This window comes from Plantibacter sp. MPB07 (genome assembly GCF_046619465.1).
In the GTDB taxonomy this organism is placed as follows: domain Bacteria; phylum Actinomycetota; class Actinomycetes; order Actinomycetales; family Microbacteriaceae; genus Plantibacter; species Plantibacter auratus.
The window spans coordinates 2674428-3130525 of the sequence record NZ_CP177043.1; the positions used below are offsets into that span (position 1 = coordinate 2674428).

Consider the following 456098-nt stretch of genomic DNA (forward strand, 5'->3'; position numbering starts at 1 on the left):
AGCCCGTCAGTGACGCGACCTGCGAAACCGTCCTGACGGACGAGGAGTACGCGAGCCTCGCGGAGGACGGGCTGGTCCTGAACCCCGACATCTTCGTCCTCGACGACACGATGCAGTCGATCATCGACGCCGGCGGCCTCGGTTGCTACTGGACCCGCTCCGGCGGCGACATCCGCGTCTGGTACGCGCAGGGAGCCATGACCAGCGCCGAGTGGGACGCGCAGCAGCAGTCGCTCATCAGTGCCGGGTGGACCGAGATCGACACGCCGGTCGCCGACACACTCCAGGCTCCTGACGTGAACGACCCCGATTACCTGCCCGTCGTGACCTACCGGGACGGCGTCATCTACTACGCCAGCTACGTGGAGCTGCTCCCCTCGGTGAAGGCCCTCCAGGAGTAGTCACCCGCCGCATGCTCAGCGGTCGAGCGTGACCACGTCGCTCAGGCCCGCGGTCGCGTCTGCGGCCAGAACCCCGTCACGCGCGAAATCGGCCCACATCTGACGCAGGAAGCGGCCACGACGGTCGACCTCGGCCCACGTCGCCGAGCCGATGAGCGCCGTCCGGCTCCACGACCGTTCGGTGCCGAGGAGCAGGGGCAGGTCCGTCACGTGCGACGCCCCGTAGGGACTGCCGGGCGGCGCCCAGCTGAGCTCGTACCGCGTGGCCCGACCGCCGGACGTCCGATGGCGTTCGACGAACTTCCGGGCGTCGCGCGTATAGGTCACGTGGGTGGTCGCGCCGACGAGCGCCCGCCGGATCGGATCACCGACGAGCGGCATCGAGGTCATACGGGCGAAAGCCGGGATGAGCGGCACGTACAGCCGTGTCTCCTCCGTCGTCGAGCCGATCAGGACGTCGATGCGCGAGGCGGCTTCCCGCCAGGCGGCGTCGCGGTCTGCCTCCGCCGGGAGCGGCGCGTGACCGTACTGGGTGCCGAACGCCATGCCGCCACGCAGTCCGAACCGTCGCGCCGCCCGCTCCACCTGCTCTTCGAGCGCGAGTAACTCGACCACCGGGGTGTCCCGCGTCGGGCTGCCGGCCGCCCGCATCATCGCGCTCGCCATCTTCGCCCGACCACTGCTGATGCCGAGCGGCGCGCTCTGGACGATGGCGCGCTGGAAGAGCCCCGCGGTGCCGTCGCTGATCATGAGGTGCGCGATCGCATCGCCGCCCGCCGACTGCCCGAAGAGCGTGACCGACCCCGGGTCGCCGCCGAACGCAGCGATGTGCTCGTGGACCCACCGGAGCGCAAGGACGAGGTCCAGCAGGCCGAGGTTCGCCGGCAGCGTCTCGCCGTCACCGAGGAAGCCGAGGATCCCGAGCCGGTACGTGACCGACACCACGATGACCCGCTGCTCGACGACCAGGCTGATCGGATCGTAGACGTCGAGGTCGCCGGCACCCGTGACGTAGGCCCCGCCGTGGATCCACACCATCACCGGCAGCGACTCGTCCGGGCGCATGTCGGCAGGTACCGTGATCGAGAGCGCCTGACAGTCCTCCGAGTCGACCATCCCCTCACCAGCACCCTCGAGGACGGCCTCGAGCACCCGGGAGGAACGCTGCGGTGAGGCCGGCGCCCGCTCGAAGGCCCGGAACGGCCCCGGATCGCCGTCGGCGCCGACGGGAAGACCGGTCGGCACCGGCACCTCGAAGCGTCCCGCGCGGGCGTACGGGATGCCGCGAGCCCGAATCACCGCCCCGTCGACCCGACCGAGGATCCTGCCGAGGGAGGTCTCAAAGGCACGTGCGTCCGCCGGCGGCGGGGTCGCAGAGGACTCCGCACCTGGCGCGTCGGAGGTCGGGCTCGCGTGCAACTCGGTCATCTGTCCACGCTATCCCCGAGCGGCCTGCGCACAACTCCTGCCCGACGGGCTCACACCGAAGACACGGCAGCCCAAACGGGGCCGAGCTGCCGACCGAGGGCCGGTCGAGCAGGAGTTGTGGACGGGGAAACCGTCTACGGGATGCGGATGTAGACCGGGTCGCCCCAGATCGACAGACGGTGCTGGACGTAGCGACCCCAGTCGGGAGAGTCGTACATGCCGCCCGCGCCGTCGTAGATCGCGATGTGACCTTCCGGCCAGTAGAGCAGGTCACCGGCGACGGCCTCCGACGCCGAGATCTGCACGCCCGACGCGGCCTGCGCACCGGCGCCGCGGGGCAGTGACACACCGAACGCCCCGAAGACGTACTGCACGTAGCCGTCGCAGGCGAAGCTGTCGGACGGGTCGTTGCCGTTGCCATAGGGGACGACGCCGACGAACTGCGCCGCGTAGGCGAGGATCGCCTCGCCGGATCGGGCGACGGCTGGAGCCGCGTAGGTTCGTCCCGCCGAAGCCGATGCGGACGACGAGGAGGCGGCGGATGCACTCGCGGCCGCCTCGGCTGCGGCAGCTGCAGCGGCGGCCGAGGCGGCGTCGACCTCCTCCTGGCTGGTTGCGCCGTAGCCGTCGCGCACGAAGGGCACATCGGCTGCGGTCGACGGCACGGAGTACGACACCGACTGCATCGTCGCTGCAGACGGGATCGCGCCACCGGTCGCCGCATCGACGTCGACGCCCGCAGCGGCCGCCGGCAGCGACACGGACACGAAGAGCCCGGTGGCGAGCGTCATCACGCCGAACGTGGCGAACGGCTTGGCGCGCTTCGCGAACGAGCTCTTGGCGCGTGGGACCGAGCGCCGCTTGGTGGGCACGAGGTCGACGTGACGTCGCTCCTCCTCGGCGGAGGCGGTCCAGCTGGCGTCCTGGAGTCGAGCCGCGCGACGGGCGGCTCGTGGGCTGAGGGCCACGTGGCGGCCGCCGGTCCGGGTGGGTGTCGAGGGGGTCACGGCCGGAGTGTTCGAGTCGCGGCGCTCGAGGGCGCGCGCAGGGGTGGTGCTGGTCATGTACGGGGTACCGTCCTGGGTCTCGGTCGCGTCGGGGGCGCGCTCGGTTCATGCTCGGTGGGTGCAGCATCGCCTCGGCAGAGCCGCCCCTCGATGACCGCGGTCGACCGGTTGCCCGGTCCGAGGGAGGCGAAACGGCCACCCTACGTGGACGTCCCTGAGAGGATCCTCCGCTTGGCGAGGCCTGTGGAGGACCGATGAAGCACGGATCACCGATTTGCTAGCATCGTGCTAGCACTCCCTTCCCACGAGAGGTGACGACATGCCCACGGTGACCGTCCGGAATCTCGACGAGGACACGAAACGCGGTCTGCAACAGCTCGGCGTCTTGCACGGACGATCGATGGAGGCGGAGATCCGGGCGATCCTCGCTGCGGCCGTCAGGACGACGACGGCTGAGGATCTCCGCGCCGCCTCGGCCGCCGACAGCGACCGACCGGGGCTGGCGGAGCGTATCCATCAGCGCTTCGTCGACCTCCACCTCGACGGTGAACTCGTCATCGAACTGCCCGACCGCACCACGACCACCCGACCGAATCCGTTCGACGATGCCGCGAGCGCCGACGCGGACGACCCGGCCCCGAGGTGATCATCCTCGACACGAACGTCGTCTCCGAACTGTTCAGGCCACGGCCCGACCCCACGGTTGCCCGGTGGCTCGACCGGCAGGACGAGGCCGACCTCCACCTCACCGCGATGACCGCTGCCGAGCTCCTCGAAGGAGCCCTGCGCCTCCCTGCAGGCGCTCGCCGATCGGCGCTCGTCGGGGCCGTGGCGACCGTACTCGACGTCGACTTCGCAGGACGCGTCCTCCCCTTCTCTGCGGAAGCCGCGCTCGACTACGCGGAGCTCATGACGACGCGACGCCGCTCCGGCAACCCCATCGGACCTCAGGATGCGATCATCGCGGCCATCGCGAGATCCTCCGACGCCGCTCTCGCGACGCGGAACACGCGCGACTTCGCCGGTGTCGGCCTCCACCTCATCGACCCGTGGGTCCCCGACCACCTGGCATGACGCAGGACGGCACCAGACTCAGGCCTGGTCGACGCCGACCGTCGACTGCCGGACGACGAGTTCCGGCTGGAAGACGATCTGCTCGGGCACGCGTCGAGCGCCCGCGTCCGCCTCACGGAGCAGGAGCTCGACGGCGGTGTGGCCGATGAGTGCGCTCGGCTGACGGATCGACGACAGCGGGACGACCGCCGCCGACGCGAAGTCGATGTCGTCGTATCCGATCAGGGCGATGTCGTCCGGCACGCGCACCGAACCGAGCATGCTGAACGCCTGCAGGACCCCCATCGCGAGGAGGTCGTTGGCAGCGAACACCCCGTCGGGCCACTGGTCGCGAGGACGGTTCCGGATGGTCTCGCCCGCGGAACGGCCCTGCAGCACCGTCAACGCGGTGGTCTCCACGACCTCGAGGGTGACCTCGGCGCCACCCGCTGCAGCCGCATCGACCGCCTGGCGCGCACCGGCGAGCCGGTCGACGACCTGCCGGAGCGAGGACGGACCACCCACGACCGCGATGCGACGCCGACCGAGTCCGATGAGGTGCTCGACCGCGAGTCGCCCGCCCGCGACATCGTCGACGGCGACCGACGAGAAGCTCGTGTCCTCGGTCTGCCGGTCGACGAGGACCGTCGGCGTGCCACGGTCGCGCAGTCGGCTGAGCCGGGTGAGGTCGTCGCCGAGCGGGGTGATGAGCACGCCGGCGACCCGCTGCTCCTCGAAGAGGTCGAGGTAGGCGCGCTCACGGTCGATGCTCTCGTCGCTGTTTCCGAGCAGGACCGACCACCCCTCCGCATCGGCCCGGTCCTCGGCACCGCGGGCGACGTCGGTGAAGAACGGGTTGCCGACGTCGAGCACGACGAGGCCGACACTGCGGCTGCGACCGGCCCGGAGCTGACGGGCCGCGTCGTTCCGCACGAAGCCAAGCTCGTCGATCGCCGCGTGGACGCGGTCGACGGTGACGGGCGAGACCTTCTCGGGGCGGTTCAGCACGTTGGAGACGGTCCCGACCGAGACGCCGGCTCTCGCCGCGACGTCCTTCACGCTCGCGCTCACAGCTCCCCTTCGTCTGTCAGACCCGCCAGGCGACGCCGGACGGGCTGGCTCATTGTTGCACGCAGTGACTCATCGCGCCCGCGCAGTCGGCTGCCCGGTCGTCTCCGTCCCCAACTCAGGAGTTCCCGGGCGCGGCGCCCCCGCCCGACCCCGACACACCGGGCGACTCCTGAGAACGGGCCATCCACCCGCCGCCGTCCCCAACTCAGGACTTCCCCGGCGCGGCGCCCCCGCCCCAACCCGACACACCGGGCGAGTCCTGAGAACGGGCCATCCACCCGCCCCCGTCCCCAACTCAGGAGTTCCCCGGCGCGGCGCCCCCGCCCGCCCCCGACACACCGGGCGACTCCTGAGAACGGGGCGACGATCAGGCGGGATCGACCGGCAGGGCCGACGCGGTGGGCAGGGTGACGACGACCTCGAGACCGTGGCCGGGTCGGTTGTGCAGCACGATCGCCCCACCCGCGTTGCGCGCGATGGCGGCGACGATCGCGAGCCCGAGCCCGGAACCGTGCCCGGAGGACCGCGTCGCATCCGACCGGCTGAACCGCTCGAGCGCCCGCGGTTCGAAGGCCGGGTCGAGTCCTCCGGCGTTGTCCGACACCCGGAGCGTGAGCTGACCGCCGTCGTCGTCGAGCATCACCGACACCCGGCGCGGAGCACCCCCGCGCTCGGTGAAGGCCTGCAGCGCGTTCCCCGCGAGGTTGTCGACGACCCGACCGACATCGTCGGCGCGCACGGCGTACACCGCCGCGCCCTCCCCCGGCCCGCTCTCAGCGATCGCGCTCACGTATTCGACCTCGATCCCGGCCAGCGCGTCGTCAGAGGCGACCCGGAACCGCGCGCGCTCGACCGCCTCGAGCACGTCGGCCTCCAACCTGGCCGCGCTCGTCCGCTCCTCCGGCGTCGCCGCCTCGATGCGGGACAACTCGAGCAGCGAGGTGACGAGCGCCGACAGCCGCGTCGCACTGCGCTCGGCCCCCTCGATGTCGGCGAGCAGTTGCTCGCGCGACGAGTCCTCGAGGCGCGCGAGCTCGAGCTGGGTGCGGAGGATCGCGAGCGGCGTGCGGAGCTCGTGACTCGCGTCGGACACGAGTTGCCGTTCGCGGTCCGCCGAGGCCCGCAGCCGCTCGATCAGGTCGTTGAGGGTGATCGCGAGCTGCGCGATCTCGTCGTCCGCGCGGCCGACCGGCAGCACCTCGTCCGTCGACCGTTCGCTGAGGCTCTGCGCGCTCACCCGGAGCCTGGTGACGGGCCGGAGCGACACCGTCGTCAGGATCCACCCGCCGGCCGCCACACCGAGGACGAGGAGTGCGAAAGACCCGACGAGCAGGAGGCGCATCTGGACGAGGACGGTCGTCTCCTCGGCCTCGTCGCGTCCGGCGATGACGTACCAGGTGTCGCCACCGACGGTCACGGGCTGTGACAACAGGATGTAGGTGGCTGAACCGGCGTCGACGGTGGTGACCTCCCGCGTCGCGGCGAGCGCCGGGAGTTGCGCGGCGAGGGTCGTCGGCAGGCTGAAGACCGGGATGGAGCCGTCAGGGGCGATGACCGCGATGCGGGTGCCGAGGCCGGGTCCCTGGAGCGGGTCGTCGGGTCTCGCCTGCAGCGCGAACACGTATTGTGCGCCGTCACTGCGGAGCGCCTGGACGGTGCCGTCGCGGACGATGCGCTCCAGCTGAGCGTTGATCGCGAGTCCGGCGAAGAGCGACACGACGACGGCGATGAGCAGACTGCCCCCGGCGATCCGCGTGCGGATGCCGTGGTGCCGCGTCGACCGGCGACGGTCCGACGACACGCCCTCAGCTCCCTGCGGCGACGAGCGAGAACCCCACGCCGCGGCTCGTCACGATGCGGACGCCCGCCTCCGCCAGGTCGAGTTTGCGACGGAGGCGGCTGATGTACTGGTCGACGACGTTCGGGTCGATGTTGTCGAAGGTCTCCCAGACCTCCCGCAGCATGGCCGCCCGGGAGACGACGACGCCCGGATCGGTCGCGAGCACCCGGAGGACGTCGAACTCGGTCCCGCTCAGCGGCACGTCGTGGTCGCCGACGCGTGCCCGGTGCCGGTGCAGGTCGAGCGTCAGCCCACCGACGTCCAAGCGGGGCTGCACGGTGAGCGCGTCCCGACGCCGGACCGCGCGGATCCGGGCGGCGAGCTCGGCGAAGGCGAACGGCTTGATCATGTAGTCGTCGGCTCCGGCGTCGAGCCCACGGACCCGGTCGTCCACGGCGTCGCGCGCCGTGAGCAGGATCACCGCGAGCGTCGGGTCGAGGCCTTTGAGCTCGCGGCAGACGGCGAATCCGGAGAGCCCGGGGAGCATGACGTCGACCACCGCGACCTGGAAGCCCGCGTCGACGCCGGACACCGGCGCGATCGCCTGCCGCGCGAGGTCCAGCGCGGTCGGGCCGTCGAACGCCGTCGTCACGTCGTGGCCGTCCGACCCGAGACCGCGGGACAGGAGGCCAGCCATCTCGCGTTCGTCATCGACGACGAGGATCCGCACGGTCGTCCTCCTTCGCCATCGAGCATCCACAGCCTAGGCGAGCCGACCGGGGCGCCGTTTCTGAAGGTCCTGTCAGGAACGACCGCTTCGCCTTGCCGCCCGCGATCCGACGGCCATACAGTGCAGGTGCTCCCGACCCTGAATCGATTCACATCCCGCCGGGAGCGAGCCCCTCACCGTGGAGGAACGGACCCTCAATGACGATCGACCATCCAGCGCAACCGGCGCGCACCGAACCTGTCGGGCGCAGCGCCCAGCCGGCACTCTCCCTCATCGGAGCCGCCAAGACCTTCGGCCCCGTCGTCGCCCTGGCCGACGGCACCATCCAGATCGAGGCCGGCGAGATCCACGCGCTCGTCGGCGAGAACGGCGCCGGGAAGTCCACGCTCGTGAAGATCCTCGCCGGGCTCTACACCCCAGATGCCGGCGACTTCACCCTCGCCGGGAAGCCCGTCGCCTTCCGCGGGGTCGCCGACAGCAAGGCCGCGGGCATCTCCGTGATCTACCAGGAGCCGACCCTGTTCCCCGACCTCACCGTCGCCGAGAACATCTTCATCGGCCGCCAGCCGAAGAACGGCCTCGGACTCATCAGCACGGGCGCCATGCGGAAGGCCGCCCGCGCCCTGTTCGACCGCCTCGGCGTCCAGATCGACCCCGACCGCGTCGCCGAGGGCCTGTCGATCGCCGATCAGCAGATCATCGAGATCGCGAAGGCCATCTCGCTCGACGCCAAGGTCCTCATCATGGACGAGCCGACCGCCGCGCTCTCCGGCGTCGAGGTCGACCGCCTCTTCCAGGTCGCCCGCTCCCTGCGCGACGCGGGCGCCGGCATCATGTTCATCTCCCACCGCTTCGAGGAGGTCTTCGCGCTGTGCGACCGCATCACGGTCATGCGCGACGGCCGCTACATCGCCACGCACGTCACGAGCGAGACGACGGTCGACGCGATCGTCCGGCAGATGGTCGGTCGCGACATCGCCGCCCTCTTCCCCAAGCAGGACGCGGAGATCGGCGACGCGGTCCTCACCGTCGACGGGCTGTCGCGCGCCGGCGTCTTCTCCGACATCTCGTTCACGGTGCGCTCGGGTGAGATCGTCGCCCTCGCGGGGCTCGTCGGCGCCGGGCGCACCGAGGTCGCCCGCGCCGTCTTCGGCATCGACCCCTACGACACCGGACGCGTCACGCTCGACGGCAAGCCGGTCAAGGCCGGCGATCCGCAGGCCGCGATCGACGCCGGCATGGGCTTCGTCCCCGAGGACCGCCGCAAACAGGGTCTCGTGATGGACCTGTCCGTCGCCCGCAACGCGACCCTCACCCTCCGCCACCGGCTCGCGCGGTTCGGGATCATCTCCGGCCGCCGCGAACGCGAGGCGGCCGAGGAGTGGTCGGCCCGCCTCCAGGTGAAGACCGGCTCCCAGGAGTACGCGGTCTCCACCCTCTCCGGCGGCAACCAGCAGAAGGTCGTCCTCGCGAAGTGGCTCGCCACCGAGCCGACCTTCCTCATCGTCGACGAGCCCACCCGCGGCATCGACGTCGGCACGAAGAGCGAGGTGCACCGCCTCATCTCCGAACTCGCCGGCCGCGGCATCGCGATCCTCATGATCTCCTCCGAACTGCCCGAGGTCCTCGGCATGGCCGACCGCGTCCTCGTCATGCACGAGGGCCGGATCACCGCCGAGCTCACCCGCGAAGAAGCGACCCCGGAGACCGTGATGCACGCGGCCACCGGTTCCCTGGAAGGCGCACGATGACCGACACCACCACCAAGCCGGGAGGCGGCGGCCCCGTCACCGTCGCGACCGAGCGCACGACGAACCCGATCGCGTCGATCGTGCGACTCCGGGAGCTCCCGGTCACCGTCGCCCTCGTCGTGCTCGTGCTCGTGACCTACCTCGCGAACCCGCTGTTCCTGTCGGCACAGGGGGTGAAGGACCTCCTGCTCAACGCGACGATCATGATCATCCTCGCCGTCGGTCAGGCGCTCGTCATCATCACCCGCAACGTCGACCTGTCCGTCGGCTCGATCCTGGGGCTCGTGGCCTTCGCGACCGGCACGATGTTCGCGACGATGCCGCAGCTGCCGATCATCGCGGTGTTCGCCATCGCCATGCTGCTCGGTGCGGTGCTCGGCGCGATCAACGGTGCGCTCGTCACGATCGCGAAGGTCCCCGCCCTCGTCATCACCCTGGGCACGCTCTACATCTACCGAGGCCTGAACAACGCGTGGGCCGGTGGCACGCAGTACTTCGCGGACGACCGACCCGACGCGTTCGGGAACCTGTCCGTCGACACCGTCCTCGGCTTCCCGGTCATCACCCTCATCGCGATCCTCGTCGTGGTCGTCGTCGCCGTCTACATGGCCGGCGCCCGATCCGGCCGCGACCTCTACGCGATCGGGTCGGACCCCGACGCCGCGAAGCTGTTCGGCATCCCGGTCGGCCGCCGCGTCTTCCTCGCCTTCCTGGCGAACGGCCTGCTCGCCGGACTCGCCGGCGTGCTCTACGCCTCCCGCTTCAACTCCGTCGGCGCGACCACCGGGTCCGGGATGGAGCTCGACGTCGTCGCGGCGGCCGTGGTCGGCGGTGTCGCGATCTTCGGCGGCAGCGGCTCGGTCGCCGGTGCCGCGATCGGCGCGATCCTCCTCACCACCATCACGAGCGCCCTCACCGCCCTGCGCGTCGACAAGTTCTGGCAGCAGGCGATCGTGGGCATCCTCATCCTGGCCGCGATCATCATCGACCGCGTCGCCAGCCTCCGTACGGCCAAGAAACTGCGAATGAGCGAGGCACGCGATGTCTGATCTGAAGACCCCGGCAGCCCCGAAGGCTCCGTTCACCAAGGGCTCCGGCCCGCTCGGCACCGACACCACCGGCGTGCTCGTGGCCGAACCGAAGGGCCGCACCGGTGCCTCGCGCATCCTCCTTGGTCGCGACGCGATCATGATCTACGCGCTGCTCGTCGTCGTCATCGGCGCCTGCCTGCTCATCCCGCGGTTCGCCTCCCCCGTCACCGTGGGCTTCCTCCTCCTCGACGTCATACCGATCCTCCTCATCGCGATGCCGATGACGCTCGTCATCATCACGGGCGAGATCGACCTGTCCGTCGCAAGCACCGCGGGCCTCACGAGCGCCGTCATCGGTGTGCTGTGGGCCGGCGGCGGGATGGACATCGGGGTCGTCCTCCTCATCGGGCTGCTCGTCGGAGTCGTCGCCGGCGCGTTCAACGGCTTCCTCATCGCGGTGGTCGGACTCCCGTCGCTCGCGGTGACGATCGGCACGCTCGCGCTGTTCCGCGGCCTCGCGCTCGTCGTCATCGGCGACAACGCGGTCGCCAACTTCCCGCCCGAGCTCACCGCGTTCTTCACGTCGAAGATCGGCTCGACCGGCATCCCCGTGGTCATGGTCGGGGTCCTCGTCGTCGTGCTCGCCTTCGGGGTCGTCCTGCACCTGACCCCCTTCGGCCGCGGGCTGTACGCGCTCGGGTACAGCACGGAGGCCGCGAGCTTCGTCGGCATCAAGGTCGCCCGCTCGAAGTTCTGGCTCTACGTCGCGACCGGCGGTGTCTCCGCCCTCGCGGGGGTGTTCTGGACGCTCCGCTACTCGAGCGCCCGCAGCGACAACGCCTCCGGGCTCGAACTCGCCGTCATCGCGGCCGTGCTCCTCGGCGGTGTCTCGATCTTCGGCGGCAAGGGGTCCATCCCGGGTGTCGTCGCGGGTGTGCTGCTCATCGGCACCATCAACTACGCGCTCCGACTCGGCCGCGTCTCCGATGTCGTCCTCATCATCGTGACCGGGACCCTGCTGATCGCCTCGGTGGTCGGCCCCAGTATCTTCGAATCCGTCAAGCAGTGGAACCACCACCGACGGATCCGACGCAGCCTGCCCCAGCACTGATCTCCCGATCGGCGCAGCCCTCGGGGCACCCCACGCCACAGCACCAGGCGTATCCAGAAAGGAACAGACAATGCAGTCGATTCGAAACCGCGCAGCAGGCCGTTCGGCCCGTCGCGCAGCGGCCCTCATCGCCGCAGCAGCCTCCCTCGCACTCATCGCGACGGGGTGCGCCACCGGCGACTCCGCGGGATCAGGCGGTGGCGGCGGTGCCGCGGAGAGCATCACCTTCATCCCCAAGCAGCTCAACAACCCGTACACGGACGTCGTGCTCGGCGGCGGCAAGGACGGCGCGAAGGCTGCCGGCTTCAGCGCCACCGAGGTCGTCGGCCCGCTCGAGGCGAGCGCGTCCAGCCAGGTGTCGTTCATCAACGCCGAGACCCAGGCCGGCACGAACGTCATCGTCATCGCGGCGAACGACCCCGACGCCGTCTGCCCCGCCCTCAAGGAGGCCCGCGACGGCGGCGCGAAGATCGTCGCGTTCGACTCCGACACCAGCAAGGACTGCCGCGACGTCTTCATCTCCCAGGTCGTCGCCAAGGACGTCGCCCTGATCCAGACGAAGCTCATCTCGGAGCAGATCGGCGGCTCGGGCGAGATCGCGATCCTCTCGGCCACGGCCAACGCGACGAACCAGAACGAGTGGATCAAGTACATGGAGGAGGAGCTCGCCTCCAACCCGGACTACAAGGACATCAAGCTCGTCGCCAAGGTCTACGGTGACGACGACGACACGAAGTCGTTCCAGGAGGCCCAGGGTCTGCTCCAGGCGCACCCGAACCTCAAGGGCATCATCTCGCCCACGACGGTCGGCATCGCCGCGACCGCCCGCTACCTCTCCACCTCGGAGTACAAGGGCAAGGTCGCACTGACCGGCCTCGGCCTCCCGAACGAGATGCGTCCGTTCGTGAAGGACGGCACCGTCACCGCGTTCGCGCTGTGGGACCCGGCTCAGCTCGGCTACGTCGCAGCGTTCGCCGGCAAGGCACTGGCGGAGGGCACGATCACCGGCAAGGAGGGCGACACCTTCGAAGCCGGCGACCTCGGTGAGCGCGAGGTCGGCGCCGACGGCACCGTCATCGTCGGCCCGCCGACCACCTTCGACGCGTCGAACATCGACAAGTACGACTTCTAGGAGTCACCCAGTCACACCCGACTGCCCTGTCTCAGGAACTCCTCGGCGTGCCGCGACCACACCCGGTCGGCGCGCCGACGGACTCCTGAGTCAGGGCAGTTTGTCGTCGGCGTCGGGATCGTTGCGCTTCATCTCCAGCTCGAGCTTGCGGATACGCTCCGCGTCCTCGGCGGCCTGGATCTCGCGCTCGAGGGCGGCGAGCTGCTCCTCCGTGCTGCTGACGGCGCGGTCGGGCTGCGACGGCGAGGGCGTCGCGGTCGACGAGGACCCTCGACCCGAACCCCACGAGCCGGACGTCCGCGACTGCTTCCGGCCCCGGCGTTCGGGGAGCTTGATCCGGCTCGTCGACCAGTCCTTGCCGAGCAGGAACCACAGGGCGACGCCGATGAGCGGGATGAAGACGATGAGCAGCACCCACACGATCTTGGGCAGGTTGCGCACGACGGGCTCGGGCTGCCCCACCACGTCGATGAGCGCGATGATCGTGAGGACGATGAGCAGCAACGACAACACGAACATGTCGTCAATCCTAGGCAGACCACCGGTGGGTTCGGCCAGGATGGTCGGATGAAGACCATCCCCCTGCCCCAGACCGACCTGACCGCGTCCAGCATCGTCCTCGGCCTCATGCGGATCGAGGCCCTCGACGACGAGGCCATCCGCACCCTGTTCCACACCGCACGAGACGCCGGCGTCACCGTGTTCGACCACGCCGACATCTACGGCTCGGAGCGTCACGGCTGCGAGCGTCGCTTCGGCGACGCCGTCACCCTCACCGCCGCCGAGCGCGAGCAGGTGCTCATCCAGTCGAAGGTCGGCATCCGCAAGGGTTTCTTCGACTTCTCGGAAGAGCACATCCTCCGCACCGTCGACGAGTCCCTCGCCGCCCTGAAGACGGACTACCTCGACCTCCTGCTCCTGCACCGCCCCGACAGCCTCGTCGAGCCGGAAGAGGTCGCGTCGGCGTTCGACACCCTGCAGGCCGCAGGCAAGGTCCGGAACTTCGGCGTCTCGAACCACACACCGGCGCAGGTCGAGCTGCTGAAGGGCTCCGTCGAGCAGCCGCTCATCGTCAACCAGGTGCAGCTGAGCATCACCCACGCCCCGATCATCGCGTCGGGCGTCGCCGCGAACATGGCCGGCCTCGACCAGTCGATCGACCGCGACAACGGGATGCTCGACTACAGCCGCCTGACCGGCATGACCCTGCAGGCATGGTCGCCGTTCCAGGCCGGCTTCTTCACCGGCGTCTTCATCGGTGACCGCGAGCACTACGCGGAGCTGAACGACGTGCTCGACGAGCTCGCTGCCGCACACGGCGTGACGCCGTCCGGCATCGCGACCGCGTGGATCACCCGGCACCCCGCGAACATCCAGGTCGTGCTCGGCACCACCAAGCCGTCGCGCGTCCAGGAAGCGGCCGCAGGTTCCGACGTGACGCTGTCGCGCGAGGAGTGGTACCGCCTCTTCACCGCCGCGGGCCACACCCTCCCGTAGCGGTCGCCTCCGTCCCGTTCTCAGGACTTCCGCGGCGTGTCGGGCGGAGATCGCCCCACCACACCGAAGGAGTCTTGAGAACGGGACGAGGGTCGCGCCGGGTACGCTCGGAGTGGAAGCGGAGGGCAGCATGGCGAAGCACGACATCGGGTTCGCCGCCGTCGCCAGACTCGCCGGCGTCTCGAACGCGACCGTCTCCAACACGCTCAACCGCCCCGAGATCGTCGCCCCCGCCACCCGCGAGCGCGTCCTCGCCGCGATCGAGGAACTCGACTTCGTCCCCAACCGCGCTGCCGCCACCCTGCGACAGGGCACGAACCGGCTCATCGGTCTCGTCATCCCCGACATCGCGAACCCGTTCTACTCGGCGATCGCCCGCGGGGTCACCGAGGCCGCGGCCGAACACGGCTACACGGTCGCGCTCTGCGTGAGCCATGACGACCCGGACCTCGAACTCCGGCACTTCGAGATGCTCGCCGAGCACCGGGCGGCCGGTGCGCTCGTCGCTCCGCTGACCGCCGACGCCTCCCGACTGGCCCAGCTGCGACGGGTCGGCAGCCGCCTCGTGCTCATGGACCGCACCGCCCCCGAGGGCACCGGCTGCTCCGTCGCGATCGACGACGTGCACGGCGGGGAGCTGGCGGTCGCCCACCTGCTCGCCAGTCCCACCCCGGCGTCCGACGGGTCGATCGTGCTCGTGAACGGCGACCTGGCGATCCCGCAGTGCGCCGATCGACGCGAGGGTGCCCGGAACGCGTTCATCGCGGCCGGTCTCGACCCCGACGACCTCCGCGAGGTCACCGTGGACGAGATGACCGTCGACTCGGGGCGCATCGCGGGCCGTCGGATCGCGGCAGAGACACCGCGTCCGACCGGCGTGTTCTGCACGAACGACCAGCTCGCGCTCGGCGTCATCAGGGGGCTGAACGACGGTGGTCTGGCGGTGCCCGACGAGGTGTCCGTGGTCGGTTACGGCGATCTCGCGCTCGCGGCCGACGGGCGGGTGCCGCTCACCACGGTCGAGCAGCCGAAGGACGAACTCGGGCGCGTGGCCGTCGAGATCCTCCTGGCCGAGCTGGGCGCCGACCGCGCTGCGCACGAGCACGTCACCCGGACGCTCGAGCCGCATCTCGTCGTCCGCGAGTCCGCTCCCCTGCCGGCCTGAGCAGCGGCGAGGCTGGACGCGGCGGTGACGCCCGGGTACAGTCGTCACCAGTATTTAATCGATTAAATATCCCCGTACCCGCACCCACCAAGGATCGACGATGACCCACACTGCAGCAGCCGTCCACCCGCTCCTCACCCCGAAGGCACGGCGGAAGCCCCGCATCGGCCTCGTCGCCGGCGGCCTCGGCACCTACTGGCCGCAGTTCCCGGAGTTGCTCCCCCAGCTCCAGGCGTCGGCCCGGTACGTCTCGGAACGCTTCCAGCAGATGGACGCCGAGGTCGTCGACGTCGGCTTCATCTCGGACGCGCAGGAGGGCGACGCCGCGGCGGAACAGCTCCGACAGGGCGACTGCGACCTCATCGTCCTGTTCCTCACCACCTACCTCACCTCCTCGATGGTCCTGCCGATCGCCCAGCGCGCGAACACCCCGGTCCTCGTCATCGACCTGCAGCCGACCGAGCGGATGGACCACGCGAGCTTCGACACCGGTGCCTGGCTCGCCTACTGCGGGCAGTGCCCGGTACCCGAGGTCGGCAACGTCTTTTGTCGGGCGGGCATCCCGTTCCGCTCGGTGTCGGGCTGGCTGCGTCAGGAGTCGGCGTGGGACCGGATCTCGCAGTGGATCCGGGCGGCGCACGTCCGCGCAGCCATCCGCCACGCCCGCCACGGCCTCATGGGGCACGTCTACCCCGGCATGCTCGACGTCTCCACCGACCTCACCCTGCTGCCGACCACCTTCGGTTCGCACGTCGAGGTCCTGGAGTTCGACGACCTCCGCGTCCTCGTCAACGAGGTGACCGACGCCGAGGTCGCCGACCGCATGGCCCTCGCCCGGGAGATCTTCACCCTCGACGACACGGTGGTCGAGGACGACTTCGCGTGGGGAGCGAAGGTGTCGGTCGGGCTCGACCGGCTCGTCGACGAGTTCGCGCTCGACAGTCTCGCCTACTACCACCGCGGTCGCGACGGCGAACAGCACGAGCGACTCGGCGCCGGCATGATCCTCGGCGCGTCCCTCCTCACCGCTCGCGGCATCCCCACGACCGGCGAGTACGAGCTGCGGACCACGGTCGCACAGCTCGCGACCCAGGTCGTCGGCGCCGGTGGGTCGTTCTGCGAGATCCAGGCGCTGGACTTCGAGGACGAGGTCGTCGAGATGGGGCACGACGGTCCGGCGCACCTCGCCGTCAGCTCCCGCGACCCGCTGCTGCGCGGGCTCGGGGTCTACCACGGCAAGCGCGGCTGGGGTGTGAGCGTCGAGTTCGACGTGCGGCACGGGCCGGTCACGCTGCTGGGGTTGGGGCAGGACCGCGACGGCTCGCTCGCCTTCGTCGCGTCGGAGGGCGAGGTCGTCCCCGGCCCGCTGCTCGCGATCGGCAACACGACGAGCCGTGTCGACTTCGGGCGTGACCCGGGTGTCTGGGTGGACGAGTGGAGCGCGACCGGTATCGGTCACCACTGGTCGCTGTCGCTTGGACACCGGGCGGCGGACTACCGGGCTGCGGCGAGCCTGCTGGGGATCGACTTCCGCCAGGTGTGAGGCACCGTCGGCCCCTGAGCCCAACCCGGTCCCTGAGCCTGTCGAAGGGCAGTCGCGACCGGACGGATCAGAGCACGGCGCGAAGACGCTCCACAGCGGGCTCGACCACGGCGATCGGCGCCGGCCGCTGCAACCCGTCCAGGGCGACGGCGAGCCGACGGGTGGCGCGATCGACATCGCCACCACCCGCGCCGAGCTCGCGGATCGGGGCGAGCAGTGCCGCCCGTCGCAACCAGGGCTCGTCCTGCATCCACCGGTCGAGGACGGTCTCGGCCTTGGCTCGGGCCGTCCCGTCGAGGCGTTCCAGGAGCGGTCCGATGACGTCGGTGGCCAGTGGGTCGGCGAGCTCGGGAACCCGACCGGCGCGGACGAAGCCTTCGATCCTCGTCAGGTCGGTGTGCCTGAGCACCGGGACGCTCGACTGCAGGAGGACGATCGCGGCGAGCCGACGCTCGAAGACCGGCACGGCCCACAGCTCCGAGGCGAGGGCTGCCAGCTCGTCGTGCTCCAGTCCGCGGAACTTCCGGAGGGCGTCGCGCACGGTCCCGCGCACGGCCCCGACGGATGAACCGTAGGACCGGAGCCCGTCGCCGAGCCGCTCGGCGACGTCCGCTGCGCGGTAGCCGTCGCCCTCGTATTGGAGCGCCGCGTCGATGAACTCCCCCGCAGCACTCATCCCACCATTCTCACCCCTGGCGCCGGGTACGGTGGAGCGATGACCGTCGTGATCGTGGGACTCGGACAGCTCGGCTCGGACGTCGCCGGGAGGCTCCTGGCCCGAGGCGAGGACGTCGTCGGCGTGAAGCGCACGGCGCCCGAGTCGAACCCGATCCCTGAGCCGAACCCGGCGCGCGAGTCGGTCGAGGGGCGCTTCACCCTCCAGCTCCGCGACCTCACGACCTCCGCCCCCGACCTTCCTGCGGACACGACGGCGATCGTGGTGGCCCTTGCGCCGCGGGCACGCTCGGTCGAGGCCTATGACGCCCTCTACCGCGACGGTGTCGGGCATCTCGTGAGCGCGGTCGCCGCACTCCCCGGCACCCCGCCGCGCATCCTGTTCGTGTCGTCGACCGCGGTGTGGGGCGAGGACGGCGGGGAGAGGATCGACGACACCACGCCGGCCGTCCCGACCACCGGCACCGCGCGCGCCCTGCTCGCAGCCGAGGAGGCCGTCCTCGCCGCCGTGCCCGAGGCGAGCGCCATCCGCTTCGGCGGCCTCTACGGTCCGACGTCCACGATGTTCGTCGACCAGGTCCGAGACGGCCGTGTCACCCGGCCCTCCGGCTGGACCAATCGCATCCACCGCGACGACGCCGCGGGCGTGATCGTGCACCTGCTCGACCTGTCGGCGGCATCACTCCCGCCGGTCGTGGCGGGCATCGACGAGGAGCCGGTCCTGCTGTCGACGGTGGCCGACTTCCTCGCCGATCGACTCGGCGTCGCTCCCCCGGCGCTCGACGACGCCGGTCGCACGCCGGAAGAACCGCACCGCGGCAAGCGCATCATGGCAGCCGCCCTCCGCGACACCGGATTCACCTACCGTTACCCCACCTACCGCGAGGGCTACTCGGCGCAGCTCCCCTGATCGGACGACCGGAGCGGATCACGGCTGCTTCGTCACCTCGGCCATCGCCCGTCGCCCGGACGGTACGAGCACGGCGACGGCGAGCACCACGAAGGTGAGCACACCGGCGACGACGAGGAGCAGTTCGACGGACACGACGTCGGCGAGCGGTCCGAACACGATCATCCCGAGGGGCATCGACACCGCCATGACGATGCCGACGAAGCCGAACACGCGACCCTGCCGCTCCGGTTGGACGCGCTCCTGCAGCAGGGTCATCGACGTCGTCGAGAAGAACGGCACAGCGATCCCGAGCAGGAACATGAAGCCGAAGAAGACCCAGAGGTTGGTCGAGAGTCCGAGCCCGATGGACAGCGCCCCGAACACCACCGAGGACCCGACGATGAGGAGCACGCGGTTCTTGGTGCCGCCCCAGATCGCGATGATCGCTCCGCCGCCGACCATGCCGACGCTGAAGGCGAGTTCGTTCACGGTGAGCATCCAGACCTCGTCGCCGAAGGTGCGGGCGATCATGAGCGGCGTGAGGTAGGACGGCGCGACGACCAGCAGGAACACGATCGCGAAGAGGATGAGCAGCCAGCGCACGAAGCCGTGGCGCCAGACGTAGCGCACGCCCTCGGTGAGGTCGGCGAAGTAGCCGGGGCGCTCGCCCGACCGCACGAGCGTCCGCACCGGTACGAGCAGCAGCAGCCCGATCCCGATGGCGGCCGTGACGACGTCGACGAAGAAGATCGCGACGAGCGACGCACTTGCGTACAGCGCGCCGGCCGCAGCCGGGGCGACGAGCATCATGGCCGACTGGATGGATCCGTTGATGCCGTTGACCCGCATGAGCTTGTCGGTCGGCGTGATCTGCGGGATGAGCGCGGAGACCGCCGGCATCTGGATGCCCGCGCCGACCGAGCGGATCGCGAGCGTGAGGAAGATGAGCCAGAGGTCGGCGGCGCCGTTGATGAGGAAGATCGCGAGCGCGAGCGTCGTGATGGCGATCGAGCCGTCGGCCGCGATGATGAGCAGTTTGCGGTTCATGCGGTCGGCCCACACCCCGCCGAAGATCGACACGATCGCCTGCGGCAGGAACCCCGCGACGGCGGCGAACGCGAGCACGACTCCGGACTTCGTCTCGAGCGTCAGGTGCCACATGATCGCGTACTGCACGAGCATCGAGCCGAACAGCGAGACCGTCTGTCCGGACAGGAACACCGCGACGTCGCGACGCCAGCGCGGGCTCTCCGAGGCGACGGTCGTCTCCTCCGAACCGTCGGAACCGTCGATCGTGGGTGCATCGGGTGGCGCGTCATCGGCAGCCATGGGTCCACGCTAGGGAGTTCGCTCCGAGGTGTCCAGGGGTGATCGGCGCGGACGACGGGCGCGCCCTGACCGTCGAACGGTCGATGCACCCTGTCCAGACCTTCAGACATCCGGGCAGTCGGTCCGTTGACCCGCGGCCGATCGCCCGGATACGCTGCTTGCGATCCTCTGAATCGATTCAGAGTGTCCGTGACACCGAACCGAAAGGTACGCCTCGATGACGAGTGCCCGACCCCTGCACCGCGTGTGCTTCCAGCTCCAGGTCAAACCCGAACGCCTTGCGGAGTACCGCGAACGCCATGCCGCCGTCTGGCCGGACATGCTGCAGGCCCTCGCCGACACGGGCTGGCACAACTACTCGCTCTTCGTCCGCGACGACGGCCTCCTCATCGGGTACTTCGAGACGGCATCCCTCGAAGCGGCCCAGGCCGGCATGGCCGAGACCGAGGTCAACGCGCGCTGGCAGGCCGAGATGGGTGAGTTCTTCGTCGACCTCGACCTCCCGCCGGACCAGGGCTTCCTCCAGCTCACCGAGGTGTTCCACCTCGAAGATCAGCTCGACGCCCTGCACGAGTAGCATCGTTGAAACGATTCACGTATGCTGCAACCAGCGCCGTGAACGCGCCCCAGACCACCGGAACACGCACAGAGAAGTGACCATGACCAGTTTCGACACCATCACCCCGCTGCTCGAGAAGCAGGCCATCGAACTCCCCTCCTGGGCGTTCGGCAACTCCGGCACCCGCTTCAAGGTGTTCACGACGCCCGGCACCCCGCGGACGCCGGAGGAGAAGATCGCCGACGCCGCCAAGGTGCACGAGTTAACGTCCCTCGCGCCGAAGGTCGCACTCCACATCCCGTGGGACCTCGTGGACGACTTCAGCGCACTCCGTCGCTACGCCGAGGACCACGGCGTCGCGCTCGGCACGATCAACTCGAACACCTTCCAGGATGAGGACTACAAGTTCGGCAGCCTGACCCACAGCAACCCGGTGATCCGTCAGAAGGCGATCGACCACCACTTCGCCTGCATCGACGTCATGCACGCGACCGGCTCGCAGGACCTCAAGATCTGGCTCGCCGACGGCAGCAACTACCCGGGCCAGCAGGACATCCGCGGACGGCAGGACCGCCTGGCCGACTCGCTCCAGCAGATCTACGCCCGCCTCGGCGAGGAGCAGCGACTCGTGCTCGAGTACAAGTTCTTCGAGCCCGCGTTCTATCACACCGACGTCCCCGACTGGGGAACGTCCTACGCCCAGGTGGCCCAGCTCGGCGACCAGGCCCTCGTCTGCCTCGACACCGGCCACCACGCGCCTGGCACGAACATCGAGTTCATCGTCGCCCAGCTCCTGCGCCTCGGGAAGCTCGGCTCGTTCGACTTCAACTCGCGCTTCTACGCCGACGACGACCTCATCGTGGGTGCAGCCGACCCGTTCCAGCTGTTCCGGATCCTCTATGAGGTCGTCCGCGGCGGCGGCCTCGACGACGACTCGCCGGTCGCGTTCATGCTCGACCAGTGCCACAACGTGGAGGACAAGATCCCCGGGCAGATCCGCTCGGTGCTGAACGTGCAGGAGATGACCGCGCGCGCACTGCTCGTCGACCGCGACGCACTGACCGCGGCGCAGGAGGCCGGTGACGTCCTCGGCGCGAACGGCATCCTCATGGACGCGTTCTACACCGACGTCCGCGGACCGCTCGCCGCCTGGCGCGAGAGCCGCGGTCTGCCGGCCGACCCGTTCGGCGCCTACCTGGCCTCGGGCTACCAGCAGCAGATCGCCGAGGAGCGCGTCGGCGGGACCCAGGCGAGCTGGGGCGCGTAGGCACACCCGAACACGAGGAAGCCCCGCGACCATCCCGGTCGCGGGGCTTCGGACGTTCACAACTCAGGACGCGCGCGGCGTGTCACCCCGGGCGCGCCGGCCGAGTTCGCCGACGCGCCGGAACGGACCTGAATTGCGAGCCGACAGAGCCGACTACTTCGCGAGGAAGGCGAGCAGCTGCTCGTTGACCTCCCGGTAGTGGGTCCAGAGCATGCCGTGCGGCGCGCCCTCGATCTCGACGTACTCGGCGGAGGGCAGCGCCTTGGCGAACACGCGACCGGTGGAGTCGATCGGCAGGACGCGGTCGCCGGTGCCGTGCACGATGAGCGACGGGACGTCGATCTTCGCGACGTCGGCCCGGAAGTCGGTCAGCCAGGTCGGCTGCGCAGCGACCGAGGCGTACGGCGACGCATTGTAGGCGAGCTGCGTGTTGGCCCGCAGCGCCTCCTCGCTCAGGCGCGAGCCGAGGTTCTCGTCCGTGTTGAAGAAGTTCTCGAAGAAGCTGGTGAAGAACGCGTAGCGGTCGTCGGTGACGGCGGCGAGGAGCCCGTCGAACACGTCCTGCGGGACACCCGTCGGGTTGTCGTCGGTCTGGAGCAGGTAGGGCTCGAGCGATCCGAGGAAGACGGCCTTCGCGATGCGCTCCGAGCCGTAGGTGCCGAGGTAGCGGCCGACCTCGCCGGTGCCCATCGAGAAGCCGACGAGGACCGCGTCGTTGAGGTCGAGCCCGTCGACGACGGCCTTGAGGTCGGCGGCGAAAGTGTCGTAGTCGTAGCCCTCGGTGGGCTTGGAGGACTTGCCGAAGCCGCGGCGGTCGTAGGTGATGACGCGGTAGCCGGCGTCGAGGAGCGCCGCGGTCTGCTTCTCCCACGAGGAGCCGTCGAGGGGGTAGCCGTGGATGAGGACGACGGGCTGGCCGCTGCCGTGATCCTCGACGTAGAGCTCCACGGAGGTGCTGTTCTCGGTTCCGACGGTGATGAACGACATGGTTCGATTCCTTTCGTCTTCGGCGTCCGGACTCGTCGCCCGGTTCCACGCCCCGATTTGAGAACGATCGTTCTCTTCGGTGACCATCAGCATAGGGAACGATCGTTCTCAATGCAAGTACACTGATGGAATGACCAGCGAACAGACGATGACGATCGCGTCGTCGGGCCCGGCGGCCGCACCCGCGACACCGGCCTCCGTGCGCGACATCATCGTCGACGCCGCCGACCGCCTGTACTACGCGAAGGGCATCCAGTCCGTCGGCATGGACGAACTGCGTTCGGCGGCCGGCGTGTCGTTGAAGCGCCTGTACTCGGCGTTCCCGAGCAAGGAGGACATCGTCCTCGCGGTCATGGAGCGCCGGCACGAGCTCTGGACCACCGGCGTCAGCGCGCTCGTGGACGACGCCGAGACGCCCCGCGACCGACTCCTCGCGATCTACGACTACCTGGCCGGCTGGTTCAGTGACGACTCGTTCCGCGGCTGCGGCTTCATCAACGCCTTCGGGGAGCTCGGGGGCGTCTCGCCGGCGGTCGCCACCATCACCCGCGAACACAAGGCGTCCTTTCAGGACTACGTCGCCGGCCTCGTCGCCAACGCCGGCGCTCCGGCATCGCTCGCCCCCCAACTCGCGATCCTCGCCGAGGGCGCCCAGACCACCGCCGCCATCACGGGCTCCCCCGAGGCCGCGTTGCACGCTCGTCGCGCCGCCGAGACGCTCATCGACGCCTCCTCCTGAATCACCCGTGCGCTCGTGATGCACGGCAGTCCGTAACTCAGGACGCTCGCGGCGCGTTGCGCACGCCACGCCGCGTCGCTCGACCGACGCGCGGGGGTGCTCCTGAGTTGGGAACCATTCGGCATCTCCCGCTGTGACATCCTGTTGAGAGGGACACGAACGGACACGTCCGACACCGATGGACAGGGGGCGACATGGCCACGACCGGCACGCTCGGCGCCGAGGAACGACGGACCCGACTGACGGCGATCCTCGAACGTGACGGCAGCATCCGCCTCGACGACGCGGCTACGGAGCTCGACGTGTCCTCGATGACCGTGCGACGCGACCTCGCCGACCTCGAGCAGCTCGGCCTGGTGCGGCGCGTCCGGGGTGGCGCCATCCCGACCCTGCGACCGAGGACCTTCACCGAGCGGTCCGCGACGGGCGTCCGCGAGAAGGGTGCCATCGTCGAGAAGCTCCGGTCGCTCATCCCGACGGACGGCGCGATCGCGATCGACGCCTCCAGCACGGCCGGCGGCATCAGTCGACTGCTCGGCGAGTCGACCCTCACGGTGGCGACCAACTCCTACCCGAACTTCATCCTCGCCGGCGCGAACCGCGAGGTCACCGCGATCCTCGTCGGCGGCCAAGCCGAGTCGCGGACCGACAGCTTCATCGGCCCCATCGCCTGCCAAGCGGCGTCGTCGGTGCTCTACCGGCGCTTCTTCCTGTCGGCCGCCGCCATCGACCCGACCGTCGGCAGCTCGGAGGTCACCCTCGAAGAAGCGCAGGTCAAGCAGGCGTTCGCCCGCGCCTCCGACGAGACGATCCTCGTCGCCGCGTCCTCGAAGCTGGGACAGCGCGCGATGGCAGTCGGCTTCGCCCTGGCGGACATCGACCTCCTCGTCACGGAACTCGACCCCGCCGACGCTGCGCTCGACGCCTACCGCGACGCCGTCGAACTCCTCTGACCACCAGGCCCCGCACGTCCCGTTCTCAGGAGTCACCGCGCGCGTCGCTACGGGACGACCGCAACGCGCCGAGGTTCTCCTGAGATCGGGACATCCGCCATTGCGACATCTGTGACTTCTTGTCATACTTAACACGATTGAACACCGGGCACGGACGTGCCCCGACGAAGGAGTGCAAATGTCCGTGAACCCAACCGCTGCCGAGCTCATCGCCCGCAGCAACCGCCTCGGGAGCGACCCGAAGAACACCAACTACGCCGGCGGCAACACCTCGGCCAAGGGCACCGAGATCGACCCCGTCACGGGCGAGCCGGTCGAGCTGCTCTGGGTCAAGGGCTCCGGCGGCGACCTCGGCACGCTGAAGCCCGAGGGTCTCGCGGTCCTCCGCCTCGACCGCATGCGCGCCCTCCAGGACGTCTACCCCGGCCTCGACCGCGAGGACGAGATGGTCGCCGCCTTCGACTACACCCTGCACGGCAAGGGTGGCGCGGCCCCGTCGATCGACACCGCCATGCACGGCCTCGTCGACGCGGCCCACGTCGACCACCTGCACCCCGACTCCGGCATCGCCATCGCGACCGCCGCCGACGGCCCCGAACTCACCGCGAAGATCTTCGGCGACAAGGTCGTGTGGGTCCCGTGGCGTCGCCCCGGCTTCCAGCTCGGCCTCGACATCGCTGCCATCAAGGCCGACAACCCGCAGGCCATCGGCACCATCCTCGGCGGGCACGGCATCACCGCCTGGGGCGACACCTCCGACGAGGCCGAGGCGAACTCGCTGTGGATCATCGACACCGCGGCCGCCTACATCGAGGCGAACTCCCGCCCCGAGCCCTTCGGTCCGGCGCTCGACCGCTACGCAGCCCTGCCCGACGCCGAGCGTCGTGCGAAGGCGGCGGCACTCGCGCCCACCATCCGCGGGCTCGCCTCCGCCGACCGCCCCGTCATCGGCCACTTCACCGACAGCCCCGAGGTCCTCGACTTCCTGGCCTCGGCGGAGCACCCGCGCCTCACCGCGCTCGGCACGAGCTGCCCCGACCACTTCCTCCGCACGAAGGTGAAGCCACTCACGGTCGACCTGCCCGCCGCAGCGAGCGTCGAGGAGGTCATCGAGCGCCTCGGCACCCTGCACGAGGCCTACCGCGAGGACTACCAGGCCTACTACGACCGCCACGCCACGGCCGACAGCCCGGCGATCCGCGGCGCCGACCCGCTCATCGTCCTCGTCCCCGGCGTCGGCATGTTCAGCTTCGGCAAGGACAAGCAGACCGCCCGCGTCGCCGGCGAGTTCTACGTCAACGCCATCAACGTCATGCGCGGGGCCGAGGGACTCTCCACGTACGCGCCGATCGACGAGGCGGAGAAGTTCGCGATCGAGTACTGGGCCCTCGAGGAGGCGAAGCTGCAACGTCAGCCTGCGCCGAAGCCACTCGCGACCCGGATCGCGCTCGTCACCGGTGCCGCATCCGGCATCGGCAAGGCCATCGCCACGCGTCTCGTCGCGGAGGGCGCGGTCGTCGCGATCGCCGACCTCTCGCTGGAGAAGGCGCAGGCGGCGGCGGCCGAGCTCGGCAACACCGACGTCGCGATCGGCATCGCCGCCGACGTCTCGAACGAAGCCGCCGTCCAGGCCGCGATCGACGAGACCGTCATCGCCTTCGGTGGACTCGACCTCGTCGTCAACAACGCGGGCCTCTCGCTGTCGAAGTCGCTCCTCGAGACCACCGAGGCCGATTGGGACCTCCAGCACAACGTCATGGCGAAGGGCTCGTTCCTCGTCTCGAAGGCCGCCGCACGCGTGCTCATCGACCAGAAGCTGGGCGGCGACATCGTCTACATCTCGTCGAAGAACTCCGTGTTCGCGGGCCCGAACAACATCGCCTACTCCGCGACGAAGGCCGACCAGGCCCACCAGGTCCGCCTGCTCGCGGCAGAGCTCGGCGAGTACGGTGTGAAGGTGAACGGCATCAACCCCGACGGCGTCGTCCGCGGCTCCGGCATCTTCGCCTCGGGCTGGGGCGCGAACCGCGCGAAGACGTACGGCATCGATGAGCAGGACCTCGGCAAGTTCTACGCGCAGCGCACCATCCTCAAGCGCGAGGTCGTCCCCGAGAACGTCGCGAACGCGGTCTTCGCGATCTGCACGAGCGACTTCAGCCACACGACCGGACTGCACATCCCCGTCGACGCGGGCGTGGCCGCAGCCTTCCTGCGATGAGTGCGGCAGGCCGGAGCGGCACCGTCGCGGCGGTCGACCTCGGGGCCACGAGCGGGCGGGTCATGCTCGGCCACGTCGGCCCCGGCGAGCTGCGCCTCGTGCCGGTCGCCCGGTTCCCGAACACGCCCGTCCGCACGCCCGACGGCCTGCACTGGAACATCCTCGAGCTGTACCGCTCGATCATCGCGGGGCTGTCGGGCGCAGCGAAGCAGGAGCCACACCTCGCGAGCATCGGCATCGACTCGTGGGCGGTCGACTACGGCCTCCTCCGGCAGGGGCGCCTCCTCGGCGCACCGTTCCACTACCGCGACGAACGGACGGCGGCAGGTGTCGAGGCGGTCCACGGAACGGTCCCCTTCGCCGACCTCCACCGCGTGAACGGCCTGCAGTTCCTGCCGTTCAACACCGTCTACCAGCTCGCGACCGAGCGCGACGCCGGCATGCTCGACGTCGCCGACACCGCGCTCCTGGTGCCCGACCTCATCGCGCACTGGCTGACCGGTGCCCGCGTCGCCGAGGCCACCAACGCGTCGACCACCGGCCTCGTCCGCGCCGCCGAACCGACCAGGTGGGACGCCGGACTCCTCACCCGACTCGGCATCCCGGCGGCCGTCCTCCCGCCCATCGTCCAGCCGGGTGATCGCATCGGGACGCTCCTCGAAGCGGTCGCCACCGAGGTCGGCCTGTCCGCGTCCACGCCCGTCACCGCCATCGGTTCACACGACACGGCCTCGGCGGTCGTCGCCGTCCCGATGACGACCCCGGACGCCGCCTACATCTCGTGCGGCACCTGGGGACTCGTCGGGGTCGAGCTCGAACGCCCGGTCCTCACCGAGGCGAGTCGAGCGGCGAACTTCACGAACGAGGGCGGCGTCGACGGACGCACCCGCTTCCTGCACAACGTGATGGGACTCTGGCTCCTGAGCGAATCGGTGCGCACCTGGGAGCGCGGTGGCGAGACGATCGACCTGCCCGGGCTCATCGCCCAGGCCGCCGCGGTCGACGCACCCGTCTCGGTGTTCGATGCGAACGACCCCCGGTTCCTCGCCCCCGGTGACCTCCCGGCGCGCATCGCCGAGTTCCTCACCGAGCACGGGCGTGCGGTGCCGCAGTCCCGTGCCGAGTTCGTCCGGTGCATCATCGAGAGCCTGGCGCAGGCGTTCGCGGATGCGGTCCACACGGCTTCCGAGCTGTCCGGGGTCCAGGTGCGCGCGATCCACGTCGTCGGCGGTGGATCCCAGAACACGCTCCTGTGCCAGCTGACGGCCGACCGAGCGGGGATCCCCGTCATCGCCGGACCGGTCGAGGCGACGGCGCTCGGGAACGTCCTCGTCCAGGCCAGGGCGGTGGGGATCATCGACGGCGACCTCGAGACCCTGCGCGCCCTCGTCGCCCGTTCCTTCGAGCCGACTCGCTACGAGCCGCGCAAGCCTGCCGGCTCCACGTCCGTCAGCCGGTAGCGTCGCAGCATGACCGCTTCTCCACTCATCGTCAGCCTGCCCGCCGACCTGCGCGAGGAGGTGCTGTCGCAGGGCCCCCTCCCCGAGGGCGTCGAGTTCGTCGAATGGGATCTGCGCACCGAACCGCCGGTCGAGCACATCGACCTCGTCGTGCCCGTCTACCTCGGCTCGAACAAGCCGCTCGCGAACGTCGCCGCGGTGACGCCGAAGCTCGTCCAGGTGCAGTCGATCGGCTACGACGGCCTCGCGGACCTCCTCCCGGCCGGCATCACCCTCGCCAACGCGGCGACCGTGCACGAGGCCTCGACCGCGGAGCTCACGGTGGGACTCATCCTCGCCTCGCAGCGGGGCATCCCGGACTTCGTGCGCGCCGAACGGACGGGCGAGTGGCTGCAGAGCCAGCGCCCGAGCCTCGCCGACCGCCGCGTGCTCCTCATCGGGTACGGCGGGGTCGGTGCGGCCATCGAGGAGCGGCTGCTCCCGTTCGAGGTCGAGGTCACCCGGGTGGCGTCGAGCGCGCGGGAGGACGAGCGGGGGCCGATCCATGGCATCGACGAACTGCCCGGACTCCTGCCGCACGCTGAGATCGTCATCGTCGTCGTCCCGCTCACCGACGGCACCCGCGGCTTGATCGGAGACGACTTCCTGGCGGCATTGCCCGACGACGCCCTCGTCGTGAACGTGGCCCGCGGCCCCGTCGCCGACACCGATGCACTCGTGGAGCACGCGACGAGCGGTCGCATCCGACTCGCGCTCGACGTGACGGACCCCGAACCGCTGCCCGCCGACCATCCGCTGTGGTCTCTGCCGAACGTGCTCGTCTCCCCGCACATCGGCGGCGCGACGAGCGCCATGCTGCCGCGGATGGCGCGTCTCCTGCGTCGACAGATCGAACATCTGTTGGCCGATGAGGAGCCGGAGAACATCGTCCTCCGCACCTGAGACGGGCGCCGACGTCCGTCGATTTCGCTTCGCAGAGAAATCTACGGCGAGGGCTCGCGTTGAATCGGTTCAAGAGGTAGGGTTTGTGGTCTGACCACACCGCAGTGCCGAAGGAGGATCGATGAACGCACCAGCGACGGCAGCGACGGCAGCGGCCCCGGCGACGCAGCCCGCCAACGCAGCGGCGGAGCCCCGGGCCTGGGAGGTCGTGCTCGCCCGCATCGAGTCGGACCTCCTCAGCGGTGTCCTCACCCCCGGCGACCGCTTGCCCGGCGAACGACAGCTCGCGATCGACCTCGGTGTCGGTCGGTCCAGTGTCCGCGAGGCGATCCGCGTCCTCGAGGTCCTGGGACTCATCCGCACCCACACGGGTTCCGGCCCCACCGCCGGCGCGATCATCGTCGCCACGCCGTCCGGTGGCATGGCCACCCTCATGCGGCTCCAGGTCGCCGCGCAGGGCTTCGCCGTGCAGGACGTGGTCGACACGAGGCTCGTGATCGAGACCGCGGTCGTGCACAGTCTCGCGTCGCGTGCCGAAGCGGCCGTCCCCGATCTCACACACCCCGAGTCCCTGCTCGATGCGATGGACCAGCCCACCCTCACGGAGGCCGAGTTCCTCGCCCTCGACGCGCAGTTCCACCTGTCGCTCGCCGAGGCGGAGGGCAACCAGGTCCTCGTCGCCACGATGTCGGGCCTTCGCGACTCCATCGAGCGCTACGTCCTGGCCGGTGTCCCACAACTGGCGTCGTGGTCAGCCACCGCCGACCGCCTGCGCGCCGAGCACCGGGGCATCGTGGAGGCGATCCGCCACGCCGACGCCGAGCTGGCCCGCCAGTCCGTCCGCTCCCACATCACCAACTACTACCAGGCTCGCGAACTGTCAGAAGACGACAGTCCGCACCCCTCGACACCCACCTCAAGCGACAGTTCGCGGAAAGAAGAGACAGACCATGGTTGAACGCCGCATCCCCAAGCCCCACGACCTCCTGCCGCTCATGCAGTTCAAGAAGCCGGAGTTCAACGCCCGGAAGCGACGCCTGGCGGCCGCCACCACCATCAGCGACCTGCGCACGATCGCGAAGAAGGTCACGCCGACGGCGCCCTTCGACTACACCGACGGCGCCGCCGAGGGCGAGATCTCGCTGGCCCGGGCACGCCAGGCGTTCCAGGACATCGAGTTCCACCCGGCCGTCCTGAAGAACGTCGCGAACGTCGACACCGGCTGGGACGTCCTCGGCGAGCGCGTCGCGTTCCCCTTCGGCATCGCTCCCACCGGCTTCACCCGCATGATGCAGACCGAGGGCGAGCGCGCTGGAGCATCCGCCGCAGCGGCCGCGGGCATCCCCTTCACCCTGTCGACCATGGGCACGACCTCGATCGAGGACGTCAAGGCGGCAGCGCCCGGTGGCCGCAACTGGTTCCAGCTCTACATGTGGAGTGAGCGCGAACGGTCGATGGCACTCGTCGACCGCGCGGCAGCGGCCGGCTACGACACCCTCGTCGTGACGGTCGACACCCCCGTCGGCGGCGCCCGCCTGCGCGACGTCCGCAACGGCATGACGATCCCGCCGTCGCTCACCCCGAAGACCATCGTCGACGCGCTCCCCCGCCCGGCATGGTGGATCAACTTCCTCACCACGGAGCCGTTGGCCTTCGCGAGCCTCGACCGCTGGTCGGGAACCGTCGCTGCGCTCATCGACACGATGTTCGACCCGACCGTCGGCCCGGACGAGGTCAAGTACATCCGCGAGCAGTGGAAGGGCAAGCTCATCGTCAAGGGCGTCCAGTCGGTCGCCGATGCGAAGCTCGCCGTCGACCTCGGTGCGGACGCCGTCCAGCTCTCCAACCACGGCGGCCGCCAGCTCGACCGCGCGCCGATCCCGTTCCACCTCCTGCCGAGCGTCGTGCGCGAGGTGGGCAAGGACGCCGAGGTGCACCTCGACACCGGCATCATGAACGGCGCCGACATCGTGGCGTCCGTCGCGCTCGGTGCGCGCTTCACCTTCATCGGCCGCGCGTACCTCTACGGGCTCATGGCCGGCGGGCGCGAGGGCGTCGACCGCGCGATCCAGATCCTCTCGGGCGAGATCGTGCGCACGATGAAGCTGCTGGGTGTCGCGTCGCTCGAGGAGCTGCAGCCGCACCACGTGACCCAGCTGTCGCGGTTCACGACGCTGCAGCCGATGCCGGAGCAGTCGTCGCTGAGCGCCGGCCGGCCGGCCACCGCGAAGCCCGCGGCACCGACCGCTCGGAAGGCTCCGGCCCGGAAGCCGGCGGCCGCGAAGGCCTGACCTCCCGACCGAACGCGGTCACCGCCGCACTCCACGGGTTGTCCCCGATGTCCTCTATCGCTCCTTCGGGAACGATGGAACCGTCCCGACGGTCGCAGCACTTGCGCCGTCGGGCCGGTGTTCGACGATCTGGAGGCGACGGTGGCACAGCTCCTCGTGATCGGTGGGAGCGGCCGCACCGGGCGACTCATCATCAGCGAGGCTCTCCGCAGCGGCCACTCGGTCACCGCGCTCGTCCGAGACCCCGCCGCCGTCGTCCCCGGCGACCGCCTGACGGTCGTCCAGGGGTCTCCCCTGCGGAGCGAGGACGTCGAAGAGGCCATGCGTGGCGTGCAGGCCGTGATCATCGCCCTCAGCAACATCGGTTCGTCCGACTGGCCGTGGGCACGCCAGGTCAGCCCTCCCGACCTCATCTCGAACGCCGTCCGGGTCGCGACGGATGCGATGCGCTCGCGTGGCCTCCGTCGAATCGTCCTCCTCTCCGCGCTCGGTGCCGGCGAGTCGGTCCGAAGCGTCCCCGCCGGCCTGCGGTGGGCGACGCACTTCCTCCGACTCGGCACCGTCTACGCCGATCACGAGCAGGCGGACGCGTTCCTCCGCCGCTCGGAGCTCGACTGGACCATCGTGCACCCGACCGTGCTCTCCGCCAGCGACGCCCGACGCCCGGTCGTGTCGTCACCGCCGGGAAGCTGGCCGAGCTCGCTCCGGATTCCTCGCTGCGACGTCGCCGCGTTCCTCGTCGACGCGGTCGACGACGAGGACCTCATCGGCTCGGCTCCGGTCATCTCCTCGGGGCCGCGCCGCAGCTGACGGTGCGCCCGCCGACGGGCGCCACCGCGACTCAGGAGCCGGCGGCCGCCCGTGACGCTGCCGGACGACGCCCGATGATGCGGTCCGTCAGTTCGCAGACGCCCCACCAGGTGACGCGAAGCATGGCTTCGACGACGATGCCGCTCGTCATCTTGGAGGCCCCGAGCGTCCGCTCCGTGAAGGTGATCGGTACTTCGACGATCCGCAGACCGGCGCGGTTCGCGTGCCAGAGCATGTCGACCTGGAAGCCGTAGCCGTGGCTGTGGACCTCGTCGAGCTGCAGCCGACGCAGTGCGTCAGCACTGAACACGCGGTAGCCGCCGGTCACGTCGCGGGCGGGGAGCCGGAGCGCGAACCGGGCGTAGGCACTGCCGACCCGCGAGATGGCCTCGCGATGCTTGGGCCAGTTGACGACGGTGCCGCCCGGGACCCAGCGCGACCCGAGGACGACGTCCGCCTCCGCGGTGGCCGCGAGGAGCGCCGGCAACTGCTCGGGGGCATGGGATCCGTCGGCGTCCATCTCGACCACGTTGCCGAATCCGCGCCCGAGCGCCCAGGCGAAGCCGGCCTTGTAGGCGGCGCCGAGCCCTTCCTTGCCGGTGCGATGCAGCACGTGCACCGCCTCGTCCGCGGCGGCGAGCCGGTCGGCGATCGCTCCGGTGCCGTCGGGTGAGTTGTCGTCGACCACGAGCACCTGGACGGAGGGTGCAGCGAGACGGACGCGCGCGACGATCCTCTCCAGGTTCTCGCGTTCGTTGTAGGTGGGAATGATGACCACCGTGGAATCCATGTGCCGTCCTCGTGTCTGCTCAGCCAGCGTAGCGCGCTGAACAGGACCGTATCGGCGGCCTCCGACCGGACGGCCGGACGCTCAGGAAACGGTCGGCGAACGTCCGGCTGGGGGTCAGTTGTTGCTGGCGAAGTGCGCCGGGATGAAGATGGCGAGCGCGATCATGAGGATGCCACCCATGAACCAGACGGCCTGCAGGACGTCCGTGCGGAACGCCTCGCCGAACGCCCACATGCCGCCGGCGAACAGGGCGAAGGCGATCACGACCCAGAACCCTGTTGCATCGCTCAGGGTGCCGGAGCGCCCTGCGTCGGCCCGTTCGTGGTCACGTCGTTCTCCGGCGTCCATGGGTGCCCTTCCTCAGGTTCAAGCGGTCAGTGCAGGTATACGCCGCCCCACTGGCACCCGCAACCCCTCGACACCGACCTCGGTCCCTGAGCCGCACCCGACCCCTGAGACCGCACCACCCCGGCCCCTGAGCTCGTCGAAGGGTTATCCGCGCAGCTCCAGCGTGCAGCACTTCACGCCGCCGCCGCCGAGGAGCAGCTCGGACAGGTCGACGCCGATCGGCGTGTAGCCGCGCTCGCGCAGTTGACGCTCGAACCCGACGGCCCGGGCGGCGATGACGACCTCACGACCGTTCGAGATTGAGTTGAGACCCAGGACGGCTGCGTCCTCGGTGCTCACGTGGATCGCGGCGGGGTAGCGCTGCTCGAGGATGCGGTTGCTCGCCTCGTCGAACGCGGTCGGCAGGTAGGCGATGTTCGCGGGCGAGCCGTCGGCGGGAGCCACCGGGTCGAGCACGGCGATCGCGGTGTCGAGGTGGTAGAAACTCGGGTTCACGAGGTTGAGGGTCACCACCTCGCGGTCGAAGATCCGACGCACCTCGTCGTGGCTGCGGGGATCGGTGCGGAAGCCGGTCCCGGCGAGGATGGTGTCGCCGACGAGCATGATGTCCCCCTCGCCCTCGTTCACGAACTCGGGGCGCTCGACGCGGAAGCCGTTCGCCTCGAACCAGTCCATGTAGGCCGGCCCCTCGGGGATGCGCTCCTCGTAGGTGAACTTCGCCCCGTAGGCGATGCCGTCGAGCGTGAAGCCGCCGTTCGCCGCGAACACCATGTCCGGCAGGCCGTCGAGCGGATCGATGAGCTCGATCCGGTGGCCGAGATCGAGGTAGGCCTGGTGCAGCTGTTCCCACTGCGACACCGCGAGCGAGGTGTCGGTCGGGTCGTCCGGGTTCATCCAGGGGTTGATCCGGTAGCTGACGGTGAAGCGGTCCGGCCGACACATGAGGTACCGGCGGCGGTTCGCGACGCGGGTGCCGGTCGTGGCGTCCTGCGTGGTGGGGGTGGGGTGGTTGAGCGTCGACGGCACGTCGGCCTCCAAACGAGCGAGGGTCGGCGGACGAGGTCCAGGGGCCCGGGGGCACGCCACGTTCATCATTGCATGCGATTCGCAGCGTTTTCACGGAGTTTGGCGCAGGAATGCTGCGAAGTGGCAGCTTTTCGCGCAATGATTGCGCTTACACTGAGTCTCATGGACAACCTCGACCGCGGCATCATCGACCTGCTCCGACAGAACTCACGCGCCGGCTACGGCGACATCGGCACGGTCGTGGGCTTGTCGGCCTCAGCGGTGAAGCGACGCGTCGACCGCCTCGTCGCCGACGGGGTCATCCAGTCGTTCACGATCCAGGTCGACCCCACGGTCGACGGCATGCAGACAGAAGCCTACGTCGAACTCTTCTGCCGCGGCACCGTGTCCCCCAACGAGCTGCTGCGGATCCTGTCGGGCGTCCCGGAGGTCGTCGACGCCGGCACCGTCACCGGGAGCGCCGACGCCATCGTGCACATGCGGGCCAGGAACATCCCAGCCCTCGAGGACGCCCTGGAGAAGGTGCGGATCGCGCCGAACGTCGACCACACCCGCAGTGCGATCGTCCTCACCCGCCTCATCCACCGCCACATCGACTGACCCCTCCCCCGGCCCGCGAACTGTCACCAACGCACAGTGCGGCTCGTTTGAAGTCGCCATTCGTGACCGTTCGCGGGCAGGATGGGCGGATGGAGTGGACGATTCAGGCGGGGACCAGTGTGTTCGAGCAGCTGCGGACGCAGGTGATCGAGGCCGTCCGCGACGGACGACTCGCGACCGGGGCGAAGCTCCCGACGGTGCGCGGGCTGGCCGACGAGCTGGGGATCGCACCGAACACCGTCGCCAAGGCGTACCGGCTGCTCGAGACCGACGGGGTCATCGAGACCCGGGGACGCGCGGGGACGTTCGTGTCAGCGCACGGCGACGCGATCGACCGGCAGGCGCAGCTGGCAGCGGCGGCCTACGCTGACCGCATCCGAGACATCGGTGTCTCGCCGAAGGACGCCGTGGCGCTCGTGGAGGCCGCGCTCCGCGCCTGAGCCGCCGGGCTCAGATGACGCTCTGGGACCAGGGGTCGGGGTTGCCGAACCGGTGCGCCGTGATCGAGATCGCTTGTTCGCGGAGGAAGGGCAGCAGCTCCACCCGTCCGGCCTGCGTGACCGGTCCCGCCCAGATCGCGATCTCGGGGTCGCCGCCGAGCGCCTCTGCGAGTCGCTTCGCGAGCGGCTCAGGCTCGGAGGCCTCCGTTCCGGGTTCCGCCTCCGCGACCGTCTCGGGACGCGGACCGACGATCCGTACCCGGGTCGCGACCGGCGGCTCCTGGCCCAGCTCGCCCGTGTCGATCGACCCGCGGGCCGCCATCCGGGTCAGCCACTGCTCGTCGGTCTCCAGCGAGACGGGGATGCTCAGCTCGGACAACCAGTCGCGGACCTCGCGCGGCAGCCGCCCACCGAGGCTGACGGTGAACCGCGACCGCGACCGCACCGCGGCGATGAGGACCCGCAGCGCATCGCCCAGGTCGGCCCCCGACGCGACGCGTACCGCGACCGGAACCGGCCGGTAGCGCAGGAGGTTCCGTTCCACGCCGAGCTGCGAGACGTCCTTCACCTCGCCGAACTCGTTCCCCCACGCGATCGCGTCGCTGAGCGCCGACCGTCGCAGCACGTCGAAGGCCTCGTAGGTGAGCGACGGCTGGGCCGCCTCGATGAGCTTCACGATGCGGGTGTCGAGCCCGCGGAGGTGCAGACTGCGGCTCGCCGATCCCGGATCCGGTCGCCACTCGCCGAGCCCGAACAGGTAGTTGGGGCCGCCGGCCTTCGTGCCGGTCCCGACCGACGAACGCTTCCACCCACCGAAGGGCTGGCGCTGCACGATCGCACCGGTGATGCCCCGGTTGACGTACAGGTTGCCCGCCTCGACGGTGTCGAGCCACTCCCCGAGATCGACCGGGTCGAGGGTATGCAGGCCCGCGGTCAGCCCGTAGGGGGTCGCGTTCTGCAGGGCTATCGCCTCGGTGAGGTTCGCGGCCTGCATGACACCGAGGACCGGCCCGAAGTACTCGGTCACGTGGAAGGGCGAGCCCGGCTGGACACCGGTGCGGACCCCCGGCGACCAGAGGCGCTCGCTCGGCTGGCCGAAGTTGACCGAGGAGTCGTCGAGCAGCTTCGGCTCGACGAGCCACTTCTCGCCGAGGCGCAGCTCGGTGAGCCCGGCGAGGAGCTTCTCCCCCGCCGGCTCGACGATCGGCCCCATCTGCGTCCGCGCATCGGACGGCCAGCCGACCCGGAGCGAGCGGACGGCGTCCTCGAGCTGTCGCAGGAAGCGGTCGGACCGTGCCACCGAACCGACGAGGATCACGAGCGACGCGGCCGAGCACTTCTGCCCGGCGTGCCCGAAGGCGCTCTTCACGATGTCGGCGACGGCGAGGTCGAGGTCGGCACTGGGCGTGACGATGATCGCGTTCTTCCCGCTCGTCTCCGCCAGCAGCGGCAGGTCGGCACGCCACCCACGGAACAGCTGCGCCGTTTCGAAGGAGCCGGTCAGGATCACCCTGTCGACGGCCGGATGGGACACGAGCCGACGTCCGAGGTCGCCCTCCGCCACATCGGCGAGCACGAGGAGGTCGCGCGGCACCCCGGCGTCCCACAGTGCCTCGACGACCACGGCTGCGCACCGCTTCGCCTGTGGAGCGGGCTTGATGATCACGCCGCTGCCGGCGGCGAGCGCCGCGAGGACGCCTCCGGCCGGGATGGCGACGGGGAAGTTCCAGGGCGGCGTCACGACCGTGAGCGCGGAGGGGACGAAGCTCGCGCCGTGCACGCTCTCGAGCAGGGGCGCGTTGGCCGCGTAGTAGTGCGCGAAGTCGACGGCCTCGCTCACCTCGGGATCGGCCTCGGCGATCGTCTTGCCGGTCTCGCTCGCCATGACCTCGATGAGGTCCGCCCGACGGGAGGCGAGGACCCGAGCTGCAGCGTGCAGGACGGCGGCCCGTTCGGCGGCGGGGCGGGCTCCCCATCGCTCACCGGCGGCGTGGACCATCGTGATCGTGCGTTCGAGGACGCGTGGGTCGTCGATGGCCGCGGCCGCGACCGCTGCGCCACCGAGGGTCGACTGCGGGACGCGCGCCAGGATCGACGCTCCCCACACCCGGTTCGCCGCGAGCGAGGGGTCGGTGTCGGCGGCGTTCTCGAAGCCCGGGGCGCCGTCGACGACACCACCGCGCTCCGAACGGGAGAAGACCGCCGTCTCGACGTACGCCGAGGACGGATCGGCGTGGAAGCGGTCCTCACCGCCGCTCGATCCGCGTTCCAGCCCGAGGACCTGCTGCGTGAGTCCCGCGTCGGGCGCCTGTGCGGGATCGCGGAAGCGGTCGTCCCCGTCGTTGTCGGGCAGCGGTGCCTCCGGGGCCTCCGCGGCGCGGTCCTGCGTCCGGTTGGGGGTCGGCACCTGCCCGGCGGTCTCTCCGAGGGCGTCGACCGACGCGAGGAACCGGCGTCGCTCGCGCGCGAACAGGGTCGGCTTCTCGGCGAGCTCGAACACCGCCGACATGAAGTTCTCCTCGCTGGCGTTCTCCTCCAGACGGCGGACGAGGTAGGAGATCGCGACGTCGAACTCCTTCGGGTTCACGACGGGCGTGTACAGCAGCACCGTCCCGACGTCCCGCTTGATGGCCTCGACCTGACCGGTCGCCATCCCCAGCAGCATCTCGAAGTCCACCCGCTCGCGAACACCGCGGTCGCCCGCGAGGAGCCACGCGTAGGCGATGTCGAAGAGGTTGTGCCCGGCGACCCCGACCCGCACGACGTCCGTGTGCGCCGGCGTGAGCGCCCAGTCGAGCACGCGCTTGTAGTTGGTGTCGGTCTCGCGCTTCGATCCGGTCGTCGCGAGCGGCCAGCCGTGGATCGCCGCGTCGACCCGCTCCATCGCGAGGTTCGCGCCCTTCACGAGCCGCACCTTGATGGGAGCGCCACCGGCGGCCACGCGCTGCTTCGACCAGGCGGTGAGCTGCATCATCGCCTCGAGGGCGTCGGGCAGGTAGGCCTGGATGACAATGCCGGCCTGGTACTGCAGCAGCTGCGGCTGGTCGAGGAGTCGGGTGAAGACCGCGATGGTGAGGTCGAGGTCGCGGTACTCCTCCATGTCGAGGTTGATGAAGGTGCCGGTCGCGAGCCCCTCCTCGTAGAGCGGCACGAGGCGTCGGACGATGCGGTCGACGACCTGCTCGAACGACCACATGGAGAGCTGGCTGGCGATCGACGAGACCTTGATGGACACGTAGTCGACGTCGGGGCGCTGCAGGAGCTCGCGGGTGCCGGCGAGCCGTTTCGCCGCCTCACCCTCGCCGAGGACGGCCTCCCCGAGGAGGTTCAGGTTGAGCCGTGAACCGTCGGCGCGCAGTTTCGCGATCGCGTTGCCGAGCTCACGAGGACGGCTGTCGACGATGAGGTGGCCGACCATGCCCCGGAGGACGCGGCGCGCGGCGGGGACGACGACCCAGGGCAGGACCGGGCCGACCAGACCACCCGTGCGGACGGCGGCCTGCTCGTACCAGGGCAGGAACCGCGGCGTCCGACCGGCGAGGGCGGCGAGGGCGTTCCCGGCGACGAGTGGATCCTCCGGCCGCATGACGCCGTCGACGAACCCGACGGTGAATTCGAGACCGTTGGGATCGCGCAGCACGCCGGCGAGCCGCTCGGCGGCGGGATCGGTCGGAGCTTCCGCCCCTTCGTCGACCCATTTCGACGCGAGAGCGATCGCACGATCCGCGAGTCCGACCGGTTCGGTGGGACCCTCGTTCGCAACGTTCGCCATGCTGCTCAGCCTATGCTCCGATCCGGTGATCCCAGCTGAGGCTCGCGAGTACACGCCTGGCGGCTGAGCACCCCGGTCGGTCACCGCCCTTCGACAAGCTCAGGGACCGGAGGGCCATGTCGCGGAGACCCCGCCCCGGCCGCCGCCCTTCGACAAGCTCAGGGACCGGTGCGCCACATCGCTGAGACCCCTCCCCGGTCACTGAGCCTGTCGAAGTGCGCCTGCGAATAGGGTGTGGTCATGCATTCCGTCGAGCAGTACGACGCCGTCATCGTCGGCGGCGGGCACAACGGCCTCACCGCCGCCGCCTACCTCGCACGCGCGGGCAAGCGCGTCCTCCTCCTCGAGCGCCTCGACCATACGGGTGGAGCAGCCGTCTCGGAACGTCCGTTCCCCGGCGTCGACGCACGCCTGTCCCGGTACTCGTACCTCGTCAGCCTGCTGCCCCAGCAGATCATCGACGACCTCGGGGTCGACGTCCGGCTCGTCCGGCGCCGCTTCTCCTCGTACACGCCCGACCCCGACAACCCGGGCACGGGGCTCCTGATCGACAACCGTGACGACGACGCCACCGTCGCGTCGTTCGCGTCGATCGGGTATCCGGAGGACGCCGCGGGCATCGCCGAACTGCACCGTCGGATCGGTCACCTGGCCTCGGTGCTCTGGCCGACGGTGCTCGAGCCGCTCCGCAGCCGTTCCGATGCGCGTGACGCGGCGATCGCCGCCGCCGCGGACCTCGGGGTGCCGGCCGCGGAGGTCGCGTCGATCTGGTCAGCGGTGTTCGATGAGCCGATCGGCCGTGCCATCGAGGACGCCGCGCGTTCCGACCTCGTCCGCGGTGTCGTCTTCACGGATGCGCTCATCGGCACCTTCGCCCGCGCCGACGACCCGACCTTGCAGCAGAACATCTGCTTCCTCTACCACCTGATCGGCGGCGGGACCGGCGACTGGGACGTCCCGGTCGGCGGCATGGGCGCGGTCACGGACGCGCTGCGCCGCGCGGCCGAGCAGGCCGGTGCCGAGATCCGGACGCTCGCCGAGGTGACGTCCATCCAGCCGGAGCACGGGCTCGTCGCCTACGTGGACCTCGCCGCGGAAGCGGAGCTCGAGGCGACCGAACCGATGGCGACGCTGGACCGGTTCCGGCCTCGTCCCGGGGTCGTCGTCCGCGGCGAGTGGATCCTGTCGGGTGCGGCTCCGGCGGTGCTGGAGCGCCTCCTCGACCCGGCGGCGGAGCAACGGGCGGCCGCGGCCGCGTACGCCGCGTGGTCGGCAGCGCGGGGGACGCCGGTGCAGTGGAGTGATGCCGACGCGATCCTCGGCACGGCGCCAGCGCCGGAGGACGGTGTCCCGCATCCCGAGGGCGCCCAGGTGAAGGTGAACCTGTTGCTGCGGCGGCTCCCCGAGCTCCTCGACCCGGCCGCCGATCCGGCGGCAGCCTTCGGCGGCACCTTCCACATCAACGAGGGCTGGGCGCATCTGGAGCACGCCTACCTCGAGGCGGAGGCCGGCCGGATCCCCGACCCGCTCCCCTGCGAGATCTACTGCCACACGCTGAGCGACCCCAGCATCCTCTCGCCGGAGCTGCAGGCCTCGGGGGCGCAGACGCTCACCGTGTTCGGGCTCCATGTGCCGCATCGGCTCGCGGTCGCTGCGGATGCGATCCCCGGCGGCCACGACGCCTTCCGCGACGCACTGCAGGCCGCGGTACTGCGATCGTTGGACTCGGTGATCGCGGAACCCATCGAGGACCTGCTGCTGCTCGACGCCGAGGGGCGGCCCTGCATCGAGACGCGGACGACGCTCGACCTCGAGCGCTCGCTGGCGATGCCGGGCGGGAACATCTTCCACGGCCCGCTGTCGTGGCCGTTCCTCGAGGACGACGCCCCACGGACGACAGCGGCCGAGCGGTGGGGGGTCGCGACGGCGCACCCGCGCGTCCTGCTCTGCGGCGCCGGGGCCCGACGCGGTGGCGCGGTCAGCGGACTCGGAGGGCACAACGCCGCGATGGCCGTCCTGGACGCCTGACCTGCACGCCGCAGAACGCGTCGCCGCGCTCAGTGGTGGCGGTGGTCCTGAATGGTGATCTTCGGGCCACGACGTGGCTTGTGGATGCCACTCCGGCCGATGAGCCGCAGCACCCGCTGCCGGTGACCAGCCCAAGGAGCGAGCAGCTCGAGCATGCCGTCGTCGTCCACGGGTGAGCCGGTGAGCGCCTGACCCACCGAGGCCGCGAGGTGGTAGTCGCCGACACTCACGGCGTCGGGATCGCCGTGAGCTCGGAGCGTCACCTCGGCGGCCGTCCACACGCCGATGCCCGGCAGGCTCTGGAGGCGCCGCGACGCGTCGTCGGGGTGCTCGTCGAGCGTCCGCTCGATCGCGGAGGCGAGTCGTGACGACCGCACGACCGTCTCCGAGCGCTGCGGCCCGACACCCGCCGTATGCCACTCCCAGCTCGGGATCATCCGCCAGGTCTCGGCGGACGGCGCGACGACCATGCCCTCCGGTGCTGGACCGGGGGCGGCATCGCCATGTCGGCGCACGAGCAACCGCCACGCACGCCACGCTTCGAGTGCGGTCACCTTCTGCTCGAGGATCGACGGCACGAGCATCTCGAACACGAGCCGGTTGCGGCTCAACCGCAGTCCCGGGTTCCGCCGGGACACCTCGGTGAGGAGCGGGCTCCGGCTCACGTCGAGTTCCGACCAGTCGTCGTCCCGACCGAGCAGCTCCGGCACTCCGGCGATCATCCACTCGGCGCCCGGACCCCAGGCGGCCGCCTCGACCTCGCCGTCGCGGACCGTCGAGACGTACAGGGTCGCGCCGCCCTGTGGGGTGCGTGCCGTCAGCCAGACCCCGCCAGGCGTGCGGCGGTAGCAGGGGCCGTCGCCTCCCCGGGCGATGAGGCGCAGGGTGCTGTGGACGTCGAGTGGACCGCTCGGGCGGTACACCGTCCGCATCGGTTCCGCCTCGCGCGGCACCGGTCCGGTCGACTGCAGCGCGGCCTCGACGGACGACAGCGACGGAGCGGCGAACGATGTGGAGGCGGACATGGTGGTCACCCTACGTGGTGACCACCGACATCCGGCGACGCCGACGACGGTCGAGGATCGCGAAGACGCCCCGACCGCCGCCGATCCGCTATCGCACCAGGCGGAAGTCATACCCGGCCTGATCGATGAACGTTCCGTTCACGCGTTGCTCGACGCGTCCGCCCTGGTAGCGGCCCGGGAGGTAGTCCCGACTCCATTCGACGGTCCACGAGCCCGAGGAATCGGCCTTCGTCGTCCCGAGTCGGGTGCCCCAGGCTCCGATGATCTCGATGTCGGCCAGCGGTGTCGCCGTGCCGGTGAACACCGGCCGCGTACCGGTGAGGGTGTCGCCGATCCTCGGCGAGGTCACCCTGAGGACGGATGCGACGGTGAAGTCGTAGACGGAGCGGTGCGTCTCGACGCCGCCGACGATCTGTCGGACGGTGCCACCCGCGTACCGGGCGGGGAGCAGCGACTTGTTCCAGGTGATCGTCCAACGCCCACTCGCAGCCACGGCCTCGGTGGTGCCGACGAGATCGCCCCAGGCGCTCCAGATCTCGAGCCTCGCGCCAGGCTGTGCCGTGCCGCTGAACTCGGGCACGGACGAACCGATGACGCCACCGGTCGCGGGCGATTCCAGGACGAGCGGGGCGACGACGGCGCGGGCTGCCACGGTGAAATCGTACGGCGCACGGGACTGCTCGACACCGTCGATCTCCTGGCGCACGGAGCCGCCGCTGTACCGACCGGGGGTCAGGCTCTTGTTGATCGGCGCCACCCAGCGACGGTCGTCTCCGACCTCGGCTGCAGCGATCTCCGTACCCCAGGCACCGATCACCCGGATGGTCGCGCCCGGCTCTCCACGACCGCTGAACACCGGGTCTGCGGTCTCGACGGTCTCCCCGATGGCGGGCGAGAGCAGGGTGACGTCCTCGACCGGGCCCGGCTCGGGCGCGGGCTCCCGATAGGTGAACCGGAGCGGTGCCGTGGTGCGCTGTTGCCCGAAGACCTGCGTCGCGGTCGCGGTGTACGCGCGCGGCTCGAGCGTCCGGAGTGACTGCTGACTCCAGGCGCCGGTGCCATCCACCTCGACGTCGACCAGTGTCACACCCGTCGTGTCGTCGAGGACGGTCACCCGCGCGCCCGGTTCTCCGAGACCGGAGAACACCGGACGCGGATCGTCGACCGTGGCGTCGAGTGCGGGCGTTCGGACCGTCACCGCTGTGACGACGCGGTAGGTCAGCGACCAGTTCGCGGTCGAGTCGTCAGAGCGTTGACGAACGGTGCCGGACTGCGCTCCGGGCGCGAGATCACGGGTCGGAACGGCAGACCAGGTGCCCGCTGCGGTGACGGTCGCCGTGGAGAGTGGTCCGCCGGACGAGTCGAGGACCTCGACGACCGCATCGGGCGTGCCTCGCCCGCTGAACACGGGACGTGGCTCCCGGACGACGGAACCGGGCGTCGGCGCTTCGAGGGTGACCGGGATGGCGACGGGGACGGGATCGAGTCCCTCCGGGGTGACCCGGTCGGCATCCACGACCGAGCCGAACCCGCCCACGGCCAGCCTGCCGTCGAACTGACGGAGGAAGCCACCTGCTCCGCCGTTCGAGACGAGGCCGTATCCGCCGACACGGTCGTTCGCGAACTCCTCCCAGCCCCATTGCTGCGCGGTCGAGCCGGTGCAGACCGCCGGGTACACGTACTTGTAGGCCTGCGACGGATCAGGCTGGAGGCACCTCGTGACGCCTCCGACCGTGGTCGTGACCGGACCGGACGCATCCACCGACGGGAACGTCCAGCGGCCGGATGCGGCGAGCGCCTGGTCGAGCGTGGCGTGCAGCGTCACCCTGGCCGGGTTCAGGACGTCCGTCGAGCCACCGACCGCGAAGAAGGCGTCCGAACCGGAGGGGAACGCCTGGCCGACGAACCTGCCCTCGACCGAGGACACCGCCGGGGTCGTGTCAGGCGCCGGCCCGGCGGCTCGGGCGGCCGGACCGGTGAGCAGACTCGCCGTCATGCCGAGCAGACTCACGATGGCGATGGGGATGGGGAGTTTCATGGGCGATGGGCGACCTTTCGCAAGGGTGCGCCCGAGACGACCCGAGGGAGGGCCGTCCGGACGCACCGGCGGAGCGTTCGCGAACGAACGCGGTCAGCCTACAAGTATTCCAGTTGCTTAATCCAGTATGTCGACCGACTCTTCCGGTTCACCAGTCGCTCGGTGCCGACGCCTTCGTGGGCGGCAGGGCGACATCCCTCGCCCACTGCGCCTGCCACGCAGGGAGGTCGGTTGGAGCCGGGCCGGTGAGCTCGATGAGCTCCGAGAGCGCCACCACGCCGCCCGAGCGCTTGAGGAACCGACCTCGCACGAGGGCCTGGGTGTAGATCTCTCCGCCCACGACCACCCGGTGTTCGATGAACACACCCTTGTCGTCATAGCCCGTGACCCGGGTCTCGACGGCGAAACGCTGCCAGGGCTGCAGCGACTTCCGGAAGGTGATGCTCTCGCTCGACACCACCGGGTACCAGCCCAGGCGCTTGAAGCGATCCCAGAGTCCGTTCCGGATCAGGAGGTCGAACCGGCCGAGGTCGAAGATCGACAGGTAGACACCGTTGTTCATGTGGGCGAGGACGTCGAGGTCGGTCGGCAGCACGCGCAACCGGATCCGTCCGACGTCCCAGGTGTCGAGGCGCTCGCCGCGACGGGCTCGACGGCGGGACTGCAGGAACATGGCGATGGTGCGGAAGATGAGGTGCACGGATGCGACCGTATCCCGCCGGCGCGGCGTCATGCACCACGGTTGTCCTGACTCGACAACACCCGGGTCCTGGGACACCTGGCGACGTGTGGCGTTCGACACACCCGGGCCGGATCGCCGACGGTCAGTCAGCGGCGACGGTGTTGCCCTCCCCGCTGTCGGTGACCACCGGCGCCGACGAGGTCGCGACCTTGTTGCCGTTGGCTCCCTCGACGAACGTGACGTTGTCGACGGTCGAGACGTTCACGAGGGTGATCGAGCTGTTGAACGAGAGGTTCACGACGGCTCCCGTCACGGTCACGATGCTGTTGGAGGCCTCCACGACGACGTTCTCGCAGTCGCCGTCGATGGTCACGTTCGAGCTGTCGTCGACGATGGTCGCCGTGCCGTCGACGCACTCACCGGCGACGTCGGGGATCGTGTACTCGGAACCGGTGGTGGATTCGGCGGCAGCCGTCGGTGACGCGCTCGTCGTCGACGTCGCATCCGCGTCGGTGCATCCGGCGAGGGCGATGACGGCGAGGCCCGCGGCGGCGAGGAGGGTGGGTTGCTTGGACATGGGTGCTCCTTCGGAGGCTCGGTAGGGGGAAGCAGGGGCCGCCGGCCCGGTGCAGTGACACCGGGCCGGCGGCCCGAAGGTCAGCTCACTGGGTGAGGGTGAAGTCGTACGCGGACGAGGCGATGACCTTGCCGCCGACGGTCTCGGTCACCGCGCCGCCGGAATAGCGCGCCGGGAGATAGTCACGCGGCCAGATGATGGTCCACTCCCCGGTCCGCGGGTCGGCGATCGCGGAGCCGAGGTCGGTGCCCCACGCGCCCGTGATCTGCACCCGCGCCCCGGGGTTCGCCGCACCGGTGAACACCGGCCTGGTGCCGGTGAGGGTGTCGCCGACTCTCGGCGAGGTGACGACGAGTCGGGGCTGGACGATCGTGAAGTCGTACACGAAGGTGTGCGTCGGCACCCCGTCCACGAACTGCTTCACGGTGCCTCCGGCATACCGGCTCGGCAGGAGGCTCTTGTTCCAGGTGATCGACCAAGCACCGCTCGCGTCGACCCGCTCCACTGAGCCGAGGACGTCGCCCCACGCGCCACGGATCTCGATGCGCGACCCCGGTTCGCCGGTCCCACGGAACACTGGGGTCGTCTCACTGATCGTCTCGCCGCGCCTCGGCGACTCGACCACCAGAGGGGCGATCGGCTCGTCCGGTGCCCGGACGATGTTCGCCGTGAAGTCGGCGATCGTGGTGCGGGAGGAACCGTAGGTGACCTTGCCGCCCGTGGCCTCGCCGACGGGAGCGTCGTCGTTCGCCCGCAGTGTGAACCTCAGCGTGGTCGCGCCGACCGGCAAGACACCCCCGAAGCCCAACGCGTCGAGCGTGAAGGCCGGGTGGTCGACCGCGGTGATCCGCGTGTACACCGGGTGGTAGACGTCGATACGCTGACCACCGGCATCGGCGTTGAACGTCGCCTCCACCTCCACGGACTGACCGGGGGTGAGCGTCGGTCTGGGGATCGAGGCGCCGGGCGCGAGCGGCGACGGGACCGTGAAGTCGAAACGCACCTGGACATCCGAACCGGTCCCGCTCTGGGTCGTGGTTCCCGTGTAGCGGCCGGGCTCGAGCTGGATCGACGGAACCGACCAGGAGGTCGAGTCCAGGGGGACGTTCGTGCTCGCGAGCAGGGCCTGCGCGTCGGTGCGGATCGAGATGGACGATCCGGGCTGCCCGATACCGCTGAACGTGGGGGTCGGCGTGTCCACCGTGGCGCCGATCGCCGGGGTCCGCAGTTCGAACGGCTCGATCGGGGCCAGCTGCGACTCCACGACGACATCGGTGAGCGCGTCCATCGTGAGCTCGACGAAGGTGTCGTTGTCCGTCCCGCCCAAGGAGTACGGACTCGACACCGGGTACAGGGCGTAGCCGGCCACCCACGTGTTCGAGACGTACCGCCACTCGAAGTCCTGCGACGGGGAACCGGTGCACGTCCGGGCTGCGACGAGCGCGCGGGAGCCGTCGCCGGCGGGCGTCAGGCAGAGCGTCGAGGACGTTCCCGTGCCGGTGATCGGCCCGGCCGCACCGACGGCAGGGAGGGAATACGTCCCCGCGAGCGACGCTGCTCCGCCCACCGAGGACGAGTACAGCCGCTGGACGTTGCGACCCGACTCCGGCGAGGAGAGCCCGACGTACGCCGAGGATCCGCTGGAACGGTTCTGCAGGACGAGCTTGCCGATCACGCGAGACGAGCCGGCCGCGGGGGCCACGGCGTCCGACGCACCGGGGGCATCCCCGGTGCCGAACGCGTCACCGGGTGCGTCGTCGTGCTCCTGCGGGTCCGCGATGGACCCGACGGGCGGAGCAGCGGATGCCGGACCCGGGAGTCCCACCGCGGTGAGCAGGATGGTCGCGGCGGCCAGGGCCGAGAGCGTGGAGCGCCGGAACAGGGAGCGCGGAGCACGGATCAGAGCAGTCACGAGGACCGAGGCTACTCATCTGGAATATCGCCGTGGGGGCTGCCGCCGAATCTGTGGAGAACTCGTCCTCAGTCGGTCGGCACGTGCCGCTCGTCTGGCCCGACGTACTCGGACAGCGGACGGATGAGCGCGTTCGACGCCAGCTGCTCGGCGATGTGCGCCGTCCACCCGACGATCCGAGCGGCGACGAACAGTGGCGTGAACGTGGCCGTGTCGAACCCGATCAGGTTGTACGCCGGGCCCGAGGGGTAGTCGAGGTTCGGCTTGATGTTCTTCCGCGCGACCATGTCCGCTTCGAGCGTCGTGTACAGCTCGAGGACCTCGGGCTTGCCGTAGTGCTCGGCGAGCCGCTCGAGCGCCTTGAGCATCGTCGGCACGCGCGAGTCACCGTTCTTGTAGACCCGGTGTCCGAAGCCCATGATCTTGCGCTTCTCGGCGAGCGCCGCGTCGAGCCAGGCGCTGGCCTGGTCAGCCGTCCCGATCTCGTCGAAGACGTGCATGACGGCCTCGTTCGCCCCACCGTGCAGGGCGCCCTTGAGCGCGCCGATCGCGCCGGTGACCGCCGAGTACAGGTCGCTGAGGGTCGAGGTGATGACCCGGGCGGTGAACGTCGACGCGTTGAAGGAGTGCTCCGCGTAGAGGATCATCGAGACGTCGAACGCCTCGACGACGACCGGATCGGCTTCTTCTCCGAAGGTCATGAAGAGGAAGTTCGCGCTGTAGCCGAGGTCGTCGCGCGGCGGGACGAGCTCGAGGCCGTGGCGGCGGCGCTGGTCGTAGGCGACGATCGCGGGCAGCTTCGCGTACAGGCTCGCGGCCTTCACCGCGTTGGTCTCGGCGGTGTTGGTCTCGGCGGCCGGGTCGTTCGCGCCGATCACGCTGACGGCCGTGCGGAGGGCGTCCATCGGGTGGCTCTCGGTCGGAAGGAGGTCGATGGCCGCCTTGACGTTGTCGTCGAGCGCGCGCTGGCCCCGCTCCAACGCAGTGAACTCCGCGAGTTCGGCGTCCGTGGGCAGTTCACCGTTCCAGAGCAGGTACGCGACCTGCTCGAAGCTGCAGTGCTCGGCGAGTTCCTGGACCGGATACCCGCGGTAGAGCAGGGAGTTCGTCTCCGGGTTCACCTTCGAGACGCTCGTCACGTCGACGACGACGCCGGCGAGACCCTTCTTGATGTCGCTGGTCGCTTCGGTCATGCGTTGCTCCTTTGCGTACTGCCTGCGCGCGTCCTGCGCGCGTCGGTCGAGCTTGGCACCCGGCTCGCCCCTCGACAAGCTCGGGGAGCGGAGACCCAGGTGGTGTTCACCGGTGAGGGGACGCCTACCGGTCGATGGTGAAGTTGAAGACCGAGGTGTCGAAGCGGTTGTAGCCCTCGTAGTCGATCAGTTCGTAGAGGTCGGCACGGTGCTGCATCTCACCGAGCTTGCTCGTGAGCGAGCCCTCGTCGTTCAGCGTGTCGAGCGCGCGACCGGCGGCGCCCATCGCGATGCGGAGGAGCGACACCGGCCAGATGACGAGGTTCACGCCCACATCGGCGAGCTGCTGAGTCGTGAACAGCTCGCTCTTGCCGAACTCCGTCATGTTGGCGAGGATCGGCACGTCGACCGCGTCGCGGACGGCGGCGAACTCCTCGAGGGACCCCATCGCCTCGGGGAAGATCGCGTCGGCTCCGGCGTCGACGAGCTGCTTGGCCCGGTCGATCGCGGCGTCGAGCCCGTCGACGGCGGCGATGTCGGTGCGCGCCATGATGAGCAGGTTCGGGTCTCGCCGGGCGTCGACGGCGGCACGGATCCGGCCGAGCGCAGTGGAGGTGTCGACGACCTGCTTGCCGTCGAGGTGGCCGCAGCGCTTCGGGTTGACCTGGTCCTCGATGTGGAGCCCGGCGAGCCCGGCGTCCTCGATCTCCTGGACGGTGCGTGCGACGTTCATCGGCTCCCCGAAGCCGGTGTCGGCGTCGACGATCGCGGGCAGCTCGGTCATCCGGGCGATCTGCTTGGCGCGACCGGCGACCTCGGTGAGGGTCGTCAGTCCGATGTCGGGCAGCCCGAGGTCGGCGGAGAGCACCGCGCCGGAGATGTAGACGCCGTCGAAGCCCTTCTGTTCGATGAGCCTCGCTGAGAGCGGGTTGAACGCGCCCGGGAAGCGCAGCAGCTCACCGGTGGCGAGTCGCTCGCGGAACAGCCGGCGCTTCTCGGCCGGCGTGGTCTCGCTGTACAGCATCAGCGCAGTCCCTTCTGGAGGTCGGCCGGCATCAGAACAGGCCGGTCGGGTGGGGTGCCGAGGCGAGGACCCCGGAGGCGGCCTGGATGCTCAGCTGCTTGACCTCGTCGGCGTCGAGTTCCGGGAGGCGTTCGGCGAGCGCGAGGAAACGCTCGATCTCCTCCGGGTCGAGGACGTCGGCGGCGAGCGTGCGGAACTTGTGGACGTAGTCGGCGCGCGCGAACGGCCGGGCGCCGAGCGGGTGGGCGTCGGCGACGGCGATCTCATCGACGATGGTCGACCCGTCCGTGAGCGTGATCTCGATGCGCCCGCCGAACGCCTGTTCCGCCGGGTCCAGCGAGTGGTAGCGGCGCGTCCACTCAGCGTCCTCCGCCGTCGAGATCCGGTGCCACAGCTCGACGGTGTCGGCGCGGGTGGCGCGCTCGGGACGGTAGGAGTCGACGTGGTGCCATGCGCCGTCCTGCAGCGCCACCGCGACGATGTAGGGGATGGAGTGGTCGAGCGTCTCGCGCGACGCCGTCGGGTCGTACTTCTGCGGGTCGTTCGCGCCGGAGCCGATGACGTAGTGCGTGTGGTGCGAGGTGTGGAGGACGATGCGGTCCACGGCTCCGGGGGCGAGGACTTCCGGATGCTCGTGGTGCAGCTTGCGGGCGAGGTCGATCCACGCCTGCGCCTGGTACTCCGCCGAGTGCTCCTTCGTGAAGGAGTCGAGGATTGCGAGCTTCGGCTCACCGGCGCCGGGCAACGGGACGTCGTACGAGGCGTCGGGGCCGTCGAGCAGCCAGGCGACCACGCCGTCCTCGCCCTCGTAGATCGGCGACGGGCTGGTCTCGCCGCGCATCGCCCGGTCGACGGCCTCGACCGCCATCTTGCCGGCGAACGCGGGAGCGTGCGCCTTCCAGGTGGAGATCTCGCCCTTGCGCGACTGGCGGGTGGCCGTCGTGGTGTGGAGTGCCTGGCCGATCGCCTGGTGGATGGTGGCCTGATCGAGGCCGAGCATCGTGCCGATGCCGGCCGCGGCGCTCGGGCCGAGGTGTGCGACGTGGTCGATCTTGTGTCGGTGCAGGCTGATCGCCTTCGCGAGGTCGATCTGGATCTCGTAGCCGGTCGCGATCCCGCGGACGAGGTCGGCGCCCGTGCAGCCGACGTGCTGCGCCACCGCGACGATGGGCGGGATGTTGTCGCCCGGGTGCGAGTACTCGGCGGCGAGGAAGGTGTCGTGGAAGTCGAGCTCGCGCACGGCGACGCCGTTGGCCCAGGCCGCCCATTCCGGGGAGACGCGGCGGGCGAGGTCGGGCCCGAACACCGTGGCACCGTCGCCGCCGGTGCTGACGGGGTGGCTGAGCGCCTGGGCGCGAGCCGAGGAGACGGGCCGGCGCGTGAGCGAGGCGGCTGCGACGGCGGCGTTGTCGATCACGCGGTTGATGATCATGTCGACGACCTCGGGCGTCACCTCCACCGGATCGGTCGCGACGCGGGCGAGCTGCCAGGCGAGCTGTCCTTCGCGGGCGAGGTTCTCGTCACTGCGGTGGACGCGCAAGTGGTGCTGGATCACGGGTGTTCCTTTCGGGTGCGGCCCGTCCGAGTGTGCTGCGGGGCGTCGCGTCCTCCAGCCTACGCCCGCGGGTCCGTGGCGCCGCAGCAGGAGAACCGCCCGGGAACAGGACATTTCGCGTGGAACGGTCCTGCTGTCGCGCTGTTCTCCTGGCACCGTGGAATACCAGCTTCGTTCTCCGCATCCACCCAGCCCGTGTACACCGCGCATACGGCGGCCACGGACAGAGTGACACGCGTACCGACCCCTGACGAACCGAAGGAGACGACCGTGCCGATGCACACCCCTGGGGCACCACAGACCTTGCACCTGTTCGGCGACGTGGTCCGAGCCGAGGCGCTCCACTACACCGAACTGTTCGCGGAGAAGCCGTTCGTGCCGGCCCTGCTGCTCTACTGCTCGAACGGTGCGTACCGCATCCTGTCGCCGGGCGAGGACCACCCCGGCAGTTACGTCGCCGAAGGGCCGCTGTCCGCGGAGCGGGTGCGCGTGAACTTCATCTCGTGGCCGTCCGAGGACTGGAACCGGAACGTCGCCTTCCACGTGCTCGACTTCGACCGGACGACCGGAGGGTTCACCCAGCGACTGCGGCTCCCGGGCGATCCCGAGCCGAGGCACCAGGCCGGCCGCCATACCGAGGTCACCGACCTCGGTGCCTGGGACGCGGACACGACGTGGGAGACGGCCGAGCCGCTCCTTCACGAGACCTTCGAGGCACTCGCCCGCGGCTGACGGAGCGAGCGGTGGGCCGAGCGAGCGGCTGGCCGTCAGCGGACGGGACGAACCAGCGTGTCCGGACGATCGCCGACGGTCGGGGTCAGGCGGCGAGCAGCTGCGGGTCGGCCGCGGGGCGCAGCGGGGTGATCGTCGCGTCGGCGAGCGCGTCCTCGGCGAGGGGCAGCTCGACGACGATCGGAGCCGCCGCGGTCTCGAAGCGGTCCGCGATGTCGAACATCAGCGCGTCGAGGCGGGTGCGGAGCGCGTCGGCGATGGTCACCACCACCTCGGAGGAGGCGTCCTTCCGGCCGCGTTCGATCTCCGACAGGTAGGGCGTCGAGACGGCTGCGGCGGTCGCGACGTCCTGCAGGGTGCGCCCCTGTTCGAGTCGACGCGTGCGCAGGGCCGCGCCGAGGGCTTCGCGGTACAACATGGCGACTCCTTCCGGCTGCGGGCGCGGGCTCCGTGACCGCGTGCTCTCACTGTAGGCGCGGCTCGGCCAGGCTCGGGGAGCCCGCGTTCTGCCGTCAGCGGACAGGGCGGGCCCGCCGCTACAGGAAGATGTCGGGGTAGAGCTCCGACTCGTCGACGCCCGGCGAGTACTTCGCGAGGTCGGTGACCCCGGCCTCCGCGAGGACGTCCTCCACGATGAGCGATCGACCCGTGAGCTCACGCGCCGACGCCGTCAGGACCTCGTAGGCCGCGTCGGCGTAGATCTCCGGGGTGCGGCTCTTCGCCAGGAGGGCCTCGCCGCCGAGGATGTTGCCGACCGCCGCCGTCTTGATCGTCGTCTTCGGCCAGAGCGTGTTCGCGGCGATGCCGTCGCGTCCGAACTCGGCAGCGAGACCGAGCGTCACCATCGACATGCCGTACTTCGCGAGCGTGTAGCCGGTGTGCGCGCCGAGCCACTTCGGGTCGAGGTTGAGCGGCGGCGACAGCGACAGGATGTGCGGGTTCTCCGCGTCCTTGAGCATGGGGATGGCCGCCCGCGACAGCATGAACGTGCCACGCACGTTCACGTCCTGCATGAGGTCGTACCGCTTCGCATCGAGGTCGAGGGTCCGCGCAAGGCTGATGACGCTCGCGTTGTTGACGACGATGTCGATGCCGCCGAACTCACCGGCCGTCTCGAACACGGCCCGGGTGATGTCGTCGTCGTTCCGGACGTCGCCGAGGATCGGGAGCGCCTGCCCACCGGCCTCGCGGATCGCGTCCGCTGCGGTGTGGATCGTCCCCTCGAGGCGGGGATCGGGGGTGTCGGTCTTGGCGAGGATCGCGACGTTCGCGCCGTCGCGGGCCGCACGCAGGGCGATCGCGAGGCCGATGCCGCGGCTGCCGCCCGACATGAGGATGGTCTTGCCGGCGAGGGTGGTCATGCGGTGGGCTCCTTCGGGGTGGTGGTGGCGGCGCGCTTCGCCGACGCGGCGGCGAACGCCGCGACGCGCGCGACCGACTCGGGCGTCTCGATCGCCGCGCCGATCGTGCGGGCTTCGTCGTCGAGGGCGTCCTGGTAGCCGCGGCCGACGCTCTCGCGCAGCAGCCGCCGCGCCTGACCGAACGCGGCCGTGGCTCCGGCCAACCAGAACGCGGCCACCTCGCGTGCGCGGGCGTCGAGCTGCTCGGCGGGGACCACCTCGGTCACGAGCCCCCAGTCGAGCGCCTCCTCGGCGCTCAGCATCCGCGGGCCGAGGGTGAGCTCGAGCGCCCGACGCATCCCGACCGTCTCGGGCAGCAGGGTGCTCACGCCGCAGTCCGGAGTGAGGCCGATGTCGGCGTACTTGCTGACGAACTTCGCCCGGTCGGACGCGATGACCACGTCGGCGACGAGCATGAACCCCAGCCCACCGCCCGCGACAGCCCCCTGGACGGCGGCGACGATCGGCTTCGCGACCGACTGCAGCGTCCGGTGGCCCTCGTGGATGATGTCGGCGAGTTCGGTGACGAAGGCGCCCGTCGATCCCTCGCTGCCGTCACCCATCCGCGACATCGCGAGGACGTCGCCACCCGCGCAGAACGCCGGACCGTTGGCGTCGAACAGGACCGCCCGGACGTCGTCGCGCTCCGCGATCTCGAGGGCGAGGTCGCGCCACCGTCTGGCCGCACGGTCGTCGATCGCGTTGAGGCTCGCGGGCCGGTTGAGCGTGAGGTGCGCGAGGCCGTCGCTCACCTCGAAGAGGATGGTGTCGTCGCTGGTCACGGAGTGGCTCCCTGGTCGGTGGATGGGTTCGTCGGCATCGGAGAGCCGGTCATTTCGGCGCCATCCGGATCGCGCCGTCGAGGCGGATCGTCTCACCGTTGAGGTAGCCGTTCTCGACGATGTGCAGCGCGAGCGAGGCGTACTCGTCGGGGCGGCCGAGGCGGGCCGGATACGGCACCTGGTGCCCGAGCGACTCCTGCGCCGCCTCGGGCAGTCCGGCGAGCATGGGTGTCTCCATGATGCCGGGCGCGATCGTCACGACCCGGATCCCGAAACGCGCCAGCTCGCGGGCGATCGGCAGCGTCATCGAGTGCACCGCGCCCTTGGACGCGGCGTAGGCGGGCTGGCCGATCTGTCCGTCGAAGGCGGCGACGGACGCGGTGTTGATGATGACGCCGCGGTCGCCTGCGCCGTCGACGGGATCACCGTCCGGATCGTTGTGCTGCATCGCGTCGGCGGTCAGCCGGATGACGTTGAAGGTGCCGAGGACGTTGACGCGCAGGACGCGTTCGAAGGCACCGAGGTCCGCCGGGCCGTCGCGGCCGAGCACCTTCGCCGGTGGTGCGATGCCGGCGCAGTTCACGACGACCCGCAGCGGTCCACGCGACACCGCCGCTTCGACCGCCGCCTGCACCTGCTCACCGTCGGTGACGTCGGCGGGCACGAAGGTCGCGAACCCGCCGAGCGCCTCGGCCCGCTCCGCCCCGGGTGAACCGGGGAGGTCGACGAGCACGACGCGCGCGCCGGCACCGGCCAGCCGCGTCGCGGTCGCGAATCCGAGTCCCGAGGCGCCGCCGGTGACGATCGCCGAACTGCCGGTCACATCCATGTGCTGGTTCCCTTCACGTGGTGGGCGCGCCCATCAGAGGCGCTCGATGATCGTCGCGTTGGCCATACCGCCGCCCTCGCACATCGTCTGCAGCCCGTAGCGGCCGCCGGTCGCCTCGAGCTGGCCGAGGAGGGTGGCGAGGAGCTTCGTCCCGGAGGCGCCGAGCGGGTGCCCGAGGGCGATCGCCCCACCCCGCGGATTGAGCCGGTCGTCGTCCACCCCGAACTCGCGTTGCCACGCGAGCGGGACGGACGCGAACGCCTCGTTGACCTCGAACGCGTCGATGTCGTCGATGTCGAGCCCGCTGCGCTCCAGGATGCGGCGGGTGGCGGGGAGGATGCCGGTGAGCATCTCGATCGGGTCGCTCCCGACCGCGGCGAAGGAGACGAAGCGCGCACGCGGCGTCAGCCCCAGCTCGAGCGCCCGGACCTCGCTCATGATGAGCGCGGCGGAGGCGCCGTCGGTGAGCGGTGAGGCGTTCCCCGGGGTGATCCGCCAGGCGATCTCGGGGAAGCGCGCCGCGAGCCGCTCGTCGCGGAAGACGGCGGGGAGTCCGGCGAGCGCCTCGGGGGTCGTCCCGGCACGGACCGTCTCGTCGGTCGTGACGACGGAACCGTCGGGGAGGGTGACGGCGACGACCTCGCCGTCGAACCCGCCGGACGCCCAGGTCGCGGCGGCGCGCTCGTGGGAGCGGGCGGCGAAGGCGTCGAGCTCCTCGCGGCTGAGGTTCCAGCGGGCGGCGATGAGTTCGGCGGAGACACCCTGGCCGACGAGGCCCTCGCGGAAGCGGGCTCGGAGGGCGGAGCCGAAGGGGTCTGCCCCCTGCACGTTGGAGCCCATCGGCGCCCGACTCATCGATTCGACACCGCAGGCGATGACGACGTCGTTGCCGGCCGACATGACGCTCTGCGCGGCGAAGGTGGTGGCCTGCTGGCTGGAGCCGCACTGCCGGTCGATGGTGGTGCCGGGCGTCTCCTGCGGGAGGCCTGCGGCGAGCGCCGCGTTCCGCGCGATGTTCTGCCCCTGCTCGCCGGACTGGGTGACGCAGCCGGCGTAGACGTCCTCGACGACCGCGGGATCGATGCCGGTCCGCTCCACGAGCGCACGGATCGTGCCGGCGAGGAGGTCCGTCGGGTGCACGGCGTTCAGCGCACCGCCCGGTTTGCCCCGGCCGGACGGCGTCCGGATCGCGTCGACGATCACTGCAGTGCGCATAGCCATCTCCTTCGAGGTCTGCATCCACCCTAGGCCTGGCGCCTGCGCGTGCGGCGGCGGTTGTCGCCCTTCGACAAGCGAGGGGCCGGAACGTCCGTGTCCGCTGGACCGGCCCGACGATCCGCGGTCGGCGCCACGTACGATTGAGCGGTGGCCGACCCGAAGATCCTCCTGTACTACGCGTTCGCTCCCCTGGCGGACCCGGAGGCGATCCGGCTGTGGCAGCGCGACCTCTGCGAGTCACTCGGTCTCCGTGGCCGCATCCTCATCTCGAAGGACGGCATCAACGGCACCGTCGGCGGCGAGCTCGACGCCTGCAAGCTCTACGTCCGGAAGACGAAGGAGCACCCCGCGTTCCGGGACCTCGACGTGAAGTGGAGCGACGGCTCCGGCTTCGACGAGGACGACCCCGTGCGCACGGCCAGGCACCGACCCGCACCCTGGCGTCGGAGTAGCGACTTCCCGAAGCTCAGCGTGAAGGTGCGCGAGGAGATCGTGTCCTTCGGCGCCCCCGGTGAGCTCGTGGTGGACGAGCACGGCGTCACCGGCGGCGGGGTGCACCTGCAGCCGACGGAACTGCACGAGCTCGTCGCGGAGCGCGGCGACGACGTCGTGTTCTTCGACGGCCGGAACGCCTTCGAGGCCGAGATCGGGCGGTTCGCCGGTGCGGTCGTGCCCGACGTCGCGACCACCCGGGACTTCGTCGCCGAACTCGACAGCGGCAAGTACGACCACCTGAAGGACAAGCCGGTCGTCACCTACTGCACGGGCGGCATCCGCTGCGAGGTGCTCTCGGGACTCATGCGCTCTCGCGGCTTCGGCGAGGTGTACCAGCTCGACGGCGGCATCGTCCGGTACGGCGAGCAGTTCGGCGACGACGGCCTGTGGGAGGGATCCCTGTACGTGTTCGACAAGCGGGGCTCGCTCGAGTTCAGTGATCATGCGGCCGTCATCGGGCACTGCGTCGTCTGCGACACGCCGACGAAGCACCTGCAGAACTGCGCGGACCCCTCCTGTAAGACGCAGTTGGTCGTGTGCGAGGCGCACGCGGACGGGCCCGACGGCGGCCCGCGATGCGCCGTTCACACCGGCGCCGACGTCTCCACCGATGCTCGCACCGGCCAGCCCGCCTGATCCGCCACCGTCATGACCGCCCACTTCCGCCTCCGCACCGAGCTCGCCGGGACGATGCAGCAGGCCTTCGACCTCTCGCGGTCGATCGACGCCCACCTCGGCTCGATGGCGGACACCGGTGAACGGGCGGTCGGCGGCGTGACCTCCGGGCTGATCGGCCTCGGTGAGACCGTCACCTGGCGGGCGAGGCACTTCGGTGTGCCGTGGACGATGACGAGTCGGATCACCGCGTTCGAGGAACCCCACCGGTTCACCGATGAACAGCTGTCCGGTCCGTTCCGGACGTTCCGCCACGTCCACCTCTTCGAACCGCTCGAGCGCCCGATGGGGACGGCGCGGACCATCATGCTCGACGACGTCACGTTCTCGGCGCCGTTCGGTCCGCTCGGCGTCGTGGCCGAACACGTCGCGCTCACCCGGCACCTGCGACGGCTCATCGAGTCGCGGAACCGGTGGTTGGCTGAGGCACTTCGACAAACTCAGTGACCGACGGGTGCGGCTCAGTGACCGGAGGGTGCGGCGGTCCGGTCCCTGAGCCTGTCGAAGGGCGAATACCTCGACATCGAGACAACCCGACACCTGTCGTGCCGCGCCCTGACCGCGCACATCCGCCCCTGCCAAGATGGAGCCATGGGTGCTCGCACGAAGTCGAAACTGGCCATCATCGGGGCGGGGAGCGTCGGTTCGTCCCTCGCCTACGCCTCGCTCATCCGCGGCAGCGCCCGGCGGGTGGCGCTCTACGACATCGACGGCAAGCGGGCCTCGGCCGAGGTCCTCGACCTCGCCCACGGGACGCAGTTCACCGGGTCGAGCAGCATCACGGGCGGTGACGACATCTCGGTCGTCGCCGATGCGGACGTCGTCGTGATCACGGCCGGCGCGAAGCAGGAACCCGGCCAGACCCGACTCGACCTCGCTGGCACGAACATCCGTATCCTCGAGCAGCTGCTCCCGAAACTCGTCGAGCACGCACCGGACGCCGTCTACATGCTCGTCACGAACCCGTGCGACGTCCTCACCGTCGCCGCCCAGCAGATCACGGGGCTGCCGCGCGAACGCGTCTTCTCCTCCGGCACCGTCCTCGACACCTCCCGGCTGCGCTGGTTGCTCGCTGAGCGCGCGGGTGTCGCGACCTCGGCGGTGCACGCACTCATCGTCGGCGAGCACGGCGACAGCGAACTGCCGCTGTGGTCGCAGGCGACCATCGGTCCCGTCCCGATCCTCGACTGGGAGCTGCCCGACGGCTCGCGCTTCACGGAGCAGCGGCTCGACGAGATCGCGACCGACGTCCGGACGGCCGCCTATCGCGTCATCGAGGGCAAGGGCGCGACGAACTACGCGATCGGACTCTCCGGGGCACGGATCGTCGAGGCCATCCTCGGCGACGAGCACGCGATCCTGCCGGTGAGCACCGTGCTCGGCGGGTACCACGGCGTCAGCGGGGTCGCCCTGTCGGTGCCGAGCATCGTCGACCGTTCGGGCGTGCGCTCGGTGGTCGAGGTCGCGATGTCGCCCCGCGAGGAACAGCAGTTCGCCCACTCGGCCGCTGCAGTCCGCGCGTCGCTCGACTCGCTCGGGCTGTAGCAGCCGACCTCCTCCTCGACTCCGCCGTCCCTGTCTCAGGAGAGGTGCGGCGCGCCGCCCCGATGCGCGCCGGCCACGCCGGGCATCTCCTGAGACGGGGCCACGGCGCCTTCACCGGGATCTCCCCCGAGCGACCGATGCGCAACCGGTGTCGGCCCCGATAGCGTTGCAGGACGAGGCGCGGATCCGGCCGCGCCCCTGGGGAGGCACCGGATGACCGCTGGCGTGACGATCGAGTTCGATGGACTCTCGAAATCCTTCGGGGCGGTGCAGGCGGTCGACGACTTGACGTTCCACGTGGAACCGGGCAAGGTCACCGGCTTCCTCGGCCCGAACGGCGCCGGGAAGACGACGACCCTGCGCATGCTGCTCGGCCTCGTTCAACCGACGTCGGGGAGGGCGACCTTCGGCGGTGTCCCCTACGCCAAGCTGCCGGTCCCAGCAGCGACCGTCGGAGCGGCTCTCGAGGCGGCGAGCTTCGTCCCCGGCCGCACCGCCCGGAACCATCTGCGCGTGCACGCCTCGGCAGCACGTCTGCCGGCGAGCCGGGTGGACGTCGTGCTCGCGCAGGTCGGCCTGCTCGAGGTCGCAGACCGACGCGTCGCCGGGTACTCGCTCGGCATGCGCCAGCGGCTCGGTCTCGCGACCGCGCTCCTCGGCGACCCCGGTGTGCTCGTCCTCGACGAACCGATCAACGGGCTCGACCCCGAGGGGATCAAGTGGATCCGCGGCTTCCTCACCGCACTCGCGGCCGAGGGGCGGACCGTCCTCATCAGCTCGCACCTGCTCAGCGAGGTGCAGCAGTCCGTCGACGAGGTCGTGATCATCGCGAAGGGACGGCTTGCGCACGTGGGCACGCTCGCGAGCCTCGACGCCGCCGACACCCTCCGCGTCGTCGTGAACTCCCCGGAGCACGAACGGCTCGCCACGGCGCTGACCGCCGCGGGGTACACCTTCGACCAGGCCCGCTCGGGGCTCGTCGTGCACGATGTGGAGGCGATCGACATCGGCCGGGTCGCGCTCGCCGCCGGCATTCCGCTCAGTGCGTTGTCGCGGCATCGATCAGGGCTCGAGGATTCGTTCCTCGCGCTCGTCAGCGGTGGGGAGGACCACGCATGACCTCACTGCTGGCAGCCATCCGCTCCGAGTTCCTCAAGGTGTTCACCACCCGCGTGTGGTGGGGCCTCGCGCTCATCCTGTTCGTGTACGTCGGGTTCGCCGCAGCTGGGGCGGCGCTCCTCTTCGCCAACATCCCGGGCGCGGCCGAGTCCAGCGGGGCCGGGGCGCAGGCGACGAGCGAGATGCTCACACAACCCGGTCTCATCTACGGCTTCGCGACGAGCATCGGGTACGTCTTCCCCGTCCTGCTCGGTGCGCTCGCCACGACCGGCGAGTTCCGGCATCAGAGCCTGACGCCGACGTTCCTCGCCAGCCCGAACCGCGGCCACGTCCTCGTCGGCAAGGTCCTGGCGCTGACCGGGGTCGGCGCGCTGTACGGCGTGATCGCGCTGGTCGCGTCCGTCGGTCTCGGCGGCGGCGCCCTGGCCATCAGCGGCATCGATCCGATGTTGACCGACCCCGACACCTGGGCACTCATCGGGCGTGCGGTGCTCGCGATGGCCCTGTGGGGTGCGATCGGCGTCGGTCTCGGGGCGGTGCTGCCGAGCCAGGTGGGCGCGATCATCGTCGTGCTGGCCTTCACGCAGTTCGTCGAGCCGCTGCTTCGCCTGGCCTCCTCATTCTCCGAGGTCACCGCGTCCATCGGCCGGTTCCTGCCGGGTGCTGCGACGGACGCCCTCGTCGGACCGAGCTTCTACTCGATGATGTCCGCTCAGCAGGACGCGCTGACCTGGTGGCAGGGCGGACTCGTCCTCCTCGGCATCGGGGTCGTCGTCGCGCTCATCGGCTACGCCACGACCTGGCGCCGCGACGTCACCTAGGCACGGCGGGCGCGACGGCTCAAGCCAGCCAGCCTCTCGCCGGCGAGGCGTAGGCTCGACGGACAGCCACCGACCGGTCACCGCACCGGAGACAGGAGCACCATGGGCCGCGCATACCTCGTCGAGCAGGTCAAGCACGAGGGTGGCAAACCCACCCGGACGGTCGACCTCCGCGACCTCCCCGACGCCTCGCTGCCCGACGCCGCCGTCACCGTCGACGTCGAGTACTCGAGCATCAACTACAAGGACGCCCTGGTCCTCACCAGGAAGCCGGGTGTCGTACGGTCGTTCCCGATGGTCGCGGGCATCGACCTCGTGGGCGTCGTCGCGGCGTCGAGTGATCCCGCGTGGAGCGCCGGCGACCGCGTGGCCCTGTTCGGCGACGGCCTGAGCGAGACCCGGTACGGCGGGCTGTCCGAACGTGCGAAGGTGCGGTCCGACGCGCTCGTCCGCGTCCCCGACCACGTCTCGAGCGCACAGGCCGCCGCGATCGGCACCGCCGGGTACACCGCGGCCCTCGCCGTGCTCGCGCTCGAGCACGGCAGCACGACGTCCGGTGCCGTCCGCGTCGGCGGGCTCCCCGTGCTCGTCACGGGAGCGGGTGGTGGCGTCGGGAGCATCGCGATCGCGCTACTGGCCGCCGCCGGCTTCGAGGTCACCGCCTCGACCGGGCGGGTCGACGAGCTGGGTGACGCCCTGCGGCGGCTCGGAGCGACGTCGATCGTCGACCGTGCCGAGTTCGCCGAGGCCGGCCGCCCACTCGGCAGCCAGCGCTGGGCGGGAGCCGTCGACTCCGTCGGCGGTCAGACGCTCGCGACGGTCCTGTCGCAGGTCGAGTACGGCGGGACGGTCGCCGCCTGTGGGCTCGCCGGCGGGTCCGACCTCCCGACGTCGGTCATGCCGTTCATCCTCCGCGGGGTCACGCTCGCGGGCGTGAACTCCGTCGAGGCACCGCTCCCACTGCGGCAGGCCGCCTGGGAGCGCGTGACCACCGCGCTCGACCTCGACGTGCTCGACTCCCTGACCGAGACGGTCTCCCTCACCGAGGCGACGGATGCGGCGGAGCGGGTCCTCGCAGGCTCCGTCCACGGCCGGATCGTCGTCGACGTCCGCGCCTGATCGGACCCAAGGAACAGGCCCGGCCGTCCCCAACTCAGGAGAACCGCGGCGCGGCGCACTCCCACCCGAGCGACACACCGGCCGACTCCTGAGACAGGGACACTACCGAACCGGCACGACCGAACTCAGGAGAGTTGCGGCGCGGCGCACGCCCACCCGGGCGACACACCCGCCGACTCCTGAGACAGGGACACCGCCCAGCGCTCCAGGAACGCGACAGCGGCCGGTGCCCGAAGGCGACCGGCCGCTGCCGACGGGACTGCTGAGACTCAGTATCCGGCGGTCGACATGACCGAACCGAGCGCGACGGCGTAGAAGATGCCGCCGATGATGCCGAGCACGACGAGGATGATGCCGATGATGACACCGATCTTGGCGAGCTGGTTCGGGTAGCCGGCGTCCTTGGACTGCTTCTGCGCGACGAGGCTGATGATCAGGCCGACGAGCGGCACGACGATCGCGAGGATGAGGCCGACGAGGCCGAGCGTCTTGCCCGGGTAGTCGGCGGGCAGGGCGCCGCCCGGCTGCTGCGGGGCGTTGTACTGGGGTGCGTTGGTCATGATGGTTCCTCTCGAGGATGGTAGATGCGCCACGGGCGCGAGCCAACAGTAGTGGGTTAGATACCCGACAGGCGATGGGGACAACTCCCCAATCGCCCGGATGTCACCGGGCTACGGGCAGGTGATGGTGGTCGTGCCGTCGGTGTGGACACCGCTCCCGAGGGAGGCGCACGCCTCGTTGAACGCCGCAGCACCGATCGCGATACCCGCGATGGTCGCGATGATCGCGATGACGATGAAGACGATCGACAGGATGAGGCCGACCTTCGCCAGCGTGTTCTTGACTCCCGCGTTCTTCGACTGCACCAGGGCGACGATGCTGAGGATGAGGCCGATCGGCGGGGCGAGGAACGCGAGGATCAGGCCGACGATGCCGAGCGTCTTGCCGGCGGTCGCGTCGCCGGAGGGAGCTGCGCCGCCGGAGTACGCGGGAGCCGCGCCGTACTGGTCCTTCGGGGGCTGCGGCGCCTGGGGAGCCTGCGGCGGCTGGCCGGGGTATTCACCGGGAGGAGGAGTCGACATGGCTGTGGTCCTTTCGAACAGGCGGATCTACGGAGGTTCGAGCGGGCCCAGAATACCGGTCAGACGTCGTTTTGTGCCCTGTTCGAGGCAAATGATTGCGCACGGCCCTGATCAGCGCCAGGATGCGCGGCGCACCGCGTCCTCGACGACGATCCGGATCCGGCGGGGACCGCCGTGCGTCCGGCAGCTCGTCCTAGTGCAGGTCGAGGGCGGCGATGAGCTCGGCGCTGCGACGGGTCGTGATGATGAGCCGCGAGTACTCCGCGTCTTCGAGATCGATGACGACCGACGGTTTGGTGCCCTTGATCACCAGGAAGTCCATGCCACCGTGGAACTTCCACTGGCCGATGGCGAGCGTCAACGGGATCGCGGTGCCCGGCGCACGGATGCCCCGGACCCAGATCCACGGGTCGTCGGTGATGGTGGCGGAACGGATGCTCGACCGTGGCACGACGACGTTGCTCCGACGCAGCGAGAGCGCCTTGTCGTACGCGGACAGCTCGATCTCCAGTCGGTCGGGGTGCAGACGCAAGGAGGCCATGCCTCTAGTCTGCCAACCCCCACCGACGTTCGCGTTGCCGGAAGTTCACAAAGCGGTAACGCATGGTCTGTGCAGCGTCCGACGTCGCCTGCGGAGCGACCGTCCGACTCAGCGGATGGCCGCCGCAGCCGCACGGGCCGCTGCGGGCAGGGCGTCGACGATACGCCCGATCGCCTCGTCGTCGTGCGCCGCGGAGACGAACCAGGCCTCGTACACGCTCGGCGGGAGCGACACCCCCGCGTCGAGCATGCGGTGGAAGAAGGCCGGGTAGCGGAAGGCGTCCTGCTGCAGGACCGCGGCGTAGTCGGTCGGTGCGGTCTCGCTGAAGGCGAAGGAGAACAGGTTCCCGGCGCGTTGCACGGTGTGCGCGACCCCGGCCTCCGTGAGCGCGTTCGAGGTCGCCTCGGACACGATCGCGGCCGCCGCGTCGACCCGACGGTAGACCTCCTGGTCGGCGAGGCGCAGCGTCTCGATGCCGGCGGCGAGGGCCACCGGGTTCCCCGAGAGCGTCCCGGCCTGGTAGACCGGGCCGGTCGGTGCGAGCAGGTCCATGAGCTCGGCGCGCCCACCCAGCGCAGCGAGGGGCATGCCGCCGCCGATGACCTTGCCGAAGGTGAAGAGGTCGGGCTGGTACACGCCGACGGGGATGCTGATGGCACCGGTCGAGTTCGCGACGGCGTGGTTGCCGGCCTCCCAGGCCTCGGCACCCGGGACGGGCTCCGTGCCGGGCGCGACGGCGGCGAGTCCGCGGTTGTCGAGCCCCCACCAACCGGCGGAGGAGACGCGGAACCCGGTGAGCACCTCGTCGATGATGACCAGCGAGCCGTACTCGTGCGCGAGCTTCACGACGCTCGCGTTGAACCCGGGAGCCGGCGGGACGACGCCCATGTTGGCGGAGGCCGCCTCCATGATGATCGCGGCGATGTCCTGGCCACGCTCGGCGAAGACCTCGCGGAGTGCCGACCGGTCGTTGTACGGGACGACGATCGTCTGGGCGGCCGTCTCGGGAGTGACCCCGGCGGACCCCGGCAGGGCGAGGGTCGCGACGCCCGACCCCGCTTCGGCGAGCAGGCCGTCGGAGTGGCCGTGGTAGTGCCCGGCGAACTTCACGATGAGGCTGCGACCGGTGGCACCGCGCGCGAGGCGGATGGCCGTCATGGTCGCCTCGGTGCCGGTGGAGACCATGCGCAGCTTCTCGATCGGCGCGACACCGGACGCCTGGACGCGCTCCTTGACGAGCTCCGCGAGCTCGGTCTCGGCCGGGGTGGACGCGCCGAAGGAGAGGCCGCGGGCCGCAGCGGCCTGCACGGCCTCGACGACCTGCGGGTGCGCGTGTCCTAGGAGCGCGGGGCCCCACGCGCTCACGAGGTCGACGTACTGCACGCCCTCGGAGTCGGTGATGTAGGGGCCGGTCGCGGACACCATGAACCGCGGCGTGCCGCCGACGGAGCGGAATGCACGGACGGGCGAGTTCACCCCACCGGGGATCGACCGCTGGGCTCTGGCGAATGCTGCGTCGTTCATCGGGTTCCTCCTGCACGCAGACCGCGCGCCTCATCCAACCAAACGGCGAGTTCGACGGCCCAGTAGCTCAGGACGGCCTCGGCTCCGGCGCGCTTGATGGACAGCACCGACTCCTCGATCGCGCGTCGGCGGTCGATCCAGCCCTGCCGGGCGGCGGCCTCGATCATCGCGTACTCGCCGGACACCTGGTACGCCCAGACCGGGATCGACACCGTGTCCGCCACGTCGGCCAGGACGTCGAGGAAGCTCCCTGCGGGCTTCACCATGACGATGTCGGCGCCCTCTGCCTCGTCGATGAGCGCCTCGCGCAGACCCTCACGACGGTTGGCGGGGTCGAGCTGGTAGGTGCGGCGATCGCCCTGCAGCTGCGAGTCGACGGCCTCGCGGAAGGGGCCGTAGAGCGCGGACGCGAACTTCGCCGAGTAGGCGAGGATGATCGTGTCGTCGAACCCGGCGGCGTCGAGCGTCTCGCGCACGGCGGCGACCTGGCCGTCCATCATGCCCGAGAGGCCGAGGAGGGCCGAGCCCGACTCGGCCTGGGCCAGCGCCATGTCGCGGTAGCGGTCGAGCGTGCGGTCGTTGTCGACGCGCCCGCGGTCGTCGAGGACACCGCAGTGTCCGTGATCGGTGAACTCGTCGAGGCAGAGGTCGGTCTGCACGACCAGGGCGTCGCCCACCTCGGCGACGAGTGCGCGGGTCGCGACGTTGAGGATGCCGTCGGGGTCGGTCGCGCCGGAACCCACGGCGTCGCGCTCGGCCGGGACACCGAAGAGCATGACCCCACCGATGCCGGCCGCAGCCGCCTCAGCCGCGGCACGCTTGGCGCTGTCGACGGTGTGCTGTCGGACACCCGGCATCGAGGAGATCTCGACCGGCTCGGAGACGCCCTCCCGCACGAACATGGGGAGCACCAGCTCCGCCGGGTCGAGTCGCGTCTCGCTGACGAGGCGACGGATGGCCGGCTGCTGCCGGAGACGACGGGGACGGGTCTCGGGAATGCTCACCCGTCCAGCCTACGCGCCGCTGCCGACGAGCCCTCCCGGTTCGCGCAGGGCGTGAAGCCGGTCAGCGGATCCCGTCGCCGGCGTCCTCGTCGAGGTTCCGGCTGAGCGCCACGGACACGATCGCCTCGATCAGCGAGTCGACCGTCTGCTGCTCCGCCACGACGTCGACCCGGAGCCCGTAGCCTCGGGCGTCACGAGCCGTACGGGGTCCGATCGCCGCGATGACGGTGCTCTCGGGGATCTCGGGGAACTGCGAACGAACCTGCTCCGCCACGCTGCCCGAGGTGACGAGGATCGCACGCACCCGGCCGCTGGCGACGTCGGCGACGATCTTCTCTGCCACCGGGACACCGACCGTGCGGTAAGCCACGACGGACTGGACGTCGTGTCCGGCAGCGATCAGGCCCTCCGTGAGGAGCGGCTTGGCGATGGCCGAGCGGAGCGTGAGGATGCGCTTCGGGTGCGGTTCGAGCGCCGTGAGCTCCTGCACCATGCCCTTGGCGGAGTTGTCCTTCGCCGGCACGAGGTCGACGCTGTAGCCGACGGCCGTGAGCGCGGCAGCGGTCGTCTCTCCGACGGCGGCGACCCTCGTCGTCTCGGGGATCCGGATCCGCTGCGAGGACAGCACGTCGACCGTGGTCGCGCTCGTCACGGTCAGCCAGTCGAACTCTCCAGCCTCGAGCGCCGCGAGTGCGGCCCCGAGGGTCTCCGGGTCGTCGGTGCTGGCGAAGTTGATCATCGGGGCGACGACGGGCGACCCACCCTTGCCGCGGACCGTCCCGGCGACCGAGTCGCCCCACGGACCGCCGCGCGGCACGAGGACGCGCCACCCGCCGAGCGGCTTGGTGGCGGTGGGAACGGTGTTCGACTTCGTCCAGTCCTTCACGCAGCGCCTCCCAGCGGGGCGAGGTCGGCTGCGCCGGCCTCGATGAGCTCGTCTGCGAGCGAGACACCGAGTGCGTCGGCCGCCTGGAGCAGCTCGCGTCCGTGTCCGTCGCCGGAGAAGCCCTCCGCGCGGCTCTCCAGATGGATCATCTCGGTGCCGTCGAGCGAGTAGACGGCGGCCTGCAGGACGAGGTCTTCGTCGTCGAGCCAGGCTGCCGCGCCGACGGGGGCAGAACAACCGGCCTCGAGCCGACGGAGCACGGCCCGTTCCGCCGTGGCCTGCCAGCGGCTCGGCGCGTGGTCGAGCAACGCGATGGAACCGGCGATGGACGATTCGTCGTCGTCGAGGCACTCGATCGCGAGCGCCCCCTGCCCCGGCGCGGTCGGCCAGGTGTCGAGGTCGAAGAGCCCGGTCACGGCGTCGAGGCGTCCGAGGCGGGTGAGACCGGCGGCCGCGAGGACGACGGCGTCGAGGTCGTCGTCGATGCGGCGCAGGCGGGTGTCGATGTTGCCGCGGATGTCGACGACCTCGAGGTCGGGCCGGATACGCTTCAGCTGCGCGATCCGACGCGGTGAGCCGGTGCCGATCCTGGCACCCTGCGGCAGGTCGTCGAGCGAGCGGTCGTCGGAGGCGCACAGGGCGTCGCGCGGATCCTCACGCATGGGCATGGCGGCGATCGTGAAGCCCTCGGCCGGAGCCGTCGGCAGGTCCTTCAAGGAGTGCACGACGAGATCGCACGCGCCGTCGAGCAGGGCGTCGCGGAGCGCGTTGACGAACACACCCGTCCCGCCGATGGTGGAGAGCGACTCGCGACTCGTGTCGCCCTGCGTCGTGACGGTGACGATCTCGACGTCCTCACCGGTGGCCGCTGTGAGGGCGTCGGCCACATGACCGGTCTGCGCCAGCGCCAGGGCACTGCCGCGGGTTCCGATGCGAAGGGTCATGGGGCGATCCCCGAGAACGCCGGTTTGAAGCCCAGCCGGGCGTTCTCGCAGCACCCGGGGCGGCAGACGTCGTACCAGGGGCCGAGGTCGGTCATGTGCGGTCGTTCCTCGACGGGCGTGCCGTCGCGGCGCTCGAGGACGAGGTCGACGAGTCCCTTGACGTAGGCGGCGGCGGTGCCAGGCGTCGGGACGCGGACGGCGGCCAGGCCGTGCTCGCCGGCCGTCTCGATGGCCTCGTTGTCGAGGTCCCACATGACCTCCATGTGGTCGCTCACGAAGCCGAGCGGCACGATGACGATCGCCTTGCGGCCGGCGGCGGGCAGCTCGGCGATCGCGTCGTTGATGTCGGGCTCGAGCCACGGCATGCTCGGCGGGCCGGAGCGCGACTGGTAGACGAGCTGCCACGGCACCGAGACGCCGCTGCCGACCGCGCCACCGAGGACACCGGCCTCACGGAGCTGGTCGATGGCGTTCGCCATGACGACCTCGGCCACCGCGAGGTGCTGGGCTTCGTACGCGCCGTGGTCGCCGAAGCCGCGGAAGTCGGGGCCGGAGCGCGCGGCGTCACCGGTGGGGATCGAGTGTGTCGCGAAGAGCACCTCGATCTCCGTCTCGGCGGAGAGCTCGGGCTGTTCGCGCAGGTACTCGGCGATCGCGTCACGGACACCGTCGATGAACGGGGTCACGAAGCCGGGGTGGTCGAAGAACTGACGCACCTTGTCGATCTGGATCTCGCCCTGGAGGTTCGTCTCGTCGACGGCGATCGCGAAGTCCTCGCGGTACTGCCGACAGCTCGAGTACGAGGAGTAGGCGCTCGTGGCGATCGCGATGAGTTTCGTGAAGCCGCGCTCGTGCGCCTCGGTCAGCGCGTCGCGCAGGTACGGGTCCCAGTTGCGGTTGCCCCAGAGGACCGGGAGGTCGATGCCACGTGAGGCGAGTTCGAGCTCCAGGGCCGCCTTCAGCGCACGGTTCTGGTCGTTGATCGGGCTGACGCCGCCGAAGTGGCGGTAGTGGTGCGCGACCTCTTCGAGACGCTCCTCGGGGATCCCGCGTCCGCGCGTGACGTTGCGGAGGAACGGGATGACGTCGTCCTGGCCTTCAGGCCCGCCGAAACCGGCGAGGAGGATGGCGTCGTAGTCCGTCGGCTCGGAGACGTGCTCAGGACCGGCCGCTGCAGCGTCGGTCGCGCCGCGGACGATGCGCTCGGGGGCCTCGGCTCCGGTGCTCCCCAGGTTCATGGCGGCCATCAGCGCACCACCTCCAATGCCTCGGCGGGCGTGATACGGCGGCCCGTGAAGAACGGCACCTCTTCGCGCACGTGGCGGCGCGCTTCGGTGTTGCGCAGGTCGCGCATGAGGTCGACGAGTTCGACGACGTCGTCGGCCTCGAGCGGCAGGAGCCACTCGTAGTCGCCGAGGGCGAAGGAGGCGACGGTGTTGGCGAGCACACCCGTGAACGCCGCGCCCTGACGGCCGTGCTCGGCGAGCATCTTGCGACGCTCCTCCTCCGGCAGGAGGTACCACTCGTAGCTGCGCACGAAGGGGTACAGGCAGAGCCAGCCCTTCGGCTCGATGCCGCGGAGGAACCCGGGGACGTGCTGCCGGTTGAACTCGGCGTCGCGGTGGACGCCCATGGCGTTCCAGGTGGGCGCGAGCGAACCGAGGATGGCGGTGCGGCGCAGCTCCCGGAGGCCGGCCTGCAGGCCCTCGGCGGTGTCGCCGTGGAGCCACAGCATGAGGTCGGCGTCGGCGCGGAGGCCGGAGACGTCGTAGATGCCGCGCAGGGTCACGCCCTGGGATTCGACGAGCGCGATGGATGCTTCGAATTCGGAGACATGCTCTTCGCCGAGCGGCAGCGCACTCGCCGGCTCGCGGCGCAGGACAGCCCAGAGGGTGAATCCTGAGGGGCCAGTCGGGGTGGCTGAGTCGGTCGGGTGGTGCGATGCCTCGGCAGAGGCCGGGTGAGTCATAGTCCTATCCTCACCCAGTTCGGTCGATTGGGCAAAAGGGGCAGGTCACGATTGACACCGAGCCCAGCCTCACCGCCGATACAGTCGGGTGATGATCAGCGAGCAGCCTCCCGTCGAGTACCACGTCGCCAGAGCGGCCGAGATGGATCCGGTGACGCTCTACCGCGTGCTGAAGATCCGCGTCGACGTCTTCGTCGTCGAGCAGACGGCGCTCTTCGCCGATCTCGACGGACGCGACATCGAGGACGGCACCCTCATCGCCTGGGCGCAGGAGGGCGACGAGGTACTCGCGACGATCCGGATCCTGACCGAGGCCGAGCACTCGGAGATCGGACGCGTGGCCACCGCGTTCACCGCCCGCGGGCGGGGTCTCGCCGCGGAACTGATCCGTCGCGCCGTGGCCGACCACGGGCATCGGGAACTCCGCATGGGCGCCCAGAAACGCCTCGCCGACTGGTACGGCCGGTTCGGATTCGAGATCAGCGGCCCCGACTACGTGGAGGACGACATCGTGCACGTCCCGATGACGCGCGTGGCGGGATAGGACGTCGGCGTGACAGCAGGAGAACCGCGCGACCGCAGGACGAACTGCTGCGGAATCTCCTGCTCGGAGGCGGTCCTCCTGCTTTGCTGGGAAGCATGAGCTCGAGTACCGGCGGCACGGCGACTGCAGCGGGAGTGTCGTTCCAATGTCTCGTGACCGTCGAGGCCCTCATGGACGCACTCGAAGACGACACCGAGTTCGTCCTGACGGTGGAAGACCCAGTCGATGACGTCGTCGACTTCTCGATCGCCGCACCTGATGGACGGCTCAGGCTCGTCGCGCAGGCGAAAGCAGCGGTTTCGGGGGCCGCGGGTGACGAGCTCTCACCCGGAGAGATCATCCACATCGCCTCACGGCTCATCAGGATTGATGCCGAGCATCGGCTCATCACCACGAATCGTCGGCTCTCGACCGGTGCCGCAAAGCTCGTCGGCTGGCTCGGATCCCCCGAGGGTTCCACGATGAGTGCCGCAGAGTGCCGATCGAAGCTCCGTGAGTTGCTCCGGGCATCGACCGCAGCGACCGTCGACGGGATGACCGACGAGCACCTTCGACGACTTTGCACCCTTTCAGTCGAATCAGGTGTCGACCGTTCAGCCCTCGATCTTCGCCTCCGGAACCGCATCGTCGATTACCGACGGCGCACGGTCGGCGGCATCGGCGCAGAGAGTTCGCGGATACTCCTCGGGTCCATCATCGCGATCGTTCTGGAGCGTTCGGGGTCAGGCGGGCACCGAGGCCTCGATCGAGCTGCGGCCGAGCGGCTCCTGCAGGAGGACGGACATGTCCTCGCCGCTGCACTGGGGCGATACGAGTGGGGCCGACCCATCGGGCTTATCCCGGACATCGACTCGGTGGAACGCGACGAGGAGATGGCAAGGCTCGCCGTGCTGTTGCCCTCGGCTGCGCGGCCGAGATCCGTCCAGCGCACGGTGATCACCGGCCTCTCCGGAATCGGGAAGTCGACCATCGCAAGCCAGCTGGCCCGAGCCCGATCCGAGCTGTACGACGTCATCCTCTGGTTCGACGCCGGATCTCCCTCGTCCATCGACGCGCTCGCCTCGAGTCTGGGTGACGACAATGATGCCGGACGACGCGACGGCACCCCCACCTCCACCTGGTTCCGAGACCTCGTCGCACGGAGCAGCGCCAGATGGTTGATCGTGTTCGACAACGCATCGGGTGCCGCCACCGTCGATGAGTGGATCCCCCGCTCCGGACGCGTCGATGTCATGGCGACCTCAACCGATGCCACGGCCTGGGTGTCCTGGCCGGCACTCGAGGTCGGCCCGCTCACGGAGGAGGCGGCAGCAGACATGATCAGGCTCAGGCTCGGCCGACCGGACCTCGAGCCCGAGGAACGGGCGACCGCTGCCAAACTCGCGGAACACCTCGGGCGATGGCCGCTCGCGATCGAGCTGGCGTGCGCTTTCCTCGCGTCGAGTGGTCGAGGGCTCGACCTGACATCCGACTACCTGGATCTCCTCAGCGACAGGGTCATCGACGACCAACTCCTGATTCCTGCGGCGTACCGTTCGCATTCCACTCTGCTGCAGGCGGTACTCATCGCGTTCGATCAGGTCTCGGCCACCGACACGCACGGTGCGGGCGCGGGCGCTTCTGACCTGCTCGACGCGCTCGAATTCCTTCCACCGAGATCTGCTCCGCTCGACGTCGTCGCGCGCATCATGGACGCGCGCTCAGGCAGCGCATACACAGCACTCGAGGTCGACGAGGCGTGCCGCCGCGTCACGACGGCCTCGCTGATTCGCCGTGTGCGTGCCCAGCGCGGAGCCGAGACAGATGACGCACTCGCCATCAACGAGGTGGTCCTCGATATCGCGCGGCAGTTGCGTGACGACGTCGTGACCCAGGAGGTGCTCCTCGCCAGCCAGGAGGTCATCGCCGACATGGTCAAAGATGCCCTGGAGACCCAACGCTTCAGCCGGATCAAGACGCTCACGCCGTCAGCGGAATCCGTCCTCGACGGAGCAGGCCGCCTCGGATACTGGTCGGGTCATGGGGTCACGCTGATGGGTAATCTCGCGACGGCCTCCCTCGCCCGTCACGAATTCAGGAACGCGCACCGATGGTTCCTATCAGAGTGGATGGTCCTCGACGCTCTCGAACACGATGGCCCGCTCCTCCGGGCGAAGATCTCCTGCGGGATCGCGAGGTGCGCGCTGGAGCTGAACGCTCCGATCGACAAACTCGTCGGAATGCTCGACGTCGCGCTCACACAGTGCGAGGCCGTGCGTGAGACTGGCGACGCGTACGCGATCGGTGAACTTGCGAGGACAGAGCTCCAGATCGACGAGATCCTGCGCACGCTCGAACGTTCCGCGTCGGCAGCTGATTCCGATACGCTCAACGACCTCCGGAACCGGTTCGCACGAACCGCGGCGCCGGCAACGGACGAGTTTGATCGACGACGGATCGGCGATGCGCTCGACCACGCTGACGGGGACGCGGAGGCGATCGCCCTGTGCACGGCGCAACTCGCCGAGACGCCCCCGCCGGTCGAACGAGCCCACCTCCTCGGCCAACGCGCGGAGGCGCTCTGTTCGCTCGGCCACCACCAGGAGGGGCTCACGGACCTCGACGAGAGCCTGTCCGTGCTGCGCACCGCCGGTCTTCCCACCGAAACGGGGACGACATCCATCATCAACGTCTGGCGTCGATATGCGCTGGTGCTCCTCGGCTCTCCGGCACCCAGAGAGATCGGAGCGGAGGCCACGTGCATGGGACAGCAACTCGAACTCCGTTTCGCTGAGCTGAAGCCGGAGGCGCAGAGCGATCGAGACAGCCTTGCTGTTCTGCGGGCGAGCACCGCTGCCCTCACCGCGCCGCTCCCGATCGTCCAGTGGCTTGTCACGGACCTCGCCGAACGCGCTTTCGAACGATCGCACGGCGTACGCGACAACGCCGGTGACCTCAACCTCGTCCTCGGTTGCCGGAAGATCGCCGATCTCAGAGCCCGATTGGGCGAAGCACCGCTGCTACCCATGCATGGTTTCCAGCGTTCCGGCTCTACCGTCTTCGTCGAGGTCTCGAGCGGCTATTTCTCAAAGCTGTTCCTCAACCCGCTCGGTTCGGTTCGCGCCCGTTGGGCTCTCGAGCGCAACGGGGTGGCCCTCGTGCTCGACGGAGGTGCCGCCGCTGTGATCTGGAGCGGGCGAGCGGGATGGGATTGGGTGTTTCCTCAGGACCCGACGGCCGCCGCGATGACCGAGAGGCTCCGCGTCGTCATCAGCGAGTTTGCGCCGACGGTCGTCCTCGTCGATGAGATCGGAAGACAGCTTCCACTCCTCCCCCGTGACTCCTAGGGCCGTCAGCGGGCTCGGCTCCGTCGAGGACAAGGACACGTCACGGGCGCTCAATCACGCGGTTGGGAACGCCGTGTAATTCCTGAGCCGCCTTCCGGACCCTCACGGGTGCGCCGGTTGCTGAGCCTGTCGAAGGGCACACTTCGACAGGCTCAGTGACCGGGAATGGTCTCAGCGAGCGGGAATGGTCTCAGCGAGCGGGAGTGGTCTCAGCGAGCGGGAGTGGTCTCAGTGACCGGCGGCGGGACGCGTCAGCGCGCGATGGCGCGGACGATGCCCCACACGGCCAGCCCGGCCGCACCGGCGAGGCCCGCGACACCGGCGTAGAAGACCGCCGGGCGTTCGACCTTGACGGTCGCGATCTGCACGATGGCACGACGCTTGGCGCGGTGCACCTGCTTCGGGACGTTGAGCTTGTCCTCGATCGCGTTCAGCGTGGCGACGAGCTCGGCGCGAGCCTGCTCGGGCGAGGGCGTCGCCCCCGGGAACTGGTCAACGGTCATACTCGCCGAGTCCCTTCACTGCCTTGATGTCTTCCTTCACGTTGTCCATCGGGCTCGGGTCCTCGTTGATCTTCTTGAAGTACCGCAGCGCGATGAGCACGAGGACCGCCGCGACGAGGACGAAGAGCACGAAGACGCAGAGCGCCGCCAGCCACGAGGGCATGACGAGCGCGAGCGCGAGGATCAGCACGGCGACGAGCACGCCGACCGCGAAGAACAGGAACACCGCGGCGCCGGCGACGAACGCCGCTCCGATGCCCGCGTACTTGCCCTTGTGGGCCAGCTGCGTCTTGAGGTTGGCGATCTCGGCCTTGACCAGGTTCGAGACGACCCCGGGCAGCTGGCCGACGAGGGTCAGGAGGGATTCGTCGCGCTTGTCGTAGCGCGGCTCCGAGCGGTTGCGGTCACTCATGAACGGCATCGTCGGTGCTACTCGCCGCTCTTGGGCTTCGGTGCCGTCGTCTTGGGCGCGGCAGGCTTGCGCACTGCGGGCTTCGAGGCCGACGACGTCGAGGTGCCGGAGGCCGTGCGTGCGTCCTTGACCGTCTCGGACACGTCCTGGACGGTGTCTTCGGTCTTCGACTCAGCCTTGCGGTGCACTGAGCCTGTCGAAGTGTCGAGCTTCTGGCCGGGCGTCGAGCCCTGCTGGCTGACGACCTTCGCGACGGCGCTGACGCCGCTCCAGAGAGCCGCGGGGACCTCGCTGATGCGTGCCTTGGCGAAGTCCTCGACCTTGCCGCGCTGCGCGCGCACCGGCTTCGCGTTCCACAGCTTGACCCACTGCGTCTTGATCTGCTCGTAGCGTTCGCGTCCGGCGCGGGTACCGAGCACGTAGCCCGTGAGCCCACCGACGACGAACATGACCTTGCCCTTCATGGCGCCTCCGTCTGTTCGAGTGGTGCTGTGATGCTGCATCCAACGGGACCAGCGTAGTCGGGTGTCACTCCGACGCCACCATCCGGTCGGGGGTTGACAGGAAAAGATGCCGGGTCGGGCATATGGGCGTATCTACCGCTGCAGCGCCTGATGGCGGAGTCGTGCCGCCGCCTCGTGGGCGTCGGGCACCACCGAGGCGAGCCCCGTGCCCGACAACCAGGCACCCGTGACCGCGAGGTCGGGCACCTCGGCCACTGCTTCCCGGATGGCCGTCGAGCGTTCGCGCTGGCCGCGGGCGGCGGTCGGCTGCGTCCCCGTCCAGGAGATGCGGTGGAAGCCGCGGACGCTGCCCGGGTCGAGCTGGACGCCGAGCATCGCGGACGCGTCGTGCAACGCCGTCGAGAGCAGCTCCTCGTCGGTCAACGCGCTCGTCGCGTCGGCTTCGCCCTGACGACCGAAGGACAGGCGGACGACGTGGCGGTGCTCGCCCTGCGCCTTCGCGCGGTCGGCGAGCCAGGCCCACTTCGCCGTCGCATGGGTGAGCGCCTTGGCGTGGAGCGTCGAGCCGGGTGCGACGAGCAGCCCGGAGCCACGCGGTGCGGCGTCGAGTGCCGGTTCGTCGAGCACGATCGTCACGAGCTCGATCGGCGCGGGCAGGACCGGGTCGCCCGCGTCGTCGCCGGCGGCGGGGAGGTCGCGGAGCGCCGGCCCGACGTCGGCCAGCAGGTTGCGGGCCGGCTGCTCGGGCGTCGCGATGAGGACCAGATCGGCCTCGAGCACCCGGCCGTCGGTCAGGGCGACGTACCAGGGGGCCTTCGACGCGCCGGCGGCCGCGGGACGCTCGCTCATCCGCGGGAGGCCGGCGTCGCCGAGGCCGACACCCGGTGCGTCCACGTCGATGTCGAACGGGTTCCGGGAGATCGCCGTGACGGCGACGCCGGTGATGAGCGTCGACCCCCACCGCTCGAGTTCCGCGGTCAAGCCGTCGACGAGGACGGTCATGCCGCCGTCGAGGCCACCGACCGCGGCACCGGCGGGCGCGTTCTCCCGGAGAGCCGCAACGGCGAGGGACAGCGCCCCGGTGCGCGTCAGCGCGGCGTTCAGCCCGGGAGCCGCGCGGTCGACGTCGAGGTCGTCTGGAGCGGCCGAGTAGACGCCCGAGGTGACCGGAGCGACGAGGAGATCGTGGACGGCCGCGCCCATGCGCTTCCGGACGAGCGCACCGAGGTTGTGCTCGGTGCCGATCGTGAGCGGCGGGCGGATGCGGTCGAGGTAGGCGCGCAGGGCACCCTTCCAGCCGATGACCCGACGGACGTCGTCGGCGAGGGGGTTCGTCGGGATGCCCAGCAGTCCCGCCTTGGGGAGCGGGACACTCCGCTGCGGCTGTCCGGGCTTGGCGACGTGCAACCAGGCCCCTGCCCGGTTGGGACGCACGACGCGGTCGGTCAGGCCCAGTTGCTCGATGAGCTCGGCGACCGAGCCACCGCGCGTCGCGAAGCTCTCGGCACCGACGTCGACGCGGAGACCCGCGACCTCGGCGGCCGCGAGCGCGCCACCGAACGACTCCTGCGCGTCGACGACCGTCACCGAGATGCCGACCTTGGCGCAGTCGACCGCGCCGACGAGTCCGGCCACACCACCGCCGATGACGACGAGACGCTTGGGCTCGAGACTCATGCGGGCTGCCAATCGTGGGCGAGGGCGACGATGCGGGTCAGGACGTCCGGGTCAGTCTCGGGCGGGACCCCGTGGCCGAGGTTGAGGACGTGCGACGGCGCCGCCGTCCCGCGCTGGAGGATGTCGAGGACGTGCGCCTCGAGGACCGGCCATGGGGCGGCGAGCAGTGCCGGGTCGATGTTGCCCTGCACGGGGACGGCGCCACCGAGGCGTCGGATGCCCTCGTCGAGCGCCAACCGGTAGTCGATCCCGACCACGTCGGCGCCGACCCGGTGCATCGCACCGAGCAGTTCACCGGTCCCGACGCCGAAGTGCACCTTCGGGACGGGGAGGTCGGCGACGTGCGCGAGCGCGGCCCGGGAGGCCGGGGCGACGTGACGCTCGTAGTCCTCGAGGGAGAGTGCCCCCGCCCACGAGTCGAAGAGCTGCGCGGCCGACGCACCGGCGAGCACCTGGGCGCGGAGGAAGCGACCGGTGACATCCGCGCACCAGGCCATGAGCTTCGCCCACGACTCCGGGTCGGCGTGCATGAGGGTGCGGGCGGCGAGGTGGTCCTTCGACGGTCCGCCCTCGACGAGATAGGCGGCGAGCGTGAACGGTGCACCCGCGAAGCCGATGAGCGGCGTGCGGCCGTCGCCTATACCCGCGAGCCCGGCGACGGTGAGCGCGACGCCCTCGCGGATCGGTGCAAGCGTGTCGTCGAGGACGGCCGGGTCGAGCGCGACGAGCGCGTCGACCTCGGCGGCCGTCCGAACCGCGGAACCCATGACAGGACCACGGCCCGGCACGATCTCGACCGCGACCCCGGCCTGCTTCAGCGGCACCACGATGTCGCTGAAGAAGATGGCCGCGTCCGTCCCGTGCCGCCGGATGGGCTGGAGGGTGATCTCGCTCGCCATCGCCGGGTCGAGGCAGGCGTCGAGCATGGCCGTCCCGATCCGCAACTCGCGGTACTCGGGCAACGACCGGCCGGCCTGACGCATGAACCAGACGGGCGTCCGCTCGGGACGGGTGCCGCGGTACGCGGTGATGAGCGGCGACGACTGGGTCACGCCGGTGACGAGCGGGTGTTCGGGTGGGAGACTCACCCCTCCATCCTCCCATCTCCGCCCTGAGAGGGAGGGGGACGCGTGCGGCCGGGTGAGGGTCACCTGGGTGGCTTCCAGGAGAGGCCGACGTGCACGCTCGGGTAGACTCATCGGGTGCTCATGTGTGTGACGGCGAGCCATAAGAACGCCACCTTCGACCTCCTCGAACGACTCTCAGTCGGTGCCGAGGGCGTTGCCGCGCGCCTGGTCGAGCACCACGAGTGCGTCTCGGGTGCCGTCGTCGTGGCCACCTGCAACCGGTTCGAGGCGTACATCGACCTCGACGAGCCCGTCACCGCCGCTGCATCCGTCGCCTTCGAGGCCGCTGCGGAGGCCGTCAGCGAGACCACCGGCATCCCCGCCGAGCAGCTGCGGGAGGTGTTCGACCTCAGCGTCGGCACCGCGGCAGCCGAGCACCTCTTCGCCGTGTCGGCCGGACTCGAGTCCGTCGTCGTCGGTGAGGGCGAGATCGCCGGCCAGGTGCGGCGCTCCCTCGAGGCCGCTCGCGCCGGTGGCACCACCAGTTCCGAACTGGAGCGCCTGTTCCAGCGCGCGTCCCAGACCTCCCGTGGCATCAAGAACCGCACGCCGCTCGGGCGCGCCGGTCGCTCAATCGTGCGCCTCGCCCTCGACCTCGCGGAGAGCCGCATCGACGACTGGGCCACGCAGCGCGTGTTGCTCGTCGGCACCGGTGCGTACGCCGGCGCGAGCCTCGCCGCCCTCCGCGACCGCGGCGTCACCGACGTCCTCGTGTACTCGCCGTCCGGCCGCGCCGAGAAGTTCGCGCGCTCGCACGAGATCGGCTGGATCGGACACGACGACCTCGCCCGCACCACCGGCGAGGTCGACATCATCGTCACCTGCACCACCGCCGAGGGCCACGTGGTCGACGCCGAACTGCTCCGCGCGGGTCGCACGGCCGTCGCCGCCGACCACCGTGCGCGAGCCGCGGCTGCCACGGACGCACCGACGCTCTCGCTGGTCACCGCGTCCGACGCACCGGCCGCACCCGAGCCCACCGGGGTCTCCGCGCTCGTCCACGACGTCATCACCGAGGCCGCCGCCGAGTGCCCGGTGCCGCACGCGTCGGCACAGCTCGTCATCGACCTCGGCCTGCCGCGCAACGTCGACCCCGACGTCTCCACCGTCTCCGGTGTCGTTCTGCTCGACCTCGAGACCATCCGCATCCACGCGCCGCTCGAGGAGCTGCAGGCCACCGAGGTCGCGCGCTCCATCGTCAGCCGAGCCGCGCAGAAGTTCGCCGCGGTCGGCGAGGAGCGCAGCCTCGAGCCCGCCGTCGTCGCACTCCGCAGCCACGTGCACGCACTCGTCGAGGCCGAGGTCACCCGTGCGACCGCTCGCGGCGACGACGACGGTTCGACCGCCCGTGCGCTGCGTCACCTCGCCGGAGTGCTGCTGCACGAACCGACGGTGCGCGCACGGAACCTCGCGCGCAACGGCGAGCAGGCCGCGTACACGACGGCGCTGCAGACGCTCTTCGGCATCGACGTCCCGCAGACACCGGCGGTCGTCGTGCCGGTCGCCGACACCGACTCGGCCGCCTCCGCCTCCTAGGCTTCCGACGGCACCGGGCTTCTCGCGTCGGGTGGCTCCGGTCACCGAGCCGAACCCCGGTCACCGAGCCTGTCGAGGTGCGCGAACACGCGACCCGACCATGGACGTTCCTCGTGTGCCCTTCGACACTTCGACAGGCTCAGTGCGGCGCAGCTCAGGGACCGGAGAGGGTTGCCGCTCAGGGAACGGTTCACGCACCGCCCTTCGACAAGCTCAGGGACCGGAGAGGGTTACCGATCAGGGACCGGGGGTGCCGCTCAGGGACCGGAGAGGGGTGCTACTCAGGTACGGGAGGAGGGTTGCCGCCCAGGGACCGGGACGGGAGGGGCGCTGGAACGACGAACGGGCACCGGCGCGATGCCGATGCCCGTCGTGATCCGCCTGCGGAGCAGGCCGTGGATCAGTAGTCGTAGTTGTAGTCGTACGAGCTCGCGCCGGCGATCGCGCCGGCGATGATCAGGAAGTAGAAGATGATCACGATGATGCCGGCGAGGACCGACACGCCGCTCACGATGGTGCCGGCGAGGGCCAGGCCGCGGCCCTGCTCACCGGTCCGCTTGATCTGACCGAGCGCGATGATGCCGAGCACGAGGCCGACGACGCCGAACCCGACGAACGGGGCGATGAGCGAGATGATCGCCATGACGTTCGTCTTCGGGCCGGTCGGCTGCGCGTAGCCGTACGGCGCCTGGGGCTGTCCGTACGGAGCGGCTGGCTGGCCGTAGGGGTTCTGCTGCTGCCCGTAGGGTGCCTGCGGCTGGCCGTAGGGGTTCTGCTGCTCGCCGTAGGGCGCCTGCGGCTGACCGTACTTCGGCTGCTCGCCGTACTGCGGAGCCTGCTGGCCCGACTGCTCACCGTAGGGCGAAGGCTGGCCGTACTGCGGAGCCTGTTCGCCGTACTGCGGAGCCGGCGGAACCTGAGATTCGCCGTAGGCCGGCTGCTGGGGGTTCTGGCTCTGACCGTATGGGTCGTTCGGCTGGCCGGAGTTCGGATCAGTCATGAAGGTGCACCTCGCGCATAGGGGTTCGACGAACGGACTCATGCTTGCAGCGCGCCGTCGCCTTGTCAACACAGGGTAACCCGCGATCCCTGATGTTCACTGGGCTCGCGCGGCGGGCACCGGAGGCGGTGGCAAGATGGACGAGGGGGTGCGGATGGACGAGGAGTCGGTGGCGGAAGCCGAGGACGTCACGCTCGCCGATGCCCCGCCGGTCGCCGAGCGGCCTGGCGCCCTGACCATCGCCGGGATCGTCGCCGTCGACTGGGTCCACTCCGTCGTCTGGCACACGCGGGCCTTCTTCAGCGGCCGAATCCCGAGGGAGTACGTCCGAGGTGACGCGAGTCGCCCCGTCGTCGTCCTCATCCCCGGCGTGTACGAGACCTGGGCGTTCCTGAAGCCGGTCGCCGACCGCCTGAACGCCGACGGCTACCGGATCCGCATCGCCCGCGGCCTCGGATACAACCGCAAACCCATCCGCGACACGGCGGCCCGCTTCGCCCGCGCGCTCGGGCGGTTGCCGAAGCCCGCCGCCGGGTGCGTCATCGTCGCGCACAGCAAGGGTGGCCTTGTCGGAAAGGAGCTGCTCCTCACCGAACGCGAGCGGCTGGGCCTGCTCGGGGTCGTCGCGATCTGCTCGCCGTTCTCCGGGTCGGTGCTCGCGAAGTACGTCGTCGACCCGAGCCTCCGCGCCTTCCTCCCGACGGACGAGACCATCGTCGCGCTCGGCGCCCCGCACGACGTCAACGCCGACATCGTCTCGATCTACAGCACCTTCGACCCGCACGTGCCGTCCAGCAGCGTGCTGCCCGGGGCGACGAACGTGCTCCTCCCGGTGCCGGGTCACTTCGTGATCCTCAGCACGGACGAGCTCAAGGACGCCGTGGAACTCGCCGTCGACGGGTTCGCCGATCGGGTGCGGCCCGCACCCGACACCGAGCGCCCGGCCGACCGGTGAGCCGCGCACCAGAGGGCTCGGGCAGCGCGCTCCCCGACATCCTCGTGTCCGCGGTCGCGATCGTCCGCGGGCGGCGGGTGCTCATGGTGACGGCTCGCGGCCGCGACGTCCTCTACATGCCGGGCGGGAAGATCGACGCGGGCGAGACGCCCGCCGAGGCCGCCGTCCGGGAGGCACGCGAGGAGGTCGCGGTCGAGATCGATCCGGCGCAGGTGTCGCCGTTGTTCACGGTGGTCACGCAGGCGCACGGCGAACCCGACGGCCGGCTCGTGCGGATGCACGTCTTCGCGGCCGAGACGGACGAGACACCGACGCCCTCCGCCGAAGTGAGCGCGGTCCACTGGGTGGGTACGGGGTCACTCGACCGCTGCCCACCTGCGGGGCGCGACGTGCTCGAACGCCTCGCGGCGGCGGGGCTCATCGACTGAGGAGCCCTTCAACACGCTCAGGGACCGGCGGGGGTGAGCCCTTCGACAAGCTCAGGGACCGGCCGACCAGGGACCGGATGAGTGAGACCGGCTCAGTGCACGTACTCGAGGAGGTCCTGGCCGAGGATCCGGACGGCGTCGACCACCCCGAGGCGCGTGCCGAGCTCCGTGTCGTCGTAGCTCGTGCACACGGCGTAGCTCACGGCACCGTTCGGGCCGCGGAGGATACCCGCCTCGGCTCGCACACCGACCCCGGAACCGGTCTTGTTGAAGAGCTGGATGCCGTGGTCGGGCTCACGGTGGGCCAATGGGTCGAGCCCGAAGCCCGAGGCGACGAGCGAGAGGTCGGTGTTGAGCGACAACCAGGCCAGGACCCGGCGGCTCGTGGTGGCGTCGACGATCTCGCCCGTCGCGAGTGCCTGGAACAGCCAGGCGAGTTCGCGGGCGGACCCGACGGAGAGCTGCGGTGCGTTGTCGGGGCCGCGGTGGTCGCGGACGATGTCGAGGAGGGCCGTGCGCTTCAGCCCGATCTCCTCGGCACGGTGGCGGACGGCGTCGAGGCCGATGTGGCGGAGCAGGACGTTCGTGGCGAGGTTGTCGCTCGTCGCGCCGACGAGGGCTGCGAGGTCGGCGACCGGGAGGGACGGCGCTTGGAGGTGCTGCCAGATCCCGGAGTCGGCGACGGCGTCGAGTGGCTCGCGGTCGAGGATGGTGAGCCCGCTGAAGTCGGCGTCGCCCAGACGGGCCGCGACCTCGATGAGGAGGAGGACCTTGCCGATCGAGGCAGTGGGCACGACGACGTGGTCGTCGGCCGACATGAGCATCTCGCCGGTGGTGATGTCGTTGATCCGGAGGCTGACCTGCGCACCCGACGCGGCCAGCTCACCGAGGGCGCTGAACCCGCGGGTGAAGGGTTCGATCTGGGCGGAGGCACGGTGGCGCCCTCGACGCGCATCGCGCGAACGGCGACGTTCCGACTCGTGCACTCGTGAAGCCACGGCTGACCGAACTCCTCTGCTCCAGATGGTGATCCCGACGATCCTGCGGGTGTGGACCTGCCCCGGTCAGCCCACTCGACGGCCGTCCGACGACCCGCGCAGCGGGCCTCCGGATGTGCCGTCCACGGTATCGTAAGCGCCCTTCGCGCTGGCTGCGAATCTGGGCCTGGGAACGTCGTTCCCGGGCGCGTCGGTCCGACATCCGTCGCTTCCATCGCCCGCGAATCCGGTCGGTCCACCGCCCGGATCCCGTCGGGCTCAGAGCCTGATCAGGGGCGAGCGCGGGCTGGGAACTGGGTCGCGAACTTGCCGCCGCTGACGTCGATCAGCGCACCGGTGACGTAGCCCGCCTGGTCGCTCGCGAGGAACCGGACGACGTTCGCGACGTCCTCCGGTTCCTCCCATCGGCGCACCGAGAGCGTGTCGAGGAGTTCGTCCTGCTGCGCCGTCGGGAGCTCGGCGAAGCCGTTCATCGCCGTCGGCACCATGCCGGGGGCGTAGGCGTTCACCGTGATGCCCCACGGCCCCAGTTCGCTCGCGAGGACCCTGGTGAGCTGCACCACCGCGGACTTCGACGCCGCGTAGGCCGCGCTGCCGACGCTCGGGATGACCGCGGCGAAGCTCGCGGCGTTGATGATGCGGCCGGAGCGCTGTTCCTTCAGATACGGGATGACCGCCTTCGACACCCGGAAGACGCCGCCGACGTTGACGTCGAAGCACCTCGTCCACGCGGCGTCGCTCGTCTCCTCGAGCAGTGACTGCACGTTGACCCCGGCGTTGTTCACGAGGACGTCGATCCCTCCGAGCCCGGCGGCAGCCGCCGCGACCGCGCTCGACACCGATTCCTCGGAACGCACGTCGCATGCGATGGCGACGAGGTCGCCGTGGCGGGACGCCACGAGCGCGTCCAGGGAGGAGACGTCGAGGTCGAGCACCGCGACGCGGGACCCCTCGGCGAGGAAGGACTCCACGAGGGTGAGCCCGATTCCGCGAGCACCTCCGGTCACGATCACCCGTCGATCCGTCAGGTCCAGCAGCATCGGTGTCTCCCGTCGTTTGAGCGCGTCCGTCGACGCGTCGACCCGATGTCGACGGCAGCGTGCGCACCAGGCGAGTAAAACATACTTATGATCGATCAGCTCGATATACTGGCGTCATGACGGATCGAGTGCTCTGGGTGACGGGTGGCGGCAGCGGCATGGGGCAGGCCGTGGCGGTGTCTGCCGCTGAGGCGGGCTGGCGCGTCGCCGTGACGGGTCGACGCCGCGAGGCGCTCCTCGAGACCGTCGAAGCCGTCACCTCCGCCGGTGGTACTGCCCTCGCCGCGGAGGCCGACGCGACGGACCCCGCTTCGCTCACCCGAGCCCACGAACGCATCGTCGCCGGACTCGGCCCGGTCGACGACCTCGTCACGGCGGCGGGGCTGAACGCACCACGGCGTCGGTGGGACGACCAGTCGATGACGGAGTTCGCCGCGATCGTCGACACCAACCTCACCTCGGTCGCCCGGACGATCGACCTCGCGCTGCCCACCATCAGGGACGCACAGGGACGGATCGTCGTCATCTCCTCCTTCGCCGGTTGGCGCTTCTCGACGAAAGGTGGCGTCGCCTACAGCGCGAGCAAGACCGCGCTCGCCTCGCTCTGCGCGACCCTCAACGAGGAGGAGGGACTCCGCGGCGTCGGCGCCACCCACCTCTGCCCGGGCGACGTCGACACCCCGTTCCTCTCCATGCGGCCGCAGGTGCCGGACGCTGCGGCGCGCGAGACGATGCTGACACCCGAGGACATCGGCCGCGCCGTGCGGTTCATCCTCGACGGCCCGCCACACGTGCGGATCGATGAGCTCGTGATCTCCCCCACCCGTCCGTCAGCACGGGCGTGAGCCGCGCACCGGGGACGTCGGCCTTCGAACGGACGCTCGACCGGATCGGTACCGACATCGTCGACGGCGGACTGCCCGCCGGCACGGTGTGCACGGTGGACGAGCTGGTCGCCATGGCCGGACATTCCCGCTCGGTGGTCCGGGAGGCGACCCGCGTGCTCTCCGGCATGGGACTCCTCGCCAGCAAGGCGCACGTCGGCCACACCGTGCAGCCGTCGTCGAGCTGGGACTGGTTGCAGCCTCGGGTGCTCCGCTGGGCGTTGGCGAGCGGACGACGGGAGTCCACCCTCCTCGCGATCCGCGAACTCCGCACCGCGACCGAGCCGGAGTCGGCACGGCTCGCGGCCGAGCGACGCAGCGACGACGACGCCCGCGAGCTCCGCGTGACGAGTGAGGCGCTCCGCGCGGCTGCGGTTCGCCAGGATCCGATCGCGTTCCTCGAGGCCGACCTCCTGCTGCATCGCCTCATCCGGCGCGCGGCGGCGAACCCGATCCTCGACCGGGTCGGCGACGCCGTCGACGAGGCCCTCCGGGATCGTGTGGACCAGCTGCCCGGCGACGGCATCGACCACCACGACGCGGCGTTGCACACGGACCTCGCGTCGGCGATCGAGGCGCAGGACGGCGAGCGGGCCGCCGCGACGATGCGCGTGATCATCCTCCGCACGGCCTGACGGCGGCGATGCCCGACCGCCCCTCGCACTCACGGTTCTCGCAGCTTCGTGAAACACGTCCGTCACGCAGGTAACGACCGTGTTGCAGTGCTGGAAAATATTTGCAAGCTTCCTGTACTTATTGAATACTGTTTCCACACCCACTGAAAACAGCAGGGATCGACCGCGGTTTCCCGGTCACTCCGGATCCCGGGCCAACGACGGCCCGGACTCCCGATCCCAGAATCGAGGAGCAGCACCATGCGCAAGCGCACCCTTCCGCTGGCCGTCCTCGCCACCGCGGCACTCGGCCTCACCGCCTGTGCCGGTGGCGGTTCCGGCTCAGGCGACGTCTCGGCAGACGGCCAGACGCTCACCGTCTGGATCATGCAGGGCACCAACCCCGACTCCGAGGCCTTCTTCAAGGAGGTCGGCTCGGCCTTCAAGAAGGAGACCGGCGCCACCCTCAAGGTCGAGTACGTGCAGTGGGCCGACGCCCACGACCGCTTCGTGACGTCGATCGCCGGGAACACCACCCCCGACGTCGCCGAGACGGGCACCACCTGGACGGCCGAGTTCGCCGATGCCGGCGCCCTCGCCCCCATCGGCGACTACGTCGACAAGGCCGGCCTGAAGGACGACCTCGTCAAGGGCCTCGCCGACTCCGGTACGTACGACGGCGAGCTCTACGGCATGCCGTGGTACGCCGGCGTCCGCTCGATCGTCTACCGCACCGACGTCTTCGAGGAGCTCGGCCTCAAGGCGCCGACCACCTGGCAGGAGATCATCGACGCCGGCACCGCGATCAAGGCCGCCAAGCCCGACATGATCCCGTTCCCCGTCCCCGGTGACGCCGAGTTCACGGCGTACCCCTGGGTCTGGGGCGCCGGCGGCGAGGTCTCCGAGCTCGACGGCGACACCTGGAAGTCGGGGCTCGCGAGCGACGACTCACGCAAGGGCATCCAGTTCTGGACCGACCTGGCCACCAAGTACGACCTCTCCTCCTCGGGTGCCACCACCTGGAAGGAGACGGACGTCCTCGACAACTTCGTGCAGGACAAGGTCGCCATGGCGATCATGGGCTCCTGGACCCCGGCGACGATCGTCCAGAAGAACCCGGAGCTCGAGGGCAAGTTCGCCGCCATCCCGATCCCGGGTGAAGACGGCGGCATGTCGCCCTCCGTGCTCGGCGGTTCGCACCTCAGCATGTTCAACACCTCGAAGAACAAGGACCTCGCGTTCCAGTTCATCGAGATGATGACCACCGGCAAGTTCGCCTCCGAGTGGGCCGAGCAGACCGGCTACTTCCCCGGCCAGACCTCGCTCCTCAGTGACTCGACCGAGAGCGACGACCCGCTGGTGAAGCCCTTCGCCGAGCAGTTCGTCGACGGCGGCGCTTCCCTCCCCGTGACCCCGAAGTTCGGTGCGGTGCAGGCGAAGAAGACCACCAACGCGATGATCCAGGCCATCCTCTCCGGAAGCAAGTCGGTCGACCAGGCGACGACCGATGCCGCCAAGGAGATGGACGACATCATGAACGGCAAGTAGCCGATCGTGTCGACCCTCACCCCGCCCACGGTCACCCGCGAAGCCCCCGCTTCGCGGGTGGCCGGGGGCCCCTCCCCCAAGCGGCTGCGCCTCCTGATGCGCACCCGCCCCTGGCTGCTGCTCGCGCCGGCACTCCTCGTCCTCGCCGTGCTCCTCCTCTGGCCGCTCATCCGCGTCGTCCTGTTCTCCCTGCAGGACTACGGCCTGCGCGAGATCGTCAGCGGCGACACCAACTTCAACGGCGGCGCCAACTACGCCGAGGTCTTCGCCGACCCGACCCTCTGGACCGTCGTCCTCCCGAACACCGTCTTCTTCGCCGCGGCCGCCGTCATCGGTACGGTCGTCCTCGGCACCCTCGTCGCCCTGCTCATGGCGAACCTCGGCTCCTTCTGGCGCACCATCGTCGGCAGCGCCATCATGGTCGCCTGGGCGATGCCCGCCGTCACCGGCACCTACGTCTGGGTCTGGATCTTCGACGCCGACCGCGGCATCGTCAACCAGACGCTCATGGGGCTCGGGCTCATGGACGAGCCCTTCAACTGGTTCACGAACCAGTTCACGTTCTACGGCATCGCGCTGCTGAACGTGATCCACCACGGCTTCCCGTTCGTGGCCATCACCGTCCTCGCCGGCCTGCTCGGCGTGTCCAAGGAGATGCTGGAAGCCGCCGAGATGGACGGGGCGGGCGCGTTCCGTCGCTTCTTCCAGATCACCTTCCCGTCGCTGCGCCAGGTGTTCTCGGTCGTGATCATCCTGTCGACCATCTGGGACTTCAAGGTGTTCGCGCAGATCTACCTCATGCCGGGTGGTTCCGGCTCGAACCGCGAGGTGTTGAACCTCGGCGTGTGGTCGTACGTGGAGTCCTTCGGGCAGAACCGCTACGGCTTCGGCTCCGCGATCGCGGTGCTGTTGACGCTCGTCCTGCTCGGCATCACGATCGTCTACATCCGCGCCCTCATGAAGGAGGACGAACTGTGACCACCCACGCTCCCGCCCCCACCGCCGCCCGTCGACAGGCTCAAGGGCCGGGCACCGACCGGTCCACCAAGCCGCAGGTCCCGATGCACCGGAAGGCGAGCGGTCGGAAGATCCGCTCGAACACCGTCAAGGCGATCCTCGTCACCCTCCTGCTCGTGTTCACGCTGTTCCCGGCGTACTGGATGCTGTCGAGCGCGTTCGACGCGCAGGCGTCGAGCGGCGGCCAGTCCTTCTTCCCGAAGGAGTTGTCGTTCACGAACTTCGAGTCGGTGCTGACCGACGGCGGGTTCGCGGTCTTCCTCCGCAACTCCGCGATCGTCGCCGGTGCGACGGTGCTCATCTCCGCCGCCGTCGCGCTCCTGGCGTCGGTCGCGGTCGCCCGCTTCCGGTTCAAGTTCCGCACCGCGGTGCTGCTCATGATCCTCGTCGTGCAGATGGTGCCGCTCGAGGCGCTCGTGATCCCGCTGTTCGTGCAGATCCGTGACCTGCAGCTGCTCAACACGCTGCTCGGGCTCATCATCGTGTACGTCGCGCTCGCACTGCCGTTCGGCATCTGGATGCTGCGCGGCTTCGTCGCGGCGGTGCCCGTGGAGCTCGAAGAGGCGGCGTTCCTCGACGGCGCCAGCTGGTGGCGCATGTTCCGCTCGATCATGCTCCCGCTCGTGGCCCCCGGCCTCGTCGCGACGAGCGTGTTCAGCTTCATCACGGCCTGGAACGAGTTCATCTTCGCGATGACCCTGCTCGGCGGCTCGACGGAGAACTACACGGTGGCCATCGGCCTCAAGCAGTTCTTCGGCCTGAACTCCAACGACTGGGGTTCGGTCATGGCGGCGTCGACCATCATCACGATCCCGGTCATGATCTTCTTCATCCTCGTGCAGCGCCGCCTCTCGGGCGGACTGGTGTCCGGAGCGGTGAAGGGATGATCGACCCCGACGTCGCGCGGCTCGTCCGGGGCGTCCTCTGGCCGGGCTTCCTCGGCCGGACCGCCCCGGACTGGCTGCTGCGCGAGCTGGACGGCGGCCTCGCGGGCGTCGTGTACTTCGGGCAGAACCTCTCCTCGGACCCCGCGGAGGTCGCGGCGCTGTCGGCCGAACTCCGCGACCACCGGCCCGAGATCCTCATCGGCGTCGACGAGGAGGGCGGCAACGTCTCCCGCCTCGAGGCGCAGACGGGCTCCACCCTGCCCGGGCATGCGCAGCTCGGTGCACTCGACGACGTCGAGACGACGCGCGCGGTGGGTGCGGCACTCGCCGAGCGGCTCCACGCCGCCGGGGCGAACGTCGCCCTCGCGCCCGTCGCCGATGTGAACACCAACCCAGCGAACCCGGTGATCGGGGTGCGCTCGTTCGGCCCCACCGCCGAGCTCGTCTCCCGCCACGTCGCCGCGATGGTCGACGGTCTGCAGACCGGCGGGGTCGCCGCCTGCGTCAAGCACTACCCCGGCCACGGCGACACGGCGAGCGACTCGCACCTGGATCTGCCCCGCATCGACCTGGACCTGGCGGAGCTCGAAGCCGAGCACCTGCCACCGTTCGACGCGGCGATCGCCGCCGGCGTCGCGAGTGTCATGACCGCCCACATCGTCGTCCCGGCGTTCGGTGACGCCCCGGCGACGCTCAACCCGATCCCCCTCCGTCGGCTGCGCGAAAGCGGCTTCGACGGCGTGATCATCTCCGACGCGCTCGACATGGCCGCCATCCGGTCCACCACCGGCTCAGGACGCGGCGCTGTCCTCGCCCTCGAGGCCGGCGTCGACCTGCTCTGCATCGGCAACCCGTCCAACCTCGGGCCGAAGCAGGGCGCGACGACCGACGAGGACGACTACCTCGAGGTGTTCGAGGCGGTCTGCGCCGCAGTCGCCGACGGCGAGCTCGATCGAGCGATCGTCGAGCGCGCGGCCGCCCGTGTGGCGTGGCTCGCGCGGTCTGTCAGCCCTTCCCCGGTCCCTGAGCTTGTCGAAGGGCGCTTCTCCGACGCCATCCGGCGGGTCGTGCGCGTCCGGGGCGACGTCGCCATCACGGCCTCGGCGATCACCCTCGTCGACCTCCGCGACCGACCGACGTTCGCCGTCGCCTCGGCCCACGATCCGTTCGCCGAGTCACTCGCCGAACGGTTCGACGTCACCCGGCTCGCTGCCGGCCCGAGCCTCCGGACACCGGATCCGCAGGCCGAGGCGCCCGCCTCCGATGAGCTGACCCTCCTGCTCGCGACGATCCCCGCCGACGACGGGGTCGTCCTCCTCTCGGACCGTCTCGGCGACGACACCCCGCAGCGGCTCGCGGTGGACCGCGTCGCGCTGGTCCGCCCGGACGCCGTCGTCGTGAGCGTCGGGCTGCCGATCTCCGAGGACGCCGTCCTGCCCCTGCCGGTGATCGACACGCTCGCGGCCTCCCGGGCGTCCGCCGACCGGGTCACCGAACTCCTCACCACGGCCTCCACCGCGGCGCCGATGCGCCATCAGTACGACCAGCACCACCGGAACGGATCATGAACCACCTCGCAGCACCCGTCCTCGCCATCGATCTCGGGAAGACCTCCTGCCGCGCCCGTATCACGAGCGGGTCCGTCGACGACCTGACCGTCCTCGCGGAGGCCCGCGGCCACGGTGCACCGGGCCTCGCCGACCACGAGGGTGCGGAGCTGTCCGCCCGCGCAGTCCTCGAGACGGTCGCGCACCTTCCGGCGGGCCTCCTCGCCGAGGTGCAGCACGTGGGTATCGGCGCCGCCGGGGTGGAGGCGGCACCGCACGAGGTCGCTGCGTTCACCGCCGAGCTTCGCCTGGCGCTCGGAGCGACGATCGCCGTCGTGAACGACGCCCTGGCAGCCCACGCCGGCGCCTTCGCCGGTGGTCCCGGCACGGTACTCATCGCCGGCACCGGATCCGTCGTGTTCGACGTCGACGCCGACGGCTCCGTGAAGCAGATCGACGGGTGGGGTCCCTGGCTCGGAGACGAGGGCAGCGGTCGATGGATCGGGCAGCAGGGCCTCGAGGCGTGCATGCGTGCCTTCGACGGGCGCGGCCCCGCGACCACGTTGCTCGCCGACGCCGAGGCGCTCATCGGATCGATCCCCGCGCTCCCCCGCTGGGTCTCCAGCACCGGAGCACCGGCCCGCCAACTCGGCACCTTCGCGCCCACGGTCATCATCCGAGCCGAGGAGGGCGACGCCGTCGCCGCGGACATCGTCGACGCCGCCTGCGCCCACCTCGCCGTGAGCGCCGCCGCCGCCGGCACGGGCGCCGTGTGCGTCGTCGGCGGGATCGCCTCCCACCCCTACGTCGCCGCACATCTCGCGACGGCCATGCACGAGGTCGGCGTCGACCTCGTCGCACCCCGCGGTGACGCGCTCGACGGAGCCAGGCTCGTCGCACTCGACACCGCGATCTCCTACGACGGAAGGGTCGTGCGCGACGATGTCCACGCAGTCTGAGAGCGCCTCACCACCGGTCCCTGAGCCTGTCGAAGGACCTGGGCCGATCACCGCAGGGCTGACCTCCGACCGCGACACCATCCGCGCGGAGCTCGCCACCCTCTCGACGGAGCAGGTGAACGAGCGACACCCCGACCTCGACGCCCTCTCCACGCGGGAACTCGTCGCCGCGATGAACGAGGACAACCGTTCCGTCCCCGACGCCATCGCGGCCGTCGAACCCGAGATCGCCGAGGCCGTCGAAGCGATCGTCGAGTGCCTCCGCCGGGGCGGACGACTCGTCTACCTGGGCGCCGGGACCGCCGGACGGATGGGCATCCTCGACGCGAGTGAGGCGCCACCCACGTTCGGGACCGACCCCGGCCTCATCGTCGGGCTCATCGCGGGTGGTCCGGGCGCCATCCAGCAGGCGGTGGAGAACGCCGAGGACCGCGACGACCTCGGTCGGGCGGATCTGGAATCGCTGTCGATCACCGCGGACGACGCCGTCGTGGGTGTCTCCGCATCCGGTCGCACGCCCTACGTCCTGGGCGCCCTCGAATACGCGCGCTCGATCGGTGCGATCACCATCGGCCTGTCGTGCAACGCCGGCTCCCCACTCGCCCGGGACGCGGACATCGGCATCGAGGCGGTCGTCGGTCCGGAGCTCCTCACGGGATCGACCCGGCTGAAGGCGGGGACGGCGCAGAAGCTCGTGCTCAACATGCTGTCGACGATCACGATGGTGCGGCTCGGGAAGACGTACCGGAACCTCATGGTCGACCTCCTCACCACGAACGAGAAGCTGCGGGCGCGGGCGGAACGCACGGTCATGCTGGCGACCGACGTCGACGCCGCCACGGCCGCGAAGACGCTCGCATCCGTGGACGGCTGGGTGAAGGCCGCTATCCTCGTCCTCGTGACCGGCATCGCCGCAGATGAAGCAGTCGCCCGCCTCCGTGGTGGCGACGGCTCCCTCAGTGCGGCCATCGCAGCGCACTCCGTCGAAGACCCGACGGGGGCCGCACCGGATGTCCACTGACGCGCTGCTCGTGCTCCGCCAGGCGATCCCTCGTCTGAGCGCCGCCGAGACGCGCGTCGCCGAGACCATCATCGGCACCCCCTCGCTCGTCGTCGAGTTGACCATCACCGAACTCGCGAAGGCGTGCGGCACCTCCCAGGCGACCGTCGCGCGGTTCTGCCAGACCATCGGGTACACCGGCTACCGGGAGTTCCGGGTGGCCGTCGCGACCTCCACGAGTCGCGAGCAGGCGGAGCGTGACCGGTTCGAGGTCGACGACGCCGACATCGACCCGGACGACTCGGTGGAGACGGTCGTCGCGAAGGTCGCGTACCAGGAGGTGCAGGCGATCGAGCTCACCGCCCGCTCGCTCGACCGCGACGCCCTGGACGCGGTCGTCGACGCCCTCCTCGTCGCCCCACGGATCGACATCATCGGCTTCGGGTCCTCGAACCTCACGGCGCAGGACCTCCACCAGAAGCTCTACCGGATCGGCATGCCGGCCAACACCTTCGTCGACGCCCACCTCGCACTGCCCTCGGCCGCCCTCCTCGGGCCGGGTGGCGTCGCCATCGGCATCTCGCACTCCGGGCTCACGGTCGAGACCGAGCAGGCGATGCAGCTCGCGCGGGCAGCCGGCGCGACGACCGTGTGCATCACCAACTTCCCCGACTCCCCCATCGCGAGCCGCTGCGACCTCGTCCTCGCGACGCAGGCGAGGGAGAGCCGATACCGCTCGGGTGCGATGTCCTCGCGCATCGCCCAGCTCGCGCTCGTCGACTTACTCTTCATCCGCGTCGCCCAGCGTCGCTACGACGCCGCGGCGGAGTCGCTCCGCGTCACCTACGAGTCGATCCAGGACCACCGCATCGACACCTGAGTTCGGAGATCACGGCAGCAGCGAGACGCCCGCGTGCTCGGCGAGGGCGAGCAGCAGCTCGTCCTGGAACGCCTCGTCGCGGACCGCGCGGTGCGGCTCCTCGCGTCGCTGATGGTGCCAGTAGCCGGAGGTGTCTGCGCCGCGCCCTTCGGCGAGCGCCACCTGGGTCCGGTGCCCGAGTTCCAGGTCGTCGGGCGCGTTCGGGCCGCCCATCCGTGTCGGGACCCACCCCGGGTCGACCGCGTTGCTGAACACCCCGGGACGCACTCGCGCGATGGCCGCCGCGAGGACGGTCACGAGGAGTTTGCTGTCGGAGTAGCTCGCCGTCCTCGTCGAACCCGACCAGTCGAGACCGTCGAGCGTTGCGGTGCCGCCGCGGTGCATGCTGCTGCTGAGGAACACGAGTCGCCGCGCGGGGACCAGGGCGCTCAGCAGGTAGGGCGCGACCACGTTGACCGGCAGGACGGCCGCTCCGTCCAGGACGCCGGCGTTGTGGATGATCGCGTCCACGGGACCGGCAGCTGCGACCTGCTCCGCGAGCTCCTGGACGCCGTCGAGGGTGGCGAGGTCACCGGTGACGAGGTGCGCGGAGGGCTCGTCGAGCAGCCGGACCTCGTCGGCTCGGGCGAGGCTCCGGGCATGGACGAGCACCTCGTGCCCGTGCTCGACCAGCTCGGTCGCGGCACCGAGCCCCAGGCCGACGGCGGCACCGGTCACGAGGATGCGCGCCATCAGCGACCCCCTGCCCGTCCGGCCTCGCTGGTGTCGGGCTCGTTCGTGACCGCCGCAGCGTCACCCTGCTCAGCCTCCCGCTGGGACGCCGCCCAGTTCGCGAGCAACTGCAGTCGCTCGGCGGACGGCGAGCCGGGCTCCGCCGTGTAGACGAGCACGACGTGGCCTGGGTCGGCCGTGATCGCGAGCTCCTCGTAGGCGAAGGTCATCTCGCCGACGATCGGGTGATTGAACCGCTTCGTTCCCGTGCCGTGCGTGCGCACGTTGTGCGCTCCCCAGAGCGTGCGGAAGGCGTCACTCCGGGTCGACAGCTCACCGACGAGGTCGTGCAGTGCCTTGTCGTGCGGGTCCCGGCCGGCCTCGGCACGCATGACCGAGACGCACATCTCGGCGAAGACGTCCCAGTCGGGGTAGAAGTCCCGGGAGGCCGGGTCGAGGAACTGGAACCGGGCGAGGTTCGGGGTGCGCCCGCCGTCGCCGATGACGGGCGAGTAGAACGCGCGCCCGAGCTCGTTGGTCGCGAGCAGGTCCTGGTGGGTGTTGCGGACGAAGGCGATGCCGTCGGTGATCGCGTCGAGCATCCAGTGCAGGCTCGGCCGGGTCGCGGGGTTCTTGGCCGCCCGGCGACGCGGCCGACCGGAGAGCGGGACACCGTCGGCCGCGCGGGCGAGGTCGAACAGGTGGGTGCGTTCCGCCTCGTCGAGCTGGAGCGCCCGGGCGATGGCGTCGAGGACGGTCGACGACGCTCCGGCGATCGCCCCACGCTCCAGCTTCGCGTAGTACTCGACACTGACCCCGGCGAGCGCCGCCACCTCGGAACGCCGCAGCCCGGCCACCCGTCGGTTGGGGCCCGCGGTGAGGCCGGCGAGTTCCGGGGTCAGCCGTGCCCGACGCGTCATGAGGAACTCGCGTACGTCTGCTCGATCGTCCATGCCTCCGACGATACGTCCTCGAGGCGAGCCGACAGGTGCCCTCTCGGTACACCTCTCAGGCGGGACTCCCTCCCGCGTCGCGCGGGGCGTTGACTGGTCGCCTGCACCACCCGACAGAAGGAGCACACATGCGCGCAGTCGTCATGCACTCGCCCGGCGACGTCCGGGTCGAGGACCGACCGGACCCCACCATCGTCGACCCGACCGACGCCGTCATCCGGCTCACGGCGACCTGCATCTGCGGGTCCGACCTGTGGCCGTACCGCGGGGTCGAGCCCGTCGACCACACGAACATGGGGCACGAGTACGTCGGTGTCGTCGAGCAGGTCGGCGAGGACGTGCGGACGATCGCCGTCGGCGACTTCGTCGTGGGCTCCTTCGTGACCTCCGACAACACCTGTGAGATCTGTCAGGCGGGGTACCAGTCGAAGTGCGTGCACGCCGAGTTCGTGTCGGTCGCCGCGGGCACGCAGGCGCAGCTCGCACGCATCCCCCACGCCGACGGCACACTCGTGGCGACCCCCGGGCAGCCGGACGCGGAGCTCATCCCCTCGCTGCTCGCCGCGTCCGACGTGCTCGGGACGGGCTGGTTCGCCGCGGTCGCCGCCGAGGTGGGGCCGGGGAAGACGGTCGTGGTCGTCGGTGACGGGGCCGTCGGGCTCATGGGCGTCCTCGCGGCCCGGGAGCTCGGGGCGGAACGCATCATCGCGATGTCGCGTCACGCCGACCGGCAGGCGCTCGCCCGTGAGTTCGGTGCGACCGACATCGTCGAGGAGCGCGGCGCCGAGGGTGTCGCACGGATCAAGGAGCTGACCGGCGGTCTCGGCGCGCACAGCGTCATCGAGGCGGTCGGCACCGAGGAGTCCATGCTGCAGGCGATCCGCTCCACTCGCGGTGGCGGCCACGTCGGCTTCGTCGGCGTCGCCCACGAGGGTGTCTCGCTGCCGCTCGACGAGCTCTTCTTCGCCGAGGTGCACCTCCACGGTGGGCCGGCGCCGGTGCGACGGTTCCTGCCCGAGCTCATCCGGATGATCTGGGAGCGGAGGATCGACCCGGGGAAGGTCTTCGACCTCACGCTGCCGCTCGAGGACGCCGCCGAGGGCTACCGGGCCATGGACGAGCGCCGTGCGATCAAGGTGCTGTTGACGCTGTGAGCCCCGCGGCACCGATCACCTCGACGCCGGACGCGCCGGTCGGGGCGTCGACCCTCCCCATGGCCGGGACGCCCGCCCGGATGCCCTGGTTCGCACTGGCGGCCCTCGCCGCGATGGGGTTCGTCCTCGTGGCCGCGGAGACGATGCCGGCCGGACTCCTGCCGGTCATCGCCCGGGATCTCGACACGAGCGAGGGCCTGATCGGTCAGTTCATCAGTGTGTGGGCGCTCGGGACCGTGCTCGTGACGGTCCCGGCGCTCGCCCTCACCCGTGGCATGCGTCGCAAGCCGCTCCTCCTCGGCGCGATCGTCGGGCTCATCCTCGCGAACACCGTGACCGCGGTCGCGGGGGACGTCGTCGTCGCGCTGGTGTCGCGGCTCGTCGCCGGTGCGTTCTGCGGGGTGGTCTGGGGCATGCTCGCCGCCTACGGACGTCGCATCAGTCCGCCCGACCGTGGAGGCCTCGCACTGTCGATCGTGTCCGTCGGAGCGCCCGCCGGGCTGTCACTCGGGACACCGCTCGGCGCCTGGCTGGGCACCGCGTTCGACTGGCGCTGGGCGTTCGGAGGACTCACGGTGCTCGCGCTCGTCGTGCTCGTGTCCATCGCTGTGTTCGTACCCGACGCGGCAGGGCAGCCTCGCTCGGCACGGCTCCCGCTCCGACAGGTGCTCGTCCTGCCCGGTGTCGCGGTCGTCCTCGCGGTGATCGTCGTCTGGATGCTGGCTCACAACACCGTCTACACCTACATCTCGCCGTTCCTTCGGGCTTCGGGCACGGGGCTCGGGGCCGATCTCGTGCTGCTCGTCTACGGTGTCGCGTCCATCGCGGGCATCGGTCTCACGGCGGTGCTCATCGATCGGGCTCCGCGCGCGCTGCTCCACGGGAGCGTCGCGATGTTCGTCGCGGCGGGCGCGCTGCTCCTGCTCGGCCACGTCTCGATCGTCGCCGTCCTCATCGCGACCGTCCTGTGGGGCCTGGCTTTCGGCGGCTCCTCCGCCCAGCTGCAGTCGGCGCTCACCCGGTCGGGTCGCGAGCACTCGGACGTCGCCAACTCCTTCCTGCCCGTCGCGTTCAACCTCGCGATCTTCGCCGGCGGTATCCTCGGGGCGCTCCTCCTCGGCACCTTCGACGGCCTGATCCTCCCGGTGGTCATGATCGTCCTCGGGCTCGCGGCGCTGCTGCTCACGATCGTGGGACGCCGTTCGGCCTTCGCCGCGGGGTGAGGCCCGGATCGAGCTGACGACGCCGGTCGCGTGAGACCATCGGGCATGGCTTCCATGGACGACGCACCGCGGATCGGGGACCTCGAGGTCGACCGGGACGCACTCACCGGCGACGGCACGACACTCTCGGAGCTGGCGGACGAACTGGCCTGTGGCGTCGACGAGACCACCGCCGGGTCACCGTCGGCTGGTTGGCGGGTGCTCCGCCGGCTGGAAAGCGGTGCGGTGTACCTCGGTTCGCCGGTCGACGCGGACCACCGGACCTGGCGCGTGGCACAGCTGCATCCGGGAGAGCAGCCTCCGGTGGTGCGCGTGCACCCGGACACGTTGGTCGTGCGCCCGAGCCGGGCCGAGCGCCGACAGGGCTTGGTGCTCCGCTGGCCGTCGTTCGTGGAGGAGCAGCACGATCCGAGCGAGCTGGCGATCGACATCGTCAACGCGGGCACCACCAGATGGACGCCCGAGAACGAGGGATTCCGTGCCGTCGGGGCGCTTACCGCGCCAGGCGGAACCGAGTTCTCCTTCGGCTGGGTCAGTTCCGCAGCGGATCGTGCCGTCCCGCTCGACCCCGGGGAGTACGCCCGAGTCCCGGTGCAACTCCAGCTGCAGTCCGACCCCACCTCACTGGAGCCCGGCTCCTACGACCTCCACGTCGTGGTCGTCGAACTCGGGCTTCGTCTCGCCGAGCCGCTCCGGGTCGAGCTGACCGCTGAGCTGGTCGCGCGTCAGGTAGCCAAGCAGAACCGCCACCGGGCCGACCCCGCGGGCGAGCGCCGAGCCTTCGATCGACAGATCGAAGCGGAACAGCTGCGAATCGGTGCCCGACGGTCCTGGCCCGCCATCGCCGAGGTGGTCGGGAGCGCTGCGTCGGACGACGAGGCGCTGGAGCGCATCGCGGCAGTGCTCGGGACCACGACGGATCAGGCGGCATCGGTCTACGACGCATCACTCCGCGCGATGGTCAGGGCGGACGCCGACCGCCGTGACGAGCAACTGCGGGAACTCATCCGACAACGCGACGCCCTCGGGTGACGGCCCACCCACCGAGAGTGCAGAAGATGTCCGCTCAGGCCGCGTTTGAGAGCGTTTTGCGCACTCTCGCCGAGCGCATCAGCGCTCGCGCTCGCTCAGCCGGGCCGGATACGCTGGCGGGCGGGGCGAGACGACCGCTCGACCCACGAGGGGATGCCGGATGCTGACTGACGCACTCACCATCGTCCTGGCGGTCGTGTCGGCACTGCTCCTCGGATTCGCCGCGCGGCGGGTGCTCGACGCCCCGGTCGGATGGCCGCGCAGCATCCTCGTCGGGCTCGTCGTGTTCGTCACCGGCCCACCGTTCGTGAACTGGCTGCTGCAACAGACCGGCCTGGTCCAGCCTGGTGAGGCCGGAGATGCTCGAGCGGCCTTCGCAGCGATCGCCGTGGCGCTGCTCGCGATCGGTTGGATCTTCGCGCTCGGCCTCGGTGTCCTCGTCGCCATCGAGGTCATCATCCCGACCCGGCCCCTGATGAACCCGATCGACGTCGTCCGCTCCGCGATCAAACGACGGCGACGGACGAGGCGATACCTGCAGATCCTCACCATCGCGTCACGGCACGGCGCGGGCTGGCTCGTGCACGGCCGATCCCGCGTCCAGCTCGAACTCACCACGAGTGAGCAGCGCGCCAACGCGATCATCGCCACGATCAACGATTCCGGCGTCACCTTCGTCAAGCTCGGACAGGTGCTCTCGACGAGACGCGACCTGGTGCCCGAGCCGTACCTCAGCGCCCTCGCGTCGCTGCAGTCCGAAGCGACCACGCTGCCCTGGCACGAGGTCCAGGTCGTCATCGAGACGGAACTCGGTGCTCCCATCGACACCGTGTTCGCGTCGATCGACTCCGAACCGCTCGCGGCCGCGTCCGTCGCGCAGGTGCACACCGCCGAGCTGCTCGACGGTACCCCCGTGGTCGTGAAGGTCCAGCGACCGGCCGCCCGGGTGCAGGTCGAGGCCGACGCCGACATCGTCGTCCGCCTCGCCGAGCGCGCTGAGACGCACACCAAGTTCGGGCAGGACCTCCGCCTCGCCTCCGTCGCGCGGGCCTTCACCTCGACGCTGCTCGAGGAGCTCGACTACCGGATCGAAGCCCGCAACGTGGAGATGATCCGCAGCACCTTGAAGCGTCGCGAGGAGCGCGACGAGGGCGTCCGGATCACGGTGCCACGCGTCTACCCGGCGGCCTCCGGCGCCCGCCTGCTCACCATGGACCTCGTCGACGGGTTGCCGCTCAGCCGAGCACGGGACCGCATCGCGACCATCCCGAAGGAGGAACGCGAGACCCTCGCGACCGGCCTCATGGAGGTCGTGCTCGAACAGATCCTCGTGCACGGCGTCTTCCACGCCGACCTCCACCCGGGCAACGTCATCCTCCGCGAGGACGGATCGCTCGGGCTGATCGACTTCGGGGCCGTCGGCGTCATCGAGCGCAGCCAGCGGCAGCGACTCACCGCGGTCATGCTCGCGACCGTCAGCGAGGACGACATCGCGGCGACCGACGCCCTCCTGCTCATCGTCGACCTGCCTGAGGACGCCGACCTCGACGCCCTCCGCCACGACGTGGGCATCGTCATCACGACCGAGCGCCACCGCCCCGGTGGCGACGGCTCGATCTTCAGCCGACTCCTCGACGTCATCCGGCAGCACCACATCGCGCTCCCCGGCGACCTCGCCGCCGCGTTCCGCAGTTTCGCGACCCTCGAAGGGTGCCTCAAAGCGCTCGACCCCGAGTTCGACATGTTCGAACAGGCCCTGCCGATGGTCCCGCGGCTCCTCCGCCGCTCGCAGTCCATCCGGCAGACGGCGGTCACCCTGCAGGCGCAGGCCGCCGTCACCGCCGCGTTGGCCCGCAACCTCCCGCGTCGACTCGACTCGCTGCTGTCCGGACTCGAGGACGGGACGGTCGGCGTGACGCTGAAGGGCTTCGCCGACGAACCGGCGAAGGGGCTCGTGGAGGGCGTGACCGCTGAGATCGTCGGAACCCTGATCTCGATCGCCGCCCTGGTGATCGCCGTGGTCCTCGTCGTCACCGGTGCCGGCCCGGTCCTCCCCGGCGGCCTACGGGTGTTCGATCTCATCGCGGCGTTCATCGGGTTCCTCGGCTTCCTGGGGCTGCTGCGCGTCCTGCGGCAGACCGTCGTCCGCAGGGGTCGGTGACCGGAGCACCCCACTGTTCACCTGACGGCGCTACCGTGATCGGGTGAGCGACCCCCGACTGCAGCGACGCCTGGGCACGAGCGCCGCGGTGTTCATCGGCCTGGGCTCGATGATGGGCGCCGGGGTCTTCGCGGTGTTCCAGCCGGCGGCGCAGGTCGCCGGCGCGGGACTCCTCATCGGGCTCGTGATCGCCGCGGTCGTCGCCTGCTGCAACGCGATGTCCTCCGCGCAACTCGCCGCGCAACTCCCCTCGGCCGGCGGCACCTACCTCTACGGCCGCGAACTCATCGGGCCGTGGTGGGGCTTCGCCGCCGGATGGAGCTTCGTGGCGGGCAAGACCGCGAGCGCGGCAGCCATGGCGGTCGCCTTCGCCGCGTATGCGGCACCGGCCGAGTGGAGTCGTCCGGTCGCCGCGGTCGCGGTCGCCGCGGTGGTCCTGACCAACTGTCTCGGGGTCACCCGCACCGCGACCGCGACCCGGGTGATCGTGGTGGCCGTCCTCCTGGTGCTCGCCGTGGTCGTCGGTTCAGGCGTCGTCGGGCCGGAGGCCGGTTCGACCGGGGTCGCGTCGCTCGGGTTCGACGCCAGCCCGCTCGCCGTGCTGCAGTCGGCGGGGCTGCTGTTCTTCGCCTTCGCCGGGTACGCGCGGATCGCGACCCTCGGCGAGGAGGTCCGCGATCCGGCCAAGACGATCCCGCGCGCAATCGGGATCGCCTTCGCCGTCGCCGTGGTCGTCTACGCGGCCGTCGCGGTCGTGTCGCTGCTCACGCTCGGCGCGGACGGCCTCGCGTCCAGTGCGCGACCGTTGGCCGCGGTGGTGGAGACGAACGGGTGGCCGTGGGCTGCGACGCTGGTGCGACTCGGTGCGGCGGCGGCTTGTCTCGGAGCACTGCTCGCGGTGTTCGCGGGCATCGGCCGGACCGCCTTCGCGATGGCGAGGACCGGCGACCTGCCGCGCGCCCTCGACGCGGTGCACCCGCGCTTCGCGACCCCCTACCGCGCGGAACTGCTCGTCGGAGCGGTCGTCATCGTCCTCGTCCTGCTCGTCGACCTCCGGAGCGCGATCGGGTTCTCCTCGTTCGGCGTCCTGCTCTACTACGTGGTCGCCAACGTCGCGGCGTACCGCCAGACGCGCGAGCACCGACGGTACCCGCGGGCGGTGAGCGTGTTCGGCGCCATCGGTTGCATCGTGCTCATGTTCACGCTGCCGCCGACGTCGGTGCTCGTGGGCAGCGTCGTCGTCCTCGTCGGGTTCGCCGGGCGGGCCGTGGCACTTCGACAGGCTCAGTGACCGGGGTTCGACTCGGTGACCGAACCCGGTCCGTGAGCCTGTCGAAGGGCGGCTCGGTGACCGAGACCCGCACCCTGCCCTTCGACCAGCTCAGGATCCGCGTGTCGAAGGGTCGACCGGCTACAGCTGCGCGGAGAGGCGGAAGATGTTCTCGACAGCCAGCTCGGCGGCGATCGCGTCGCCGGCCTCGACAGCCTCGCGGAGCGCCGGGTAGCCCTGCTCCTTGGCAGTCCAGTCGGTGTTCTCCTCGGTGCGCGTCGCAGAGGACCGGTAGGTGAGGCCGTCGATGATGTCCTTGGTCGCCGCGACGAGCGTGGCGTTCGGGCAGGCGGCGATGAACGCGTCGAAGAGCTCCCAGCTGAGTCGCCCGTGCTCGGCGATGTCGCGCTGCTCGACGACCACGATCACCTGGTTGATCGAGCGGACGAGCGCCTTCTTCTGCGTCGCGCCGAGGCCGGGGACGGTGACGCGGACGACACCGCCGAGCATCGCGCCCAGCGTCTGCATGACCTCGGTGCGCTGCGCCGGGTCGGGCAGGGCGACGCGGGTGTACCGCTGCGCGGCCATCTCGATGAGGCCGACGCGGGCGAGGTCGTTGAGGGCCTCGCGGATCGGCGTGCGGGAGATCCCGAGCCAGGACTGCAGTTCGCCGTCGTTGAGGTGCTCGCCGGGCTCGAGGGTGCCGTCGAAGATGGCCGTGCGGATGCGCTCGACGGCGACCTCGCGGAGTGAACGACGCTCGACGGGCGGGTTGGCTGAGGGCACGGGCATGCGGGATCTCCTTCGTCGGCGAATGCTATGCCATCAGCGTACCGAATATCAGCGGATCCACCCGGGGTTGACGGGAGATTCGACGACACCTGACGGGCGGGGTCTCCGCGCGGACATCGCCGGGACGCCCTCCCGCAGGCGGCTAGTCCTGAGGGATCAGCGGGACGATGTCGCGGCTCGGCGGCACGACCTCGCCGCTCTTACTGCCGCCGATGACCTTGCCCTCGGGGCGGTCGTAGACGAGGTCGAACTCGGTCTCATCGGTGCGCACCCAGGCGCCGATCCAGCCGGTCGCCGTCTCACCGGCCGGTGTCGCCTGGAGGAGCGAGTAGCCGGCGGACGCCATCGGGGCCTTCAGCTCTTCGGGCGTTCCGAGGCCGAGCGTCACGTAGTCGAGGTTGACGGCGCGGGTGGTGACGGAGACCCGGTACGGGAAGACGCTGCCGCCGTACTCGTCGCCGGCTTCGAGTCGGACCTGCACGAGCATCGGACGCAGGCCGTCGGTGGTGCCTGCAGGCGCGGGGAAGTCATCGACCATCGCGAGGGCGGTCACCTTCGTACCGTCGACGTCATCGGTGAGCGTCTGCTCCTGGAGCGGCATGCTCGGCGGCTGCGACACCGACGGCGTCGGCGAGGCGGAGGATCGATCCGCGTCCGACGAGGAGCCGGTGGAGCAACCGGTGAGGGCGATGGCAGCGACCGTGAGAGCAGCGGCCAGGGTTGTTCGACGAGAACTGATGCGCATGACTCAATTCTGCCAGACGCGCCCTGGTGCGATTCGTCGCCGGGTGGCCGGTCGCGGGTGACGCGGTCGGGCTCCAGAAATGTGCCGGGCGGCCTTCTCGGAGAACCGGCGACGGGCGCTCGCGCTGCAGCCGCTCAGACGGCGCCGCCGAAGTAGACCTCGACCTCCCGGACAGTGCCGTCGACGACGCGAGTCGCCTCCATATTGCGGTGCCTCTTCCCGTGCACGACGTACTCGTAGCGGTGGAGGACGATGCCGTCGGTCTCGACGATCTGGAGCGTCACCCCCGGGGTGTCGAAGTGGTCGGCGCTCGGGAAGCAGCGTTCGAGCCAGGCAGCGCGATCGAGGTGGTCGTCCTGTGGGCTCGTGAAGACGAAGTCCGCGTGCATGAGCGCCTCGGCGGCAGCCCGATCCTGCTCGCGGAACGCACGCATGAACGCCAGAACCGTGTCGATCGCCGATGAACGCATGCGGTGATCCTACGCGCGGGCCTGGCGCAGCGGTCGGGGAAGGTGTCCGCGTGGGGCCCTTCGCCAAGCCCAGGGACCGGCTGCCGACGTTTCAGTCCCTGCGCCGGTCGCGGGGCCGGCTTGAACCTCCCACAACGCGCTTCGACAACCGCGGAGACTCGTTCCCTGAGCCTGTCGCAGGGCCCACGAGCAACCTCCCCCACCGCACCTCGACAGACTCCGCGACCGCGTCACCGCTGGTCCCTGAGCTTGTCGAAGGGCCCACGAACAACCTCCCCCTCCGCACCTCGACCGGCTCGGCGACCGCGTCACGGCCGGTCCCTGAGCCTGTCGAAGGGCACCCGGAGCGAACATCAAGTGTCGGATAAACTCGCAGATCAGGGCAGGATTCAGTGCCCGCTCCAATGTCAGTGGTCCGTGTTTGGATGGACCCATGACCAGCACCGCACCGAACCCACTCGCCGCCACCGCGGCCGGATTCGATGCCGTGTGGCAGGGCGCGCTCGATGCGATCCGTCCCGGCTCCGGTGTCGCGGAGCAGCTCGAGAACATGAACGACGAGGCGGTCCTCCGGGTCCTCGACGAACTCGGTGCCGTGCAGCACGCGGTCGAGGTCCTCGCCGCCCGCGTCACCGGCGCGATCGCCCTGCGCCCGTCGCCTTCCCGCCGCGACGGCACGCTCGTGCGCGCCGCGGGTTACGCGAACCCGGGCGTCATGGTGTCCGAGCGGTGGCGGGTGGCACGCGCCCGCGGCGCGGCGATCGCGGAGGTCGGAGCTGCCATCACGCAGCCCCGCGGTTTGCTCGGCGAGCTGGAGGAATGCCCGTTCCCCGCGGTCGCCGCCGCCCTCGAACCGGCACCCGGTTCCGACGCCACAACCGCCCAGGCCGACGGACCCAGCGGGTCATCCTCGTCGGCCACCACGGATGGTGACGCGTCGGCTGCCCTCGGCAGCCCGTCGGCACCCCTCAGCGTCGACGGAGCCGCGGTCATCGTCCGCGAGCTCCGCAACGCCGGCCGCATCTGCACCAGGGTCGAACTCCAGGCGGCGTCGGGCATCGCCATCGAGCACGCCGCGCACGCGCCCCTGCAGGACGTCACCCGCATCGCGAAACTCGTCCGCACCCGCCTCGACCAAGACGGCCGCGAACCCCGCGACGAACTCCTCCGCCGAGCAGAACGCTGCACCATCCACGAACTCCCCACCGGCATGACCCTCCTCCGCGCCGAACTCGCCCCAGAAAGCGCCGCCTTCATCCGCGCCGGCCTCGACGCCCTCATCGCCGCCACCCACCGCAAACCCCACTTCAACCACCCCGACACGGCCGACCCCGCCCACCAACCCGACGGATCCGGTCACCCCATGCCCGACGGGCCGTCGGTCATCCCCACCGACCGGCGACGCGCCATCGCCCTCACCGAGACCTTCCGACACCTGGCCGGCTGCAGTCGCGCCGCCACCGAACTCACCCCCGTCACCGTCATCATCCGCACCGACCACGACACCCTCGAAACCGGCCTCGGTGCTGCCACCATCGACGGCATCGACGAACCCATCGGCCCCGGCGCCCTCCGCCGCCTCGCCGCCGACGCCAACCTCATCCCCATGATCCTCAACGGACCATCCCAAGTCCTCGACCTCGGCACCAGCACCCGACTGTTCACCCGCGGACAAAAACTCGCCCTCGCCGAACGCGACGGCGGCTGCGCCTGGACCGGCTGCACCCACCCACCATCCTTCACCGAAGCCCACCACATCCGATGGTGGTCCCAAGGCGGCCCCACCAACCTCGACAACGGCATCCTCCTCTGCCCCTTCCACCACCACCGCATCCACGACGACCACTGGACCATCACCGTCCAAAACGGCATCCCCTGGTTCATCCCACCCAGCCACATCGACCGCCACCAAACCCCCATCCGAGGCGGACGCCTCCACCTCGCCGCCTGAACCAAGGCACCCGCCTGCCCGTCGACAAGCTCAGCGACCGACACGAGAACCACCCTTCGACAAGCTCAGGGACCGAGACCGGAACACCATCGCGCCTAGCCAACCTCAGCAATCGACGCCGTACTCGACAACCCACCCACCCCGGTCCCTGAGCCTCTCGAAGGGCCCACGACGAACCGTCATACCTGCCCTTCGACAAGCTCAGGGACCGAGACGCGAACCGCCCTTCGACAAGCTCCGCGACCGAGACGGAACACCATCGCGCCTAGCCGACTTCTGCGACCGGCGCTGTATTCGACAACCCAGCCATCCCGGTCCCTGAGCCTGTCGAAGGGCACGCGAGGAGCCACCCGCCCTTCGACAAGCTCAGGGACCGAGGACACCGACTCAGGGACCGGGGACACCTGCTCGGGGGCTGGGAACTCCGGCTCGGGGACCGTGGCTGCTGCCTCGGGTGCGGGGCGCCGGGCCGAGGAACGGGATCGAGCCCAGCTCAGGCGCTCGGAGCCGCCGTCGACTCCCGCACGACGAGCTGCGGCACCGAACGCACCACGCCGACGGAGTCCGCATCGCTCAGCACCTCGAGCAGCGTCGACATGATCGTCCGCCCGAGCGCCGGGAAGTCCTGCCGCATCGTCGTCAGCGGCGGCGCGAAGTGCTCAGCCTCCGGGATGTCATCGAACCCGACGACGCTCACACCACCCGGCACCCGCAGGCCCCGCTCCGACAACGCGTGGATCACCCCGAGCGCCATATGGTCGTTCGCCGCGAACACGGCCGTGAACAGCCCACCGACCCGTTCACCGGCTCGCCCGTCGTCATCGTCTCCGACTCCGAGGCCCGCCACGAGCTCCCGCCCGAGCCGGAACCCGCTCGCCGGCGTCCAGTCGCCCACCAACGGCTCCCGGGCGACGAGCCCGTGCTCGGACAGCGCGTCACGCCACCCCCGCACCCGCTCCAACGCGTCCACCGAATCCGCCGGCCCCGCGAGATGCGCGATACGGCGATGCCCCAACCCGACGAGGTGGTCGACGAGGATCCGCGCCCCCTGGTACTGGTCGATGGAGACACGGTGGAACCCGTCCCGACGACTCGACTCGACCGCGACGAGCGGCACCCCGAGCTCGATCCCGCGCACCGCGTCGAGCGCCCCACGATGCGCCGCGATGAGCACGATCGCCTCGACGTTCTGCCGCAGCAGCAACTCGACGGCCTGCCGCAGCGACGCCGGATCCGACTCCAGCATGCTCGCCATGCTCACGGCATACCGGGCATCCCGTGCAGCCTCGTTGAAGCCGAGCGCCGTGCTCGACGGCCCGTAGTCCGGCCCACCGGTCGTGATCAGACCGATCGTGCGTGAACGGCGGGTGACGAGTGACCGTGCGGCCTGCGAGGGCGTGTACCGCAGTTGGGCGATCGCCTGCTCGACCCGTTGCCGCGTCGCGGGGCGCACGTTCGGCAGATCGTTGAGCACCCGCGAGACGGTCTGGTGTGAGACTCCGGCCAGACGCGCCACATCGAAGATCGTCGCGACCCGTGTCTTCTCGTCGTCGTTACCCACCAGCCCCACCGGCTCCCACCTGGCGACGTCCGCACGTCTCGCTGAGAGCAGCGTATCCGTCGATGCGCGGCGTGTTCGCGCTCTCAGCGCACCTCCAGCGGTTCGTCAGGTCCGCCGCGATGGGCACCGCTCCCCATCGCGGGTGGACAGCCGACCTCGGTACCGTGATGGACGAGCCGACGGTCGCGCGGGTGCCGCGTGATCAGCTGCGCGTCGCGACCGACACCCGAAGAGGAGCACACATGATCATCTGGACCCGTTGGGGCATCGTCGTCTTCCTGATCTTCGGGCTCTCCGTCGGCGCCGGCTTCCTCATCAAGGCGATCGTCTCGCCCGACGGCGGATCGGCGCAGTCCGGGGTGTTCGTCGGCATCGGATTCCTGCTCGGCGCCGTCGCGTGCTGGGCCTTCGGGAAGTTCGCGCTGGCGAAGCTTGATGCACCGCGGCCGGTCGTCGTGTGGCAGCAGCTCGCGCAGCCGTACGTCAACGAGCACGGCATCACCGTGAAGCAGGAGGCCGTCCCCGTGCGCCACCCGCAGACCGGCGAGCAGCTCTACAGTCGCCCGAGCTCCACACTCTTCTTCATCCCCGTCCGCTTCTGGGCGTACGTGATCGCCGCACTGGGTGTCGTCACGATCGTCGTGAACGTGGTGCGCGGCTGACGCTCAGCCCTGGCGACCCTTCCACCGCGGGTTCTGCTTGTTGATGACGAACACCCGGCCACGGCGGCGGACGATCTGCGACCCCGGCTTGTCCTTGAGCGACTTGAGTGATGCGCGGACCTTCATGGCGACCTCCTGGTGATCACGATGCGTGCTACCTTGTTGAGAACGATTCTCAACAGAACGCACTGTAGCACCCATCGACCAGGAGAACCCGCCGTGACCACGCCTCGCATCCCGCTGACCGTGACGCTCGTCCTCGGCACCTGCCCGCCGGAGCGTCGCACCGTGGCCCGACAGATCGCAGGAAGGTCCGCGGCGCTCGTCACGATCGAGCGGCAGGACGACGCCGAGAGTGCCCACGCTGACATCGACGACGCGATCGACGCCGTCGCGCGACACCCGCTCGCTCCCCGGCACCTCGTCCTCGATTGCGGGAGCACGGTCCGCCCGGTCGACGCGGTCTCCGCCGTCCTCGGGCACCGCGACACGGCCGTCCTGGACGCCGTCGTGACCGTCGTCGACGCAGCCCATCTCCTGCACGACCTCCAGGACGACGAGTACGTCACCCACGACGAGGACGGCGATACGGCGTACACCGCGCGGTCGATGATCACCGTGGAGCAGCTCGAGTACGCGGACACCATCGCCGTCGCCGGCCGACGTGGCGTCACTCACGAGCGGCTCGCGATGCTCCTCGCGCTCCTCAGCCACCTGAACCCGACGGCGCTGACGCGGATGGTCGAACCGGTCGCAGCCCGACCGCGCGTCACGCCCGGCACTCCGGCGACCGCGAGCAACCGTGAGCCGCTCGCGCGCTACCGCGACTCCCCGTTCGAACTGGACCGCTTCAGCACGTCCCCCGGGTGGATCGCGATGCTGAACGGCGAGCACCGGCCGTGGGTGGATCACGAGCGCGTGACCACCCTGCGGTTCGACAGCCCCCGACCGATGCACCCGGAACGACTCCTCGCGTGCTTCGACGGACCGATCGAGGCGGGGCGGTTCGGCCAGGTCATCCGTACGGCGGGGTTCCTCGTCCTCGCGACGCGCGCCTCCCGCGTCGGCGTCCTCCAACACGTCGGCTCGATGATCGATCTGGAACCCACGTCGTTCGAGACGAACGACCCCGGCGCACCGCTCGGTCAGGAGCTCGTCGTCACCGGGATCGACCTCGACGAGGTCGCCATCTCCGCTGCCCTGCACGCCTGCACCCTGACGGATGAGGAACTCCTTGCCGGGCCGGCGGCGTGGGCGCACTACCCGGACGCCTTCACGCCATGGAGCACCACCCACGAGCACTGAGCGGCCGGCCCGCCAACTGCCCGAAACGGTTCGGATCCCGGTCGATGTCGTGCAGGTTTGGGCGACTCAGTGGATCCGCGCGCTCACCCATTCCTCGCGGACAAACCGCACGAACTGTTCGACAGCCGGCGACACCGCCCGGGCACGGCTGGTGGCGACACCGATCACCCGGACCGCCTCGTCGTCGAGCGGGACGAGCACGACGCCCTCCATGCTCGTGGAATCGGGGAGGACAGCGATCCCGACCCCGGCGCGTACGAGACCACGGAGCGTCGACAGCTCGGACACCTCCATCGTCACCCGGGGCACGACGCCGTGCCTCGCGAAGTACGCGTCCGCGATCTGCCGGAGCCCCGAGTCCGTCGTCATCGCGAGGAACTCCGTCTGCTCGAGGTCGGACGCAGCCAACGACGTCCGATCGGCGAGCGCATGCCCGACCGGCACGCCGAGCGCGAGCCGCTCGGAGGTGAGCGGACGCCACTCGATGTCCGGATCCCGCGGTTCCGGGCTGAGGAAGGCGACGTCGGCCGAGCCGGAGCGGAGCGCGTCCAGCACGCTGTCGGCCTTCCCGCCGTCGAGGACGAACCGGATGTCCGGCAGCAGCTGGCGGTACTCGCTCACGATGCGCGGAATGAGCCAGCCACCGAGGGACGAGACGTAGGCGATGGACACGAGTCCGGCCGACGGGTCGCGGAGCTCGTCGATCCGCGACTGCGCGTTGTCGAGCTCGGTCTGCGCCCGGAGCGCGTGCACGAGGAGGATCTCGCCGTAGCGGTTGAGTTCGAGCCGGCTGCGGTGGCGATCGAACAACTCGACCCCGGCGTCCGCCTCGAGCCGACCGATCGCCCGCGTGAGCGTCGACTGGGAGATACCGAGCGCCTCAGCGGCGTACGGGACGTGACCGTCTTCGGCGAGCGCCCGAAGGTACGCGAGTTCGTCGATCCTCATGCCCTCATGATGCCGCACCGGCGAGCCCGGCTGGGGCGGCACCTCGACAAGCTCGGCGACCGGGCGCGCTAGCGTGGTGCAGTGATCCGCAGACCGCGACCGAGCCAGGCGGCGACCGGCGCCCTCCTCGTCCTGGCCGGACTCGTCTGCCAGGAGCTCGGCGCGTCGATCGCGGTCACGCTGTTCCCGCAGGTCGGTCCGATCGGCATGGTGACGCTGCGGCTCGTGTTCGCCGCGCTCATCCTGCTGGCCGTCGCCCGCCCGGCCCTTCGCGGACACCCGAGGAGCGCCTGGGGATCGGCGGTCGGCTTCGGGCTCGTCCTCGCCGCGATGAACGTCTGCTTCTACCTGGCACTGGACCGCATCCCGCTCGGCCCGGCGGTGACCCTCGAGATCCTCGGCCCGCTGGCGCTCAGCGTCATCGCGGGTCGTCGATGGACGAGTGCACTCTGGGCGGGCGTCGCCCTCGTCGGCGTCCTCCTCCTCGGCGGGGTGCTCCTCCACAGCGGACCGACGGCTGCGCTCGATCCGCTCGGCGTCATCCTCGCGCTCGCCGCCGGCGCCCTCTGGATCGGCTACATCCTGCTGTCGGCGCGGACGGGGACGGAGTTCCCCGGTTTGAACGGTCTGGCGATCGCCGCCGCCATCGGCGCCCTCGTGACCATCCCCCTCGCCGCGACGACCGCCGGCACCGCCCTGTTCGATCCCGTCATCCTCCTGCTCGGGCTGGGTGTCGCCGCGCTCTCGTCGGCCGTGCCGTACGCGCTGGAGTTCGTCGCCCTCAGACGCCTCAGCGCCGCGACGTTCTCGATCCTGCTCGCGTCCGCGCCGGCCATCGCCGCGATCGCCGGACTCCTCGTGCTCGGGCAGGAGCTCACGACACCGCAGTGGCTCGGCATCGCCTGCGTGGTCGGTGCCGGAATCGGTGCCGTGCTCTCAGCTCGGCGCGGTCGCGCACCCGAGGTGCAGCCGAGCATCGCGCCGAGCTGATCGTCAGGTCAGGAAGCGGCGAAGCGGGCGTGCACCCGGGAGGACACGGTGATGTCCTCCGGCTTCAGGTCGAGGCCGGTGTCGCCCGCGGGTGCGGCGGCCCCGCGCATCATCGGCGCCGCGGTCTGGGTCCCCGAGGTGCGGGTCTCGTCACCCAGCATGCCGGGATCGGCCAGCGCAACAGGCCGCACGGTGCCCAGCCCGAGGCTCCGCGCGTAGGCGGTCGCGCGGTCCACGGCGTCGCGGACGGCGTTGTGCTGGGCCTCGGCCGTGATGCGGTGCTTCGTCGCCTCGGTGAGCGCCCACGTGACACCCGTCACCGTGACGCCGTCCTGGACCGCGATCTCCTCGGCCCAGCGGGCCAGCGCCTGGAGGTCGGCGAACTTCACCTCGAGCGCGACCGACGCATGGTGCACGAGCGGCAACTGCTTCCCGTCCTTGTTCCACGGCCGCTCACTCCACACCCGCAGCCGGTCGGCCGACCACCAGGTCACGGCCGACTGCGCGCGGAACTGCTCCGCCGTCTGGCTGAGCGCCCGGTGCAGCGCGGTGGTCCGGGAGACGACGGGCTCACGTTCCGGCCCCTGGAACCCCGCCGAGATGAGGACGGTCCCACGCTCAGCCGGGTGGTGGTAGTCGAAGCGGCCCTCGACGGTGATGATCGTTTCGCTCATACCCGGCACTCTATCCCGCGACGGCGGCTACGCTCTGGACCATGACGGACGGCGGAACCTGGGCGGATCGACGACGTGGACGGCAGCGGGACGCACACGGTCCGGCGGGACGCGGGCTGCCGCCCGGCGACGTCGAGACGGTCGCGAAGTACCTCAAGGAGCGCGTCTACGCGACCTTCACCGGCCTCGCGATCGTCCTCGTGCTGGCGGCGAACGTGGAGCACCACGACGCGCCGGATGCGCTCTTCTCGCTCGTCATCGGCGTGGTCGGCATCACCCTCGCCGGCCTGGTCGCCGAGATGATCGCGCACCTCGCCGCCCACGGTGCGTTCCCCGACGAGCGCGGATGGCACTCCATGCTCCGGATCGCGTGGGGCTCGCTGCTCACCGTCGCGACCCCCACCATCCTGCTCGTGCTCGCCGTGTTCGACGTCATGGAAGTCGAGACCTCCCTCCGCGTGTCCGCGATCGTCTACCTCGTCACCCTCGGGCTCAGCGGGTGGGTCGCCGTCCGGCGCGCCCGGCTGTCCGTCTGGCAACAGCTCATCGCGCTCGCGGCCCTCGTGCTCCTGGGTGTCCTCGTCATCGGCGTGCAGGTCCTGGCTCACGGCTGAATCGCGGACACGAGCTCGGACGCCGTCGGAAATGCCGGAGCGGTCGACGACGTTGCAGAGCACGTGAGCACTCCGGAGACCGTCGACGTCGTCGTGATCGGCGCGGGTCAAGCCGGACTGTCGGCCGCGTACCACCTGCATCGCCGCGGATTCGTCCCGCTGGGCACCACCGAAGCCGCGACCGCAGCACGCACCTTCGTCGTCCTCGACGCGAACGACGCCCCGGGCGGCGCCTGGCAGCACCGATGGCGGTCGCTCACCATGTCGACCGTCAACGGGATCTACGACCTGCCCGGCATGCCGAAGCCCGAGCTCGATCCCGCCTCGCCGAGTGTCGACGTCATCCCGCCGTACTTCGCGGCGTTCGAAGAGCGTTTCGCCCTCGCAGTCCGCCGCCCGGTGCAGGTCCGCGCCGTCCGCCGCGAGGGCGACGACCCGCACGGTCGGCTCCTCGTCGAGACCGCGGCGAGCGCCGACTCCTCAGGCGCTGACTCCTCGGGCGCCGACTCCCCCGCCGCCGTGTTCCGGGCGCGGGCGGTCGTGAACGCGACGGGCACCTGGACGAAACCGTTCTGGCCCGCGTACCCGGGACGGGAACGCTTCGCCGGACGCCAGCTGCACGTGGCCGACTACGTCTCCGCTGACGAGTTCCGCGGCCGACGCGTCGTCGTCGTCGGTGCCGGCATCTCGGCCATCCAGCTGCTCGAGGAGATCTCGCGGGTGGCGGAGACGGTGTGGATGACACGACGCGAACCGGAGTGGGTGGAGGACGACTTCGACACCGCCGCCCGGGTGGAGGCGATCAAGCGTGTCGAGGAACGCGTGCGCCAAGGCCTCCCACCGGGCAGCGTGATCTCCGTGACGGGGATGCACTGGACGCCGTGGGCGCGAGCGGCCGAGGCGCGCGGTGTCCTGGTGCGTCAGCCGATGTTCCGCCGCATCGAGGAGCACGGGGTCGTCCTCGCCGACGGCTCGTTCCTCCCGGTCGACGCCATCCTCTGGGCCACCGGGTTCCGAGCGGCGCTCGACCACCTCGCACCGCTCGGCATCCGACTGCCCGGGGGCGGTATCCGGATCGACGGCACCAGGGCGGCCGACGAGCCGCGGGTGCACCTCATCGGGTACGGCCCCTCAGCGTCGACAGTCGGCGCGAACCGGGCCGGGCGGGCGGCGGTCATGGCGATCCTCGCCGACCTCGACGCCGCCGTCCCGGTCCCACACCGCTGACCCCGTCACTGCACCGCGACGGGGATCGGCACGGCGGGAGCCCGCTCGGAGCGCACGAAGCCGATCCCGAGCAGGATGCAGACTCCACCGAGGAGCTGCGCGAGCGACAGCTGCTCCCCCAGGAGGATCCAGGCGAACCCGGTCGCCGCGACCACCTCGAGGAGGCCCGCGAAGGAGGCCAGTCGGGAGCCGAGCATCTGACTCGCGGTGATGCTCGCCGCATAGGCGACGGCCGTCGACACCACCCCGACGAACAGGAGCGGCACCCACCACACGACGTCGGTGCCGAGCACCGTGACGTCGGCGTCGGAGGTCGTGAACGGCACGCCGACGAGCCCCGCGAGCCACAGACTGAGCGCCCCGATGAGCAGACCGATGGCGGCGAACGCCACCGGAGGCAGCCCCTTCGCCGGCCGCGCCGAGATGACGTAGTACGCGGCGCAGCCCACCATCGCGAGGATGGCGAACAGCAGGCCGACCGGGTCGAGCGTCGAGCCACCGCTCGGAGCGACGACGAGCACGAGCCCGACGAGCGACACGACGGAGCCGACGAGCACGACCGTCGCAGGACGACGTCGGGTCAGCACCCATGCGACGGCGACGAGCAGCAGCGGTGCCATGTACTCGACGAGGATCGCGGTCCCGACGGCGATGGTCTGCAGCGCCGCGAAGTAGACGAGCTGCGTCGCCGCCACCCCGATGAGGCCCATGCCGAGCAGTCGCCAGCGTCCACGCCAGACCGCGTCCCAGCGACCGCGGAGCGCGATGAGGGCGAACGGGGCGAGTACCAGGCCACCGATCAGGGCACGGACGGTGACCGCGGCAGCGGGGCTCCACCCCGATGCGAGCACCGGTTTGATGAACGCTCCGGAGGTGCCGAACGCGACCGCGGCGAGTACCGCGACGAGCAGACCGACCGTGGTCGAGGACGTGTGCTTCATGGGTGTCTCCAGCTGCCGCGAGTGGGGCCGGCAGAAGAGGTGGACGCCCGGCTGAGATGAAGCTACTCTCGGAGAGAGTAAGGAGTCAACTTGCATTTTGCCCCTGACACCGAGGATGCGCTGCTCTTCGCCGCGCTGCTCGTGAACACCCGCGCATCGGCGTCCCGGAGCGGACTCGACGAGCTCGCGACACCGCCACAACTCGTCGAGCTCCTGCGGGTCAGTCGGTACTCGGGTCGGGTCGACGGCGATGAGCCCGAGCGGGCCGCGGTGGCCAGGCTCCGGGAACGGATCCACGCACTCTGGGCCTCCGACGCGGACGCCCCGGACACCCGCGACCGCGCCGTCACCGAGATCAACGCGATGCTCCGGGAGTCCGCCGCGCTCCCCCAGCTGCGCCGCCACGACGGCTTCGACTGGCACCTCCACGCCACCGAGTTCGACGCACCGCTCGTCGACCGCGTCCAGACCGAGATCGCCATGGCACTCGTCGACGTCGTCCGGTCCGACGCCTGGGACCGCCTGCGGCTCTGCGGCGCCGACGATTGCGACGGCTTGCTCGTCGATCTGTCCCGCAACGGTTCGAAACGCTATTGCTCCGTCCGCTGCAGCAACCGGGTCAACACGATCGCGTTCCGCGCACGGGCGCAGTAGCGGCCGTCAGCAGGCCCACACGACGCTCACGACCGCGCGCTCGTCACATCCCAGAGATGGTGCACCGGGTCGTGGATGAAGTAGCGGCCGAGGGTCTCGGTCGTGAAGCGCGCGCCGTCGCTCCGTCGACCCGTCCGCGTGAGCGCCTCGTCCGGTACCCGCTCGAACGCTGCGGCAAGCACCGTCGCGGCCTCGACCAGCTCCGCCGACACCCGGTTCGGGTCCTGCTCGCCGTAGCGCTCCTCGAGAGCCGTCGCGTCCTGGTCCCAGTTCTCGAACGCGGGATCGTCTTCGTCGAGGACGAGCCGCAGCCGGACGTCGAAGATGCGGAACACGTCCCGCACGTGGGCCGCATACTCGAGCGGCGACCAGGTCTGCGGGTCGGGCCGCTCCCGGACGTCGGCACGCTCCAGCACCGCCGGCCACGCGGCGGCGTTCTCCAGGATCAACCCGGGGAGGTCCCGGAACCCGAACCGCGACGTGTCCATCCCGCACTCGGGACAGGCGCGCTCGAGGACCCAGGTCCAGTTCTTCGTGTCCGGGACGATGGTGTCGTCGTCGGGCGTGTTCGTCGTCATGGGTTCACTCTAGGAAGCGGCACGCCCCAGCGACCCTCGCGAAAGCGTCATCGTGCCGCGATCCGCCGCCACGCTCACCCGCTGGCGGCACCGTGCCGATGCCTCCGCTACCCGGCGGGGGCGACCGGCGGGGCGCACACCATCGCCGAGGCGGCGAGCTGCTCCGCCATCTGCTGCCCGGACCACGGGAGTGCGATCTCGGGGGCCTTCTGGCCGCTCGCCGGTGCCGCCTTCGCACCGATCGAGGCGAGCTGCATCGCGAGCGTCTGCGCGAAGCCCGCACCGAGCGTCGAGTTGTTGAGCATGACGACGACCGTCAGTCCGGAGGTCGGGTCGGAGAAGGCCGCCGAGAGCGAGCCGGGGATCGCGCCGGCCTGCCCCCGGAGGGGACCGACCTGCAACCCGCCCACACCGAAGCTCTTCCAGGTCGGCTCAGCCTCGCCCAGCGAGACGGGGTCCTTCCACTGCTTCTTGAAGGTGCTGTCGTTCAGCAGCGAGCCGGACGCGAATGATTGGGTGAACTTCCGCAGATCGTCGACCGAGGAGACGACGCCACCGGCGGTCCACACCATCGAGGGCGACAGCTCGGTCTCGTCGGTCGGCGCGTCGCACTGGTAGGTGCCGTCCGCGATGCGCGGCGTCAGGTACCCCTTGGGGTGCGCGCCTGGAAGTGCGACGGTGGAGGCGTCGGGGAAGCTGGACTTCGACATGCCGAGCGGCGAGAAGACGTAGTGGTCGTACAGGGACTGCCAGGACTGGCCGGTCAGCTCCTCGAGCGCCATGCCGAGCAGGATGTACCCGGTGTCGCTCGAACCGAAGAGTGCCCCCGGAGCCGTCCGGGTCCCGCTCGCGAGGCCGTTCGCGAGGATCTCGGCCATCGACCAGTTGCGGGTCGGGTTGGTGGTGAACTGGGTGTTGAGCGCGGGCGTGTAGGTACCGAGCCCCGACGTGCCCTGGCACAGCTGCTGGTAGGTGATGCCCTCGATGCCCTGAACCTGCGGGAGCGTCTTGTGAACCTGGTCGGTGAGCTTGATCTTGCCCTCGTCGACGAGCTCGAGGAGCACGGTGCAGGTCATCGGGCGCGTGGTGTCGCCGATGCGGTAGACCATGGACGGGTCCATCTTGGTCTTGCCACCCGGCTCGGTCGTGCCGACGCCGGCCGTGAAGCTCCCGGCCCACGGCGCCCAGACGCCGACGATGGCGCCGGAGGATCCGGACTGGGCGACAGCGGCCTCGACCGCCGCCGTGATGGCGTCGGTCGTGTCGCTCGCGAGCGTGCCGCTGACCTGGTCGGGGAAGTCGGTGTCGGACACCGAGGGGCCCGAGCAGCCGACGAGCACCGTCGCGAGGGTCGCCGCGGTAAGGAGTGCGGCGAGACGCCGGCGCCTCGGAGCTGTTGCAGTCAAGTCATCCCCCTGATGAGCGGCCTGCGGAGCTGCAGACTGTTCCCGATTGTAACCGGGCGCGGCTGAGAGCTGCGGTCGCACGCCGCGTGCCGGTCACTCGGGCGGCGGACCTGGTGCGGGGCCCGTCGATGGTGTTCCCTGGAGAGGTGACCTCGAACGCCTTCCCCCAGACCACCGTCGACGCCGTCCTGGCACACATGAACGGCGACCACCCCGACGACAACGTGCTCATCGTGCGCGCCTTCCTGGAACCGGCAGCCGAAGCCGCCACCATGATCGCGCTGGACGGGACGGGTGGCGAGTGGACCTGGACGGTCGACGGCACCGCCGCGGGTGGGCGGGTGCCCTGGCCCGCCGGCACCATCACCGAGCGCGGCGAGATCCGACGCGAGGTCGTCGCCCTCTACGACGCGGCGTGCGCCCGTCTGGGCGTGGAGCCACGCCCGCACGACTGAGCGACGGCCGCCCATCGGCCGTCGACCGCGGATGACCGCCTCAGGTGACCAAACCGTCGACGCCCGCACCTCCGAACTCCTCAACGCCCCGAGACGACTCGCGGCACGAAGGATCAGGAGGCATTCCCATGCGTCATTCACCCAACCGGCTCCTCGCCGCCGTCTTCGGCGCGGTCTACGTGGTCGTCGGACTCCTCGGCGGGATCGTCGCGGGCGGCCTGCCGTTCCTCACCACCGAGGGCGGTCTCCTGCTCGGGGTCTTCGAGGTCAACCCGCTGCACAACATCGCGCACGTCCTCATCGGCGCGGCACTGCTCATCGCCGGGCTCTCGAACGTCGTCGCGGCCAAGACCGTCAACACGGTGATCGGTGGTTTCTACCTCCTGCTCGGTGTCGTCGGATTCTTCATCGTGGGCTCCGCGCTCAACATCCTCGCGCTCAACACGGCCGACCACTTCCTCCACCTCGCGAGCGCCGTGGTGCTGCTCGGTGCCGGACTGGCTGCGGACAAGCGCACGCACCGGGTGGCGACGGCCTGACATGTCGGCCTCCGTCGAACGTGAGGACGCCTGGGCGGGCGGCGACACCGCGGTCCGCTCCGGGACGACGTCGATCTCGAACAGCCTGCTCGCGATGTGCGCACTCGGTGTCGGCCTCGTGCTGATCGCGACCGGCGCCGGGTCCTCCCCCGTGGGTGCGATCCCGCTCGTCACCCTGGGCGCCGCCGCACTGCTGTGGTCCGTCGTGGTCCTCGTCCGCGACCGGGTGCCGGGCCTCCGAGCGTCCTTCGCCGGCACGGTGGGCACGGTCGTCATCTGGGTGGCGCTGTACGGACTCGCCTCCCTCGGTGTCACGACCGTGCCGCCGTTCCTGCCGACCCTCTCGTCCACGGTCCTGCTGCTCATCGTCGCCGGGGTGCTCGCACGGCGACTCCGGCGGGTCACCCTCGCGTCGACGGCGCCGGACGAACTCGAGCTCGACGCCCTGGTGACGCGAGCGAGCCGTCGGCCACGTCGCGAGCCGAGCACCGGACGGTACGTGCTCACCCTGCTCGCCGGGGCAGCGGTCGTGGCGGCGATCACCACACCGGCACTGGCCCAGACCAACGCCGGTGCGTTCGCGGTCCCGCACGGTTCCCTGCACAGCAGCCACTGATTCCCTCCACAGCGACAGATCCACCCTCCCGTTCACGATCCCGGCCCGTTACACTTAGGCAACCCTTACCGAACCAGCCGACGCGGAGTCCGACATGAGCACTGTGATCCCCTTCTCCCAGGCCCTGCGCGAGCGCACATCCTCCGGCCACTCCTCCAGCGAGGGGGCGGACTTCATGAGCGACCTCATGACCGGGAAGGGTTCGAAGGAGGACTACATCGCCCTCGTCGCGCAGCACTTCTTCATCTACGAGGCCCTCGAGGCCGCAGCCGACCGCATGCGCGCCGATGCCGTCGCCGCTCCGTTCATCAGCGACAAGCTGACGCGGCTCCCCGCCATCGTGCAGGACCTCGAGTTCCTCATCGGTCCGGACTGGCGCGAACAGATCACCCCACTCCCCACCACTGCCCGGTACGTGGCACGGATCAACGAGGTCGGCGCCGTCTGGCCCGGCGGCTTCGTGGCGCACCACTACACCCGGTACCTCGGCGACCTCTCGGGTGGGCAGATCATCCGCACGCTCATGCAGCGTCAGTTCGGCTTCGACACCAACGGCGTCGGCTTCTACCTCTTCGGCGACATCGCGAAGCCGCGCGAGTTCAAGGACACCTACCGCGAGCAGCTCGACGCCGTCCCGTGGGACGACGAGGAGCAGGCCCGCGTGATCGACGAGGTCATGGTGGCGTACCGCTTCAACACCGACCTCTTCCGCGACCTCGCGACCGCGAAGGCCGCAGCGACCGACGTCGCCTGATCCGTCCGTCTCAGCTTTCGGCCGGGTGCCGCGCGGTCGGCGAAACGCCCCTCCCGCGTGTCGCTCGCGCGGCGTAGCATCTCGGGCATGGACGTCATCCTCGTACCCGGCTTCTGGCTCGACGCATCCTCGTGGAGTGCGGTCACACCCCCGCTCGAAGCGGCAGGCCATCGGGTCCGACCGCTCACCCTCCCCGGCCTCGAGAGCGTCACTGCCGACCGCGCCGGCATCGGCCTCCGCGACCACGTCGACGCCGTGGTCGCCGAGATCGACTCCGGCACCGAGCCCGTCGTGCTCGTCGGGCATTCCGGCGGCGGCGCCATCATCTCCGCCGCGATCGACGCCCGCCCTGACCGCGTCGTCCGCGCCGTGTACGTCGACTCGGGTCCGCTCGCCGACGGCGCGTGCATCAACGAGGAACTCCCCTCGTCGGGTTCCGATATCCCACTGCCCGACTGGACGGTGTTCGACGCGGAGGACCTCGTCGACCTGGACGACGAGCTCCGTGAACAGTTCCGCGCCAGAGCCGTCCCGCAACCGAAGGGCGTCGCCGTCGACCGACAGCAGCTCTCCGAGGACGACCGCCGCCTGTCCGTGCCGGCGACCGTGGTCGCGTGCGAGTTCTCCTCGGAGATGCTGCGCGGCCTGATGGAACAGGGCCACCCGTACGTCGCGGAACTGGCGCGGCTGCAGGACGTCGAGTTCGTCGACCTCCCGACGGGCCACTGGCCGCAGTTCACGAAGCCGGCCGAGCTCGGCGCGATCCTGCTCCGGGCCGTCGACCGCACCTGACCTCTGCTCAACCCACGACCAGACTGGTCAGCGCGAAGCGTCGACGGGCGCTCAGGTCATGAGGTACGCGAGCGGCAGGATGCCGAGTATCGCGATGAAGACCACTGCCAGCACGGCGTACACCGCGATCTGCGCGCCGCGTCCCTTGATGACCGCCTGACCTCTCGGAGCGAGCGAGCCTGAGACCCACTGCTGCGCCGGCGCGATGTAGTCGAGCGTCGGCGCCTCGCCGGGCTGCAGCAGGTAGTCGGCACGGCCGAACTCCCACAGCCACGCCATCGAGCACGAGACCTGCACGGGCCGGTCGGCCGGAACCGTGAACTGCGACGGTCCCCAGGTCGGGCGGTGCTCGAAGCCGTCGATGCGCACGACGAGTGGGATGAACCCCCAGTATCCGGCGAACGGCGGCTTGCTGGCGTTCAGCTCGAGCGTGCGCCAGGCGGTGATCGGACCGGGCTGCGGCCAGCCCTGCTGCATGGGATGCGTCATAACCGACAATCGTAGGGTCACCGGCCCCGTTCGTTCGCCCCTTTTCGGGCGACGGAGCACCGATTCGCCCAACAATCGGCGAACGGACGCTACTGCCCCGACATGAACCGCTTCACGTCGGTGTCGACGATGATGTCGCTCGGGCGCAGCGGCCGGGAGAGGTAGAGACCGTCGAGCGTCGAGATGCGGCTGAGTGCGACGTAGCTCTGCCCCGGGCTGAACGCGCGGCTGCCCAGGTCGACGATCGCGCGGTCGTAGGTCTTGCCCTGCGACTTGTGGATGGTGACCGCCCACGCGAGCCGCAGCGGGAACTGCGTGAACTCCGCCACGATATCGCGCTTCAGTTGCTTCGTCACCGAGGAGTAGGAGTACTTGTACTTCTCCCACGTCGCCGGCTCGACCTCGAACTGCTCGCCGTCGACCTCGACCCAGACGGTGGAGTCGATCTTCACCACGGTCCCGAGCGTGCCGTTCACCCAGCGACGCTCGCTGTCGTTGCGGAGGAACATGACCTGCGCACCGACCTTGAGGTCGAGCGCCTCATCGGCGGGGAACGCCCGCCCGCCGAAGTCGCCCGAGACCTCCGCGTTGGCGGTGAGCGGCTTGCCGTCGAGCTTGGCGAGCGCCGCCTTGTTGATGCGGTCGACGGTGTCGTTGCGGCTTGCGAGGGTGATGACGCCGTCCTCCGGTGGGGTCCTGGCGCCCATGCCGTTCAGCCGACCGGCCATCTCGGCGGTGACCTGGCCATGCCGGACGCCGTTGAGGAGGTACTTGAACTCGGCCTCGTGCTGGCGGTGGATCTCCGTGAGCTCGACGAGCTGCAGCGGCGTCTCGGACCACACCTTGGCATCGAAGAACCAGAACGAGCGGTAGGTGTCGGCGATGTACGCCCGTTCCTCGAGGCTGCCCGGCACGGGAGCGAGCTGGTACGGGTCGCCGAAGAGGACGATCTGCACGCCGCCGAACGGCTCGCGCGGCCGCTGCCGGGCCTGCCGGAGGCTCCGGTCCATCGCGTCCATGAGGTCGGCGCTCACCATGGAGACCTCATCGACGACGAGGGTGTCGATGGAGTTGAGCAGCTTGCGAGTCTGATCGTTCTGGTCGATCGTGTGGTCGGCGATGAGCCCGATCGGCAGGCGGAACAACGAGTGGATCGTCTGGCCGCCGACGTTCAGCGCGGCGACACCCGTCGGGGCGCAGATGGCCAGCTGCTTCGAGGTGTTCCAGGCGAGGTGGTTGAGGAGCGTCGACTTCCCGGTGCCCGCTCGACCCGTCACGAACAGGTGCTCGCGGGTGCTCTCGATGCGGTCGAAGACGGCTTGCTGCTCGGCGGAGAGGGCTACGCTCATGATGCTTCGGTTCCCTCCCGTTTTCGCCCTCCAATCCTACGCGAGGTGCCCGCCTAGGATGTCAGGATGAGCCATGTCGCGACACGTGGGGAGCTGCGACGCCCGGGAACGGTGCGCGGTGCGCTCGTCCGCGCCGTCGTGCTGTGGCTCTGCATCGCGGCGCTGCTCGTCGCGGCCATCGTCTCCGCCTGGTCGGCCGTCGCCCGCGACGTCTACGGCGCCGGTTCCTTCGCGCGCGGCTACCTGGACGCCCTCGCAGACGACGACGCCGCGACCGCGCTCGCGTTGCCCGGAGTCGCCCTGAGCTCCGCCGAACTCGCCGACGCGGGCCTGCCCGCCGAGAGCTCGGACGCCCTGCTCCGGAGCGAGGCGCTCGGCACCATCGAGGACGTGCGCCTCGTCTCCGACGTCACGACCGCGTCGGGCGTCCACGAGGTGACCTTCTCGTACCGACTCGCGGGGCAGCCGCACAGCACGGTGTTCTCGATCACGAGCGGCGAGCGCACCTTCGGATTGTTCCCGTCGTGGCGCTTCGAGACGAGCCCGTTGAGCGTCGTCCAGCTGACGGTCGCGCACACGACCGGGTTCCGGGCGAACGGCTTCGAGCTCGACACCCGCCGCGTCGCGGAAGGGACCGAGGGGGCCTTCACCTCCACCATCCCGCTCCTCACCTTCACGCCGGGCAGCGTCGACTTCGACGTCGACACCACCTACCTGGCGGCGTCGGTAGAGACGGCGACGACGACCGAGGTCGCGAGCGTCGTCGACGCCGAAGTGACCGCGAGTGCCACCTCGGACTTCGTCGGGGAGGTCCAGACGCAGATCGACGGCTACCTCGACAACTGCGCCACGCAACAGGTCCTCCAGCCCACCGGGTGCCCGTTCGGCATGGTGATCCGCGATCGCGTGGACGACCTACCGGTGTGGTCCATCGCGGCCTACCCCGTGGTGGCGGTCCAGCCGGGCGACACCGGTTGGCAGATGCCTGCGACGGCCGGAGCCGCGCACCTCGTCGTCGACGTGAAGTCGTTGTTCGACGGCACGGTCTCGACCCTCGACGAGGACGTCCCGTTCACGTTGTCGGCGTTCGTGACGATCCGAGACGACGGCTCCCTCTACATCGACCTCCGCTGAAGCCCGCGAACTGTCACTTCGACACAGTCCGACACCCCTCACACTGTTCCGGAGTGACAGTTCGCGGGCTAGGAGCGGGTGTCGTTGGCCGCCATGCGCGCGAGACGCTCGTTGTACTCGTTGAGCTCCGCGTCGTTCGTGCGGTCCGCGTTGCGATCGAGTCGCTTCTGGTCCTTCGCGTCGCTCTTGCTCCACGAGATCGCGACCGCGACGGCGAGCGCCAGGGTCGGGATCTCGCCGACGCTCCAGGCGATCCCGCCGCCCGTCTGCTGGTCGAGGAGCGGTGCCTGCCCCCACGTGCGTCCCATCGCCCCGAACCAGTCGGCGAGGAACAGCCCGGTCGAGGAGATGATCGCCAGCCCGAAGAATGCGTGGAACGCCATCGTCGCGAAGAGCAGCAGGAGCCGCATCGGGTACGGCAGGCGATACGGGACCGGGTCGATGCCGATGAGCGACTGCACGAAGAGGTAGCCGGTGATGAGGAAGTGCACCACCATCCACTCGTGGCCGATGTGGTCCTCCATCGACCAGCGGAACAACGGCGTGTAGTAGAACACCCAGAGTGATCCGGCGAAGAGCACCGCGGTGACGAGCGGGTTCGAGATGATCCCCGCGAACTTCGAGTGCACGGCCAGGAGCACCCACTCCCGACCCCCTCTGGAGTCGTCCGAGCGCTTCCGCACCGCCCGCGCGAGCAGTGTGACAGGCGCTCCGGGGACGAGGAGCACGGGGACGAGCATGGTGAGGCCCATGTGCCCGAGCATGTGCACGCTGAAGAGGTACGGCTGGTAGACGTTGATGCCACCGCAGGTGAGGTAGAAGAGCACGAGCAGCCCGAGCACCCAGCTGACGGTGCGCAGGATCGGCCAGGAGTCGCCCCGGCGGTGCAGACGGACGACGCCCGCGATGTAGAAGAAGATGCCGAAGGCACAGGCCAGCAGCCAGAGGAGGTCGATGTTCCACTCGGTGAAGTACCGCGCGAAGGTCAGTTCCGGCGGCAGTTCCTCCCCGGTGAGCAGCACCGCGGGCGTCGGCGCGGTCGGCACGGTCTGGTCGACCGGCGGGGCCGTCTTCGCGAGGGCTGCGGCGGCACCGGAGGCGATGCCCATGAACCCGAGCTCGAGGGCGACCAGCCACCAGAAGGTGCCCGTGCGGCCCGCGGGGGCGTCCGCACGTGCAGCGGCGGACCGCTCGATGCGGCCGATGAGCACCCGACGCTGCAGCGCGCCGAACAGGCCGAGCGCCAGCAGCGCGAAGACCTTCACGAGGACGAGGACGCCGTACGGGGTGCCCAGGCGGTCGAGCGAGCCGATGCGCAGCTCGGCGCTCACGTATCCGGAGACCGCCACGACGACGAAGGACACGAGTGCCACGGTCGAGTACCGCATGAGCACGGGGGCGAGCCGGCCGTCTTCGAGGGTCTTGCGGATGAAGACGAGCGTGAGCAGACCGCCGAGCCAGATGGCGGCGAACACGAGGTGCAGGCCGAGCGCGGTGACGGCTGCGTTGTGCCCGCTCGCCTCGGCGGAGTGACCCTGCTGGGCCATCGGGAGCAGCGACACGAGGGACAGCCCGAAGACGAACACGAGCACCGTGTGGTTGCGGACGGCGAAGCAGAGCACCGTGACGGCCGCGGCGATGAGGGTCGTCTGCAGCCAGGCCTGGCCCGACTCGATCCCGGTGAAGAAGAGGCTGAGCTTCGCGCCGAACGCGTCGTCGAAGGTGAGCGGCACCTGCGTGACGTTCAGGAAGGTGAAGAAGCCCGTCACGCCGGACGCGACGGTGAAGACCGCGGCGCCGGCTGCGGCGACGTCGAGCGCCGCGCCGTACTCGCGCCGGTCCGGGCTGAGCGCCCAGCAGGCCATGAGCAACGCGCCGATGGTGACGGCGGCGCTCAGGTTGACGAGCAGTTGTGCGATCGGGAGCCCCCACCGCACGACGGCGCCGGGATCGCCCAGGAGTTGCGCATCCGCTCCGCCGCCGAAGGCCAGACCCGCGAGGAGGGTCGCCACAGCCACGAGGAGCAGGAGGGCAGGACCCGCGAGGCGGACGACACGATTCACGCTGCAAGCCTACGCGGCGCTGCTGGGAACCCCGACCGCAGCGGGCTCAGCCGGCGCTCGGTCCCTGAGCCTGTCGGAGGGCGCCGCTCACGCCCGGACGAGCAGGGTCGAGGAGCCGTCTTCCAGCCGCCGCACCTCGATGCGTTCGCCGATGCGCTGCTTCATCTCCTCGACGTGGCTGACGACGCCGACGACGCGGCCGCCGGCCGAGAGCCGACCGAGCTCGGCCATCACGGTGTCGAGCGTCTCGGGGTCGAGGCTGCCGAACCCTTCGTCGACGAAGAGCGTGCCGAGCTCGACACCGCCGGCCTCGCCCGTCACGACGTCCGCGAGCCCGAGTGCGAGGCAGAGCGAGGCGTAGAACGTCTCGCCACCGGACAGCGACTTCGGATCGCGACGCCGGTCGGTCCGGTGATCGTGCACCGTGAGCGACAACCCGACGCGCTGGCTGCGGGAGGGTCCTTCCTTGACATCGCTGCGGACGAGCTCGTAGCGCCCGCCTGACATCGACTCCAGGCGCGCGTTCGCCGCCGCCACGACATCCTCGAAGCGGCGCAGGAGGACGTAGGTGCCGAGGGTGACCTTCGTGCTGTTCTCGCTGCCCGTGGCCGACACCACGTCGGCGAGGCGGACGACGGCCGCGGCCTCGCGGACCGCGTCGGCGTTCTCGTCGGCCGCCTCGGCGAGTGCCGTGCAGGCCGCCGCCGCGTTGGTCGCTCGTCGCGCGGACACGGCGGCCGCCGCAGTCGCGGTGCCTGCTGCCGCCTCGGCGTCGGCCAGTCGTCGGGCCGTCGCTTCGACGTCGGGTGCGGCGGTACCGGCGACTCCGGCGATGGCCGGGCTCGCGAGTGCTTCCGCGTTCGCGGTCGTGTGACGCAGGTGGTCGGCCACCCGCGCCTCGGCGCTCGCCCGTTCGACCCCGTTCATGACTGCGGCTTCCGCGGCCGCGCGGTCGGCGAACCCGGCCCGCTCGAGTCCCGCCTTCAGCTCGACCGCGCGCTCGGCGTCACGCAGGCGCCGGTCAGCGACGGTCGCTCGTGCCGCCGCGAGCAGGGACAGCGACGAGAGCTCGGCCTCGAGCATCGCGTCGAGCTCGGCAAGTGAAGCCGCTCGACCGGCGAGGACACCGGCCACCTCGGCGCGGGCCTGCTCGTGGGCGCGTTGCGCGGCGGCGAGCCGCTCGGTCAGTGTCGCCCGAGTGGCGGTACGTTCCGACACCGCGACCACGCCGGCCAGGTGCTCGTCCGCGAGGCGCCCGGCCTCCGCGACCTCGGCGTCCGCCTGCTCGGCGGCGACCACGGCCTCCGCGCACTGCCGGTCTGCCTCCGCAGCGGCCGCATCGACGGCCCCCCGCGCAGCGACCGGGTCGAAGCCCGTCGTCGCCGTCGAAGCGTCGGACGAGCCGGTTGCAGCCACGTCGCCCGGGTCGTCGGCCAGCGCGAGGAACTGCTCGACGAGGCGGCGACGCTCCGCCCGGGCGATGTCCCGGGCGTTCTGCGCCGACTGCATCCTCACCTCGGCGTCGGCCCGCGCGACGGATGCCGCTTCGACCGCGTCCGCGTCGGGGTGGTCTCCGTCGAGCACCGCGGGCGCCGGATGGCTGAGCGAGCCGCAGACGCTGCACGGCTCGCCGTCCCGCAAGCCGGTGGCGAGTTCACCCGCCATGCCCTCGATCCTCCGGAGGCGCAGCGACGTCTCGACGTCGATCGCCGCCTTCGCGGCCGTGGCGGCCTCGGTGACCTCGTCGGCGAGCCCCTCGAGGCGGTCGTCGGCCGCGTCCACCCGATCCAGCACCGCACGACGTTCAGCCACGCGCTCGACGGACCGGGCGGCCCTGGCCGACTCGGTGGCCGCACGCGAGGCGCGCTCCGGTGCCGTGCTGAGCGCTGCCCGGCGGGCGTCCCGCCGGGTCTGTTCCGCAGCGAGCTCGGCGAGCCGTTCGTCGACGGTCGCGAGCTCCTCGGTGAGTGCTGTGAGCGCGCGTTCGCGGTCGGCGTCGGCGGCTTCAAGGACGAGCACTGCCGCCATCGACGCCCGCTCGACGGTGAGGGATTCGCGGCGCGCGGCGACGGACGCGTCGTCGAGTGCGACGATCGCCTCGTCGGCCTGCTCCTCCATCGCGGTGAGCGACGCGATGGCATCCTGGAGCGCCGCCGATGCCGTGGCCGCTCCGGCGAGCGCGGACGCGACGGTGTCCGCCCGAGCCGCTGCCGCGATCCGTTCGGAGAGCCGCGCGACCGGTTCGTCGTCCACCGAGAGCAGCTCGCGCTCGGTCAGTAGCTCCGCGCGACGTTCGATGGACGCGAGCAGCGTCTGGGCCGCGGCGTGTTCGGTGCGAGCGCCCTCCAGGGCGACCCGCGCCTCGCCAGCCGTCGAGGCGTCGGCGGCGGCGTGGCGCTCGAGGACGGCGACGATACGCGTGGCGTCACCGACGAGGTCTTCGGAATCGGCTTCGAGCGGGACCGCGAGGGTCGCGACGTCGGGGTCTGGGTCGGGCTCCGCAGCCGACGGATCTCCGGCAGTCGCGGGAGCACCTGACTCGGCATCGACCGCCGCTGGGACGTCCATCCCGGCCGGGGTGTCCGCTCCCTTGCCCGCGACGAGTTCCCGTGCGTCGTCGAGTTCGGCCGCTCCCGCGAACCGGGCGATCGCACGGCCCAGCGCCTCTCGTGCGCCTTCGATGTCGCGTTGGGCCTGCCGACGTTGCTCGACGAGGTGCTTGGCGACCCGCTCGTAGTGCTCCGTCCCGAACAGGGACCGGAGCAGTTCGCTGCGCTCCTCACCGCCGGCGGCGAGGAACTTCGCGAACTCGCCCTGCGGGAGGACGATGGTCTGGACGAACTGTTCCCGGGTGAGACCGACGATCCGGCTGATCTCAGGACCGATCTCCTGCGCGCGGGTCGACAGGGTCTCTCCGGCCAGTGCGTCGGGATCGGTCAGGCGGACGAGGGTGGCGCTCGCCTGCTGCGGTGTGAAGCCGGCACCGCGCTGCTTCGGCCGCTGGTAGGCCGGCGTCCGCCGCACCCGGTACACGCCGGATCCGGTCTCGAAGACGAGTTCCACGAACGGTTCCGTCCCGGGCCGCGCGTGGTGCGAGTGGAGGCGGTCCTTGCTGGCCCCGGTACCGGCCAGTTCGCCGTACAGCCCGAACACGATGGCGTCGATGATCGTGGACTTGCCGGCGCCGGTCGGTCCCTCCAGGAGGAACAGACCAGCCCGCCCGAGTTCGACGAAGTCGATGGTGTGCTCACCGGCGTACGGCCCGATGGCCTGCAGCGTGAGTCGGTGCAGGCGCATCAGGCACTCACCTCCGCGGCGAGTGCTGCCTCGTTCGCCGCCGCGATGAGCTCCCGCTCGCGAGTGGTCGCCTGTGCACCCGTCGCGTACTCGATGAACTCGGCGGTGACCTCGACCGGGTCGGAGACCGCCGTGACGGCTGCGGCGCGAGTCTCCTCGGAACGGTTCGCCGGCGCGTGCGACCAGACGAGCAGGTGCGGGAAGCGCCGGGTCAGCGTCGCGTACAGCTCCGGTGGCCGGACATCGTCGGTGACCGTGGCGCGCACCCAGGCGTCGACGGCGTCGTCTCCCGTGGGGCCCTGCAGCTCTGCGAGGGTTCCGGTGACGTCGACGAGCCGACGCGGCACCGGCGCCGGCAGCAGCTCCAGGTGCACGGAGCCGTCGGCGGCGAGGTCGACCAGCACGCTCGACTTCACCTGGTTGCGTTCGGAGAAGGAGTAGGCGAGCGGCGACCCGGAGTACCGCATGCGTTCGACGCCCGTCGCGGCCCCGACGCGCTGCGCACCGTGGAGGTGGCCGAGCGCGACGTAGTCGAAGTCGTCGAACAGCTGGGCGGGCACCGCATCGACCCCGCCGATCCGGATGTCGCGTTCGCTGTCGCTCGCGAGACCACCGATGACGAAGGCGTGCGCAGCAACGACCGACCGGACCGCTCCGTGCTCGCGACGCTGCGCGAGATCGGCTCGGACGCTCGCGAGGGCTGCACCCATGACGGCGGCGTGCGACCGCGCGAGCGGCTGGTCGTCCGGGGCGAGCACCCCTCGCGCGGTGTCGGGGTCGAGGTAGGGCAGTGGGTAGAAGGCGACGGGCCCGTGTTCGTCGTCCACCAGGACCGGTTCGCCGACCCGCGCGAGGTCGGCTCTGATGTCGATCCCGTCGCGCAGCATGGCGGCGCCGAAACCGAGCCGGATGGCCGAATCATGGTTGCCCGGGGCGAGGATGACGCGGGTGCGGCCAGCAAGCCGCCCGAGCGACTCCGACAGCAGCGTCACCGCCTCGACCGGCGGGATGGCGCGGTCGTAGATGTCGCCGGCGACGAGGAGGACGTCGACCTCGTGGTCCACGACCGTCTGCTCGAGGTGCGCCAGGAAGTCGCGTTGGAAGGGGAGCAGGTCGACCCCGTGCAGCGAACGGCCGAGGTGCCAGTCCGAGGTGTGGAGGATCCGCATGACAGCAATGCTAGGCCGAGCCGCCGACACCTCGCCGCGCCCCGGACGGCACCCGGACGAACGACAGCAGGGCGTCGCTCTCGCGACGCCCTGCTGTGTGGTCTGAACCGGCGGAGTGTCTCCGTGGTCCGAGTCCGTGCGGGCTGACGCCCGCGACGACTTACTTGACGGAAGCCTTGAGCTTCGAGCCGGCGGTCACCTTGACGCGCTTGCCGGCCGGGATCTGAATCTCGGCGCCGGTCTGCGGGTTGCGGCCCGTGCGAGCGGCGGTGTCGGTCTGCTCGAAGGCGATCCAACCCGGGATCGAGACCTTGCCGCCCGTGGCGACGGTCTCAGCGACGGTGGTGAACAGCGCGTCGACAACGCTGCCGACGGTCGCCTGGCTCTGGCCGGTCGATGCGGCGATGGCGGCGACGAGTTCGGTCTTGTTCAAATTTGCCATTGTGAGGGTCCTCCTCGGACGTTGCTGCAACGTACAGCTGATGTGTTGGTAGCGAAGGTGTCGCTGATACGGCACCAACTGGTCGGTGTGACCGCCTCGAATGTAGCAGCAATCCGCGAGATTTCGCGGATTTCTCCGCTCTACGCGGACAATCGGGCCTGCGTGTCGGTCGTTTCCCAGCTGGGAGCCGTCGGTGTGGCCGCTCAGCGGACCCCGATGACGCTGTGCCCGGCAGCTCGCGACAGCAACCACGCCTCGATCGTCGGGAAGAGGGTCAGGACGGCGATCGCGAGGAACGCGAACTGATACGGCAGCAGCTGGCCGCCACCGACCCCGTCCTCGAGGGAGAATCCGGTCGTCAGCAGGATCGCTCCGACGGCGACACCGAAGCCGCTCGCGACCTGTTGCAGGGTCGAGTTGAGGGTGTTGGCGCGAGACATCGCAGCGGGTTCGACGTCGGCGAAGGTGATGGTGTTGTACGCCGTGAAGCCGATCGACCGGGCGACCCCGCTGAGGAAGAGCAGCAGTGCCATGAGCACGATCGACGTGTCAGCGGTGAGGAACGCCATCCCGGCCATGCACAGGACTCCGATCAGGTTCGACGACACGAGCACCAGACGGAATCCGAACCGCCGCAGCATCCAGGTCGTCGCCGGCTTGATCGCGAGGTTGCCGGCGAAGAGGAAGAGCACCATCGAACCGGCCTGGACGGGCGTCCAGCCGAAGGCGTCCTGGAAGAGCAGCGGCAGGAGGAAGGGGACGGCGCTGATGGTGAGCCGGTAGACGCTGCCCCCGGCGTTGGCCAGACGGAAGGTCTCGATGCGCAGCGAGCGGAGGTCGACGAATGGGTGGGGGGCACGGAACAGGTGCCGGATCGCGAGGGCGAGCAGGACGACACCTGCCACGAGCGACCCGATGAACCACCGGGCGTCGAACCCGGCGCCGGACACCAGGGACGCCGCCACGAGAAGCGACGCGAGCCCGACGCAGGCGAGCGACAGGCCGAGCCAGTCGAGCGGAGGCACCTCGTCGGCGGCGAAGTCGGGGACGATGCGGAGCGCCACGATGAAGGCGACGACACCGATCGGCACGTTGATGAGGAAGATCCAGTGCCAGGAGGCGTACTGGGTGATCACCCCACCGAGGAACGGCGCGATGATCGGGGCGGCGAGGGCGGGCCACGTCAGGAGGGCGATGGCCTGGATCAACCGCTCCTTGGGCGTCACCCGGAGCACGGCCAAGCGGCCGACCGGCACCATCAACGCCCCGCCGACACCCTGGAGCACCCGGAAGCCGACGAGCATCGGCAGGCTCGAGCTCAACGCGCACAGGACGGAGGCGATCGTGAACACCGCGATCGCCAGCGCGAAGATGCGCTTGGCACCGAACCGGTCCGTCAGCCAGCCGCTGACGGGGATGAGGACAGCGACCGTGAGCAGGAACGCGGTGACCGCGAGCCCGACGGCCGTCGACGAGGTCCCGAGGTCGCGCGCGATGCTCGGTGCGGCTGTGGTGAGTATGGTCCCGTCGAGGTTCTCCATGAAGAAGCAGCCGGCGACCAGGAGGGCGATGGCGCGTTGCGTGCGGACGTCCAGCAGCGCCTCCTCGGTGGATGTGGGAACCGTTCGATCCTTGCAGTTGTCTCCGACAACGCGAAAGGGCCGCCCGCGATGCGGACGACCCTTTCGGTGTTGCGATGCTGTGTCAGCGGAATGTGAGCTCCGACTGAGCGGGTGTTACCAGCTCGACTTGCGGACGCCGGGCAGCTCGCCCTTGTGCGCCATGTCGCGGAAGCGAACGCGGCTGATGCCGAACTTCGAGAGGTTGCCTCGCGGGCGACCGTCGATCGCGTCGCGGTTGCGGAGGCGAACCGGCGAAGCGTTGCGAGGAAGCTTCTGCAGGCCGAGGCGAGCTGCTTCACGCGACTCGTCGGTCCCGGCGGGGTCGACGAGAGCCTTCTTCAGCTCGGCGCGCTTCGTGGCGTAGCGGTCGACGATAACCTTGCGCTGCTCGTTACGGGCGATCTTGCTCTTCTTAGCCATGTTTAGCGCTCCTCTCGGAATTCAACGTGCTTGCGCACTACGGGGTCGTACTTCTTGAGCACGAGACGGTCTGGGTTGTTGCGACGGTTCTTCTTGGTCACGTACGTGTAACCGGTACCAGCCGTCGAACGGAGCTTGATGATTGGACGGACGTCCTGCTGCTTAGCCATTAGATCTTCACCCCACGAGCGAGAATGTCCTTGACGACGGATTCGATGCCACGGGCGTCGATCACCTTGATGCCCTTGGCGGACACCCTGAGGGTGACGTTACGACGCAGCGAGGGCACGTAGTAGGTCTTCTTCTGCACGTTCGGGTCGAAGCGGCGCTTCGTGCGACGGTGCGAGTGCGAGATGTTGTGACCGAAGCCGGGAACGGCTCCTGTCACCTGGCACACTGCTGCCATAGTAGTTTCTCCTTCATTACCGCAGGGCGACTGCCCTGCCCAAGATCTCTTGTCGGCGTGCGCGATCCCGATCTGCGTGAGCGGTGGGGGATCGTGAACACGATGTGGACATGGAGCGTCCACACCAAGGGTCAAGCGTACGCTGTGACCAGGCGTTTTGCAAATTCGTGTTTGTGCAACTCAACGCGCTGCGCGTTAACGCGCTGCGCGTGTTAACGCAAAATGGCCACCCAAGAACCTTGGGTGGCCATTTCAACGAAGAAGTCCGGCGGTGTCCTACTCTCCCACAGGGTCCCCCCTGCAGTACCATCGGCGCAAAGAGTCTTAGCTTCCGGGTTCGGAATGTGACCGGGCGTTTCCCTCTCGCTATGGCCGCCGAAACACTATTGATGTATCAAAGTGAACAAGCAAACCAACACGCTGTGCGAACACAGTGGTGTTGTTTGCGGGTTCTCGACCGTACATCGAGAACCACTCAGTGGACGCGTAGCATCTTCGTATTCAAACAAAGAAAGTGTTATCAAATTATCGGCTTATTAGTACCGGTCAGCTCCGAGAGTCTTTCGTCCTCTCTTCCACATCCGGCCTATCAACCCAGTAGTCTGGCTGGGAGCCTCTCGCCCGAAGGCATGGAAATCTCATCTTAAGGCCGGCTTCCCGCTTAGATGCTTTCAGCGGTTATCCATCCCGAACGTAGCTAATCAGCGGTGCTCCTGGCGGAACAACTGACACACCAGAGGTTCGTCCAACCCGGTCCTCTCGTACTAGGGTCAGATCCTTTCAAATTTCCTGCGCGCGCAGCGGATAGGGACCGAACTGTCTCACGACGTTCTAAACCCAGCTCGCGTACCGCTTTAATGGGCGAACAGCCCAACCCTTGGGACCTACTCCAGCCCCAGGATGCGACGAGCCGACATCGAGGTGCCAAACCATGCCGTCGATATGGACTCTTGGGCAAGATCAGCCTGTTATCCCCGAGGTACCTTTTATCCGTTGAGCGACAGCGCTTCCACAAGCCACTGCCGGATCACTAGTCCCGACTTTCGTCCCTGCTCGACTTGTCAGTCTCACAGTCAAGCTCCCTTGTGCACTTACACTCGACACCTGATTGCCAACCAGGTTGAGGGAACCTTTGGGCGCCTCCGTTACTTTTTGGGAGGCAACCGCCCCAGTTAAACTACCCACCAGGCACTGTCCCTGAACCGGATTACGGTTCGAAGTTAGATATCCAGAGTGACCAGAGTGGTATTTCAACAATGACTCCACCTGAACTAGCGTCCAAGCTTCAAAGTCTCCCACCTATCCTACACAAGCCACACCGAACACCAATACCAAGCTGTAGTAAAGGTCACGGGGTCTTTCCGTCCTGCTGCGCGTAACGAGCATCTTTACTCGTAATGCAATTTCGCCGAGTTCGCGGTTGAGACAGCTGGGAAGTCGTTACGCCATTCGTGCAGGTCGGAACTTACCCGACAAGGAATTTCGCTACCTTAGGATGGTTATAGTTACCACCGCCGTTTACTGGGGCTTAAATTCTCAGCTTCGCCTTGCGGCTAACCGTTCCTCTTAACCTTCCAGCACCGGGCAGGCGTCAGTCCGTATACATCGTCTTGCGACTTGGCACGGACCTGTGTTTTTAGTAAACAGTCGCTTCCCACTGGTCTCTGCGGCCTTCAAACGCTTTCGGAGCAAGTCCTAATACGCCTCAGGCCCCCCTTCTCCCGAAGTTACGGGGGCATTTTGCCGAGTTCCTTAACCACGATTCTCTCGATCTCCTTAGTATTCTCTACCTGACCACCTGAGTCGGTTTGGGGTACGGGCCACTAGAACCTCGCGTCGATGCTTTTCTTGGCAGCATAGGATCACCTACTATCCCTTACGGGTCCGTATCGTGTCTCAGCCTTCACGAGAGACGGATTTGCCTATCTCTCAGCCTACGCACTTACACCGGGACAACCATCGCCCGGCATAGGCTACCTTCCTGCGTCACACCTGTTAATACGCTAAACGCACCAGCATGGGGTCGAGCGTTAGACCGGACCCATCATCCCCGAAGGGAATCAGTCGTCCGGGTTAGGACTCTTAGCACCACTGGATTATCTTGGGCGGTTCTTCGCGGGTACGGGAATATCAACCCGTTGTCCATCGACTACGCCTGTCGGCCTCGCCTTAGGTCCCGACTTACCCAGGGAAGATTAGCTTGACCCTGGAACCCTTGGTCTTTCGGAGGACATGTTTCTCACATGTCTTTCGCTACTCATGCCTGCATTCTCACTCGTGTAGCGTCCACGGCTGGTTTACACCGCCGCTTCACTCGCCACACGACGCTCTCCTACCCATCAATACGGCTGGACCACGAAGGCCTACCAAAAATATCAATGCCACAACTTCGGTGGCGTGCTTGAGCCCCGTTACATTGTCGGCGCGGAATCACTTGACCAGTGAGCTATTACGCACTCTTTCAAGGGTGGCTGCTTCTAAGCCAACCTCCTGGTTGTCTGTGCAACTCCACATCCTTTCCCACTTAGCACGCGCTTTGGGACCTTAGTTGGTGGTCTGGGTTGTTTCCCTCTCGACGATGAAGCTTATCCCCCACCGTCTCACTGCTGCGCTCTCACTTACCGGCATTCGGAGTTTGGCTGACGTCAGTAAGCTTTTGGGCCCCATCGGCCATCCAGTAGCTCTACCTCCGGCAAGAAACACGCAACGCTGCACCTAAATGCATTTCGGAGAGAACCAGCTATCACGAAGTTTGATTGGCCTTTCACCCCTATCCACAGCTCATCCCCTCAGTTTTCAACCTAAGTGGGTTCGGTCCTCCACGACGTCTTACCGTCGCTTCAACCTGGCCATGGATAGATCACTTCGCTTCGGGTCTAGGACATGCGACTGAATCGCCCTATTCAGACTCGCTTTCGCTACGGCTACCCCACACGGGTTAACCTCGCCACATATCGCTAACTCGCAGGCTCATTCTTCAAAAGGCACGCTGTCACACCAACAAGGGTGCTCCAACGGTTTGTAAGCAAACGGTTTCAGGTACTATTTCACTCCCCTCCCGGGGTACTTTTCACCTTTCCCTCACGGTACTTGTCCGCTATCGGTCATCTGGGAGTATTTAGGCTTATCAGGTGGTCCTGACAGATTCACACGGGATTTCTCGGGCCCCGTGCTACTTGGGATACTCCTCGCACGATTGCAGCATTTCGACTACCGGGCTGGCACCGTCTCTGGCTGGGCTTTCAATCCCATTCGTCTATACCACGTTCTAATGCTCCCCGAATATCAGTTCGGAGTGAGAAGTCCCACAACCCCGGACATGCAACGCCTGATAGCTATCACACATGCCCGGTTTAGCCTCTTCCGATTTCGCTCGCCACTACTGACGGAATCACTGTTGTTTTCTCTTCCTGGGGGTACTGAGATGTTTCACTTCCCCCCGTTCCCTCTACCCGCCCTATATATTCAGGCGGGAGTCACCAGATCACCACAAGGGGCCTGGCGGGGTTTCCCCATTCGGAAATCCTCGGATCACAGCTCGTTTATCAGCTCCCCGAGGCTTATCGCAGATTACTACGTCCTTCTTCGGCTCCAGATGCCAAGGCATCCACCGTTTGCTCTTAGAAATTTGAAATCACATGAGTTTGAATCGATCGGCACCAGTTACCTGATGCAGATTGACCAATGATCAACATCACTTCCGAAGAAGCATGTTTTGATCTTTGTGATCCACAACCCCAAAGGGTCATGAATCTAAGATGCTCGCGTCCACTGTGTAGTTCTCAAAGTACGGGCGGTACCTCTCTCCTTGACCATTGATGTCAAGCAAAAGAGGCCCTGAGGTTCGTCCTTCCTCCACCGAAGCGGAGAAGATCCGGTCCCTCAGGACCCAACAGCGTGCATATGCAAACCCTCCAGCCGGCCACCGTTCCAATCTCCCGAAGAAGACGTACTTGCTGGCAGACTCTCACGTCTGCATCAATGTCAATGTTCCACCCATGAGCGCCACCCGAGAACATTCGTCTCAGTGTGACTTGGCAACGTAAACCTCGCTGTATACAGACGAGCGTTGCACATGCTCCTTAGAAAGGAGGTGATCCAGCCGCACCTTCCGGTACGGCTACCTTGTTACGACTTAGTCCTAATTACCGATCCCACCTTAGACAGCTCCATCCTTGCGGTTAGGCCACTGGCTTCGGGTGTTACCGACTTTCATGACTTGACGGGCGGTGTGTACAAGGCCCGGGAACGTATTCACCGCAGCGTTGCTGATCTGCGATTACTAGCGACTCCGACTTCATGAGGTCGAGTTGCAGACCTCAATCCGAACTGGGACCAGCTTTTTGGGATTCGCTCCACCTTACGGTATTGCAGCCCTTTGTACTGGCCATTGTAGCATGCGTGAAGCCCAAGACATAAGGGGCATGATGATTTGACGTCGTCCCCACCTTCCTCCGAGTTGACCCCGGCAGTATCCCATGAGTTCCCACCATTACGTGCTGGCAACATAGAACGAGGGTTGCGCTCGTTGCGGGACTTAACCCAACATCTCACGACACGAGCTGACGACAACCATGCACCACCTGTTTACGAGTGTCCAAAGAGTTGACCATTTCTGGCCCGTTCTCGTATATGTCAAGCCTTGGTAAGGTTCTTCGCGTTGCATCGAATTAATCCGCATGCTCCGCCGCTTGTGCGGGCCCCCGTCAATTCCTTTGAGTTTTAGCCTTGCGGCCGTACTCCCCAGGCGGGGCGCTTAATGCGTTAGCTACGACACGGAAACCGTGGAATGGTCCCCACATCTAGCGCCCAACGTTTACGGGGTGGACTACCAGGGTATCTAAGCCTGTTTGCTCCCCACCCTTTCGCTCCTCAGCGTCAGTAGCGGCCCAGAGATCTGCCTTCGCCATCGGTGTTCCTCCTGATATCTGCGCATTCCACCGCTACACCAGGAATTCCAATCTCCCCTACCGCACTCTAGTCTGCCCGTACCCACTGCAGACCCGAGGTTGAGCCTCGGGATTTCACAGCAGACGCGACAAACCGCCTACGAGCTCTTTACGCCCAATAATTCCGGACAACGCTTGCACCCTACGTATTACCGCGGCTGCTGGCACGTAGTTAGCCGGTGCTTTTTCTGCAGGTACCGTCACTTTCGCTTCTTCCCTGCTAAAAGAGGTTTACAACCCGAAGGCCGTCGTCCCTCACGCGGCGTTGCTGCATCAGGCTTTCGCCCATTGTGCAATATTCCCCACTGCTGCCTCCCGTAGGAGTCTGGGCCGTGTCTCAGTCCCAGTGTGGCCGGTCACCCTCTCAGGCCGGCTACCCGTCGTCGCCTTGGTGAGCCATTACCTCACCAACAAGCTGATAGGCCGCGAGTCCATCCTTGACCAAAATTCTTTCCAGCAACTCACCATGCGGTGGAAGCTCGTATCCGGTATTAGACGTCGTTTCCAACGCTTATCCCAGAGTCAAGGGCAGGTTACTCACGTGTTACTCACCCGTTCGCCACTAATCCACCCAGCAAGCTGGGCTTCATCGTTCGACTTGCATGTGTTAAGCACGCCGCCAGCGTTCGTCCTGAGCCAGGATCAAACTCTCCGTAAATGTTGAATTGCACGACCACCGAAGCAGCCGGCACATTTCGCGCACCATGCCACCGGAATAGGTGAACACGATGCAAGTTTGAAACTGACAGAACAAATCATTACTGACTTGCTTTGTTTTGTTTAAATGTTTTCCAAAGGAATCTCTTACAACATCAACCAACCGAAAAGGAAGGCATCAATTGCACGAGGTTTTTGGCATTTGACATTGTGCACGCTGTTGAGTTCTCAAGGATCGGATGCTCCTGCCTTTGGCCATCACGACCGCCCTGCAGGGCAACTTCTCTATCTTACATCTTCCCGGCTTGTTGTCAACTCGGCGTTTCAGCCGCTCTGCGAACAGAGTCATGCTGAGCACGAGTGACACCAGGAGGAAGTCATCCAACCGAGACTTGAAACGGTAACATCGAAATGTTCTCGCTTTTGGCTGGGGATTGTCCCCGCTTGAGGCCGAGAAGCTCTTCCGCTTCCCGCACCTTTGGGGTGACGAGTGATTACTCTACGTGTGTCTCGGGATCGTGGCAAATTCCGCTTGCATCCCGGGCGTGTCGCCCGGAATCACGCGGTTTTCGCCGAGGGGGCCGCGAACGGGTCGGCGCACGGTCACTGCGCGACACCCGTGCCTGCGCACCAGGACAGGTCGAAACCGGCCTGCGTCCCGACGACCTTGCCGGTGCGGGCGTCGACGACCTCGATCTCGGGACCGTTGGGCATCGGCGCGTTGGCGTACCCGTCGAAGCCGGCCTTCGCGAAGTCGGGGACGACGACGACTGCGACGTACTCCGCGTTCGGGCTCGCGCACAGTGACCAGATGACGGCACCCGCGTCAGGTCGATAGAGCTCGGCGGTCGCGCCGTCCTTGATCGCCAGTACCCGCTGCTCCGTGGTTCCGGCGGCGCGGTCGTAGTCGGCGTAGATCCTGGCCGACAGGGACTCGGACAGTGCGACGAGTTGTCCGGGGATCTCGGTGGGTGCCACCGAGGGCAGGACGAACGGTTCGCTCTTCCCCGTCGCGAGGTCGAGCACGACCACACCGTCGACCTGCTCGATGACGACCTTGGTGGTGCCCGGGATGTAACTCGAGATGAGGGAGGCCCGGCCGAGCAGCACCGGGTCGGTCGTCGCAGCAGGATCGAGCAGCTCGAGCGAGTTGTCCACCGTGCGGACGAGCATCGAGGAGGTCCGGGGCACGAACGACCACTCCGCCGCCTGGACCGCAGCCCCGTCGATCCCGCCGACCCTGGCGGCCTCGGTGGGTTTCCCCTGCCGCAGCTCGAACGAGTACAGCGTGAGGTTGTCGCCGCCATCGCGACCGAACGACTGTTCCGTGAACAGGAACCCCACCCGACTCTGCGCCGGAGCGGTCTGCAATGAGGTGATCATCCCGCCCATCGGGAGTGCCACCTCCTGGGTACTCCCGTCGGTCGTGTCCACCACCACGATGCGACCGAGCCCGCTCGTCTCCTGCTCCACGACGATCAGGGAGTCGCCGATCGTCGCGAACTCCTGGATCTTCGCCGCTTCGTACGCGGTCTCGGGTTCACCACCGCCGATCGAGAGCCGCACGATCCGGTCGTCCGCCTTCGCCGCCGGCGAGCCGCCCTCCTTGACCGGACTCCGCACGAGCGAGAACCCCTCGACGGGCGGCGTCGAGAACGACGTCGTGAGCGTGGCCGCCGGTCCGCCACCCGGTGCGGTCACCCCGTCGACCGTGATCCGGTAGTCCGTCGCATAGGCGAGCGGCTCGGGGAACACCAGCGTGATGCCGCCGGCCCCGGTACTGACGTCGAAGTCTGCTGCCGGCTCGATCCGCACCCGGTCCGACCCGAGATCCGCGATCGGTTGGTTCACCGCCAGGACCACCCGCTGGCCCCAGGACTCCACGAGTCCGGTGGGATCGACCACCGTGCGGACGAGCTTCGGCCCCTGGGTCAAGCCCACGACGGCCGCGCCGCCACCGATGACGACGAGCGCGATCAGCACGATCGCGACCAGCCGGCCGAAACCGCTCCGGTCGCCGGCGGCCTGCGTCGACCGGCCTCGTGCGCCACCCCGGCGATCAGTAGTCATACGGGTCCGCCGGCTCCTCGACCTTGTCGACCTTCGCCGTCCCGACCACCAATGGCAGATGCGAGGCGTCGCTCGCGGTGAGCGCCCCCGAGACCTCGACCCAGTCACCGGGCTTGAGCTGTTTGTCCCAGCCGTCGAGCTGCACGGGCACACCGACCGGCTGGGCGTCCACGGCGCAGCAGTTCACGACGAACCGCGAGACGTAGAAGACGTCGGCCGCGTCCGGATCGGCGATCACGAAGCCGACCCCGGTGAAGGCACGCCCTTCGAGGTCGGCGGGACGCGTCGTCTGGCGCAACAGCGTCGCCCAGTCCTTGATGCCGAAGGTGCTGAAGTCCGGGTTCGAGGTCAGCACCGTCTGGGCGTCCTGCCCCTGGACCTCCCCCGCGAGCGTGCCGGAGTTCACCGCGCGCTGGTCGGCCGTCGCGACCGACAGCGTCGACGGCGGGAGCACCACCATCGCACCGACCACCGCGAGACTGCCCACGACGGAGGCGAGCTGCAGCGCCGTTCGTCCGCGACGCTTCGGCACCTCTTCGACGTCCACGTGGACGAGGACGCTGACGATGCCGAGCGCGACCGCGATGAGCGCCATGATGACGGTGAACACGAAGTAGCGCGGGTGGATGTAGAGCCCGAGGCGGTCGGTCAGCGCGAGCCAGAGGATGCACACGGCGGCGGTGACGAGCAGCAGCACGCCCCACCATCGCTGCCGGAGGCGTTCGAGCAGTGGGACACGACGATCGCCGGCCGTCGACGTCTCGGCATGCGCGTGTCCGTGGGTGGCGTTCTGATCAGGCAAGGGCGTTCACTCCGAATCCGAGGGCCGCCGAGAACAGCACGGCGACCGCGGTGATGATCACGAGGGTCCTGGTCGTGTAGGTGGTGCGCATGAGTGCGAGCATCTTGACGTCGACGACGGGGCCGAGGACGAGGAAGGCGACGATCGAGCCGGGCATGAACGTCGATCCGAAGGACAGCACGAAGAAGGCGTCGACGTTCGAGCAGATCGAGACGATCACGGCGAGCGTCATCATCGCGAGCACCGACCAGACCGGGTTCGCGCCGAGGGTGACGAGCACCTCGCGCGGCACGAGCACCTGCACGGCGCCGGCCACGGCCGACCCGATGAGCAGCGCCGGCATGATCGCGCGCGCCTCGGCGACGAACTGCTGCAGGCTGCGCTCCACCTTCGTGTGCTCGTGCCCGTGCTGCTCGGTCACCTCGCAGCTGGCTTGGAAGGTCGGCGTGAGCAGCGAGCTGGGGTCGGGGTGCTTGCTGAAGAGCCACCCGATGAGGTTCGCGAGCAGGAACCCGCCGACGAGCCGGGCGACGAGGATCCCGCCGTCCCAGCCGAAGGCCTGATGCGTCGTGACGATGACGATGGGGTTGAGGATCGGCGCCGCGAGCAGGAAGGTGATCGACTCCGGCACCGTGAACCCGCGCACGATGAGGCCGCGGGCGAGCGGGACGTTCCCGCACTCGCAGACCGGCAGGAACATGCCGAGCAGCGAGATGCAGGCTCGGCGGAGGATCGGCTGCGTCGGCAACCACCGCTCGAGCCAGCCGTCGGGAAGCCAGATCTGCACGAGGATCGACAGCACGATGCCGAGCACCACGAACGGCAGCGACTCCACCACCACGCTGAGCGTCAGGGTCACGAAGTCGCGCACCGCGGTGGGCGGGGTGAGCGCCTCACCGAGCGGCATGAGCGCCCGGAGCACGAAGAGCCCGACCACCACGAGCAGTGCGACGCCGATCAGGAGCGGTGTCCGCAGGTTCCGTGGATCACGCCCCTCGGTGCGACCCCAGTGTTCCGCGCCGTCGTCGTCGGGCGCGGTCCAATCGTCGTCGACCCCGAGGGTTCCGGTCGTCCTGCTCACTCCGGCCTCACGCGCGCTGGGCCGCCGCCGAGCAGTTCTCGCAGAGCCCGAAGACGTCGACGACGTGCTTCGCCTCGGTGAACCCGTGCTGCGACGCGACCGAGCGCGCCCAGGCTTCGACCTCGTCGGCCTCGATCTCGATGGTGAGACCACAGTTGCGGCAGATGAGGTGGTGGTGGTGGGTGCCCGGCGTGCAGGCGCGGTAGAGGTTCTCGCCCTCAGGCGACTGCAGAGAGTCCGCTTCGCCCTCGACCGCGAGGTCGGAGAGGGCGCGGTACACGGTCGCGAGCCCGATCGGCGAACCGGTGTCGCGGAGTTCGGCGTGCAGACCCTGGGCGCTGATGAATCCGTCGTTGCCGCCGAGGGCCTCGCGGACAGCTTCTCGCTGCCAGGTGTTGCGCTTCGCCACGGGTGCTCCTGCCTGTCCCTTCAAGGGTACCCGGGAACCGCTCGGAGGACGCTCCGAAGCAGCTCCACGCGGACGCGGTGCACGGTCCACGATCATCGTGCGACCTGGGCGTGCCGCGTCTCGCCGACGGGTGCCCGACGACCACGTCGCCCGGACGCGGTGCGCGGCCCGACGATGCGGCAGACGAGGTAGATGAGGAAGGAGATCGTCGTGATGTAGGGGCTGATCGGGAGCGATCCACCGATGGCGAGCAGGATGCCGCCGACCGCCGAGACGAAGCCGAAGAGCATGCTCAGCACCGGGACGAGGACGGGCGACGACGACACCCGGAGCGCCGCGGCCGCGGGTGTCACGAGCAGCGCGAGGACGAGCAGCGCACCGATGATCTGCACCGACACCGCGACGGTGAGCCCGAGCAGCACCATGAAGGCGAGGGAGACGAACCGGCTCGGCACCCCACGCGCTGCGGCGACGTCCGGGTCGAGGCTGTCGAAGCTGAGAGGCCGCCAGAGGAGGAGGAGCGCGACCAGCACGACGATGCTGATGACGATGAGCAGGCCGAGCTGCGGGTCGTCGACCGAGACGATCTGCCCGGTGAGGAGCCCGAACTTGTTGGCACTCCGGCCCGGATAGAGCGCGAGGAACAGGATGCCGAGGCCGAGGCCGAACGGCATGAGCACCCCGATGATCGAGTTGCGGTCGCGCGCTTTGGAGCCGAGCAGGCCGATGAGGATCGCGGCGACGAGTGAGCCCGCGAGGGACCCGACGACGACGTTGGCCCCGAACAGCAGCGCACCTGCGGCGCCGGCGAAGGACAGCTCGCTGATCCCGTGCACCGCGAACGCCATGTCCCGCTGCATCACGAACACGCCGATGAGGCCGCCGACGATGCCCAGGACCGCGCCGGCGATGATCGAGTTCTGCACGAGTTCGAGGAGTGCGCCGTAGTCCTGGAAGTTGAACAGGCGCCCCCAGAGGTCGTCGGTGTTCATGCGCCGACCCCCACCGCACCGGTGTGCGGATCGTCGTGGTGATGGTGATGGGTCTCGCTGTCGGGGATGCCGACCACGACGACCCGGCCGTGGCTGCGGAGCACGTCGACGGGCGTGCCGTAGAGCTCCGACAGCACCTCGCTGCGGAGCACCTCGTCGGGCGTGCCCTCCCGGAACCGGCCGCCCGCGAGGTACAGGATGCGGTCGACCATGGGGAGCACCGGGTTCACGTCGTGGGTGACGAAGACCACCGCGGTGTCGTGCTCGCGCCGACGACGGTCGATGAGTTCGCTGACCCCGCGCTGATGCTGGAGGTCGAGGCTGAGCAGCGGTTCGTCGCAGAGGAGGAGGATCGGGTCGTCTGCGAGCGCCTGGGCGACGCGGAGCCGCTGCTGCTCACCGCCGGACAGGGTGCCCACCGCGCCGTCGGCGTAGGCGGTCGCGCCGACGGAGGCGATCAGCTCGTCGACCCGACGCTTCGTCGCCGCGGTGCGGATGGGGAGACCGAAGCGGTGACCGTCGACGCCGAGGGCGACGAGATCGCGACCGCGCATCGGCGTGCCGGCGGGGATGAGCTTCTGCTGCGGGATGTATCCGATGCGGCGGTCGCCGCGGTGCACCGGGCCTCCGGCGACCCTGATGGTCCCGCGGTCGAGCTGCTGCTGCCCGAGGATGGTGCGCAGCAGACTCGTCTTGCCGGAGCCGTTCGGGCCGAGCACGGCGAGGAACTCCCCCGGGCGCACCGAGAGGTCGAGGCCGTCCCAGAGCGTGCGTCCGCCGAAACCGAGCTCGGCCCCGGCGAGCGCCAGGACGTCGACGGGGCCTGAGTCGTTGGTCGGACCGCTGGTCATCGATTCAGGGCGTCCGCCACGGCGTCGACGTTCTCGGTCATCCACGAGAGGTAGTCCTTGCCGTCCGGGAGGGTCTCGGTGAATGACAGCACCGGCACGCCTGCGTTCTCCGCGGCGGTCCTGACCTGTTCGGTCTCGCCGCCACTCGTCTGCTCATTGTAGGCAAGCAGCGCGACCGATCCGCCGCCGAAGAGGTCGAGCGTCTCCTTGAGGACGGTCGGTGACACGTCGGTGCCCTCCTCGATCGCCTCGCTGAACGCCTCGGGGGTCCGGTTCACGAGTCCGGCGCCCTCGAGCAGGTAGAGCGGGACGGGCTCGGTGATGGCGACGCCCTCGCCGTCGTGTGCGGTCTTGATCGCGGCCTGGGCCGTCTCGATCGTGCCGAGGGACTCGGTGAAGGCCTTCGCGTTCGCGGTGTACGTGGCGGCGTTCGCGCTGTCGAGTTCGCCGAGCTCCTTGGCCAGCTCGTCGGCGAGCTTCGCCATCGTCGGGAAGCTGTACCAGACGTGCTCGTTGAAGCCCTCGATGTGGTCGTGGCCGTCGTCCTCGGCGTGCGCCTCATCCGTGTGCTGCTCGTCTGCGTGGTCGTCGTCCGGGGCGAGGCCCGACAGGTCGACGACGTTGACGACCTCGACGGACTCGTTCTTGGCTGCGTCGAGGAGCGTGTCGACGAACGGGTCGTAGCCGCCGCCGTTCTCGATGACGAGGTCGGCGTTCTTGATGGAGAGCTGGTCCTGCGTGCTCGCCTCGTAGGAGTGCGGGTCCTGGGCGGCCGAAGAGATGAGCGAGGTCACCTCGACGTCCTTACCGCCGATCTTCGAAGCGATGTCGCCGTACACGTTCGTGGAGGCGACGATGTTGATCTTGCCGTCGTCGGTCGCGCTCGACGCGCCGCTGCCGGAGCAGCCCGCGAGGACGAGGGCGGCTGCCGGGAAGATGGCCAAGGCTGGGAGCAGGGTGCGAGCGCGCATTGATGAACCTTCTCGATCGGGGTGAGAAGGCCAACGCTACGCCTATTGATACTGATTCTCAAAATCGTCCGGCTGGAAGGTTCCTGGGCAGGTGTACTCAGTCGAGCAGCAGCGCCGGCTCCTCGATGATCGACGCGACGTCCGCCAGGAACCGGCTCGCGACGTCGCCGTCCACCACGCGGTGATCGAAGGAGGCGCCGAGCGTCGTCACGAACCGACTGCGCACCTCGCCGTCGACGACCCACGGCTTCTGCTTGATCGTGCCGAGCGCGACGATGCCGACCTCGCCCGGGTTGAGGATCGGGGTGCCGGTGTCCATGCCGAAGACACCGATGTTCGTCACCGTGATCGTGCCGTTCTGCTGGTCGGCCGGCGGCGTCTTGCCGTCGCGGGCCGTGAGCGTGAGGGTCTCGAGGGCTCGTGCCAGTTCGAGCAGGCTCATCGCCTGCGCCTCCTTGACGTTCGGGACGATCAGTCCGCGCGGTGTCGCGGCGGCGACGCCGAGGTTCACGTAGTGGCGGACGATGATCTCCTGGTCGGTCCACTCGCTGTTGACCGTGGGGTTGCGGCGGACCGCCCAGATCATCGCCTTGGCCATGATGAGCAGCGGCGAGACCTTGACGCCGGCGAAGTCCGTCGAGTTCTTCAGGCGCTTGACGAACTCCATCGTGCGCGTCGCGTCGACGTCGACGAAGAGGGAGACGTGCGGCGCGGTGAAGGCGCTGCGGGTCATGGCCGTCGCGATGGCCTTGCGGACGCCCTTGACCGGGATGCGCTCCTCGCGCTCGTCGGCCCACTCCGGCGTCTCGATGTTGCGGAACACGCTCGCCTGGCTGGCCTCGCGGATGACGTCGTCGCGGGTGATCTCACCCGCGAGCCCGGTGCCTTCGATGGCCGTGAGGTCGACCTCGAGGTCCTTCGCGAGCTTCCGGATCGGCGGCTTGGCGATGACCGGCAGCGCGGACGCGGCGGGGATGCTCGACGGCGGCTGGCGGCGCACGGGCGGCTGCGGGGTGACGGCCGGGCTCGCCGGCTCGACGACCGGCGTCGCGCCACGGCCACGGCGACGGCTCGAGGTGCTGCCGGCGCTGCCGTACCCGACGAGCACGGCACCAGGGCGCGGCTCTTCGGCAGGAGAGACGCTCGCTGCGGTGTCGGCGGCCAGCGTGGCCTCCTCCGACTCGACGACCGCCGGTGCGGGCACGGTCGGCTCGGCGGTCGCTGCCCCACCACCGGTGCTCACGCTGATGATGGGCGTCCCGACATCGACGGTCTGGCCCTCCTCGACGAGCAGAGCGCCGACAGTGCCGGCGAACGGCGACGGGAGTTCGACGAGCGACTTCGCGGTCTCGATCTCGACCAGCACCTGGTTGACCGAGACGGCGTCGCCCGGCGCGACCTTCCATGCGACGATCTCGGCCTCGGTCAGGCCTTCGCCGACGTCCGGCAGTTCGAACTGGAGATCACTCATCGTGGTTCCTCGTCTTCCTTCGGTGTTCAGTACGCCAGCGAGCGATCGACGGCCTCGAGGATGCGGTCGGCATCCGGGAGGTAGACGCCTTCGAGCTTCGCCGGCGGGAACGGGGTGTCGAACCCGGACACCCGAAGAACGGGTGCCTCGAGCGAGTAGAAGGCACGCTCGGTGACGGTCGCCGCGATCTCCGAGCCGACGCTCGTGAAGCCGGGCGCCTCCTGCACGTAGACGAGGCGGCCGGTTCGGCGGACGGATTCGACGAGCGGGTCGTAGTCGATGGGCGACAGCGAGCGCATGTCGACGACCTCGACGCTCGTGCCCTCGGTGGCGGCCAGTTCAGCCGCCTGCAGCATGACGCTCACGATCGCGCCGTGTCCGGCGAGGGTGACCTCCGTGCCGGTGCGGACGATGCGGCTGCCGTGCAGTGGCGCGGCCGAGCCGTCGAGGTCGACCTCGCCCTTCGGCCAGTAGCGGCTCTTCGGCTCGAGGAAGACGACCGGGTCGTTCGAAGCGATGGCCTCCTGGATCATCCAGTAGGCGTCGTTCGGGGTCGACGGGCTGACGACGCGGAGGCCGGCCGTGTGGGCGAAGTACGCCTCGGGGCTCTCCTGGTGGTGCTCGACCGCGCCGATGTGTCCGCCGTAGGGGATCCGGATGACGACGGGCATCTGCAGCTTGCCCTCGTGCCGGTTGGTGAGCTTCGCGAGCTGCGTCGTGATCTGGTTGAAGGCCGGGAACACGAAGCCGTCGAACTGGATCTCGCACACCGGACGGTAGCCGCGCATGGCGAGACCGATCGCGGTGCCGACGATGCCGGACTCCGCCAGCGGGGTGTCGAGGACGCGGTCGCCGCCGAACTCGGCGTGCAAGCCCTCGGTGACGCGGAAGACGCCGCCGAGCGGGCCGATATCCTCGCCCATCAGCAGGACCTTGTCGTCCTCGGTCATCGCCTTCCGGAGGCCTGCGTTCAGCGCCTTGGCCATCGGCATGGTGGTCGTCGTCATGCGTTGCCTCCTTCGAGCGAGGCCTCGTAGCGTTCGAGCCAGGCCTGTTGCTCGACCATGAGCGGGTGCGGTTCGGAGTAGACGCCGTCGAAGATGACCTCTCGGCCGGGCGCTTCGAGGGCGAGCGTGCGGACGCGGGTGTCCTCCGCGAGTGCAGCAGCCTCCTCGTCGACCTCGGCGAAGAACGCGTCGGAAGCGCCGAGACCCTGGAGGTACGTCTTGAACCGGACGATCGGGTCGCGGGCGATCCAGGACTGGAGTTCGTCGTCGGTGCGGTACTTGGTCGGGTCGTCGCTCGTGGTGTGGGCGCCGACGCGGTAGGTCATCGCCTCGATGAGGCTCGGGCCGTGGCCGGCGCGGGCGTCGTCGAGGTGCTTCGCCGCCGTCGCGTAGCTCGCGAGCACGTCGTTGCCGTCGATGCGGACGCTGTCGAGGCCGAACCCGGCTGCGCGCTGGTAGAGCGGCTCGCGGGCCTGGCGGGAGACGGGGACGGAGATGGCCCACTGGTTGTTCTGCAGGAAGAACACCTGCGGCGTCTGGTAGCTGGCGGCGTAGATGTACGCCTCGTTCGCGTCACCCTCGGAGCTCGAGCCGTCGCCGAAGTAGACGAGCACGGCCGTGTCGCGGTCGGGGTCGCCGGTGCCGACGGCCTTGTCGAAGTTCAGGCCCATCGCGTAGCCGGTCGCGTGCAGGGTCTGAGCGGCGAGCACGAGGGTGTACAGGTGCATGTTGCCGTTGGACGGATCTGCCGGGTCCCAGCCGCCGTGCGTGTTGCCGCGCATGAGGCGGACGATGTCGATGGGGTCGACACCGCGGATCATCGCGACGACGTGTTCGCGGTAGGAGGGGAAGATGTGGTCCTGGGCTCGCGCCGCACGCGCCGAACCGACCTGTGCCGCCTCCTGCCCGTGACTCGGCGGCCACAGCGCCATCTGACCCTGGCGCTGCAGGTTCGTCGCCTCGATGTCGAAGGCGCGGACGTTCGCCATGTCGCGGTAGAACTGCTGCAGGTCGGTCTCGGTCAGGCGATCGAGGAACGGCTGATAGCGCTCCGCGTGTTCGTTCGGCGCGAAGGTGCCGGCCGCGTCGATGAACTGGACGCTGGGCACGGTGGGGTCGTCTCCGGAACGGCTCATCGTGAGCGCACTCCCTCTCGTGTCGGGTGGTCGGCCGGCAGTCCGGCGAGGATCTCTGCAGCGGCGGCGAGGAGCGGTTCGATCGACTCGGCTTCACCGATCGAGATGCGGACGCCGTCGCCGGGGAAGGCGCGGCCGACGATGCCGTGCGCGAGGAAGGTCTCGTTCGCCGCGGCCGTCTGCTCGCCGAGGCCGAACCAGACGAAGTTGCCCTGTGCCGCGGGGATGAACCAGCCCTGCTCGCGGAGTGCGGCGGCGAGGTCGTCGCGTCGGGCGGTGATGACCGCGACGCGGGCTCGGATGTCCTCGGCGTTCGCGAGTCCGGCGATGGCCGCCTGCTGCGCCGGCGCGGTGCTGGAGAGCGGGATGGCCGCGTTGCGGGCGCCGTCGAGGACGAGCTCGTGGCCGATGGCCCAGCCGACGCGGAGGCCGGCGAGTCCGTAAGCCTTCGAGAAGGTGCGGAGCACGACGAGGTTCGGGTGCTCGTCGAGGAGCGGGATGCCGTTGACGGCGTCGTCGTCGGTGACGAACTCGCGGTAGGCCTCATCGAGGAGGACGAGCACGTCCGACGGCACGGAGCGGAGGAAGGCGAGGAAGGCGGCGCGCTCGACGACCGGGCCCGTGGGGTTGTTCGGCGTGCAGACGATGACGACGCGGGTGCGGTCGGTGACGGCTGCGGCCATCGCCTCGAGGTCGTGGGAGCCGTCGGGCCGGTTCGGGACGCGCACGGACGTCGCGCCGGCGACGGTCACGAGACCCGGGTAGGCCTCGAAGGATCGCCAGGCGAAGACGACCTCGTCTCCCGGACCGGCGGTGGCGGTGATGAACTGGCTGAGGAGTGCGACCGAGCCCGCCCCGATGTGGATGCGTTCCGGCGTGACGCCGTTGGCTTCGGCGAGCGCCGTGCGCAACGCGAGTGCGGCGCCGTCGGGGTAGCGGTGGGAGTTCGCAGCCGTGTCGGTGATGGCCGAGAGGACGGCGTCGAGCGGCGGGAACGGGACCTCGTTGCTGGAGAGCTTGAAGGCGTCGGGTGCGGCCGGCTTGCCCTGACGGTAGGGCGGCAGATCTGCGATCTCCGGACGGAGACGGACCGGGCTCCGGCCCGGCTGAGCGGCCGGCTGGGCGGTGGTTGGCAGGTTGTCACTCACTCGACGAGTCTAGGCCGCGAAGGATACCTGCGTCGGAATGCAGTGCGCCGGTCCGAATCGGCCCTTTGCCCGCCGTGGCAAGGGTGGGAGGATTGCCGTCATGGGACGTTTTCTGCTGAACCTGATCGTCAACGGCTTCGCCATCTGGGTCACCACCCTCATCGTCGCCGGTGTGAACGTGACACCGTACGCGCCCGGCGGCACGCTCGAGACGATCCTGACCTTCGCGCTCGTCGCCCTCATCTTCGCGGTCGTGAACACCATCATCGGCTCGGTCATCAAGGTGCTCGCGTTCCCCCTCTACATCCTCACACTCGGCCTGATCGGGCTCCTCATCAACGGGCTCCTCCTCCTCATCACCGCGGGCATCAGCGGCTGGTTCGGCTTCGGCCTGACCGTCGACGGCTTCTGGTGGGGCGTCCTCGGGGCGATCGTCATCTCGATCGTGAACTGGCTGCTCGGCATCGTCATCCGCCCGAAGACGAAGGACTGACACTCAGCTCCACCACCCGGTCACGGGAGGACCTTGTCGGCCCGGTACTGCCAGACCTCCCCGGTGCCGGTGAGCCCGGCGAGGGGGTCGATCGCTGGCGTGAGCCGCTCCTCCGAGGACTGGTCGATGAGGCGCGCCGTCTCCCGGTAACGGTCGAGATTGTGAGCCGGAAGGGGATCGTCACCGGCCGGCGGTGGTCCTCCGTCGTACAACGAACGCTGGACGACGGTACCCCCGTTGAGTGAGTCGCGTCGTTCACCGGAGAGCGCGGGGATGACGTCCTCGGTGTGTTCGACATGGGTGCGCGGGAGGTCGTCCGCGAAGTCGACCGATTCGACCGGCGATCCGAAGGTGACGACCGAGGAGTCGTAGGTACCGCTGGCAGCGATGCGGGACGCGATGATGCCGCCCTGGGAGTACCCGACGTGGAGCACGGAGGCGCCGTCCGGGATACCCGCGAGTCGCATGGCTTGGAGGGTCGCTTCGGCGCTCTCCGCCTCCAGACCTGCGACGGCGTTGACATTGCTGCGGTTGTCGAAGGGCTCGGTCGACGTCTCAGGGAACCCGGTCTCGATGGTTCCACCCGACCAGACGATCCACTGGTCCGCGCCGGAGACGTCCTCGTACCGCTCGATCCTGATCTGCGGGGAGCCCGCTCCCCCGTGCGGCATCCGCTCGACGAGGTCCTCGTACCGGGTCGGAGGTTTCAGGGGCGCCGGAGCGCCCTGGGCCTTCACCTCGACCGTGCGGGCCGGCGCCGCGGGAGTGAGGAGGCCGGCACGGTCGACTCCGCGCAGTGCGACCGCGGCTGCGAACGCCACCCCGGTGATGCCCTCCTCGCTCAGACGGTTCGCGTCGAGCATCGCCGGCAGACCGAACGCGCTGATCATGAACTCGTCGGAACCCGATACGACTCCGCGCACGAGGGCGACGAACGCGGGTGACGACATCAGCTCACGCGCAGTCTTCGCCGAGACCTCATCGAAGCCGTCCTGCAGGTCCGAGGACAGCAACCCCAACACTCCGCGGAACACGGTCCTGATGAGCGTCACCTCTACAACGGCGGCGAGGACACCGAGGGAGATCAATGGGGAGGCTCCCAGGACCCATCCCGCGGCGCCCCCGGTGAACGTGAACAACGATTGGACCATCCGCTCGAGCTCTCCGTACTGCTCCGCCCCGACGATGAGATGCCCGCCCAACCGGCTCGCGTCGTCGCTCGCACGCCGCAAGCTGATGGCGGCCTTCGCAGCCGCCCCGCTTCCCGCCCCCGCATCGGCTTGGGGAACGATCGTCGGGCCGACGGGCACCAGGGACACGTCGTCGGTCGACACCGATTCCACGCGGTCGGCCCAGCTCGCGCAGGCCTCGCCGAGTTCGAGGAGCAGCGCGCCGAGGAGCAGGTGATCCTCAGTGGCGACGGCTACGACGCCTCCTCCTCGGATGGTGAGGTCGTCGCTCATCTTCCACTCCCGTCGGCGATCGACGATGCCGCCCCACGAGCGCTTCGGAGTCCCTCATCGAGTGCAGAGGCCGATTGACGAAGCACTGCGGTCAGTTCGTCCGCGGACCAGGAGAACTGCACGGCTGCTGGACCGACCCACTCGAGACCGCTGCGCGCTTGCGCGAACCTGAGGATCTCCGGCTCCAGTTCGAGCAGGACGTCCTCGAGACATCGAGCGCGCCCCTCGAGTATCGAGGCAACCTCCTCTGCCGTCGACTGCGACGGGAAGCCCATCGCCAACGGGTCGTACTCCAACGCCATGTCCCCTCGCCCTCCGCCCGCCCACCGCCGGCATCACGCTCGACTCTGCCCAACCGGCGGAGCGGTCACGCCGGCACACCGTGCTGATGTGGAGGAAGCCGACCGGAGTGGGACTGTGGAGCGGAGTCAGCTGAGAACGGTTCGACGGCTCGGGCGCGGTCGGCCAGAATAGACGCATGAACACCCTCGGGGAGGCCGACCCCGGCACGACCCCGTTCCGCGTGTGCTTCGTCTGCGCGGGCAACATCTGTCGATCCCCGATGGCCGAGAGCGTCTTCACCGACCTCGTCGCGGCCGCCGGGCTGGAGCGGGTCGTGGAGGTCTCCTCCGCCGGCACCGGCGACTGGCACGTCGGCGAGCACGCCGACCACCGCACGGTCACCGCGCTGCGAGCGCACGGCCACGACGCCACCGCCCACCGGGCCAAGCAGTTCGACCCCGACCGCTTCGACAGCTACGACCTCGTCGTCGCCCTCGACCGCAGTCACGAACGCATCCTGCGGGCCTGGGCGGGCAACGACGCCGACCGCTCCAAGGTGCACCTGCTCCTGAGCTTCGACAGCACCTCCGGGACCCGCGACGTACCCGACCCCTATTACTCGGACGCCCAGATGTTCGAGACCGTCCTCGGCATGATCGACCATGCCTGCAGATCCCTCTTCCACCAGCTCGAACCAGCACTGACCCAGGGAGCCACCCCATGACCGAATTCCCCGCCCAGCCGCTCAGCCCGCTCGACGGTCGCTACCGCCCCGCCGTGACGGCGCTCGGAGAGTACCTCTCGGAGGCCGGCCTGAACCGCGCCCGCGTGCAGGTCGAGGTCGAGTGGCTCGTCTACCTCACCGAGCACTCCATGTTCGGCTCCTCCCCGCTCACCCCGGCGGAGATCGAGCAGCTCCGCGCGCTCTACCTCGACTTCGGCCAGGCCGACATCGACTGGCTCGCCGAGAAGGAGGCCGTCACGCGTCACGATGTGAAGGCCGTCGAATACCTCGTGCGCCACCGCCTGTCCGAGCTCGGTCTCGACCGCATCGCCGAACTCACCCACATCGCCTGCACGAGCGAGGACATCAACAACCTCTCCTACGCGCTCACCGTGTCGCAGGCCGTCCGCGCCATCTGGCTGCCGAAGCTGCGACTCGTCCTCGACTCCCTGCGCACCAAGGCCGTCGACTTCCGGGCCGTCCCGATGCTCGCCCGCACGCACGGCCAGCCGGCGACGCCCACCACGATGGGCCGCGAGCTCGCCGTCACCGTCTACCGACTCGAGCGCATCGCCCTGCAGATCGAGGCGAACGAGTACCTCGGCAAGTTCTCCGGCGCGACCGGCACCTTCGCCGCCCATGTCGTCGCCGATCCCGACGCGGACTGGCCCGCCATCTCGCGCGAGTTCGTCGAGGGACTCGGCCTCGACTGGAACCCGCTGACGACGCAGATCGAGTCGCACGACTGGCAGGCGGAGCTCTACGGCAAGATGTCCCACGCCAACCGCGTGCTGCACAACCTCGCCACGGACATGTGGACGTACATCTCCATCGGCTACTTCCGGCAGATCCCGGTCGCGGGCGCCACCGGCTCGTCGACCATGCCGCACAAGGTCAACCCGATCCGCTTCGAGAACGCCGAGGCCAACCTGGAGCTGTCGAGCGCGATCCTCGACTCCCTCGCCGCCACCCTCGTCACCTCGCGACTCCAGCGCGACCTCACCGACTCGAGCGCCCAGCGCAACATCGGTGTCGGGTTCGGCCACTCGCTGCTCGCCCTCGACAACATCCTCGGCGGCCTCGGACAGATCGACCTCGCGGAGGACGTGCTCGCCGCGGACCTCGACCACAACTGGGAGGTGCTCGCGGAGGCCATCCAGACGGTCATCCGCGCCGAGGTGACCGCCGGTCGCTCGAGCATCGAGGACCCCTACGCGCTCCTCAAGGAGCTCACGCGCGGCAAGCGTCTCGGGCAGGCGGAGCTCGTCGAGTTCGTCTCCAAGCTCGACATCGGCGACGCCGCGAAGCAGCGCCTGCTCGAGCTCACCCCGGCAACGTACCTCGGGCTCTCCGACGACCTGGTGGACTACCTGCCGTAGCCGGTCGGTGCTCGTTCGCCCAGGAATGGGCGAACGAGCACCGGGTCGCCCAAGAATCGGCGAATGAGGCCGGAGGTCAGTGGCCGGAGGGGCGCGGCGGACGCTTGTCGTCGCCGTCCTGCTCGTCGAGGTCGAGCTTCTCCTGGAAGTCGGGCTTCACGGCGAGCGCCAGCATCGCGAGGACGACGAGCGAGGCGATGAACGCGATGCCCAGGCCGATGAGCGACAGGACGATCTCGCGGGTCGACATCAGGACGACGACGCCGGTGAAGACCCCCATGACGCCCGAGAGCACGAGGAGCTCGATCGGCCGCAGGACGTCGTCGCGGTTGGGCTTGCTCATGATGCGGCTCCAGCCGTGCCGGTGGTGTCGTCGGTGGCTGCGCCGGTGACCGGGCGCTTGCCCGCCCACCGCAGCGACAGTCCGCCGATGACGAGGTAGACGCCGATGATCGCGGCGTATGCTCCGACGAGGCCGACGACGACGATGTCCGCACGGAGGACACCCTCGACACCTCCCGGGGCGGCGAATCGCTGCTCGAGTCCGGGCGGGACGAGGAGCGTCGCGATGGCGAGCAGCACCGTGAAGGCACCGACCGCGGTCCAGTCCTTCGCCGCGGCGAGGCGTCCGCGCCAGCGGATCCCGCTGTACAGCTCGAGGAATCCGGTGAGGGCCGCCCACAGGGTGACGACGTAGAGGAAGATGCTCAGCCCGCCGCCGCTCACGAGCAGCGAGAAGACGCCGGTCACGACGCCGATGACGCCCTGGCCGAGGAAGAACGCGCGCGTCACGGTGTCGGAGAAGTTCGGGAACGCGAAGGCGCCGACGATCGCTCCGGACAGCAGCGTGAAGACCCCGAAGACCACGAGGCCGAACTGCGAGGAGTGGCCCTGCGTGAAGGTGACGACCCCCGCCGTGGCGAGCGCGATCACCGCACGCAGGATCGGGACCATCCAGTACCGATCGTGCTTGGCGCCGTCGAACGGAATGCTGGGCACGGTGAACGTCTCATCTCTTGCAGGAAGTCCCCTCCAGCTTACGCGGTCCTGCGGGCGACGCGGACCGGGGTCAGGGTGCCCTGGGTGGGACCGACAGGCCCGCGGCGAGTTCCACGAAGACGGCCGCAGCATCGGCCCGATCCCGGGTCAGCAGTGACGCCTGCCCAGCCCAGAAGCCCTGGAGGTCCGCGACGCCCCGCTCGGAGGCGACGGTGCGGAACCGACCGGTCAGCCAGTTCTGGACCGGGAACGGGGCGGCGAACCCCGACGCCTCGATCTCGCGTAGCACCCGGTTCGGGACGCCCCGGCCGAGCCTGCCGCTCATCGCGCGCGTGAGGACGGTACCGTCGGCGGGCGTCGAGACGATGGCCGCCCGATGCTCGGCCGTCGCAGCGGAGACGCTCGTGCGGAGGAAGGCGGTCCCGACCTGCACGCCGGCGGCGCCGAGCGCCCGTGCGGCGGCGACACCACGTCGGTCGGCGATACCGCCGGCGGCGATCACCGGGACGTCCAAAGCGTCGACGAGTTGCGGGATCAAGGCGACCAGGCCGACGAGGGAGTCCTCGGCCGCTCGCAGGAACGAGACGCGGTGGCCGCCGGCCTCCATGCCCGTGCCGACGACGACGTCGACGCCGCCCTCCTGCAGGGCGAGCCCTTCGGCAACCGTGGTCGCCGACCCGACCACGACGATGCCCCGCTCGTGCGCCGCGTCGACCACCGGCCGCGGTGGAACCCCGAAGACGAAGCTGACCACGGCGGGCCGCGCGTCCAGGACGGCCGCGATCTGCTCGTCGAACGGCGGCACGTACCGGGCCGGGCGAGCGGGCAGCTCGAGCGACAACTCGTCGAACACGGGTCGAAGCGCCTCGACCGCGGCTGCGAAGGACGCCTCGGAGTCGTCGGGCGACAGCTCGTCTCCACGCGGCAGCCACAGGTTCAGCGCGAAGGGCGCCGCGGTCCGCTCGCGGAGCGCCGTGACCGTCCGCTCGATGCGCTCGGCGTCGTAGCCGTACAGACCGAAGGAGCCGAGGCCGCCCAGCTCACTCACCGTCGCGGTGAGTTCGACGGAGGACAGGCCTCCGAAGGGGCCGAGCACGATCGGGACGTCGACAGGAAGGGCGCGCACGCCACCAGTATGTCCCTCGCCTCTTGCGGGCGAAACCGGATCGAAACATGATGGACATCAAACAACTCACTTTGAGCTGTTTACTGAGTGCATCGACGCACGCCCGCAGAGGAGTTCCACCGCCATGACCCTGACCATCGCCGGACTGCAGCACCACGGCGTCCCCGGAGACGTCGAGGCGAACCTCGCGCTCGTCGCCGACGCCGCCCGACAGGCATCGGATCGCGGCGCGGATCTGCTCGTCACCCCCGAGATGTTCATCACCGGCTACAACCTCGGCGACCGCCTCGCCCCACTCGCCACCCCGGAGCTGGTCGACCGGGTTGCCGCCATCGCTGGCGAGACCGGGATCGCGATCCTCGCCGGCCTCCCCGAACCGCTCCCCGGTGGAGCCGTCGCGAACGCCGTCGTCCTCGTCGGTCCTGACGGGACGGAGCTACTCCGCTACCGCAAGACGCACCTGTTCGGCGAGCTCGACCGACAGCTCTTCGTAGCCGGTGACACCCTCGCACCGACCGTCGACCTGGGTGGCGTCCGCGTCGCCGTCCTCATCTGTTATGACGTCGAGTTCCCCGAGACCGTCCGCGCGGCGGCCCTCGACGGTGCTGACGTCGTGATCGTCCCCACCGCGCAGATGGAGCCGTACGCGCACATCGCCGAGCGGCTCATCCCGGTGCGCGCCTGGGAGAACCAGGTCCACCTCGTCTACGTCAACCGCGTCGGCTCCGAAGGGGACCTCACCTACGTCGGCCGCAGCAGCATCGTCGGCCCGGACGGCGTGGTCCTCGACGCGCTCGACGCGGACGCCGTCGGTCTCATGATCGCCACGATCGATCCCGAGGCCACCAAGCGCGCCAGGCAGGAGAACCCCTACCTCGCCGACCGCCGCGCCGAGCTGTATTGAAGGACCCCGTCCCTCCTCCCCTCCCCCTCCGAGTCCCCCGACTCCCCTGGAAAGTGACCTCATGACCGTGAACCCCATCGCCGAGCCGCGTCAGCGCCTCGACGGCCAGCTCGGTACCGGCTCCATCGTCTTCATGGTGATCGCCGCCGCCGCACCACTCACCGTGATCGGCGGCAACGTCCCCATCGCGATCGGCACCGGCAACGGCGCCGGAGCCCCGATCGGCTTCGCCCTCGCCGCCGTGATCCTCCTCGTCTTCTCCGTCGGCTTCGTCACCATGACGCCGTTCGTCCGCGAGGCGGGCGCGTTCTTCTCCTATGTGACGGCCGGACTCGGCTCGCGCCTCGGCCTCGGTTCCGCGTTCACCGCACTCGTCGCCTACACGGCGATCCAAGTGGGCGTGTACGGCTACATGGGGTGGGCGCTCGACGACCTCGTCACGTACTTCGGCGGCCCGAGCCTGCCCTGGTGGCTGTACTCCTTCGCGACGATGGCGATCGTTGCGGTGCTCGGCTACCGGCACATCGACCTGAGCGCGAAGGTGCTGGGCATCGCACTGACGCTCGAGATCCTCGTGGTCGTCGTGCTCGACGTCGTCATCTTCGCGACGGGCGGTGCGGACGGCATCGCGGTCGAGACCTTCGACCCCGCCAACATCTTCACCGGTGGGATCGGCGTCGCCGTGCTCTTCGCCCTCACCGGTTTCATCGGATTCGAGGCGACCGCGGTCTTCCGAGACGAGGCGCGCAACCCGGAACGCACCATCCCGCGAGCAACGTACCTGGCCGTCGTCATCATCGGTGTGTTCTACGCCATCTCCTGCTGGGCGCTCGTGACGGGCGTCGGCGCGGGGAACGCCGTCGCGGTCGCCCAGCAGACGCTCGCCGGCGAGGGCAACCTCCTGCTCGATACGACGACGACCTACCTCGGCCCGATCATGCGCGATGTCGTCCAGGCGCTGCTCATCACGAGCCTGTTCGCGTGCGTGCTGTCCTTCCACAACGTCATCGGGCGCTACCAGTTCACACTGGCGCAGAAGTCGGTGCTGCCCGCCCGCCTCGGCCGGCGCCACCCCGCACACCACTCCCCGTCGACCTCCTCGATCGTGCAGACGGTGACGGCGGCCATCGTCCTCGCAGCACTCGCACTCGCCGGCCTCGACCCGCTCGTCGGGGTCTTCGGATCCATGGCCGGGGTGGCGACCGTCGGGATGGTGCTGCTCATGCTGACGACCTCGATCGCCGTCCTCGTGTTCTTCGCGCGCCGACCCGAGCTGGTCGCCGGCCGCATGTGGGGTGCGCGGGTGTTCCCGATCCTCGCGGTGGTCGGACTCGCGTTCGCGCTGTGGCTCGTGCTGTCGAACTTCACGCTCGTCACGGGCGGAAGCGTCACCGTGAGTGTCGTGCTCGCCCTCATCCCCGTGGTCGCCATGCTGATCGGTATCGTGTTGGGGAAGCGGTTCCCCCTGGACGCCGAGCCGGACGGCGCGGTGAGCGAGGCGACCGCCGACCAACCGACCGCCGGCTGAACCAGGGTCGCGGAGTCGATCAGCGACGAGACGAGGGTGCCATGGATCTGGGTTCGCCCTCACTCGGAGCGATCCGACGCACGACCGCCGTCGACACCGTCCGCGCGCGGATCTCGCTGGCGCTGGAGCTCGGGATGCTGGTGCCCGGCCAACGGCTCCCGGCACCCGAGGAAGCGGCTCGAGCGTTCGGGGTCAGCGAGATGTCGGTGCGGCGCGCGTATCGGGCGTTGAGCGACGAGGGCGTCGTGGTCCGGCGGCAAGGCAACACGGGCGGCACGTTCATCGCGGATGCGCCCGCGGTGGGCACCGTGCCCGAGATCGCCGCCTACCGCGAGGACGCCGTCCACGTGCACACGCTCATCGACCAGCGCGCGACGCTCGAAGCCGGGCTGGCGGCGCTCGCAGCCACCGAACCGGAGGCGTCGTCCCTGCATCGACTCGACGACCTCGTGACGACCATGCGGACGGAGCCGGACTGGAGCCGGTTCCGCGAGGCCGACGCCGCGTTCCACGCCGAGCTGGCGGTGTCGGCGGGCGTGCCGGGCGCGGCCGACCTCCATCACCGCGTGTCCCGCGAGCTGTACTCCTACTTCATCCCCTACCGGATCGAGTACCTGCGCGCGTCGAACGAGGAGCATGCCCAGCTCGTCGACGCCCTCCGCATCGGCGATGCGGCAGCAGCGAGTCGCGTGGCGTTCGACCACGTCGCGGAGCTCCACCGCTCGATGTACGTCGGCCTCGCGGGCCCAGGATCCACCGAGAGTGCGCAATCCGCTCTCTGAACGGCTCGGCAAGGACCGAACGCGCACTCTCGGTGGGCACTCTGTGGAGAGCGACAGCGAGCGTCCGAGTGAGGTCGGCACGATGGGTCGATGTCCCGCCATCGCCCGCTCCCGCCACGGCTCCGCGGCACGGCGTTCGCGGTCGGCGACCGCGCGCTGCACGGCGAGACGAACGGGAGACTGCGCGGCAGTGATCTCGAGGCACCGTTCTGGGGTGTGCGCTCGGTCGACGTCGACCTGGGTGACGTCTTCGGGCGCTGCGCGGCGTTCTCCCCTCGGCTCCGACCAGGGTGGGTCTTCAGCCATCTCACTGCGGCGGCGCTCCTCGGCGCCCCGCTTCCGAACTCCTGCACGCACGCCACGGACCTCCACATCGGCGCGCTTCACGGAGTGCAACCTGCGCGTGGCCGAGGCGTCGTCGGTCACCGGCTTGCCGAAGCGACCCGCACGACACAGGTCCGAGGCTTCACCCTCACCGCCCCGGCCGACACGTTCGCGCTCCTGGCGACGATGCTCGAGCTGCCCGACCTCGTCGCTGTCGGCGACTTCCTCGTATCGGGGTCGCGATCTCGAGGCGGCTCGCGTGTCGACATACACACGACGATCGACGAGCTCGCTGCTGCTGTAACCGCCTACGGCTCTCGTCGGTCGGCTCGGCTTCTCCGCGCTGCCCTCCCACTCGTCCGCATCGGCGTCGACTCCCGTCCCGAGACACACTTACGACTCGCGCTCATCGACGCGGGCATCCCCGAGCCGAGCGTCAATCCACCCGTGCAGGTGGACGGGGGTACCGCGGTACTCCATCCGGATCTCGCCGAACCGCGCCTCCGCATCGCGTATGAATACGAAGGCGACCTGCACCGAACTAACCAGCAGCGATTTCGAACCGACATCGTTCGCAGGGAACGGTTCGAGGCGGCCGGGTGGCGGGTGGTCCGCGTCACTGCGCACGACCTCTTCGCCGACCGCGCATCATTCATCGCTCGGGTCCGGCGACTTCGGAGGCTCGTCGAAAGTGCTCATTCCGCTCGCTGATGCCGCCCGAGAGCGCAGAACGAGCACTCTCGGCGAGGCGTCACGGCTGGGGCCGGAAATCCGACATGCGCCGTACTAAGGCATAGTGGGGACGGGTTCACCCCCGCCGCGAAGGAGTGAGAGCATGATCGACAAGGCCTCGATACAGGACTTCCCGCCGATGACGGCATCGCTGCTGGCGGATAATTCCGGCGTGTTCCGCGTCGGCACCGCCGAGCAGTACCTGACCGCCACCGACGAGGGAACGGCCCGCCGCCAGCTCGTCGAACTGATGCAGGCGGAGGCCCGGAAGTCGGGTCGACCGATCCGCGTGACGGTGACCGACCCCACGAGCGTCACCGTGCTCCTCATCGGTGTCGACGGCGAACTGCAGGAGGAACCGCAGTCCACAGCGCCCGCGCGCACCGCGCAACGGTCCACGCCACCGCCCACAGTCGCGCAACGGGTGCCGCTCATCCAGGCGCCGCCGCCCACACCCTCGCAGCCGGCACCCGCGCGCCCGGCCCCGGCTCAGCCGCCGACACCGCCCCGTGCTGCGCCCGTCCAGCCGTCGACACCTGCGCCGGTCCCGGCGCAGCCCACGCCGCCGGTCTCCGCCAACCCGCAGGCGACCGCGACGCCACAGCCCGTCCCGCCGCAGCGCCCGACCGTGCAGCAGCCCGCGTTCGGCACACCGCCGTTCCAGCCGGTCTCGAACCAGCCGAACGCGCAGCAACCGGTGCCGTCGCAGCGGGCGGTCCCGGTCCAGCAGTCGGTGCAGGCACCGCCGGTCGCGCCCGCGCAGCAGCAGCAGCCCCCGGTCCCACAGCAGCAGCAGCAGGCTCCGGGCCAGCCGACCGCCCCGGCTCGACGAGACCTGCGCGATGCGCCCTCGTTCCTCGCGCCACCCACGATCGGCCCGGCGCAGCACGGGCTCGCCGGCCTGCTCAACAAGCTCGGCTTCTCGGTGCCGCCGTCCGCGAGCGAGCGCGCCGAGCGTGACGACGTCCACGCCGTGTCACGCCACTTCCCGAGGCGTCGCACCATCTCCGTCGCGAACCAGAAGGGCGGCGCCAACAAGACGCCGACCGTCGTCAACCTGTCGTCCGTCTTCGCCCGGTACGGCGGTGGCGGCGTCGCGGCCTGGGACAACAACGAGACCATGGGCACGCTCGGCTGGCGGACCGAGCAGGGCGGCCATGATTCGACCGTCCTCGACCTCCTCGCCGCGGCGAGTGACCTCCTCTCCCCCGGCGCCGAGCGAGCCGACCTGTCGCGGTTCGTCCACCACCAGCCCGGCGACAAGTACGAGGTGCTGCGATCCGCGGCCGACGGCGAGCATGTGGTGACCGCCGACGAGGTCGACCTCGTCCATCGCGTCCTCGCGAAGTACTACCGCCTGATCGTCATGGACTCGGGCAACTCTGCCGGTGCCCCCAACTGGCGGCGCATGGTGGAGCTGACCGACCAGCTCGTCATCCCGACCACGACCGTCGAGGACAAGAAGGAGGGCGCGCGGCTCACCCTCACCGCCGTCAGCCGCGTGAGCGAGCGCGGTGCTGAACTCGCGCGCAACGCCGTCGTCATCGTCTCCGAGGCCGAGGCCAAGGACACGTCGATCGCCAACGCGTACGCCGAGGACTTCCGACCCTACGTGCGCGACGTGGTCGTCGTCCCCTTCGATCCCGCCTTGAAGAACGGCGTCATCCGTCACGACGCCCTGCGGTCGAGCACGCAGCGGGCGTGGCTCGCAGCGGCAGCCGCGGTGTCGCGCGGACTCTGACCGGGCCATGACGCAGGGAGCATCGGAGACCGGCATCACGCGGGCGGCCGCGCTCGGCGACTACCTCAGGGCTCGTCGAGGACTGGTCCGACCGGAGGACGCGGGGTTCGTCCCGGAGGACGGGCGGCGGGTCGCCGGACTCCGACGCACCGAGGTGGCAGCCCTCGCGGACGTCAGCGCCGACTACTACCTCCGCCTCGAGCAGGGGCGGGATCAGCGCCCGTCGGAAGAGGTGCTGGCGGGCATCGGTCGGGCCCTTCGACTCGACGAGCACGCCGTGGACTACCTCTTCCGGCTCGCCTACGACGTGGACCTCTTCCCGGCCGAGCGCCGACCGTTGGACGCCGGCACGCCCGCACCGGCCGGACGATCCGTCCCGGACACGACACTCCTCGACCACTGGTCCGACACCGGGGCGTACATCACCGACGGCAACCGGGACGTCGTCGCATCGAACGCGCTCGCGCGACGCATCGGCGGCGGCCTCCTCGACGTCGGGCAGAACGACGTGCTCGGGTACTTCGACGATCGGGTGCGTTCCATCGCCCCTGAGTGGGAGGTGAGCGCCCCTGCCGTGGTCGCAGCACTCCGCTACAGCAGCGATCCGAGCAGCCCTCGATTGCAGACGATCGTCGAGGAGCTCACCGCTCGCAGTCCGTTGTTCGCCCGCCTCTGGGCTCGCCATGACGCCCGTCCCCTCGCCGGCGGTCCACTTCGGGCCTCGATCGACGAGTTCGGGACCGTCGAGCTGCAGTATCAGCACCTCCTCGTCCCCGACTGGCCCGGTCATCAGTTGACGACGGTCTTCGCAGAGCGCGGCTCCCCAGGGGCCGCGGTGCTCGCCTACCTCGCCGCCCGGGCCGACTGACCGCCATCCGGAGCGATGACCGGCGCACGCTGACCGAGGTGGGCCGGCGGGCACCGGAGGGGTAGCCGACGGCGGTCGCAGCGCCTACCGTGGACGCATGATCGCGAACGAGGGCGTGCGTGAGCGCCGGGACCGGATCAGGGACTTCATCGACTCGTGGCGAGAGGTACCCGTGGTCCTCTGCGACCGCACGCTGGACGTCCTCGAGGCGAATCCGGCGGCGGCACGCTTGACGCCGGCGTTCCACACCGGCGTCAACCTGGCGCGCTTCGCGTTCCTCTCCCCCGACCGGGTCGTCGGCGATCCGCTGTGGACCCGGATGTCCGAGACCACCGCGGAGCTCCTCAAGCGGTCGGTCGAGGAGCACGATACGGATCGTCCGGCGGCTCGGATCATCGGTGAACTCTCCGCGAAGTCTCGCGACTTCGCTCAGACCTGGGCCTCGGGCGACGGGCACTCCGGGACGTCGGGCCCCATCGTCTTCCCCACGCCGGCCGGGGAGGTCCGGATGGTCTACAACGTCTTGAACGCGCCCGGGCCCGAGGGCGACCTGCTGCTGGTCTTCGTCCCGTCGGGAGCATCGTCCCGGGCGCGGCTGAAGCGGCTGTCCGAGGCGGTCTCGCCGGACGAGCCCTCCACCTCGAGCGATCCGTTGCCCTCCCGCTGAAGCTCGTCCCGAGCTGCGAGGTAGGCGATCGCCGCCGCCGCAGCTGAGCCTGGCTCGTCGAAGAACACCGTGAGGAACTGGTCCGTGTGCGGGACCTCGAAGGTCTGCGCCCGGAAGTCGACCCAGCCGAGCGGCTCGATGAACGTGCGCGTCCGCCGGGACATCTGCGGTTTGACGAGGTGTTCCGCCCAGATCGTCCGGAACACCGGGTGCCGTGCCGAAAGCATCCCGACGATCTCCTGGAGGCGCGGATCGTCCGGTCGGCCGTAGTAGCGGAGCGGGGCGGTGAGGTCGCGGAGGGTCCCTTCCCACTCCCGGTGCATGCGCTCGTACTCCGGTGCGTCGGGCGACGTGGTGCCTCGGAAGTCGGCGTACTGCTCGAAGGCCGAGACGAGCAGGTTGACCCCGGGGTCGAGCATGCCCGGCGGCACCCATGCCCGCGCGAGCGCGTTCGCGGCGACGACGTACTGATTGTCGTCGCTGACGTAGGCGGGCGTACCGGACCAGTGCGCGAGGAGCCGGGCGACCCGGTCGTCGAGTCGCGTCGACCGGTCGTCGACCGCGCGCATGAACGGCCTCGGGCTCGCCAACCGGAGCAGGTATCGGCGTCCACTGTCGTCCAGCAGCAGGGCACGGGCGAGCCCGAGGAGGACCTGCTCCGACGGCCGCCGCACACGACCCTGCTCGATCCGCAGGTAGTACTCGGGGCTGATGCTCGCAAGGTGCGCGACCTCCTCGCGGCGCAGGCCCGGCACCCGTCGGGACGTGTCGGCGCCGATGCCGACCTGCTCTGGCCGCACGAACTCCCGGCGCGCGCGGAGGAACTCGCCGAGAGCATTCGAAAGCCGAGTTGGTGACATCGCCGCGTCCTCCGGAGAGCGAGTGGGATCGACGCCAATCCTCCCCTAGCAAGCTCGTCCGTATGCATCCTTCCGCGGCCGATCATGGGTCGTTTCTGGACATGTCGACCGACGATCGGTCATTCGCTGAGCCTGACCCTGCGCGTCCCACCCGGTCGCCGCCCGACGTCACTATCGTGGTCGCATGGTTGAGCGCGGACCCGCCGATCGGCTCCCTCAGGACCTGGTCGATCTCGTCGACTCCTGGTCGACCGTCCCCGCGTTCGTCCATGACCGCCACTTCACGGTGCTGCACGCCAACCCCCTCGCCCAGGCGTTGTCGCAGGCCTTCCGTCCAGGAGCCAACCTGCTGCGCTCGACCTTCCTCCGCCCGGAGGTCCTCCGGGCGAGTCCCGACCCCGGCCTCGTCACCGAGCATGTGGTGGGCGAACTCCGGAAGTCGCTCGGCACCCACGAGTGGGACGCGATCTTCGAGGGCCTCGTGGACGAACTCCGCTCCGGGAACAGCCGCTTCGCTGAGGCCTGGGCCGGGCTGGAGCCGGGCCTCCGACCCGATGCGGCCGAGTCGTTCACCTTCGACCGCCCGGATCTCGGGCGTCTCGAGCTGCGCTACCTCCAGTTGGAGGTCCCCGAGCACTTCGGCATGAGTCTCGTGGTCTGGCGAGCGTGCGACGAGGCTTCGGCACGGCTGCTCGCGGTCCTCGCCGGGCAGTCCCCCGACCGGACCTGACGAGCGGGCCGCCACGATCCGACCGCCGACGGGCACGATCTCGTCATCCGTCGGAAGGGTTGTCGTGCCGTCCCTGCTGGGCTGGAGACGATCCAGGCCGCAGGGCGGCGGAGCGAGGAGGACACCATGGATTCGACGGACGACACCGTCCCGCACCACGAGACCCCGAGTCTGGGCAACCCGGATCTTCCGGCGGAGGGCGAGGTGAACACGTTCCGCCACCCGCAGAGCACGCAGATGACCGGCCCGCAGAACCCGGCAGTCGCAAGCCAGTTCCCGAATCAGATCGACGCTCCGGGAACCGACATCAGCACGCAGGCGTTCTTCTGGTCGTCCTTCAACATCTCGCCCCGCCGTGTGCAGGATGGCGGGTGGGCGCGCGAGGTGACGAAGCAGGACTTCGCGATCTCCGACGAGATCGCCGGCGTGAACATGTACCTCGAGTCAGGCGGCATCCGCGAGCTCCACTGGCACCAGACGGCCGAGTGGGCCGTCATGACCCGTGGCAGGTGCCGGGTCACCACCCTCAGCCGATCCGGGATGCCCAGCGTCGAGGACGTGGAGGAAGGCGATCTGTGGTTCTTCCCCGCCGGGACGCCGCACTCCCTGCAGGGGCTGGGTCCCGACGGCGCCGAGTTCGTGCTCGCCTTCGACGACGGCGACCAGTCGGAGTCCAACACCCTGCTGCTCACGGACTGGTTCGCCCACACGCCGCCGGACGTGCTGGCGAAGAACTTCGGGGTGGCCCAGGAGACCTTCGCGGACATCCCGCTCCACAACCTCTGGATCTTTCCCGGCGACGAGCCCGGCCCGCTCGCCAAGGACCAGGAGGACGCCGGAGTCGAGTGGGGAGCGTCGGAACCGATCATCTTCCGACTGTCGCGGTCCAAGCCACTCCACCGGAACAGCGGCGGGAGCATCCAGATCGCGGACAGCACCAACTTCCCGCTGTCGCAGTCGGTCGCCGCAGCGCTCGTGACGGTGGAACCCGGGTCGATGCGCGAGCTGCACTGGCATCCCAACGCCGACGAGTGGCAGTACTACCTGCGCGGATCCGCCAGGATGACCGTGTTCAACACCGGACCCCACGCGAACACGACCGACTTCCGCCCCGGCGACATCGGCGTCGTGAAGAAGAACCTCGGACACTACGTGGAGAACACCGGTGACGACGTGCTGCAGTTCCTCGAGGTGTTCCGCACGGACCGCTACGAGGAGGTCTCCCTCGCGAACTGGCTGGCGCACGTGCCGCCGTCGCTCGTCGCCGCACACCTGAACATCGACGAGGCGACCCTGGCGACCTTCCCCCGGGAAGCGCAGGGGATCACGCCGCTGCGTCCGTGATCCGGGCAGGGTGGCTCTCGGCGGGCCACGCTCGCCCAGGGCCATCCGTCCTAGCTTGAGCGGGACACCACTCGTTCAACCGCGCGGAGGCACCGATGAACAGCGAACGCAGCACGATCGAACCGGCCGAGGGCTCCTGGTCCATCTCGGACGACCGGGCGTTCGTCCTCATCGACATGCTCAGCGACCACCGGGATCGGCGGCGCCACGCGCTCAGGACCGCGCGCTCGAGGCGCTGGCTCGACTCCTACGGTGAGGTGGTCGTGCGCTCGGTGCTGCTCGGGACCACGAGCACGATGGAGCGGGACGAGTACGCGCGGGCCCTCCGTCACGACGGCCGCGACCACACGCTCGTCCTCGATCACGTCGGCGGCTTCGTCCTCGTGACCTCCGAACGACGCGCCGCCTCGCCCGTCGACGAGTGGGTCCGCTCCGTCGCGCCGGCCGGTGTCCGCATCTCCGCGATCGGTTCGGCCGTGCTGCACGCGGACGAGGACGACCTGCTCGGCGTCGTCGACGAGGCGCGCACCGCTGCCGAGATCGTCGGTCAGGTCGGGGACGCGCTCGGGTCGACCCGCGCGGAGGATCTCGGCGGATGGCGACTCCTGCACGCGATCGGTGGCGGGCCGCAGCTCGTGACCTCGGCGTCGCCGGCGGCCGACGAACTCTGGCACGCGGATCCCGTGCGTCGGGAGACGGTGGAGACCTACCTCGACTCCGGGTGCAACGTCGTCGTCGCGTGCGAGCGGCTCCACATCCACCGCACGACGCTCTACTACCGGCTCGACACCATGCCGGAGGTCGTGCGCGACGCGCTGGCCGACGGCTTGAAGCGGAGCACGCTGCACCTGTCGCTGAAGCTGCTCCGCCTCTGGAACGACGTCCCCACCGCGTCGGAGCGGTCGTCCGCGTCCAGCCGACGCCGACGTGTTCCGGAGACCCGTACCGTCGCCCCGGTGCGGCAGCTGCACCCGCAGACCGCTGGCACCGAGTAGAGGTCGACGTGACCAGTTCAGCACGACGCGTCCCGATCGAGCCTCAGGCCGTGGACGCGCCGCTCAGCGGGACCGCCGTCTTCCTCGTGCTCACCGTGCGCGACGCGGTCGGCGCGATCGACACCGTCCGCAGCACCCTGGCGGGTGTCGCCGATGTCCTGAAGAACGTCGCCTTCCGCGACCTCGACGCCGCCCTGTCCTGCACCGTCGGGATCGGCGCGCGCGTCTGGGGTGAGCTCACGCGCGGTCCCGCACCGAGGGAGCTGCATGTCTTCCCCGCGGTCGTCGGCGACCGGCACACCGCGCCCTCCACGCCCGGCGACGTCCTGCTCCACATCCGCGCTGCGAGACGCGACATGTGCTTCGAGTTCGAGCGGCAGCTCCTGGACCTGCTCGGCGACGCCGTCGAAGTCGTGGACGAGACGGTCGGCTTCCGGTACTTCGACGTCCGCGACCTGCTCGGCTTCGTCGACGGCACGGCGAACCCCGTCGGGCAGGACCTTCCCGACGCCACGCTCGTCGGTGACGAGGACCCGGCCTTCGCCGGTGGCAGCTACGTCGTGGTGCAGAAGTATACGCATCCGCTCGACCGCTGGCGCGCGCTCACCACGGAACAGCAGGAGGCGATCATCGGCCGCACGAAGGCCGACAACGTCGAACTCGACGATGCGGAGACCGGCCAGAAGTCGCACAAGACCCTGTCCACGATCGTCGTCGACGGTGCCGAGCACGACATCCTCCGCGACAACATGCCGTTCGGGAGCCCGGCCGGCGGCGAGTTCGGCACCTACTTCATCGGGTACGCCCGACGGCTCTGGGTCATCGAGCGGATGCTCGAGCGCATGTTCATCGGTGACCCACCGGGACTCCACGACCGACTCCTCGACTTCTCGACCGCCCGGACGGGCTCCGTGTTCTTCGCTCCGAGCGCCGCGTTCCTCGAGGCGATGGACGACGATCCGGCCCCGTCCGGCCCCGCTGATCCGGCGAGCGCCGTCACCCCTGCCTCGCCGCCCGAGCCCGCCGACGGTTCCCTCGGTCTCGGCTCGCTCCAAACCGCTCCCGAAAGGACGTGACCGTGAACAACCATCTCTTCCGACACCTCGCGCCGATCACCGATGAGACCTGGCAGATGCTCGACGACGAGGCCCGTGCGCGCCTCACCCCGGTACTCGGCGGCCGACGGGTGGTCGACTTCGCCGGCCCGCTGGGTTGGGAGCACTCCTCCACCGACATCGGCCGTGTCGGCGCGGTCGTCGACGCCCCGATGGACGGGGTGATCGCCCGACAGCGTGCGTCGCTGCCCCTGACAGAGGTGCGTGCCGACTTCGCGCTCATGCGCAGCGAGCTGGACAGCGCGGCGAGAGGCGCACTCGACGTGGACCTCTCCCCGCTCGACGACGCGGTCACCCGCTTGTCCACGGTGGAGAACGCGGCGATCCTGTCCGGCTGGTCCGCGGCCGGGTACACGGGTGCGACGGCTGCCTCGCCGCACCCACCGCTGACACGGGACGACGACCCGACGCGGTTCGCACAGGTGGTCGCCACGGCGATCGAGACGCTCGCGCGGGCCGGGGTCGGCGGCCCCTACGCCCTGGTTATCGACGCACCGGGCTGGGTGTCGGTCACGAGCGGCAACGACAGCGGTGGTGCGCGGCTGTCCTCGCACATCGAGGCGATCCTCGGCGGGGAGGTCGTCTGGACGCCTGGCATCGAGGGAGCCGTCGTCCTCAGCCGACGTGGCGGCGACTTCCTGTTCGAATCCGGTCAGGACATCGCCCTCGGCTATGCGGCGCACTCGGCCGAGTCGGTGAGCCTCTATCTGGAGGAGAGTTTCAGCTTCCGCGTCGTTACGCCAGAGGCTGCCATCGCGATCCGTTAGCGCGGCGACACGGCTCCGTCGATCGGGTCGGCCAGGGGCGACCGGGTCCGCAGAGACGCCTCGGCCACGCCGACACCCGTCGTGCGGAACCGTCGCTGGTACTCGGAGGGCGTCGTGTTGTACCGTGCCGCGAACGCACGGCGGAAGGCGATCGGGCTGGCGTACCCGGCGGCAGCGGCGACCTGCCCCACCGTGTCCCCGGCCTCCAGCATGCCGAGCGCGACGTCGAGTCGGAGCGAGCCGACGTACTGGATGGGCGTCATGCCCAGCTCGTCCCGGATGACCCGGTTGAGGTGGCGGACGCCGACGTTCGCGTGTGCGGCGATGTCGGCCAACGATCCCGCCCGGGTCGGATCGCCGTGGATGTAGTCCGCGACGGCCTTCGCGATCGAGGTCCGCGCCGGCTTCGCGCGGACGGAGGCGGAGAACTGCGACTGGCCGCCGGACCTGCGCATGTAGACGAGCAGCAACTGCGCGATGGAGCGTGCGACATCCGCACCGTGGTCCTCCTCCACGATCGCGAGCGCGAGGTCGATCCCGGCGGCGACCCCGGCCGAGGAGTAGGTGTCGCCGTCGCGGACGAAGATCGAGTCGGGGCGGACGTCGATGGAAGGGTAGGCGGTGGCGAGCGCGCCGGTGAACTTCCAGTGGGTCGTCGCCGACTTGCCGTCGAGGAGCCCGGTGACCGCGAGGGCGAACGCTCCGCTGCAGATCGATGCCACCCGCTCGGCTCGGGCCGCGAGGTGGCGGACCGCACGCTGCACCTCCTCCGGGCGGTACACCTGTGGTGCGGACTCGCTCCCCGGGACGATCACGAGGTCGAGCGGTCCGCTGTCGGCCGCGGCGGCGTCCACGCCGACCCGGAGTCCCATCGACGTGACGACGTCCTCGCCGTCGTGGGAGAAGAACCGGACGTCGTAGCCGTCGACCCGCTGGTTCGCCTCGGTGAACACCTCGGCCGGGCCGACGAAGTCGAGCGTCTTCACCTGGTCGAACAGAAAGATCCCCACGCGGCGTCGTCGCACGGGTCCTCCAAGGATGGGCTGTGGTCCTGGCTCCTGCTGGGGCGGGCTCATCCCCACATCCTGCCCGACGAGAGCGCCCCGGCCAACGTCGGATTCGACTTCTGTCGCACCTGCCGCCGACGAACGTCCGAAGACTCCGGCCCGGCGCCGGCGTAGCCTCGGTCGGACCGGCCCGCCGCCTGGAATCCGGCCCATCCACTCCACGACGCCCAAGGAGATCCGCTCATGCGACTCGAACGCGCGGGGACCATCCCCCTCGACCTCACCCATCGCACCGCGCTGGTGACCGGCTCGACGAGCGGAATCGGTTACGCCATCGCCGCGCGGCTCGTCGAGGCGGGGGCGGACGTCATCGTCAACGGCCGCGACGCCGATCGCCTCGAGGCCGCCGTCCTCTCGCTCGACACCGAATCGGTCGAGTCGGTCCGGGGGATCACCGCGGACGCGACCACCCGGGAGGGGGCCGAACGGCTCGTCGCTGAGGCCGGTCAGGTCGACATCCTCGTCAACAACCTCGGTGTCTTCGAGGCCGTACCGCCGCTGGACATCACCGACGAGCAGTGGCGGTCGATGTTCGAGGTCAACGTGCTGTCGGCCGCTCGCCTCACCCGACTCCTGCTCCCCGGCATGTCCGGTCGCGGCTGGGGTCGTGTCGTCGACATCGCCAGCGACTCCGCCGTGGTCATCCCCGAGGAGATGATCCACTACGGCATGTCGAAGACCGCCCTCCTCGCGGTGAGCCGCGGCTTCGCGAAGGCTGCCGCAGGGACCGGCGTCACCGTGAACTCGGTGATCGCCGGCCCCACCCACACGCCGGGCGTGGAGACCTTCGTCCGGCAGCTCGTCGGCGACGAGCTCGAGTGGGACGACGCCCAGCGGGAGTTCATGCGTCTGCACCGCCCGCAGTCGCTCATCGGTCGCCTCCTCGAACCCATCGAGATCGCGAACCTCGTGGTGTACCTCGCCTCGCCGCTCGCGTCCGGCACCACCGGCGGCGCGCTCCGGGTCGACGGCGGCTACGTCGACTCGATCCTGCCCTGACGTCGACACCGATCGAGAGCCGAGCGACCCGATGACGACCTCCACTGTTTCGACCCGATCCCGCGTCTCCCACGGTGCCGGATTCTGGATCGTCGCCACCACGTTCCTGCTGGTGATGGCCTACTCGACCGTCCCCACCCCGCTGTACGCGCTGTACCAGGCGAGGGACGGGTTCCCCGTCTCGACGATCACCGTCATCTTCGCCGCCTACGCCGTCGGCGTCGTGTTCAGCCTCTTCTTCGTCGGCCACATCAGCGACTGGGTCGGGCGGCGGCGAATGCTGCTCATCGCGATCCTGATCTCGGCGCTCTCGGCAATGCTGTTCCTCCTCTGGAGCAGCGTGGAGGGGTTGATCGTCGCGCGGGTCGTCAACGGCGTCAGCATCGGCGTGCTCACCGCGACGGCGACCGCTCACCTCGGCGAGCTGCGCGCGGTCGCCCGGCCCGACGAGAACTCGATCGTCGCGGCATCGGTCGCCGGAGCCAGCAACCTGGGCGGTCTCGCCCTCGGACCGCTCATCGGAGGACTCTTCGCCGAGTTCCTCCCGAACCCGCTCGTGCTCCCGCACGCGGTGTTCCTCGTGGCGCTCGTCATCGCCGCGATCGTCATGGTCTCCGTGCCCGAGACCGTCGAACAGAGCGAGCCGCGGAGGCGCTACCGACCACAGCGCCTCGCGGTCCCGGCGTCGTCCCGAGGGGCGTTCATCGCCGCGGGGTTCGGGGCCTTCGCCGGCTTCGCGCTCCTCGGACTGTTCACCTCACTCGCGCCCACCATCCTGATCGGCACCTTCGACGCACCCGACCACCTGCTCGCCGGTGTGACGACCTTCTCCGTGTTCGGAGCCGCCGCGCTCGGTCAGGTCCTGCTCGCCCGACTCCCGTTGCAGCGCCAACTCCTGATCGCGACGGTGAGCTGTGGCACCGGACTCGCCGCGGTCGCCGCGGGGGCGGTCCTGCCGCAGCTGGGGGTCTTCCTCGTCGGCGGTGTCATCGCCGGACTCGGTGTCGGCGTCCTGTTCAAGTCGGCGATCGCGACCGCCGGATCGCTCGCCGACCCCGCCCGCCGGGGCGAGACACTGTCGCTCGTGTTCCTGATCGCCTACTGCGGCCTCGCCCTCCCGGTGCTGGCCATCGGCTTCGCCCTCACCTTCGCACCGGAGATCGACGTACTGCTGATCTTCGTCTCCCTCGTGCTGGTGACGACGGTGCTCGCCGGTGTCGCGATGACCCGGCGAGCGGCCGGCCGGCCCTGACCGGGCCCGGCTGCCACTGAACGGGCGATGTCGGCTTCGGCCTACCCGAACGTCTCGGCGAGGTAGCGATGGACGAGGGAGACCGCCATCGCGCCCTCACCGACGGCCGACGCGACCCGCTTGATGGAGTTGGCGCGGACGTCTCCGGCGGCGAACACGCCGGGCTGGTTCGTCTCGAGGTACAAGGGCTGACGGCGGAGCGGCCAGGCCGACAGCTGCTCCGGCAGCAGGTCGCCTCCGGTGAGCAGGAAGCCGCGAGGGTCCAGTGCGACCGCGGAGTCGCGAGCCCAGGCGGTGTTGGGGCTCCCGCCGATGCAGATGAACAGGCGCGACGCAGGCACCTCGGAGGTCGTCCCCGCCGAGTCGATGGTCAGGCCGCGGAGGCGGTCCTCGCCGTGGAGCGCGGTGACCGTCGTGTCCACGAGGATCTCGACGTTGGGGGCCGCGAGCAAGCGGCGCAGGAGGTAGGTCGACATCGTCGACGAGAGGGAGTGACCGCGGACGAGGACGGTGACCCGCTCAGCGTGCGCTGCGAGGTTCATCGCCGCCTGGCCCGCCGAGTTCGCGCCACCCACGATGTAGACGTGCTCGCCGACGCACGAGGACGCCTCGCTCGTGCCGGCGCCGTAGTAGACGCCGGAGCCCTCCAGCTCGTCCTCCTTCGGCAAGCCGAGGCGACGCCACTGCACCCCCGTCGCGCAGACGACCGCCCGTGCGGAGAGTCGCGAGCCGTCCGCGAGCTCGGCCTGCATGTGGTGGTCGCCGAAGCTCCGGCTCAGGCTGTGACGCATGACGAGCAGTTCCGCGCCGAACGCGATCGCCTGTCGTCGCGCCTGCTCGGCAAGCTCTGCGCCGGAGATGCCGTGCGCGAAGCCGAGGTAATTCTCGATGAGACTGCTGGAACCTGCCTGGCCACCGACGGCATCCCGTTCGACCACGGCGACATCGAGTCCCTCGGACGCCGCATAGACCGCGGCCGAAAGCCCGGCCGGTCCGGCGCCGTAGACGAGCACGTCGTACTCACTGCGTTGCGGTCGCTTGATCCAGCCGAAGTGTTCGGCGATCTGCGCGGGCGTCGGGTCGGCGAGCCGGGTGCCGTCGGGGAAGGCGACGACGGGAAGCCGGGCCTCCGCCAGACCCGAACCGAGCTGTGCCCGACAGTCCTCGTCCGTCTCGACGACCACCGTCTGGAACGGGACACCGCTGCGGGTGAGGTAGTCGCGGATCGCGAAGGCCTCGCGACCGAAGGACCGCTCGAACACGAGCAGTGGTGCGATCGCCACCTCCCCGACGACGGTCATGAACCGAGGAGTCGTTCCCACTGGGCGGGGACACGATCGTGCGGCCCGGGGACCGTCTGCGAGCGTGGGTGACTGAGCGGGGGCGCGAGGGTCGGACCGACGAACGACTCCTCCGTGCCGTAGTCGTAGAACCAGTCCTCACCCGGCTCGTAGCTCCGGATCACGCGATGACCGGTGGTGGTCGCGTGCTTCGTCGCGTGCTTGTTCAGGGAGTCGTCGCAGCATCCGATGTGCCCGCAGAACGTGCAGCGGCGGAGATGCAGCCACCAGCTGTCGGTCGCCTCGCACTCGACGCAACCGGGCCCGGACGGCGGGACGTCCGGCTTGATGTACTGCTCGACGTCGTCCATGGTGGACCTCATCTCGGCTCGTGCTGCGGTGACGTGGACTCACCGTACGGCCCTCCGTGCGCGGCCCGCTTCGACCTCAGTCGGAAATCGAAGGCTCGTCAACCGTTCGTTCGCGCAGCATCCCGTCAGCCCCGGGCGTTCTGCACGATCGCGGTCAGGGCGTCGAGATAGGAGTCGAAGGCGACCCTGCCCTCCGTCGTGAGTGCGATACGGCGTCCGCGGCGGTCCGTGTCGCTCTTCCCGACCTCGATCACCCCGGCGTCGGCGAGCGCCGAGAGGTGTTTCGAGAGCGCCGACTTGCTGACGCCGGTGATGCGCAGGAGCGAGGCGAAGTCGGTGTACTCGGCGGGCGCCAGTGCGGACAGCAGGGCGAGGCGGGCAGGCTCGTGGAAGAGCGGGTTCAGCGCCTGGCGGCTGACCGCGGCGTCTTCGGCTGCATCGTCGTCAGGCATCGCGCGACCCCGACCGTCCGCCGAGCGGCGTGGAGCCGTTCGCGAGGCGCACCAGTGCGGGCAGACAGACGGCGAACACGACGACGGCTGCGACGACCGCGGACACCGTGTTCGGTATGGAGACACCTGCGGAACGGGCGATCCACTGGGTCACGACGTAGACCACGGCGACCGCCACGCCGCTCGCGGTGAGCAGCAGTACGCCGGTCCGGTCCGACCAGTCGAGGCGGAGCCTCACCGGGCGCGCGAGGGACAGAGCGACGAACCCGATGGCGACGAGTCCGAGCAGCCAGACCATGTCGAGGTCGACGACGACCCCGAGCGCGGTGATGAGTACCGCGGTGAGGATGGCGGTGGTGAGCGCTCCCTGGCGGGCGGAGCGGCGCGAGGCGTCTCGTGCCTGGTTCAAGCGGTCCTGTGCGTCTTCATGATCCATGATCGACCTCCAGTCGTTGCGTCTGAAGAAACTATCATAGTGTTTCCCCAAAGGAAACAACCATCGGGCGCGACGCTTGCCATCGCACCACGGCCTCCCCTAGACGGCGAGCGTCACGTGCCGACCGAGCGCTTCGATCGCGGCCTCGTCGCGCTGATAGTGCGACCACTGGCCGATCCGGGTGCACGTCACGAGGCCGGCACGCTGGAGCGTGGCCATGAACTGCGAGGCGGTCGACTGCGACACCTCGGCCCTCGCCTGGATGTGCTTGAGGCACACGCCGACCTCGGCCGCCGGTTGATCCTGCGGCGGGAACGACTCGGGATCCTTCAACCACCCCAGGATGGCCAGGCGCGTCGGGTGGCCGAGCGCCTTGAAGACCGCCACCAGGTCCAACTCGTCAGCGTTCGTCATACGTCGACCATATCGCAATATCGCGATTCCACGATGTTGTGCAACACTGTGGATCGGTAAATCGCGATCTAACGATGGAGATGTCATGGCGCAACACACAGCACTGGTGGTCGGAGCCCGCGGAGTGATCGGCGGGAACCTGATCACCCACCTCGAGGGGCTCGGCTGGGACGTGATCGGGTTGTCCCGCCGCGGCGGTACCGACCGGGGATCCGTCAGGCACCTCGCGGTGGACCTGCTCGACCGCGACGCGACCATCCACCAGTTGCGGGGTCTGTCGGAGGTGACGCACCTGTTCTACGCCGCGTACCAGGACCGCCCGAGCTGGGCCGAGCTCGTCGCACCGAACCTCGCGATGCTCACGAACGTCGTCGATGCCGTCGAACCCGTCGCGCCGGGCCTCGAGCACATCAGTCTGATGCAGGGCTACAAGGTCTACGGCGCGCACCTGGGACCCTTCGCGACACCCGCGAAGGAGTCCGACCCGCCGCACATGCCGCCGGAGTTCAACGTCGACCAGCAGCAGTTCCTCGAGCGCCGCCAGGTCGGGGCCACCTGGTCGTGGTCGGCCTTACGGCCGTCGGTCGTCGCCGGGATCGGCCTGGGCAACCCGATGAACCTGGCGATGGTCATCGCCGTCTACGCGTCCATGAGCAAGGAACTGGGCATCCCGTTGCGATTCCCCGGAAAGCCCGGCGCGTACACGAGCCTGATCGAGATGACGGACGCCGACCTCCTCGCGAAGGCCACCGTGTGGGCCGCGACGCACGAGGCCGGACGCAACGAGGCGTTCAACATCACGAACGGCGACGTGTTCCGGTGGTCGTCGATGTGGCCGAAGATCGCCGCCTTCTTCGACCTCGACGTCGCGCCGCCACTCGAGATGAGCCTCGCCGAGGTGATGGCCGACAAGGAGGCCCTGTGGAACGCGATGGTCGAGCGGCACGGCCTCGCGCCCACCAGCTACGCCGAGGTGTCGTCGTGGGCGTTCGGTGACTTCGTCTTCGCGTGGGACTACGACGTCATCGCCGACACCTCGAAGTCCCGCCGGGCCGGGTTCCACGAGTACGTCGACACGGAGGCGATGTTCCTCCGTATCTTCCAGGACCTCCGCGATCAGCGACTCATCCCGTAGGCGCAGGAGCCCGCCTACTGCTCGAAGGCGGCGAGCGCGACGCTCGCCGCCTCCGCGACCAACGCGTCGTCGTACTCGGCGTCCGGGTCGAGGGTGTTCGTGAGGATCGTCAGGACGATCGGGTCGCCGCCCGGCCGGTCGATGATCGCGATGTCGTTCCGGATCCCACCCGCACCCCCAGACTTGTCGGCCACCTGCCATCCCGCCGGAGCACCGGCCCGGATCAGCGTGTCGCCCGTCGCGTTGCCGCTCATCCAGGCGAGGAGCGTCGCCCGGTCGGCGGGCTCCAGGTAGGAGCCGTCGACGAGGCGGGTCAGGTTGTCGGTGAACGCGGCAGGGGTGGTGGTGTCATCGGTGCTGCCCGGTTCGATCACGTTCAACAGCGGCTCCGCGTTGACGACCTCGGTCACCTCATCGCCGAGCGAGACGAGGGCGGCGTCCAGCGCGGCGGGCCCACCGATCCGCGCGAGGACGAGGTTGAGGGCCGTGTTGTCGCTCCGCCGGACGGCGGCCTCGGCGAGCTGCGACAGGGTCAGGCCGGTCTCGACCTGTTCACTCGTCACCGGCGAATAGCCGGCCGCCTCGACATCCTCAGCCGACCAGGTGACGACTTCGTCACGCGCCGAACCGCGCACCTCGTGGAGGAAGACCGCTGCGGCGAGCGCCTTGATCGTCGAGGCGTACCCGAAGCGCTCGTCAGCCCGGTAGGACAGGCGCGCGCCGGTCCCGGTGTCGACGGCGCTGATGCCGACGCGCGCGCCGAACTCGGCCTCCAGGGCTTGGAACTCGCCGGACAGGTCGGGCGTCGACGTGGGCGGCGCCGACGTTGGCGCCGAGGTTGGGGAGCTCGGCGACGCCGACGGGGACGGAGTAGCGGAGGCGCACCCCACGAGTCCGAACACCAGCCCACCGGCCAGGGCGACGGCGACGACGCCACCGGTGCTCCGCGTCATCGACGAACGCCGGCCTGCCCGGCGACCTGCTGATCGAGGCGCTCGAGGTCCGCCTCGACCATCGCGACATCCCGCGCGAACGCGTCGTCGTCCAGCTCGATCTGTCGGACGGTGAACACCACCTCGGCACCCTCTGGATGGGCCAGCACGCGGACCGGGTTGGTCACGACGGTCCCCGACGGCAGGGTGACGTCGTGGTCGAGCACGCCGAAGCGGTTGCGCTCGACGAACCGGACCTCCACCCGACCCATCGGCGACTCGACGAAGAGTGTGTCGCCCTCGCGGACCACCTCGGCCTGCGCGAGACCGGCCGCCCACCGTGGGAGATTGTCGATGTCGGACGCGTATTCGTAAACGGCTTCCGGCGAAGCGCCGATGACCCGGCTCACATGGTGACTTCTCATGACCGCATCCTGCCACCTCGGTGTGGGATCCATCCGCCACGTCCCGCCTGCGGATGATGCTCCGCGAGCGGGATCGTCCTGCGGGCTGACGATTCGACCATCGACGATTTGTAGCCTGGAGGCATGCCCGGCATCACCCGCAGTCGACCGCCCTTGCCATCACCGGCCCCCATGGAACAGCGACGTCGTCGGCGTCGGCGTGGCCTCATCGCTGCCGTCGTCACGGCATCATTCCTCGCGCTGGTGGTCGGCGGCGCGGTCGTCGCCGCGCCGCTCCTGCGGTCGTACGGGATCTACCTCGTCCCACCATCGCCGCAGACGTATGCGGAGGTCGCGCTGGATGCGATGCAGCGGGGCGTGGACGCGACGCCGGACCGCTACACGCAGGTGCGGGAGCGGGCTCTGGCCTCAGTCGCGGACGCCTCCGACTATGCCGACACCTACGGGCCGCTCACGAAGGCGGCGGCCGAGCTCGGCGGCCCCCACACCACCTTCAACGATCCTGCGACCGCGGCCGAACTGTTCGGGCCGTCGTCGGGATCGAAAGCGGAGAACGAACTGCCCACCGTCACGAGCGCTGACGGCGTGACGACCATCCGCCTCCCGACACTCATCGGTGGCGGCTCCGGAAAGGACTCCTTCGGCCAGCGGTACATCGACACGGCCGTCGATGCGATCACCGCCGCCAGGCCCGACACGTCGGCGTGGGTGGTCGACCTGCGGGACAACCACGGCGGCAACGTGTGGCCCATGCTGGCTGCCGTGGCACCACTGCTCGATGACGGGACCGTCGAGACCTTCGAGTCCGTCGACAGGTCGACGGTCGTCTCGGTGTCGGGCGGCGGCGTCTCGTCCGACGGCAATCGACAGAGCGCGGCGACGAAGCCGCAGCCGAAGGTGGACGGTCCGATCGCCGTGGTCATCGACGGGATGACCGGCAGCTCCGCGGAGGCGGTCGCGATCGCCTTCATCGGGCAGTCGGACGTGCGCGTGTTCGGTCAGCCGAGCTACGGCTTCAGCACGGCGAACCAGCCGGTCCGCCTCTACGACGGCGCGGTCGTCAACCTGACGGTCGCCGTCGACGCCGATCGCACCGGCAAACGCTACGGTGTCCCGATCCAGCCCGACACCGTCGTCGAGGACTTCACGCAGCTGCCCGCGGTGATCGGCGCGTGGGTCGCCGACCGCGGCTGAACGATCCGTCCACCGAGAGTGCCGGTTCTGCTCGTCCGAGCACGCCCAGCGAGCAGAACGAGCACTCTCGGCCACTCGGAACTGGACGTCTGCGGCAACCGGTTTGGACAGGTGTCGGGACTTTCGACTGGCCGTCGAAACCGCCGCTTCGCCGCGTTACCGTGGTCGCGCTCCCACATTCCGTGGAAGTGGAATTCGCGAGAGTCGTTCCGAGCACGGCTTGGCTCGACATGAGCTTGGAGGTCAGTCATGCCATTCGTGACAACGGACGACGGCACGGAAATCTACTACAAGGATCTGGGCGACCCGACGGCGCAGCCCATCATGTTCCACCACGGTTGGCCGCTGTCGTCGGACGACTGGGACGCCCAGGTGCTCTTCTTCCTGTCGAAGGGGTACCGCGTCGTGGCCAGCGATCGACGCGGTCACGGGCGGTCCTCGGAGATCGGCTCAGGCCACGACATGGACCACTACGCCAGCGACGTGTCGGCGGTCGTCGAGCACCTCGACCTGCGCAACGTCGTCCACATCGGGCACTCGACGGGTGGCGGCCAGGTCGCTCGGTACGTCGCCAAGTACGGAGAGCCGCAGGGTCGTGTGGCGAAGGCCGTGCTGGTCTCGTCCGTGCCTCCGCTGATGGTGCAGACCGACGCCAACCCCGAAGGGACGCCCATCTCGGTCTTCGACGGCTTCCGGAGCGCGCTCGCCGCGAACCGGGCGGAGTTCTTCCGGGCCGTGGCTTCGGGCCCGTTCTACGGCTTCAACCGTGACGGTGTCACCGTGTCCCAGCCCGTCATCGACAACTGGTGGCGTCAGGGCATGACCGGCAGCGCCGTGGCGCACTACGAGGGCATCAAGGCGTTCTCCGAGACCGACCAGACCGAGGACCTCAAGGCGATCTCCGTGCCGGTCCTCTGCATGCAGGGTGATGACGACCAGGTCGTGCCGTACAAGGACGCCGTCATCAAGCAGGCCGAGCTCCTCAGCAACGCGACCCTCAAGGTCTACGAGGGCTTCCCGCACGGCATGCTGACCACCCACGCCGACATCATCAACCCCGACCTCCTCGCTTTCATCGAGCAGTAAGGGAACCACCACCGGAGACGGACGGCGCACCCGGGTCATCTCGGGTGCGCCGTTCGTGCGTCGCGTCCCCTCCGGCAGGCTGCGATCCCCCGAGATGCTTCGATCGCCAACCGGCCGACCACTGCACCTCGGGTACGACCTCCGTGAGAGAGTTCGTACATGACGCAACGCTCCAAGCGCTCCACACGACAACGCCGGGCGGCGGAACAACGCGCGGCTGAGCGTCGACTCCGGCGCCGCGCCTGGCTCATCTTCGGTGCCGTGGTGATCGTCGTGCTCGGGGTCGGAATCGCCTTCGCCATCATGTCGGGAGAGCTCGGTTTGATCCTCAGCGCGGCCATCGGTCTGCCTGCTCTTGCCGGCGTCGCGGCAGCGATCCAACATCGGCTCCTGCAGGGGGATGACACCGAGGACAACGACCTCTACGCCGCAGGGAATACGTGGATCGGATGACACGAGACGCGACCGACTTCCCACGGACCCACCACCTCGGCCGGATCGACGTCGTGACGCTCGACGACATCGCCGCCCTCAGTCAGGACGTCGCACTCGACATCGAGCAGGTGCAGGCGGCTTGGCCTGCGTTCGAGAACTCATTCGACTCGCTGCAGGGGCGCACGATGATGGGCCTGGTCTACGGAGGAAGTGACAGGTACCGCATGGCGTCCGCGCGGCTGGACCGGGATGCCGACAACCCGCTCGGCCTGGACGAGACCGTGGTCCCCGGCGGGGACTACCTCAGGCTGCGTCTTCGCGGCGAGGTGCCCGGCGTCTACGCCCGGATCGGCGACGCCTTCGAGGTGCTCTTCGACCTCGCCGATCACGACGAGAGCCGTCCGCACATCGAGCACTATCGGCGCGAGGGCGAGGTCGATTGCCTCGTTCCGGTCAGGTCGCCGCGCTGAGCTGTCGGCTCAGCTCACCAACGGGTACCAGTGTCGGTCGCGCAGCTGATGCTCGTCATCGTCGAGACGCACCCACGTGCCGTGAGCCTTCGGAGTCGCGTCCGAAGCCCACACGCCGAAGTGGGCGACCGGCGCCGGCCAGTCGTATCCGTCGGCCGGTGCCTCCACGACGTTGCGTACGGCACCGATGAAGTGCATGCCCGTGTGCTCACCGGTGATGCGTTGCGCCAGTTCACGAACGGCCGCCGTGCCGTCGGCATCATCGGATGCGGTCTCGAGCATCGGGAGATCGAGCCGACCTGTCCCCTGCCTCGGCACGCAGAACACCCGGTCGGAGTGGCGGAGGAGCAAGCGTACGACCGACATCGGCCGGGGTGGCGTCGTCCGGCGGACCACCTCGGCCCGGCCTCCCGGGGGAAGCCACGGCGCATCGTGCGTCACGTGGACGAGCGTCTCGTCTTCGTTCACGCCGCGAGCGTACCGGAACCCAGGGAGCATGACCGGTGCGCCTGCTCGAGCTCTCGGTCAGATGCGTTCAGCGAGATCGTTACTCGTTTGCCACTCCCAGCGGCGGGAGGATGCCCTGGGCCGCCGCCACGGCTCGGGCGACGATGAGCGGCGGGTCGACGATCGCTCCGGTGGCGATCAGCGCGTCGAGCTCCGACAGCGGGATGCGCACGAGCCGCACCTGCTCCGCGGGATCCGACAGGTCTGCCAGGCCGGGGCGGATGCCTCGAGTCGAGATGAACAGGTGTGTCGGCCAGGACGCTCGCCCCGGGTTCATGAAGAAGGTGTGCAGCGGTCGGAGGTCGTCCGGAACGATACCGAGCTCTTCTTCGAGCTCACGCCGGGCGGCATCGAGCGGGGCTTCGTCTGTTCGACCGGCACCGCCCGGCAGGTCGTGGATCCAGCGGTCGAGCGGGTATCGGTACTGACGTGCGAGGAGCACGTCGTCGCCGTCGATGATCAGCGAGGCGACGGAGAAGGGAACGCTCTCGTCGACGAGATAGCTCGACCGCGACCCGTCCGGCAATCGGACCTCGTGATCGACCAAGGTCACTCGACCTCGCTGGACCGTCGTCTTCCCGAGCGTGGTCCAACGTGATTCATCCGGAACAGGCATCCGCCCACCCTACGGTCGAGTGCCGTCCGGCGATCATGTCGTCAGCGGAAGTCGCCCAGCTGACGCTCGACGGGCACCGTGCCCTCGACGATCACGTCACCGGTGTGCGCGGTCGTGACGGTCTCGATCAAGACGATCTCGACCTCCTCGTCGGCGATGGGATTGTGCTGCACGCCCCGCGGCACCACGAAGAACTGGCCCGGCGTGAGCACGACCTCCTCATCGTCGGGGAGCTGGATACGGAGCGTGCCCGAGACGACGAGGAACATCTCGTCTTCGTTCGCGTGGTCGTGCCAGACCAACTGGCCGAGGAGCTTCGCCACCTTCACGTATTGATCGTTGACCCGCCCGACCACTCGAGGAGTCCAGTGGGCCTCGACCTGTCGGAGTTCGGCGGCGATATCGATTCCGTGGAGAGCAGTCATGCATCCATCGTCTCGCGACTGACGTACCTCGTGGCACGGTATCGCCCCTCAGTCTCGGTGCGCGCCGGCTTCCGACCACACAACTGCAGCACTGAGCGCGCCGGTTGCACGATCTCAGCGCTCTCCACATCCGACTCGGTGCCGACATCAGGGCCATCCGGAGTCCGATGCGATGCCGGTGGCAAGTCCATACGGTCGAGGTATGCCGCTCTCTATCCCGCATCGCCGCGCCCTCCTACCGTTCGCTGCGGTGACCCTCTTCGCTCTCACCCTCCTCATCGCCCCAGCGCCGGGCAGCGTCAGCGTCGTCGGCACGCGCTGGCTCGCCGCCCTCGGCTCGGCCATCCCGAACGTCGAACTCGCCTCGGAGATCGGCCTCGCACTCCTGGCGGCGACGACCATGTCGACGGCTGCGTTCGCCTGGGTCCGCCACCCGGAACGGCGGGCGCGGCTGCTCGCCGGCGCCGCCGGGGTCGGCCTCGCCTACGCCGCGAGCGAGGGACTGAAACTCCTCTTCGCCCAACCTCGACCATGCACCCGGTGGTCGATCGTGACCGAATGCCCGCCGGCCGGCGACTGGTCACTGCCGTCGAATCACGCGACGCTCGCGTTCGGAGCGACCGTCGTCATAGCGATCGCCGTCGGCCGTTGGTGGGTCACATGCTCGGCGCTCGCGCTGGCGGCGCTCGTCGCCGCCGGCCGGGTCGTGCAAGGCGTGCACTACGTCCATGATGTCGCGATGGGAGCGGTCCTGGGCCTGGCGATCACGACCGTCCTCATCGTTGCGACAGTGGCATGGCAGCGCCGCTCAGCCGCGACCCGCTCGTCATCGGGGAGACGGTGACGACAGCCGTGACCCGACGGCGCACCTCACCTACGATGACGTGATGGTCGACGACAACGAGCGCGGATTCCGTCGCGCCCTCATCGAAGCGAGCGCCTATTTCGGGCTCGATCATGAACGCCTCGAGCCGCTCGGCGGGATGACCGGGCGGGTGTTCGGGATCGACGACGCCGTGCTGCGCCTCGGTTCCCCGGAGACGATCGCGCACGAACTCGCCGCTGCGAACGCAGCCTCCGTGGCGGTGCCGGTCCCGGCGACCGTCGGCACCTTCGTCCCGACCGACGGTGGACCATGGGCGGCCGCGCTCATCGAGCGGGTCGACGGCACTGTCGCCGCCGATCTCAGCGGCGTGACCGCGGAGCGGGCCTTCACCCGGGGTCTGGCCTGTGGTCGTGCGCAGGCGGCGCTGTGGACGGTCGCCGCTCCGCCGGCGTTCGCCTCCATCGACGGCGAGCGCTCGCTCCTGCATCTCGATCTCCACCCGTTGAACATCCTGCTGGGGCCGGACGACCGCGTGACCGCCGTCATCGACTGGACCAACGCCGCAGCCGGGTCGCCGGACTACGACCGGGCCAGGACCTCCGCCATCTTCCGGCTGGACCCGCACGCGATACCGCTGCTCGACCAGCCGATGTGGCGGGCGTTCCTCGCGGGCTGGACCGACGGCGCGAGCCTCGACGACGCGTCGACGGCTGCGCGCATCTGGGCCTGCCGGTTCATGCTGCACGATCTGCAGCATCGCCACCCCGGGGATGCACTCGACCACGTGCGTCACGAGCTGGAGGTCCTCAAGCAGGCCGCCGAGAGTGCGCAATCCGTCCCCTGACGCTCCGGTCAAGAGCAGAACGGGCACTTTGGGCGGCGGCGTGACATCGGCCGGTACCGCATGGCGATCATGCGTGTCTGGCCCCTGCCAGACTGGCATCGATGATCATCCGCACCGAACGAACCACCCTCGAACCGATCTCACCGGCGCTCGCGCGACGCATCGTCGAACGCGATGAGCGCGACGGTGACGCCTGGCACCCGGAGTACCCCTTCGCCGACGAGCTCGGCCCGCTCCGTGGCCTCGCGGAATCGACCACTGGCGACCCGATCTTCACGATGTACCTCATCCGTGACGCCGACGGGTCGGCCGTCGGTGGCTTCGGCTTCTTCGGTCCACCCGACAGCACTGGTCGCGTCGAGTTCGGCTACGGTCTCGTTCCCGCCGCTCGCGGGGTCGGACTCGCGACGGAAGCGGTCGTCGGCGCACTGTCGTTCGTCGCAGCGCATGGCGCAGAACGGGCGGCCGCGGAGACCGACGTCACCAACCTCGCATCCCAGCGGGTCCTCCTGAAGGCGGGACTCGCCGAGACCGGACGCACGGCCACGACGGTGTCGTTCGCGCGCGAACTCTGACAGGAGATGCCAGCCATGGTCGAGGGCTGATGCCCCTCGCCCTCGCACGACGTGAGGAGACCGTCTGGGTTCCGGGGAACGATGTATGGATCCCGTGAGGACTGGTACTCCGGCGGGAGGCGAGGCGTAGACCGGAGGTCATGACCCTCACGACGATCCTGCCTTCACTCCGCCGCAGCATCCCGGACCCGTTCCTCCCCGACCGCTGGCCGGCACACACCCACCTCAGCACCACGGACGTGATCGTCGACGACGTTCCGATGCTGCGCCTGGTCGAGCAGCGCGGAACCCCGTGCGTCCACTCGGCGGCAGCGGTGATCCCCGGCACCGGCGGGTGCCCGTCCGCCACCGAGCAGGCCTCCGTGGTCGTCACTCGCGTCGTCACTGCGGCGTCCGGCGAGGACGGCCAGCACCTCACCCTCGATGCCCGCCTGTCGGACGTCGAGCCGTGCTGGTCGGAACTCCGGCTGATCGGGCGAGCGTCGACGACGCACACAGTGTCGTTCCACCTCGACAGCGCGGCAGGAATCGGGCAGCGCGTGCTGCTCCCCCGCGACCTCGCGCCCGGCGACCTGCTCGCCGTGCCGTGTCGCGGGGAGGTCACTCAGGCGGTCGGCTCGGCGTCGGGCTTCATCCAGAACGGCGAGTAGTGGTAGCCGTCGGGGTCGTCGAACTGGCGCTGGTACATGAACGGATAATCGTCGGTGTCCCCGACCCGCCCGCCCGCGGCCCCGGCACGCTCGACGAGTTCGTCGACCGCCTCGCGGCTGCCGAGGTCGAACGAGACCGTGACCTTCGACGGGGTGTCCGGTCCGCCGATGAGGTCCTCAGTACCACCGACGCCGGCGTACATCTCTCGGCTCCCGAGCATGACGTATTGCCCGGGAGCGATCTCGAAACAGGAGACCTGGTCAGAGGACATCGCCGCGTTGCGGGTCCAGCCGAGGGCGTCGTAGAAGGCGGTCGCGCGTTCGACGCTCTCGACCGGACACGTGATGAAGAGGCTCATGCGGTCAAGCTACGCCCGGCGTGAACGCGCCCACAAGGACGTCTTTCCGAGGTTCACTCGGACGGCGCCCACGGCACGGTCGGATCGATCGTCGTCGCGATCCTCGCGCTGATCTCGGCCAGTTGCCGCACCTGCGCCTCCGTGAGCGAGCCGAAGACGAGCTCCTCGACGAGGGCGTGGTGCGCCGGCGTGGACCGGGCGACGTGCGCGTGGCCGTCGTCCGTGAGGACGGCGAGGGTGAACCGACCATCGGTGGGGTCGACCTCGCGTCGCACCCAGCCCTGCTTCTCGAGTCGCGAGACCGCGCGGGAGAGCCGCGAGAGCGTGCTGCTCGCGTACCCGGCGAGCGTGCTCATCCGGAGTGTGCGGTCCGGGGCGGTGTCGAGCGCGAAGAGCAGCCCGTGCTCGTAGTGGCTCAGCCCGCTGTCTCGCTGCAGCTGGGCGTCGAGTGCCGCGGGAAGCCGCTCCACCAAGGTGGCGACTGAGGCCCAGGCCGCGAGCCGCTCGCCGCTGAGGCCAGGATGTTCGGCGGATTCGGTCATGGGGCAAGCCTATTCGACTTGCTTGAGCAAGTGAACCGACCTAGAGTGACTTGCCTGAGCAAGTGAGGCGGCGTATCGCCGACAGAGGGAGACGACATGGACCTGCAACTCCGCGGCAAGACGGCGTTCATCAGCGGATCGACCGGCGGCATCGGTGCCGCCGTCGCGCGGAGGCTCGCTGCCGAAGGCGCACGCGTCATCGTGAACGGACGCTCCGAGCAGGCGGTGCAGGACGCGGTCGCCGCGCTTCGGCGCACGCACCCCGATGCCGGCCACGATGGGATCGTCGCGGATTTCGCCGATCCCGCCTCCGTCGAGCGACTGCTCGGTGACCTCGGCGCCGTGGACATCCTCGTGAACAACGTGGGCCAGTTCGGTCTCGCGGAATTCGAGGCCATCTCGGACGACGACTGGTCCCACGTCCTCGAGGTCAACCTGATGAGCGGCGTCCGGCTGTCCCGGCACGCCCTGCCAGGCATGTTGGATCGTGGCTGGGGGCGCATCCTCTTCATCAGCAGCGAGTCCGGCGTGAACATCCCCGCCGACATGATCCACTACGGCGTCTCCAAGGCGGCGATGATCGCCCTCGGCAACGGACTCGCGAAGCTGACCCGCGGCAGCGCCGTGACGGTCAACACGATCCTCGGCGGCCCGACCTACTCGGCCGGCGTCGCCACGACGATCGAGTCGATCGCCGCCGGCCAGGCCGCGCCGGTCGACGCGGTGAAGGCCTCGATCATCGGTCGCAACACCACCACTCTGCTCGAACGCTTCATCGAGCCCGAGGAGATCGCCTCGCTGGCGGCCTACCTCGCGAGCCCACTGGCGTCGGCGACGAACGGCGCGGCCCTCCGTGCGGACGGCGGAGTGTTGACCGGGATGCTCTAGCAAGAGGGCGTGCCGGGCGCTCTGCGGCGATCACGCCAGCCACTGGCCGAGCGGGTGGACCAGGTACCGCAACGAGTAAGCCTCCCAGACCGCCCCGATGACCAGGAGGGCCAGCGCCGGCCGGGCGAGCACACCGATCCGCCGCAGCCCCTGCAAGTACCCCTGGCGGTGGCGCACCACTCCGGCGACCGCCGGCCGGACCCAGAACACCCCGTGCAGGTACACACCGAGCAGCAGAAGGATGTACGCCTGGAGCTCGATGACGAGCGTGAGCGCGTGCGGGATGAGCGCCACCCATCCGTCGGCGGTCAGGGGCACGAGCGTGATCCCGGTCTGGACCGCCCAGAACCCGAAGGCTACGAGCCCTGCGAACGGGACGACGACGGACGGCAGGACGATGGTGAGCAGACTCAGTCGGAGGACGTTCACCGCGAGGATCATCAGCGCGAACAGCGGCGGCGTGTCCACGAGCTGCGTGACGAGCGCGGCGGTGCCGTCCTCGACCATGGCCGACTCCCGAGCACGCGTGAGGTCGGGGAAGGCGAGACCGATGAGGAAACCGACGAGCGTCAGCCCATACGCAAGGGCGTTGAGGACGAGGTAGGCACGTCGATTCTCGCTGATGACCAGGAACGGTCGGAGTGCTGGTGCGCGCATGCTGCTCCTCGGTCGGTTCGATCGGCTGGACGGGCGCGGCGACATCAGGTCCCCGCTCCGCTGTCGAGCAGCCAGTGGTAACGGAGGCGGGAGGCTCGCTCGATCGCGCCGAGCGCCGCCCCCACCCCGAGGGCGATGTTCAGCCACGGGTCGAGGTGCAGCGGCGACTCGAAGGTGCCGAGGGTGTCGGCGATCGGCGGGATCTGCGAGATCGGTTCCGCGATCTGCAGTGCGTTCAAGCCGACGCCGACGAGCAGGAGGACGATCGACAGCGCGCCGAGGACGGAGCTCGCGACGGGGTGTCGACGAGCGAGTTGCAGGCGTCGACCTTCCGCTGAGCGCGGATCCGGCGCCAGCTGCTGCTCGGAACCGTCGTCGGCGAGGAAATGGCAACGGCGGAGACCGGATTCGCTCACCCGGACCTCGATGTGTCCGCCGTGCACGGCGAATCGCGCCGGCACCCGGGAGACCAGGTGGAGGGCGCCATCCCGGTAGAGCCTCGCCCTGACGACACCGTCCGACGCATCACCTCCGTGACGGACATCGACCGTGTGCGTGACGGCTCGGCCGTCGGGTTCGCGGAGAGTGATGGACATCACCGACCGGGTGGTCATCTGCCACCAGCGGAACGGCTTCAACGCGCTGCCATCACCGGCCTTCGCTCGGCGCGTCCACCGACGCTCCCGCCAGCTCTGTTCCATCCGTCACACTCCTCTCCACACCGACCGGCGCCCGTCGGGTCACCTCGACACAGCCATCTCTAGTACAGTGTGACAATCGAGGGACACGCTAGCACGCTGTACTAGAACTGGGAAGAGGGCCCCTGCGCATGACCGAACCGGCAGGCTCCGATACGCGATCCAAGATCCTCGTCGCTGCGGCGACGATGCTCGCCGAAGACCCGACCGCGCGACTGAGCGTCCGTGCCGTAGCGGCCAAGGCAGGCGTCAGTACCGGGTCCCTCAGGCACTTCTTCCCGACGCAGCAGGTCCTGCTCGACACCGTCATCGAAGGGCTCCAGACGCTCGACATCCCCGACGATCCCATGGCAGACGCGACGAAGGGGCCGGCCGAACGCCTGCAGGCATGCCTCCAACTACTCCTCTCCGCTGTCGGCACCGGTGCCGGCGCGCGACAGAACTGGACCGCGCTCCACGACGCCTACGTCGCATCACCCACACCCGAGGAGTCCGCCCAGACCTTCCTCGCCATGGAGCGGCTCGCCGTCAGCCGCGTTGACCGGTGGCTCGCCCGACTCCACGAGGAGGGCGCCCTCGTCGACGGCGATCGAGAGCAGCAGTCGCGTTTCCTGCTCTCGGTCGTGAACGGCCTGTCGCTCGAACGCGCCTTCCCCGGCGCGCGCGCACGACTCGGGTTCGAGAGCTCGTCCCTCCGACTCGCGGTCACCGCCGTCCTGCGCGCGGACGCCTCGTAGCGACAGGCCGCCTCGTCGACGACGACGGCCGAGCTGGTCCACGAACACCGACCAGGGTCGGCGTGGACGTCACTCGGTCGAGCGACGCTCCCGGACCGCGTCGAAGGTCCGCTGCAGCGCACCGATGGACGACTCGGAGTCGACCTGGGCGACTCCGATGAAGAGGCAGTCGACGACCATCAGCTGTGCGATCCGGCTGCCGAGCGCTCCCGAGCGGAACGCCGTCTCCCGCGCGGACGTCTGGAGGACGATGTCCGCGCTGGTCGCCAGGGTCGACTCCGCGTGGTTGGTGATCGCGATGGTCGTCGCCCCGGAGCTGGCCGAGAGCCGGAGGTAGTCGACGGTGTCAGCGGTCGCGCCGGAGTGCGAGATCGCGACGGCGACCGCCTGCTCGTCGAGGATCGCAGCGGCGGTCCAGGCGGCATGAGGGTCTGGCCATTCGAGCGCCACGCGCCCGATCCGCGAGAGCTTCCGCTGCAGGTCGACGGCGACGATGGAGCTCGCTCCGACACCGAAGATGTCGACCCGGCGAGCGCCGGCGACCGCGGCGACCGCACGCGTGAGGGCTGCCGTGTCGAGCGCCTGTGCGGTGTCGGCGATCGAGAGGGATTCGTTCGCGGCGACCTTCGCGACGATGTCGTCGAGGCTGTCTCCGGCGACGATGTCGGGCGACTGCACGTTCGTCCCGGCGAGCGCGAGCCGCTCGCGGAGGTTCTCCTCGGTCAGGTCGTGGCGGAAGTCCTTGAAGCGGTCATAGCCGATCTTGCGCGTGAAGCGCACGACCGTCGTCGTCGACGTCGAGGCCTCCTCGGCGATCTCGGCGACCGATCGCGTTGCGAAGGCACCCGGGTCGGCGAGCAGCGATTCGGCGATCCGCCGCTCGGAGGGACGGAGTTCGTCGAGACGGGCGCGCACCTCGGTGGACACCGCCCGTGATGTCCGGTGGACGTCGGCTCCCATCGGTGCTCCTCTCGACCGTCATCACTGTACCGTCGGCACCCGCGGTCAGGATGTATGGAAATTACCATCCATGATCGAATTGTGTATGTTTGTTGCACCGACTCGCGACCAGTGCCCTCCTCAGGTGCGGACTGGCCGACACGTGTAGCGGAGTACCGCGGGTGCTGCCGGCATGCACGATCCAGGAACCAAGGGAGGTCCCGTGACCAGCTCCACACCACGCAGCGACGTGATCAGCAGCACCGCCCGACGCCGGGCCATCGTCGCCGGCAGCGTCGGCAACTTCATCGAGTGGTACGAGTTCGGGATCTACGGGTTCCTCGCCACGATCCTCGCCGCGCAGTTCTTCAGTGACGGCCAGCAGACCGGTATCGAGTCGCTCATCGCGACCTACGCGTCCTTCGCGATCGCCTTCTTCTTCCGCCCGGTCGGGGCGGCGCTCTTCGGCCGGATCGGCGATCGGATCGGCCGCAAGCCGACCCTCATCCTCGTCCTGGTCATGATGTCCGGGGCGACCGCACTCATCGGCATCCTCCCGACGTACGCCTCCATCGGCATCGCGGCGCCCATCCTGCTCACGATCGTGCGCATCCTGCAGGGTCTCTCCGCCGGCGGTGAGTTCGGTGGCGCCGTCTCGGTCATGACCGAGTTCGCACCGGCCGGGAAGCGCGGCTTCTACGGATCGTGGCAGTCGTTCACGGTCGCGCTCGGACTCCTCGGCGGTGCCGGTACCGTCGCGCTGCTGGCATCCCTGCTGTCCGAAGCCGATCTGGCGGCGTGGGGCTGGCGGATCGCATTCCTGCTCGCCATCCCCCTCGGCGCGGTCGCCCTGTTCCTCCGCCTGAAGCTCGAGGAGACCCCGGAGTTCCAGAAGGTCGCCACCGCCGACACCACCACGGTCGCCGAGCCGGTCGTGCGTGCGGGCGCCGCCGAGACCGCCAAGGCGATCCTCCTGGGGATCGGTCGCCTGATGGGCTGGTCCGCCGCCGGGTACACCTTCCTCGTCGTCATGCCCTCCTACCTCCAGAGCAGCCTCAACGCCTCGTTCCAGGAAGCACTGATCTCCACGGTCCTCGCGAACGCCGGCTTCGCCGCGACGATCCTCCCGGCCGGCTGGCTGTCGGACAAGATCGGTCGGCGTTGGGTGATGCTCACCGGTACGGGGCTCATCGTGATCCTGGCGCTGCCCCTGCTCAACGTGCTGCAGAACCCGGACCTCGGCGTCGGAGTCCACGGCCTCGCCGTGTTCGTCGCCGGAGCGGTCGTCGGCCTGATCGCAGGCCCGGGCCCCGCCATGCTCGCCGAGATGTTCCCCACCTCCGTGCGGTACACCGGCCTCGGGCTGTCCTACTCGATCTCGAACGCCGTCTTCTCGGGCAGCGCCGGCCTGATCATCACCTCGCTGATCGCCTCGACCGGCAACGTCGACGTCCCGGCGTACTACGTGATGGCGACCTGCCTCGTGAGCGCGATCGCCATCGGTACGCTCCGCGGGAACGCCCACCGGGCGGAGCTGCGCAAGTGAGCCGCCCGATGCGCGTCATCGGCCTCATGTCCGGCACCTCGCACGATGCGATCGACGCCGCCGCAGCCGAGATCAGCGTGGACGGCGACACCCTCGTCGTCCGCCCCCTCGGGATGCTCACCGCCGGGTACGACCCGGAACTGCGAGCCGCGATCACCGCAGCCCTGCCACCGGCGACCACCAGTGTCGACGACATCTGTCGGTTGGACACGCGGATCGGGCAAGCCTTCGCCGACCTCGCGGTCCGAGCGGTCGCGGAGCTCTGCGACGGTGACGCCGACCTGATCGTCTCCCACGGCCAGACGATGTACCACTGGGTCGAGGACGGCCGGGTCGAGGGCACGCTCCAGCTCGGCCAGCCGGCCTGGATCGCCGAACGCACGGGCTGCACCGTCGTCGCCGACCTGCGTTCACGTGACGTCGCGGCCGGCGGGCAGGGTGCTCCGCTCGTGAGCATGATCGACGCGCTCTGGCTGGGTGGCGAGACCGCAGCGGCAGTCAACCTCGGCGGCATCGCCAACGCCACCATCGTACGGCCTGGCCACGACCCGATCGCCTTCGACAGCGGGCCGGCGAACGCCCTCATCGACGCCGTCGTCGCCGAGCACACCGACGGCGCCCGGCAGTTCGACGCCGACGGCGAGCTTGCCGCGCGTGGCACCGTCGACGAGGAGACGCTCGACCTCCTCCTGCGCGAGCCGTACTACCAGCGCCCCGCCCCGAAGTCGACCGGCAAGGAACTGTTCCACCTCGACTACCTCCGCGAGCAGCTCGCCGGCCGTCCGACGCTTCCGATCGAGGACCTCGTCGCGACCCTGACCGAGCTGACCGCACGGACCGTCGCCGACGCCGTCCGTGGGGTGGAGCGCGTCATCCTCGCCGGCGGAGGGGTGCGCAATCCCCAGCTCGTCGCGCGCATCCGGGCTGCACTCCCCGAGGCCGACGTCGTCAGCAGCGACGACGCGGGCCTCCCGTCCGACGCGAAGGAGGCGCTCGCCTTCGCCGTCCTCGGCTTCCTGACGGTGAACGGCCAGGCGGGGTCCCTCCCCTCGGCCACCGGCGCCTCGCACGGCAGCGTCCTGGGCGCGATCGTCCCGGGGCACTCGCTCCCCGCGCGGACGCTCGACGGGCCGCCTCGCTCGCTGCGGTTCGAAGCATGACCGTCGACAGCCCCACGGACCACCACGACGGCGCCAGCCCGTCCGACCCAGAACGGAGGGCCGATCGTGCCTGAAGCATCGAGTACCTTGGCAGCGCTCTCCACCGAGGGACGCAACCCGCGCACGGTCGACCTCGACACGCTGGACACGCTCCGGCTGCTCGAGGTGATCAACGACGAGGACCGACTCGTCGCCGACGCGGTCCGAGCGGAACTGCCGAGCATCGCGCGCGCCGTGGGGCGCATCACGGAGGCTCGTCGGCAGGGTGGACGACTGATCTACCTCGGCGCGGGGACGAGCGGTCGGATCGGACTGCTCGACGCGGTCGAGTGCCCGCCGACCTTCGGCACCGACCCCTCCGAGGTCGTTGGGCTCATCGCCGGGGGCGAGCACGCCTTCGTCGTCGCCGTCGAGGGTGCTGAGGACGACATCGAGCTCGGCGCCTCGGAACTCATCGCGGCCGACCTCCGCCCCACGGACGTCGTCGTCGGTCTCGCGGCCAGCGGTCGCACCCCGTACGTCATCGGCGGCCTGCGCTACGCACGCCACCTGGGCGCGGGGACGATCGCGGTGTCCTGCAACCGGAACGCCAGGATCAGCGCCGAGGCGGACATCGCCATCGAGGTGATGACCGGCCCCGAGGCGCTCACCGGTTCGACCCGTCTGAAGGCCGGTACCGCACAGAAGCTCGTGTGCAACATGCTGTCCACCGCGTCCATGGTGCGCTCGGGCAAGGTCTTCTCCAATCTGATGGTCGACGTGAAGCCGACCAACGAGAAGCTCGTCGACCGCGCGCAGCGGATCGTCGCCGACGCCACCGGTGTCGAACGGCCGATCGCCGACGCCGCCCTGGAGCAGGCCGGCGCCCACGCGAAGACCGCCGTCGTCATGCTCCTCGCCGACGTGGACGCAGCGACGGCCGCCCGGCTGCTGGAATCGCACGACGGCGACGTCCGCTCGGCCGTGGCCGCGGCGAGCGCCTGAGCAGGAACGAGAGGACACCGTGGAGATCATCATCCTTCCCGACGCCGCCGAAGTCGGTCGCGTCGCCGGCGCGAAGATCGCGTCGATCGTCGCCGGGCGGCCCCAGGCCGTCATCGGGCTCGCGACCGGGTCCAGCCCGCAGGGCATCTACGCGGAACTGGCCCGTCGCGTGCAGGCGGGCTCGCTGTCGTTCGCCGAAGCGCGCGGCTTCGCGCTGGACGAGTACGTGGGCATCCCCGCAGACCACCCCGAGTCGTACGCCAGCGTGATCGCGCGTGAGGTCGTCGCCCCGCTCGGCTTCGACCCCTCGCGCGTCCGCGTCCCGGACGGTCGCGCTGCGGACCTCGCGGCCGCCGCGAAGGAGTACGACCGGGCCATCGCCGAGGCCGGCGGCATCGACGTGCAGATCCTCGGCATCGGGTCGAACGGACACATCGGGTTCAACGAGCCGACGTCGTCGTTCGCGTCACGCACGCGCATCAAGACCCTGGCGCCGAAGACCCGCCAGGACAACGCCCGCTTCTTCGACTCGCCCGACCAGGTGCCGACCCACTGCATGACGCAGGGACTCGGGACCATCCTCGAGGCGCGCGAGCTCGTGTTGGTCGCCCAGGGTGCGGGGAAGGCCGACGCCGTCGCGGCCGCCGTCGAAGGACCGCTCAGCGCGTTCGTCCCCGGGTCGGCGCTCCAGCTGCACGAGCACGCCACCGTCATCGTCGACGAGGCAGCGGCATCAGGGCTGCAGTTGTCGGACTACTATCGCTACACCTACGACAACCGGCCGGACTGGCAACGCTTCGAATGAATCGGCCGGGCGATGGCCGACGACGCCCCATCCTCTGAGGCGTCCGGCCACCGCAGCCGCAACCCAGCACCCCGCTCCCCTGCACCCCGCTGACGCCCGCATTCGAGAAGGAAGCCTCGTGGCACACCCGACCACCGTCCCATCCCTCATGACCGAAGCCATCGGCGAAGCCGTGGGTGACCCCTCCCGGATCCGCACCCGGGCAATCGACCTGGCCGCGTACGCCGGGGATGCATCGCACTACCTGCTGACGCCCGAGGCGGTCGTCATCGCGGAGAGCGCCGCCGAGGTCGCATCGATCCTCCGGGCGGCGACGCGGTCCGCCGCGCCCGTCACGTTCCGGTCGGGCGGCACCAGCCTGTCCGGTCAGGCGTCCGGTTCCGGCATCATCGTCGACACCAGGCAGCGGTTCAAGTCCATCGAGGTGCTCGACGACGGCAAGCGCGTCCGGGTGCAGCCGGGGGCGACGGTGGCGCAGGTCAACGCGCGACTCACGCGACTCGGCTACCGCCTCGGCCCGGACCCGGCGAGCGAGGTGGCGTGCACGATCGGCGGCGTCATCGCGAACAACTCCAGCGGCATGGCCTGCGGGATCGACGAGAACACCTACCGGACGCTGGAATCGATGGTGTTCGTCCTCCCGTCCGGCACCACGATCGACACGGCCGACCCGACGGCTGACCGACAGCTCCACGAAGCGGAACCGGAACTCGCCGAGGGCATCGAGCGCCTGCAGCGCCGCGTGCGATCGGACCCGGCGTCGGTCGCGTCCATCGAGCGCCAGTTCTCCCTGAAGAACACCATGGGGTACGGGATCAACGCGTTCCTCGACTTCGAGTCGCCCGTGGACGTCCTGCAGCACCTCATCATCGGCTCGGAGGGCACGCTGGCATTCGTCGCCGAGGCGACCTTCCGCACCGTCCCCGTCCTCCCGCTGGTGTCGACGGCGCTGGCCGTGTTCCCCTCCCTCGACGCGGCGACGCGCGCGCTGCCCGAGCTGGTCGCGTCCGGAGCCGCCACGCTCGAGCTCATGGACGCCACGTCCCTGACGGTCGGGCAGCGACTTCCCGGCAGCCCGGCGGAGATCCAGGGGTTCACGCCGGACGGTCACGCGGCACTCCTCGTCGAGTACCGCTCCGAGGAAGCCGTCGAACTCAGTGACCGCGCGACGGCGGGCGGTGTGCTCCTGAACGGTCTGGACGTGCACGCGCCGGTGCTGTTCTCGAGCGATGCGTCCCAGCGGTCGCGCGCCTGGGCTCTCCGGAAGGGCCTCTACGCCTCGGTCGCGGGAGCGCGGCCCTCCGGCACCACGGCCCTCCTCGAAGACATCGTCGTGCCGACCGCCGCCCTGGCAGACACCTGCGCGAGCCTGCAGGAGCTGTTCGTGCAGCACGCCTATCGCGACTCCGTCATCTTCGGTCACGCGAAGGACGGCAACATCCACTTCATGCTGACCGACCGGTTCGAGGGCGACGCCGCACTCGGCCGGTTCAACGGCTTCACCGAACAGATGGTCGACCTCGTCCTCGCGGCGGGCGGCAACCTGAAGGCCGAGCACGGCACGGGTCGCGCCATGGCACCGTACGTCCGCCGGCAGTACGGCGATGAACTGTACGGGGTGATGCTCGAGCTGAAGCGGTTGGTCGACCCGGCCGGGGTGATGAACCCCGGCGTGCTGATCGACGAGGATCCCCAGGCGCACCTCCAGGGGATCAAGCTCCAGCCGACCGTCGAGGAGGAGGTCGACCGCTGCGTCGAGTGCGGGTACTGCGAACCCGTCTGCCCGAGTCGCGACCTGACGCTGACGCCGCGGCAGCGCATCGTCGTCCGCCGTGCCGAGGAGTCCGCTCGCGCTCGCGGGGACATCGCCCTCGCGGAGGAGCTCGCGGACGACTACGACTACGCCGGCGTGCAGACCTGTGCCGTCGACGGGATGTGTCAGACGGCGTGCCCGGTCCAGATCAACACGGGCGCGCTGGTCAAGCGCATCCGGCGCACCGAGGCGGCTCCGGTCGCCGCCGCGGGCTGGAAGGCTGCTGCCACCGGTTGGGGGCCGGTCACGAGGATCGGTTCGGTCGCGCTCTCCGGCGCGAAGCTCCTGCCGGCCCCGGTGGTCGGTGCGGTGACGGACGTCGCGCGTGCCGTGCTCGGCGCGGACACCGTGCCGAGGTACTCGGGCGATCTGCCGGGCGGCGGACGGTCGCGGAAGGCCCTCGGCCGGACGGTGGGTGCCGGTGACGGTCCGACCGTCGGCATCTACGTCCCGGCGTGCGTGAACAGCATGTTCGGCGCGGCGGACGGTGGGGACGGCGTCATGGGTGCTTTCACCCGACTGCTCGAGCGGGCGGGCCTGAGCATGATGGTCCCCGACGGCGTCGAGTCGATCTGTTGCGGCACCCCGTGGTCGTCGAAGGGGTTCGCGTCCGGTGCTGCGGTGAACGAGCAACGCACGGTCGAACGCATCCGAGCGGCCGTGGCCGACAGCGGCCTCGTGGTCGTCAGCGACGCGTCGAGCTGCACCGAGGGCTTCGCGAAGCTCCTCAGCGAGAGCGGCGTGGTCGTCGAGGACGCGGTGGCCTTCGCCGCCCGGGAGATCCTGCCTCGGGTCGACGTCTCAGCGCAGATCGAGCAGCTCGTCCTGCACCCGACCTGTTCCTCACGGCAGATGGGCCTCGACCCGGATCTCGTGCTGATCGGCGAAGCCGTGGCCGAGCGCGTGCACGTCCCGGACGACTGGGGCTGCTGCGCCTTCGCGGGCGACCGCGGCATGCTGCACCCCGAGCTGACGGCGTCCGCGACGAAGGCCGAGGCCACCGAGGTCGCCGCCCTGGGTGCCGACGCGCACGCGTCCTGCAACCGCACCTGCGAGCTCGGGATGACCCGCGCCACGGGCGAGGACTACCGCCACGTGCTCGAACTGCTGGACGCCGCGTCGGCCCCCCGCTGATCCCCGCATTGGGTCGTCTGCCGTTGGACCGGCGTGTCACGATCCCGCCTGTTGGCGTCGCTGACGCGAATGCAGTGTCACTATGTGGCCGATCGCGCCACCTGGCCGTCATCGGAGGAGCGGCTCCCGGGCTGACGCGAGCACCGCCATGATGTCGTCTCGGTCGAGGCGTCGTCGGGAGGCGGCCAGCTTGTACCGGATCACTTCCGCGGAGGCACCGGCGATGGCCGACGCACGGTCGGCCGCCATGCCGGGGTCAGCGGAGCAGGCTCGGACGGCGAGGTGCGACGCGAGGGTATGGAAGAGCGCGCCTGCGGCAGCGGGGTCGGGGAGGGCCGTGCGGTAGATCCGTTGGTACTCGTTGACGTGTTGGATCGTCGCCTCGAGCAGCTGCTCGAACGGTGGCTGATCCTGAGTCATCAGCGCGGTGTCCATCGTGCGCTCGAAGGCGTTCGCCAAGGCTGCGCAGAGCAGTGTCGTGGGGCTGGGGGCGTGGTGGTAGAAGGTCGTCCGATTGATCTCCGCGCTGAGGACGACCTCGCGGACCGACACCTCGGTCGACGGCTTGCTCGAGGTGAGCTCAAGGATGGCGTCGGCGAGTCGTGCGCTGGTACGCCAGAAGCGGAGATGGGTTCGGGTGGTCGTGTCGGGTACACGCAAGGCGGACGTTCTTTCGGATAGGGGCGTCCTCTGAGGGGCCGCCGCGGGAGGACACGAATCGTCGTGGTGCTCGAATGAGCGGTGCGGTCAGGAGGCTGACGGGATCACCGTCCGGTCGGGCGTCGCCGTCCTGGTCTCATGAAGCGCCCGGACGAGGTCCTCCGCCGGGTACCCGATCGTGCCGCCGGCATCGGTGGACAACGCCGGAAGCAGGCCGGTGTCCGCCCAGTGTCGGATCTCCGTCGACGGAATCCGTGCGAGCAGCGCGAAATGTTCGGGCGCGATGATCCCACCCGGCGTGGCACGGGATCTGACCGAACCTTCGACGGTTCCGGTGAGCGCCGCGATGACCGCAGGGGCGGTTCCAGCCGCGATCAGGGCGCCGATCACATACCGGGTCGTCCGGAAGGCGGATCGCCGTTGGTGCCCACTGGCCGCTTGCTCGGCGTCGATCGCGGTCTGCAGGAGGACGGTGAACTCGACGGGCAGCTCGTCGAGCGTTGACAGAGAGGGCATTGCCGAGCTCCGATGAGGTCGTCGAGCGCAGAACGCTCAGGGTGAACGGCTCGCGGGTGGGTGGGATCGATGTGATCCCACCCACCCGCGAGGTCATGCCGCGGTGTTACTGGTCAGTGCTGACCATGCGTCGTCGGATGACGAGCGCCCCACCGAGGAGCAGCAGAACGGCTGCACCGAGGCCCAGCGGCAGCACGTTCGCACCGGTGGATGCGAGTGCGGGGCCGGGGGTCACGACCTTGACCGTGGACGGGTCGGAGGTGAACGGGTCGCCGCCCGGCGTGACACCGGTGCCGAACGCGGTGTTGCTGATCGACCCGGCGTTCAAGTCGGCCTGCGTCACCTGGTAGGTGGCGGTGCAGATGATCTGCAGCCCCGGCGCGAGCGACGTGGCGTCGCTCGGGCAGGTGATCGCCGACAGGGTGCCGGTACCGGTGAAGGTGCCCTCGGTGACCTTGACGTTCGTCAGGGTCACGTTGCCGGTGTTGGTCACCTGGAACGAGTAGGTGATGACCTGCCCGACCGTGGTGGCCTTCTCGACGTTCGCGGTCTTGATGACCGAGAGGCCGGGGACCGGCGGTGACGGGACCGTCACCTCGGACGGCGGCGACACCGGCGGGGTTCCACCATTCGGCGGGGTGCCGGTCGCGGTCGCCGAGTTCGTGATCGTGCCGGCGTCGACGTCGGCCTGCAGCACCGTGTATGTGGCGGTGCAGGTGATCTGCGCGCCCGAGTCCAGCACAGCCGGCACGGCGGGGCAGACGACCTCTGACAGCTCGCCGGCACCGGTGAACTCACCCTCGTCGACGGTGATGTCCGACAGCGAGACGTTGCCCGTGTTGGTCACGAGGAACGAGTACGTGATGACCTGGCCGACCACGTAGTCACCCTGTGCAGCCTCATCGGCGGTCTTCACGACCGTGATGGAGGGTGCCGGCGGGATCTCTACGGTGACCTCGGACGGCGGGGACTGCGGCGGGGTGCCGGCCCCGGGCGGCGTGCCGGTAGCGGTCGCGGAGTTCGTGACCTCACCGGCGTTGACGTCCGCCTGCGTCAGCGTGTAGCTGGCGGTGCAGGTGACCGACGCCGCAGGTGCGAGCGACCCGGCTGTCGGCGGGCAGACCACATCGGAGAGCTCGCCGGTTCCGGAGAACTCACCCTCGTCGACCGTGACGTTCGACAACGTGACGTTGCCGGTGTTGGTCACGAGGAACGAGTACGTGATGACCTGGCCGACCGCGCCGGCGGTCGCCGGGTTCGCTGACTTCTCCACCGTGATGGCGGGTGCCGGCGGGATCTCGACGGTCGTGTCGGACGGCGGGGACACCGGCGGGGTGCCGCCGTTCGGCGGGGTGCCCGTCGCGGTCGCCGAGTTCGTGATCGAACCCGCATCCGCGTCGGCCTGGGTCACCGTGTACGTGGCCTCACAGGTGACGGTCGCCTGCGGGGCCAGCGAGCCGGCGGCCGGCGGGCAGACCACGTCGGACAGTTCGCCGGTTCCCGAGAACTCACCCTCGATCACGGAGACGTCGGACAGCGTGACGTTGCCGGTGTTGGTGACGAGGAACGAGTACGTGACCGTCTCGCCCGCGTTCGCGACCGTCGCCGGGTTCGCGGACTTCACGACCGTGATGGCCGGGGCCGGGTCATCAGCGGGGATCGTGACCTCGGAGGGCGGCGACACCGGAGGGGTCCCGCGCGGCGGGGTTCCGGTCGCGGTCGCGGAGTTCGTGACCGAACCCGCATCGACGTCCGCCTGGGTCACCGTGTAGGTGGCCGTGCAGGTGATCGACGCCTGCTTCGCGAGCGAGGCCGCGCCTGCCGGGCAGGTGATCTCAGAGAGCTCACCGGAGCCGGAGAAGTCGACATCGTCGACCTCGACATCCGTGAGCGCCACGTTACCGGTGTTGGTGACGAGGAACGAGTACGTGACTTCCTGGCCGGCGGTGAACGTCTCACCGGAGCCGAGCGACGCCGACTTCACGACCGAGATCGCGGGAGCCTGGTCGACGAACTCCACCGTGGTGTCCGCCGGCGGGTTCAGGCCGACGCTGGTGATGTTGTCCGGACCGTTCGTGAACGTGCCGGCCTCGGGCGAGGTGACGTTGACGGTGACCGTGCAGGACGCCAGACCGGCCGTCAGGCTGCCGGTGACGTCGATCGAGGTGCCACCGACAGGAGCGGTGACGACGCCGGACGGGCACGTCGTCGACGCAGCGCCGTCGGCGATGGTCAGGCCGGCCGGAAGTGCATCGGTGAAGGACCAGCCGTTCTTGGCGGCCAACTCGTCTGTGTTGGTGATCGTGAGCGTCAACGTGGACGTCTCTCCGGCGACGACGGATGCCGGACTGAACGACTTGTCCAGCTGCGGCGTCACGTCGAGGATCCGGATGTTGTCGAACGCGGCATCGTTTCCGCCGCCGGAACCGTTCGCGTTCTGCATCCGGATGCCGAGGGACGCGCCGTCGAACAGCACGGACCCGTCGGAAGTGTAGGTTCCGACGTTGACCGACCGGGCGCCCAGGGGTCCAACTGCAGGCACCGCGGCCGTAGCAGTGGACGTGCAGGCGTTGAGCAGACCGCCAACATTCGTCGCGGTACCAGCCTCGTTCAGGAACGCGAACTGATACTGGGGGGCCGAGACCTGACAGTTGACGGCTGCGGTGTCAACACTGAAGGTGAGGAACCGGCCGCTGGAGCTCGCGAGTGGAATGTTGCCTACCGTTTGGAACTCGGTTGCGTTGGTACCGGGATTGTTCTCGGTGTACGCGGCGACAACGTCGTTGGCCGCGGGGGTCGCAGCACCGCCGTGTACGCCGAGGGCATAGGCGAGCTGGCGCAGCTGTGCCGAGTTGTTCTCAGAGGTGCAGTTCCCGAGCGCCGTGAATGGAATGTTGAAATTGACGATGGATCCGTTGCATGCCGTCAGCCATGCGGGGTCTGCGGTGTACTGCTGCCCGCCGACTCCGGTGTATGCGGCGAGGCCCTGAGGTGCTGTTCCCGGACCGTTCTCGAAATCTTCAGCGAAGACGACGGTGCTCCCCTGCGGGGTTCCCGGGGTGCCCGGTGCGGCCTGGGCTGCGGAGCCTGCGCCGAGGATCGACAGCGCGGCGAGCGCCGTCACGCCGATCGTGCCGAGCAGGGTGCGTCCCGCGGAACGTTCACCGCTCCACGCGCGCCACCTCCCCCGGTGGTGTTGCGGTGTTCGTACGGACATGCAGATGCCTCCCCTTGGCCACAGCCGCGCCCCCTCTGGACGCGAACGAAGATCGCCACGTGAGCCGGCAGGTCGATGCAATCCGTCACGTGTCGGTACCCAGTGAACTGCCAGGTATGCGCACGGAGACCGGAATCTTCCGGAATCCACCCCGAAATGCACCCCGGGGTGACGGACCGAACCGCGAGGGTTAACCGAGCCTCCGCGCTGCCCGAAGTGCCTGGTCCCGGTTCTCGACGTTGAGCTTGCGGTAGAGGCGTCCGAGGTGGCTCTTGGCGGTGTTGTGGGAGATGAAGAGCACGCCCGCGAGTTCCTTCACGGAGGTGTGGTCGGCGAGCAGCTCGAGGATCTGCCGCTCGCGCGGGGTCAGGTTGACCGGTTCGCGAACGAACGGCGCGAACGGCAGATCCGGGAGCTCCAGGTGCCCGAGCACGGATGATCTGATATCGGGGTCGGCATCGATGGCGGCATCATGTGCTCCGGTCAGTTCCAGGCGCCGCGTCGCTCGGGTGATCGCGGTGCGCTCGTCTGCCGCCGACATCAGGTGCGCGAGGTTCGCTCGCAGGACTTCCCATCGCGCCGGGGCCTGCGTCGTTCGAAGCGGAGGACTCATGGCCGTGTCGAGCAGGTTGAGGGCGCCGCCGGAGTCGTCGACGAGAATGAGCTGCCGAGCGAGCGTGCTCACGGCAGCCGGGTGGGGAGCGCCGGTGTTGAGCGGACCGAGGATCAGCCCGGCCCGGTCGAAGTGCCCTTCAGCCTGGTGGAGGTCGGCGAGATCCGCGCGCAAGATCACCCCGGCGAGCGAGGTGGGGCTCGTCAGCGACGGGAAGGCGTGCAGCTCCGCCTCGATCTCCCGGATGGCGGACGGACGATCGCCCCAATACAGGGCGACACGACTGCGAGCATGGACGCCGACCCACCACAACTCGCCGCCTTCCACGCCGACTTCGAGTTCGCCGACGGCACGTCGCGCCTCGCTGCGGTCAACGGCTCCGATCGCGATGAGGGCGTCCGCGAGCTTCGCAGCCGATGCCAGCCGGAACGCCATGGTTCCGGGACCACCGGCGTGCATCTCCGCGCTCCGTTCGCGCCAGGTGCGAGCGTGCACGTAGTCGCCGGCAAGCGCATGGGCGAGTGAGCAGTACGCTGCCGCGAACGGCGCGAACGGGTGCGGGGAGGCGATCGAGCTCCACCGCCACGCCTCGGAGAACGAGCTGATCGCCTGGTTGGCGTGGCCGGCGAGGAGTCGAACCAGGCCGAGTCGGATGAAGACGCTCGGGAGCACATCGTCGAACCCGTCGTGATCGTCGGCATGCCGGATGATGTCCTGGATCTCGTCGGCGACGGCGGATGCAAGGCCGAATCGCCCGGAGGCGAGATGCCTCCGGGTCTCCGCGATCTTCACCCCCAGTACATCCCGAGTCGCCGGGGGCTCCTGCTCCTCGACCCACGCAGCGAAGGCTCGTATCGCGGGGAGGTCGATCACCGGGAACGGTTTGCGCTCGGCGGCGCTGATCGCGGCGGCCATCAGGTAGCGAGGGTGAGCCTCGAGCCATGCTGCGGGTGCCTCGGCCCACACGCGTTCGACGGCCTCCGGCGCGGACAGCGACAGTGCGAAGAAGTAGTCGTCGAACAGTGCCCCGATCGCGTCCCACTGATTCGCGACGCGTGCCGCATCGACGGTATCAAGGAGGTCGGGGAGCCTGCGCTGCCAGTCATCCACGCGGGAGACCCTATCCAGAAAACGAAGCGCGGTCCCCCGTCGCGGTCGCTCAGCTGCAGATTTCGCGGATTCTGTCCACGATCGCGCAGAAAATGGCCGGTACATTTGGTCGACCGGTTTCAACGACGCGGACAGCGGATTCGGACGGAGGTGCCCCCAGCATGACCATGGGCGCGCAAGCGGCGGAACGGTGCGATGACTTCGGGTGGCAGCCTCGCGGAACCGTCGACCCCGGCCTCGTCGCCGAGACGATGGCACACCCGAAGTTCGGACTCGGGCGGGCCTGGTCCAACTCCGCCGGCTACCGGCTGGCCCCCGCCCCGAAGCTCACCTACCTCGTCTACACCGTCGAAGGCGGCTTCGACTTCACCGTCGACGGCACGACGGTGCGCGCTGATCCGGGGTCGATGGTCCTGTTCGACGGCGAGGCCCCGGTCACGGCGCGCACCACCGAAGGAACCGCCCGGTTCGTCTGGTACTTCGAGCCGACGCTGCTTCACGCCGGCCGATCGCGGTTCGCGTTCCACGAACCCCTCAGGGTCGAGAACGCGCCACTCCGCGCCCTCGCCGCGATGACGCATTCCACGCTCGATGCCCCCGCACCGGGCAGCGCACATGCACGACGTCATCTCGGTATCGCGATGGAGCATCTCGTCTCCGCCGCCCTCGAGGAGGCGGGCGGTGCCGCCATCGGCTCGGACTCGCGGCACCGTGACGGTCTCTTCATGGCAGCCCAACGCTCGATCGAGACGCACTTCCGAGACCCCGCCTTCACCGTCGCACGCCTCGCGACCGACCTGTCGGTCAGCGTCCGGACGCTTCACGAGACGTTCAGACACCTCGGCACCACCCCGCGCCGCGAGATCGAACGTCGCCGCGTCTCCGAGTTCGACCGCATCACGGACGGCCGGATGAACGCCACAGACCTCGCCGCCGCCGCCGGCTTCTCCTCCGCCAGACAACTCCAGCGCGCTCTCCGACGATCGGCTCCCAGCCCGGAGACCTTCGAACGCTGAAGCATGCCGCCTGGGTGCGGATGTGGCCGAGACGCGTCATGGATCGAGGGAGGTGCAGTCTCCTCAGGTAGGAGGCGAGCAGTCGAAAGCAGTCCGGCTGACACATGCTCGAACAGGATGATCAGTGCACTGTTGGTTCTCGCGGCGGTGTCGGCCTGCGTCGGCGTACTCATGATGGTGACCGCCCCGCCTCGCACGTGGCGGCATGTCCCAGTAGCCACTCGGCACCATGCTCAGACTCCCCCTCAGACGCCCGAACGGTGAACCGGCCCGAGCGAGCCTCGTTCGACCGTTCTTTCACGGTGAAGCGATCCGGGCGATTCCAGCCAACGCGCTGGTGATCCCGATCCCGACTGGCTACGCACCGTGGCATCTGCAGCGACATCGCGCCGGCTCGTCGAGGAGCTGGTCCCAGGCGGATCGTTCGCGCATGGCGTGTCTCCCGAGACGGCAGTCATGGGAGAGGAGCGGCTTCGGCCGCATAGCGCGCCTCAAGGGACGCTCATTCGGTGCCGTCGCCGGTTGATGCGAGGACATGCTCCGCGTACCCGCCACAGCCGGCGTCCTCCCAGTTGTAGCTTTCGCCCGCGAGCCGCGTGCCGACGTACGCCTTCCACTCCGGCGTGCCGACTGCGGGGAGATCGATGGAGTTGCTGCGGCGTTGATCCTCCGTCCGCTCCCACGGGAGGGAGAAGGTGAAGTCCAGGCCGAGTTCCGCCATGCATTGCGCCGCGATGAAGTTCCGGGTGACGAGCAGTTCCTGCACCGCACGTTGCTGGGGCGTGAGCGTGCTCGGGTAGGTCACGAGCTTCGGGTCGGTGTCCGCGTCGTAGACCGGCGTTCCGAAGGTGTTGCGCCGGCGGCCGTCCGCAGTCGTGATCGTGGGATCCGGGTTCAGGTACGCGGAGACATCGACGCCACGGTCCTCGAGCGGGACGAATTCGAACGTGCCGACGGTGCGCTGTTCGGCCGCGTGCGCGGTCTGGACGACCGCCGCCGCCCCGGTGCCAGCGAACACGCCGACACCGAGGGCGGCCACTAGGAGCGCTGTCATGGTTCGCGCTCGGCTCCGCGGGACCAGACGTGCAGCTCCTGGCGTCCCCATCAGTGTTCGAACCCTGCAGCAGCGTCGGCGGCGGTGACGCAGGCGCGCTCCCAGGTCCCCTGCTCCGACTCCGGGTAGCTGGAGTCGTACGCGTATGCGTCGATGATCCACTGGTGGGTCTCTTCCGGCGACAGACCGTCGGGCATACCGGCCGGCCGCTCGGTGTCAGCGAAGGGCGCGGTCTGCAGGGTCATGTCGACTTCACCGACGAACTCGTGGCCGCGGTCGGCCATGCAGGAGCGCATCGCGTCGATGTGGCGCTGGTACTGCGCCGCGAACGCCAGCGCGGTAGCTCGTTCCTCCGCGGTCGGGACGTACGCTGCCTCGGCCGCCGCGGACGCCGCGTCCCGCTGGACCCAGCACGGTTCCGCCGCGGCGTACCATGCCTCCTGGTCGACCTCGCTCAGCCCCGACGGCATCCCGTCGAAGGTGATTCCGTCGAACGGGAACCCGGCCTCCACCATGCACGACTCCATCGTCAGGAGGCCCACCTGGCGGAACTCCTGCCACTTGTCCTGCAGGAAGAACTCGTCGATGTGAGCGGCATCGGTCGGTGGCGACGTCGGCGTCGGCGTCTCCGGGGAACTCGCCGAGGTCTCCGGAGCATCCGAGGAGTCCGTCGCGGGCCTCATGCTGAGCGCCTGCGCCGCCACGCCACCGAACCCGCCGGCGGCCACCAGCCCGGCCGCGACCAGGATCAAGAACTTCTTGCGAGCCATCATCTCTCCAACTTCGAACAACACGTTTATAGGAAGATAGCCTGCAAACAGGCGGGCTGCAAATTCCCCGTGATATAGGACAACTGTTGCCCGCCGCGGGCACGACGTGGATTTATGGGCCGATAGCTTCCGTATACTGTCCGCATGGTCAAGCGTCGCCCCGGCACCCTGTTCCCCCTCGAGCTCGACATCCTCGACGTGGGCACAGTGCTGCAGGCGTCGGAGGGGTCCTTCTACGGATTCGCGCTCGCGAAACGCCTGGCCGGCCCCGAGGGGAAACTCGCCGCGCACGGCACCCTGTACAAGGCGCTCTCGCGGATGTCCGAAGCCGGCCTGATCGAGGAGGACTGGGAGGACCACGAGATCGCGGCCGCCGAGGGTCGACCCCGAAGACGGATGTACCGCATCACGGCGGTCGGTGCCGCCGCACGGAACCGCGAGCACGCACGACTCGTCGACGAGCACCGCGTCGCGGCTCGCGTCGCCGACCAGGGGATCGCATGAGCCTGCTCCACACGAGGACGTTCAACACCACGGCGCACTGGGTCCTCGCTTGGTGCGCCCAGTACACCCGCGACCTCCCCGAGGAGGTCGCCGCCGCGCGGCGCGATGAGCTCGCCTCAGACCTGCATGAGCACGCGCTCTGGGCGGACGAGGCCGGATGGTCGGCCGGGCGCCTTCGCCGGGACATCGTCCGGCGACTCGTCACCGGGAGCATCCACGACGTGACCTGGCGCGTCCACCAGCTCGGTCGCAGCGCACTGGCCGACCCACGCCACGGCAAGACCGTGCGGACCGCTCAGCGCATCACGTCCTGGATGCTCGCGCTCGGCGTCAGCCTGACCGTCCTCGGCGGGTACACCTACGCGCGGATCATCCGCGCCATCATCATCGACGACCTCCGGGTCCCGCCGCTGATGGCGATGCTCGTCGGTGTGCTCGCCGTCCTGTCATTGGTCGGGACCGCACTGACAGCCCGACGCCGCACTCGCATCGTCGGTGCGGTCGCGCTCGCGCCGCCCACGCTCCTGCTCGGGTACGTCGCCGTCGAATCACTCAGCCTGATCAGCGCCACCGGTGTGCAGATCGCCTTCTGGGCCGACCACCTGACGGCGACCGCCGGAAGCCTCGGGCTCCTCGCCGCCGGTGTCGGGATCAGTTCCCTCCTCGGCCTCGTCGCTGCCGCGATCTGGTGGTGGCCGCCCACCACGTCGATGCCGGCGACCGAGGCGGGTGCGGAGAGCTGACCACGGAAGTGGTGGCGCTGCAGCTCAGGACATCCCGATGGCGAACGCCATAATCGCCTGCTGCACCGGGAGCAGCGACGCTTTGAACCGGTGACCGACGAAGGCGGGGTGTTCGATGGCGTCGACGCGGACCTCCTCGCCGCGCGTGAGTCGACGGTCGTGGCGACCGCGGTGAGCCCTCGGCGGTGACGTTGCTCACGCCGAGGTGACGGGCGAGTGCCTGATGCGTCACAATACGGGCATGGACGACACCGGAAGCCTTCGACGATCGGTCTCGTGGTGGGTGCTGCTCGCGGTCGGGGCGGCGTCCGTCGTGGCGATGGGCGTGCTCGCGTTCCTCCCGCCGACCGTCCACGAGCGGGTCGACGGCGATGATCATCCCGGATACACCGCCGTGTGCTCATCCGTGGTCGTCGCCGGCTGGCCCCGCGAGCTCGGCACGGGAGGCGACCGGATGGTCGCTCGCGGGATCGTCTCGACAGACACCTCGGAGCCGCCCTACGACGTCTGCGCCAATCGGCGCTCCCTCTCCGCCGCTGGGATGGCGGTACTCGCCATCCCAGCCAGCTCGCTGCTCGTCCTCGCCGGGGGCTCCGTTCGCCCGGCCCGCCGCGCCGGAACACGCGCCCGGTGACCGTGGACGACGATTCGGACCGGCATCCAGCCCGGAGGTGATCGTCGACAGACCGATCAGTGACCCGGCCCACCGTAGGCGGCGTCGGCGACGAATCCGCAGGACGCGTCCCAGGTGCTCTGCTCCGACTCGGGGTAGCTGGAGTCGTAGCCGGTCGCATCCAACTTCCACTGGTGGCTCTCCTCCGGAGACAGGCCGTCGGGCATCCCGGTCGCCTGCTGACCTTCGGGGTACGGGTAGGCCTGGAGCGTCATGTCGACGGCGCCCACGAATTCGTGGCCGCGGTCAGCCATACACAAGCGCATCGCATCGATCCAGCCCTGATACTGCGTCGCGAACGCCAGTGCCGTGGCACGCTCCTCCTCGGTCGGCACGTAGGCCGCCTCGGCAGCAGCGGTCGCCGCGTCACGCTCCTCACGACAGGGGACCGCGGCCGCCTGCCAGGCGTCCTGGTCGGCCTCGCTCAGACCTGGCGGCATCCCGTCGAAGCTGGTGTCGTCGAACCCGAACCCCGCTTCGGTCATGCAGGACGCCATCGCGGCTTTACCAACCTCGAAGAATCGCTGCCAGAGGCCCTGCAGGTAGAACTCGTTGATGTGCGTGGACTCGGTGGGCGGCGTGGTCGCGGCCGGCGTCTCGGTCGGCGTCGCGCTCGCGGTCGGCGTCGCGGTCGCCTCCGCCGGCGCCTTCGCGGAGCTCGCCACGGCCTGCGCCGCCACACCGCCGAGTCCGCCGGCGACCACCAGTCCGGACGTGAGCAGTACCAGGATCTTCTTGTGAATCATCATCTCCCCCAATGTTCATGGAACGTGTTTATAGGAAGATAGCTTCCTCAAGTGGATGGCGCAACCGGTCCCTGAGCCGGAACACGTCTCCCCGCCACTCGTCGAGCGATGCGGCGGTGCCTCTACCCTGGGCTGTGTGAGCATTCCTCGGAACGACAGTGGGCCGGTGCGCGGCTGGATCGGCCCGGACTGGGAAGCGACCGTCGACGCCCGTCGACTGGATGAGTTGCGCTGGAAGGTCGAGCAGGAGCTCAGCACCCTCAGCGGGTTCCGACGCCGACTGAAGACCGAGGGTGAGTATCTCGTACCCGGGCTGGCCATCGGCATCCCGTTCCTGATCCCCCAGGCCTTCGGGCTGGTCGAAGCGCTCACCGCCGCGCCCGAGCCGAGCATCGACGCGTTCGGCGAGTGGATCTCGAGGCCGGCGGTCGCGGGCTGGCTGATCGTGAGCGCCCTCTTGTTCTGCTTCTCGCTGGTGTCGGTCCCGATGCGAGCGCTGGGGGAGTTCCGGATCTACCGCCGGGGCGGCTGGCTCGCCCTCCAGGCCCCGACGGGCCTTGTCCAGTGGGGCGGCGAGGCCCCGACCCTGATCGCCTACGATCATCGGCTGGTCGGCGGCAGCCGCGACACCGTCGAGCGGGACCTCCGCAACCCGTTCATGCTCGTCTCAGGACCACGCATGCCGGTGTGGGTGTTCGCTGGCGCGCTGCGTTCGGTCCGGGCGAGCACGGTGGCACGCTCCCTCAGCATCCACCGCCTGGCGGTGCTCAGACAGGAGATCGGCGTGTTGCGCGCCATCCCAGCACCGATGGTGTTCCCGCAGACCGACGGCTGCCTCATCGGCTCGCAGGACGACGGGTTGCTCACCGTCGCCCTGCCACGACCAGTGAAAGCCGGCCAGCGGATCCGACTCGCCCGCGTGAAGCTCACCCGCGAGGAGCGGGAGAGCGTCACGATCGGCCATCCGTCCTGATCGCTGATCGGACCGGGCTGTTGGTCACCAGTCACTGGCATCATCGACCCATGAGTGAATCCCCGATCGAACGAACGACCCTGAGCACGGTGACGCTCGATGGGGCTCCGAGCTTCGCCTCCGTCCAAGTGCGACGCATCACGATCGCCCCCGACTTCCACGTCGGGGCGCACTGGCACAACGGCCCGGTCTTCGGCACCATCGAAACCGGCTCCGTGAACTTCCAAGTGGGGACCGGGCCTCAGACCGTCCTGCGCGCCGGCGACACCTTCACCGAGCCGGCGAACGAGACGATCGTCTTCGACGCGACCGACGAGGGCGTCACCTTCCTCGCCTGGTTCCCGATGCCGGCCGGCGTCGAGCCGGAACTGACGATGCGCGACGCACCGAACTGAGACCGACCTGCAACCAGAGGCTCTGACGCGAAGCGGATTCCCTCACTCCGGCACGCGCGCAGGCAGCGACAGCTCGAAGCGGCTGCCCTCGCCGAGGGCGCTCTGCGCGACGAGCGTACCGCCCAACGCCTCAGCGAGGCCGCGGGCGATCGAGAGACCGAGGCCGGTGCTCTGCCCGGCGCGGACCCGAGACGGCTCGCCGCGCCAGAGCCGGTCGAAGACCCGCGGCAGGTCTGCCGGGGCGATGCCCTCGCCGGTGTCGACGACCACGATCCGCACCAGGTCGTCAGCGGTCACCGCTTCGAGGTCGACACGACCGCCCGGCGGCGTGTGGCGCAGAGCGTTCGAGAGCAGATTGTCGAGGATCTGCCGCAGCCGCGCAGGATCGGTCTCGAGCGGCAACGGCCCCGAGAGCTCGACGTGCAACGCGATGTCCGTGCTCGCCGCCTGCGCTCGGTACGCTTCGCCGAGCTCTCGCACGATCACCGCCGCGTCGCACGCCCTGCGCTCCAGCACGAGGTCGCCGGCCTCCGCGAGCGCGAGGAGCTGCAGGTCCCCGGTGATCCGCTCCATCCGCCCGGCCTCGTCGAGCACGAGCCGGCGGAGTGCCGCATCGTCGAGACCGAGACCGTCGTCAGCCGCCTCGACCCATCCGCGGATGTTCGTGAGCGGGCTGCGCAGTTCGTGGGCGATGTCGCCGAGTAGCCGTCGCCGTGACGCTTCGTGTCCAGCGATCTCACCGGACATGCGGTCGAACGCGGCGCCGACGCCGGCGAGGTCATCGCGAGCGGGCAACGCCGCGCGGGCCTCACGATCGCCCGCGCTGAACCGATCGACCGCGGTCTCGAGTCGGCGGGCACTACGGAGGGTCGGCACGACGATGAGCGCCGCGGCCACCGCCAGGAGTGCGAGCAGCACCACGACGAACACGCCCACGCGGGCGATCGATCCAGGACTCGCGTCGAGCGGGCCCTGCGCGTCACCTCGCTGGTCGGTGAGCACCACGTTCACGGCAGGCGCCGTCGTCGCCCGAGCCTGGTCGATGCGCGCCTGCAGCAGGCACCCGTCAGCCGGGTCGTCGCCGGTCGGGACGGTGCGCAACGCGAGCTGCGCAGGGGCGCTCGACGGAGACAGATCGAGTTCGACGTCGGTGACCAGCGGCGCGTTCGCGGCGAGCAGGCAGGCGTTCGTGCGATCACGGAGCTCGTCGAGGGCGACCCGCTCGCTCGGCAGCGGGGTGTTCAAGGCGGCACGGCCACAGTCCGGTGCATCGTCGTACCCGTTGACCACGGGGCGGCCGCTCCCCCACACGCCGGTGTCGACGACCGCATCGCCCAGGCACGCCACCACGGCGGCGGCCTGCCCGGTGAGCTGGTCACGTTGCGCATCGTCGAGCGAGAACGGCCCGCTGATGCCGTCGGGCAGACGCAGTTCGGATGTCACCGGGTCCCCGAGGGGTTCGAGCGGGTCGAGCAATCGGGTGGAGGCCGCCGGACGGGGCAGCTCGGGCGCCGTGTCGGCGATCACCGTTCCGGCACCGTCGACCACGGCGATGCGACGCCCGGTCTCCTGGCTGAGCAGCAGCAGCGTGGACCCGACCTCGCTCCAGCCGTCGTGGCGTCCGGCCCACGTCCTGAGCGCATCCAGCACCTGCTCGTCTCGGACGAGATCGGCACCGGACGCCTGCTCGTCGTACCGGTACTCCGAGGTCTGAGCCAGCCAGACCGTACCGCCGGCCGAGGCGAGCACGAGCAGCAGTCCAGCCGCGAGATAGCGCGCGAGCAGCCGTGGCACGCGTCGGGGCCCAGCGGTACCCGCTCTTCTGCTGTTGCTCATGTCGTCGGCCATGCTCTCATCACTTTCCATCCCGGACCGCATCCGCGCACCCGCGCACCGTCGGACCCGCTCAGGTCGCGGAGAGCGCCGCGGTCGGTGATTGGCGGGCGGCGCGGATGGACGGTGCGAGTCCGGCGACGGCGCCCGTCACCAGCGCGGCGCTCATGCCGGACAGGATCGTCTCGACCGGAACGACCAGCGGCCAGCCCTGCAGACCGCTCCAGGCCGCGGTCCCGAGGAGACCGAGCACGACTCCGGATACGCCACCCACCGCGCAGAGCAGGATGGCCTCCACGAGGAACTGCGCCTGGATCTGACCACGGTGGGCGCCGAGCGCTCGTCGCAATCCGATCTCCCGGCGACGCTCGAGCACGGAGACGAACATCGTGTTCGCGATGCCGATGCCTCCGATCACGAGTGCGACTGCGGCGAGCGCGAGGAAGAGTCCATCGAAGCTGGACCGGGCAGCAGCCTTCGCGGCGAGCACGGCCGACGGCTGGCTCACCTGCACGAGTCCGCTCGCCCCCGGGGAGAGGGTTGCGGCGACGACCGGCCGCAAGGCGTCGATCGACGCCTCGACACCCGTGACGTAGGCGACCGTCGGTGCGCCGTCGAAGCTCAGCCAGCGCCGCGCGGCAGCATCGTCGACGAGGACCGCCGACTGCACGTCGGCGGAGAGCGGCGTCGCTGCGAGCACGCCGATCACGGTGAACGCGACGCCGTCGACGTCGATCGTGACCGGCCGATCGGGGAGCTGCGACAGGCCGAGCCGATCAGCGGCGTCGATGCCGAGCACGGCCGTCGGCAGGTCGCTGCCGTCGAGCCAGCGGCCGGAGGTCACGTCCGTTCGCAGCACCTCGCGAAGATCACCGCGGACCGCGAGTGTGGTCAGCCCGGTCTCCGGGTATCCGCGGAGCTCGTTGCTGCGGACGGGGGCGTGGGCGTTGCCGACCGTGGCGGCATCCTTCACGGTTCCGATGCGCTGCAGCATGCCGAGTGCCTCGGCCGGAAGCGGCACGGGGGTTCCGTCTGCGCCTGCGCGAGGGTCGGCTCGCAGCAGGTCCGCTCCGAGCGCCGTGAGCTGTTGATCGAGCGCGGCCTGGGAGGACGCGGGCACGGCGGTGACGGTCACCAGTGTCGCGATGCCGATGGCGATCCCGATGGTCGAGAGCACGGCGCGAAGCGGTCGGGTGCGAAGCCCGACCGTGCCGACGGCGAGCAGATCCCGGGGGTCGAGACGTCTGCGACGCTCACGCATGCGGCACCGCCCTGGTGTCGGTCCGGGTGTCGGTGATGATGCGGCCGTCCCGCAGCTCGATGCGTCGTGGCAGTCGTGCGGCGAGCTCGACGTCATGGGTGATGACGACGACGGTGGTGCCCTCGTCGTGCAGTCGCTCGAGGAGGCTGAGCACGCGTTCGCCGTTCGCCGTGTCGAGGGCGCCGGTGGGTTCGTCGGCGAGGACGACGAGCGGGTCGGTCACGATCGCCCGGGCGATGGCGACCCGCTGTCGTTCACCGCCGGAGAGGTCCTGTGCCGCGTGCCCGATGCGGTGCTCGAGTCCCACGCGCTCGAGTGCCGCGCGGGCGAGGTCACGGCGCTCCCGCCTCGGAACGCCGCTGTAGAGCAGCGCCATTGCGACGTTCTGTTCTGCGGTCACGCCGTCGGTCAGATGGAAACCCTGGAAGACGAACCCGATCGAGCTCCCGCGCAAGGTGGACAGCGCGCGATCCGCGAGGTCGAGGGTGTCGGTGCCGCCGATGCGGACCACGCCGGCCGTGGGACGGTCGAGGGTGCCGAGGACGTTGAGCAACGTCGACTTGCCTGCGCCGGATCGTCCGACGATCGCGGTGAGTTCTCCCGGATCGATCTGCAACGAGACGTCGTCGAGTGCAGCGACTCCGCCGGGGTGGACGCGGCTGACGTGCTCGAGCTCGAGTGCCGGCGTCGTCATCGTGCAGACACCACCGTCATGCCGGCGTCGATCCCTGCACCGCTGACCTCGACCCGGTCGTCTGCGATGAGGCCGATCTCGACACCGTGGAGTCGGCCGCGGTCGTCCTGCAGCGCGTAGCCGCCTTCGGCGAGCGCCACGAGCGCGGCGACGGGCACGATCAGCACGTCCGGCACGGATCTCGTGACGACCCGAACGGTCACGGCGGCAGCGTCGACGCCCGCGAGTGCAGCCTGATCGTCGATCGCGACGAACGCGCGGACCTTCGCGTCGGCTCCTTCCCCGGTCGTGGTCACCGTGACGATGGACCCGCCGACGGCGCGCCCGTCGGGCAGTTCGATCGTCGCTTTCGCGCCGACCCCGATGACTCCCGCGTCCTGCGCCGGGATCGACGCATCGACGACGCGTGTCGTTGGCGTGACCGAGAACGGCTGACCGCCCGCCGCGTCGCCGAGGCGTGCCGTCACTGCGGCGATGCGACTCGGCGCACTCAAGACGACCACGTCGGCGGGGGCCAGCGTGCCGGTGCACTCCAGGCCGAGCGATTCCTGCCAGTCCCTGACAGCCTCCGTGAACTCCCACCCGGTCTCGAAGGTCTCCGGATCACTGCGGCTGAGATGTCCGAGGTCCATCAGGTTCGAAGCGACCATACTCACGTCCGCCCCCTCCATCCCCGAGCCGTCGATCGCGCGATAGAGCGGAAGCGCTCCGATCAGCACCGGTACCGGTCGCTCGTTCGCGCGCAGTGCCACGGATCCCCGATCGAGTGTCGCGCCGACGTCGGGCAACCCGGTGATGATGCCGTCGGCCTTCGTCGTCACGGGGACCGCGGTACCGAAGCCGACGGTGCCGTCGAGGCGAGCGGTCTGCACGAGCTCACCCCGCTCGACGACCGCGGTGGCCGGCGCGGCGGTCTGCTCGACCGGGGCTGCGTCGGCCACGGGCCGGAGGAGCAGGGCGGCTCCTCCGGCCCCCGCCGCGAGGACGGCACAGAGCACGAGCGATCCGACGAGCGCGGTGCGGCGACGCGACCGGGTCATTCGGCGCTCCCCTCCGATGCGGACACCATGCAGGCGTCCACGTACTGCATCCCCAGTGAGATCGAGGTGGTGTCGTTGGCCTCGCCACCGAAGGCGAGGTTGATCCGGCCGAACGCATCCGGCTCGGTGATCTCGACCTCGCGGACACCGCGTTCGTGCAGGCAGTCCACCACGCGCTGCGCGAACCGCAGGGCGTCCGGGTTCTGAGCGTCGAGCTCCCACGGCGGCAAGGGCGCCACGCGCTGGCAGAGCGCCTCGGCCTCGGCGAACCCCGCGAGATCCTCTGCGACGCCGCCGGTAACCGCGTCTCCATCACCGCCCGTCGGAGCGTCCGGCGTCGCCGGGCTGTGGTCTGCGAGACAGCGGTCCCGTGGCTTCCACGCGTCGGCCTCCTCCTCATCCGACATGTCGAGACGCAGACGCACGGGCTCGCCGTACTTCGCGACGAGCGGGTCGGCGACCTCGGTGGGCGTCGGAGCGGCGGTCTCCAACGTCGCGATGCCTCCGTCTCCGGACTGATCGGCGGAGGGTGCGGCGCAAGCGGTGAGTGCCGCCAGGAGCGCCAGGGCACCCGCGGCGGCGGTCAGGGATCGGTGGCTGATGCGTGTCACGGTTCCTCCTCGTGTCGTGAGCGGCTGTGACCCACGCTCGCCGAGGGATGTGAAGGACTTGTGAGCGATCGGTCCGGAGCCCGACCGCGCGCCGAGCCCGTGCCTAGGATCGGATCGTGACCAGAGTCTTGATCGTCGAGGACGATGCCCTGCAGTCGGAGCTCGTCCGCCGTTACCTCGAACGGGAGGGGCACGACGTGACCGTCCTGGCCGACGGCGCCGAAGCGCTCTCCGAGGTGCGTCGCTCCGCGCCCGACCTGCTCGTCCTCGACGTCATGCTCCCCGGGGCCGACGGCCTCACGGTCTGCCGCAGGCTTCGCGAGGAGCAGTTCGACCTCCCGATCCTGCTCCTCACCGCACGCTCCACCGAGAACGACCTGCTACTCGGGCTCGAACTCGGTGCCGACGACTACCTCGCGAAGCCCTACAGCCCCCGCGAACTCGTCGCCCGGGTCCGAGCGCTGTTGCGACGAGCCCGCCGCACGGTGCCGGCCTCGACGGTCATCACCGTCGGAGACCTCGAGATCGACCCGGACCGGCATCGAGCCACCCTCGCGGATCGGCTGCTCGACCTCACGCGTGCCGAGTTCGACCTCCTCGAGGAGTTCGCCCTGCATCCCGGCATCGTCCTCAGCCGTGCCCGCCTGCTCGATCGTCTCCACGGGACCGACCGCTGGATCGGAGGCCGCACCATCGACACCCACGTGAAGAACCTCCGGGCCAAGATCGAGTCCGATCCACAGCAGCCCACCCGCCTCGTCACCGTCTACGGGGTCGGGTACGCCCTCCACGCGGGCTGAGCGAGGCCCGGACGCCTCGCGAGGCTGGCTCAGGTCAGGACAGGCAGTGCCCAGAAGCTCAGCACGGCACCCGAGACGAGCACCAGCCCGGCAGCACACACGAGGCCCGCGCTGATCCTCCTGGCGAGACCGAGACGTCGACGCAGGCCGGAGACGGTCTCGACGTGCATCGCGAGTTCTCCTGCGAAACGACGGCTCAGGGCGTCGTCCGCCGGTGTGGTCGGAGCGGCGGTCGTCGGCTCGGACAGCCGCTCCACGGCGCGGGCAGAGGCGTCGATCCGCAGCTGCACCGCTCCCGCGACCTGGTGGGCCACGACTCCGACAGCCAAGAGCGACGCCCCGAGCGAGATCACGATGACCGGCAGGGTCTGCGCCAGCTCCTCCTCGGAGTAGTCGTCCAGTGGGCCCACCGCCGCCGCCGTTGCGACGAGACCGACGCCCAACACGGCCAGGAGCACGACCAGCGCTCCGGGCCAGGTGGAGAGCGGCTCATCGACGAGTTTCCGGAAGCCCTGGATGTTCTGCGTCTGCTCCATGCACCGAACCTACCCGCCCCGGTGACACCGAGCAGCGCGGATCATCAGGTCATGAAGACGAGGACGGGCACGGTGACGACCAGTCCCGACACGGACGATCGCGGTCGACGAGTCGTCCCACGCGTCAAAGGCGCCCTCGGCTCAGGTGTTGTTGAGGACGAGGTCGTGGATGTCGCGGCTGCGCAGGACGTTCGCCGCGTAGCGTTCGGCGAGCGGTCCGGTCACGGGTTCGCTGACGATGAGGGGGACGAGTTGTTCATAGCGACCGCCGTGCGAGCGCAGTGCGCTGTGGAGCTGCGTGAGATCGTGCGCGGAAGCAGTGCGGCCGAGCGCGGTGTCGGCCGCGGCGGTGACGGCGAGGTCGCCGATGCGATCGAAGGGATGCTCGTAGATCGTGGCTGAGGCCTCGCGGTCCCAGACCTCCTCGATGCCCGGGATCGCGGTGAGCGCCCGGCGAGCGCGTTCGCGGTCGGCGTCGTCGAGGTAGATCCACGCGAACGAACCGAGCGCACCGTGGTGCTTGGTGTACGGGTCGGTGATCGGGAGCACGACCTCGTCGATGGCGACGCCCGCGTCGCGCAGCGCGTCTTCGAGGTAGATCACGCGTGCTTCGCCGGCCTCGTCGTGCTTGCTGTTCATGCCGTGGTCTGCGGTGATCGCGATGAGGCAACCCGCATCGAAGTACTCGCCGAGCAGTCGGTCGAACTCGATGAAGAACTCATCGGCGAGTTCTTCACCTGGGGCGGATGCATGCTGCACGCGGTCGGTGAGGGAGACGAAGATCAGCTTCAACTGCGGGGCGTGCTGCAGGGCTGCGAGGCCGATGCGCATCGCGTAATGGCTGGCTCGTGGTTCGTACACGCCGGGTGCGGGCTCACCGACGAGCTGCTCGATGTCCTCGATGCCGTACGCGTCGAGGCCGGCCCCGGCGGCGCGCTCGACGCTGACCGATGGGACGCCTCCGTTCCCGAGCAGGAGGCGCAGCTTGTCCTTGGTGGTCACCATCAGCGTGGGCACACCGGCGGCTTCGAACGCTGCGTGGATGCTCGGTGCCCGCAGGAACCGCGGGTCGTTCAGCAGTTGGAGCGTGCCGTCGGGAAGACGGCAGTAGTTCCCGGGGATGCCGTGGATCGCCGGGGAGACGCCGGTGACGATGGAGATGTTGTTGGGGTTGGTGAGGCTGGGCATCTCGGAGGCACCGAGCGCGAACGAGCCTCCGGCGGCGAGCATCGCGGCCAGGCGCGGCATGATGTCCCGTCTGAGCGCGTCGTCGAAGTAGCGCGGGTCACCGCCGTCGACGGTGAAGACGACGACGGTGCGTTCAGGGATCGTGTACGTGCGGTCGTTGACGGTGACGGTGCTCATGCGGAGCGGCCTTTCTTCAGGTGTTCGAGGAAGAGCTCCTCGATCAGCGGGGGTGTGCGGTGCGGACGTCGGATGAGCGAGATGGCGCGGGCGGGGACCGGAGTCGGGAACTCGATCTCGGCGACAGCGCCTGCCCGCAGGTGGACGTCGACGACGGAGCGGGAGAGACAGGTGATCCCGAGCCCGTGCGAGACCGCGGCGAGGATCGCCGCGGTGCCCGTGAGCGTGCTGTGCTGCGCGGCGGGGATCCGCCACTGGTCGGCGAGCTGCAGCTGATGCTCGCGGGTGCCGGAGCCTCGTTCGCGGAGCAGGAGACGGGTGCCGCGGAGCATCGCCGGGTCGGTCCTCTGGCCGGCCAGGAGATGATCGGGGGAGATGACGATCGCTTGCTCCTCCATCGCGACCGTCTCGCACACGAGCCGAGGATCGTCGCTGCTTCCCGCGATCAGCGCGAACGGCAGCGCACCGTCGATCACCTGCCCGACGATCTGCTCGGTGCGGGCGACGGTGACCTCGACATCCACATCCGGGTACCGCACGAAGAAGCCCGCCAACGCGTGGGGAAGCACATGTTCGGCAGCCGTGGTCGTCGCTCCAGCCCGCAACAGACCGCCGACGGGCGCATCGCGCGCGCGGGCGACACCGTCGAGGAGCTCTTCCGTGCTCGCGAGGAGCGCGCGGCCGTGGTCGACGAGCGCGCGTCCCGCATCGGTGAGTTGGAAGCGCCGTGCCCCTCGTTCGATGAGCGGGGCGGCGACGTCGGTCTCGAGCTGACTCACCGCTGCAGAAACGGACGACTGCGCGAGGTCGAGCTCGCGTGCAGCGGCGGTGACACCGCCGAGATCGACGACGTGGATGAACGTCTGCAGGCGCTGCAGATTCAGGGTCACGCCGAACCCCGCTCCGCCAGGACCGATCCGCGCGCGGCGGGGTCGTCCTGCTGGGCACCGGAGGCGTGCACGTCACGACCGCCCATGATCGCGTTGGCCTCGGCCGAGGTGATCTCGCCTTGCCAGCGAGCGATCACCAGACCGGCGACAGCGTTACCCAGGGAGTTGACCACCGCCCGGCATTCCGACATGAAGCGGTCGATCCCGAGGACGAGCATCGTTCCGGCGATGGGGACGAGACCGGTCGATGCGACCGTCGCGTTCAGCATGACGAAGCCGCCACCGGTGACGCCTCCCGTGCCCTTCGACGAGAGCAGCATGATGACGAGTAGCAACAGTTGTTGTCCCAGGCCGAGGTCGATGCCGAGCGCCTGCGCGATGAAGACCGTCGTGAGAGACAGGTAGATCGAGGTTCCGTCGAGGTTGAAGGAGTAGCCGGCGCTCACGGTGACACCCGCCGTGCCTTTCTCCACGCCGACCCGCTCGAGCTTGCGGATGATCCCTGGCAAGGCGACCTCGGATGAAGACGCTCCGAGCGCGAGCAGCACCTCTTCCCGGAAGTACCGCAGGGTGGACAGCGGGTTCAGGCGAGCGAGGAGCAGGATGCCGCCGAGGACGATGATGAGGAACAGCGCGGACGTCACGTAGAACGTGCCGATGAGTTTGAGCAGGCCTCCGATCACCGCTGCGCCATGGGCACCGACGGTGTACGCCATCGCCCCGAAGACGCCGATCGGTGCGAGGTAGGTGACGAACCGCACGATCGTGAAGAGGACCGTGCCGAGTCGCTCGACGCCGCGGGCGACACCCTTCGCCGGTTCTCCGACGACGGTGAGCGCGATGCCGAACAGCACCGAGAAGACGAGGATCTGCAGGATCGAACCGGTCGCGAAGCTCTCCACGATGTTCGACGGGATCAGCTGGGTGAAGTAGTCCGACCAGTGCATCCCCTTCGCCGCGTCGATCCGCTCTGCAGCTGCCGCGGTGACCTCGAGCGACGCGGGGTCGACTCGCAGATCGGCGCCAGGGCGGACGACGTTGACGGCGACGAGCCCGAAGACCATGGCGATGGTCGTGACGATCTCGAAGTAGATCAGGGAGCGCAGCGCCACCGCGCCGAGCTTGCGCAGGTTGCTGACCGCGGCTACGCCGGCGACGACCATGCAGAAGATGATCGGGCCGAGCAGCATCGTGATCAGCGCGACGAACGTCTCTCCGACCGGTTCGAGCGATGCTCCGAAGTCAGGGGCGAGGAATCCGACGATGATGCCGACGACCATCCCGACGACCACCCAGACGTACAACTGTTGAAACCATCGAGATCGCTTCAGTGACACGGATGCGCGAGACACGGATACCCCCAGAGGAATGGGCCCGAGAGCTTCGGGCCGTTCCTAGGTTCTGCCGCGACGAAGACACCGACGTGTCCGTGGCACAGCTCGCGGCCGAACGAGGGGTGAACACGCAGCCAACCCCTGCTGTCGCCCATCGGCTGAGGCGATGGATCGCACGGTCACCACCGGTACGGAACACGGCTTCGACAGGATCCGGGCACCTTCCCCGATCTGGAGGTCCCGCTCAGGGCGCCGGCACCGCAGCCGCGCCGAGTTGCACCGCCAGCTCCATGGAACGCACACGGGCCGGGGACAAGTCGTAGGGCATGCTCCGGATGGTCTCCGCCGCGCTCTTCACGCGAGAACCCGCTGCGGGCCCGGGGGCGGGCGCCGCGTCGGCCTCCTCGAGCGGGTGCAGCTCGTCCCAGACGTCGAAGAGCGCGTCGTCCTCCTCCCCCTGACCGGACTCCTCCATGACGTGCATGAGCGCGGTCTCGAAGGCATGTCGTTCGGCGGCCACCTGCGCCACCCGCGGGTCGTCGACCGCGACCGTGTCGTCCAGGGCCTCCTCGGCGGCGTCGACCCGGTCGGCTTCCGCTCGCAGTGCCGGATCGGCGGCCAGCGCCACGAAGCGGCCGGCCTGGACGGCGGCGCCGAGCGGACCGAAGACCCGCTCCGTGACCAGCAGGATGTCCAGGTCGTCCTGGCGCAGTGAGCCCTCCGGCGCGCCCTCGAGACGGCCGGAGACGAGGTCGTCGAGCAGTCCCAGTCGACTGCCGAGGGCCCGCATGCGCTGCACCGAGGCCCGCTTCGCTTGCAACTCGGCATCCTGCGCGGCGAGGGTGTCCTCGAGCCGAGCGAGGACACCTGCGACCTCGTCCTCGCCGTCGGCGCCACCCGGTGCGGCGCCGTCGAAGGCGTCGCGGATGTCGTCGAGGGCGATCCCGGCGTCGGCCATACGGCGGATCCAGAGCAACCGGATGATCTCCTCGGAGCCGTACCGGCGGCGGCCGTCGCTGCCCCGTTCGCGCTCGGGGAGCAGGCCGACCTGGTGGTAGTGGCGGATCGTCCGGGGCGTGATGCCGACGAACGCAGCGGCGTCGCCGATCAGGACCTGACGGGGCGGGGTCGGGAACGGGTGCATGGGGCGGACCTCTCGGATCAGGGCGGGATGGGATGTGCTTCAAGCAGACCACATGCCGCTGCGGCAGGAGCAAGCCGCCTCGCCTCAGCCGCGGACTACGGGCGCGACCGGGCCGCTTTCTCGAGGAGACGACCGACGATCGCGAGTTCCCGCCGCGTGAGGCCGTTGAGTGGGCCGTGCAGGAGGACGACGTCGATCATCGACGCCCTGACGGCCCGTCCACGCTCAGACAGGGAGACCATCCGCTGACGGCGATCCGACGAGTGGGGCAGTCGCTCCACGAGCCCTCGCTGCTCGAGTTGTCCGTAGAGGAAGGTCGCGTTGGGAGGGGTGCAGTGCATGCGAGCCGCCAGCTCCTTCATCGCCAGGCTCTCCGCGTCCGGGTCGACCATCCACAACGCATACGCGGTGTTCATGGTGAGGTCGAGCTCGTCGAGCGCAGGCGTCACCGCCTCCGTCGTGCGGGCCGTGACGTCGAACGCCGCCAGGACGGCAGCAGCCATGTCGGCGGTTCTCGGATCCATGGGGTAACCGTACCAGTTCCTTCGACTCTTGAAGTGTTATGGTCTGGATATGATTCAATACTCGAAGCTTCAGACGTCCGCCGATCGGCTCGACTCCCGCGTCATCGCGGTCACCGGAGCCACCTCGGGCGTCGGGTACTTCATCGCCGAGCAGCTCGCCGAGCTCGGGGCGGCGGTCATCGTCATCGGACGCTCCGCGAATCGCGCACTCGCCGCGGTCGAGCTGCTGCCCCATCCTCATCGCCATCGCGTGCTGGTGGCGGACCTCGACGACGTCGACACCGTCCGCTCCGCAGGCGGGCGGTTGGCGGAGCTCGATCGCCTCGACGGGCTTGTACTGAACGCCGGTGTGGTCAGCCCTGATCGAACGCGCCGATCCGGGCCGTTCGGCGTCGAGCACACCATGGGCGTGAACCACCTCGCTCACGCCGAACTCCTTCGCCTTGCTCTCCCGGCGCTCGAGCGGACGCCCGCCGCGCGGGTCATCCACCTGGGCAGCTTCGTCACCGAGAAGTATCCGTTCGACCCGACGGACTGGCTCTCCGTTCGCGACTACCGACCCCGCATCGCGTACACCAACTCCAAACATGCCGTGCAGCTGTTCGGGTTCGAGCTGGCCAGGCGACTCGAGGACCGCGGGCACTCGACCCGGTCGATCGTGGTGCACCCTGGAGCCGCCATCGACGCCCTGACCGTCGACCGGCCCGGAATCCATCAGCGCAGCGCACTCCAGCGTGCCGCAGGCGCCGTCCTCGGACCACTCTTCTCGCGAATCGTCGCCGGCAAACAGCACGCAGCGCAGTCGGCGGTGCTCGCCGTGACCGCTCCCGCCCTCCCGTCCATGGCGTACATCGGTCCAGAACGGCGTGAGGTCGGAATCCCGCGGATCGTGCCCGCACCGCCCATCAGCCTCGATCCGGAACTGGGTGCATTCATCTGGGACGAGACCGAGCGTCTCCTCGGCAGGCCCATCCTCACGGCGCGGGACTGACCCGGCGGCACTGCCCGGAGGTTCGTCGGGTGCTCCCTGCCGGCCAGTGGGCGGCCTGCCGCCGTGATGATGGGGAGCGGTCCCCATCTGCTCGGCGACACGGGACCAGTACTGTTTGGCCATGGGGAATCGCATCACAGTCGTCGGATTGAACCAGTGAGTCTCCGGGGCGCACCGCCAGAGCACGCGGAAGGCGCGACCACAACGCTGCGAGGAACCCCATGATCACGAGCATCGAGATACTCGGCACTGAGGAGCTGCTGCTGCAGCGGAACCCGCGTGCCGCAGCCGTGCACCAGGCGATCGTGGCTCGCGGCCGCGAAGCCGTGATCGCGCTGAACGAACGATTCGACGACCCGTCGGACGACGCGGCCATGAAGCGACTCGACACCGAGCTCGAGACGATCGTCGAGCGGAGCGTCAGTGAGTACGTCCGTCAGGCCAGTGGGCTGTTCAGTGCCGAGGACGTCGACCTGTGGACCACGAAGATCACCCGGGTGCCCGGCACCTACGTCGGACGGGCAGCGGCCGTGGGTGTGCCCGGAGCCCTGCTGCTGATGGAGTCCGTGGAGTCAGCCGAGTCGGACGAGAACACCACCTTCGTCTCACTCGACGACACCCTTGCCAACATCGCGGGGTATTGCCAGTGCGGCTACGCCACGAGCCGCATCGTGCCCAGGCAACTGTGCCGCCTCTGCTCCGGCGGCGTGCTCATCGCGTGGAGGACCGAGGAGGACCAGGTCATCGCGACAGCCCCCAAGGTCCGTTCCGAGCTGCACGCAGTGTTCGAGGAGTTGCTCGACGAGCTCGCCACCATCCACCTCGCGACGGGCGACGCCTCGGCCGAGACCCCTGCGCGCCGTCGAGCGGGCAACGCCGGGATCACCCGGGTGAACGAGACCTATGCCGAGGAGATCGCGATGCTCGACCTCACGCGATGGCGGGAACTCAGCGATCTGAACCAGCTCAGCCAGATCACGGCGGTGACGGCTCACGCGAAGCACTGGTCGCAGTGGGGTCTCGGATCGGCGCGGTTGGCGATGTTGGCGATGCAGAGCGATCCGGAGATCCAGGCACGGATGCGCCGGATCGCCGGCAGCCGGCCCGCTCCGAAGCCCTCGCTGTTCGAGCGGCTCTTCTCCCGACGATGATGTCCGCGACGGCGACGATCGGACCGCGCGCGGCCGCCGTCGGCACCGGTCGCCTCCGCCGACGCAGGTCGGCCACACAGGAAGTGGTGTGACGTGTTCGTCCAGCCGACCCTTCGCGAACCCCGGCCGAGATCGCCACGCACCCGCCGCAGTAGGGCCGGCCGGATCGTCGTGCTCGTCCTCCTCATCGCTATGGCCTGCATCGCAGCGATGATCCTGTACTCCTGTTCGACGATGAAGATCGCCTCTTGGCGGCGAACACGGCACCGTCTCGGCGTACGCGAAGGAATTCACCTACAGCTCCGGCTCGAGCTGCACCCTGTCGGTGGACCTCGACGAGGACATCACGGTCGATGAGACGGCGACGGTCCTGCAGTCACTCGCACCCACCGACCGCTTCGCACCCTGCGACATCAGCACCGTCGAAACGGCCGCCCGTTCGACAGTGTTCGCCGAGAACTGGAACACCATCTCGGACGACGGCTGGGTGTCGGTCGCCGAACACCTGGCCGGACCGGGGCCGATCACGCTGTACTTCGCCACCGACGCCCCCGCCCATCTGGACGCTTCCGAGCGGGGACGGTACACCGACTTCGTCGACCTGCTCCGCCAGCACACGACCGGCGACCGCCTCGAGGACACCGTCGGTCCCGTCCGATGGACCCTGACCTGGGACAGCGGCACCGGCGCCTACAAGGGCGTACGCATCACCACTGACGAGACACCACCCGCTGCACTCGCCGACTTCCTCGAAGCGCTCACCATCCCGTTCCAGGGATCATCGGGCCTGGACAGCATCATCTACACCGTCGCCGACGGCGAAACCACGCTCCACGCCAACCTCAGCAAGCCGGATGACCAGGTCACCGCCGCCATCCAAGCGGCGTTCGCAGTCTCCGGACTCCCCGGCGAGCTCACGATCAACCCGCCAGCAGCCTGAGCCGTCCGAGCCGAACGCGCCGCCAGACCGATTCCGACGAAGAGGCTTCCGCGGGGATCCGGTTGCTGTTACAGTAAGCGCACTTACTACTTGGAGGATTCACATGTGGACGACGAACTACGAGCAGACGACGACGGCCAACGCATCCGCAGTCTGGGACGCGCTCGAGCGGCTGCACTCCGGCACCCCGCTCGGCCCGGCATCGGACAGCTTCGAACTGCATGGGCCGTTCGTCGTCGGGACGACGCTCACCATCACACCGCAGGGGCAAGAACCGATGGAGTCGACGATCGTCGCACTCGTCCCGGAGACCACCTATGCGGACCGGACCCGGTTCGGGGACCTGGAACTGACCTTCCGACACGACCTGCGCCCGACCGCGGACGGCGGGACGACCGTTACGCACACGCTCGCCATCGACGGACCGGGCTCCGACGAGGTGGGACCCGAACTCGGGCCGCAGATCAGCGGTGACTTCCCCGTGGCGATGAGCGAACTGCTCGCCGCAGCAGAGCGCTCGGCCCGGTAATCCGATGGCCGGCGACCTCGACACCCGCTTCCCCGACGCGCAGTCGAGCCTGGGGCTCGCGCTCTGGCGCGCCAGTACCTCCTGGCAGCGCCACATCCGCGCCGCCCTCGCCCCGCACGATCTGACGCACGTCCAGTACGTGCTCCTCGCATCGCTGACCTGGATGGATCGCACCGTGCCGGTGAGCCAACGTGACCTCGCGGCGCACACGGAACTCGATGTGATGATGACCTCGCAAGTCCTCCGTGCACTGGAGACGAAAGGGTACATCCGTCGCGAGCCGCACCCCGAGGACGGACGCGCCAACGCCCTGCACCCCACCGATCGAGGGATCGAGCTGGCGAACCTGGCGACACGAGACGTCGAATCAGCCGACGCCTCCTACTTCGCCGCATTGACTCCGACGCAGCGCGACTCGCTCCTCGCCGTCTTCCAGCACCTCGCCTCGCCGCCGAGCGTCGCGCCCGATCAGCGAACACCCCACGACCCGTCTTCCAGCGAGGAACAGCTGTGATCTCCCGTGTTCAACGAGACTTACCACGCCGTTTCACAACATCGACGACCAGCGCTCCCAAGAGCATCAGCCCGCCCGCGAGTCCCGTGAACACGTAGAAACGAGGCCGCAGGAAGTCCTGCGTCGCAATGGCGTAGGTACAGAAGACGACCAGCGCCAGCCCGAGCACCAGGAAGAGGATCCGCGCCCAGAGATCCATTAGCGTCCGTTCTCTACCCATCCTCGGGTGCCCTCCATGTCGGCCGTGCGGGCGACCACCGCCCTGGTCGCCGTCCAGTATGACGGGTGCTACCGCGAACGGGTCCGGCGGCCGCGGGCCGATGACTGCTTCCAGGATGGAGAGCAGAGTCCGCACTGCCGCCGGACAGTCAAGCCAGCCGTCCGAGCCGAACGCGCCGCCGCTGACCTCGGTCCAGGTGGACGGACTGACCCGGCGGACTATGCGCTTCGGTCAGTCGTCCGGAGCCAGTCCGTGATGGTGACAGCGACGTGGTCGAGGTCGGATTCGAGGAGGAAGTGGCCGCCGTCGACGAGTTCGACGCGAGCGTGAGGAGCGTCGCGGGTGAACGCCGTGGCTCCGGCTGCGGCGAAGATCTCGTCGTTACGACCCCAGATCGCGAGGACCGGTACCTGTGAGGTGCGGAGCCATTCGTGCACCGCGGGGTAGAGGTCCCGGTTGGTGGCGTAGTCGCGGAAGAGCGCCAGCTGCACGTCGTCCTGACCCGGACGGGCGAGGAGCGCGAGGTCGTGCTCCCAGGCATCGGGGTCGACGGTCGTCGTGTCCGGCACGCCGTGGGTGTACTGCCACTCGACGGCTTCCCGGCCGAGGGCTGGACGGAGCGCGTCGCGCGTCTCGGTGCTCCGTTCGGCGGCGTCGGCCCAGATCGGGTCCCAGAAGCTCGGCACGAAGCCTTCGTCGTAGGCGTTGCCGTTCTGGGAGATGACGGCGACGACGGCAGTGGAGTCGTTGAGGGCCAGGCGCCAGCCGACCGGGGCGCCGTAGTCCTGGACGTAGATCGTGTACTGCGTCACGCCGATGGTCGAGAGGAACCGGCCGGTGACCCCTGCGAGGGCCGCGAAGGTGTACTCGAACTCGTCGACCGAGGGGGTGGAGGAGCGACCGAAGCCGATGTGGTCCGGAGCGATGACGCGGTACTCGCCGGCAAGCGCCGGGATGAGGTGCCGGAACATGTGGGAGCTGCTCGGGTACCCGTGGAGGAGCAGGAGCACGGGAGCGTCTGCCGGGCCGGCCTCACGGTAGAAGACGTCGAGCCCGTCGATCGAGACGGTGCGGTGGTGAACGGTGACCATTGCTAACCCCTTTAGATTGTTTTACTGGTTAGCCAGACGGTAGCATGGATCCAGGGCGCCGGCCGGCGCAACAGAACGGAGAACGATGCTTCGCGACGAGGAGCTGCTGCTGGGCCTGTTGAATAGTGCGCCGGTCGTCGAGGGCACCCCGACCGACCGTCTCGAGGGGGCGACCGGACGAGACCTGGCGCGCAGCTGGGGCGGCACGGGATCCGTGGACGAGGTGGCGCGCCTCCGACGTGCGAGACAGGCGCTGCAGACCATGGTCCGTGGAGATGACGGAGGAGCGATCAGAGACCTCGCGGGCATCCTCGACGATGCCGTGCGCACGCCGCGTATCACCCCGGATGGCGTGGTCTGGGAGCTTCAGGTCCCTGACGACGATCGCTTGGTGGCGGGGGTCGTGCTGGCGTGGTCGAGCGTGATCACGGAGTTCCCCGGGCGCCTCCGCGCCTGCGCGAACCACGAGTGCACGCAGTTCCTCGTCGACCACAGTCGACCTGGCACCGCGAAGTGGTGTTCGATGGCGGTCTGCGGCAACCGGATGAAGGCGCGCACGCATGCGCGCCGCGCTCAGAGCTGAGCGGCCCGGCACACGCTCGGATCAGGACGAACGTCGTATTACGGCATCAGTTCGCGGCGGCAACATGAATCCCTCTCAAGCTGACGACCGGCGCACCAGGCTCGTTCCAGCGGAAGAGCACCATATGCCAGAGCCCCGGTAGCTTGCGCGAGGGATCGATCAATCCGTTCGCGCCGCCGGCAAGGAGGCGGTCGCGGACCCTCCACGACGTCGGCGTGCCTCCGGCGGCGGCGAGGTCCTGCCACGGGGCTGTCGCGTCGGCGAGGTCGATGCCTGCCGACTCCAGCGCTCCCACGTCGCGCAGGTCGACGATGCCGGACGCCTCGACATCGACCTCCACGATCTCGCGCGCCGCCGCCCGAGCATCCTGGTGTGCGATCATCGCGGCCTCGACGCCATCGATGGACGAGCTCAGGTAGAGCGTCGGCTCGTTCGCCCGCGAGTAGCGCCCGACGGCACGCGATCCGGCGATCGCGAACTCGCGGAAGCTCGGGTCGATCGCGCGATAGAACGTGCCCCTCAGCGGTGGCGCGAAGGTCAGGTCGATACCGGTCACAACGCAAGCTTCTCACCGCGGAATGTCGCGCGCGACCCGATGTCAGCAGGTGATCGAGGGGTCAGGCGTGGGTTCCGCCGTCGATCCGGATCTCCGTGCCTGTGATGAACGCGCCGTCGGCGCTCGCGAGCATCGCGACGACGCCCGCGACGGCATCGGGTGAGGCGAAGCCTTCACCGAGCATGGGTTGGAGCTTCATCATGAGGCTGTAGTCGACGTCGTCCGGCAGGCCCGGACCCACGCTTTGACCGCTCATGCCCGTCCCGCTGGTCATCCCGGATGAGATGGAGCCCGGCTGGACGGAGGTGAACCGGATGCCATCCTTGGCGTACTCGGCGGCGAGCGCGTGCGTCATCGACTGCACGCCTCCCTTGCTCGCGGCGTACGCGGCCATGTAGGGATGGGCAAAGCCGGCGGATGTGGAGCTGAAGTTCACGACGGCGGCTCCAGTACCCCGCTGCAGGGCTGGAAGGGCCTCGCGGATCATGAGGAACGTCCCGGTGAGGTTGACGCGGATGATCTGTTGGAAGCTCTCCAGGCTGGTCGTCGCCGTGTGGGAGGAACGCAGGATGCCGGCCGCGTTGACGAGGACGTCGAGCCCGCCGAGGATTCCGACGGCCTCCTCCACGCCGCCACGGACCGATCCTTCGTCACCGATGTCGATGACTACCGGATGGAAGCGTTCGAGGTCAGAGCCTGCCTTCGACGCGGTGTCCGCCAGGCCCGTGTCGCTGATGTCCGCGGCGACGACCGTCCCGCCTTCCGCGAGGATCCGCAGGGTCGTCGCCTGTCCGATACCGGAGCCTGCCCCGGTGATGAGGACTCGCCTGTCGTCGTATCTGTTCATGTGTGCCTCCATCGGCGTCGTCGTCCTCGGGATGTTCTGTGGCCGGCCGACCGGCGAGCCCGGACCGCCAGGCGGCGGCACCCTCGTCATCGTGCGGCACCCGCAGCGGATCGCGACAGCTGCATCATCTGCTCGAGGGACTCCTCGGGGATGGCACCCTGGACGAATGCGAGGAACTGCTGCATGGGCATGGATTCGACCATCTTGAGCTGGTCGGGGTTCTCCGCGGCCTGCTGGGCCTGCTCCGCGGTCATCCCCGCGGACATGCCCTGCATGAGCAAGGGTCCGACCTCGGGGTGACCGAACCAGTCGCCGACCGTGGACGCCAGGGTGAGTTCGCGGACGATCGTGTCTCCGCTCAGCGTCACGGCCGTCTCGCGGGTGATGGTGGCGGCGTCCGAGCCGACCTGGATCAGGTGGTCGCCGGCGGTGACGACCCACCGGTCGAGCTCGATGTCCCAGTAGGCGAAGGCGCGCCGATCGAGCCGCAGCGTGACCGTGGTGCTCTCGCCGGCACCGAGGTCGACCTTCGCGAAACCGCGCAGCTCTCGAACCGGGCGGCGCACCGGCGCCGGTGCCGGGGCGACGTAGAGCTGGACGACGTGCTTGCCAGTGCGCTCACCGGTGTTGGTCACGGTGACGTCGACCTCGACCTCGGTGTCACCGACGACCCGGGCGACGACGCTCTCGGTGGAGAACGTGGTGTAACTGAGTCCGTGACCGAACGGGTACCGCACCGGCACCTCCGCCGAGGTGTAGTACCGGTACCCGACGAAGACGCCTTCGCCGTACCGCACGTGGCCCTGCTCGCCGGGGAAGTTCACCCAGCTGGGGGTGTCTTCCAAACGGAGCGGGATCGATTCCGCCAGGTGGCCGGACGGGTTGACCCGGCCGAACAGCACATCCGACATGGCTGAGCCGCTCGCCTGACCGAGCAGCCACCCTTCCAGGATCGCGTCGACCTCGTCGTGCCAGCCTTCGAGCGAGACGACGCCTCCATTCGAGAGCACGACGACGGTCTTCGCCGCTGTCGCTGCGACGGCGTGGATGAGATCGACCTGCGCGGCCGGGAGGGCGAGGGTGTCGCGGTCGAACCCTTCGGACTCGTCGCGGTCTCCCAGCCCGACGAACAGCACGGCGACGTCCGCACGGGCGGCGACGGCGACCGCTTCGTCGAGGAGCGCGGCGGTGTCACCGGAGCCGTCCTCGGTGAACCCGGTCGCGTGCTCGATGGTCACCCCCTCCGCCCACGACTGGTCGCGGATGGCGTCGACGGCGGCGTCGACGCGGGTGGCGTTGATGTGGGAGCTGCCGCCTCCCTGATACCGGGGCGTGGTCGCGAAGGCGCCGAGCACGGCGATGCGGGTGTCCGGCCGGATGGGGAGGGTGGACTCATCGTTCTTGAGCAGCACGATCGAATCCGCCGCGACCTGTCGGGCCAGCGTGTGGTGGCCGTCCACGTCGAGATCACCGGTGGCATCACTTGCCAGCTCGGTGAGCGCCACGACCCTGCGGACGGATTCGTCCACGAGCTCTTCGTCGAGTCGCCCGGCCAGCACGGCGTCGACGATCTGCTGGTCGGTGGCTCCTCCACTGCCGGGCATCTCCAGGTCCATCCCGGCTGCCACACCTGCGACGCGGTCACTGACGGCGCCCCAATCGGAGACCACCGCGCCCTCGAAGCCCCAATCGGTGCGCAGGATGTCCGTGAGCAGCCATCGGTTGTGGGAGGCGTAGACCCCGTTGATCTTGTTGTACGAACACATCACGGTGGCGGGCCTGGCCTCCCGGACGACTCGTTCGAAGGCCGGGAAGTAGATCTCCCGGAGGGTGCGCTCGTCCACGTCTGCGCTGATGCGCATCCGTTCGTGTTCCTGGTTGTTCGCGGCGAAGTGCTTGACCGAAGCCCCCACCCCCGTCTCCTGCATCGCGGTGACGTGAGCGGCGCCGAGCACTCCGGAGAGGTGAGGGTCCTCGGAGTAGTACTCGAAGTTCCGGCCGCACAGCGGGCTGCGTTTGATGTTCACCCCTGGTCCGAGGACGACGGAGACTCCGAACGCCCGTGCTTCCCGGCCGACGGCGGCACCCACCTGTGCGGCGAGCTGCGGGTCCCAGCTGCTGCCCACCGCCACGGCGAGGGGGAAGCACGTCGATGGCAGGCTGTCGTTGATGCCGAGGTGGTCGGCGTCACCGGCCTGGCGTCGCACGCCGTGGGGTCCGTCGGTGAGGACGATCGATGGGATGCCCGCGTCGGGCAGGCTCTTCGTGGACCAGAAGTCGGCGCCGGAGAGGAGGGCTGCCTTCTGCGCGAGGGTCAGTGCTGATGGATCGAACGTCATGCTGATGCTCCAGTGGTTGCGGCGTCGAGGGACGCTTCGATGTCGGTCTTCAGTTCCTCGGATGCGCCCGGGATGTAGTCCAGGAGGGTTCTGATGGACAGGGCCGCGGCGCCGGGGTCGTTGTCGTCCAGCGGCACGCCAGGGACGTGTCGGCCGAACGCGTCGGTGAACAGGCGCCAGGCGTTCGGGTCGGCGGCGATATCGCCCAGGGTCGAGTCCAAGTTGTACGAACCGCCCTGGCCCGCGTCCTCCACGGGGTAGTTCCACTCGTGCGACCCGGCAGCGATCTCGAACGCCGCCGCATCCGGGTGCAGCGGGAGCTCGACCATGGCGGTCGTGCCGTCCGGGATCGTGACGAGCACGCGGCCCTCACCGTCGACGATCCGCCAGTCGACGAGCACGTCGCCGTGCGTGGTGGTGTGTCTGAGCACTGCGGAAGTGACACCGCGGCCAGGCCGGGGCGCGATGCGCATCCTGGAGTAGCCGGGCTCGACCGGGGTGAGGCCGCCGATCGTGCGGTGCATCCAGTCGACGACGGCGCCGAGCGCGTAGTGGTTCAGGGAGGTCATGCCGGACGGGTTGATCGAGCCGTCGGGACGGATCGAGTCCCATCGCTCCCAGACGGTCGTGGCCCCCATGGTCACGGGGTACAGGAACGACGGGCAGCCCGTCTCCAGGAGGAGCAGGTAGGCCGCATCGAGGTGGCCTGTCGAGGACAGGGCGTCGGTGACCAACGGAGTGCCGGCGAATCCGGTCGAGATGCGGTAGCCGGCCTTCGCGACGATCGCTGCGAGCCGGTCCCCCGCGTGTGCCCGCTGGGACTCGTCGAGGATGTCGAACGCGATCGCCAGCGCGTAGGCGGTCGCGGTCTCGTCGACCACTCGCCCGTTCGCACTGACGTATTCATTCAGGAAGGCGGTCCGCACGCGTTCGGCCAGCGCTCGGAACTCCGCTGCATCGTCGGGCCGCTCGAGAACGTCGGCGGTGTCGGCCATCTCCCGAGTGGTTCGGCAGAGATAGGCCGCGGCGACCAGGTGCCGATCGGTCTTCCCGCCGGCCGGGTTGTCCGCCGGCGCATCGGGGTCGAGCCAGTCCCCATACTGGAATCCACTGCTCCACAGCCCGTTCTCGTCGAGCAGATCGGCGACCTGGCGGATGAATGCGATCATCGAGGGGTAGGCCTCCGCGAGGATCCGCGGGTCGCCGTACTCCCGATAGAGCGTCCAGGGCAGGCTGACGGCCACGTCGCTCCACAGGGCCGTCGGCGAGGACGGCGTGGACAGGACGTCGGGGACGACCCAGGGCACGAAGCCCCGCACCGCCTGCTCGGCGGCGAGGTCGCGCAGCCAGGATCCGAGCACACCGCGGACGTCGTAGAGGAACGCGGCGGAGGGCGCGAAGGCGTTGATGTCGCCGGTCCAGCCCAGCCGCTCGTCCCGCTGCGGGCAGTCGGTGGGCACGCCGACGAAGTTGTCGCGCATCGACCAGACGGCATTCGCGTGGAGTTGGTTCAGCAGCGGATCGGACGTCTCGAGCCACCCGGTGCGCCGCATGTCGGAGTGCACGACGATCGCGCGAACCGAATCGGCGGTGAGTTCCCCGGGCCACCCGTCGACCTGCACATACCGGAAGCCGTGGAACGTGAAGCGCGGTTCCCACACCTCGGGGCGACCACCGCTCAAGGTGTACCGGTCCGTCGCCCGCGCTGTGCGGATCGTCTCGTAGTCAGGCTCGCCATCGGTCATGACCTCTGCGTGGCGGAGCGCGATGGTCGTGCCGGCGGGGCCCGTGACCTGCAGTCGCACCCATCCGGAGATGATCTGGCCGAAGTCCAGCACGGTGAGACCAGTGGGTGTGGTGAGGATGTCCACCGGCGCGAGCTCCTCGATGCGCCGGATCGGCGGGGCGATGGGTTCGACGAGGGCCTCCTGCGGCCAGTCCATCACGGTCACACCACCCCAAGCGCTGTCGTCGAAGCCGGGCGCGTCCCACCCCGATGGCTCCAGGCGCGCGTCGAACTCCTCACCGTCGTAGATGCTGTCGGTCAGCGCCCCACCGGTGCTGGAGCGGAACGTGTCGTCGCTCGCGATCACCTCGGTGCTGCCGTCGGCGTATTCGAGCTCGAGCTGCAACCAGCCGGCGGGTCGCTCCGAGTAATGGTGGCGCTTGCCCTCCCACCCGAGTCGGCCCAGAGCCCACCCCTCGCCCACGACGGCACCGATCACGTTGCCGCCCAGGCGGATGCGGTCGGTCACCTCGTGGCTGCTCACCACGAGGCGGTGACGATAGGACGTCCAGCCCGGAGTGAGGACCTCATCACCGACCACTGATCCGTTGAGGTGGGGTTCGATCAACCCCACGGCGGTGACGCGCAGTGTCGCGGCAGCAGGTTGTCTCGTGAGTGTGAATTCCTTGCGAAGGTACGCGGCAGGGCCCTCGGGCGCCGGACGGGGGGTGGCTGGAGTGACGAAGGACGCGGTCCAGGTCGACATGGTGGCTCCTCGGGCGGTGGTGACGGGCTATCGGACGGATCGGATTCTCAGGACCACGAGCCCTCCGAGCAGGGTGAACGCTGCGGCGATGATGTAGAGCAGTGTGTAGTTCTTACCGCCGCCGGCGGTCACGCCGATCGCGAGGAAGACGGGTGCGATGAACGGCGCGACAGCTTGCGGGATCGACACGGCGAAGCCGATGATCCCCATGTACCGCCCGGCGTTGGTGGCCTTCTCCGGCAGGACGTCCAGGATCAGCGCCTGATCGACCGCGGCGAACATCCCGATGCCGACCGACGTGATCAGCGACCCGGTGTACAGCACCGGGACGTCGGAAGCCAGGGCCATCACGATCGCGCCGACGGCGAACAGCACGGCGCCGAGGAGGACGAAGACGCGTCGGCGGCGGACCTTGTCCGAGAGGAACCCGCCCCCGATCGCCCCCAGGGTCGTCGCTCCGATCCCGAACAGGCCGAGGGTGGCGATGATCGGTGCGACCTCGGTCACCTCGACGCCGAGCCGTGAGGCGAAGAAGAACGCGGTGAAGGTCGTGTTCAGGGTGAGACCGAAGTAGAAGAGGAACCGCCCCAGCCAGACCAGCGAGAAGTCCGGGAACCGCCGCGGGTTGTACAGATACTTACTGAACAAGGTCTTCGGCGAGAGCCGCTCATCGAAGCGGGCCCCCCGCGTGTCCGGTTCCCGCGTGAAGAGCACGAACATGGCGACGAAGATCACTCCGACGAGCCCCGGGAGCAGGAAGAGGAGCAGAGCGTTCCCGGAGAACGACCCGGCGATCACGACACCGAACACCGGTGCCACCTGGGTCGCGAACCCCGCGAGTCCGGCGACCTTGCCACGCTGTGTTTCGGACAGCTTGTCCGCCATCGACGTCTGCAGGTTCTGTAGCACCTGACCCCAGCCGATCTGCGCGAGAACCCAGCCGAAACCGAGCACCAACACGGATGGAGCGAGCGCCATCACCACGAGGGAGACCACACCCAACACCGTGCCCGCGATCATGAACGGACGACGACGCCCGATCCGCGTACGCGTGCGGTCGCTGAGCACCCCGAACAGCGGAGCGGTGAGCATCACGACGAGGGCCCCCGACCCGGTGATGTAGCCGAGGTACTCGTCGCGGCCGGGAGCGAGTTCCGAGAGCCGGATCGCCAGGGAGATCGCCAGCGGAGTGATGAAGGCGACGAAGACGCCGAACTGCCCCAGTACCTGGAACCAGATGTAGGACGGGCTCGCCTGCGGTTCGACCCGGCTGGGTGCGCTGTCGATGACCTCCTCGACGGCTGCCGGCGCTGCAGGGAACGGCTGGGCGGGAGCAGCGGACGCTCGCGGCGTCTCGTTGCGTGGGGGCTCGTGTGTCATGGGGACTCCATTGTCGAAATGGCGCCGGGTAGCGCGCGCTAGTTCTGCACTCTAGTCCGATCGAACTAGCACGCGCAAGCACAAGTACGGCAGAGTGGTCCGGTGAGCGATCCCCTCGTGAAGAAACGCCCAACGGCCGCCGACGTCGGACGCGAAGCCGGAGTGTCGCGCGCGACCGTCGGGTTCGTCTTCAACCAGACCGCCGGACAGACGATCTCGTCGAGTACCCGCGCACGCGTGTTGGAGGCGGCCGAGCGGATCGGCTACCGGCCGCACGCCGGAGCGCAGGCACTCGCCCGAGGGGCGAGCCGCATCGTCCTCCTCGTCCTCCCCGACTGGCCTGTCGGCGCGAGCATGCAGCGGTTGATCGAGGCAGCCAGCAGCGTGCTCGACGATGCGGGGTACACCCTGGTGACGTATACGCCTCGCCGCGAAAGCGCCGTTCGGCCACTGTGGGAGCTGCTGGAGCCGGAGGTCGTGATGGGGTTCGCCCCGTTCACGCCGGAGCAACTCGTGAGCATGCGCGCTCAGGGCATCAATCACATCTTCCCCGACGACATCGGCGGCAGCGCCTCACCCGATACGGGACCTGCCGAGCAACTCAGGTTCCTGCACGGCCTCGGACACCGCCGCATCGCTTATGCCTCGACGGCTGATCCCCGGCTGACTGATCTCGCCAGCGTGCGCGTCCAGGCAGCTCAGCAGCACGAGCAACGACACGACCGGGTTCCACTCGACGTGCGGACACTGGCCGGGCAGGACGATGCGATCGAAGCGGTCCGTGACTGGCGCGCCGCCGGAGTCACCGCCGTAGCCGCCTACAACGACGACGTCGCGGCCCTCATCGTGGGAGCGGCTCTGCGACTCGGCCTCAGCGTGCCGAACGATCTCTCCGTGATCGGCCACGACGACGCACCGATCGCAGCCCTCTTCGTCCCCTCCCTGACGACCGTACGCCGCAACGAAGAAGCCGACGGCGCGAACTTCGCAGCCGTCGCGATCGCCCAAGCCAGCGGGACCGAGCTGCCGGATCTCTCCGAAGCGGTCCTGGAACAGGTCATCGTCCGTGACTCCTGCGCCGCGATACCCGCCTCGGACCAGCTCGTTCGCTGAACGGCGGGCGACCTCGCGAAACGCGGTCCTACCTACATGTGAACGCGCACGCAAAGTGTCGCCACGGTCCCGCTGAATCAGCGGGTTTCCAACGTAAAGTGTCGCCGGCGTTTCCAACACAAAGTGTCGCTCCGAACATGCCCGCGTGATTCCGCGGATCTGAGGACGGGCTGGGGGCATTTGGTGGCGCCCTCCGCCGAGGCCCGGCCTGGAGTGACCGGTCTGCATAGTTGTCGCGCTCGACAGTAGCGCGGCCCCACACTCCCCGTCAGGATGTGTGCCGCGACATCGCAGATCTTCGCTCGAACTCGACGGCCCTGAAACACCTAGACCGTTGACCCCAACCCGCCGAGCCACGTAGTGGTTCACCGGCAACCGTCCTGCAACTCGTTGTTCATGGGGCGTCTCGCGGGTCATCCTCTAGGAGGCCGCGAACGCTCCTCCTCCTCCGTTCCGCTAACGGTTGCGCCGGATAACGAAGGCGACTAACCGCTATTTGATGGAACCGAGAGCAGTCGCATCCAGGCGCCTGCAGGGCCGCGACTGGAGTGAAGCACGATTCGTTTCCCCGGGGCTAGCTGGTGGCAGGCACCATGTTGAGTTCGTCGGCTTCTTCTTCCGTGACGATTCCGACGAGCTCGGCTATCTTCACGGCAATGTCCTCCATTGGCTCTTCGGCCGTGCTGAATCCACCGCGCGACGCAAGGGTGGGGGTGACTTGATCGAGCTCCTCGAATGTCACACCGTGCATGACCGGGACGAGGATTTGCGATGGGACATTGGACATCGCCCCGCCTCCTTCGGTCAGGAACAGCCCCGTGGCGAGCGTGCTGTATCGCACGTCGCCTTCGGTGAAGGTCAACCGGGCGTGGAATATGACATCTTCACCTGGAAGACATAAGACAGCTACTTGTGAACGCGCACGCAAAGTGTCAAGCAGTGCGCCCCGCGTGGGGTGCTCATGGGCGCCTCCTCTCGAGCTCTACGCCGCTTGGATCCGGTACTCAGGCGACGAGGTTCTGCTGGGCCCACTCCCGGAGCGTTGTAGTCGGGATCGACCGGCGCTCGTTAAACGTGTCGCTCTTGTCCCAGGCTACGCCTCGCCCCTGCGCGAACACGGCGCGGTACTTCCGGGTCATGTTGTCTGGGTCGTTCGCCAGCTCGTTCATAAGCGACGACTCTGTCCAAACTGCAAGTTCGAACGGACGACCAAGGACTGCTTCCAGGGTTTCAGCGACCTGGCGATACGTGATCGTGTCGCCTGCTACGTAGACGATCTCGTTGCGGATCCGGGGCTCCTCGAACAGAATCTCCGCCGTGAGTGCACCGATGTCTTCCGGCGTGGTCACCGTGACCGCGGTGTCGGGGCTGCCGAGCGCGTTGACGGTGTGGTTCGTCAGGTCGACCATTCCTGAGCCTGGCTCGAAGAGGTAGTTCATGAACATGCCGGTGGAGATGATCACCCACTCGGTGTCGTGCTGCGCCCTGAGCAGATCTCGCACGTCGAGTTGCGAGTCGAAAATGTCCTGTGGACTGCCACGCCCGATCACATCGAAGTCGACGCCGAACTGCCACGGGAAGTACCGCGGAATCTTCGCCTGCAAAGCGGCCTGTGCGACTTTCATCGGAGTTTCAACGCCGGCTGTGATCCCGGTGCAGCCGATCACGGTGTCATATTCCGCGAAGATGGCCGCGAGTTCATCGATTGAATGCCCAACGAGATCCCCTTGAACGATGCCGACTCCCAAAGCGCGGATCTCAGCGACGTTGCGCTGCTTCGCGGGAGTGGTGGAGTCGATCGTGTTCGACCGCAGGAGCACATCGACGGACGCTTCCGGAGCTGGTGAGGCGCGCCTCACGACGTTGCGGAGGACAGGCATGCCGAGTTCTCCTGCTCCGATGACGAGAATGTTCCGCGAGGGGGCGCTGGAGGCGGTCGCCGACATAGGTGTGTCCTTCCTTTGGTCGCCCAACGGTTGGGCGCCCATCATGTCAGCCAGCGTAAAGTTTGACACCAGTGTCAATGTCAACTCCGGGTGCGGTGAAGGGATGGCTGAAGGATGAAGATCGGTGAAGCGGCTGCTGTGGTCGGCGCTCCGACGCGCATGCTGCGCTACTACGAACAACAAGGACTGATCCAGTCGACGCGATCGGCGAACGGCTACCGCGATTACTCCGACGAGCAGGTCGAACACGCCCGCCATGTCCGCGCCCTGGTCCAAGCCGGCTTGTCCACACGCATGATCAAAATCGTTTTGGACATCGAAGCACCACAGCCGGGACAGCAGTCTGCCTCGTGCAGTCGCGCATTGGCGGAGGATCTGGCACGAGAATTGCGCGTCGTGGAAGACAGGATCGTGTGTCTTGAGAAAAGCCGTGACGCGGTCATCCACTACCTCCAGCACACCGACCACGCCGATCTGCTGTCGCCCGCGCGGCCCTGAACCGTCGCTGCCAGAGGAATCCCGGCGCACGGTGCAGACACTGATCGAGCGCTGAACTAACCGCGGCGTGAAGTTAGTATGGAGTCCCGTGGCGAATACTCGAAGCAACGGAACCAGCACCCCGCCCTCGATCTCAGCTCCCAGAGTGACGAAACAGATCTTCGTCACGGGCGGGGTCGTCTCCTCGCTCGGCAAAGGCCTGACGGCGGCCAGCCTCGGCAACCTGCTCACGGCCCGGGGTATCAACGTCGTGATGCAGAAGCTCGACCCGTACCTCAACGTCGACCCGGGAACGATGAATCCGTTCCAGCACGGTGAGGTCTTCGTGACCGACGATGGAGCCGAGACGGATCTCGACATCGGGCACTACGAACGCTTCCTTGGCATCAACCTCAACCAGGGCGCGAATGTCACGACCGGCCAGATCTACTCGACGGTCATCGCGAAGGAGCGCCGCGGCGAGTACCTCGGGGACACCGTCCAGGTCATCCCGCATATCACCGACGAGATCAAGCGCCGCATGCGGTTGCAAGCTTCCGATTCCCCCCAGCCCGACGTCATCATCACCGAGGTCGGCGGCACGATCGGCGACATCGAGTCCCAGCCGTTCATCGAGGCGGCCCGACAGGTGCGTCACGAGCTCGGCCGTGACAACGTCTTCTTCGTACACATCTCCCTCGTGCCGTACATGGGCACTTCTGGTGAGCAGAAGACCAAGCCAACACAGCATTCGGTGGCACAGCTCCGCTCCCTTGGAATCCAACCTGACGCGCTCGTCCTGCGCAGCGACCGTCCAGTCAGCGGGTCGAACAAGACGAAGATCGCCCTGATGTGCGACGTCGACGAAAACGCCGTGGTGAACGCCATAGACGTGCCGTCGATCTATGACCTACCGACGCTGCTCCATGACCAGAGCCTCGACCAGGTCATCATCGACGCACTGCAGCTCGACGCGCATGACATGGACTGGTCGGCTTGGAAGCCGGTTCTTGATGCCGTGCACGAGCCGGAGGGGGATGTCACCATCGCCCTGGTCGGCAAGTACATCGACTTGCCAGATGCGTACCTGTCCGTCACCGCAGCCCTCCGGGCGGGCGGCTTCGCACACCGCACCACGGTGAATCTGAAGTGGATCGCTTCGGACGACTGCATCACAGCGGAGGGCGCCGCGGAGCAGCTCGGCGACGTGGACGGCATCTGCGTGCCCGGCGGGTTCGGTGTGCGCGGCATCGAGGGCAAAGTCGGAGCGCTGAAATTCGCTCGCGAACAGGGCATCCCGACGCTTGGCCTGTGCCTCGGGATGCAGTGCATGGTCATTGAATACGCCCGCCACGAAGCCGCCCTGCCGGAGGCCTCGAGCACCGAATTCGACCCGGAGACATCGACCCCGGTCATAGCGACCATGGCCGCGCAGGTCGACATCATCGCGACGGGCGAGCTGGGTGGCACGATGCGCCTTGGGCTCTATCCGGCTTCGTTCACGACGGGCTCTCTAGCCGCCGACCTGTACGGCGCTGTGACAGCATCCGAGCGGCACCGCCACCGCTACGAGGTCAACAACACCTACCGCGATCAGATCGCGGCGGCCGGACTGGCCTTCTCCGGCACATCACCTGACGGCACCCTCGTCGAGTACGTCGAGCTCGACCGCGGCGTGCACCCGTTCTACATCGGCACCCAGGCACATCCTGAACTCCGCTCTCGCCCGACCAACCCACACCCCTTGTTCGCAGGACTGGTCGGCGCGGCCATGACGAGGCGTGACTCATCCAGACTCTTCACTCGAGAAGTCGAGTCAGAACAGATCCAAGCGTGATGATCCTCTGCAAGGACACCCACCCGACTGTCGTGCTCGACACGAGCGGCACCTTTCCCTCCGCTCGGATCCGCACCAGCCGGATGGCCGAGTCCGTACGTGGCTCGCTCGTCCCGCGAGGCCCACATCGCCCACGCGAAGAACGCTCTAGGTTCGAGTGACCGCTCCCATTCCCCACCTCACCGCGGCGAACCTCGCCGTCGTCGCTCAGGCCAGCAGTCGGGACAGCCGCTCAGAATGAGCACCCTATTCGAGGGCATCTGGCGTCGCGGTGAAGAGCGCCCGGTGATCCCCTCGATCCCAACCAGACAGCCCATACGGATGGCCACCGCAGGCCGCATCAAGTCCGACGGTCGTCGCTAGCCGGGCGCCGGGGTGGTCAGTGCTTCATGGGTGCACTGACCACCCGTCGTGCTCACCGGGCCGTGAGATTCACGTACTGCGGCGGAAGGCCCGCCGCTGCAGCGCGCACGGTGATCGTCCCGGGGCCGGTTGGACGGATGATGGCCAGTGCCCGTCCGTCGTAGGTGGTCCTTGTCGCCGCCGCGAACTCTTCGATGCTGTCCGGCTGGGCGCTGCCGAAGCCGGCGAGGATTCCGGGGCCCTCGATCTCCACCGAGACGGCGGTGGCGACGTCAGTCGCGATCGTCCCCGTCTCGTCGGAGAGTTCGACGCTGAGATACGCGAGATCTCCGCCGTCAGCTGTCAGTTCGGTGCGATCTGGCGTGAGGGCCAACTGGATGATGTCGCTGCGAGTGCGGAGCGTGCTGCTGCCGATCTCGATCCCGTCTCGTATGGCGATCGCCGTGAGCTCACCCGGGTGGTATTCGGTGTCGAATTTCGCGATGCACGCCTTGTGGACGCCGACCTGAGCACGACCGATGATCGTGCCGTCGCGACGGAGCTCGACCTCGTCCGCATCGCTGTACACGTCGACCTTGATCGCTGATCCTGGCGGGACGGCCCAACTCCAGCTGCTGACGACGTCATCCCAGGACCACCCACCCACGAGCACCTCGCGTCCGTGATGCTCGGGTCGTTGCACTGCGATGTACGGTTGGCTTCGCAGCCCCCAGACGGTTTCCTGCCAGAACGAGACGGGGCGACGATTCCCGAGGATGTCGATCGTGCCGGATTGGGCGAGCATCCAGGGATAGGGGGAGCTCGTGCCTGTCGGCACATCAGCGTCGTCCGGGTAGACCGGTCGACCGATGCTCGCTTCCCCGATGTAGTCCCAAGCGGTCCAGGCGAAGTCACCGATCACCGTCGGGTGCTGCTCGACCAGCGGCCAGATCCGGTCGAGCGCGCGCGGGAAGGTCTCGGATCCTACGAGGATGCGGTTCGGGTGATGCTCGGCGTCGATCGCGTAGCGGGCTTCGGCGTAGTTGATCCCACTGACGTCGAGCTGCGACTGGGATTCTTCGATTCGATCGGAGACCAACGCCGTGGAGCCGAGCGTGTTCATCATGTCTTCCATCGACCCCATGAGCGCGTTGATGTTCATCGGGGTGTCGCCCGAGGCCATCTGTGCGGCGAAGACGTCCATGGTGGCGACCATCCCGTTGATGGCATTGGTGATGAGTCGCGAGTCGTCGAGCGAGCGCACTTTCTCTGCAAGCGCCCGCCCCCAAGTAGATCCGATAGCGCTGCCGGTCTCGAAGATCTCGTTGCCGGTCGAGTACATGATGACGCTTGGGTGATTGAAGTCCTTGGCGACCATCGACTCGACGTCTCGTTCCCACCACTCCGGGAAGTCGAGCGAGTAGTCGAAAGCGGTCTTGCTCTTCGTCCATACGTCGGACACTTCGTCCCAGACAAGGAGCCCGTGGCGGTCACAGGCGTCGAGAAAGGCACGGCTGATGTTGTTGTGGGAACTACGGACGGCGTTGTAGCCCGCCGCCTTGAGCAGTTGCACGCGACGCTCCTCCGCGCGCGGGTGGGCTGCACTGCCGAGCGGGCCGTTGTCGTGGTGGATGCAGCCACCCCGAAGCTTCACCGAGCGCCCGTTGATCCGCAGACCATGCACCGGATCGACGGTGACGGATCGTACACCGAAGACGGATTCGTCCTCATCGAGCAGGGTGTCGCCCTCTCGCACCCGAGTGTGCGCGGTGTGCAGTCGCGGGTCGTCGACATTCCAGAGTGCTGGCTCGGAGAGGTAGTGACGGAGGTGCACTCGTCCAGTCGTCCCGGGGAGCAGGGTGATCGGCGCGGTCTGCAGGCTGAGCACCACATCGGCATCGTCGCGGATCTCTGTTTCGACCCGGACGGTGCGCGTGTGACGGGTCTCGTTGGCGACCTCGACGGTGGTGATCACGGATGCCAGGTCGGGCTCGATGACGGGGGTGGTGATGCGCACACCATCGAGCGGGATGTGCACCGGCTCGGCGGTGACGAGCCACACGTTGCGATAGAGACCGGCGCCGGCGTACCACCGGCTGTCTTCGTGGGTACGGACCTCGACGCTGATGGTGTTCGCCTCACCGAACCGGAGAAACGGGTCCAGCGCAACGGAGAACCCGACGTACCCGTTCGGGCGCTGAGCGGCGAAGTCGCCGTTGACGTACACGACAGCATCACGGTAGGCGCCTTCGATGTCGAGGACGATGCTCTGATCACGCCATTCCGCCGGCACATCGATGGTCTTGGTGTACTCGAGGTGCGCGCTCGGGTAGTAACCGGTGTGACTGCCATTAGGGCTGTCTGCGGACCGCGGCAGGTCTCGGAGGCCGTCGTGCGGGAGCGTGACGGCCGTCTTGGCTGATCCGCCGCTGAAGGCGTCGAAGGGCGAACCCTTGTGACCGACGGTCCAGTCTCTGTTGAAGGGTGTGCGGATCATGCGTGTGCCTTTCTGGCGATGTGCGATAGGTGGTCGGATGCGGGATCGGTGGTCACCGAACGCTCTTGATGAATCGGACGCTGATGGCACCGAGGATGACGGCGACGATGGTCACGATGAAGAGCGGCTGGTAGAGCCCGGTCGCCGCGACAACGGCGCCGGCTAGAACGGGGGCGATCACCTGCGGTCCGGCATTGGCGACGTTCATCACGCCCAGATCCCGTGCGGCGTTGTCCATATTCGGGAGGACTCGGGTGATCAGCGATTGGTCGACGGCGAGGTAGACGCCGAAGGCGATGCCGAAGATGCCGCTGGCGATGAAGGCGCCGGTGAGCGTGGGCACCAGGAGGTAGACGAGGGCGCCCGGGGCGAAGAGGAGACTCGACAGGCCCACGAACACACGGATTCGTCCGAATCTGTCCGACAACCACCCGCCGATGATCGAGAAGACGAGGAGTCCGAGCGTGCTCACTCCCTGCACAGCGACGAGGACGGCGGCGGCTTCCGTGACCGTACCCACACCGATGTAGTCAGCGAGGATGTACAGCTGCATGCCGGACATGAAGTTGTAGCCGAAGATGATCAGGAACCGGCCGGCGAACGTCCACCAGAAGTCCGGGGCACTCCGGAAACTGGGGAAGCGAGCCGCCGCCCGACGCTCGGCCTTGGAGGCGTGAACCGCGGCACGGACCGGCACGTAGTCCTTCGTCGTCAACGCGAAGATCGTCCCAAGGACGAGCACAACCGCAGCGATGCCCACGTACCCTACGAAGAGGTTCGTCGTCAGGCCGGCGATCGTGATCCCTCCGAATGCACCAAGGATCGACGACGCTCCGACCAATCCGGACATGGTCCCCCGGTTCCGGATCGGGACGCGTTCGGGGAGAACGGCGGTCAGGGCCGCCTGCAAACCGCTCAGAGGCCACATCGCGATCGCCCACGTGATGGCGAGGACGAGCGGGCTCGGGCTGCTGGCGGTGACGAGCAGGGCGAGGGCCGCGGCGACCGCGGATCCCAAGATCCAGATGTTGCGCCGGCCAAGGAAACGGCTGCTCGTCTTGTCTGAGAGGAGTCCGAGCAGTGGCTGCGCCACCAAGCTCGAGATCGCACCAGCACTGATCACGAGGCCCAGCATGCCGGCTGCCCCGGTCGTCTCTCCGAGCAGCTCGGCGACCTGTCTGCCGAGCATCACCTGAAGCACGCCACCCCAGACGACGTTGACACTGATCATCGCCAGCGGATAGATGACCCAGAGCCATCGGCTCATGTGCTGGGGACCCGTCGATGGCTCGAGAAGGGCATCCGGTGTAACTGCTGAACCGGGTACAGCGGCTTGATGAGGGCCGGTTTCGGGTTGAACGCTGTTGGTCGACATTGAGGATCTCCACGGCTCTGTGAGGGAAACGCTTACGCGCGTTATCGCCTCATCTAACATCATCTGATTACGCGCGTCAACTACACTGGTCGGACAGACACAAGGGGGAACGCGGGATGGCAGTCACGAGCGATGACGTTGCACGCGCTGCGGGGGTATCTCGGCCGGCAGTCAGTCAGATCCTGAACGGGCGAGGACGGTTCGCTCCGGAGACCATCCGACGAGTGGAAGAGATGGCTGCGGCCATGAACTACCGCCCGTCAGCGGCCGCTCGGACGCTTGCCACCGGAACGAGCGACGTCGTGGTCGCTCTCGTGCCCAACACCACGTTCGGCACCAATCTGCAAGACGTCATCGACGTGCTCACCGCAGAGCTCGCTCAAGTCGGCCTGACGCTCGTTCTGCGTTTCGCGAGTTCTCCCGTGGAACTGCTCGAGCACTTCGTCACGACCGTTCGACCGCGCGCAGTGATCGCGCCCTTCGTCGCTGCCACGGCTGCGGAGCGGAAGTTCATAGAAGGCAGCGGGGTTACCCTGATCGATCTGGCCGCGGGAGAGGATGTGAACTATCGCATCGGTCAAATGCAAGGCGAGTATCTGGTATCGAAGGGGCACCAGGCGCTCGTCTACGCGCACCTGCACGACGCCCGCATCGACGTGTACGGCGACATGCGGGAACGAGGACTCGCCGATTCCTGCCGCGAGCACGCGATTGCAGCGCCGAAATCGATTCGGCTGTCTGTCGACCTGGTGGACGCAGTGTCCGTCTTGCGCGACCTTCCTACCGGAGTGGCCATCGCCTGCTACAACGACGACGTGGCTATCGCGCTCCTCGCCGCAGCACGAGAACTCGGACGTCGCGTTCCGGAGGATGTCGCTCTGCTTGGAGTGGACGCGACTCGGATCGGTGCCCTCATGTCGCCCCGGCTGACCACCATCGCGGTCGACACGACGACCGCTTTGCACGCAATGGTCGACAACATCGTGAGCCAGCTGTCCGGTTCTGTTCCCGTCGACTCCCTCGCGGATCGACTTGTGCTCAACGTCGTACACGGCGGCTCCGCCTGACGGCGGGCACTGAGATGCCCCATTGGTCACCAGGTTGCTTGCCCAGTCGGATCTCGCTTTCTCGGCCAGGGTGGCGCAGCGACCGAAACTCGTCCTGCTAGCCGCGGCGCCGGCCAGCCAGGACGGAAGCCGTGCGCCGCGGTGGCGATACTCGTCAGGAGCGCGCTAGATGCAGCCCTGCCGATACGGCGTCGTGGTCGCCCGAGTACGCTGCTGCCTCGATGCGAACACTGTCTGCGGCAGGCGCGAACCCGGCGTCTGTCCATCGCTGAAGTGGACGGGTGGAACCCGCGAGGCGGACCGTCCGGGTCTTTCCTGCCTCAAGCGTCAGCGGAGCGAATCCGACGAGGACCCGCTTTGGAAAGTCCGGAGCCTCGACCGCAGCGTAGAGCTGCACCACGTGTCGTCCGGGACGTTTACCGGTGTTCCGGACGGTGACGAAGGCGGAGAATTCCTCGCCGTCGACGTCGCCGAGCTCAATCGTCTCGATGTCGAACGAGGTGTACGACATACCGAAGCCGAGAGGGAAGGCGGCCTGGTGGCCGTCCCGGTCGAGCAGTCGCTGACCGTGCCAACGGTCGTAGGTGATGGCGGCGGCGTCGATGTCGAACGGGGGGAGGTGGTCTTCACTGGTGGGAATCGAATACGGGAGTCGTCCGGTTGCATCGCGTTCGCCGAGGATGACGTCCGCCAGTGCCGTGCCGCCTTCGCTGCCGCTGTACCAGCCGACGAGCACGGCGGGGACAGCGTCGCGCCATTCTTCCGTGATCACCGCACCGGCGGTGACGATGACGACGACGGTCCGCGGATTCGCGGCCGCGGTCGCTCGGATGATCTCGGCATCGACTGGGCGGACGCGGAGGGAGCGCCGGTCACCGCCGAGCGCTGTTCCCATGGTGTGCTGCGAGTCGCCGGCGCCGGCCATGAGTGCGGCGAGGTCCACGCCCTCGGGAGCTGGTGGAAACAGGTTCAACAGCTCGGGCTGTGATGTGAGATCGCCCATGTATTCACCTTCGTCGGCCGCGGTGTATCCAACGACAACGATCGCCACATCGGCTCCTGCTGCCGCGATAGCGGCTGCTTGTGGGTCGTCTTCGCCGGCGAACGTCACCGTAGCGTCCGGCAGCGCGGCCTGCAGACCGCGCAACGGCGTGATGACCTCGGGTGAGCGGACATTCGAGGAACCGCCGTCGCCCGTGTTCGGCAGGTCGGCGAGACGCCCGATGACCGCAACCCGATCCAGCCCCTCACGGTTCAGCGGGAGGAGCGGTGCACCGTTGACGTCGTCGTTCTTGAGGAGCACGATCGCCGTCGCGGCGGCCTCCCGCGACAGTGCACGGTGCTCGGGCGAAAAGACGACCTCGAGGCCTGGCTCCGCATCGAGCGGCCGAGCGAAGAATGCGAGCTGCGTCGCGAGGATCCGACGTGCCGCCCGATCGACGTCGGACCACACCACTCGACCCGCTTCGAGGTCGGCAGGCAGTTGCCCGGCCCGCTGCTGTCGGAACGGCTCTTCAACGTCGAGACCGGCTCGGAGGGACTTGGCCGCGTCGCGCAGGCCGAAGATGAAGTCGGAGACGGTGACGCCGGCGAATCCCCACTCTTCGCGGAGAATGCCCTCCATGAGTCGTTCGTTCTCGCCTGCCCACTCGCCGTTAACGCTGTTGTATGCGGTCATGATGCCGTCGACACCTGCCTCGACGACGCGGCGGAAGTGCGGCAGATACACCTCGTGCAAGGTGGCATCATCGGCCGTGACGTCGATCGTGAACCGGGCGTTCTCCATCGAGTTCAGCGCGTAGTGCTTCGCAACAGCCATGGCGTGCCGACGGACACCGCGGGTCAGCGCCACCCCGAACTCCCCGAGCAGCAGACTGTCCTCGCCGTACGTCTCCTGGGCCCGCCCCCAGGCAGGGTGCCGAGGGAGGTTGATGCAGACGCCTCCGAAGAAGTTCGCTCCCTGTGCCCGCATCTCGGCGCCGATCGCCGTTCCGATGCGTTCCTCCAGGTCGACATCCCAGGTGGCGCCGCGCGCCATCGCGACCGGGAATGCTGTGGAGTTGCCCATGACGACGCCCCGCGGCCCGTCGCTGAACCGCAACCCAGGGATCCCGAGTCGATCCACGCGTCCCATGATGATCGGCCGCATGTTGTAACCAGCGCTCATCTCGCCCATGCCGGGCCAGAACTCATCATCCCCGTCAAGCAGCCACAGCTTCTCCTCGTCCGTCAGCAACGCGAGCAGCGCGTCCACTTCGGTAGCAAGCTCGGCACCGCTCTTGACGCGTTCGAGACTGCGCGAGAACTCCGTCGTCTTCGTCGACATCACAAAACCTTTCATCCCTTACCTGCACCGATGCAGGTAAGGGAATTGTAGGGAGCCGCAACAAATTTCACAAGGACGGATATGCGACGCTTGAGTCCATGACCGAGCAGCAGCGGAGAACGCGCCTTGCGCCCAGTGAGCGACGAGCGCTGATCATCGACGCGGCAACCCGTCAGATCGCAGAGGGCGGATACAACACGTTCACTCTTTCCAAGCTGGCCGAGGACTGCGGGATGACTCGAGCAGGTATCGAGCATCACTTCTCGTCGCGCGAGGAGCTACTGATCGCCGTCCTCCTCCATCGGGACGACCTCGACGCCTTCGCGATCACCACACCCGTCGAGGGACGGGATCCCCGGACCTTCGATGAGGACAGCGCGTGGAGAGTGCTCGACAACTTGGTGATACGAAATGCCGGGCAACCTGAACTCCTGCGGCTCTATACGATCCTCGGAGCCGAGGCGCTCGATCCGCAGCACCCGGCACATCACTACTTTGCTGAGCGCACTCGAACTGCACTCGACCTGCTCGCGGACCTGTCCGGTTCATGGCACCCGCAACCACGGGCCTTCGCGCTCGCAGTGCTCGCGGTCCTCGACGGGCTGCAGCTCCAATGGCTGCGCTTCCCCGACGAAGACCTGGTCGCCCTATGGAAGGGCGCCGGAGGCGCGCTGGCTCGCAAGACGGTGTGAAAACAGTTCTGGTCTCGCCATCGAGACGACCCGTCAGCGGGTCAGCGATTCCGGGCAGCGCTGGGCGGCTCCCGGGTCGCGATTGCAGTTTTGATCGGTGTCGACTACGGATTCACCGGCGGCCGCCAGTATGTCTTCTGGACCAACGAGACCTACTGACACCGCGGCCTGAACGCCACCCACACACTCCGGCAATCCGAGGCACCGGCCTCGCCGCCGGGGCGCTCACTTGCTAGCTTCGGCGGCTGGACCGCTCAAGCCGCTCGGATGCAGCCGCGACTGCCACAAGACATCGCCGCGAGGACGTTTTGCAATCTAAAACGTCGCTCCGAACAGAAAGCGACAATTTAGACTGCAAAGCGACACTTTACGACGTGCGTTCACACTACATGTGAACGCGGACGTAAAGTGTCGCCGCGGGGCCAGTGAACGAGCGGGTTTCCAACGTAAAGTGTCGCCGCCGTTTCCAGCGCAAAGTGTCGCCCCGAACACGCCTGCGTGATTCCGGGGTTTGAGGCCGACTTGGGGTCATCTGGTGGCGCTGCCTCTCGTCCGTAAAGCACGTCGGCTCGATGCCATCAGCCCCAAACTTTCGTCGAACTAGGGGCGGGCGTCCTCGAACTCTCCCGCTGCCTTGTGCTCCCGGCAAGCACCGACCAGCTCGACGACACCGGCTGCCTTATCGGCGCCGTAGAAACCGAATACTTGCCCCTGCACGGACGCGTGACAGCGCTCGTGTTGGCGCGATCGGAGAGCCGAAGGGATCTCCACGGTGAATCCCGGGAACGGATCTGCTCATGGGGCATTTGGGTCCGGATCGTGCCTCACTCGTGGCATTCATCAGCCTCCGGCTGTGCCCTCGCCAACGGGAGCGATGTCAGCGGCCCTGTTCAACCACAGCCGGCCATCGCTGCACAGAGGCAAACGGAACGCCCGCGGTAACCGTGAGCGGATGATTCGGAAACGCATCAAGCGTGCTCGCGAGCTTGATCGTCAACCGCTCGAGCGTCTCGATCTCCTCTGCGCTCCACCCGGTCAGCACACTCACATCCTGCATGGCGTCCAACACGCGGGAGCCGAGCGCTCGGCCCGAGGCAGTCAGCCCGATGACAGCACCGCGCGCGTCTCGCGGGTCGTGCGCGCGGAACACCAGGCCAGCGCTCTCCAGACGAGCGATGACCCGGCTCATGTTCGACCGCGTCGTGTCGACCGCGTCGGCAAGTGCGGTGGGCGTCGCCAATCCGCGATAGATGAGCTGGTTGATCACCAGGAACGCTGGCAGATCCTTCGGAAATGGGAACCCGCTGTCGCGCATGACTTGCTCGCGGTACGACCGCGACGTCCCCCACGCAACGATGGCCTGGAACGCCGATTGGAAGCTCGGCGCATCGCCTCCAACGAGTGGAGCAACGTCCTCGGCCGCGAGGGCGTCCAGCGGGAGCGTGTTCTTGCTTCTCGGCATCGGACGGGACTCTTTCTACGACTCGGGCTCCCCAGCATAGAGCGCTCCGCGAGAGAATCCTGTAAAACTATTTGACTCAGGAACATACTTGGTGGCACTGTTGGCGCGTTGATTCGTTTCATTTCGTCCCCCGACGATTCCCGCGCTCGTGCACTTCAAAGGAGAAGTCCCGTGTCACTCACATCAAAACCAGCCCCCCGCCCGTGGTGGGTCGCCGTTGTTTCCGGCATGGCCTCGTACGTCGACGCTGCCGCCATCACCGGCTTCGCCACCGCGATCGTCGTCTTCCAGCAGATCCTCGGGCTGAACGAGATCCAGATCGGCATGGCCGGCGGAGCACTCACCGCTTCCATGGCCATCGGCGCGCTCGTCGGCGGCCGGCTCGGCGATCGCTTCGGTCGTCGTCCAGTGTTCACCGCGACGATGATCGCGCTCATCATCGGCGCTGTCGTGCTGGTGTTCGCATCCTCGTTCCCCGTCATCCTCATCGGGGCGATCATGCTCGGATTCGCAAGCGGTGCCGACCTACCGGTCTCACTGTCGACCATCTCCGAGGCGGCGACCGAGCACAACCGGGGCCGCCTCATCGGGTTCACCAACCTCCTGTGGATGGCAGGCATCATCGCGAACATCGTCATCAGCACCCTCGTCGGCGATCTGGGCGCAGTGGCACCGATGATCCTGTTCGGGCACATCGCCGTGGTCGGCGCCCTGATCCTCCTCGGACGGCTGACGATCCCCGAGTCGGCAACGTGGCTCGCAGCCCGGGCCGAACGACGGGCCGGCGTGAAGACGGTCCGCGCGGAGCGCGCCGGCATTCGCATCCTGTTCCGTGGCCCTTACGGCACGGTCTTCCTCGCTCTGATCATGTTCGCCTCGCTGACCAACCTCATCGCGAGCACGATCGGCAGTTACGGCACCTACATCCTCGTGAACTTCGGGGACGTCTCGATCAGCCAGGCATCACTGGTCACCCTTCCGCTGCTACCGGTGAGCATCATCGGGTACCTCTGGTTCATGAAGATCGCCGACAAGCCCGTCCGGTTCCGCTACTTCCAGGCGGGAGGCATCGCATTCGTGCTCTCTCCGCTGGTCGTCGCACTCTTCGGCGCAAGCGTCCCCGTCTACCTCGTCAGCCTGCTGCTCATGGGCGTCGGTTCGGCCTTCGCATTCGAAGGCATCCAACGAGTGTGGGCACAGGAACAGTTCCCCACGCTCCTGCGCACGACGGCGCAGGGCAGCATCATCGCCATCCAGCGCTTCACGGCAGCCGCCCTCGCGAGCGTCACCCCGACCCTCCTCATCGGCGGGCCGTCACTCCTGTTCGGCATCCTGACCGTCGGCTCCGCCATCGGAGTCGGCTGGGCCTGGATCGTGTTCCGCACCCGCGACCGACACGACGAGTTCGAGTCAGAGGCCGGTGCGACTGAACCAGCAGAACGCTCCGCGCCGATCGCCTTCCACTAACCCTGTCAAGAGGACTCCACCATGACCCCGCACTCGCTCACCGTCGATCGACGCCCCGCGCCGTTCGGCATCGACTCAGCCACCCCGGAATTCGCCTGGAAGCTCCCGAACGACGCACCTTCACAGCTTGGATACGAGATCGAAGTCTCCACCGACTCGTCGTTCGCCCTTCACGACGTCCTCTGGACGAGCGGCCGGGTGAGGAGCACGACCCCCTACGGCGTCTTCTATGCCGGCGTCGCGCTCCGGTCCCGCACCGAGTACCACTGGCGGGTGCGGGTGCACGGAGCCGAAGGCGCCGTCAGTGAGTGGGCTGCCGCGTCGTTCGAGACCGGGCTTCTGAGTCCGAGCGACTGGCAGGCCGACTGGATCAGCCACCCGCTCACCAAAAAGAACGACCCCCGCAGCATCTACCTCTCGACGACGATCGAGCTTCCAGGGGACGTCGTCCGAGCGCGTGCGTACGCGAGCGCGCTTGGTTGGTACCGGCTCTTCATCAACGAGCACGACATCACCGGTACCGCCCTGGTGCCGCGGTGGACACCGTTCCACGAGTACACGGAGTACCAGGTGTACGACACCGTCCACGCGCTGCGGGCCGGCACCAACACCATCGGCATCATCGTCTCCGAAGGACGATTCCGCGGACGCCTCGGCGCCTTCTCCCTCCCCAACCGCTACGGCGACCAACTCGCCGCGCTCCTGCAGCTGGAACTGGAACTCGCCGACGGCACTACGGTCCAGGCGACGAGTGACGCAGGTTGGACTGCCAGCCACGGGCGGGTGCGGGTCGCGGACCCGAAGGACGGTGAGCGGGTCGACCTTCGCCTCCCGGAATTGCCGTGGCTGCAGGGTCCCGCGGAAGGCTCCGTCTCAGCGGTGGTCGTCCCTGAGCGGCGCCGGATGATCGCGGAATCCGTCGCACGGGTCGAGCAGATCGACCAACGCCCCGGGACAGTGTCACGGACCCCATCGGGCAAGCAGCTGATCGACTTCGGCCAGAACCTCTCCGGCGTCGCACGCGTCCGCCTGTCAGGCCCCGAGGGCGCCACGGTGCGGCTGCTGTACAGCGAGGTGCTGGCCTCGAGCGGGGAGATCGCGACCGGCTACCTCGGGGGCGGCCCGTCCAAGAAGGATTGGTTCCAGCGCGATGAGGCGATCCTGGCAGCCGAACCCGTCGTCTACACCCCCGGCGCCACGATCAAAGGCTTCCGCTACCTGAGCATCGAGGGGCCCGCCGACCCGATCTCCGCGGACGACGTCGAGGCCATCGTCCTCTCGACGCCACTCCCTGCGGTCAGCGAGTTCCACAGTTCGGATGACCGGCTGAACCAGCTGTGGAAAAACGTCGTGTGGTCACTGCGCTCGAACTTCACCGACACCCCGACCGACTGCCCGACCCGAGAACGCAGCGGCTGGACGGGAGACATCCAAGTGTTCGGGACCACCGCCGTGCAACTCGTCGACGCCGGCGCCTACCTTCGCCGCTACCTCCGCAACCTCGCGGCAGAGCAGCACTCAGACGGAACGATCCCTCCGTTCATCCCCTCGGAGGCAGCACCAGGGATCAGCCGCAACCCCTTGGGCTTCACCCGCACCTCGGCAGGATGGGGCGATGTCGCTGTCATGCTCCCGTGGACGCTGTACCAGTACTACGGCGACACCGCGGCACTTCGCGACCAGTACGCCAGCTCGAAGGCGTGGGTGGACCAGCTGGCGACGCGCGCCGCGCGCAAACGAGGCATCAGGCGCAGGTTGCGGCGCGGCGTCGGACAACTCGAGCGGTACGTCGTCGACACCGGCTATCACTGGGGAGAGTGGCTCCGACCCGGAGAATCTCTCGCGTCGGAGATGCCCGGGAACTTCCTCGGACGACGCACCAGCGTCGCAACGGCCTACCTCGCCCACTCCGCACGACTCCTGTCCCGGATCGCCGACGTCCTGGGCGAAGACGCGGATTCCCATCGCTACGCCACCCTGGCCGAGAACGCCAGCTCCGCCTGGCGGGCCGCCTTCGTGGCCGACGGCGGAGGGCGCATCGGTGACGACCGGCAGGACGACTACGTCCGCGCCCTCGCGTTCGACCTCCTGGAACCACAGCACCGCGACCGAGCGGCTACCCGCCTCGTCGGACTCGTCCAGCAGGCAGGGAACCACCTGGCCACCGGATTCCTGAGCACACCGATGCTCCTCGACACACTCGTCAACACCGGCCACCCCGACGTCGCTCTGAGCATCCTGCTCCAGACCAGCGCCCCATCCTGGCTGCAGGCCGTCGAACGCGGAGCAACGACCACCTGGGAGACCTGGACCGGCTACAAGGAGGGCGAACCCGAAGCATCACACAACCACTACGCATTCGGTGCCGTCGCCGCATTCCTGCAGGAGCGCATAGCCGGCCTCGCGCCCGCAGCTCCTGGATACGCCCGCCTCCGCATCGCCCCCATCATCGGCGGGGGCCTGACCTCCGCCGCGGTCACGATCGACACCCCGTTCGGCCGTGCGTCGTCGGCCTGGGCTCGTGACGACACCGGAGCGGTCTCCCTCACCGTCGAAGTACCCCCCGGCGTCCGGGCGGACATCGTGTTCGGAGAAATCTCGACAGAAGTAGGATCTGGGACTCACCGGTTCACCTCGAACGCATCGGAGACGGCCCGCAGCAGCCAGTAGCCACCCTTCAGCAACGCTCAGATGGCTGCACTGCACCTCGGAGGGTCTCACCGCCACCAAGCCGCCACCGGAGCGTTCTCGCAGCCTAAAGTGTCGCTCCGAACAGAAAGCGACGCTTTAGGTTGCGAAGCGACACTTTGCGTTGAGCGTTCACACTACATCCCCGGCGCCATGTCGGCGAAGCGCGAGAAGTGCCCGTGGAAGCCCACGGTGATCGTCCGGGTCGGTCCGTTACGGTGCTTGGCGATGATGAGGTCGGCCTCGCCGGCTCGCGGGCTGTCCTTCTCGTAGGCGGACTCACGGTGCAGGAGCACCACCATGTCGGCATCCTGCTCGATCGAGCCCGACTCACGGAGGTCGGACAGCGCCGGCATCTTGTCGGCACGCTGCTCAGCACCACGGTTCAGCTGCGACAGCGCGATGACGGGGACCTGGAGCTCCTTCGCCATGAGCTTCAGCGCACGGGAGAACTCCGAGACCTCCTGCTGACGGCTCTCGACACGCTTACCGGACGTCAGCAGCTGCAGGTAGTCGATGACGACCATCTTCAGCCCCACGCGCTGCTTGAGCCGACGGCACTTCGCGCGGATCTCGACGAGCGTCATGTTCGGGCTGTCGTCGATGTAGAGCGGTGCGTCGTTGATGCGGCCGCGCACCTGCGCGATCTTCGTCCAGTCCTGCGAGTCGACGGTTCCCTTACGCATGAGCTGCAGCGGCACGGACGCCTCAGCGCTCATGAGACGCATCGCGATCTCGCTACGCCCCATCTCGAGCGAGAAGAAGATCGACGGCTGGTTGTAGTGGACCGAAGCGGCACGGGCGAAGTCGAGCGCGAGCGTGGACTTACCGATAGCGGGTCGGGCGGCGACGATGATGAGCTGACCCGGGTGCAGACCGTTCGTCAGTTCGTCGAGCTCGCGGAAGCCCGTCGGCACGCCGGTCATGGAACCGTCGGTGTGCTTGGCGGCCTCGATCTCGTCGATCGCCGCGCTCACCGCGTCGGTCAGCGGGACGTAGTCCTCGACCTCCTGGTTACCTGAGACGGCGTAGATCTCGGCCTGAGCGGAGTTGACGAGCTCCACGGCTTCACCCTCGGCCGCGTACCCCATCTGCACGATGCGGGTGCCGGCTTCGACGAGACGACGCAGCAGTGCGCGCTCCGCGACGATGCGGGCGTAGTAGCCGGCGTTGGCCGCCGTCGGCACGAGGCTCGTGAGCGTGTGGAGGTAGTCCGCGCCACCTGCGCGCGACAGCTCGCCCGTCTTGACGAGCTCGTCGGTGACGGTGATGACGTCGGTGGGCTCACCGTGCGAGTACAGCGTCAGCAGGGCGTCGTAGATGACCTCATGCTTGGGGATGTAGAAGTCCACGCCACGGAGGGTCTCCACCACGTCGGCGACCGCGTCCTTTGACAGCAGCATGCCGCCGAGTGCACTCTGCTCCGCGAGGAGGTCGTGCGGAGGGACCCGCTCGTTGCCGCGCGGCTCGTCGTACGATCCGCCGCCTTCGGAGCGGTTGAGGTGAGCGATCGACAAGTGGACATCCCTTCTCGATGTGGACTCGGGTGGTGCGGGTGGTGACGACTCAGGTGTAGCAGGAGCATGCGACACGCACGGGCCCTGCGGGGCGCTCGAGGGCTACGGACGAGGGCTGCTCAGCCTGCTCGTCCGGCTGTTCCGAGACGCCGATGACTCACGATAGGGCCACTCGTCTCCACAACCAACTCTGCCTGTGGATAACTCTGTGGAGAGATCGGGGGAAACGCCGCGTGTCGTGTGCACAAGCTGTGGGAAACCCTGTGGAGAGAGAAGTTTTTCTGCCGCGCAATACGTCGCTGACCAGGAGATTCTGATTCCACAGGCTGTGTGTGGAAAGTTCTTTCGATCCTGTGTCGAACGTTGGGGAGAACGGGGGTCACCTGTGTACAACTTGCTTGACGCAGAGGGCGAAACGGGTGTAGCACACAGCTGTCGGGGCGACGCGTCGCCCCCGTTCTGGGCACAGAAAAACGCGATGGCGGCAGACCTCTCGGTCCACCGCCATCGCGCTCATCACGACGTGCATGAGGCGCCGGACCCGAAGGCCCGACACCGCACGGCGGGCACTACTTGGCCGCGACCACCTGAAGGGTGATCGTGGCGACGATCTCGTCGCGGAGGCTGATGGTGGCCTCGTGCTCGCCGACGTACTTGATCGGGGTGTGGATCTCGATCTTGCGCTTGTCGACCTCGCCCAGCCCGGCTTCCGCCACGGCCTTCGCGATGTCGGCAGGCTTCACGGAACCGAACAGACGGCCTTCGCCACCCGTCTTGACCGTGAGCTTGACCTTGGTGGCCTGGAGGCGAGCCTTCAGGTCCTGGGCCTCTTCGATCGTGGCGTGCTCGCGCGCAGCGCGGGCCGACTTGATCTGCTCGACCTGCTTCTCGCCACCGCGGGTCCACGGGGTCGCGAAACCCTGGGGAACGAGGAAGTTGCGAGCGTAGCCGTTCTTGACGTCGACGACGTCACCAGCGGAGCCGAGGCCGGAGACCTCGTGCGTCAGAATCACTTTCGACATGTGCGGCGCCTCCTAGCGGCCAGAGCCGGCGTAGGGCAGGAGCGCCATCTCGCGTGCGTTCTTGACCGCACGTGCGATGAGTCGCTGCTCCTGGACGTTGACACCGGTGATACGACGAGCGCGGATCTTTCCCCGCTCGGAGATGAACTTGCGAAGCGTGGCGACATCCTTGTAATCGATGACACCAACGCGGATCGCCTTCGCGGGAGCGACGTTCTTGCCGCCCTTAGCACCGCGGGCAGGCTTGCGGCGGTCGCCGCTCGACTTTCCAGCCATGGTTGTTCCTTTACGTGTGAATGGAGTGATCGGCTAGCCGGCAGAACCGGACCGATCGAATCTGTTTAGAAGGGGGTCTCGTCGCTGTAGCTGCCCGGAGTGTTCCAGGCATCTGCACCGCCGTTGCCGCCGGAAGCTGCGGGTGCGCTCTGAGCCCAGGGCTCGTTCTGCTGCACCTGCGGAGCTCCGCCGCCGCGCTGCTGACCACCGCCGCCGCCACCCGAGGGTGCACGGCTGATGGTCGCGGTCGCGTACCGGAGCGAAGGGCCGATCTCGTCGACTTCGAGTTCCATCGAAGTCCGCTTCTCGCCTTCCTTCGTCTCGTAGGAACGCTGCTTGAGACGCCCGGTCGCGATGACGCGGCTTCCCTTGGTGAGCGATCCGGCCACGTGCTCGGCGAATTCACGCCAGACGCTCGCGCGCAGGAACAGCGCTTCGCCGTCCTTCCATTCGTTCGTCGCGCGATCGAAGTTGCGCGGCGTGGAAGCGATGGTGAAGTTGGCGACAGCCAGGCCGTTCTGCGTGAAACGCAGTTCCGGATCGCTGGTCAGGTTGCCCACCACGGTGATGACGGTCTCGCCGGCCATGAGCCCTAGGCTTCCTTGGTCTCAGCCGCAGCCGGAGCCGCGTCTGCCTTGGGAGCCGCGGCGACAGCAGCAGCGGGCTTGGCGGCAGCCTTGCGGGCGGCCTTCTCTTCGCTGCGCTTCGTCTCGGTGGCGACCTGAGCGATGGCCTCTTCGGCACGCAGCACCTTGGTGCGCATGACGGCCTCGGAGAGCTTCAGCTGGCGGTCGAGCTCCTGCGTGGCAGTGCTCGTCGCAGTGAAGTCCACGACGGCGTAGATGCCTTCGGTCTTCTTGTTGATCTCGTAAGCGAGACGACGACGGCCCCAGATGTCGACCTTGTCGATGGTTCCACCATCGTTGCGGATGACGTTGAGGAACTTGTCGAGGCTCGGTGCAACCGTGCGCTCGTCAATCTCGGGGTCGAGGATGACCATGAGTTCGTACTGATGCGTCACTAACCCACCTCCTTCGGACTCGAACGGCCACAGACTTTCTGTGGCAGGAGGGTGTAAGCATCGTTGCGATCGGGCGAGAACAGAGCGGACGCACCCGGGCAACCTTCACAGCGTACCGGACGGGAGCCCGTACCGCCACCGCGGGCCTGTCGCGGAGCCGCCGCGCGTGGGATGCTGGACCCGATGAGCAGCCCAGCCAGCCGACAGCGCGCCGACCGACTGATCGGTCTCGACCTCGCGCGCTTCCTCGCGCTCATCGGCATGATGGCCACGCACGTCTGGGCCTTCGACATCGCGACCGGTGGACACACGCCGATCACGGCGGTCCTCTCGGGCAAGGCCGCGGCCCTGTTCGCCGTGCTGTCCGGGATCGGGATCGTGCTCACGAGCCGCCGCGACCTCGCCGCCGGTTCCCCCGCGGCAGCGCGCCTCAACCTCTTCGGGCGCGGCTTCGCCCTGCTCGTCCTCGGCCTCACCCTCGGCGTCCTGCCCGGCGGCATCTACGTGATCATCGCCTACTACGGCGTGACCTTCTGGCTCGCGATCCCGGCCGTCACGTGGCGTCCGCGCACGTTGCTGATCGTCGCGGCCGTCTGGGCGGTGGTCTGGCCGATCTGCTCGCAGGCGCTCCGGGTGCCGCTCAGTGGCGTCGACTCCCCCGAGATCGGCAGTGCGTCCTGGTTCGACGTCTCGGGCGGCGGGTTCGCCCGCGGGCTGCTCCTCACCGGCGTGTACCCGGCGCTCACCTGGATCGTCTACGTCCTCGTCGGGATGGCCGTCGGCCTTCTGCTCATGGATGCGCGGGCGAACGGGACACTGCGGCGCTTCGCACTCCGGCTCGCGGCGATCGGACTCGTCGTCGCCATCACCGCGGATCGCCTCGCCGCCCTCCTCCTCGGTCCCGTCGGCGGTGTCCAGGGCATCGCGCGCGCCTGGACCGGCGGCCTCGAGCCCGATCCGACGACGATCACCGCCGTCGAGGACGCCCTCGCCGAAGGGATGTACGGCACGAGCCCCACGGAGTCCTTCTGGTGGCTCGTCGCCCGCGCCCCGCACTCGGGCACCACGCTCGACCTCGTCTTCACGATCGGGATCGCGGCGGTCGTCATCGGCCTGTGCCTGGCACTCGGCACGGTCCTGAACCGCGGCTGGTCGCTCGCACTCCTGCCGGCGACCGGCGCCGGGGCCGTTCCGCTCACCGTCTACTCGGCGCACGTCTTCATGGCGTCGGTGGGTGCCTTGATCGCCGCGATCGCCGGGACGTATGCGGACACGGCGTGGCTCATCTCGAGCCCGCAGCTCTGGCTCATCCACGTCGCCGGTGCGCTCCTCCTCGGCTGGATCATCGCCCTCACCAAGCGTCGCGGACCGCTCGAGACACTGGTCCACGCGGCCGGCCGGGCACTCACCGTCGCCGCGAACCGCCCTGGTCGGACGCCCGCGACGATGACGCCCGTGCCTGAACCGCACGGAACACCGCACGTACGATGACCGGTCCGACGACACGAACCTCGACGCTGGACACGCGACCACTCACGGAACGGATCGACCGACGCGCACTCCGCGAGTACCGCACGGGCCTCCCGGGCGAGGTCCGTCCGCCACTCATGGCGGCGATCTGGCCCGCCGTCGTGCTGGTGGTGCTGCCGATCCTCTTCCTCTCCGCCTGGTGGTTCGTGCTCGAAGACGGCTCGATGCCGGATGAGCCATGGGACTGGTCGGCCCTGATCCTCCTGCCCTACCTCGCGCTGCCCGTCGGCATGCTCGTCCTGCTGGTGCGCACGGTCCGACGACGCAGCGGCGTCCGCCAATACCGGCTGGACCGGTTCGCGCGGGCGAACGGCCTGAGCTACCGGCCGTTCGCCATACCGGTGGCGCTGCCCGGGCTCATCTTCACGATGGGTGGGACGAGCGTCGTCAGGGACCTGCTGTGGCGCGACGGCAGGTCACCGCTGTCCGTCGGGAACCTGCGCACGATCGTCGGTTCGGGACGGAACCGCAAGGAGCACCGCTGGGGGTATGTGGCACTCCGGCTGCCGGTGGCGCTCCCCCACATCGTCTTGGACGCCGTCGGCAACAACTCGCTCCTGCACCCCCGTCTGCCCGTCACCTACGCCAAGGACCAGCGGCTGTCACTCGAAGGCGACTTCGACCGCCACTTCGAGCTGTACTGCCCGCGCGGCTACGAGACCGACGCCCTCTACCTCTTCACGCCCGACATCATGGCGAGGTTCATCGACACGGTGGCCGAGCTCGATGTCGAGATCGTCGACGACCACCTCTTCCTGTACTCGCCCGAGGACCTCTCGACCCTCGACCCCGAGGTGTGGACGTGGCTGATGTCGGTCGTCGACATCCTGACCGAGCGCATCGCGCAGTGGGAGCGCTGGCGGGACCGCCGACTGGAACCCGTCGGCGCGGCCACGATGCCGGGCGCGTTCCCACTGATCCGTCCGCCTCGGGGCGTGGCCGGGCAGGGCAGACGCCTGTCCCGGCGGACGGGATGGTGGTGGGTGATCGGGCTCGCCCTCGCCGTCTACGGGTGGTATCTCATCATCGGCGACGCGGTCCGGGCGATCACCGGCGGCTGAGCCCGTCCCAGCTCGCGAACTGTCACTTCGGCACAGTGCGGGCCGCGCACACTCGCATCGAGTGACAGTTCGCGGGCTACTTGGCGTCGGCGTAGGAGGTGACGACGGCGGTGGTGACCGGGAACTCGACCGGCGCGGTGCCGAAGATCAGGCGACCGGCCTCGGCCGCCGCCTCGCGCACGAGGGCGACGACCCGCTCGGTCTGGTGCTCGGGGCAGTGGACGACGATCTCGTCGTGGAGGAAGAAGACGAGGTGGGCCGACTCGGTGAGCGCGGCCGCCGGACCGACCGTCTCTGCGGCGAGCGTCTGCAACCGCGTCCGGAGGCCGGCCATCCAGCACAGCGCCCATTCGGCGGCAGTGCCCTGCACGACGAAGTTGCGGGTGAAGCGACCCCAGCTGCGCGCCTCCATGCGGGCGCGCTGTGTCGCGGCGGCGTTCGCGCCCTCCATCGAGGCGGCGGACTGGATCTCCCGCCAGGTCTCGCCGGGCAGCGGTGACGTACGACCGAGCCGGGTGCTGACCCGTTCCCCGCGCTCCCCAGCACGGGCGGCGGCCTCAACGAACTCAATCGCCCGCGGGAACGCCCTCGTGAGCCGGGGCAGGAGGCGCCCGCTCTCCCCCGTCGTCGCGCCGTACATGGCACCGAGCATCGCGATCTTCGCGTGCGGCCTGGTGTCGACCGCGCCGACGTCGACCATGCCCTGGTAGAGGTCGACGCCGCGTCCGGCATCGGCCATCGCGCGGTCGCCGGACATCGCGGTGAGGATGCGTGGCTCGAGCTGGGCGGCGTCGGCGACGACGAAGCGCCACCCCTCGTCCGCGAGGACGGCACCGCGGACCTGGTGCGGAAGCTGGAGGGCACCGCCACCGTCGGATGCCCAGCGCCCGGTGACGACCCCGCCGGGCACGTAGGTGGGACGGAAGCGTCCGTCCTTCACCCAGGTCTCGACCCACGTCCAACCGTTCGCGGTGAGGAGACGCGACAACCTCTTGTACCGGAGCAGCGGCTCGATGACGGGGTGCTCGATCTCCTGCAACTCCCACTGCCGGGTGGACGTCGCGTTGATGCCGGCACGCTGGAGCGCCTTGAGGAGCTCGCCAGGTGACTCGGGGCTGAGCTCCTGCACCCCGAGGGCGGCCTTGACCTCCTCGAGGACCGCAGCCAGCTTCGCCGGACGGACACCGGGCGGCACCTTGGGGCCGAGGGCGTCGGCGAGGATGCGGTCGTGGGCCTCGGCGTCCCACGGGAGACCGGCGAAGGTCATCTCCGTGGCGATGAGGGCACCGGCGGACTCGGCGGCGAGGAGGAGTCCGAGCTGCGAGCGTCCCTGCGGTGTCGCGCCGTCGACGGCGTCACGCTGGAGCGTGAACTCGGCGACGGGATCGCGTTCGCCACCCGGGAGGTCGAGGTCGAAGAGGGTCCCGACCGCCTCCGCACGCTGGGCGACGCGCGGATCGAGGACCTCGTCCCACGGGCCGGCCGGAGCGGTCGCGAGTGCGGAGTCGGCGGTGAAGGCGGCGTTGCGGAGGAGGTTGTGGGAGAGCCGGAGGTCGACGCAGCGGGCGATCCGGACACCCGCGGCGAGGAGCGCCGGGTACCAGAGCGTGGTGTCGTCCCACACCCAGCGCGGCGGATTCGGCTCGGCCTCGAGACGCCGGACGAAGGCCGCGAGGTCGGCCCGCGGGATGGTGGTCTCAGATACCGGAGGTGGCTCGCCGGATGAAGTGGGACGGTCCTCGAGGTGCACGACGCGAACGCGGGCGCCGTCGAGCTGCTGGAGGACGATGTGCACCACCCCAGTCTGCCGTCACCCGCCGACCTCACCCGACGCGACCTCACGCTGGAGACACGAGACCCGGACAGAATCGCGCGTTCAATCCGGGTCTCGTGCACTCGGCGAGGTACGGATCAGCGTCTGCAGAGCGCCGACCGCGATGGGATCGGTCCCTGAGCCTGTCGGAGGGCCATCAGTCTCATCGCTTGCACTTCGACAAGCTCAGTGACCGGGGAAAGGTCGGTGACCGCGGTAGGGCCCTGGAGACGGGACATCCCCCCTATGGGGGCGGGCGCAGCGGTGCCAGACTGCGAGCATGCTGATCTCGACGATGAACGATGTCCCCGGCCGCCAGGTCACCGAGGTGCTGGGCGAGGTGACCGGCCTCACGGTCCGTGCACGCAACGCGGGCGTGCAACTCGGCGCCAACTTCAAGGCACTGCTGGGCGGTGAGCTCTCCGGGCTCACCAAGCAGCTCGCTGAGAGCCGCGAGGAAGCGAAGCAGCGACTCATCGAGGCGGCCACCGCGCTCGGTGCCGACGCGGTACTCGCGATGCGGTTCGACGCGGCCGAGGTCGGCCAGAACTACCAGGAGGTCGTCGCCTACGGCACCGCCGTCAAGCTCGGCTGAGGTCGGGGCCTGAACCGACGCGGTCCCTGAGCTCCATCCCGGTCACTGAGCTTGTCGAAGGGCGCACTTCGACAAGCTCAGTGACCGGGGGGGGTGAGGCTCAGGGACCGGGGGGTGAGGCTCAGTGACCGGGGGGGTGAGGCTCAGGGACCGGGCCCTTCGACAGGCTCAGGGACCGAAGGAGGATCAGGCGCGGAGGCGCTTGAGCTCCTCGCGACGCACGGCCTGCTCGGCCGGGTCTGGCACGGGGAGAGACGCGAGGAGACGACGCGTGTAGACGTCGCTCGGCGCACCGAGCACCGCTGAACCAGGCCCCTCCTCCACGATGTCGCCGCGATACAGCACGACGATGCGGTCGGCGAGGATGTCGACGACGGCGAGGTCGTGGCTGATGAACAGCGACGCGAACCCGAACTCACGCTGCAGCTCGGCGAAGAGCTCCAGCACGCGGGCCTGCACCGACACGTCGAGTGCCGAGGTCGGTTCGTCGGCGACCAGCAGTGCCGGTTCGAGCGCCAACGCCCGCGCGAGCGAAGCACGCTGCCGCTGCCCACCGGAGAGCTCGTGCGGGAACCGGTCGCCGAACGCCTTCGGCAGCTGCACCGCTTCGAGCAGCTCGTCCACCCGACGCCGGGCCGCGCGTGCGTCGCCGAAGCGACCGTGCACGATGAGCGGCTCCGCCACGCACTCCGTGATCGTGAGCAGCGGGTTGAAGCTCGTCGCCGGGTCCTGGAACACGAACCCGATCTCACGACGCTTCGGGGCGAACTCGCGCTCCTTCACCCGGTTCATCTCCACACCGAGCACCGACAGCGAGCCGCCGGTCACCTTGGTGAGCCCGGCGATCGCGCGGCCGATCGTGGTCTTGCCCGACCCCGACTCCCCCACCAGGCCAAGGACCTCGCCCGCGTGGATCGTGAAGTCGACGCCCTTGACCGCCCGGAACCCGGCACGACCGAAGCGACCCGGGTACTCGATCTCGAGGCCCTTCGCGACGACCACCGGCTCACCGAGCTGCAGCTGCTTCCCGCGCTCGACCTCGGCCGGCGCGGAGCTCTTGCCGCGGCCGACGTGCGGCACCGACGACAGGAGCTTCTTGGTGTACTCGGCCTTCGGTGAGGAGAACAGCTCCTGGACGGGAGCCTCCTCGACGATGTCGCCCTGGTACATGACCACGACGCGGTCGGCGAGGTCGGCGACGACGCCCATGTTGTGGGTGATGAGGACGATGGCCGTCCCGAACTCGTCGCGGCACCGACGCAGGAGGTCGAGGATCTCAGCCTGCACCGTGACGTCGAGCGCCGTCGTCGGCTCGTCCGCCACGATCAGTCCGGGGTCGAGCACGAGCGCCATCGCGATGACGATGCGCTGCTTCTGCCCGCCGGAGAACTGGTGCGGGAAATAGTCGACCCGCTCCTCCGGCTCCGGGATGCCGACGCGACGCAGGATGTCGATGGCCTTGGCCCGCGCCTCGGCCTTCGTGTACGACCCGTGTGCGCGGAGACCTTCGGCGATCTGCCACCCCACCTTGTAGACGGGGTTGAGGGCCGTGGATGGCTCCTGAAACACCATCGCCGCGTCGCTGCCGCGGACGGACCGCAGCTGCTCCGCCGACGCCGTGACGACGTCCTGCTCGGTCGAACCGTCGCGCGAGCGCAGGACGACCGCGCCGGAGGCCGTGGCCGTCTCCGGGAGCAGACCGAGGATGGTCTTGGCCGTGACCGTCTTGCCCGAGCCGGACTCACCGACGATCGCGACGATCTCGCGCGGTGCGACCGACAGCGAGATGTCGTTGATCGCCTTCACCGCGCCGGCGTCGGTCGAGAACGAGACCCCGAGGTCGCGGATGCTGACGATGTCCTTGGTGCCGAGGTCGCGTGGACCGGTGGTCGGCGTCGACTGGCTCATGAGCGCTCGTCCTCTCGTCGGTTCTCCAGATCGCTGTCCGCCGCGGCGTCGCTCACGGCTCCCAGCGACTCGGCGTCCATCATCCCGGCGCCACCGGGGCTGTCGGGCGTGCCACCGGTGGTCGTGATGCTCGACGTCGCAGCGACCGATCCGCTCGACGCGCCGACACGACGACGGCTGCGCAGACGCGGGTCGGACAGGTCGTTGAGGCTCTCACCGACGAGCGTGATGCCGAGCACGACGAGGACGATCGCGAGGCCCGGGAACAGCGCGGTCCACCAGATCCCGCTCGTGACGTCGGAGACGGACCGGTTGAGGTCGTAGCCCCACTCGGCGGCCGCAGTCGGCTCGATGCCGAACCCGAGGAAGCCGAGCCCCGCGAGCGTGAGGATGGCCTCGGAGGCGTTGAGGGTGATGATGAGCGGCAGGGTCCGCGTCGCGTTCCGCAGCACGTGACGGAACATGATGCGGGAGCTCGACGCACCGATGACCTTCGCCGACTCGACGAACGCCTCGCTCTTGATGCGCACGACCTCGGAGCGGATCACCCGGAAGTACTGCGGGATGAAGACCACGGTGATCGAGATCGCGGCGGCGAGGATGCCGCCCCAGAGGCTCGACTGCCCGCGGCTGATGACGATCGACATGACGATCGCGAGCAGCAGCGACGGGAAGGCGTAGACCGCGTCGCACACGACGACGAGCACGCGGTCGAGCCAGCCACCGAAGTACCCGGCGACGAGCCCGAGCAGCACGCCGATGAAGATCGACAGGATGATCGCGGACACGATGACGAAGAGCGCGGTCTGGGCACCCCAGAGCACCCGGGACAGGACGTCATACCCACCGACGGTCGTGCCGAGGAGGTTCGTCGCGTTCGGCGCCTGCTGCGTGCCGAACGAACCGTCGTCGCCGCGCAGCTGGTTGTAGCGGTAGGGCGCGACGAGCGGCGCGAGGATCGCGATGAGCACGAACACGCCCGTGACGACGAGACCGATGACGAGCATCGCCCGCTGCAGCCCGACCGATTGTCGGAACTGCTTGACGACGGGCAGGCGGTCGCGCAGCGGACGCTTCGCGGGCGCGGTCTGCACGGCGGTGGCGGCTGTCGGAGCACTCATGCTCAGTACCTCACCCTCGGGTCGATGATCGCCGCGATGATGTCGACGATGAAGTTGGTCAGGGCGACGATGACGGCCAGCAGCGCGACGATCCCCTGGACGGCGACGAAGTCACGCGCCTTGAGGTACTCGCTCAGCATGAAGCCGAGGCCCTTCCATTCGAACGTCGTCTCGGTGAGCACAGCACCCGCGAGGAGGAGCGCGATCTGCAGGCCGATGACCGTGATGATCGGGATGAGCGCCGGACGGTAGGCGTGCTTCGTCACGAGCCGGAACTCGCTGACGCCGCGCGACCGGGCCGCGTCGACGTAGCCGGAACCGAGCGTGCCGATGACGTTGGTGCGGACCAGCCGCAGGAAGACGCCGGCCGTCAGCAGGCCGAGGGCGATCGCCGGGAGCACCGCGTGGGCGAGGACGTCGCTGATCGCCGTCGGGTCGCCGAGGCGGATCGCGTCGATCAGGTAGATGCCGGACGGGTTGGAAATGGTCTGGAGCGTCAGCTCGGTGCCGGTGCTCGCTCGACCGGCGACCGGGAGGATCCCGAGCCAGACGGAGAAGACCAGCTTGAGCAGCAGGCCGGCGAAGAACACCGGGGTGGCATAGCTGAGGATCGCGAAGACGCGGAGGCCCGCGTCCTGCCAGCGGTCGCGGCGGGCGGCGGCGAGCATGCCGAGCGGGATGCCGACGATGAACGCGACGATGAGGGCGTAGATCGCGAGTTCGAGGGTCGCGGAGCCGTACGTGAGGAGGACCTCGATGACCGGGCGGTTGTCGGAGATCGTCGTGCCGAAGTTGCCGACGGCGATCTGTCCGAGGAACTCGAAGTACTGGACGAAGAGCGGCCGGTCGTAGCCGGCGGCGCTGATGCGTTCCGCAAGTTGGTCGGCTGGGAGGCGACCTCCGAGCGCCGCGGTGATCGGGTCACCGGTCAGGCGCATCAGGAAGAAGACCATGGTGACGAGGATGAACACCGTCGGGATGATCAGCAGGAAGCGGATGACGAGGTACCGCCAGAGTCCGCCACCTCCGGAACGTCTGGCCGCCTTGGGGGGTGGGGTTGCGACAGCTGCCGTCATTGCAGTGGATCCTCCTCGATCACCGACTCGGTAGAGCGCGGACAGACGATCGGGGCGGCTCTGTGGAGCCACCCCGATCGCGACGTCCGACTCACCGTAGTCGGATATCAGCTGGTCAGGCTACTCAGCCCTTGGTGATGGGGGCGTAGCGGAACTTGAACGACGCATCGAGGACGGTGCCCTCGATGTCCTTGCCGACGACCGCCACCTGAGCGCCCTGGAGCAGCGGGATGGTCGACAGGTCGGCCGCCTCCGTGTCCTGGATCTGCTCGATGAGCTTGGTCCGTGCGTCCGCGTCCGTCGTCGAGCGCTGCTCGTTGATGAGGTCGTTGACGGCCGGGTTGTCGTAGTGGTTCGCGAGGAAGTTGTCCGTAGCGAAGAACGGCGTCAGGTAGTTGTCCGCGTCGGAGTAGTCCGGGAACCAACCCAACTGGTACGCCGGGTAGACGTCCGTCGTGCGGTCCTTCGAGTACTGCACCCACTCGGTCTGCTGCAGGTTGACGGTGAACAGGCCGTCGGCCTCGAGCTGGTCCTTGATGAGCGCATACTCGTCGCCGGAGCCGGAACCGTAGTGGTCACCGTTGTACTGGAGGTTGAGCGCGACCGGAACGGTCACACCGGCTGCCTCGAGCGTCTCCTTCGCCTTGGCGGCATCCGGGCCGCCGTCGCCGTCGCCGTAGAGGCCCTTGAGGGACTCGGTGGCACCGGTCAGGCCGGCGGGCACGTAGGAGTAGAGCGGCGTGTAGGTGTCCTTGTAGACGTCCTTGGCGATCGCAGCGCGGTCGATCAGGTCGGCAGCGGCCTGGCGGACGGCGAGCGCCTTCGCCGGGTCGGCGTCAGCAGTGGTCGCTCCGTAGGGCATCGTGTCGAAGTTGAAGACGAAGTAGCGGATCTCGCCACCGGGGCCGTCGACGACCTTGACGTTCTTGTCCTTCTTCAGGTCTTCGATGTCGGTCGCGGAGAGGCTGCGCGATGCGACGTCGATGTTGCCCTGCTTGACGTCGAGCTTCAGGTTGGACTCGTCGGTGTAGTACTTCACGTTGACGGTGTCGTTCTTCGCCTCGCCGAGGAGGCCCTGGTAGTCGGCGTACTTCTTGTACGAGATGAGCTCGTTGAACTTGTAGCTGTCGATCGTGTACTGGCCGGCGAAGGCCTTGCCCTTGACGATGTCGTTGTCGGGCGTGACCTCGGTGGCGGAGAAGACGTCCTCGTCGACGATCGGGCCGACGGGGCTCGAGAGCACCTGTGGGAAGGTCTGGTCGTTCTCGGTCTTCAGCGTGAAGACGACGGTGAGGTCGTCGGGCGCGTCGGTCTTCTCGAGGTTGCTGAGGAGCGACGACGGGCCGTTGTCGTCGGCGATGGCCAGCTGACGGTCGAAGCTGAACTTCACGTCCGAGGAGGTGAGGTCGTTGCCGTTGGCCCACTTGAGGCCCTTCTTGAGCTTCACCGTGTACTCGGTCGGCGAGGTGAACTCGGCCGACTCGGCGATGTCGGGCTCGACGTCGGGGCTGTTGTACGGCGTGTTCAGGAGGAAGGGGAAGACCTGGTTCATGACGGCGAAGGAGCCGTTGTCGTACGATCCGGCCGGGTCGAGCGTCGTGACCTTGTCGGTCGTGCCGATGACGATCGTGCCGCTGGCACCGCTGCTGGAGCCGCTGCCACCGGCGGCGCAGCCGGCGAGGGCGAGGGCGGTGATGGACAGACCCGCGAGCGCGACGGCGCTCTTCCGGAATCCACTACGTGGGGATGACATTGATGTCGACCTCATTTTCTGTGTGTGAGAGACGGCACGGCTGTGTGCAGGTTCTTCGCACGTGCTTGTAGAGGATTACAGCACGCTCCGAACAAATCCCTCAAACCGAGAAGCCTTCCGGTGCAGATTCGTTACGAGCACGAAACGTGCGCGAGCGACATCTCTAGCGCAATGACCGCGCGTTTCGCCTGGTTCGGACGCCACCGAGATCCCGGGCTCGACGCCCCGATGACCGGGGTCGGTCAGTACCCGCGCTCGGCGTCGAACCGGTTCAGCAGCGGTCCGCCTGCACGGTAGCGGGCGAGGTTCTCGATGAACAGTGCCGTGAGCGTCGCGTTCTCGCTCTCGACCGTGGACGCCGAGTGGGGCGAGATGAGCACGTTGTCGAGGTCCCACAGCGGGGAGTCCGCGGGCAGCGGCTCCTCGCGGAAGACGTCGAGCGCCGCGCCACCGAGCTTGCCCGACCGAAGTGCCTCGATCAGCGCGTCCTCATCGACGACCTGCCCACGGGAGATGTTGACGATGGCGGCGCCGTGGGGCAGGAGCGCGATCCGGTCGGCGCTGATGAGGTTCTCGGTCTCGGGCGTGAGCGCCGTGCAGAGGACGAGCACGTCGGTGCCCGGCAGCACCTCGTCGAGCCGGTCCACATCGCTCAGCTCGATGCCGTCGGGGAGCTCGTAGGTGCCACCGACCCGACCCACCGCGGTCACCCGTGCGCCGATGGCGTCGAAGGTCCGCACCACGTTCGACCCCATGCCGCCGACGCCGACGACCGTGACCCGCATCCCGGCGAGCTGCCTGGTCGTGTACCGCTCGAAGTGGCGCTCACGCTGCCGTCGCTGGAGGAACGGAACACCCTTCACCACGAAGAGCGCCCCGGTGAGGGCGAACTCGGCGAGCGGGACGGCATGCACGCCGCCCGCCGTCGTGACGGTGATGCCGCTGCGGTCGAGTCCGGTCCGGCGCATGAACGCACCGATGCCGGCGCTCGTCGCCTGGATCCATCTCAGGTTCGGGGCGCGCTCCGGCAGTGCCGCCGGGTCCTGCCAGTCGAAGTCGAACGCGACGTCGGCCCGGGCGAGCATGTCCGCCCACCGTTGCTGGTCCGCTGCGGACAGCTCGGGTGCCGACCCACGGTGATCGGCGACGTACTGCGGGACCGCGACGAGCGTCGGGTCGTACAGCACCTCGACATCCGGGTGGGAGGCGCCGATCGCCTCGACGTACTCAGGCTCGAGGTGACTCGCGATGAGGATCCGCATGATGGTCCATCATGCCCTGCGATGCCCTGCGCCCGGACTCAGTCGTTGATGGCGGCGTTGGCCGCCTCCTGCGCCTTCTTGAGACCGTCGGCGACGGGCGTCGTGCCGGCGAAGATCTCCTTGAAGATCGGGTCGTAGGCGGCGAGTCCCTTCGCGTACCCGGCACCCGTCGGCGGCGCGATGGTCTTCGCGTCGTCGGCGATCACGTCGAAGAAGGGCTGCACGTCGACGTCCTGGCCCTTCCAGTAATCGAAGTACTGCTTCTGGGCCGCGGTGACGGCGGGGACCGCCGAGCCGGACGAACCGACGGGAGCGTTGCCCTCGGTGCTGCCCAACCAGGTGAGCACCTTCTTCACCTGGTCGGGGTGCTTCGTGGCCGCGTTGCCCGCTGCGGCGATCCCGTTCGTGACGCTGACCTTGCCCGCAGGGCCGGCCGGGAGCTCGGCGACACCCCAGCGGAAGTCGGCACCGTCGTGCACGGCCTTCAGGCTGTAGAGCCCCGACTGGAACATCGCAACCTTGCCCTGGAGGAAGGCGTCGCGGGAGAAGTCGCCGTCGGCGTTCGTGGAAGCGGCCGGTGGGGCGACCTTGGCACCGTTGATCGCGTTGACGAGGTAGTTGACGGACTCGCTCGTCTTCGGGTCGTTGAACGCGAAGTCGTCGCCGTCCTGGTATTTCCCGCCGTTCGAGCCGATGAACGGCAGGAGCACGGCCTGCAGGTCGTACCCGAGGCCGGTGCCATAGGTGGCGGGCGCCGCCGGGTTGAAGCCGGGCTGGTCGGCCGAGACCCCGGCCGCGTCCTTCGTCAGCTTCTTCGCCAGGGGCAGGAAGGTGTCCTTCGTCGCGTCGGGCGACCAGGTCGCCTCCTCGAGCTCGGCGGGCTTCACGCCGGCCGCGTCGAGGAGGTCGGCGTTGTAGTAGACCGCGATGCCGGCGTCGGACAGTTGCGGGACGGCCCAGAGCTTGTCGTTCCGGGTGAACTGGCTGACGACGCTCGGCGCCCAGTCCTTCGAGGCGTCCTTGCCGAGCGTCTGCCCGACGTCGAGCACGCTCCCGCTGTCCGCGTACCCGGCGAGGTAGGAGTTGTTCAACCAGAAGACGTCGGGAGCGGTGTCCGCCGCGACGTCGGTGCGGAGCTTCGTCCAGTAGTCCGCCCATTCGACGACGTCTACGCGGACGCGGATGTCGGGGTTCTCGCGCTCGAAGGCGGCGAACGAAGTCTCGTAGGCGTCGGCGACGGCGGCATCCCACACGCGCACCGTGACCGTCGTGCGCTCCGTGGATCCGGCGGCGCAACCGCTCAGCATCAGGGCGGAGGCGGCCGCGATCGCGAGGGCGGCGTGGCGCTTGAGCATGAGAATCCTTCGTTCCGTGAACCTCAGGGAGGCTAGCAGTTCAGTCTGAACGCCCGCGAGCTGTCAGAAACGGCCAGTGTGACGCCGTCTGACTGTGCGTTTGTGACAGTTCGCGGGCAGGTGGGGCTGTCACCGGGAGGACCACCAGTCGAGGAGGCGGCGGGTGGCCTCCTCCTCGCCGAGCGGGCCCTCGTCGAGGCGCAGCTCCAGCAGCCAGCGGTAGGCCTCGCCGACCTCGCGACCGGGTGCGATGCCCAGCACCTCCTGGATGCGGTTGCCGTCGAGGTCGGGCCGGACGGACTCGAGCTCCTCCTGCTCCTGGAGCTCGACGATGCGCTGCTCGAGGTCGTCGTAGGCGAAACCGAGGCGGTCGGCCTTGCGCCGGTTGCGGGTCGTGACATCGGCGCGGACGAGCATGTGCAGCCGCTCGAGCAGCGGACCGGCGTCGCGGACGTAGCGCCGCACCGCTGAGTCGGCCCAGACGCCCTCCGAGTACCCGAAGAACCGCATGTGCAGCTCGACGAGCCGCGCGACGCTCTTGATGGTGTCGCCGTCGTAGCGGAGCGCGGTGAGGCGCTTCTTCGCCAGCTTCGCACCCACGAGGTCGTGGTGGTAGAAGGTGACGGCTGCGCCGGGGCCGGTCTTCTTCGTCGCCGGCTTGCCGATGTCGTGCAGCAGCGCGGCCCAACGCAGGACGAGGTCGGGCGCCTCGCCGGGGTGCCTCGAGTGCTCGTAGCCGATCGCCTGCTCGAGCACGGTGAGCGAGTGCTGGTAGACGTCCTTGTGGTGGTGGTGCTCGTCGGGCTCCAGCCGGAGCGCGGGCAGCTCGGGCAGCACGAGGTCGGCGATGCCGGTGTCGACGAGCAGCTCGAGGCCCGCGCGCGGGTGGTCGGTCGCGAGCAGCTTGCCGAGCTCGGCCTGGATGCGCTCAGGGCTCACGATGGAGATGGTCTCGCGACGCTCCTCCATCGCCTCGATCACGTCGTCGGTGGGCCGGAAGCCGAGCTGCGAAGCGAACCGCGCGGCTCGGAGCATGCGCAACGGGTCGTCGCCGAAGGAGACCTCGGGCGAGCTCGGCGTCCGCAGCAGGTGGGCGACGAGGTCCTCGACGCCACCGGACGGGTCGACGAGGGTGATCTCGGGGATGCGGAGCGCCATCGAGTTGACGGTGAAGTCGCGCCGGCGCAGATCGTCTTCGAGGGTGTCGCCGAACGCGACGACCGGCTTGCGGGTCACGCCGTCGTAGGCGTCGGCCCGGTAGGTGGTGATCTCGACCGTGTCGGCGTGCTCGACGCCGCCGTCGTCGGTGACGGTGACCTTCGCGCCGATCGTCCCGAAGTCGCGGCCGACGTCCCACCAGGCGCTCGCCATCGGCTTGAGGACCGCGAGGATCTGGTCGGGCGAGGCGTTCGACGTGAAGTCGAGGTCGCTCACGGTGCGACCGAGCATCGCATCGCGAACCGGTCCACCGACGAGGGCCAGTTCGTACCCGGCTTCGTCGAACGCCGACGCCACCCGAGCGACCACGGGCGACGAGGCCAGGTCCTGCAGGCGCACCAAGGATTCCGCCACGCTCACCATGGGTCAATCGTACCCGGACGCCGCCTGCGACCCCGTCGCCGTCAAGCCGCGAGCGGTCCCGGGCGACGGCCGTACAATAACGATGAACCCACTCCCCAGCAGACCAGAGGCGGACACGATCACGAACGAACTCGACGACCAGCGGCCAACCGTCGGCACTCAGGCACCGACGGCCTTCACCAGTACCGCGAAGGACACGATTCCGCCGGAACTCCCGTTCACCACCGCCCCTGAGCTCGTCCTCGTGACCGGTGGCTCCCGATCGCAGCGCTTCGACCGCCCCGACGTGGTGCAGCGCAAGGGCGTCTACACCCTCATCAACGGTCACCTGACCCCACAGCAGTCGATGGTGGAGGACCTGCTCGCCGTCGCCGACGTGCTCGACGCGGCCGAGATCGAATACCTCCTCATCCGGGGCGAGCACGACCGCCCCGTCATCGTCATCGACCGCTCCCTGCGCAAGCGCCTGCAGACCGCACTCGCGGAGGCGTTCGCCGACGAGCCCTTCTACAGCGTGCCGCTCAAAGCGCGCATGTCGACGGTGAAGCCGGCCGGTGATCCGCACCTCCTCTCCGACGGCCTGCTCACCGGCGCCCGCAAGGCCGAGGTGTTCCGGCTGTACCGACCGCGCATCGAACCGCTCGGCCGCCTCCGCTACGGCATGGAGACCGCCCTGCAGCTCGAACTCTGGCGCTTCGGCGACGAGGAGATCACCGCTCCCGTTGAGAACGTCCTCATGCGGACGTACATGCCCCGCACCGAGGCCGTCGAGACGACCGTCGAACGCTACGGACGCAGCTGGCGGACGCTCGAGCACATGTTCGGCGCGCTCGCGAGCGACGTCACCTTCGACATCGACCTCGTCTTCTCGTGGGTGGACGGCTCCTCCGAGGAGTTCCAGCGCGCCCGCGCCAAGCGGATGCAGAGCTACGTCGTCGGCGACGGCGACGACTCCGACGCCCGCTTCCGCCAGATCAACGAGCTCAAGTACGCCCTCCGGAGCGTGCACACCTTCGCCCCGTGGATCCGGCGCATCTTCATCGCGACCGACTCCCCCGCGCCCGAATGGCTGGCGGAGCACCCGAAGGTCACCATCGTTCGCAGCGAGGAGTTCTTCGGCGACCTCGACGCTCTCCCGACGCACAACTCCATGGCCGTCGAGAGCCAGCTCCACCGCATCGAGGGGCTGTCGGAGCACTTCCTCTACTCCAACGACGACATGTTCCTCGGACGACCGATCAGTCCCGAACTGTTCTTCTCACCGGGCGGCATCAGCAAGTTCGTGGAGGCGACCACCCGCATCGGCCTCGGGGCGAACGACCCCTCGCGCAGCGGCTTCGAGAACGCGGCCCGCGTGAACCGTCGGCTCCTGCACGAGCGCTTCGGACGTGTCACCACCCGTCACCTCGAGCACTGCGCCGCACCCCTCCGCCGGAGCATCATGGCGGAGATGGAGCAGGAGTTCGCCGAGGAGTTCCGCGCGACCTCCCACAGCGCGTTCCGTGCGGCCGACAACATCTCGGTGACGAACTCGTTCTACCACTACTACGGCCTCATGACGGGTCGCGCGGTGCAGCAGACCCAGGCGAAGGTCCGCTACATCGAGACGACGCTCAAGCAGTCGCTCGGGCAGATGGAACGACTCCTCAAGCGACGCGACCAGGACATGTTCTGCCTGAACGACGGCAGCCGGCCGGAGATCTCGGTGGAGCAGCGCACCACCGCGGTGATCGACTTCCTCGAGCGGTACTTCCCGTTCCCGGCCCCGTGGGAGCGCGAGGCCGCCGTGCCGAACGCGCTCGAGATCGAGCCCGCCAAGCTCAGCTGACCGCCCTTCGACAGGCTCAGGGACCGAGACGGGCGCTCAGAGGCCGGAATGGGCCCCTGAGCAGAACCCGGTCACTGAGCAGAACCCGGTCACTGAGCAGAACCCGGTCACTGAGCCGAACCCGGTCACTGAGCTTGTCGAAGTGCCGCCCCTCGACAAGCTCAGGGACCGAGACGGTCGCCGCCCTTCGACAAGCTCAGGGACCGAGACGGTCGCCGCCCTTCGACAAGCTCAGGGACCGGACGGGTGCCCAGGGACCGGAAGGGCGCCCGGGGACCGGGGCCGGTCAGGGGACGATGCGCTCTGCGCGGAGGCGGTCGAAGATCGCGGTGAAGGCGTCCAGCGTCCGCCGGTAGCCGGTGAAGCCGGCGAGTCGACTCTTGCTCATGTCGGTCACGACCTCGATGTCCCGGCCGAGATCGCCGTCGGTGTGCCACCACGACGCCACGCGGGAGAGGTCGGCCTCGACGAGACCGTGTTCGGCCACCAGCTCGGCCCAGGTGCCCTCGGCGCCCGCCATCTGCTGCTCGAGCGGACGAGGCTCGGTGTCGAAACCCTCCGGCTCGACGCCGAGGTGCGCAGCCAGTCGCGGCCACATCCAGCGCCAGCGGAAGACGTCACCGTTGACGATGTTGAACGCCTCGTCCTCACCGGCCGGTGAGGTAGCAGCCCAGAGCATCTGCTCGGCGAGGAGTCCGGCGTCGGTCATGTCGGTGAGGCCGTTCCACTGGGTCTCGGAACCGGGGAACACGAACGGTCGGTCGAGGCGCTTACAGAGCGCCGCCTGCACCGCGAGCGTGGACGCCATGTTCATCGCGTTGCCGACCGCATGTCCGATCACGGTGTGGGAGCGGTGTACCGACCAGGTGAACCCCGCTCGCGCAGCCGCGGCGAAGAGCTCGTCCTCCTGCTCGTAGTAGAAGTTGGGCGTGTCGAGTCGGTCCTCGTCCTCGTGGAACGGGGTGTCGGGCATCTCGCCCGCCGCATAGGCCTCGAACGGGCCGAGGTAGTGCTTCAGGCCGGTGACCAGGGCGACGTGCTGAACGGGCTCGGCGGAGAGGGCTGCCAGCAGGTCGCGGACCATGCCGCCGTTGACCCGGATGTTCTCGGCCTCGGTGTCCTGACGTGACCAGGCGGTGAAGAACACGTGGGTGACGCCGGTGCCGCCGAGGGCGCGCGCGAGGTCGTCCGCGTCCCGGAGGTCGGCCGCGACGTGCTCGACCTGCGGGTGAGCCGCCGGCGCTCGGCGAGCGAGGGCGAGGATCCGCCAGCCACCGTCAGCGAGGAGCTGCGACACGATCGCGGAACCGGTGATGCCGCTGGCGCCGACGACGAGTGCGGTGCGGGGTGCTTCTGGGGAGGTCATCCGTCCACGATAGGTGCGTCGGTCTGGGGAGGCTCCCGGAACGGCGGAGTCTGCAGGCTGCGGTACTCTGCCCGGCTGCGGCCCTTCGACAGGCTCAGGGACCGGAGAACGTGCAGCCCTTCGACAAGCTCAGGGACCGGAGAACGTGCAGCCCTTCGACGGGTTCAGGGACCGGAGAACGTGCGGCCCTTCGACAGGCTCAGGGAACCGGGGGAAGTTCAGGGACCGGGGGAAGTTCAGGGACCGGGGGAAGTTCAGGGACCGGAGGCGAGCTCAGGGAGCGGGGAGGTGCAGCCCTAGACGAGGACGCCGATCGGCATCGTCAGCGGCGGCTCCGGCTGCACCGACACCGTGTCCGACAGGGGCAGCTCGATGCCGTCGCGAGCGAGCAGGCGCGCACTCTCCTCGGCGTCGATGTAGTGCAGCGGCGGGGTCTCACCCAGCGGCACCACCGAGTGCAGGACCGTCTTGCCGTAGACGTGGACGAGGTTGAACGCCCGCGCGCCGTCGCGACCACGCGTCCCGCCGACGGGCACGTTGAGGTCCTGCGTGTAGCACGTGGCCGAGGCGACCGACACCGGGATGCCCGCGAACGTCGCGGTCGACGAGTAGTGCAGGTGACCGGCGATGATGCTCCGGACGTCGGACCCCTCGAGCACTTCGGCGAGCTTCGCCTGATCGCGCAGCTCGACGCTCACGGCGAGGTCGAGCACACTCGGGACGGGCGGGTGGTGCATCGCGAGGATCGTGCCGTGGGGCGCCCTCGTCGAGAGTTCCTCGGCGAGCCAGTCGAGCTGCTCGTCCGACACCTCGCCGTGGTGGTGACCGGGCACGCTGGAGTCGAGGGTGATGACGCGGAGGCCGTTGACGTCGTAGACGCGGTCGACCGGGCGGGTGGTCGGCACCTCACCGAACAGCCCGGCCCGGAACGCCTGGCGGTCGTCGTGGTTGCCCATCACCCAGATGATCTGTGATCCGAGGCGCTCGGCGACCGGCTCGACGATGGAGCGGATGCGGTCGTACGCGTCGGGTTCGCCCTTGTCGGCGAGGTCACCCGTGAAGACGATCGCTTCGGGCCGACCGCCGGACGCCTCGAACTCGGCGAACAGGCGACGCAGATGCGTCTCGCTGTCGACGCTGTCGTAGAGGCTCCCCCCGCCGGCGAGGAGGTGCGTGTCGCTCACATGGAGCAGGAAGTGATCGGGCCTCGGGTACTCGGCCGTGCGAAGACTCACGTGACAACTCTCGTTCGAGCGATGCTCTCCGAACCGCATCGCAGCTGTTTGACCATCTGACCAGACTCGGTTGAACGGCAACGGAACGCCACGCTACGACGCGGGAAACTCGTGAGCAAGGTCACGAGCCGACATCCAGGGGACTCACACCTGACGGTGGGCTGCGGGAGGATGTCCGCATGCCCTACCTCGACGACGATGAGCAGCCGCTGCAGCGGATCGATCTGGCGCAGATCCCCCCGACCGGACGCCGGTTCCGGCTCGAACGGCGGATCGGGTTCCAGGAGCACGCCCCTGACGGTCCCGTCGTGTGGGCACCGGCGTCCGACGGCGGGCACGACGGCGGCCGCACGGCGGGATGGACCGACCTCGCGTCCGTCCCGGGCGTCCTGTGGAGCTTCATCGGCAGCTACGGCCGACAGTCCGCGCCGGCCGTCGTCCACGACCACCGGGCGTTCCTCGCACTCGGGCTCCCGCCGGACCAGGCACTCGAGCAGCGGTTCGAGGACGACCGACAGTTCCGCGTCGGCCTCCGCCAGCAGCGGGTGCCGCTCCTCCGGGCCTGGCTCATGTGGGCGGTCGTGTCGGTCGAGCGATACGTCAGGCACGCTCCAGGCATCGCCGCCGTACTGATCGGGCAGTCGGTCCTCGGGGTCCTGGGCGTCTGGGTCGCGACGATCGGACTCGTCACGCCCGTGCTCGGCGCTCCGACGCCCGGGTGGCTCGGCCTCGCGATGGCACCCGCGGTCCTCGCCGTGTGCTGGCGGGAGGAACGGAGACTCCTCGTCTGGTTGCCGTACGCCGGTGCGCTCCTCGGGCCGCTCCTCCTCGTCCAGCTCGCGGCGGTCGGCGCGTTCCGCCTCCTCGAACTGCTCGTCCGGGAGACGATCGACCGCCCGTTCATCGACGACTCCCCCGGCCCGGTCGGCCCGCCGACCCTCCGCTGACCGGTTCCCTGACTCAGGAACGCCTCGGCGTGTCGAGCGCGGGGGACCCGACACGCCGAGGCGCTCCTGAGACAGGGACGGAGCAGGGGTCCGGCTAGGCGCCGGGGAGGGTGCCGAGTCCGTCGACGACCGGGATCGCCGCGAGGAGCCGCTGCGTGTAGGCGTCCTGTGGGTCGGACCAGACGCGGTCGACCGGACCGTGCTCGACGATGCGACCGGCGCTCATGACCGCCACGTCGTCCGCGATGACCCGCACGACGGACAGGTCGTGGCTGATGAAGAGGAGCGCCGCGCCCGTCTCGACCGCGAGCTTCCGCATGAGCTTCGCCACCCGTGCCTGCAGGGAGGCGTCGAGCGACGCGATCGGCTCGTCACCGATGAGCAGCTCGGGGCCCGCCGCGATGGCCCGGGCGATCGCGATGCGCTGCCGCTGGCCGCCCGAGAACTGGTGCGGGTAGCGGGTGCGGCTGGCGGCGTCGAGTTCGACGTGCTCGAGCAGCTGACCGACGTCCCACGCGTCGCGCACCGGGTTGACCCGGAGGCCGTCCTCGATCTGACTCCCGACCGTGCGGCGCGGGTTCAGCGAGGCGTACGGGTTCTGGAAGACCATCTGGATCCGCAGCAGCTCCGGTGCGCGCTTCCGGAGACCCAGCTTGCCGATCGGCGTCCCGTTGAACGTGATCGCGCCACCCGAGGTCGGTTCCAGCCCGCAGACCGCTCGCGCGAGGGTCGACTTGCCGCAGCCCGACTCCCCCACCAGGCCGAGCACCTGTCGCGGCTCGAGGTCGAAGCTCACGCCGTCGACCGCGTTCAGCGTGCCGCGACCGGGCAGCTTGTACGTCACGTGGACGTCGTCGAGGTGCAGCAGCGTCATGACGCCGCCTCCGTTCCCGTGTCGGGCAGCGCGTCGATGAGCGCCTTGGTGTACTCGTGCTGCGGATCGGTGATGACCTGGTACCGGCTGCCGTGCTCGACGATCTCGCCGAGCCGCATGACCGCGATCGTGTCGGCGAGCGCCGACATCACTCCGAGGTCGTGGGTGACGAGGATGATCGCGATCCCGAGCTCGTCGCACAGCTTCCGCAGCAGGCGGAGGATGCCGGCCTGGACCGTGACGTCGAGGGCTGTCGTCGGTTCGTCGGCGATGAGAACCGAGGGCTCGCACATGAGCGCCGAGGCGATCGCGATGCGCTGCAGCTGCCCGCCCGAGAACTGGTGCGGGTACTTGCGCAACGCCGCCTCCGGGTTCGGGACGGCGACGAGTCCGAGCATCTCCAGCGCCCGCGCATGGGCGGCCGCCTTCGAGGCCCCCGTGTGGTGCCGGTAGTGGTCGACGAGCTGGGCCTCGACCGTGAGCATGGGGTGCAGGCTCGCGGTCGGGTCCTGGAAGATCATCGCGATCTCCGTGCCGCGGTACCGGTTCATGGTGCGCTGCTTGAGCCCGACGAGTTCGGTGCCGTCGAATCGGATGCTGCCGCCGAGGTCCGCGCCGGCCGGCAGGAGCCCGCAGATCGCGAGCCCGGTCATGGTCTTACCTGACCCCGACTCACCTGCCAGCCCCGTGATGCGACCGGCGGGGACCTCGAGGTCGATGCCGCGGAGGATCTGCTTGGCGGCGGCGCCGCGACCGAAGCCGAGCGTGAGCCCCTCGATGACGATCCCGCCACCGCTGCTGCCTGCTGACTGGGTCATGTCGCGTCCTTTCGGATCGGTCACTCCGTGCTCGCCGCTCACAGCGCGCGCCCCTGCACGGCTTCCTGCGACCGGGGGTCGAGGGCGTCGCGGAGGGCGTCGCCGAGGAAGTTGAAGGCGAGCACCACCGTGAGGATGGCGAGTCCAGGGAAGACCGCGATCCACCAGGAGGAGAAGTTCTGCACCCCGTCGGACACCATCGCGCCCCAGTCCGGCGTCGGCGGGACGGCACCGAGGCCGAGGAACGAGAGCCCCGACAGCAGCAGGATGGCCGTACCGACGTCGAGTGTGGCGAGCACGACGACCGGCGACACGACGTTCGGCAGGATGTCCTTGCCGAGCGAGGTGAACGGCCCGTTGCCGAGCAGACGACCGGCGATGACGTACTCGGCACCCCTGGCTCCGATGACGAGTGAACGCGTCACTCGGGCGTAGGCCGGCCACGACACGATGAGCATCGCGATGACGGCGTTCGTGAGGCTCGGGCCGAGCGCAGCCGCGATGACCATCGCGAGGATGATCGTCGGGAACGCGAACACGAGGTCCGCGATCCGCATGATGGTCTCGTCGAGGGCCTTGCCGAAGTAGCCGGCGATCGCCCCGAGCAGCGAACCGATGAGCATCGCGAAGATCACGAGCATGAGGGCGAGCGGGATCGAGACCTGTGCGCCGCTGACGACCCGGGACAGGACGTCGCGGCCCACCTGGTCGGTGCCGAACCAGTGCGCGGCACTCGGGGCCTGCAGCCGGTCGAAGTCCTGGGCGAGCGGGTCGAACGGCCGGATCCACGGCGCGAGCACCGCGACGAGCAGCCAGAAGAGCACGATGACACCACCCGCGACGGCGAGCGGGGTGCGCAGCTGCTTCGAGATGCGGAGGCGGCCCTTGCGCTTGGTCTGGACGGCGAGGACGTCGGTCATGCCACCCTCACTCTCGGGTCGATGAAGCCGTAGAGCACGTCGACCAGGAAGTTCAGGCCGATGTACACGAAGCCGACGATGAGCCCGACGCCCATGATCGCGGGCAGGTCGAGTTTGGTCGCCGCGGAGTACGCGTACTCGCCGAGGCCGTGCCACGAGTACACCTTCTCGACGAGGACCGTCCCGGACAGCAGCGACCCGAAGGCGACGCCGAGCACGGTGATGATGGGCACGAGTGCACCGCGGAGGACGTACCGGGTCACGACGACGTGGCCGGGAAGGCCCTTCGCCCGTGCTGCGCGCACGTAGTCGAGGTCGAGCACCTCGAGGATCGCCGACCGTGCGAACCGGGTGAGCAGACCGATCGTGTAGAGCGCCAGGACCGAGGCGGGCAGGATCAGGTGGGCGATGGCGTCGCCGAAGGTCGACCACTGGCCGGCGAGCAACGCGTCGATCGTGTACATCCCGGTGACCTTCGGCGGCGGGATCGCCGCGGGCGAGAGTCGCCCGGAGCCCGGGAACCAGTGCAGCTGGGAGAAGAACACGAAGTAGACGACGAGTGCGAGCCAGAACGACGGCACCGAGATGCCGATGAGGCTCACGACCCGGATGACCTGGTCGGTGATCGTCTTGCGTCGCAGCGCGGCCCACATGCCGAGACCGACGCCGATGATGATCGAGATGACGATGGCGGTGAGCGCCAGTTCGGCCGTGGCCGGGAAGGCGCGACCGAGTTCGTCCGCGACGGCGCCGCGGGTCTGCTGCGAGGTCCCGAGGTCACCCTGGAACAGGTTCGCGACGTAGGTGACGTACTGGACCGGCAGTGGCTTGTCGAGGCCGGCGCTCTCGCGGAACTGCGCGACGATCGTCGGATCCGCTGCGGCCTGCTCACCGAGCGCCGCCTGCACGGGGTCCGCGGGGACGAGGTTGGTCAGCGTGAAGGTGACGAGCGTCACCCCGAACATCAGGAGGACCGTGAGTCCGAGCCGGATGCCGAGGTAGCGCGCGAGCGGGTGGAGACCCGCTCGCGCGCTGGACGTCGTCGGTGCGACGCTACTTGATTCCGGCAAGATCGACGGTCCACGTCGGGTTCAGCGGAACCTCGGTGATCGTGGTCGCGGTGACCACGTTCTGCGCCGGCTGCAGGAGCGGGATGAACGGTCCGCTCGCGTTCTGCGCCTTCTGGAGGTCCTGGTACGCGGCGGCACGGGCGTCCGTGTCGGTCGCGGCGAGCGCCGCGTTCGCGAGGTCGGTCACGGTCGGGTCGGCGCCTGCCGGCCAGCCCGCGCGGAGGCCGACGAGCTCGCCCGGCGTGAACGCGAGGTAGTTCGACGGGTCCGGGAAGTCCGGGCCCCAGTACCAGAGACCCACTGTCTCCTGGCCGTCGCGGTAGGCGTCCAGCTCGGTGGCGACCGGAGCCGGGGCCAGCGTGATGGTGATGCCGACCGACTTCAGCTGCGCCTGGACCGACTCGGCGATGCTTTGGAGCGACAGCCCCTGCACCGTGATGTCGTTCGGGAAGTTCAGCGTGACGGCTTCGCCGGCGTAACCGGACTCCTTGAGCGCAGCCTTCGCCGCATCGGCGTCGAACTGGTTGCCGTCGGCGGCGTCGAGCGCACCGTTGAAGATCGAGGGGATGAAGCCACCGGGACGGACGGAACCGTCGCCGGCGAGGTCGACGATCTTGTCGTAGTCGATGCCGAGCTTGACGGCCTCGAGGAACTTGGGGTTGCTCGTGATGTCGCTGATCGCGGGGTCCTGGTTGAGCATGAGGAAGATCATGTAGCGCGAGGGGTTCGCGATGATCTTCACCTTCGAGTCGTCGAGCTCGGAGACCTGGTCGGGGTTGAGATCGAGGGCGACCTGCGAGTCACCGGCCTCGACGTTGAGCTTCTGGGTCGGGCCCTGCACGTTGCGGAGGACGACGCGCTCGTACGCGGGCTTGGTCCCCGTGTACTCGGGGTTCGCCGTGAAGACCACCTGCGAGGCGGCGTCGAAGGACTCGAGCTTGTACGGGCCGGAGCCAGCGGAGGTGGTGTTGAGGAACGACTCGGCCGCGTCGTCGGCGGTCGCGCTGCCACCGTTCTCCTCGACGACCTTCTTGTTCACGACGCCGAGGGCCGGGTTCGGAAGGATGAACGGGAGGGCGGGGTTCGGCGTCGCCGAGGTGAGCGTGAGGGTCGTGTCCGAGGTCTTCTCGATCGTGACGCCGTCGAGCAGGAAGGACGGGTTGCCCTTCACGCCCTGGACGCGCTGCAGCGAGAACACCGCGTCGTCGACGGTCACGTCGGAGCCGTCGGAGAACTTCTTGCCGTCCTTCATCGTGAGGGTCATCACCGTGTTGTCGGCGTTCATCTCGTAGCTCGCGAGGCCGTCGACGGGGGCGGTGACGTCGTCGCCCGTGAAGGTGAGGAGGGTCTCGTAGAGCGCCTTCGCGACGATCGAGCCGGTGGTCTCGTACTCGCGGTTCGGGTCGGCGGTCTTGAGGTCGAAGGACGCGTCGACGACGAGCGACTTGCCCGCACTGTCATCGGAGCCACCTGAGGGGGAGCAGGCGCTGAGCGCGAGGCCGGCGGCGAGGGCGAGGCCGAGGGCCGCCATGCCGCGCCGGCTCGTGCGGCTGAAGGATCGTGACAAGGTGGAGCTCCTTATCTGGTTGGAGGGATGAGCTGAAAGTAGTGCGATACGCGATCATTCGTCAATCCACAAGCCGTTACCAAAGAAGAATTGTCTCGATTTCGCGGCGAATCTGCCATATCCTCTCAATCGACCGCCAGGACCACCGCTGAATCTGGACGTTTGGAGCAATCGATGCAACTCGACGACACCCACATCCGCATGTTGGAGCTGCTCCGAGAGGACGGGCGGGCTTCGGTCGCCGCACTCGCGGAAGAGCTCGGGATCTCCCGCTCGAACGCCTACTCGCGCTACGAGGCGATGCTCCGCGCCGGCGTCCTGAAGGGGGTCCACGCGGAGATCGAGCCGGCCACGGTCGGGCTCGGTGTCGCGGCGATGGTCTTCATCACACTGCGCCAGAGCCAATGGGCGGACTTCCGTGCGCGCCTGTCCTCGGTCCCTGAGCTTGAGTACTTCGCCGTCACGACCGGCGAGCACGACGCGATGATGCTGATCCGGGCCCCAGATGTGGCGGCGATCCACGAACTGGTCGCCACCCGGCTCGCACAGTGGCCGTCCATCAAGGCGACGACGACCGTCTTCCTCATGGACGAGGAGCGGTCGAACGTGTCGCTCCGCATGACGAGGTCCGAACGCACGAGCGTCGAGGACTCCGGCGAGCGCTTCGGCATGACCCGGTTCGTCCGGACGAGCGACGAGCGCGCCCAGCGGGTGCCGGAGCGACGCGGACGCTGACCGGGCGACGGTGGCGTGCCCGTCCTGACCGGCTCAGGCGGCGGCGATCTCCCGACAGACGCTGACGTGGGCCTGCCCGTCCGGGCCGATGAAGTCCTCGGTGAGGACGAACGAGCCGTCCTCGGCGCGGGAGATGATCGAGCTCGCTTCGCCGCGCGTCGTCAGGTCGCCGGCACGGTTGCGGTGCACGAACGAGATGTCGATGCGTTCGCCGGTGCGCACCCCGCAGAACCGTCCGACGGAGACGGTGTCGCCGACGTATTCGCCCCACAGCACGCCGTGCGTCTCGTGGTAGACGAATCGCGTGGGTGCATCGGCGTCGACGACGCTCGCGGACGACGACACCATGTCGAACACCTTCGCATCGAGGTTGAAATCGAGCGTGGCGCTGGTGCCGGTGTCGGCGGTTCCTGTCATGCCGTCATTCTGCGGAGGCGTCCGAACAGGTGTCAACCTGCCGACGATCCGTCCATCCCGTCCATCACCTGAGCCGGTCGGACAGGACGAAACGCCGGATCTGACGACACCGACGAGATGTTCCGCTGGCTCCAGGCGTCGCAGCTTGACGGCGTCCACCGCGGGTGGCTTACTGATCTCCATGTGTCCAGACAGCCTGCAGTTCCGCGACCCCCGCACCCAGCCGCTCCCCCGGGACGACGCGTTCCGCGAGTACCTCGCGACGGGCTGGGGTGCGGTGGACCGCTCCGTCGACCTCGCCGAGGGTGCCGGCGCAGCCGCCGGGCGTCACCGCGACGTCGTCAGCGCGCAGTTCCCCGGCCGGTGGCTCGTGGTCACCGCGGGACGCGCCGTGACGCGCGCGAACGACACCGAGTTCCCGTTCCGGCCCGACAGCGACTTCGTGTGGCTCACCTCCTGTCAGGCGGAGGGCGCCGTCCTCGTCATGCGGCCGACCGCCGGTGGGCACGACGCGACGCTGTACCTCGCCGAGCCCGTCGGTCCCGGTGAGGAGGCGTTCTACGCCGACGCCATGCGCGGCGAGCTCTGGATCGGCCCGTCCGCCGGACTCCCCCAGTGGGCGGAGGCGCTCGGCATCGAGGTCCGCTCGCTCGAGGTGCTGGACGAGTCCCTCGCCCTCGTACCCGCCGACGCGCTCCGCGCAGGCGCCCCGGAGCCCAGGGTCGACGGTCGACTCGCGGCGTCGCGAGCGCTCCTCATCGCCCTGTCCGCCACGAAGCTCGTCAAGGACGACTGGGAGATCGCGCAGCTCCGCGCCGCCGTGGACGCCACGGTCGGCGGGTTCCGCTCGGTCGTGCGCGAACTGCCCGCCGCCATCGAGTTCGGCGGAGAACGCTGGTTGCAGTCGACCTTCGAGCGCCACGCCCGCACCTTCGGCAACGGTGTCGGGTACTCGACGATCATCGGCAGCGGACCGCATGCTCCCACGCTGCACTGGACGCGCTGCGACGGTCCGGTCCTCCCCGAGCATCTCATCCTCATGGACGCCGGTGTCGAAGCCCGCTCGTTGTACACCGCCGACGTCACGAGGACCTTCCCGGCGAGCGGGTCCTACACCGCGGCCCAGCGCGAGGTCCACGACCACGTCGAGCGGGCCCACCGCGCCGCGATGTCGGAGGTGGGCCCCGGCCGGTCGTTCATCGACATGCGGAACACGGCCTACGAGCAGATCGCCACGAGCCTCCGCGAACTCGGCATCCTGCAGGTTTCGGTCGACGAGGCGATGTCGCCGAACGGCCAGCAGCACCGCCGCTACCTGCCGAGCGGCACCGGCCACCATCTCGGACTCGACGTGCACGACTGCGCCCGCATCGGCGACGAGCGGTACCTCGACGAGCCGTTGCAGCCGGGCGCCGTCCTGACGGTCGAACCCGGCCTCTACTTCCACGCGAACGACCTCACCGTGCCGCCGGAGCTGCGCGGTATCGGCGTCCGCATCGAGGACGACCTGCTCGTGACCGCCACCGGCCACGAGGTGCTCTCCGCAGCACTCCCGATCAGCGCGGACGGTCTCGAGGCCTGGTTGCGGAGCTGACCGACGGTTCACGATTCAGGACGGTCGTCGCATGTCGCGACGCGCCCCTGCGGCACCAGCAGCGACTCGCCCGGTGCGTCCTGCGTTGCGAACGAGCCTAGGCTTGCACGGTGAGTCAGCCCGACGCCCCCATGCGCACCGCCGTCCGCCCGAGCCCGGGCGTCATCGCGACCCTACGGAACCCCCGGGCCTTCAGTGTCGAGATCCTCGCCGGGATCGTGACGACGCTGGCGCTCATCCCCGAGGTCATCTCGTTCTCGATCATCGCCGGCGTCGACCCGAAGGTCAGCCTCATCGCCTCCGTCGTGCTCGCCATCTCGATGTCGATCCTCGGCGGGCGTCCGGCGATGATCACGGCCGCCGCGGGAGCCGTCGCCCTCGTCGTCGCGCCGCTCGTCAAGGAACACGGCGTGGAGTACCTGCTCCCCGCCGTCATCCTCGCGGGCCTCATCCAGATCGTGTTCGGCGTCACCGGTCTCTCCCGGCTCATGCGGTTCATCCCCCGCTCGGTGATGATCGGGTTCGTCAACGCGCTCGGCATCCTCATCTTCGTCGCCCAGGTCCCCCACCTGCTCGGCGTCCCGTGGCTCGTCTACCCGCTGTTCGTCATCACGGTGCTGATCGTCCTGCTGCTCCCCAAGCTCACCACCGCGGTGCCGGCGCCGCTCGTCGCCATCGTCGTCGTCACCGCGATCACGATGATCGCGCACGCCGCCGTGCCGACCGTCGGCGACCAGGGCGACGTCTCCGGCGGCCTCCCCGGCCTGACCGCGCTGCTCGTGCCGCTGAACCTCGAGACGCTCGGCATCATCTGGCCGACCGCGCTGAGCGTCGCGTTCGTGGGGCTCATGGAGACCCTCCTCACGGCGAAACTCGTCGACGACATCACCGACACGACGTCGTCGAAGGGGCGCGAGTCGTGGGCCCTCGGCGTCGCCAACATCCTGGCCGGTTGGTATGGCGGGATCGCCGGCTGCGCGATGATCGGTCAGACGGTCGTGAACGTCAAACTGGGCCGCGCTCGGACGAGGATCTCCACCTTCGTCGCCGGCGTCTTCCTCCTGCTGCTCGTGACCGCGCTCAGCCCGGTGATGGCCCAGATCCCGATGGTCGCGCTGGCCGCCGTGATGATGATCGTCGCCATCAAGACCGTCGACTGGCACAGCGTGCGCCCGGCGACCCTGCGACGGATGCCGATCCCCGAGACGGTCGTGATGGTGGTGACCGTAGCGGTGGTCGTCATCACCCACAACCTCGCAATCGGCGTCGCTGCAGGAGCCGTCCTCGCGATGGTGCTCTTCGCGCGGCGCGTGGCCCACGTGATCCGCGTCCGCCGGGTCCTCGCGGACGACGCCGCCTCCGTCCGCTACAGCGTCATCGGCCCCCTGTTCTTCGGCAGTAGCAACGACCTGGTCGAGCAGTTCGACTACGCGGCCGATCCCACTGACGTCGTCGTCGACTTCACCGCCTCGCAGATCTGGGACGCCTCGACCGTCGCCGTCCTCGACGCCGTGCAGGAGAAGTACGCCGCACACGGCAAGCAGGTCGTGTTCACCGGACTCGACGAACGAAGCTCGGCGTTCCACGGAAAGCTCACCGGCCACCTCTGAGCCGATCGCTCCGGCACCACCTCAGAGGTGCAGCACTCGCCGGAGCCCCGCGTCCAGATCCAGTGACAGGGTGACGGGAACCCTCCCGGCGGCCGGACCGAGGTCGTCCTCATCGAGGGTGAGCAGCTGCGTGGTGTTCACGACCGAGTCCTTCGGCAGGCCGGAGGCCGTCGCAGGGAGGAACACGTTGCCCGGGAGCTCGGCGAGCGCCGTGTTCGACGTGACGACCGCGATGATTACGGTCCGGAGTGCGCTCCGCGTGTAGGCGTCATGTTGGACGACGACGACCGGGCGCCGACCGGCGGGCGCACTCCCCCGTCCGCGAGGGCCGAGATCGACCCACCGGATGTCACCGCGGCGGATCACCAATCGTCTCCGGCAGTGAGTTCGGCAAGGCGGTCGCGTCCGGCCGCGGCGACGCCCCGTGCTTCCTCCGCTGAAGCGACTCCCGCACGCCGCAGCGCGGTGTCCACTGCGTCAGTGAGACCGGCGGCATCGGTCTCGTCGAGATACCGACTCGCCGCCGCCGCGAAGAATTCGGACCGGTTGACACCGAGCTCGGCGGCGCGAGCCTCGACGCGGGTGAACAGTTCATCAGGCAACGAGATGGCGGTCTTCACAGGTGAGAGTATAACCGGGTATAACTTGGGTTGCGACCCTGGGCTGAAGATGTCGACGGCGTGACTGGGCATGCGACCACGGTACGCAGCCCAGGTCGGTCACGGCCTGGCCGGCGCAGCGGCGGTGGAGAGGAGCCCCGCAAGCCGGGCTGTGGAGGACTGAAGTCGCCGATTCGCGGGCCACCAGAGGATGATGGAGTCATGGCAGAAACCGGAACGCCCAGAGTCGCGGTCTACATCGACTTCGACAACATCGTCATCTCGCGCTACAACCAGCTCTACGGGAAGGCGGCGTTCAGCCGGGATCGCGCGCGGTCCCACGTGCCCTCCGCCGCACCCGAAGGCGACGAGATCTCCGAGCGCCTGCAGGCCGCTCGCGTCGACGTGGGCGCCATCCTCGACTACACCTCGTCGTTCGGGAACATCGTCATCAGCCGTTCCTACGCCGACTGGTCCGAGCCGGTCAACTCCGCGTATCAGAAGGACCTCGTGGACCGCGCGGTCGACCTGACGCAGATGTTCCCCACGACGAAGGCGATGAAGAACGGTGCCGACATCCGCCTCGCCGTCGACGTCGTCGAGGACCTCTTCCGCCTCCCCGACCTCACGCACATCGTGATCGTCGCAGGCGACTCGGACTACATCTCCCTCGCGCAGCGCTGCCGACGCCTCGGACGCCACGTGATCGGGATCGGTGTCGCCGGTGCGACGAGTCGTGCGCTCATGGCGGCGTGTGACGAGTTCTCCGACTACGACGACATCCCCGGGATCGTCCGGCCGGTCGTCACGCGCACGCCCCGGACCCCTGCCGCCGTCGAGAGCACGGCGGAGGTCTCCCCGGAGGAGGCGCCGAAGTCCGCGCCCAAGTCCGGCGGGCGTCGTCGCGCCTCGTCCGGGTCCACGCCGACGGCCGAAGCGCCGGTCGCCCAGACACCTCCCCGCATCGGCGGCCTCTTCACTGAACCGGTCTTCAGCCACCGCGACGCCGACGACCTGGACGACACCGACGAGGAGACCGCGGACCCCTCCGGCCCCGACGCACAGCGTGCGGCGACCGAGCTCCTCGTGCGGGCGCTCCGCCTCGTGCACGCCAAGAACGACGACGAGGACTGGCTGCTGAACGCCGAGGTGAAGAACCAGATGATCCGCATGGATCCGGCGTTCAAGGAGAAGCCGCTCGGCTACCGCTCGTTCAGCGACTTCATCAACTCGCGCTCCGACCTCGTCGAGGTGAACCCGGACGCGAGCCCCGACGGACGTCGTCTGCGACTGCGCGAACTGGGCTGAGCCCGGCCCGGTAGCAGGAGATCAGCGCCGCAGCAGGACCGTCCGCCTTCGGGCGTCCTGCTCCCGCGCGGATCTCCTGCTGCGGCGCGGCTCAGGCGCCCCGGAAGAACGCCTGGACCGCTGCGCTCAGAGCGGTCGGATCGTCGATGTGGCACAGCTCGCGGGCGGAGTGCATCGACAGCAGCGGCGTCCCGACGTCGACCGTCCGGATGCCGAGCCGCGTCGCGGTGAGCGGGCCGATGGTCGAGCCGCACGGCACCGTGTTGTTCGACACGAAGTCCTGTGAGGCCACACCTGCGGCGGCGCAGCTCCGGGCCCACAGTGCGGCCCCGAGGGCGTCGGTGGCGTAACGCTGGTTCGCGTTGATCTTGAGCAGTGGCCCGCCACCGGCGATCGGACGGTTGGCCGGGTCGTGGCGCTCCGGGTAGTTCGGGTGGATAGCGTGGCCGGCGTCTGCTGACAGGCACCAGGAGGCCGCATAGGCCTGGAGCCGTTCGGACGTCGTCGCGCCCAGTGATGCGCCGATGCGGGTGAGGACGTCGTCGAGGAACGGACCGCTGGCACCGGACGTCGAGGCCGAACCGAGCTCCTCGTGGTCGAAGGCGGCGAAGACCGTGATGTGTCCGGCGTCGTCCGTCGCTCCCCCGTCGCTCGCGGCCAGCAACGCCGCGAGTCCCGCGTGGACCGAGGTCAGGTTGTCCATGCGTCCGGCGGCGAACAGCTGACCGTCGAGACCGAATCGCCGAGGCTCCTGGGTGTCGGCGACGAGCACGTCGTACCCGGCGATCGCGGTGGGGTCGACACCTGCGATCGTCGCCAGGTGCGCGAGCACGTCGGCGTGGGCGAGGTCGCCGACCCCGTACACCGGCTGCAGGTGGCGCTGGCGATCGAGGACGAGGCCGTCGTTGACCCCTCGATCGAGGTGCACGGCGAGCTGCGGGATGCGCAGGAACGGGCCGGTGCGGACGAGGTGCACGGTGCCGTCGAGCGTCACCAGGCGTCCGGCGAGTTCGAGCTCGCGGTCGAGCCAGGAGTTGAGGAGCGGTCCCCCGTAGACCTCCACCCCGGCCTGCAGCCACCCGTGAGCGCCGGTCGTCGGCTTCGGCTTGAGTTTGAAGCTCGGCGAGTCGGTGTGCGAGCCGAGGATGCGGAACGGCGTCGTGGCGTGGGCCTGCTCGGGCTGCACCCAGGCGATCACCGCGCCCTCGCGTTCGACGAAGAACCGGCCGGCGCCCCCGTCCCAGGACTCGGTCTCGAGCCGCCGGGTGAAGCCGGCCGCCGTGAGGCGCCGAGCACTCTCCGCGACCGCGTGATACGAGGTGGGCGAGGCGACGATGAAGTCGGCGAGGTCGGTGATGTGGGCGACGGAGTCCATCCCACCATCCTCCCACCACCCACGCACCCGGCACGTGGATGCACCAGGCCCTACCCTGGACGGGTGACGAAGACCCGCAGCGACCTCATCGGGCCCGCAAGCGGCCTGTCCGAGGATCGTCGCGGACGGATCGCACGCATCGTCGACGGTTGGTTCTTCGCCTTCGGCACGGCTGCGGCCGTCTTCCTGGCGTACGTGCTGCTCACCGAGGCGTTCGCGCGCGGGTGGGCCCAAGCCTGGTTCATCCTCGTCATCTACCTCGTCATCGCCTACCTCATCCTCCCCCGCCTGCACACCGTGCTGTCGCGCGTCTACCTGCCCGACTACTTCATCGGACGCACTCGCACGCGCGAGGGCATCCTCGGTGATCCCGTGAACCTCGGCCTCCGTGGTCGGGAGGAGCAGATCCACATGGCGATGCTCTCGGCGGGCTGGACGCTCGCCGACGACCTCGGCCTGCGCGCGAACCTCCGGATCGTGACCTCGACGCTGACCAGGCGCAGCTACTCCGAGGCACCCGTCTCGTCGCTCTACCTGTTCGGTCGTCCCCAGGCGTTCTGCTACCAGCAGGAGGTCGACGGCAGTCCCGGGAAGCGGCACCACGTCCGGTTCTGGCCGACCCCCGAGGGTTGGCTGCTCCCGGGCGGCTACCAGGCGGATTGGCTGGCCGCCGGGACGTACGACCGATCGGTCGGCATCAGCGTCTTCACCCTGCAGGTGACCCATCGGATCGCCGACGACGTCGACGACGAACGCGATCACATCGTCGCGTCGATCGCGGCCGCGGACCTCGGGGCGTCGACGTCCGTGATCGACAACTTCTCCACCGGCTACCACTCGCGGAACGGCGGAGGCGACGCGATCGTCACCGACGGCGACCTGCCGATCATCGATCTCAGCGCCGTGGTCGTGCCGCCGGCGGCGACTCTGCCGGCCGCCGACGCTCCCCCGACGCGCTCCCTCATCCGGGCCGGCGACCCGCGGCCTTTGGACACCACCGTCGGCGTGGTCCTCATGGTCGTCGCGGCGCTGTCCACCGTGCTCTCCGGCGCCCTCCTGGTCTCCGATTGGAAGCAGGTCATCTCGGAGGCCCGCGCGACAGCTGCGACGGCTGACGACGTCGTCCTCATCCCGTGGGTGGTCGGGGCCGTGCTAGCCCTGTCGGCCGTGGTGACGCTCTGCTACCTCGTCCTCGCCTGGCGGGTCCATCGGGGAGGCAATCTCGCGCGGCTGCTCGCCATGACCTTCAGCTCGACGTCCATCGCCACCCTCGCCGCGAGCTATGTCGCCGGCGCCGGCGGATTGACCCTGCAGACCAACCTGATCGGCTTCGCGGTCGACTGTTCCATCATCCTCGCCCTCTCCGGAACCGAGGCCCGTGACTGGGCCCGTGGGCGACAACGACGCACCCGGAGGACGAAAGCATGACCGACGCACCCGACCAGACGGACGAGGGGCCACGCCCCGCCACCTCCCTCAAGCGCGCGCTGCTCCTCGGCGCAGCCATCATCACGATCGTCGCCGGGCTGACGGTGCACTGGTCGGTGGCGGCAGCCTGGGCGAACCCCGTGACCAACGCGCTGTACACGGTCCTCGTCGCGCTCCTCCTGGCCTTCGCCGCCCCACGGCGTCCGCTGTGGCAGATCGCCCTCGGCGCGTTCGGCTTCTCGGCGGCGATCGAGTGCTTCCAGGCCACGGGCGTGCCGGCCGCACTCGCCGACCAGTGGCCGCCCTCGGCGCTCGTGCTCGGCACGACGTTCATCCCCACGGACTTCATCTCCTACGCCCTGGGCGCGGCGGCGTTCCTGTTCCTGTCGCTCGCCATGTCGCTGCTGATCCGCTGGGTTCGCAACGACATCCTCGAGCGACGCGCACGCGCGGACCGGGAGACACGGCGCCGATCGGGCTCAGGACCCGCCTGACGGGTGCCCTAGCCGCGAGTCGTCTCCCCGTACTGGACGTGCTCGAGGTCGAAGACGGCCTCCGCCAACGCCGACCTCGCCGCTTCGAACTCGACATCGTCGGGGTGGCCCACCACCCGTGCGTGCTCGAGGTGCCAGGTGGCACTGCGCAGGAGTTCGACGGTCGTCGGAGCGGGGGAGGGGGCTCGCGTCGAGGCCGCGGGTGACGCGTCGGCGTTCGCCGCTCCGCCGGGGACGAACTCGATCGTGTTCGATTCCGCCGGAGCGTCGTCCTGGGCGTATTCCTTCTTCTTCATATGTCCTTCGTCGAGATCGTGGTCCGTTGTGGTTTGCAGGGATATCGGCCCCCTGAGTGGCGCGAATGCCCGTTGTGGGGCTGAACCGTTATATGCCGAGAAAGGAATATCCGGTTTGGAGCGCTGCTCGGGCCGCGCCATGGCGAGGAGCGTGGGGACGCGCCCCCGGTCGTCCGGAGCATCCGAGGCGCCGAGGACCTGGAACCGTTCGAGCCCCCAGCGGGACCAGGCGGATGCCGTCCACGCGCAGATGGCCGCGTCGATGAGGTCCTCACGGTGCTTGTGCGCCGATTCCTTCAGCGGCGAGGGTTCCGCGATGAGGAGCGCCGTCACCGGGTGTGTGTCGAGGTCGAGTGGCGGAGTCGCCGAGGTCAGCGCCTGCAGGCGCGAGACGAGGTCGTCACAGACCTCCGCACGGCGTCGCCGTCGCTCGGCGACAGGGAGACCGGGGTCGAGGCGTTTGTAGCGGGGCCGCGCATCCGGGTACCCGAACTCCTCGGCACCCACCAACGTGGTGTGGGGATAGGCCTCGAAGAACAGGACGGCATCCGCGGCGGGCGTGCTCAGTCCGTCGAAGTACTGGAACCCAGCCGCCTCCAGCGCCCTGAAGAGCGCGACACCACCGAGCGCCGGCAGGCCGAGGTTCGACGGATAGGCCGAAACCTGCCAGCGCCCGTACCGCTGTCCGACCTCACGTTCACAGAGACGCATGCCGGTCTGGTTCTGGACGAGCAGTGGGGCGTCGACCGCGATCACGGAGCCCGGTGATGCGGTGTCGACGAGCCAGGCGACGACGGCGTCGATCCCCACGGCCCACCCGGCCTCGATGACCGCCCCGGTCTCGTCGATGCACACCAGTCCCGACTCGTTCGCCGCGCGGGAGCCGGTCCCCTCGCCCCAGGCGAGGTCGACTCCGAGAAAGCGGGTCACGAGCGGTTCCTTCCGGTGGTCGCGGCGAGGCACCGCCTCCCGAGCCTACTGGCCAGACGTCGACGACTCCTCGGGTCCGGCCGCGGGCCGGAGGTGAGGAGTCGTCGAGCGTCCCGAGCGCGCGATCAGCCGACCGGGCCCTCGATCAGGGTCACGTCAGCGGTCTGCGAGGTCCCACTCGCCGTGGTCCAGGTGACGGAGACCGTCTGGCCGGGCTCGAGCGTGGCCATGGTCGCCGTCAGGGTCTCCGCGGAGTCGATGGCGGCACCGTTGATGCCCGTGATGACGTCGCCGGCTGCGAGGCCGATCGACGCCGCCGGCGTGTTCTCGATCACCGAACCGACCACAGCCCCCGGCACGGTCTGGGCTGCGCCGGACGCGGCCAGACCGATCCCGATGAAGGCCGGGTAGCCGATCGTGACGGTGTCGGTCTCGACGCCGGTGCGGATCTGGTCGACGATGGACAACGCGTCGTCGATCGGGATGGCGAATCCGTCGATGTCGGTCCCACCGGACGAGGCAGCGGTGTCGACGCCGACGACCTCGCCTTCCGAGTCGTAGAGCGGCCCGCCGGAGTCGCCCGACTGGATGTCCGCGTCCGTCTGGATCAGTCCGGTCAGCTGCTTGCCGGCCCCGGTCGTCTCATCCTGGACCGTGATGTCCTGGTCGAGGGCGGTGACGGACCCGTCCGCCGCGCTGGGTGTCCCACCCGTGCCCCCGGCGTTCCCGACCCCGGTGACGGCGTCACCGACGGCTGCGCCGCCGTCGTCGTCGATGGCCACAGTGTCCAGTCCCGAGGCGCCGTCGAGCTGCAGGAGCGCGACGTCGTTCGTGGCGTCCGTCCCGACGACGCGTGCGTCGTACTTCTCTCCGGTCGCCACGACGGTGACGACGATGCTCGTCGCTCCCGCGACGACGTGGTTGTTGGTCAGGATCTGGCCGTCCGCGGTGAGGATCATCCCGGTTCCCGCGGCGGCGGCCCCCTGGTAGGCCAGCTCGGTGTCGATGTCGACGACACCCACGGACTCCGCGGCGGTGGCACTCCGGGTGTTCGCCGTCGCGGCATCCGGCGTCGCCTGCTGCGGGCCAGGCTGGCCACCGGGAGCGCGGAAGCTCTGACCGCCCTCGTCTGGCACCGTCTCCGTCACCTGTGTGGAGGCGGCGACGCTCTGGAACGCTCCGGCCGCCAGCGAGGCGAGGCCGAGGCCACCGGTCACGAGGGACACCACCGTGGCGGCCGTCGCGGCGGCGATGATCCAGCCGATGGGCTGCTTCTTTGCCGTGGTCGACGGCGGCTGGGGGATCGTCTGCTGTCCGTACGGTTGGGGCTGCCAGGTGCCGGAGGGCGCGTACTGGCCCTGGCCGGCGGCGTACGGTCCGTACTGACCCTGCGGGTCCTGGTGATGACCGGGCCACACGTGACCGCTCGTCGCGTGGGGAGCCGTGGCGTAACCGAACGGCGTCGTGGGCTCGCGTCGTGGACCGCCGCCGGTCGTGTTGCCGGGGTAGCCGGCCGGGGGAGTGACGTCCACCCCGGGCTGGGGCTGATACGAGCCGGTGGGCGGCTGGTACGGGTCGGGTGCGGGCGACGGCTGCTGCGCTTGCGTGCCGTCCGCTGGTCGCGACTCAGGGCGTTCTGGTTCTGGGGTGGTGTTCACGGGGATTCCTCTCGGCGGGGGTGCTGAGATCATCTGACTCCCGCAATCCGAGTGAATCGTCTGGTTCGACCATGAACGGCCTCTGAGCTTCCCGACCGTTTCCCGGATGATGATCGTGCAAACGCTCCATGCGGGACGCCACCTCAGGGTCGCGTGAGCAACGCCTCCAGGGCGGGTCGGGCCGCCGCCTCGGAGATGTGTCCGGCGACGACGAGTTCCGCGAGCCCATGGACCGCGGCCCAGACCGCCGTGGTCAGAGCGGCGATGACCTGCGGCTCGGCGCCGGGCGCCAGCGACGCCGTCGTCTCGGCGAGCAGCGCTTCGACGCCACCGATGAGTGGCGCCATCGCCTCGCTGGGCGAACCGGGGACACAGACTTCGGGGTCGTAGATCAGGCGGAACCGCTCCGGATGCTGCGCCGCGTAGTGCACATACGTCGAACCGATCCGGACGGCCGCCTCCTGTGGGTCTCGACCTGCCGTCGCCTGCCGCTCCTCGCGCATGGCGTCCAGGAGCTCGGCCATGCCGCGTTCGCTCAACCGTTTCAGGAGAGCGGTCCGGTCGCCGAAGTGGTGGTAGGGCGCGTTGTGACTGACCCCGGCACGACGTGCGACCTCTCGCAGGCTCAGCGTGGCATGGCCCTGCGTGCGCATGAGTTCGAGCGCAGCGTCCTCGAGCGCCGGCCCGAGGTTGCCGTGGTGGTACGCCGTCGTCGATCTTGACACAAGCAACATCGTACCCGTAGAGTCGGTTCCGGCCGAAAGTGGACACTGTCCAGATTCTTGGCACTGTCCAGACCTACAACTGTTGGAGAACTCATGCCCGCCCTCGTCATCGACGGACACCCGAACGCCGGGTCCCTCTGCGCCGCCCTCGCCACGAGCTACGCGAAAGCGCACGGCGACGCGACCGTCCTCGCCGTCCGCGACCTCGCGTTCGACCCGAACCTCCGCCTCGGTTACACCCGCCGTCAAGACCTGGAGCCCGACCTCGAACGGGCGTGGGAGCAGATCCTCGCCGCGGACCACATCGTGATCGTGGCTCCGGTCTGGTGGGGGTCGGTGCCCGCGCTGCTCAAGGGCTTCTTCGATCGCCTACTGCTGCCCCGTCGCGCCTACCGGATGAAGTCGAACGGCCTCCCTGAGGGGCTGCTGGCGGGCCGTACCGGTCGGGTGATCGTCACGTCGGACTCGCCCTCGTGGTACCTGCCGCTCGTCGGCGACACGACGGTGAAGCAACTCCGTACCACCACCCTCCGGTTCTGCGGGATCAAGCCCGTCGCCGTGAACCGGTTCGGTCGAGTGAAGGATTCGACCGTGGAGCAGCGTCAGCGGTGGCTCGCGAAGGCGGCGCAGAACGGTCGCACGGACGCAGCGCGACGGAATCCTCGCCCCTCCACAGCCCCGGCGGAGCTGGTCAGTGGCCGTCGACCAATCGGATGAAGGCGCTGAGCTCGGCGACACCCTCCGGCGTGACCGGCAGGTACTCGGTGAGCGCGGGGGAGTGCACGAGGTACGCCGCCCACTGGGCGCGGGAGATCCCGACGTTCAGTCGGTTCTTCATCAACAGGAACGACATGCCCCGCGGGACGTCGGCGGGGGAGGACGCGGCCAGCGACACGATCGCGATGACGGCCTCCTGACCCTGGAACTTGTCGACGGTCCCGACGCGCACCGCGTCGAACCCGGCCGCGTCGAGCGTCGCACGGACGACTGCGACGTGGGCGTTGTAGGGACAGACGACGATGATGTCGGCCTCGCTCACCGGGTCGTCGATGCGGCCGGCATCCGGATCGGTCCAGCGGAGCCCGATGCTCGACCGGACGAGTTCGGCGACGCGGTCGGCCTCCTCCTGCGAACTCGTCGCATTTCCGACGTGGTGGACAGGGACGACGTGCAGTCCCGGCGCACGACCCTCCAGACGCCGCTTCGTCGTGGCCGCTGCTGAGCGCAGCTCGCCACCGTACGACAAGCGCGAGACCGGCTCGGTGACCGCGGCGTCCATCCGCCAGGTCTCGTGGAGGAAGTAGCCGAGTTCCGGAGGGAGGACGTCGCGACCGTCGGCCACGAATCCGAGGGCCGAGGTGTCGATCGGTTCGGGATGCGTCCCCTGGCTCACCTGCGGCAGCTGCTGCGGGTCGCCCAGGAGCAGGAGGTTCCGCGCGGCGACGCTCGCCGCGATCGTGTACGCGAGCGAGAACTGGCCGGCTTCGTCGACGACGAGCAGGTCGAGCGACCTCCGGTCGAACCGGTTGGGGTTGCTGAAGTCCCAGGCCGTCCCGCCGATGACGAAGCCGCCGGCCTGCTCGGCCATGAACGCGCCATGACCATTGGCCGGAAGGACCGTGTAGCCGCGCTCCGCATCCGGGTCGGCACCGGATCGCAGGGTCTTCGCCACGAGCGCGGGAGAGAGCCCCGCCTTGACCACACGCTCGAGGAGGTTCTCGACGACGTCGTGCGACTGCGCCACGACCCCGATCCGCCAGCCGTGCTGCTGCACGAGGGCCGTGATGACGTGCGAGGCGACGTAGGTCTTGCCGGTTCCGGGCGGCCCCTGGACGGCGAGCGCCGAGTCGTCGAGGTCGAGCAACGCGGCGGTCACGTCTTCGATCGTCCGCCCGTCTCCACGGTGGGGGAGCGGCTCACCCGAGCTCGTGCGGGGCGGCCGTCGCCGCAGGATGTCGACGACGCCGTCGTCCGGCCACTCCGGAGCGGCGTCGAGGACCGCTTGCCCCCACTCGGCGATCGCGTCGACCTGTGTTCCGGGTCGCGGGGGAGGAGACGGCGTGAGCGCGACCGGCAGCTCCGTGTAGGGCTCACGATCCGTTTTGAGCGTCTCCTGGATGAGCAGGGAGTCGTCGTCGACCTCGAGGACCGTGATCTGCCCCGCCGGTCGCGAGCCGGGCTCGGCGCGGGGGAGCGTGTACGGTCCCGGGTGGTCGTAGACCGCGAACGGGTCGGCGCCGACCTTCACACTGCTGCCGGGAGCCCATCGGCCGCGGAGTCGGACGTGACGGCGGTCGCTGCGCTGCCGCCCCTCGCGGAACCAGTCGCGCTCGACCACTCCCGAGGTGACGGTGAAGACGTTCCGGGTGTCCTCCCATTCGTCGCGCGCGGCGATGAGTCGGGAGAAGTGCTCCTGCCAGAACGACTTGTGCTCGCGCCGGTGGTAGTCGATGGCGGCGGCCGCGAGCGCATACGCGGTGGCGTCGGCGGTGCGTTCCGGGTCGAGGGGGTCTCCGGCCAGCGCCGTCAGCGCGTCGTGGAGCGGCGTCGGTTCGTCCACGAGGGGCTCGGGTGCGTCGGTGACGAAGGTGCCCGGCAGCACGCCCCGTTCCGCACCGAGGTCGAGCAACCAGTTCCGCAGTCGACGGGTCGACTCGCAGTCGTACGCGTTGTACTCGGCGATCTCCGCGAGCTTCCGTTCGCCTTCGGCGACGAGCTCCGGGTCCTCGCTCCGACTCAGCTCGCGCGCCTCCGCGTAGGCGGTGATGGATGCAGCGGCGTCGGTGACGTCGCTGTCGCGGTGGTCCTCGCCCATGTAGAGCGGCTCGAGCTTCTTGATCGAGTACGACCGAGAGCCGACGCGCACCGTCTTCCTGACGAAGGGGTAGAGATCGAAGAGCACGGCCTCGCGGAGGAGGTCGTCGATCGTGTCCTCCCCGACGCCGTGCCGAGCGGCCAGCGAGAGCAGGTGCGTCCGCTCGTACGCGGCGTAGTGGTACACGTGCATGCTCGGGAACTCGGCACGACGGGCGGTGAGGTAGGCGAGGAAGTCGATCAGGGCCGTGCGCTCCTCATGGAAGTCGTGCGCCCACCAGGATCGGAACCGGCCGTCGGTGTCGACGAGACCGAACAGGTAGTCGATGCCCCACCTCGTGCGGTCACCCCGGCGGGCGTCGCCCGGCTCGCCCTCGGTGTACAGCGGGTCGCCCTCGAAGTCGAAGAAGACGTCGCCCGGATCGGGTTGCGGCAGGAGTCCGAGCGCCGTGGCGTCGTGCACGCGGAACGCCGGCACGCCGGCGGCAAGTGACGGCTCGAGCTGCAGGTGCGCCTGCTCTCGCAGCGCGGCGAGCGTGCTCTCGGCGATGCCGTCGACCGTCCCGCCGGCGCCACCCGACGGCCCGTGCTGCCCCGGTCGTTCGGTCGATCCGGTGAGCGTGAGCGACGCCAGATCGTCGATCGTGGCGATGCCGGCCGCCAGCAGGCGGTCGCGCTGCGTCAACCGGAGGCCGGCCACCAGCAGGACGTCGCGTGAGGCCGTGATCTCGGCGTCGCACCACGCGCATCGTCCGCAGACGCTGTAGCGCTGGTCGCCCCAGGCCACCGGCCCGTCGGCCTCGAGCCGTTCGGCGACGATCCGCAGCAGGCGCGCACGACGGCGACGGTACACCGGCAGGATGTCGGCCACCGCGTGGGTGCTGACGGTGCCGTCTCCCAGAATGAGGTCGACGTCGTCGTCGACCGGGATCCCGGCCGTCTCCAGCTGCTCCACGTAGGCGGCGAGCTGGAGGAGGGCGGTCACCTTCGGTGAGCGCGCGAGTTTGGTGTCCTGCACGCGATACCGGCCGTCGGGCCGGCGCACGATGAAGTCGGCGAAGCCGATGAACGATCCGTCGAAGAACGCGGCCTGGAAGACGACCGGGGCTCCGTCGCGGAACGCTGTGATCGTCGACTGGACGGCTGCGGCGAGCGCCACCGCGTCTCGGACGTCGGGGCGGTCGAGCTCGACGACGCCGGTACCGAACTCGGCGCGGTAGGACTCGAGGACGCGCAGCTCGTGCTGGTCGCCGAGCTTGGAGGTCCGCATGAGCATCTCGTCCTCGGGCTCGACGATCGGTTCGATCCGACCGAGCTTCGCGTCGACCGTGCGCAGGAAGGCGAACTCGCAGTAGGAGGCGTTGGAGAGGTCGCTGGCGCTCGTGATGGCGGAACCGTCGAGGAGGAACATCGGTGCGGTGGGTGCCTTTCGAGACGACTGCTGCGGGGGCTGGTCCGCCTCCGATCGCTGTCAGTCTGGCACGCACCACCGACCACAGCACCGCCGCGGGACGCAGGCTGTCGTCAGCCGAGGGGGAGCTCTCTGTGGAGCGGCGTCGGGCGTCCTCGATCCCGCGTCCCCTAGCCTGGACAGCGACCACGACGCCACGGGACGGGAGCGCATGATGACCACCACGATCCAGGTCGTCGCGGGTGTCGCCTCACAGGACGACACCGTGCTCGCATGTCGGCGGGCACCCGGGCGGGCGTCCGGAGGACTGTGGGAGTTCCCCGGCGGCAAGGTCGAGGCCGATGAGCAGCCGCAGGACGCGCTGGCTCGCGAGCTGCTCGAGGAGCTCCACGCCGACGTCGCTGTGGGCGCACTGCTGGACCGCTCCACGGTCGCCGTGGGCGAGCTCGTCATCGACCTCGCCTGCTACGAGGTCGTCTTCCGCGGTGCGCCCCCGACCCACAGCACCGATCACGACGAACTGCGCTGGGTCACGCGCGAGCAGCTCGGCGAACTCGACTGGGCGACCCCCGACCTCCCGATGGTCAGGAGACTCACCGCGAGTTGACCCCGGAGACGCGGCGTGTCAGTCGGCCGCGTGGAGCGGAATGCGCGCGAGCGTGCGTCCGCTCAGCACGAGATCGTCGTTGGTCGAGGTGATCGCCAGCTCGGTGACCGTCCACTCGAACAGGGTCACGTCGCGCCAACGCTCGAGGAATGCGGCGAGCGCCGCGGTCTCGGCAGCGTCGAGCTCATCGCGGAAGTGGTGCAGGCCCACCCCGACGAGCGGTGCTGGACGCCCGCCGACGGCCCGCTGGATGGGGGCGAAGGCGTCCGCGACGGCGGGGAGGTAACAGCGTCCGCGGTTGAAGCCACCGATGACGGGGCCCGCCAGCCTGACCCGGAAGGGCGTGAACGCGCCGACGCTCGTCCGCAGCCCGTCGAGGAACCCGGAGTCCGCGTCGATGGACGAGAGCGTCGCGTGCAAGCGGTGGGCGCGTCGGAGCTCGATGCCTCGGGCGAGTTTGGGGGCGAAGGGTGCCGAGGCGAGATCGGCCTCGTAGCTCAGGAAGATCGGATCGACGAACAGTCGTTCGATCGGGACGGGGACGACGACCGCCAGGCGCGCCTCGGCGTACCGCCCGCCACGGTAGACGCCGTCAGGGCTTGCGTGGAGCGCGAGCGGGTGGTCGGCGTCGATCAGGGGGAGCTGGGCGTACCGGTAGCGCTCGTCGAAGGTCAGGGCCTCACCTGGTCGGAAGGTGGAGCGGACGACGTCCCAGCTGCGGAGGGCGTCGTGCGAGTGCGAGGACGTGTCCGCAGCGCTCGTGGCCGTTTCGGGGACATCGGCATCGAACGCCCGGTCGGCGGATCCGCCGGTCACCGTCCGGACCAGACCCGTCGCGACACCGGTCGGCAGCGCACCGATCGTGTTTCCGGACGCACCGGCGGGAGAGGGCATGTCGTGAGGTTAGTGGAGCCGTCAGCCCAGCGCGTCGGGGACACCCCGAATTCGGGCGATCGACCCAATTCACCGCACGGTCGACGCGAACGCCGACACCGGCGGCCGATCAGTGCGCCTTGCCGGCCTTCCAGTAGCCGCAGAACATGACACGGTCCTTCGGCATGCCACCACGCACCCAGAGCCGACGCACGTTCGCGGCCAGGGACTGCTCTCCGACGACCCACCCGTAGCACGGGGCGGACGGCACGCCGAGGGCCGTCGCGGCGGCCAGCGCCGCTCGTCCAGGGACGTCGTGCGGATCCTCTCGGACCACCCATCGCAGCTCGAGCCCGTCCGGGACACGCACGTCCTGCGCGTCGGCCGCGGACGGGATCTCGACGATCGCCGTCCCGACGGTCGACGCCGGAAGCGAGGTCAGGATGCCTGCGACGGCGGGGAGTCCGGTCTCGTCCGCGACCAGCAGCACCCGGTCGAGGTCCGCCGGGAGGTTGAACATGCGCCCCTCGTCCAGCAGCGCCACGGCATCGCCCGCCTCGCATGACTGTGCCCAGCTCGCCGCGGGCCCCGCAGTCCCCTCGGCGGCCGACCCGTGGATGACGAAGTCGATGTCCAGCTCCGGCCCGTCGGGGCCGTCGCGCCGGAAATCCCGCACCGTGTAGTTCCGGAGCACCGGGCGCACCGACTTGGAGATCGCGAGGTACTTGGCGTAGGCCAGCATGTCGAGCTTGGTCGGCAGCCGCTCGAGCCCGCCCTCGGAGACCGGGATGAAGAACCGGAACCACTGGTCGTAACCGAGGAACGTGAAGTCGGCGATGTCACCGCCACCGAGGGTGACCCTGGCGATGTTCGCTGAGATACGCGAGCGGCGGACGACCCGCAGCGTGAGGAGTGTCGCCGCCTCGGGTTTGATGCGCGCCGTCTCGGCATTCGTGCGAGCCACTCGAGCCCCTTCCTCCGGCGGCTCCGACGGCCGCGACTGAGGCTACCCTAACTCAGGTCACCCTTACTTGGAGGATCCGGGTGTGTCGGCGGCGACCTTCCGCGAACGGGTGTCGAGCAGCGCGAAGACGAGCGCCACGACCACGAAGCCGATCGTGACGAGGGTGCTGTTGCGGTACGCGTCGTGATAGACGTCGAGCGAGGCGCCCGACGCATCGCCGCCGTTCTCCGAATACACGGTCGCGTAGAAGGTGGCCGTCGCGGCGGCGAGTCCGACCGCGGTGCCGATGCGCTGGCCGAGTTGACCGATCGATCCGGCGACACCACCGGAGGCCACGGGGATGTCCGCGAGCATCAGCGTCTGGTTCGGAGAGATGACCGCGCCGCCGCCGATGCCAGCGAGCAGCATCGCGGCACCCATCGCGTACGGCGTGATCTCCGGGGGTGTGATGAAGGCGAGGAGCGAGTTGAGACTGAACCCCACCACGACCAGCACGAGCCCACCGACGACCAGGGGACGTCCGAGTCGGTCGACGACCCGACCGCTCAACCACGAGCTGACGGCCGAGGCGAGGGCGAACGGGATCGTGATCATGCCCGCGAAGACCGGCTCGAGCCCGAGCCCCTGCTGCACGAACAGCGTGAGCGTGAGGAAGGTGGCCGGCATCGCCGCGAAGTACGTCGTGGAGATCAGGACGCCATTGCGGTAGCTGCCGAGCTTGAACAGGGAGAAGTCGACGACGGGTGTCTTCCCGGCGCGTTGATAGCGACCCTCCCACCAGGCGAAGAGGCCGGCGAAGACGGCGAACGCGACCAGCAACCACCAGCGCGCCGGGTCGTCGCCCGGAGAACCGGTCGTCAGGACGAACGGCAGCATGAGCGACAGCACGGCGAGACCGAGGAACACGATGCCCACCGGGTCGAGCGATCCGGCACCCGCCTCGTGCGGCTGCTGCTTGGGCAGCAGTCGGGCGGCGATCGGCAACAGGATGATCGCGAGCGGGACGTTCATCCAGAAGAGCAGGCGCCAGCCGTCCTCCGGGCCGCCGATGGCGATGAGCAGACCGCCGAGCGTCGGTCCGAACGCCGTCGAGAGGCCGATGATGGCTCCGAAGAGACCGAAGGCGCGGCCGCGCTCCTTCCCCACGAACAACTGCTGGATGAGCCCGATGACCTGCGGCATCAGCAGACCCGCGGCGATGCCCTGGAGGATCCGCCCGCCGATGAGGATGCCGACGCTCGGTGCGACGGCGCAGGCGAGACTGGCCGCCCCGAACACGCTCAGGCCGATCATGAACATGCGACGCCGCGAGTGCAGGTCGCCGTAGCGCCCGGCGGGCACGAGGATCAGACCGAAGGCCAGGGCATACCCGGCGACGATCAGCTGCAGGGCGGTCGGGCCGGCGTCGAGCGCCTCCTCGATCGACGGCAGTCCGACGTTGACCTTCGAGAGGTCGAGGATCGTGAGGGCGGCGACCGACACGCAGATGGCGAACGCGCGCCACTTCGTCCGGTCGTCGGGGGCGGTTCGCTCGTCAGTCATCCTGGCCAGCCTAGGCCCGCGTCAACCCGGTCCACCCCGGCTTGACGGGCGCGGATCCGCCGTCCTGTGCAGCATCTTCACCCTCAGAACCGGCTCAGACGATGACGGGGCAGCCGTCACGGGCTACGCTCGGAAGATGCATATGGATGCCCCTCGCGGGCTGCAAGACCCCGACGAACTGGCCGAACGACACCGCATGCTGGCCGAGTCGCCGGCACTCGCGCCGCTGCGCGACTGGTCGGACGCGATGATGACCCGCCGAGGACGGCGGCAGGCGGACCTCGTCCTCCCGCTCGTCGACCCGGCCGATGCGGCCGTCAACGCGAAGACACTGATCCTCCTCGACGCCCCGGGGACCCTGGCCCCCGACAGCCTCGACGCCCCGGGATCCGGCTTCGCCTCGGTCGACAACGACGACCCGATCGCCGAGAGCCTCTGGAATCTGCGGAACGACATCGGCTTCGACGACGTCATGGTCTGGAACATCGTCCCGTGGTACCTGAGCGCCGGGCGGAAGAAGCCGAACGCGCCCGAGGTCGCTCAGGGAGCGATGGAACTGCGCGCCCTCCTGCCCCTCCTCAGGAACCTGCGCGTCGTCGTCCTCTGCGGACCCCACGCCCAGGACGGTTGGTGGAAGCACGTCGAGCCCCTGCTCGGCAACACCTACAGCGCCTTCAACGCTCCGCACCCCTCGCCGTTGTCGCTGAAGCAGCCGGGTCGTCGCGAGGAGATCGAGAAGGTCTTCGCCCGCGCCAAACAGGTCGCCGGCTGATCACATACCCCTGTTCCGCAACCCCCTCGCCCGTCGGACGAGGGGGTTGCGTGCATCCGAGGCCTCGTTAGGGTCGATGGACGAGGAGAGGAGCATCACATGGACATCGGCACCATCATCATCCTCGCCGCGCTCGTCCTCCTGGCGATCGCGGCCGTCTGGTACGTGTCACGGCGAGACCGCGCCGCACGCTCGGCCGACGAACACCATTCGCACGACAACGACGCGGAGGTCGAGCGCGAACGCGCGAGAGGCCTGGCCGAAGGCACCGGCGGCGTTCCGCGCCGTGGTGGCGGCCCGATGGGCGTCTGAGCCCACGAGATCGCAGAAACGGTCGCCATCCGCGAAGGATGGCGACCGTTTCCGCGTGTTCGGCGGTGAGCTCTAGACGAGCGGCGGGAGGCCGGCTGCGACGCGCGCGCCCAGCGTGCCGTCGACGGCGGTCCAGTAGGCGATGACCCGCGCACGGAGCTCGGGGCGCGTCACCTTCGAGACGTGGCCGATGATATTGCCGACGAGACGGTCGCGGGCGGCGTCGTCGAGCACCTCGCGCACGAGGGTCCCGGCCTGGCCGAAGTCGTCGTCCTCGGCGTGCAGCGTCGCGGCTGCCCGCACGAGCTCGCCGTCGGACTGCCAGCCGTTGGACTCAGCGGCACGCGCAGGGTCGGCGTGGGCGCCACCGACCGAGTTGGGTGCGTAGACCGGCGCGTCCGCGTCGTTGAAGGTGTAGCGCATGGCGCCTTCCTTCGAGTACGTGTGCACCGGCGCGTGCGGCGCGTTGACCGGCAGCTGTGCGTGGTTGGTGCCCACGCGGTAGCGGTGTGCGTCCGCGTAGCTGAAGATGCGGGCCAGGAGCATCTTGTCGGGGCTCGCAGCGATTCCGGGGACGAAGTTCGACGGCGCGAAGGTCGCCTGCTCGATCTGCGCGAAGTAGTTCTCCGGGTTGCGGTCGAGGGTCATCTTGCCGACCTCGATGAGCGGGTAGTCGCTGTGCGGCCAGACCTTGGTGAGGTCGAACGGGTTGAAGCGGTAGCCCGCGGCGTCGGCGTAGGGCATGACCTGCACGGAGAGCGTCCAGCTCGGGTGCTCCCCTCGCGTGATGGCCTCGGAGAGGTCGCGGATGTGGAAGTCGGCGTCCTCGCCGGCGATCTGGTCGGCCTGGTCCTGCGTGAGGATCTCGATGCCCTGGTCGGTCTTGAAGTGGTACTTCACCCAGAACCGCTCGCCTGCGGCGTTGACCCACTGGTAGGTGTGCGACCCGAAGCCGTCCATGTGGCGCCAGGAGCCCGGCAGACCGCGGTCGCCCATGAGCCAGGTGACCTGGTGCGCGCTCTCGGGGGAGAGCGTCCAGAAGTCCCACTGCATGTCGTGGTCGCGCAGGTGCGAGCCCGGGAGACGCTTCTGCGAGCGGATGAAGTCGGGGAACTTGATGCCGTCGCGGATGAAGAACACCGGCGTGTTGTTGCCGACGAGGTCGTAGTTGCCCTCGCTCGTGTAGAACTTCAGCGCGAAGCCACGGGGGTCGCGCCAGGTGTCGGGGCTGCCCTGCTCACCGGCGACGGTGGAGAAGCGTGCGAGCATCTCGGTCTCGACGCCCGGCTGGAACAGCGCGGCGCGCGTGAACTGGGAGACATCGCCGGTCGTGACGAACCGTCCGAACGCACCGCCGCCCTTGGCGTGGACGACGCGCTCCGGCACCCGTTCGCGGTTGAACTGCGCGAGCTTCTCGACCAGGTAGTGGTCGTGGAGCGCGATCGCTCCGTCTGCGCCGACGCTCTGCGAATGCTCGTCGCTCGCGACGGGTGCTCCGCTGTTGGTGGTGGTGTAGCTGGTCTCGGACATGTCTCTCCTCGAGGGTGGGGCTGGTCGGACGGTCGGATGGATTCAGCACTGCCACCTTGGCGGTGTCAGCTGACGATCGGCATGGAGGTGCCGTCGAGTGGTCTGTGGAACGGTGTCAGGCAGCATCCGCCTGGCACGCGGGGCATACGCCCCAGAACGTGATCTCGGCCGTGTCGATGACGTACCCCGCCGTGTCGTCGGGGTGCATGCATGGCGCCGCACCCTGCGTGCAGTCGACGTCGACCACGGCGCCGCACGAGCTGCACACCAGGTGATGGTGGTTGTCGTCGACGCGCAGCTCGTACCGGCCGGGATGGCCGTCCGGTTCGATCCTGCGCACGAGACCCGCTGCGACGAAGGCGTTGAGCACGCTGTACACGGCCTGTGGGGAGGTTTGCGGGGCTCGCGGCTTCAAGGACGCGACCACCTGCTCCACGTCGGCGTGCGGTGTCCGGGCGAGGATCTCGAGGACGGCGAGGCGTCCCGTGGTCACCCGCAGCCCGGCTGCCCGGATCTTCGTGTTGAAGTCGAACGTCGCCGACTCGACCTCCGATCCGTTCATGCAGCCACCGTACCGAGTTGTTTTGAATTAGTCAAAATAAGGACTTCCCCTCCGCATTGTCCCGCAGCCACCCCAACTCTAATATCAGATATGAGTGGTGGAACGGTGGGTGACGCCGGATGTGGAGAAGTCCCGGTCACGGCGGGGGAGCACCGGGCTACAGTTCGACCGTCAGCAGAGGCCGAAGCGAACGTCGCGTCTCCTCGGCCATGTCCACCGAATCACGGTCGAGCAGCCACTGCAGCTGGAGACCGTCCATCATCGCGATGAGCATGCGTGCCGCGCTCGCAGGCTCGACGCCGGCCACCAGCTGGCCCTCGCGCGCCATCACCTCGAAGGAGACGGTCATCCCGTCGATCAACCAGCTGTACCGCCGGACGAAGTGCTCGTGCGCCGGGTGGTCCGGTGAGGTCGCCTCGGCGGACAGCACGCAGTGGAGCTCGACGAGACCGGGGACGCGCATGTTGTGCTCGACGAGGCGGAGGAGCCCGCGGATGCCTTCGATGCCGCTCCCGATCTCGATGCCGGACTCCTCGCGATCCCGGTCGTCCCGGAAGTCGAGGATCGCGGCGAGCAGGTCGTTCTTGGTCGAGAAGTGGTGGAGGAGGCCTGCCTGGCTCATGCCCACGCGCTCCGCGACCTCACGGAGCGATCCACTGCGGAACCCCTGCTCGGCGAAGACGTCCATCCCCGCCTCGAGGATCTCCCGACGTCTTGCCGCCGTCTTGGCGTAGCTGCCGCGGGAGCGGCCCGTCTGCGTCACCGTCATCCTGCGATCGTATCGGGCGTGAGGACCGCCGGAGAAGGGTTCCCGAGGCGCCCCTAGCCCGCTCCTTCCCCAGGTGTCCACCCCGGCACTTCCCCAGGTCGCTGTCGTACGGTGTCGCCATGAGACGCCGCATCGAGCCCGTGTACGACGCCGCTGTCGGTGTCGGTCGCTCCCTCTTCGGCTTCTGGCGCCTGCGCCGTCACACCACCGGCATCGAACACCTGCCCGACGAGGGTGGCGCGGTGATCGCGATGACCCACTTCGGGTACCTCGAGTTCGCACTCGTCGAGTGGGCGACCGTGCTCCACAACCGCCGCCGTATCCGCTTCATGGCCAAGCAGGGCGCCTTCGACCAGCCCGTCGTGGGCCGCCTCCTGCGGAGCATGCGGCACATCGCGGTCGACATGCGCGCCGGCGCGGCCGCCTACGCCGACGCCGTCGCAGCGCTCCGCAGCGGCGAGCTCGTCGGGGTCTTCCCCGAGGCCGGCGTCAGCGCCTCGTTCACCGTCCGCGACCTCAAGTCGGGCGCAGTCCGCCTCGCGCAGGAGGCCGGCGTGCCGATCATCCCCGTCGCGGTCTGGGGCGGTCATCGCCTCCTGACGAAGAACCACCGGGTCGGCTTCCGCGAGCGGTTCGGGGTCCCCGTGCACTTCTCGTTCGGCGAGCCGATCGTCGTCGCGCCCGGCGACGACGTCGGTACGAGTACCGAGCAGCTCCGCGACCGCCTGCAGGGCATGGTCGACGAACTGCAACGCGACTATCCCGTCGACGGGACCGGGGCGTGGTGGCAACCTCGCGCCCTGGGCGGAACGGCGCCGACGCCCGCCGAGGCTGCAGCCGCCGACCTCGAACGCGAGCGCCGACGCGAGGCGCGTCGACAGACGGCGAGCTGAGCGCACGTCCGCCGCGGTCTATCCTGTGGAGGTGCCACCTCTGACCTCGACGACCCACCCAGCAGGGCATCGTCGCTCTGCCAGCCCGCGTCCCGAGCGGAGCGTGGCACCGTGAGTCGCGGGTGGAACGGCTTCGTCGCGAAGTCGACATGGCTTCCGAAGGCGTGGCGCGAACGCGCTGAACGTGCGCTCGCGGAGGACCCCTCGACGCCGGCCGCACCGGACACGGACGACGCCGAGTCCTCAGCGGACCACCCGCCGCGGCGCACGCCGGATCCCGCGCCGCGGACGACGCCGACGCCCCCTGCGCCGCAATCCACCGGCTCGGAGCCACTGGACGACCGCGAGGCGAACGCACCCCGGACACCCGTCGCCGGCCCGGACGTCCACGGGGAGGCGCCGGCCGACGAGCACTCCGCGACCCGCTTGGTGGACCCGGTCGCCCTCCCCGTCACCGCGTCGGCTCCGGTCGTCCCAATGAGCGTCGCCATCACCGATTTCGAGCTCGCCGACGACTCCGTCATCGGCCCGGCGTCCGTCCTCGACAACCTCGAGCTGACGAAGGCAGCCGTGACCCGCGTCGCGTCGGCGATCCTCACGACCGAGGGCCCGATCGCCGTCCCTCGCCTCGTGACCATCGTGGCCCGGCGCTTCGGCGTCGACCGGCCGTCCGAGGAGTCGCGCACCGAGCTGTCAGCGCTGGTGACGGAGGCGTTCGTCGTCCAGAACGGCTTCGCCTGGCCCACCGGACTCGACGTCGTCACGTGGCGAGGCGTCCGCCGGGTCGTGCATCGCGACCACCGCGCGGTCACGGACATCAGTCCCGCGGAGATCTGCAACGCCATGGAGCTCGTGATCACCGCGAGCCCCGAGCACGAGGTCGACCGCGAGCAGCTGCCGATGCAGGCGGCATCGGTGCTCGGCTACGGTCGCCTCGGTGAGACCGCTCGACGTTGGCTCGACCTGACGCTCGCCCAGGCGGTGCTCCACGGTCGTCTCGTCGAGGACGGCGACCGCATCCGCCTCCCCTGACGCGGGTCGTTCAGCGGACGGGCGGACCCTGCTGCCCGAACGGCAGGCTCGTGTCGGTGACACCGTCGATGAAGGCGTCCATGCGCTGGAGGTTGAACCGGCCCTGGTCGTTGAGCAGGAACTGGTACTCGTGCTCGAGCCCTGGCCGGAAGTCCGGGTTGAAGATCATCGATTGCACGTCCACACCGAGGCCCTGGAGCTTCGCCTTGAACTCGACCGACTGCGGGTAGAGCGGATCCCAGTTGCCGACCGTGATGTACGTCGGTGGATACTTCGCCGTCAGATAGTCGACGACGGACGCGGACGCCACCTCCGGCCGGGTCTTGTAGTCGCGCGCTCCGAAGTACGACCACAGCACCGTGTCGAGGAACCACCCGAAGCTGCCCTCGGCGTTGACCAGGCTGAGGTCGTAGGCCCCGCAGGCGAGGACCACCCCGGCGAGTTGCTCCGGTTCGATCGGCGATTCGACCTTGATGGAGCTGGCGTACTCCGAGCTCGTGACCACGTTCGCGACCTGGGCGGCGATCTGGGCACCGGCGGAATCGCCGGCGAGGATGAGCTTGGACGAGTCCACGTTGAGCGCGCGAGCGTTGGCGTCGAGGTAGCCGAGCGAGTCGGCGACCTGCTCGATGGGCAACGGGTACTGACCCTCGGGCGCGATCGTGTACTCGACCGCGATCGCCGTGTACCCCTCGCCGGCCAGCACGCGCATGTAGTTGGAGATGAGTTCCTTGCTGCCGGAGATCCACGCTCCACCGTGCACCCACACGATCGTCGGGAGGGCGGCACCACTGCCGCGCACCCCGTCGGGCGTGTAGACGTCGAGCAGCGCGTCCGCGTCGCCGGAGCGGTACGGGATGTCCTGTCGGACGTCGACCCCGTCGGGGACGTACTTCACGAGGTCGGATTGCACGACCTTCGCCCGCTCGTCGAACGCCATGCGGATGACCATCGAGCCCGGCCACGGGGTCAGCTGCAACCAGACGAAGATCACCAACGCGATGGCGAGGATCACGCCGATGATCCAGAACATCGTGTTGCGGACGACACGCAGGAAGCGCGCGAAACCCGAGCGAGGGGGTGCTGTCCTCAAGCGATTCACCTCCCGGCGGGTCTGGACGGCGGCGCTGCCTGGCGGAACACGAACCTCCAGTCTCGCATTCGATCGGACACCGGCGGCGTCCCGGAAGTTTTTCGACGGATTTCGTGACGAATGCCCGCCGAGCTGCGTCTTACCCGATGACCGGACATCATCACCGGTTTCCAACGCAGACGAAGGAGAACGCCATGAGTGCATCGGACAAGATCCAGAACGCCGCTGAGGACCTCGCGGGCAAGGCGAAGGAAGCCCTGGGCAAGGTCACCGGCGACGACAGCAAGGTCGCAGAGGGTAAGGCCGACCAGACGAAGGCCGACGCCAAGAAGGCCGGCGAGAATGTCAAGGACGCGTTCAAGCACTAGTCCTCGCGATACAGTGGCTGCCCCCGCCCACCGGCGGGGGCGGTAACACGGTCGACCGGCACCCCGTTCGATCCAGCAATCACATTTGGAGACATCATGAGTTTTCTCGGCTTCCTGCTGCTCGGCCTCATCGCCGGTGCCCTCGCCAAGGCGATCCTTCCGGGCCGTCAGGGCGGCGGCTGGTTGATCACGCTGCTGCTCGGCGTCGTCGGTGCACTGCTCGGCGGCTGGCTCGGCGGCATCCTCTTCGGCGCGAACCTGCAGGAGTTCTTCTCGCTGCAGACCTGGCTCCTCGCCATCGGCGGATCCATCGTCGTGCTCCTCATCTACGGCGCACTGACCCGCAACAAGAAGGCGTAAGCGCCTCCACACAGCACTCGGACGCCCGGCCCCTCCAAGGGGCCGGGCGTTCGTGCGTGTCGGAGGAAGGCCGGCGACCGCGGGGTGTCCGCCATTGAGGGGACTGTGCGACCTTCTGCGCCCTGTCAGGATGTCTGATGTTTGACGTCAGAAGCTGATATGAGAGGAGGTGGTCTCATGGACTTCTATCGAAAGTTGCTCGAGCTGCTCCGCGCGATCTGCGGCTGGGCCTGACCCGCACGGACGAACGCCCGGTCCACCAGGACCGGGCGTTCGTGCGTCGCGCTGCGACCCGAGTCAGGCGTGCTGGCCCTCGTGCTCGCCCTCACCGATCTCCTCGACGAGCTTCGCGTTGAAGGCCGGGAGGTCGTCGGGCGTCCGGCTCGACACGAGGCCCTGGTCGACGACGACCTCCTCGTCCACCCAGGACGCGCCCGCGTTCCGCAGATCCGTCTTGAGGCTCGGGTAGCTCGTGAGCTCACGACCGCGGACGACGTCCGCCTCGATGAGGATCCATGCGCCATGGCAGATGACCCCGACCGGCTTGCCCTGCTCGAAGAACGCCTTCGCGAAGGCGATCGAGGTCTCGTCTACGCGGAGGTCGTCCGCGTTGACGACGCCTCCGGGCAGCACGAGTGCGTGGTAATCGTCGGAGGAGGCCTCGGCGACCGCGACGTCGACGGGCTGGACGTGTCCGTTCTTGCCGGTCACGTCCTGGGTGGCGGGAGACACCAGTCGGGCGGTCGCTCCGGCTCCGGTGACCGCCTCCCAGGGGCTCGTCAGTTCACTGTCCTCGTAGCCGTCCGTGAGCAGGAAGGCCACCTGCTTGCCGTTGAGTGCTGCGCTCATCGTCGCTCCAATCCGTCAGCGTCGAGACACCGTCCAGCGCCTCGCCAGCGACGATACGCTCGGCTCCACATCTCGGACCCGGACTTCCGCCGAACGCGAACGGGGTTGCTCAGGCGTCGCAGGCGATACCGTCACCATCCCGATCGAGGTCGTAGACGTCGCTCCCGACGACGTACACCGGGCCGGGCGTGTACGCCGGTCCGTTGCCGCTTCCCCCGGCGCAGTCGACGTCGCTGGCGATCGGAACGCACTGCCCCTCGTAGTTCGGGTCACACCCTCCACCGGCCGGATCGGCGACGGGAGCGGGAGGCGGCGGAGCGGGTTGCCGCGTCCCGACGGACGTCACCTGCGCGACCGGTTGGACCGACACGAGCTGTGCGACGAGCTCTCGAGCGATCTCGACCCCGGCTCGCGTGGTGACGCGGTAGGTGTTCGTCTGCTGCCCGGGGACGCCCGTCGTCGTCACGACGACCTGACCGACGTCGATGTCCGGGTCCTGCACCTCGGTCACCGCGAACGGGATCTCCACCACCTCGGTCACCTCGGTGACGACCTCGGTCGGGGTGGGGGTCGGCGTGGCACTCGGCTTGGCGACGGACGTCCCCTCCGGAGCCGACAACAGCGCCGCCGGACGGGGCCCGACCGGGTGGATGGCCGCGTTGGCGCTTCCGCCCACGACGACCAGGCACAGGGCGGCACCGATCACGGCGGCCGCGATCCCGCGGTTGCGGATCCCGAGGGAGGAGACGCGACCACGGACGAGCGCGACCACGCCGATGACCACGGCAACGATGGCGACGAGTGCGAGCATCGCCCAGAACGCGCCACCGACGGCGCTGACGAGCAACAGTGCTCCGACCAGGCTGAGCAGGACGATGTGGAGTGGTTCGAGGCGGCGCGTTCGCGTGGCCCCGGCAGCAGCAGCAGGGACGGCGACCGGGGGAGCGGGCACGGCCGCCGGCATGCGTTGCCCACCCCAGCCGACTCCGGTCCACCATCGTTGCCGGCCGGGCTGCTCGGGATCGGGATACCAGCCTGCGGGAGAAGTCATGCCCTGATGCTGGGGCCCGGAGCACGACGGCACAAGGTCCCCGAGTGGGGCGGGAGGGGATTCCTCCCGTGCCGTGTCACGGCGCGTGTCAGAGGCCGACGAAGCGGATGGTCTGCTGCAGACGCGTGCGGATGTCGAACAGCTGGTTGCCGCCCATGCGGTCGACGCCCGGGAGACCGGTGCGGAGGAGGTCGGCCAGGCGGGAGCGCTCGACGAGGACCGTCACCGGATGCTTGCGACCGATGAACTCCACCGACTCCGGGGTGGCGCCGTCCGGCACGACGATGACGGAAGCCGTGAACTTCACCCGCGCCGCCTTCGCGACGGTCCGAGCCGAGCGCACGATCGACCGGACGGGCTCCTCGCGAGGATCGAGCGTCTCCCCGACGACCTCTCCACGGTGCACCCGGACCGGCCCACCCCAGTCCTCCGACTTGACCGCGAAGAGGCCGGTCGGGCCGAGGACGACGTGGTCGAGCTTCGCCTCGCCCGGCGCCAGGACGTCGTGCCAGACCGTGTATCCGATGCCGAGCGTCGCCACGGTGCGCGCCGTCTGCTCCTCGGCGAGCGCGTTGGCCAACTGGTGCCGGATCTCGCGCGGAGCCGAGCGGACGAGCTTCGGGTCGTAGGGGTCGTCGAGTGGGACACCACGGCCGACCCACTCCCGGATGAGCCCGAGGTAGGCCTCCCGCGAGTCTCCGCCGGGGTGTCCGTAGGCACGAGCGCGAGGGCGTGAGTCGGCGCGCTGCGTACCCGACCGACCAGTGGTCGACGCCGACCAGGTCGGAGCGTCGTCGTCGCCCGCGTCGGAGGACGGAACGTTGCGCCCGCGGTCGTAGGCGGCCCGGTCCTGCTCGGTTCCGACGCGCTCCCAGGCGAGCTGGACGGCGTTGAACTGCCGCGCGCTTCCGCCGAGGTCGGGGTGGGTCTCGCGCATGAGCCGTCGGTAGGCCCTCCGGAGCTCGTCCTGCGTCGCCGTCGTGCTCACGCCGAGCACCTCGTACGGGCTGGCTGAGAGTGGGCTCTCCGGCATGGAGGGTGGTCGCTTTCGTCGGCGGCGTCGGTCGGTCCGACACGGCAGACTATCGCCATCACCTGGAAGACCGCCCGAACCGGCACCCGGTCGGGGCTGTGGAGCATCGACTGGTCTCCCGCCTCACGGACGACGGCGTCCGCATCGCCCAGGCACGGTTCCACGGCGAGTAGGGCCAGCGTGCCTGAACACCTCAGGAGCTCGGCAGGAGGATGCCGTCGTCCAGCAGGGCGCGGACCCGGGGGATGAGTTCGGCGCGGAGTTCCGCCGCATCGACCTCGACGAGCTGGGCGATCGCGTCGATGATGGCTCCCAGGGTCAACTCGCCGTCGCAGGCCCCGACGAGCCCCGCCAGGCCCGTGTCGATGCCCACCGAGCGAGCCAAGCCGCCACCCTGCCGCAGCGTCATCGCCGTCGGGTCCTCGTCCCCGGGCCAGTAGTGGCGCTCCTCGGTGACATCGCCCGCGAGGATGACGCGTTCACCGAGCAGCTGGTCGTCGTCGAGCGCCACCTGCCAGTCGTGAGTGAGGAGACACACGGCGAGGTGCGCACCCAGCCCGGCGGAGTTCGAGCCCGCCTGCCCGTGCAGCCGCTCGAAGCGGCGCAGCGGAGTGGACGGGTCCGATCGACGGAGCAGCACGTACCCGAAACCGACGCCGGTCACGGCCCGAGCCGCGAAGTCGTCGAGCCAGGCTCCCGCGAGACGCTCGAACTCCGGCGTCCCGAGCCGTGTTCCACCGTCGCGGATCCAGGTCTCCGCGTATTCGGCCGGATCCTGCACCTCGCGCTCGATGACCCAGGCGTCGACCGGTTCCGGGCTGCGCTCCACCCACCCGGCCACGCGGTCGAGCCCGTCGGCGCCGTCTCGGTACTCCCAGTTCCCGAGGAACTGCGCGACCCCGCCGGGCGTCAGATGCCGGGCGACCTCGAGGAACACGGACTCGACGAGCGCATCGCCGACGAGACCGCCGTCGCGGTACTCGTAGCTCGGCACGCCCTCGGCACGCGGGGTGATGACGAACGGCGGGTTGGAGACGATGCGGTCGAACCGTTCACCGGCGACGGGTTCGAACATGCTGCCGTGGCGGAATTCGATCGAGTCGATGCCGTTCAGGCGCGCGTTGAGTGCGGCGAGCTCGAGGGCTCGTTCGGAGATGTCCGTCGCGACCACGTGATCCGCGATCCGCGACAGGTGGAGCGCCTGGATGCCGCACCCGGTCCCGAGGTCGAGTGCCGTTCCGATCCGCTCAGGGAGGATGATGCCGCTCAGGGTCATCGACGCGCCGCCGACCCCGAGGACGTGCTCCTCGCCGAGCTCGTGACCCAGCGCGAGTTCGCCGAGATCGGAGGCGATCCACCAGGCACCGCTCCCGTTGGCGTCGACCCAGGCGTACGGCCGCAGATCGATGGCCGGGGCGACGGATCCGTCGTCGCTCAGGCCGACGAGACCGAGCGCCACCGCGCCGTCGAGACCGAGCGACGGCAGTGCCCGCGTCGCGTCATCGGCCTCCACGGCGACACCGAGCACGAAGAGCGTCGCCAGCGTCGCGATCGGTTCCACCCCCGCGGTCCGGCGGCGTTCGTCGAGTGAGCGGATCGCCACGACCCGGTTGGAACGGTGCAGGGCGGCCTCGGCCGTCTCGCCCCAGAGGCCGCGCACCCGTTCCACCGTGTACCCGGCCGCGTCGAGGTCGGAACGGAGGAGGTCGATCAGTCGCTGGTCCACGCCCACCAGTGTGCCAGCTGCGGGGTGGGCCGAGCCGCCCACCCTGCAGCCGCCGTCAGCGATCCGTGGTGAGGATCGCGTCGAGGTCCTCATCGGTCTGCTCGTCGTGCTCCTCGGCCTCGCGCTGCGCGGCCTTCGCCGTGCGCTTCCGCTCGCGCTTCGCCAGACGGCGCTCGGTCCGGCGCTCTAGGAGCAGGTACAGCACCGGCACGAGGATGAGCGTCAGGAGCGTCGACGACACCAGGCCGCCGATCACGACGATCGCGAGCGACTGCGAGATGAACACCCCGCCGCCGGTGAGGCCGAGCGACATCGGCACGAGCGCGAAGATGGTCGCGCAGGCGGTCATGATGATCGGTCGCAGACGGAGTCGGGCCCCGTGCAGGACCGCGTCGTCGATGCCGTCGCCCCGAGCCCGGTACGAGTTGACCAGGTCGATGAGGACGATCGCGTTCGTGACCACGATGCCGATGAGCATGAGGAGGCCGATCATCGACGGGATACCGAGCGGGGTCCCCGTGATGAGCAGAGCCGCGATCGCGCCGGTCGCCGCGAAGGGCACGGAAACCAGCAGGATGAGCGGCTGCAAGAGGCTCCGGAACGTCGCCACCATGACGATGAAGACGAGCACGATCGCGATGAGCATCGCGAGGCCGAGCTGCGCGAACGACTCCTCCTGGTCCTGCGCGACGCCGCCGACCGACGCCGTGACGCCGTTCGGCAGGTCCAGGCCGTCGAGGCCCTCCCGGACGGCGAGCGTCGTCGCGCTGAGGTCGTCACCCGTCGGCGTCGCCGACACGGTCACGGTCCGGACGCCGTCGATGCGCGTGATCGCCGATGCGGCACGTTCCTCCGCCACCTGGGCGACGGCGCTGACCGGGATCGGGACGGCGCTGACGTTGGCGAGGTCCTTCTGCGCCTGGGTGAGGCGGTCCGCCTCAGCCTGCTGTTCGGCGGCCTCGCTCTCGGCGTCCCGCATCGCGGTCAGCTGCTCGTCGATGGTCGTGATCGAACCCTGAAGCTGGGAGATGGCGTCGCTCAGTCCGGCGAGTTGGGCGGCGCGGGCTTCGTAGGCCTGTCGTGCCGCCTCCTCCTCCGGAGTCGTGGGCGTGACCGGTGGCACCTCGACGGGAGCCGCCTGCAACGCGCTCAGCTGAGCCCGCAGGGCGTCGAGCTGCGATGCTGCGGTCGAGCGGGCCTCCTGGAGTTCCGAGCGCTGGGTCGCGGCCTGGGATGCCGCCTCGTCCTTCGCACGCTGGGTGGCCTCGTCCTGCTCGGCCGTGAGTGCGTCGGTCGCGGCCTTCTGGGCCGCGGCCTGCTGTAGCGCGCTGACCGGAAGGGGGAGCGCGGCGATCTCGGCCGGTGTCGTGCCGACCCGCTGCGAGCGCACGATGATGTCGCGAGACGAGCCCTCGAGGATGACCGAACCCATCGGCGTGCCTCGGAGCGCACTGGCGATGGCCTGGCCGACCTGTTCCTGCGTGAAGCCGTACCGGGCGGCGGCGGCGCGGTCGACGTTCACCTTGAGCAGGCCCTGCTCGTCGGCGAGGTCGCTCGTCGCATCGCGGAGGCCGTCCGTACCGCCGAGCATGTCCTGCACCGCGGCCGCAGCTGTGGCGAGCGCCACGGGGTCCTCACCCTGCAGCGTGACCTCCATGCCGCCACCGCCACCGGTGAATCCGCCTGCGGCGTCACCGACGGTGACCTCGCCGACGTCGTCGAGCTTCGCCACGGCGTCCCGGATGGTGTCGGCGACGCCCTCGCGTGAGCTCTCCTCACCGACGGTCACGCTGATCTGTGCCGTGTTGCTCGAGCCGTTCCCACCGACGGTGGTCAGGTACCCGGAGACGCCGGCGGTCTTCGCGAGGACCGCTTCGACGGCCGCGGCCGCGTCGCTGGTCACGTCGAGGCTCGTCCCCTCGGGGAGTTCCTGCGTGACCGTGACGGTGTTCTCACCCCCGATGTCGCCGAGGTAGTCGGTCTTCAGGAACCCGGCCGAGACGATCGTCCCGGCGAACACGACCGCCGCCACGAGCAGCGTCACGACCGGACGCTTCAGGGCGGTGCGCAGGACCGGCAGGTAGGCGCGCTGGAGCTTCGAGTACGCCTCGGACTCGTCCTCGACGACGGACTCCGCTTCGGTGGCCGCGTCGTCGGTGGTCTTGCCCACAGCCGGGGCGGAGGAGCCTCGCATGAACCAGTAGGCGAGCACCGGCACGATCGTGAGCGACACCACGAGGGACGCGATGAGCGCGACCGACACGGTGACGGCGAACGGTCGGAACAGCTCGCCGACCGTCCCGCCGACGAAGGCGACCGGGAGGAACACGGCCACGGTCGTGATCGTCGACGCCGTCACGGCCCCGGCGACCTCGCGGACCGCCTCGACGACACTCGTGGTCGTCATCGCCCGCCCGGTGTGCCGACGTTTGATGTTCTCGATCACCACGATCGAGTCGTCGACCACCCGCCCGACGGCGACGGTCAGCGCTGCGAGCGTGAAGATGTTGAGCGAGTAGTCGCCGATCCACAGACCGATCATCGCGATGAGGAGGGAGAGCGGGATCGACACGGCCGTGATGATCGTGGACCGGATCGACAACAGGAAGACCAGGATCACGATGATCGCGAACAACAGCCCCAGTCCGCCCTCGACGGAGAGGTCGTGGATGGACTGCTCGACCATCGGCGACTGATCGAAGACGACGGTGAAGGCCGCACCCGAGCCGAGCTCCTGCTCCAGCCCGGGGAGGGCGTCACGGATGGTGTGGGCGAGTTGGACGGCGTTGGCCGACGGGTCCTTGAGGATCGTGAGCGACAGCGACGGGAGACCGTCCGCCCGGGCGATGGAGGTCTCGGCTGCGGGCACGAGCTCCACGTCCGCGACGGCGGAGAGCGCGAAGGGACCGTCCTCATGTTGGATGGGCAGGGCCTGCACCTCGGCCAGCGAGCCGACGGGCGACCCGACCTCGATCGAGAGTTCCTTGCCGGCGTCGACGCTCGTCCCGGCAGCCGTGATGACACCACTCGCTTGGACGGCCGCCATGACCTCCTCTGCGGTCACCTTCTTGGCCGCGAGGTCGGCCGGACGCATCGTGATGACGAGCTGCGTGGCGTTCTCACCCGCGAGATCGACCTGGCGGACGCCCGCGATCCCACGGAGCGCGGGGAGCACGGTGGACTCGACCTTGCCCGCGAACTCGCCGGACTCGTCCTCGGACGCGACCGCGAGTTGCAGCACGGGGATGTCCTCGCTCCCACCGGCGTAGACCTCGGTGGTCGTGTCGTTCGGGAGCGTGCTCTTCAGGCCGGCGAGGGCGCTGCGGATGTCGCCGACGATCTTCTCGTCGTCCTGACCGAAGTCCCAGCTCACCTGCACGGACGTGGAACCGCTGACCGATGTCGAGGTGACGCCGGTGACGCCCTTGACCCCCTGGACCGCCTGCTCGACGGGCTTCGTGACCTCGCGCTCCACCGACGACGGCGATGCACCGGGATACGTCGCGGCCACGACGGCACCCGGCTGCTGCACGGACGGCAGGAGTTCCTGCTTCAGCGAACCGACCGCGAAGAGTCCGAAGGCCACGATCGCCGCGGTGATGAGGCCGACGATCAGTCGATTGGCGAGGCTGAGCCTCGTGAGGAATGACATGGAAGGACGGGCCTCTCGGTCGCGGAGTGGGCGCGATCCGCCCCACTCCACGCTATGGAGCGCCGCCACCGACCACATCCGCATGAGGATGGACCTGATGCGACCCCGGCATCCGCCGATCGGACGACATCGGTGGTCCTGCGGTACCAGCCTCGTCCGCGAGGGAGCTGCGCCTTGACGGCATGGTCCACCGATACCGGGCGTACCCTTGATACCCGAGTGCGCGCCGCGGGGTGCGCCGGAGCGAGGAGGGTACGTGGATCTGCAGGCCGTCGACCTCCCCAGGTTGCGCCGCGACGCACAGCTCGAGCGCGAGGTGATCATCGAGCACCGCGCCCGCGACGGTGAGGACCCCTGGGACTTCCTGCCTTCGATGCCGACGGTCGACGAGCTCGTCGTCGCCGTCCTCCGGGACGACGCGCTGCACGCCCGGGGTCTGGCCGCCCAGCACGCGATGGCGCGGCTCGCCGGGTACTCGTCGCTCGACGACGCCCAGGACCACCGCGACAACGCGGACCACTTGGAGTACGAGGTACTCCGTGAGATCGCCCGCGTGCACCCCGAGTTGACCCGAGCGGTATGGCGGATGTCCGGCAAGGTCGCCCGGCCGCCGTGGGAGGGCGACGACGCCGAGTAGATCGACGACGCCGCCCAGGTCACAGCGCCGCGGCGAGCCCCATGGCGACGACGGAGACCGTCATGCTCACCACCTCGACGACCACGACCCGCTCACGCCGTCGAGCCGCCTCGACCGCGATCCGCGTGGACAGGGCGACGAACCCCGCCATGCCGCCCGCCAGGAGCATGGCGGGGAGGGCACTGGTTCCGAACTGATGGCCTGCCGGGTGTATACCCGATCCGGCATATATACTCCCGGCGGCATGACCCGCCATCGCGCACACGAGCGCCGCCATGATGACGAGACCGCCTGAGGTGTGCACGGTCATCGCCGCACGGTGGCGCGTGACGGCGAGCGACACAGCGTCGTCGACCGGAGCCGGCAGTCCGGCGATGGACCGAAGCCGGACCGCCGAGGCGACGGCGAGGACGATCAGGACGACGGCCCAGAGCAACGGATGCAGCATCCCGACACCGGTCGCCAGGTCGAGCATCGCCGCGAGCATGACGATCGCGGCCACGAGGTCGAGGGGTTCGCGTCGGCCGCCGACGGTGCAACAGGCGCCGACGGCGGCCGGGACGAGCGCCCCGAGGTGGAGGACCTCGCTCATCGCCGCGACCTAGTGCCCGTGGCCACAGTGCTCCTCGGCGCCCTGGTCGTGACCTCCGTGTCCCGCGTGCGCGGCGCCGGTGTCGTGCGAACAGTGCCCGACCGCTTCGTTCGGCGGGACGTTCAGGGTCGGGTTCTTGCCGAAGAAACCGTAGGGCTTGAGCGTGAACCGGGCGTAGTCCACCGGCATCACCGGCCAGTCCTCTGGACGGGGGAAGTGCGTCGGTCCGAAGGTGTGCCAGAGCACGATGTCCTCGCCGTCGATCGACTCGTCGCCCTCGATGAACCGCGTGATGCCGTCGCCACCCGGGTTCTGGTGGACGAAGTCGCCCGCCGCGTATCGTTCAGCCGGGTCGTACTTCGTGACGAAGAGGTGCTTCGTCGCGAACTCCGCCCGCTTGGCGATCGACGACGACGCGTCGGCCATGAGCGTCGGCGACTCCTGCGGGTACAGCACGTACCCCGTCGGGCGTCCCATCCGGTTCGTCTTCTCCGTGTTGACGATGTGCCAGGCCCGAGCGGCCGAGCCGTCCGCCACGCGTCCGGACCCCGCTTCCGTGCTGAGCCGCGTGACCCGCTTCGTGAACGCGTTGCCGTGCTCGTTCCCCGGCCCGATCGGCACCCGGACCGCGTCCACCTCCTCGACCGCGTTCGACAGACCGTCGACCATCATGTCCAGACGGGCCGAGAAGAGGTGCTGGTGGTACGGCCCACCGAGCCCGGGCGCGACCTCCGAGGCGTACGGGTAGTCGGCGCCCTCCGCGTCGAGCCCGGGGTACGCCGAGGTGAACAGGATGCCCGTCAGCTTCGACTCGCACTCGATGGTGCCGTCGAGGTACAGGTACCAGTAGAACCCGTAGTCGTAGTTGCCGACGGTCGTGAAGAACGAGATGACCAGCCGACGCGACCGCCGGACCTCGTTCGAGCCGGTGTACAGGTCGGAGTGCTTCCAGAGGGTGCCGAAGTCCTCCTCGTGCATGCAGATACCGTTCTCGATCGTGAACGGGTTGCCGAGTTCATCGGCGAGCACCGCGTCGAAGTAGGTGATCTCGCCCACGCAGTCGCACCCGAGCGCCAAGGAGTTCGTGAACCGGCCGAACAGGTACTCTCCGGTGTCGAAGTAGTTCTGCCAGAAGCGCACGGGGGAGGGGTCACCGTAGGGGACCAGCATCTCGTTGATCGACGCCCGGTAGATGATCGGTCGTTCCTCGCCGGCATCGTCGAACGAGAGCTGATGGAGGACGAGGCCCTCACGGACGTCGAACCCGACCTGGAACCGCCAATTGCCCCACTCGACGAACTCGCCGTCGACCTGGAAGCTCGGACCCTCCGGCTGGGTGATGACGATCGGCTTGAGCGAGGAGAGCGGAGCACCCTGGACCGCCGGGTCGTCGAAGTTCCCGGGCTCCGCCGGGATCGCCAGGGCGGTCGCGTCGATCAGGCGGGTGATCCGCCGCGCCGCGGTGTCGACATAGGCGCTCAGCCCGTCGACGGGGTGGGCCCACGGGTGGTCGGCCGGGTAGTCCTGGCGGAACGCGAGGACCCGGACGATCCGACGCCCGACCTCCTCGGGATAGTCGTAGAAGCCTGCCGACAGCGGGACGACCTTCACCTCGTCGACCGTGCAGCCACGGGCGGCGAGGGCGGCGACCCACCCCTCGTCCTCCGCCACGATCTCCGCGATGGCGTCGAACTCCTCGATGAGGATCGGCAGTTGGCCGCGGGAGCCGTCCAGCACGACCGTGCTGAGCAGGGACCCGCTGTCGATGGACACCACGTTGTCCGTCGATCGACCCGTGGCCATGTCGAGCAGCATCACGCGGGCGAGGCGTTCCGGCAGTGGACCGTCGCCGGCCTGCCAGGCGAGCACCGCCCGCTTGTGGGGCTCCTCGAGGCCGACGTAGGCGAACCTAGTCGTCGCGGTGAAGTCGTCGAAGCCGGTGACGATGTCGCGGATGCGGTCGAACTCGGGTGCGGACAGGCTGGCGAGCGGGTGCTGGACGGGGGCGTCGCCGTCGGCGCTGCGCAGGGTGGTGGGGTCGGTGATGGTCATCGTGATGCTCCTGGTTCGGTGATGCGGGTGGTCGCGGGTGGCGAGGGGAAGGGTCGGATGGTCAACCGCCGATGGCGTCCATGACGTCGGCGTAGGCGGCCGGGCGACGACGACGCAGGTACGCGGCCTGCACGAGGCCGACGACGGGGCAGACCGCGATGAGGGCGAGGAGGACGGCGCTCACGGTTCCGAACACGGGGTTGCCGCCCGCATCCACGTCTCCCACCAGCATCGGGAAGTAGACGACGATCACGACGGCCGAACCGACGAGTCCGATGAACCCGAGGCCGGGTGCGACGACCGTGTTCCACAGCCGCCGATCCTGCTTCGTGCGAGCGAAGTACACGATCACCGCGAGGCTCGTGACCGCCATGAGGATCGCGATCGCGAGGGTCGCGACGCCGGCGAACCACGTGAACACCTGCAGGACGGGGTCGAGACCGAGCACGGCGAAGACGACGATCAGGATCGCTGCGGTTGCGCTCTGGACGAGCGACGAGGTGTGCGGCGAGAGGTGCTTGGGGTGGACGCCGCCGAGCCGGCCCGGCAGGACGCCGGCGTTCGACATCGTGTGCTGGTAGCGGGTGATGACGTTGTGGAAGGAGAGGACGCAGGCGAACATGCTCGTGATGAGGAGGACGTTGATGACGAGCTCTCCGACCGGACCGAGGTAGAGCAGCGTGGTGCGGAGGATCATCGCACCCGGGTCCTCACCGGCCACGGCGAGGACGTCGTCCGGCCCCCAGGCCATGACGAGCGCCCAGGAGGCGAGGGTGTAGAACAGGCCGATCCCGATCACCGCGATGTAGGTCGCCCGTGGGATCGTGCGGGACGGGTCCTTCGCCTCGTCGCGGAAGATCGCGGTCGCCTCGAACCCGATGAACGCCGCGATCGCGAACATCAGTCCGACACCGGGCGACCCGGAGAACACCTGCTCGGGCACGAACGGCTCGGCCGACAGCCCGTCGGCACCGCCGGTCACGATGACCGCCCCGGCGAGGACGAGGACGATCCCGACCTCCGCCACGAGCAGGACGCCGAGGACCTTCGAGCTGAGGTCGATGTGGCGGTAGCCGAGCAGACCGACCACGGCGATCGACGCGAGCGAGTAGACGTACCAGGGGATCTCCGGAGCGCCGAGACCGGCGAAGGTCACGCTCAACAGGTAGCCGATGTAGCCGTACACCGACACCTGGATGGTCGTGTAGGTCAGGAGGGCGAGGAACGCCGACGCGAGACCGGCCGGTTTGCCGAGCCCGTATCCGACGAAGGTGAAGAAGGCACCCGGCTTGGGCACATGCCGGGTCATGGCCGAGAGTCCGACGGCGAACAGCAGGAGGATCACCGCGGACACGACGTACATGCTCGGGAAGCCGACCCCGTTGCCGAGCAGGATGCCGAGCGGTGCGGCTCCACCGACGACCGTCAACGGCGACGCCGCGGCGACGACCATGAAGACGATGGCGGTGACGCCGAGCGATCCCTTCAGGGACCGGGTGGGCTGTCCGGCATCGGTGGCCGGACCTTTCGTGACGGTCATGGACACTCCTCGAGCAATGCGGCGGTATCGGGACGAGGCCAGCATCCCGGTCTCCTGTTGCCGCCTCGTCTCGTCGCCGTAACACCTGCTCGGCACCGAATGAGACCGGTCGACACCGCTGTCTCATTTGACGGTCATGAAGCCGAAACACGCCCGCCACGCCGGTGCAACGGGACGCGCCTAGCCTGAACGACGAGGAGGAGGTGAGGGACGTGACGGCTCTGGAACGCGCGATCAGCAATCCTCCGAGCGTCCGTGGTCTCGAGTCCCGGTCACCAGTCGACGGCCTCCAGCGGCGCAGTGTCGGGTTCATCGACGTGTTCGCCCAGTCCGTCTCGGCAGTGGCGCCGTCTGCCGCTGCGACGACGATCCCGTTGATCGTCACCGTGACCGCGGGCGGGGCGACCATGTGGTCGCTCGCCATCGCGATGCTGCTGTCGTTGCTCGTCGCCACCACCGTGAACGTGTTCGCGAAGCGCATCGCCGCGACCGGCTCGCTGTACACCTTCGTCTCCAAGGGGCTCGGAACGGGTGCGGCCTTCGTCACGGGCGTCGCGCTGCTCATCGGGTACGGCTTCATCGCCATGTTCGCCCTGGCCGGAGCCGGGTACTACCTGTCGATCCTGCTGCACCGGTTCTGGCCCGGCATGCCGAGTTCGACGGGTGTCGTGTCCGCACTGCTCGTCTGCATGGCCATGGTCTGCCTCGTCGTACTCGTCCGCGGGATCCACCTGTCCACCCGGGTGACCCTGATCGTGGAGAGCGCCTCGGTCGCGATCATCCTCATCCTCGTGGGCGTGCTCCTGTCGCAGCTGGGACCGACGCCCGATTGGGCGGTGCTCGGGCTGGACGCCTCCCCGGAACACCTCGCGGTCGGATCGGTCCTCGCCGTGACCGCCTTCGTCGGATTCGAGAGCTCCTCGACGCTGGGCGTCGAAGCCCGCCGGCCCTTCGCGAGCATCCCACGGTCCCTGGTCTGGACCGTCGTCGGCGCGGGTCTCCTCTTCCTCGTCACCTCGTACAGTCAGCTGGCGGGCTTCGCGGCGTTGGGGGAGGACATCACCGCGACGCGGACGCCCATCAACGACCTGGCGCTGGCCTCCGGGGTCGAATGGATGGGACTGCTGCTCGACCTGTCCGTCGCGGCCTCGTTCCTCGCCTGTGCGATCGCCTCCATCACGGCGTTCTCGCGGGTCGTCTTCTCGATGGGTCGAGAAGGGGTCCTCCCGTCGCGCCTCGGGACCACGCACGGCCGGTTCCGAACGCCCCACGTGGCGATCATCACGGCTCTGGCGATCGTCACGCCCGTCTCGGTGCTCGCCCTCCTGCTGACCGGAGGAGCCTGGGCGGCCATGCAGGTCCTCATCGTCGTGGCCGCGGCCGGGTACATCACCGCCTACGTCCTCGTCTGCATCGCAGCCCCGGTCTTCCTCTGGCGGATCGGAGAACTGACGCTCTGGCCGCTCCTGCGCGCGGTGGTGGCCGGGGTGCTGCTGTCCGTCGCGCTCGTCGTCTACCTGGTCGTCGAGAGCACCGGCGAACGGGGCGTCGGCGTCTGGGTGTTCCTCGTCACGATGGCGCTCGGTATCACGATCTGGGCGATCCGGCATCGACGCCGACCGTGGCTGAGTTCGACCGTGGGGGTCTACGACGAGACGGTGAGCGCCGACGTGCTCGGCGGACCGTCCGCGGAGCACCGGTGAGCGGCGCGGGCGAGCTCCGCGCCCGACAGCCGAAGGCCGTGCACAGCGCGCTCACCGTGCTCGAAGAGGTCGCGCGATGCGGTGCCGGTGTGACGGCGCAGGAGGTCTCAGCCGGACTCGACATGCCGAGGGCGACCACCTACCGACTGCTCAACCTCCTCGTCCAGGACGAATACCTCGTCCGCATGCCCGACCTGCGCGGATTCGCACTCGGGCGGAAGGTCGTCGAGCTCGCCCATCTCGTCGCTCCGGCCCCACCCCCGCTCGCTGCGCGCGAGGTGATCGGACGATTGCGGTCGAGCGTCCGAGGAGGCGTCCACCTCGTGCGGTACGAGGGCGATCGGATCAGGATCGCGGATGCGGATCCCGACTTCCCGTTGAGTGACGCGCAGCGGATCGTCAGGCGCCTCGACACCTCCGCGATCGGGCGCCTCCTTCTGCACGAGCTCGCTCATGGCGGATACGACTGGTCAGGACTCGTCCAACGGCCGTTCCGGGACGCCGAGCCGTTGATCCGCGACGTCGAACGACTCGGGTATGCACGACAGGTGGGTGAGGTGACGCCCGGTCACGGTTGCCTCGTGGTCCCGATCCGGGACGACCGCGGCGGTCTCGTCGCGGGGCTGTCGCTCTCGGCACCCAGTGAGCGGATCGAGCGCCCCGCCGCACTCCTGGACCTCTTGCTCGACGGCTCGCACCAGCTGCAGCCGCTCCTCGTCTGACCACCGGATGTCCGTGTGACATCAGCCTCGAGAAGGCGCATAATCAGAATATGCAGCCAGCTGATCGTTTCCGCGCATGACGGAGTCCACGCCTTCCGCGAAGCCTGAGCGCTCGCCGTCGGACCGTCGCAAATGGCTCGGCCTCGTCGTCATCAGCATCGCCGTCGCCCTCATCATCGTCGACTCGACGATCGTCAACGTGGCGATCCCGTCGATCGTCGACGACCTCGGGATCTCCTCGACCCAGGTGCAGTGGGTCCAGGAGTCCTACACGCTCGTCTTCGCCGCACTGCTCATCGTGTTCGGCACGCTCGCCGACCGGTTCGGCCGTCGTCGCATGCTGCTCATCGGCGTCGTGGTCTTCGGCGGAGCCTCCGTCTTCGCCGCCATCGCGCCGACGGGCGACCTCCTGATCCTGTCCCGAGTCATCCAGGGCGTCGGCGGCGCGATGATCCTGCCGACGACCCTCTCCATCATCAACGCGACCTTCCGAGGCCGCGACCGTGCGATCGCCTTCGCGGTCTGGGGCTCCACGATCGGGGGCATGGTGGCGGTCGGTCCGCTCCTCGGCGGCTGGCTCACCACCGACTTCTCCTGGCGCTGGGCGTTCGGGATCAACGTGCCGCTCGGTGTCCTCATCATCGTCGGACTGCTCCTGTTCGTATCGGAGTCGCGGGAACCCGCGACCGACCGCATCGACGCCGTCGGCGCCGTCCTGTCGATCCTGACGAGCGCGTCCCTCGTCTACGGACTCATCGAGGGCCGGAGTCTCGGGTGGTGGCTCACGGACAACCCGCTCGTCATCGGGGACTGGACCTGGCCGTTCAGCCTCTCCCCGGTACCCGTGGCACTCATGGTCACGGTCCTCGCAGGTGTCGCGTTCGTCCTCTGGGGACGCCACCGGATGCGCCAGAGGCGCAGCACGATCATCGCGTTCTCCCTGTTCTCACTGCCGTCGTTCCGGAACGGCAACATCGCCGCCCTCATCGTCTCGCTGGGGGAGTTCGGCATCATCCTCTCGCTGCCGATCTGGCTCCAGTTCGTCCTCGGCTACAGCGCACTGCAGACCGGTCTGATCCTCCTGGCCCTCGCGATCGGTTCCTTCGTCGCGAGCGGGTTCGCCGGCGCGTTCGGCAACCGGGTCGCGCCCGTCCTGATCGTCCGCGTCGGCATCGTCGCGGAGATCATCGGTGTCGCGGGCATCGGGCTGGTCGTCGGGCCGGCGACCGAATGGTTCGCGATCGTGCCGTTCCTGTTCGTCTACGGCTTCGGCGTCGGTCTCGCCACCGCACAGCTGACGGGCGTCGTCCTGAAGGACGTGCCCGTCGAGCAGAGCGGCCAGGGCTCCGGGACGCAGAGCACGGCGAGGCAGATCGGCTCGGCACTCGGTATCGCCGTCCTCGGGACCATCCTCTTCGTGAGCACGGCGTCGGTCCTCGACGGACGACTCGAGGACGCCGGTGTGCCGACCGCGCAGCGCGACGCCCTCGTGACGAGTGTCGTCGACAGCTCGGGCGCCGCCATCGCCGGTCTCGACGCGAACCCGGCGACCGCGACGGTGGCCGAGGACGCCAGGATCGCCCTGTCGGACGGCACCCGCTCCGCGGCGTTCGCGGCCGCAGGATTCCTGGCCGTCGGCTTCCTCGCCACCCTGTCGCTCGGCGCCGGGCGCCGGGAGGACCGAGAGGACGAAGCCGGAGCACGAGCGGACGGGACGCACTCCTCCGAGACGTCCGACCCGGCCCCGCGGGCGTAGGACGCGAGGCCGCCTCACACCTCCGCCGCCGTCGCATCGGCGTCGTACAGCGCACAAGCATCCAGGTTCGACTGGGAGGCCCCCGTACAATCGTCACCGGACGGCTCCGCCCGAGCGGACCGTCCCCACCGCCCATGACACGCCACCGCCACCGCCCACGCCTCCTCAGCGCCCTCGCAGCAGCCGCGCTGTCGTTCGCCGTGGTGTCCGCCGGCGGATGGTCCACGGGTTCCAGCGCGATCGCCTCGCCCGAGCTGAGCGCGAACACGGCATCGACTCCCGACGGCCTCGTGTCCGTCGAGGTGAGTCCGAGCGACGGGGGAGCGGTCGAACCCTCGTCCCTCACCTCGTTCGGCATCACGCTCACGAACGGCACCGACGCCGATCTCCCCGCCGGCTCCGTGTCCGTGGCGATCACCACGGCGCGGATCACCGGCACGGCGGCGCTCGACGCCTGGCTCGACACGACCGGTGCGGACGCGGCCGCGACCCCCGCCGGCACCACCGTGGTGCGGACGATCGACATCCCCGAGCTCATCGCCGGGCAGCAGTACGTCGTCAGCGGGCTCGACTTCACTCCTCCGGCGCTGGGGTTCGACGACACCGACGCGTGGGGCTCCTACGGCGTCTCAGCCGGCTACGTCGCGGGCGACACGGCGGCCGGAGGTCGGACGGCGCTCGTCTGGCGGGCGCAAGGACAGCCCACGTCAGCCACCGTCGCGCTCGTCGCCCCGCTCACCGTGCCGCTCAGTTACGGCGGACTCCTCGATGCGGACGAACTGACCGAGCTCACGGCCGACGACGGCGCGCTCACGACGCAGCTCGACGCACTCTTCGGCGAGCAGATCGCGCTCGGGATCGACCCACGCATCATCGCGTCCATCCGGGCGCTCGGCACGCGCGCACCGGAGAGCGCCGTCGCCTGGCTCGCCCGCCTCGAGGCCGCTCCGAACGAGACCTTCGCGCTCCAGTACGGCGACGCCGAACCCGCCGTGCAGGCCGAAGCCGGCCTCGACCGACTGCTGACCCCGAGCTCGTTCTCCTTCGCCCTGAACGTCGCCGACTTCCCCGTCGTGCAGCCGACCGAGACGCCCACCCCGACCGCGTCGCCGACCACCGGGCCCGACGACGTCCAGCCGACTCCGCAGGCCGGCTCCTCACCGGCCACGTCCTCCGAACCATCGGCGGCAGCCACTCCGTCGGAGGAACCGGCACCCACACCGAGCCCGTCCGAGACCCCCGGCCAGGCGGTGCCGACCGTTCCGACGATGGACGAGCTCCTCAGGTGGAGTTACTCGCTCCCCAGCATCGTGTGGGCGGGAGGCGCGGTGACCGATGCGGATCTCGCCGTCTTCGCCGCATCGGGCGGAACGGTCACGTTGCTCGACTCCGCGAACACGACCGACACCGGACAGTCCGTGCGCGCCTCGACGGCGGTCGGCACGGCACAGACGCTGCTGGCCGACCACGGCCTCGCCGAGTCGCTGGGCGACGCCGCCGCCGCCACGACGGACGCCGCGTTCGAGAGCGCCATCGCCGACGTGAACGCGCGGGCGGCCGCCATCGGCACCGAGGGATCGTCCGGCGGAACGGTCGTCGCCGTGCTGCCTCGGGGAGTGGACGCGACCCTGCCCGCCCTCGCCGACACCGTGAACGCGCTCCGCTCCCTGCCGGCCACGACGCAGACCTCCCTGGCGGCGACGCTCGCCGAGCCCCCTGCCGCGGCGACGCTCGGGGCGATGGCACCCGACAGCGAACGCGTGTCCGACGTGCAGGTCCTCCTCGACGAGGAACAGGACGTCACCGCCTTCTCCTCGGTGCTCGACGAACCCGAGCTGCTGACCGGACGGGAGCGCGCCACCCTGCTCTCCAGCCTCGCGGCCGGCTGGCTGCGTACGGAGGGCGACTGGGGATCGGCGGTGACCGCGCAGCAGGAACGGACGGACACGGTCCTCGCGTCGGTGCGCGTCACCGACAGCAGTCGCATCAACATGGTCGGCGGCGAGGTGTCCCTGCCGTTCGCCGTGCGCAATGACCTGCCCTATCCCGTCACCGTGGTCATGGAGGCCTCGCCGAGCAACGGTCGACTGAGCATCTCCGGTTCCGTGACGCAGGAGATCGCCGCGGACTCGCGCGCCACCGTGCTCGTCCCCGTGCAGTCGCAGATCGGCAACGGCGACGTCACCCTCCGTCTGCAACTCTTCAGCACCAGCGGGCAGGCGATCGGCGAACAGTCCTTCGTGGGCGTGAACGTCCGCGCCGACTGGGAGGGCATCGGTGCCGTCGTCCTCGCCCTGCTCGTCGCCCTACTGTTCGTCAGCGGTGTGGTCCGCATGGTGCTGAGCCGACGAGCCAAGCGACGCGGCTCGGGTGCCACGTCCGCCGCCCCCACAGATGCTCCGGACGGCGGTCAGCCGCCAGGCGATGAGCCCCCGGTAGAGTCGTCACCCGGACGACAGGAGACGAATGGCTGACGGCATCGGCAGGGCGAGCGCGCTCCTCGCCTCGGGAACCCTCGTCTCCCGACTGCTCGGCTTCGTCAAGGCGATCCTCGTGGCTCAGGCCATCGGCGTCCTGGTCATCGGCGACACCTTCGCGATCGCCAACCAGCTCCCGAACACGATCTACGTCATCATCGGTGGCGGCGTGCTCAGCGCCGTGCTCGTGCCACAGATCGTCCGTGCGGGGATCCATGCCGACGGTGGCAACGCGTACATCAACAAGCTCGTCACCATCACCCTCGTCTTCATCGGCGGGGCCACCGCGCTCATCACCCTGCTCGCACCCGTGTTCGTGTTCATCGTCGCCGCGACGCTGTCGCCTGATCAATTCGCGCTCGCGACGGCATTCGCCTACTGGTGTCTCCCGCAGATCCTGTTCTACGCGCTCTACACCGTCCTCGGGGAGGTCCTGAACGCACGCAAGATGTTCGGACCGTTCACCTGGGCACCGGTGCTCAACAACGTCATCGCGATCGCCGGGCTGATCGCCTTCATCACGCTGTACGGCAGCGGCGACCTCGCGGTCAGCGAGTGGACCGACGGTCGAACGGTGCTCCTCGCAGGCTCCGCCACCCTCGGCGTCGTCGTCCAGGCCGCCTTCCTCATGCTGTTCTGGCGTCGGGCCGGACTGCGTTTCCGACCGGACTTCCAGTGGCGAGGCGTCGGCCTCCGCGCCACCGGGCGGATCGCCAGCTGGACCTTCGGCATGCTGCTCCTGACGACCGGTGCGGGGATCGTCGAGACCCAGATCGTCGCTTCCGTGAGCAAGCAGGGACCCTCGGTCGCGATCCTCAACTACGCCTGGCTGATCTTCATGCTCCCGCACTCGATCATCACCGTCTCGATCGCGACGGCCTATTTCACGCGGATGAGCGAGCACGCGCAGGGCACACGCGATCGCGGACGGGACATCCCGCGGCTGCAGGCCGACATCTCCGGGGCCATCCGCGTCGTGAGCGTCCTCATCGTGCTCGCAGCGGCCGTCATCATGGTGGTCGCCGTGCCGTTCGGCAGTGTCTTCGCCGAGACGTTCGAACAGGCGCAGGCGATGGGCGGCATCATCATCGCGTTCGTGATCGGACTCGTGCCCTTCTGCATCCTCTTCGTCCTCCAGCGCGCCTTCTACGCCCTCGGAGACACGAAGACGCCCTTCTTCTTCACCCTGTTCCAGACCCTCCTGTTCGTCCTCCTGGCGCTGATCGTGCTCCTGGTCCTCCCACCACATCTGGTGGGTGCCGGCGTCGCGCTCGCCATCACGATCGCGTGCATCGCACAGACCGTGGTCGCCGCACTGCTGCTCCGGCGCCGGCTGGGGGGTCTCGACGGCCGACGTATCATCCTGAGCCTGGTCCGGTTCATCGCCGCCGCCGTGCCTGCGGCTGTGGTCGGAGTCGTCGTGCTGTTGCTGCTCGGCGGTGTCAGCGAGGAAGGGTTCCCGACCGCCACGATCCCCGGCGCCATCGTCACCATGGGCGTCGTCGGGGCGGCGATGGCCGCCGTGTACCTCGCGGTGCTCGCCCTCCTCCGCACGCCGGAGCTCAAGGCGGCCTTGGCGCCCGTCCTCGCCCGGTTCGGGCGCTGACACCCACGGGTCGACGCCACCTCACGCACACCGGCTGAGAGCTGCCCGAGGCCCCGGGGGGAGCGGAATAGCGGCCGGTTAGGATGTGTTACACCACTCGGAACCCCGGAACCCACCTGGTCCGGGAGCCCACGAACCACTGAGGAGCATCGTGCGTCAGGTCATCATCATCGGATCAGGACCCGCCGGCTACACGGCGGCGATCTACGCTGCCCGCGCCTCGCTGCAGCCGCTGCTCGTCGCGTCATCGGTCGAGGCCGGCGGCGAGCTCATGAACACCACCGAGATCGAGAACTTCCCCGGCTTCCCCGAGGGCATCCAGGGCCCCGAGCTCATGATGAAGCTCCAGGAGCAGGCGGAGCGGTTCGGCACCGAGGTCCTCTACGACGACGTCACCGAGCTGAAGCTCGACGGCGACGTCAAGACGGTCACCCTCGGCAACGGACAGGTGCACGAGGCACACACCGTGATCTTCGCCACCGGCTCCGCCTACCGCAAGCTCGGCCTCCACGACGAAGAGCGACTCTCCGGCCACGGTGTGTCCTGGTGCGCCACCTGCGACGGCTTCTTCTTCAAGGAGAAGACGATCGCGGTCATCGGCGGCGGCGACAGCGCCATGGAGGAGGCCACCTTCCTCACGCGGTTCGCGTCGAAGGTGTACGTCATCCACCGCAAGGACACCCTGCGCGCGTCGAAGATCATGCAGGACCGTGCGTTCGCGAACGAGAAGATCGAGTTCATCTGGAACAGCGAAGTCGCCGGCATCACCGGCGCCGACGCGGTCGACGGCGTGACGCTGCGCTCGACCACCGACGGCACCGAGACACACCTGCCGCTCGGTGGCCTCTTCATCGCGATCGGCAACGACCCGCGCACGCACCTCATCCACGGCCAGCTGGAGCTCGCCCCCGAGGGCACGATCGCCGTCAAGGGCCGCTCGTCGAAGACCAACCTCCCCGGCGTCTTCGCCGCGGGCGACGTCATCGACCCCACGTACCGACAGGCCATCACCGCGGCCGGCAGCGGCACCATCGCCGCCCTCGACGCGGAGCACTACCTCGCAGACCTCGAGCAGGCTGCCGGGGAAGCGTCGGCCATCGGCGAAGCACAGACGGCCGGTCGTCCGCAGCCGGCCGACCCCGTGCTCACCACCACCGTTTGATCGACGGCCAGGCTGTCGGCCTGGCCACCACGAAGGAGAACACTCATGTCAGATGCAGTCACCGAGGCCACGTTCGACGAACTGGTCATCAACAGCGACAAGCCCGTCCTCGTCGACTTCTGGGCCGCCTGGTGCGGTCCGTGTCGCGCGGTCGGCCCGATCCTCGACACGATCGGCTCCGAGAACAGCGACAAGATCACCGTTCTCAAGCTGAACGTCGACGAGAACCCGAACCTGGCCATGAAGTACCAGATCACTTCCATCCCCGCGATGAAGGTCTTCAAGGGTGGCGAGGTCGTGCAGACCGTCATCGGCGCCAAGCCGAAGGCCGCACTCGAGAAGGATCTCGCGGCTTTCCTCGCCTGATCAGGTTTTTCTGAACCACGGAACCGCCCGGCTCATCTGAGCCGGGCGGTTTTTCGCTGTCGAGGAGTTTCAGGTGAAACATCCCGAATTGTCTCTTTGATCAGGGGTTCTCAATCACAGTGCACCCGCGCCGCGCTTCGAAGAGCTCAGTAGCCGAGATGAGGTGGCTGTCCGCCAATCCAAGGATTCCACCGCTTTGGTCCCTGAGCTTGGCGAAGCGCATACGGGACCCCGCGGCTGAGCGGCCCATGTTTCACGTGAAACAGTCTCAGGAGGACTGGCCGAATCCCGACTCGCCAAGCTCGCTCAGAATGCGGTTGAGGTCGGCGATGGTCGCGAACTCCACGACCATCTGTCCCTTCTTCGCACCGAGCGTCACCTTCACGCGGGTGTTCAGGCGGTCGCCGAGGCGGTCTGCGATCTCATCGAGTTGTCCGCGTCGCGACCCGGCCACCGGACGCGGCTTCTTGGCCTGAACGCCCTGAGCCGCAGCAGCCTCGGCCGCGCGAACCGACAGGTCCTCGTTCACGATCTTGTCGGCCAAGCGCTGCTGTGCCTCAGGATCGGTCAGCGACAGGATGGCGCGAGCATGTCCGGCGCTCAGCACACCGGCAGCGACGCGCTGCTGCACGGCCGCGGGCAACTTGAGCAGGCGGATGGTGTTGCTGATCTGAGGGCGGGAACGACCGATGCGGTTTGCAAGCTCGTCCTGGGTGATTCCGAAGTCGGCCAGGAGCTGCTGGTATGCAGAAGCCTCCTCGAGCGGATTCAGCTCCGAGCGGTGCAGGTTCTCGAGCAGCGCATCGCGCAGCATGTCCTCGTCGGCGGTGTCCTTGATGATCGCGGGGATGCGGTCGAGACCCACCTCCTTGGAGGCGCGAAGACGGCGCTCACCCATGATGAGTTCGTATCGTTCGTCGTCGCCAGGGATCGGTCGGACCACGATCGGCTGCAGCACGCCCACCTCACGGATGCTCGTGACGAGTTCGGCGAGGTGGTCCTCATCGAAGACCGTGCGCGGCTGGTTGGCGTTCGGCACGATCAGTTCGGGGGAGAGGTACGCCAGCCGGGCACCGGGGACGGCCACGAGCTGCGGCCCATCTGTCGTGGGCGCAGCGGCGTCCGGTGCAGTGGGCGCGTCGGCTGCCGCCGCCTCTGCTGCGGCGGCGTCCGCGGCGGCAGTAGCCGCGTCCTTCGCCGCCTTGCGGGCAGTGCCCTGGTTGTCGGGGAAGAAGACGTCGACGGGACGGTTCGCCTGCGAGTCTGAACTCGTCGTCGGAATGAGTGCACCGATCCCGCGACCGAGTCCAGTTCGTTTCGTTGCCATCAGTGACTGACTCCCTCAGGGTGGTTCGTATCGGGTGTATCGGAGGAGCCTGCGGCCCATCGGTTGGCGATCTCCGCCGCTGCTTCGAGATAGGACACCGCGCCGAGTGACGTGGGGTCGTAGCTGATGACGCTCTGCCCGAAGCTGGGGGCTTCGGAGATGCGCACCGCTCGTGGGATGACCGACTCGAGGACCTGCCCGGTGAAGTGGTCTCGGACGTCCTGGGCCACCTGCTGCGCGAGGTTGGTGCGCCCGTCGTACATCGTTAGGAGAATGGTGCTGACGGCGAGCCCTGGGTTCAGGTGCCGCTGGATCAGCTGGATGCTACTGAGGAGCTGACTCAAGCCCTCGAGCGCGTAGTACTCGCACTGGATCGGGATGAGTACCTCTTTGGCCGCGACGAAGGCATTGATCGTCAGGAGGCCGAGGGACGGCGGGCAGTCGATCAGGACGTAGTGAAACGGCTCTTCGGCGTCCTGGATGAACTGTTCGAGCGCCGTGCGGAGTCGGTGCTCACGCGCGACCTGTGACACGAGTTCGATCTCCGCGCCGGCGAGATGGATCGTCGAGGGAGCGCAGAACAGCGTGGGGAACTCGGGGCTCTGCTGGACGACATCGGCCAGGGGGAAGTCGTCGATCAGGACGTCGTAGACACTCGGGACGTCCGAGTGATGCTCGACACCGAGTGCGGTTGACGCGTTCCCCTGGGGATCCAGGTCGATCACGAGGACACGAGCGCCCGAACGAGCGAGGGCGGCGCCGATGTTGACGGTGGTCGTCGTCTTGCCGACTCCACCCTTCTGGTTGGAGACCGTGAAGACCCGAGTGTGGTCGGGCGTCGGCAGGGTTGCGTGAGCCAAGGCTTTACGCCTCTCAGTCAGATGGTGGAGCTCGCGAGCCAACGGCGTGGACGCGTCGAAGGCGCTACCAACGGAGTCGCGCTCGGGAGCCGCGGAATGCGTTGGTTCGGGTTGTTTCACGTGAAACCTTCTTGCTCGAAACGTGTCCTTCAACCGTACCAGCGTGGGCTGACGCCAGGGGAGCGATCTCCGACAGTGATCGGGGGAGTGCGTACGGACGGAGGCCCTCGAGCGCCGTTTTGCGACACCCGCATATCTTCGAACGTCCCGGATGGTGCCCAGAAGGGACACCTCCCCCTCCTGCGTCCACAGGGTTATCCACAGGGCACCGGCGTGCCTGATCCCGCGCAACCGCGCGAGCCCCGGGCGTGCAGGTCGAAGCTGGTCGGGTCAACACGAGACGAGCCCGGCGGACGTGTGTTGACAACCATGGGGGAAGTTCCTCTGTAGTCAGGCAGAGATCCGCGTCTTTCCGCGGAAGTTCGCACCCGATAGCCCCACTCCGGGTCCAGTACGTCCAGGCTCTTGCCCCGGTGCGGGTTGACCACAGTGCGGTGGTACGCCGGTTGGGGCCCGCTTCTTCACGGAGGATCGCCAGTTCCTCCGGTTACGTGCGAGAACTGTCCACAGAGTTATCCACAGGCTCCGTCTCCACGTGCTCATATGGTGGAACACTGCGCGACTGGCACGAGTCCGCGCCAGCGTTTCACGTGAAACCAAGACTCCGTGCACGCCGAGCCGTCCCGCGGCTCACATCGATAGGCGCCTTCCCAGCCTCTCGCCACAGCCCACTGCCCGCCTCACTGGTGTGATCCGACAATGGGGGAGTGGTAGCGACCAAGCATCGCGAATCGGTCCGATCCCGCACTCGATCCGTCGCGCCCGCCCGCTGTTTCACGTGAAACACTCTGGAGAGAACCAACGCAACGGATGGGTATGATCTCGAGCGCAAGCCAGCCCGCTACCGCGTACTGTGCTCGTCGAACTCAACTCGTCTGCACCACCGCGTAACAGCCACGCAGGAGCAGAACGCCACCCATGTTCCACGTGAAACATCGAACACCGCGCCGGTCCCGGCACGACGGCCTCCCTGGGCGCGACTCACTGAGTGAACTGGGACACACGACTCCAGGCCGATTGGAACCACTCCGGAAAACGAAGGACTCAAGCGAGTGGCATCGCTCCCACGTTCCACGTGAAACGTCGCGCAATCTCACCCTTCCGGTGGCAAGCACCCTCCGCCGAGGCCACCTGGGCGCAGAATCATGCATCGTCGATCGGGAATACGCCTGCTTCTTCTAAGCTCACAGGAGTCACGAGTACGACATCCGCGGTGCCGGCGCACTTCGACACATCGTTACGCAGAATGGGCGCCGTGCACGGTGCCTCGCCGCCGGGGAGAGCGCGGAGTAGCAGCACGGGATGCTCCAACGTGAACGCACCGCACCGCGCCAGAACCTCGAAGAACGGGACGACTTCGACGCACGCGATAGCGGCAGGCAGACCATCCTCTCCTTCTCCGACCGGCAACTGACCCAGCACCTCCGCCAACACCGACCCGCCGGCGGACATGAGCCTGCCGACGCTCGGGCGCCAGTCGGCCCACAGGAACCTGAGGAGCTGGCGGAATGTGCATCTCGCAGCAGGTCTCCAACGACAGGTCCACCACGTGATGCACCACCGCGAGTCAGTTGAACGTGTGGGACGGGGACGGCGCGACGCACCTACCCTGAAACCAAGTACCGACTCGGACCTACCCGGACTTCGAAGGAAGGCCACAGATCCCTGACAAGCCCGACCGGATCACCAACCTGAGAGCTCCACCGTTGCCACCCGCACTCGTCCGCCATCTCCGAAGTGACAGCGAGCTGGCCGGCCACCGCGTCGAGCATCGACGTCTTGATTCGCCGATCTCCGGAGCGCGGAACATCTCTGCACGTCGCTGGAGTTGCCCGCGCCGCCACACCAGGCTGAGGCTACGGGCCGAGTAAAGAACATATATAAGATACCAGCGACAACACCGCTAGCTAGAGTCAGAAAACACTCGAATCCGGCCCGCCGAGCGGGCCAGATCAGTGTACGAATGGACCGGAGAATCGTTCCTGACGAACTCAGGACCGCTGAACTGGCCGCATTTTCCGGGCCGGTTCGTCAGGAGCCATTCTCCCGAGAGCTCGCGAGCCGCCGAAGATCGTCTGCGGCGCGCCTCACGGAGGCCGGAGCGCTCTCGACTGACCTCAGCCGCGGACGGTTCCCACGATGACTCGGGTCGGCTCCGCGAGAACGCCCTCGCCAAGCGTTCGAACCTCGACGCCGGAGACCCGGTACTTGCGAAGCTCCTTCGTCGAGGCGTCGACTTCCGCCTGCGCGCCGGCACCCTTCATGAGGACCAGCTCTCCGCCGTCGCGAAGCAGGGGGGCAGTGAGGGGGAGTAGCTTGCGCAACGCGCTGACCGCCCGCGCGGTCACCTGGTCGAGGGGCTCATCGAGGCGAACCTCCTCAGCGCGCGCTCGCACGACGGTGACGTTCTCGAGCCCGAGGACGCCTACCTGGTCGTTGAGCCAGGCGACCCGACGTTCCATCGGTTCGATGAGCACGAACTCGACGTCCGGCCGAGCGATCGCAAGGACCAGTCCAGGCAGCCCAGCGCCGGTGCCGACGTCCCCGACTCGTCCGGCACGAAGGAGCGGGGCAACGATCACGCTGTTGAGGATGTGGCGCGTCCAGAGACGCGGAAGCTCCAGTGGCCCGATCAGTCCGAGTGGCTCACCGAACTCCGCCAGATTCGCGGCGAAGGCACGACCGACATCGATCCGGTCGCCGAACAACTCGGCTGCTTCCGCCGGTTCCGGTTCGAGTCCTGCAGGCACGTCAGTCATCGCAGTTTCACGTGAAACGATCAGGCCGCGTCAGCCGCGGGTGATGACGGTGTGACGGTCGCGGCCTTCGCCGTGGGACTCGGACACGAAGCCGCGAGCCGACACGATGTCGTGGACGAGCTTGCGCTCGTAGCTCGACATCGGGGGGAGTGCCGCCTCGGTGGAACCGGCCTCGATGCGCTCGACCGCTCGCTCCACGAGGGCGCCGAGCTCCTGCTGACGTGCTTCGCGGGATCCGCCGATGTCGAGGATGAGCCGGGAGAAGCCACCGGTACGGTTCTGAACAGCCAGGCGGGTCAGCTCCTGCAGTGCGTTCACCGTGTCGGGACGCGACAGGAGACGCAGGTTGCTTTCCGTGGGGGAGTCGATCGACACGTACGCACGACCATTGCGGGCATCGATGTCGATGTCGCCATCGATGTCGCAGATATCGAGGAACTCCTCGATGTAGTCCGCTGCGACGTCGCCCTCTTCTTCGAGCTGCGTGATGGTGGGTGCTTCGTCCTGGGCCGGGGCCAGTTCCTGGTCAGTCACCGATACTCCTACTTGTCTCGTCCGTCGGTCTGCTGCTTCTTCGCACGCGCCTTGCCCATGGGCTGCTGGCGCTGCGTTGGGGTCTTCTTCTCGGGTACCGGCGCCTCGGAGATCGAGATGACGTCGCCGTTCGGCGTCATGAGCTTGCCCTTCCGAGCGAGACGCTCCTCACGAGCCTTCGCAGCGTCGGAACCAGGCGTCGGCATGTTCCGGATGACGAGGAACTGCTGCACCATCGTCCACGCGTTGGACGTCAGCCAGTAGAACATCACGCCGAGCGGGAAGGCGAAGCCGGAGAAGAGGAACACGAAGGGCAGGATGTAGAGGAGGATCCGCTGCTGCTTGAACTGCGGGCTGGCCTTCGTCTCGGCCGACATGTTCTTCGACACGATCTGCAGCTGCGTGATGAACTGCGACGCGCACATGAGGATGACCATGACGGCGGCGATGATGACGACCGCCCAGTTGACCGGGTTGCCGGCGAGTGCCGCCTGCATGCTCGTGTGCAGCGGAGCGATCCCGAACAGGTTCGCGTCGCCGAACTGCACGGCGAGGGTCTCGTTCAGGGGACCGACGCCGGCCTTGCTCTTCTGGGCGTCGTTGAGCACGGAGAACAGGGCGAAGAAGATCGGCATCTGGACGAGCAGCGGCAGACATCCGCTGACGGGGGAGGTGCCGTGCTTCTTGTACAGCTCCATCGTCTCGCGGGACATCGCCTCACGGCTGGCCTGGTCGCGCTTGCCCTTGTACTTCTCCTGCACCTTCTTCATCTGCGGCGCGATCTCGAGCATCTTGCGCTGGCTCTTGATCTGCTTGATGAACAGGGGGATCAGGGCGGCACGGACGACGAGGACGAGCCCGACGATCGAGAGGACCCAGGTGATACCGGCCGCGGGGTCGAGTCCGATGGCCGTCCACAGCAGGTGCCAGCCCACGAGGAGCAGCTCGACCGCCCATTTGAGCGGCCAGAGAATTGTGCCGATGATGTCCATAGGTGCGGGTCAGCCCTTTCCGTGGCTCGGTTGCACGACAAATCCGTGAGAAGTGACGCTGTACCGGAAGTTCTTCTTGGGTGGCACCTCGTCGAAGCGAGGTGCTGCCCAGGGGTGGCATCTCGCGATGCGGGCCGCTGCCATCGCCGAACCGACGACGACACCGTGTTGCTGCACCGCTCCCAGAGCGTACGCGGAACAGCTGGGGTAATACCGGCAGACGTCGCCGTATAGCGGAGAGATCGCGGCGCGATACCCGCGAAGCGCCAGCACCGCAGCATTGCGGGGCGCGAGGCAGGTGGCAGCGAGGACGCCGTTCATCGGTGCGCGTCCGAACTCTCGACGATGACGCCGCGTTTGGCGAAGGCGCGATCGACCTCGGCATGGAGCGAGGCGAACGGCGCCGTCGCTGCAGACGGCAGCGCCCGGATGACCACGTCAGCGCCGTGGGCAGCCTGAACGACGCTGTCGTGACAGATGGCCTTCAAACGACGTCTGACAAGATTGCGGGTCACTGCATTACCGACCGTTTTCGCAACGATGAACCCGAAGCGCGGCTGTCCGCCCTTCGGGTTCATGCGTACGTACGTGACCGTGTGCTCGCCGACGAACCGGGACCCGCGACGAACTACCCCTCGGTAGTCGTCGCCGGACGTGATCCGGCTCGCACGCTCGAGCACGACGGCTCTACGCGGAGAGTTCGGTGCGGCCCTTGGCGCGACGAGCCGACAGGATGCCGCGGCCGGCACGCGTGCGCATGCGCAGACGGAAGCCGTGCTTCTTGGCGCGACGACGGTTGTTCGGCTGGAAGGTTCTCTTGCTCATAATTACGATCTCCGGATCATGACCCACCACTGCACAGGTGGCAGCAGGGTACGGAAGGGTGCCCGTGGGCAGAAGTCAACTGATTAAACCTACGGTCTACTCGCGCGAAGGTCAAACCAGCGGCGCCCAAACGAATGATTATCCACAGGATTCACAGAAATTGTAGCAGTGACACGCAGGGCGGCCGTACAGTGATTTGGGACTGGGGCGACGTGTTGTTAGCGTAAGCCCTCGGGTTATGCACAGCGTGTGGATAGCACCGCGCTCAGCCCCGAATACTCAGGGGAGAGCCTGTGGATGAACCTGTGAGTATGTGTGGGGAGAACTATGTCGGACGCCGACGATGCGATCGCTGAGACCTGGCAATCGGTGCTCGAGATCCTCTCCGTCGACGACCGCATCACCCCGCCGCTCCGCGGGTTCCTCAACCTCATCGTCCCCAAGGGCATCATGGGCGGCACCTTCTACCTGGAGGTGCCCAACGAGTTCACGATGGGCATGCTCAACCAGCGCATGCGGGCACCGATCCTCGCCGCACTCGCGTCCATCGTCGACGGCGGCCCCGTCGGCAACTACGCGATCGTCGTCAACCCCGACATCGTCGAGGAACGGTACGAGCAGACCGGCTTCCAGCACATCGACCCGGCACCGCTCGAGTCACCGCAACCGCAGCTGACCCCGACCCCCACGCTGCCGGCTCGCGAGAACGACACCCGACTCAACCCGAAGTACAGCTTCGACAACTTCGTCATCGGTCAGTCCAACCGGTTCGCGCACGCGGCCGCGGTCGCCGTGGCCGAAGCGCCGGCCAAGGCCTACAACCCGCTGTTCGTGTACGGCGACTCCGGGCTCGGCAAGACCCACCTCCTCCACGCCATCGGCCACTACGCGATGAACCTCTACGCGGGGATCCGCGTCCGGTACGTGTCCAGCGAGGAGTTCACGAACGACTTCATCAACTCGATCGCCAACAACCGCGGCTCGTTCTTCCAGTCGCGGTACCGCGACATCGACATCCTGCTGATCGACGACATCCAGTTCCTCCAGGGCAAGGCGGAGACGCAGGAGGCGTTCTTCCACACCTTCAACACCCTGCACGATCACAACAAGCAGGTGGTCATCACCAGCGACCTGCCGCCGAAGGCGCTCACCGGCTTCGAAGAGCGGATGCGTTCGCGCTTCGAGTGGGGACTCATCACCGACGTCCAGGCTCCCGACCTCGAGACGCGCATCGCGATCCTGCGCAAGAAGGCGCAGAACGAGAAGCTGCACATCCCGGACGAGGTCCTCGAGTTCATCGCCACCAAGGTGTCGAGCAACATCCGTGAGCTGGAGGGCACGCTCATCCGGGTCGTCGCGTTCGCGAGCCTGAACCGGACCGCCGTCGACATGACGTTGGCCCAGACGGTGTTGAAGGACGTCATCAGCCTCGACGACGACAACGTCATCTCGCCGATCGACATCATCAACACGACGGCCGACTACTTCAAGCTCTCGGTCGACGACCTGTACGGCTCGAGCCGGTCGCAGGCGGTCGCGACGGCGCGTCAGATCGCGATGTACCTCTGTCGCGAGCTCACGAACCTCTCACTCCCGAAGATCGGTCAGCTGTTCGGCAACCGGGACCACACGACGGTGATGTACGCCAACCGCAAGATCACCGACCTCATGCAGGAGAAGCGGTCGATCTACAACCAGGTGACCGAGCTCACGAGCCGCATCAAGCAGAACCTCCGCTACGGCGCCTGACGCGTCCTGGTGAACGTTTCCGGCCCCTCGACGCACTCGGTGCGCTCGAGGGGCCGATTTCGTTCATCAGGCGACGACGAGCGCTCATTCGACGACATGATCCGCGTCCGATCTGTCCACATTCCGACCTCGCAGGCCTGTGGATAACCTGTGGAGAGATGTGGAAGCTCCGGGCAGGCTTGTGAGTGAACATCGTTCACCGGCCTCCGCGTCCCACACCCTCGTGTCGTTCTCTCCACAGGCCACCACCAAGTTACACACATGTAGTTCCCTGTGTTCGAGCGGGTTCGGCGGACTTATCCACAGTTTCCACACCGGTTAAGACTGTTAACCGTTAATTCAATGATCTCTCCGCCAAACAACCTTTCCCCAGGCCCGCTTCTCCACAGCACCTCGTCCCACTCGACCCCGGAAGCAGACCCACTAGCATTGGTGACGTCATCGAGAGCCAGAGACAGGGGACTTGTCGTGCGATTCAGCGTCAACCGGGATGTATTCAGCGAAGCCGTCTCGTTCGCAGTGAAGCTGCTCCCGCAGCGCCCGACGCTGCCGATCCTGAACGGCATCCTCATCGAAGCCGGTGACGACGGTCTCATCCTGTCCTCCTTCGACTACGAGGTCTCCAGCCAGACCGGCATCGCGGCCGAGGTCGAGGAGGCCGGCACGGCACTCGTCAACGGCCGGCTGCTCTCGGAGATCGCCAGCCGCCTTCCAAACGCGCCCGTCCGGTTCAGCAAGGTCGAGAACCGCATCGAGGTCACCTGTGGTTCTGCCCGGTTCACGCTCGGATCGATGCCCGTCGAGGAGTACCCGACGATCCCGCAGGTCGACGCCGACTTCGGCCTCGTGCCCGCCGACGAGTTCGCCACCGCAGTGAGCCAGGTCGCTGTCGCCGCAAGCCGCGACGACGTGACCCCGGTCATCACCGGCGTGCAGCTCGAGGTCTCCAAGACGAGCCTCAGCCTCGTCGCGACCGACCGCTACCGCGTCGCGGTCCGCGAGATCGACTGGGACTCGGGCCAGGGCGACGGTTCCAGCGAGACGATCACAGCCCTCGTGCCGGCCCGCACGCTCCAGGAGGTCGGCAAGACCTTCGGCCACAGCGGCAACATCAACGTCGCGATCACGAATCGCGACGACCGCGAGCTCATCGCGTTCCGGGCCGACCGCAAGACGGTCACCTCGCTGCTGATCAAGGGCAACTTCCCGCCGGTCAAGCGGCTCTTCCCCGAGACGACCGACAACTACGCGATCATCAACACCGCGGAACTCATCGAGGCGACCAGGCGCATGTCGCTCGTCCTCGAGCGCGAAGCGGCTCTCCGCTTCACCTTCACCATCGACGGCCTCACGCTCGAAGCCGTCGGATCCGAGCAGGCGCAGGCATCCGAGGGCATCGACGCCCTCCTCACCGGCGACGACATCGTGCTCTCCCTCAAGCCGCAGTTCCTGATCGACGGTCTGACCGCGGTCCGGAGCGAGTACGTGCGGTTCTCGTTCACGAAGACGGAGAACACGAACAAGCCGGGACCCATGCTCATCACGAGCCAATCCTCCAAGGATCAGCCGGGTGCCGACAGCTACAAGTACCTGCTGCAGCCGAACCTGCTGCTGCGCTGACACGCAAAGGATCCACCATGCACATCGGTCTCGTCGGTCTCGGCAAGATGGGCAACAACATGCGCACGCGTCTGCGTGCGAACGGCATCGAGGTCACCGGTTTCGACCGGAACCCCGATGTCACCGACGTCGCGACGATCAGCGACCTCGTCGCTGCGCTCCCGGCACCTCGCACGGTTTGGGTCATGGTCCCCGCCGGGGCCATCACCGACTCCGTCGTCGAGGAGCTGAACGGCCTGCTCGAGGCCGGCGACCTGATCATCGACGGCGGCAACAGCCGCTTCACGGACGACTTCAAGCACGCTGAACTGCTGTCGGCGAAGGGCATCGACTACATCGATGCCGGCGTCTCCGGCGGTGTCTGGGGTGTCGACAACGGCTACGGCCTCATGGTCGGCGGTTCCAAGGAGCAGGTGGAGCGGGTCATGCCCGTCTTCGACGCCCTGCGTCCTGAAGGCCCGCGCGATGAGGGCTTCGTCCACGTCGGAGAGGTCGGCGCCGGCCACTACGCGAAGATGGTGCACAACGGCATCGAGTACGCGCTCATGCAGGCGTACGCTGAAGGCTTCGAGCTCCTCGACAAGCGCGAGGACATCATCAAGGACGTGCCCGGCACCTTCAAGGCCTGGCAGCGCGGCACCGTCGTGCGGTCCTGGCTGCTGGAGCTCCTCGTCCGCGCCCTCGAGGAGGACCCGGACTTCGAGCAGATCGAGGGCTACGTCGAGGACTCGGGTGAGGGCCGCTGGACGATCGAGGAGGCCATCGCGAACGCGGTGCCCGTCCCGACCATCTCGGCATCGATCTTCGCCCGCTTCGTGTCGCGCCAGGAGGACTCGCCGGCCATGAAGGCTGTCGCCGCACTCCGCAACCAGTTCGGCGGACACGCGGTCAAGAAGGCCGACGACTGACGACACGACGTCTCCTGACGAACGAAATCGACCCTCCCGGAGCCTTCCGCTCCGCTGGAGGGTCGATTTCGTTCACCCTGCGTCGTCGTGACGGGCGCGCTCGGACGTCCGACGGCGCCCCGACCCGTTCGGCGTCAGGGCGAGGCGGTAGGGTGACGTGGTGATCGTGCGGCACTTGAATCTCACCGACTACCGCAACTACGCGGTGGTCGATGTGGCGCTCGAACCCGGACCCAATCTGTTCGTGGGTCGCAATGGCCAAGGCAAGACCAACCTCGTCGAGGCGATCGGATACCTCAGCAGCCTCGGGTCCCATCGGGTCTCCTCCGAACAGGCGCTCATCCGACACGGTGCCGACGCGGCGATCATCAGGGCGCGCATCGTGCATGACGGTCGTGAGCTGCTCGCCGAGGTGCAGCTCAACCGGGGTTCGGCCAACCGCGCGCAGGTGAACCGGTCGCAGATCAAGCCGCGCGAACTGCCGCGGTACGTGTCCACCGTGCTGTTCGCCCCGGAGGACCTCTTGATCGTCCGAGGCGACCCGTCGGCGCGCCGGCGGTTCATCGACCAGCTCCTCGTGCAGCGGATCCCCCGCCTGGCCGGGGTGATGGCCGACTACGACCGCTCCCTGAAGCAGCGGAACTCGCTCCTCAAGTCGGCGAGGGCGCGTGGGCTGAAGTCCGGGCCCCTGGCGACGCTCGACCTCTGGGACGACCGACTCGTGCAGTACGGCACGGAGATCATCGCCGAACGTCTGCAGCTCCTGGCCATGCTCGGTGGGCCACTGCGTGCCGCGTACGAGGCCGTGGCCGGCGACGATCACCGACCGGTCCTCCTGCCCGTGCTCAGCATCGCCGGCACCGATGCGGAGGACGAGTCGGCAGCCGCCGATCCCACGGAGGGCGTGGAGCCGGGCGCGCCCGTCGATCTGGCGCGCATCGCGGAACGGTTCCGTGCTGCGCTCGCGCAGCGTCGGTCGGCCGAGCTCGAGCGGGGCCTGACGCTCGTCGGACCGCACCGCGACGACGTGTTCTTCGGTCTCAACGGGCTGCCGGTCAAGGGCTACGCGAGCCACGGCGAATCGTGGTCGTTCGCGCTCGCCGCCAAACTCGCCTCGGCCGAGCTCCTCCGGGCCGACTCGTCCCTCGGCGACCCGGTGCTCATCCTCGACGACGTCTTCGCCGAGCTCGATTCGCGACGCCGGGAACGCCTCGCGGCCGCGGTCGCGGAGTACGACCAGGTCATCATCACCGCGGCCGTGTTCGACGACGTCCCCGAACGGTTCACCGCGCACGTCGTGCGCATCGAGGCCGGACGGATCGTCGACGGTCCGGAAGATGCGGCCGGCCCAGTGAACGAGCCGTTCCCCACGGAGTCGACGCATGACTGAGCCGCGGCGACTCGGACGGGACGCCGACCCGGCGGGGGAACTCTCCGCCACGGTGTACCTCCGGTTCAAGGAGATCTTCGGTGGCGAACGGATCTCCCGTGATCGCAAACGCCGCGAACGCTCGGCCGAGGGGCCTCAGGACTCGGTGCCGTACGGTGTCGGTCGCGACCCCAAGGGCCTCGGGACGGTCATCGATTCGCTGACCGCCGGACTCGGGTGGAACTCGCCACTCGCCCAGCACGAGGTCCTCGGGAACTGGGCGGAGTTGTGCGGCGAGGACACCGCCAGGTACTCCGAACCGGTGTCGATCGCGGACGGCGTCCTGCTCGTCCAATGCCAGTCGACGGCCTGGGCGACACAGCTGCGGCACATGCGCCACGAGATCCTCGTCCGCATCGCCGAACGCTATCCCGACGCCGGTGTCGACACGATCCGTTTCCAGGGCCCCGGAGCACCCTCCTGGAAAAGAGGCCCCAGGTCGATCCCAGGGCGTGGTCCACGCGATACTTACGGCTAGGGAGGCAAATACGGCCTCCGGGCATGGAAAAGTGCCTCAAACGGGCGTTTTCTCGCGGCTTCACGGGGTCTGTTTGGTAGGATGGAACGGTCGAATCTCGACGGTTTGGAGCCCTCTTTTCCTATGACATCAGAACCCAACACGCACGCCCAAGACTCTGATTACGGCGCAAGTGCCATCCAGGTTCTCGAAGGTCTCGAAGCCGTCCGGAAGCGGCCCGGTATGTACATCGGGTCCACCGGTCCACGTGGTCTGCACCACCTGGTCTACGAGATCGTCGACAACTCCGTGGACGAGGCCCTCGCCGGCTACTGCGACACGATCCTCGTGACCATCCTGGAGGACGGCGGCGTCCGCGTCATCGACAACGGTCGAGGCATCCCGGTCGACATCCACCCGGTCGAGAAGAAGTCGACCGTCGAGGTCGTCCTGACCATCCTGCACGCCGGCGGCAAGTTCGGTGGCGGCGGGTACGCGGTGTCCGGTGGGCTCCACGGCGTCGGTTCGTCCGTCGTCAACGCACTGTCCACGCGCCTCTCGGTCGAGGTCCGTCGTCAGGGTTCGGTCTGGCGCCAGAGCTTCCAGCACGGTGTCCCCGACGCCCCGCTCCACGAGGACGAGCCGTCGTCCGAGACGGGCACCACGATCACCTTCTGGCCGAGCGCCGAGACGTTCGAGACGACGGAGTTCGACTACGAGACGCTCCGGACCCGCTTCCAGCAGATGGCGTTCCTCAACAAGGGCCTCCGCATCGAGCTCGCCGACGAGCGGCCGTTGCGCGACGCCATCGAGGCCGAGGACGTCGACGACAATTCGGCGGCCCACTCGCAGCGCAAGGACGTCTTCTTCTACGAGCGCGGTCTCGAGGACTACGTCGAGTACCTGAACAAGGCCAAGCGTGCCGAGCTCGTCCACGACGAGATCATCTCCTTCGAGTCGGAGAACACCGAGCGCAAGATCGCGCTCGAGGTCGCGATGCAGTGGACGACGGCGTACAACGAGAGCGTCCACACCTACGCGAACACGATCAACACGCACGAGGGCGGTACCCACGAAGAAGGGTTCCGTGCGGCGCTCACCACGCTCGTGAACCGGTACGCACGCGAGAAGGGCATCCTCAAGGAGAAGGACGACAACCTCTCCGGCGACGACGTCCGCGAGGGCCTCACGGCCGTCATCTCCGTCAAGCTCTCCGAGCCGCAGTTCGAGGGCCAGACGAAGACCAAGCTCGGCAACACCGAGGCGAAGGCGTTCGTGCAGAAGGTCGTCAGCGAGCAGCTCAACGACTGGTTCGACCGCAACCCCAACCAGGCCAAGGAGATCATCCGGAAGGCGCTGCAGGCCGCGACCGCTCGTCTCGCCGCCCGCAAGGCCCGCGAGACGGCCCGTCGCAAGGGTCTCCTCGAGGGTGGCGGCATGCCCGGCAAGCTCAAGGACTGCCAGTCGAAGGACCCGTCGCTGTCCGAGATCTTCATCGTCGAGGGTGACTCCGCAGGCGGCTCCGCCGTGCAGGGTCGCAACCCGGAGACCCAGGCGATCCTCCCGCTCCGTGGCAAGATCCTCAACGTCGAGAAGGCACGCCTCGACCGCGCGCTCGCGAACAACGAGGTCCAGGCCATGATCACGGCCTTCGGTGCCGGCATCGGTGAGGACTTCAACCCCGACAAGGTGCGGTACCACAAGATCGTGCTCATGGCCGATGCCGACGTCGACGGCCAGCACATCACGACGCTGCTGCTGACGCTCCTGTTCCGCTACATGCGCCCGCTCGTCGACCTCGGCTACGTGTACCTCGCGCAGCCGCCGCTCTACCGCCTGAAGTGGTCGAACGCCGACCACCAGTACGTGTACAGCGACCGCGAACGCGACGCCCTCCTCACCGACGGTGTCGCCTCGGGCAAGCGCATCCCGAAGGAGAACGGGATCCAGCGCTACAAGGGTCTCGGCGAGATGAACTACAAGGAGCTGTGGGAGACCACGATGGACCCGCAGACGCGGACGCTCCTCCAGGTCACCCTCGACGACGCCGCGGCTGCCGATGAGATCTTCTCCACGCTCATGGGCGAGGACGTGGAGTCCCGCCGGACCTTCATCCAGAAGAACGCGAAAGACGTCCGCTTCCTCGACATCTGAGTGGCACGAACCACCCTCATCCATCGGTCACTGAGCTTGTCGAAGTGATCCACCTCGCATCAAACAGGCCCTTCGACAAGCTCAGGGACCAGGAGAAGTAAGAGAACATGGCAGACGAAACCAACGACGAGATCACGGTCCCGGACGAGGACCACGGCGTGCACGGACGGATCGACCAGGTCGACCTGCAGCTCGAGATGCAGCGCAGCTACCTCGACTACGCGATGAGCGTCATCGTCGGCCGCGCCCTGCCCGACGTCCGCGACGGCCTGAAGCCCGTCCACCGCCGCGTGATCTACGCGATGTACGACGGCGGCTACCGCCCCGACCGCTCGTTCTCCAAGTGCGCGCGCGTCGTCGGCGACGTCATGGGTCAGTTCCACCCCCACGGCGACACGGCCATCTACGACGCGCTCGTCCGCCTCGTGCAGCCGTGGAGCCTGCGGTACCCGTTGGCGCTCGGCCAGGGCAACTTCGGCTCACCGGGCAACGACGGCGCGGCCGCCCCTCGGTACACCGAGACGAAGATGGCCCCGCTCGCCATGGAGATGGTGCGCGACATCGACGAGGAGACCGTCGACTTCCAGCCCAACTACGACGGCGAGTCCCAGGAGCCGGTCGTCCTGCCCGCGCGCTTCCCGAACCTGCTCGTCAACGGGTCCGTCGGCATCGCGGTCGGCATGGCCACGAACATCCCGCCACACAACCTCCGCGAGGTCGCCGACGGTGCCCTCTGGCACCTGGCGAACCCCGAGGCCAGCCGGGACGAGCTCCTCGAGGCACTCATGCAGCGCATCAAGGGGCCGGACTTCCCGACCGGCGCGCAGATCCTCGGTATCAAGGGCATCCAGGACGCCTACCGCACGGGTCGCGGTTCCATCACGATGCGGGCCGTCGTGAACGTCGAGGAGATCCAGGGCCGGACCTGCCTCGTCGTCACCGAGCTCCCGTACCAGGTGAACCCCGACAACCTCGCGCTGAAGATCGCCGACCTCGTCAAGGAGGGTCGTCTCGGCGGCGTCGCCGACATCCGCGACGAGACCTCCGGTCGCACCGGCCAGCGGCTCGTCATCGTGCTGAAGCGCGATGCGGTCGCGAAGGTCGTCCTCAACAACCTCTACAAGCACACGCAGCTGCAGGACAACTTCGGCGCGAACATGCTCGCGATCGTCGACGGCATCCCGCGGACGCTGCCGCTCGACGGGTTCATCACCAACTGGGTGACGCACCAGGTCGAGGTCATCGTCCGCCGCACCGTGTTCCGACTCCGCAAGAAAGAGGAGCGCGCACACATCCTCCGCGGCTACCTGAAGGCGCTCGACGCACTGGACGAGGTCATCGCGCTCATCCGCCGCTCGCCGTCCGCCGACGAGGCGCGCACGGGCCTCATGGACCTCCTCGAGATCGACGAGCTCCAGGCCAGCGCGATCCTCGACATGCAGCTGCGTCGTCTCGCCGCCCTCGAGCGTCAGAAGATCATCGACGAGGCAGCCGAGATCGAAGCGCAGATCGCCGACCTCAAGGACATCCTCGCGAAGCCGGTCCGCCAGCGCGAGATCGTCAGCGAGGAGCTGACCGCGATCGTCGACAAGTACGGCGACGACCGCCGCACCGAGATCATGTTCGGCTTCGACGGCGACATGAACATGGAAGACCTGATCCCCGAAGAGGAGATGGTCATCACGGTCACGCGCGGCGGGTACATCAAGCGCACGCGCAGCGACAACTACCGTCAGCAGCACCGCGGTGGCAAGGGTGTCAAGGGCGCCCAGCTGCGCGCGGACGACGTGGTCGACCACTTCTTCGTCACGACGACGCATCACTGGCTCCTCTTCTTCACGACCAAGGGCCGCGTGTACCGCGCGAAGGCCTACGAGCTGCAGGAGGCCGGCCGCGACGCCAAGGGCCAGCACGTGGCCAACCTGCTCGCTATGCAGCCCGACGAGGAGATCGCCGAGATCCTCGACATCCGCGACTACGAGGCCGCGACGTACCTGGTCCTCGCGACGCACGACGGCCTCGTCAAGAAGACGGCGCTCTCGGAGTACGACACGAACCGCTCGGGCGGCATCATCGCGATCAACCTGCGCGAGGGCGACGAGCTCACCTCCGCGCTGCTCGTGGAGAACGACAGTGACGTCCTGCTGGTGTCCCGCAAGGGCATGTCGATCCGCTTCACGGCGAGCGACGAGACCCTGCGACCGATGGGACGCGCGACGAGCGGCGTCATCGGCATGCACTTCCGCGACGACGACAAGCTGCTCTCGGCGTCGGTGCTGCCGTCCGTCGAGGGTGAGGAACGCGAGGCGTTCGTCTTCGTCGTGACGGAGGGCGGCTACGCGAAGCGCACCAACATCGACCAGTACCGCGGCCAGAACCGCGGTGGTCTGGGCATCAAGGTGGCCAAGCTGAACGACGATCGAGGCACCCTCGCGGGCGCCCTGATCGTCGACGAGAGCGACGAGGTCCTTGTGGTTCTTGCCAGTGGCAAGGTGGTAAGGTCTGCCGTGGCCGAAGTTCCAGCGAAGGGGCGCGACACGATGGGCGTCGTCTTCGCACGTTTCGCGGAGAGCGACCGAATCATCGCGCTGGCCAAGAACAGTGACCGAAACCTTGAGACCCAGGATGTTCCGGAGACGGTTGCAGACGCAGCCGCCCCGGAGGGTGCAGAACCCGAGGCATCCGTGCCGGACGAGACTCCGGCGATGAAGGAAGAAGTAGATGAGCAGTAGCGTCGCAGAGAAGTTGGCCAAGAAGTCGACCAAACGCACCAGCACCAAGCAGGTGCGCCTGAAGCTGGTGTACATCGACTTCTGGTCGGCGGTGAAGCTGTCGTTCCTGGCGGCGATCGCGGTCGCCGTGGTCATCGTGGTGTTCTTCTTCCTCGTCTACACGGTGCTCAACACCACCGGTGTCTTCACGAAGGTCGGTGGCCTGTTCACCGACATCGCCGGACCGGGGAACAACATCCTGCAGTACGTCAACCTGCCGCAGGTCATGGCCTTCGCCGGCATCGTGGCGCTGCTCAACCTCATCGTCATCACGCTGATGGGAGCGCTCCTCGCGGGGCTCTACAACCTCAGCGTGAAGATCACGGGTGGCCTCCTCGTCGGGTTCACCAACAACTGACGCTCCGTCGGGTCGGCGCCGCCCCGTGCGGCGCGGCTCGATTATGAGTTGCGGCGGGAATCGGGTAGTCTCAACAAGGTTCAAAACGGGGCTATAGCTCAGGCGGTTAGAGCGCTTCGCTGATAACGAAGAGGTCCCAGGTTCAAGTCCTGGTAGCCCCACCCTGCACGACCAGCAACACACCGATTGGATCGGATCTCCGGATCTGTTCCATCCGGGGCCTTAGCTCAGTTGGTAGAGCGCCTGCTTTGCAAGCAGGATGTCGGGAGTTCGATTCTCCCAGGCTCCACAGTCCAGAAACGCCCTCGGCAGACGCCGGGGGCGTTCTCCGTTGTCGCGGGGCCCGGCGGTTAGGCTGACGGCATGGATATCCGCGTCGCTGCATATGCCGTCATCGTCGACGAACGGGGCATGCTCCTCTCCCACTGGAACGAGAGCGGACACAGCGGATGGACGCTCCCCGGCGGCGGGATCGACCCCGGTGAGGACCCGGCCGACGCGGCCGTCCGCGAGGTGTTCGAGGAGACCGGCTACCACGCCGAGCTCGACGACTTGATCGGCGTCGACTCGCAGGTCGTTCCGGCGGAGCGTCGCCTCAATACGACGGCCACCGGGCCGCTCCACACGTTGCGCATCGTCTACCGGGCGCACCTCACCGGTGGCACGCTGACCTACGAGGCCGACGGCAGCACCGACTACGCCGCGTGGTACCCGCTCGAGGAGGTCGGCTCACTCGACCGCGTCAGCCTCGTCGACGTCGGACGACGCTTCGCCGGCCTCATCTGAGCACAGCTCTCACAACACGAAGCCCCTCCCCGGTCGGAACCGGCGAGGGGCTGCGTCGTGCGAAGCGAGATCAGGAAGCGGCAGGCTCCTCGTCGGAGACCCACAGCTCGTCGTCTGCGCGGAACGTCTGCCAGACGGCGTAGGCGACACCGGCAGCGGCGAGGACGCCGAGGCCGATCGCGATGACGGTACCGGCGCTCGCGCCCTTCTTGGCGGGCAGCACCTGCTCGGGCACGTGGAGGCGACGGAGAGCCGCCTGCACGCGGGTGTCCTTGGCGATGTCGCCGATGCTCAGCACCGTACCGACGACGCCACCGACAGCGGGGACGACGCCATCCGAGATGCCCTTGCGCACGCCGTCGACGGCGTTGCGGGAGACCTTGATCCCCCGGTCGACCGTCGGGACGACGCGGTGCTCGTAGGTGTCGCGCACGACGGGGACCACCTGCTCCTTCGAGAAGTTCCCGAGCTGACGGCTCACCTCACGAGCGACTTCGTTGGCGTGGTTCAGGACATCCTGCTGGGAGTCCCAGAGGTCGGCAGCGGAACCCTTGAGCTTCTTGAGCTCTTTCCGGCGCTTGCGTGACAGGCTCATGTGGTCATCTCCAATGATCGCGGCAACAACGTAACCTCCATCTTGCCACTTAGACCCCTGGATACCATCCGAGAGTCCCGAACCCTTGTGCAAGAATTGGGAGTATGTCAAAGCACACCGCAGTCGCCACGTTGCACACCAACCACGGTGAGATCAAGGTCAACCTCTTCGGGGACCACGCTCCCAAGACGGTCAAGAACTTCACCGACCTGGCAACCGGTGGGCGCGAGTGGACGGATTCGAAGACGGGCCAGACCCGGAACGACGCGCTGTACAGCGACCTCATCTTCCACCGCATCATCCCCGCGTTCATGATCCAGGGCGGCGACCCGCTCGGAACCGGCACCGGTGGCCCGGGCTACAACTTCGACGACGAGATCCACCCGGAGCTCAACTTCGACGAGCCCTACATCCTCGCCATGGCGAACGCCGGCAAGCGCCGCAACGCCATCACGGGCGCCGTCGAGGGCACGAACGGTTCGCAGTTCTTCATCACGACCGTTCCCACGCAGTGGCTCCAGGGCAAGCACACCATCTTCGGTGAGGTCGCCGACGCCGAGTCCCGCGCGGTCGTCGACGCCATCCAGGCCGTCCCGACCGGTGCCGGCGACAAGCCGATCGAGCCCGTCGTCCTCGAGAGCGTCACCATCTCCGAGGCCTAGACACCGCTCGGAGGACAGACCGTGACCCTGCCCCGGGATCCGTCGGCCAACTTCTGCTATCGCCACCCCGACCGACAGAGCTTCGTGCTCTGCCAGCGTTGCGGTCGGACGATCTGTGGAGAATGCCAGACGCCCGGGGCAGTCGGTTTCATCTGTCCGGAGGATATGAAGGCGCAACGACAGAGCGCCCCTCGCAACCGTCTCGGCGCGAGGATCAGCAACTCCTCCCCCATCGTCACGTACGCGATCATCGCCGTGACGGCGTTCGTGTTCCTGCTGCAGTGGATCCCCGGGCTCGGCGTCACGAACGCGCTCCTCTACGCCGGCGTGTACTCCGATCCGTCGTACGGCGCCCTCCAGCCCTGGCGGATGCTGACCGCCGTGTTCGTGCACTCGCAGGGGTTCATCTTCCACATCCTGCTGAACATGTACACGCTCTGGATCTTCGGCCGGATCCTCGAGACCATGCTCGGGCACTGGCGGTTCCTCGCGCTCTACCTGGTCGCCGGGTTCGCCGGTTCGGTCGGTGTCCTGTTCCTCGCCGACCCGAGGACGGCCGTCGTCGGCGCCTCGGGCGCGATCTTCGGTCTCCTCGGGGCGTTCCTCGTCATCCAGCGACGCATGGGTGCCGACACCCGCGGGCTGCTGGTGCTCCTGGGCATCAACCTCGTCATCGGCTTCATCCCCGGCGTGAACATCGCCTGGCAGGCCCACCTGGGCGGGCTCGTCGGCGGCGCCCTCATCGGCCTCATCCTCGTCAACACCCGCAAGCGCACCCAGCAGCCGCTTCAGGCAGTCCTGATTGGCGCCGTGAGCGTCGTCCTCGTGGGCGCCAGCCTCCTGCCCGCCCTGCTCTGAGCGGGATCGCACTTCGACAGGCTCAGTGACCGGGGTATGGCTCGGTGACCTGGTGTGGCTCAGTGACCGAGTGTGGCTCAGTGACCGAGTTCGGCTCGGTGGCCGGGTTCGGCTCGGTGGCCGGGTTCGGCTCAGTGACCGGGTACTACCCGGTGACCCGCGTCGATCACTTGGCGCGGTCGGTCGTGCGCCGCAACCATGCAGCAGACGTTGAAGGTTGACCGAGTTATCCACAGAGTTATGAACACTGGGGATAATTACACCAGTGTGGTTCCCCGTGTTTCCGGGACTCCCGGCGGTTCTCCACACCGACATGTGGATAACTCGGAAGTTCTCCACATTCCTGTGGAGAACTCGCTGCAACGGATGCCCGATACACGAAACAGCGGGCCGTCCGAGAGGACGACCCGCTGTGCACGACGTGAAGTGAGTGAGGCTAGCGCCATCTGGTGGTCATGAGGAACCCGATGAAGGCGATGCCGAAGCCGACGAGGATGTTCCACGGCCCGAGTGACTGGATCGGGAGCAGCGTGCCGCTCAGGTAGTAGACGACGATCCAGGCGAGGCCGAGGAGCATGAAGCCGAACATGACCGGCTTGAACCAGACCGCGTTCGGTGCGGGTTCGCCGCTCGTCTGCTCGGGTTCGCGGGACGGTTTGCTTCGTGACTTCGTGCGTGCCATGCCGACATTCTACCTGTTCACCCCAATCGGTGCCTTGGGGATCAGCCGATCCCGAGTTCTTCTCGGTAGAATCCATGCGTGACCGACGACCTACCTTCGCGAGCGAGCGCACGCGCCGCTGAGCGCAGAGCGCCGTCGAAGCACCGCATCAGCGTCTTCGGGGTGGCCGGCGAGCTGCTCATCACCGCAGGCATGGTCGTCCTGCTGTTCCTCGCCTGGCAGCTCTGGTGGAACGACATGATCATGGCCGGCAGCCAGGCGAACGCCGCGTCGAGCCAGTCGCAGGAGTGGATCAAGAACGCCGAGACCGCTCCCGCACCCGAACCGACGGTGGATGCGACCGGCGCGCCGAACTACGGTGAGCCGCCCGTCACCGCCCGTCCCGCGCCGGGCGACCCGTTCGCGGTGCTCTACGTTCCGCGGTACGGCGCCGACTACCGCCGCGTCGTCGCCGAGGGTGTCGACACCGCGACCGTCCTCAACAGCTTCGACCTCGGGGTCGGTCATTACCCGAGCACCCAGATGCCCGGAGAGGTCGGCAACTTCGTCGTCGCCGGTCACCGCAAGGCCTACGGCGGTGCGATGACCCTGATCAGCGACCTGCAGATCGGCGACAAGGTCTACGTCCAGACGGCCGACGGCTACTACACCTACGTGTTCCGGAACATCACCTACGTGTTGCCCACCCAGGTGGACGTCCTCAACCCCGTCCCCCAGGTCGACGGTGTCGCACCGACGCAGCGCATCCTCACCCTGACCACCTGCAACCCGCTCTATTCGACGGCGGAACGCAGTATCGCTTACGCGGTGTACGAGTCCTGGCAGCCGCTGTCCGCCGGGCCGCCCGCCGAGATCGCCGCGTCCGTCGCGGCCGCTGGAGGCTGACGATGTACGGCGCACTCTGGAGGGTCCTGCCCGGACCCGTGTGGCTGAGGATCTTGATCCTCGTCGTCCTGTTCGTCGCGGTCGTTGCCGCACTCTTCACCTGGGTGTTCCCCTACGTGGACTCGTTCATCGTCGATCAGAATGTGACCGTCGGAAACGAATGACCCGCGTCCTGGTCATCGACAACTACGACAGCTTCGTCTACACGCTGAACGGGTACGTCGAACAACTGGGTGCAGAGACCGTCGTCGTGCAGAACGACGGCATCGCGCTCGACGACCTCGAGCAGCGGATCCTCGGGTTCGACGGCGTACTCGTCTCACCCGGACCCGGTCGGCCCGCTGACGCCGGGATCTCGCTGGCCACCGTGCGCGCGGCGTACCGAACCGGGACGCCACTCCTCGGAGTGTGCCTCGGCCACCAGGCGATCGCCGAGGCGTTCGGAGCGACCGTGCACACCGCCGACGAGCTGATGCACGGACAGAGTTCGCTCGTGGAACACGACGGCAGTGCCCTCTACCGCGGAATCCCGCAGCAGTTCAACGCCACCCGGTATCACTCGCTCGCGGTCGTCGACGGCAGCGTGCCCGAGGAGCTCGTCGTGACGAGCCGGACGACCAGCGGCGTCATCATGGGGCTCCGCCACCGTGACGCCCCGATCCACGGCGTGCAGTTCCATCCGGAGTCCGTGCTCTCCGAGGGCGGCTACCAGCTCCTGGCGAACTGGCTCGAGACGACCGGGCTCACCGGAGCGCATCAGCGGGCACGAGGGCTCAGCCCGCTCATGACACGGTAGGCCCTTCGACAGGCTCAGGGACCGGAGAGCCTGTTCAGGGACCGGAGAGCCTGCGCAGGGACCGGAGAGCCTGCGCAGGGACCGTCCTTCGACAGGCCCAGGAAGCAGCGCAGCCTACGGACCGGTGCAGTAGGTGAGCGTGATGACGGACTTCTGGGGGATGTCGCCTGGTGCGGGAGACATGGCCGTGACCGGGTCGCCGGCGACCGCCTTACACGTCGCGTCGGCCTGCGGCTGAACGGTGAACTGCCTCGTCGCGTCCTGCAGGTAGTTCGTCGCGTCGAGAAGCGGCTGCCCGACGACGTCGGTCAGCGTCACGTTTCCGCTGGAGACGACGAGGTTCACCGTGGACCCCTGGTCGACGGAGGTACCCGCTCCGGGATCCATCCGCAGCACGACACCCGCCGGCACGGTCGGCGAGTTCTCCCGGGTCACGGAGCCTTGCGTGAGGCCGGCGGCGGCGACCGCAGCCCACGCGGCCTCGGAGGATTGGTTGACGACGTCGGGGACCTGGACCTGCGCACGGCCGGTCGACACGTAGACCTTGATCTGCGTGTTCTTGGTGACGGTGGTGCCGCCTGGTGGGTCCGTACGGATAACGTGCCCGGCGTCGTAGTCGCTGCTCGCTTCATCGAACTTGGTGGGGACCAGTTCGAGCTGCTCGATCGTGCTGTTCGCACTCTCCCACGTGGCGTCGACGAGATCCGGCACCTCTCGCGAGTCCGTGGAGATGCTCGTCGCGGGCGGCAGCTGCACCACCCAGAACACGAGGGAGAAGAGGATGACGGCGATACCGGCGATGGCAGCCCAGATCCACACGACCGGCGGGCGGCGCTGGGTACGCGTGACGGTGTCGTCCGAGGTGAGCTGACGGATCGCCTGCTCGGTGCTGGACGCAGCCGTCGGTGATGGGCCGAACAGTGAGTCGTGGTCGTCGCGTCGGACCGGCACATGGCCGGCCCCGGCTTCGTCGAGATCCTCACGGAACTCGACGGCGCTCTGATAGCGCTCGAAGCGATCCTTCGCGAGGGCACGGAGGACGACCTGGTCGAGCGCCGGCGACACCTTCGGGTTGATCGAGCTCGGCTTCACCGGGCGCTCGCTCACGTGCTGGTACGCGACGGCGACGGCGGTGTCGCCGCGGAAGGGCGCTTTACCCGTCAGCATCTCGAAGAGGACGACGCCGGTGGAGTAGAGGTCGGTCCGGGCGTCGACCGTCTCGCCCTTGGCCTGCTCGGGCGAGAAGTACGCGGCCGTACCGAGGATGGCTGTCGTCTGGGCGACCGTCGTGGACGAATCGGAGACGGCGCGTGCGATGCCGAAGTCGGTGACCTTGACATCGCCGGCCGTGGTGATCATGACGTTGCCCGGCTTGATGTCGCGGTGCACGACGCCGGCGCGGTGGGAGTACTCCAGCGCGGTGAGGATGCTGTGCGCGATGCGCACCGCCTCCTCGGAATCGACAGGGCCCTCGGCGATGAGGTCCTTGAGCATGCGCCCTTCGACGTACTCCATGACGATGAACGGCTCGATGAGGTCGTGCCCCGAGCCGTCCTTGACCCGCTCCTCGCCGGCGTCGTAGACACGGACGATCGTGGGGTGGGCCATCCGTGACGCGGCCTGGGCCTCCTGACGGAAGCGGGAGCGGAACGCGGGGTCGGTGGCGAGCGTCGACTTCAGGACCTTGATGGCGACGGTGCGACCGAGCTTGGTGTCAACGCCGCGGAAGACGTTGGACATGCCCCCGCGACCGATGAGGTCGCCGACGACGTATCGGCCTGCGAGCAGGCGTTGATCGTCAGCCACGTACCACCCCTGAATTCGCTTGGAGGACAAACACTAACAGCTTACTCGGGCACCCTTCGAGTGCTCTCAGGGATGACCCTGAGAGCACTCGTCGCGGCATCCGCCTACTGCTCCTTGATGACGTTGACCGACTCCGAGGAAGGCGATCCGGAGGAGGTACCCGTGCTGCAGCGGATCGAGTACGACACCGAGAGCGTGCCCACGGCGTCGACCGTGATGGTGCCCGTCGTGGTGTTCGCGTCGAACTGGCCCGAGGAGTTGTTCTGGAAGTACCCGCCCGAGACGGCGACGGTGTAGCCGAGGAAGTCGGCCCCGGTCGGGCAGGCGTTCTGCACGGCGAGCCAGTCGACCTTGATCGAGGTCGAGGTCGCGTCCTTCGGGATGACGAGCGAGCCGTCCTCCAGCACCGACTTGTCGAGCTTCGGTGCCTCGGTCGGCGGGTTGATGACCGCGATCTCGTCGTAGACGGTCAGCGTGATGGCCGAACCGGTCTTGACGTTGCCCGTCGGGTTGACGTCGTACACCGTGTCGACCTGCTCCGGTGTCGTGGCGGGGTTGCCGACGTTCTTGGAGACGCTGAAGTTGTACGGTGCAGCACTGAAGATCGTGTTGAGCTCGTCGAAGGACCGGCCCTGGAGGTCGCTCAGGTTGATCGGGAACACCGTGGGCGTCGGCGTCGGCGTCGGCGTCGGGGACTTCGTCGGCTTCGGAGTGGCTGAAGTGGTGGTCTCGGACGGCGTACCGCCCCCGGCATCGTTGCCCTGGTTGGCGAAGACCGCGATCAACGAGCCGACCAGCACGATGACGAGCAGGGCGACGAGACCGATGAGCGGCCAGGTCCACTTGCTGCGCTTCTTCTTCTCGCCCTCGCCCTCGACGTCGTCCTCGAGCTGGTCCGCCTCGGCGGCGGACAGCAACTGCGTGGTCGCGTCGTCGGCTGCGGGCATCCGGCGGGTCTGGTCCATCACGGTGGTCGCGGCGTCGCCGGCTCCACCGAGGATCATCGGCACGGCTGCGGCCGCGGCGTTGAGGTCGCCCCGACGGAGCGCCTGAGCGGCGCGCGCGACGTGGGCGGACGATGCCGGACGGTCGACCGGGTTCTTCGCGATCATCGACATGACGAACCGGCGGACCGGCTCGGCGATCGTGACGGGGAGCTCCGGTGGCTGCTCGTTGATCTGCGCCATGGCGATGGCGACCTGCGACTCGCCCGTGAACGGACGGCGTCCGGCGAGGCACTCGTACGCGACGATGCCGAGCGAATAGATGTCCGTCGACGGCGAGGCGGGGTGTCCGCTCGCCTGCTCGGGCGAGAGGTACTGCACGGTGCCCATGACCTGACCGGTGGCCGTGAGCGGCACCTGGTCGGCGATCCGGGCGATGCCGAAGTCGGTGATCTTGACGCGACCGTCCGGCGTGATGAGCAGGTTGCCCGGCTTGATGTCGCGGTGGACGAGGCCTGCGGCGTGCGCGGCCTGGAGCGCGGACGAGGTCTGCGCGACGATGTCGAGCACCTTGTCGGTGGGCAGGACACGTTCGCGCTCGAGCACGGTGGACAAGGCCTCACCGGGCACGAGTTCCATGACGAGGAACGCGCTGCCGTCCTCCTCGCCGTAGTCGAAGACGTTGGCGATGCCCTCGTGGTTCACGAGTGCGGCGTGCCGCGCCTCGGCACGGAACCGCTCGAGGAACCCGGGGTCCCCCATGTACTCGTCCTTGAGGATCTTGATGGCGATGGTCCGGCCGATGACCAGGTCAGTGGCCTGCCACACCTCGCCCATGCCACCGATCGCAATGCGAGATTGCAGTTCGTAGCGACCTCCGAAGGTCAGCCCGGCTGTCGGTCTCATTTGTTCAGCACCGCCTCTAGTACTTTCTTCGCGATCGGCGCGGCCACGAGGTTGCCGTAACCGTCCTGTCCGAGTCCACCGCCATCTTCAACAACGACCGCCACGGCGACCTTCGGGTCGTCCGCGGGTGCGAAACCGGTGAACCACAGCGTGTACGGATCGTCGGATCCGTTCTGTGCCGTGCCTGTCTTTCCAGCCACATCGACCCCATCTATTCTTGCATTAGTCGCAGCACCGCTCTGGACGCCCTGGACCATGATGTCCGTGATCTCCTTGGCCACCGAACTCGAGATGGGCTGCGACAGCTGCGCCGGTTCGAACTCCTTGAGGACACTCAGATCGGGGTTCACGACGCGGTTCACCAGCTGCGGGTTGCAGACGATGCCACCGTTCGCGATGCCGGCCGAGACCATGGCCATCTGGAGTGCCGAGGCCCGCACGGTGTACTGCCCGAAGGCGGCCATGGCGGTCTGGTCGTCGCTCAGCGCGTTCGGGAAGGTGCTCGGCTGCATCGGCATGGGGTTGAGTCCCGTTCCGGTGATGTTGACGTCCATGTTGAAGCCGAAGCTCTGCGCCATGTCGCGGATCTTCTCGTAGCCGAGTTCGACACCGAGTTCCGCGAGCGGGATGTTGCAGCTGAGCTCGACGGCTGTCGCGATGGACACCGTCGCGCCTCCGCCGCAGCTTCCGCCCTCGGAGTTGCGGATGACGGTGCTCGTCCCGGGGAGCGTGTATGTGGACGGGTTCGGGAACTCCGACTCCGGCGTGTAGTCGCCCGACGCGAACGCGGCGGCCGCGGTGACGAGCTTGAACGTGGAGCCGGGCGGATCGAGGTCGCCGTCGACGCCCTTGTTCAGGAGCGGCTGGCGGTCGTCGTCGTCGAGGGTCCGGTAGGCGTCGAGCACGGCCGCGTTGTCGTGGCTGGCCAGGACGTTCGGGTCGTAGCCAGGGCTCGACACCGAGGCGAGGATCTTGCCCGTCTTCGGCTCGATGGCGACGATCGCGCCCTCCTGGTCGCCGAGTGCGTCGAAGGCGGCCTGCTGCACGACGGGGTCCAGGGTGACCTCGACCGCCGCACCCTTCGGAGCCTGGCCGGAGATGAGCCGGTTGATGGAGTCGAGGAACTGGGAGTTCGACGTACCGCTCAGGTACTCGTTCGTCGCGAGTTCGAGACCGGACGAGCCCTGGGTGGGCGAGAAGTAGCCGGTGACGGGCGCGTACAACGGGCCGTTCGCGTAGACGCGCTGGTACTTGTATTCGTCGTCACTGGCGACGGACGAGGCGATGGCGGTCCCGTCCGTGAGCAGGATGGGACCTCGCTCCGTCCGGTAGCTGTCGTAGAGCGTCCGTGTGTTGCGACCGTCGGCGTTGAGGGTGTCGGCCTGGAACATCTGGATGATGGTGGTCGACCCGAAGAGCGCCAGGAACATCGCCAGGACGACGATGCTCACCCGCTTGAGTTCGCGATTCATGAGACCACCGCCTTGGGTTGGGTTCGGACCGTGTCGGAGATGCGGAGCAGGACGGCGATGATGATCCAGTTCGCGACGAGCGACGACCCGCCGGCCGCCAGGAAGGGTGTGGTGAGCCCCGTGAGCGGGATGATGCGGGTCACGCCGCCGACGACGACGAAGACCTGCAGCGCGACGGTGAACGCCAGGCCGATCGAGAGGAGCTTGCCGAAGTCGTCGGTGCCGGCGTAGCCGACTCGGAAGCCCCGCGAGACGAGCAGCAGGTAGAGCGCGAAGATCGCGAAGAGGCCGGCCAGACCGAGCTCCTCACCGAGGCTGGCGATGATGTAGTCGCTCTGCGGGACGGGCGTGATCTCGGGCATGCCCTGGCCGAGCCCGGTGCCGAGCAGTCCGCCGTGGGCGAGGCCGAAGATGCCCTGCACGAGCTGGTAGCTGCCGCCGTCGCGGTCGAAGACCTCCGGGTTGAAGGCGTCCCACCAGTTGTGGAAACGACCGGCGACGTAGGAGAGGGTCTGGCCGGCGATGAACGCACCGGCGAAGAACATCGTCAGGCCGATGATGATCCAGCTGGCGCGGCTCGTCGCGACGTACAGCATGACGAGGAACATGCCGAAGTAGAGCAGACCGGTTCCGAGGTCGCGCTGGAAGACGATCACGCCCATCGCCATCGCCCAGACCACGAGGATCGGGCCGAGATCGCGCAGACGGGGGAACTGGATCCCGAGGAACTTCTTGCCGACCATCGAGAGGCTGTCGCGCGTTCGCACGAGATAACCGGCGAAGAAGACCGCCAGAGCGATCTTCGCGATCTCGCCGGGCTGGAAGGTGACCGCGTCGCCGATGCCGATCCAGACACGGGCGCCGTTGACCTCGCGACCGATGCCCGGCAGCAGGGGCAGCAGGAGGAGGACGAAGGCGAAGAGGCCGGCGATGTAGGTGTACTTGAAGAGGACGCGGTGGTTGCGGATGATCAGCACCACGGCGATGGCGCCGGCGATCGCGATCGCACTCCACACCATCTGTCGGACCGCGGCGCTCGCCCAACCGGAGTCGCCGAGCGCGATGTCGATCCGGTAGATCTCGGCGATCCCGACGCCGCCGAGCACGGTGGCTATCGGCAGCAGGAAGGGGTCGGCCTCCGCCGCGGTGTAGCGCAGCACGATGTGGAAGGCGAGGACCAGCAGTGACAGGCCCGAGCCGAAGGTGATCAGGGCGAAGTCGAGGTGTCCGAGGGCCCCGAGCTGCACGAGCATGACCGCGACCGCGTTGATGGCGAACGCGAAGATGAGGAGCGCGAGCTCGAGGTTGCGGAGCTTCTTCGGCAGCCGGAGCCGGCGCATCGTCTTGATGACGCCGGTGTCGGCTTGGATGGGGGCTGCGACGTCACTGGTCATCGGTCACCCGCAATCGCTTCACGATGTCGAGGGCCTCGGTGAACGAGGACGCGCTGATGGTCTGGTCGACGGCCTGGCGGTCGAAGTCGGAGAGCGAGCCGAGCGGGATGCCGGTGTCCTCCTTGACGTTCGAGAGTTTGATGGGGCCGACGTCCTGCTGGATGCCCTGGTAGATGACCACCGTGTCGTCGTCGCCGCCGACGAAGTACCGGGTCTGGGTCCACGCGTACCCGAGCACGACACCACCGACGATCGCGACGATGACCACGATGAGACCGACGAGCCAGGTGATGCGCCGACGTCTCGCGCGACGCTCGTCCTCTTCGATGAGCTCGTCGAGGTAGTCCTCGGAGGCGGGCTCGAAGTGGGAGTTGCCGAGCGAGGTGACCCGACCGGGGTGCAGCCAGCTGTTGGGGATGAGTGAGGGCTTCTTCACCGACGGGGTGAGTGCGAAGGCCACGGGCTTCGAGGCCGAACCGACGACGACGGGCTCGCCGTCACTCACCGGCTCGTCGACGATGTCGACGACCACGACGGTGACGTTGTCCGGTGCACCGCGGTCCAGGCTCTGCCGGACGAGCTTCTCGGCAGTGCGCTGCGCCGACAGCTTCTCGGTGAGGGTCGCCGTGATGTGCGTCTCGTCGACCACGCCCGAGAGACCGTCCGAGCAGAGGATCCAGCGGTCACCCGGCTGCGTCCCAAGCGTCATCGTGTCGATCTCGGGGGAGGCGTCGACGTCGCCGAGGACGCGCATCAGCACGGATCGGCGGGGATGGACCATCGCCTCCTCCGCCGTGATCCGGCCGGAGTCCACGAGACGCTGGACGAACGTGTGGTCGACCGTGATCTGGCTGAGCTCGCCCTCACGGAAGAGGTAGATCCGGGAGTCGCCGATGTGGGCGATGGCGACCTCGTTGCCGATGACCGCGAGCGCGGAGACCGTGGTGCCCATGCCGGTCAGCTCGCGGTGCTTCGAGACCGTGTCGCCCAGGATGGAGTTCGCCGCGAGGATCGCCGACTGGAGCGTCGCCTCAGCGGCTTCGGAGGACGGGTACGGTTCGTCGGCTTCGATGATGCGGTTGAGTGCCATCGCCGAGGCGACGTCACCGCCGGCGTGGCCGCCCATGCCGTCGGCGACGACGAACAGGTGGTGCCCGGAGTAGCCGGAATCCTGGTTGTTTGAGCGCACTTTACCCACGTGGGAGAGCGCTGCGCCGGCGCCGCTGGTCGTCACCGGGTTACCGCCGCAACTCGAAACTGGTCTGGCCGACCTTGACGGGGGTGTCGAGTGGGATCTGCGTCGGGACGCTCACGCGCTTGCCGGCGAGGAAGGTGCCGTTGGTGGAGTCGAGGTCCTGGACCATCCACTCGTCGTTCCAGAGCATGAGGCGCGCGTGATGCGTGGACGTGTAGTCGTCGCGGATGATGAGGCCGGAGTCCGCTGAGCGGCCGATGGTGATCGGCTCGCGGCCGAGGGGGAGCTCGGTGCCCTGCTTGGGCCCGGACACGATGACGAGGCGCGAGGTGTTGTCGACCGTGGCGCGCGGAGGCGTGCCGCTCGATCCGCCGGTGGCGGGCCGACTGGGGGCCGGGGCGGTCGCGGCGCGCATCGGCTGCGGCGGTGTGGCCGGGGCTCCGTTCGACGACTGCTGCTGCGGCTTCCGGACACGTGGTCCGAAGAGGTCGGTGCGGAGGGCGTAGACGATGCCGAAGACGAACGTCCAGAGCAGGAGCAGGAAGCCGATGCGGAGGACCAGCAGGGTCAGTTCGCTCACGCGCCGTCCCCCCACGAGTCGCCGAAGGACGACACATCGTGACGTCGGGTCGCATCGCTCATCTGGCGATCGGATCCGCCGGCCTTGGCGACCACCCGGAACACGATCCTGGTGCGGCCGATCTCGATGACGGAGTCGGGGGAGAGGGCCGCCTGGCGGAAGGACTGGCCGTTGAGCTTCGAGCCGTTCGTCGAGCCGAGGTCGCGCGCCTGACCGGCGTTGCCGTCCCAGAGGATCTCGACGTGCTTCCGTGAGGTGCCGGTGTCGGGGATCGTGATGTCGGCCTCCGTACCGCGGCCGATGACCGTGCGGGCCTGCGTGATCGGGTAGCGCTTGCCGCCGATGTCGAGCACGGGTGCCCAGGTGACGGAGCCCTTGAGGTTGACACTGTCGATCTGCACGAGGCCGTCGGGGAGGGAGCGGTCGCCGGAGAGCTTGATGGTCACGGCACCCGGAAAGGAGTACCCCTGGCTCTTGGCGTGCTTCTGGACGAGCGAACCGAGCTCGTCGATGAGGGAGGGGCCGATGGCGTCCATGCGCTCGAAGTCGGTGGGCGACATGCGGACGGTGAACTTGTTCGGCACGAGGATGCGGTCGCGGGAGACGACGGCGGCCTTGGTGTCGAGCTCGCGTCGGAGCGCGCTCGTAATCTCGACCGGCTGGAGTCCGGACTTGAAGGTCTTCGCGAAGGCGCCGTTGACGGCGCGCTCGAGTCCCTTCTCGAAGTTGTCCAGAATGCCCACGGTCTCTCGATTCGTGTCGGTGTCCAGGCAATGTTAGACGGTTTGCCTGCACGCGAGGCCAATCGACGCGGGCGCCGACGCCAGGTGTTCACCCGCTCGGCAGCAGGAGATCAGCATCGGCGCAGGGCCGTCCGACCCGTTTCCTCCTGCCTTGGCGCGGATCTCCGGTGTTCTACCGCGCGGGTTCCGCGTGCTATCCTCGATAAGTTGCCGCGAGAGCGGTGACGTCTGGTGTCTCGCGCGAGTGGCGGAATTGGCAGACGCGCTGGCTTCAGGTGCCAGTGCTCGAAAGGGCGTGCGGGTTCAAGTCCCGCCTCGCGCACCAGGGCGGGTTCACGTAGAAACGCGAATCAGTTCATGAAATGCGAGTTCGGCGGTTGCCTCGGTGAAAATCGAGGCAACCGCCGCTCCATTTTCGGGCCTCAGCGTGGTTCGTGAGCGCGGATCCGCGCTCGCCGCGTTCTGTGTCCACGACGAATAGCCTCTTGAGGGGCTGTTCGGTCTTGCTTTTCGATTGCGAGCGAGTCGTTCGGACTACGCGGGAGGTGCGAGCGCGCCGACTGTTGCCGGCCGAACATTAGCCAGGTTCGTGGCGGAGAACTTCTTCCTGTGCTTGATGCCCTTGTTCACAGACTCGACCTGGTTGCGCTGACCGTAGGCCTTCTTCCACTCAGCGGTTCCCCACGAGTATCGCTGAAGATGACGGCGTGAGTCTTTCCAGGAACATCGTGCCTCTTTCTCCGGTGCTGTCGGGGAGATCAGGGGGTACGTGATGCTTGCAGGTACGTGAGCACTGCTTTCACACGCCGGTTCTCATCTACGGGGCTCAGGCCGAGCTTCTGGAAGATGCGTCCGACGTGCTTACCGACCGCGGGGTCGCTGAGCACGAGCTTCTCGGCGATGGCGGCGTTTGATTGGCCGTCCGCCATGAGAATGAGGACTTCGATCTCCCGTGGCGTGAGCGTATCCAACGGGCCGGGGTGTGCGCTGCTGAGGAGGTGCTGGACCACATGAGGGTCGATAGTCGTCCCCCCGCTGGCGATGTTCTGCAGTGCGCCGGCGAAGTCACGCACCCGGTTGATGCGGTCCTTGAGCAGATACCCGACGGCCCCTTCGGGCAGTGTGAGGAGACGGCGGGCGTTCATGTCCGCGAGGTACTGCGAAAGGACGAGGATCGGCTGGTGCGGGTGCTGCTCCCGGATGCGAAGGGCGGCCTGCAGGCCGTCGTCCTTGTTCCCGGGTGGCATGCGGACGTCGGTGATGATGATGTCGGGAGCACTGTCCAGTCGCGCGTACGCTTCCTCCAGCTGGGGTGCCGTCTCGGCGGCGCCCACCACCGTGTGGCCCAGCCGCTCGAGCAGAGCGATGAGTGCTTCACGCAGTAGCGCTGAGTCCTCAGCGATCAGTATTCGCATGCAAGGCGTTCCCTTCTTCGGGTAGGGGGAGGTCCATTCGCAGGACGGTGGGTCCGCCGGCGGGGCTTGTGACTTTCAGATGACCGTTGAGAGCCTCTGCACGTTCGGTGAGTCCTCGTAGTCCGGTTCCGTTCCGTTTGTCGGCACCGCCTGTTCCGTTGTCGGTCACGGTGACGATGAACGTCTTGCCATCGGTGCCGGTGGCGACCACGGCGGAGGAGGCGGATGCGTGCTTGGCGATGTTCGTGAGGGCCTCTGCGACCAGATAGTAGACGGTGGTCTCGTGTGCGGCGGGGAGGTGAACTCTGGGGTTCCCTTCGACGGTCACTCGAATGTCGCTGCGCTCAGCGAGCTCCTCGAGGGCCGCGCGGAGTCCGTAATCGGTGAGTACTGAAGGGTGGATCCCGCGGACCGTGTCACGGAGGGTCGTCATCGCATGCTCCGCCTGAACCTGGGCTTCGTCGACCGCTCGCAATAGCTGAGTGGTGTCAGTGCCTCTCGCGGCGAGCTCGTCCACTTCGAGGCCGATCATTCCCAGTCGTGCGCCGAGTGCGATGAGTTCTTGCTGTACGCCGTCGTGCAGGTCCCGTTCGATGCGACGGCGCTCCGCGTCTGACGACTCGGCGAGAGCACGGCGCGAGTTGATGAGACGCTGGATGTTCGCGTCGACGCCGCGTGCTTTCGGCCCGCACAGGAGTCGCAACACACATGCTTGACCAGTTGCGAGACACGCGTTGATGTAGCCGAACAGGATCAGCACGACGAGGGTGATGAGCGCGACTGGCCACCAGTTTGTGGGGGTCATGACCCCTTCGGCGTCTCCGAAGAACTGGGTCGGTGTGGGTCCGGTGATACCGGCGGCAGCGACCATGCCGAGCGCCAGAAGTGTGATGGTCTCGAAAAACAGCACGATGAGTGCGAGGAGAGCGCAGACAAGGTCCCAGATGAGCGCCAGTGCCTCGCGCCACGTCGCACGTTCTGTGAGGCGGATGTTGATCCAGTGGTGACGCTCGCTGGCATCGACCGTGGCGTGGTCGCTCATCTGCACGGGGAACCCGAGAAGGCGTGTGCGTCGGCGCTCCATGGATCCGAGGACGAGACCCCAGAACGGCAACAGTAGGAATGTGAAGATCACAAGCGGGACGAGAGCTGCTCCAACGAGCACACTCAGCATCAGGTAGATGAGTGCCTGCCACGGCCAGCGGCTGAGAACGAAGCGCCACGGGGGCAACCTCATCGCCTTCCACACGTGACTCGCCGTCGTCATGGGTCCAGCCTAGGGATCCCCCACGCCGGGCATCGCCAGCGGCACCGAAAGGTATAGCCTGCCCTACCTCGAAGAGTAGGGCAGGACCCATCGTGCGGGTGCCCAGGGCTGAGATTCGATGGACGTCAGGCGCCACCCGCCAGGAGGAGTCAGCCAGGAACGCAGCGGAAGGAGATGCCATGACAGACAGCCGATGTCAGGCATCGTCAACGCTCGGGGCCGCAGCGACAAAGCCGGTGCGGGTCGCCCGGACCAGTCAGCCACGTGAGGCCTGATGTACCGCAATCACTCCATGCTGCGGTTGCAGCACTGCACGCCCGGCGAGGCGTACTACGAACAGTCGACCACCGCTGCATCGGGTCGCCACTTCTCACACCCCGCGCCCCCCACCTGGTCGCTCTCGAAGTTCGGCCCATGGGCGACGCTTCACCCGGACGATGGTGGCGTTCTCCCGCGCCAGGGGTGGAAGGTACACGTCAGCACTCGCCCGGAGCAGGCGCGAGACGCGCTCCGCATCGTCGGCGACATCTGCGTCGAGCGTGGTGTCCCCTTCAAGTACCTCTCTGACGAGACCGAACTGCGCCGAACCAGCATGAAGTACGCCAACCGTGGGTCGGCAGGCAAGTTCATCACTGTCTTCCCCCGCACCGATGAAGAGTTTTGCGAACTCCTGCCACTGTTCGATGAGGCTCTTCGCGGATTCGACGGCCCATACATTCTGTCGGATGTGAAGTTCGGCGAGAGTCCCGTCTACTTCCGTTACGGCGCCTTCTTCCTGGACCGCCTCGAGCATGCGGACGGTTCGGCGGGCTACGCCATTCAGAGCCCAGACGGAGAGAAAGTCCACGACAGTCGCGCCGCCGTCTTCACGCTGCCGAGCTTCGTTGATCCCCCGGCCCTGATTCGTGAACTTGTCGAGGAGCGACTCAGTCCGACGCCGGGGGTGTTGGAAGAACTTCTGCATCCGTACGTCGTGCGCTCCAGCTTGCATTTCAGCAATGCCGGCGGTGTGTACCTTGCTGACGCCGGATCGAGTCAGGTGGTCTTGAAGGAGGCGCGGCGATGGTCGGCGTACAGCTCGGACTCCGCCGACGCGACCTCGCGGCTGCGGAGTGAACACCGGGCTCTGAAGCAGCTCGCCAGCGTGGGCGCCGTCGTCAATGCCATCGAGTACCGGGTTATCGGCGACCATGAGTTTCTCGTCGAGGAGTACATTCCCGGGCTCACGCTCCAGTCCTGGGCAGCCAGCAACTATCCGTTCAGCACGGAGGAGACTGTCCTCGCCGACTACGCTGCACGAGCTCTGCCACTCGCCCGGCAGGTGATCACCGCGGTCGATCAGATTCATGATGCAGGCTGGAGCATTCTCGACCTGCAGCCGAAGAACATCCTGGTCGACGGCGACCGTGTCCGACTCATCGACCTCGAAGCCGCCCGTGAGATGGATGCCTCGGCGGTCGGCAGTATTGGCACCCCGGGCTTCATACCCCACGCGCAGACTTCGAACCGTGACCGCGACAGGTACGCGCTCGCTGCCGTTGTCCTGCACTTGTTCTGGCCGTCGCTGGCCGGGGCGTTCGACCCGTCCGTGCTGACCTACCGGGCACAGAAGGTTGCGGAGCAATTCCCGGAAGACGTCGCGGACGTCGTCAACACCTTGGTCGACGCTGTGCCCCCGGACGCGATGGCAACGTCGCACCCGTACCGCCACGCCACAGGCCTTGCTCTGACTCCAGGTAGACAAGTCTTGGAGCAGGTGTGCAAGGGCATCGAAGGAACCCGACGTGACGGGCCCCGCCGATTCCCCGGGGACGCGACACAGTTCGCAGACGGAGCCAGCGCCTTGCTGAACATCGAGACGGGAGCCGCAGGCGTGATCCTCATGCTCGCAAGAGCCGGCCGCGACGTCACGCAGGACCACAGGTGGTTGAGCGCGCGCCTTCGAGAAGTGGACGACATTCCGTTTCACGGTCTCCTCCGCGGAACCGTGGGCATCGCGGCCGCACTCGCCCAGCTCGGCGACACTGCAAGTGCCGAAGTGATCCTCGCAGCTGGAGAGGTAAGCGCCGACCCCGGACATGACCTATCCGTGCGGAGTGGCTTGGCAGGCACGATCCTCGCTCTGTGCGATGCTGCCTTCGCGGACACAGACTCCGCTCGCGACATGCGCGACCGATACGCCTCGTTGCTCGCCGCCCGTGTCACAGGCGGAGGGGACCTCCGTAGCCCTCACTCGGAAACCGGTAACACCATCGGGTTGTTCGACGGGTGGTCGGGTGTCGGAATGGTCTGCCGCCAGCTCGCGGAAGTCACCGGGGACGCCTCCTGGGATCACCTGATGCACCTCTGCTTCCAGCGCGAGCTGCAGCAGCTCACCGAAGCGGACAACGGGACCCTTCGTGTGGACTACTCGCGTGTCTCCTACGGCTACCTGTCGGAGGGTGCCGCGGGGATCGCGTTCACTCTCGCACAGTGCGCGCCGACCCACTACCGGGACGAGATCGCACGACTCGCTCAGACGGTCGACGGCATCATCAGCATGAACGGCGGCCTGTTTCGGGGGACTGCTGGCATCGCCTGCGCGCTCCTGTCCGCTCCGCTCTCTTATGGGGGCAGCGAACGGGTCCGGTTGATGTCCTTCACCGCCGAGAACTTCCTCTTCCGTGGGAGCGACCCTGACGCGCTGGTGATGCTCGGAGACAACGGATACCACCTCTCCGCGGACTACTCCACGGGAGCTGCAGGCTACGTCGGCGCGCTCCTCGCTTTATTCGAAGAGAACCCGGACGACTGGTTCCCGGTGACTCTTCCCAGACCACTTGACGATGACGTGGAAGGAGGTGAACACAATGAGCGCATTGCTTTCTTTGCAGGGCCTGTCGAACGAGTCCGGGCCTGAGGTCGGTGTCTTCGGATCCGGCATCAGCATGTGGTGTGACGGCGACAACAGCGGTATCAGCATCTCCTGCGGACCGAACTGATACACGGACGTGTGGGGCGCGCGGCGACGCGCGTCCCACGCTTCTTCTACGAAAGGGCAGCACATGCTCACAGCAACCGGACTCGGGCACACGTTCTCGAACGGGCGGGTGGAGACGCTCGCGCTTGACGGTGTCAGCTGCACATTCGAGCCTGGTTCCTTCACCGCCATCATGGGCCCGTCTGGCTCCGGGAAGTCCACCCTCCTCTACTGCCTCGCCGGTCTCATCCGCGCGTCAGCGGGAGCCGTCACCTTCGACGCCACGGAACTGACCACCGCGAAGCAACGTCAGCTCGATCTTCTCCGACGTGACGAATTCGGTTTCATTTTTCAGAGCTTCAACCTCATCGATGCTCTGACAGCGTTGCAGAACGTCACACTGCCCTCCCTCTTTGGGGGAGCGGCGATACCGCGTGAGCAGGCCGTGAATGCCCTGGCCAACGTTGGGCTCTCTGAGAAGGTCAAGTCGTACCCGGCAGAGCTTTCCGGTGGGCAGCAGCAACGCGTGGCCATCGCACGCGCCCTCGCTCAGACCAGGCGCGTGATCTTCGCCGATGAACCGACTGGAGCGCTGGACCGCAAGAGCGGTTTCCTGGTGATGGACCAGCTTCGTCGGTTCCGGGACGTCGGCACTTCTGTTGTCATGGTCACTCATGATCCCCAGATCGCTGCATACGCCGACCGGGTCCTGTTCCTTGTCGACGGGCGACTCGTGGACACGATGGACGCCCCGACTGCGGAGGCCGTCAGCTCTCGCATGACGGGGCTGGAGAGCGCCGCGCGATGACTGTGGCTCAGCAGCTGCCCGTCTCTCTGGGGTTCGTGCGTCGCCATCGAGCGGCGTATGTCGGGGTCGCCATCCTTCTCAGTATCGCCACGGTCGTCGCGACTGCGGAGATGGTGTTGTTCACCGGCCTTGCAAGCGGGCAGGCGGTCCGGATCGATTCGATGTCGGAGTTCGATGCCCGCGTCGTTCGGGCTGCTGTCAGCGCATCGCAGGGCATCCTGCAGGTCATGTGCTTCACCACGGTGGTGATCGCACTCGTGCTGGTCTACTTGGGCTTCCGGAACATGCTCGCGCTGCGGCGCAGAGAACTCGGCCAGCTTCGTCTCGCAGGAGCGAGTGTGTTGCGCGTTCGCGTGATGGTTACCGGTGAGGCGTTCGTCTTCGCCACGTTGGTCGTGATCCCGAGTGTCCTCATCGGTGGGCTGCTCGCCCACCCCTTCTATCTCCTGCTCCAGGCCGTGGGCGTGTTCGGGAAGACTCTGCGGGTGGATTTCGGTTTCCCGGTCCTCACTCTGGCCCTGGTCGCGGGAGGGATGATCCTCTGCTCTATGGTCGCCGCGTGGTTGAGCCTTCGCTCCAAGCAGACCAACGATGTTCTCGCCGCTCTCGAGGCGTCTGCGACGGGCACACAGGGCGAGAAGATGAGCGCGACTCGTATCGTCATCGCAGCCGCGTCCGTCGTCGGGCTCGCCGCATTCCTCATTTTCATGCCGGACACCGGGAGCGAGAACCCTGTCGCCTCAATCATCGTCCCGCTGCTGATCATCTTCCCCCTCGGCGCACTTGCACCAGTCCTCGTTCCGGTGGTCGCGCGAGCGTTGGGCTGGCTCCTCAGGCCCCTGATCGGCGGCTCGGGTGTCCTCGTCGCGCAGCGCGCCTCCCGAGACTCGCAACGGTTCGCATCCAACGTCCTCCCGCTGCTCATCCTGATGGGCGTCATGGGCGGGTTCGCCATCGGTGCAGGGCCTGATCAGGCGACCATGCAGGATGACTATCACTCCAAGCTGGATGCTGACCTCATCGTCGAGCCGTCATCCGTCAAGGATGCCGACACCGTCACCGGCGACATCGGGAATATGCAGGGCGTGAACGCGGTGGTACGTTCCGCAGCAACTACCCGGCTCATCGAACAGGGGCGCGCGGACGGCACCTTCCTCACCGTTTTCAACTTCGTAGACCTCGACGCTTACCAGGACGTCTTCGAGACGGACGTGACAACAGGCGACTTCGACAGCGCCGGTGGCGCGGCCGTCGTCTCCACACGGGAGAGCGACAAGGTCGGAGACACCGTCACGGTCGAGGCACCGAGCGGAACCACGGCCACCCTCACCGTCGCCGCTGTCATCACCTCCCGGATCTACACCGGACTCCTCGTCGACTGGCAGATGCTGCAGACCCTGGACCCGGAGGTGTGGGACATCCGTGTGTTCGTGAGTGCGGACTCCGCCGCCGTCTCCGACATCACCGCGCGGGTCGACGACCTCGCGCCGACGATGACGAAAGACGAGTTCATCCAGACGCGTGTCGAGCTTCGCCAGAGCAACGCCGCCACCGGAAACATCGCCTTGTTCGGCACCATCTATGGTCTCGCCATCGTCGCCATGATCCAAGGTCTCACCGCGTCCGTCATGAATCGCCGGGGCGAGTTCCGACTCCTGAGCCTGCTCGGGATATCCCGCGCTCGGACGATAGGCACACTGCTCTCAGAAGCCCTCGTTCTCATCGTGTCCAGTGGTGTGCTGCTTGCCGGCGCGTTCGCCTTCATTGCATGGCGATATCTCGCGCAAGACCCGACGAAGATGGCCACCGCTGTCGGCGCCATTCCATGGGGCGACATCGCTCTCACGTTTGTGGGTATGGGTCTACTTTTCACCGCCACAGTTTTCATCGCCGCAGTGGTCGCGACCAGGAACACCCAGCGATGATCCGAAGCAACACCCTCCGAGACTTCATCCGACGCCATCGTTGGCGACTCGGAGGACTGGTGGCGCTGTCCCTCGTGGGGGCGGGGCTGGGGCTTGCCCAACCGTTGCTGCTGCAACAGTTGTTCGATGCCGTGACTTCCGGGTCAGCGCCGCTTCCTGCGGTGCTGATCCTGACTACGGTGGTTGTCGCTCAGGCGCTACTCGCCGGGGTGGAGTCGTATGCTCTTGCTCGCACCGCACACGACCTCATCCTCGAACTGCGGACACGCGTGTCGGCACGCATCGTGTCGTTGCCAATGAGTCGCGTGCAACGGGTGCCACAGGGTGAGTTCCTCTCTCGAATGATCTCCGACACCGCCGCCTCATCATCCGTTCTGACGACGGGTGTATTCAAACTCCTCGCTGCGGTCGTCACCTTCGCGGTCGCGGCCGTCCTCATGGCCACCATCGACCCGATTCTGTTCGCTCTGTCGTTGGTGATCACCGTTGTTGCTACGGTGCTGTCCACCGTCATGGGGCGACTGGTGCGCTCAGCGTCCGGGAGAACTCAGGCGGCGACTGCGACGCTCGCAGGCAGCTTCGAACGCACGCTGACTGCGCTGCCGCTGATCCGAGCCTACGGAGTGGGCGGACAGCAGCTTGCCCTCATCGCCGCCGACGCCAGTGACGTCAGGGCGAACGCAATCAAGGTGGCGCGGTTGGGTGCATACATGCAACCAGTCATGACCCTCGCCACCCAAGCACTCCTCATCGTCACACTTGCTCTCGGTGGCGTCCGAGTCGCTGAGGGCAGCCTGTCACTCGGAGGGCTCATCGCGTTCATGATGTACCTCATGATGATGGTCGGACCGGTCTCTCAGGTCGGTTCGACGTTCGTGAGCATTCAGACGGGACTTGCGGCGATAGACCGCGTCGATGAAATTGTCTCCGCGCCGCAAGAGAGCGATCTCCTGTCGGATGGCACTCACGCCGACTTGGGGTGCGCGGGTGAGGTGCTCGTCGAACTCGAGAGCGTCACTTTCGAGTATCCGCAAGCGTCGGCCGGGTCGGCGACTCGCATCGGGCCGCTCGATGTCACGATCCGTGACGGTGAGCACGTCGCTCTCGTGGGCCCGTCCGGGTCTGGGAAGTCCACCGTGTTCGCTCTTCTCGAGAGGTTCTACGAACCCAGCAGTGGCACCATACGGATGCGTGGAGTGCCGGCTCACGACGGTCCGCTCGGCGATTACCGAGCTCGTATGGCGTGGGTGCCGCAGAACTCGCCGCCGGTGGGAGGAACCCTTCGAGACAATCTCGACATCGAGCACCGCGGCCTTCCGGACAGTGCGCTCTTGCAGACGTTGGCGGACGTGGGCCTGTTCGCCAGCATAGGCGGGGACGTCCTCGACCGACCTGTCGCAGTGTCAGGTAGCAACCTCTCAGGGGGTGAGCGGCAGCGGCTGGGTGTTGCCCGAGCGTTGCTCTCTGACCGAGAGATGCTGCTCCTTGACGAACCGACATCGAGCCTTGACGCCATCTCCGCCGAGGGACTGTCGTCGCTGCTGCGGGAGCGTGCGCAGGCGAAGACCATCGTTATGGCCTCCCACCGTCTGGCGGAGGTACGCGACTTCGACAAGATCATCGTGATGGAGCACGGACGCATCGTGGACGTCGGTGCGCACGACGATCTCCTCGACAGATGCGAGCTCTATCGGACGCTGTGCGCGCAGCAACACGTTCCTGCGTGAAGGCAACCCTCATGGCAGCATGAACACACGACCCAGGGTATGAGCGTCATGACCGAGAAGCCGCGTTGCTCCCATGGGCCTAGGATCGCGTACCCGTCAGCAGCGGAATAACGGTCGGCGGCCGCTCCCCGTCCGTGGGCGTGTACTCGCTCCCGTGCGGGGTGCGTGCCGCGGCGATATCGAACAAACCTCGAGGCGCGCGAGCCTGGTCGATGAGGGATTCCCGGGTAATTCCTGCGGAGCAAGTAGCTCGATGGGTGCCGGCAGCAGTGAAGGTTGCTCTGTCGCAGTGGCGAGCCCGGGCTCTCGGCGGCGCGTGCAGGCAAGTTCAGATCCGCGGAATCTCAGGGGTTTCCGGGGCATCGCGGTAAAATCGGGGGGCTTAGCGTGGAAAGCACCAAAAACCCCCTTCTGCGAGCCCCGCTCCCGTCTGGGATCGCGGCTTTCATGAACCCTCCCACCAGTGAATGTGACACGAAGGCCCCCGAGGAACCGGGGGCGTTCGTCGTTTCCGGGGTCGTTCAGCGAGCCGGTTCCCGTCGTTCACGGACGCGCTGCACCTCGAGGACGACGACCGCGACACCGACCGCCGTGGCCGTCCCGAGCACGGTCACGATCGGGAGTGCCGCCGAGGCGAGGACGACCGCCGCCGCCCCGAGGAATAGCGCGGAGGCACCGGTGGAGATCCGCCCGCGGAGGAGTACGAACCACACCGCGACCATGAACACGGCGACCGGCACTGTGAGTGAGAACGAGGCGTCGGCAGCTGTGAGATGCTCGCCCGCGTGCGTCAGCAGGTCGAGTTCCACCTCGATCCCCGCGGAGACGGCACCGGCGGCGGCGAAGACGAAGTAGTGCGCGTACCCGAAGGCGAACCCCTGGCGGGACGAGGCCAGGCGACCCCCTTGCTCCCGGCTGAAGTAGATCCACCACATCCCGGCGGCGAGGACGATGCCTGCCACGGCCAAGCCGACGAGCCCGTCGATCCGCTCGTCGCTGTTCGCCGCGTCGATGATGGCGTTCGCCGAACCGAGAAGGCTCTCGCCGAGCAGGATCAGCGTGAACAGGCCGTACCGCTCGGCGACGTGATGCGGGTGCCAGGGCGTGCGGTGGACCCGTTCCGCCCAGACGGGCACGAGCACCTCGAGCAGCATCGCGGGCCAGAAGGTCCAGAACTGCCCCTCCACCGGAAGGGCCAGTCGCGCGACCCAGAGGACCTGCACGAGGCTGATCCCGATCGCGAACCGGAGGGCCACCGCGCGTTGCTCCGGATCGGACAACGCGAGTCGGAGCCACTGCGCCACCATCGCCAGTCGCATGATGACGTAGCCGATGGTGATGATCGCCCACTCGCCGTCGACCATGGCGTCGTGCACGCCGGCGGCGAGCACGAGGACCCCGCCCATCTGCACGATGGTGGTCACGCGGTAGAGCCAGTCATCGGTGTCGAACGCGGACGCGAACCAGGTGAAGTTCATCCACGCCCACCAGATGGCGAAGAAGATCATCGCGTAGGAGACGGTCGTCTCCGCCGCGTGACCCTCGACGATCCCGTGGTGGAGGTTCTGCGAGGCCTGGGAGACGGCGACGACGAACACGAGGTCGAAGAGCAGCTCCAACGGGCTCGCCACCCGGTGCCCCTCGCCGGGGTCGCGGCCGGTCATACGGAGGAGACCCAGTCGGTTCAGCACGATCCCATCCTGCCGTGCCTGTCGTTGCCAAGGAAGCTTGACACGTCGCCGGATGACAAGCATGCTTGACGTATGTCAGGTTTCCTTGTCATTTCGGACTCGATCGTCCAGATGCGCCGACGATGACGAACGACAGGTCGGCCCGCTGCGGCGGCACCGCGTTCCGGCGGCTGGCGTCGATGAGCGCTCGCGACGTGCTCAGGAACCCGCTCACCGGGATCTCGATGTGGTTCATGACCGGCATCATCCTCGTGATCTACGTCTCCATGTGGCTCGCGTTCGTCGTCCTGGGCCCTGCTCCGGTCGCAGCGCTGGACACGGACGAACCGGGAGTCTCGTCGGCGCTCGAGCGGGCCGGTGTGCAGGTGGTCGCCCCCGACGACCCCGATCGGAACACGCGGGTGACCGTGCACGAGGGGCGCGCCCTGGTGGTGCTCGACGCTGCGGACCAGGCTGCATGGGACCCGATCTGGCGAGGGCTGCGCGACGCAGGCGTCCCGGCCCACGGGGTGACGGTGATGGACGACGAGGGTGACGTGAAGATCGACCCGCTCCAGGAGAACCTCGGCATCGTGGTCCTGGTCGGGGTCGCGAGCCTGGCGTTCATCGGCACGACCGTCCCACTCGTGGCGATGCGGGAGCGCGGGCTGCTCCGGCTGCTCGGCGTGACGCCGCTCCGCCGGTCGACCTTCCTCCTCGCGCAGCTCCCCTTGCGCGCGCTGGTGGCGGCGGGGATCCTGGTGCTGACGACCGGGATCGCGGTCTGGCGCAGGTACGTCGACGGTGTGGACCTCCCGGCCCTGGGGGTCTCGTTCCTCCTCGGAGCGGCGATGCTGTTCGCTCTGGCGCTGGTGTTCGCCGCGCGATCGCGGAACGCCGAGGCGACACAACAGACGATGGTGATGGTGACGATCGGGCTCGTGTTCGCGTCGGGTGGGCTCCTGCCGCAGTCCATCCTTCCTGCCGCCGTGCAGGTCGCCATGAACTGCCTGCCGACCACCTGGTTCGTCGCCGCCGCGAGTGCCTCACTGACCGGGGCCGAACCGTTCCTCCCCGTCCCCGCGCTCTGGGGGCTCATGTCGCTCGTCACCGTCGCAGCAGGCGTGCTCGCCGTGCGGTGGTTCGAGTGGGATCAGTCCGAGCGCGATGGGCGGGCGACCACGATGTCCGACACGCAACGAGAGGTGGCTGCATGAACGAGCACACGACACGGGGATCGACACCGCAGGAGCGTCGTGCGTCCCGTAGATACATGTGGGAGATCGCGGCCGGTGCCGTCGGGTTCCTCGTGACGTTCCTCTTCCTGCCGGAGCTGTTCACCACCGAGCCGGGATCGCCCGCAGCCGTCGCGGTCGCACTCGTCCCGCTCGTGCCGGTGGTGTGGATCGTGATCGCACTCGTCCGACACGTGCGCCGCGTCGACGAACTGCAGCGCGGAGTGATCGTGCTGAGTCTCGCCATCGGGTTCGGCGCGGCGATGCTGATCAGCCTCGCGGTCGTGTTCCTGTCGACCGCCGGTGTCGTCGTCCCCCAACCGGAATGGTGGGTGTTCATCGGCGGGATGGCGGTCTGGGGTGTGACCATCGGCGTCGTCTCCTTCCGGGCCACCCGATGAAGAACGACGTCCGCGCCCTGCGCACCGAACGCGGGTGGACCCAGGTCCAGTTCGCTGAAGCACTCGGCGTCTCCAGGCAGACGGTGAACGCGCTCGAGACCGGGCGCTACGACCCGTCCCTGCCGTTGGCGTTCCGGGTCTCCGCACTGCTCTCCCGCCCGATCGAGGAGATCTTCTTCCCGGGTGAACACGATGCCCCGCCGTCTGGAGGGCGACGATGAACGAATCGGACCGAGTGGTCGTCACCGTCGACCGGCTCAGCAAGCGCTACGGCGACCGGAGCGTCCTGCGCGACGTCTCCCTCCGGGTCCACGCGGGCGAGGTGTTCGGCCTGCTGGGACCGAACGGCGCCGGGAAGACCACCACGCTCGAGACCATCGTCGGACTCCGCCGTCCCACCGACGGAACCGTCCGGGTGCTCGGACGAGACCCGTCGATCGACCGCCGATACGTGACCGAGCGGATGGCGGTGCAGCCGCAGGCCGCGACCCTGTTCCCGACGCTGACGGTCGCGGAGACCCTCGACCTCTTCGCGTCGTTCTACCGCGACGTGCGGCGTCCCGAGGAGGTCTTGGACGAGCTCGATCTGGGGGAGGCACGGCGCGTGCGCGTGAAGCACCTCTCAGGCGGCCAGGAGCGTCGCCTGCTGATCGCCATCGCGTTGATCGGCAATCCCGAGATCGTCGTCCTCGACGAGCCGTCGGCCGGACTCGACCCGCAGGCCCGACGGAACCTCTGGGGCATCATCCGGCGCCAGCAGGAACGCGGGACCACGATGCTGCTCTCGACGCATCACATGGACGAGGCCACCCAGGTCTGCGACCGGATCGCCGTCCTCGTGGACGGCTCGATCGCCGCCTCGGGGGAGCCGGAGACCCTGGTCCGGGAACACGCCGCGACGGCCACGGTGACCTTCGAGGTCCCGGGCCGGACCACCGCGGACGAGTTGCGTTCGCACGACATCCCCGGCGAGATCACTGTTACGGCGAAGGGCGCCGTCAGCCTGGTCGGGATCGTGACCGACGACCCCGACGCCGTGCTGCGCCGACTCACCTTCTCCACCGGTCTCAGACCCCGCGGGTTCCGAGTGGCTCACGGGTCGCTCGAGGATCTCTTCATCGATCTCGCGAATCGGCCGACGTCCGCAGCCGAGGGCGACCGGGCCCACAGCCCATGAGCACGACGCCTGCGTTCCCAGCGCAGGTCCGGAGCTTCGCCGCGGCCCACGCGCGCGACCTCGTCCGGGACCCGCGCTCGATCATCGCACTCGTGGCGAGTTTCCTCGCCTTGATCGGACTGCTCTGGGGGGTGGACGCCCTCGTGGCGACGGCGTCCGACACGCCTGCCGGTGTGCTGCAGCGCGCCCTCCCGCTCGTTTCGAGCACGGGGACGATGGCGATCGCCTTCATGCTCACCACGGTGCCGCTGGTCCGGCATCGCAGCATCGGCCTGCTGCGGGCGCTGTCGACCTCGCCGGCCCGTCGCGACGCGTATCTGCTCGGACACCTGCCGATCCGCGTGGGGTTGGTCGTCGTCGAGGCCGCGGTGATCATCGCCCTGGCCGCCTGGACGGTGCCCACCCGTCCACTCTCCGACCTCGTCGCGATCGCCGGCACGATCCTGCTCGGTGGCGCGATGCTGCTCGGCTTCGGCTACCTCCTCGCGGCGCGGTTGTCGAACCCGGACATCGCCATGCAACTCGCGTACCTGCTGCCGATGCTCGCTCTCGCCACGTCCGGGGCCCTCTTCCCGCTCGCGATCCTTCCGGAGTGGGTCGCCGGTCTCTTCCGGGTCCTGCCCACGACCTGGATCGTCGGCGCGCTCGAGGCGACCATCTCCCAAAGCCCTCAGCCCGTGCCGCTCGTAGTGGTCTGGAGCCTGATGGCGGCGTGCGCGCTCGTGTCGGGTCTCGCGGCCGCCCGGCTCCACCGATGGGACGTCGGCTGATCGGCGGAGCTGCCGTCCGCCGCGTCAGTCCCGACGCGGGGCTGCGGTCGAGTCGCGCACGATGAGCTGCGAGTCGAGACTGGCGACCGAACGGGGTGACCCTCCGGCCATGGCCTGGAGCAGCACCTCGACCGCCAACGACCCGCACCGGTTGATCGCGAGCCGCACGGTGGTGAGACCGGGTTGGCGGATGGACGCCATCTCGATGTCGTCGGTGCCGATGATGCTGAGGTCGTCGGGGCAGCGCTTGCCCATCGACGTGATCCCGGCGTCGATGCCGAGGGCGACCAGGTCGTTGTAGGCGATGACCGCCGTCGCACCGCTCGCCACGATCGTGGCCGCTGCGGCGAGGCCGCCCTGGATCGAGGCCGCCTGGTGGCCCAGTCGGGTGAACTCGATGTCGAGCTGCTCGCATGCGGCCGCGACCGCGTCGCCACGGCGGAGGTCCGCCCAGGAGTGCTTCGGACCGGCCGCATAGGCGATGTGTCGGTGACCCAGTGCGGCAAGGTGTTCGACCGCCTGCCGTGGCCCGCTCTCGGTGTCCATCACGACGTAGGGGAGGCCGTCGATGATGCGGTTGACCACCACGACCGGGGTGTCGCCCACGAGCGCGCGGATCTCGTCGTCGGGCAGGCGTGGCGAGCAGAGGAGCATCCCGTTGAGCTTCCGCGCCAGTTCGAGCTGCTCGTGCTCCCGATGCAGGTCCTCATCGGTGTCGAACAACACCGGGCGGTGGCGTCCCTGCCAGGCCTGGGCGTGGACGCCCTTCAGGAGGGTCGCGTAGACCGGGCTGGCGATGTCGGGGACGATGACGCCGAACGTCTTCTCCGCCGTCGAACCGTTCGGGTTCGAGTACCCGAGGTCCGCCGCCGCCGTGAGGACCCGCTCGAGCGTCGCGTTCGCAAGGCGATCCGGCTCGCCGAACGCCCGCGACGCGGTGGCGATGGAGACGCCCGCGTGACGGGCGACATCGGTGAGGGTGGCGGTCACGGTTGATCCTTCGCGGGGTCGGGTGTACTCATGATGCGGCATCGTGCTGCCATGAAACTACTTGACAAACTTTGTACAAACCATTCAGAATCGCTTTCATGATGATCGACGTGGATCTCCTCCAGCCGACGACGCGGTGCCCCGAGGCTCGGCGATGACGGCCCTGCCGCCGCGACTGGGCGCCGGCTCGGGCCCGCGTCCGGAGCACCCGGCACCGTCCGCCGCCGGCATCCTGCACCTCGGTCTCGGCAACTTCCACCGAGCACACCAGGCCGTCTACACGGCGGCTGCGCTCAGCGCGGGCGGCGATGAATGGGGCATCGTCGGTGTCGCATCCCGGTCCCGAGCGGTCGTCGACGCGATGTGGGCGCAGGATCTCCGCTACACGGTCGCCGAGATCTCACCCACCGGGGCCTCGTTCTCCGTGCCTGCCGTGCACACCGACGTGTTCGTCGCGGCGGAGGATCCGGAGCGTGTGGTCGGCACCCTCGCGGACGACCGCATCCGGGTCGTCACGCTGACCGTGACGGAGCACGGCTACAGCGCCTCGCCGTCGACCGGCCTCCTCGACCTGAACGACCCGCTGATCGCAGCCGACCTCCGCGGAGGCGCACCGCAGACGACCATCGGCCAGCTCGCTCGCGGTCTGCAGCGGCGGGCTTCGGGTAGTGGAACGCCGATCACGATCCTGAGCTGCGACAACCTGAGCGAGAACGGCGCTCGCACGGAGGCGCTCGTCCGGGCCTTCCTCTCCGAACTGCGCGGCACCGAGGGCGCGGAAGCGCTCGCCTACCTCGACAGCGCGGTCGCCTTCCCGTCCAGCATGGTCGACCGCATCGTCCCGGCGACGACCCCGCGACTGCGCGAGCTCGTCGCAGCTCGTCTCGGCGTCCGGGACGACGCACCGGTCTCCGCCGAACCGTTCACGATGTGGGCGATCGAGGACCGCTTCGCCGCTGCGCGTCCCGCCTGGGAGGCCGGAGGCGCCGTGTTCACCGACGAGGTGGGGGCGTACGAGCAGATGAAGGTGCGGCTCCTCAACGGGACGCACTCGCTCATCGCCTACCTCGGTGCGCTCCGCGGGGTGGCCACGATCTCGGAGTCGATCGCCGACACCGCCGTCGAATCCGCCGCACTGGCGATCCTCCGCGACGAGTACGAACCGTCGGTGCGGTTCCCCTCCGGCGTCGACGTCCGCACGTATGAGGGGCAGCTCTTCGAACGCTGGGCGAACCACGCCCTCGGGCACCGCACGGCGCAGGTGGGCACCGACGGGTCGGTGAAGCTGCGACAGCGCATCCCGGAGCCCGCCCTCCGTCTGCTCGAGGCCGGATCCGTTCCACACCTCATCGCCCTCACGGTCGCGGCCTACCTGTCCTGCATCGCCCCGATGCCGGGGTTCGATCCCGGTCCGCACGCGCGCGCCATGGTCGATCCGGCCCGCGAGGAGCTCGCCCGGCTGGCAGGCACGTCGACGGATGGTCGGCACCTCGCGCAGCGGGTGATCGCCGAGCTGCACCTCTTCGGGCAGGACCTCGCCGAGCAGCCGACCTTCATCTCGCGGGTCGGCGAACTGATCGACACCATCCGCCGACACGGCGTCGACGCCGCCATCCGCGACAGCATCGCCGCCTCGCAGGCACCCATGACCACGACAGGAGCCAACCGATGAAGACGCTCGCGATCCACGGCGCGGAGGACATCCGCTGGGAGGATGCCCCCACCCCGGAACCACGCGACGGCGAGGTCCGCCTCCGGGTGCGGTACGTCGGTATCTGCGGCTCCGACCTGCACTACTACTTCAACGGAGCGAACGGCGAGTACGTCATCCGCGAACCGCTCACCCCCGGCCATGAGCTCTCGGCCGTCGTCGACGTGGACCCCTCCGGGCGGCTCGCCCCCGGCACCCGGGTCACCGTGCACCCGGCGCGATACGGCCCGAGCCTGCAGGGGCTCGAGGACCGCCCACACCTGCGACCCGGCGGCGACTACCTCGGGAGCGCCGCGGCGGACCCGCACCGACAGGGTGGGGCCTCGGAGTACCTGATCGTCGAACACTCGATGGTGCGCGTCCTGCCCGACGGGCTCCCGCTCGAGCGGGCGGCGCTCGCCGAACCCCTCGCGGTCGCCATGCACGCGGTCGGGCTGGCCGGCGACGTGCGCGGTGCGCGGGTCCTCGTCATCGGTGCAGGGCCCATCGGTCTGCTCGTGATCGCCGCAGCCGCCCGGGCCGGTGCAGCGAGGATCGCGGCGAGCGACATGCGCGAACAGGCACTGGAACGCGCCGCGACCGTCGGAGCCGGTGAGCTCCTCCTCGTGGGCCGCGACGCCGTCGCCGACGAGTCCTACGACGTCGTCTTCGAATGCTCCGGCGCACCGGTCGCCCTGACCCAGGCGGTTCGTGCCGCGAAACGAGGCGGGTCGATCGTCCAGGTCGGCATGCTCCCCGACGCCGACAGCCCGATCAACCTCGCCCCCATGCTCGCCAAGGAGCTCACCATCCGCGGCGCGTTCCGCTTCTCCACCGAGATCGACGACGCGATCGCGTTCCTCGCCGAGGGCGATCTCCTCGACGCCGTCGTGACCCAGGTCATCCCAGCCGAGGAGGCGGTCGAAGCCTTCGCCGTCGCTCGGGACTCGTCCCGCTCGGCGAAGGTGCTCCTCGCCTTCTGAGCCACCCACCGCACACTCCCACCCCCACTTCCGCTGCATCCCGTAGGTCCGAAGGAGTACCTCATGTCAGAACCCAAGTCGTCCGTCGCCACCGGCGACCCCACCGCGAACCGATCCGTCCGCGACCTCGTCCGGGCCGCCATCTCCGGGTGGCTCGGCACCGCGCTCGAGTTCATGGACTACCAGCTCTACTCGCTGGCCGCCGCGCTCGTGTTCGCCGACCTCTTCTTCTCCAACGAGGACCCGGCCATGGCCGTCGTCGCCGCGATGGCGACGTACGGGGTCGGCTACGTCGCCCGTCCGGTCGGCGCGTTCTTCTTCGCCCGGCTCGGCGACAAGACCGGCCGGACCAAGGTCCTCTTCTACACGATCCTGCTCATGGGGTTGTCGACGACGCTCATCGGATTCCTGCCGACCTACTCGCAGGTGGGCCTCCTCGCGCCGATCCTGCTGGTCCTCCTGCGGATCGCGCAGGGCTTCGGAGCCGGTGCTGAGATCTCGGGCGCCGGCGTCATGCTCGCCGAGTACGCCCCGGCCAAGCGACGCGGCATCATCGCGTCGCTCGTGGCGCTCGGGACCAACTGCGGCACCCTGCTCGCCTCCGCGCTGTGGGCCGGTCTGCTCCTGGCGTTCAGCGAGGACGAGGTCATCGCCTGGGCCTGGCGCATCCCCTTCATCGGCAGCGTCGTGATCATGCTCTTCGCGGTCTGGGTCCGCTTCAACCTCAAGGAGAGCCCGGTCTTCGAGGAGCGCGACGACGTCGTCGACGGCAAGGCGCTCACCAAGCAGGAGACCATCGCCCTCGCGACCGAGACCGGCAACCTCCGCACCCTCGAGGCCATGAACCGCAAGCCGATCAAGGCGTTCAGCATCGCGCTCCTGCTGCGGTTCGGTCAGGCCGGCAACTCGGGACTCGTCCAGACGTACCTCATCAGCTACATCACCGTCGTCCTGCTGCTGGACCGGTCGATCGGGGTCAACGCCGTCATCGTCTCCTCGCTCGTCGCCTTCATCACCGTGCCGCTCTCCGGCTGGCTCGGTGACCGGTACGGACGGAAGCGCATGTACATGGTGTGGGCGATCATCGCGCTCATCGTCATCGTCCCGACCATGCTCATGATCCACAGCAAGGACACCGTCCAGGTGTTCGTCGGCTACGTCGTCCTGCACAACCTGGCCGTGATGAGCTTCGCGTCGCTCGAGAACCTGACCCTGCCGGAGCTCTTCGGCGCGCGGAACCGCTACACCTACACCGCGATGGCCCGGGAGATCGCCGCGATCGTCGCGACCGGCGCTGGCCCCGTCATCGCCGCCGCCTGGGTGTCCGCCGCCACCGGCTCCTTCATCCCGATCATCATCATGCTCGGCGTCTTCACCCTCTGCGCCCTGGTCGCGTCCATCTGGATGCCCGAGGTCGCCGGTCGGGACCTCACCGACCCGCGCGACGCCATCTGACCGGCACCCGACCTCCTCGAAAGGAACCTCATGAGCATCGAACGCGCGGACGTCATCGTGACGAGTCCCGGCCGGAACTTCGTCACCCTGAAGATCACCACCAGCGATGGCGTCGTGGGCTGGGGCGACGCGACCCTCAACGGGCGCGAACTCGCCGTCGCTTCGTACCTCGGCGACCACGTCGCGTCGATGCTGATCGGTCGCGACGAGGACCGCATCGAGGACACCTGGCAGTACCTGTACCGCGGACCGTACTGGCGGCGCGGCCCCGTCACGATGGCGGCCATCGCCGCGGTGGACATGGCGCTCTGGGACATCAAGGCCAAGAAGGCCGGGGTGCCGTTGTACCAGCTACTCGGCGGCGCGAGTCGATCGGGGATCCGGGCGTACGCCCACGCCTCGGGGACGGACTACCAGGCGCTCGCCAACGCGATCACCGGGTACCAGGAGCTCGGGTTCACCGCGGTGCGCGTCCAGACCGGTGTGCCGGGGCTCGGGCAGGTCTACGGGGTGTCCGCCTCGGGGCCCGGCGTCCGCTACGACTACGAGCCGGCGAAGCGCGCGGCGGACGGCTCGGCAGCCACGGCACCGACCGAGGAGTCCTGGGACACCGCCGGCTACCTCGCGCACATGCCGGGCGTCTTCGAACGGATCCGCGAGGACTTCGGGACGGGCCTCCGGATCCTGCATGACGGCCACCACCGCATGTCGCCGATCGAGGCTGCCCGGTTCGCGAAGGACATCGAGCCGTACAAGCTCTTCTGGCTCGAGGACTGCACACCGGGGGAGGACCAGACCGCCCTGCGACTCGTCCGCCAGCACTCGACCACGCCGCTGGCCATCGGCGAGGTCTTCAACTCGGTGTACGACTACCAGACCCTCATCACCGAGCGCCTCATCGACTACGTCCGCTCGGCGGTGACGCACACCGGTGGCATCACGGCGATGAAGAAACTGCTCGACTTCGCGGCGATCTACGGGATCCGTTCCGGCATCCACGGCCCCACCGACATCTCGCCCATCGGGATGGCCGCAGCGCTGCACCTCGACCTCGCGATCCACAACTTCGGGATCCAGGAGTACATGCCGCACAACGAGCAGACCCTCGAGGTGTTCCAGACCTCCTTCACCTTCGACGACGGCTTCCTGCACCCCGGCGAGCAGCCCGGCCTCGGCGTCGAACTCGACGAGGACGCGGCCGCCGCATTCGAGTACACGAAGGCGTACCTGCCGGTGAACCGGCTGACGGACGGCACCGTCCACGACTGGTGAGCGGCGGCGGTGGCATCTGGTGCTCCGCGGCTGTGAGGTGAGATGATGCGGTGCTGCCTCGAACGCGTGCGGTCCTCCGCCACGTCCGTCCCGATGCGCGAGGCGCTGCGGGTTCCGGGACGGCAGCTCCTCCCTGCGACCCGGAATCGAAGGATGCCCGGTGCACGAGGACCCGACCGTCGGCGCGGCCGACACCGCTGAACCAGTCACCCGAGGCGGCAGCGTCGCCCCCGTCGTTTCGCCGTCGCACCGACTGCGTCCGGTCGCGTTCGGCGGTGTCATCGCCGCCACGGTCGTCGTCGCCGCGGCCTGGGTGGCCGGCGCGTCGGTGTCGCTGACGGCTGCCACGGCACCGTCGGTGATGCTGCAGCCGTATCTCGACGCACTGGAGGACGGGCACCTCGAACGGGCGGTCGCGATGGACGGGACCGCTGCCGCCGCCGCCCAACTCGGCTACAGCGCCGACCTCCTGACCGATGAGCGGTACGCGCTCGCGACCGACCGCCCGACGGCTTATCGCGTCGGCGCGACCCGGACCGAGAACGGGGTCGCCACGGTCGACGTCGCGTTCGAGCGCGGCGGTGAACGACAGACCACGGCGTTCACGCTGCGCTCACAGCCGTCCGGCTTCCTGTGGTTCAGCGCGTGGCGCATCGAACCGGCGAGCCTGCCGACCATCACGGTGCCCACGGTCAGGTTCGGTGCGCTGGACCTCTCCGTCGGAGGCGAGCACGTGGGCACAGTGGATGAGACGACGGTCTACGTCGTCGGACCGGGGAAGTACGACATCGCGGCCGACTCGACCACCGGCTTCTTCGACTTCGAGGTGCCCAGCGTGGAGGCCGAATGGGACGGCAGGCCGACGGCGTATCTGTACCCGACACTGACGGCGCTCGGGCAGGAGGGGGCGACCGCTGCGGTCCACGCGTACGTGGACGCCTGCATCGCATCGACGTCCTATGAACCCGAGGGCTGCTCCATCGCGATCGACAATTCGGAGGGCGACGAGATGTCGGGCGTCACCTGGGCGTTGACCCGTGGTCCCGAGTTCGAGTTCTCGGAGTACTCAGCGACGGCGGGGTTCCTCGTGACCACCACCCGCCGGGGCAGTGCCGACTTCCTCGCCGCGTTCGCCTCGGCCTCGGGCGAATACGGCATCGTGACCGCGGAGGACTGCGAGGTGTGGGTGGACGGTGCCGTCGTGTTGTCGACCGACGGCACGTGGACCTTCGACCCGTACACCTGGTGAGCGTGGGCGATGTCATGCACCAGATGAGGGGTGGGGACGCATGAAGTACGTTCCAGCGTTCGGCCTGAAGGCGCAGGTGTTCATGCTCTGTGTGGCGCGAGCTGAGCTGCCCGCGCGACGATAGGGTGAGGACCCGTGACGGCCGCCCTTCCCCCTGAGCATCGCGAGACGACGCCCCGCGGGGTCCTCGTCTCCGTCGTCGCCTCATTCTTGTTCGCGGCGCTGTTCTTCCTGCCACCGCTACTGGAGCCGTTCGGAGCGAACGAGATCTTCGCCTGGCGCGTGATCGCGACGGTGCCGGTGCTCGCGACGCTCATCGTCGTGTTCGGGTGGTGGCGGGACGTCCGCGACATCGCGGTCCGTCTCGCGCGTCGTCCGCTCCTCGTCCTCGTGGTCGTGGTCGACGGGCTCCTGTTGTCACTGCAGCTGTGGCTCTTCGGTTGGGCACCGCAGACGGGGCACGGGCTCGAACTCGCGCTCGGCTACCTCCTGATGCCGCTGGCGATGGTCGTGGTCGGCGTCGTCCTGCATCGCGAGCGACTCGCACGGCTCCGGATCGCTGCGGTCGCCGCAGCCGCCATCGGCGTCACCGCCGCGATCGTCGTGGCCGGTGGGTTGTCCTGGGCGACCATCGCGGTCGCCGTCGGCTACCCGGTGTACTTCGCGATCCGGCGCCGAGCCGGGCTCGACTCGATCGGTGCGTTCTGCTTCGAGCTGGCGGTCCTCGTCCCCGTCGCAATCGTGCTGGCGCTGCAACCGTCCTCACTCGCCATCCTGGCGGCGCACCCACAGCTGGGTTGGGGGATCGTGCTCCTCGGGGTGATCGGTGGCGTCGCCCTCGTGCTGTACCTCGTCGCGAGTCGCCTGCTGTCCTTCGGCGTCTTCGGACTGCTCAGCTACCTGGAACCGGTGCTGCTGGTCCTCGTTGCGGTCCTCCTCCTCGGCGAATCACTGACGCTCGCCGACGGGTTCGTCTACGGCCCGATCGTGGTCGCCCTCGTGCTGCTCGGGCTCGAGACCGTGCGCCGCCCGCGCTGACCGCCTTCCCCAGCACGGCGCGTTGCCGCGAACCTGTGAAGTCAAGCCTCGAGACGCGTTCCGCGAGCGCGCCTAGCCTGATGGAATGGTCACGAAGCATGCTCCAGCAGTGTCGCTCGAGCCGTCCTTTCCCTCTCAGCACGATGTGTCTCCAGCGCGAGACTCGTCCGAACGGCACCACGTCGTCCCGATCGGTGCCCGGCAATGGCGGATTTCGAACGACGCCGATCCCTCCTCACCCGAATGCTGTCTCGCGTACGTCGAGGCACAGGACGCCGGTTACGACGTGCTCATCGTCGCGCCCAGCCCGCCTGAATGGCTGCACGTGGACACCTTCGACGAGGCAAAGCGTGCCGCGATCCGACGGCCGTCACCGCAGCTCTGAGTCGCTCCAACGAATGGGTTCAGACGCTCCCGCGACGCACGATCGACGTGGGGACGAACGAGCCGACCGGCGATATCTTCTCGCCCCGGAGCTGGGCGAGGAGCACTTCCGCCGCGCGCTGACCGACGGCCGCCGCCGGCTGGTGGACGGTGGTGAGCGGCGGGTGGCAACGGAGCGCCCACGCCGAGTCGTCGAAGCCGACGACCGACACGTCCTCCGGCACACTCCGCCCTGCCGCTCGGAGGGCTTCGAGCGCTCCGGCCGCGACGGCGTCCGAAGCCGCGAACACCCCGTCGACGGCCGGCTCCCGACGCAGCAGCTCCGACATGCCGGCGAAGCCGTCCTGGTGCGAGTAGAGCGGGACCTCCACGACGAGTCGGTCGTCGAAGCGGTCGCCGAGCGCATCGCGGAATCCGGCGAGTCGGTCGGAGCCGGAATCCCGGTCGAGGGCCGCCGCGATCATGCCGATGTGCCGTCGGCCGGCGCCGATCAGCTCACCGGTGATGTCGACCGATGCCGACCGGTTGTCGATCCCGACGAAGGGGAGCTCACGGAGGTCGGGCGGGTGGCCGACGAAGGTCGCCGGGAGGCCGAGGCGCTCGATGACACGCGTGATCGGGTCGTTCTGGCGCGCGGACACCATGATCACCCCGTCGACGAAGCCGCCCGAGAGGTACCGGGTGATGCGGTCGGTGTCGCGCTCGGAGTCGACGACCAGACAGACGAGCTGGTGGTCGGCCTGTGACAGGGCCTCGTTCGCCCCGAGCAGGATGTTGCCGATGTTGGGGTCGTCGACGAACAGGCTGTGCGGCTCGTGGACGACGAACCCGACGGCCTGGGTGCGCTGCATGACGAGGTTCCGGGCGGCCGTGTTCGGCACGTAGCCGACCTTCTCGATGGCGGCCTCGATCGCCTCGCGCGCTTCAGCGGACACGTAGCGCTCGCCGTTGACGACCCTGCTGACCGTACCCCGGGAGACGCCGGCTTCGACGGCGACATCGTGCACCGTCGCTCGTTTGCGTCGGGTCGGCGGAGGGGTCACGGCTCCACCCTAGCGCCGGTCCGGGCGGCCCTCGGCGGGCTCCGTGTTGACAGATTCAGAAACGCACGCCTACTCTGTGTACGTTCACAGACTCTCAACGTGGAGTTGTCGCTCTTCGATCTGTGCACGTTCACAGATTGCGGAAGGCACCATGAGCACGACCCCCACGTTCAGCCACGACGGCATCGCCTACGGCTGCGACTACAACCCCGAGCAGTGGGATCGGTCCGTCTGGCGCGAAGACGTCGCGCTCATGCAGGAGGCGGGCGTCGACCTCGTCGCCCTCAACATCTTCGGCTGGTCGCACCTCGAGCCGCGGCCGGGGGAGTTCGACTTCGCCGGGCTCGACGAGATCCTCGACCTGCTCCACGAGGCCGGCATCCGGGTCAACCTCGGGACCGGCACCGCATCGGCCCCACCGTGGCTGACGTTCCGGCACCCGGAGATCCTCCCCGGGACCGAGGACGGGACGACGCGCTTCCCCGGCGGTCGCCAGGCCTGGTGCCCGTCGTCTGCGGTCTTCCGCCGCTACGCCCTCGAACTCGTCGAGCGCGTCGCCGTCCGTTACGGCGCGCACCCCGCCGTCGCGCTCTGGCACGTGTCGAACGAACTCGGCTGCCACAACGCGCTCTGCTACGACGACGAGAGTGCCGAGGCCTTCCGGTGCTGGCTCCGCGCCCGCTACGAGACGATCGAGCGTCTGAACACCGCGTGGGGCACGTCGTTCTGGAGTCAGCAGTACAGCGACTTCGCCGAGATCCTCCCGCCGCGCCTGACCCTGTCGAGCCGGAACCCGAGCCAGGTCATCGACTTCCACCGCTTCTCCTCCGACGAGCTCCTCGGCTACTACCGGGCCGAGCTCGAGGTCCTGCGCCGCCACAGCTCGGTGCCCGTCACGACCAACTTCATGGTCACCGCGCACATCCGGAACCTCGACTACTGGCAGTGGGCGCCCGAGATGGACGTCGTCGCCAACGACCACTACCTCGACAACCGCCTCGCGGACCCCACGGCCGAACTCGCGTTCGCGAGTGACCTCACGCGCGGTCTCGCCGGGGGCGGCGCGTGGTTGCTCATGGAGCAGTCCACCGGTGCGGTCAACTGGCAGCCGCAGAACCTCGCGAAGGCACCGGGCGAGATGACCCGGAATTCCCTCACGCACGTCGCGAAGGGCGCGGAGGCGATCTGCTTCTTCCAGTGGCGCGCGTCGCTGCAGGGCTCGGAGAAGTTCCACTCGGCCCTCCTGCCGCACGCGGGCACCGACTCCGACGTGTGGCGCGAGGTCGTCGAGCTGGGCGGCACACTCGACCGACTCGACGAGATCACCGGTACGCGCGTCCAGGCCGACGTGGCGCTCCTCTTCTCCTGGGAGAACTGGTGGGCCGCCGACGGCGAGAGCCGCCCGACCCACGCGATCGACCACCTCTCGCAGGTCCACGCGGTCCACGCGTCGCTGCGTCGTCTGGGTCACACCGTCGACGTCGTGCGTCCGGGCGCCGACCTCTCCGCCTACCGGCTCGTCGTCGTCCCGAACCTGTACCTGGTGCGCGACAGCGAGGCCGCGGTCGTCTCGGACTTCGTCGCAGCCGGTGGGCACGCCGTCGTCACGTTCTTCAGCGGCATCGCCGACGAGGAGGACCGGGTCCGCCCCGGCGGCTACCCCGGTGCGTTCCGCGAGCTGCTCGGCGTCAACGTCGAGGAGTTCGCCCCCGTCCTCCCCGGCCAGGTGCTGACGCTCGCGTCGGGCCGGACCGCGACGGCATGGTCCGAGCGGACCCGCGCCCGCGGAGCCGACGTCGTCGACTCCTTCGCCGACGGCCCGTCGGCCGGTCGCCCGGCCATCACGCGCAACCGCATCGCGGGTGGCGGCGACGCCTGGTACCTCGCGACGAACCTGGACGCCGGCGCACTCGACGAGGTGCTCCGCGACGCAGCCGCGGGGGCCGGGGCGCTGCCACAGGGTGATCCGGACCAGCCGGGCCTCGAGGTCGTCCGCCGCGCCGATGAGGGACGGAGCTACCTCTTCCTCATCAACCACTCGACGAACGACGTCGAGCTGCCGGCCAGCGGGCGCGAGCTCGTCACCGGCGAACCCGTCGACTCCATCGCACGCGTGCCAGCCGGCGCCGTGCGCGTCATCAGAGAGGACCGCACGCGATGAGCGTCAACATCGAGACGGCCGAGGCGACGTCGCCACGGCCCGTCCGCCCGCCGAGGGCGGCCAAGCTGCCGAAGGCGGTGGTGCAGCACAAGCGGGCGATCGCCATCTTCATCGTCCCGTTCGCCGTGCTGTTCGCGCTGTTCTACCTCGTGCCGATCGGGTACGCGGTCTACCAGTCGCTGCTCGTGATCGAGCGTGACGGCACCTTCGGTCAGGCCCGGGAGGTGTTCGGCGGACTGGCGCAGTACGTGCAGGTCTTCCAGAACGGCCCGTTCTGGCAGTCCGTCGGACGGGTGCTCCTGTTCGGCGTCGTCCAGGTGCCGGTGATGCTCGGGCTCGCGCTCCTCTTCGCACTGCTGCTCGACTCGCCGCTCCTGCGGGGCAAACGGTTCTTCCGCCTCGCGTTCTTCGTCCCGTACGCGGTGCCCGGCGTGATCGCCGCCATCATGTGGGGCTTCCTCTACTCGCCGAACCTGTCGCCGTTCACCGCGGTCACGCAGAGCGTGGACTTCCTCTCGGCCGATCTCGTGCTCTGGGCCATCGCGAACGTCGTCACCTGGGTGTTCGTCGGCTACAACATGCTCATCATCTACTCCTCGTTGCTCTCCATCCCCACCGAGATCTACGAGGCCGCCCGGCTCGACGGCGCCGGTCAGGCGCGCATCGCCTGGTCGATCAAGATCCCGCTCGTGATGCCGGCGATCGTACTCACGGCGATCTTCTCGATCATCGGCACGCTGCAGCTCCTCGCCGAGCCGCAGGTGTTCCGCACCTTCAGCTCGGCCGTCAGCAGCACCTTCACCCCGAACCTCACCGTCTACACCACCTCGTCCATCCCGAACGTGAACCTCGCAGCCGCCTTCTCGGTCGTGCTCGCGTTGGCGACCTTCGTCCTCTCCTTCGGGTTCTTGAAGTTCACGCAGCGAAAGGAAGGCAAATGACCGCCATCCTGTCCACCGGCCGCGGCCCGCAGGAGAGCCGCCTGTCGCGCGCCGGCGCGCTCATCGTGATGCTCGTCTTCACGCTCTACTTCCTCATCCCCATCTGGTGGCTGTTCATCGCCTCGACGAAGTCGTCAGCGCAGTTCGGCAACTCGGCTCCGCTCTGGTTCGCGGACTTCAACCTGTTCGAGAACATCGGCCAGCTCGTCGCCTACCGCGACGGCGTCTACCTCAAGTGGATGCTGAACTCGGTGCTCTACGCCGGCCTCGGCGCACTGCTCGGCACGCTCTTCGCAGCGATGTGCGGCTACGCCCTCGCGAAGTACCGGTTCCCGGGACGCGACCTGATCTTCAACGTCGTCCTCGGCGGTGTGCTCGTACCCGCGACCGCGCTCGCGCTCCCGCTGTTCCTCATCTTCAGCCAGGTGGGCCTCACGAACACGTTCTGGGCGGTCTTCCTGCCTTCGCTGGTGAGCCCCTTCGGTGTCTACCTGACGCGGATCTTCGCGGCGTCGAGCGTGCCCGAGGAACTCCTCGAGGCCTCGCGTCTCGACGGCGCCGGTGAGATCCGGACCTTCTTCACCATCTCCGTGCGACTCATGTTCCCGGCGCTCGTCACCGTGTTCCTCTTCCAGTTCGTCGCCATCTGGAACAACTTCTTCCTGCCGCTCATCATGCTGCGCGACGAAGCCCTGTTCCCGGTCACCCTCGGGCTCTACTCCTGGAACTCGCAGGTCAACCAGATCCCCGAACTGCGCCTCTACGTCCTCGTCGGCGCATTCCTGTCGATCATCCCGCTCGTCATCACCTTCCTCCTGCTCCAGCGGTTCTGGCGCTCCGGCCTCGGTGCCGGCGCCGTGAAGTAGTCGGACCGACGAGCAGACACTCCTCTCCATCCCGCACCAACACCCATCCCGCACCATTCACAGAAGAACGGATTCGCTATGAACCTCAAGAGAACAGCGGTCGCCGCAGCGGTGCTGTCGGCCGTCGTCCTGAGCGGCTGCTCCTCCACCGGGTCGGAGGGCGGCAGTGCTGCTGCCTCCTGCGCCCCGGCCGAGGGCAAGGTCGACCTCAGCTTCACCTCCTGGATCCCCGGCATCGAAGAGGTCGTCGACGTCTGGAACAAGGAGAACCCCGACATCCAGGTCAAGGTCCAGACCGGCCCGAACGGCAACAGCGGTACGTACCAGAACTTCTTCAACCAGCTGAAGGCCGGCAACGCCCCCGACCTCGGCCAGATCGAGTACGACGCCCTGCCGAACTTCCGCGTGCAGAACGGCCTCATGGACCTCGGTGCGTGCGACGACGTCATGGCCGCCAAGGACGACTTCGTCGACTGGACCTGGGGTCAGGTCTCGCTCGGTGAGTCCGACTCGGTCTACGCCGTCCCGCAGGACTCCGGCCCGATGGCCATGTTCTACCGCGCCGACCTGTTCGAGCAGAACGGGATCGCCATCCCGACGACGTGGGCCGAGTACAAGGAGGCCGCCAAGAAGGTCCGCGCCACCGGTGCGTACATCACGAACTTCTCGCAGGGCGACATCAACCAGTTCGCCGGCTTCGTCTGGCAGGCCGGCGGCAGCTGGTTCAACAACGACGGCTCCGACTGGACCGTCGACCTGACCGACCCCGCCTCCAAGAAGGTCGCCGACTACTGGCAGGACCTGATCGACGAGGACCTCGTCTCGACCGTCCCCACCTGGACGACCGAGTGGGACAACGCCTACAACTCCAGCGCCGCCTGGACCTGGAACTCCGCCGTCTGGGGCGCGAACTCCATCGCGTCGGGTGCTCCCGACACCGCCGGCAAGTGGGCCGTCGCGAAGGCTCCGCAGTGGGAGGCCGGCGACTCCGCGGCCGGCAACTGGGGCGGTTCCTCGACCGCCGTCTTCACCGGTTCCAAGCACCCCTATGAGGCGTCGAAGTTCGCGCTGTGGCTGAACACCTCCGATGAGGCGCTCACCATGCTCAACAAGAGCGCCAACATCTACCCGGCGACGAAGGAGGGCCTGAACCTGCCCGTCCTCAAGGAGGGCGTCGACTTCTACGGCGGACAGCCGATCTACGATGTCTTCGCAGAGGCTTCCTCCGAGGTGTCTGAGGACTTCGCCTGGGGCCCGACGATGACGCAGACGTACAACGACGTGTCCGACGGCTTCAAGGCTGCGGTCTCCGGTGACGGAACCCTGCTCGACGCCCTCACCAAGGGCCAGTCCGCGACGATCGACGCCCTGAAGGCGCAGTCCATCCCCGTCAAGGAGTAACAGAACAGTGATCCACCACCTTCGTGCCGCGGGCGTCAGCCTGATCGTCGACGCCCGCGGCACGAAGGTGCCCACCATCCTCCACTGGGGAGCCGATGTCGGCGAACTCGCCGCCGACTCCCTCATCGCCCTCGCCCACGGGCTGACGCCGGCGATCCCGCCCTCCTCCATCGACGCCCCGCCGCGCCTCAGCCTCCTGCCCACCGTGTTCGACGGTTGGAGCGGCCGCCCGGGTGTCGGCGTGCACCGGCCGGGCGGAACCGATGCGTCGAACCTGCTCGCGCTGCGGCTGATCGACCACCAGGCCACCGACACCTCGCTGGTCCTGACGACGTCCGACGAGCGTGCCGCGGTGGCGATCGTCTCGACGATCGAGTTGACCCCCCAGGGCGTGCTCCGCGTCCGGCACACCGTGCGGAACGACGCCCAGGTCGACCGACCGCTCGCCGTCGACGCCCTCGCCGTCGTGCTCCCGGTCCCCGACCGCGCCACCGAACTCCTCGACTTCACCGGTCTCTGGACGCACGAGCGCACGCCGCAGCGCCACCGGCTCGGGCAGGGCGCTTGGACACGCGAGCACCGTCACGGACGTCCCGGTCACGACGACGCGTTCCTCACTGTCACGGGCGCACCAGGCTTCGACTTCCGCAGCGGCGAGGTGTGGGCGACGCACCTCGCGTGGAGCGGCGACAAGGTGATCTGGAGCGAGCGCTCGCCACTCGGTCCCGTGGTCACCGGCTCCGGTGAACTCCTCGCGCCCGGCGAGGTCACGCTGGAGCCGGGGGAGACCTACGAGTCGCCGTGGACGGTCGCCGTCTACTCCGACGCGGGTCTCGACGGCGTCTCCGCGCGACTGCACCCCTGGATCCGCTCGTGGAGCACGATCACGAAGCCCCGCCCGGTGGTGCTGAACACCTGGGAGGCCGTGTACTTCGACCACGACCTGCCGACACTGCTCACCCTCGTCGAGCAGGCGAAGCGCGTCGGCGTCGAGCGGTTCGTCCTGGACGACGGCTGGTTCACCGGCCGCACGGACGACCGCCGTGCGCTGGGCGACTGGTTCGTCGACCCGGAACGCTGGGCGGGCGGGTTGTCGCCACTCATCGACGCGGTGACCGGTGCCGGCATGGACTTCGGGCTGTGGGTCGAGCCGGAGATGGTGAACCCCGACTCGGAGCTCGCGCGCACGCATCCCGATTGGGTCCTCGGGCGTCCGGACGCTCCGACCTGGCGCTTCCAACGCGTGCTCGACCTGGACAACCCGGACGCGTTCGCCTACCTCCTCGGCCGACTCGACGCGTTGCTGACCGAGTACGACATCGCGTTCCTCAAGTGGGACCACAACCGCGACCTCCTCGGCGGCTCGGCGCACCGGCAGACGACGGCGCTCTACCGACTGCTCGACGAGGTGCGTGCCCTGCATCCCGGTGTCGACATCGAGTCGTGCGCGTCAGGTGGCGCGAGGATCGACCTCGGCATCCTCGAACGGGTCGAGCGGGTGTGGACGAGCGACACGAACGACCCGCTCGAGCGGCAGTCGATCCAGCGCTATACGGGGCTCGTGATCCCACCGGAGTATCTCGGCGGTCACCTCGGTGCGGCGCGCTCGCACACCACCTGGCGCACCTCGGACCTCGCGTTCCGCCTGGCCACAGCCCTCTTCGGGAGCGCCGGCATCGAGTGGAACCTCAACGAGGCGAGCGAGTCGGAACTCGAGCTGATCGCGGCATGGATCGCGCACTACAAACGCCTCCGCTCGCTGCTGCACGCGGGCGAGGTCGTCCGCATGGACAGCGCCGACCCGGCACTGCATGCGCACGGGGTGATCGCCCAGGACCGCTCGTCCGCGATCGTCGCGCAGGTGGCGCTCGCCGCACCGCTGACGGCGATCCCCGCGCCACTTCGCGTGCCCGGCCTCGATCCCGAGCGTCGCTATCGGGTCCGCCCGCTCGACCTCGGCGCGCCCGCCCGGTCGATCCAGGACGTGCCGCCGGTGTGGCTGACCGAGGGCTCGGTCGTGCTCACCGGCCGCGCGCTGGCCGAGGTCGGGATCGCGATGCCGCTCCTCGCTCCCGAGCAGGCGCAGCTCTTCACCCTCGACATGGAGTGACCGCCGCGTTCGTCCGCCCGTTCCCGAGCGAACGAGAACTCCCTCGCCCGAACACGGGCGAGGGAGTGTCGTCGTGCGGGTCCGGTCAGATGTTGCAGCCGGAGGCGCGAGCCGCGTCGTACGGGTACCACGAGATCGGGCCGGGGCCCATCTGCGGCCCGCAGAGGATGTTCCAGGTCTCGGCGCCCACGACGCCATCGACCTGCATGCCCCAGTACGTCTGGAAGGCCACGACGGCCGCCCGGGTCTGCTCGCCGAACTGACCGTCGACCTCCAGCTGGGGGCCGCCGACCTTGAAGGCGTTGAGCAGGGTCTGGATGTTGGCGACGCAACTCCCGTCGCCACCGGCGGAGTACTGGTAGTCGACGCACTGGCCGGCGGCTTGGGCCGGTGCGGCGGTCGCCACGCCGCCGACGGAGCCGGCGATGGCAAGGCCGAGGGCGGCCCCCGCGAGGGCGATCCTGCTGCGCATCGTTCGTGTGGTCATGATGTTCCTCTGGTTCGACTGCTCGGACATCACGAGCGTAGGTCGAGCGTCTCGAGCGGTGAATGGGGAGTGGTGCCCATGCCGAGGTTCAGTCCGCGAGGAGATCAGGCGGGGTGACGACCAAGCAGAGGACGCCCCAGAACATCGCGCCGAACACCGAGAGGACGACCGGCAGCGCGACCAGGTCGGCTCCCGTGCCGGCCAGCCGGGTGAACTCCACCGACCACATCCAGACGACGAGACCCAGCACGGCTGCTCCTCCAGCGAGTGCTCGCTGCACCCGACGGTTCGCCTGCCACGACTCGCGGAGCCCGGCGATGCCGAGGACCGCGGCGACCACGGACAGCGCGAGCGGGACCGTGACCACGAGCCAGGTCGGCGCGGTGCCGTCGACCACTCCGCTCCGGTCGACGTGGACGTCGAGCGTCGGGGGTGCGGTCGGGAGCACGGTCCAAGCAGCGACGATCCCAGCTGCCAGCGGGAGGCACATCATCCCGGCCGAGACGACTTCGCGGACCATCCTGCTCATCGGTTCCCCCCAGCGCCTCCGGTGTGTCCGTTCGTTCGCCCATCTTCGGGCGAATGTTTGTTCGTTCGCCCAAACATGGGCGAACGACGCGCGGTCAGTCGATGCCGATGTCCTCGCCGACGACGGTGATCTGGGCCGGGACGGTCCAGGGGTGGTCGCCGACGGGTGCGAGACGGACGAGCTCGGTGACCCTGGGCGCGGGCGCCCCCGCGGAACCGATGAGCCAGCCGCCCACGAGGAAGGTGGTGCCGGGGACTGACCAGACGGCGATGCCGGTCACTCCGAAGTCGCCGTAAGCGCCATCGGAGAACCGCACCGTGACGAGGTCGCCGTGTGAGAGCTCGGCGAGCTGCGCGACGACGGCGCCGGGGTCGGGGTCGACGGGGTCGAGCTCAGGGATCGACTCGAGCACCTGCAGCGGCTTCGTCGGCTTGCCGTTCTGATCGAGTGCCGTGCCGGCCAGGAGGAGTCCGCCGATGATCGGCGAGCGGCGGGACCGGCCGACGAGGTCGAACACGCCGTAGCGGGGCATGCTCAGACGCGCTTGCAGTGAAGCGGCGTCCTCGGCCGACTCGATGGCAGCCGTGAGGCCTTTGATGTCGCGACGGGCAGGAGCGCTGAGGTCGTAGTTCACCCATCAACTCTCCCATGTCCACTCCGGCAGCGGACGGACGCTCTAAAGAGACAGTTTCAATCAAGTATGAACAGTCCGTTATGGAACCGTGACCACCGCGCGTTGACCTGTCAGGCGGACACCGGGCATGCTGAACAACACTTGGCCGCTGATAAGAGCGCCGCCGCCCCAGGAAGCCCCGCATGCAGCGGAATGCTCCTCACAAGGATGTGAGTATGACGACTTCACAGTTAGATACAGTTTCGAACAAACCAAAGCGGATGCCGGACGGGATGTTCGCGTTCGTCCTCGTCCTCCCGGGGCTCGCGCTCCTGGTGGCGGTCGTCGCCTATCCGCTGCTGACCGCGCTCGTCACGGCGTTCTTCAAGCAGAGCCTGGTCGTCCCCGGACGCGAGTTCGTCGGACTCCAGAACATCATCGACGTGCTCCAGGGTGACTTCCTCAAGCTGCTCGGGCAGACCATGGTCTTCACCCTCGGGACGACCATCGCCCCCTTCGTCATCGGCTTCGCGCTCGCCCTCGCACTCAACACGCGCATCCGCGGTGCCAAGATGCTGCGCGGACTCATGCTGATCCCGTGGCTCGTTCCGGGTGTCGTCGTGTCGTTCCTCTGGATGTGGATCTTCAACGCGAACTACGGAGTGGCGAACGCCGTCCTCGGTCTGTTCGGAATCGAGGCGCAGGCGTGGCTGGCACAACCGCAGACGGCCATGTTCGCGGTGATCGTGGCGAAGACCTGGCAGTCCTTCCCCTGGATCATGGTCATGCTGCTCGCCGGCCTGCAGACCGTGCCACAGGAACTCCATGAGGCGGCCGAGATGGACGGCGCCGGGACCATTCGACGCTTCTTCTCGATCACGGTCCCGCAGCTGAAGGGCATCATCGGCCTCGTCCTGCTGCTCGAGTTCATCTGGAACTTCCAGCACTTCGACATCATCTACGTCCTGACGGGCGGCGGTCCGGCTGGGAGCACCCAGACCTTCGCCACCGCCGTGTACGAGACCGCCTTCCGCGGGTTCGACCTCGGCCACGCGGGCGCCCTCGGGCTGCTCTGGCTCATCCTCTTGATGGCGCTCGTCGTCGTCTACGTCCGATTCTCGGAGAAAGGCGAGCAGAAATGAGCGTCTCCACCGCACCCCGTGCGCCGCAGGACACCACGCCGGACCCGCAGCCCCCGTTCGCAGCCACCGAGATCGGCACGCTCCGGCGTCGTCCGTCGCTCTTCCGATCCGAGAGCCGGGCGGTGCGGATCAGCGCCTGGGTCGCGGTGATCGTCTGCGGCGGCTTCGGGCTGCTGCCGGTCTACTGGTTGCTGGCGACCTCGCTGACCCCACGGGCCCAGGTCTTCTCGTACCCACCGAAGCTCTTCCCCACGGAGATCAGCTTCGAGGCCTACACCGCCCTCGCATCGAACCCGGACCTGTTCGGCTACCTGCGGAACAGCATCATCGTGTCCGTCATCACCGCCCTGCTGTCCGTGATCGTCTCGGCCTACATGGGGTACTCGTTCTCGAAGTTCCGCTACCGCGGCCGCCGATCCCTCATGTACTTCGTGCTCGCCTCGCAGATGTTCCCGCAGGCGTTGCTGCTGATCACCCTGTACTCGGTGTTCAGCGCCTACGGACTCCTGAACACCTATGCGGCGCTGGTGCTCTCGTTCACGACGTTCACCCTGCCGCTGTGCGTCTGGATGCTGAAGGGGTTCTTCGACACGATCCCGGACGAACTCATCGAGGCGGCTCGCGTCGACGGGGCGTCCCGACTGCGGATCATCCACTCCATCGTGCTGCCGCTGTCCGCACCCGGCCTGGTCGCCGCGGGCCTGTTCGCCTTCGTCCGCGGGTGGAACGACTTCATCTTCGCGCTCACCCTGGCGGGTCCCGACAAGCAGACGCTCCCGCCCGGCCTCGTGAACACCTTCGTCGGCGAGGCCGCCACGGCCTGGCCCGAGCTCATGGCCGCATCGCTCGTCGTCTCCCTACCCGTGGCGATCGCGTTCATGGCCCTGCAGCGTCACCTCGTCGGCGGACTGACCGCCGGTGCCGTGAAGGGCTGAGCGCAGCACCCCGAACCGGCCCGCCGCCGGGCCTCCCCACAATCCGTTCCACCAACCCAGACACGTCCCACCAGGATCACGCTCGAGGAGGAGCCATGTCCCACACCACCCCGTCCTTCGCCACCGCCGCACAGCAGACCGTCATCACCCGCCGCCGCGCCCTGCAGTTCCTCGGCATCGGCGTCGCCGCGGCCACCCTCGCAGGGTGCGCCCCGACCGGAGCCGCCCCAGGAGCCGGCTCCATCCCGAAGGCGACCGCCGGCGGCACCGCGACCGACTTCGACTTCGCGAGCTGGTCGCTCACCGAGAAGGCTTCGGCACCCGCCATCCAGAGCCTCCTGCAGAAGTACGAGGGCAAGGCCAAGATCGACGTCGGCGAGGTCTCCTTCCCCTACAACGAGTACATCAACCAGCTCATGCTGCAGGTCCGTGGCGGGCAGTTCTCCGGCGTCGCCCACGTCGACGTCGCTTGGCTCGGCTCACTGGCGAGCCTCGGCAAGCTGCAGGACGTGTCCGGGTTGACCGAAGGACGTGGCTACACGAAGGCGGGACTCACGGCCGCGTCGTTCGACGGCGTGCAGTACGGCCTCCCGTGGACGATCGGCGCGATCGGCCTCGTCACCAATCAGGCGATCCTCGAGCAGGCCGGCATCGGCGAGTTCCCCACGACGATCGACGAGTTCGAGGGCTCGCTCAAGCAGCTCAAGGGCCTCGGCAACGGCATGATCCCCTACGCGGCGTCGACGAAGGCCGCGCAGCTGAAGGACATCCTCATCTGGATGCAGACCTTCGGCAGCCCGCTGGTCGACGGGGACACCGTGACGATCGGCGACGACGCGAGCATCGAGGCGGTCACCTGGTACAAGAGCCTGTACGACCAGGGTCTCATCGCAGCAGACGTCGACCGCTTCGACGCCCGCTCGCTGTTCGCGCAGGGACGCACCGCGATCTACGACGACGCGATCGTCGGACGGAGCGCCGTGACCGGCGAATCGCCCGACCCCGACTTCGCGAGCAAGCTGCAGCCGGTCTCCCGGCCGGTCCTCAAGCAGGGTGACACGCCGCGTGCGCTCGTGTGGGGCGGGGCGCTCGCCGTCGTCGACGGTCCGGCCGCCGGCACCGCAGCGGACTTCGCCCAGTGGGTGACGTCCGACCCGGAGACCGTGCTCGAGGACTTCGCCGCCCGTGGTCTGCCGCCGGCGACCGAGGACGCGCTCAACTCCGACGCCGTGAAGAACGACTCGTTCGCCACGAACTTCAGCGACCGCATCACCAAGACGAGCTCGACCAACCCGTTCTGGAAGTTCGTCCAGTACTCGCAGATCGAGACGAAGATCGCGGAGAAGGTGCAGGCGGTCCTCGTCGGCCAGGAGCAACCGGCCGAAGCCATGAAGGCCGCCGGGGCGGCCGCGCAGAAGCTCGTCGGCTGAGCCGCGGATCGACGATCGGACGACTGTGACCGGCACCGGGGGAACCATGCGACGCAGCCCATCGAACACCGTCCGCGCGCTCGCCGCGGCCGCGCTCACGGTCCTCGCGCTGGGGGTGACGGCGCCGGCGGTCGCCGCCCCCGGAGGACCGGTGCGGAGCGACGAGGGCGGGAGTGCGGTGACCGACACGGTCGAGACCGTGCCCGTCACCGTCGACACGTCGAACCAGGCCGGCTGGTGGCGACCGCTCGACGTCGTCGACGGTGTCTCCTACTTCGCCTTCAACGCGCCGGCGTCCACCGCGTCCAAGCACGAGGTCCACCTGGCCTCGCGGGGCGCGGACGGGACGTGGACCGAAGGGTGCCTGCGCTCGACGGCCGGCGGCGCCTGCGTGACCTTCACCGACGACAACGGCCATAACCAGCCGTCGATCGTGGTCGACGGCGCGGGCACCATCCACGCCTTCGTGTCGATGCACAACGAGCAGTGGAACGTGTTCCGATCCAGTGCACCCGGCGACGTCACCTCGCTCGTCGAGGCGACGTCGTCCATGCCGGACCTCGACGCGGCGATCACCTATCCGGTGACGGCGCGCGGCCCGGACGGCGACGCCTGGGTGCTCGTGCGCGTCGGGACGGACACGCAGGGGCGGCGGGAGGGTCGGCTCTACCGGTACGACCTCGACAGCGGTGTCTGGGAACGTGAGGCGGTGGTCGCCGCGGCGACCGGCTACTCCTTCTACCCCGACGACCTCGAGGTCGACGCCGACGGCCGCGTCCACGTGCTGTGGGAATGGGGCCCATTCCCGGCGGACCCGGCGCGGCACCTCGGCTCGTACGCGACGTACGACCCGTCCGACGGTTCCTTCGCCGACGTCGCGGGGACCGCGCTCACCGGACCGATCACCCCGACCACCCCGGGATCCGTCGTCTGGCGCCCCTTCGGTGCCGGTGAGGCCATCGGCAGCTACACGCCGGCGCTGCAGACCGCGAAGCTCGCCCTCGACGGCACGGAGCTCGCGGGGATCGTCTACCGGTTCGTCGAAGCCGATCAGACCGCGTACGACGTGCGATACACCTCGTGGGACGGCGGCGCCTGGAGCGACGAGTCGCTCGTCGACGCCTCCGTGCTCGGTTCGGGCGTCTCGACGGTCGCCGGCATCGATGCGACGAGCGCCGGTGGTGTCGACCGCGTGTACGCGGTCCTCGCCGTGCAGGTGTGCGGCGAGAACCGCAGCCAGGTGGTCCGACTCGAGCGCGGGGGAGCCGGCTCGGGCTGGGCGGCTCGTGCGGTGGGTGATCCGGCGTCCGGCCCGCAGCGGCTGCGAGCGGAGACCGCGAGCGGGACCGACGTCCTCTATCTGACGGCGCCGGTCAGCGAGACCACCCGCGGGACCCTGCGTTGGGCCTCGATCCCCCGCGGCACGTCCGCGGAGACCGGTGGCACGACGCTCGCGGACATCGTGTCCGGGCTCCGAGGCGAGCTCGGCGGGACGAACGTGGCGCTCGGAGCCACCGTGACGGCCTCCTCCGCGCTCCGCGCCGACACCGGCGGGGCGCTCGCCGTCGACGGCGTGTGCACGGACGCGAGTCGCTGGATCTCCGCGGTCGGCGACACTGCACCCACGATCACGGCCGCCTGGCAGACCCCGACGGCGCTCGCCGAGGTCAGGGTCAAGAGCGGCTACGCCGGGGGAGCCTCGACCGATTCGGTGCTCCGTGACTTCACGATCGAGGTCCGGACGGGCGGTGCCTGGGTCGAGGTCGGACGGTTCGACGACAACACCGCAGGCACCGTCACCGCGCCCGTGGACGGACTCGTCGTCGACGCGGTGCGCCTCCTCATCACCGACCCGTCCGCCTCGGCGACCGACGTCGCGCGGGTCTTCGAGATCGAGGCGATCGCGGCACCGGCCACCGAATCCGCGAGGAACGATGATGTCCCGGGATAGCGTTGTGCTCAGTCGGGACCGCAACGGTCCCGAGCGGCCGGGATCCACCCGGCCAGCAGTGAGGAGCAGCACCATGTCGGACGCCGCCTTCGGCTCTCAGCGGTCGGCACCGGTACCGCGCCGTTCGCGCACGGGCATGGTGGCGCTCGCCGTCCCGAACCTCGACGAACCGTACTTCGCGGAGCTCACGACGCTCCTCGTCCGTGGTGCCGACGAGCGTGGACTGTCGATCCTCATCCAGCACACGGAGGGCGACCACGACCGCGAGGTCGACATCGCCAACGGGGTGGGTCTGCCGCTCACGGACGGACTCATCCACATCCCCCGCTCGCTGACGGTCGGCGACCTCACGCGGCGGACCTCCCCGGGGCCCCTGGTACTCCTCGGCGAGCACATCCAGGTCAGCCCGTTCACGCACATCTCGATCGACAACCGGGCGGCCGCCGACGCCGCGACGACGCACCTCGCCGAGGCCGGCTGCTCCCGTATCGCGTTCATCGGGCCCAGGGACGAACGTCCGTCCGACGCGGCGGATCAGCGGTACGCCGGGTATCGGGACGTGGTCGCGCGGCTCGAGCTCGCGCAGGAGCCGTCGCTGATCGGGCACGTCGACGCGTTCACCCCCGAGGAGGGACGCCGCGTGATGCGTCGGATGACCGCCGAGGGCGTCGAGCTCGACGGCGTCGTCTGCTCCAACGACTCGATCGCCTTCGGCGTGCTCGCGGCCCTCCACGAAGCCGGCCGGCGGGTGCCCGAGGAGGTCGCGGTGATCGGCATCGACGATGTCCACGCCGCCCAGTTCTCGACCCCGTCGCTCACGACGGTCGCTCCCGACTACGACGCGATCGTGCGCGCGGCCTTCACCGAGCTCGAACGCCAGATCGCCGCCCCGCCCGGAGCCGACACCCCGGTCCGGCACGTGGTCGTCGACGCACGGATCGTCGTGCGGGACAGCACGGCACGCTGAGGTCCATGAGCGGGACGACAGGCCGGCGCTCCGCCGTGGCGGGGTGCTGGAGGTGTCGCGGTCAGGCGTCCATGCGGTCGTCGTCGGCGGAAGCGGAAGCGGAGGCGACCGGCGCGAGCCAGACCTCGCCGAACTGCGCGCGGAGCGTGGTCTCGACGTCCTCGGCCACGTCGTCGTCCATCACGAGGTGGTCCACCTCGCGGAGGTCGACGATCGTCGTCAGTCCGACGGCGCCCCACTTCGAGTGGTCGGCGAGGACCACGGAGCGACGCCCGGCGCCGACGAACGCCCGGTTGGTCTCGGCCTCGAGGAGGTTCGAGGTCGTCAGCCCCGCCTGCAGGTCGATCCCGCGGACGCCGAGGAAGACGACGTCGCAGTGCAGGGACTCGATCGCGCGCACGGCGACCGGGCCGACCAGGGCGTCCGAGGGGGTACGGACGCCGCCGGTCAGCACGACCGTCTGGGTGTACGGCTCGTCGGCGCGGTCGGGCCGCGCGAACACGTCGGCCACCGGGAGGGAGTTCGTGACGATGGTGAGCTCCGGGATGGCTCGCAGCTCCTGCGCGAGGGCCCAGGTGGTGGTCCCGCCGGACAGGCCGACCGACATGCCGGGCTCCACGAGGATGGCCGCGCGACGGGCGATGGCGCGCTTCTCGGCGAGCAGTCGGCGTGCCTGGTTGGGGAAGCCCAGCTCGGCGCGGTCGGGCAGTCTGGGCGTGGTGGCGCCGCCACGGACACGGTCGACGAGGCCCTCCGTCGCGAGTTGCTCGATGTCGCGTCGCACGGTCATCTCGCTGACGCCGAGTGCGGTCGCGAGGTCGACGACGCTCGCCGCACCGTTGCGGCGCACCTCCGACATGATCTGCGATCTGCGTTCCGCACCGAGCACAGCGTCCTCCTTCGACCCGGTTGCCAGTCTGGCACGCGCGCACGGCGAACCTCGGCACCGGCGATCCACGACGACGAGACGGAGGCGGACAACGCATGCGTGAGGTACGACATCGGGACTGGTTCGGCGACGAGGTGCGCGACGGCACCTACGGCTACGACCTCGAGGGGCTCCTGGCGGTCGAACCGGTCGTGCCGCCGGCCGGATTCGAGGAGCTGTGGCGCGGGTGGTACGCGGCGGCACGCGAGGTCTCCCCGGATCCGGTCCTTGCCTCGATCGGCCAGCAGGGTGCGCACGAGGTCTTCGTCGTCGAGCACACGGTGGCCGACGGCCTCCGCCTGCGCGGATGGCTCGCGACGCCGGCGGACGGGCAGGCGCGATTCGGGATGGTGCACGGGCACGGCTACGGCGGACGGGACGCACCGGATTGGTCCCGCGTCCCGGATGACGCCGCCGTCATCTTCCCGATCGCCCGCGGTCAGGGCGTCTTCAACACCGGACTCGGGGCACCGACGCCGGAGGACGGACACGTCCTGTTCGGCATCGACAGCGTCGAGCGGTACGCGCTCGGCCGCTGTGCCGTCGACCTCTGGCATGCGGCGTCGGCGCTGCTCGACGTCGTCGGACCGCTCCCGCTCTACCTGGTCGGTGAGAGCTTCGGCGGTGGGATCGGCGCGCTCGCCCTCCCGTGGGACGACCGCTTCGTCGGAGCGACGCTCGTGGTGCCGAGCTTCGGTCAGTACGACGTGCGCCTGCGCCTGCCGTGCGAGGGAAGCGGGGAGCGGGTGCGACACCACGTCGCCGAGCACCCCGAGGCGCGCGAGGTCCTGCGGTTCTTCGACGCGTCGACGGCCGCGGGGTTCGTCCACGTGCCGGTGCGGGTGGAGGCCGCGCTCTGGGACGGACACGTGCCACCACCCGGGCAGTTCGCCGTCGCCAACGCGCTCGAGGACCTCGAGCTGAGTGTCCTCCCCGCCGGGCACACCGAGTACCCGGGGCTCGAAGCCGTGCTGGAGGAGTCGTACGCGGCGACGAGGGCGCATGCACTCCGGTCGGTCGCGCGGGCGGTGGACGGATCGACGATCGAGAGGTGAGAGGGTGGACGGATGATCGCTGCGCTCACGCTCCCCGCCACCCTCACCACGCCAGGACAGGAGCTACTGCTGCGCCGGGCCACCCTCGCCGACCTCGATGCGCTGATGGCGCTCCTCGCAGACGACCCGATCAGCGCGTCCCGTGGTGACCAGGCCCAGGAGAGCGACCTCCCCGCCTACGAGCGTGCGCTCGCGGACCTCATCGACGACCCGGCGAACGAGATCCTGCTGGTCGTCGACGCGGTGGACGCCGTCGTCGCCACCATGCAGCTGACGCGGATCCCCGGGATGGCCCGGCGCGGCTCCACCCGACTGCTCGTCGAAGCCGTGCGGGTCTCCTCCGCGCTGCGATCCGGCGGTGTTGGAACAGCCATGATGCGCTGGGTGACGGACGTCGCCGCTCCGGCGACCGGTTCGTCGATCGTGCAGTTGACCTCCGACGAGGCCCGGGTCGACGCCCACCGCTTCTACGAACGCCTCGGCTTCGTCGGCTCGCACCGCGGCTTCAAGTACGCCGTGACGGCCGTGAGCTGACATGGAGTTCGTCCGCACATTCGCCCGCTGGCTTCTCGGAGCGGCCCTCGTCTTCGCCGGTGTCGGTCACCTCACCTTCGCGCGGCAGTCGTTCGTCGCCCAGGTGCCGCAGTGGTTGCCCCTGCCGGTCGACGTGGTCGTCGTTGCGTCGGGAGTCGTCGAGATCCTGCTCGGCCTCTCGCTGATCCTGCTCGCCCGGTACCGCGTCGCCGTCGGCTGGATCGTCGCCGCCTTCTTCGTCGCCGTCTTCCCCGGCAACCTCGAGCAGTTCGTCCGCGGAACCGACGCCTTCGGGTTGGACAGCGACATCGCCCGTGCCGTCCGCCTGGTCTTCCAGCCCGTCCTCGTCCTCTGGGCCCTGTGGTCCACCGGTGCCTGGCGCGCGTGGCGGTCGCGGCGCCGCCGGAACACGACGCGCTGAGCGCGATCGCTAGGACGCCTAGTCATCTCGCCCGGGTGCCTGTCAAGGGGCCCTGGTTCGCAGCATCCGTCCGGCAGGGTTGATCCATGCGATGCATTACCTATGCCGGCGAGAACGTCGTGACGACCGACGAGGTCGCGCAGCTCCTGGTCGAACTGACGGCGGAACTGGCCAAGCGCGGCCGTGCCGAGGCCGTCACCATCCCGATCGTGGTCGAGTCCGACGGCGATGAGGACGGGCCGGCGTCCGCGCAGCTCGTCATCGGCCTCGGCAACGACGTCCTCTCGGTGCCCCACAGCTGGACCGACGAGGTCCCCGACTTCAGTGAGGGACGAGACCGCCTGCAGGGCTACCTCGACGACATCCGCCCGTCAACGACGGCCTACGAGCCGCGCGACTCCATCGAGACCACGGACGTGCTCGAAGACCCTGACCTCGACCTGCGCGACTTCACCCGCTGAGTCGTCCCTGAACGACAACGCCGGCGTCGACCCCTCGGATCGACGCCGGCGTTTGTTCGGGCCCGCTCAGCGCGGGAGCGGCAGCTTGGCCGTCTCGCGGGCCCGCAGCACGACGATCAACGTGATGAGCGCCGCCGCCATCACGTAGAACGCGGGCGCGAACCGGTTGCCCGTCGAGGCGATCAGGAACGTCGCGAAGTAGGGTGTGATCCCACCGAACACGGCGACCGACAGGTTGTACGCGATCGCCATCGAGCCGTAACGGATACTGGTCGGGAACAGCTCCGCCATCGCGGCACTCGACGCACCGTCGTAGGCGGCCATGAACACCCCGAGGATGACCATCGCGACTGCAGCGGCGGCGAAGTTGCCGGCACTCATGAGCATGAGCGTCGGATACGTCAACACCAGGAACCCGACGCAACCGGCGATCATCACGGGCTTCCGTCCGATGCGGTCGCTCAGCAGGCCCATGAAGGGTACGAGGATCGCGATCGCGAGCAGCCCGAGCACCGTGACCCCGTAGCTGAGCGGCTGCGAGTAGCCGAGGTCGGTCTGCAGGTAGGACGGCATGAAGGTTTGCAGGATCCAGTGGCCGACCGCCTTGATCACGACGAAGCCGACGCAGAAGAGCAGCGCCTTCCACGAGGTCCGCAACGATGTGCGCAGCGGTGACTTCGAGACGGCCCCCTTCGCTTGGATCGCTTGGAACTCCGGGGTGTCCTCGAGCTTGTTCCGCAGGTAGAGGCCGGCGAGGCCGAGTGGCAGGGCGAGGAAGAAGAGGGCGCGCCAACCCCACTCGTTGAGGGCGTCCGTGCCGAGTGTGGAGGTGAAGAGGAGCACGAGGCCCGCACCGACGACGAAGGCCGCGAAGCCGAACACGTCGATGAAGCTCGTCACGAAGCCGCGTCGGTTGGACGGGGCGTACTCGGCGAGGAGCGTGGTGGCGCCGGAGCTCTCGCCGCCGGCGGCGAAGCCCTGGACGAGTCGCACGATCACGAGCAGGATCGGCGCCCAGAGGCCGATGAGGTCGAACGTCGGCAGGAGACCCATGACGACCGTCGCCCCGGAGGTCACGAGGATCACCGTCGCGAGGACCGTCTTGCGCCCGATGCGGTCGCCGAGCGAGCCCCAGAAGAGGCCACCGAGCGGACGCATCACGAAGCCGGCGCCGAAGACGGCGAACGCGGACAGCAGCGCCGCCTGGGTGTTGCCCTGCTGGAAGAAGTTGAGGCTGATGACCGTCGCGAGCGTGCCGTACAGACCGAAGTCGAACCATTCGACGAAGTGTCCGGCCCCCGCGGCCCAGATGACCTTCCGCATCCGGCGTGATCGCTCAGCGTCGTCGTAGGGGGTCTGCGCACTGTGCGCGGCGGCTTCGGCCAGGGCTGCGGCCTGGGTCCTGCTCTCGTCCATCGGTCCTCACATCGTTGTCGGGGTGCTTCGAGGTTCACCTGCCGAAGAATCTTACCCACTGAATGGGAAAGTCGTACCGCTGAATGGTAGCGTGGCAACCGTCCGGTGGTCGACACGTGTCCGACGGCTTCCAGGATCACGCATCACGAAGGAGTGTCTCCCATGCAGCACCGCACCCAGTCCGCCGACGTCGTCGTCATCGGTGGTGGTCTCGCGGGGGTCTCGGCCGCCGTCGCAGCCGCCCGTCTCGGCTCCCGGGTCTCGCTCGTCACGAACCGGCCGGTGCTCGGTGGCAACTCGTCGAGCGAGGTGCGGGTGTGGGTCGTCGGAGCGACCGCGCACGGGCACCAGCGGTTCGCGCGGGAGACCGGCATCATGGGGGAGCTCTTCCTCGAGAACCAGTACCGCAACCCCGAGGGCAACCCGTTCTACTGGGATCAGACGGTCCTCGACCTCGTGCGGGCCGAGCCGAACCTGCAGCTGCACCTCAACACCGACGTCCGCATCGTCACGATGGCGGAGGGCGCTGAGGGCGTGGCGTCGCCGACACCGAGGATCGCGTCCGTCACCGGATGGACGATGGGCAGCGAGATCGAGACGGAGTTCGTCGCACCAGTCTTCATCGACTGCACCGGAGACGGGCTGGTGGGGCATCTCGCGGGCGCGACCTCCCGCATCGGGCGCGAGGGCCGCGCCGAGCTCGGCGAGCCGTGGGCGCCCGAGGTCGCGGACGACGAGCTCCTCGGCAGTTCGATCTTCTTCTACACGAAGGACACCGGCCGTCCCGAGCGGTTCGTCGCCCCCGACATCGCGCGAGACATCCGCGACACCCCGATCCTCACCAACCGGATCATCCGGACCGGCGACAACGGCTGCAACTACTGGTGGATCGAGTGGGGCGGCGAGCTCGACACCGTCGCCGAGAACGAGCAGATCCGCGACGAGCTGTGGAGCGTCGTCTTCGGGATCTGGGACTACATCAAGAACTCCGGCGAGTTCGACGCCGACACCCTGACGCTCGAGTGGGTCGGATCGATCCCGGGGAAGCGCGAGTACCGGCGGCTGCTGGGTGACCACACCCTCACGCAGAACGACCTGCTCGACCAGGTCGACTTCGAGGACACGGTCGCCTTCGGTGGCTGGTCGATCGACCTGCACCCGGTTGAGGGCGTCTACGCCGAGACCGCCGGCGCGCAGCAGCGGTTCAGCAACGGCACCTACGGGATCCCCTTCCGCAGCCTGTACTCGCACGACATCGACAACCTGCTGTTCGCCGGACGCAACATCTCCGCCTCCCACGTCGCGTTCGGGTCCACCCGCGTCATGGCGACCTGCGCGACGCAGGGTCAGGCGGTGGGGACGGCTGCGGCGCTCATCGCCCGCGATGGACTGACGCCGCGGGAGCTCGCCGGGCAGGCGCTCCCGCTCCTGCAGCGCACGCTCCTGCGCGAGGACGCCCCGGTCATCGGCATCACCACGGACGACCCCGACGATCTGGCCGGGCGGGCGACGGTCTCCGCTTCGAGCGCGCTCGACACCATCTCCACGCTGGAGCACCTCGGCTCCGGCGAGCGGTTCGCCCTCGACCGCGACGTCGCGATCCTCGTGCCCGTCGCCCCGACACTCGACCAGATAACCCTGCTCGTCGACGCCGCGAGCGACACCACCCTCCGGGTCGAACTGTGGAGCGCGGGCAAGCGGCAGAACGCCGTCCCCGTCGAGCACCTCCTCGACGGCACGGCCGACGTCACCGCCGGGGTGGGCGTGCCCGCCACCGTCCGCTTCGGATGGACGCCCGAGATCGAGCAGAACGCCGTGCTCGTCGTCCGCGCCAACCCGGACGTCAGCCTGCTCCTCACCGAGGGCCACCCTTACGGGCTCCTCATCCTGACGGCCAAGCACGCGTCCGACGAGGTGTTCGACGACCACATCCCCGAGGAGCAGGACCAGGCGATCCTCGACTGGAACGCTCGGAAGCTCCGCGGCCGGAGCGTCGCGCTGACCGTCGGCGGGGAGACCACGGCGTACCGGCCTGAGCGGATCGTCGACGGGTACCAGCGCCCCTACGGCGGACCGCACCTGTGGTCCTCGGCGCGGCTCCAGGACAACCGCGACCTGATCACCGAGCCCGAGGTCCTCACCCTGCACTGGGATGAGCCGGTCGATGTCGCGTCCGTCCGGATCGTGTTCAACGACGACGTCGACGTGGACCTCATCAACCTGCACCACCACCGCACGGACTTCGAGGCGGTGCCGGAGCTCGTCGCCGCGTACCACCTCGAGGCACGACCGGCGGGTGCTCCTGAGGGGACGTGGACGGTGTTGGCCGAGGTCGAGGGGAACCGGCACCGGCATCGGATCCACGACGTCGAACCCGTGCGGGTCGACGCCCTCCGTGTCGTCGTCACGGCCACGAACGGGTCGCCCTACGTGAGCGTCGCGAGTGTGAAGGTCTTCGAGCAGCCGAGCGGGCGCACCACCCGGCCGCGCCGAGCCCGACCGCTACGCTGAACACGGCCTCCGAGGCCGGACATCCGAACCGACACCGACACCGTGGAGGACCCGTGGCAGGTGAGATCCAGCAGGGCATCGGCCGTGCAGCATCCGTGCTCGCCGTTCTCGGCGCATCGACCACCGGACCGTTGCGGGCCTCCGACATCGCCCGTGCGACCGGTCTCGGCACCTCGACGACCGCACGCCTCCTCGGCACGCTCGAGGAGCTCGGCTATGTGACGAAGGCGGCCGACAGTCCGTCCTACGCCATCGGCGCGACCATCCTGGCGCTCGCGAGCGAGGGGCTCAACCAGAACCCGGTGCACCGGGAGTCGCGTGCTCCCGCTCAGGAACTCGCACAGCGGATCGGCCTCAGCGTGAACGTCGGCGTGCTCGACGGCTCGAGCCTCATCTACCTCTGCCACTTCGAGGGAGCCCTCGCCCCGAAGTCGCACTCGATGATCGGGCTGCGCCAGCCGTTGCACGCCTCCGCGCTCGGCAAGTGTCTGCTCCTCGACCTCGACGCGGACGGCCTCCGTGCGCTGCTGGGTGATGAGCCGCTCCCGCGCTACACGGCCAACACCGTCACGGAGCACGCGGCCCTCGCCGCCGAGCTCGCGGCGGCGCGGGAACGCGGCGTCTGCATGGAGGACCAGGAGCTCGCGTTGGGTCGTCTCGGGATCGCGGCGCCGATCCGCGACGCGAACGCCAGAGTCGTGGCGGCGATCTCCATCTCTGGTCGGCTGAGCCTGATGCGAGAGCGCAACCTCGACGTCCTCACCGAGGACCTCATCGAGGTGGCCGACCGCATCAGCGTCGGTCTCGGCCTCATCTCCGCGATCCCCTCCTCCTGACCTCCTCCCCACCCGTATCCGATCTCACGAACCGAAGGTGACCCGTGGCGCAATTCGACCTGCCCCTCGCCCAGCTCCAGCAGTACCTGCCCGACCGCGAGGAGGCGCCGGACTTCGACGCGTTCTGGACGGACACCCTCGCCGAAGCCCACGCCCTCGCGCAGCCGACGGTGCGTGAACGATCCAACCCTGAGCTGACGGGTCTCGTCGTCGAGGACGTCACGTTCTCCGGGTTCGGTGGCGACCCGATCAAGGGGTGGTTCATCCGACCGGCCGGCGCGACCGAGCCGCTCCCGTGCATCGTGCACTACATCGGCTACAGCGGCGGTCGTGGGCTCGCCCACCAATGGACGATGCACCCGTCCGCGGGCTACGCAGTGTTCGTCATGGACACGCGCGGCCAGGGGAGCGCGAACCTGCCGGGCGCGACGGCCGACCCGTTCGGGAGCGGTCCGCAGGTCGCCGGGAAGATGAGCGCCGGGCTCGGCAGCCCCGAGACCTACTACTACCGTCGGGTCTTCACGGATGCGGCACTCGCCGTCGACGTGGTGCGCAGCTTCCCGGAGGTCGACCCCGCCCGGGTCGTCGTCGCCGGTGGCAGCCAGGGTGGCGGCATCGCGCTCGCCGCGGCCGGACTCTGCGAGGGACTCGCGGCGGCGCTCGTCGACGTCCCGTTCCTGTCGCACTTCCGTCGTGCCCTGCAGATCACCGACGCGAGCCCCTTCGCGGAGCTGAAGACGTACCTCATCAGCCGACGCGGCCATGAGGAGGAGGTGTTCCGGACGCTCTCGTACTTCGACGCGACGAACTTCGCCGCCCGTGCGACCGCCCCCGCACTGTTCTCCGTCGCGCTCTGCGACGCGGTGTGTCCGCCCTCGACGGTGTACGCGGCGTTCAACCACTACGCGGGCACGCAGAAGGACATCGCCGTCTATCCGTACAACGGGCACGAGGGTGGCGGGCCGGTGCAGCAGCAGGCGCAGCTGAACTTCCTCGCGGACCTCCTCGCCTGACGCGTTGTTCGCCCGAACGTGGGCGAACGGGCGTGGGACGATGTGCACGTGACTGAGACCGGCGGCACCGACCCGACCCTGACGACCACCCGGCGTCGGACGCGTGCCGGCATGATCGCGGCGATGGCGCTCGTGCTGTCGTTCGCGGCCGGGGCGACCGACGCCTTCGCGTTCCTGCAGCTCGGCGGCGTCTTCACCGCGAACATGACCGGCAACTTCGTGCTGGCCGGACTCACGAGCCGGCCCGACTTCGGCGAGGTGCTGCTCGGGGCGACCGTCGCCGTGCTGCTGTTCTCCGTCGGGACGTTCCTCGCCTTCCGCTTCACGAGGCTCGTCGCCACCGCTGACAGACCGACCCCGGAGGCGCCGCAGCACCGGCTCGTCCTCGTGCTCGGCGGTGCGGTGATCGCGCAGGCGTGCGTCCTCATCGGATGGATCGTGTCTTCCGAGACGCGCACGACGCCCGTGATCTGTGTCCTCATCGCGCTCTCCACGCTCGCGATGGCGGGGCAGACGGCCGTCGCCCGTCGCATCGAACGCTCAGGCGTGACCACCACCTTCGTGACCGGCACCCTCACGAGTCTCATGCAGGGCCTCGCCGACGGCGTCCACGACCACCACCTCATCCGGATCGGCGCGATCGTGCTGCTCGTGGCGGGCGCCCTCTGCGGCGCGCTCCTCACCGGCGTGGACCCGGTGTTCGGTGCGGCGCTGCCCCTCCTCCCGTCGATTGTCGGGCTGGTCCTCCTCCGGCTCGCGCCGACGGCCTCCAGCGACTGACGACGAGCATCGGCACCGATCGGTGTCAGGCGACGGCGGCGGTCGCCTCGATCTCGACGAGCTGGTCGTCGTAGCCGAGCACGGTGACCCCGAGGAGCGTCGACGGCACGTCGTGATCGCCGAAGGCGGCGCGGACGACCTCCCATGCGGTGACGAGGTCGGACTGCTTCGTCGACGCGACGAGCACCCGGGTACTGGCCACGTCGCCGAGCGTCGCACCGGCGGCCTCGAGGGCGATGACGAGGTTCTCGACGCACTTCTCCGCCTGGCCGGCGACGTCCCCGACGGCAGCGGTCGAGCCGTCGACGTTGAGCGGGCAGGATCCGGCCAGGAACAACAGCCGGGCGCTCGCCGGAACGGATGACGCGTAGGCGTACTCCGCGGCGTCGGAGAGCTCGTTGGATCGGATCAGCGTGACGACGGACATGGTTCCTCCTCGTGGTGCGGGCGCGATCGTACGACCGCTCTCGATCCATCGTGCCCGACATCGTCGGACGGCGTCGGCGAGGACACCTCGGCGTCTGATCGCCGTCAGTGGGTGAGCTGCGCCCGGATGAGGATGGGGAAGTGGTCGCTCGCCTCCGAGGTGGGGTCCTGCTCGTCGACGAGGGCTTCGATCGGTTCCAGTCGGGTGTGCGGAGCGACGCTGCCTGAGCGACCGAGCACCCAGTCGATGCGTGCGTTCCCGGGACGCTGGGGACCGTAGCCCTGGAACGTGCCGATACCGTCGCTCTCGACCGGCGAGAGGTCGACGAACCCGGCGTCCGCCAGGGAGTCGTGCGCCGCCGATCCGCGTTCGGTGTTGAAGTCGCCGGTGAGGAGGACGGGGACGTCGACGCCGGAGAATCGGTCGGCGATCAACTTCGCGCTGCGCGTGCGGACGTCGTCGCCGTGCGGTGAGCTCTCGTGGTCGAGGTGGGTGTTGGCGAAGACGAGCTCGTCGCCGGTGCGACGCTCGCGGAGCCTGACCCAGGTCACGAACCGTGCGTGCAGCGACGGCCAGGTGTTCGAGCCCGGTTCGTCGGGGGTGTCCGACAGCCAGAATTCGCCGGCGTCGAGCTGTTCGAACCGCGAGCGGCGGAAGCACACCGGCCCGTACTCGCCGGCCGAACCGCCGTCACGGCCCTGCCCGAACCAGTCGTACTCGGCGAGGCCCGGGAGCAGGTCGTGCAGCTGGTGCTCGCGGACCTCCTGCAGCCCGAGGAGGTCTGGGGCGTTGCGGGCGATGACCTGTGAGACGAGCGGTGCACGGTCCACCCACTCGTGACCGGGCTGGGCGACGGCGGTGCGGATGTTGTAGCTCATGACGGTCAGGACGTTCTGGGTCAGGATGGATTCGCTCACCCGGCCAGCGTAGGGGAGCCGGGTGACGGGGAGCTGTCCCCATGTCGCTGGGCGGCCCGGCTGCCTAGACTCGCCCCATGACCTTCGACCTCCGCGACGCCCAGGCCCGGATCCTCGCGCTCAACAGCGAAGAACTCCCCTTCATCTACGACCCGACACCCGACGGCATCGTCGCGCACTGGCGGTACGCCGACCAGCGCTGGCTCGGCTTCATCGGCGCCGGGATGTTCAGTGCCGAGTACGAGCTGCGGGTCGAGCTGCACCCCGAGGACGGCGAGTGGGAGTTCCACGAGCAGTCGTCCTCCTCGAAGACGACCGTCGGCCTCGACGGGCTCTCGACGAAGCGCACGTGGCAGTCGGGGCCCCAGAAGACCTTCACCTTCGGTGGGCGCGCCGCGCCGATCGCACAGTCGACCGACCGGAACGGCACCACGACCGGTCACCTCATGGGCTACCAGTTCACGACGGACGAGGTGAAGCAACCCGTCATCGACGCCCTGACCGCCGCCGGCTGGAAGCCGCGAAAAGGGTTCTTCGGCAAGCTGTTCGGGGGCTGATCAGCCGCGTGCCGGCTCGGCGGGCGCCGCACCCGTCGAGTCACGCACGACCAGTTCCGGGCGGAGCAGGATCGCGTGGGTCGACTCCCGGTCGTCGGTCCGTTCGCGCGTGACCACCTGCTCGACCGCCAGCGCCGCCATCCGGGCGATCGGCTGACGGACGGTCGTCAGCGACGGTGACACGAGATCGGCCAGGGGGATGTCGTCGAAGCCGACGACGGAGACGTCCGTGCCGATGCCGAGTCCGAGATCGCGGATGCCTTTGCACACCCCGAGGGCCGTCATGTCGTTGATCGCGATGATGGCCGTCGGCGGTGGACCGGCGCTGAACAGGTCGTGCACGGCCCGCCGGCCGACCTCGGGTGCCTCGAGCTCGTCGGCATCGGCCGGAAGCCCGGCCCACACCGGCAACTCCGCCGCGTCGAGGCCCGCCGCCTGGACCGCCGCGAGGAAGCCGGCGTGCCGGACGGTCCGGTTCACCGAACGTTGCGACCCGGAGACGAACGCGATCCGGCGGTGCCCGAGCCCCGTCAGGTGGGACGTCGCGACGCTGCCGCCGACGTGGTTGTCGATCCCGATGCTCGCGACGAGGGGCGGGTCGCCGGGCTGGACGGGGCGGTCGAACAGGATGAGGTTGAGGCCGCGCTCGACGAACGACGCCAGGTGGTCGAGGGACGGCAGTGAGGTGCAGAGCACGATGTCGCGGACGCCGTTGTCCCACAGCTCCTCGACGTACCCGAGCTCTCGTCCGGGGTCGCGCTCGCTGTTGCCGAGGAGGACGTTGTAGCCGTGGCCGAGTGCGGCCTGCTCGAGCTCGCGGGCGAACGCTCCCCAGAACGGGTTGCTGACCGACGGCACGATGAGGCCGATCGTCTTCGTCTGCCCGGTGCGCAGTTGCCGTGCTGCCCGGTTGGGTCGGTAGTCGAGGGCTCTGATTGCTGCGAAGACCCGGTCGCGGGTCTCGGGCTGCATCCGGTCGGAGCGACTGTTGAGGACGTTCGAGACGGTGCTCGTCGAGACGCCCGCTGCCGCGGCGACCTGTTGGATCGTCACCTTGTCGGCCATGACCGCCCCCTTCGTGGCTCCGCGTCAGCCGGGAACACGGCGTCGGTACCACTTTGCAGTGTATCGATAAAGTGTTCGCGCCACCAACATCTCGCCGATTCTGCCGCTCTATGACTGGTATCGGCCAAGAGCGCCGACGCGGAGCCGGTTGACGTCACCGGATGTGGTGGTTATGGTCGGTAAATCGATACACAAGATCATCGCCGATCCTGGATACCGATGACGACGACGTCACGGACTCGCGGCATCGTCGCCCCGAATCGATACCCGTGAAGGGAACCAACGCATGACCACCCGGACCATGAGGCCCCGCCACCGGCGGACGACCGGCATCCGCAGGGCCCGCATCGCCACCGGACTGCTCACCGCGAGTGCGCTCGCGCTGGCTCTCGGCGCGTGCTCGACCCCGGCAGCCGAGGAGGACACCGACCCGAACGCCATCAGCGGCGACCTGACGATGCTGACCCCGATCTTCGAGGGCACAGCGGGCCAGAAGCTGCTGGAGGAGGAGCTGCTGCCGCAGTTCACGGAGATGTACCCCGACGTGACCGTGTCCGTCGACTACACGAACTACGCCCGGCTCAACGAGAAGCTGACCACCGGCGTCGTCTCCGGTCTCGTGCCGGACGTCATGATGATGGGCGTCGGATGGATCGAGGCCTTCGCCGATCGCGGGGTGCTCGCCAACCTCACCGACGGCGGCCTCACCGCCGAGTCGCTGGAGCAGACCATGACGCCACAGATCGTCGAGGCCGGGCTCTGGAACGGCGACGTCTACGGCGTCCCGATCATGCTCGACGCCCGCTTCGGGGTGGCGCGGATGGACCTCCTCCGCGAGGCCGGCTACGACCACACCCCTCGGACCTGGGACGAACTCGTCGAGATGGCCGATGCGCTGACCGAGCGCGACGCCTCGGGCAAGCTGACGCGCACCGGCTTCGACATGTTGACCATCGAACCGCGCCAGATGTTCGAGACGGCCCTGTTCTCGAACGGCGGATCGCTCTTCTCCGACGACAACAGCTCGCCGGCGTTCGACTCCGAGCAGGGTGTGGAGGCGCTGCAACGGATCGTCGACCTCTTCCACGACGAGAAGGTGGAGGACACCGGCTTCTCGGCGCCCAATGCGACCGTCAACCCGCTCATCAACGGGCGCGCGGCGATGGCGATCGCACACAACAACGTGTGGACCCAGGCCGAGGCGGCCGACCCGGAGGTGTTGGACGACCTCGAGCCGTTCCTCATCCCCGGTGACTCGCCCAGCATGTTCGTCGGCGGCACGATGGCGGCGGTCTCCGCCACGTCGGCCCACGAACGGGCGGCGCAGAAACTCGTCGAGTTCCTGGCGAGCCCCGGCCCGGCGCTGGCGGCCAATCAGCAACGCGGCAACGTGCCGGCGCTCACCGAGCTCCTCGAGAGCGAGTACGTGCAGGACGACCGCCTGGTGCAGTTCGCCATGGAGAACCTGTCGGTCGCCAAGCGTGAGGGCGGGCCCCCCAAGTGGCTCGGTCTCCGCGGCGACGTCGCCCCGGCGATCGAGAACGCGATCCTCCGCAAGAAGACGGCGAAGGCGGCACTCACCGACCTCGCCGCGACCTTCCAGAAGAAGTTGGACCGGTGATCATGACCGCGACGCGCACCCCAGACGTCCCGAGGACGCTCGACCCTCGGCAACCTCCACCCATCCCGCGGCGGGCCGCCAGCAAGCGTGCGGCGCGGAAGAGCGGACTGTTCGGTTGGCTCATGGTCGCTCCGGCCGTGTTCCACATCGGCCTCTGGACCGCGATCCCCGTCCTCGCGACGATCGCCCTCAGCTTCACCGACTACGACATCTTCGACGCCCCCGCGTGGATCGGTCTCGACAACTACGTGGAGATCTTCCAGGACCCGGTGTTCGGCCAGGCCACGTGGAACACGATCGTCTACACCTTCTGGACCGTGCCCGCCTCGATGGCGATCGCCATGGTCATCGCCGTCGCGCTCAACCAGAACCTGCGACTGCGCACCTGGTTCCGGACCGCGTTCTTCCTCCCGCAGGTGACGGCCACGGTCGCCATCGCGATGGTCTGGCTGTGGATCTTCAACCCGCAGCAGGGTCTCCTGAACGGGATCCTCTCGGTGGTCGGGATCCCGGGTCAGGCCTGGCTGGCCGACCCCGAGTGGGCGCTCCCCTCGGTCATCCTCGTCGGAGCGTGGCAGGGCATCGGCATCAAGATGCTCATCTACATCGCGGCGCTGCAGAACGTCGACCCCTCGCTCTACGAGGCCGCCGCGGTCGACGGTGCCGGGCCGATCCGCAAGTTCTTCGCGATCACCGTGCCGATGCTGAAGCCCGCCACCTTCTTCGTCCTCATCATCTCGATCATCGGAGCGTTCCAAGTGTTCGACCAGATCTACGTCCTGACCGACGGCGGACCCGCCAACTCCACGACGATGATGACCTACGAGGTCTACCGATCCGCGTTCCAGAACTTCGAGATGGGGATGGCGTCGGCGCAGTCGGTGCTGCTGTTCCTGATGCTCCTCGTCATGACCGTCATCGGCCGCCGCGCGACGAAGGGTGACGAGGGATGACCGCCGAACCGCTCACGACGAGGTCGCTCGTCACCGGAGCCCACGAGGACTTCCCGACGAAGCCCGCCGGGCGTCGTCGGAACCGCCGGTGGATCGGACGCGTCGTCCTCAACCTCGCCCTCACGCTCGGTGCGCTCACCATGGTCGTGCCGTTCATCTGGATGATCGCGACGTCGCTGAAGTCCCCGGCCGAGCTCGCCGAGTTCCCGCCGACGTTCCTGCCCAAGGTGTGGGAGTGGAGCAACTACCCGGAGGCGCTCCAGGCGGCGCCCTTCGCGACGTACTTCCGGAACAGCTTCATCATCTCCGCGTCGCACACGATCATCACGCTGATCTTCGCCGCGATGGCCGGCTACTCGCTGGCCAGGATCCGCTTCCGCGGCCGGGAGCTCGTGTTCCTCGGCTTCGTCGCGATGCTCATGATCCCGACCTACACGAAGATCGTGCCGCAGTTCCTGCTCGTGAAGTTCATGCCCCTGTTCGGTGGAAACGACGTCCTCGGGCAGGGCGGATCCGGGTGGCTCAACACCTGGTGGGCGCTCATCATCCCCGGTGGCCTGAGCGCGACCGCGATCTTCCTGTTCCGCCAGTTCTACCTCTCGCTCCCGACGGAGCTCGCCGAGGCCGCACGGATCGACGGACTCAGCGAGTTCCGCATCTTCTCGCGGATCTACACGCCACTCATCAAGCCGGCGATCGCGACGGTCGCGCTCCTGACCTTCCAGGAGAGCTGGAACAACTTCCTCTGGCCGCTCCTCGTCACCACGAGGGACGACCTCAGGGTGATCCAGGTCGGGCTCGCGGTGTTCCAACAGCTCGACGGGACGCAGTGGCAATACCTGATGGCCGGCACCACGATGGCGACCATCCCGATGGTCCTCCTCTTCCTGTTCTGCCAGAAGTACTTCATCCAGGGGTTCACGAACGCCGGCATCAAGTAGCCGGCGACCCCGCCCACCGCTCATCACGAGCGGACCGAACACCAGCAAAGGAATCACCATGCAGATCGACCTCACCGGCCGCCGCGCCCTCGTCACCGGCGGAGGCGCCGGCATCGGAGCCGCGATCGCCCGAGCACTCGGCGCGAGCGGAGCGGACGTCGCCGTGCACTACGCGTCGAGCGCGGACGGCGCAGCAGCGGTCATCGACGAGCTCACCGCCGCCGGGCGGACGGCCGTCGCGGTCCAGGGCGACCTGACCGACTCCGCCCAGGCGGACGCCGTGGTGCAGCAGGCGACCGAGGCGCTCGGCGGCCTCGACATCCTCGTCAACAACGCCGGCCACCTCGTCGGGCGGGCGACGGTCGCCGAGATGACCGACGAGCACTGGCACCAGGTCCTCGACGTGAACCTCACGAGCAGCTTCGCCGTCACGCGGGCTGCCCTCCCCGCTCTCACCGCCTCCGGTGCCGGACGCGTGATCCTCATGTCGTCCCTCGCCAGCGAGAACGGCGGCGGGGCGGGATCGGTGCCGTACGCGGCGGCGAAGGCCGGCGTCATCGGGTTCACCCGGGCGCTCGCGAAGGAGATCGCGCCCGCCGGCGTGACGGTGAACGCGGTCGCCCCGGGCTTCATCGGCGACACGGCGTTCCACAACACCTTCACGCCGACGAAGGCGCAGGAGGGGATCGTCGCGGGCATCCCGCTCGGGCGCGCCGGCACGGTGGACGACGTGGCCGGGGTCGCCCTGTTCCTCGCCTCCGAACTGTCGTCGTTCGTGACCGGCCAGGTCGTCGACATCAACGGAGGGGCCAACTTCCGATGACCACCGTCACCCGGGCGCGCGGCGGCTGGTGGCACGACTTCGTCTGCCCCACCCACGGCACCGAGCTGCTCGAGGCACGCGGCGACGCCTTCGTCTGCACCTACGGCTGTGAGCTGCACGGGGAGCCGTACGCCTCGGCGTGGCTGGTGCTCGAGCATCAGGCCGCGGCCCGACTCGCGCGGACGGCGTCGCGACGGTTCCGTCGACACGGCGACCCGGCCGACCAGGCACAGGCCCTCGCCATCGTGCGTGAGTTCGCCGACTACTCCGCCGAGATCACGGCCGAGTGGAACCGCGACAGCGAGAGCTGGATGCTGCAGGGCAAGCTCTTCAAGCAGGCGTTGACCGAAGCGATCTGGGCCGCCCAGATCGCCGACGCGGTCGTCGTGCTCGCGGAGGACGAGGCGGCCCGGGAGGCGATGGGCACACCCGTCGCGACGATGCTCGAGGCCCTCATGGAGACGATCGTCGAGTCCCGTCGGGTGCTCGTCATCGAGCGCGACGACCTCACGAGCAATTACGTCGCCTGGCTCGACGCGGCCGGTGGCCTGGCCACCCGGGCGCTCGCCGCAGTGGGCGGAGTCGCGCCGCACGGGGATCAGGCGCGCTGGATCGAGCAGGCGGTCGTGCACTCGGCCGTCGCCATCCGCCAGGACGGCTGGGAGTGGGAGGGGTCCACCTATTACCACCTGTTCGTGCTCCGCGCCTATCTCCTCACCCTCGCCGGAGCCGACCCGGCGGCGCTCGATCCGGCCTTCGTCGACCGGCTGCGCCGGATGGTCGACGTGCTCGTCGGCTTCGCCGGACCGGACGGTCGCCTGCCGATGCTGCACGACGGCCCGTACGACCGACTCGGCGTCCACCTCGAAGTGTTGGAGATCTGCGTCCTCGCCGGGCAGCTCTGGGATCGGACCGGTCTCGACGCGGTCGAAGCCTGGGCTCGGCGTCGTATCGGTGCTGGTCACGACGGACTCGAGGACCTCCTCGACGGCTGGTTCTCCGGGACACCGCTCGCCGCGTCAGGTGACGCACCCGGCCGTGGCTCGGTGCTCTTCGCCGACGTCGGCTACGCGGTCGTGCGCTCCGAGGCGAGCTCCCTGCAGGCGGTGCTCGATGCCGGACCGCACGGCGGCTCGCACGGGCATCTCGACACCCTCGCCCTGTACCTGTACGGAGACGGGGTCGCCTGGCAGCCCGCTCCCGGCGTCCCGCCGTACGGCAGCGCCTTGCGGCGCGACCACTACGCCAGGACGACGGCGCACCCGACCGTCCGGGCGGACGACGCCGATCAGCTCGAGAGTTCGGCCCACGTGGAGCGCTGGGAGGTCGACCCTGCTTCCGACACGACGCTCGTCCACGCGTCCTCCAGTGAGGCGATCGCCGGCGTCCGACTCGACCGGCGGGTCGAGTCCACCGGCGGGATCCTCATCGACGTGCTCCGTGCAGCGACCGCCGACGGCTCGCTCCGGACCTTCACTTCCGCCCTCCGACCCGCCGTGCCGTTCGAGGTCGTCCAGCACGTTGACGGGTGGCGCACCGGCTGGTCCGGCCCGTCCGGGCGTCGGCTGCACGGCCACCATGTCGCGGATGTCGCGTCCGTCCTCGTGGACGCCCCGGGCAGAGGGCCGTCGGATGACCCGACCGTCCCACTGGCCGTCGGCGATTGGACGGCGACCGCCGCGCAGGTCACGTTCGTATCGGTCTTCGCCGAGGCGGAGGTGTCGCCGATCACGTCGATCCGTCTCGAGGAGGGATGCCTGGTCGTCGGCCTGTCCGACGGACGGACACTCGAACGGGAGCTGCTGCCGTGATCCCGGCACTGCTCCTCGACGGGCGGGAGGACCGCCTCCGCGCCGAGCTGACCGGCGTGCGGCATCGCGAGTTCCGTCGCCTGCTCGACGAGTGCGAACGTCTCCGTGGGATCGAGCTCCCGACGGAGCACCCGCTGGCCTCGATCACGTACTTCGGCCCCGCCGCGGCGAACCTCGCGCTCGCCCACCGGCTGACCGGGCAGCCGCAGTACCTCGACGAGCTGCGACGCTGGCTCGCGCCACCACTGGCCTTCGAGCACTGGGGTCGCGCGCACCTGCCGGACCACGACCTCGATGCTGGGTGGCTGCTCCACGGACTGTCGCTGGCCCTCGCCTGGGCCGGTGACGCGCTCGACGAGGGGGAGCGGACCCGGCTCCGGGACCGCCTGATCCTGCAGGGCACCCGCCTGTTCGACTTCGCCGTCGAGACCGAGGGCGACTGGTGGTCGTCGTCGTACTGGCAGAACCACAACTGGATCTGCTTCACCGGTCTCGCCACCGCCGGGTACGTCCTGGCCGACGAGCACCCCGGCGCGCTGGCCTGGACCGAGCGCGCGAAGGCGAACTTCGACGAGGTCCTCGACCTCCTGCCGACCGATGGCTCGAACCACGAGGGCGTCGTGTACTGGCGCTACGGCGAGCCGTGGTTGGTGAGCTATCTCGACGTGCTGCGTGCCGCCGAGGGCGTCGACTGGTTCCCGCGGAGCGAGCACCTCCGGGAGACCTTCTGGTTCCGGCTCCACCAGGCCGCTCCGGACCTCGAGCGCATCGTCGACCACGGTGACTGCCACGACCATCGCAGCGGACACTCGATCGCCCTGTACCGGAAGCTGGCCGCCGAGTACCGGATCCCGCAGGCCCAGTGGCTGGCCGATCGTGTGTCGACCGACCTCCTCTGGCGGGAGGCGTCGCAGAGCGGTGTGCGCCCGGGGGTCCTGCCCGAGGCCTATCAGGAGCTGCTCTGGTTCGACCCCACGGTCGAGGCGATCGGTCCTGAGGAGCTCCCGACGGCCAGGTACTTCCCCGATCTCGGCCTCGTGGCCGGCCGGACGTCGTGGGACGCGGATGCGACGCTGGTCTCGGTCAAGGCGTCGCCGGGCGGCGGTTGGCGGGCGTGGCGGGAGTCGCACCGTCACCGGCGCGAACGAGGCTGGACGACCCTCAACACCGGTCATCATCACCCCGACGCCGGCGCGTTCGTCCTGCTCGGTGGCGGCGAGTACCTCGCGATCGACGAGGGCTACTCCTCCCGCAAGCGGACGGAGCACCACAACGGTGTGCTCGTCGACGGCGTCGGGTACGGGCGTGAAGGACACTACGACGTCCACGCCGGCCTCGCCGAGGACCACGTCGGCGAGATGCTCGAGGTCACGCTCGCCGAGGACTGGGTGCACACGGTCAGCGAGATCGGCGCCCTGTACGCGCCGGAACTCGGCGTCCGCAGGCTCCGGCGTCACCTCGTGCGGACGCCGAGCGGTGCGCTCGTCCTCGTCGACGACTTCGAGGCGGACACCGCCCGATCCTGGACGTGGTTGCTGCAGACGACGCACCCCGCAGCTCTGCTGGACGACGGACGTCGGCTCGCGCCCGCCGGCGCTGCCGGCCTCCTCGTGACCTCGCTCGACGACGTCGATTCGATCGACGTCGTCCACCCGACGTCGGTCCAGGCCAACCCGACCTCGTCGACACCGGGGCTCGAGATCGAGCGGGTGCAGCACACGCTGCGCCGGACCTCGTCCCCGTCGCACTCGGCGCGGTTCGTGTCCGTGCTCCAACCCGTGCGGTTCGGTGAGCCTGTGCCGCCGGCCGCGACGATGACCGAGGACGACGAGGGACTAGTGGTGACGATCCCCGGGCTCACGGACGTGGAGCAGGTGGTCGTGCGGCTCGATGGAGCGCGACCACATCATGACGGGATGGACGCGGCCGGTAACGGCTTCGCCGGACGGAGACTGCGAGGATGAGCGGCATGGCAGTCAAGCGCACCGGCTGGGAAGGCCGTCTGCTGGGTGTGCTCGTCCACCCCATGAACGTCGCGGCGGCAGGTCTGGCCGCTGCAGTGCTGTCGCTCGGTGTCGTGACCGCCGTCCCCGCGGTCATCGCGGCGAGCCGCTCGATGCGACGCTGGCTCGACGGCGAGGAGCACGCGGTCTTCACCGGCGTCTTCCGGGAGTTCGCGGCGACCTGGCGACGCTCGCTGCCGCTCGGCGTCGGGGTGGTCGTCGCCATGGCGATGCTCGTCGTCGACGTCGCGTTCCTGACCGCGCAGCTCGAACAGGGATCGGCGATCGCGATCGCCCTGCTCGCCGCGACCGCGCCGGTGGCACTCGCCCTCGGACTCCTCCTGCTCGCCCTTCCGGCGTCGGCGGCGCTGCAACCGGACGCGTCGGCCCGGGCATGGCTGGTCGGGGCCGGGGCGCTCGTCGCCCGTCGGCCGTTCACGGCCCTGCTGCTCCTGATCGGCGAAGTGACGTTCGCCCTGGCCTGTTACCTGTTCCCGACGCTCCTGCCGTTCTTCGGCGCCTCGCTCCCGGCGTACCTCGCGCTCCTCGTCTGGCGACGGGCCGGTCTGCAGCGCTGAGTCGCCCGGAACTGCACGGAAATCGCCGAAATCCGTGCAGATTCGGGCGACTCACGCACGCACCACGACCGCGGCTAGGCTTTCAGGAACCTCGCCGCCGACCGGACGGATGGACCTGTGCTCGTCACCATCACCTCGACCGCGCCCTCGGCCGCCGACCTGGGGCACCTCGTCCGCAAGCATCCCGCGCGTGCGCAGAGCTTCGACCTCAGTGTCGGGCGCGCCCACGTGTTCTACCCGGAGGCGACCGACGAGCGGTGCACCATCGCCCTGCTGCTCGAGGTCGACGCGATCGCGCTCGTCCGTCAGAAGCGCTTCGGCGGCGGTGACAACGCGTCGCTCTCGCAGTACGTGAACGACCGACCGTACGCGTCGTCGTCGATGGTCGCCGTCGCGATCGGGCAGGTGTTCCGCAGCGCCATGACCGGCCGCAGCGACTCCCACCCGGAGCTCGCCGCGGCAGCGCTCCCGCTGACGATCACGGTCGCGGCGGTGCCGTCGCGAGGCCTGGAGCAGCTGGCGACCCGACTCTTCGGTCCGCTCGGCTGGACCGTCGTCGAACGGGCGATCCCGCTCGACCCGACGGTCCCCGCCTGGGGCGACTCGCGATACGTCGACCTCGAACTGACCGGGCACCTCCGCCTCGCGGACGCCCTCCGCCAGCTCTACGTCCTGCTGCCCGTCCTCGACGACGCCAAGCACTACTGGGTCTCCGACGACGAGGTCGGCAAACTCCTGCGCGCCGGCGAGGGGTGGCTGGCCGACCACCCCGACCGGGACCTGATCACCAAGCGGTATCTCGCGCACCAGTCGCGGATGGTCACCGATGCGCAGTCGCAGCTGGACCCGGAGGCGCGGACCGACGGTGCCGACGGGGACGACGCGGCCACCGCCTCACAGACGAAGCGCGCCCCGGCGCTCGCCGGCTTGCGCGCCGAGGCGGTCCTGCAGGCGCTCGCCGACGTGCGGGCGCGGTCGGTCGCCGACGTCGGGTGCGGCGAGGGCGCCCTCCTGACTCGCCTGATGGCGGATCCCTTGGTCAGCACGGTGATCGGTACCGACGTCTCCGCACGCGCGCTCGCAGCCGCGTCGCAGCGGCTCGGGCTCCGCGACGCGAGCGATCGCGTCCGCGAGCGTGTCCAGCTGCTGCAGTCCTCGGCCACCTACGCCGACGGCCGGCTGCGCGGACTCGATGCGATCGTGCTCATGGAGGTCGTCGAGCACATCGACGCCGAGCGCCTCGATGCACTCGAGGCCTCGATCTTCGGTGCTGCGGCTCCCGAAGCCGTGATCGTCACGACGCCGAACCGCGAATACAACGCGTTGTACCCCTCGTTGCCGGCGGGCGGGTTCAGACACCCCGACCACCGCTTCGAGTGGGACCGCCAGGAGTTCGCGACCTGGTGCACCACCGCGGCCGAGCGGTACGGCTACGGCGTCGAGCACCGCACGGTCGGCGACGTCGACCCGCAGCACGGCTCGCCGACGCAGCTCGCCATCTTCCGGAAGGCCATCTCATGAGCGACCTCGAGCAGACCCCCGCCGCCCTGCCGATCCCCGAACTGTCGCTCGTGGTCCTCATCGGGGTGAGCGGGTCCGGCAAGTCGACCTTCGCCGCCACGCACTTCGGCCGGTTCGAGACCCTGTCGAGCGACTTCTTCCGCGGGCTCGTCTCCAACGACGAGAACAACCAGGCCGCCAGCGCCGACGCCTTCGCCGCGCTCCGCGATGTCGCAGCTCGCCGCCTGGACGCCGGGCTCCTCACGGTCATCGACGCGACCAACGTCCAGCCGGCCTCGCGCAAGTCGCTCATCGACCTGGCACGCAACCACGACGTCCTCCCTGTCGCCGTGGTGCTCGACGTCCCGGAGCGCGTCTGCATCGAGCGCAACGAGGCCCGCGAGGACCGCTCGTTCGGCGCGGCCGTCATCACCCGGCAGCAGGACCAACTGCGCCGGTCGATGCGGCACCTCAGCAAGGAGGGCTTCCGGAAGGTCCACGTCCTCTCCGGGGTGGAGGCGATCGCGCAGGCGTCGTTCGTGCGTGAGCCGCTGCTCAACGACCGCCGTCAGGAGCGCGGTCCCTTCGACGCGATCGGCGACGTGCACGGGTGCCGGAGTGAGCTCGAGACGCTGCTCACGAAGCTCGGGTACGTGATCGAGCGCGACATGGAGGGTCGACCGATCGACGCAGCGCACCCCGAGGGTCGCCGCGCGATCTTCCTCGGCGACCTCGTCGACCGTGGGCCGGACACCCCTGGCGTGCTGCGACTGGCGATGGGGATGGTGGGCGCGGGTCATGCCTTGGCGGTGCCCGGCAACCACGAGTCGAAGCTCGTCCGCGCGCTGCAAGGCAAGCGGGTGCAGACCAGCCATGGGCTCGCCGAGTCGCTCACCCAACTGGCCGAGGAGCCGGAGGAGTTCCGTGTCGAGGTCGAGCGGTTCTGTCGCGAGCTCGTCGCGCACCTCGTCCTCGACGACGGGAAGCTCGTCGTCGCGCACGCCGGGCTGATCGAGCAGTATCACGGACGCGCCTCCGGGCGGGTGCGGTCGTTCGCGCTCTATGGCGACACCACGGGGGAGACCGACGAGTACGGCCTGCCCGTGCGGCTGCCGTGGGCGGAGGACTACCGCGGCAAGGCGACCGTCCTCTACGGCCACGTGCCGACCCTCGACGCCGAGTGGGTCAACAACACGATGTGCCTCGACACCGGCTGCGTCTTCGGCGGCAAGCTGAGTGCCCTGCGGTGGCCGGAGCGCGAGGTCGTCGGCGTCCCGGCCGAGCAGGTCTGGTATGAACCCGTCGTGCCGCTCGGCCGCCCGACCGGTCCCGCGGGCGAGCAGCGGGATCCCGGGCTACTGCGCATCGACGACGTCCTCGGCAAGCAGGTCGTCGAGACCCGTGTCTCGGGCCGGGTCGGCATCCGCGAAGATGCGGCGGCCGGCGCACTCGAGGTCATGAGCCGGTTCGCGATCGACCCGCGGCGTCTGGTCTACCTGCCGCCGACGATGAGTCCGCCGAGCACCTCGCCGCGGAAGGATCTCCTGGAGCACCCCGCTGAGGCGTTCGAGGCGTATCGCCGGGAGGGCCTCGATCGGGTGGTCTGCGAGGAGAAGCACATGGGCTCGCGTGCCGTCGTGCTGCTCACGCGGGATCCGGCACCCTTCGGTGCTCCCACGGGGTGGCGTGGCACCGTCCACACCCGCACGGGTCGGCCCTTCTTCGACGAGGAGACGACGCAGACGCTCCTGACCCGGCTCGACGCCGCTGTGGAGCGAGCCGGTCTCTGGGAGGAGCTCGACGCCTCCTGGCTGCTCTTCGACAGCGAGCTGCTGCCGTGGTCGGTGAAGGCGGAGAGCTTGATCCGCGACCAGTACGCCTCGGTCGGAGCTGCCGCGACCGCTGCACTCCCGGCGGCCGTGCACGTGCTGGAGCAGGCGGCGGCGACGGGTGTCGACGTCTCGGACCTCCTCGAGCGGACGCGTCGACGGGCCGAGGCCGCCGACGCCTACGTCGCGGCCTACCGCCCGTACACCGCGCCATCGAAGGGTCTGGAGGGCGTGCAGCTCGCACCGTTCCAGCTCCTCGCATCGACGGGGACGAGCCACCTGGGCCGCGACCACGCCTGGCACCTGTCGGTCGCGGACCGCCTCGCGGACGCCGACCCGGAGCTCATCCGTCGGACCCGCTCGGTCGAGGTCGACCTCACCGCATCCGCCTCCGAGGACGCCGCGACCACGTGGTGGGAGGAGCTGACCGGTGCGGGTGGTGAGGGCATGGTGGTGAAGCCTGTGGCCGGCCTCGTCCGCGGTGAGAAGTCGCTCGCGCAGCCCGGCATCAAGGTGCGGGGTCGTGAGTACCTGCGCATCATCTACGGCCCCGACTACACCGAGCCGCACAACCTCGAGCGCCTGCGCGATCGGGACATCGGCCACAAGCGGTCGATGGCGCTGCGCGAGTACGCGCTCGGCGTCGAGGCGGTCGAACGGTTCGTCGCCGGTGAACCGACCTGGCGGGTGCATCAGGCCGTCTTCGGCGTGCTCGCCATGGAGTCCGAGCCGATCGACCCGCGCCTCTAGCGTCGGCTCGTCGCACCCGTCCGTTCCCTGCGCTCCCCGTCCGGTCCCTGAGCCTGTCGAAGGGCGGGGTCAGGCCGTGTGCCCTTCGACAAGCTCAGGGACCGGGTTTCAGCTCAGGGACCGGGTTTCAGCTCAGGGGCCGGGGCTGAAGCGCCGCGACCTGGTCGTCAGCGGAGGACGGAACTCAGCAGGAGGCTCGTCTCGCTGTTGACGACGCCCTCGATGCGCCGGATGCCGCCGAGCACGCGGTCGAAGTCGGTGAGGGTCTCGGTGCGGAGTTCCGCGACCAGGTCCCACCCGCCGTTGGTGGTGTGGAGTGCGCTGATCTCGGGGAAGCCGCGCAGTTGGCGGATGACGTGGTCCGTGGAGCGGCCCTCGACCTCGATGAAGGCGATCGCGCGAATGGTCCCCGGGTCCAGTTCGTCGCGCACCCGGACCGAGAACCCGACGACGGTGCCCGAGGAGACGAGGCGCTCCAGGCGGCTGGTGACCGTGGCCCGGGTGACGTCGAGCGACCGCGCGAGGCTCGCGACCGATGCCCGACCGTCGGCTCGGAGTGCAGCCAGCAGCCTTCGGTCGAGATCGTCGAGCGCTGCCATGCTCACAATGTACAACCGACTTACTCACATTGTGCATAACCTGTGCACAAATCGCGCATCTCTGGAATGGAAAGTGCAGATCGTCGAAATCTAGGCTCGAAGCACCGGGTGCGATCCGCGCACGGTGGCTCTCACACCCCGACCCGTCTGGAGGGAACGTCATGACGCGTTTCGTCGATGTCCGCAACATGATCCGTTGGACGGCCGACCGAGGTCCCGAGCGCATCATCGCCGGCATGATCGACTACCTCGAGGCCGACTTCCGCCGCTGGCCGTCGTTCGACAAGAGCCCGCGCGTCGCGAGTCACACGCCCTTCGGCGTCATCGAGCTCATGCCGACGAGCGACCACGAGACCTACGCCTTCAAGTACGTAAACGGCCATCCCTCCAACCCGGCACGTGGCTACCAGACAGTGACCGCCTTCGGTGTCCTCGCCGACGTGCACAACGGCTACCCCACCTTCCTCGCTGAGATGACGCTCCTCACGGCCCTCCGGACCGCCGCGACCTCGGGCATGGTCGCCAAGCACCTCGCCCGTCCCGACTCGAGCGTCCACGCCCTCATCGGCGCGGGCAGCCAGGCCGAGTTCCAGGCCCTCGGCATGCGGGCCGCCCTCGGGATCAACACCGTCCGGATCTGGGACGTCGACCCGCTCGCGATGGACAAGTTCGCGCGCAACCTGGAGCCGCTCGGATTCGAGGTCGTCATCGGGACGAGTGCCGCCGACGCCGTGACGGGCGCGGACGTCGTCACGACCTGCACGGCCGATAAGGCGCTCGCGACCGTGCTCACGAACGACCTGGTCGAGCCCGGCATGCACCTGAACGCCATCGGTGGCGACTGCCCCGGCAAGACGGAACTCGAGGCGTCGATCCTCGATCGCGCCGACGTCTTCGTCGAATTCCCGCCGCAGACCCGCATCGAGGGCGAGATCCAGCAGATGGCTCCCGACTTCCCGGTGATCGAGTTCTGGCAGGTCCTCACGGGTGCCGTCCCCGGCCGCAGCTCGCGGGAGCAGATCACGCTCTTCGACTCCGTCGGCTTCGCCATCGAGGACTTCACGGCGCTGCGCTTCCTCCGCGACTCCGTCGACGGCAGCGAGTACTTCGAGGAGATCGACCTCGTCGCCGCCCCTGACGACCCGAAGGACCTCTTCGGACTCGTCGGCGCGCTCTCTCCCGTCGGCTGAGTCCGACATGTCCGTGCAGGCGCCGTCGGCCGTGGTGCTCATCCGGCCGCACCGGTTCACGCCGAACCCGCTGACCGCGGCCGACAACGTCTTCCAGGTGGCGGACGGCGTCCCGTCGGCGTCCGTGGCCGGGGTTGCTCACGCGGCGTTCGACGAGGTCACCGCCGTGGCACAGGCGCTCGATGCGGCGGGCGTCCGCGTCCACCTGTTCGACGACGAGGACCCGGACCGCCCCGACAGCGTCTTCCCCAACAACTGGCTGTCCACCCATGCGGGCGGGCACCTGGCGGTCTATCCGATGTACGCGGTGAACCGCCGACGCGAGCGCCGGTGGGACATCGTCGAGATGCTGAAGCGCGAGTACCGCGTGCAGGACGTCATCGACTACTCGGGGCTGGAGCTCGACGACGTGTTCCTCGAGGGCACCGGTGCGATGGTGCTCGACCACGCGGCACGGGTGGCGTTCGTCGCGCGATCCCACCGGGCCGACCCGATCGCCCTCGAGCGGTTCTGCACCAACTTCGGTTACGAGCCGCTCGTCTTCGACGCGGTCGACCCGCACGGGGTCCCGATCTACCACACCAACGTCATGATGGGCGTGGCGACCGAGTTCGCCCTCGTCGGCCTCGACCTCATCGCCTCACCGGTGCGCCGCGAGCAGGTGGTGGAGCGCCTGACCGCGCACGGACGCGACATCGTGGACCTCAGTTACGAGCAGGTCTGCGACTTCGCCGGCAACGCGATCGAGTTGCGGTCGGCGGCGGGGGAGCGCCTCCTCGCGATCTCGAGTCGCGCCGTCCAGAGCCTGCGGTCGGACCAGTTGGCGGTCATCGAGCGCAGCTGCCGGATCCTGCCACTGGACGTCCCGACCATCGAGCTCGCCGGGGGTTCCGTCCGCTGCATGATCGCGGGGATCCATCTGGACCGCCGGCCGTCCGCACCGGAGCCTGCGCCGAACGCCGATCCACGGCTCGCGAGGGCTTGATCTCCGCCGCTCGATCGTCCGATTAACGCGAATCGCCGCTCGCTGCGCTCTCAAGCAGCTCGCCGACGGACGATCGCGCGCTCATCGGCTAGATTGACGATCGATCAGCTGATCGACGTGGAATCCGGCCGACGACCCCTCGGCCAGCACTGGAGAGAGTGGGCGATCGTGCCGCTGTTGGAACCCGAAGCCTCGCGACACGGCCGCCTCCGGGTCTTCGCCCGCGCCCAGTTGCCGTTCGCGATCGCCTTCGCGATCGTCGCGATCCTCGTGGCGGTCGTCCTGCCGGAGCGGTTCTTCACCCTCGCCGTGCTCGGGGGCACGGCGATCGCGGTGGTCAGCACCGTCCTCGCCGCGGTCCTCCCGTGGGAGCGCTGGCCGACGTCCGCCATGGCCGCGATCGCCGTCCTCGACCTGCTGGCCGTCGCCTGCGTCCGCATGGAGCTCATCAGCGTGGCCCCGGGGGCGAGCCTGCTCTGCATCTTCCCCGTCCTCTGGCTGGCGTTCGGCTTCACCCCGCGGATGATCATCCTGGCTGTCGTGGGGACCCTGTTCATCAGCAGTGCCCCCTACCTGCTCCGTGCGCGCACGCCGACCAGCGCCGTGGACTGGCTGAACGTGGCCCTGCTGCCGTTGCTCACGATCGGCATCGCCGTTGCGGTCAACATCGGCGCCCGCCAACTGCGACGGGGCCAGCGGGCGATCCGGGAGCAGGCGGCGGAGCTCGAAGTCTCGCTCGCGAGGGCCCTCGATGCTGAGGCGCTCGCCGAGTCGATCCTCGAGACGGTCGACGCCGGCGTCGCCTTCTACACCGCCGACGGCACCCTGCGTCTGGCCAACGCGCACGCCGTCGACATGGTCAGCGCCGTCGGGTTCCGACTCGACACCCCGCCCTACGCCGGTCCGCACGTCCTCCAGGCCGACCGGCGGACGCCCATCCCGTTCGACGAGCAGATCATCCCGAGAGCGCTCCGCGGTGAGCTGCTGTCGAACCACCTCGAATGGGTGGGGGAGGCCGGCCGCCAGCGGGCGATCCTGGCGAGTTCCACCCGGGTGGTCCGGAACGGCGACACGCACCTGGGGACGGTCATCGTGGCGCACGACGTCACCGAACTCGCGAACGCGATCAACGTCCGTGAGGCGTTCCTCACGACGGTGTCGCACGAGCTGCGGACACCGCTCACCTCCATCCACGGTTACCTCGAACTGATCATGGACGACGCCGAGGTCGACGCCCCCGGTCTCCTTCCGGCCCTGCGGGTGGTCCAGCGCAACGCGGTCGCGCTCGAGCAGCGCGTGCAGGAGCTGCTGGCCGCGTCGGACTCCACGGTCCAGATCGAGCCGAGCCGTATCGACCTCACTGACGTCGCCGCGCGTGCGATCGAGACGGCGACCGCGGGAGTCTCCGGTCCGGTCGTCCGACTGCGCGCCGATGCGGCGGCGGTCGTCTCTGCGGACCCCGAGCAGGTCCACCGTGCGATCACCGAGCTCGTCGCCAACGCCGTGAAGTTCACGCCGGCCGATGGGACGGTCGACGTGGTCGTCGAGCCGGGTGCCGGGCACGTCGAGGTGAGCGTCAGCGACACGGGCGTCGGGATGAGCACCGACGAACTCCGTCAGGCCTTCGACAAGTTCTACCGGGCCGACTACGCCCGGGACCAGGCGGTGCAGGGCGTAGGGCTCGGCCTGCCGGCGGCGCGCGCGATCGCCGACGCGCACGGCGGTTCCGTGACCCTGCGGAGTTCTCCCGCTGGTGCCGGCGTTCCCGGCTCGACCGTGGCGACCCTGATGCTCCCGACGGAGCCCGTGCTCACGCCGTCACGGTGACGTCGGGCGTCCGTCCTCCGCCGGGGTCACGCCTCACCGAGGAGCATCGGTCGTGCAGCATCGAGGCCGGTGACCTCGGCGGTCCAGTCGGGTCGCACGAACTCATCGCGGTGCAGTCGGAGGCCCTGCGACTCGACAAGTTCGCCCGGTCGGCCGATGAAGCGTTGGAGGCCGTTGTGCCGATAGCCGAGTCGTCGCGAGACGCCCAGCGATGCGCCGTTCCAGACGGCCGCGTCCGACACCGCGACCTGCGCGTCGAGGTGGTCGAACGCGAATTGCAGCATGCCCGCCCGCATCTCGATGCCGAGCCCCTTGCCCTGCTGTGCCTGCGTCAACCATGAACCGCTCCCGACCGTCCGGGTGACGGCGAAGTCGCGGGCGCCGATGTCCTGCAGACCGATCGGCTTCCCGTCCAGGAGGATCGCGAGGTTGAGCGTCCAGGACGACGGCGTCGCCCCAGCACGCTGGGTCCAGAGGTGCCGCGCGGTCTCGCGGATGAGTTGTTCGCGCGGCTGGTCGGTCCACGGCGTGGAGAACGGCATGACGGCGGGATCGTGGACGCCGGCGAGGGCGGCTTCGATCAATCCGGGGAGGTCCTCGTCGCGTACGAGGCGCAGGACGAGTCTCGGCGTGCGGATCTCCAGGCCGAAGAGCGGCCAGACGTCGGTGAGGCTGAGCATCAGGCCACGGTATCGCCTCGGGCTGTAGCCGGTCGAGGCCGCCCTGTCGAGCCGGGGGTGCCGGGGACGGCTTCCGTGACACACTCGACGCGCCGCGGGATCGCGGCCCGGTTCGACGATGAGAAGGGCTCAACGATGAAGTACACGCACCTCGGCCGCACGGGGACGGCGGTCTCCCGGATCGTGCTCGGCACGATGAACTTCGGCGACCGGACCAGCGAGGAGGACTCGTTCGCGATCATGGACCGGGCGTTCGACCTCGGCGTCAACTTCTTCGACACCGCCAACGCCTACGGCGGCAGCGCCGGTCGTGGGGCGACGGAGGAGATCATCGGCCGGTGGTTCGCAGCCCGTCCCGGCGTCCGTGACGACATCGTCCTGGCGACGAAGGTCCACTCGCCCATGGTCGCCCCGAACGACGATGGCTCGGACGTCGTGAACGCCCGTGGCGCGTCGGCCTGGCAGGTCCGTCGTGAGGCGATCGCGTCGCTCGAGCGCCTGCAGACGGACCGGATCGACCTGTACCAGTTCCACCACATCGACCGGCACATCTCCTGGCAGGAGCTGTGGCAGGCGATGGAGGTGCTCGTCGCGCGCGGCGAGGTCGTCTACACCGGTAGCTCGAACTTCGCGGCGTGGAACATCGCGCAGGCGAACGAGGTCGCATCACAACGGCACTTCCTCGGCCTCGTCAGCGAGCAGTCGCTCTACAACCTCGCGCAGCGCTCGATCGAACTCGAGGTCATCCCCGCCGCGCAGCACTACGGGCTCGGCATCCTGCCCTGGTCGCCGTTGTCGGGTGGGCTGCTGAGCGGCGGCTCCTCCGACAAGCGCGCTCGATCGGGCGAGTCCCGCATCACCGAGGCCCGAGCCAAGCAGCAGGACCAGCTCGACGCCTACGACCGCTTCGCGGCCGAGCGTGGCTGGACCTCGGCGTCCCTCGGTCTCGCGTGGCTCCTGCATCAGCCCGGCGTCACCGGCCCGATCATCGGACCGCGCACGATCGAGCAGCTCGAGTCCGCCGTCGCAGCAGTCGACATCGAGCTGAGCGCCGACGACCTCACCGCCCTCGACGAGCTCTTCCCCGGCCCCGGTGGACAGGCCCCCGAGGCCTACGCCTGGTAGGCACGTGCGATGCGGCCGACCGCCTCGGTGATGGCGGTCGGCCCGGTGTTCAGTTCGAGGATTCGCCGGCTGATGGTCGGCTCGAGGATGAGTGCCTCGAGGACGGCGGCCACATCCTCGCGGGTGATCTCGTCGTGGAGCTCGGCGGGCCCCAGGGCGACCGTTCCCTGGCCCGGATCGTCGGTCAGCAGGGACGGGCGGAGGATGACCCAGTCGATCGGCTGGCGGGTGAGTGCGACCTCTGCTCGCTTCTTGACGGCGAAGTAGTGTTCTTCGCCGTCACTCAGCTGCCGTTCGCGCCAGGCCTCCGGCAGGACGGACAGCAGGATGAGGCGCTTACCCGGTGACGCAGCGATCGCTTCCGACACACGCTGCAGAGCCGCGTCGTCGATGTCGTCCGTCACGTTCTGGGCTCCGGCGTTCGACCCTGCCGCGAAGACGATCACGTCCCAGTCCGAGATCATCGCCGTGATCTCCTCCGTGGTGGCGACCCCGAGCTCGCCGGAGACGGTCCTCACTCCGTCGGCTTCGAGGGCGGAGTCCGGCAGCGACGACCTCGTGAGGCCTGAGACGATGACACCTCTGGCGCGGAGCCGGGTCGCCAGGAGTCGGCCGACCCTGCCCGTGACCCCGAAGATGAAGACGCGGGTTGAGGATGCGATTGAAGCCTCCTCTGTTGAACCTTCGGTGGCGGCGATGGTGTCTCGTGACGTCATGGGTGATCCTCTCGATCCATTACCTACCGATAGTAACTTACTAATAGTAGATAGGATTGAGGGATGGACAACACCGCGGACGATAGCTTCAGCTCTGGGCCGAGACGTCGCCTCTCGTGGGACGCGCGCCACGCGCAGTTGCTTGATGCGTTCCGCGACCTCATCCGTACGCATGACCTCGCGGACGTCACGCTGGCGCGGGTGGCTGCGCACGCCGGCGTGACGAAGCCCGTGGCCTATGACCATTTCGGCGATCTGTCGGGCTTGCTGTCCGAGGTCTACCGGGCCTTCGAATCCCATCAGCGAGACGCCCTGGTCGCGGCGCTCGCGCGTGCACCGCAGGATCTCACTGCCGTCGCGGACCTGGTCGCCGAGGCCTACATCGGCTGCTGCATCGCGGAAGGGATTGAGCTTGCAGCCGTCGTGTCCGCACTTCGCGGATCGACGACGTTGAGTGCCCTGCGGTCGGAGGCAGAGCTGGCGTATCTCGAGATCTGCCGCGAGGCGCTGGAACCATGGACCGGCGCAATCGACCCGGTGCCGTTGAGTGCCATCCCCGGCGCCGGGGACGCCCTCGCCCGAAGCATCCTGTCCGGGGCCCTCTCAACCGCCCAGGGCTCCTCGACCCTCGCCGCGGTGGTTCGGGCCGTCGCGTCGGCCTCGGCCGTTCCCGATGCGACTCGAGAGCTCGGCACCTGAGCGGCGGCTTGCTCAGCGTGGGCCGCCCCCCGTTATGGTTGCTCCATGGCTCGCGCACCCTGGAATCGACCCGGCGAATCTCCACAGACGCGGCGGCTTCGCATCGCGATGTTCTGGACCGCTGTCGTCCTCGTCGTGGCATTCGTCGCCATCCTCGTGTACTTCGTCGTGCGATCGGCTGAAATCGCCGGTCTGTAAGGGCGGCTCGCGGCGAGCCGCTCGGGCTCGATACGACAACAGCCTCTTCGCTGTCGCGGCCTTCGGATGCCTTCCCGCGGCGGGGTCGGTCACCGACCCTTGGGGAAGCCGATCGGGCGCAGCTTGGGTGCCAGTTCCTCCCACTGCCAGGCGCGCTCAGCTTCTTCGGCGGTCCTACCGTCTCCGTTGAGGCCCACGGCATTCGCGGCGTAGGTCGCAGCGTGCGGAGCGTGGTCGAACATGTGGGCTACCGCGCACGCCTGACCGGCTGCACGAGCAGCGGCGACGGCGGCGGCCGCTCCTGCTTCGGTCGCGTCGCGTGCGGCCGCATGTGCTGCGAACGCAGCGGTGCGGCACGCCGTCATCGGAAGTTCACCGCGTTCCCAAGCTCGGAGTGCCGCGATCGCTGCGCGTGGTCGATCGTCACCGGGGCGCTGTTGCTCGAAGATCGGCAAAGCGCGTTCTGCGCAGCTCGCCGCCCACAGTGCGATCGCGTGATGGATCGCCGGCTCAGGGTTCGCCCACTTCGGTTTCGTCTCTTCGCTCACGCCTCGATCGTCTCAGGGATCAAGCGTGGAAAGATCGGCCCGCCGCAGGTTGTGTCGAGAGGGCATGCGCTTACGTAATGGAAGTGGCCCGGAAATCATGGTGGTCTCAACCGTTCAACGCACCACTGTTTGACACGTTATGAAACAGGTGGAAGGCCGGACAGTCGCGCTGACGGGTGGTCAGAACCCGAACGTGAGGACCGCTGACCCGCGCCCCTCGCGCAAGGCGTCCAGTGCGAGCCGCTCGTGAGCGGGCAGGTTGAGCGGTAGATCGTCGAGGCGAAACCACGACAGTTCTGCGCACTTGATTGGTTCTCGGATCAGTGGTTCGCCACCCCAGACGTCGCAGACGAAGAACCAGTCGACGCGCTGTTCCATCGGGTTCGCTGTGCCATCGGTTCTCTGCATGACAGCCACGGCCGATAGCGCCTCAGGTGCCACCTGGACGCCAAGTTCTTCTCTCGCCTCGCGGATTGCGGCAGACGCCGCAGTTTCACCAAGCTCCACATGGCCGGCGGCACCCGCTGACCAACAGTCGTCCATGTAGCCGGTGTTCTGCCGTCGTTGCAACAGGACCGATTGATCGCGGCACAGAAAGACATAGGACGCCGGAACAACGGAGAAGTGGCTCATGGTCGTCAAACCCTATGCCGCTGAGCGGAGATCAACATGCTCGCCCGTAGACGATTCCGGGTATCACTTGGTTCGAGCCGCGATCGACCATCACGGACGACAGCGGACGTGCACCGTATGTCCTGATGTCCCGCAGCACCGATCTCGAATCTGCGTCGGGGTCGCGGAGTTCCTCGCGTCGATAAGCTCACCCCATGGGCGTTCTCGGCATCGGCGGGTTGTTCTTCCGCAGTAATGACCCGTCGGCGCGCGCGGCGTGGTACCGCGAGCATCTCGGCATCGAAGCCGGCGCAGAGGGCGAAGACGCCGTCTGGATGCAGGAGGCCGGCATGACCGTCTTCGCGCCTGTTGCGGGGACGAGCGAGTCGTTCGCTCACGACCAGCCGTTCATGCTCAACCTTCGCGTGAGCGACTTGGATGCCCTGACAGCGCATCTCGAGGGAGCCGGGATCGTTGTCGAGCGTCGAACCGAGTGGGAGACGGAGTACGGCCGATTCGTCCGCATCCACGACCCCGAGGGACTCCCGATCGAACTCTGGGAAGTCCTCGAATAGAGGCCTCGTCTCCCTCGTGGGAGACTCGACTCCGGAAGCCGTCACGTCTCGACGGTGCCGCCACTGTGAATCAGCCGGACCTCGACCCCTCCTCCTCGCTGAACTTCGGGGTTCGTGGCAGCGATGGTGAGCGCATCCTCGAACGTCGAGGCTTCGATGATGTAGACACCCGCGACCACCTCTCGAGAGTCGATGAACGGACCGATGGTCACTCCGGACGCGCGGATCGATCGCGCAAGATCGCGCGGAGTGAACGCGTAGGCGGCCCGCAGCGAACCAGTCTCAGTGAGCGCTCGTCCGTGTGCATCTGGAACCGCCAGTTCCTCCTCAGTCGCATCTTCGGCGTGAATGGAGTCTTCGGTGTAGATCAGGACGGCGAAGTGAGGCATGGTCTCTCCTTTTTTCGAAGGGTACGCGAGGCCGTATCGATGTCAACCGAAACTGTGGGATGACATGTGGCGCCCCGCCCGAGTGAGCCCCTGCATCGTTCGTGGCACGGGTCGGGAGTTGTCCCGATGGACGAGCTCGGAGCGGCGGCGGCGGAGAGTCCCTAGCTTCCGCTGATGACGCTCACCGCTTGGAGGCCGACGACGATCGCGTTGATCGGTACGGCGATGATGAGCACGACGACTGCGCCGATGACGGCGACGATCGAGTGTCGAGGTGTCCGCTTGTGGACCCGCGCCTGCAGGATGAGCACGACGATGGGCGAACCGATCGCGATCGCGGCGCCGAGCACGAACCCGGCGAGCGTCCCGCCGCCACTGAGCCGGTCCTCGGACGGACCGAACTCGCCCTGCAGTGCGAAGGAGAGTTGGACGAGCCAGCTCACGACCAGCAGCCCGAACAGGAGCAGCGTGATGCCGACGCCGGACGCTCGCCCGGTGACCGGTCCGTCCTGGTCGGCTGCTCCAGGGTCGGCGGCTGACACGGATCCAGCGGCCGACGCGGCAGGCTCCCTGGCTGAGCTCGGCCCTGACAGCGGTTCGGCCGGCGGCCGCAGTCCGTCGCCAGCGCTCGGTTCATCGCTCACGACGTGCCCCCGTCCCTTCGATCAGACGCCGGCGTGCCGGCATCCTCATCAGCCTATTCGTCACGTCGTGAGCGCCGCCCGCACCTGCGCGGCGAGGAGCGGAACCGTCTCCTCCTGGAACCAGGGGTTCTTGCTGCGCCAGCCGCGCGCGAGCGGCGACGGGTGCACGATCGGGAAGAGCGGGAGGTGGGTCTCCGCGGCACGGACGTTCTCCGTCAGGGTGCGACCGGACCGCGGTCCGAGGTAGGCGCGCTGGGCGTAGGCGCCGATGAGGATCGTCAGGCGCACCTCGGTCAGCTGCTCGAGCAGGCGTGGATGCCAGCGCGGCGCGAAGTCGCGGCGCGGCGGCAGGTCGCCGCTCGCCCCCTTGCCCGGGAAGTAGAAGTCCATCGGGATGATCGCGACGTTCGCCGGGTCGTAGAACTCCTCGGGCGTCACACCCATCCAGGAGCGGAGGAGGACGCCGCTCGGGTCGTTCCACGGGATGCCCGACTCCTGCGCCAGACGACCAGGCGCCTGACTGATGATGAGCACGCGGGCCTCCGGAGAGGCGACGAAGAGCGGTTTCCAGCCGAGCTCGTGGGCCCAAGCGTTCGACTCGTGCGCGGCGACCTCGGCTCGGAGTCGATCGATCGGATGCATCCCTGCAGTCTCCCACCGCGAGCGCAATACAGTGAGGGGATGGACGACGACCAGCGGCGACGGCGCCTCATCCCCGAGCCGGTGGACCGGTTCGCGACCGGCGAGGAGTACCCCGAGTACCGGGTCGACCTCGAGCGCATCCGGTTCTCCCCGTACTTCGCGCGGTTGTCCGCGGTGACGCAGGTCGTCTCGCCCTCCGGCGTCGGTCAGGTCGTCCACAACCGGCTCACGCACTCGATCAAGGTGACCGCGGTCGCCCGTGCCATCGCGATGCAGCTCACCACGACGGATCCCGAGCAGAACGCCATCGTCGAGCGGCTCGGCGGCTGCGACCCGGTCGTGGTTCAGGCCGCCGCCTCCGCTCACGACCTCGGTCACCCACCGTTCGGCCACCTCGGCGAACAGGTCCTCGACCGCCTGGCACGTGAGCGGCTCGGCCTCGCGGAGGGCTTCGAGGGCAACGCGCAGTCGTTCCGCATCCTCTCCGCGCTCGACGTGTGCGAAACGGTGAAGGAGGGCCTCAATCTCACGGCCGCTTCCCGCGCCGCCGTGCTCAAGTACCCCTGGGGCCGCACCATCCACCGCCCCGACCTCGACCCGGCAGACCCCACCCGCATGCCTCGCGGGTCGACCGCCAGCCGCTGGGAGACCGCGCCGCCGAAGTTCTCCGCGTACACCCTCGATCTCGACGACATGCTCGACGCCCGCAGTGCGTTCACCGCGATCGCGCCCTGGCAGCAGACCGTCGAGTGCTCCGTGATGGATGTCGCCGACGACATCGCCTACTCCCTGCACGACCTCGACGACTTCTACCGGGCCGGCGTCCTGCAGCAGGCGGCGGTCGCGGTCGAGTTCCGCACCTTCCTCCGCGACCAGCACACCCTCGCCGCGCTCGACGCCGAGGAACTCTGGAACCGCGCACCCGGCCACTCGCTCGAGCTGTTGCGCCGGCGGATCGTCTCACGCGACCCGTGGATCGCCAGCGATGAGCACTTCCGGGCGTCGGTCCAGCGGGTCGCGACCGAGCTCGTCGAAGGACTTCTCGCCGTCCCCTTCGACGGCTCGAGCCGAACCGAACGCGCCATCGAATCGTTCGTGTCGTCCTGGATCGGTCGCCTCCAGCGCTCCGTCCTCGTCGTCGAGGAGCCGAACGTGCGCTCCGGCCACGTGTCGCTCCTACCCGAGGCGTGGCACGACGTCACCGTGCTGAAGTTCGTCCACACCCGGTTCGTCATCGACCGGCCGGACTTCGCCACCTACCAGCGCGGCCAGTCGCGGGTGCTCGACGTGCTCGTCACCGAACTGGACAGCTGGCTCGACGACCCCCGTGACGGCCCGCGCGCCCCGCAGAAGCTCCTCGACTTCGTCGAACTCGCCACCGACGGCTACTTCCGACTCCGGGCGGACAACCCCGACTGGCTCCCGGCAGACCCCGAGTCCGACAGTGGCCGCCCGCAGAGCGACCCACGCGCCCTGGGGCGCCTCGGTCGGGCGCGCGGCATCCTCGACTACGTCGCTTCGCTGACCGACGAACAGGCGACGGCGCTCGCCGCCCGACTGCGCGGTGACCGCGAGGCCTGGGCCTTCGGCAGCTGAGTGCAGCCTGAACGCCGAACCGGTTCCGAGCGATACCCGACGCATTTCGGATAGGTCAGAGCGGGGGATCGCTAGAAGATCTAGCGTTGGCAACGGCGCCGGGAACCAGCCCGGCACCGAAACAGAACGGATGGCGCGCCTCATGGGAAACCTCCTCTACGGAACCCCTCCGACCCCGCACGAGATCGAAGACCGACTGCTCGCTCACCTGCAGACGGTCATCTTCACGAAGTTCCGCCGCAACGAGAGCTTCGCGTTCCACCTCGAAGCCGTTCCCGGCCGTGGGACCGGACGTCAGTCGCTCTGGCTGAACCCGATGATCCCCCTCCAGTTCTCGTTCTATGGCAGCCGTGCCCCCGAACTCAACCGCGAATGGTTGGCCGCGCTCCTCGAGCAGGCCAACAGCGCCAAGGGCATGCGCGTCGTCCCCGAGCCGGCAGCCGGCGCCGCGAAGCGCGTCGAGTCCGCAGCGTAGATCCGAACGGTCGGCGGCAACTGACCGACCATCGTCTCGACGCGCTCCGGCCGTCGGACGTCTCTGAAACACCAGTTGGGGGTGCCACCGTGACCACCGGTCTTCAGAGCGCGCCCGACTTCCTCGACCTGGACGACGCGCGAGCCTCACGTCGCCTGATCGACCGCACGGACATCGTGTTCCAGACCTCGCACGCCAGCTTGGATGCGGAGGGCGGGCTGTCCCTCAGTCGGACGTCCCTCAGCCTCGACGTCGACGGCGACACCGTGCGGGTTCCGGCGAATCACATCGTCGCCTGGTCGCTCCGTACCGAAGGCGGCCTCATCGTGGTGACCGTCTGGTCCGAGCGCCCGACCGCCGTCCACGAGACCACGGTCCTCCCGCGGTTCGCCCGTATGGCGTCGTCCGCGCTCACCGAGGTCCTGGGTGCGGAACACGGCTTCCTGCAAGGGACCGCCTGACATCGAGTGGTCTGCTCGGGCCGGAAATGACCCGCTACGGGATGACAGCCGGGCTCCGCCGTGAGATTCTATGAGCGATGAGCGAAGAGACGGGACCCGCGGAGCGGTCCGAGGTCGCAGGCCGCGACGTCGATGAGGCTCGCGATCTGTTCGCCGGCGCGTACAACGCCGGCTCGATGATCATCGAACCCACCGAATCGGCGTTCACCTTCCGGTACACCGCGATCGGCGACGACGAGCTGACCCTGCGCGCCACCCAGTTCACCGGACGCGTCACCGGAACGGTGCTCACGGAAGGTGAGTACATCGTCTCCTGGCTGACGGCGGGCAGTGGGGCCACCGACCTCGCCGGAGCGCCGATGCAGCTCGTTCACGGTCAGCCGGCGATGTTCGCGAACGACCGACTCGCCGAGTTCGACTTCACCGACTACCGGCAGAATCTCATGCACTTCGACGGCGGGTTCCTGGAGCGCGTGGCCGCCGAAGTGGAGGGGACGAGCGGGCCGATCCTCTTCGACACGACGGCCCGCCCGACGGGTGAACAGCTCCGTCGCTGGGCCGCCTCCGTGACGACCGTCGCCAGGGTCATCTACGACGACACCAGTCCGGCCGTCCTCCGCGCCGAGGCGAACCGGTCGGCGGCGATCGCGCTCCTCGAGACGTTCCCGCACACGGCCCTGCACGCGCCGGTGGAGATCGGCCTGCCGGACGCCGGGAAGACCCGCGCGGCCATCGAGTTCATGATCGCCAACGCGCACCTCCCGATCCGCACGGAGGACGTTGCCGCAGCCGTCGGGATGAGCCAGCGCAGCCTCCAGAGCGCGTTCCGTCGGGAGCACGACATCACCGCGATCGACTACCTGCGACGGGTCAGACTCGACCGGGTGCAAGAGGAACTGCAGAAGGCCGACCCCGGGCTGGCCACGGTCGCGGAGGTCGCCAGCCGGTGGGGGTTCGCGCACCTCGGGCGGTTCTCCGCCTCGTACACCAACCGCTTCGGCGAGTATCCGAGCACGACGCTCGGCTCCTAGCCGCCAGCCGTTCGGCTCAGAAGTCGCCGAACTCGTCGTACTCGTCGAGACCCGACAGCTTCTCCGTCTCGATGGCGGGAACGATCTCCAGCGCCCGGTTCGCGAAGGACTCCACGGTCACCTGCAGGCCCGGGCTGACCAGGACGTCCAGGTTGCGATCTGCGGAGAGCGGGACGTGGACGAAGCGACCACCGGCTTGGACGGCGGACTCGATCTCGCTCATCAGTGCCGAGATGTCGACACCCGACTCGATGTCGTACGAAACGCGGCCGATGGCGATGCTGTACTGCATGACCATCACCTCCGGGATCGGGTTGTTGCTGCAAGCGTATGGAACGTGCCTGTGGATCACGGTGGGTTGACCAAGGTCGCCACACGTGCAGGGGGGTGTCGCCTCAGTCGTCCTCCTGGACGGTGACACTGCGGCGACACCCGCTATCGCGCGCGGTCGACGCGGGTCTCCTCCCAGACGGGCTCGTCGGAGGCCTGCACCCGGCCGTCGGAGCCGAAGACGAGGAAGCGGTCGAAGCCGCGCGCGAACCAGCGGTCGTGGGTGACCGCGATCACCGTGCCCTCGAAACCCGCCAGACCCTGCTCGAGCGCCTCCGCCGAGACGAGGTCCAGGTTGTCGGTCGGCTCGTCGAGCAGGAGCAGCGTGGCACCGGAGAGTTCGAGTAGGAGGATCTGCAGGCGCGCCTGCTGTCCGCCCGAGAGGGATTCGAACGGCTGCTCGGCCGCGCCCGCCAGACCGTAGCGGTCGAGCACGCGGCTGGCGGCCTCGCGGGGGAGCCCCGACCGGTGCTCGTCGCCGCGGTGCAGGATGTCCAGCAGGGTCCGGCCGACGAGTTCGGGGTGCCGGTGCGACTGTGCGAACCACCCCGGCTGCACGCGCGCGCCGAGCTTGGCGTCGCCGTCGTGCTCGACCGGGACGAGCGCGTCGCCCGCCGCAGCGAGGTGCCCGGCGCCCGGATCGGGATCCGTCCCACCGCCGGCGAGCAGCCGGAGGAAGTGCGACTTGCCCGAACCGTTCGAACCCAGGACGCCGATGCGCTCGCCGAACCAGATCTCGGCATCGAACGGCTGCATGAGGCCGGTCAGCTCCAGCCCGGAGCAGACGATCGCGCGCCGACCCGTGCGTGCCCCGCGGAGGCGCATCGTGACCTGCTGGTCCTTCGGCCGCTCCTCAGGTGGACCGGCCTCCTCGAACTTGGCGAGTCGGGTCTGCGCGGCCCGGTAGCGGGAGGCCATGGAGTCGTTGAACTTGGCCTGCTCGCGCAGACGCAGCACGAGTGCGCGCAGCTTCACGCGGTCCTCGTCCCAGCGCCGGCGGAGTTCGTCGAGTCGGTCGAGGCGGGCGTCGCGGGCCTCGTGGTAGCTGCGGAAGCTCGCGCCATGGGTCCACGTCGTGCTGCCGGCCGCGCCGACCTCGAGGGTGATGATGCGGGTCGCCGCCTGTGCCAGGAGCTCGCGGTCGTGCGAGACGAGGAGGACGGTCTTCCGGGTCTCGGCGAGCATCCCCTCGAGCCAGCGCTTCGTCGGGACGTCGAGCGAGTTGTCGGGCTCGTCGAGGAGGAGGACCTGCTCAGGGCCGCGGAACAGGGCCTCCAGGACGAGCCGCTTCTGCTCGCCGCCCGACAGCGTGCCGAGCGTCCGCCACTGCGCGCGGTCGTAGGGCACCCCGAGTGCCGCCTCGCAGCAGCTGTCCCAGAGCACCTCCTGGTCGTACCCGCCGGCGTCGGCGTACTCGGCGAGCGTCGTCGCGTAGGCCATCTGGGTCGCCTCGACGTCGTCCTCCATGAGGGCGAGCTCGGCGCGGTCGACCGCCTCTGCCGCGGCACGGACCCGCGGAGGCGCGACCTGGACGAGGAGGTCACGGACCGTCCGGTCATCGTCACCGCGACCGACGAACTGGTCCATCACGCCGAGGCCGCCGTCGATGGAGACGACCCCGGAGTCGGGCTGGAGCTCGCCGCGGATGATCCGCAGCAGCGTCGTCTTGCCGGCGCCGTTCGCTCCGATGAGCGCGGCGATCGCCCCTTCGCCGACGCGGAACGAGACCTCGTCCAGCAGGGTCCGTCCGTCGCTCAGCGTGTAGCTGAGGTCGCTGACGTCGATGTAGCCCATGGTGCGCACTCCCCAGGGAGCCGATCGCTCCCGAACGGGCCCGCGCTGGTTCGCGCCGGGCCGCCCACCGCCTGGCGAGCCGACCAGTTTAGCCGCGCCGGTCCGGCCGCGCGTAACTGCCGCTGCGCACGACTCCCGGTCACTGAGCTTGCCCTTTCACTGAGCCTGACCCCTTTCACTGAGCCCCCACCCCGGTCACTGAGCTTGTCGAAGTGCCCCGACCGCCCTTCGACAAGCTCAGGGACCGGAGGAGGTCAGCTCAGGGACCGGAGGAGGTCAGCTCAGGGACCGGAGGAGGTCAGCTCAGGGACCGGAGGAGGTCAGCTCAGGGACCGGAGAGTCGCGCGGGTCAGGCGAGCGAGGCCGCGATGTCACCGATCCACGTGCGCACCGACGCGTCGTGTTCGTCGAACCAGTCGCCCTCGTAGCCACGCGGGACACCTTCGACCACCATGACGAGCGCGAGGTACAGCGACCACAGGCGCGCGCGGGTCCGGGCGTCCTCATCGGGCAGGAGCTCGCGGCCGGACGTCTCGCGGTAGGCGCGGAGGAGTTCCGAGTCGGCGGCGACCGTCTCCGGCACGTCGGTGAAGAGCGCCAGGGAGACGAGGTCGGCGGTGGGGTCGGCCCAGTGCGCGCGCTCATGGTCGATGACGCCGGTCAGTTGGGCGGCCTCCGCCCCGTGCTCGGGCATGACGAGGAGGTTGCCCTCCCAGAGGTCGAAGTGGACGAGTGTCGGCTCCGTCACGCTGTCGAAGGCCGGCAGCGCGGTGTCGATCAGGTGTCGGATCTCGTCCGCCGCGACCGGAAGGTCGACCTCGAACCGCAGGGCATCGGCGAGGACGGCCTCCACGACGAGCCGGTAGGCGTCCGCGGCACTGGCCGCCTGAAGCTCCGGGCGGAAGGGGTAGCCGAATCGGTTCCCCTCGGCGAGGCCGGTCACCGGATCGGTGGACGCGGCCTCCGCCGGGATGTCGACGTCGTCTGGTTCCATGTGGAACGGCGTGCGACCCGCCTCGTGCAGACGGGCGAGCGTGCGGCCGAGGACGTCGCGGGCGAGGGGGACGGTCTCGGTGCTGTTCGCCGGCCGGCCGGTGAGCTCGGTCATCACGAGCGCGTCGCGTCCGTCGAGCGTCGCCTCGAAGACGATCTCCGGCTGCGGCACCTCCGCACGGCCGAGGATGCGG

General features: G+C 68.8%; 424 protein-coding genes, 3 tRNA genes, 3 rRNA genes and 2 pseudogenes (2 of these 432 cut by a window edge). 216 read left to right on the top strand and 216 right to left on the bottom strand.

Annotated elements, in window-relative coordinates; translation table 11 throughout:
* Nucleotides 1-401: the 3' portion of a hypothetical protein gene (locus tag ACLIME_RS12340; protein ID WP_411557093.1), read on the top strand. Its footprint begins 142 nt before the window's first position; 401 of the gene's 543 nt are visible here — the last part of the coding sequence; its start codon lies off the left edge, out of view; it ends in the stop codon at nt 399-401.
* A gap of 15 nt (nt 402-416) precedes the next feature.
* Here ACLIME_RS12340 and ACLIME_RS12345 read toward each other — a convergent pair whose 3' ends face one another.
* Together ACLIME_RS12345 and ACLIME_RS12350 are read right to left on the bottom strand one after the other, a co-directional pair.
* Complete coding sequence (locus ACLIME_RS12345) at nt 417-1829, bottom strand: carboxylesterase family protein (protein WP_411557094.1); 1413 nt, start codon at nt 1827-1829, stop codon at nt 417-419.
* A gap of 134 nt (nt 1830-1963) precedes the next feature.
* Nucleotides 1964-2893, bottom strand: a complete 930-nt coding sequence (locus tag ACLIME_RS12350) for a C40 family peptidase (protein ID WP_411557095.1) — start codon at nt 2891-2893, stop codon at nt 1964-1966.
* A gap of 262 nt (nt 2894-3155) precedes the next feature.
* On the opposite strand from ACLIME_RS12350, the gene ACLIME_RS12355 reads away from it, so the two are divergent.
* Nucleotides 3156-3482: a FitA-like ribbon-helix-helix domain-containing protein gene (locus tag ACLIME_RS12355; protein ID WP_274500162.1), complete on the top strand. Its 327-nt coding sequence runs from the start codon at nt 3156-3158 to the stop codon at nt 3480-3482.
* Nucleotides 3479-3910: a type II toxin-antitoxin system VapC family toxin gene (locus ACLIME_RS12360; protein WP_411557096.1), complete on the top strand. Its 432-nt coding sequence runs from the start codon at nt 3479-3481 to the stop codon at nt 3908-3910. The genes ACLIME_RS12355 and ACLIME_RS12360 overlap by 4 nt, the downstream gene beginning before the upstream one ends.
* An 18-nt stretch (nt 3911-3928) precedes the next feature.
* Here the strand turns inward: ACLIME_RS12360 and ACLIME_RS12365 are convergent, their stop codons facing one another.
* The 3 genes from ACLIME_RS12365 to ACLIME_RS12375 all read right to left on the bottom strand — a co-directional run bounded on the left by ACLIME_RS12365 (nt 3929) and on the right by ACLIME_RS12375 (nt 7470).
* Entirely contained in the window at nt 3929-4960 is a 1032-nt protein-coding gene (locus ACLIME_RS12365) for a LacI family DNA-binding transcriptional regulator (RefSeq protein WP_411557097.1), read from the bottom strand.
* A 367-nt stretch (nt 4961-5327) separates the two neighbouring features.
* Nucleotides 5328-6761, bottom strand: coding sequence for a sensor histidine kinase (locus ACLIME_RS12370; protein WP_411557098.1), 1434 nt, complete (start codon nt 6759-6761; stop codon nt 5328-5330).
* A gap of 4 nt (nt 6762-6765) precedes the next feature.
* Entirely contained in the window at nt 6766-7470 is a 705-nt protein-coding gene (locus ACLIME_RS12375; protein WP_411557099.1) for a response regulator transcription factor, read from the bottom strand.
* Nucleotides 7471-7667: 197 nt separating this feature from the next.
* On the opposite strand from ACLIME_RS12375, the gene ACLIME_RS12380 reads away from it, so the two are divergent.
* From ACLIME_RS12380 to rhaS, 4 genes are all read left to right on the top strand, one after another.
* Entirely contained in the window at nt 7668-9221 is a 1554-nt protein-coding gene (locus tag ACLIME_RS12380; RefSeq protein WP_411557100.1) for a sugar ABC transporter ATP-binding protein, read from the top strand.
* Nucleotides 9218-10270, top strand: a complete 1053-nt coding sequence (locus ACLIME_RS12385; RefSeq protein ID WP_079706409.1) for an ABC transporter permease — start codon at nt 9218-9220, stop codon at nt 10268-10270. The genes ACLIME_RS12380 and ACLIME_RS12385 overlap by 4 nt, the downstream gene beginning before the upstream one ends.
* Nucleotides 10263-11363: an ABC transporter permease gene (locus ACLIME_RS12390; protein WP_079706408.1), complete on the top strand. Its 1101-nt coding sequence runs from the start codon at nt 10263-10265 to the stop codon at nt 11361-11363. Before ACLIME_RS12385 ends, ACLIME_RS12390 begins: the two co-directional genes overlap by 8 nt.
* A 70-nt stretch (nt 11364-11433) precedes the next feature.
* A complete protein-coding gene (gene rhaS, locus ACLIME_RS12395) occupies nt 11434-12495 on the top strand; it encodes a rhamnose ABC transporter substrate-binding protein (protein ID WP_085514253.1) in 1062 nt (353 codons plus the stop codon).
* 90 nt (nt 12496-12585) lie between these two features.
* On the opposite strand, the gene ACLIME_RS12400 is transcribed toward rhaS, so the two are convergent.
* Nucleotides 12586-13014 carry a PLD nuclease N-terminal domain-containing protein gene (locus tag ACLIME_RS12400; protein ID WP_202938752.1) on the bottom strand — a complete coding sequence of 143 codons (429 nt, stop codon included), beginning with the start codon at nt 13012-13014 and terminating at the stop codon, nt 12586-12588.
* Nucleotides 13015-13062: 48 nt separating this feature from the next.
* Between ACLIME_RS12400 and ACLIME_RS12405 the strand changes: the two genes are divergently transcribed.
* The 3 genes from ACLIME_RS12405 (at nt 13063) to ACLIME_RS12415 (ending at nt 16700) form a co-directional block, all read left to right on the top strand.
* Nucleotides 13063-13992, top strand: a complete 930-nt coding sequence (locus ACLIME_RS12405) for an aldo/keto reductase family oxidoreductase (RefSeq protein WP_079706405.1) — start codon at nt 13063-13065, stop codon at nt 13990-13992.
* Between the two features lie 130 nt (nt 13993-14122).
* Nucleotides 14123-15157 carry a LacI family DNA-binding transcriptional regulator gene (locus ACLIME_RS12410; RefSeq protein WP_411557101.1) on the top strand — a complete coding sequence of 345 codons (1035 nt, stop codon included), beginning with the start codon at nt 14123-14125 and terminating at the stop codon, nt 15155-15157.
* Between the two features lie 100 nt (nt 15158-15257).
* On the top strand, nt 15258-16700 hold the full coding sequence (locus tag ACLIME_RS12415; protein ID WP_411557102.1) for an arabinose isomerase: 1443 nt from the start codon (nt 15258-15260) through the stop codon (nt 16698-16700).
* Nucleotides 16701-16767: 67 nt separating this feature from the next.
* On the opposite strand, the gene ACLIME_RS12420 is transcribed toward ACLIME_RS12415, so the two are convergent.
* Complete coding sequence (locus ACLIME_RS12420) at nt 16768-17376, bottom strand: DNA alkylation repair protein (RefSeq protein WP_411557103.1); 609 nt, start codon at nt 17374-17376, stop codon at nt 16768-16770.
* A gap of 39 nt (nt 17377-17415) precedes the next feature.
* Between ACLIME_RS12420 and ACLIME_RS12425 the strand changes: the two genes are divergently transcribed.
* The gene (locus ACLIME_RS12425) at nt 17416-18285 is read left to right on the top strand and encodes an NAD-dependent epimerase/dehydratase family protein (protein ID WP_411557104.1); all 870 of its coding nucleotides are present in this window, start codon (nt 17416-17418) and stop codon (nt 18283-18285) included.
* A gap of 18 nt (nt 18286-18303) precedes the next feature.
* On the opposite strand, the gene ACLIME_RS12430 is transcribed toward ACLIME_RS12425, so the two are convergent.
* A complete protein-coding gene (locus ACLIME_RS12430) occupies nt 18304-19596 on the bottom strand; it encodes an MFS transporter (protein WP_192006339.1) in 1293 nt (430 codons plus the stop codon).
* Between the two features lie 217 nt (nt 19597-19813).
* On the opposite strand from ACLIME_RS12430, the gene ACLIME_RS12435 reads away from it, so the two are divergent.
* Complete coding sequence (locus ACLIME_RS12435; protein ID WP_411557105.1) at nt 19814-20173, top strand: L-rhamnose mutarotase; 360 nt, start codon at nt 19814-19816, stop codon at nt 20171-20173.
* A gap of 82 nt (nt 20174-20255) precedes the next feature.
* Complete coding sequence (gene rhaI, locus ACLIME_RS12440) at nt 20256-21422, top strand: L-rhamnose isomerase (protein ID WP_411557106.1); 1167 nt, start codon at nt 20256-20258, stop codon at nt 21420-21422.
* Nucleotides 21423-21575: 153 nt separating this feature from the next.
* Here the strand turns inward: rhaI and ACLIME_RS12445 are convergent, their stop codons facing one another.
* Entirely contained in the window at nt 21576-22409 is an 834-nt protein-coding gene (locus tag ACLIME_RS12445) for an alpha/beta fold hydrolase (RefSeq protein ID WP_086475226.1), read from the bottom strand.
* Between the two features lie 148 nt (nt 22410-22557).
* Between ACLIME_RS12445 and ACLIME_RS12450 the strand changes: the two genes are divergently transcribed.
* The 8 genes from ACLIME_RS12450 (at nt 22558) to ACLIME_RS12485 (ending at nt 31822) form a co-directional block, all read left to right on the top strand.
* A complete protein-coding gene (locus ACLIME_RS12450) occupies nt 22558-23148 on the top strand; it encodes a TetR/AcrR family transcriptional regulator (RefSeq protein WP_411558796.1) in 591 nt (196 codons plus the stop codon).
* A gap of 194 nt (nt 23149-23342) precedes the next feature.
* The gene (locus ACLIME_RS12455) at nt 23343-24101 is read left to right on the top strand and encodes a DeoR/GlpR family DNA-binding transcription regulator (RefSeq protein ID WP_411557107.1); all 759 of its coding nucleotides are present in this window, start codon (nt 23343-23345) and stop codon (nt 24099-24101) included.
* Between the two features lie 178 nt (nt 24102-24279).
* Nucleotides 24280-26319, top strand: a complete 2040-nt coding sequence (locus ACLIME_RS12460) for a bifunctional aldolase/short-chain dehydrogenase (protein ID WP_411557108.1) — start codon at nt 24280-24282, stop codon at nt 26317-26319.
* Nucleotides 26316-27779, top strand: a complete 1464-nt coding sequence (locus tag ACLIME_RS12465) for a rhamnulokinase (RefSeq protein WP_411557109.1) — start codon at nt 26316-26318, stop codon at nt 27777-27779. Before ACLIME_RS12460 ends, ACLIME_RS12465 begins: the two co-directional genes overlap by 4 nt.
* 9 nt (nt 27780-27788) lie before the next feature.
* Complete coding sequence (locus ACLIME_RS12470) at nt 27789-28721, top strand: 2-hydroxyacid dehydrogenase (RefSeq protein ID WP_124767626.1); 933 nt, start codon at nt 27789-27791, stop codon at nt 28719-28721.
* 121 nt (nt 28722-28842) lie between these two features.
* On the top strand, nt 28843-29679 hold the full coding sequence (locus ACLIME_RS12475; RefSeq protein WP_411557110.1) for a FadR/GntR family transcriptional regulator: 837 nt from the start codon (nt 28843-28845) through the stop codon (nt 29677-29679).
* On the top strand, nt 29672-31012 hold the full coding sequence (locus ACLIME_RS12480) for an alpha-hydroxy-acid oxidizing protein (RefSeq protein ID WP_411557111.1): 1341 nt from the start codon (nt 29672-29674) through the stop codon (nt 31010-31012). The genes ACLIME_RS12475 and ACLIME_RS12480 overlap by 8 nt, the downstream gene beginning before the upstream one ends.
* 117 nt (nt 31013-31129) lie before the next feature.
* On the top strand, nt 31130-31822 hold the full coding sequence (locus tag ACLIME_RS12485; protein WP_274500144.1) for an NAD(P)-dependent oxidoreductase: 693 nt from the start codon (nt 31130-31132) through the stop codon (nt 31820-31822).
* 31 nt (nt 31823-31853) lie between these two features.
* Here ACLIME_RS12485 and ACLIME_RS12490 read toward each other — a convergent pair whose 3' ends face one another.
* The 3 genes from ACLIME_RS12490 to ddaH all read right to left on the bottom strand — a co-directional run bounded on the left by ACLIME_RS12490 (nt 31854) and on the right by ddaH (nt 33902).
* Complete coding sequence (locus ACLIME_RS12490; protein ID WP_411557112.1) at nt 31854-32612, bottom strand: polyprenol monophosphomannose synthase; 759 nt, start codon at nt 32610-32612, stop codon at nt 31854-31856.
* A 114-nt stretch (nt 32613-32726) separates the two neighbouring features.
* Nucleotides 32727-32960: a hypothetical protein gene (locus tag ACLIME_RS12495; RefSeq protein WP_064294883.1), complete on the bottom strand. Its 234-nt coding sequence runs from the start codon at nt 32958-32960 to the stop codon at nt 32727-32729.
* A gap of 144 nt (nt 32961-33104) precedes the next feature.
* Entirely contained in the window at nt 33105-33902 is a 798-nt protein-coding gene (gene ddaH / locus ACLIME_RS12500) for a dimethylargininase (RefSeq protein ID WP_411558797.1), read from the bottom strand.
* Between the two features lie 246 nt (nt 33903-34148).
* On the opposite strand from ddaH, the gene ACLIME_RS12505 reads away from it, so the two are divergent.
* Both ACLIME_RS12505 and ACLIME_RS12510 read left to right on the top strand, forming a co-directional pair.
* Nucleotides 34149-34586, top strand: a complete 438-nt coding sequence (locus ACLIME_RS12505; RefSeq protein WP_079706386.1) for an Lrp/AsnC family transcriptional regulator — start codon at nt 34149-34151, stop codon at nt 34584-34586.
* 89 nt (nt 34587-34675) lie between these two features.
* A complete protein-coding gene (locus tag ACLIME_RS12510; protein ID WP_411557113.1) occupies nt 34676-35026 on the top strand; it encodes a GntR family transcriptional regulator in 351 nt (116 codons plus the stop codon).
* 10 nt (nt 35027-35036) lie between these two features.
* On the opposite strand, the gene ACLIME_RS12515 is transcribed toward ACLIME_RS12510, so the two are convergent.
* A complete protein-coding gene (locus ACLIME_RS12515; protein ID WP_411557114.1) occupies nt 35037-38798 on the bottom strand; it encodes a proline dehydrogenase family protein in 3762 nt (1253 codons plus the stop codon).
* A 240-nt stretch (nt 38799-39038) separates the two neighbouring features.
* Between ACLIME_RS12515 and ACLIME_RS12520 the strand changes: the two genes are divergently transcribed.
* Nucleotides 39039-40826 (top strand): phytoene desaturase family protein, encoded by a 1788-nt coding sequence (locus tag ACLIME_RS12520; RefSeq protein ID WP_411557115.1) that lies wholly within the window; start codon nt 39039-39041, stop codon nt 40824-40826.
* A 29-nt stretch (nt 40827-40855) separates the two neighbouring features.
* On the opposite strand, the gene ACLIME_RS12525 is transcribed toward ACLIME_RS12520, so the two are convergent.
* From ACLIME_RS12525 to ACLIME_RS12560, 8 genes are all read right to left on the bottom strand, one after another.
* A complete protein-coding gene (locus ACLIME_RS12525) occupies nt 40856-41851 on the bottom strand; it encodes a DNA-3-methyladenine glycosylase family protein (RefSeq protein WP_411557116.1) in 996 nt (331 codons plus the stop codon).
* 88 nt (nt 41852-41939) lie between these two features.
* Nucleotides 41940-43889 carry a hypothetical protein gene (locus ACLIME_RS12530; RefSeq protein ID WP_411557117.1) on the bottom strand — a complete coding sequence of 650 codons (1950 nt, stop codon included), beginning with the start codon at nt 43887-43889 and terminating at the stop codon, nt 41940-41942.
* Between the two features lie 148 nt (nt 43890-44037).
* Nucleotides 44038-44589 (bottom strand): acyl-CoA thioesterase, encoded by a 552-nt coding sequence (locus tag ACLIME_RS12535; RefSeq protein WP_411557118.1) that lies wholly within the window; start codon nt 44587-44589, stop codon nt 44038-44040.
* 124 nt (nt 44590-44713) lie between these two features.
* Nucleotides 44714-45148, bottom strand: coding sequence for a hypothetical protein (locus ACLIME_RS12540; RefSeq protein WP_124767634.1), 435 nt, complete (start codon nt 45146-45148; stop codon nt 44714-44716).
* Between the two features lie 85 nt (nt 45149-45233).
* Entirely contained in the window at nt 45234-47060 is a 1827-nt protein-coding gene (locus ACLIME_RS12545; RefSeq protein WP_411557119.1) for a hypothetical protein, read from the bottom strand.
* Between the two features lie 68 nt (nt 47061-47128).
* Nucleotides 47129-48253, bottom strand: a complete 1125-nt coding sequence (locus ACLIME_RS12550) for a bifunctional 2-methylcitrate synthase/citrate synthase (RefSeq protein ID WP_411557120.1) — start codon at nt 48251-48253, stop codon at nt 47129-47131.
* Nucleotides 48254-48377: 124 nt separating this feature from the next.
* Nucleotides 48378-49277: a methylisocitrate lyase gene (gene prpB, locus ACLIME_RS12555; RefSeq protein WP_411557121.1), complete on the bottom strand. Its 900-nt coding sequence runs from the start codon at nt 49275-49277 to the stop codon at nt 48378-48380.
* Between the two features lie 31 nt (nt 49278-49308).
* Nucleotides 49309-50832: an MmgE/PrpD family protein gene (locus ACLIME_RS12560; RefSeq protein ID WP_411557122.1), complete on the bottom strand. Its 1524-nt coding sequence runs from the start codon at nt 50830-50832 to the stop codon at nt 49309-49311.
* A 270-nt stretch (nt 50833-51102) separates the two neighbouring features.
* Between ACLIME_RS12560 and ACLIME_RS12565 the strand changes: the two genes are divergently transcribed.
* Nucleotides 51103-51564: a hypothetical protein gene (locus ACLIME_RS12565; protein ID WP_411557123.1), complete on the top strand. Its 462-nt coding sequence runs from the start codon at nt 51103-51105 to the stop codon at nt 51562-51564.
* 85 nt (nt 51565-51649) lie between these two features.
* Here ACLIME_RS12565 and ACLIME_RS12570 read toward each other — a convergent pair whose 3' ends face one another.
* The 5 genes from ACLIME_RS12570 to ACLIME_RS12590 all read right to left on the bottom strand — a co-directional run bounded on the left by ACLIME_RS12570 (nt 51650) and on the right by ACLIME_RS12590 (nt 55790).
* The gene (locus tag ACLIME_RS12570; protein WP_079706375.1) at nt 51650-51982 is read right to left on the bottom strand and encodes a helix-turn-helix domain-containing protein; all 333 of its coding nucleotides are present in this window, start codon (nt 51980-51982) and stop codon (nt 51650-51652) included.
* 118 nt (nt 51983-52100) lie between these two features.
* Nucleotides 52101-52925: an SDR family oxidoreductase gene (locus tag ACLIME_RS12575; protein WP_064294896.1), complete on the bottom strand. Its 825-nt coding sequence runs from the start codon at nt 52923-52925 to the stop codon at nt 52101-52103.
* Nucleotides 52922-53746 (bottom strand): enoyl-CoA hydratase/isomerase family protein, encoded by an 825-nt coding sequence (locus tag ACLIME_RS12580; RefSeq protein WP_411557124.1) that lies wholly within the window; start codon nt 53744-53746, stop codon nt 52922-52924. The genes ACLIME_RS12575 and ACLIME_RS12580 overlap by 4 nt, the downstream gene beginning before the upstream one ends.
* 49 nt (nt 53747-53795) lie before the next feature.
* On the bottom strand, nt 53796-54575 hold the full coding sequence (locus tag ACLIME_RS12585) for a 3-hydroxyacyl-CoA dehydrogenase (RefSeq protein ID WP_411557125.1): 780 nt from the start codon (nt 54573-54575) through the stop codon (nt 53796-53798).
* 33 nt (nt 54576-54608) lie between these two features.
* Entirely contained in the window at nt 54609-55790 is a 1182-nt protein-coding gene (locus tag ACLIME_RS12590) for a thiolase family protein (RefSeq protein ID WP_411557126.1), read from the bottom strand.
* A 150-nt stretch (nt 55791-55940) separates the two neighbouring features.
* Here ACLIME_RS12590 and ACLIME_RS12595 point away from each other — a divergent pair, with 150 nt between their 5' ends.
* The 6 genes from ACLIME_RS12595 (at nt 55941) to ACLIME_RS12620 (ending at nt 61567) form a co-directional block, all read left to right on the top strand.
* The gene (locus ACLIME_RS12595; RefSeq protein ID WP_411557127.1) at nt 55941-56924 is read left to right on the top strand and encodes a rhodanese-related sulfurtransferase; all 984 of its coding nucleotides are present in this window, start codon (nt 55941-55943) and stop codon (nt 56922-56924) included.
* A 12-nt stretch (nt 56925-56936) separates the two neighbouring features.
* The gene (locus tag ACLIME_RS12600; RefSeq protein ID WP_411557128.1) at nt 56937-57410 is read left to right on the top strand and encodes an SRPBCC family protein; all 474 of its coding nucleotides are present in this window, start codon (nt 56937-56939) and stop codon (nt 57408-57410) included.
* Nucleotides 57411-57554: 144 nt separating this feature from the next.
* A complete protein-coding gene (locus ACLIME_RS12605; protein ID WP_411557129.1) occupies nt 57555-58508 on the top strand; it encodes an L-lactate dehydrogenase in 954 nt (317 codons plus the stop codon).
* Nucleotides 58509-58721: 213 nt separating this feature from the next.
* A complete protein-coding gene (locus ACLIME_RS12610; protein WP_137244235.1) occupies nt 58722-59627 on the top strand; it encodes an ATP-binding cassette domain-containing protein in 906 nt (301 codons plus the stop codon).
* Nucleotides 59624-60448, top strand: coding sequence for an ABC transporter permease (locus tag ACLIME_RS12615; protein ID WP_411557130.1), 825 nt, complete (start codon nt 59624-59626; stop codon nt 60446-60448). The genes ACLIME_RS12610 and ACLIME_RS12615 overlap by 4 nt, the downstream gene beginning before the upstream one ends.
* Before the next feature lie 102 nt (nt 60449-60550).
* Nucleotides 60551-61567: an MDR family oxidoreductase gene (locus tag ACLIME_RS12620; protein ID WP_411557131.1), complete on the top strand. Its 1017-nt coding sequence runs from the start codon at nt 60551-60553 to the stop codon at nt 61565-61567.
* A 269-nt stretch (nt 61568-61836) separates the two neighbouring features.
* Here the strand turns inward: ACLIME_RS12620 and ACLIME_RS12625 are convergent, their stop codons facing one another.
* The 9 genes from ACLIME_RS12625 to hemQ form a co-directional block, all read right to left on the bottom strand.
* Nucleotides 61837-62127, bottom strand: a complete 291-nt coding sequence (locus ACLIME_RS12625) for a hypothetical protein (protein ID WP_064294905.1) — start codon at nt 62125-62127, stop codon at nt 61837-61839.
* Between the two features lie 111 nt (nt 62128-62238).
* Complete coding sequence (locus tag ACLIME_RS12630; protein ID WP_138945552.1) at nt 62239-62649, bottom strand: DUF4190 domain-containing protein; 411 nt, start codon at nt 62647-62649, stop codon at nt 62239-62241.
* 193 nt (nt 62650-62842) lie between these two features.
* The gene (locus ACLIME_RS12635; protein WP_064294907.1) at nt 62843-63190 is read right to left on the bottom strand and encodes a hypothetical protein; all 348 of its coding nucleotides are present in this window, start codon (nt 63188-63190) and stop codon (nt 62843-62845) included.
* Nucleotides 63191-63298: 108 nt separating this feature from the next.
* Nucleotides 63299-64714: a glutamate-1-semialdehyde 2,1-aminomutase gene (gene hemL / locus ACLIME_RS12640; RefSeq protein ID WP_274500122.1), complete on the bottom strand. Its 1416-nt coding sequence runs from the start codon at nt 64712-64714 to the stop codon at nt 63299-63301.
* A complete protein-coding gene (gene hemB, locus ACLIME_RS12645; RefSeq protein ID WP_411557132.1) occupies nt 64711-65718 on the bottom strand; it encodes a porphobilinogen synthase in 1008 nt (335 codons plus the stop codon). Before hemB ends, hemL begins: the two co-directional genes overlap by 4 nt.
* 61 nt (nt 65719-65779) lie before the next feature.
* Nucleotides 65780-66604 carry a uroporphyrinogen-III synthase gene (locus ACLIME_RS12650; protein ID WP_411557133.1) on the bottom strand — a complete coding sequence of 275 codons (825 nt, stop codon included), beginning with the start codon at nt 66602-66604 and terminating at the stop codon, nt 65780-65782.
* Complete coding sequence (gene hemC / locus ACLIME_RS12655) at nt 66601-67548, bottom strand: hydroxymethylbilane synthase (RefSeq protein ID WP_085514301.1); 948 nt, start codon at nt 67546-67548, stop codon at nt 66601-66603. The genes ACLIME_RS12650 and hemC overlap by 4 nt, the downstream gene beginning before the upstream one ends.
* Nucleotides 67545-68795, bottom strand: a complete 1251-nt coding sequence (locus ACLIME_RS12660) for a ferrochelatase (RefSeq protein ID WP_124767651.1) — start codon at nt 68793-68795, stop codon at nt 67545-67547. Before ACLIME_RS12660 ends, hemC begins: the two co-directional genes overlap by 4 nt.
* Nucleotides 68795-69517 (bottom strand): hydrogen peroxide-dependent heme synthase, encoded by a 723-nt coding sequence (hemQ, locus tag ACLIME_RS12665; protein ID WP_411557134.1) that lies wholly within the window; start codon nt 69515-69517, stop codon nt 68795-68797. Before hemQ ends, ACLIME_RS12660 begins: the two co-directional genes overlap by 1 nt.
* 91 nt (nt 69518-69608) lie before the next feature.
* On the opposite strand from hemQ, the gene ACLIME_RS12670 reads away from it, so the two are divergent.
* The gene (locus tag ACLIME_RS12670; RefSeq protein WP_411557135.1) at nt 69609-70061 is read left to right on the top strand and encodes a GNAT family N-acetyltransferase; all 453 of its coding nucleotides are present in this window, start codon (nt 69609-69611) and stop codon (nt 70059-70061) included.
* Between the two features lie 95 nt (nt 70062-70156).
* Nucleotides 70157-73387 (top strand): hypothetical protein, encoded by a 3231-nt coding sequence (locus ACLIME_RS12675; RefSeq protein ID WP_411557136.1) that lies wholly within the window; start codon nt 70157-70159, stop codon nt 73385-73387.
* Between the two features lie 251 nt (nt 73388-73638).
* Here the strand turns inward: ACLIME_RS12675 and ACLIME_RS12680 are convergent, their stop codons facing one another.
* The 5 genes from ACLIME_RS12680 to hemE form a co-directional block, all read right to left on the bottom strand.
* Complete coding sequence (locus ACLIME_RS12680; RefSeq protein WP_079003603.1) at nt 73639-73890, bottom strand: DUF3618 domain-containing protein; 252 nt, start codon at nt 73888-73890, stop codon at nt 73639-73641.
* Nucleotides 73880-74302 (bottom strand): phage holin family protein, encoded by a 423-nt coding sequence (locus ACLIME_RS12685; RefSeq protein ID WP_064294953.1) that lies wholly within the window; start codon nt 74300-74302, stop codon nt 73880-73882. The genes ACLIME_RS12680 and ACLIME_RS12685 overlap by 11 nt, the downstream gene beginning before the upstream one ends.
* Nucleotides 74303-74319: 17 nt before the next feature.
* On the bottom strand, nt 74320-74805 hold the full coding sequence (locus tag ACLIME_RS12690) for a hypothetical protein (protein ID WP_411557137.1): 486 nt from the start codon (nt 74803-74805) through the stop codon (nt 74320-74322).
* A gap of 93 nt (nt 74806-74898) precedes the next feature.
* Complete coding sequence (locus tag ACLIME_RS12695) at nt 74899-76443, bottom strand: protoporphyrinogen/coproporphyrinogen oxidase (protein ID WP_411557138.1); 1545 nt, start codon at nt 76441-76443, stop codon at nt 74899-74901.
* On the bottom strand, nt 76440-77531 hold the full coding sequence (hemE, locus tag ACLIME_RS12700) for a uroporphyrinogen decarboxylase (protein WP_411557139.1): 1092 nt from the start codon (nt 77529-77531) through the stop codon (nt 76440-76442). The genes ACLIME_RS12695 and hemE overlap by 4 nt, the downstream gene beginning before the upstream one ends.
* A gap of 114 nt (nt 77532-77645) precedes the next feature.
* Between hemE and ACLIME_RS12705 the strand changes: the two genes are divergently transcribed.
* A complete protein-coding gene (locus ACLIME_RS12705) occupies nt 77646-79106 on the top strand; it encodes a glutamyl-tRNA reductase (RefSeq protein WP_411557140.1) in 1461 nt (486 codons plus the stop codon).
* Nucleotides 79107-79506: 400 nt separating this feature from the next.
* On the opposite strand, the gene ACLIME_RS12710 is transcribed toward ACLIME_RS12705, so the two are convergent.
* Entirely contained in the window at nt 79507-80106 is a 600-nt protein-coding gene (locus ACLIME_RS12710) for a DUF4190 domain-containing protein (protein WP_411557141.1), read from the bottom strand.
* Between the two features lie 136 nt (nt 80107-80242).
* Here ACLIME_RS12710 and ACLIME_RS12715 point away from each other — a divergent pair, with 136 nt between their 5' ends.
* On the top strand, nt 80243-81061 hold the full coding sequence (locus ACLIME_RS12715; protein ID WP_411557142.1) for an esterase/lipase family protein: 819 nt from the start codon (nt 80243-80245) through the stop codon (nt 81059-81061).
* Nucleotides 81058-81489, top strand: coding sequence for an NUDIX hydrolase (locus ACLIME_RS12720; protein ID WP_411557143.1), 432 nt, complete (start codon nt 81058-81060; stop codon nt 81487-81489). Before ACLIME_RS12715 ends, ACLIME_RS12720 begins: the two co-directional genes overlap by 4 nt.
* Before the next feature lie 92 nt (nt 81490-81581).
* Here the strand turns inward: ACLIME_RS12720 and ACLIME_RS12725 are convergent, their stop codons facing one another.
* Both ACLIME_RS12725 and ACLIME_RS12730 read right to left on the bottom strand, forming a co-directional pair.
* Nucleotides 81582-82487, bottom strand: coding sequence for a serine hydrolase (locus ACLIME_RS12725; protein ID WP_064294922.1), 906 nt, complete (start codon nt 82485-82487; stop codon nt 81582-81584).
* Between the two features lie 269 nt (nt 82488-82756).
* A complete protein-coding gene (locus tag ACLIME_RS12730; protein ID WP_411557144.1) occupies nt 82757-83527 on the bottom strand; it encodes an SDR family NAD(P)-dependent oxidoreductase in 771 nt (256 codons plus the stop codon).
* 116 nt (nt 83528-83643) lie between these two features.
* Between ACLIME_RS12730 and ACLIME_RS12735 the strand changes: the two genes are divergently transcribed.
* The 9 genes from ACLIME_RS12735 to ACLIME_RS12775 all read left to right on the top strand — a co-directional run bounded on the left by ACLIME_RS12735 (nt 83644) and on the right by ACLIME_RS12775 (nt 92863).
* On the top strand, nt 83644-84372 hold the full coding sequence (locus ACLIME_RS12735) for an SDR family oxidoreductase (RefSeq protein ID WP_411557145.1): 729 nt from the start codon (nt 83644-83646) through the stop codon (nt 84370-84372).
* Nucleotides 84369-85046, top strand: coding sequence for a FadR/GntR family transcriptional regulator (locus ACLIME_RS12740; RefSeq protein ID WP_411557146.1), 678 nt, complete (start codon nt 84369-84371; stop codon nt 85044-85046). Before ACLIME_RS12735 ends, ACLIME_RS12740 begins: the two co-directional genes overlap by 4 nt.
* 240 nt (nt 85047-85286) lie before the next feature.
* Complete coding sequence (locus ACLIME_RS12745) at nt 85287-86573, top strand: sugar ABC transporter substrate-binding protein (RefSeq protein WP_064294926.1); 1287 nt, start codon at nt 85287-85289, stop codon at nt 86571-86573.
* A 6-nt stretch (nt 86574-86579) separates the two neighbouring features.
* Nucleotides 86580-87551: a carbohydrate ABC transporter permease gene (locus ACLIME_RS12750; RefSeq protein ID WP_411557147.1), complete on the top strand. Its 972-nt coding sequence runs from the start codon at nt 86580-86582 to the stop codon at nt 87549-87551.
* An 83-nt stretch (nt 87552-87634) separates the two neighbouring features.
* Entirely contained in the window at nt 87635-88477 is an 843-nt protein-coding gene (locus ACLIME_RS12755) for a carbohydrate ABC transporter permease (protein WP_079706980.1), read from the top strand.
* Complete coding sequence (locus ACLIME_RS12760; protein WP_411557148.1) at nt 88474-90045, top strand: glycoside hydrolase family 3 protein; 1572 nt, start codon at nt 88474-88476, stop codon at nt 90043-90045. Before ACLIME_RS12755 ends, ACLIME_RS12760 begins: the two co-directional genes overlap by 4 nt.
* Complete coding sequence (locus ACLIME_RS12765; protein WP_411557149.1) at nt 90042-90983, top strand: N-acetylglucosamine kinase; 942 nt, start codon at nt 90042-90044, stop codon at nt 90981-90983. Before ACLIME_RS12760 ends, ACLIME_RS12765 begins: the two co-directional genes overlap by 4 nt.
* Nucleotides 90967-92004, top strand: a complete 1038-nt coding sequence (gene murQ, locus ACLIME_RS12770; protein ID WP_411557150.1) for an N-acetylmuramic acid 6-phosphate etherase — start codon at nt 90967-90969, stop codon at nt 92002-92004. The genes ACLIME_RS12765 and murQ (ACLIME_RS12770) overlap by 17 nt, the downstream gene beginning before the upstream one ends.
* Nucleotides 91994-92863: a MurR/RpiR family transcriptional regulator gene (locus tag ACLIME_RS12775; protein WP_085514317.1), complete on the top strand. Its 870-nt coding sequence runs from the start codon at nt 91994-91996 to the stop codon at nt 92861-92863. Before murQ (ACLIME_RS12770) ends, ACLIME_RS12775 begins: the two co-directional genes overlap by 11 nt.
* Before the next feature lie 9 nt (nt 92864-92872).
* Here the strand turns inward: ACLIME_RS12775 and ACLIME_RS12780 are convergent, their stop codons facing one another.
* Nucleotides 92873-93595, bottom strand: coding sequence for an SDR family NAD(P)-dependent oxidoreductase (locus tag ACLIME_RS12780; protein ID WP_411557151.1), 723 nt, complete (start codon nt 93593-93595; stop codon nt 92873-92875).
* Nucleotides 93595-94527 carry a helix-turn-helix domain-containing protein gene (locus ACLIME_RS12785; RefSeq protein ID WP_411557152.1) on the bottom strand — a complete coding sequence of 311 codons (933 nt, stop codon included), beginning with the start codon at nt 94525-94527 and terminating at the stop codon, nt 93595-93597. The genes ACLIME_RS12780 and ACLIME_RS12785 overlap by 1 nt, the downstream gene beginning before the upstream one ends.
* Nucleotides 94528-94655: 128 nt before the next feature.
* Here ACLIME_RS12785 and ACLIME_RS12790 point away from each other — a divergent pair, with 128 nt between their 5' ends.
* The 5 genes from ACLIME_RS12790 to ACLIME_RS12810 all read left to right on the top strand — a co-directional run bounded on the left by ACLIME_RS12790 (nt 94656) and on the right by ACLIME_RS12810 (nt 101388).
* Nucleotides 94656-95681 carry a zinc-dependent alcohol dehydrogenase family protein gene (locus ACLIME_RS12790; RefSeq protein WP_411557153.1) on the top strand — a complete coding sequence of 342 codons (1026 nt, stop codon included), beginning with the start codon at nt 94656-94658 and terminating at the stop codon, nt 95679-95681.
* Nucleotides 95678-96904, top strand: coding sequence for an MFS transporter (locus ACLIME_RS12795; protein WP_411557154.1), 1227 nt, complete (start codon nt 95678-95680; stop codon nt 96902-96904). The genes ACLIME_RS12790 and ACLIME_RS12795 overlap by 4 nt, the downstream gene beginning before the upstream one ends.
* Before the next feature lie 45 nt (nt 96905-96949).
* Nucleotides 96950-97936, top strand: a complete 987-nt coding sequence (locus ACLIME_RS12800) for a hypothetical protein (protein WP_411557155.1) — start codon at nt 96950-96952, stop codon at nt 97934-97936.
* A gap of 160 nt (nt 97937-98096) precedes the next feature.
* On the top strand, nt 98097-100097 hold the full coding sequence (locus ACLIME_RS12805) for an ABC1 kinase family protein (RefSeq protein WP_411557156.1): 2001 nt from the start codon (nt 98097-98099) through the stop codon (nt 100095-100097).
* 43 nt (nt 100098-100140) lie between these two features.
* Complete coding sequence (locus ACLIME_RS12810) at nt 100141-101388, top strand: APC family permease (RefSeq protein ID WP_411557157.1); 1248 nt, start codon at nt 100141-100143, stop codon at nt 101386-101388.
* A gap of 120 nt (nt 101389-101508) precedes the next feature.
* Here ACLIME_RS12810 and ACLIME_RS12815 read toward each other — a convergent pair whose 3' ends face one another.
* The 3 genes from ACLIME_RS12815 to ACLIME_RS12825 form a co-directional block, all read right to left on the bottom strand.
* Nucleotides 101509-102159, bottom strand: coding sequence for a GntR family transcriptional regulator (locus tag ACLIME_RS12815; protein WP_274500104.1), 651 nt, complete (start codon nt 102157-102159; stop codon nt 101509-101511).
* Nucleotides 102160-102301: 142 nt separating this feature from the next.
* Complete coding sequence (locus ACLIME_RS12820; RefSeq protein ID WP_411557158.1) at nt 102302-102904, bottom strand: hypothetical protein; 603 nt, start codon at nt 102902-102904, stop codon at nt 102302-102304.
* A 134-nt stretch (nt 102905-103038) separates the two neighbouring features.
* Complete coding sequence (locus ACLIME_RS12825; protein WP_411557159.1) at nt 103039-103374, bottom strand: nuclear transport factor 2 family protein; 336 nt, start codon at nt 103372-103374, stop codon at nt 103039-103041.
* A gap of 433 nt (nt 103375-103807) precedes the next feature.
* Between ACLIME_RS12825 and ACLIME_RS12830 the strand changes: the two genes are divergently transcribed.
* The gene (locus ACLIME_RS12830) at nt 103808-105325 is read left to right on the top strand and encodes a DUF222 domain-containing protein (RefSeq protein ID WP_411557160.1); all 1518 of its coding nucleotides are present in this window, start codon (nt 103808-103810) and stop codon (nt 105323-105325) included.
* 493 nt (nt 105326-105818) lie between these two features.
* Here the strand turns inward: ACLIME_RS12830 and ACLIME_RS12835 are convergent, their stop codons facing one another.
* Complete coding sequence (locus ACLIME_RS12835) at nt 105819-106886, bottom strand: LacI family DNA-binding transcriptional regulator (protein ID WP_411557161.1); 1068 nt, start codon at nt 106884-106886, stop codon at nt 105819-105821.
* A 242-nt stretch (nt 106887-107128) separates the two neighbouring features.
* Here ACLIME_RS12835 and ACLIME_RS12840 point away from each other — a divergent pair, with 242 nt between their 5' ends.
* Nucleotides 107129-107548, top strand: coding sequence for a hypothetical protein (locus ACLIME_RS12840; RefSeq protein WP_064294781.1), 420 nt, complete (start codon nt 107129-107131; stop codon nt 107546-107548).
* Between the two features lie 3 nt (nt 107549-107551).
* On the opposite strand, the gene ykgO is transcribed toward ACLIME_RS12840, so the two are convergent.
* Nucleotides 107552-107674: a type B 50S ribosomal protein L36 gene (gene ykgO, locus ACLIME_RS12845; protein ID WP_079707423.1), complete on the bottom strand. Its 123-nt coding sequence runs from the start codon at nt 107672-107674 to the stop codon at nt 107552-107554.
* Between the two features lie 93 nt (nt 107675-107767).
* Between ykgO and ACLIME_RS12850 the strand changes: the two genes are divergently transcribed.
* A complete protein-coding gene (locus ACLIME_RS12850) occupies nt 107768-108853 on the top strand; it encodes a GTP-binding protein (RefSeq protein WP_411557162.1) in 1086 nt (361 codons plus the stop codon).
* Nucleotides 108854-108919: 66 nt separating this feature from the next.
* On the opposite strand, the gene ACLIME_RS12855 is transcribed toward ACLIME_RS12850, so the two are convergent.
* Nucleotides 108920-109801, bottom strand: a complete 882-nt coding sequence (locus ACLIME_RS12855; protein WP_079707425.1) for a LysR family transcriptional regulator — start codon at nt 109799-109801, stop codon at nt 108920-108922.
* Nucleotides 109802-109882: 81 nt separating this feature from the next.
* Between ACLIME_RS12855 and ACLIME_RS12860 the strand changes: the two genes are divergently transcribed.
* Complete coding sequence (locus ACLIME_RS12860; RefSeq protein ID WP_411557163.1) at nt 109883-110791, top strand: EamA family transporter; 909 nt, start codon at nt 109883-109885, stop codon at nt 110789-110791.
* An 8-nt stretch (nt 110792-110799) separates the two neighbouring features.
* Here ACLIME_RS12860 and ACLIME_RS12865 read toward each other — a convergent pair whose 3' ends face one another.
* The gene (locus ACLIME_RS12865; RefSeq protein WP_124767676.1) at nt 110800-111465 is read right to left on the bottom strand and encodes an SIMPL domain-containing protein; all 666 of its coding nucleotides are present in this window, start codon (nt 111463-111465) and stop codon (nt 110800-110802) included.
* Between the two features lie 41 nt (nt 111466-111506).
* Here ACLIME_RS12865 and ACLIME_RS12870 point away from each other — a divergent pair, with 41 nt between their 5' ends.
* Together ACLIME_RS12870 and ACLIME_RS12875 are read left to right on the top strand one after the other, a co-directional pair.
* Nucleotides 111507-112079 carry a hypothetical protein gene (locus ACLIME_RS12870; protein WP_191942072.1) on the top strand — a complete coding sequence of 191 codons (573 nt, stop codon included), beginning with the start codon at nt 111507-111509 and terminating at the stop codon, nt 112077-112079.
* A gap of 63 nt (nt 112080-112142) precedes the next feature.
* Nucleotides 112143-113306: an FAD-dependent oxidoreductase gene (locus tag ACLIME_RS12875; protein ID WP_411557164.1), complete on the top strand. Its 1164-nt coding sequence runs from the start codon at nt 112143-112145 to the stop codon at nt 113304-113306.
* A gap of 5 nt (nt 113307-113311) precedes the next feature.
* On the opposite strand, the gene ACLIME_RS12880 is transcribed toward ACLIME_RS12875, so the two are convergent.
* A complete protein-coding gene (locus ACLIME_RS12880; protein WP_079707429.1) occupies nt 113312-114247 on the bottom strand; it encodes an EamA family transporter in 936 nt (311 codons plus the stop codon).
* 90 nt (nt 114248-114337) lie between these two features.
* Between ACLIME_RS12880 and ACLIME_RS12885 the strand changes: the two genes are divergently transcribed.
* The gene (locus ACLIME_RS12885) at nt 114338-114901 is read left to right on the top strand and encodes a CGNR zinc finger domain-containing protein (protein ID WP_079707430.1); all 564 of its coding nucleotides are present in this window, start codon (nt 114338-114340) and stop codon (nt 114899-114901) included.
* Between the two features lie 26 nt (nt 114902-114927).
* On the opposite strand, the gene ACLIME_RS12890 is transcribed toward ACLIME_RS12885, so the two are convergent.
* On the bottom strand, nt 114928-115479 hold the full coding sequence (locus tag ACLIME_RS12890) for a DinB family protein (protein WP_079707431.1): 552 nt from the start codon (nt 115477-115479) through the stop codon (nt 114928-114930).
* Nucleotides 115480-115586: 107 nt separating this feature from the next.
* Nucleotides 115587-116885, bottom strand: coding sequence for a serine hydrolase domain-containing protein (locus ACLIME_RS12895; protein WP_159876281.1), 1299 nt, complete (start codon nt 116883-116885; stop codon nt 115587-115589).
* A 146-nt stretch (nt 116886-117031) separates the two neighbouring features.
* Between ACLIME_RS12895 and ACLIME_RS12900 the strand changes: the two genes are divergently transcribed.
* The 5 genes from ACLIME_RS12900 to ACLIME_RS12920 all read left to right on the top strand — a co-directional run bounded on the left by ACLIME_RS12900 (nt 117032) and on the right by ACLIME_RS12920 (nt 120041).
* On the top strand, nt 117032-117340 hold the full coding sequence (locus ACLIME_RS12900) for a DUF2470 domain-containing protein (protein WP_341864867.1): 309 nt from the start codon (nt 117032-117034) through the stop codon (nt 117338-117340).
* Between the two features lie 128 nt (nt 117341-117468).
* Nucleotides 117469-117879, top strand: coding sequence for a DUF4383 domain-containing protein (locus ACLIME_RS12905; RefSeq protein ID WP_274500091.1), 411 nt, complete (start codon nt 117469-117471; stop codon nt 117877-117879).
* A gap of 1 nt (nt 117880) precedes the next feature.
* The gene (locus ACLIME_RS12910; protein ID WP_411557165.1) at nt 117881-118495 is read left to right on the top strand and encodes a hypothetical protein; all 615 of its coding nucleotides are present in this window, start codon (nt 117881-117883) and stop codon (nt 118493-118495) included.
* Nucleotides 118496-118589: 94 nt separating this feature from the next.
* The gene (locus ACLIME_RS12915; protein WP_411557166.1) at nt 118590-119249 is read left to right on the top strand and encodes a heme oxygenase (biliverdin-producing); all 660 of its coding nucleotides are present in this window, start codon (nt 118590-118592) and stop codon (nt 119247-119249) included.
* Nucleotides 119250-119336: 87 nt separating this feature from the next.
* Nucleotides 119337-120041: an alpha/beta fold hydrolase gene (locus ACLIME_RS12920; RefSeq protein WP_411557167.1), complete on the top strand. Its 705-nt coding sequence runs from the start codon at nt 119337-119339 to the stop codon at nt 120039-120041.
* Between the two features lie 51 nt (nt 120042-120092).
* Here ACLIME_RS12920 and ACLIME_RS12925 read toward each other — a convergent pair whose 3' ends face one another.
* Entirely contained in the window at nt 120093-120530 is a 438-nt protein-coding gene (locus ACLIME_RS12925) for a hypothetical protein (protein WP_079707438.1), read from the bottom strand.
* 89 nt (nt 120531-120619) lie between these two features.
* Nucleotides 120620-121879, bottom strand: a complete 1260-nt coding sequence (locus ACLIME_RS12930; RefSeq protein ID WP_079003639.1) for an ATP-dependent RecD-like DNA helicase — start codon at nt 121877-121879, stop codon at nt 120620-120622.
* 66 nt (nt 121880-121945) lie between these two features.
* Between ACLIME_RS12930 and ACLIME_RS12935 the strand changes: the two genes are divergently transcribed.
* The gene (locus ACLIME_RS12935) at nt 121946-123013 is read left to right on the top strand and encodes a hypothetical protein (RefSeq protein ID WP_079707439.1); all 1068 of its coding nucleotides are present in this window, start codon (nt 121946-121948) and stop codon (nt 123011-123013) included.
* Nucleotides 123014-123081: 68 nt separating this feature from the next.
* Here the strand turns inward: ACLIME_RS12935 and ACLIME_RS12940 are convergent, their stop codons facing one another.
* From ACLIME_RS12940 to ACLIME_RS13045, 22 genes are all read right to left on the bottom strand, one after another.
* Nucleotides 123082-125076, bottom strand: a complete 1995-nt coding sequence (locus tag ACLIME_RS12940) for a cytochrome c oxidase assembly protein (RefSeq protein ID WP_411557168.1) — start codon at nt 125074-125076, stop codon at nt 123082-123084.
* 87 nt (nt 125077-125163) lie between these two features.
* Nucleotides 125164-128373 (bottom strand): AAA family ATPase, encoded by a 3210-nt coding sequence (locus tag ACLIME_RS12945; protein ID WP_411557169.1) that lies wholly within the window; start codon nt 128371-128373, stop codon nt 125164-125166.
* Complete coding sequence (locus ACLIME_RS12950; protein ID WP_411557170.1) at nt 128373-129542, bottom strand: exonuclease SbcCD subunit D; 1170 nt, start codon at nt 129540-129542, stop codon at nt 128373-128375. Before ACLIME_RS12950 ends, ACLIME_RS12945 begins: the two co-directional genes overlap by 1 nt.
* A gap of 160 nt (nt 129543-129702) precedes the next feature.
* Nucleotides 129703-129984: an HU family DNA-binding protein gene (locus tag ACLIME_RS12955; protein WP_064294762.1), complete on the bottom strand. Its 282-nt coding sequence runs from the start codon at nt 129982-129984 to the stop codon at nt 129703-129705.
* Nucleotides 129985-130187: 203 nt separating this feature from the next.
* A complete protein-coding gene (locus ACLIME_RS12960) occupies nt 130188-131582 on the bottom strand; it encodes a DHA2 family efflux MFS transporter permease subunit (RefSeq protein ID WP_197977706.1) in 1395 nt (464 codons plus the stop codon).
* Nucleotides 131583-131720: 138 nt separating this feature from the next.
* Complete coding sequence (rpsN, locus tag ACLIME_RS12965) at nt 131721-132026, bottom strand: 30S ribosomal protein S14 (protein WP_064294760.1); 306 nt, start codon at nt 132024-132026, stop codon at nt 131721-131723.
* A 2-nt stretch (nt 132027-132028) separates the two neighbouring features.
* Nucleotides 132029-132196, bottom strand: coding sequence for a 50S ribosomal protein L33 (gene rpmG, locus ACLIME_RS12970; protein ID WP_056010525.1), 168 nt, complete (start codon nt 132194-132196; stop codon nt 132029-132031).
* Nucleotides 132196-132432 carry a 50S ribosomal protein L28 gene (gene rpmB / locus ACLIME_RS12975; RefSeq protein ID WP_411557171.1) on the bottom strand — a complete coding sequence of 79 codons (237 nt, stop codon included), beginning with the start codon at nt 132430-132432 and terminating at the stop codon, nt 132196-132198. The genes rpmG and rpmB overlap by 1 nt, the downstream gene beginning before the upstream one ends.
* Before the next feature lie 263 nt (nt 132433-132695).
* Nucleotides 132696-132812 (bottom strand): 5S ribosomal RNA (gene rrf, locus ACLIME_RS12980).
* A gap of 136 nt (nt 132813-132948) precedes the next feature.
* Nucleotides 132949-136066: ribosomal RNA gene (locus ACLIME_RS12985) — 23S ribosomal RNA — on the bottom strand.
* A gap of 452 nt (nt 136067-136518) precedes the next feature.
* Nucleotides 136519-138039: ribosomal RNA gene (locus ACLIME_RS12990) — 16S ribosomal RNA — on the bottom strand.
* Together the 16S, 23S and 5S rRNA genes form the textbook arrangement of a ribosomal RNA operon.
* 602 nt (nt 138040-138641) lie before the next feature.
* The gene (locus tag ACLIME_RS12995) at nt 138642-140108 is read right to left on the bottom strand and encodes a hypothetical protein (protein ID WP_411557172.1); all 1467 of its coding nucleotides are present in this window, start codon (nt 140106-140108) and stop codon (nt 138642-138644) included.
* Nucleotides 140098-140910 carry a TIGR03943 family putative permease subunit gene (locus ACLIME_RS13000; protein WP_241160967.1) on the bottom strand — a complete coding sequence of 271 codons (813 nt, stop codon included), beginning with the start codon at nt 140908-140910 and terminating at the stop codon, nt 140098-140100. The genes ACLIME_RS12995 and ACLIME_RS13000 overlap by 11 nt, the downstream gene beginning before the upstream one ends.
* On the bottom strand, nt 140903-141991 hold the full coding sequence (locus ACLIME_RS13005) for a permease (protein WP_369821859.1): 1089 nt from the start codon (nt 141989-141991) through the stop codon (nt 140903-140905). The genes ACLIME_RS13000 and ACLIME_RS13005 overlap by 8 nt, the downstream gene beginning before the upstream one ends.
* 7 nt (nt 141992-141998) lie before the next feature.
* Entirely contained in the window at nt 141999-142400 is a 402-nt protein-coding gene (locus ACLIME_RS13010; protein ID WP_079704165.1) for a Fur family transcriptional regulator, read from the bottom strand.
* A 92-nt stretch (nt 142401-142492) separates the two neighbouring features.
* Nucleotides 142493-143392, bottom strand: coding sequence for a metal ABC transporter permease (locus tag ACLIME_RS13015; RefSeq protein ID WP_085511689.1), 900 nt, complete (start codon nt 143390-143392; stop codon nt 142493-142495).
* Entirely contained in the window at nt 143389-144243 is an 855-nt protein-coding gene (locus ACLIME_RS13020; protein WP_079704167.1) for a metal ABC transporter ATP-binding protein, read from the bottom strand. Before ACLIME_RS13020 ends, ACLIME_RS13015 begins: the two co-directional genes overlap by 4 nt.
* Nucleotides 144240-145214, bottom strand: coding sequence for a metal ABC transporter solute-binding protein, Zn/Mn family (locus ACLIME_RS13025; RefSeq protein WP_411557173.1), 975 nt, complete (start codon nt 145212-145214; stop codon nt 144240-144242). Before ACLIME_RS13025 ends, ACLIME_RS13020 begins: the two co-directional genes overlap by 4 nt.
* A gap of 97 nt (nt 145215-145311) precedes the next feature.
* Nucleotides 145312-146685 (bottom strand): dihydrolipoamide acetyltransferase family protein, encoded by a 1374-nt coding sequence (locus tag ACLIME_RS13030; RefSeq protein WP_124767695.1) that lies wholly within the window; start codon nt 146683-146685, stop codon nt 145312-145314.
* A gap of 26 nt (nt 146686-146711) precedes the next feature.
* Entirely contained in the window at nt 146712-147692 is a 981-nt protein-coding gene (locus tag ACLIME_RS13035; protein ID WP_079704170.1) for an alpha-ketoacid dehydrogenase subunit beta, read from the bottom strand.
* Nucleotides 147689-148828 carry a thiamine pyrophosphate-dependent enzyme gene (locus tag ACLIME_RS13040; protein WP_411557174.1) on the bottom strand — a complete coding sequence of 380 codons (1140 nt, stop codon included), beginning with the start codon at nt 148826-148828 and terminating at the stop codon, nt 147689-147691. The genes ACLIME_RS13035 and ACLIME_RS13040 overlap by 4 nt, the downstream gene beginning before the upstream one ends.
* The gene (locus ACLIME_RS13045; protein WP_241160968.1) at nt 148825-149976 is read right to left on the bottom strand and encodes a histidinol-phosphate transaminase; all 1152 of its coding nucleotides are present in this window, start codon (nt 149974-149976) and stop codon (nt 148825-148827) included. Before ACLIME_RS13045 ends, ACLIME_RS13040 begins: the two co-directional genes overlap by 4 nt.
* A 100-nt stretch (nt 149977-150076) precedes the next feature.
* Between ACLIME_RS13045 and ACLIME_RS13050 the strand changes: the two genes are divergently transcribed.
* On the top strand, nt 150077-150469 hold the full coding sequence (locus ACLIME_RS13050) for a phage holin family protein (protein ID WP_191939856.1): 393 nt from the start codon (nt 150077-150079) through the stop codon (nt 150467-150469).
* Nucleotides 150470-150489: 20 nt separating this feature from the next.
* Here ACLIME_RS13050 and ACLIME_RS13055 read toward each other — a convergent pair whose 3' ends face one another.
* Together ACLIME_RS13055 and ACLIME_RS13060 are read right to left on the bottom strand one after the other, a co-directional pair.
* Nucleotides 150490-151932, bottom strand: a complete 1443-nt coding sequence (locus ACLIME_RS13055; RefSeq protein WP_411557175.1) for a hypothetical protein — start codon at nt 151930-151932, stop codon at nt 150490-150492.
* A complete protein-coding gene (locus ACLIME_RS13060; RefSeq protein WP_124767699.1) occupies nt 151929-152234 on the bottom strand; it encodes a hypothetical protein in 306 nt (101 codons plus the stop codon). The genes ACLIME_RS13055 and ACLIME_RS13060 overlap by 4 nt, the downstream gene beginning before the upstream one ends.
* Before the next feature lie 176 nt (nt 152235-152410).
* Here ACLIME_RS13060 and ACLIME_RS13065 point away from each other — a divergent pair, with 176 nt between their 5' ends.
* Together ACLIME_RS13065 and purB are read left to right on the top strand one after the other, a co-directional pair.
* A complete protein-coding gene (locus ACLIME_RS13065; RefSeq protein WP_079704175.1) occupies nt 152411-152938 on the top strand; it encodes a low molecular weight protein-tyrosine-phosphatase in 528 nt (175 codons plus the stop codon).
* Entirely contained in the window at nt 152935-154317 is a 1383-nt protein-coding gene (purB, locus tag ACLIME_RS13070) for an adenylosuccinate lyase (RefSeq protein ID WP_411557176.1), read from the top strand. The genes ACLIME_RS13065 and purB overlap by 4 nt, the downstream gene beginning before the upstream one ends.
* A gap of 76 nt (nt 154318-154393) precedes the next feature.
* On the opposite strand, the gene ACLIME_RS13075 is transcribed toward purB, so the two are convergent.
* From ACLIME_RS13075 to ACLIME_RS13085, 3 genes are all read right to left on the bottom strand, one after another.
* Nucleotides 154394-154660, bottom strand: coding sequence for a hypothetical protein (locus tag ACLIME_RS13075; RefSeq protein ID WP_056010480.1), 267 nt, complete (start codon nt 154658-154660; stop codon nt 154394-154396).
* Nucleotides 154657-155316 (bottom strand): hypothetical protein, encoded by a 660-nt coding sequence (locus tag ACLIME_RS13080; protein WP_192003894.1) that lies wholly within the window; start codon nt 155314-155316, stop codon nt 154657-154659. The genes ACLIME_RS13075 and ACLIME_RS13080 overlap by 4 nt, the downstream gene beginning before the upstream one ends.
* Nucleotides 155317-155386: 70 nt before the next feature.
* Complete coding sequence (locus tag ACLIME_RS13085) at nt 155387-156442, bottom strand: NAD(P)H-dependent flavin oxidoreductase (protein WP_411557177.1); 1056 nt, start codon at nt 156440-156442, stop codon at nt 155387-155389.
* A 124-nt stretch (nt 156443-156566) separates the two neighbouring features.
* On the opposite strand from ACLIME_RS13085, the gene ACLIME_RS13090 reads away from it, so the two are divergent.
* The 7 genes from ACLIME_RS13090 (at nt 156567) to ACLIME_RS13120 (ending at nt 163988) form a co-directional block, all read left to right on the top strand.
* Nucleotides 156567-157346, top strand: a complete 780-nt coding sequence (locus ACLIME_RS13090) for a carbon-nitrogen hydrolase family protein (protein WP_411557178.1) — start codon at nt 156567-156569, stop codon at nt 157344-157346.
* A 61-nt stretch (nt 157347-157407) separates the two neighbouring features.
* Nucleotides 157408-158874 (top strand): APC family permease, encoded by a 1467-nt coding sequence (locus tag ACLIME_RS13095; protein ID WP_411557179.1) that lies wholly within the window; start codon nt 157408-157410, stop codon nt 158872-158874.
* Nucleotides 158875-158915: 41 nt separating this feature from the next.
* Nucleotides 158916-159656 (top strand): FadR/GntR family transcriptional regulator, encoded by a 741-nt coding sequence (locus ACLIME_RS13100; protein WP_411557180.1) that lies wholly within the window; start codon nt 158916-158918, stop codon nt 159654-159656.
* Nucleotides 159657-159746: 90 nt separating this feature from the next.
* On the top strand, nt 159747-160691 hold the full coding sequence (locus ACLIME_RS13105; RefSeq protein ID WP_411557181.1) for a hypothetical protein: 945 nt from the start codon (nt 159747-159749) through the stop codon (nt 160689-160691).
* Between the two features lie 124 nt (nt 160692-160815).
* Nucleotides 160816-162453: a chromosome partitioning protein ParA gene (locus ACLIME_RS13110; RefSeq protein WP_411557182.1), complete on the top strand. Its 1638-nt coding sequence runs from the start codon at nt 160816-160818 to the stop codon at nt 162451-162453.
* Between the two features lie 7 nt (nt 162454-162460).
* The gene (locus ACLIME_RS13115; RefSeq protein WP_124767706.1) at nt 162461-163321 is read left to right on the top strand and encodes a helix-turn-helix transcriptional regulator; all 861 of its coding nucleotides are present in this window, start codon (nt 162461-162463) and stop codon (nt 163319-163321) included.
* Between the two features lie 97 nt (nt 163322-163418).
* The gene (locus tag ACLIME_RS13120) at nt 163419-163988 is read left to right on the top strand and encodes a hypothetical protein (protein ID WP_411557183.1); all 570 of its coding nucleotides are present in this window, start codon (nt 163419-163421) and stop codon (nt 163986-163988) included.
* A gap of 86 nt (nt 163989-164074) precedes the next feature.
* Here the strand turns inward: ACLIME_RS13120 and ACLIME_RS13125 are convergent.
* Nucleotides 164075-164848: pseudogene (locus ACLIME_RS13125) on the bottom strand (helix-turn-helix transcriptional regulator); the annotation flags it as partial.
* A gap of 184 nt (nt 164849-165032) precedes the next feature.
* On the opposite strand from ACLIME_RS13125, the gene ACLIME_RS13130 reads away from it, so the two are divergent.
* From ACLIME_RS13130 to ACLIME_RS13150, 5 genes are all read left to right on the top strand, one after another.
* Nucleotides 165033-165578 carry a hypothetical protein gene (locus ACLIME_RS13130; protein WP_411557184.1) on the top strand — a complete coding sequence of 182 codons (546 nt, stop codon included), beginning with the start codon at nt 165033-165035 and terminating at the stop codon, nt 165576-165578.
* 126 nt (nt 165579-165704) lie between these two features.
* Nucleotides 165705-166922, top strand: a complete 1218-nt coding sequence (locus ACLIME_RS13135; protein ID WP_159876330.1) for a cupin domain-containing protein — start codon at nt 165705-165707, stop codon at nt 166920-166922.
* A gap of 95 nt (nt 166923-167017) precedes the next feature.
* Nucleotides 167018-167917 (top strand): helix-turn-helix domain-containing protein, encoded by a 900-nt coding sequence (locus ACLIME_RS13140; RefSeq protein WP_411557185.1) that lies wholly within the window; start codon nt 167018-167020, stop codon nt 167915-167917.
* Nucleotides 167918-167925: 8 nt separating this feature from the next.
* On the top strand, nt 167926-168993 hold the full coding sequence (locus ACLIME_RS13145; protein ID WP_411557186.1) for a Dyp-type peroxidase: 1068 nt from the start codon (nt 167926-167928) through the stop codon (nt 168991-168993).
* 2 nt (nt 168994-168995) lie between these two features.
* Entirely contained in the window at nt 168996-169799 is an 804-nt protein-coding gene (locus ACLIME_RS13150; protein WP_411557187.1) for a family 1 encapsulin nanocompartment shell protein, read from the top strand.
* Here the strand turns inward: ACLIME_RS13150 and ACLIME_RS13155 are convergent.
* Complete coding sequence (locus tag ACLIME_RS13155; RefSeq protein WP_411557188.1) at nt 169796-170809, bottom strand: GlxA family transcriptional regulator; 1014 nt, start codon at nt 170807-170809, stop codon at nt 169796-169798. The genes ACLIME_RS13150 and ACLIME_RS13155 overlap by 4 nt on opposite strands.
* 240 nt (nt 170810-171049) lie before the next feature.
* On the opposite strand from ACLIME_RS13155, the gene ACLIME_RS13160 reads away from it, so the two are divergent.
* Both ACLIME_RS13160 and ACLIME_RS13165 read left to right on the top strand, forming a co-directional pair.
* Nucleotides 171050-171865 (top strand): SDR family NAD(P)-dependent oxidoreductase, encoded by an 816-nt coding sequence (locus ACLIME_RS13160; protein ID WP_228501397.1) that lies wholly within the window; start codon nt 171050-171052, stop codon nt 171863-171865.
* 31 nt (nt 171866-171896) lie between these two features.
* Complete coding sequence (locus tag ACLIME_RS13165) at nt 171897-173117, top strand: MFS transporter (protein WP_411557189.1); 1221 nt, start codon at nt 171897-171899, stop codon at nt 173115-173117.
* Between the two features lie 41 nt (nt 173118-173158).
* On the opposite strand, the gene ACLIME_RS13170 is transcribed toward ACLIME_RS13165, so the two are convergent.
* The 5 genes from ACLIME_RS13170 to ACLIME_RS13190 form a co-directional block, all read right to left on the bottom strand.
* Nucleotides 173159-174418: an FAD-dependent oxidoreductase gene (locus ACLIME_RS13170; RefSeq protein ID WP_411557190.1), complete on the bottom strand. Its 1260-nt coding sequence runs from the start codon at nt 174416-174418 to the stop codon at nt 173159-173161.
* Nucleotides 174415-174768 carry a UBP-type zinc finger domain-containing protein gene (locus tag ACLIME_RS13175; RefSeq protein ID WP_079704193.1) on the bottom strand — a complete coding sequence of 118 codons (354 nt, stop codon included), beginning with the start codon at nt 174766-174768 and terminating at the stop codon, nt 174415-174417. The genes ACLIME_RS13170 and ACLIME_RS13175 overlap by 4 nt, the downstream gene beginning before the upstream one ends.
* Before the next feature lie 125 nt (nt 174769-174893).
* Nucleotides 174894-175220 carry a transcriptional regulator gene (locus ACLIME_RS13180; protein ID WP_411557191.1) on the bottom strand — a complete coding sequence of 109 codons (327 nt, stop codon included), beginning with the start codon at nt 175218-175220 and terminating at the stop codon, nt 174894-174896.
* The gene (locus ACLIME_RS13185; RefSeq protein ID WP_411557192.1) at nt 175213-175656 is read right to left on the bottom strand and encodes a hypothetical protein; all 444 of its coding nucleotides are present in this window, start codon (nt 175654-175656) and stop codon (nt 175213-175215) included. Before ACLIME_RS13185 ends, ACLIME_RS13180 begins: the two co-directional genes overlap by 8 nt.
* 99 nt (nt 175657-175755) lie before the next feature.
* On the bottom strand, nt 175756-176070 hold the full coding sequence (locus tag ACLIME_RS13190) for an ArsR/SmtB family transcription factor (RefSeq protein WP_124767719.1): 315 nt from the start codon (nt 176068-176070) through the stop codon (nt 175756-175758).
* A gap of 85 nt (nt 176071-176155) precedes the next feature.
* Between ACLIME_RS13190 and ACLIME_RS13195 the strand changes: the two genes are divergently transcribed.
* The gene (locus ACLIME_RS13195) at nt 176156-177205 is read left to right on the top strand and encodes an SDR family oxidoreductase (protein WP_411557193.1); all 1050 of its coding nucleotides are present in this window, start codon (nt 176156-176158) and stop codon (nt 177203-177205) included.
* A gap of 14 nt (nt 177206-177219) precedes the next feature.
* On the opposite strand, the gene bla is transcribed toward ACLIME_RS13195, so the two are convergent.
* Entirely contained in the window at nt 177220-178158 is a 939-nt protein-coding gene (gene bla / locus ACLIME_RS13200) for a class A beta-lactamase (RefSeq protein WP_411557194.1), read from the bottom strand.
* Complete coding sequence (locus tag ACLIME_RS13205; RefSeq protein ID WP_274498786.1) at nt 178155-178562, bottom strand: SRPBCC family protein; 408 nt, start codon at nt 178560-178562, stop codon at nt 178155-178157. Before ACLIME_RS13205 ends, bla begins: the two co-directional genes overlap by 4 nt.
* A 123-nt stretch (nt 178563-178685) precedes the next feature.
* On the opposite strand from ACLIME_RS13205, the gene ACLIME_RS13210 reads away from it, so the two are divergent.
* From ACLIME_RS13210 to ACLIME_RS13225, 4 genes are all read left to right on the top strand, one after another.
* Nucleotides 178686-179756 carry a S41 family peptidase gene (locus ACLIME_RS13210; RefSeq protein WP_086472352.1) on the top strand — a complete coding sequence of 357 codons (1071 nt, stop codon included), beginning with the start codon at nt 178686-178688 and terminating at the stop codon, nt 179754-179756.
* A gap of 249 nt (nt 179757-180005) precedes the next feature.
* Nucleotides 180006-180842: an alpha/beta fold hydrolase gene (locus ACLIME_RS13215; protein WP_411557195.1), complete on the top strand. Its 837-nt coding sequence runs from the start codon at nt 180006-180008 to the stop codon at nt 180840-180842.
* 159 nt (nt 180843-181001) lie between these two features.
* Complete coding sequence (locus tag ACLIME_RS13220) at nt 181002-181295, top strand: hypothetical protein (protein ID WP_411557196.1); 294 nt, start codon at nt 181002-181004, stop codon at nt 181293-181295.
* Between the two features lie 53 nt (nt 181296-181348).
* On the top strand, nt 181349-181747 hold the full coding sequence (locus ACLIME_RS13225; RefSeq protein ID WP_411557197.1) for a GyrI-like domain-containing protein: 399 nt from the start codon (nt 181349-181351) through the stop codon (nt 181745-181747).
* Nucleotides 181748-181756: 9 nt separating this feature from the next.
* Here ACLIME_RS13225 and ACLIME_RS13230 read toward each other — a convergent pair whose 3' ends face one another.
* The 3 genes from ACLIME_RS13230 to ACLIME_RS13240 all read right to left on the bottom strand — a co-directional run bounded on the left by ACLIME_RS13230 (nt 181757) and on the right by ACLIME_RS13240 (nt 183295).
* Nucleotides 181757-182215, bottom strand: a complete 459-nt coding sequence (locus ACLIME_RS13230; RefSeq protein WP_411557198.1) for an NUDIX hydrolase — start codon at nt 182213-182215, stop codon at nt 181757-181759.
* Between the two features lie 79 nt (nt 182216-182294).
* Nucleotides 182295-182807 (bottom strand): NUDIX hydrolase, encoded by a 513-nt coding sequence (locus ACLIME_RS13235; protein ID WP_241160969.1) that lies wholly within the window; start codon nt 182805-182807, stop codon nt 182295-182297.
* Between the two features lie 104 nt (nt 182808-182911).
* Complete coding sequence (locus ACLIME_RS13240; protein WP_079704208.1) at nt 182912-183295, bottom strand: cupin domain-containing protein; 384 nt, start codon at nt 183293-183295, stop codon at nt 182912-182914.
* A gap of 250 nt (nt 183296-183545) precedes the next feature.
* Between ACLIME_RS13240 and ACLIME_RS13245 the strand changes: the two genes are divergently transcribed.
* The 4 genes from ACLIME_RS13245 to ACLIME_RS13260 all read left to right on the top strand — a co-directional run bounded on the left by ACLIME_RS13245 (nt 183546) and on the right by ACLIME_RS13260 (nt 186190).
* Nucleotides 183546-184139: a phosphatase PAP2 family protein gene (locus ACLIME_RS13245; protein ID WP_411557199.1), complete on the top strand. Its 594-nt coding sequence runs from the start codon at nt 183546-183548 to the stop codon at nt 184137-184139.
* A gap of 43 nt (nt 184140-184182) precedes the next feature.
* Entirely contained in the window at nt 184183-184965 is a 783-nt protein-coding gene (locus tag ACLIME_RS13250) for a phosphotransferase (RefSeq protein WP_411557200.1), read from the top strand.
* 101 nt (nt 184966-185066) lie between these two features.
* Nucleotides 185067-185540, top strand: coding sequence for a GNAT family N-acetyltransferase (locus tag ACLIME_RS13255; protein WP_411557201.1), 474 nt, complete (start codon nt 185067-185069; stop codon nt 185538-185540).
* Between the two features lie 140 nt (nt 185541-185680).
* Nucleotides 185681-186190, top strand: a complete 510-nt coding sequence (locus ACLIME_RS13260; RefSeq protein WP_411557202.1) for a hypothetical protein — start codon at nt 185681-185683, stop codon at nt 186188-186190.
* Here the strand turns inward: ACLIME_RS13260 and ACLIME_RS13265 are convergent.
* Together ACLIME_RS13265 and ACLIME_RS13270 are read right to left on the bottom strand one after the other, a co-directional pair.
* Nucleotides 186145-186549 carry a VOC family protein gene (locus ACLIME_RS13265; RefSeq protein ID WP_411557203.1) on the bottom strand — a complete coding sequence of 135 codons (405 nt, stop codon included), beginning with the start codon at nt 186547-186549 and terminating at the stop codon, nt 186145-186147. The genes ACLIME_RS13260 and ACLIME_RS13265 overlap by 46 nt on opposite strands.
* Before the next feature lie 53 nt (nt 186550-186602).
* Nucleotides 186603-187091: a MarR family winged helix-turn-helix transcriptional regulator gene (locus ACLIME_RS13270; RefSeq protein WP_411557204.1), complete on the bottom strand. Its 489-nt coding sequence runs from the start codon at nt 187089-187091 to the stop codon at nt 186603-186605.
* A 96-nt stretch (nt 187092-187187) separates the two neighbouring features.
* Here ACLIME_RS13270 and ACLIME_RS13275 point away from each other — a divergent pair, with 96 nt between their 5' ends.
* Nucleotides 187188-187979, top strand: a complete 792-nt coding sequence (locus tag ACLIME_RS13275; RefSeq protein WP_411557205.1) for an SDR family NAD(P)-dependent oxidoreductase — start codon at nt 187188-187190, stop codon at nt 187977-187979.
* A 30-nt stretch (nt 187980-188009) separates the two neighbouring features.
* On the opposite strand, the gene ACLIME_RS13280 is transcribed toward ACLIME_RS13275, so the two are convergent.
* Together ACLIME_RS13280 and ACLIME_RS13285 are read right to left on the bottom strand one after the other, a co-directional pair.
* Entirely contained in the window at nt 188010-188636 is a 627-nt protein-coding gene (locus tag ACLIME_RS13280; RefSeq protein ID WP_411557206.1) for a hypothetical protein, read from the bottom strand.
* A gap of 44 nt (nt 188637-188680) precedes the next feature.
* Nucleotides 188681-189337: a hypothetical protein gene (locus tag ACLIME_RS13285; RefSeq protein WP_411557207.1), complete on the bottom strand. Its 657-nt coding sequence runs from the start codon at nt 189335-189337 to the stop codon at nt 188681-188683.
* Nucleotides 189338-189465: 128 nt separating this feature from the next.
* Between ACLIME_RS13285 and ACLIME_RS13290 the strand changes: the two genes are divergently transcribed.
* On the top strand, nt 189466-190071 hold the full coding sequence (locus ACLIME_RS13290; protein WP_411557208.1) for a TetR/AcrR family transcriptional regulator: 606 nt from the start codon (nt 189466-189468) through the stop codon (nt 190069-190071).
* A gap of 69 nt (nt 190072-190140) precedes the next feature.
* On the opposite strand, the gene ACLIME_RS13295 is transcribed toward ACLIME_RS13290, so the two are convergent.
* Nucleotides 190141-191031 (bottom strand): MurR/RpiR family transcriptional regulator, encoded by an 891-nt coding sequence (locus tag ACLIME_RS13295; RefSeq protein ID WP_411557209.1) that lies wholly within the window; start codon nt 191029-191031, stop codon nt 190141-190143.
* 202 nt (nt 191032-191233) lie between these two features.
* Between ACLIME_RS13295 and ACLIME_RS13300 the strand changes: the two genes are divergently transcribed.
* The 5 genes from ACLIME_RS13300 (at nt 191234) to ACLIME_RS13320 (ending at nt 198452) form a co-directional block, all read left to right on the top strand.
* Entirely contained in the window at nt 191234-192556 is a 1323-nt protein-coding gene (locus ACLIME_RS13300; protein WP_411557210.1) for an MFS transporter, read from the top strand.
* Nucleotides 192553-193716, top strand: coding sequence for an anhydro-N-acetylmuramic acid kinase (locus tag ACLIME_RS13305; RefSeq protein ID WP_411557211.1), 1164 nt, complete (start codon nt 192553-192555; stop codon nt 193714-193716). The genes ACLIME_RS13300 and ACLIME_RS13305 overlap by 4 nt, the downstream gene beginning before the upstream one ends.
* Before the next feature lie 87 nt (nt 193717-193803).
* Nucleotides 193804-194700 carry an N-acetylmuramic acid 6-phosphate etherase gene (murQ, locus tag ACLIME_RS13310; RefSeq protein ID WP_411557212.1) on the top strand — a complete coding sequence of 299 codons (897 nt, stop codon included), beginning with the start codon at nt 193804-193806 and terminating at the stop codon, nt 194698-194700.
* A gap of 19 nt (nt 194701-194719) precedes the next feature.
* On the top strand, nt 194720-195505 hold the full coding sequence (gene nagB / locus ACLIME_RS13315) for a glucosamine-6-phosphate deaminase (protein ID WP_124767739.1): 786 nt from the start codon (nt 194720-194722) through the stop codon (nt 195503-195505).
* Nucleotides 195506-195653: 148 nt separating this feature from the next.
* Nucleotides 195654-198452, top strand: a complete 2799-nt coding sequence (locus ACLIME_RS13320; RefSeq protein WP_411557213.1) for an FAD-binding and (Fe-S)-binding domain-containing protein — start codon at nt 195654-195656, stop codon at nt 198450-198452.
* Nucleotides 198453-198560: 108 nt separating this feature from the next.
* Here ACLIME_RS13320 and ACLIME_RS13325 read toward each other — a convergent pair whose 3' ends face one another.
* The 4 genes from ACLIME_RS13325 to ACLIME_RS13340 all read right to left on the bottom strand — a co-directional run bounded on the left by ACLIME_RS13325 (nt 198561) and on the right by ACLIME_RS13340 (nt 204568).
* Nucleotides 198561-199112 (bottom strand): hypothetical protein, encoded by a 552-nt coding sequence (locus tag ACLIME_RS13325; RefSeq protein ID WP_411557214.1) that lies wholly within the window; start codon nt 199110-199112, stop codon nt 198561-198563.
* Nucleotides 199113-199199: 87 nt separating this feature from the next.
* Nucleotides 199200-199628, bottom strand: coding sequence for a hypothetical protein (locus tag ACLIME_RS13330; RefSeq protein WP_411557215.1), 429 nt, complete (start codon nt 199626-199628; stop codon nt 199200-199202).
* A 106-nt stretch (nt 199629-199734) separates the two neighbouring features.
* Nucleotides 199735-202845 carry a hypothetical protein gene (locus ACLIME_RS13335; RefSeq protein WP_411557216.1) on the bottom strand — a complete coding sequence of 1037 codons (3111 nt, stop codon included), beginning with the start codon at nt 202843-202845 and terminating at the stop codon, nt 199735-199737.
* A gap of 190 nt (nt 202846-203035) precedes the next feature.
* Nucleotides 203036-204568 (bottom strand): LuxR C-terminal-related transcriptional regulator, encoded by a 1533-nt coding sequence (locus ACLIME_RS13340; protein WP_192003932.1) that lies wholly within the window; start codon nt 204566-204568, stop codon nt 203036-203038.
* A gap of 161 nt (nt 204569-204729) precedes the next feature.
* On the opposite strand from ACLIME_RS13340, the gene ACLIME_RS13345 reads away from it, so the two are divergent.
* Entirely contained in the window at nt 204730-205584 is an 855-nt protein-coding gene (locus tag ACLIME_RS13345) for a helix-turn-helix domain-containing protein (RefSeq protein ID WP_411557217.1), read from the top strand.
* 502 nt (nt 205585-206086) lie between these two features.
* On the opposite strand, the gene ACLIME_RS13350 is transcribed toward ACLIME_RS13345, so the two are convergent.
* Together ACLIME_RS13350 and ACLIME_RS13355 are read right to left on the bottom strand one after the other, a co-directional pair.
* A complete protein-coding gene (locus tag ACLIME_RS13350) occupies nt 206087-206638 on the bottom strand; it encodes a hypothetical protein (protein ID WP_411557218.1) in 552 nt (183 codons plus the stop codon).
* A 50-nt stretch (nt 206639-206688) separates the two neighbouring features.
* Nucleotides 206689-207408: a hypothetical protein gene (locus tag ACLIME_RS13355; RefSeq protein WP_411557219.1), complete on the bottom strand. Its 720-nt coding sequence runs from the start codon at nt 207406-207408 to the stop codon at nt 206689-206691.
* A gap of 144 nt (nt 207409-207552) precedes the next feature.
* Here ACLIME_RS13355 and ACLIME_RS13360 point away from each other — a divergent pair, with 144 nt between their 5' ends.
* The 3 genes from ACLIME_RS13360 (at nt 207553) to ACLIME_RS13370 (ending at nt 209289) form a co-directional block, all read left to right on the top strand.
* Nucleotides 207553-207912 (top strand): PadR family transcriptional regulator, encoded by a 360-nt coding sequence (locus ACLIME_RS13360; protein ID WP_124767744.1) that lies wholly within the window; start codon nt 207553-207555, stop codon nt 207910-207912.
* Nucleotides 207909-208655, top strand: a complete 747-nt coding sequence (locus tag ACLIME_RS13365) for a hypothetical protein (protein WP_411557220.1) — start codon at nt 207909-207911, stop codon at nt 208653-208655. The genes ACLIME_RS13360 and ACLIME_RS13365 overlap by 4 nt, the downstream gene beginning before the upstream one ends.
* 241 nt (nt 208656-208896) lie before the next feature.
* The gene (locus ACLIME_RS13370) at nt 208897-209289 is read left to right on the top strand and encodes a hypothetical protein (RefSeq protein WP_411557221.1); all 393 of its coding nucleotides are present in this window, start codon (nt 208897-208899) and stop codon (nt 209287-209289) included.
* Between the two features lie 56 nt (nt 209290-209345).
* Here the strand turns inward: ACLIME_RS13370 and ACLIME_RS13375 are convergent, their stop codons facing one another.
* Nucleotides 209346-210074 carry a hypothetical protein gene (locus ACLIME_RS13375; RefSeq protein WP_411557222.1) on the bottom strand — a complete coding sequence of 243 codons (729 nt, stop codon included), beginning with the start codon at nt 210072-210074 and terminating at the stop codon, nt 209346-209348.
* A 136-nt stretch (nt 210075-210210) separates the two neighbouring features.
* Here ACLIME_RS13375 and ACLIME_RS13380 point away from each other — a divergent pair, with 136 nt between their 5' ends.
* Nucleotides 210211-211047 carry a hypothetical protein gene (locus ACLIME_RS13380; protein WP_411557223.1) on the top strand — a complete coding sequence of 279 codons (837 nt, stop codon included), beginning with the start codon at nt 210211-210213 and terminating at the stop codon, nt 211045-211047.
* A 50-nt stretch (nt 211048-211097) separates the two neighbouring features.
* Nucleotides 211098-211442, top strand: a complete 345-nt coding sequence (locus tag ACLIME_RS13385; RefSeq protein ID WP_411557224.1) for a cupin domain-containing protein — start codon at nt 211098-211100, stop codon at nt 211440-211442.
* Between the two features lie 42 nt (nt 211443-211484).
* On the opposite strand, the gene ACLIME_RS13390 is transcribed toward ACLIME_RS13385, so the two are convergent.
* From ACLIME_RS13390 to ACLIME_RS13410, 5 genes are all read right to left on the bottom strand, one after another.
* On the bottom strand, nt 211485-213278 hold the full coding sequence (locus ACLIME_RS13390) for a sensor histidine kinase (RefSeq protein ID WP_411557225.1): 1794 nt from the start codon (nt 213276-213278) through the stop codon (nt 211485-211487).
* A 70-nt stretch (nt 213279-213348) separates the two neighbouring features.
* A complete protein-coding gene (locus tag ACLIME_RS13395; RefSeq protein WP_411557226.1) occupies nt 213349-214536 on the bottom strand; it encodes an ABC transporter permease in 1188 nt (395 codons plus the stop codon).
* Complete coding sequence (locus ACLIME_RS13400) at nt 214529-215230, bottom strand: ABC transporter ATP-binding protein (RefSeq protein WP_411557227.1); 702 nt, start codon at nt 215228-215230, stop codon at nt 214529-214531. Before ACLIME_RS13400 ends, ACLIME_RS13395 begins: the two co-directional genes overlap by 8 nt.
* On the bottom strand, nt 215227-216270 hold the full coding sequence (locus ACLIME_RS13405; protein WP_411557228.1) for a hypothetical protein: 1044 nt from the start codon (nt 216268-216270) through the stop codon (nt 215227-215229). The genes ACLIME_RS13400 and ACLIME_RS13405 overlap by 4 nt, the downstream gene beginning before the upstream one ends.
* The gene (locus tag ACLIME_RS13410; protein WP_411557229.1) at nt 216267-216881 is read right to left on the bottom strand and encodes a hypothetical protein; all 615 of its coding nucleotides are present in this window, start codon (nt 216879-216881) and stop codon (nt 216267-216269) included. The genes ACLIME_RS13405 and ACLIME_RS13410 overlap by 4 nt, the downstream gene beginning before the upstream one ends.
* 116 nt (nt 216882-216997) lie before the next feature.
* Here ACLIME_RS13410 and ACLIME_RS13415 point away from each other — a divergent pair, with 116 nt between their 5' ends.
* Entirely contained in the window at nt 216998-217681 is a 684-nt protein-coding gene (locus ACLIME_RS13415; protein ID WP_411557230.1) for a response regulator transcription factor, read from the top strand.
* A gap of 29 nt (nt 217682-217710) precedes the next feature.
* Here the strand turns inward: ACLIME_RS13415 and ACLIME_RS13420 are convergent, their stop codons facing one another.
* The 6 genes from ACLIME_RS13420 to ACLIME_RS13445 all read right to left on the bottom strand — a co-directional run bounded on the left by ACLIME_RS13420 (nt 217711) and on the right by ACLIME_RS13445 (nt 223474).
* A complete protein-coding gene (locus ACLIME_RS13420; RefSeq protein ID WP_411557231.1) occupies nt 217711-218217 on the bottom strand; it encodes a hypothetical protein in 507 nt (168 codons plus the stop codon).
* Nucleotides 218218-218358: 141 nt separating this feature from the next.
* Nucleotides 218359-219582 carry an alkaline phosphatase family protein gene (locus ACLIME_RS13425; RefSeq protein ID WP_411557232.1) on the bottom strand — a complete coding sequence of 408 codons (1224 nt, stop codon included), beginning with the start codon at nt 219580-219582 and terminating at the stop codon, nt 218359-218361.
* On the bottom strand, nt 219579-220472 hold the full coding sequence (locus tag ACLIME_RS13430) for a LysR family transcriptional regulator (RefSeq protein WP_411557233.1): 894 nt from the start codon (nt 220470-220472) through the stop codon (nt 219579-219581). The genes ACLIME_RS13425 and ACLIME_RS13430 overlap by 4 nt, the downstream gene beginning before the upstream one ends.
* Entirely contained in the window at nt 220469-221809 is a 1341-nt protein-coding gene (locus tag ACLIME_RS13435) for a cation:dicarboxylate symporter family transporter (RefSeq protein ID WP_411557234.1), read from the bottom strand. The genes ACLIME_RS13430 and ACLIME_RS13435 overlap by 4 nt, the downstream gene beginning before the upstream one ends.
* Nucleotides 221810-222050: 241 nt before the next feature.
* Nucleotides 222051-222950, bottom strand: a complete 900-nt coding sequence (locus ACLIME_RS13440; protein ID WP_411557235.1) for a MerR family transcriptional regulator — start codon at nt 222948-222950, stop codon at nt 222051-222053.
* 95 nt (nt 222951-223045) lie between these two features.
* Nucleotides 223046-223474, bottom strand: coding sequence for a MarR family winged helix-turn-helix transcriptional regulator (locus ACLIME_RS13445; RefSeq protein WP_411557236.1), 429 nt, complete (start codon nt 223472-223474; stop codon nt 223046-223048).
* Nucleotides 223475-223523: 49 nt separating this feature from the next.
* Between ACLIME_RS13445 and ACLIME_RS13450 the strand changes: the two genes are divergently transcribed.
* The 5 genes from ACLIME_RS13450 to ACLIME_RS13470 all read left to right on the top strand — a co-directional run bounded on the left by ACLIME_RS13450 (nt 223524) and on the right by ACLIME_RS13470 (nt 227599).
* Entirely contained in the window at nt 223524-224465 is a 942-nt protein-coding gene (locus ACLIME_RS13450; protein ID WP_411557237.1) for an SDR family NAD(P)-dependent oxidoreductase, read from the top strand.
* Nucleotides 224466-224686: 221 nt separating this feature from the next.
* Nucleotides 224687-225616 carry a hypothetical protein gene (locus tag ACLIME_RS13455; protein WP_411557238.1) on the top strand — a complete coding sequence of 310 codons (930 nt, stop codon included), beginning with the start codon at nt 224687-224689 and terminating at the stop codon, nt 225614-225616.
* 325 nt (nt 225617-225941) lie between these two features.
* Entirely contained in the window at nt 225942-226556 is a 615-nt protein-coding gene (locus ACLIME_RS13460; protein ID WP_411557239.1) for a hypothetical protein, read from the top strand.
* A gap of 103 nt (nt 226557-226659) precedes the next feature.
* Complete coding sequence (locus tag ACLIME_RS13465) at nt 226660-227085, top strand: polyketide cyclase (protein ID WP_411557240.1); 426 nt, start codon at nt 226660-226662, stop codon at nt 227083-227085.
* Between the two features lie 4 nt (nt 227086-227089).
* Nucleotides 227090-227599 carry a MarR family winged helix-turn-helix transcriptional regulator gene (locus ACLIME_RS13470; protein ID WP_411557241.1) on the top strand — a complete coding sequence of 170 codons (510 nt, stop codon included), beginning with the start codon at nt 227090-227092 and terminating at the stop codon, nt 227597-227599.
* 10 nt (nt 227600-227609) lie between these two features.
* Here the strand turns inward: ACLIME_RS13470 and ACLIME_RS13475 are convergent, their stop codons facing one another.
* Both ACLIME_RS13475 and ACLIME_RS13480 read right to left on the bottom strand, forming a co-directional pair.
* Nucleotides 227610-227798, bottom strand: coding sequence for a hypothetical protein (locus ACLIME_RS13475; RefSeq protein WP_411557242.1), 189 nt, complete (start codon nt 227796-227798; stop codon nt 227610-227612).
* A 239-nt stretch (nt 227799-228037) separates the two neighbouring features.
* Nucleotides 228038-228910: an alpha/beta fold hydrolase gene (locus ACLIME_RS13480; RefSeq protein WP_411557243.1), complete on the bottom strand. Its 873-nt coding sequence runs from the start codon at nt 228908-228910 to the stop codon at nt 228038-228040.
* Nucleotides 228911-228995: 85 nt separating this feature from the next.
* Here ACLIME_RS13480 and ACLIME_RS13485 point away from each other — a divergent pair, with 85 nt between their 5' ends.
* A complete protein-coding gene (locus ACLIME_RS13485) occupies nt 228996-229493 on the top strand; it encodes a CGNR zinc finger domain-containing protein (RefSeq protein ID WP_124767761.1) in 498 nt (165 codons plus the stop codon).
* 46 nt (nt 229494-229539) lie between these two features.
* On the opposite strand, the gene ACLIME_RS13490 is transcribed toward ACLIME_RS13485, so the two are convergent.
* From ACLIME_RS13490 to ACLIME_RS13510, 5 genes are all read right to left on the bottom strand, one after another.
* On the bottom strand, nt 229540-230049 hold the full coding sequence (locus ACLIME_RS13490; RefSeq protein ID WP_411557244.1) for an RES family NAD+ phosphorylase: 510 nt from the start codon (nt 230047-230049) through the stop codon (nt 229540-229542).
* Nucleotides 230050-230110: 61 nt separating this feature from the next.
* Nucleotides 230111-230896: an SDR family NAD(P)-dependent oxidoreductase gene (locus tag ACLIME_RS13495; RefSeq protein ID WP_411557245.1), complete on the bottom strand. Its 786-nt coding sequence runs from the start codon at nt 230894-230896 to the stop codon at nt 230111-230113.
* 86 nt (nt 230897-230982) lie between these two features.
* Nucleotides 230983-233235 carry a glycoside hydrolase family 3 C-terminal domain-containing protein gene (locus ACLIME_RS13500; protein ID WP_411557246.1) on the bottom strand — a complete coding sequence of 751 codons (2253 nt, stop codon included), beginning with the start codon at nt 233233-233235 and terminating at the stop codon, nt 230983-230985.
* Nucleotides 233232-235727, bottom strand: coding sequence for a family 78 glycoside hydrolase catalytic domain (locus ACLIME_RS13505; protein WP_411557247.1), 2496 nt, complete (start codon nt 235725-235727; stop codon nt 233232-233234). The genes ACLIME_RS13500 and ACLIME_RS13505 overlap by 4 nt, the downstream gene beginning before the upstream one ends.
* A gap of 27 nt (nt 235728-235754) precedes the next feature.
* Nucleotides 235755-237107, bottom strand: coding sequence for an MFS transporter (locus tag ACLIME_RS13510; RefSeq protein ID WP_124767765.1), 1353 nt, complete (start codon nt 237105-237107; stop codon nt 235755-235757).
* A gap of 102 nt (nt 237108-237209) precedes the next feature.
* Between ACLIME_RS13510 and ACLIME_RS13515 the strand changes: the two genes are divergently transcribed.
* Nucleotides 237210-238220, top strand: a complete 1011-nt coding sequence (locus tag ACLIME_RS13515) for a LacI family DNA-binding transcriptional regulator (RefSeq protein ID WP_411557248.1) — start codon at nt 237210-237212, stop codon at nt 238218-238220.
* A 574-nt stretch (nt 238221-238794) separates the two neighbouring features.
* On the opposite strand, the gene ACLIME_RS13520 is transcribed toward ACLIME_RS13515, so the two are convergent.
* Together ACLIME_RS13520 and ACLIME_RS13525 are read right to left on the bottom strand one after the other, a co-directional pair.
* Nucleotides 238795-239082, bottom strand: a complete 288-nt coding sequence (locus tag ACLIME_RS13520; RefSeq protein WP_139382337.1) for a hypothetical protein — start codon at nt 239080-239082, stop codon at nt 238795-238797.
* A gap of 142 nt (nt 239083-239224) precedes the next feature.
* Complete coding sequence (locus tag ACLIME_RS13525; RefSeq protein WP_411557249.1) at nt 239225-240166, bottom strand: aromatic alcohol reductase; 942 nt, start codon at nt 240164-240166, stop codon at nt 239225-239227.
* 114 nt (nt 240167-240280) lie between these two features.
* Between ACLIME_RS13525 and ACLIME_RS13530 the strand changes: the two genes are divergently transcribed.
* Both ACLIME_RS13530 and ACLIME_RS13535 read left to right on the top strand, forming a co-directional pair.
* Nucleotides 240281-240664, top strand: coding sequence for a MerR family transcriptional regulator (locus tag ACLIME_RS13530; protein WP_411557250.1), 384 nt, complete (start codon nt 240281-240283; stop codon nt 240662-240664).
* 145 nt (nt 240665-240809) lie between these two features.
* Nucleotides 240810-242480 (top strand): CTP synthase, encoded by a 1671-nt coding sequence (locus ACLIME_RS13535; protein WP_139382338.1) that lies wholly within the window; start codon nt 240810-240812, stop codon nt 242478-242480.
* 415 nt (nt 242481-242895) lie between these two features.
* On the opposite strand, the gene ACLIME_RS13540 is transcribed toward ACLIME_RS13535, so the two are convergent.
* Together ACLIME_RS13540 and ACLIME_RS13545 are read right to left on the bottom strand one after the other, a co-directional pair.
* On the bottom strand, nt 242896-245319 hold the full coding sequence (locus tag ACLIME_RS13540; protein WP_411557251.1) for a glycoside hydrolase family 2 TIM barrel-domain containing protein: 2424 nt from the start codon (nt 245317-245319) through the stop codon (nt 242896-242898).
* A 52-nt stretch (nt 245320-245371) separates the two neighbouring features.
* Entirely contained in the window at nt 245372-246586 is a 1215-nt protein-coding gene (locus tag ACLIME_RS13545) for an MFS transporter (RefSeq protein WP_056781287.1), read from the bottom strand.
* Nucleotides 246587-246810: 224 nt separating this feature from the next.
* On the opposite strand from ACLIME_RS13545, the pseudogene ACLIME_RS13550 reads away from it, so the two are divergent.
* A pseudogene (locus ACLIME_RS13550) lies at nt 246811-246897 on the top strand (helix-turn-helix domain-containing protein); the annotation flags it as partial.
* A 30-nt stretch (nt 246898-246927) separates the two neighbouring features.
* The gene (locus ACLIME_RS13555) at nt 246928-247761 is read left to right on the top strand and encodes a substrate-binding domain-containing protein (protein ID WP_241161036.1); all 834 of its coding nucleotides are present in this window, start codon (nt 246928-246930) and stop codon (nt 247759-247761) included.
* Between the two features lie 154 nt (nt 247762-247915).
* On the opposite strand, the gene ACLIME_RS13560 is transcribed toward ACLIME_RS13555, so the two are convergent.
* Nucleotides 247916-250087: a glycoside hydrolase family 3 C-terminal domain-containing protein gene (locus ACLIME_RS13560; protein ID WP_411557252.1), complete on the bottom strand. Its 2172-nt coding sequence runs from the start codon at nt 250085-250087 to the stop codon at nt 247916-247918.
* A 98-nt stretch (nt 250088-250185) separates the two neighbouring features.
* On the opposite strand from ACLIME_RS13560, the gene ACLIME_RS13565 reads away from it, so the two are divergent.
* Nucleotides 250186-250779: a TetR/AcrR family transcriptional regulator gene (locus ACLIME_RS13565; RefSeq protein WP_411557253.1), complete on the top strand. Its 594-nt coding sequence runs from the start codon at nt 250186-250188 to the stop codon at nt 250777-250779.
* Nucleotides 250780-251656: 877 nt separating this feature from the next.
* Here ACLIME_RS13565 and ACLIME_RS13570 read toward each other — a convergent pair.
* A complete protein-coding gene (locus ACLIME_RS13570) occupies nt 251657-252241 on the bottom strand; it encodes a MarR family winged helix-turn-helix transcriptional regulator (RefSeq protein ID WP_124767772.1) in 585 nt (194 codons plus the stop codon).
* Between the two features lie 171 nt (nt 252242-252412).
* Here ACLIME_RS13570 and ACLIME_RS13575 point away from each other — a divergent pair, with 171 nt between their 5' ends.
* Nucleotides 252413-253708, top strand: coding sequence for an MFS transporter (locus ACLIME_RS13575; RefSeq protein ID WP_240044000.1), 1296 nt, complete (start codon nt 252413-252415; stop codon nt 253706-253708).
* 21 nt (nt 253709-253729) lie between these two features.
* Nucleotides 253730-256378: an alpha-L-rhamnosidase gene (locus ACLIME_RS13580; protein ID WP_079704265.1), complete on the top strand. Its 2649-nt coding sequence runs from the start codon at nt 253730-253732 to the stop codon at nt 256376-256378.
* 155 nt (nt 256379-256533) lie between these two features.
* On the opposite strand, the gene dnaB is transcribed toward ACLIME_RS13580, so the two are convergent.
* The 5 genes from dnaB to rpsF all read right to left on the bottom strand — a co-directional run bounded on the left by dnaB (nt 256534) and on the right by rpsF (nt 260211).
* Nucleotides 256534-257907: a replicative DNA helicase gene (dnaB, locus tag ACLIME_RS13585; protein ID WP_369808454.1), complete on the bottom strand. Its 1374-nt coding sequence runs from the start codon at nt 257905-257907 to the stop codon at nt 256534-256536.
* Nucleotides 257908-258482: 575 nt separating this feature from the next.
* On the bottom strand, nt 258483-258935 hold the full coding sequence (rplI, locus tag ACLIME_RS13590; protein WP_056010352.1) for a 50S ribosomal protein L9: 453 nt from the start codon (nt 258933-258935) through the stop codon (nt 258483-258485).
* A 12-nt stretch (nt 258936-258947) separates the two neighbouring features.
* The gene (gene rpsR, locus ACLIME_RS13595) at nt 258948-259211 is read right to left on the bottom strand and encodes a 30S ribosomal protein S18 (protein ID WP_056010351.1); all 264 of its coding nucleotides are present in this window, start codon (nt 259209-259211) and stop codon (nt 258948-258950) included.
* Nucleotides 259212-259276: 65 nt separating this feature from the next.
* Complete coding sequence (locus ACLIME_RS13600) at nt 259277-259798, bottom strand: single-stranded DNA-binding protein (RefSeq protein ID WP_064295656.1); 522 nt, start codon at nt 259796-259798, stop codon at nt 259277-259279.
* Nucleotides 259799-259803: 5 nt separating this feature from the next.
* Nucleotides 259804-260211, bottom strand: coding sequence for a 30S ribosomal protein S6 (gene rpsF / locus ACLIME_RS13605; protein WP_217485263.1), 408 nt, complete (start codon nt 260209-260211; stop codon nt 259804-259806).
* A 204-nt stretch (nt 260212-260415) separates the two neighbouring features.
* Between rpsF and ACLIME_RS13610 the strand changes: the two genes are divergently transcribed.
* Both ACLIME_RS13610 and ACLIME_RS13615 read left to right on the top strand, forming a co-directional pair.
* Nucleotides 260416-261723 carry a heparan-alpha-glucosaminide N-acetyltransferase domain-containing protein gene (locus ACLIME_RS13610; protein WP_411557254.1) on the top strand — a complete coding sequence of 436 codons (1308 nt, stop codon included), beginning with the start codon at nt 260416-260418 and terminating at the stop codon, nt 261721-261723.
* On the top strand, nt 261720-262823 hold the full coding sequence (locus ACLIME_RS13615; RefSeq protein WP_411557255.1) for a hypothetical protein: 1104 nt from the start codon (nt 261720-261722) through the stop codon (nt 262821-262823). The genes ACLIME_RS13610 and ACLIME_RS13615 overlap by 4 nt, the downstream gene beginning before the upstream one ends.
* A 76-nt stretch (nt 262824-262899) precedes the next feature.
* Here the strand turns inward: ACLIME_RS13615 and ACLIME_RS13620 are convergent, their stop codons facing one another.
* Nucleotides 262900-264618, bottom strand: coding sequence for a bifunctional 3'-5' exonuclease/DNA polymerase (locus ACLIME_RS13620; protein WP_411557256.1), 1719 nt, complete (start codon nt 264616-264618; stop codon nt 262900-262902).
* A gap of 298 nt (nt 264619-264916) precedes the next feature.
* Here ACLIME_RS13620 and ACLIME_RS13625 point away from each other — a divergent pair, with 298 nt between their 5' ends.
* The gene (locus tag ACLIME_RS13625) at nt 264917-265231 is read left to right on the top strand and encodes a YbjQ family protein (RefSeq protein ID WP_064294105.1); all 315 of its coding nucleotides are present in this window, start codon (nt 264917-264919) and stop codon (nt 265229-265231) included.
* Nucleotides 265232-265417: 186 nt separating this feature from the next.
* On the opposite strand, the gene ACLIME_RS13630 is transcribed toward ACLIME_RS13625, so the two are convergent.
* The 7 genes from ACLIME_RS13630 to ACLIME_RS13660 all read right to left on the bottom strand — a co-directional run bounded on the left by ACLIME_RS13630 (nt 265418) and on the right by ACLIME_RS13660 (nt 275287).
* A complete protein-coding gene (locus ACLIME_RS13630; protein ID WP_411557257.1) occupies nt 265418-267139 on the bottom strand; it encodes a dipeptide ABC transporter ATP-binding protein in 1722 nt (573 codons plus the stop codon).
* The gene (locus ACLIME_RS13635; protein ID WP_411557258.1) at nt 267136-268260 is read right to left on the bottom strand and encodes an ABC transporter permease; all 1125 of its coding nucleotides are present in this window, start codon (nt 268258-268260) and stop codon (nt 267136-267138) included. The genes ACLIME_RS13630 and ACLIME_RS13635 overlap by 4 nt, the downstream gene beginning before the upstream one ends.
* Nucleotides 268261-268262: 2 nt before the next feature.
* The gene (locus tag ACLIME_RS13640) at nt 268263-269336 is read right to left on the bottom strand and encodes an ABC transporter permease (RefSeq protein WP_124767788.1); all 1074 of its coding nucleotides are present in this window, start codon (nt 269334-269336) and stop codon (nt 268263-268265) included.
* Nucleotides 269337-269460: 124 nt separating this feature from the next.
* The gene (locus ACLIME_RS13645; RefSeq protein ID WP_079704272.1) at nt 269461-271089 is read right to left on the bottom strand and encodes an ABC transporter substrate-binding protein; all 1629 of its coding nucleotides are present in this window, start codon (nt 271087-271089) and stop codon (nt 269461-269463) included.
* A 242-nt stretch (nt 271090-271331) separates the two neighbouring features.
* Nucleotides 271332-272351, bottom strand: a complete 1020-nt coding sequence (locus ACLIME_RS13650) for a D-2-hydroxyacid dehydrogenase (protein WP_411557259.1) — start codon at nt 272349-272351, stop codon at nt 271332-271334.
* 38 nt (nt 272352-272389) lie between these two features.
* The gene (locus ACLIME_RS13655) at nt 272390-273706 is read right to left on the bottom strand and encodes an ABC transporter substrate-binding protein (protein ID WP_411557260.1); all 1317 of its coding nucleotides are present in this window, start codon (nt 273704-273706) and stop codon (nt 272390-272392) included.
* Nucleotides 273707-273835: 129 nt separating this feature from the next.
* Nucleotides 273836-275287: a CCA tRNA nucleotidyltransferase gene (locus ACLIME_RS13660; RefSeq protein ID WP_411557261.1), complete on the bottom strand. Its 1452-nt coding sequence runs from the start codon at nt 275285-275287 to the stop codon at nt 273836-273838.
* Between ACLIME_RS13660 and ACLIME_RS13665 the strand changes: the two genes are divergently transcribed.
* Nucleotides 275286-277115, top strand: a complete 1830-nt coding sequence (locus ACLIME_RS13665; RefSeq protein WP_411557262.1) for a stealth family protein — start codon at nt 275286-275288, stop codon at nt 277113-277115. The genes ACLIME_RS13660 and ACLIME_RS13665 overlap by 2 nt on opposite strands.
* 286 nt (nt 277116-277401) lie before the next feature.
* On the opposite strand, the gene ACLIME_RS13670 is transcribed toward ACLIME_RS13665, so the two are convergent.
* Both ACLIME_RS13670 and ACLIME_RS13675 read right to left on the bottom strand, forming a co-directional pair.
* Nucleotides 277402-278481 (bottom strand): SDR family oxidoreductase, encoded by a 1080-nt coding sequence (locus ACLIME_RS13670; RefSeq protein WP_411557263.1) that lies wholly within the window; start codon nt 278479-278481, stop codon nt 277402-277404.
* 296 nt (nt 278482-278777) lie between these two features.
* Entirely contained in the window at nt 278778-279755 is a 978-nt protein-coding gene (locus ACLIME_RS13675) for a phosphodiesterase (protein ID WP_411557264.1), read from the bottom strand.
* A 140-nt stretch (nt 279756-279895) separates the two neighbouring features.
* On the opposite strand from ACLIME_RS13675, the gene ACLIME_RS13680 reads away from it, so the two are divergent.
* The gene (locus tag ACLIME_RS13680; protein WP_411557265.1) at nt 279896-280663 is read left to right on the top strand and encodes a DUF1353 domain-containing protein; all 768 of its coding nucleotides are present in this window, start codon (nt 279896-279898) and stop codon (nt 280661-280663) included.
* Between the two features lie 94 nt (nt 280664-280757).
* Here ACLIME_RS13680 and ACLIME_RS13685 read toward each other — a convergent pair whose 3' ends face one another.
* Genes ACLIME_RS13685 through ACLIME_RS13705 form a run of 5 tightly spaced genes read right to left on the bottom strand, consistent with a single transcriptional unit; the run spans nt 280758 to nt 285912 of the window.
* Nucleotides 280758-281537, bottom strand: coding sequence for an ABC transporter ATP-binding protein (locus ACLIME_RS13685; RefSeq protein ID WP_079003721.1), 780 nt, complete (start codon nt 281535-281537; stop codon nt 280758-280760).
* On the bottom strand, nt 281534-282355 hold the full coding sequence (locus ACLIME_RS13690) for an ABC transporter ATP-binding protein (RefSeq protein ID WP_159876468.1): 822 nt from the start codon (nt 282353-282355) through the stop codon (nt 281534-281536). Before ACLIME_RS13690 ends, ACLIME_RS13685 begins: the two co-directional genes overlap by 4 nt.
* 38 nt (nt 282356-282393) lie before the next feature.
* Complete coding sequence (locus ACLIME_RS13695; RefSeq protein WP_079704282.1) at nt 282394-283275, bottom strand: ABC transporter permease; 882 nt, start codon at nt 283273-283275, stop codon at nt 282394-282396.
* The gene (locus ACLIME_RS13700; protein ID WP_228501403.1) at nt 283272-284345 is read right to left on the bottom strand and encodes an ABC transporter permease; all 1074 of its coding nucleotides are present in this window, start codon (nt 284343-284345) and stop codon (nt 283272-283274) included. Before ACLIME_RS13700 ends, ACLIME_RS13695 begins: the two co-directional genes overlap by 4 nt.
* On the bottom strand, nt 284329-285912 hold the full coding sequence (locus ACLIME_RS13705) for an ABC transporter substrate-binding protein (protein WP_411557266.1): 1584 nt from the start codon (nt 285910-285912) through the stop codon (nt 284329-284331). Before ACLIME_RS13705 ends, ACLIME_RS13700 begins: the two co-directional genes overlap by 17 nt.
* A gap of 174 nt (nt 285913-286086) precedes the next feature.
* On the opposite strand from ACLIME_RS13705, the gene ACLIME_RS13710 reads away from it, so the two are divergent.
* Nucleotides 286087-286647: an Lrp/AsnC family transcriptional regulator gene (locus ACLIME_RS13710; protein WP_079003723.1), complete on the top strand. Its 561-nt coding sequence runs from the start codon at nt 286087-286089 to the stop codon at nt 286645-286647.
* Between the two features lie 33 nt (nt 286648-286680).
* On the opposite strand, the gene ACLIME_RS13715 is transcribed toward ACLIME_RS13710, so the two are convergent.
* A complete protein-coding gene (locus tag ACLIME_RS13715; RefSeq protein ID WP_198425018.1) occupies nt 286681-287064 on the bottom strand; it encodes a hypothetical protein in 384 nt (127 codons plus the stop codon).
* Between the two features lie 181 nt (nt 287065-287245).
* Between ACLIME_RS13715 and ACLIME_RS13720 the strand changes: the two genes are divergently transcribed.
* Entirely contained in the window at nt 287246-288658 is a 1413-nt protein-coding gene (locus ACLIME_RS13720) for an aminopeptidase P family protein (RefSeq protein ID WP_411557267.1), read from the top strand.
* Between the two features lie 131 nt (nt 288659-288789).
* Nucleotides 288790-290268, top strand: a complete 1479-nt coding sequence (locus ACLIME_RS13725; RefSeq protein ID WP_411558798.1) for a SulP family inorganic anion transporter — start codon at nt 288790-288792, stop codon at nt 290266-290268.
* Nucleotides 290269-290289: 21 nt separating this feature from the next.
* Here ACLIME_RS13725 and ACLIME_RS13730 read toward each other — a convergent pair whose 3' ends face one another.
* The gene (locus ACLIME_RS13730) at nt 290290-290634 is read right to left on the bottom strand and encodes a type II toxin-antitoxin system PemK/MazF family toxin (protein ID WP_342365612.1); all 345 of its coding nucleotides are present in this window, start codon (nt 290632-290634) and stop codon (nt 290290-290292) included.
* On the bottom strand, nt 290631-290888 hold the full coding sequence (locus ACLIME_RS13735; RefSeq protein ID WP_159876470.1) for a CopG family ribbon-helix-helix protein: 258 nt from the start codon (nt 290886-290888) through the stop codon (nt 290631-290633). Before ACLIME_RS13735 ends, ACLIME_RS13730 begins: the two co-directional genes overlap by 4 nt.
* Before the next feature lie 201 nt (nt 290889-291089).
* Here ACLIME_RS13735 and ACLIME_RS13740 point away from each other — a divergent pair, with 201 nt between their 5' ends.
* The gene (locus tag ACLIME_RS13740; protein ID WP_079704288.1) at nt 291090-292175 is read left to right on the top strand and encodes an NYN domain-containing protein; all 1086 of its coding nucleotides are present in this window, start codon (nt 291090-291092) and stop codon (nt 292173-292175) included.
* A 91-nt stretch (nt 292176-292266) separates the two neighbouring features.
* Here ACLIME_RS13740 and ACLIME_RS13745 read toward each other — a convergent pair whose 3' ends face one another.
* Nucleotides 292267-293550, bottom strand: coding sequence for a M18 family aminopeptidase (locus ACLIME_RS13745; protein WP_159876473.1), 1284 nt, complete (start codon nt 293548-293550; stop codon nt 292267-292269).
* 63 nt (nt 293551-293613) lie between these two features.
* On the opposite strand from ACLIME_RS13745, the gene ACLIME_RS13750 reads away from it, so the two are divergent.
* Together ACLIME_RS13750 and ACLIME_RS13755 are read left to right on the top strand one after the other, a co-directional pair.
* Entirely contained in the window at nt 293614-294978 is a 1365-nt protein-coding gene (locus tag ACLIME_RS13750) for an LssY C-terminal domain-containing protein (protein ID WP_236555309.1), read from the top strand.
* The gene (locus ACLIME_RS13755) at nt 294975-295472 is read left to right on the top strand and encodes a DUF2809 domain-containing protein (protein WP_274498841.1); all 498 of its coding nucleotides are present in this window, start codon (nt 294975-294977) and stop codon (nt 295470-295472) included. Before ACLIME_RS13750 ends, ACLIME_RS13755 begins: the two co-directional genes overlap by 4 nt.
* Nucleotides 295473-295480: 8 nt before the next feature.
* Here ACLIME_RS13755 and ACLIME_RS13760 read toward each other — a convergent pair whose 3' ends face one another.
* From ACLIME_RS13760 to ACLIME_RS13770, 3 genes are all read right to left on the bottom strand, one after another.
* The gene (locus ACLIME_RS13760) at nt 295481-296698 is read right to left on the bottom strand and encodes a DUF429 domain-containing protein (RefSeq protein ID WP_159876477.1); all 1218 of its coding nucleotides are present in this window, start codon (nt 296696-296698) and stop codon (nt 295481-295483) included.
* 125 nt (nt 296699-296823) lie between these two features.
* Nucleotides 296824-298356, bottom strand: coding sequence for a trypsin-like peptidase domain-containing protein (locus ACLIME_RS13765; RefSeq protein ID WP_411557268.1), 1533 nt, complete (start codon nt 298354-298356; stop codon nt 296824-296826).
* A gap of 143 nt (nt 298357-298499) precedes the next feature.
* Nucleotides 298500-299081: a TetR/AcrR family transcriptional regulator gene (locus ACLIME_RS13770; protein WP_342450778.1), complete on the bottom strand. Its 582-nt coding sequence runs from the start codon at nt 299079-299081 to the stop codon at nt 298500-298502.
* Nucleotides 299082-299174: 93 nt separating this feature from the next.
* Between ACLIME_RS13770 and ACLIME_RS13775 the strand changes: the two genes are divergently transcribed.
* Nucleotides 299175-299798, top strand: coding sequence for an NAD(P)H-dependent oxidoreductase (locus ACLIME_RS13775; RefSeq protein ID WP_411557269.1), 624 nt, complete (start codon nt 299175-299177; stop codon nt 299796-299798).
* On the opposite strand, the gene ACLIME_RS13780 is transcribed toward ACLIME_RS13775, so the two are convergent.
* Nucleotides 299773-303306 carry a TM0106 family RecB-like putative nuclease gene (locus ACLIME_RS13780; RefSeq protein WP_411557270.1) on the bottom strand — a complete coding sequence of 1178 codons (3534 nt, stop codon included), beginning with the start codon at nt 303304-303306 and terminating at the stop codon, nt 299773-299775. The two genes, ACLIME_RS13775 and ACLIME_RS13780, sit on opposite strands and share 26 nt — an antisense overlap.
* Nucleotides 303307-303520: 214 nt before the next feature.
* Between ACLIME_RS13780 and ACLIME_RS13785 the strand changes: the two genes are divergently transcribed.
* Complete coding sequence (locus ACLIME_RS13785; RefSeq protein ID WP_192003979.1) at nt 303521-303913, top strand: (deoxy)nucleoside triphosphate pyrophosphohydrolase; 393 nt, start codon at nt 303521-303523, stop codon at nt 303911-303913.
* An 18-nt stretch (nt 303914-303931) separates the two neighbouring features.
* Here the strand turns inward: ACLIME_RS13785 and ACLIME_RS13790 are convergent, their stop codons facing one another.
* The 3 genes from ACLIME_RS13790 to ACLIME_RS13800 form a co-directional block, all read right to left on the bottom strand.
* Entirely contained in the window at nt 303932-304807 is an 876-nt protein-coding gene (locus ACLIME_RS13790; protein ID WP_411557271.1) for a hypothetical protein, read from the bottom strand.
* Between the two features lie 109 nt (nt 304808-304916).
* Complete coding sequence (locus tag ACLIME_RS13795) at nt 304917-305750, bottom strand: siderophore-interacting protein (protein WP_411557272.1); 834 nt, start codon at nt 305748-305750, stop codon at nt 304917-304919.
* A 63-nt stretch (nt 305751-305813) separates the two neighbouring features.
* Nucleotides 305814-307292, bottom strand: coding sequence for an MFS transporter (locus ACLIME_RS13800; protein ID WP_411557273.1), 1479 nt, complete (start codon nt 307290-307292; stop codon nt 305814-305816).
* Nucleotides 307293-307428: 136 nt separating this feature from the next.
* Between ACLIME_RS13800 and ACLIME_RS13805 the strand changes: the two genes are divergently transcribed.
* Together ACLIME_RS13805 and ACLIME_RS13810 are read left to right on the top strand one after the other, a co-directional pair.
* Nucleotides 307429-308064 carry a uracil-DNA glycosylase gene (locus tag ACLIME_RS13805; protein ID WP_411557274.1) on the top strand — a complete coding sequence of 212 codons (636 nt, stop codon included), beginning with the start codon at nt 307429-307431 and terminating at the stop codon, nt 308062-308064.
* Nucleotides 308065-308163: 99 nt separating this feature from the next.
* Entirely contained in the window at nt 308164-308376 is a 213-nt protein-coding gene (locus ACLIME_RS13810; protein WP_086472454.1) for a hypothetical protein, read from the top strand.
* 72 nt (nt 308377-308448) lie between these two features.
* Here the strand turns inward: ACLIME_RS13810 and ACLIME_RS13815 are convergent, their stop codons facing one another.
* The 3 genes from ACLIME_RS13815 to ACLIME_RS13825 all read right to left on the bottom strand — a co-directional run bounded on the left by ACLIME_RS13815 (nt 308449) and on the right by ACLIME_RS13825 (nt 311237).
* Nucleotides 308449-309906 carry a catalase gene (locus ACLIME_RS13815; RefSeq protein ID WP_079704299.1) on the bottom strand — a complete coding sequence of 486 codons (1458 nt, stop codon included), beginning with the start codon at nt 309904-309906 and terminating at the stop codon, nt 308449-308451.
* A 115-nt stretch (nt 309907-310021) separates the two neighbouring features.
* Entirely contained in the window at nt 310022-310468 is a 447-nt protein-coding gene (locus tag ACLIME_RS13820) for a Fur family transcriptional regulator (RefSeq protein ID WP_411557275.1), read from the bottom strand.
* 157 nt (nt 310469-310625) lie between these two features.
* Nucleotides 310626-311237: a TetR/AcrR family transcriptional regulator gene (locus ACLIME_RS13825; protein ID WP_064294065.1), complete on the bottom strand. Its 612-nt coding sequence runs from the start codon at nt 311235-311237 to the stop codon at nt 310626-310628.
* A gap of 119 nt (nt 311238-311356) precedes the next feature.
* Between ACLIME_RS13825 and ACLIME_RS13830 the strand changes: the two genes are divergently transcribed.
* Together ACLIME_RS13830 and ACLIME_RS13835 are read left to right on the top strand one after the other, a co-directional pair.
* Nucleotides 311357-312130, top strand: a complete 774-nt coding sequence (locus ACLIME_RS13830) for a lysophospholipid acyltransferase family protein (protein WP_079704300.1) — start codon at nt 311357-311359, stop codon at nt 312128-312130.
* Between the two features lie 111 nt (nt 312131-312241).
* Entirely contained in the window at nt 312242-313162 is a 921-nt protein-coding gene (locus tag ACLIME_RS13835; protein ID WP_411557276.1) for a hypothetical protein, read from the top strand.
* Between the two features lie 10 nt (nt 313163-313172).
* On the opposite strand, the gene ACLIME_RS13840 is transcribed toward ACLIME_RS13835, so the two are convergent.
* Nucleotides 313173-314255 carry an alpha/beta hydrolase gene (locus tag ACLIME_RS13840; protein ID WP_161578587.1) on the bottom strand — a complete coding sequence of 361 codons (1083 nt, stop codon included), beginning with the start codon at nt 314253-314255 and terminating at the stop codon, nt 313173-313175.
* Between the two features lie 194 nt (nt 314256-314449).
* On the opposite strand from ACLIME_RS13840, the gene ACLIME_RS13845 reads away from it, so the two are divergent.
* Nucleotides 314450-314623 carry a CsbD family protein gene (locus ACLIME_RS13845; RefSeq protein WP_064294062.1) on the top strand — a complete coding sequence of 58 codons (174 nt, stop codon included), beginning with the start codon at nt 314450-314452 and terminating at the stop codon, nt 314621-314623.
* Between the two features lie 96 nt (nt 314624-314719).
* Complete coding sequence (locus tag ACLIME_RS13850; protein ID WP_064294061.1) at nt 314720-314983, top strand: GlsB/YeaQ/YmgE family stress response membrane protein; 264 nt, start codon at nt 314720-314722, stop codon at nt 314981-314983.
* Between the two features lie 297 nt (nt 314984-315280).
* On the opposite strand, the gene ACLIME_RS13855 is transcribed toward ACLIME_RS13850, so the two are convergent.
* The 5 genes from ACLIME_RS13855 to ACLIME_RS13875 form a co-directional block, all read right to left on the bottom strand.
* A complete protein-coding gene (locus tag ACLIME_RS13855) occupies nt 315281-315832 on the bottom strand; it encodes a type 1 glutamine amidotransferase domain-containing protein (protein WP_079704303.1) in 552 nt (183 codons plus the stop codon).
* Between the two features lie 109 nt (nt 315833-315941).
* A complete protein-coding gene (locus ACLIME_RS13860) occupies nt 315942-316883 on the bottom strand; it encodes a G5 domain-containing protein (RefSeq protein WP_411557277.1) in 942 nt (313 codons plus the stop codon).
* An 88-nt stretch (nt 316884-316971) separates the two neighbouring features.
* Nucleotides 316972-317916, bottom strand: a complete 945-nt coding sequence (locus ACLIME_RS13865) for a J domain-containing protein (protein ID WP_079704305.1) — start codon at nt 317914-317916, stop codon at nt 316972-316974.
* Between the two features lie 193 nt (nt 317917-318109).
* Complete coding sequence (locus tag ACLIME_RS13870; RefSeq protein WP_411557278.1) at nt 318110-319735, bottom strand: methyltransferase; 1626 nt, start codon at nt 319733-319735, stop codon at nt 318110-318112.
* The gene (locus ACLIME_RS13875; RefSeq protein WP_411557279.1) at nt 319698-323294 is read right to left on the bottom strand and encodes an efflux RND transporter permease subunit; all 3597 of its coding nucleotides are present in this window, start codon (nt 323292-323294) and stop codon (nt 319698-319700) included. Before ACLIME_RS13875 ends, ACLIME_RS13870 begins: the two co-directional genes overlap by 38 nt.
* 256 nt (nt 323295-323550) lie before the next feature.
* On the opposite strand from ACLIME_RS13875, the gene ACLIME_RS13880 reads away from it, so the two are divergent.
* A complete protein-coding gene (locus ACLIME_RS13880) occupies nt 323551-323931 on the top strand; it encodes a hypothetical protein (protein WP_064294055.1) in 381 nt (126 codons plus the stop codon).
* 19 nt (nt 323932-323950) lie between these two features.
* Here ACLIME_RS13880 and ACLIME_RS13885 read toward each other — a convergent pair whose 3' ends face one another.
* The 3 genes from ACLIME_RS13885 to ACLIME_RS13895 all read right to left on the bottom strand — a co-directional run bounded on the left by ACLIME_RS13885 (nt 323951) and on the right by ACLIME_RS13895 (nt 328115).
* The gene (locus ACLIME_RS13885; RefSeq protein ID WP_411557280.1) at nt 323951-324523 is read right to left on the bottom strand and encodes a hypothetical protein; all 573 of its coding nucleotides are present in this window, start codon (nt 324521-324523) and stop codon (nt 323951-323953) included.
* 9 nt (nt 324524-324532) lie between these two features.
* A complete protein-coding gene (locus ACLIME_RS13890) occupies nt 324533-326575 on the bottom strand; it encodes a primary-amine oxidase (protein ID WP_411557281.1) in 2043 nt (680 codons plus the stop codon).
* Nucleotides 326576-326636: 61 nt separating this feature from the next.
* The gene (locus ACLIME_RS13895; RefSeq protein ID WP_159876496.1) at nt 326637-328115 is read right to left on the bottom strand and encodes an APC family permease; all 1479 of its coding nucleotides are present in this window, start codon (nt 328113-328115) and stop codon (nt 326637-326639) included.
* Nucleotides 328116-328327: 212 nt separating this feature from the next.
* On the opposite strand from ACLIME_RS13895, the gene ACLIME_RS13900 reads away from it, so the two are divergent.
* The 7 genes from ACLIME_RS13900 to trxA all read left to right on the top strand — a co-directional run bounded on the left by ACLIME_RS13900 (nt 328328) and on the right by trxA (nt 337907).
* The gene (locus ACLIME_RS13900; RefSeq protein ID WP_124767825.1) at nt 328328-329818 is read left to right on the top strand and encodes an APC family permease; all 1491 of its coding nucleotides are present in this window, start codon (nt 328328-328330) and stop codon (nt 329816-329818) included.
* Complete coding sequence (locus ACLIME_RS13905; protein WP_411557282.1) at nt 329815-330540, top strand: IclR family transcriptional regulator; 726 nt, start codon at nt 329815-329817, stop codon at nt 330538-330540. Before ACLIME_RS13900 ends, ACLIME_RS13905 begins: the two co-directional genes overlap by 4 nt.
* 76 nt (nt 330541-330616) lie before the next feature.
* Nucleotides 330617-332296, top strand: a complete 1680-nt coding sequence (locus tag ACLIME_RS13910) for a DHA2 family efflux MFS transporter permease subunit (RefSeq protein ID WP_411557283.1) — start codon at nt 330617-330619, stop codon at nt 332294-332296.
* A 134-nt stretch (nt 332297-332430) separates the two neighbouring features.
* Complete coding sequence (locus ACLIME_RS13915; protein WP_411557284.1) at nt 332431-334770, top strand: DUF6049 family protein; 2340 nt, start codon at nt 332431-332433, stop codon at nt 334768-334770.
* Complete coding sequence (gene murJ / locus ACLIME_RS13920) at nt 334763-336379, top strand: murein biosynthesis integral membrane protein MurJ (RefSeq protein ID WP_411557285.1); 1617 nt, start codon at nt 334763-334765, stop codon at nt 336377-336379. Before ACLIME_RS13915 ends, murJ begins: the two co-directional genes overlap by 8 nt.
* Nucleotides 336380-336530: 151 nt before the next feature.
* Nucleotides 336531-337541 (top strand): thioredoxin-disulfide reductase, encoded by a 1011-nt coding sequence (gene trxB, locus ACLIME_RS13925; RefSeq protein WP_086472471.1) that lies wholly within the window; start codon nt 336531-336533, stop codon nt 337539-337541.
* Between the two features lie 45 nt (nt 337542-337586).
* Nucleotides 337587-337907 (top strand): thioredoxin, encoded by a 321-nt coding sequence (trxA, locus tag ACLIME_RS13930; protein ID WP_064294045.1) that lies wholly within the window; start codon nt 337587-337589, stop codon nt 337905-337907.
* Between the two features lie 268 nt (nt 337908-338175).
* On the opposite strand, the gene ACLIME_RS13935 is transcribed toward trxA, so the two are convergent.
* From ACLIME_RS13935 to rpmH, 8 genes are all read right to left on the bottom strand, one after another.
* The gene (locus ACLIME_RS13935) at nt 338176-339234 is read right to left on the bottom strand and encodes a ParB/RepB/Spo0J family partition protein (RefSeq protein ID WP_124767830.1); all 1059 of its coding nucleotides are present in this window, start codon (nt 339232-339234) and stop codon (nt 338176-338178) included.
* Entirely contained in the window at nt 339234-340136 is a 903-nt protein-coding gene (locus ACLIME_RS13940) for a ParA family protein (protein ID WP_274500041.1), read from the bottom strand. Before ACLIME_RS13940 ends, ACLIME_RS13935 begins: the two co-directional genes overlap by 1 nt.
* A gap of 2195 nt (nt 340137-342331) precedes the next feature.
* Nucleotides 342332-342973, bottom strand: a complete 642-nt coding sequence (gene rsmG, locus ACLIME_RS13945) for a 16S rRNA (guanine(527)-N(7))-methyltransferase RsmG (protein WP_124767831.1) — start codon at nt 342971-342973, stop codon at nt 342332-342334.
* A gap of 30 nt (nt 342974-343003) precedes the next feature.
* The gene (locus tag ACLIME_RS13950; protein ID WP_064294041.1) at nt 343004-343507 is read right to left on the bottom strand and encodes a protein jag; all 504 of its coding nucleotides are present in this window, start codon (nt 343505-343507) and stop codon (nt 343004-343006) included.
* Nucleotides 343508-343515: 8 nt separating this feature from the next.
* Nucleotides 343516-344499 carry a membrane protein insertase YidC gene (gene yidC / locus ACLIME_RS13955; protein WP_124767832.1) on the bottom strand — a complete coding sequence of 328 codons (984 nt, stop codon included), beginning with the start codon at nt 344497-344499 and terminating at the stop codon, nt 343516-343518.
* Between the two features lie 9 nt (nt 344500-344508).
* Nucleotides 344509-344820 (bottom strand): membrane protein insertion efficiency factor YidD, encoded by a 312-nt coding sequence (yidD, locus tag ACLIME_RS13960; RefSeq protein WP_079003764.1) that lies wholly within the window; start codon nt 344818-344820, stop codon nt 344509-344511.
* Entirely contained in the window at nt 344817-345248 is a 432-nt protein-coding gene (gene rnpA / locus ACLIME_RS13965) for a ribonuclease P protein component (RefSeq protein ID WP_338000133.1), read from the bottom strand. The genes yidD and rnpA overlap by 4 nt, the downstream gene beginning before the upstream one ends.
* Nucleotides 345187-345324: a 50S ribosomal protein L34 gene (gene rpmH, locus ACLIME_RS13970; protein WP_056010217.1), complete on the bottom strand. Its 138-nt coding sequence runs from the start codon at nt 345322-345324 to the stop codon at nt 345187-345189. The genes rnpA and rpmH overlap by 62 nt, the downstream gene beginning before the upstream one ends.
* A 327-nt stretch (nt 345325-345651) precedes the next feature.
* Here rpmH and dnaA point away from each other — a divergent pair, with 327 nt between their 5' ends.
* The 11 genes from dnaA (at nt 345652) to ACLIME_RS14025 (ending at nt 357556) form a co-directional block, all read left to right on the top strand.
* Nucleotides 345652-347073 (top strand): chromosomal replication initiator protein DnaA, encoded by a 1422-nt coding sequence (gene dnaA / locus ACLIME_RS13975; protein ID WP_064294038.1) that lies wholly within the window; start codon nt 345652-345654, stop codon nt 347071-347073.
* Nucleotides 347074-347541: 468 nt separating this feature from the next.
* Nucleotides 347542-348693: a DNA polymerase III subunit beta gene (dnaN, locus tag ACLIME_RS13980; protein WP_064294037.1), complete on the top strand. Its 1152-nt coding sequence runs from the start codon at nt 347542-347544 to the stop codon at nt 348691-348693.
* A 17-nt stretch (nt 348694-348710) separates the two neighbouring features.
* Nucleotides 348711-349601, top strand: coding sequence for a phosphogluconate dehydrogenase (NAD(+)-dependent, decarboxylating) (gnd, locus tag ACLIME_RS13985; RefSeq protein ID WP_064294036.1), 891 nt, complete (start codon nt 348711-348713; stop codon nt 349599-349601).
* Between the two features lie 160 nt (nt 349602-349761).
* Nucleotides 349762-350991, top strand: coding sequence for a DNA replication/repair protein RecF (gene recF / locus ACLIME_RS13990; protein ID WP_411557286.1), 1230 nt, complete (start codon nt 349762-349764; stop codon nt 350989-350991).
* On the top strand, nt 350984-351508 hold the full coding sequence (locus ACLIME_RS13995; RefSeq protein WP_079704322.1) for a DUF721 domain-containing protein: 525 nt from the start codon (nt 350984-350986) through the stop codon (nt 351506-351508). Before recF ends, ACLIME_RS13995 begins: the two co-directional genes overlap by 8 nt.
* A gap of 123 nt (nt 351509-351631) precedes the next feature.
* On the top strand, nt 351632-353641 hold the full coding sequence (gyrB, locus tag ACLIME_RS14000) for a DNA topoisomerase (ATP-hydrolyzing) subunit B (RefSeq protein ID WP_079704323.1): 2010 nt from the start codon (nt 351632-351634) through the stop codon (nt 353639-353641).
* Between the two features lie 107 nt (nt 353642-353748).
* Nucleotides 353749-356373 carry a DNA gyrase subunit A gene (gene gyrA, locus ACLIME_RS14005; protein ID WP_124767837.1) on the top strand — a complete coding sequence of 875 codons (2625 nt, stop codon included), beginning with the start codon at nt 353749-353751 and terminating at the stop codon, nt 356371-356373.
* Nucleotides 356363-356770, top strand: coding sequence for a DUF3566 domain-containing protein (locus tag ACLIME_RS14010; RefSeq protein ID WP_056010202.1), 408 nt, complete (start codon nt 356363-356365; stop codon nt 356768-356770). The genes gyrA and ACLIME_RS14010 overlap by 11 nt, the downstream gene beginning before the upstream one ends.
* A gap of 87 nt (nt 356771-356857) precedes the next feature.
* Nucleotides 356858-356931, top strand: a tRNA-Ile gene (locus tag ACLIME_RS14015).
* 55 nt (nt 356932-356986) lie between these two features.
* Nucleotides 356987-357059, top strand: a tRNA-Ala gene (locus tag ACLIME_RS14020).
* 74 nt (nt 357060-357133) lie between these two features.
* The gene (locus ACLIME_RS14025; RefSeq protein WP_159876518.1) at nt 357134-357556 is read left to right on the top strand and encodes an NUDIX hydrolase; all 423 of its coding nucleotides are present in this window, start codon (nt 357134-357136) and stop codon (nt 357554-357556) included.
* Between the two features lie 70 nt (nt 357557-357626).
* Here the strand turns inward: ACLIME_RS14025 and ACLIME_RS14030 are convergent, their stop codons facing one another.
* Nucleotides 357627-358151, bottom strand: a complete 525-nt coding sequence (locus ACLIME_RS14030) for a hypothetical protein (RefSeq protein WP_079704327.1) — start codon at nt 358149-358151, stop codon at nt 357627-357629.
* A 104-nt stretch (nt 358152-358255) separates the two neighbouring features.
* Here ACLIME_RS14030 and ACLIME_RS14035 point away from each other — a divergent pair, with 104 nt between their 5' ends.
* From ACLIME_RS14035 to ACLIME_RS14045, 3 genes are all read left to right on the top strand, one after another.
* Nucleotides 358256-358813, top strand: a complete 558-nt coding sequence (locus ACLIME_RS14035; protein WP_064294028.1) for a peptidylprolyl isomerase — start codon at nt 358256-358258, stop codon at nt 358811-358813.
* A 165-nt stretch (nt 358814-358978) separates the two neighbouring features.
* Nucleotides 358979-359671, top strand: coding sequence for a rhomboid family intramembrane serine protease (locus tag ACLIME_RS14040; RefSeq protein ID WP_236555314.1), 693 nt, complete (start codon nt 358979-358981; stop codon nt 359669-359671).
* Between the two features lie 80 nt (nt 359672-359751).
* On the top strand, nt 359752-359892 hold the full coding sequence (locus tag ACLIME_RS14045) for a hypothetical protein (RefSeq protein ID WP_411557287.1): 141 nt from the start codon (nt 359752-359754) through the stop codon (nt 359890-359892).
* Between the two features lie 215 nt (nt 359893-360107).
* Here ACLIME_RS14045 and ACLIME_RS14050 read toward each other — a convergent pair whose 3' ends face one another.
* Nucleotides 360108-360353 (bottom strand): cell division protein CrgA, encoded by a 246-nt coding sequence (locus tag ACLIME_RS14050; RefSeq protein ID WP_064294026.1) that lies wholly within the window; start codon nt 360351-360353, stop codon nt 360108-360110.
* 78 nt (nt 360354-360431) lie between these two features.
* On the opposite strand from ACLIME_RS14050, the gene ACLIME_RS14055 reads away from it, so the two are divergent.
* Both ACLIME_RS14055 and ACLIME_RS14060 read left to right on the top strand, forming a co-directional pair.
* Complete coding sequence (locus ACLIME_RS14055; protein WP_139382341.1) at nt 360432-361238, top strand: class E sortase; 807 nt, start codon at nt 360432-360434, stop codon at nt 361236-361238.
* A 160-nt stretch (nt 361239-361398) separates the two neighbouring features.
* A complete protein-coding gene (locus ACLIME_RS14060; RefSeq protein ID WP_411557288.1) occupies nt 361399-362034 on the top strand; it encodes an anthranilate synthase component II in 636 nt (211 codons plus the stop codon).
* A gap of 114 nt (nt 362035-362148) precedes the next feature.
* On the opposite strand, the gene pknB is transcribed toward ACLIME_RS14060, so the two are convergent.
* From pknB to ACLIME_RS14095, 7 genes are all read right to left on the bottom strand, one after another.
* Nucleotides 362149-363774 (bottom strand): Stk1 family PASTA domain-containing Ser/Thr kinase, encoded by a 1626-nt coding sequence (gene pknB, locus ACLIME_RS14065; RefSeq protein ID WP_236555554.1) that lies wholly within the window; start codon nt 363772-363774, stop codon nt 362149-362151.
* Nucleotides 363775-363944: 170 nt separating this feature from the next.
* Entirely contained in the window at nt 363945-365690 is a 1746-nt protein-coding gene (locus tag ACLIME_RS14070; RefSeq protein ID WP_411557289.1) for a protein kinase domain-containing protein, read from the bottom strand.
* A complete protein-coding gene (locus tag ACLIME_RS14075; protein ID WP_079704332.1) occupies nt 365687-367162 on the bottom strand; it encodes a peptidoglycan D,D-transpeptidase FtsI family protein in 1476 nt (491 codons plus the stop codon). The genes ACLIME_RS14070 and ACLIME_RS14075 overlap by 4 nt, the downstream gene beginning before the upstream one ends.
* Entirely contained in the window at nt 367159-368556 is a 1398-nt protein-coding gene (locus tag ACLIME_RS14080; RefSeq protein WP_079704333.1) for an FtsW/RodA/SpoVE family cell cycle protein, read from the bottom strand. Before ACLIME_RS14080 ends, ACLIME_RS14075 begins: the two co-directional genes overlap by 4 nt.
* A complete protein-coding gene (locus tag ACLIME_RS14085; protein ID WP_079704334.1) occupies nt 368546-369790 on the bottom strand; it encodes a Stp1/IreP family PP2C-type Ser/Thr phosphatase in 1245 nt (414 codons plus the stop codon). The genes ACLIME_RS14080 and ACLIME_RS14085 overlap by 11 nt, the downstream gene beginning before the upstream one ends.
* Nucleotides 369791-369794: 4 nt before the next feature.
* The gene (locus tag ACLIME_RS14090; RefSeq protein ID WP_079706131.1) at nt 369795-370331 is read right to left on the bottom strand and encodes an FHA domain-containing protein; all 537 of its coding nucleotides are present in this window, start codon (nt 370329-370331) and stop codon (nt 369795-369797) included.
* Entirely contained in the window at nt 370328-371074 is a 747-nt protein-coding gene (locus ACLIME_RS14095; protein ID WP_124767843.1) for an FhaA domain-containing protein, read from the bottom strand. The genes ACLIME_RS14090 and ACLIME_RS14095 overlap by 4 nt, the downstream gene beginning before the upstream one ends.
* Nucleotides 371075-371312: 238 nt before the next feature.
* Between ACLIME_RS14095 and ACLIME_RS14100 the strand changes: the two genes are divergently transcribed.
* A tRNA-Leu gene (locus tag ACLIME_RS14100) sits at nt 371313-371399 on the top strand.
* 433 nt (nt 371400-371832) lie between these two features.
* On the opposite strand, the gene ACLIME_RS14105 is transcribed toward ACLIME_RS14100, so the two are convergent.
* The gene (locus ACLIME_RS14105; RefSeq protein ID WP_411557290.1) at nt 371833-372489 is read right to left on the bottom strand and encodes a response regulator transcription factor; all 657 of its coding nucleotides are present in this window, start codon (nt 372487-372489) and stop codon (nt 371833-371835) included.
* Entirely contained in the window at nt 372470-373756 is a 1287-nt protein-coding gene (locus ACLIME_RS14110) for a histidine kinase (RefSeq protein ID WP_411557291.1), read from the bottom strand. The genes ACLIME_RS14105 and ACLIME_RS14110 overlap by 20 nt, the downstream gene beginning before the upstream one ends.
* Nucleotides 373757-374048: 292 nt before the next feature.
* On the opposite strand from ACLIME_RS14110, the gene lanKC reads away from it, so the two are divergent.
* From lanKC to ACLIME_RS14130, 4 genes are all read left to right on the top strand, one after another.
* Nucleotides 374049-376655 (top strand): class III lanthionine synthetase LanKC, encoded by a 2607-nt coding sequence (gene lanKC / locus ACLIME_RS14115; protein ID WP_202937898.1) that lies wholly within the window; start codon nt 374049-374051, stop codon nt 376653-376655.
* Nucleotides 376656-376800: 145 nt separating this feature from the next.
* Nucleotides 376801-377523 carry an ABC transporter ATP-binding protein gene (locus tag ACLIME_RS14120; protein ID WP_124767847.1) on the top strand — a complete coding sequence of 241 codons (723 nt, stop codon included), beginning with the start codon at nt 376801-376803 and terminating at the stop codon, nt 377521-377523.
* On the top strand, nt 377520-379448 hold the full coding sequence (locus ACLIME_RS14125) for an FtsX-like permease family protein (RefSeq protein WP_411557292.1): 1929 nt from the start codon (nt 377520-377522) through the stop codon (nt 379446-379448). The genes ACLIME_RS14120 and ACLIME_RS14125 overlap by 4 nt, the downstream gene beginning before the upstream one ends.
* A gap of 59 nt (nt 379449-379507) precedes the next feature.
* On the top strand, nt 379508-381175 hold the full coding sequence (locus ACLIME_RS14130; protein WP_411557293.1) for an ABC transporter ATP-binding protein: 1668 nt from the start codon (nt 379508-379510) through the stop codon (nt 381173-381175).
* Nucleotides 381176-381696: 521 nt separating this feature from the next.
* Here ACLIME_RS14130 and ACLIME_RS14135 read toward each other — a convergent pair.
* On the bottom strand, nt 381697-382866 hold the full coding sequence (locus tag ACLIME_RS14135) for a low temperature requirement protein A (protein ID WP_411557294.1): 1170 nt from the start codon (nt 382864-382866) through the stop codon (nt 381697-381699).
* Nucleotides 382867-382988: 122 nt separating this feature from the next.
* Here ACLIME_RS14135 and ACLIME_RS14140 point away from each other — a divergent pair, with 122 nt between their 5' ends.
* Genes ACLIME_RS14140 through ACLIME_RS14160 form a run of 5 tightly spaced genes read left to right on the top strand, consistent with a single transcriptional unit; the run spans nt 382989 to nt 386428 of the window.
* Nucleotides 382989-384062: an ABC transporter permease gene (locus ACLIME_RS14140; RefSeq protein WP_124767850.1), complete on the top strand. Its 1074-nt coding sequence runs from the start codon at nt 382989-382991 to the stop codon at nt 384060-384062.
* A gap of 56 nt (nt 384063-384118) precedes the next feature.
* Complete coding sequence (locus ACLIME_RS14145) at nt 384119-384481, top strand: hypothetical protein (protein WP_411557295.1); 363 nt, start codon at nt 384119-384121, stop codon at nt 384479-384481.
* Entirely contained in the window at nt 384478-384702 is a 225-nt protein-coding gene (locus ACLIME_RS14150) for a helix-turn-helix transcriptional regulator (RefSeq protein ID WP_079704339.1), read from the top strand. Before ACLIME_RS14145 ends, ACLIME_RS14150 begins: the two co-directional genes overlap by 4 nt.
* Complete coding sequence (locus ACLIME_RS14155; protein ID WP_411557296.1) at nt 384699-385658, top strand: ABC transporter ATP-binding protein; 960 nt, start codon at nt 384699-384701, stop codon at nt 385656-385658. The genes ACLIME_RS14150 and ACLIME_RS14155 overlap by 4 nt, the downstream gene beginning before the upstream one ends.
* Nucleotides 385655-386428, top strand: coding sequence for an ABC transporter permease (locus tag ACLIME_RS14160; RefSeq protein ID WP_411557297.1), 774 nt, complete (start codon nt 385655-385657; stop codon nt 386426-386428). Before ACLIME_RS14155 ends, ACLIME_RS14160 begins: the two co-directional genes overlap by 4 nt.
* A gap of 24 nt (nt 386429-386452) precedes the next feature.
* On the opposite strand, the gene ACLIME_RS14165 is transcribed toward ACLIME_RS14160, so the two are convergent.
* Complete coding sequence (locus ACLIME_RS14165) at nt 386453-387418, bottom strand: LacI family DNA-binding transcriptional regulator (protein ID WP_124767854.1); 966 nt, start codon at nt 387416-387418, stop codon at nt 386453-386455.
* Between the two features lie 154 nt (nt 387419-387572).
* Between ACLIME_RS14165 and ACLIME_RS14170 the strand changes: the two genes are divergently transcribed.
* From ACLIME_RS14170 to ACLIME_RS14200, 7 genes are all read left to right on the top strand, one after another.
* Nucleotides 387573-389090, top strand: a complete 1518-nt coding sequence (locus tag ACLIME_RS14170; protein WP_411557298.1) for a mannitol dehydrogenase family protein — start codon at nt 387573-387575, stop codon at nt 389088-389090.
* Nucleotides 389087-390091 carry an L-idonate 5-dehydrogenase gene (locus tag ACLIME_RS14175; protein WP_411557299.1) on the top strand — a complete coding sequence of 335 codons (1005 nt, stop codon included), beginning with the start codon at nt 389087-389089 and terminating at the stop codon, nt 390089-390091. The genes ACLIME_RS14170 and ACLIME_RS14175 overlap by 4 nt, the downstream gene beginning before the upstream one ends.
* A 63-nt stretch (nt 390092-390154) precedes the next feature.
* Complete coding sequence (locus tag ACLIME_RS14180) at nt 390155-391546, top strand: MFS transporter (RefSeq protein WP_411557300.1); 1392 nt, start codon at nt 390155-390157, stop codon at nt 391544-391546.
* Between the two features lie 30 nt (nt 391547-391576).
* Nucleotides 391577-392818 (top strand): D-mannonate dehydratase ManD, encoded by a 1242-nt coding sequence (gene manD, locus ACLIME_RS14185; RefSeq protein WP_079704346.1) that lies wholly within the window; start codon nt 391577-391579, stop codon nt 392816-392818.
* Nucleotides 392819-392978: 160 nt separating this feature from the next.
* Nucleotides 392979-394067: a hypothetical protein gene (locus ACLIME_RS14190; RefSeq protein WP_411557301.1), complete on the top strand. Its 1089-nt coding sequence runs from the start codon at nt 392979-392981 to the stop codon at nt 394065-394067.
* A gap of 135 nt (nt 394068-394202) precedes the next feature.
* Nucleotides 394203-395105: an EamA family transporter RarD gene (gene rarD / locus ACLIME_RS14195; RefSeq protein ID WP_411557302.1), complete on the top strand. Its 903-nt coding sequence runs from the start codon at nt 394203-394205 to the stop codon at nt 395103-395105.
* Between the two features lie 109 nt (nt 395106-395214).
* On the top strand, nt 395215-395490 hold the full coding sequence (locus ACLIME_RS14200; RefSeq protein ID WP_411557303.1) for a hypothetical protein: 276 nt from the start codon (nt 395215-395217) through the stop codon (nt 395488-395490).
* Nucleotides 395491-395509: 19 nt separating this feature from the next.
* On the opposite strand, the gene ACLIME_RS14205 is transcribed toward ACLIME_RS14200, so the two are convergent.
* A complete protein-coding gene (locus tag ACLIME_RS14205; RefSeq protein WP_411557304.1) occupies nt 395510-396532 on the bottom strand; it encodes a LacI family DNA-binding transcriptional regulator in 1023 nt (340 codons plus the stop codon).
* 151 nt (nt 396533-396683) lie between these two features.
* On the opposite strand from ACLIME_RS14205, the gene ACLIME_RS14210 reads away from it, so the two are divergent.
* The 5 genes from ACLIME_RS14210 (at nt 396684) to ACLIME_RS14230 (ending at nt 404011) form a co-directional block, all read left to right on the top strand.
* Nucleotides 396684-398693 (top strand): beta-galactosidase, encoded by a 2010-nt coding sequence (locus ACLIME_RS14210; RefSeq protein WP_411557305.1) that lies wholly within the window; start codon nt 396684-396686, stop codon nt 398691-398693.
* Nucleotides 398690-399634, top strand: coding sequence for a carbohydrate ABC transporter permease (locus tag ACLIME_RS14215; RefSeq protein WP_079704353.1), 945 nt, complete (start codon nt 398690-398692; stop codon nt 399632-399634). Before ACLIME_RS14210 ends, ACLIME_RS14215 begins: the two co-directional genes overlap by 4 nt.
* On the top strand, nt 399631-400500 hold the full coding sequence (locus tag ACLIME_RS14220) for a carbohydrate ABC transporter permease (protein WP_079704354.1): 870 nt from the start codon (nt 399631-399633) through the stop codon (nt 400498-400500). The genes ACLIME_RS14215 and ACLIME_RS14220 overlap by 4 nt, the downstream gene beginning before the upstream one ends.
* Nucleotides 400501-400578: 78 nt before the next feature.
* The gene (locus ACLIME_RS14225; protein WP_159876557.1) at nt 400579-401901 is read left to right on the top strand and encodes an ABC transporter substrate-binding protein; all 1323 of its coding nucleotides are present in this window, start codon (nt 400579-400581) and stop codon (nt 401899-401901) included.
* 7 nt (nt 401902-401908) lie between these two features.
* The gene (locus tag ACLIME_RS14230; RefSeq protein ID WP_411557306.1) at nt 401909-404011 is read left to right on the top strand and encodes an alpha-galactosidase; all 2103 of its coding nucleotides are present in this window, start codon (nt 401909-401911) and stop codon (nt 404009-404011) included.
* An 85-nt stretch (nt 404012-404096) separates the two neighbouring features.
* Here the strand turns inward: ACLIME_RS14230 and ACLIME_RS14235 are convergent, their stop codons facing one another.
* From ACLIME_RS14235 to ACLIME_RS14245, 3 genes are all read right to left on the bottom strand, one after another.
* A complete protein-coding gene (locus ACLIME_RS14235) occupies nt 404097-404498 on the bottom strand; it encodes a peptidoglycan-binding domain-containing protein (protein ID WP_411557307.1) in 402 nt (133 codons plus the stop codon).
* Nucleotides 404499-404586: 88 nt separating this feature from the next.
* Nucleotides 404587-405027: a hypothetical protein gene (locus tag ACLIME_RS14240; protein ID WP_411557308.1), complete on the bottom strand. Its 441-nt coding sequence runs from the start codon at nt 405025-405027 to the stop codon at nt 404587-404589.
* A 94-nt stretch (nt 405028-405121) separates the two neighbouring features.
* Nucleotides 405122-405661: a hypothetical protein gene (locus ACLIME_RS14245; RefSeq protein WP_411557309.1), complete on the bottom strand. Its 540-nt coding sequence runs from the start codon at nt 405659-405661 to the stop codon at nt 405122-405124.
* A gap of 260 nt (nt 405662-405921) precedes the next feature.
* Between ACLIME_RS14245 and ACLIME_RS14250 the strand changes: the two genes are divergently transcribed.
* From ACLIME_RS14250 to ACLIME_RS14270, 5 genes are all read left to right on the top strand, one after another.
* Complete coding sequence (locus ACLIME_RS14250; RefSeq protein WP_411557310.1) at nt 405922-406782, top strand: carbohydrate ABC transporter permease; 861 nt, start codon at nt 405922-405924, stop codon at nt 406780-406782.
* On the top strand, nt 406779-407717 hold the full coding sequence (locus tag ACLIME_RS14255; RefSeq protein WP_411557311.1) for a carbohydrate ABC transporter permease: 939 nt from the start codon (nt 406779-406781) through the stop codon (nt 407715-407717). The genes ACLIME_RS14250 and ACLIME_RS14255 overlap by 4 nt, the downstream gene beginning before the upstream one ends.
* A 95-nt stretch (nt 407718-407812) precedes the next feature.
* Complete coding sequence (locus ACLIME_RS14260; protein WP_411557312.1) at nt 407813-409147, top strand: ABC transporter substrate-binding protein; 1335 nt, start codon at nt 407813-407815, stop codon at nt 409145-409147.
* 46 nt (nt 409148-409193) lie between these two features.
* Nucleotides 409194-411098, top strand: a complete 1905-nt coding sequence (locus ACLIME_RS14265) for a BNR-4 repeat-containing protein (RefSeq protein ID WP_411557313.1) — start codon at nt 409194-409196, stop codon at nt 411096-411098.
* Nucleotides 411099-411171: 73 nt separating this feature from the next.
* Complete coding sequence (locus ACLIME_RS14270; RefSeq protein ID WP_124767869.1) at nt 411172-412065, top strand: LacI family DNA-binding transcriptional regulator; 894 nt, start codon at nt 411172-411174, stop codon at nt 412063-412065.
* Between the two features lie 61 nt (nt 412066-412126).
* On the opposite strand, the gene ACLIME_RS14275 is transcribed toward ACLIME_RS14270, so the two are convergent.
* Complete coding sequence (locus ACLIME_RS14275; protein ID WP_079704363.1) at nt 412127-412954, bottom strand: DeoR/GlpR family DNA-binding transcription regulator; 828 nt, start codon at nt 412952-412954, stop codon at nt 412127-412129.
* 95 nt (nt 412955-413049) lie between these two features.
* On the opposite strand from ACLIME_RS14275, the gene ACLIME_RS14280 reads away from it, so the two are divergent.
* The 4 genes from ACLIME_RS14280 (at nt 413050) to ACLIME_RS14295 (ending at nt 415464) form a co-directional block, all read left to right on the top strand.
* Nucleotides 413050-414048, top strand: coding sequence for an acetylxylan esterase (locus ACLIME_RS14280; protein ID WP_411557314.1), 999 nt, complete (start codon nt 413050-413052; stop codon nt 414046-414048).
* 12 nt (nt 414049-414060) lie between these two features.
* Nucleotides 414061-414582, top strand: coding sequence for a GNAT family N-acetyltransferase (locus ACLIME_RS14285; RefSeq protein ID WP_411557315.1), 522 nt, complete (start codon nt 414061-414063; stop codon nt 414580-414582).
* A gap of 1 nt (nt 414583) precedes the next feature.
* Nucleotides 414584-415003 (top strand): hypothetical protein, encoded by a 420-nt coding sequence (locus ACLIME_RS14290; RefSeq protein ID WP_411557316.1) that lies wholly within the window; start codon nt 414584-414586, stop codon nt 415001-415003.
* A gap of 86 nt (nt 415004-415089) precedes the next feature.
* The gene (locus tag ACLIME_RS14295; RefSeq protein ID WP_241160979.1) at nt 415090-415464 is read left to right on the top strand and encodes a hypothetical protein; all 375 of its coding nucleotides are present in this window, start codon (nt 415090-415092) and stop codon (nt 415462-415464) included.
* A gap of 66 nt (nt 415465-415530) precedes the next feature.
* Here ACLIME_RS14295 and ACLIME_RS14300 read toward each other — a convergent pair whose 3' ends face one another.
* On the bottom strand, nt 415531-416880 hold the full coding sequence (locus tag ACLIME_RS14300) for an MFS transporter (RefSeq protein ID WP_159876580.1): 1350 nt from the start codon (nt 416878-416880) through the stop codon (nt 415531-415533).
* Nucleotides 416881-417042: 162 nt separating this feature from the next.
* On the opposite strand from ACLIME_RS14300, the gene ACLIME_RS14305 reads away from it, so the two are divergent.
* The 4 genes from ACLIME_RS14305 to ACLIME_RS14320 are packed head-to-tail and all read left to right on the top strand — an operon-like array spanning nt 417043 to nt 422020.
* Nucleotides 417043-419391: an FAD-dependent oxidoreductase gene (locus ACLIME_RS14305; RefSeq protein WP_411557317.1), complete on the top strand. Its 2349-nt coding sequence runs from the start codon at nt 417043-417045 to the stop codon at nt 419389-419391.
* A gap of 53 nt (nt 419392-419444) precedes the next feature.
* On the top strand, nt 419445-420227 hold the full coding sequence (locus tag ACLIME_RS14310) for an IclR family transcriptional regulator (protein WP_411557318.1): 783 nt from the start codon (nt 419445-419447) through the stop codon (nt 420225-420227).
* 44 nt (nt 420228-420271) lie between these two features.
* Complete coding sequence (locus ACLIME_RS14315) at nt 420272-421240, top strand: acetylxylan esterase (RefSeq protein ID WP_411557319.1); 969 nt, start codon at nt 420272-420274, stop codon at nt 421238-421240.
* 48 nt (nt 421241-421288) lie between these two features.
* A complete protein-coding gene (locus ACLIME_RS14320) occupies nt 421289-422020 on the top strand; it encodes a YoaK family protein (RefSeq protein WP_411557320.1) in 732 nt (243 codons plus the stop codon).
* Between the two features lie 25 nt (nt 422021-422045).
* On the opposite strand, the gene ACLIME_RS14325 is transcribed toward ACLIME_RS14320, so the two are convergent.
* On the bottom strand, nt 422046-422447 hold the full coding sequence (locus ACLIME_RS14325; RefSeq protein ID WP_411557321.1) for a RidA family protein: 402 nt from the start codon (nt 422445-422447) through the stop codon (nt 422046-422048).
* A gap of 104 nt (nt 422448-422551) precedes the next feature.
* Nucleotides 422552-423364 carry an endonuclease/exonuclease/phosphatase family protein gene (locus ACLIME_RS14330; RefSeq protein WP_137242887.1) on the bottom strand — a complete coding sequence of 271 codons (813 nt, stop codon included), beginning with the start codon at nt 423362-423364 and terminating at the stop codon, nt 422552-422554.
* Between the two features lie 77 nt (nt 423365-423441).
* Here ACLIME_RS14330 and ACLIME_RS14335 point away from each other — a divergent pair, with 77 nt between their 5' ends.
* Nucleotides 423442-423921 (top strand): hypothetical protein, encoded by a 480-nt coding sequence (locus tag ACLIME_RS14335; protein ID WP_124767881.1) that lies wholly within the window; start codon nt 423442-423444, stop codon nt 423919-423921.
* On the opposite strand, the gene ACLIME_RS14340 is transcribed toward ACLIME_RS14335, so the two are convergent.
* Nucleotides 423922-424986, bottom strand: a complete 1065-nt coding sequence (locus tag ACLIME_RS14340; RefSeq protein WP_159876596.1) for a LacI family DNA-binding transcriptional regulator — start codon at nt 424984-424986, stop codon at nt 423922-423924.
* A 286-nt stretch (nt 424987-425272) separates the two neighbouring features.
* Between ACLIME_RS14340 and ACLIME_RS14345 the strand changes: the two genes are divergently transcribed.
* The 9 genes from ACLIME_RS14345 (at nt 425273) to ACLIME_RS14385 (ending at nt 437795) form a co-directional block, all read left to right on the top strand.
* Entirely contained in the window at nt 425273-426607 is a 1335-nt protein-coding gene (locus ACLIME_RS14345; RefSeq protein WP_194642931.1) for an extracellular solute-binding protein, read from the top strand.
* Between the two features lie 2 nt (nt 426608-426609).
* Nucleotides 426610-427560, top strand: coding sequence for a carbohydrate ABC transporter permease (locus tag ACLIME_RS14350; RefSeq protein WP_079706135.1), 951 nt, complete (start codon nt 426610-426612; stop codon nt 427558-427560).
* Nucleotides 427557-428501 carry a carbohydrate ABC transporter permease gene (locus ACLIME_RS14355; RefSeq protein ID WP_411557322.1) on the top strand — a complete coding sequence of 315 codons (945 nt, stop codon included), beginning with the start codon at nt 427557-427559 and terminating at the stop codon, nt 428499-428501. Before ACLIME_RS14350 ends, ACLIME_RS14355 begins: the two co-directional genes overlap by 4 nt.
* Before the next feature lie 58 nt (nt 428502-428559).
* A complete protein-coding gene (locus tag ACLIME_RS14360; RefSeq protein ID WP_411557323.1) occupies nt 428560-429324 on the top strand; it encodes an SDR family oxidoreductase in 765 nt (254 codons plus the stop codon).
* On the top strand, nt 429321-431135 hold the full coding sequence (locus tag ACLIME_RS14365; RefSeq protein ID WP_411557324.1) for a heparinase II/III family protein: 1815 nt from the start codon (nt 429321-429323) through the stop codon (nt 431133-431135). The genes ACLIME_RS14360 and ACLIME_RS14365 overlap by 4 nt, the downstream gene beginning before the upstream one ends.
* The gene (locus tag ACLIME_RS14370) at nt 431132-433099 is read left to right on the top strand and encodes a hypothetical protein (RefSeq protein ID WP_411557325.1); all 1968 of its coding nucleotides are present in this window, start codon (nt 431132-431134) and stop codon (nt 433097-433099) included. Before ACLIME_RS14365 ends, ACLIME_RS14370 begins: the two co-directional genes overlap by 4 nt.
* Nucleotides 433100-433104: 5 nt before the next feature.
* Nucleotides 433105-433716: a DUF624 domain-containing protein gene (locus ACLIME_RS14375; protein WP_411557326.1), complete on the top strand. Its 612-nt coding sequence runs from the start codon at nt 433105-433107 to the stop codon at nt 433714-433716.
* 117 nt (nt 433717-433833) lie between these two features.
* The gene (locus ACLIME_RS14380; protein ID WP_411557327.1) at nt 433834-435237 is read left to right on the top strand and encodes a 3' terminal RNA ribose 2'-O-methyltransferase Hen1; all 1404 of its coding nucleotides are present in this window, start codon (nt 433834-433836) and stop codon (nt 435235-435237) included.
* Nucleotides 435234-437795, top strand: coding sequence for a polynucleotide kinase-phosphatase (locus tag ACLIME_RS14385; protein ID WP_411557328.1), 2562 nt, complete (start codon nt 435234-435236; stop codon nt 437793-437795). Before ACLIME_RS14380 ends, ACLIME_RS14385 begins: the two co-directional genes overlap by 4 nt.
* Nucleotides 437796-437962: 167 nt before the next feature.
* On the opposite strand, the gene ACLIME_RS14390 is transcribed toward ACLIME_RS14385, so the two are convergent.
* A complete protein-coding gene (locus ACLIME_RS14390) occupies nt 437963-438394 on the bottom strand; it encodes an Lrp/AsnC family transcriptional regulator (RefSeq protein ID WP_079704383.1) in 432 nt (143 codons plus the stop codon).
* Between the two features lie 161 nt (nt 438395-438555).
* Between ACLIME_RS14390 and ACLIME_RS14395 the strand changes: the two genes are divergently transcribed.
* From ACLIME_RS14395 to ACLIME_RS14405, 3 genes are all read left to right on the top strand, one after another.
* Nucleotides 438556-439584 carry an ornithine cyclodeaminase gene (locus ACLIME_RS14395; RefSeq protein ID WP_411557329.1) on the top strand — a complete coding sequence of 343 codons (1029 nt, stop codon included), beginning with the start codon at nt 438556-438558 and terminating at the stop codon, nt 439582-439584.
* Nucleotides 439585-439591: 7 nt separating this feature from the next.
* Nucleotides 439592-440569, top strand: coding sequence for a citrulline utilization hydrolase CtlX (gene ctlX, locus ACLIME_RS14400; protein ID WP_192004042.1), 978 nt, complete (start codon nt 439592-439594; stop codon nt 440567-440569).
* A 168-nt stretch (nt 440570-440737) separates the two neighbouring features.
* Nucleotides 440738-442396 (top strand): sensor histidine kinase, encoded by a 1659-nt coding sequence (locus tag ACLIME_RS14405; RefSeq protein ID WP_411557330.1) that lies wholly within the window; start codon nt 440738-440740, stop codon nt 442394-442396.
* Nucleotides 442397-442422: 26 nt separating this feature from the next.
* Here the strand turns inward: ACLIME_RS14405 and ACLIME_RS14410 are convergent, their stop codons facing one another.
* Nucleotides 442423-443076 (bottom strand): GNAT family N-acetyltransferase, encoded by a 654-nt coding sequence (locus tag ACLIME_RS14410; protein WP_411557331.1) that lies wholly within the window; start codon nt 443074-443076, stop codon nt 442423-442425.
* 135 nt (nt 443077-443211) lie between these two features.
* On the opposite strand from ACLIME_RS14410, the gene ACLIME_RS14415 reads away from it, so the two are divergent.
* Nucleotides 443212-444201, top strand: coding sequence for an aldo/keto reductase (locus ACLIME_RS14415; protein ID WP_124767888.1), 990 nt, complete (start codon nt 443212-443214; stop codon nt 444199-444201).
* On the opposite strand, the gene ACLIME_RS14420 is transcribed toward ACLIME_RS14415, so the two are convergent.
* A complete protein-coding gene (locus ACLIME_RS14420) occupies nt 444189-444917 on the bottom strand; it encodes an NAD(P)H-binding protein (RefSeq protein ID WP_411557332.1) in 729 nt (242 codons plus the stop codon). The two genes, ACLIME_RS14415 and ACLIME_RS14420, sit on opposite strands and share 13 nt — an antisense overlap.
* Nucleotides 444918-444980: 63 nt before the next feature.
* Between ACLIME_RS14420 and ACLIME_RS14425 the strand changes: the two genes are divergently transcribed.
* Together ACLIME_RS14425 and ACLIME_RS14430 are read left to right on the top strand one after the other, a co-directional pair.
* Entirely contained in the window at nt 444981-445616 is a 636-nt protein-coding gene (locus tag ACLIME_RS14425; protein WP_206428279.1) for a TetR/AcrR family transcriptional regulator, read from the top strand.
* 45 nt (nt 445617-445661) lie between these two features.
* A complete protein-coding gene (locus tag ACLIME_RS14430) occupies nt 445662-445814 on the top strand; it encodes a hypothetical protein (protein ID WP_165766958.1) in 153 nt (50 codons plus the stop codon).
* A gap of 89 nt (nt 445815-445903) precedes the next feature.
* Here ACLIME_RS14430 and ACLIME_RS14435 read toward each other — a convergent pair whose 3' ends face one another.
* Both ACLIME_RS14435 and ACLIME_RS14440 read right to left on the bottom strand, forming a co-directional pair.
* Nucleotides 445904-446362, bottom strand: a complete 459-nt coding sequence (locus ACLIME_RS14435; protein ID WP_411557333.1) for a putative immunity protein — start codon at nt 446360-446362, stop codon at nt 445904-445906.
* Between the two features lie 180 nt (nt 446363-446542).
* On the bottom strand, nt 446543-446995 hold the full coding sequence (locus tag ACLIME_RS14440; RefSeq protein WP_411557334.1) for an NUDIX hydrolase: 453 nt from the start codon (nt 446993-446995) through the stop codon (nt 446543-446545).
* A 194-nt stretch (nt 446996-447189) separates the two neighbouring features.
* Between ACLIME_RS14440 and ACLIME_RS14445 the strand changes: the two genes are divergently transcribed.
* Nucleotides 447190-447549: a VOC family protein gene (locus ACLIME_RS14445; protein WP_411557335.1), complete on the top strand. Its 360-nt coding sequence runs from the start codon at nt 447190-447192 to the stop codon at nt 447547-447549.
* Between the two features lie 41 nt (nt 447550-447590).
* On the opposite strand, the gene ACLIME_RS14450 is transcribed toward ACLIME_RS14445, so the two are convergent.
* The 3 genes from ACLIME_RS14450 to ACLIME_RS14460 all read right to left on the bottom strand — a co-directional run bounded on the left by ACLIME_RS14450 (nt 447591) and on the right by ACLIME_RS14460 (nt 449224).
* Nucleotides 447591-447938, bottom strand: a complete 348-nt coding sequence (locus ACLIME_RS14450; RefSeq protein WP_202938259.1) for a YciI family protein — start codon at nt 447936-447938, stop codon at nt 447591-447593.
* Nucleotides 447939-448099: 161 nt separating this feature from the next.
* On the bottom strand, nt 448100-448480 hold the full coding sequence (locus ACLIME_RS14455) for a hypothetical protein (RefSeq protein WP_202938260.1): 381 nt from the start codon (nt 448478-448480) through the stop codon (nt 448100-448102).
* Nucleotides 448481-448642: 162 nt separating this feature from the next.
* On the bottom strand, nt 448643-449224 hold the full coding sequence (locus ACLIME_RS14460) for a uracil-DNA glycosylase family protein (RefSeq protein WP_411557336.1): 582 nt from the start codon (nt 449222-449224) through the stop codon (nt 448643-448645).
* A 39-nt stretch (nt 449225-449263) separates the two neighbouring features.
* On the opposite strand from ACLIME_RS14460, the gene ACLIME_RS14465 reads away from it, so the two are divergent.
* The 4 genes from ACLIME_RS14465 (at nt 449264) to ACLIME_RS14480 (ending at nt 452787) form a co-directional block, all read left to right on the top strand.
* Nucleotides 449264-450820: a deoxyguanosinetriphosphate triphosphohydrolase family protein gene (locus tag ACLIME_RS14465; RefSeq protein ID WP_274498907.1), complete on the top strand. Its 1557-nt coding sequence runs from the start codon at nt 449264-449266 to the stop codon at nt 450818-450820.
* Nucleotides 450821-450962: 142 nt separating this feature from the next.
* On the top strand, nt 450963-451295 hold the full coding sequence (locus ACLIME_RS14470; RefSeq protein ID WP_079706140.1) for a hypothetical protein: 333 nt from the start codon (nt 450963-450965) through the stop codon (nt 451293-451295).
* Nucleotides 451296-451384: 89 nt separating this feature from the next.
* Nucleotides 451385-451756: a hypothetical protein gene (locus tag ACLIME_RS14475; RefSeq protein WP_159876643.1), complete on the top strand. Its 372-nt coding sequence runs from the start codon at nt 451385-451387 to the stop codon at nt 451754-451756.
* Nucleotides 451757-451833: 77 nt separating this feature from the next.
* On the top strand, nt 451834-452787 hold the full coding sequence (locus ACLIME_RS14480; RefSeq protein ID WP_159876645.1) for a helix-turn-helix transcriptional regulator: 954 nt from the start codon (nt 451834-451836) through the stop codon (nt 452785-452787).
* Between the two features lie 16 nt (nt 452788-452803).
* On the opposite strand, the gene ACLIME_RS14485 is transcribed toward ACLIME_RS14480, so the two are convergent.
* The 3 genes from ACLIME_RS14485 to ACLIME_RS14495 all read right to left on the bottom strand — a co-directional run.
* On the bottom strand, nt 452804-453079 hold the full coding sequence (locus tag ACLIME_RS14485; RefSeq protein WP_124767897.1) for a hypothetical protein: 276 nt from the start codon (nt 453077-453079) through the stop codon (nt 452804-452806).
* A gap of 143 nt (nt 453080-453222) precedes the next feature.
* Nucleotides 453223-454911, bottom strand: a complete 1689-nt coding sequence (locus ACLIME_RS14490; RefSeq protein ID WP_411557337.1) for an ABC-F family ATP-binding cassette domain-containing protein — start codon at nt 454909-454911, stop codon at nt 453223-453225.
* Between the two features lie 349 nt (nt 454912-455260).
* Nucleotides 455261-456098: the 3' portion of a phosphotransferase family protein gene (locus tag ACLIME_RS14495; RefSeq protein ID WP_411557338.1), read on the bottom strand. The gene runs 239 nt beyond the window's last position; the window shows 838 of its 1077 coding nt (coding positions 240-1077); the start codon falls outside the window, past its right edge; the stop codon is at nt 455261-455263.

Excerpts from the sequence above, each read along its gene's own strand:
- ACLIME_RS13660 (WP_411557261.1), bottom strand. The coding sequence starts at position 275,287 with ATGGTGAGCGTGGCGGAATCCTTGGTGCGCCTGCAGGACCTGGCCTCG.
- ACLIME_RS14140 (WP_124767850.1), top strand. The coding sequence starts at position 382,989 with ATGACGAACGACAGGTCGGCCCGCTGCGGCGGCACCGCGTTCCGGCGG.
- ACLIME_RS12925 (WP_079707438.1), bottom strand. The coding sequence starts at position 120,530 with ATGACGCATCCCATGCAGCAGGGCTGGCCGCAGCCCGGTCCGATCACC.
- rhaS (WP_085514253.1), top strand. The coding sequence starts at position 11,434 with ATGCAGTCGATTCGAAACCGCGCAGCAGGCCGTTCGGCCCGTCGCGCA.
- ACLIME_RS13790 (WP_411557271.1), bottom strand. The coding sequence starts at position 304,807 with ATGCCCTCTCCCGCCGGTGCGTCCGGAAACACGATCGGTGCGCTGCCG.
- ACLIME_RS12920 (WP_411557167.1), top strand. The coding sequence starts at position 119,337 with ATGGACGTCATCCTCGTACCCGGCTTCTGGCTCGACGCATCCTCGTGG.
- ACLIME_RS12405 (WP_079706405.1), top strand. The coding sequence starts at position 13,063 with ATGAAGACCATCCCCCTGCCCCAGACCGACCTGACCGCGTCCAGCATC.
- ACLIME_RS12605 (WP_411557129.1), top strand. The coding sequence starts at position 57,555 with ATGGGTGCTCGCACGAAGTCGAAACTGGCCATCATCGGGGCGGGGAGC.
- ACLIME_RS13890 (WP_411557281.1), bottom strand. The coding sequence starts at position 326,575 with ATGACCATCACCGACCCCACCACCCTGCGCAGCGCCGACGGCGACGCC.
- ACLIME_RS12625 (WP_064294905.1), bottom strand. The coding sequence starts at position 62,127 with ATGACCAACGCACCCCAGTACAACGCCCCGCAGCAGCCGGGCGGCGCC.
- ACLIME_RS13290 (WP_411557208.1), top strand. The coding sequence starts at position 189,466 with ATGACCGAACCGGCAGGCTCCGATACGCGATCCAAGATCCTCGTCGCT.
- ACLIME_RS13060 (WP_124767699.1), bottom strand. The coding sequence starts at position 152,234 with ATGGCGTTGGAGTACGACCCGTTGGCGATGGGCTTCCCGTCGCAGTCG.
- lanKC (WP_202937898.1), top strand. The coding sequence starts at position 374,049 with ATGCTGCGGTTGCAGCACTGCACGCCCGGCGAGGCGTACTACGAACAG.
- ACLIME_RS13680 (WP_411557265.1), top strand. The coding sequence starts at position 279,896 with ATGCCCTACCTCGACGACGATGAGCAGCCGCTGCAGCGGATCGATCTG.
- ACLIME_RS13625 (WP_064294105.1), top strand. The coding sequence starts at position 264,917 with ATGCTGATCTCGACGATGAACGATGTCCCCGGCCGCCAGGTCACCGAG.
- ACLIME_RS13665 (WP_411557262.1), top strand. The coding sequence starts at position 275,286 with ATGGGTCAATCGTACCCGGACGCCGCCTGCGACCCCGTCGCCGTCAAG.
- ACLIME_RS12775 (WP_085514317.1), top strand. The coding sequence starts at position 91,994 with ATGTCCACTGACGCGCTGCTCGTGCTCCGCCAGGCGATCCCTCGTCTG.
- ACLIME_RS13295 (WP_411557209.1), bottom strand. The coding sequence starts at position 191,031 with ATGGGAGCCGACGTCCACCGGACATCACGGGCGGTGTCCACCGAGGTG.
- ACLIME_RS12630 (WP_138945552.1), bottom strand. The coding sequence starts at position 62,649 with ATGTCGACTCCTCCTCCCGGTGAATACCCCGGCCAGCCGCCGCAGGCT.
- ACLIME_RS12780 (WP_411557151.1), bottom strand. The coding sequence starts at position 93,595 with ATGGCGCGCATCCTCGTGACCGGTGCCGCCGTCGGCCTGGGGCTCGGT.
- ACLIME_RS12955 (WP_064294762.1), bottom strand. The coding sequence starts at position 129,984 with ATGGCAAATTTGAACAAGACCGAACTCGTCGCCGCCATCGCCGCATCG.
- ACLIME_RS13370 (WP_411557221.1), top strand. The coding sequence starts at position 208,897 with ATGGACGACACCGGAAGCCTTCGACGATCGGTCTCGTGGTGGGTGCTG.
- ACLIME_RS13055 (WP_411557175.1), bottom strand. The coding sequence starts at position 151,932 with ATGAGCGACGACCTCACCATCCGAGGAGGAGGCGTCGTAGCCGTCGCC.
- ACLIME_RS13805 (WP_411557274.1), top strand. The coding sequence starts at position 307,429 with ATGCATATGGATGCCCCTCGCGGGCTGCAAGACCCCGACGAACTGGCC.
- ACLIME_RS13390 (WP_411557225.1), bottom strand. The coding sequence starts at position 213,278 with ATGAGCAACAGCAGAAGAGCGGGTACCGCTGGGCCCCGACGCGTGCCA.
- ACLIME_RS12715 (WP_411557142.1), top strand. The coding sequence starts at position 80,243 with ATGGACGAGGGGGTGCGGATGGACGAGGAGTCGGTGGCGGAAGCCGAG.
- ACLIME_RS12930 (WP_079003639.1), bottom strand. The coding sequence starts at position 121,879 with ATGAGCGTAGCCCTCTCCGCCGAGCAGCAAGCCGTCTTCGACCGCATC.
- ACLIME_RS12415 (WP_411557102.1), top strand. The coding sequence starts at position 15,258 with ATGACCCACACTGCAGCAGCCGTCCACCCGCTCCTCACCCCGAAGGCA.
- ACLIME_RS14360 (WP_411557323.1), top strand. The coding sequence starts at position 428,560 with ATGCAGATCGACCTCACCGGCCGCCGCGCCCTCGTCACCGGCGGAGGC.
- gyrB (WP_079704323.1), top strand. The coding sequence starts at position 351,632 with ATGACATCAGAACCCAACACGCACGCCCAAGACTCTGATTACGGCGCA.
- ACLIME_RS12575 (WP_064294896.1), bottom strand. The coding sequence starts at position 52,925 with ATGACCACCCTCGCCGGCAAGACCATCCTCATGTCGGGCGGCAGCCGC.
- ACLIME_RS12425 (WP_411557104.1), top strand. The coding sequence starts at position 17,416 with ATGACCGTCGTGATCGTGGGACTCGGACAGCTCGGCTCGGACGTCGCC.
- ykgO (WP_079707423.1), bottom strand. The coding sequence starts at position 107,674 with ATGAAGGTCCGCGCATCACTCAAGTCGCTCAAGGACAAGCCGGGGTCG.
- ACLIME_RS13715 (WP_198425018.1), bottom strand. The coding sequence starts at position 287,064 with ATGACAGGAACCGCCGACACCGGCACCAGCGCCACGCTCGATTTCAAC.
- ACLIME_RS13185 (WP_411557192.1), bottom strand. The coding sequence starts at position 175,656 with ATGGATCATGAAGACGCACAGGACCGCTTGAACCAGGCACGAGACGCC.
- ACLIME_RS14215 (WP_079704353.1), top strand. The coding sequence starts at position 398,690 with ATGAGCGTCAACATCGAGACGGCCGAGGCGACGTCGCCACGGCCCGTC.
- ACLIME_RS14440 (WP_411557334.1), bottom strand. The coding sequence starts at position 446,995 with ATGAGCCACTTCTCCGTTGTTCCGGCGTCCTATGTCTTTCTGTGCCGC.
- manD (WP_079704346.1), top strand. The coding sequence starts at position 391,577 with ATGAGCATCGAACGCGCGGACGTCATCGTGACGAGTCCCGGCCGGAAC.
- ACLIME_RS14155 (WP_411557296.1), top strand. The coding sequence starts at position 384,699 with ATGAACGAATCGGACCGAGTGGTCGTCACCGTCGACCGGCTCAGCAAG.
- ACLIME_RS13855 (WP_079704303.1), bottom strand. The coding sequence starts at position 315,832 with ATGAGCGCAGCACTCAACGGCAAGCAGGTGGCCTTCCTGCTCACGGAC.
- ACLIME_RS13100 (WP_411557180.1), top strand. The coding sequence starts at position 158,916 with ATGGATCTGGGTTCGCCCTCACTCGGAGCGATCCGACGCACGACCGCC.
- ACLIME_RS12450 (WP_411558796.1), top strand. The coding sequence starts at position 22,558 with ATGACGATCGCGTCGTCGGGCCCGGCGGCCGCACCCGCGACACCGGCC.
- trxA (WP_064294045.1), top strand. The coding sequence starts at position 337,587 with ATGTCAGATGCAGTCACCGAGGCCACGTTCGACGAACTGGTCATCAAC.
- ACLIME_RS14295 (WP_241160979.1), top strand. The coding sequence starts at position 415,090 with ATGCGATGCATTACCTATGCCGGCGAGAACGTCGTGACGACCGACGAG.
- ACLIME_RS12475 (WP_411557110.1), top strand. The coding sequence starts at position 28,843 with ATGAACGCACCAGCGACGGCAGCGACGGCAGCGGCCCCGGCGACGCAG.
- ACLIME_RS13205 (WP_274498786.1), bottom strand. The coding sequence starts at position 178,562 with ATGAGAAGTCACCATGTGAGCCGGGTCATCGGCGCTTCGCCGGAAGCC.
- ACLIME_RS12600 (WP_411557128.1), top strand. The coding sequence starts at position 56,937 with ATGACCGCCCACTTCCGCCTCCGCACCGAGCTCGCCGGGACGATGCAG.
- ACLIME_RS13810 (WP_086472454.1), top strand. The coding sequence starts at position 308,164 with ATGGACATCGGCACCATCATCATCCTCGCCGCGCTCGTCCTCCTGGCG.
- ACLIME_RS14265 (WP_411557313.1), top strand. The coding sequence starts at position 409,194 with ATGCGACGCAGCCCATCGAACACCGTCCGCGCGCTCGCCGCGGCCGCG.
- ACLIME_RS14290 (WP_411557316.1), top strand. The coding sequence starts at position 414,584 with ATGGAGTTCGTCCGCACATTCGCCCGCTGGCTTCTCGGAGCGGCCCTC.
- ACLIME_RS13685 (WP_079003721.1), bottom strand. The coding sequence starts at position 281,537 with ATGACGCTGCTGCACCTCGACGACGTCCACGTGACGTACAAGCTGCCC.
- ACLIME_RS13505 (WP_411557247.1), bottom strand. The coding sequence starts at position 235,727 with ATGTCGACCTGGACCGCGTCCTTCGTCACTCCAGCCACCCCCCGTCCG.
- ACLIME_RS13135 (WP_159876330.1), top strand. The coding sequence starts at position 165,705 with ATGGATTCGACGGACGACACCGTCCCGCACCACGAGACCCCGAGTCTG.
- rhaI (WP_411557106.1), top strand. The coding sequence starts at position 20,256 with ATGACCAGTTTCGACACCATCACCCCGCTGCTCGAGAAGCAGGCCATC.
- ACLIME_RS12620 (WP_411557131.1), top strand. The coding sequence starts at position 60,551 with ATGGGCCGCGCATACCTCGTCGAGCAGGTCAAGCACGAGGGTGGCAAA.
- murJ (WP_411557285.1), top strand. The coding sequence starts at position 334,763 with ATGGCTGACGGCATCGGCAGGGCGAGCGCGCTCCTCGCCTCGGGAACC.
- ACLIME_RS13425 (WP_411557232.1), bottom strand. The coding sequence starts at position 219,582 with ATGAGCACCGTCACCGTCAACGACCGCACGTACACGATCCCTGAACGC.
- ACLIME_RS14300 (WP_159876580.1), bottom strand. The coding sequence starts at position 416,880 with ATGGACGAGAGCAGGACCCAGGCCGCAGCCCTGGCCGAAGCCGCCGCG.
- ACLIME_RS14180 (WP_411557300.1), top strand. The coding sequence starts at position 390,155 with ATGTCAGAACCCAAGTCGTCCGTCGCCACCGGCGACCCCACCGCGAAC.
- ACLIME_RS12510 (WP_411557113.1), top strand. The coding sequence starts at position 34,676 with ATGGAGTGGACGATTCAGGCGGGGACCAGTGTGTTCGAGCAGCTGCGG.
- ACLIME_RS14160 (WP_411557297.1), top strand. The coding sequence starts at position 385,655 with ATGAGCACGACGCCTGCGTTCCCAGCGCAGGTCCGGAGCTTCGCCGCG.
- ACLIME_RS12830 (WP_411557160.1), top strand. The coding sequence starts at position 103,808 with ATGACCAGCACCGCACCGAACCCACTCGCCGCCACCGCGGCCGGATTC.
- ACLIME_RS13640 (WP_124767788.1), bottom strand. The coding sequence starts at position 269,336 with ATGACGGCAGCTGTCGCAACCCCACCCCCCAAGGCGGCCAGACGTTCC.
- ACLIME_RS14355 (WP_411557322.1), top strand. The coding sequence starts at position 427,557 with ATGACCGCCGAACCGCTCACGACGAGGTCGCTCGTCACCGGAGCCCAC.
- ACLIME_RS14305 (WP_411557317.1), top strand. The coding sequence starts at position 417,043 with ATGCAGCACCGCACCCAGTCCGCCGACGTCGTCGTCATCGGTGGTGGT.
- ACLIME_RS12760 (WP_411557148.1), top strand. The coding sequence starts at position 88,474 with ATGATCGACCCCGACGTCGCGCGGCTCGTCCGGGGCGTCCTCTGGCCG.
- ACLIME_RS13165 (WP_411557189.1), top strand. The coding sequence starts at position 171,897 with ATGACGACCTCCACTGTTTCGACCCGATCCCGCGTCTCCCACGGTGCC.
- ACLIME_RS14030 (WP_079704327.1), bottom strand. The coding sequence starts at position 358,151 with ATGAGCCTGTCACGCAAGCGCCGGAAAGAGCTCAAGAAGCTCAAGGGT.
- ACLIME_RS13020 (WP_079704167.1), bottom strand. The coding sequence starts at position 144,243 with ATGACCAGCGGTCCGACCAACGACTCAGGCCCCGTCGACGTCCTGGCG.
- ACLIME_RS12995 (WP_411557172.1), bottom strand. The coding sequence starts at position 140,108 with ATGACTACTGATCGCCGGGGTGGCGCACGAGGCCGGTCGACGCAGGCC.
- ACLIME_RS12680 (WP_079003603.1), bottom strand. The coding sequence starts at position 73,890 with ATGACCGTTGACCAGTTCCCGGGGGCGACGCCCTCGCCCGAGCAGGCT.
- ACLIME_RS14385 (WP_411557328.1), top strand. The coding sequence starts at position 435,234 with ATGAGCGACCTCGAGCAGACCCCCGCCGCCCTGCCGATCCCCGAACTG.
- murQ (WP_411557150.1), top strand. The coding sequence starts at position 90,967 with ATGTCCACGCAGTCTGAGAGCGCCTCACCACCGGTCCCTGAGCCTGTC.
- ACLIME_RS12675 (WP_411557136.1), top strand. The coding sequence starts at position 70,157 with ATGAGCTCGAGTACCGGCGGCACGGCGACTGCAGCGGGAGTGTCGTTC.
- ACLIME_RS12880 (WP_079707429.1), bottom strand. The coding sequence starts at position 114,247 with ATGAAGCACACGTCCTCGACCACGGTCGGTCTGCTCGTCGCGGTACTC.
- ACLIME_RS13740 (WP_079704288.1), top strand. The coding sequence starts at position 291,090 with ATGGCAGAAACCGGAACGCCCAGAGTCGCGGTCTACATCGACTTCGAC.
- ACLIME_RS13910 (WP_411557283.1), top strand. The coding sequence starts at position 330,617 with ATGACGGAGTCCACGCCTTCCGCGAAGCCTGAGCGCTCGCCGTCGGAC.
- ACLIME_RS12550 (WP_411557120.1), bottom strand. The coding sequence starts at position 48,253 with ATGACCGAAGCGACCAGCGACATCAAGAAGGGTCTCGCCGGCGTCGTC.
- ACLIME_RS13995 (WP_079704322.1), top strand. The coding sequence starts at position 350,984 with ATGACTGAGCCGCGGCGACTCGGACGGGACGCCGACCCGGCGGGGGAA.
- ACLIME_RS13725 (WP_411558798.1), top strand. The coding sequence starts at position 288,790 with ATGCGCACCGCCGTCCGCCCGAGCCCGGGCGTCATCGCGACCCTACGG.
- ACLIME_RS14420 (WP_411557332.1), bottom strand. The coding sequence starts at position 444,917 with ATGACGTCACGAGACACCATCGCCGCCACCGAAGGTTCAACAGAGGAG.
- ACLIME_RS13570 (WP_124767772.1), bottom strand. The coding sequence starts at position 252,241 with ATGCCGAGAAGCAAGAACACGCTCCCGCTGGACGCCCTCGCGGCCGAG.
- ACLIME_RS13860 (WP_411557277.1), bottom strand. The coding sequence starts at position 316,883 with ATGACTTCTCCCGCAGGCTGGTATCCCGATCCCGAGCAGCCCGGCCGG.
- ACLIME_RS14390 (WP_079704383.1), bottom strand. The coding sequence starts at position 438,394 with ATGGCAGCGCTCGACGATCTCGACCGAAGGCTGCTGGCTGCACTCCGA.
- rpsN (WP_064294760.1), bottom strand. The coding sequence starts at position 132,026 with ATGGCTAAGAAGAGCAAGATCGCCCGTAACGAGCAGCGCAAGGTTATC.
- ACLIME_RS13345 (WP_411557217.1), top strand. The coding sequence starts at position 204,730 with ATGACCATGGGCGCGCAAGCGGCGGAACGGTGCGATGACTTCGGGTGG.
- ACLIME_RS13555 (WP_241161036.1), top strand. The coding sequence starts at position 246,928 with ATGGCTGCGGCCATGAACTACCGCCCGTCAGCGGCCGCTCGGACGCTT.
- ACLIME_RS12670 (WP_411557135.1), top strand. The coding sequence starts at position 69,609 with ATGATCAGCGAGCAGCCTCCCGTCGAGTACCACGTCGCCAGAGCGGCC.
- ACLIME_RS12465 (WP_411557109.1), top strand. The coding sequence starts at position 26,316 with ATGAGTGCGGCAGGCCGGAGCGGCACCGTCGCGGCGGTCGACCTCGGG.
- ACLIME_RS14220 (WP_079704354.1), top strand. The coding sequence starts at position 399,631 with ATGACCGCCATCCTGTCCACCGGCCGCGGCCCGCAGGAGAGCCGCCTG.
- ACLIME_RS13360 (WP_124767744.1), top strand. The coding sequence starts at position 207,553 with ATGGTCAAGCGTCGCCCCGGCACCCTGTTCCCCCTCGAGCTCGACATC.
- ACLIME_RS12355 (WP_274500162.1), top strand. The coding sequence starts at position 3,156 with ATGCCCACGGTGACCGTCCGGAATCTCGACGAGGACACGAAACGCGGT.
- ACLIME_RS12345 (WP_411557094.1), bottom strand. The coding sequence starts at position 1,829 with ATGACCGAGTTGCACGCGAGCCCGACCTCCGACGCGCCAGGTGCGGAG.
- ACLIME_RS13050 (WP_191939856.1), top strand. The coding sequence starts at position 150,077 with ATGGGACGTTTTCTGCTGAACCTGATCGTCAACGGCTTCGCCATCTGG.
- ACLIME_RS12735 (WP_411557145.1), top strand. The coding sequence starts at position 83,644 with ATGACGGATCGAGTGCTCTGGGTGACGGGTGGCGGCAGCGGCATGGGG.
- ACLIME_RS12865 (WP_124767676.1), bottom strand. The coding sequence starts at position 111,465 with ATGAGCGAAACGATCATCACCGTCGAGGGCCGCTTCGACTACCACCAC.
- ACLIME_RS12615 (WP_411557130.1), top strand. The coding sequence starts at position 59,624 with ATGACCTCACTGCTGGCAGCCATCCGCTCCGAGTTCCTCAAGGTGTTC.
- ACLIME_RS13710 (WP_079003723.1), top strand. The coding sequence starts at position 286,087 with ATGCAACTCGACGACACCCACATCCGCATGTTGGAGCTGCTCCGAGAG.
- ACLIME_RS13645 (WP_079704272.1), bottom strand. The coding sequence starts at position 271,089 with ATGTCATCCCCACGTAGTGGATTCCGGAAGAGCGCCGTCGCGCTCGCG.
- ACLIME_RS13720 (WP_411557267.1), top strand. The coding sequence starts at position 287,246 with ATGTGTCCAGACAGCCTGCAGTTCCGCGACCCCCGCACCCAGCCGCTC.
- ACLIME_RS13275 (WP_411557205.1), top strand. The coding sequence starts at position 187,188 with ATGGACCTGCAACTCCGCGGCAAGACGGCGTTCATCAGCGGATCGACC.
- ACLIME_RS14460 (WP_411557336.1), bottom strand. The coding sequence starts at position 449,224 with ATGCATCCGATCGATCGACTCCGAGCCGAGGTCGCCGCGCACGAGTCG.
- ACLIME_RS12910 (WP_411557165.1), top strand. The coding sequence starts at position 117,881 with ATGTCGGCCTCCGTCGAACGTGAGGACGCCTGGGCGGGCGGCGACACC.
- ACLIME_RS13475 (WP_411557242.1), bottom strand. The coding sequence starts at position 227,798 with ATGGATCTCTGGGCGCGGATCCTCTTCCTGGTGCTCGGGCTGGCGCTG.
- ACLIME_RS14485 (WP_124767897.1), bottom strand. The coding sequence starts at position 453,079 with ATGCAGTACAGCATCGCCATCGGCCGCGTTTCGTACGACATCGAGTCG.
- ACLIME_RS13190 (WP_124767719.1), bottom strand. The coding sequence starts at position 176,070 with ATGACGAACGCTGACGAGTTGGACCTGGTGGCGGTCTTCAAGGCGCTC.
- yidD (WP_079003764.1), bottom strand. The coding sequence starts at position 344,820 with ATGAACGGCGTCCTCGCTGCCACCTGCCTCGCGCCCCGCAATGCTGCG.
- ACLIME_RS13400 (WP_411557227.1), bottom strand. The coding sequence starts at position 215,230 with ATGACGACGCCGGCACTCGAGCTCGAGCACGTCAGCCGCGTCCACCCC.
- ACLIME_RS13480 (WP_411557243.1), bottom strand. The coding sequence starts at position 228,910 with ATGGTCACCGTTCACCACCGCACCGTCTCGATCGACGGGCTCGACGTC.
- ACLIME_RS12445 (WP_086475226.1), bottom strand. The coding sequence starts at position 22,409 with ATGTCGTTCATCACCGTCGGAACCGAGAACAGCACCTCCGTGGAGCTC.
- ACLIME_RS12825 (WP_411557159.1), bottom strand. The coding sequence starts at position 103,374 with ATGCGTTCATCGGCGATCGACACGGTTCTGGCGTTCATGCGTGCGTTC.
- ACLIME_RS13095 (WP_411557179.1), top strand. The coding sequence starts at position 157,408 with ATGACCGTGAACCCCATCGCCGAGCCGCGTCAGCGCCTCGACGGCCAG.
- ACLIME_RS13160 (WP_228501397.1), top strand. The coding sequence starts at position 171,050 with ATGCGACTCGAACGCGCGGGGACCATCCCCCTCGACCTCACCCATCGC.
- ACLIME_RS13105 (WP_411557181.1), top strand. The coding sequence starts at position 159,747 with ATGTCCCGCCATCGCCCGCTCCCGCCACGGCTCCGCGGCACGGCGTTC.
- ACLIME_RS14225 (WP_159876557.1), top strand. The coding sequence starts at position 400,579 with ATGAACCTCAAGAGAACAGCGGTCGCCGCAGCGGTGCTGTCGGCCGTC.
- ACLIME_RS12390 (WP_079706408.1), top strand. The coding sequence starts at position 10,263 with ATGTCTGATCTGAAGACCCCGGCAGCCCCGAAGGCTCCGTTCACCAAG.
- ACLIME_RS12435 (WP_411557105.1), top strand. The coding sequence starts at position 19,814 with ATGACGAGTGCCCGACCCCTGCACCGCGTGTGCTTCCAGCTCCAGGTC.
- ACLIME_RS14060 (WP_411557288.1), top strand. The coding sequence starts at position 361,399 with ATGACCCGCGTCCTGGTCATCGACAACTACGACAGCTTCGTCTACACG.
- ACLIME_RS14410 (WP_411557331.1), bottom strand. The coding sequence starts at position 443,076 with ATGCTCAGCCTCACCGACGTCTGGCCGCTCTTCGGCCTGGAGATCCGC.
- ACLIME_RS13255 (WP_411557201.1), top strand. The coding sequence starts at position 185,067 with ATGATCATCCGCACCGAACGAACCACCCTCGAACCGATCTCACCGGCG.
- ACLIME_RS14340 (WP_159876596.1), bottom strand. The coding sequence starts at position 424,986 with ATGGCCGACAAGGTGACGATCCAACAGGTCGCCGCGGCAGCGGGCGTC.
- yidC (WP_124767832.1), bottom strand. The coding sequence starts at position 344,499 with ATGGACATCATCGGCACAATTCTCTGGCCGCTCAAATGGGCGGTCGAG.
- ACLIME_RS13800 (WP_411557273.1), bottom strand. The coding sequence starts at position 307,292 with ATGACTGACGAGCGAACCGCCCCCGACGACCGGACGAAGTGGCGCGCG.
- ACLIME_RS13250 (WP_411557200.1), top strand. The coding sequence starts at position 184,183 with ATGGTCGACGACAACGAGCGCGGATTCCGTCGCGCCCTCATCGAAGCG.
- ACLIME_RS13650 (WP_411557259.1), bottom strand. The coding sequence starts at position 272,351 with ATGCGGATCCTCATCGCGAGTCACCTCGAGCCTGAGTACGTCGAGGCG.
- ACLIME_RS12785 (WP_411557152.1), bottom strand. The coding sequence starts at position 94,527 with ATGGACGATCGAGCAGACGTACGCGAGTTCCTCATGACGCGTCGGGCA.
- ACLIME_RS13030 (WP_124767695.1), bottom strand. The coding sequence starts at position 146,685 with ATGAGTGATCTCCAGTTCGAACTGCCGGACGTCGGCGAAGGCCTGACC.
- ACLIME_RS12710 (WP_411557141.1), bottom strand. The coding sequence starts at position 80,106 with ATGACTGATCCGAACTCCGGCCAGCCGAACGACCCATACGGTCAGAGC.
- ACLIME_RS14010 (WP_056010202.1), top strand. The coding sequence starts at position 356,363 with ATGAGCAGTAGCGTCGCAGAGAAGTTGGCCAAGAAGTCGACCAAACGC.
- ACLIME_RS14480 (WP_159876645.1), top strand. The coding sequence starts at position 451,834 with ATGAGCGAAGAGACGGGACCCGCGGAGCGGTCCGAGGTCGCAGGCCGC.
- ACLIME_RS13175 (WP_079704193.1), bottom strand. The coding sequence starts at position 174,768 with ATGGACGACGTCGAGCAGTACATCAAGCCGGACGTCCCGCCGTCCGGG.
- ACLIME_RS13670 (WP_411557263.1), bottom strand. The coding sequence starts at position 278,481 with ATGACCTCCCCAGAAGCACCCCGCACCGCACTCGTCGTCGGCGCCAGC.
- ACLIME_RS13850 (WP_064294061.1), top strand. The coding sequence starts at position 314,720 with ATGAGTTTTCTCGGCTTCCTGCTGCTCGGCCTCATCGCCGGTGCCCTC.
- ACLIME_RS12490 (WP_411557112.1), bottom strand. The coding sequence starts at position 32,612 with ATGGATTCCACGGTGGTCATCATTCCCACCTACAACGAACGCGAGAAC.
- ACLIME_RS14335 (WP_124767881.1), top strand. The coding sequence starts at position 423,442 with ATGACCTTCGACCTCCGCGACGCCCAGGCCCGGATCCTCGCGCTCAAC.
- ACLIME_RS13745 (WP_159876473.1), bottom strand. The coding sequence starts at position 293,550 with ATGGACTCCGTCGCCCACATCACCGACCTCGCCGACTTCATCGTCGCC.
- ACLIME_RS12660 (WP_124767651.1), bottom strand. The coding sequence starts at position 68,795 with ATGGCCGCCATGAACCTGGGGAGCACCGGAGCCGAGGCCCCCGAGCGC.
- ACLIME_RS12530 (WP_411557117.1), bottom strand. The coding sequence starts at position 43,889 with ATGAAACTCCCCATCCCCATCGCCATCGTGAGTCTGCTCGGCATGACG.
- hemQ (WP_411557134.1), bottom strand. The coding sequence starts at position 69,517 with ATGACTCACCCGGCCTCTGCCGAGGCATCGCACCACCCGACCGACTCA.
- ACLIME_RS12430 (WP_192006339.1), bottom strand. The coding sequence starts at position 19,596 with ATGGCTGCCGATGACGCGCCACCCGATGCACCCACGATCGACGGTTCC.
- ACLIME_RS14345 (WP_194642931.1), top strand. The coding sequence starts at position 425,273 with ATGACCACCCGGACCATGAGGCCCCGCCACCGGCGGACGACCGGCATC.
- ACLIME_RS14430 (WP_165766958.1), top strand. The coding sequence starts at position 445,662 with ATGGCTCGCGCACCCTGGAATCGACCCGGCGAATCTCCACAGACGCGG.
- ACLIME_RS12610 (WP_137244235.1), top strand. The coding sequence starts at position 58,722 with ATGACCGCTGGCGTGACGATCGAGTTCGATGGACTCTCGAAATCCTTC.
- ctlX (WP_192004042.1), top strand. The coding sequence starts at position 439,592 with ATGTCCGTGCAGGCGCCGTCGGCCGTGGTGCTCATCCGGCCGCACCGG.
- ddaH (WP_411558797.1), bottom strand. The coding sequence starts at position 33,902 with ATGTGTCGGCCGGACCGCTTCACCGTCAGCTACCGGATCAACCCCTGG.
- ACLIME_RS13445 (WP_411557236.1), bottom strand. The coding sequence starts at position 223,474 with ATGGATCCGAGAACCGCCGACATGGCTGCTGCCGTCCTGGCGGCGTTC.
- ACLIME_RS14375 (WP_411557326.1), top strand. The coding sequence starts at position 433,105 with ATGGCAGTCAAGCGCACCGGCTGGGAAGGCCGTCTGCTGGGTGTGCTC.
- ACLIME_RS13330 (WP_411557215.1), bottom strand. The coding sequence starts at position 199,628 with ATGCCCTCTCTGTCAACGCTCGACGAGCTGCCCGTCGAGTTCACCGTC.
- ACLIME_RS13485 (WP_124767761.1), top strand. The coding sequence starts at position 228,996 with ATGCTTCGCGACGAGGAGCTGCTGCTGGGCCTGTTGAATAGTGCGCCG.
- prpB (WP_411557121.1), bottom strand. The coding sequence starts at position 49,277 with ATGCTGTACAGCGAGACCACGCCGGCCGAGAAGCGCCGGCTGTTCCGC.
- ACLIME_RS12350 (WP_411557095.1), bottom strand. The coding sequence starts at position 2,893 with ATGACCAGCACCACCCCTGCGCGCGCCCTCGAGCGCCGCGACTCGAAC.
- ACLIME_RS13895 (WP_159876496.1), bottom strand. The coding sequence starts at position 328,115 with ATGACCGTCACGAAAGGTCCGGCCACCGATGCCGGACAGCCCACCCGG.
- ACLIME_RS13110 (WP_411557182.1), top strand. The coding sequence starts at position 160,816 with ATGATCGACAAGGCCTCGATACAGGACTTCCCGCCGATGACGGCATCG.
- ACLIME_RS12790 (WP_411557153.1), top strand. The coding sequence starts at position 94,656 with ATGCGCGCAGTCGTCATGCACTCGCCCGGCGACGTCCGGGTCGAGGAC.
- ACLIME_RS13820 (WP_411557275.1), bottom strand. The coding sequence starts at position 310,468 with ATGAACGGATCGGAGGTCGAGTCGGCGACGTTCGACTTCAACACGAAG.
- ACLIME_RS14465 (WP_274498907.1), top strand. The coding sequence starts at position 449,264 with ATGGACGACGACCAGCGGCGACGGCGCCTCATCCCCGAGCCGGTGGAC.
- ACLIME_RS14070 (WP_411557289.1), bottom strand. The coding sequence starts at position 365,690 with ATGAGACCGACAGCCGGGCTGACCTTCGGAGGTCGCTACGAACTGCAA.
- ACLIME_RS13560 (WP_411557252.1), bottom strand. The coding sequence starts at position 250,087 with ATGTCGACGAAGACGACGGAGTTCTCGCGCAGTCTCGAACGCGTCAAG.
- ACLIME_RS13240 (WP_079704208.1), bottom strand. The coding sequence starts at position 183,295 with ATGACTGCTCTCCACGGAATCGATATCGCCGCCGAACTCCGACAGGTC.
- ACLIME_RS12540 (WP_124767634.1), bottom strand. The coding sequence starts at position 45,148 with ATGTCCAAGCAACCCACCCTCCTCGCCGCCGCGGGCCTCGCCGTCATC.
- ACLIME_RS12840 (WP_064294781.1), top strand. The coding sequence starts at position 107,129 with ATGATCATCTGGACCCGTTGGGGCATCGTCGTCTTCCTGATCTTCGGG.
- ACLIME_RS13775 (WP_411557269.1), top strand. The coding sequence starts at position 299,175 with ATGCCCGCCCTCGTCATCGACGGACACCCGAACGCCGGGTCCCTCTGC.
- ACLIME_RS12820 (WP_411557158.1), bottom strand. The coding sequence starts at position 102,904 with ATGCGCATCAGTTCTCGTCGAACAACCCTGGCCGCTGCTCTCACGGTC.
- ACLIME_RS14280 (WP_411557314.1), top strand. The coding sequence starts at position 413,050 with ATGCGTGAGGTACGACATCGGGACTGGTTCGGCGACGAGGTGCGCGAC.
- rpsR (WP_056010351.1), bottom strand. The coding sequence starts at position 259,211 with ATGGCTGGAAAGTCGAGCGGCGACCGCCGCAAGCCTGCCCGCGGTGCT.
- ACLIME_RS14470 (WP_079706140.1), top strand. The coding sequence starts at position 450,963 with ATGGGAAACCTCCTCTACGGAACCCCTCCGACCCCGCACGAGATCGAA.
- ACLIME_RS13035 (WP_079704170.1), bottom strand. The coding sequence starts at position 147,692 with ATGACGACGACCACCATGCCGATGGCCAAGGCGCTGAACGCAGGCCTC.
- pknB (WP_236555554.1), bottom strand. The coding sequence starts at position 363,774 with ATGTCCAACGTCTTCCGCGGCGTTGACACCAAGCTCGGTCGCACCGTC.
- ACLIME_RS14285 (WP_411557315.1), top strand. The coding sequence starts at position 414,061 with ATGATCGCTGCGCTCACGCTCCCCGCCACCCTCACCACGCCAGGACAG.
- rpmH (WP_056010217.1), bottom strand. The coding sequence starts at position 345,324 with ATGAGCAAGAGAACCTTCCAGCCGAACAACCGTCGTCGCGCCAAGAAG.
- ACLIME_RS13260 (WP_411557202.1), top strand. The coding sequence starts at position 185,681 with ATGACCCTCACGACGATCCTGCCTTCACTCCGCCGCAGCATCCCGGAC.
- ACLIME_RS13015 (WP_085511689.1), bottom strand. The coding sequence starts at position 143,392 with ATGAACACCGACGACCTCTGGGGGCGCCTGTTCAACTTCCAGGACTAC.
- ACLIME_RS14150 (WP_079704339.1), top strand. The coding sequence starts at position 384,478 with ATGAAGAACGACGTCCGCGCCCTGCGCACCGAACGCGGGTGGACCCAG.
- ACLIME_RS14210 (WP_411557305.1), top strand. The coding sequence starts at position 396,684 with ATGAGCACGACCCCCACGTTCAGCCACGACGGCATCGCCTACGGCTGC.
- ACLIME_RS13845 (WP_064294062.1), top strand. The coding sequence starts at position 314,450 with ATGAGTGCATCGGACAAGATCCAGAACGCCGCTGAGGACCTCGCGGGC.
- ACLIME_RS12950 (WP_411557170.1), bottom strand. The coding sequence starts at position 129,542 with ATGCGGATCCTCCACACCTCGGACTGGCACCTCGGCCGTTCGCTGCAC.
- ACLIME_RS13690 (WP_159876468.1), bottom strand. The coding sequence starts at position 282,355 with ATGACCCAGTCAGCAGGCAGCAGCGGTGGCGGGATCGTCATCGAGGGG.
- ACLIME_RS12935 (WP_079707439.1), top strand. The coding sequence starts at position 121,946 with ATGAGCCATGTCGCGACACGTGGGGAGCTGCGACGCCCGGGAACGGTG.
- ACLIME_RS13635 (WP_411557258.1), bottom strand. The coding sequence starts at position 268,260 with ATGAGTGCTCCGACAGCCGCCACCGCCGTGCAGACCGCGCCCGCGAAG.
- ACLIME_RS13215 (WP_411557195.1), top strand. The coding sequence starts at position 180,006 with ATGCCATTCGTGACAACGGACGACGGCACGGAAATCTACTACAAGGAT.
- ACLIME_RS12380 (WP_411557100.1), top strand. The coding sequence starts at position 7,668 with ATGACGATCGACCATCCAGCGCAACCGGCGCGCACCGAACCTGTCGGG.
- ACLIME_RS12455 (WP_411557107.1), top strand. The coding sequence starts at position 23,343 with ATGGCCACGACCGGCACGCTCGGCGCCGAGGAACGACGGACCCGACTG.
- ACLIME_RS13090 (WP_411557178.1), top strand. The coding sequence starts at position 156,567 with ATGACCCTGACCATCGCCGGACTGCAGCACCACGGCGTCCCCGGAGAC.
- ACLIME_RS13875 (WP_411557279.1), bottom strand. The coding sequence starts at position 323,294 with ATGTCATTCCTCACGAGGCTCAGCCTCGCCAATCGACTGATCGTCGGC.
- ACLIME_RS12525 (WP_411557116.1), bottom strand. The coding sequence starts at position 41,851 with ATGTCCGCCTCCACATCGTTCGCCGCTCCGTCGCTGTCGTCCGTCGAG.
- hemC (WP_085514301.1), bottom strand. The coding sequence starts at position 67,548 with ATGACCCTTCGCATCGGAACCCGCGGCAGTGCCCTGGCGCTGGCGCAG.
- ACLIME_RS14260 (WP_411557312.1), top strand. The coding sequence starts at position 407,813 with ATGTCCCACACCACCCCGTCCTTCGCCACCGCCGCACAGCAGACCGTC.
- ACLIME_RS12765 (WP_411557149.1), top strand. The coding sequence starts at position 90,042 with ATGAACCACCTCGCAGCACCCGTCCTCGCCATCGATCTCGGGAAGACC.
- ACLIME_RS13320 (WP_411557213.1), top strand. The coding sequence starts at position 195,654 with ATGACCGAAGCCATCGGCGAAGCCGTGGGTGACCCCTCCCGGATCCGC.
- rsmG (WP_124767831.1), bottom strand. The coding sequence starts at position 342,973 with ATGACTGACGTGCCTGCAGGACTCGAACCGGAACCGGCGGAAGCAGCC.
- ACLIME_RS13495 (WP_411557245.1), bottom strand. The coding sequence starts at position 230,896 with ATGAACAGATACGACGACAGGCGAGTCCTCATCACCGGGGCAGGCTCC.
- ACLIME_RS14270 (WP_124767869.1), top strand. The coding sequence starts at position 411,172 with ATGTCGGACGCCGCCTTCGGCTCTCAGCGGTCGGCACCGGTACCGCGC.
- ACLIME_RS13935 (WP_124767830.1), bottom strand. The coding sequence starts at position 339,234 with ATGGCAACGAAACGAACTGGACTCGGTCGCGGGATCGGTGCACTCATT.
- ACLIME_RS12420 (WP_411557103.1), bottom strand. The coding sequence starts at position 17,376 with ATGAGTGCTGCGGGGGAGTTCATCGACGCGGCGCTCCAATACGAGGGC.
- ACLIME_RS13615 (WP_411557255.1), top strand. The coding sequence starts at position 261,720 with ATGACCGGTCCGACGACACGAACCTCGACGCTGGACACGCGACCACTC.
- ACLIME_RS12515 (WP_411557114.1), bottom strand. The coding sequence starts at position 38,798 with ATGGCGAACGTTGCGAACGAGGGTCCCACCGAACCGGTCGGACTCGCG.
- ACLIME_RS13675 (WP_411557264.1), bottom strand. The coding sequence starts at position 279,755 with ATGCGGTTCGGAGAGCATCGCTCGAACGAGAGTTGTCACGTGAGTCTT.
- ACLIME_RS12815 (WP_274500104.1), bottom strand. The coding sequence starts at position 102,159 with ATGCCCGTGCCCTCAGCCAACCCGCCCGTCGAGCGTCGTTCACTCCGC.
- ACLIME_RS13355 (WP_411557219.1), bottom strand. The coding sequence starts at position 207,408 with ATGGCTCGCAAGAAGTTCTTGATCCTGGTCGCGGCCGGGCTGGTGGCC.
- ACLIME_RS13825 (WP_064294065.1), bottom strand. The coding sequence starts at position 311,237 with ATGACGGTGACGCAGACGGGCCGCTCCCGCGGCAGCTACGCCAAGACG.
- ACLIME_RS13465 (WP_411557240.1), top strand. The coding sequence starts at position 226,660 with ATGTGGACGACGAACTACGAGCAGACGACGACGGCCAACGCATCCGCA.
- ACLIME_RS13695 (WP_079704282.1), bottom strand. The coding sequence starts at position 283,275 with ATGACCGACGTCCTCGCCGTCCAGACCAAGCGCAAGGGCCGCCTCCGC.
- ACLIME_RS13140 (WP_411557185.1), top strand. The coding sequence starts at position 167,018 with ATGAACAGCGAACGCAGCACGATCGAACCGGCCGAGGGCTCCTGGTCC.
- ACLIME_RS13365 (WP_411557220.1), top strand. The coding sequence starts at position 207,909 with ATGAGCCTGCTCCACACGAGGACGTTCAACACCACGGCGCACTGGGTC.
- ACLIME_RS12805 (WP_411557156.1), top strand. The coding sequence starts at position 98,097 with ATGCTGACTGACGCACTCACCATCGTCCTGGCGGTCGTGTCGGCACTG.
- ACLIME_RS14255 (WP_411557311.1), top strand. The coding sequence starts at position 406,779 with ATGAGCGTCTCCACCGCACCCCGTGCGCCGCAGGACACCACGCCGGAC.
- ACLIME_RS13280 (WP_411557206.1), bottom strand. The coding sequence starts at position 188,636 with ATGCGCGCACCAGCACTCCGACCGTTCCTGGTCATCAGCGAGAATCGA.
- ACLIME_RS13180 (WP_411557191.1), bottom strand. The coding sequence starts at position 175,220 with ATGCCTGACGACGATGCAGCCGAAGACGCCGCGGTCAGCCGCCAGGCG.
- ACLIME_RS14035 (WP_064294028.1), top strand. The coding sequence starts at position 358,256 with ATGTCAAAGCACACCGCAGTCGCCACGTTGCACACCAACCACGGTGAG.
- ACLIME_RS14250 (WP_411557310.1), top strand. The coding sequence starts at position 405,922 with ATGCCGGACGGGATGTTCGCGTTCGTCCTCGTCCTCCCGGGGCTCGCG.
- ACLIME_RS12400 (WP_202938752.1), bottom strand. The coding sequence starts at position 13,014 with ATGTTCGTGTTGTCGTTGCTGCTCATCGTCCTCACGATCATCGCGCTC.
- ACLIME_RS13865 (WP_079704305.1), bottom strand. The coding sequence starts at position 317,916 with ATGCCGGAGAGCCCACTCTCAGCCAGCCCGTACGAGGTGCTCGGCGTG.
- ACLIME_RS14365 (WP_411557324.1), top strand. The coding sequence starts at position 429,321 with ATGACCACCGTCACCCGGGCGCGCGGCGGCTGGTGGCACGACTTCGTC.
- ACLIME_RS14175 (WP_411557299.1), top strand. The coding sequence starts at position 389,087 with ATGAAGACGCTCGCGATCCACGGCGCGGAGGACATCCGCTGGGAGGAT.
- ACLIME_RS14445 (WP_411557335.1), top strand. The coding sequence starts at position 447,190 with ATGGGCGTTCTCGGCATCGGCGGGTTGTTCTTCCGCAGTAATGACCCG.
- ACLIME_RS14025 (WP_159876518.1), top strand. The coding sequence starts at position 357,134 with ATGGATATCCGCGTCGCTGCATATGCCGTCATCGTCGACGAACGGGGC.
- ACLIME_RS13915 (WP_411557284.1), top strand. The coding sequence starts at position 332,431 with ATGACACGCCACCGCCACCGCCCACGCCTCCTCAGCGCCCTCGCAGCA.
- ACLIME_RS13385 (WP_411557224.1), top strand. The coding sequence starts at position 211,098 with ATGAGTGAATCCCCGATCGAACGAACGACCCTGAGCACGGTGACGCTC.
- ACLIME_RS13780 (WP_411557270.1), bottom strand. The coding sequence starts at position 303,306 with ATGTTCCTCCTCGACGGTTCCGCCATCACGAGCGCCAGCGACCTCTCC.
- ACLIME_RS13065 (WP_079704175.1), top strand. The coding sequence starts at position 152,411 with ATGAACACCCTCGGGGAGGCCGACCCCGGCACGACCCCGTTCCGCGTG.
- ACLIME_RS13470 (WP_411557241.1), top strand. The coding sequence starts at position 227,090 with ATGGCCGGCGACCTCGACACCCGCTTCCCCGACGCGCAGTCGAGCCTG.
- ACLIME_RS13120 (WP_411557183.1), top strand. The coding sequence starts at position 163,419 with ATGATCGCGAACGAGGGCGTGCGTGAGCGCCGGGACCGGATCAGGGAC.
- ACLIME_RS13375 (WP_411557222.1), bottom strand. The coding sequence starts at position 210,074 with ATGATTCACAAGAAGATCCTGGTACTGCTCACGTCCGGACTGGTGGTC.
- ACLIME_RS14170 (WP_411557298.1), top strand. The coding sequence starts at position 387,573 with ATGACGGCCCTGCCGCCGCGACTGGGCGCCGGCTCGGGCCCGCGTCCG.
- ACLIME_RS14450 (WP_202938259.1), bottom strand. The coding sequence starts at position 447,938 with ATGCCTCACTTCGCCGTCCTGATCTACACCGAAGACTCCATTCACGCC.
- ACLIME_RS14105 (WP_411557290.1), bottom strand. The coding sequence starts at position 372,489 with ATGCGAATACTGATCGCTGAGGACTCAGCGCTACTGCGTGAAGCACTC.
- ACLIME_RS12745 (WP_064294926.1), top strand. The coding sequence starts at position 85,287 with ATGCGCAAGCGCACCCTTCCGCTGGCCGTCCTCGCCACCGCGGCACTC.
- ACLIME_RS14040 (WP_236555314.1), top strand. The coding sequence starts at position 358,979 with ATGAAGGCGCAACGACAGAGCGCCCCTCGCAACCGTCTCGGCGCGAGG.
- gnd (WP_064294036.1), top strand. The coding sequence starts at position 348,711 with ATGCACATCGGTCTCGTCGGTCTCGGCAAGATGGGCAACAACATGCGC.
- ACLIME_RS13450 (WP_411557237.1), top strand. The coding sequence starts at position 223,524 with ATGATTCAATACTCGAAGCTTCAGACGTCCGCCGATCGGCTCGACTCC.
- ACLIME_RS12495 (WP_064294883.1), bottom strand. The coding sequence starts at position 32,960 with ATGGACGCCGGAGAACGACGTGACCACGAACGGGCCGACGCAGGGCGC.
- ACLIME_RS14350 (WP_079706135.1), top strand. The coding sequence starts at position 426,610 with ATGACCGCGACGCGCACCCCAGACGTCCCGAGGACGCTCGACCCTCGG.
- ACLIME_RS12460 (WP_411557108.1), top strand. The coding sequence starts at position 24,280 with ATGTCCGTGAACCCAACCGCTGCCGAGCTCATCGCCCGCAGCAACCGC.
- rplI (WP_056010352.1), bottom strand. The coding sequence starts at position 258,935 with ATGTCGAAAGTGATTCTGACGCACGAGGTCTCCGGCCTCGGCTCCGCT.
- ACLIME_RS12685 (WP_064294953.1), bottom strand. The coding sequence starts at position 74,302 with ATGAGTGACCGCAACCGCTCGGAGCCGCGCTACGACAAGCGCGACGAA.
- ACLIME_RS14110 (WP_411557291.1), bottom strand. The coding sequence starts at position 373,756 with ATGACGACGGCGAGTCACGTGTGGAAGGCGATGAGGTTGCCCCCGTGG.
- ACLIME_RS12890 (WP_079707431.1), bottom strand. The coding sequence starts at position 115,479 with ATGACGACGAACACGCCCGACGACGACACCATCGTCCCGGACACGAAG.
- ACLIME_RS13600 (WP_064295656.1), bottom strand. The coding sequence starts at position 259,798 with ATGGCCGGCGAGACCGTCATCACCGTGGTGGGCAACCTGACCAGCGAT.
- ACLIME_RS13500 (WP_411557246.1), bottom strand. The coding sequence starts at position 233,235 with ATGACGTTCGATCCATCAGCACTGACCCTCGCGCAGAAGGCAGCCCTC.
- ACLIME_RS12505 (WP_079706386.1), top strand. The coding sequence starts at position 34,149 with ATGGACAACCTCGACCGCGGCATCATCGACCTGCTCCGACAGAACTCA.
- ACLIME_RS13830 (WP_079704300.1), top strand. The coding sequence starts at position 311,357 with ATGAGACGCCGCATCGAGCCCGTGTACGACGCCGCTGTCGGTGTCGGT.
- ACLIME_RS13170 (WP_411557190.1), bottom strand. The coding sequence starts at position 174,418 with ATGACCGTCGTCGGGGAGGTGGCGATCGCACCACTGCTCGTGTTCGAG.
- ACLIME_RS13540 (WP_411557251.1), bottom strand. The coding sequence starts at position 245,319 with ATGATCCGCACACCCTTCAACAGAGACTGGACCGTCGGTCACAAGGGT.
- hemL (WP_274500122.1), bottom strand. The coding sequence starts at position 64,714 with ATGAACGACGCAGCATTCGCCAGAGCCCAGCGGTCGATCCCCGGTGGG.
- ACLIME_RS13545 (WP_056781287.1), bottom strand. The coding sequence starts at position 246,586 with ATGAGCCGATGGCTCTGGGTCATCTATCCGCTGGCGATGATCAGTGTC.
- ACLIME_RS12635 (WP_064294907.1), bottom strand. The coding sequence starts at position 63,190 with ATGGCCTCCTTGCGTCTGCACCCCGACCGACTGGAGATCGAGCTGTCC.
- ACLIME_RS13420 (WP_411557231.1), bottom strand. The coding sequence starts at position 218,217 with ATGGAGCAGACGCAGAACATCCAGGGCTTCCGGAAACTCGTCGATGAG.
- ACLIME_RS14050 (WP_064294026.1), bottom strand. The coding sequence starts at position 360,353 with ATGGCACGCACGAAGTCACGAAGCAAACCGTCCCGCGAACCCGAGCAG.
- ACLIME_RS12755 (WP_079706980.1), top strand. The coding sequence starts at position 87,635 with ATGCACCGGAAGGCGAGCGGTCGGAAGATCCGCTCGAACACCGTCAAG.
- ACLIME_RS13025 (WP_411557173.1), bottom strand. The coding sequence starts at position 145,214 with ATGCGCGCTCGCACCCTGCTCCCAGCCTTGGCCATCTTCCCGGCAGCC.
- ACLIME_RS14415 (WP_124767888.1), top strand. The coding sequence starts at position 443,212 with ATGAAGTACACGCACCTCGGCCGCACGGGGACGGCGGTCTCCCGGATC.
- bla (WP_411557194.1), bottom strand. The coding sequence starts at position 178,158 with ATGACGCGGAGCACCGGTGGCGTCGTCGCCGTCGCCCTGGCCGGTGGG.
- ACLIME_RS14325 (WP_411557321.1), bottom strand. The coding sequence starts at position 422,447 with ATGTCCGTCGTCACGCTGATCCGATCCAACGAGCTCTCCGACGCCGCG.
- ACLIME_RS13885 (WP_411557280.1), bottom strand. The coding sequence starts at position 324,523 with ATGAGCGAGGTCCTCCACCTCGGGGCGCTCGTCCCGGCCGCCGTCGGC.
- ACLIME_RS13440 (WP_411557235.1), bottom strand. The coding sequence starts at position 222,950 with ATGCACCCGTTCCCGACCCCGCCCCGTCAGGTCCTGATCGGCGACGCC.
- ACLIME_RS13075 (WP_056010480.1), bottom strand. The coding sequence starts at position 154,660 with ATGAGCAAGCCCAACCGCGACGACGTCCTGCGGCCGATCGAGCTCCTC.
- ACLIME_RS13405 (WP_411557228.1), bottom strand. The coding sequence starts at position 216,270 with ATGACCCGGTCGCGTCGCCGCACCGCGCTCGTCGGATCGCTCGTGCTC.
- ACLIME_RS12410 (WP_411557101.1), top strand. The coding sequence starts at position 14,123 with ATGGCGAAGCACGACATCGGGTTCGCCGCCGTCGCCAGACTCGCCGGC.
- ACLIME_RS13220 (WP_411557196.1), top strand. The coding sequence starts at position 181,002 with ATGACGCAACGCTCCAAGCGCTCCACACGACAACGCCGGGCGGCGGAA.
- ACLIME_RS13195 (WP_411557193.1), top strand. The coding sequence starts at position 176,156 with ATGGCGCAACACACAGCACTGGTGGTCGGAGCCCGCGGAGTGATCGGC.
- ACLIME_RS13815 (WP_079704299.1), bottom strand. The coding sequence starts at position 309,906 with ATGTCCGAGACCAGCTACACCACCACCAACAGCGGAGCACCCGTCGCG.
- ACLIME_RS14240 (WP_411557308.1), bottom strand. The coding sequence starts at position 405,027 with ATGAGCAGGATGGTCCGCGAAGTCGTCTCGGCCGGGATGATGTGCCTC.
- ACLIME_RS14235 (WP_411557307.1), bottom strand. The coding sequence starts at position 404,498 with ATGACCACACGAACGATGCGCAGCAGGATCGCCCTCGCGGGGGCCGCC.
- ACLIME_RS12590 (WP_411557126.1), bottom strand. The coding sequence starts at position 55,790 with ATGCGCACTGCAGTGATCGTCGACGCGATCCGGACGCCGTCCGGCCGG.
- ACLIME_RS13610 (WP_411557254.1), top strand. The coding sequence starts at position 260,416 with ATGAGCAGCCCAGCCAGCCGACAGCGCGCCGACCGACTGATCGGTCTC.
- purB (WP_411557176.1), top strand. The coding sequence starts at position 152,935 with ATGACCGAATTCCCCGCCCAGCCGCTCAGCCCGCTCGACGGTCGCTAC.
- ACLIME_RS12480 (WP_411557111.1), top strand. The coding sequence starts at position 29,672 with ATGGTTGAACGCCGCATCCCCAAGCCCCACGACCTCCTGCCGCTCATG.
- ACLIME_RS13530 (WP_411557250.1), top strand. The coding sequence starts at position 240,281 with ATGAAGATCGGTGAAGCGGCTGCTGTGGTCGGCGCTCCGACGCGCATG.
- gyrA (WP_124767837.1), top strand. The coding sequence starts at position 353,749 with ATGGCAGACGAAACCAACGACGAGATCACGGTCCCGGACGAGGACCAC.
- ACLIME_RS12855 (WP_079707425.1), bottom strand. The coding sequence starts at position 109,801 with ATGAGGATCGACGAACTCGCGTACCTTCGGGCGCTCGCCGAAGACGGT.
- ACLIME_RS12800 (WP_411557155.1), top strand. The coding sequence starts at position 96,950 with ATGGCTTCCATGGACGACGCACCGCGGATCGGGGACCTCGAGGTCGAC.
- rpsF (WP_217485263.1), bottom strand. The coding sequence starts at position 260,211 with ATGGTCATCCTCGACCCCGAGATTGACGAGCGCACGGTTGCACCGAGC.
- ACLIME_RS13755 (WP_274498841.1), top strand. The coding sequence starts at position 294,975 with ATGACCGACGCACCCGACCAGACGGACGAGGGGCCACGCCCCGCCACC.
- ACLIME_RS13525 (WP_411557249.1), bottom strand. The coding sequence starts at position 240,166 with ATGTCGGCGACCGCCTCCAGCGCCCCCTCGCGGAACATTCTCGTCATC.
- ACLIME_RS13130 (WP_411557184.1), top strand. The coding sequence starts at position 165,033 with ATGGTTGAGCGCGGACCCGCCGATCGGCTCCCTCAGGACCTGGTCGAT.
- ACLIME_RS12690 (WP_411557137.1), bottom strand. The coding sequence starts at position 74,805 with ATGCAGCATCACAGCACCACTCGAACAGACGGAGGCGCCATGAAGGGC.
- ACLIME_RS13870 (WP_411557278.1), bottom strand. The coding sequence starts at position 319,735 with ATGAGGACCTCGACGCGATCCTCACCACGGATCGCTGACGGCGGCTGC.
- ACLIME_RS12905 (WP_274500091.1), top strand. The coding sequence starts at position 117,469 with ATGCGTCATTCACCCAACCGGCTCCTCGCCGCCGTCTTCGGCGCGGTC.
- ACLIME_RS12870 (WP_191942072.1), top strand. The coding sequence starts at position 111,507 with ATGACGGACGGCGGAACCTGGGCGGATCGACGACGTGGACGGCAGCGG.
- ACLIME_RS13580 (WP_079704265.1), top strand. The coding sequence starts at position 253,730 with ATGACCCCGCACTCGCTCACCGTCGATCGACGCCCCGCGCCGTTCGGC.
- ACLIME_RS13270 (WP_411557204.1), bottom strand. The coding sequence starts at position 187,091 with ATGACCGAATCCGCCGAACATCCTGGCCTCAGCGGCGAGCGGCTCGCG.
- ACLIME_RS14145 (WP_411557295.1), top strand. The coding sequence starts at position 384,119 with ATGTGGGAGATCGCGGCCGGTGCCGTCGGGTTCCTCGTGACGTTCCTC.
- ACLIME_RS13630 (WP_411557257.1), bottom strand. The coding sequence starts at position 267,139 with ATGAGCCAGTCGACGCCGACCACCGGTCCACGCGACCTCGGCACCAAG.
- rpmG (WP_056010525.1), bottom strand. The coding sequence starts at position 132,196 with ATGGCTAAGCAGCAGGACGTCCGTCCAATCATCAAGCTCCGTTCGACG.
- ACLIME_RS12470 (WP_124767626.1), top strand. The coding sequence starts at position 27,789 with ATGACCGCTTCTCCACTCATCGTCAGCCTGCCCGCCGACCTGCGCGAG.
- ACLIME_RS13265 (WP_411557203.1), bottom strand. The coding sequence starts at position 186,549 with ATGAGCCTCTTCATCACGTGTCCGGTCGAGAGCGTCGAACGCGCGACC.
- ACLIME_RS13455 (WP_411557238.1), top strand. The coding sequence starts at position 224,687 with ATGATCACGAGCATCGAGATACTCGGCACTGAGGAGCTGCTGCTGCAG.
- ACLIME_RS12730 (WP_411557144.1), bottom strand. The coding sequence starts at position 83,527 with ATGCTGCTGGACCTGACGGATCGACGGGTGATCGTGACCGGAGGTGCT.
- ACLIME_RS13335 (WP_411557216.1), bottom strand. The coding sequence starts at position 202,845 with ATGTCCGTACGAACACCGCAACACCACCGGGGGAGGTGGCGCGCGTGG.
- ACLIME_RS13040 (WP_411557174.1), bottom strand. The coding sequence starts at position 148,828 with ATGAGCCGTTCCGGAGACGACCCCACCGTGCCCAGCGTCCAGTTCATC.
- ACLIME_RS13115 (WP_124767706.1), top strand. The coding sequence starts at position 162,461 with ATGACGCAGGGAGCATCGGAGACCGGCATCACGCGGGCGGCCGCGCTC.
- ACLIME_RS13565 (WP_411557253.1), top strand. The coding sequence starts at position 250,186 with ATGACCGAGCAGCAGCGGAGAACGCGCCTTGCGCCCAGTGAGCGACGA.
- rpmB (WP_411557171.1), bottom strand. The coding sequence starts at position 132,432 with ATGGCAGCAGTGTGCCAGGTGACAGGAGCCGTTCCCGGCTTCGGTCAC.
- ACLIME_RS12945 (WP_411557169.1), bottom strand. The coding sequence starts at position 128,373 with ATGCGCCTGCACCGACTCACGCTGCAGGCCATCGGGCCGTACGCCGGT.
- ACLIME_RS14490 (WP_411557337.1), bottom strand. The coding sequence starts at position 454,911 with ATGGGCTACATCGACGTCAGCGACCTCAGCTACACGCTGAGCGACGGA.
- ACLIME_RS12570 (WP_079706375.1), bottom strand. The coding sequence starts at position 51,982 with ATGTTGTACCGCGAAGCCCTCGGCGCGGCCCTGCGCACGCGTCGACTC.
- ACLIME_RS13285 (WP_411557207.1), bottom strand. The coding sequence starts at position 189,337 with ATGGAACAGAGCTGGCGGGAGCGTCGGTGGACGCGCCGAGCGAAGGCC.
- ACLIME_RS12385 (WP_079706409.1), top strand. The coding sequence starts at position 9,218 with ATGACCGACACCACCACCAAGCCGGGAGGCGGCGGCCCCGTCACCGTC.
- ACLIME_RS12915 (WP_411557166.1), top strand. The coding sequence starts at position 118,590 with ATGAGCACTGTGATCCCCTTCTCCCAGGCCCTGCGCGAGCGCACATCC.
- ACLIME_RS13510 (WP_124767765.1), bottom strand. The coding sequence starts at position 237,107 with ATGACACACGAGCCCCCACGCAACGAGACGCCGCGAGCGTCCGCTGCT.
- ACLIME_RS12695 (WP_411557138.1), bottom strand. The coding sequence starts at position 76,443 with ATGAGTCTCGAGCCCAAGCGTCTCGTCGTCATCGGCGGTGGTGTGGCC.
- ACLIME_RS13350 (WP_411557218.1), bottom strand. The coding sequence starts at position 206,638 with ATGACAGCGCTCCTAGTGGCCGCCCTCGGTGTCGGCGTGTTCGCTGGC.
- ACLIME_RS14125 (WP_411557292.1), top strand. The coding sequence starts at position 377,520 with ATGACTGTGGCTCAGCAGCTGCCCGTCTCTCTGGGGTTCGTGCGTCGC.
- ACLIME_RS14075 (WP_079704332.1), bottom strand. The coding sequence starts at position 367,162 with ATGAATCGCGAACTCAAGCGGGTGAGCATCGTCGTCCTGGCGATGTTC.
- ACLIME_RS12585 (WP_411557125.1), bottom strand. The coding sequence starts at position 54,575 with ATGGATGTGACCGGCAGTTCGGCGATCGTCACCGGCGGCGCCTCGGGA.
- ACLIME_RS14395 (WP_411557329.1), top strand. The coding sequence starts at position 438,556 with ATGACGCGTTTCGTCGATGTCCGCAACATGATCCGTTGGACGGCCGAC.
- ACLIME_RS14425 (WP_206428279.1), top strand. The coding sequence starts at position 444,981 with ATGGACAACACCGCGGACGATAGCTTCAGCTCTGGGCCGAGACGTCGC.
- ACLIME_RS12520 (WP_411557115.1), top strand. The coding sequence starts at position 39,039 with ATGCATTCCGTCGAGCAGTACGACGCCGTCATCGTCGGCGGCGGGCAC.
- dnaA (WP_064294038.1), top strand. The coding sequence starts at position 345,652 with ATGTCGGACGCCGACGATGCGATCGCTGAGACCTGGCAATCGGTGCTC.
- ACLIME_RS14080 (WP_079704333.1), bottom strand. The coding sequence starts at position 368,556 with ATGACCAGTGACGTCGCAGCCCCCATCCAAGCCGACACCGGCGTCATC.
- ACLIME_RS13210 (WP_086472352.1), top strand. The coding sequence starts at position 178,686 with ATGCCCGGCATCACCCGCAGTCGACCGCCCTTGCCATCACCGGCCCCC.
- ACLIME_RS13785 (WP_192003979.1), top strand. The coding sequence starts at position 303,521 with ATGACCACCACGATCCAGGTCGTCGCGGGTGTCGCCTCACAGGACGAC.
- ACLIME_RS13655 (WP_411557260.1), bottom strand. The coding sequence starts at position 273,706 with ATGCTCAAGCGCCACGCCGCCCTCGCGATCGCGGCCGCCTCCGCCCTG.
- ACLIME_RS14120 (WP_124767847.1), top strand. The coding sequence starts at position 376,801 with ATGCTCACAGCAACCGGACTCGGGCACACGTTCTCGAACGGGCGGGTG.
- ACLIME_RS13395 (WP_411557226.1), bottom strand. The coding sequence starts at position 214,536 with ATGCGTGAGCGTCGCAGACGTCTCGACCCCCGGGATCTGCTCGCCGTC.